The 461,373-nt window shown below is 62.3% G+C and carries 415 protein-coding genes, 5 pseudogenes and 1 riboswitch; of the genes and pseudogenes, 230 read left to right on the top strand and 190 right to left on the bottom strand.

Features of this window, described 5'->3' with window-relative positions; all coding sequences use genetic code 11:
• Positions 1–190 precede the first annotated feature (190 nt).
• From JQ553_RS15925 to JQ553_RS15935, 3 genes are all read left to right on the top strand, one after another.
• On the top strand, positions 191–559 hold the full coding sequence (locus JQ553_RS15925) for a cupin domain-containing protein (RefSeq protein ID WP_409363076.1): 369 nt from the start codon (positions 191–193) through the stop codon (positions 557–559).
• 53 nt (positions 560–612) lie between these two features.
• Positions 613–1,569, top strand: a complete 957-nt coding sequence (locus JQ553_RS15930) for an MBL fold metallo-hydrolase (RefSeq protein ID WP_212500944.1) — start codon at positions 613–615, stop codon at positions 1,567–1,569.
• Positions 1,570–1,649: 80 nt separating this feature from the next.
• Positions 1,650–2,315, top strand: coding sequence for a nitroreductase (locus JQ553_RS15935; RefSeq protein WP_212501441.1), 666 nt, complete (start codon positions 1,650–1,652; stop codon positions 2,313–2,315).
• 345 nt (positions 2,316–2,660) lie between these two features.
• Here the strand turns inward: JQ553_RS15935 and JQ553_RS34455 are convergent.
• The 7 genes and pseudogenes from JQ553_RS34455 to JQ553_RS34465 all read right to left on the bottom strand — a co-directional run.
• A pseudogene (locus JQ553_RS34455) lies at positions 2,661–2,912 on the bottom strand (hypothetical protein); the annotation flags it as partial.
• Positions 2,870–3,657: pseudogene (locus JQ553_RS34460) on the bottom strand (FUSC family protein); the annotation flags it as partial. The pseudogenes JQ553_RS34455 and JQ553_RS34460, both read right to left, overlap by 43 nt.
• 28 nt (positions 3,658–3,685) lie before the next feature.
• On the bottom strand, positions 3,686–3,916 hold the full coding sequence (locus JQ553_RS15945; RefSeq protein ID WP_212500945.1) for a hypothetical protein: 231 nt from the start codon (positions 3,914–3,916) through the stop codon (positions 3,686–3,688).
• A gap of 54 nt (positions 3,917–3,970) precedes the next feature.
• Positions 3,971–4,330 (bottom strand): hypothetical protein, encoded by a 360-nt coding sequence (locus tag JQ553_RS15950; protein ID WP_212500946.1) that lies wholly within the window; start codon positions 4,328–4,330, stop codon positions 3,971–3,973.
• Between the two features lie 124 nt (positions 4,331–4,454).
• Positions 4,455–5,456, bottom strand: a complete 1,002-nt coding sequence (locus tag JQ553_RS15955; RefSeq protein WP_249144332.1) for a helix-turn-helix domain-containing protein — start codon at positions 5,454–5,456, stop codon at positions 4,455–4,457.
• A 130-nt stretch (positions 5,457–5,586) separates the two neighbouring features.
• Positions 5,587–6,345: a sulfite exporter TauE/SafE family protein gene (locus JQ553_RS15960; RefSeq protein WP_212500947.1), complete on the bottom strand. Its 759-nt coding sequence runs from the start codon at positions 6,343–6,345 to the stop codon at positions 5,587–5,589.
• Positions 6,336–6,650, bottom strand: coding sequence for a DUF1127 domain-containing protein (locus JQ553_RS34465; RefSeq protein ID WP_249144333.1), 315 nt, complete (start codon positions 6,648–6,650; stop codon positions 6,336–6,338). Before JQ553_RS34465 ends, JQ553_RS15960 begins: the two co-directional genes overlap by 10 nt.
• A 642-nt stretch (positions 6,651–7,292) precedes the next feature.
• Between JQ553_RS34465 and JQ553_RS15970 the strand changes: the two genes are divergently transcribed.
• The 10 genes from JQ553_RS15970 to JQ553_RS16015 all read left to right on the top strand — a co-directional run bounded on the left by JQ553_RS15970 (position 7,293) and on the right by JQ553_RS16015 (position 16,007).
• Positions 7,293–8,189: a LysR family transcriptional regulator gene (locus tag JQ553_RS15970; RefSeq protein ID WP_212500948.1), complete on the top strand. Its 897-nt coding sequence runs from the start codon at positions 7,293–7,295 to the stop codon at positions 8,187–8,189.
• A 253-nt stretch (positions 8,190–8,442) separates the two neighbouring features.
• The gene (locus JQ553_RS15975) at positions 8,443–8,625 is read left to right on the top strand and encodes a hypothetical protein (RefSeq protein WP_212500949.1); all 183 of its coding nucleotides are present in this window, start codon (positions 8,443–8,445) and stop codon (positions 8,623–8,625) included.
• A 60-nt stretch (positions 8,626–8,685) separates the two neighbouring features.
• On the top strand, positions 8,686–9,012 hold the full coding sequence (locus JQ553_RS15980; protein WP_212500950.1) for a hypothetical protein: 327 nt from the start codon (positions 8,686–8,688) through the stop codon (positions 9,010–9,012).
• A 44-nt stretch (positions 9,013–9,056) separates the two neighbouring features.
• Positions 9,057–9,446, top strand: coding sequence for a hypothetical protein (locus JQ553_RS15985; protein WP_212501493.1), 390 nt, complete (start codon positions 9,057–9,059; stop codon positions 9,444–9,446).
• A 140-nt stretch (positions 9,447–9,586) separates the two neighbouring features.
• The gene (locus JQ553_RS15990) at positions 9,587–10,285 is read left to right on the top strand and encodes a helix-turn-helix domain-containing protein (protein ID WP_249144334.1); all 699 of its coding nucleotides are present in this window, start codon (positions 9,587–9,589) and stop codon (positions 10,283–10,285) included.
• Between the two features lie 329 nt (positions 10,286–10,614).
• On the top strand, positions 10,615–11,835 hold the full coding sequence (locus JQ553_RS15995; protein ID WP_212500951.1) for an acyl-CoA dehydrogenase family protein: 1,221 nt from the start codon (positions 10,615–10,617) through the stop codon (positions 11,833–11,835).
• 123 nt (positions 11,836–11,958) lie between these two features.
• Entirely contained in the window at positions 11,959–13,200 is a 1,242-nt protein-coding gene (locus tag JQ553_RS16000) for a CaiB/BaiF CoA-transferase family protein (protein WP_212500952.1), read from the top strand.
• A 33-nt stretch (positions 13,201–13,233) separates the two neighbouring features.
• On the top strand, positions 13,234–14,016 hold the full coding sequence (locus JQ553_RS16005) for an enoyl-CoA hydratase (RefSeq protein ID WP_212500953.1): 783 nt from the start codon (positions 13,234–13,236) through the stop codon (positions 14,014–14,016).
• Positions 14,017–14,067: 51 nt separating this feature from the next.
• The gene (locus JQ553_RS16010; RefSeq protein WP_212500954.1) at positions 14,068–14,994 is read left to right on the top strand and encodes a 3-hydroxyacyl-CoA dehydrogenase; all 927 of its coding nucleotides are present in this window, start codon (positions 14,068–14,070) and stop codon (positions 14,992–14,994) included.
• 20 nt (positions 14,995–15,014) lie between these two features.
• Complete coding sequence (locus tag JQ553_RS16015; RefSeq protein ID WP_212500955.1) at positions 15,015–16,007, top strand: 3-hydroxyacyl-CoA dehydrogenase NAD-binding domain-containing protein; 993 nt, start codon at positions 15,015–15,017, stop codon at positions 16,005–16,007.
• A gap of 474 nt (positions 16,008–16,481) precedes the next feature.
• Here the strand turns inward: JQ553_RS16015 and JQ553_RS16020 are convergent, their stop codons facing one another.
• The 12 genes from JQ553_RS16020 to JQ553_RS16075 all read right to left on the bottom strand — a co-directional run bounded on the left by JQ553_RS16020 (position 16,482) and on the right by JQ553_RS16075 (position 31,794).
• Positions 16,482–17,555 (bottom strand): peptidoglycan-binding protein, encoded by a 1,074-nt coding sequence (locus JQ553_RS16020; RefSeq protein WP_212500956.1) that lies wholly within the window; start codon positions 17,553–17,555, stop codon positions 16,482–16,484.
• Positions 17,556–17,870: 315 nt separating this feature from the next.
• Entirely contained in the window at positions 17,871–18,299 is a 429-nt protein-coding gene (locus JQ553_RS16025) for an SgcJ/EcaC family oxidoreductase (RefSeq protein WP_212500957.1), read from the bottom strand.
• A gap of 318 nt (positions 18,300–18,617) precedes the next feature.
• Positions 18,618–18,851 carry a DUF6894 family protein gene (locus tag JQ553_RS16030; RefSeq protein ID WP_212500958.1) on the bottom strand — a complete coding sequence of 78 codons (234 nt, stop codon included), beginning with the start codon at positions 18,849–18,851 and terminating at the stop codon, positions 18,618–18,620.
• 835 nt (positions 18,852–19,686) lie between these two features.
• Positions 19,687–21,273 carry a class I SAM-dependent methyltransferase gene (locus JQ553_RS16035; RefSeq protein WP_212500959.1) on the bottom strand — a complete coding sequence of 529 codons (1,587 nt, stop codon included), beginning with the start codon at positions 21,271–21,273 and terminating at the stop codon, positions 19,687–19,689.
• A 26-nt stretch (positions 21,274–21,299) separates the two neighbouring features.
• On the bottom strand, positions 21,300–23,942 hold the full coding sequence (gene tssH, locus JQ553_RS16040; RefSeq protein ID WP_212500960.1) for a type VI secretion system ATPase TssH: 2,643 nt from the start codon (positions 23,940–23,942) through the stop codon (positions 21,300–21,302).
• Positions 23,943–24,039: 97 nt separating this feature from the next.
• Positions 24,040–25,104 (bottom strand): type VI secretion system baseplate subunit TssG, encoded by a 1,065-nt coding sequence (tssG, locus tag JQ553_RS16045; protein WP_212501444.1) that lies wholly within the window; start codon positions 25,102–25,104, stop codon positions 24,040–24,042.
• Entirely contained in the window at positions 25,068–27,035 is a 1,968-nt protein-coding gene (gene tssF, locus JQ553_RS16050; RefSeq protein ID WP_212500961.1) for a type VI secretion system baseplate subunit TssF, read from the bottom strand. The genes tssG and tssF overlap by 37 nt, the downstream gene beginning before the upstream one ends.
• A 1-nt stretch (position 27,036) precedes the next feature.
• A complete protein-coding gene (tssE, locus tag JQ553_RS16055; protein WP_249144335.1) occupies positions 27,037–27,543 on the bottom strand; it encodes a type VI secretion system baseplate subunit TssE in 507 nt (168 codons plus the stop codon).
• 221 nt (positions 27,544–27,764) lie between these two features.
• Complete coding sequence (locus tag JQ553_RS16060) at positions 27,765–28,250, bottom strand: type VI secretion system tube protein Hcp (protein ID WP_212500963.1); 486 nt, start codon at positions 28,248–28,250, stop codon at positions 27,765–27,767.
• Positions 28,251–28,300: 50 nt separating this feature from the next.
• Entirely contained in the window at positions 28,301–29,803 is a 1,503-nt protein-coding gene (tssC, locus tag JQ553_RS16065) for a type VI secretion system contractile sheath large subunit (protein ID WP_212500964.1), read from the bottom strand.
• Positions 29,804–29,819: 16 nt separating this feature from the next.
• A complete protein-coding gene (tssB, locus tag JQ553_RS16070) occupies positions 29,820–30,350 on the bottom strand; it encodes a type VI secretion system contractile sheath small subunit (RefSeq protein WP_212500965.1) in 531 nt (176 codons plus the stop codon).
• A gap of 130 nt (positions 30,351–30,480) precedes the next feature.
• Positions 30,481–31,794: an ImpA family type VI secretion system protein gene (locus JQ553_RS16075; protein ID WP_212500966.1), complete on the bottom strand. Its 1,314-nt coding sequence runs from the start codon at positions 31,792–31,794 to the stop codon at positions 30,481–30,483.
• 341 nt (positions 31,795–32,135) lie between these two features.
• On the opposite strand from JQ553_RS16075, the gene JQ553_RS16080 reads away from it, so the two are divergent.
• From JQ553_RS16080 to JQ553_RS16120, 9 genes are read left to right on the top strand one after another with little or no spacing between them, the layout of a single operon-like run.
• On the top strand, positions 32,136–34,022 hold the full coding sequence (locus JQ553_RS16080; RefSeq protein WP_249144336.1) for a type VI secretion system Vgr family protein: 1,887 nt from the start codon (positions 32,136–32,138) through the stop codon (positions 34,020–34,022).
• Positions 34,023–34,033: 11 nt separating this feature from the next.
• Positions 34,034–34,597, top strand: a complete 564-nt coding sequence (locus tag JQ553_RS16085; RefSeq protein ID WP_212500967.1) for a DUF6931 family protein — start codon at positions 34,034–34,036, stop codon at positions 34,595–34,597.
• Positions 34,598–34,608: 11 nt separating this feature from the next.
• Positions 34,609–35,982, top strand: coding sequence for a type VI secretion system-associated FHA domain protein TagH (gene tagH, locus JQ553_RS16090; RefSeq protein WP_212500968.1), 1,374 nt, complete (start codon positions 34,609–34,611; stop codon positions 35,980–35,982).
• A 48-nt stretch (positions 35,983–36,030) separates the two neighbouring features.
• Complete coding sequence (tssK, locus tag JQ553_RS16095) at positions 36,031–37,368, top strand: type VI secretion system baseplate subunit TssK (RefSeq protein ID WP_212500969.1); 1,338 nt, start codon at positions 36,031–36,033, stop codon at positions 37,366–37,368.
• Positions 37,365–38,900: a type VI secretion system protein TssL, long form gene (gene tssL / locus JQ553_RS16100; protein WP_212500970.1), complete on the top strand. Its 1,536-nt coding sequence runs from the start codon at positions 37,365–37,367 to the stop codon at positions 38,898–38,900. The genes tssK and tssL overlap by 4 nt, the downstream gene beginning before the upstream one ends.
• A gap of 44 nt (positions 38,901–38,944) precedes the next feature.
• Complete coding sequence (tssM, locus tag JQ553_RS16105) at positions 38,945–42,481, top strand: type VI secretion system membrane subunit TssM (RefSeq protein WP_212500971.1); 3,537 nt, start codon at positions 38,945–38,947, stop codon at positions 42,479–42,481.
• The gene (gene tagF / locus JQ553_RS16110) at positions 42,478–43,179 is read left to right on the top strand and encodes a type VI secretion system-associated protein TagF (RefSeq protein ID WP_212500972.1); all 702 of its coding nucleotides are present in this window, start codon (positions 42,478–42,480) and stop codon (positions 43,177–43,179) included. Before tssM ends, tagF begins: the two co-directional genes overlap by 4 nt.
• A gap of 6 nt (positions 43,180–43,185) precedes the next feature.
• The gene (locus JQ553_RS16115; RefSeq protein WP_212500973.1) at positions 43,186–43,962 is read left to right on the top strand and encodes a PP2C family serine/threonine-protein phosphatase; all 777 of its coding nucleotides are present in this window, start codon (positions 43,186–43,188) and stop codon (positions 43,960–43,962) included.
• Positions 43,959–45,833 carry a serine/threonine-protein kinase gene (locus JQ553_RS16120; protein ID WP_212500974.1) on the top strand — a complete coding sequence of 625 codons (1,875 nt, stop codon included), beginning with the start codon at positions 43,959–43,961 and terminating at the stop codon, positions 45,831–45,833. Before JQ553_RS16115 ends, JQ553_RS16120 begins: the two co-directional genes overlap by 4 nt.
• Before the next feature lie 9 nt (positions 45,834–45,842).
• Here JQ553_RS16120 and JQ553_RS16125 read toward each other — a convergent pair whose 3' ends face one another.
• Together JQ553_RS16125 and JQ553_RS16130 are read right to left on the bottom strand one after the other, a co-directional pair.
• Positions 45,843–46,868 (bottom strand): DUF4424 domain-containing protein, encoded by a 1,026-nt coding sequence (locus JQ553_RS16125; protein ID WP_312015155.1) that lies wholly within the window; start codon positions 46,866–46,868, stop codon positions 45,843–45,845.
• A gap of 48 nt (positions 46,869–46,916) precedes the next feature.
• The gene (locus JQ553_RS16130; RefSeq protein WP_212500975.1) at positions 46,917–47,198 is read right to left on the bottom strand and encodes a hypothetical protein; all 282 of its coding nucleotides are present in this window, start codon (positions 47,196–47,198) and stop codon (positions 46,917–46,919) included.
• A gap of 155 nt (positions 47,199–47,353) precedes the next feature.
• Between JQ553_RS16130 and JQ553_RS16135 the strand changes: the two genes are divergently transcribed.
• The 3 genes from JQ553_RS16135 to JQ553_RS16145 all read left to right on the top strand — a co-directional run bounded on the left by JQ553_RS16135 (position 47,354) and on the right by JQ553_RS16145 (position 51,646).
• On the top strand, positions 47,354–49,084 hold the full coding sequence (locus JQ553_RS16135) for a hypothetical protein (RefSeq protein ID WP_212500976.1): 1,731 nt from the start codon (positions 47,354–47,356) through the stop codon (positions 49,082–49,084).
• Between the two features lie 116 nt (positions 49,085–49,200).
• A complete protein-coding gene (locus JQ553_RS16140; RefSeq protein WP_212501446.1) occupies positions 49,201–50,976 on the top strand; it encodes a caspase family protein in 1,776 nt (591 codons plus the stop codon).
• A gap of 22 nt (positions 50,977–50,998) precedes the next feature.
• On the top strand, positions 50,999–51,646 hold the full coding sequence (locus JQ553_RS16145) for a DUF4384 domain-containing protein (protein WP_212500977.1): 648 nt from the start codon (positions 50,999–51,001) through the stop codon (positions 51,644–51,646).
• Between the two features lie 47 nt (positions 51,647–51,693).
• On the opposite strand, the gene JQ553_RS16150 is transcribed toward JQ553_RS16145, so the two are convergent.
• Both JQ553_RS16150 and JQ553_RS16155 read right to left on the bottom strand, forming a co-directional pair.
• Positions 51,694–52,599, bottom strand: a complete 906-nt coding sequence (locus JQ553_RS16150) for a hypothetical protein (protein WP_249144337.1) — start codon at positions 52,597–52,599, stop codon at positions 51,694–51,696.
• Positions 52,600–52,773: 174 nt separating this feature from the next.
• Positions 52,774–54,609 carry a caspase family protein gene (locus tag JQ553_RS16155; RefSeq protein WP_212500978.1) on the bottom strand — a complete coding sequence of 612 codons (1,836 nt, stop codon included), beginning with the start codon at positions 54,607–54,609 and terminating at the stop codon, positions 52,774–52,776.
• 859 nt (positions 54,610–55,468) lie between these two features.
• On the opposite strand from JQ553_RS16155, the gene JQ553_RS16160 reads away from it, so the two are divergent.
• Positions 55,469–55,867 carry a calcium-binding protein gene (locus tag JQ553_RS16160; RefSeq protein ID WP_212501448.1) on the top strand — a complete coding sequence of 133 codons (399 nt, stop codon included), beginning with the start codon at positions 55,469–55,471 and terminating at the stop codon, positions 55,865–55,867.
• 351 nt (positions 55,868–56,218) lie between these two features.
• Entirely contained in the window at positions 56,219–56,299 is an 81-nt protein-coding gene (pqqA, locus tag JQ553_RS16165; protein ID WP_035721241.1) for a pyrroloquinoline quinone precursor peptide PqqA, read from the top strand.
• Between the two features lie 196 nt (positions 56,300–56,495).
• On the opposite strand, the gene JQ553_RS34470 is transcribed toward pqqA, so the two are convergent.
• Positions 56,496–56,960 carry a hypothetical protein gene (locus tag JQ553_RS34470; RefSeq protein WP_249144338.1) on the bottom strand — a complete coding sequence of 155 codons (465 nt, stop codon included), beginning with the start codon at positions 56,958–56,960 and terminating at the stop codon, positions 56,496–56,498.
• Between JQ553_RS34470 and JQ553_RS34475 the strand changes: the two genes are divergently transcribed.
• Both JQ553_RS34475 and JQ553_RS16175 read left to right on the top strand, forming a co-directional pair.
• Positions 56,949–57,416, top strand: coding sequence for a hypothetical protein (locus tag JQ553_RS34475; RefSeq protein WP_249144339.1), 468 nt, complete (start codon positions 56,949–56,951; stop codon positions 57,414–57,416). The genes JQ553_RS34470 and JQ553_RS34475 overlap by 12 nt on opposite strands.
• A 194-nt stretch (positions 57,417–57,610) precedes the next feature.
• Positions 57,611–57,847 carry a hypothetical protein gene (locus tag JQ553_RS16175; protein WP_212500980.1) on the top strand — a complete coding sequence of 79 codons (237 nt, stop codon included), beginning with the start codon at positions 57,611–57,613 and terminating at the stop codon, positions 57,845–57,847.
• 4 nt (positions 57,848–57,851) lie between these two features.
• On the opposite strand, the gene JQ553_RS16180 is transcribed toward JQ553_RS16175, so the two are convergent.
• From JQ553_RS16180 to JQ553_RS16200, 5 genes are read right to left on the bottom strand one after another with little or no spacing between them, the layout of a single operon-like run.
• Positions 57,852–58,196 (bottom strand): hypothetical protein, encoded by a 345-nt coding sequence (locus JQ553_RS16180; protein ID WP_212500981.1) that lies wholly within the window; start codon positions 58,194–58,196, stop codon positions 57,852–57,854.
• 21 nt (positions 58,197–58,217) lie between these two features.
• The gene (locus tag JQ553_RS16185; protein WP_212500982.1) at positions 58,218–59,012 is read right to left on the bottom strand and encodes a pentapeptide repeat-containing protein; all 795 of its coding nucleotides are present in this window, start codon (positions 59,010–59,012) and stop codon (positions 58,218–58,220) included.
• A 41-nt stretch (positions 59,013–59,053) separates the two neighbouring features.
• A complete protein-coding gene (locus JQ553_RS16190; RefSeq protein WP_212500983.1) occupies positions 59,054–59,785 on the bottom strand; it encodes an ABC transporter ATP-binding protein in 732 nt (243 codons plus the stop codon).
• Complete coding sequence (locus tag JQ553_RS16195) at positions 59,775–60,512, bottom strand: ABC transporter permease subunit (protein WP_212500984.1); 738 nt, start codon at positions 60,510–60,512, stop codon at positions 59,775–59,777. Before JQ553_RS16195 ends, JQ553_RS16190 begins: the two co-directional genes overlap by 11 nt.
• A 1-nt stretch (position 60,513) precedes the next feature.
• Positions 60,514–61,446, bottom strand: a complete 933-nt coding sequence (locus JQ553_RS16200; protein ID WP_409363077.1) for an ABC transporter substrate-binding protein — start codon at positions 61,444–61,446, stop codon at positions 60,514–60,516.
• Positions 61,447–61,579: 133 nt separating this feature from the next.
• On the opposite strand from JQ553_RS16200, the gene JQ553_RS16205 reads away from it, so the two are divergent.
• On the top strand, positions 61,580–61,939 hold the full coding sequence (locus JQ553_RS16205; RefSeq protein ID WP_212500986.1) for a hypothetical protein: 360 nt from the start codon (positions 61,580–61,582) through the stop codon (positions 61,937–61,939).
• 91 nt (positions 61,940–62,030) lie between these two features.
• On the opposite strand, the gene JQ553_RS16210 is transcribed toward JQ553_RS16205, so the two are convergent.
• Positions 62,031–62,861, bottom strand: a complete 831-nt coding sequence (locus JQ553_RS16210; protein ID WP_212500987.1) for a quinoprotein dehydrogenase-associated SoxYZ-like carrier — start codon at positions 62,859–62,861, stop codon at positions 62,031–62,033.
• A 46-nt stretch (positions 62,862–62,907) separates the two neighbouring features.
• Positions 62,908–63,834, bottom strand: coding sequence for a quinoprotein relay system zinc metallohydrolase 2 (locus JQ553_RS16215; protein ID WP_212500988.1), 927 nt, complete (start codon positions 63,832–63,834; stop codon positions 62,908–62,910).
• Positions 63,835–64,000: 166 nt separating this feature from the next.
• On the opposite strand from JQ553_RS16215, the gene JQ553_RS16220 reads away from it, so the two are divergent.
• On the top strand, positions 64,001–64,882 hold the full coding sequence (locus tag JQ553_RS16220) for a substrate-binding domain-containing protein (RefSeq protein WP_212500989.1): 882 nt from the start codon (positions 64,001–64,003) through the stop codon (positions 64,880–64,882).
• Positions 64,879–65,442 carry a PQQ-dependent catabolism-associated CXXCW motif protein gene (locus JQ553_RS16225; protein ID WP_212500990.1) on the top strand — a complete coding sequence of 188 codons (564 nt, stop codon included), beginning with the start codon at positions 64,879–64,881 and terminating at the stop codon, positions 65,440–65,442. The genes JQ553_RS16220 and JQ553_RS16225 overlap by 4 nt, the downstream gene beginning before the upstream one ends.
• Before the next feature lie 28 nt (positions 65,443–65,470).
• Here JQ553_RS16225 and JQ553_RS16230 read toward each other — a convergent pair whose 3' ends face one another.
• The 6 genes from JQ553_RS16230 to JQ553_RS16255 form a co-directional block, all read right to left on the bottom strand.
• A complete protein-coding gene (locus tag JQ553_RS16230) occupies positions 65,471–65,770 on the bottom strand; it encodes a copper-binding protein (RefSeq protein WP_212500992.1) in 300 nt (99 codons plus the stop codon).
• Positions 65,771–65,943: 173 nt separating this feature from the next.
• Positions 65,944–66,555 carry a hypothetical protein gene (locus tag JQ553_RS16235; RefSeq protein ID WP_212501449.1) on the bottom strand — a complete coding sequence of 204 codons (612 nt, stop codon included), beginning with the start codon at positions 66,553–66,555 and terminating at the stop codon, positions 65,944–65,946.
• Positions 66,556–66,563: 8 nt separating this feature from the next.
• Positions 66,564–67,412 (bottom strand): ABC transporter permease, encoded by an 849-nt coding sequence (locus JQ553_RS16240; protein ID WP_212500993.1) that lies wholly within the window; start codon positions 67,410–67,412, stop codon positions 66,564–66,566.
• Positions 67,409–68,230, bottom strand: coding sequence for an ABC transporter ATP-binding protein (locus tag JQ553_RS16245; RefSeq protein ID WP_212500994.1), 822 nt, complete (start codon positions 68,228–68,230; stop codon positions 67,409–67,411). The genes JQ553_RS16240 and JQ553_RS16245 overlap by 4 nt, the downstream gene beginning before the upstream one ends.
• Complete coding sequence (locus JQ553_RS16250; protein WP_212500995.1) at positions 68,227–69,198, bottom strand: YVTN family beta-propeller repeat protein; 972 nt, start codon at positions 69,196–69,198, stop codon at positions 68,227–68,229. Before JQ553_RS16250 ends, JQ553_RS16245 begins: the two co-directional genes overlap by 4 nt.
• 14 nt (positions 69,199–69,212) lie before the next feature.
• Positions 69,213–70,394, bottom strand: coding sequence for an ABC transporter substrate-binding protein (locus JQ553_RS16255; RefSeq protein WP_212500996.1), 1,182 nt, complete (start codon positions 70,392–70,394; stop codon positions 69,213–69,215).
• 109 nt (positions 70,395–70,503) lie between these two features.
• Here JQ553_RS16255 and JQ553_RS16260 point away from each other — a divergent pair, with 109 nt between their 5' ends.
• Complete coding sequence (locus tag JQ553_RS16260) at positions 70,504–71,016, top strand: DUF3280 domain-containing protein (protein WP_249144342.1); 513 nt, start codon at positions 70,504–70,506, stop codon at positions 71,014–71,016.
• Between the two features lie 15 nt (positions 71,017–71,031).
• Here JQ553_RS16260 and fghA read toward each other — a convergent pair whose 3' ends face one another.
• Positions 71,032–71,877, bottom strand: a complete 846-nt coding sequence (gene fghA / locus JQ553_RS16265; RefSeq protein WP_212500997.1) for an S-formylglutathione hydrolase — start codon at positions 71,875–71,877, stop codon at positions 71,032–71,034.
• Between the two features lie 24 nt (positions 71,878–71,901).
• Positions 71,902–72,522, bottom strand: coding sequence for a response regulator transcription factor (locus JQ553_RS16270; RefSeq protein ID WP_212501451.1), 621 nt, complete (start codon positions 72,520–72,522; stop codon positions 71,902–71,904).
• Between the two features lie 187 nt (positions 72,523–72,709).
• On the opposite strand from JQ553_RS16270, the gene JQ553_RS16275 reads away from it, so the two are divergent.
• On the top strand, positions 72,710–74,074 hold the full coding sequence (locus JQ553_RS16275) for a histidine kinase (protein WP_212500998.1): 1,365 nt from the start codon (positions 72,710–72,712) through the stop codon (positions 74,072–74,074).
• Positions 74,075–74,139: 65 nt separating this feature from the next.
• Here the strand turns inward: JQ553_RS16275 and JQ553_RS16280 are convergent, their stop codons facing one another.
• On the bottom strand, positions 74,140–75,114 hold the full coding sequence (locus JQ553_RS16280; RefSeq protein ID WP_212500999.1) for a helix-turn-helix domain-containing protein: 975 nt from the start codon (positions 75,112–75,114) through the stop codon (positions 74,140–74,142).
• Positions 75,115–75,526: 412 nt separating this feature from the next.
• On the opposite strand from JQ553_RS16280, the gene xoxF5 reads away from it, so the two are divergent.
• From xoxF5 to JQ553_RS16305, 5 genes are all read left to right on the top strand, one after another.
• Positions 75,527–77,335 carry a lanthanide-dependent methanol dehydrogenase XoxF5 gene (xoxF5, locus tag JQ553_RS16285; RefSeq protein WP_212501000.1) on the top strand — a complete coding sequence of 603 codons (1,809 nt, stop codon included), beginning with the start codon at positions 75,527–75,529 and terminating at the stop codon, positions 77,333–77,335.
• 109 nt (positions 77,336–77,444) lie between these two features.
• Positions 77,445–77,936 carry a c-type cytochrome, methanol metabolism-related gene (locus tag JQ553_RS16290; RefSeq protein ID WP_212501452.1) on the top strand — a complete coding sequence of 164 codons (492 nt, stop codon included), beginning with the start codon at positions 77,445–77,447 and terminating at the stop codon, positions 77,934–77,936.
• 49 nt (positions 77,937–77,985) lie between these two features.
• Positions 77,986–79,095, top strand: a complete 1,110-nt coding sequence (locus JQ553_RS16295; protein WP_212501001.1) for an S-(hydroxymethyl)glutathione dehydrogenase/class III alcohol dehydrogenase — start codon at positions 77,986–77,988, stop codon at positions 79,093–79,095.
• 33 nt (positions 79,096–79,128) lie between these two features.
• Positions 79,129–79,692 carry an S-(hydroxymethyl)glutathione synthase gene (gfa, locus tag JQ553_RS16300; RefSeq protein WP_212501002.1) on the top strand — a complete coding sequence of 188 codons (564 nt, stop codon included), beginning with the start codon at positions 79,129–79,131 and terminating at the stop codon, positions 79,690–79,692.
• A gap of 458 nt (positions 79,693–80,150) precedes the next feature.
• Positions 80,151–81,656 carry a M81 family metallopeptidase gene (locus JQ553_RS16305; RefSeq protein WP_212501003.1) on the top strand — a complete coding sequence of 502 codons (1,506 nt, stop codon included), beginning with the start codon at positions 80,151–80,153 and terminating at the stop codon, positions 81,654–81,656.
• 31 nt (positions 81,657–81,687) lie between these two features.
• Here the strand turns inward: JQ553_RS16305 and JQ553_RS16310 are convergent, their stop codons facing one another.
• Both JQ553_RS16310 and JQ553_RS16315 read right to left on the bottom strand, forming a co-directional pair.
• Complete coding sequence (locus tag JQ553_RS16310; protein ID WP_212501004.1) at positions 81,688–82,317, bottom strand: 2-hydroxychromene-2-carboxylate isomerase; 630 nt, start codon at positions 82,315–82,317, stop codon at positions 81,688–81,690.
• 470 nt (positions 82,318–82,787) lie between these two features.
• On the bottom strand, positions 82,788–83,099 hold the full coding sequence (locus JQ553_RS16315; RefSeq protein ID WP_249144343.1) for a hypothetical protein: 312 nt from the start codon (positions 83,097–83,099) through the stop codon (positions 82,788–82,790).
• 74 nt (positions 83,100–83,173) lie between these two features.
• On the opposite strand from JQ553_RS16315, the gene JQ553_RS16320 reads away from it, so the two are divergent.
• The 5 genes from JQ553_RS16320 (at position 83,174) to JQ553_RS16340 (ending at position 88,036) form a co-directional block, all read left to right on the top strand.
• Positions 83,174–84,586, top strand: a complete 1,413-nt coding sequence (locus JQ553_RS16320) for a CoA transferase (protein WP_212501005.1) — start codon at positions 83,174–83,176, stop codon at positions 84,584–84,586.
• A 14-nt stretch (positions 84,587–84,600) separates the two neighbouring features.
• The gene (locus JQ553_RS16325; protein ID WP_249144344.1) at positions 84,601–85,380 is read left to right on the top strand and encodes an enoyl-CoA hydratase/isomerase family protein; all 780 of its coding nucleotides are present in this window, start codon (positions 84,601–84,603) and stop codon (positions 85,378–85,380) included.
• Positions 85,381–85,836: a MaoC family dehydratase gene (locus JQ553_RS16330; RefSeq protein WP_212501006.1), complete on the top strand. Its 456-nt coding sequence runs from the start codon at positions 85,381–85,383 to the stop codon at positions 85,834–85,836.
• Positions 85,837–85,841: 5 nt separating this feature from the next.
• Positions 85,842–86,696, top strand: a complete 855-nt coding sequence (locus tag JQ553_RS16335; RefSeq protein ID WP_212501007.1) for a CoA ester lyase — start codon at positions 85,842–85,844, stop codon at positions 86,694–86,696.
• A gap of 107 nt (positions 86,697–86,803) precedes the next feature.
• Positions 86,804–88,036 carry an acetyl-CoA C-acetyltransferase gene (locus JQ553_RS16340; protein WP_212501008.1) on the top strand — a complete coding sequence of 411 codons (1,233 nt, stop codon included), beginning with the start codon at positions 86,804–86,806 and terminating at the stop codon, positions 88,034–88,036.
• Positions 88,037–88,077: 41 nt separating this feature from the next.
• Here the strand turns inward: JQ553_RS16340 and JQ553_RS16345 are convergent, their stop codons facing one another.
• Complete coding sequence (locus JQ553_RS16345) at positions 88,078–88,350, bottom strand: hypothetical protein (RefSeq protein ID WP_212501009.1); 273 nt, start codon at positions 88,348–88,350, stop codon at positions 88,078–88,080.
• A 134-nt stretch (positions 88,351–88,484) separates the two neighbouring features.
• Complete coding sequence (locus tag JQ553_RS16350; protein ID WP_212501454.1) at positions 88,485–89,123, bottom strand: XRE family transcriptional regulator; 639 nt, start codon at positions 89,121–89,123, stop codon at positions 88,485–88,487.
• A gap of 135 nt (positions 89,124–89,258) precedes the next feature.
• Between JQ553_RS16350 and JQ553_RS16355 the strand changes: the two genes are divergently transcribed.
• Positions 89,259–89,786 (top strand): GcrA family cell cycle regulator, encoded by a 528-nt coding sequence (locus JQ553_RS16355; RefSeq protein ID WP_212501010.1) that lies wholly within the window; start codon positions 89,259–89,261, stop codon positions 89,784–89,786.
• Between the two features lie 109 nt (positions 89,787–89,895).
• Positions 89,896–90,471: a hypothetical protein gene (locus JQ553_RS16360; RefSeq protein ID WP_212501011.1), complete on the top strand. Its 576-nt coding sequence runs from the start codon at positions 89,896–89,898 to the stop codon at positions 90,469–90,471.
• A 37-nt stretch (positions 90,472–90,508) separates the two neighbouring features.
• On the opposite strand, the gene JQ553_RS16365 is transcribed toward JQ553_RS16360, so the two are convergent.
• Complete coding sequence (locus tag JQ553_RS16365; protein WP_212501455.1) at positions 90,509–92,074, bottom strand: winged helix-turn-helix domain-containing tetratricopeptide repeat protein; 1,566 nt, start codon at positions 92,072–92,074, stop codon at positions 90,509–90,511.
• 140 nt (positions 92,075–92,214) lie between these two features.
• On the opposite strand from JQ553_RS16365, the gene mddA reads away from it, so the two are divergent.
• The 3 genes from mddA to JQ553_RS16380 all read left to right on the top strand — a co-directional run bounded on the left by mddA (position 92,215) and on the right by JQ553_RS16380 (position 95,016).
• Positions 92,215–92,991: a methanethiol S-methyltransferase gene (mddA, locus tag JQ553_RS16370; protein WP_212501012.1), complete on the top strand. Its 777-nt coding sequence runs from the start codon at positions 92,215–92,217 to the stop codon at positions 92,989–92,991.
• A 28-nt stretch (positions 92,992–93,019) separates the two neighbouring features.
• Positions 93,020–93,442 carry a GFA family protein gene (locus JQ553_RS16375; RefSeq protein ID WP_212501013.1) on the top strand — a complete coding sequence of 141 codons (423 nt, stop codon included), beginning with the start codon at positions 93,020–93,022 and terminating at the stop codon, positions 93,440–93,442.
• 290 nt (positions 93,443–93,732) lie between these two features.
• On the top strand, positions 93,733–95,016 hold the full coding sequence (locus JQ553_RS16380; protein WP_212501014.1) for a CaiB/BaiF CoA-transferase family protein: 1,284 nt from the start codon (positions 93,733–93,735) through the stop codon (positions 95,014–95,016).
• Between the two features lie 217 nt (positions 95,017–95,233).
• On the opposite strand, the gene JQ553_RS16385 is transcribed toward JQ553_RS16380, so the two are convergent.
• Positions 95,234–95,392 (bottom strand): hypothetical protein, encoded by a 159-nt coding sequence (locus tag JQ553_RS16385; RefSeq protein ID WP_249144345.1) that lies wholly within the window; start codon positions 95,390–95,392, stop codon positions 95,234–95,236.
• Positions 95,393–95,444: 52 nt separating this feature from the next.
• Here JQ553_RS16385 and JQ553_RS16390 point away from each other — a divergent pair, with 52 nt between their 5' ends.
• On the top strand, positions 95,445–95,627 hold the full coding sequence (locus tag JQ553_RS16390; RefSeq protein ID WP_212501016.1) for a hypothetical protein: 183 nt from the start codon (positions 95,445–95,447) through the stop codon (positions 95,625–95,627).
• Positions 95,628–95,650: 23 nt separating this feature from the next.
• Here the strand turns inward: JQ553_RS16390 and JQ553_RS16395 are convergent, their stop codons facing one another.
• From JQ553_RS16395 to JQ553_RS16410, 4 genes are read right to left on the bottom strand one after another with little or no spacing between them, the layout of a single operon-like run.
• On the bottom strand, positions 95,651–95,971 hold the full coding sequence (locus JQ553_RS16395; RefSeq protein WP_212501017.1) for a cupin domain-containing protein: 321 nt from the start codon (positions 95,969–95,971) through the stop codon (positions 95,651–95,653).
• Positions 95,968–96,720: a YqcI/YcgG family protein gene (locus JQ553_RS16400; RefSeq protein ID WP_212501018.1), complete on the bottom strand. Its 753-nt coding sequence runs from the start codon at positions 96,718–96,720 to the stop codon at positions 95,968–95,970. The genes JQ553_RS16395 and JQ553_RS16400 overlap by 4 nt, the downstream gene beginning before the upstream one ends.
• Before the next feature lie 15 nt (positions 96,721–96,735).
• Positions 96,736–98,040 (bottom strand): MFS transporter, encoded by a 1,305-nt coding sequence (locus JQ553_RS16405; protein WP_212501019.1) that lies wholly within the window; start codon positions 98,038–98,040, stop codon positions 96,736–96,738.
• Positions 98,040–98,627 (bottom strand): hypothetical protein, encoded by a 588-nt coding sequence (locus JQ553_RS16410; RefSeq protein ID WP_249144346.1) that lies wholly within the window; start codon positions 98,625–98,627, stop codon positions 98,040–98,042. Before JQ553_RS16410 ends, JQ553_RS16405 begins: the two co-directional genes overlap by 1 nt.
• A gap of 186 nt (positions 98,628–98,813) precedes the next feature.
• Here JQ553_RS16410 and JQ553_RS16415 point away from each other — a divergent pair, with 186 nt between their 5' ends.
• The 3 genes from JQ553_RS16415 (at position 98,814) to JQ553_RS16425 (ending at position 101,450) form a co-directional block, all read left to right on the top strand.
• Positions 98,814–99,836 carry a GlxA family transcriptional regulator gene (locus JQ553_RS16415; protein WP_212501021.1) on the top strand — a complete coding sequence of 341 codons (1,023 nt, stop codon included), beginning with the start codon at positions 98,814–98,816 and terminating at the stop codon, positions 99,834–99,836.
• Positions 99,837–99,970: 134 nt separating this feature from the next.
• Entirely contained in the window at positions 99,971–101,104 is a 1,134-nt protein-coding gene (locus JQ553_RS16420) for an alpha-hydroxy acid oxidase (RefSeq protein ID WP_212501022.1), read from the top strand.
• 142 nt (positions 101,105–101,246) lie between these two features.
• Positions 101,247–101,450 carry a hypothetical protein gene (locus JQ553_RS16425; protein WP_212501023.1) on the top strand — a complete coding sequence of 68 codons (204 nt, stop codon included), beginning with the start codon at positions 101,247–101,249 and terminating at the stop codon, positions 101,448–101,450.
• Positions 101,451–101,600: 150 nt separating this feature from the next.
• Here the strand turns inward: JQ553_RS16425 and JQ553_RS34915 are convergent, their stop codons facing one another.
• On the bottom strand, positions 101,601–101,729 hold the full coding sequence (locus JQ553_RS34915) for a hypothetical protein (protein ID WP_283817260.1): 129 nt from the start codon (positions 101,727–101,729) through the stop codon (positions 101,601–101,603).
• A gap of 261 nt (positions 101,730–101,990) precedes the next feature.
• Here JQ553_RS34915 and JQ553_RS16430 point away from each other — a divergent pair, with 261 nt between their 5' ends.
• On the top strand, positions 101,991–102,344 hold the full coding sequence (locus JQ553_RS16430) for a phasin (RefSeq protein ID WP_212501456.1): 354 nt from the start codon (positions 101,991–101,993) through the stop codon (positions 102,342–102,344).
• A gap of 9 nt (positions 102,345–102,353) precedes the next feature.
• Here the strand turns inward: JQ553_RS16430 and JQ553_RS16435 are convergent, their stop codons facing one another.
• On the bottom strand, positions 102,354–102,614 hold the full coding sequence (locus tag JQ553_RS16435; RefSeq protein WP_212501024.1) for a hypothetical protein: 261 nt from the start codon (positions 102,612–102,614) through the stop codon (positions 102,354–102,356).
• Positions 102,615–102,893: 279 nt separating this feature from the next.
• On the opposite strand from JQ553_RS16435, the gene JQ553_RS16440 reads away from it, so the two are divergent.
• On the top strand, positions 102,894–103,178 hold the full coding sequence (locus tag JQ553_RS16440) for a hypothetical protein (RefSeq protein ID WP_212501025.1): 285 nt from the start codon (positions 102,894–102,896) through the stop codon (positions 103,176–103,178).
• A 112-nt stretch (positions 103,179–103,290) separates the two neighbouring features.
• Here JQ553_RS16440 and JQ553_RS16445 read toward each other — a convergent pair whose 3' ends face one another.
• Positions 103,291–103,476, bottom strand: coding sequence for a hypothetical protein (locus JQ553_RS16445; RefSeq protein ID WP_212501026.1), 186 nt, complete (start codon positions 103,474–103,476; stop codon positions 103,291–103,293).
• A 182-nt stretch (positions 103,477–103,658) separates the two neighbouring features.
• Between JQ553_RS16445 and JQ553_RS16450 the strand changes: the two genes are divergently transcribed.
• The 7 genes from JQ553_RS16450 (at position 103,659) to JQ553_RS16480 (ending at position 108,355) form a co-directional block, all read left to right on the top strand.
• Positions 103,659–103,931, top strand: a complete 273-nt coding sequence (locus tag JQ553_RS16450) for a hypothetical protein (protein ID WP_212501027.1) — start codon at positions 103,659–103,661, stop codon at positions 103,929–103,931.
• A 345-nt stretch (positions 103,932–104,276) separates the two neighbouring features.
• On the top strand, positions 104,277–104,438 hold the full coding sequence (locus JQ553_RS16455; RefSeq protein WP_212501028.1) for a hypothetical protein: 162 nt from the start codon (positions 104,277–104,279) through the stop codon (positions 104,436–104,438).
• A 3-nt stretch (positions 104,439–104,441) separates the two neighbouring features.
• Positions 104,442–104,696 carry a hypothetical protein gene (locus JQ553_RS16460; protein ID WP_212501029.1) on the top strand — a complete coding sequence of 85 codons (255 nt, stop codon included), beginning with the start codon at positions 104,442–104,444 and terminating at the stop codon, positions 104,694–104,696.
• A 163-nt stretch (positions 104,697–104,859) separates the two neighbouring features.
• Positions 104,860–105,003: a hypothetical protein gene (locus JQ553_RS16465; protein ID WP_212501030.1), complete on the top strand. Its 144-nt coding sequence runs from the start codon at positions 104,860–104,862 to the stop codon at positions 105,001–105,003.
• A gap of 175 nt (positions 105,004–105,178) precedes the next feature.
• Positions 105,179–105,430, top strand: a complete 252-nt coding sequence (locus JQ553_RS16470; RefSeq protein WP_212501031.1) for a hypothetical protein — start codon at positions 105,179–105,181, stop codon at positions 105,428–105,430.
• Between the two features lie 545 nt (positions 105,431–105,975).
• The gene (locus JQ553_RS16475) at positions 105,976–107,262 is read left to right on the top strand and encodes a PBSX family phage terminase large subunit (protein WP_212501032.1); all 1,287 of its coding nucleotides are present in this window, start codon (positions 105,976–105,978) and stop codon (positions 107,260–107,262) included.
• Between the two features lie 79 nt (positions 107,263–107,341).
• Positions 107,342–108,355 (top strand): hypothetical protein, encoded by a 1,014-nt coding sequence (locus JQ553_RS16480; protein ID WP_212501033.1) that lies wholly within the window; start codon positions 107,342–107,344, stop codon positions 108,353–108,355.
• A gap of 102 nt (positions 108,356–108,457) precedes the next feature.
• Here the strand turns inward: JQ553_RS16480 and JQ553_RS16485 are convergent, their stop codons facing one another.
• Complete coding sequence (locus JQ553_RS16485; RefSeq protein WP_212501034.1) at positions 108,458–108,808, bottom strand: hypothetical protein; 351 nt, start codon at positions 108,806–108,808, stop codon at positions 108,458–108,460.
• 257 nt (positions 108,809–109,065) lie between these two features.
• Positions 109,066–110,241, bottom strand: coding sequence for a DUF2235 domain-containing protein (locus JQ553_RS16490; RefSeq protein WP_212501035.1), 1,176 nt, complete (start codon positions 110,239–110,241; stop codon positions 109,066–109,068).
• Positions 110,242–110,268: 27 nt separating this feature from the next.
• On the opposite strand from JQ553_RS16490, the gene JQ553_RS16495 reads away from it, so the two are divergent.
• The 4 genes from JQ553_RS16495 to JQ553_RS16510 all read left to right on the top strand — a co-directional run bounded on the left by JQ553_RS16495 (position 110,269) and on the right by JQ553_RS16510 (position 112,963).
• A complete protein-coding gene (locus JQ553_RS16495; protein ID WP_212501036.1) occupies positions 110,269–110,436 on the top strand; it encodes a hypothetical protein in 168 nt (55 codons plus the stop codon).
• A 537-nt stretch (positions 110,437–110,973) separates the two neighbouring features.
• Positions 110,974–111,225, top strand: a complete 252-nt coding sequence (locus tag JQ553_RS16500; RefSeq protein ID WP_212501037.1) for a hypothetical protein — start codon at positions 110,974–110,976, stop codon at positions 111,223–111,225.
• A gap of 244 nt (positions 111,226–111,469) precedes the next feature.
• On the top strand, positions 111,470–112,045 hold the full coding sequence (locus JQ553_RS16505; RefSeq protein WP_212501038.1) for a hypothetical protein: 576 nt from the start codon (positions 111,470–111,472) through the stop codon (positions 112,043–112,045).
• 546 nt (positions 112,046–112,591) lie between these two features.
• Complete coding sequence (locus JQ553_RS16510) at positions 112,592–112,963, top strand: hypothetical protein (RefSeq protein WP_212501039.1); 372 nt, start codon at positions 112,592–112,594, stop codon at positions 112,961–112,963.
• A gap of 120 nt (positions 112,964–113,083) precedes the next feature.
• Here JQ553_RS16510 and JQ553_RS16515 read toward each other — a convergent pair whose 3' ends face one another.
• Positions 113,084–113,521: a hypothetical protein gene (locus JQ553_RS16515; RefSeq protein ID WP_212501040.1), complete on the bottom strand. Its 438-nt coding sequence runs from the start codon at positions 113,519–113,521 to the stop codon at positions 113,084–113,086.
• Between the two features lie 265 nt (positions 113,522–113,786).
• Between JQ553_RS16515 and JQ553_RS16520 the strand changes: the two genes are divergently transcribed.
• The 6 genes from JQ553_RS16520 to JQ553_RS16545 all read left to right on the top strand — a co-directional run bounded on the left by JQ553_RS16520 (position 113,787) and on the right by JQ553_RS16545 (position 118,626).
• On the top strand, positions 113,787–115,031 hold the full coding sequence (locus JQ553_RS16520) for a hypothetical protein (RefSeq protein ID WP_249144415.1): 1,245 nt from the start codon (positions 113,787–113,789) through the stop codon (positions 115,029–115,031).
• A 4-nt stretch (positions 115,032–115,035) separates the two neighbouring features.
• On the top strand, positions 115,036–115,329 hold the full coding sequence (locus tag JQ553_RS16525) for a hypothetical protein (RefSeq protein ID WP_212501041.1): 294 nt from the start codon (positions 115,036–115,038) through the stop codon (positions 115,327–115,329).
• 61 nt (positions 115,330–115,390) lie between these two features.
• The gene (locus JQ553_RS16530) at positions 115,391–115,819 is read left to right on the top strand and encodes a GNAT family N-acetyltransferase (RefSeq protein ID WP_212501042.1); all 429 of its coding nucleotides are present in this window, start codon (positions 115,391–115,393) and stop codon (positions 115,817–115,819) included.
• Positions 115,820–116,158: 339 nt separating this feature from the next.
• Complete coding sequence (locus tag JQ553_RS16535; protein ID WP_212501457.1) at positions 116,159–117,385, top strand: acyl-CoA dehydrogenase family protein; 1,227 nt, start codon at positions 116,159–116,161, stop codon at positions 117,383–117,385.
• A gap of 9 nt (positions 117,386–117,394) precedes the next feature.
• Positions 117,395–117,943, top strand: coding sequence for a flavin reductase family protein (locus tag JQ553_RS16540; RefSeq protein ID WP_212501043.1), 549 nt, complete (start codon positions 117,395–117,397; stop codon positions 117,941–117,943).
• Positions 117,940–118,626 (top strand): TetR/AcrR family transcriptional regulator, encoded by a 687-nt coding sequence (locus JQ553_RS16545; RefSeq protein WP_212501044.1) that lies wholly within the window; start codon positions 117,940–117,942, stop codon positions 118,624–118,626. Before JQ553_RS16540 ends, JQ553_RS16545 begins: the two co-directional genes overlap by 4 nt.
• 6 nt (positions 118,627–118,632) lie before the next feature.
• On the opposite strand, the gene JQ553_RS16550 is transcribed toward JQ553_RS16545, so the two are convergent.
• Genes JQ553_RS16550 through JQ553_RS34485 form a run of 3 tightly spaced genes read right to left on the bottom strand, consistent with a single transcriptional unit; the run spans position 118,633 to position 120,621 of the window.
• Complete coding sequence (locus tag JQ553_RS16550) at positions 118,633–119,508, bottom strand: polysaccharide deacetylase family protein (protein WP_212501045.1); 876 nt, start codon at positions 119,506–119,508, stop codon at positions 118,633–118,635.
• A gap of 25 nt (positions 119,509–119,533) precedes the next feature.
• A complete protein-coding gene (locus JQ553_RS34480) occupies positions 119,534–119,998 on the bottom strand; it encodes a hypothetical protein (protein ID WP_249144348.1) in 465 nt (154 codons plus the stop codon).
• Positions 119,998–120,621 (bottom strand): LLM class flavin-dependent oxidoreductase, encoded by a 624-nt coding sequence (locus JQ553_RS34485; protein ID WP_249144349.1) that lies wholly within the window; start codon positions 120,619–120,621, stop codon positions 119,998–120,000. Before JQ553_RS34485 ends, JQ553_RS34480 begins: the two co-directional genes overlap by 1 nt.
• 174 nt (positions 120,622–120,795) lie before the next feature.
• Here JQ553_RS34485 and JQ553_RS16560 point away from each other — a divergent pair, with 174 nt between their 5' ends.
• The 8 genes from JQ553_RS16560 to JQ553_RS16595 all read left to right on the top strand — a co-directional run bounded on the left by JQ553_RS16560 (position 120,796) and on the right by JQ553_RS16595 (position 129,321).
• Complete coding sequence (locus JQ553_RS16560; protein WP_212501046.1) at positions 120,796–121,677, top strand: xanthine dehydrogenase family protein subunit M; 882 nt, start codon at positions 120,796–120,798, stop codon at positions 121,675–121,677.
• Positions 121,674–122,159 (top strand): (2Fe-2S)-binding protein, encoded by a 486-nt coding sequence (locus JQ553_RS16565; protein ID WP_212501047.1) that lies wholly within the window; start codon positions 121,674–121,676, stop codon positions 122,157–122,159. Before JQ553_RS16560 ends, JQ553_RS16565 begins: the two co-directional genes overlap by 4 nt.
• Entirely contained in the window at positions 122,156–124,549 is a 2,394-nt protein-coding gene (locus tag JQ553_RS16570; RefSeq protein WP_212501048.1) for a xanthine dehydrogenase family protein molybdopterin-binding subunit, read from the top strand. The genes JQ553_RS16565 and JQ553_RS16570 overlap by 4 nt, the downstream gene beginning before the upstream one ends.
• Positions 124,550–124,651: 102 nt before the next feature.
• On the top strand, positions 124,652–125,896 hold the full coding sequence (locus JQ553_RS16575) for an amino acid ABC transporter substrate-binding protein (protein ID WP_212501049.1): 1,245 nt from the start codon (positions 124,652–124,654) through the stop codon (positions 125,894–125,896).
• Positions 125,897–126,028: 132 nt separating this feature from the next.
• Positions 126,029–126,901 (top strand): branched-chain amino acid ABC transporter permease, encoded by an 873-nt coding sequence (locus tag JQ553_RS16580; RefSeq protein ID WP_249144384.1) that lies wholly within the window; start codon positions 126,029–126,031, stop codon positions 126,899–126,901.
• Entirely contained in the window at positions 126,898–127,857 is a 960-nt protein-coding gene (locus JQ553_RS16585; RefSeq protein ID WP_212501051.1) for a branched-chain amino acid ABC transporter permease, read from the top strand. Before JQ553_RS16580 ends, JQ553_RS16585 begins: the two co-directional genes overlap by 4 nt.
• Positions 127,854–128,594 carry an ABC transporter ATP-binding protein gene (locus JQ553_RS16590; protein WP_212501052.1) on the top strand — a complete coding sequence of 247 codons (741 nt, stop codon included), beginning with the start codon at positions 127,854–127,856 and terminating at the stop codon, positions 128,592–128,594. Before JQ553_RS16585 ends, JQ553_RS16590 begins: the two co-directional genes overlap by 4 nt.
• Entirely contained in the window at positions 128,584–129,321 is a 738-nt protein-coding gene (locus JQ553_RS16595) for an ABC transporter ATP-binding protein (RefSeq protein ID WP_212501053.1), read from the top strand. Before JQ553_RS16590 ends, JQ553_RS16595 begins: the two co-directional genes overlap by 11 nt.
• Before the next feature lie 46 nt (positions 129,322–129,367).
• Here the strand turns inward: JQ553_RS16595 and JQ553_RS16600 are convergent, their stop codons facing one another.
• Positions 129,368–130,519, bottom strand: coding sequence for a zinc-binding dehydrogenase (locus JQ553_RS16600; RefSeq protein ID WP_212501054.1), 1,152 nt, complete (start codon positions 130,517–130,519; stop codon positions 129,368–129,370).
• Positions 130,520–130,873: 354 nt separating this feature from the next.
• Positions 130,874–131,176: a hypothetical protein gene (locus JQ553_RS16605; RefSeq protein ID WP_212501055.1), complete on the bottom strand. Its 303-nt coding sequence runs from the start codon at positions 131,174–131,176 to the stop codon at positions 130,874–130,876.
• A gap of 194 nt (positions 131,177–131,370) precedes the next feature.
• Between JQ553_RS16605 and JQ553_RS16610 the strand changes: the two genes are divergently transcribed.
• On the top strand, positions 131,371–132,339 hold the full coding sequence (locus JQ553_RS16610) for a tripartite tricarboxylate transporter substrate binding protein (RefSeq protein ID WP_212501056.1): 969 nt from the start codon (positions 131,371–131,373) through the stop codon (positions 132,337–132,339).
• Between the two features lie 250 nt (positions 132,340–132,589).
• Complete coding sequence (locus JQ553_RS16615; RefSeq protein WP_212501057.1) at positions 132,590–133,330, top strand: Crp/Fnr family transcriptional regulator; 741 nt, start codon at positions 132,590–132,592, stop codon at positions 133,328–133,330.
• Positions 133,331–133,804: 474 nt separating this feature from the next.
• Here the strand turns inward: JQ553_RS16615 and JQ553_RS16620 are convergent, their stop codons facing one another.
• From JQ553_RS16620 to JQ553_RS16670, 11 genes are all read right to left on the bottom strand, one after another.
• Positions 133,805–134,899 carry an amidohydrolase family protein gene (locus JQ553_RS16620; protein ID WP_212501058.1) on the bottom strand — a complete coding sequence of 365 codons (1,095 nt, stop codon included), beginning with the start codon at positions 134,897–134,899 and terminating at the stop codon, positions 133,805–133,807.
• A 99-nt stretch (positions 134,900–134,998) separates the two neighbouring features.
• Positions 134,999–135,994, bottom strand: a complete 996-nt coding sequence (locus JQ553_RS16625; protein ID WP_212501059.1) for a tripartite tricarboxylate transporter substrate binding protein — start codon at positions 135,992–135,994, stop codon at positions 134,999–135,001.
• A gap of 23 nt (positions 135,995–136,017) precedes the next feature.
• Positions 136,018–136,704, bottom strand: coding sequence for a cyclase family protein (locus tag JQ553_RS16630; protein WP_212501060.1), 687 nt, complete (start codon positions 136,702–136,704; stop codon positions 136,018–136,020).
• Between the two features lie 87 nt (positions 136,705–136,791).
• Positions 136,792–138,087 carry a TRAP transporter large permease gene (locus JQ553_RS16635; protein WP_212501061.1) on the bottom strand — a complete coding sequence of 432 codons (1,296 nt, stop codon included), beginning with the start codon at positions 138,085–138,087 and terminating at the stop codon, positions 136,792–136,794.
• Between the two features lie 15 nt (positions 138,088–138,102).
• Entirely contained in the window at positions 138,103–138,615 is a 513-nt protein-coding gene (locus JQ553_RS16640) for a TRAP transporter small permease (protein WP_212501062.1), read from the bottom strand.
• 15 nt (positions 138,616–138,630) lie between these two features.
• Positions 138,631–139,656: a TRAP transporter substrate-binding protein gene (locus JQ553_RS16645; protein WP_249144350.1), complete on the bottom strand. Its 1,026-nt coding sequence runs from the start codon at positions 139,654–139,656 to the stop codon at positions 138,631–138,633.
• Between the two features lie 52 nt (positions 139,657–139,708).
• Positions 139,709–140,449 (bottom strand): GntR family transcriptional regulator, encoded by a 741-nt coding sequence (locus tag JQ553_RS16650; RefSeq protein WP_212501063.1) that lies wholly within the window; start codon positions 140,447–140,449, stop codon positions 139,709–139,711.
• A 66-nt stretch (positions 140,450–140,515) separates the two neighbouring features.
• Positions 140,516–141,223, bottom strand: coding sequence for a substrate-binding domain-containing protein (locus tag JQ553_RS16655; protein WP_212501064.1), 708 nt, complete (start codon positions 141,221–141,223; stop codon positions 140,516–140,518).
• Positions 141,220–143,358, bottom strand: a complete 2,139-nt coding sequence (locus JQ553_RS16660) for a molybdopterin cofactor-binding domain-containing protein (RefSeq protein WP_212501065.1) — start codon at positions 143,356–143,358, stop codon at positions 141,220–141,222. Before JQ553_RS16660 ends, JQ553_RS16655 begins: the two co-directional genes overlap by 4 nt.
• Complete coding sequence (locus JQ553_RS16665; RefSeq protein ID WP_212501066.1) at positions 143,355–143,825, bottom strand: (2Fe-2S)-binding protein; 471 nt, start codon at positions 143,823–143,825, stop codon at positions 143,355–143,357. The genes JQ553_RS16660 and JQ553_RS16665 overlap by 4 nt, the downstream gene beginning before the upstream one ends.
• A 22-nt stretch (positions 143,826–143,847) precedes the next feature.
• A complete protein-coding gene (locus tag JQ553_RS16670) occupies positions 143,848–144,822 on the bottom strand; it encodes a tripartite tricarboxylate transporter substrate binding protein (protein WP_212501067.1) in 975 nt (324 codons plus the stop codon).
• A 167-nt stretch (positions 144,823–144,989) separates the two neighbouring features.
• On the opposite strand from JQ553_RS16670, the gene JQ553_RS16675 reads away from it, so the two are divergent.
• From JQ553_RS16675 to JQ553_RS16695, 5 genes are all read left to right on the top strand, one after another.
• On the top strand, positions 144,990–146,042 hold the full coding sequence (locus JQ553_RS16675; protein WP_249144351.1) for a substrate-binding domain-containing protein: 1,053 nt from the start codon (positions 144,990–144,992) through the stop codon (positions 146,040–146,042).
• A 26-nt stretch (positions 146,043–146,068) separates the two neighbouring features.
• Positions 146,069–147,421, top strand: coding sequence for an MmgE/PrpD family protein (locus JQ553_RS16680; RefSeq protein ID WP_212501069.1), 1,353 nt, complete (start codon positions 146,069–146,071; stop codon positions 147,419–147,421).
• 6 nt (positions 147,422–147,427) lie between these two features.
• Positions 147,428–148,171: an SDR family NAD(P)-dependent oxidoreductase gene (locus tag JQ553_RS16685; RefSeq protein WP_212501070.1), complete on the top strand. Its 744-nt coding sequence runs from the start codon at positions 147,428–147,430 to the stop codon at positions 148,169–148,171.
• Positions 148,172–148,255: 84 nt separating this feature from the next.
• Positions 148,256–150,352, top strand: coding sequence for a molybdopterin oxidoreductase family protein (locus JQ553_RS16690; RefSeq protein ID WP_212501071.1), 2,097 nt, complete (start codon positions 148,256–148,258; stop codon positions 150,350–150,352).
• A 66-nt stretch (positions 150,353–150,418) separates the two neighbouring features.
• Positions 150,419–151,201: an enoyl-CoA hydratase/isomerase family protein gene (locus tag JQ553_RS16695; RefSeq protein WP_212501072.1), complete on the top strand. Its 783-nt coding sequence runs from the start codon at positions 150,419–150,421 to the stop codon at positions 151,199–151,201.
• Positions 151,202–151,261: 60 nt separating this feature from the next.
• Here the strand turns inward: JQ553_RS16695 and JQ553_RS16700 are convergent, their stop codons facing one another.
• The 3 genes from JQ553_RS16700 to JQ553_RS16710 all read right to left on the bottom strand — a co-directional run bounded on the left by JQ553_RS16700 (position 151,262) and on the right by JQ553_RS16710 (position 155,514).
• Positions 151,262–151,690: a heme-binding protein gene (locus JQ553_RS16700; protein ID WP_212501073.1), complete on the bottom strand. Its 429-nt coding sequence runs from the start codon at positions 151,688–151,690 to the stop codon at positions 151,262–151,264.
• Complete coding sequence (locus JQ553_RS16705; RefSeq protein ID WP_212501074.1) at positions 151,683–154,661, bottom strand: FAD-binding and (Fe-S)-binding domain-containing protein; 2,979 nt, start codon at positions 154,659–154,661, stop codon at positions 151,683–151,685. Before JQ553_RS16705 ends, JQ553_RS16700 begins: the two co-directional genes overlap by 8 nt.
• A 100-nt stretch (positions 154,662–154,761) precedes the next feature.
• Entirely contained in the window at positions 154,762–155,514 is a 753-nt protein-coding gene (locus JQ553_RS16710; protein ID WP_212501075.1) for a GntR family transcriptional regulator, read from the bottom strand.
• Between the two features lie 133 nt (positions 155,515–155,647).
• Between JQ553_RS16710 and JQ553_RS16715 the strand changes: the two genes are divergently transcribed.
• The 10 genes and pseudogenes from JQ553_RS16715 to JQ553_RS16760 all read left to right on the top strand — a co-directional run bounded on the left by JQ553_RS16715 (position 155,648) and on the right by JQ553_RS16760 (position 167,295).
• On the top strand, positions 155,648–156,850 hold the full coding sequence (locus tag JQ553_RS16715; RefSeq protein ID WP_212501076.1) for an alanine--glyoxylate aminotransferase family protein: 1,203 nt from the start codon (positions 155,648–155,650) through the stop codon (positions 156,848–156,850).
• Between the two features lie 57 nt (positions 156,851–156,907).
• Positions 156,908–158,192: pseudogene (locus JQ553_RS16720) on the top strand (MFS transporter).
• A 130-nt stretch (positions 158,193–158,322) separates the two neighbouring features.
• Entirely contained in the window at positions 158,323–159,522 is a 1,200-nt protein-coding gene (locus tag JQ553_RS16725) for an alanine--glyoxylate aminotransferase family protein (protein ID WP_212501077.1), read from the top strand.
• A gap of 33 nt (positions 159,523–159,555) precedes the next feature.
• The gene (locus JQ553_RS16730; RefSeq protein ID WP_212501078.1) at positions 159,556–160,353 is read left to right on the top strand and encodes an enoyl-CoA hydratase/isomerase family protein; all 798 of its coding nucleotides are present in this window, start codon (positions 159,556–159,558) and stop codon (positions 160,351–160,353) included.
• Between the two features lie 172 nt (positions 160,354–160,525).
• Positions 160,526–160,951 carry a hypothetical protein gene (locus tag JQ553_RS16735; RefSeq protein ID WP_212501079.1) on the top strand — a complete coding sequence of 142 codons (426 nt, stop codon included), beginning with the start codon at positions 160,526–160,528 and terminating at the stop codon, positions 160,949–160,951.
• 1,028 nt (positions 160,952–161,979) lie between these two features.
• Positions 161,980–162,966: a tripartite tricarboxylate transporter substrate binding protein gene (locus JQ553_RS16740; protein WP_212501080.1), complete on the top strand. Its 987-nt coding sequence runs from the start codon at positions 161,980–161,982 to the stop codon at positions 162,964–162,966.
• Positions 162,967–163,169: 203 nt separating this feature from the next.
• A complete protein-coding gene (locus JQ553_RS16745; RefSeq protein WP_212501081.1) occupies positions 163,170–164,045 on the top strand; it encodes an S-methyl-5'-thioadenosine phosphorylase in 876 nt (291 codons plus the stop codon).
• The gene (gene mtnA, locus JQ553_RS16750) at positions 164,042–165,145 is read left to right on the top strand and encodes an S-methyl-5-thioribose-1-phosphate isomerase (RefSeq protein ID WP_212501082.1); all 1,104 of its coding nucleotides are present in this window, start codon (positions 164,042–164,044) and stop codon (positions 165,143–165,145) included. The genes JQ553_RS16745 and mtnA overlap by 4 nt, the downstream gene beginning before the upstream one ends.
• Before the next feature lie 73 nt (positions 165,146–165,218).
• Entirely contained in the window at positions 165,219–165,761 is a 543-nt protein-coding gene (locus JQ553_RS16755; protein ID WP_212501083.1) for a tripartite tricarboxylate transporter TctB family protein, read from the top strand.
• 22 nt (positions 165,762–165,783) lie between these two features.
• Positions 165,784–167,295 carry a tripartite tricarboxylate transporter permease gene (locus tag JQ553_RS16760; protein ID WP_212501084.1) on the top strand — a complete coding sequence of 504 codons (1,512 nt, stop codon included), beginning with the start codon at positions 165,784–165,786 and terminating at the stop codon, positions 167,293–167,295.
• 72 nt (positions 167,296–167,367) lie between these two features.
• On the opposite strand, the gene JQ553_RS16765 is transcribed toward JQ553_RS16760, so the two are convergent.
• Complete coding sequence (locus JQ553_RS16765; protein WP_212501085.1) at positions 167,368–168,561, bottom strand: CaiB/BaiF CoA-transferase family protein; 1,194 nt, start codon at positions 168,559–168,561, stop codon at positions 167,368–167,370.
• Positions 168,562–169,194: 633 nt separating this feature from the next.
• Between JQ553_RS16765 and JQ553_RS16770 the strand changes: the two genes are divergently transcribed.
• The 9 genes from JQ553_RS16770 (at position 169,195) to JQ553_RS16810 (ending at position 181,059) form a co-directional block, all read left to right on the top strand.
• Positions 169,195–171,927: a M10 family metallopeptidase C-terminal domain-containing protein gene (locus JQ553_RS16770; protein WP_212501086.1), complete on the top strand. Its 2,733-nt coding sequence runs from the start codon at positions 169,195–169,197 to the stop codon at positions 171,925–171,927.
• Between the two features lie 236 nt (positions 171,928–172,163).
• Positions 172,164–173,717 carry a lipopolysaccharide biosynthesis protein gene (locus JQ553_RS16775; protein WP_249144352.1) on the top strand — a complete coding sequence of 518 codons (1,554 nt, stop codon included), beginning with the start codon at positions 172,164–172,166 and terminating at the stop codon, positions 173,715–173,717.
• Positions 173,718–173,719: 2 nt separating this feature from the next.
• Entirely contained in the window at positions 173,720–175,558 is a 1,839-nt protein-coding gene (gene asnB, locus JQ553_RS16780) for an asparagine synthase (glutamine-hydrolyzing) (protein WP_212501087.1), read from the top strand.
• A gap of 3 nt (positions 175,559–175,561) precedes the next feature.
• The gene (locus tag JQ553_RS16785) at positions 175,562–176,659 is read left to right on the top strand and encodes a glycosyltransferase (RefSeq protein ID WP_212501088.1); all 1,098 of its coding nucleotides are present in this window, start codon (positions 175,562–175,564) and stop codon (positions 176,657–176,659) included.
• Positions 176,660–176,894: 235 nt separating this feature from the next.
• Entirely contained in the window at positions 176,895–177,545 is a 651-nt protein-coding gene (locus JQ553_RS16790; RefSeq protein WP_212501089.1) for a methyltransferase domain-containing protein, read from the top strand.
• Entirely contained in the window at positions 177,542–178,111 is a 570-nt protein-coding gene (locus JQ553_RS34920) for a DapH/DapD/GlmU-related protein (RefSeq protein ID WP_212501090.1), read from the top strand. Before JQ553_RS16790 ends, JQ553_RS34920 begins: the two co-directional genes overlap by 4 nt.
• Entirely contained in the window at positions 178,101–178,952 is an 852-nt protein-coding gene (locus JQ553_RS16800; RefSeq protein ID WP_212501091.1) for a class I SAM-dependent methyltransferase, read from the top strand. Before JQ553_RS34920 ends, JQ553_RS16800 begins: the two co-directional genes overlap by 11 nt.
• A gap of 3 nt (positions 178,953–178,955) precedes the next feature.
• Positions 178,956–179,888, top strand: a complete 933-nt coding sequence (locus JQ553_RS16805) for an NAD(P)-dependent oxidoreductase (protein WP_212501092.1) — start codon at positions 178,956–178,958, stop codon at positions 179,886–179,888.
• Positions 179,881–181,059, top strand: coding sequence for a glycosyltransferase family 1 protein (locus JQ553_RS16810; protein WP_212501093.1), 1,179 nt, complete (start codon positions 179,881–179,883; stop codon positions 181,057–181,059). Before JQ553_RS16805 ends, JQ553_RS16810 begins: the two co-directional genes overlap by 8 nt.
• A 20-nt stretch (positions 181,060–181,079) precedes the next feature.
• Here the strand turns inward: JQ553_RS16810 and JQ553_RS16815 are convergent, their stop codons facing one another.
• The 4 genes from JQ553_RS16815 to JQ553_RS16830 all read right to left on the bottom strand — a co-directional run bounded on the left by JQ553_RS16815 (position 181,080) and on the right by JQ553_RS16830 (position 185,684).
• The gene (locus JQ553_RS16815; protein ID WP_249144353.1) at positions 181,080–182,390 is read right to left on the bottom strand and encodes a hypothetical protein; all 1,311 of its coding nucleotides are present in this window, start codon (positions 182,388–182,390) and stop codon (positions 181,080–181,082) included.
• 40 nt (positions 182,391–182,430) lie between these two features.
• Positions 182,431–183,393: a UDP-glucuronic acid decarboxylase family protein gene (locus JQ553_RS16820; RefSeq protein ID WP_212501094.1), complete on the bottom strand. Its 963-nt coding sequence runs from the start codon at positions 183,391–183,393 to the stop codon at positions 182,431–182,433.
• A 130-nt stretch (positions 183,394–183,523) separates the two neighbouring features.
• Positions 183,524–184,309, bottom strand: a complete 786-nt coding sequence (locus JQ553_RS16825; RefSeq protein ID WP_249144354.1) for a glycosyltransferase family 2 protein — start codon at positions 184,307–184,309, stop codon at positions 183,524–183,526.
• Entirely contained in the window at positions 184,284–185,684 is a 1,401-nt protein-coding gene (locus tag JQ553_RS16830; RefSeq protein WP_212501095.1) for a capsule biosynthesis protein, read from the bottom strand. Before JQ553_RS16830 ends, JQ553_RS16825 begins: the two co-directional genes overlap by 26 nt.
• Positions 185,685–185,877: 193 nt before the next feature.
• Between JQ553_RS16830 and pseG the strand changes: the two genes are divergently transcribed.
• From pseG to JQ553_RS16875, 9 genes are all read left to right on the top strand, one after another.
• Positions 185,878–186,963 (top strand): UDP-2,4-diacetamido-2,4,6-trideoxy-beta-L-altropyranose hydrolase, encoded by a 1,086-nt coding sequence (gene pseG, locus JQ553_RS16835; protein WP_212501096.1) that lies wholly within the window; start codon positions 185,878–185,880, stop codon positions 186,961–186,963.
• Positions 186,964–186,991: 28 nt separating this feature from the next.
• Positions 186,992–187,504, top strand: a complete 513-nt coding sequence (locus JQ553_RS16840) for a GNAT family N-acetyltransferase (RefSeq protein ID WP_212501097.1) — start codon at positions 186,992–186,994, stop codon at positions 187,502–187,504.
• Positions 187,505–187,558: 54 nt separating this feature from the next.
• Positions 187,559–188,668 (top strand): pseudaminic acid synthase, encoded by a 1,110-nt coding sequence (gene pseI, locus JQ553_RS16845; RefSeq protein ID WP_212501098.1) that lies wholly within the window; start codon positions 187,559–187,561, stop codon positions 188,666–188,668.
• Positions 188,661–190,064 (top strand): surface carbohydrate biosynthesis protein, encoded by a 1,404-nt coding sequence (locus tag JQ553_RS16850; protein WP_212501099.1) that lies wholly within the window; start codon positions 188,661–188,663, stop codon positions 190,062–190,064. Before pseI ends, JQ553_RS16850 begins: the two co-directional genes overlap by 8 nt.
• A gap of 3 nt (positions 190,065–190,067) precedes the next feature.
• Positions 190,068–191,576 (top strand): lipopolysaccharide biosynthesis protein, encoded by a 1,509-nt coding sequence (locus tag JQ553_RS16855; RefSeq protein ID WP_212501100.1) that lies wholly within the window; start codon positions 190,068–190,070, stop codon positions 191,574–191,576.
• 162 nt (positions 191,577–191,738) lie between these two features.
• Positions 191,739–192,623 carry a hypothetical protein gene (locus JQ553_RS16860; RefSeq protein ID WP_212501101.1) on the top strand — a complete coding sequence of 295 codons (885 nt, stop codon included), beginning with the start codon at positions 191,739–191,741 and terminating at the stop codon, positions 192,621–192,623.
• Positions 192,624–193,066: 443 nt separating this feature from the next.
• Positions 193,067–194,452, top strand: coding sequence for a DUF6418 domain-containing protein (locus JQ553_RS16865; RefSeq protein WP_212501102.1), 1,386 nt, complete (start codon positions 193,067–193,069; stop codon positions 194,450–194,452).
• Between the two features lie 10 nt (positions 194,453–194,462).
• A complete protein-coding gene (locus JQ553_RS16870; protein ID WP_212501103.1) occupies positions 194,463–195,314 on the top strand; it encodes a hypothetical protein in 852 nt (283 codons plus the stop codon).
• Positions 195,315–195,473: 159 nt separating this feature from the next.
• Positions 195,474–196,670, top strand: coding sequence for an HAD-IIIA family hydrolase (locus tag JQ553_RS16875; RefSeq protein WP_212501104.1), 1,197 nt, complete (start codon positions 195,474–195,476; stop codon positions 196,668–196,670).
• Between the two features lie 5 nt (positions 196,671–196,675).
• On the opposite strand, the gene pseF is transcribed toward JQ553_RS16875, so the two are convergent.
• Genes pseF through JQ553_RS16925 form a run of 10 tightly spaced genes read right to left on the bottom strand, consistent with a single transcriptional unit; the run spans position 196,676 to position 206,808 of the window.
• Positions 196,676–197,365, bottom strand: coding sequence for a pseudaminic acid cytidylyltransferase (pseF, locus tag JQ553_RS16880; RefSeq protein ID WP_212501105.1), 690 nt, complete (start codon positions 197,363–197,365; stop codon positions 196,676–196,678).
• Positions 197,362–198,537 carry a UDP-4-amino-4,6-dideoxy-N-acetyl-beta-L-altrosamine transaminase gene (gene pseC, locus JQ553_RS16885; RefSeq protein ID WP_212501106.1) on the bottom strand — a complete coding sequence of 392 codons (1,176 nt, stop codon included), beginning with the start codon at positions 198,535–198,537 and terminating at the stop codon, positions 197,362–197,364. The genes pseF and pseC overlap by 4 nt, the downstream gene beginning before the upstream one ends.
• Positions 198,534–199,535 carry a UDP-N-acetylglucosamine 4,6-dehydratase (inverting) gene (pseB, locus tag JQ553_RS16890; RefSeq protein WP_212501107.1) on the bottom strand — a complete coding sequence of 334 codons (1,002 nt, stop codon included), beginning with the start codon at positions 199,533–199,535 and terminating at the stop codon, positions 198,534–198,536. The genes pseC and pseB overlap by 4 nt, the downstream gene beginning before the upstream one ends.
• 51 nt (positions 199,536–199,586) lie before the next feature.
• Complete coding sequence (locus JQ553_RS16895) at positions 199,587–200,420, bottom strand: SDR family oxidoreductase (RefSeq protein ID WP_212501108.1); 834 nt, start codon at positions 200,418–200,420, stop codon at positions 199,587–199,589.
• A gap of 15 nt (positions 200,421–200,435) precedes the next feature.
• Entirely contained in the window at positions 200,436–201,197 is a 762-nt protein-coding gene (locus JQ553_RS16900) for an SDR family NAD(P)-dependent oxidoreductase (protein ID WP_212501109.1), read from the bottom strand.
• Entirely contained in the window at positions 201,194–202,042 is an 849-nt protein-coding gene (locus JQ553_RS16905; RefSeq protein WP_312015156.1) for a TIM barrel protein, read from the bottom strand. The genes JQ553_RS16900 and JQ553_RS16905 overlap by 4 nt, the downstream gene beginning before the upstream one ends.
• The gene (locus JQ553_RS16910) at positions 202,039–202,800 is read right to left on the bottom strand and encodes an SDR family oxidoreductase (protein WP_212501110.1); all 762 of its coding nucleotides are present in this window, start codon (positions 202,798–202,800) and stop codon (positions 202,039–202,041) included. Before JQ553_RS16910 ends, JQ553_RS16905 begins: the two co-directional genes overlap by 4 nt.
• Positions 202,793–203,494 carry an acylneuraminate cytidylyltransferase family protein gene (locus JQ553_RS16915; protein ID WP_212501111.1) on the bottom strand — a complete coding sequence of 234 codons (702 nt, stop codon included), beginning with the start codon at positions 203,492–203,494 and terminating at the stop codon, positions 202,793–202,795. The genes JQ553_RS16910 and JQ553_RS16915 overlap by 8 nt, the downstream gene beginning before the upstream one ends.
• On the bottom strand, positions 203,491–205,410 hold the full coding sequence (locus JQ553_RS16920) for an N-acetylneuraminate synthase family protein (RefSeq protein ID WP_249144355.1): 1,920 nt from the start codon (positions 205,408–205,410) through the stop codon (positions 203,491–203,493). The genes JQ553_RS16915 and JQ553_RS16920 overlap by 4 nt, the downstream gene beginning before the upstream one ends.
• Before the next feature lie 15 nt (positions 205,411–205,425).
• Positions 205,426–206,808, bottom strand: a complete 1,383-nt coding sequence (locus tag JQ553_RS16925) for a CBS domain-containing protein (RefSeq protein WP_212501113.1) — start codon at positions 206,806–206,808, stop codon at positions 205,426–205,428.
• A gap of 527 nt (positions 206,809–207,335) precedes the next feature.
• Here JQ553_RS16925 and JQ553_RS16930 point away from each other — a divergent pair.
• Genes JQ553_RS16930 through JQ553_RS16940 form a run of 3 tightly spaced genes read left to right on the top strand, consistent with a single transcriptional unit; the run spans position 207,336 to position 209,972 of the window.
• Positions 207,336–208,397, top strand: a complete 1,062-nt coding sequence (locus JQ553_RS16930; protein ID WP_212501114.1) for a Gfo/Idh/MocA family protein — start codon at positions 207,336–207,338, stop codon at positions 208,395–208,397.
• On the top strand, positions 208,394–208,861 hold the full coding sequence (locus JQ553_RS16935; RefSeq protein ID WP_212501115.1) for an acyltransferase: 468 nt from the start codon (positions 208,394–208,396) through the stop codon (positions 208,859–208,861). Before JQ553_RS16930 ends, JQ553_RS16935 begins: the two co-directional genes overlap by 4 nt.
• A gap of 13 nt (positions 208,862–208,874) precedes the next feature.
• Positions 208,875–209,972: a DegT/DnrJ/EryC1/StrS aminotransferase family protein gene (locus tag JQ553_RS16940; protein ID WP_212501116.1), complete on the top strand. Its 1,098-nt coding sequence runs from the start codon at positions 208,875–208,877 to the stop codon at positions 209,970–209,972.
• Between the two features lie 9 nt (positions 209,973–209,981).
• On the opposite strand, the gene JQ553_RS16945 is transcribed toward JQ553_RS16940, so the two are convergent.
• Complete coding sequence (locus JQ553_RS16945; protein ID WP_212501117.1) at positions 209,982–211,205, bottom strand: phenylacetate--CoA ligase family protein; 1,224 nt, start codon at positions 211,203–211,205, stop codon at positions 209,982–209,984.
• A gap of 95 nt (positions 211,206–211,300) precedes the next feature.
• Here JQ553_RS16945 and JQ553_RS16950 point away from each other — a divergent pair, with 95 nt between their 5' ends.
• Positions 211,301–212,452, top strand: a complete 1,152-nt coding sequence (locus tag JQ553_RS16950; protein WP_212501118.1) for an AGE family epimerase/isomerase — start codon at positions 211,301–211,303, stop codon at positions 212,450–212,452.
• 67 nt (positions 212,453–212,519) lie between these two features.
• Here JQ553_RS16950 and JQ553_RS16955 read toward each other — a convergent pair whose 3' ends face one another.
• The 6 genes from JQ553_RS16955 to JQ553_RS16980 all read right to left on the bottom strand — a co-directional run bounded on the left by JQ553_RS16955 (position 212,520) and on the right by JQ553_RS16980 (position 219,624).
• Positions 212,520–213,359: an ABC transporter ATP-binding protein gene (locus JQ553_RS16955; protein ID WP_212501119.1), complete on the bottom strand. Its 840-nt coding sequence runs from the start codon at positions 213,357–213,359 to the stop codon at positions 212,520–212,522.
• Between the two features lie 125 nt (positions 213,360–213,484).
• Positions 213,485–214,768 carry an ABC transporter substrate-binding protein gene (locus JQ553_RS16960; RefSeq protein ID WP_212501120.1) on the bottom strand — a complete coding sequence of 428 codons (1,284 nt, stop codon included), beginning with the start codon at positions 214,766–214,768 and terminating at the stop codon, positions 213,485–213,487.
• 56 nt (positions 214,769–214,824) lie between these two features.
• A complete protein-coding gene (locus JQ553_RS16965) occupies positions 214,825–215,898 on the bottom strand; it encodes a branched-chain amino acid ABC transporter permease (protein ID WP_212501121.1) in 1,074 nt (357 codons plus the stop codon).
• Between the two features lie 3 nt (positions 215,899–215,901).
• Positions 215,902–216,795 (bottom strand): branched-chain amino acid ABC transporter permease, encoded by an 894-nt coding sequence (locus JQ553_RS16970; protein ID WP_212501122.1) that lies wholly within the window; start codon positions 216,793–216,795, stop codon positions 215,902–215,904.
• 82 nt (positions 216,796–216,877) lie between these two features.
• The gene (locus tag JQ553_RS16975; RefSeq protein ID WP_212501123.1) at positions 216,878–218,806 is read right to left on the bottom strand and encodes a long-chain fatty acid--CoA ligase; all 1,929 of its coding nucleotides are present in this window, start codon (positions 218,804–218,806) and stop codon (positions 216,878–216,880) included.
• Positions 218,803–219,624: an ABC transporter ATP-binding protein gene (locus JQ553_RS16980; protein WP_212501124.1), complete on the bottom strand. Its 822-nt coding sequence runs from the start codon at positions 219,622–219,624 to the stop codon at positions 218,803–218,805. Before JQ553_RS16980 ends, JQ553_RS16975 begins: the two co-directional genes overlap by 4 nt.
• A gap of 391 nt (positions 219,625–220,015) precedes the next feature.
• On the opposite strand from JQ553_RS16980, the gene JQ553_RS16985 reads away from it, so the two are divergent.
• The 3 genes from JQ553_RS16985 (at position 220,016) to JQ553_RS16995 (ending at position 222,856) form a co-directional block, all read left to right on the top strand.
• Complete coding sequence (locus JQ553_RS16985) at positions 220,016–220,690, top strand: Crp/Fnr family transcriptional regulator (protein WP_212501125.1); 675 nt, start codon at positions 220,016–220,018, stop codon at positions 220,688–220,690.
• A gap of 143 nt (positions 220,691–220,833) precedes the next feature.
• On the top strand, positions 220,834–221,919 hold the full coding sequence (gene gmd / locus JQ553_RS16990) for a GDP-mannose 4,6-dehydratase (protein ID WP_212501126.1): 1,086 nt from the start codon (positions 220,834–220,836) through the stop codon (positions 221,917–221,919).
• Positions 221,900–222,856 carry a GDP-L-fucose synthase gene (locus JQ553_RS16995; RefSeq protein WP_283817262.1) on the top strand — a complete coding sequence of 319 codons (957 nt, stop codon included), beginning with the start codon at positions 221,900–221,902 and terminating at the stop codon, positions 222,854–222,856. Before gmd ends, JQ553_RS16995 begins: the two co-directional genes overlap by 20 nt.
• Positions 222,857–222,993: 137 nt before the next feature.
• Here JQ553_RS16995 and JQ553_RS17000 read toward each other — a convergent pair whose 3' ends face one another.
• Positions 222,994–223,833: a uroporphyrinogen-III synthase gene (locus JQ553_RS17000; protein WP_212501127.1), complete on the bottom strand. Its 840-nt coding sequence runs from the start codon at positions 223,831–223,833 to the stop codon at positions 222,994–222,996.
• A 136-nt stretch (positions 223,834–223,969) separates the two neighbouring features.
• On the opposite strand from JQ553_RS17000, the gene purU reads away from it, so the two are divergent.
• Complete coding sequence (purU, locus tag JQ553_RS17005) at positions 223,970–224,833, top strand: formyltetrahydrofolate deformylase (protein WP_212501128.1); 864 nt, start codon at positions 223,970–223,972, stop codon at positions 224,831–224,833.
• Here purU and JQ553_RS17010 read toward each other — a convergent pair.
• The gene (locus JQ553_RS17010) at positions 224,830–225,114 is read right to left on the bottom strand and encodes a hypothetical protein (RefSeq protein ID WP_212501129.1); all 285 of its coding nucleotides are present in this window, start codon (positions 225,112–225,114) and stop codon (positions 224,830–224,832) included. The genes purU and JQ553_RS17010 overlap by 4 nt on opposite strands.
• Positions 225,115–225,498: 384 nt before the next feature.
• Here JQ553_RS17010 and JQ553_RS17015 point away from each other — a divergent pair, with 384 nt between their 5' ends.
• The 11 genes from JQ553_RS17015 (at position 225,499) to JQ553_RS17065 (ending at position 237,944) form a co-directional block, all read left to right on the top strand.
• Entirely contained in the window at positions 225,499–226,680 is a 1,182-nt protein-coding gene (locus JQ553_RS17015) for an ABC transporter substrate-binding protein (protein WP_212501130.1), read from the top strand.
• 208 nt (positions 226,681–226,888) lie between these two features.
• Complete coding sequence (locus JQ553_RS17020; RefSeq protein WP_212501131.1) at positions 226,889–227,758, top strand: branched-chain amino acid ABC transporter permease; 870 nt, start codon at positions 226,889–226,891, stop codon at positions 227,756–227,758.
• Positions 227,759–227,765: 7 nt separating this feature from the next.
• Positions 227,766–228,797, top strand: a complete 1,032-nt coding sequence (locus tag JQ553_RS17025; protein ID WP_212501132.1) for a branched-chain amino acid ABC transporter permease — start codon at positions 227,766–227,768, stop codon at positions 228,795–228,797.
• Positions 228,794–229,546 (top strand): ABC transporter ATP-binding protein, encoded by a 753-nt coding sequence (locus tag JQ553_RS17030; protein WP_212501133.1) that lies wholly within the window; start codon positions 228,794–228,796, stop codon positions 229,544–229,546. The genes JQ553_RS17025 and JQ553_RS17030 overlap by 4 nt, the downstream gene beginning before the upstream one ends.
• A complete protein-coding gene (locus JQ553_RS17035) occupies positions 229,539–230,255 on the top strand; it encodes an ABC transporter ATP-binding protein (RefSeq protein WP_212501134.1) in 717 nt (238 codons plus the stop codon). Before JQ553_RS17030 ends, JQ553_RS17035 begins: the two co-directional genes overlap by 8 nt.
• Before the next feature lie 19 nt (positions 230,256–230,274).
• Positions 230,275–231,393 (top strand): cobalamin-independent methionine synthase II family protein, encoded by a 1,119-nt coding sequence (locus JQ553_RS17040; protein WP_212501135.1) that lies wholly within the window; start codon positions 230,275–230,277, stop codon positions 231,391–231,393.
• 213 nt (positions 231,394–231,606) lie between these two features.
• Entirely contained in the window at positions 231,607–232,962 is a 1,356-nt protein-coding gene (locus JQ553_RS17045) for a hypothetical protein (RefSeq protein ID WP_212501136.1), read from the top strand.
• 60 nt (positions 232,963–233,022) lie between these two features.
• Entirely contained in the window at positions 233,023–234,219 is a 1,197-nt protein-coding gene (gene metK / locus JQ553_RS17050) for a methionine adenosyltransferase (RefSeq protein WP_212501137.1), read from the top strand.
• A gap of 126 nt (positions 234,220–234,345) precedes the next feature.
• A complete protein-coding gene (gene ahcY, locus JQ553_RS17055; protein ID WP_212501138.1) occupies positions 234,346–235,773 on the top strand; it encodes an adenosylhomocysteinase in 1,428 nt (475 codons plus the stop codon).
• Between the two features lie 200 nt (positions 235,774–235,973).
• The gene (locus JQ553_RS17060; protein ID WP_212501139.1) at positions 235,974–236,126 is read left to right on the top strand and encodes a hypothetical protein; all 153 of its coding nucleotides are present in this window, start codon (positions 235,974–235,976) and stop codon (positions 236,124–236,126) included.
• Between the two features lie 888 nt (positions 236,127–237,014).
• Entirely contained in the window at positions 237,015–237,944 is a 930-nt protein-coding gene (locus tag JQ553_RS17065) for an aspartyl/asparaginyl beta-hydroxylase domain-containing protein (RefSeq protein WP_212501140.1), read from the top strand.
• Positions 237,945–238,718: 774 nt separating this feature from the next.
• Here JQ553_RS17065 and JQ553_RS17070 read toward each other — a convergent pair.
• Positions 238,719–239,843 (bottom strand): LLM class flavin-dependent oxidoreductase, encoded by a 1,125-nt coding sequence (locus JQ553_RS17070; protein ID WP_212501141.1) that lies wholly within the window; start codon positions 239,841–239,843, stop codon positions 238,719–238,721.
• Positions 239,844–240,393: 550 nt separating this feature from the next.
• Between JQ553_RS17070 and JQ553_RS35275 the strand changes: the two genes are divergently transcribed.
• The gene (locus JQ553_RS35275) at positions 240,394–240,663 is read left to right on the top strand and encodes a DUF1127 domain-containing protein (RefSeq protein ID WP_409363078.1); all 270 of its coding nucleotides are present in this window, start codon (positions 240,394–240,396) and stop codon (positions 240,661–240,663) included.
• A gap of 28 nt (positions 240,664–240,691) precedes the next feature.
• The gene (locus tag JQ553_RS17080; protein ID WP_212501143.1) at positions 240,692–241,471 is read left to right on the top strand and encodes a class I SAM-dependent methyltransferase; all 780 of its coding nucleotides are present in this window, start codon (positions 240,692–240,694) and stop codon (positions 241,469–241,471) included.
• A 206-nt stretch (positions 241,472–241,677) separates the two neighbouring features.
• On the opposite strand, the gene JQ553_RS17085 is transcribed toward JQ553_RS17080, so the two are convergent.
• Together JQ553_RS17085 and JQ553_RS17090 are read right to left on the bottom strand one after the other, a co-directional pair.
• Positions 241,678–242,766, bottom strand: a complete 1,089-nt coding sequence (locus JQ553_RS17085) for a mandelate racemase/muconate lactonizing enzyme family protein (protein WP_212501144.1) — start codon at positions 242,764–242,766, stop codon at positions 241,678–241,680.
• A gap of 242 nt (positions 242,767–243,008) precedes the next feature.
• Complete coding sequence (locus JQ553_RS17090; RefSeq protein ID WP_212501145.1) at positions 243,009–244,775, bottom strand: CYTH and CHAD domain-containing protein; 1,767 nt, start codon at positions 244,773–244,775, stop codon at positions 243,009–243,011.
• A gap of 910 nt (positions 244,776–245,685) precedes the next feature.
• Here JQ553_RS17090 and JQ553_RS17095 point away from each other — a divergent pair.
• Positions 245,686–247,026: an MFS transporter gene (locus tag JQ553_RS17095; RefSeq protein ID WP_212501146.1), complete on the top strand. Its 1,341-nt coding sequence runs from the start codon at positions 245,686–245,688 to the stop codon at positions 247,024–247,026.
• Between the two features lie 19 nt (positions 247,027–247,045).
• Positions 247,046–247,423 carry an SPW repeat protein gene (locus JQ553_RS17100; protein WP_249144356.1) on the top strand — a complete coding sequence of 126 codons (378 nt, stop codon included), beginning with the start codon at positions 247,046–247,048 and terminating at the stop codon, positions 247,421–247,423.
• Between the two features lie 67 nt (positions 247,424–247,490).
• Here the strand turns inward: JQ553_RS17100 and JQ553_RS17105 are convergent, their stop codons facing one another.
• The 3 genes from JQ553_RS17105 to galE (JQ553_RS17115) all read right to left on the bottom strand — a co-directional run bounded on the left by JQ553_RS17105 (position 247,491) and on the right by galE (JQ553_RS17115) (position 251,148).
• Complete coding sequence (locus JQ553_RS17105) at positions 247,491–248,192, bottom strand: fumarylacetoacetate hydrolase family protein (protein ID WP_212501148.1); 702 nt, start codon at positions 248,190–248,192, stop codon at positions 247,491–247,493.
• Positions 248,193–248,223: 31 nt separating this feature from the next.
• Positions 248,224–250,035, bottom strand: coding sequence for an ABC transporter ATP-binding protein (locus tag JQ553_RS17110; RefSeq protein WP_212501149.1), 1,812 nt, complete (start codon positions 250,033–250,035; stop codon positions 248,224–248,226).
• 99 nt (positions 250,036–250,134) lie between these two features.
• Positions 250,135–251,148 carry a UDP-glucose 4-epimerase GalE gene (gene galE, locus JQ553_RS17115; RefSeq protein ID WP_212501150.1) on the bottom strand — a complete coding sequence of 338 codons (1,014 nt, stop codon included), beginning with the start codon at positions 251,146–251,148 and terminating at the stop codon, positions 250,135–250,137.
• 83 nt (positions 251,149–251,231) lie between these two features.
• Between galE (JQ553_RS17115) and JQ553_RS17120 the strand changes: the two genes are divergently transcribed.
• On the top strand, positions 251,232–252,323 hold the full coding sequence (locus JQ553_RS17120) for a glycosyltransferase family 4 protein (RefSeq protein WP_212501151.1): 1,092 nt from the start codon (positions 251,232–251,234) through the stop codon (positions 252,321–252,323).
• On the opposite strand, the gene waaF is transcribed toward JQ553_RS17120, so the two are convergent.
• The gene (gene waaF / locus JQ553_RS17125) at positions 252,305–253,369 is read right to left on the bottom strand and encodes a lipopolysaccharide heptosyltransferase II (RefSeq protein ID WP_212501152.1); all 1,065 of its coding nucleotides are present in this window, start codon (positions 253,367–253,369) and stop codon (positions 252,305–252,307) included. The genes JQ553_RS17120 and waaF overlap by 19 nt on opposite strands.
• 160 nt (positions 253,370–253,529) lie before the next feature.
• On the opposite strand from waaF, the gene rfaD reads away from it, so the two are divergent.
• The 6 genes from rfaD to JQ553_RS17155 all read left to right on the top strand — a co-directional run bounded on the left by rfaD (position 253,530) and on the right by JQ553_RS17155 (position 261,470).
• A complete protein-coding gene (gene rfaD, locus JQ553_RS17130) occupies positions 253,530–254,510 on the top strand; it encodes an ADP-glyceromanno-heptose 6-epimerase (protein WP_212501153.1) in 981 nt (326 codons plus the stop codon).
• Positions 254,511–254,517: 7 nt separating this feature from the next.
• Positions 254,518–255,990, top strand: coding sequence for a D-glycero-beta-D-manno-heptose-7-phosphate kinase (rfaE1, locus tag JQ553_RS17135; protein ID WP_212501154.1), 1,473 nt, complete (start codon positions 254,518–254,520; stop codon positions 255,988–255,990).
• A 62-nt stretch (positions 255,991–256,052) separates the two neighbouring features.
• A complete protein-coding gene (locus tag JQ553_RS17140) occupies positions 256,053–257,270 on the top strand; it encodes an O-antigen ligase (RefSeq protein ID WP_212501464.1) in 1,218 nt (405 codons plus the stop codon).
• Positions 257,271–257,355: 85 nt separating this feature from the next.
• The gene (locus tag JQ553_RS17145) at positions 257,356–259,269 is read left to right on the top strand and encodes a nucleoside-diphosphate sugar epimerase/dehydratase (RefSeq protein ID WP_212501155.1); all 1,914 of its coding nucleotides are present in this window, start codon (positions 257,356–257,358) and stop codon (positions 259,267–259,269) included.
• A gap of 48 nt (positions 259,270–259,317) precedes the next feature.
• Positions 259,318–260,532 (top strand): glycosyltransferase family 4 protein, encoded by a 1,215-nt coding sequence (locus JQ553_RS17150; RefSeq protein WP_212501156.1) that lies wholly within the window; start codon positions 259,318–259,320, stop codon positions 260,530–260,532.
• Entirely contained in the window at positions 260,529–261,470 is a 942-nt protein-coding gene (locus tag JQ553_RS17155) for an NAD-dependent epimerase/dehydratase family protein (protein ID WP_212501157.1), read from the top strand. Before JQ553_RS17150 ends, JQ553_RS17155 begins: the two co-directional genes overlap by 4 nt.
• Before the next feature lie 22 nt (positions 261,471–261,492).
• Here JQ553_RS17155 and JQ553_RS17160 read toward each other — a convergent pair whose 3' ends face one another.
• Together JQ553_RS17160 and JQ553_RS17165 are read right to left on the bottom strand one after the other, a co-directional pair.
• Entirely contained in the window at positions 261,493–262,509 is a 1,017-nt protein-coding gene (locus JQ553_RS17160) for a glycosyl transferase (RefSeq protein ID WP_212501158.1), read from the bottom strand.
• An 11-nt stretch (positions 262,510–262,520) separates the two neighbouring features.
• Positions 262,521–263,486 (bottom strand): lysylphosphatidylglycerol synthase transmembrane domain-containing protein, encoded by a 966-nt coding sequence (locus tag JQ553_RS17165; protein ID WP_212501159.1) that lies wholly within the window; start codon positions 263,484–263,486, stop codon positions 262,521–262,523.
• Positions 263,487–263,825: 339 nt separating this feature from the next.
• Here JQ553_RS17165 and JQ553_RS17170 point away from each other — a divergent pair, with 339 nt between their 5' ends.
• Positions 263,826–265,238: a mannose-1-phosphate guanylyltransferase/mannose-6-phosphate isomerase gene (locus tag JQ553_RS17170; protein ID WP_212501160.1), complete on the top strand. Its 1,413-nt coding sequence runs from the start codon at positions 263,826–263,828 to the stop codon at positions 265,236–265,238.
• 59 nt (positions 265,239–265,297) lie between these two features.
• Here JQ553_RS17170 and galE (JQ553_RS17175) read toward each other — a convergent pair whose 3' ends face one another.
• A complete protein-coding gene (gene galE / locus JQ553_RS17175) occupies positions 265,298–266,302 on the bottom strand; it encodes a UDP-glucose 4-epimerase GalE (protein ID WP_212501161.1) in 1,005 nt (334 codons plus the stop codon).
• Positions 266,303–266,487: 185 nt separating this feature from the next.
• Positions 266,488–266,865: a VanZ family protein gene (locus JQ553_RS17180; RefSeq protein ID WP_212501162.1), complete on the bottom strand. Its 378-nt coding sequence runs from the start codon at positions 266,863–266,865 to the stop codon at positions 266,488–266,490.
• A 256-nt stretch (positions 266,866–267,121) separates the two neighbouring features.
• Here JQ553_RS17180 and JQ553_RS17185 point away from each other — a divergent pair, with 256 nt between their 5' ends.
• From JQ553_RS17185 to JQ553_RS17235, 11 genes are all read left to right on the top strand, one after another.
• Entirely contained in the window at positions 267,122–267,793 is a 672-nt protein-coding gene (locus JQ553_RS17185) for a response regulator transcription factor (RefSeq protein ID WP_212501163.1), read from the top strand.
• Positions 267,794–267,881: 88 nt separating this feature from the next.
• The gene (locus tag JQ553_RS17190) at positions 267,882–269,258 is read left to right on the top strand and encodes a sensor histidine kinase (protein ID WP_212501164.1); all 1,377 of its coding nucleotides are present in this window, start codon (positions 267,882–267,884) and stop codon (positions 269,256–269,258) included.
• Between the two features lie 168 nt (positions 269,259–269,426).
• Entirely contained in the window at positions 269,427–270,818 is a 1,392-nt protein-coding gene (locus JQ553_RS17195) for a hypothetical protein (protein ID WP_212501165.1), read from the top strand.
• A 122-nt stretch (positions 270,819–270,940) separates the two neighbouring features.
• A complete protein-coding gene (gene ccmI, locus JQ553_RS17200; protein WP_212501166.1) occupies positions 270,941–272,047 on the top strand; it encodes a c-type cytochrome biogenesis protein CcmI in 1,107 nt (368 codons plus the stop codon).
• A 3-nt stretch (positions 272,048–272,050) separates the two neighbouring features.
• Positions 272,051–272,542, top strand: a complete 492-nt coding sequence (gene ccmE / locus JQ553_RS17205) for a cytochrome c maturation protein CcmE (protein ID WP_212501167.1) — start codon at positions 272,051–272,053, stop codon at positions 272,540–272,542.
• Positions 272,539–274,521 carry a heme lyase CcmF/NrfE family subunit gene (locus JQ553_RS17210; RefSeq protein ID WP_212501168.1) on the top strand — a complete coding sequence of 661 codons (1,983 nt, stop codon included), beginning with the start codon at positions 272,539–272,541 and terminating at the stop codon, positions 274,519–274,521. The genes ccmE and JQ553_RS17210 overlap by 4 nt, the downstream gene beginning before the upstream one ends.
• Positions 274,521–275,027, top strand: coding sequence for a cytochrome c-type biogenesis protein (locus JQ553_RS17215; RefSeq protein WP_212501169.1), 507 nt, complete (start codon positions 274,521–274,523; stop codon positions 275,025–275,027). The genes JQ553_RS17210 and JQ553_RS17215 overlap by 1 nt, the downstream gene beginning before the upstream one ends.
• Positions 275,028–275,195: 168 nt before the next feature.
• Positions 275,196–276,779 (top strand): Do family serine endopeptidase, encoded by a 1,584-nt coding sequence (locus JQ553_RS17220; RefSeq protein ID WP_212501170.1) that lies wholly within the window; start codon positions 275,196–275,198, stop codon positions 276,777–276,779.
• A 280-nt stretch (positions 276,780–277,059) separates the two neighbouring features.
• Positions 277,060–277,740, top strand: coding sequence for a response regulator transcription factor (locus JQ553_RS17225; protein WP_212501465.1), 681 nt, complete (start codon positions 277,060–277,062; stop codon positions 277,738–277,740).
• Entirely contained in the window at positions 277,724–279,178 is a 1,455-nt protein-coding gene (locus JQ553_RS17230; RefSeq protein WP_212501171.1) for a HAMP domain-containing sensor histidine kinase, read from the top strand. The genes JQ553_RS17225 and JQ553_RS17230 overlap by 17 nt, the downstream gene beginning before the upstream one ends.
• A complete protein-coding gene (locus JQ553_RS17235) occupies positions 279,175–282,150 on the top strand; it encodes a bifunctional [glutamine synthetase] adenylyltransferase/[glutamine synthetase]-adenylyl-L-tyrosine phosphorylase (protein ID WP_212501172.1) in 2,976 nt (991 codons plus the stop codon). The genes JQ553_RS17230 and JQ553_RS17235 overlap by 4 nt, the downstream gene beginning before the upstream one ends.
• Before the next feature lie 94 nt (positions 282,151–282,244).
• On the opposite strand, the gene JQ553_RS17240 is transcribed toward JQ553_RS17235, so the two are convergent.
• From JQ553_RS17240 to JQ553_RS17260, 5 genes are read right to left on the bottom strand one after another with little or no spacing between them, the layout of a single operon-like run.
• The gene (locus tag JQ553_RS17240) at positions 282,245–282,460 is read right to left on the bottom strand and encodes a formate dehydrogenase subunit delta (protein WP_212501173.1); all 216 of its coding nucleotides are present in this window, start codon (positions 282,458–282,460) and stop codon (positions 282,245–282,247) included.
• Positions 282,447–283,280 (bottom strand): formate dehydrogenase accessory sulfurtransferase FdhD, encoded by an 834-nt coding sequence (gene fdhD / locus JQ553_RS17245; protein WP_212501174.1) that lies wholly within the window; start codon positions 283,278–283,280, stop codon positions 282,447–282,449. Before fdhD ends, JQ553_RS17240 begins: the two co-directional genes overlap by 14 nt.
• Before the next feature lie 2 nt (positions 283,281–283,282).
• Positions 283,283–286,159, bottom strand: coding sequence for a formate dehydrogenase subunit alpha (gene fdhF / locus JQ553_RS17250; protein WP_212501175.1), 2,877 nt, complete (start codon positions 286,157–286,159; stop codon positions 283,283–283,285).
• 12 nt (positions 286,160–286,171) lie between these two features.
• Positions 286,172–287,728 (bottom strand): NADH-quinone oxidoreductase subunit NuoF, encoded by a 1,557-nt coding sequence (locus JQ553_RS17255; RefSeq protein ID WP_212501176.1) that lies wholly within the window; start codon positions 287,726–287,728, stop codon positions 286,172–286,174.
• Positions 287,725–288,201 carry a formate dehydrogenase subunit gamma gene (locus JQ553_RS17260; protein WP_212501177.1) on the bottom strand — a complete coding sequence of 159 codons (477 nt, stop codon included), beginning with the start codon at positions 288,199–288,201 and terminating at the stop codon, positions 287,725–287,727. Before JQ553_RS17260 ends, JQ553_RS17255 begins: the two co-directional genes overlap by 4 nt.
• A 242-nt stretch (positions 288,202–288,443) precedes the next feature.
• Between JQ553_RS17260 and JQ553_RS17265 the strand changes: the two genes are divergently transcribed.
• Entirely contained in the window at positions 288,444–289,340 is an 897-nt protein-coding gene (locus JQ553_RS17265; RefSeq protein ID WP_212501178.1) for a LysR family transcriptional regulator, read from the top strand.
• 40 nt (positions 289,341–289,380) lie between these two features.
• Here JQ553_RS17265 and JQ553_RS17270 read toward each other — a convergent pair whose 3' ends face one another.
• A complete protein-coding gene (locus JQ553_RS17270) occupies positions 289,381–291,705 on the bottom strand; it encodes a PAS domain-containing sensor histidine kinase (RefSeq protein WP_212501179.1) in 2,325 nt (774 codons plus the stop codon).
• Positions 291,706–291,896: 191 nt separating this feature from the next.
• Positions 291,897–293,270 (bottom strand): cation-efflux pump, encoded by a 1,374-nt coding sequence (locus JQ553_RS17275; RefSeq protein WP_212501180.1) that lies wholly within the window; start codon positions 293,268–293,270, stop codon positions 291,897–291,899.
• Between the two features lie 904 nt (positions 293,271–294,174).
• Between JQ553_RS17275 and JQ553_RS17280 the strand changes: the two genes are divergently transcribed.
• A complete protein-coding gene (locus tag JQ553_RS17280; protein ID WP_212501181.1) occupies positions 294,175–295,842 on the top strand; it encodes an NAD(P)/FAD-dependent oxidoreductase in 1,668 nt (555 codons plus the stop codon).
• A gap of 134 nt (positions 295,843–295,976) precedes the next feature.
• Positions 295,977–296,975: an aldo/keto reductase gene (locus JQ553_RS17285; RefSeq protein ID WP_212501182.1), complete on the top strand. Its 999-nt coding sequence runs from the start codon at positions 295,977–295,979 to the stop codon at positions 296,973–296,975.
• 43 nt (positions 296,976–297,018) lie between these two features.
• Here the strand turns inward: JQ553_RS17285 and JQ553_RS17290 are convergent, their stop codons facing one another.
• The 13 genes from JQ553_RS17290 to JQ553_RS17350 form a co-directional block, all read right to left on the bottom strand.
• Positions 297,019–297,987: a zinc-binding dehydrogenase gene (locus JQ553_RS17290; RefSeq protein ID WP_212501183.1), complete on the bottom strand. Its 969-nt coding sequence runs from the start codon at positions 297,985–297,987 to the stop codon at positions 297,019–297,021.
• A 142-nt stretch (positions 297,988–298,129) separates the two neighbouring features.
• Entirely contained in the window at positions 298,130–299,125 is a 996-nt protein-coding gene (locus tag JQ553_RS17295) for a nitronate monooxygenase family protein (protein WP_212501184.1), read from the bottom strand.
• Positions 299,126–299,399: 274 nt separating this feature from the next.
• Positions 299,400–300,488, bottom strand: a complete 1,089-nt coding sequence (locus tag JQ553_RS17300) for a ketopantoate reductase family protein (protein ID WP_212501185.1) — start codon at positions 300,486–300,488, stop codon at positions 299,400–299,402.
• A gap of 156 nt (positions 300,489–300,644) precedes the next feature.
• The gene (locus JQ553_RS17305; RefSeq protein ID WP_212501186.1) at positions 300,645–301,076 is read right to left on the bottom strand and encodes a CBS domain-containing protein; all 432 of its coding nucleotides are present in this window, start codon (positions 301,074–301,076) and stop codon (positions 300,645–300,647) included.
• Positions 301,077–301,331: 255 nt separating this feature from the next.
• Positions 301,332–302,663 (bottom strand): oxalate/formate MFS antiporter, encoded by a 1,332-nt coding sequence (gene oxlT / locus JQ553_RS17310; RefSeq protein ID WP_212501187.1) that lies wholly within the window; start codon positions 302,661–302,663, stop codon positions 301,332–301,334.
• A 255-nt stretch (positions 302,664–302,918) separates the two neighbouring features.
• The gene (gene oxlT / locus JQ553_RS17315; RefSeq protein ID WP_212501188.1) at positions 302,919–304,211 is read right to left on the bottom strand and encodes an oxalate/formate MFS antiporter; all 1,293 of its coding nucleotides are present in this window, start codon (positions 304,209–304,211) and stop codon (positions 302,919–302,921) included.
• Between the two features lie 162 nt (positions 304,212–304,373).
• Positions 304,374–305,873, bottom strand: a complete 1,500-nt coding sequence (locus JQ553_RS17320) for a tripartite tricarboxylate transporter permease (RefSeq protein WP_212501189.1) — start codon at positions 305,871–305,873, stop codon at positions 304,374–304,376.
• 128 nt (positions 305,874–306,001) lie between these two features.
• Positions 306,002–306,496 (bottom strand): tripartite tricarboxylate transporter TctB family protein, encoded by a 495-nt coding sequence (locus JQ553_RS17325; protein WP_212501190.1) that lies wholly within the window; start codon positions 306,494–306,496, stop codon positions 306,002–306,004.
• An 80-nt stretch (positions 306,497–306,576) separates the two neighbouring features.
• Entirely contained in the window at positions 306,577–307,581 is a 1,005-nt protein-coding gene (locus JQ553_RS17330) for a tripartite tricarboxylate transporter substrate binding protein (protein WP_212501191.1), read from the bottom strand.
• A 547-nt stretch (positions 307,582–308,128) separates the two neighbouring features.
• On the bottom strand, positions 308,129–308,266 hold the full coding sequence (locus JQ553_RS17335; RefSeq protein ID WP_212501192.1) for a hypothetical protein: 138 nt from the start codon (positions 308,264–308,266) through the stop codon (positions 308,129–308,131).
• Between the two features lie 202 nt (positions 308,267–308,468).
• On the bottom strand, positions 308,469–309,746 hold the full coding sequence (gene frc / locus JQ553_RS17340; protein ID WP_212501193.1) for a formyl-CoA transferase: 1,278 nt from the start codon (positions 309,744–309,746) through the stop codon (positions 308,469–308,471).
• 65 nt (positions 309,747–309,811) lie between these two features.
• Positions 309,812–311,542 (bottom strand): oxalyl-CoA decarboxylase, encoded by a 1,731-nt coding sequence (gene oxc / locus JQ553_RS17345; protein ID WP_212501194.1) that lies wholly within the window; start codon positions 311,540–311,542, stop codon positions 309,812–309,814.
• 62 nt (positions 311,543–311,604) lie between these two features.
• Positions 311,605–312,300: a GntR family transcriptional regulator gene (locus JQ553_RS17350; protein WP_212501195.1), complete on the bottom strand. Its 696-nt coding sequence runs from the start codon at positions 312,298–312,300 to the stop codon at positions 311,605–311,607.
• A gap of 216 nt (positions 312,301–312,516) precedes the next feature.
• Between JQ553_RS17350 and JQ553_RS17355 the strand changes: the two genes are divergently transcribed.
• The 7 genes from JQ553_RS17355 (at position 312,517) to JQ553_RS17385 (ending at position 320,518) form a co-directional block, all read left to right on the top strand.
• On the top strand, positions 312,517–314,646 hold the full coding sequence (locus tag JQ553_RS17355) for an acetate--CoA ligase family protein (RefSeq protein ID WP_212501196.1): 2,130 nt from the start codon (positions 312,517–312,519) through the stop codon (positions 314,644–314,646).
• 203 nt (positions 314,647–314,849) lie between these two features.
• The gene (locus JQ553_RS17360) at positions 314,850–315,698 is read left to right on the top strand and encodes an IclR family transcriptional regulator (protein WP_212501197.1); all 849 of its coding nucleotides are present in this window, start codon (positions 314,850–314,852) and stop codon (positions 315,696–315,698) included.
• A gap of 132 nt (positions 315,699–315,830) precedes the next feature.
• Positions 315,831–316,238, top strand: coding sequence for a hypothetical protein (locus tag JQ553_RS17365; protein ID WP_212501198.1), 408 nt, complete (start codon positions 315,831–315,833; stop codon positions 316,236–316,238).
• A gap of 263 nt (positions 316,239–316,501) precedes the next feature.
• Positions 316,502–318,295 (top strand): glyoxylate carboligase, encoded by a 1,794-nt coding sequence (gcl, locus tag JQ553_RS17370; protein ID WP_212501199.1) that lies wholly within the window; start codon positions 316,502–316,504, stop codon positions 318,293–318,295.
• 17 nt (positions 318,296–318,312) lie between these two features.
• Positions 318,313–319,098, top strand: coding sequence for a hydroxypyruvate isomerase (gene hyi, locus JQ553_RS17375; protein WP_212501200.1), 786 nt, complete (start codon positions 318,313–318,315; stop codon positions 319,096–319,098).
• A gap of 21 nt (positions 319,099–319,119) precedes the next feature.
• Positions 319,120–320,007, top strand: a complete 888-nt coding sequence (locus JQ553_RS17380; protein ID WP_212501201.1) for a 2-hydroxy-3-oxopropionate reductase — start codon at positions 319,120–319,122, stop codon at positions 320,005–320,007.
• Between the two features lie 124 nt (positions 320,008–320,131).
• Positions 320,132–320,518: a DUF1236 domain-containing protein gene (locus JQ553_RS17385; protein WP_212501202.1), complete on the top strand. Its 387-nt coding sequence runs from the start codon at positions 320,132–320,134 to the stop codon at positions 320,516–320,518.
• A gap of 192 nt (positions 320,519–320,710) precedes the next feature.
• Here JQ553_RS17385 and JQ553_RS17390 read toward each other — a convergent pair whose 3' ends face one another.
• Complete coding sequence (locus tag JQ553_RS17390; protein ID WP_212501203.1) at positions 320,711–321,316, bottom strand: thiamine pyrophosphate-dependent enzyme; 606 nt, start codon at positions 321,314–321,316, stop codon at positions 320,711–320,713.
• A gap of 8 nt (positions 321,317–321,324) precedes the next feature.
• Entirely contained in the window at positions 321,325–321,900 is a 576-nt protein-coding gene (locus tag JQ553_RS17395; protein ID WP_212501204.1) for a thiamine pyrophosphate-binding protein, read from the bottom strand.
• Positions 321,901–322,074: 174 nt separating this feature from the next.
• Here JQ553_RS17395 and JQ553_RS17400 point away from each other — a divergent pair, with 174 nt between their 5' ends.
• Positions 322,075–323,124, top strand: a complete 1,050-nt coding sequence (locus tag JQ553_RS17400) for a hydroxyacid dehydrogenase (RefSeq protein WP_212501205.1) — start codon at positions 322,075–322,077, stop codon at positions 323,122–323,124.
• Between the two features lie 254 nt (positions 323,125–323,378).
• Positions 323,379–323,591: a hypothetical protein gene (locus JQ553_RS17405; protein WP_212501206.1), complete on the top strand. Its 213-nt coding sequence runs from the start codon at positions 323,379–323,381 to the stop codon at positions 323,589–323,591.
• A 108-nt stretch (positions 323,592–323,699) separates the two neighbouring features.
• On the opposite strand, the gene ilvD is transcribed toward JQ553_RS17405, so the two are convergent.
• Positions 323,700–325,541, bottom strand: a complete 1,842-nt coding sequence (gene ilvD / locus JQ553_RS17410; RefSeq protein WP_212501207.1) for a dihydroxy-acid dehydratase — start codon at positions 325,539–325,541, stop codon at positions 323,700–323,702.
• Between ilvD and JQ553_RS17415 the strand changes: the two genes are divergently transcribed.
• The 6 genes from JQ553_RS17415 (at position 325,540) to JQ553_RS17440 (ending at position 331,779) form a co-directional block, all read left to right on the top strand.
• Positions 325,540–325,887 carry a hypothetical protein gene (locus JQ553_RS17415; protein WP_212501208.1) on the top strand — a complete coding sequence of 116 codons (348 nt, stop codon included), beginning with the start codon at positions 325,540–325,542 and terminating at the stop codon, positions 325,885–325,887. The genes ilvD and JQ553_RS17415 overlap by 2 nt on opposite strands.
• A gap of 12 nt (positions 325,888–325,899) precedes the next feature.
• On the top strand, positions 325,900–328,215 hold the full coding sequence (locus tag JQ553_RS17420; RefSeq protein ID WP_212501209.1) for a bifunctional salicylyl-CoA 5-hydroxylase/oxidoreductase: 2,316 nt from the start codon (positions 325,900–325,902) through the stop codon (positions 328,213–328,215).
• A complete protein-coding gene (locus JQ553_RS17425) occupies positions 328,212–328,991 on the top strand; it encodes an SDR family NAD(P)-dependent oxidoreductase (RefSeq protein WP_212501210.1) in 780 nt (259 codons plus the stop codon). Before JQ553_RS17420 ends, JQ553_RS17425 begins: the two co-directional genes overlap by 4 nt.
• A 22-nt stretch (positions 328,992–329,013) precedes the next feature.
• Positions 329,014–329,853, top strand: coding sequence for an enoyl-CoA hydratase family protein (locus tag JQ553_RS17430; RefSeq protein ID WP_212501211.1), 840 nt, complete (start codon positions 329,014–329,016; stop codon positions 329,851–329,853).
• 1 nt (position 329,854) lies between these two features.
• On the top strand, positions 329,855–330,250 hold the full coding sequence (locus tag JQ553_RS17435; protein ID WP_212501212.1) for a RidA family protein: 396 nt from the start codon (positions 329,855–329,857) through the stop codon (positions 330,248–330,250).
• Positions 330,251–330,537: 287 nt separating this feature from the next.
• On the top strand, positions 330,538–331,779 hold the full coding sequence (locus tag JQ553_RS17440; protein WP_212501213.1) for a flavin-dependent oxidoreductase: 1,242 nt from the start codon (positions 330,538–330,540) through the stop codon (positions 331,777–331,779).
• Positions 331,780–331,794: 15 nt separating this feature from the next.
• On the opposite strand, the gene JQ553_RS17445 is transcribed toward JQ553_RS17440, so the two are convergent.
• Positions 331,795–332,247, bottom strand: a complete 453-nt coding sequence (locus JQ553_RS17445; protein ID WP_212501214.1) for a cupin domain-containing protein — start codon at positions 332,245–332,247, stop codon at positions 331,795–331,797.
• 22 nt (positions 332,248–332,269) lie between these two features.
• Positions 332,270–333,439 carry an ABC transporter substrate-binding protein gene (locus tag JQ553_RS17450; protein WP_212501215.1) on the bottom strand — a complete coding sequence of 390 codons (1,170 nt, stop codon included), beginning with the start codon at positions 333,437–333,439 and terminating at the stop codon, positions 332,270–332,272.
• Positions 333,440–333,701: 262 nt separating this feature from the next.
• Here JQ553_RS17450 and JQ553_RS17455 point away from each other — a divergent pair, with 262 nt between their 5' ends.
• The 3 genes from JQ553_RS17455 (at position 333,702) to JQ553_RS17465 (ending at position 336,793) form a co-directional block, all read left to right on the top strand.
• Complete coding sequence (locus JQ553_RS17455; protein WP_212501216.1) at positions 333,702–334,196, top strand: MarR family winged helix-turn-helix transcriptional regulator; 495 nt, start codon at positions 333,702–333,704, stop codon at positions 334,194–334,196.
• A 4-nt stretch (positions 334,197–334,200) separates the two neighbouring features.
• Entirely contained in the window at positions 334,201–335,016 is an 816-nt protein-coding gene (locus JQ553_RS17460; RefSeq protein WP_212501217.1) for an alpha/beta hydrolase, read from the top strand.
• A gap of 133 nt (positions 335,017–335,149) precedes the next feature.
• Positions 335,150–336,793, top strand: coding sequence for a benzoate-CoA ligase family protein (locus JQ553_RS17465; RefSeq protein WP_212501218.1), 1,644 nt, complete (start codon positions 335,150–335,152; stop codon positions 336,791–336,793).
• A 16-nt stretch (positions 336,794–336,809) separates the two neighbouring features.
• Here the strand turns inward: JQ553_RS17465 and JQ553_RS17470 are convergent, their stop codons facing one another.
• The gene (locus JQ553_RS17470) at positions 336,810–338,426 is read right to left on the bottom strand and encodes a DHA2 family efflux MFS transporter permease subunit (protein ID WP_212501219.1); all 1,617 of its coding nucleotides are present in this window, start codon (positions 338,424–338,426) and stop codon (positions 336,810–336,812) included.
• A gap of 22 nt (positions 338,427–338,448) precedes the next feature.
• Entirely contained in the window at positions 338,449–339,642 is a 1,194-nt protein-coding gene (locus tag JQ553_RS17475; RefSeq protein WP_212501220.1) for an HlyD family secretion protein, read from the bottom strand.
• A gap of 264 nt (positions 339,643–339,906) precedes the next feature.
• Here JQ553_RS17475 and JQ553_RS17480 point away from each other — a divergent pair, with 264 nt between their 5' ends.
• The 4 genes from JQ553_RS17480 to JQ553_RS17495 all read left to right on the top strand — a co-directional run bounded on the left by JQ553_RS17480 (position 339,907) and on the right by JQ553_RS17495 (position 344,250).
• Entirely contained in the window at positions 339,907–340,515 is a 609-nt protein-coding gene (locus tag JQ553_RS17480) for a TetR/AcrR family transcriptional regulator (RefSeq protein WP_249144358.1), read from the top strand.
• Between the two features lie 151 nt (positions 340,516–340,666).
• Positions 340,667–342,922, top strand: a complete 2,256-nt coding sequence (locus JQ553_RS17485; protein WP_249144359.1) for a TonB-dependent siderophore receptor — start codon at positions 340,667–340,669, stop codon at positions 342,920–342,922.
• 42 nt (positions 342,923–342,964) lie between these two features.
• Positions 342,965–344,059 carry a PepSY domain-containing protein gene (locus JQ553_RS17490; protein ID WP_283817266.1) on the top strand — a complete coding sequence of 365 codons (1,095 nt, stop codon included), beginning with the start codon at positions 342,965–342,967 and terminating at the stop codon, positions 344,057–344,059.
• Positions 344,056–344,250 carry a hypothetical protein gene (locus JQ553_RS17495; protein ID WP_212501222.1) on the top strand — a complete coding sequence of 65 codons (195 nt, stop codon included), beginning with the start codon at positions 344,056–344,058 and terminating at the stop codon, positions 344,248–344,250. The genes JQ553_RS17490 and JQ553_RS17495 overlap by 4 nt, the downstream gene beginning before the upstream one ends.
• Before the next feature lie 11 nt (positions 344,251–344,261).
• On the opposite strand, the gene JQ553_RS17500 is transcribed toward JQ553_RS17495, so the two are convergent.
• On the bottom strand, positions 344,262–345,188 hold the full coding sequence (locus tag JQ553_RS17500) for a LysR family transcriptional regulator (protein ID WP_212501223.1): 927 nt from the start codon (positions 345,186–345,188) through the stop codon (positions 344,262–344,264).
• Positions 345,189–345,342: 154 nt separating this feature from the next.
• Here JQ553_RS17500 and JQ553_RS17505 point away from each other — a divergent pair, with 154 nt between their 5' ends.
• The 15 genes from JQ553_RS17505 to JQ553_RS17575 all read left to right on the top strand — a co-directional run bounded on the left by JQ553_RS17505 (position 345,343) and on the right by JQ553_RS17575 (position 365,441).
• Positions 345,343–346,380 carry a class 1 fructose-bisphosphatase gene (locus JQ553_RS17505; RefSeq protein WP_212501224.1) on the top strand — a complete coding sequence of 346 codons (1,038 nt, stop codon included), beginning with the start codon at positions 345,343–345,345 and terminating at the stop codon, positions 346,378–346,380.
• 11 nt (positions 346,381–346,391) lie between these two features.
• Complete coding sequence (locus JQ553_RS17510; protein ID WP_212501225.1) at positions 346,392–347,267, top strand: phosphoribulokinase; 876 nt, start codon at positions 346,392–346,394, stop codon at positions 347,265–347,267.
• Positions 347,264–349,288, top strand: coding sequence for a transketolase (tkt, locus tag JQ553_RS17515; protein WP_212501226.1), 2,025 nt, complete (start codon positions 347,264–347,266; stop codon positions 349,286–349,288). The genes JQ553_RS17510 and tkt overlap by 4 nt, the downstream gene beginning before the upstream one ends.
• 2 nt (positions 349,289–349,290) lie before the next feature.
• Positions 349,291–350,373: a class II fructose-bisphosphate aldolase gene (gene fba, locus JQ553_RS17520; RefSeq protein WP_212501227.1), complete on the top strand. Its 1,083-nt coding sequence runs from the start codon at positions 349,291–349,293 to the stop codon at positions 350,371–350,373.
• A 36-nt stretch (positions 350,374–350,409) separates the two neighbouring features.
• Positions 350,410–351,867 carry a form I ribulose bisphosphate carboxylase large subunit gene (locus JQ553_RS17525; RefSeq protein WP_409363079.1) on the top strand — a complete coding sequence of 486 codons (1,458 nt, stop codon included), beginning with the start codon at positions 350,410–350,412 and terminating at the stop codon, positions 351,865–351,867.
• 13 nt (positions 351,868–351,880) lie between these two features.
• Positions 351,881–352,306 carry a ribulose bisphosphate carboxylase small subunit gene (locus JQ553_RS17530; RefSeq protein ID WP_212501229.1) on the top strand — a complete coding sequence of 142 codons (426 nt, stop codon included), beginning with the start codon at positions 351,881–351,883 and terminating at the stop codon, positions 352,304–352,306.
• A gap of 108 nt (positions 352,307–352,414) precedes the next feature.
• Positions 352,415–353,341 carry a CbbX protein gene (gene cbbX / locus JQ553_RS17535; protein ID WP_212501230.1) on the top strand — a complete coding sequence of 309 codons (927 nt, stop codon included), beginning with the start codon at positions 352,415–352,417 and terminating at the stop codon, positions 353,339–353,341.
• Positions 353,338–354,054, top strand: a complete 717-nt coding sequence (locus tag JQ553_RS17540) for an HAD family hydrolase (protein ID WP_212501231.1) — start codon at positions 353,338–353,340, stop codon at positions 354,052–354,054. Before cbbX ends, JQ553_RS17540 begins: the two co-directional genes overlap by 4 nt.
• A gap of 429 nt (positions 354,055–354,483) precedes the next feature.
• On the top strand, positions 354,484–355,557 hold the full coding sequence (gene chvE, locus JQ553_RS17545) for a multiple monosaccharide ABC transporter substrate-binding protein (protein ID WP_212501232.1): 1,074 nt from the start codon (positions 354,484–354,486) through the stop codon (positions 355,555–355,557).
• Between the two features lie 207 nt (positions 355,558–355,764).
• Entirely contained in the window at positions 355,765–357,345 is a 1,581-nt protein-coding gene (mmsA, locus tag JQ553_RS17550) for a multiple monosaccharide ABC transporter ATP-binding protein (RefSeq protein ID WP_212501233.1), read from the top strand.
• Entirely contained in the window at positions 357,342–358,532 is a 1,191-nt protein-coding gene (gene mmsB / locus JQ553_RS17555; protein ID WP_212501234.1) for a multiple monosaccharide ABC transporter permease, read from the top strand. The genes mmsA and mmsB overlap by 4 nt, the downstream gene beginning before the upstream one ends.
• Before the next feature lie 263 nt (positions 358,533–358,795).
• Positions 358,796–359,830, top strand: coding sequence for a biotin synthase BioB (bioB, locus tag JQ553_RS17560; protein ID WP_409363069.1), 1,035 nt, complete (start codon positions 358,796–358,798; stop codon positions 359,828–359,830).
• Positions 359,831–360,503: 673 nt separating this feature from the next.
• A complete protein-coding gene (locus JQ553_RS17565) occupies positions 360,504–361,859 on the top strand; it encodes a calcium-binding protein (protein ID WP_212501236.1) in 1,356 nt (451 codons plus the stop codon).
• Between the two features lie 208 nt (positions 361,860–362,067).
• Positions 362,068–363,894 (top strand): type I secretion system permease/ATPase, encoded by a 1,827-nt coding sequence (locus JQ553_RS17570; RefSeq protein ID WP_212501237.1) that lies wholly within the window; start codon positions 362,068–362,070, stop codon positions 363,892–363,894.
• Positions 363,894–365,441, top strand: coding sequence for an HlyD family type I secretion periplasmic adaptor subunit (locus JQ553_RS17575; protein WP_249144361.1), 1,548 nt, complete (start codon positions 363,894–363,896; stop codon positions 365,439–365,441). Before JQ553_RS17570 ends, JQ553_RS17575 begins: the two co-directional genes overlap by 1 nt.
• A gap of 49 nt (positions 365,442–365,490) precedes the next feature.
• On the opposite strand, the gene JQ553_RS17580 is transcribed toward JQ553_RS17575, so the two are convergent.
• The 4 genes from JQ553_RS17580 to JQ553_RS17595 form a co-directional block, all read right to left on the bottom strand.
• A complete protein-coding gene (locus JQ553_RS17580; protein WP_212501238.1) occupies positions 365,491–366,177 on the bottom strand; it encodes a HemK/PrmC family methyltransferase in 687 nt (228 codons plus the stop codon).
• An 83-nt stretch (positions 366,178–366,260) separates the two neighbouring features.
• Positions 366,261–366,878 (bottom strand): type VI secretion system-associated protein TagO, encoded by a 618-nt coding sequence (locus JQ553_RS17585; protein WP_212501239.1) that lies wholly within the window; start codon positions 366,876–366,878, stop codon positions 366,261–366,263.
• Positions 366,875–367,894 (bottom strand): TAXI family TRAP transporter solute-binding subunit, encoded by a 1,020-nt coding sequence (locus tag JQ553_RS17590; protein WP_212501240.1) that lies wholly within the window; start codon positions 367,892–367,894, stop codon positions 366,875–366,877. The genes JQ553_RS17585 and JQ553_RS17590 overlap by 4 nt, the downstream gene beginning before the upstream one ends.
• A 45-nt stretch (positions 367,895–367,939) precedes the next feature.
• A complete protein-coding gene (locus JQ553_RS17595; protein WP_212501241.1) occupies positions 367,940–370,063 on the bottom strand; it encodes a hypothetical protein in 2,124 nt (707 codons plus the stop codon).
• Between JQ553_RS17595 and JQ553_RS17600 the strand changes: the two genes are divergently transcribed.
• Positions 370,034–370,450 carry a hypothetical protein gene (locus tag JQ553_RS17600; protein ID WP_212501242.1) on the top strand — a complete coding sequence of 139 codons (417 nt, stop codon included), beginning with the start codon at positions 370,034–370,036 and terminating at the stop codon, positions 370,448–370,450. The two genes, JQ553_RS17595 and JQ553_RS17600, sit on opposite strands and share 30 nt — an antisense overlap.
• Positions 370,451–370,811: 361 nt before the next feature.
• A complete protein-coding gene (locus tag JQ553_RS17605) occupies positions 370,812–371,327 on the top strand; it encodes a DsrE family protein (protein WP_212501243.1) in 516 nt (171 codons plus the stop codon).
• 338 nt (positions 371,328–371,665) lie between these two features.
• On the opposite strand, the gene JQ553_RS17610 is transcribed toward JQ553_RS17605, so the two are convergent.
• The 18 genes from JQ553_RS17610 to JQ553_RS17695 all read right to left on the bottom strand — a co-directional run bounded on the left by JQ553_RS17610 (position 371,666) and on the right by JQ553_RS17695 (position 396,168).
• Entirely contained in the window at positions 371,666–374,401 is a 2,736-nt protein-coding gene (locus tag JQ553_RS17610; protein WP_249144362.1) for an AMP-binding protein, read from the bottom strand.
• Positions 374,402–374,640: 239 nt separating this feature from the next.
• Positions 374,641–376,536 carry a hypothetical protein gene (locus JQ553_RS17615; protein ID WP_212501244.1) on the bottom strand — a complete coding sequence of 632 codons (1,896 nt, stop codon included), beginning with the start codon at positions 376,534–376,536 and terminating at the stop codon, positions 374,641–374,643.
• A gap of 11 nt (positions 376,537–376,547) precedes the next feature.
• Positions 376,548–378,539: an asparagine synthase (glutamine-hydrolyzing) gene (gene asnB / locus JQ553_RS17620; protein ID WP_212501245.1), complete on the bottom strand. Its 1,992-nt coding sequence runs from the start codon at positions 378,537–378,539 to the stop codon at positions 376,548–376,550.
• A 3-nt stretch (positions 378,540–378,542) separates the two neighbouring features.
• Positions 378,543–379,634 (bottom strand): O-antigen ligase, encoded by a 1,092-nt coding sequence (locus JQ553_RS17625; RefSeq protein WP_212501246.1) that lies wholly within the window; start codon positions 379,632–379,634, stop codon positions 378,543–378,545.
• A 161-nt stretch (positions 379,635–379,795) separates the two neighbouring features.
• Entirely contained in the window at positions 379,796–380,872 is a 1,077-nt protein-coding gene (locus JQ553_RS17630; protein WP_409363070.1) for a glycosyltransferase, read from the bottom strand.
• A 410-nt stretch (positions 380,873–381,282) separates the two neighbouring features.
• Positions 381,283–381,951 carry a helix-turn-helix transcriptional regulator gene (locus JQ553_RS17635; protein ID WP_212501248.1) on the bottom strand — a complete coding sequence of 223 codons (669 nt, stop codon included), beginning with the start codon at positions 381,949–381,951 and terminating at the stop codon, positions 381,283–381,285.
• Between the two features lie 242 nt (positions 381,952–382,193).
• Positions 382,194–383,429, bottom strand: coding sequence for a polysaccharide biosynthesis/export family protein (locus tag JQ553_RS17640; RefSeq protein WP_212501249.1), 1,236 nt, complete (start codon positions 383,427–383,429; stop codon positions 382,194–382,196).
• A 238-nt stretch (positions 383,430–383,667) separates the two neighbouring features.
• Positions 383,668–384,708, bottom strand: a complete 1,041-nt coding sequence (locus tag JQ553_RS17645) for an NAD(P)-dependent oxidoreductase (protein ID WP_212501250.1) — start codon at positions 384,706–384,708, stop codon at positions 383,668–383,670.
• A complete protein-coding gene (locus JQ553_RS17650) occupies positions 384,698–385,459 on the bottom strand; it encodes a sugar transferase (protein ID WP_212501251.1) in 762 nt (253 codons plus the stop codon). The genes JQ553_RS17645 and JQ553_RS17650 overlap by 11 nt, the downstream gene beginning before the upstream one ends.
• Positions 385,456–386,595, bottom strand: a complete 1,140-nt coding sequence (locus JQ553_RS17655) for a DegT/DnrJ/EryC1/StrS aminotransferase family protein (RefSeq protein ID WP_212501252.1) — start codon at positions 386,593–386,595, stop codon at positions 385,456–385,458. Before JQ553_RS17655 ends, JQ553_RS17650 begins: the two co-directional genes overlap by 4 nt.
• A 48-nt stretch (positions 386,596–386,643) precedes the next feature.
• Positions 386,644–387,360, bottom strand: a complete 717-nt coding sequence (locus JQ553_RS17660; RefSeq protein ID WP_212501253.1) for a sugar phosphate nucleotidyltransferase — start codon at positions 387,358–387,360, stop codon at positions 386,644–386,646.
• Positions 387,361–387,742: 382 nt separating this feature from the next.
• Positions 387,743–388,024: an acyl carrier protein gene (locus JQ553_RS17665; RefSeq protein ID WP_212501470.1), complete on the bottom strand. Its 282-nt coding sequence runs from the start codon at positions 388,022–388,024 to the stop codon at positions 387,743–387,745.
• Between the two features lie 57 nt (positions 388,025–388,081).
• Positions 388,082–389,641, bottom strand: a complete 1,560-nt coding sequence (locus tag JQ553_RS17670) for a class I adenylate-forming enzyme family protein (RefSeq protein ID WP_409363071.1) — start codon at positions 389,639–389,641, stop codon at positions 388,082–388,084.
• Positions 389,641–391,668 (bottom strand): asparagine synthase (glutamine-hydrolyzing), encoded by a 2,028-nt coding sequence (gene asnB, locus JQ553_RS17675; RefSeq protein ID WP_212501254.1) that lies wholly within the window; start codon positions 391,666–391,668, stop codon positions 389,641–389,643. The genes JQ553_RS17670 and asnB (JQ553_RS17675) overlap by 1 nt, the downstream gene beginning before the upstream one ends.
• 5 nt (positions 391,669–391,673) lie before the next feature.
• On the bottom strand, positions 391,674–392,684 hold the full coding sequence (gene nadE / locus JQ553_RS17680) for an NAD(+) synthase (RefSeq protein ID WP_312015157.1): 1,011 nt from the start codon (positions 392,682–392,684) through the stop codon (positions 391,674–391,676).
• On the bottom strand, positions 392,638–393,555 hold the full coding sequence (locus tag JQ553_RS17685; protein ID WP_212501255.1) for an alpha/beta fold hydrolase: 918 nt from the start codon (positions 393,553–393,555) through the stop codon (positions 392,638–392,640). Before JQ553_RS17685 ends, nadE begins: the two co-directional genes overlap by 47 nt.
• Before the next feature lie 243 nt (positions 393,556–393,798).
• Positions 393,799–395,172, bottom strand: coding sequence for a lipopolysaccharide biosynthesis protein (locus JQ553_RS17690; protein ID WP_212501256.1), 1,374 nt, complete (start codon positions 395,170–395,172; stop codon positions 393,799–393,801).
• A 231-nt stretch (positions 395,173–395,403) separates the two neighbouring features.
• Entirely contained in the window at positions 395,404–396,168 is a 765-nt protein-coding gene (locus JQ553_RS17695; protein WP_249144363.1) for an FkbM family methyltransferase, read from the bottom strand.
• 589 nt (positions 396,169–396,757) lie between these two features.
• Here JQ553_RS17695 and JQ553_RS17700 point away from each other — a divergent pair.
• Positions 396,758–397,741 (top strand): glycosyltransferase family 2 protein, encoded by a 984-nt coding sequence (locus JQ553_RS17700; RefSeq protein WP_212501257.1) that lies wholly within the window; start codon positions 396,758–396,760, stop codon positions 397,739–397,741.
• A gap of 98 nt (positions 397,742–397,839) precedes the next feature.
• Here JQ553_RS17700 and JQ553_RS17705 read toward each other — a convergent pair whose 3' ends face one another.
• Together JQ553_RS17705 and JQ553_RS17710 are read right to left on the bottom strand one after the other, a co-directional pair.
• Complete coding sequence (locus JQ553_RS17705; RefSeq protein WP_409363072.1) at positions 397,840–399,093, bottom strand: hypothetical protein; 1,254 nt, start codon at positions 399,091–399,093, stop codon at positions 397,840–397,842.
• 481 nt (positions 399,094–399,574) lie between these two features.
• Positions 399,575–400,390 (bottom strand): response regulator transcription factor, encoded by an 816-nt coding sequence (locus JQ553_RS17710; protein WP_212501258.1) that lies wholly within the window; start codon positions 400,388–400,390, stop codon positions 399,575–399,577.
• A 525-nt stretch (positions 400,391–400,915) separates the two neighbouring features.
• Here JQ553_RS17710 and JQ553_RS17715 point away from each other — a divergent pair.
• Positions 400,916–401,839: a response regulator transcription factor gene (locus tag JQ553_RS17715; protein WP_249144364.1), complete on the top strand. Its 924-nt coding sequence runs from the start codon at positions 400,916–400,918 to the stop codon at positions 401,837–401,839.
• 21 nt (positions 401,840–401,860) lie between these two features.
• On the opposite strand, the gene JQ553_RS17720 is transcribed toward JQ553_RS17715, so the two are convergent.
• The 3 genes from JQ553_RS17720 to JQ553_RS17730 all read right to left on the bottom strand — a co-directional run bounded on the left by JQ553_RS17720 (position 401,861) and on the right by JQ553_RS17730 (position 403,788).
• Entirely contained in the window at positions 401,861–402,121 is a 261-nt protein-coding gene (locus JQ553_RS17720) for a DUF6894 family protein (protein WP_212501259.1), read from the bottom strand.
• 368 nt (positions 402,122–402,489) lie between these two features.
• Entirely contained in the window at positions 402,490–402,753 is a 264-nt protein-coding gene (locus tag JQ553_RS17725; RefSeq protein ID WP_212501260.1) for a hypothetical protein, read from the bottom strand.
• 9 nt (positions 402,754–402,762) lie between these two features.
• Complete coding sequence (locus tag JQ553_RS17730) at positions 402,763–403,788, bottom strand: NAD-dependent epimerase (RefSeq protein ID WP_212501261.1); 1,026 nt, start codon at positions 403,786–403,788, stop codon at positions 402,763–402,765.
• A 264-nt stretch (positions 403,789–404,052) separates the two neighbouring features.
• On the opposite strand from JQ553_RS17730, the gene glmS reads away from it, so the two are divergent.
• The 6 genes and pseudogenes from glmS to cobJ all read left to right on the top strand — a co-directional run bounded on the left by glmS (position 404,053) and on the right by cobJ (position 410,184).
• Entirely contained in the window at positions 404,053–405,879 is a 1,827-nt protein-coding gene (glmS, locus tag JQ553_RS17735) for a glutamine--fructose-6-phosphate transaminase (isomerizing) (RefSeq protein WP_212501262.1), read from the top strand.
• Between the two features lie 28 nt (positions 405,880–405,907).
• Positions 405,908–406,469: pseudogene (locus JQ553_RS17740) on the top strand (class II aldolase/adducin family protein); the annotation flags it as partial.
• Between the two features lie 96 nt (positions 406,470–406,565).
• Positions 406,566–406,783, top strand: a riboswitch (cobalamin riboswitch).
• A 143-nt stretch (positions 406,784–406,926) separates the two neighbouring features.
• A complete protein-coding gene (cobG, locus tag JQ553_RS17745) occupies positions 406,927–408,090 on the top strand; it encodes a precorrin-3B synthase (protein WP_212501263.1) in 1,164 nt (387 codons plus the stop codon).
• The gene (locus JQ553_RS17750; protein ID WP_212501264.1) at positions 408,090–408,719 is read left to right on the top strand and encodes a precorrin-8X methylmutase; all 630 of its coding nucleotides are present in this window, start codon (positions 408,090–408,092) and stop codon (positions 408,717–408,719) included. Before cobG ends, JQ553_RS17750 begins: the two co-directional genes overlap by 1 nt.
• A 2-nt stretch (positions 408,720–408,721) precedes the next feature.
• Entirely contained in the window at positions 408,722–409,453 is a 732-nt protein-coding gene (locus JQ553_RS17755) for a precorrin-2 C(20)-methyltransferase (protein WP_212501265.1), read from the top strand.
• Entirely contained in the window at positions 409,450–410,184 is a 735-nt protein-coding gene (gene cobJ / locus JQ553_RS17760; protein WP_212501266.1) for a precorrin-3B C(17)-methyltransferase, read from the top strand. The genes JQ553_RS17755 and cobJ overlap by 4 nt, the downstream gene beginning before the upstream one ends.
• On the opposite strand, the gene JQ553_RS17765 is transcribed toward cobJ, so the two are convergent.
• Complete coding sequence (locus JQ553_RS17765) at positions 410,160–410,906, bottom strand: cobalt-precorrin-6A reductase (protein WP_212501267.1); 747 nt, start codon at positions 410,904–410,906, stop codon at positions 410,160–410,162. The two genes, cobJ and JQ553_RS17765, sit on opposite strands and share 25 nt — an antisense overlap.
• On the opposite strand from JQ553_RS17765, the gene cbiE reads away from it, so the two are divergent.
• The 5 genes from cbiE to cobF are packed head-to-tail and all read left to right on the top strand — an operon-like array spanning position 410,905 to position 415,289.
• A complete protein-coding gene (gene cbiE, locus JQ553_RS17770; RefSeq protein ID WP_212501268.1) occupies positions 410,905–412,086 on the top strand; it encodes a precorrin-6y C5,15-methyltransferase (decarboxylating) subunit CbiE in 1,182 nt (393 codons plus the stop codon). The two genes, JQ553_RS17765 and cbiE, sit on opposite strands and share 2 nt — an antisense overlap.
• The gene (locus tag JQ553_RS17775; RefSeq protein ID WP_212501269.1) at positions 412,083–412,451 is read left to right on the top strand and encodes a cobalamin biosynthesis protein; all 369 of its coding nucleotides are present in this window, start codon (positions 412,083–412,085) and stop codon (positions 412,449–412,451) included. Before cbiE ends, JQ553_RS17775 begins: the two co-directional genes overlap by 4 nt.
• On the top strand, positions 412,448–413,230 hold the full coding sequence (gene cobM, locus JQ553_RS17780) for a precorrin-4 C(11)-methyltransferase (RefSeq protein WP_212501270.1): 783 nt from the start codon (positions 412,448–412,450) through the stop codon (positions 413,228–413,230). The genes JQ553_RS17775 and cobM overlap by 4 nt, the downstream gene beginning before the upstream one ends.
• Positions 413,230–414,540 (top strand): cobyrinate a,c-diamide synthase, encoded by a 1,311-nt coding sequence (locus JQ553_RS17785; protein WP_212501271.1) that lies wholly within the window; start codon positions 413,230–413,232, stop codon positions 414,538–414,540. The genes cobM and JQ553_RS17785 overlap by 1 nt, the downstream gene beginning before the upstream one ends.
• A complete protein-coding gene (gene cobF, locus JQ553_RS17790; RefSeq protein ID WP_212501272.1) occupies positions 414,537–415,289 on the top strand; it encodes a precorrin-6A synthase (deacetylating) in 753 nt (250 codons plus the stop codon). Before JQ553_RS17785 ends, cobF begins: the two co-directional genes overlap by 4 nt.
• 138 nt (positions 415,290–415,427) lie before the next feature.
• On the opposite strand, the gene JQ553_RS17795 is transcribed toward cobF, so the two are convergent.
• From JQ553_RS17795 to JQ553_RS17810, 4 genes are all read right to left on the bottom strand, one after another.
• Positions 415,428–415,850 carry a calmodulin gene (locus JQ553_RS17795; RefSeq protein ID WP_212501273.1) on the bottom strand — a complete coding sequence of 141 codons (423 nt, stop codon included), beginning with the start codon at positions 415,848–415,850 and terminating at the stop codon, positions 415,428–415,430.
• Between the two features lie 24 nt (positions 415,851–415,874).
• A complete protein-coding gene (locus JQ553_RS17800) occupies positions 415,875–416,981 on the bottom strand; it encodes a hypothetical protein (RefSeq protein WP_212501274.1) in 1,107 nt (368 codons plus the stop codon).
• A 95-nt stretch (positions 416,982–417,076) separates the two neighbouring features.
• Entirely contained in the window at positions 417,077–418,489 is a 1,413-nt protein-coding gene (locus JQ553_RS17805) for a hypothetical protein (RefSeq protein ID WP_212501275.1), read from the bottom strand.
• 103 nt (positions 418,490–418,592) lie between these two features.
• Positions 418,593–419,900: a hypothetical protein gene (locus JQ553_RS17810; RefSeq protein WP_212501276.1), complete on the bottom strand. Its 1,308-nt coding sequence runs from the start codon at positions 419,898–419,900 to the stop codon at positions 418,593–418,595.
• A 590-nt stretch (positions 419,901–420,490) separates the two neighbouring features.
• On the opposite strand from JQ553_RS17810, the gene dusA reads away from it, so the two are divergent.
• The gene (dusA, locus tag JQ553_RS17815; protein WP_249144365.1) at positions 420,491–421,450 is read left to right on the top strand and encodes a tRNA dihydrouridine(20/20a) synthase DusA; all 960 of its coding nucleotides are present in this window, start codon (positions 420,491–420,493) and stop codon (positions 421,448–421,450) included.
• On the opposite strand, the gene JQ553_RS17820 is transcribed toward dusA, so the two are convergent.
• From JQ553_RS17820 to JQ553_RS17835, 4 genes are all read right to left on the bottom strand, one after another.
• Positions 421,412–421,969, bottom strand: coding sequence for a TIGR02281 family clan AA aspartic protease (locus JQ553_RS17820; RefSeq protein WP_212501278.1), 558 nt, complete (start codon positions 421,967–421,969; stop codon positions 421,412–421,414). The genes dusA and JQ553_RS17820 overlap by 39 nt on opposite strands.
• Before the next feature lie 28 nt (positions 421,970–421,997).
• On the bottom strand, positions 421,998–422,201 hold the full coding sequence (locus tag JQ553_RS17825) for a DUF1289 domain-containing protein (protein ID WP_212501279.1): 204 nt from the start codon (positions 422,199–422,201) through the stop codon (positions 421,998–422,000).
• 45 nt (positions 422,202–422,246) lie between these two features.
• Complete coding sequence (locus tag JQ553_RS17830) at positions 422,247–423,851, bottom strand: HAMP domain-containing sensor histidine kinase (protein WP_212501280.1); 1,605 nt, start codon at positions 423,849–423,851, stop codon at positions 422,247–422,249.
• A gap of 139 nt (positions 423,852–423,990) precedes the next feature.
• The gene (locus JQ553_RS17835) at positions 423,991–424,860 is read right to left on the bottom strand and encodes an NAD(P)-dependent oxidoreductase (RefSeq protein WP_212501281.1); all 870 of its coding nucleotides are present in this window, start codon (positions 424,858–424,860) and stop codon (positions 423,991–423,993) included.
• A gap of 201 nt (positions 424,861–425,061) precedes the next feature.
• Here JQ553_RS17835 and JQ553_RS17840 point away from each other — a divergent pair, with 201 nt between their 5' ends.
• The 4 genes from JQ553_RS17840 to JQ553_RS17855 all read left to right on the top strand — a co-directional run bounded on the left by JQ553_RS17840 (position 425,062) and on the right by JQ553_RS17855 (position 429,271).
• Complete coding sequence (locus JQ553_RS17840; RefSeq protein ID WP_212501282.1) at positions 425,062–425,499, top strand: VOC family protein; 438 nt, start codon at positions 425,062–425,064, stop codon at positions 425,497–425,499.
• A 90-nt stretch (positions 425,500–425,589) separates the two neighbouring features.
• On the top strand, positions 425,590–426,720 hold the full coding sequence (locus JQ553_RS17845) for an Mrp/NBP35 family ATP-binding protein (protein ID WP_212501283.1): 1,131 nt from the start codon (positions 425,590–425,592) through the stop codon (positions 426,718–426,720).
• A 179-nt stretch (positions 426,721–426,899) separates the two neighbouring features.
• On the top strand, positions 426,900–427,988 hold the full coding sequence (locus JQ553_RS17850) for a TRAP transporter substrate-binding protein (RefSeq protein WP_212501284.1): 1,089 nt from the start codon (positions 426,900–426,902) through the stop codon (positions 427,986–427,988).
• 194 nt (positions 427,989–428,182) lie between these two features.
• Positions 428,183–429,271, top strand: a complete 1,089-nt coding sequence (locus JQ553_RS17855; protein WP_212501285.1) for a TRAP transporter substrate-binding protein — start codon at positions 428,183–428,185, stop codon at positions 429,269–429,271.
• A 220-nt stretch (positions 429,272–429,491) separates the two neighbouring features.
• Here the strand turns inward: JQ553_RS17855 and nhaD are convergent, their stop codons facing one another.
• The 8 genes from nhaD to JQ553_RS17895 form a co-directional block, all read right to left on the bottom strand.
• Complete coding sequence (gene nhaD / locus JQ553_RS17860) at positions 429,492–430,772, bottom strand: sodium:proton antiporter NhaD (RefSeq protein WP_212501286.1); 1,281 nt, start codon at positions 430,770–430,772, stop codon at positions 429,492–429,494.
• Positions 430,773–430,948: 176 nt separating this feature from the next.
• A complete protein-coding gene (locus JQ553_RS17865) occupies positions 430,949–432,604 on the bottom strand; it encodes a TRAP transporter large permease subunit (protein WP_212501287.1) in 1,656 nt (551 codons plus the stop codon).
• Between the two features lie 30 nt (positions 432,605–432,634).
• Positions 432,635–433,216, bottom strand: a complete 582-nt coding sequence (locus JQ553_RS17870) for a TRAP transporter small permease subunit (protein ID WP_212501288.1) — start codon at positions 433,214–433,216, stop codon at positions 432,635–432,637.
• A 439-nt stretch (positions 433,217–433,655) separates the two neighbouring features.
• The gene (locus JQ553_RS17875; protein ID WP_212501289.1) at positions 433,656–435,257 is read right to left on the bottom strand and encodes a TRAP transporter large permease subunit; all 1,602 of its coding nucleotides are present in this window, start codon (positions 435,255–435,257) and stop codon (positions 433,656–433,658) included.
• Complete coding sequence (locus JQ553_RS17880; RefSeq protein ID WP_212501290.1) at positions 435,254–435,793, bottom strand: TRAP transporter small permease subunit; 540 nt, start codon at positions 435,791–435,793, stop codon at positions 435,254–435,256. Before JQ553_RS17880 ends, JQ553_RS17875 begins: the two co-directional genes overlap by 4 nt.
• A 304-nt stretch (positions 435,794–436,097) precedes the next feature.
• Positions 436,098–437,132 (bottom strand): GTP 3',8-cyclase MoaA, encoded by a 1,035-nt coding sequence (gene moaA / locus JQ553_RS17885; protein WP_212501291.1) that lies wholly within the window; start codon positions 437,130–437,132, stop codon positions 436,098–436,100.
• A 292-nt stretch (positions 437,133–437,424) separates the two neighbouring features.
• Positions 437,425–437,889: a hypothetical protein gene (locus JQ553_RS17890; RefSeq protein ID WP_212501292.1), complete on the bottom strand. Its 465-nt coding sequence runs from the start codon at positions 437,887–437,889 to the stop codon at positions 437,425–437,427.
• Positions 437,890–438,051: 162 nt separating this feature from the next.
• Positions 438,052–438,726 (bottom strand): HAD family hydrolase, encoded by a 675-nt coding sequence (locus JQ553_RS17895; protein WP_212501293.1) that lies wholly within the window; start codon positions 438,724–438,726, stop codon positions 438,052–438,054.
• 261 nt (positions 438,727–438,987) lie between these two features.
• Between JQ553_RS17895 and rpiA the strand changes: the two genes are divergently transcribed.
• The 3 genes from rpiA to gor are packed head-to-tail and all read left to right on the top strand — an operon-like array spanning position 438,988 to position 441,660.
• Positions 438,988–439,686: a ribose-5-phosphate isomerase RpiA gene (gene rpiA, locus JQ553_RS17900; protein WP_212501294.1), complete on the top strand. Its 699-nt coding sequence runs from the start codon at positions 438,988–438,990 to the stop codon at positions 439,684–439,686.
• A 23-nt stretch (positions 439,687–439,709) separates the two neighbouring features.
• The gene (locus tag JQ553_RS17905; RefSeq protein ID WP_212501295.1) at positions 439,710–440,243 is read left to right on the top strand and encodes a DUF2059 domain-containing protein; all 534 of its coding nucleotides are present in this window, start codon (positions 439,710–439,712) and stop codon (positions 440,241–440,243) included.
• A gap of 31 nt (positions 440,244–440,274) precedes the next feature.
• Positions 440,275–441,660, top strand: coding sequence for a glutathione-disulfide reductase (gor, locus tag JQ553_RS17910; protein ID WP_212501296.1), 1,386 nt, complete (start codon positions 440,275–440,277; stop codon positions 441,658–441,660).
• Positions 441,661–441,807: 147 nt separating this feature from the next.
• Here the strand turns inward: gor and JQ553_RS17915 are convergent, their stop codons facing one another.
• Positions 441,808–442,800, bottom strand: coding sequence for an ABC transporter substrate-binding protein (locus tag JQ553_RS17915; RefSeq protein ID WP_212501297.1), 993 nt, complete (start codon positions 442,798–442,800; stop codon positions 441,808–441,810).
• Positions 442,801–443,336: 536 nt separating this feature from the next.
• On the opposite strand from JQ553_RS17915, the gene ppk2 reads away from it, so the two are divergent.
• The 4 genes from ppk2 (at position 443,337) to JQ553_RS17935 (ending at position 447,306) form a co-directional block, all read left to right on the top strand.
• Complete coding sequence (gene ppk2 / locus JQ553_RS17920) at positions 443,337–444,164, top strand: polyphosphate kinase 2 (protein ID WP_409363073.1); 828 nt, start codon at positions 443,337–443,339, stop codon at positions 444,162–444,164.
• Between the two features lie 30 nt (positions 444,165–444,194).
• The gene (locus tag JQ553_RS17925; protein ID WP_212501299.1) at positions 444,195–444,512 is read left to right on the top strand and encodes a hypothetical protein; all 318 of its coding nucleotides are present in this window, start codon (positions 444,195–444,197) and stop codon (positions 444,510–444,512) included.
• A gap of 531 nt (positions 444,513–445,043) precedes the next feature.
• Complete coding sequence (locus JQ553_RS17930; RefSeq protein WP_212501300.1) at positions 445,044–446,525, top strand: phospholipase D family protein; 1,482 nt, start codon at positions 445,044–445,046, stop codon at positions 446,523–446,525.
• Between the two features lie 268 nt (positions 446,526–446,793).
• Positions 446,794–447,306 carry a DUF3124 domain-containing protein gene (locus JQ553_RS17935; protein ID WP_212501301.1) on the top strand — a complete coding sequence of 171 codons (513 nt, stop codon included), beginning with the start codon at positions 446,794–446,796 and terminating at the stop codon, positions 447,304–447,306.
• 111 nt (positions 447,307–447,417) lie between these two features.
• Here the strand turns inward: JQ553_RS17935 and JQ553_RS17940 are convergent, their stop codons facing one another.
• On the bottom strand, positions 447,418–447,831 hold the full coding sequence (locus JQ553_RS17940) for a cysteine rich repeat-containing protein (RefSeq protein ID WP_212501302.1): 414 nt from the start codon (positions 447,829–447,831) through the stop codon (positions 447,418–447,420).
• A 306-nt stretch (positions 447,832–448,137) separates the two neighbouring features.
• Positions 448,138–448,551, bottom strand: coding sequence for a hypothetical protein (locus JQ553_RS17945; protein ID WP_212501303.1), 414 nt, complete (start codon positions 448,549–448,551; stop codon positions 448,138–448,140).
• Positions 448,552–448,951: 400 nt separating this feature from the next.
• Here JQ553_RS17945 and JQ553_RS17950 point away from each other — a divergent pair.
• Positions 448,952–449,582 (top strand): annotated as a pseudogene (locus JQ553_RS17950) (tyrosine-type recombinase/integrase).
• Positions 449,583–449,794: 212 nt separating this feature from the next.
• Positions 449,795–451,276 carry a DUF1254 domain-containing protein gene (locus tag JQ553_RS17955; RefSeq protein WP_212501304.1) on the top strand — a complete coding sequence of 494 codons (1,482 nt, stop codon included), beginning with the start codon at positions 449,795–449,797 and terminating at the stop codon, positions 451,274–451,276.
• Between the two features lie 170 nt (positions 451,277–451,446).
• On the opposite strand, the gene JQ553_RS17960 is transcribed toward JQ553_RS17955, so the two are convergent.
• Entirely contained in the window at positions 451,447–451,962 is a 516-nt protein-coding gene (locus tag JQ553_RS17960; protein WP_212501305.1) for a lipocalin-like domain-containing protein, read from the bottom strand.
• A 22-nt stretch (positions 451,963–451,984) separates the two neighbouring features.
• On the opposite strand from JQ553_RS17960, the gene JQ553_RS35280 reads away from it, so the two are divergent.
• On the top strand, positions 451,985–452,311 hold the full coding sequence (locus JQ553_RS35280) for a helix-turn-helix domain-containing protein (RefSeq protein ID WP_212501476.1): 327 nt from the start codon (positions 451,985–451,987) through the stop codon (positions 452,309–452,311).
• A gap of 226 nt (positions 452,312–452,537) precedes the next feature.
• Here the strand turns inward: JQ553_RS35280 and JQ553_RS17970 are convergent, their stop codons facing one another.
• Positions 452,538–453,155, bottom strand: a complete 618-nt coding sequence (locus JQ553_RS17970) for a helix-turn-helix domain-containing protein (RefSeq protein WP_212501306.1) — start codon at positions 453,153–453,155, stop codon at positions 452,538–452,540.
• 307 nt (positions 453,156–453,462) lie between these two features.
• Between JQ553_RS17970 and JQ553_RS17975 the strand changes: the two genes are divergently transcribed.
• The 3 genes from JQ553_RS17975 to JQ553_RS17985 all read left to right on the top strand — a co-directional run bounded on the left by JQ553_RS17975 (position 453,463) and on the right by JQ553_RS17985 (position 457,641).
• Positions 453,463–453,852: a helix-turn-helix domain-containing protein gene (locus JQ553_RS17975; RefSeq protein WP_212501307.1), complete on the top strand. Its 390-nt coding sequence runs from the start codon at positions 453,463–453,465 to the stop codon at positions 453,850–453,852.
• 413 nt (positions 453,853–454,265) lie between these two features.
• Positions 454,266–455,672 (top strand): hypothetical protein, encoded by a 1,407-nt coding sequence (locus JQ553_RS17980; protein ID WP_212501308.1) that lies wholly within the window; start codon positions 454,266–454,268, stop codon positions 455,670–455,672.
• Between the two features lie 379 nt (positions 455,673–456,051).
• Positions 456,052–457,641 (top strand): ABC transporter substrate-binding protein, encoded by a 1,590-nt coding sequence (locus tag JQ553_RS17985; RefSeq protein ID WP_212501309.1) that lies wholly within the window; start codon positions 456,052–456,054, stop codon positions 457,639–457,641.
• A 121-nt stretch (positions 457,642–457,762) separates the two neighbouring features.
• Here JQ553_RS17985 and JQ553_RS17990 read toward each other — a convergent pair whose 3' ends face one another.
• From JQ553_RS17990 to JQ553_RS18000, 3 genes are all read right to left on the bottom strand, one after another.
• On the bottom strand, positions 457,763–458,032 hold the full coding sequence (locus tag JQ553_RS17990) for a DUF3551 domain-containing protein (RefSeq protein WP_212501310.1): 270 nt from the start codon (positions 458,030–458,032) through the stop codon (positions 457,763–457,765).
• A 183-nt stretch (positions 458,033–458,215) separates the two neighbouring features.
• Positions 458,216–458,821, bottom strand: a complete 606-nt coding sequence (locus JQ553_RS17995) for a hypothetical protein (RefSeq protein WP_212501311.1) — start codon at positions 458,819–458,821, stop codon at positions 458,216–458,218.
• A 223-nt stretch (positions 458,822–459,044) separates the two neighbouring features.
• Positions 459,045–461,045 (bottom strand): acyltransferase family protein, encoded by a 2,001-nt coding sequence (locus JQ553_RS18000; RefSeq protein WP_212501312.1) that lies wholly within the window; start codon positions 461,043–461,045, stop codon positions 459,045–459,047.
• Positions 461,046–461,373 lie beyond the last annotated feature (328 nt).

Here is a 461,373-nt window from a genome sequence, read left to right on the forward strand (position 1 = left end):
GAGAAATCGCTGGTGCCGCTGGGTGAAGCGCGCCTCGGCCGCATCGGCCTCGACGAATGGCTCCGCAGGTCAAAGGCGGGAGCTTGATCCCGCTATCGCAGGTACGCCCAGTCCGCCACCAACGATGTATTACGGGCGGGTCCCGGGCAACGAACACAAAGAGGCGACTATGACGATCAGACTCGTCGCGATGGTTCTGCTGTACCTCATGACCGGCACGGCAATGGCACAGGAGCCCAAGGTCACGTCACTCATGTCCAAGGATCTTCCGGAGAATCCCGGCAGGGAAGCTCTGATGATCACAGTCGAGCATGCGCCCGGCGGATCGAGCGCTATCCACCGACACAATGCACATGCGTTTGTTTACGTGCTTGAGGGCTCCGTCGTGATGCAGCTGAAGGGCGGCCAAGAGGTGACACTGACACCGGGACAGAGCTTCTATGAAGGCCCTGACGATGTTCATGTCGTCGACCGCAACGCAAGCGGCACCCAGCCCGCGAAGTTCCTGGTGCTCTTGATCAAGGACAAGGGCGCCCCGGCGCTCGTGCCCGCAAAGTGACCGTTGCGGCAACCCAAATACTCGAAAGGTAAGACAGTCAGCAGGAGACAGACATGGCCCTGGACAACGCCTCACAGCCTTCGGTCAAGTACTGCGCCGACAAGGTGAACGCGAAGTACATCCACGGCAGACCGGAGCCCGAGTTGGTTCCGTCGCGCTACGCGCTGAAGGTCGGCGCGATTGACGTGCTGGTGGTCAGCGACGGGGTGCTATCACTGCCAGGCGCGATGTTGGGCCACAACGTCGATCCGGCCGTCCGGGCGGCTTGGCTGCAGGACATGTTTCTGCCGTCGGACGTGCTCGAGTGGGCGCTGAACGTGGTCGTGGTGCGTAGCGGCGGCCGGACCATACTCATCGACGCTGGGATGGGGGCGGAGTTCCCGGACTTGCCGCGGGCGGGGCGGACCGTCCAGCGACTGGAGGCCGCCGGCATCGATCTCGCATCCGTGACCGACGTGGTGCTTACCCACATGCACATGGACCACATTGGCGGGCTGCTTGTCGACGGAGTGAGGGAGCGGCTGCGTCCGGACCTGCGCATCCACGTGGCGGCCGCCGAAACCAAGTTCTGGGAGTCGCCCGATTTCTCCCACGTCTCCATGCCGCCGGGATTCCCGGACGCGCTTCGGCGGACGGCCAAGCGGTTCTTGAACGAGTACCAGAGCCAGTTGCGGACCTTCGAGGAGAAGCAAGAGGTGGCGCCGGGGGTGCTCGTCACACGCACTGGCGGCCACACCCCCGGGCATAGCGTGGTCCGCCTGGCATCCGGCAGCGACCGGCTGACGTTCGCCGGCGACGCCGTGTTCCAGGTCGGGTTCGAGCACCCCGACTGGTACAACGGCTTCGAACACGACCCCGAGGAGGCGGCCCGCGTCCGTATCAGCCTTCTGCGGGAGCTGGCGGCGAACCGCGAGTCGCTGGTGGCCACTCACCTGTCGTTCCCGTCTGTCTGCCATGTGGCGGTCGACGGCGACGTCTTTCGTTGGGTGCCGGGCCCCTGGGAGTACTGACCGCTTGATGGGTTCGGCCAAACCAGACGATGGCATGCGTTTGAACGAAACGGATGGCCGGCGGTAGCGAGGCGATCATCATGGACGTGTATGAGGCAGTCACAAGCCGACGGGCGGTGCGCGGATTCAAAGACGAGCCTGTGTCGAGGGAGGTGCTTGAGCGCGTGCTGTCCGCCGCGGCTTGGTCGCCGTCCGGATCGAACATCCAGCCCTGGAACACCTACGTGTTGACCGGCGCTCGGCTGACCGAGCTCAAGACGCACGCCGTCGAGCGCGTTGCCCACGGCGACCCTTGGGACGAGCGGCAGTACGTGATGTACCCGCCCGCGCTGAAGTCCCCGTACGCCGAGCGCCGATCCGCGTTCGGCAAGGAGCGCTACAGCGCGCTCGGCATTGCGCGCGAGGACTGGGAGGCGCGCCAGCGGGCGGCCATCGGCAACTGGAACTGTTTCGGCGCGCCCGCCGCCCTGTTCTGCTACATCGACCGCGACCTGGGCCGGCCCCAATGGGCCGATGTCGGCATGTATCTGCAGACCGTCATGCTGCTGCTCCGCGCCGAAGGGCTGCACAGTTGCACACAGATGGCGTGGTCGCAGGTTCGCGAGACAGTCGCTGAGTTCCTGTCACCCCCGGACGGGCTTATCCTCTTCTGCGGCATGTCGATCGGGTACGAGGACCCCGCGGTGAGTTACGCCCGTACGGGCCGCGCGCCGCTCGACGAGACGGTCACGTTCGTCGGTGGTTAGTTGCTTGCGCTCGGAGACAAGAAGCCATTCCATGATTCTTGCGCATGATAACGTGCTTTATCATGCGTGATATTGGCATCGTTGGGTATCGGCCATGTGTGATTACTGACAGCCTGTTGGGTCAGGGCCCAAGTAGACGACCGCATGCGTTTGAACAACTGGTCGATCGTTGCCTCGTACGACATTGCCCGTATCTTAGCCCGCTTCGGCTCCTCCATCGCGAGCAGGTCGACGCGCGGACTTGACATCGATGGTTCCGCCAATCGGCAACCCCGGTCGTGAGGGCGATGATAGAAGCGTCCATAGGTGCCTTTCCGGTCGTAGCGGGATCTGCTCACATTGGGTTCAGGAAGGCCGGTCGCCCATAACGGCTGCGGGCGCGAGCACATCTTGTGATGCTGAACCTCCTGCAGCGATTGAACGGTTCTCGGCTTTTTGTTTGTTTGGTGCTCCAAGCACTTCGACCGTAGCGGTAGCGCCGGCAACGAGTTCGCCGCGCGCGTTGGCACGATCCAGCGCGATGCGAACGGGGACGCGTTGCGCGAGCCGCACCCAGTTGAAGGTCGGATTGACGTTCGCAAGAAGAGACGAGCCATCGAGGCGAACAGCGGGAGCATCGCCAGCATGTGCCGACGTAGGCGCTGCAGGACGCGCACGGCGGTCGCCGAAGCGGCGGCCTCATAGCCGAGATGACCGCAGAGCTCGTCGATCGCGAACGCCGCAGCGGCAAGGCGCATGCGTTCGTTGTCGCGCTCAGGATCGCCGCTGCCGCCGGTCAGGACATCTACGCCGAGCCGGCCCGCATCGGCAAGCCACGCGTCCGCCTGACCCGCGAAGGCTGAGGCGACGCTCCGAGGCAGCACGAGCATCGAGACGACGCTCGCACATATGATTCCCAGCATGATTTCCTGCACACGGAGACCGCAACGTCGAACGTCAATTCGGGCGTCGAGAGAACGGGAAATCCGACGATTGCGACGGTGTAGCCTGCCAACATAAAAACGTAGCTGCGCGGCGTGCCGTCGAGCAGTGCGAGATACAGGAAAGCGCCGACCCACAGCGCGGTCGCGAGGCTGAGCAGTTCGGGCGCATCCACGAGGTTCAGAACCAGCACGATCGCCCCTGCCGCGCCGATCAACGTTCCCAGGATGCGATAGACTGCCTTCGAGGAGGTCGCTCCGGTCAGTACGCTGGTGGTAACGTAAACGCTCGTCATCGCCCAATAAGGGCGCGGCATATCCAGCAGCAGCGCAATGTTGAACGCCAGCATCGCCGCCGCAAACGTCTTCAGCGAAAAGACGAGGGCGACATATCGAGTCCAGAATGAGCAAGGTTGGGTCATGACGATTGTAGCTTCCGCGGATTATTTCTCAGCAGTGGGCGGCACTCGGACCTACAGTGCATGACCCAGCATCGGCCTGCGAAATCGCTGCAAAGACGTTCGAGCCGCATTCCTGCATTCCCGAACGCTCAATCCTGCAGTCGACGGCTTTCGTCGACGTCTGGACGACGCCGATGCTGTCGGGCTTCAGGACGGTCACGAACACCATGAGGCCCAGGACTTTGCCGGCGAGCACGGCGAGGCAAAAAACGTCTTTCATGTCAGCTCCCGATCAGTCGGTTTTGGCTGCGCTAGTCATAGGAGGTCCAGGAGGCTAGGGCTTTCCTCCGATTGCCGACGCGTTTTCATTTGTTGCCGACGGCGTGGCGCGAGCCGCTTCAATCGCTGCGAACGCGTCGAGTGGACTGCGCCGTTCGGCCTGAGCGAAGTCTTGGTTCGAAACGACCTGCAACTCGAGCCCGAACTCAGTCGCTGCCGGCTTTCCCGAATGCGCGGTGTCGATCACCACCCGTTCCGGCCATTTGTGCTCCGAACGGATGCGCAGATTGACCCTCTCATTGGGAGGAGGGGCGGAATGTGGATGTGCAGCAGGATCCGGAAGCCACCAGTCGGCGGCAAACAGCGCCGCGAGAAGGACACTTCCTACCCACACAAAGTACTGGCGTATCGGCATGGCACGCAGAGCCTCAGTGGCTTACTAAGGCGAAGATAATGGAATGACGGAACGCGGGCTTTGCATCGCGTGCTCTCGTCTTGTCATTTGTTGCTGTCGACTGGCGCAGCAGCGATACGCAGGTTCAGGCCAAAACCGAAGGCGATTGCCTGACATCCATCGGAGAGAACTCGGACGGTCGCGATCCAGCCGCTTGACGATATCGACCGGGCGCCTGACCCGTCGCCTGCTTGAAGGCTCGCGTGAAATTGGCTTGGCTGGAGAAGCTGAGCGAAAGCGCTATGTCCACCAAGGGCCGATCGCCATGGATCAACAAGGCTTTCGCGCGCTCAAGGCGCTTGGCACTGACGTAGCAATGGGGAGATTTTCCGACGGCTTGTCGAAAGGCTCGCGCAAAATGGTATCTGCTCAGGCACGCAATCGCTGCCATGCGTTCAAGGCTAAGATCGCCTTCCAGGTTCGTATCAATATAGTCCAGCACACGAAAGAGTCTGCGCTGATCGAGCCCCCGGGGTGTGCGACGGGGAAAAAGCTGCGTGCGTGACGCGCTGGCCCGTTTTTGAAGCAACCTCGCCGCCAGACTGGATGCGAGGGCTTCGACGAGCAGACCGCCGGCGGAAGTTTCAGTCTTTAGCTCGGAGACGACTGCATATCCGATCTCGGCCAGCAGCGGATCTTCGAAAGCCGTTTCGTAGTTTAGCGCGTCGATTGCAGATTCATCAGTGTCGTTATCAAAATTACTCGACGAGAAGTAGCTGAGCGGAAGATAGATATGCAGGAATTCAGGGAGATCTTGAGCAAAATCGACCACACCCTCCCGCAAACCAGGAGGAGAGAGCCAAACCGTACCTGGCCCAGCAACGACCTGACTTTCGATGCCTGGCGCCTGCCGCGTGACAATCGTTTGATTGCTGCGGATAGCGACGCAAATTCTGATATCGGATTGTGGGGTCCTCCACGGGACCACCCCTCTTCTGACAGCGCACAATTCGGCCGACAGGGCGGACCAGCCCCGATCCGCCGAAGATAGCAGCAGCTTCCCCGGACAGTCCCGCTCCCAAACGCCGCGGTGGGGCCACGGTTCATAGCGGCCTCCGGCGGGTGGCTGTTTTGGTTGCATTTCCATGCAGCGCTCCGGGATCGCATCCATCAGTGTTGCAAACCAACCTGGCACAAGCGACGCAATTTGCTCGTTATTGTCCGTTAGAGATTGTTAGGAATTGCGAGCCTCGCGCCAGACTGCGGGTACAGGCGGTTCACACGAGGTAGCCGAAAACTCCGTCCCACAATAATTTCAGCGCTGTCACGACCAACAATCCGTAGCAGACCCGATAAATCTGACGTTGGTCCAAACTTCCGTGAAGCCGCCAACCCGCCCAAACGCCGGCGGGAATGGCGAGCAGACATAGCGCCATCAATGTCCAGACGTCACCTGTCGGCTTCACCAGCAGGAGCCAGGGCACCGCTTTGGTTGCGTTGCCGACGGTGAAGAACAGACTGGTCGTTCCCGCATAGACTTCCTTGCTCAGGCCGAGGGGCAGCAGGTACATCGCCAGCGGCGGTCCGCCCGAGTGCGCCACCATCGTGGTAACTCCCGAGGCGAGACCGGCGGTGATCGCCTTCGGCGTCGAACGCGGACGAGTCGACACCTCCGCACCTGCAACAAGCCACAACCCTACGAAGATCAGGGTGATCGTCGCCATCGCGATCGCGATGGCGCGGTGGTCCAGGAAGCGGAACAGCAGATAGCCGAATCCGATGCCCGCCACGAGCCCCGGTAACAGCGGCAGAAGGTCCGGCCTCGACCACGTCGAAGGCCTCCAGAAGAACAGGGCGAACAGATCCATCGCGATGAACAATGGAGCGAGAAGGCCGCCGGCGGTCACCGGGTCCATCACGATCGACAACAGCGGAATGCCGACAATTGAGAACCCGCCACCAAACGCGCCCTTCATGAAGCAGATCAGGAACACGCCTGCAAAGGCGACCAGGATCGTAGCGACGGTCAGCTCCATGGCCCCGCCTCCACGGTTGGCGCGCGATGCCGCGCGCGTGGGTCCGTCGCGGTCGCGAAAGTCATCATCCCTTCGTCCGCTTGGTCGGAAAGCGCGATGAGACCGTACACAGCCGCCTCAATCTGGAAGCGGGCCACGCCAATGTCCCGCAGCGCGCGGTCGTCTAAATCGTGAAGGCATGCAATGGCGGTCCGTCGGCACGGATAGTCCGCGATCCCCGCGCACGCGGCGACGAGCAGTCGAGAAGATATGCCGGGCGCCTTCGTGAAAGCGGGCAGGACGATGGCTGACAATATTGCAGGCATTTCCAGTCTCCAATGCTCCGAGCCTAGTCTTAAATGCTCCGAGGCAATGCTGCGAGGTCCGGACAAATTATCGAGGCTTTCTGTAGGCTAACTAACGTTGAAAGCCTCGGGAGTTCCGGGCAATCTAGCCATATAGTCAAGATGCTCCGATACGTGTCTCAGTTCAAGTAAGACATTGCTCCGAGTGCAATATTGCAATTTCGTCCAGTTCACCTCAAAGTCGGATCGAGGCTGCTGACGCGATCTCCGCCGAATACCTGAGGGTTCTGGCGCGGCGGCTGAGACAGGACTCAGCGATCCGCCGGTTGCGTATCATCCACACAGAGATTGTCTGCCGGCGCCATCGCTTACGCGACGAAGTCGGCGTCATCGTTCTGCTGAACTTCGTAACGATGCGATTCGATATGTCTTGTCATTGAACTCTCCTCGTCAGGGTCTGACAGGCGGCTCGCGTCTTCATCCAAGGAGATCGATTGGACGGCCCGCCTCGAAAAGGGGCCATACATGGAAGGGGTCCTTCCGAGCAGCGGAAGTCGCTTGACGGTGTCCGCCGGCTCGCTGCAAGCGATGCCGGTCTTCCGAAATCTGGGGTGATGTGGCAAGATCGAAAAATATTCTTCCAGATTGTGGAAGGTGGATTCGATGGATCGCCTGGAAGCGATGGCGACCTTTCTGACCGTGGTGGAGCAGGGCAGCTTGTCCGCGGCGGCGCGGCGATTGAAAACGCCGCTTACAACAGTCAGCCGCAACGTATCCGAGCTCGAGTCTCATCTGCGGACGAAGCTCTTCAACCGATCGAGCCGGCAGCTGGTGCTGACGGATACAGGCGCTTCATACGTTGCGGCCTGCAAGCGCATTCTCACTGATGTGACCGAAGCTGAGCGTACCGCGTCTGGTGAGTATACCGCACCGACCGGCGAACTGGCTGTGACGACCCCGCTGGGCCTAGGGCGTGTCATTCTCATGCCGATCATCGCGGACTTCCTCAAAACCTATCCGGATATCAACGTTAGGATGATCCCCACCGATCAAAAGCTGAGCCTGGCTCAGGAGCAAATCGATGTCGCGGTGCGCATCGGCGAGCTGCCGGATTCGAGCTTGGTTGCGTTGCGGCTCGGCAGGACGCGCCGGGTTGCGTGCGCCAGTCCCGCCTATCTGGCGGCTCGCGGAACGCCGCGCACGCCGGAAGAATTGGTCGGACATGATTGCATCAGCTATCCCGGTTTCTCGCCACCGGATGTCTGGACATTCGTCAGAGGCAAGGCGACCATAGCGGTCCCGGTGCATACGCGGGTCATCGTCGGCAGCGCTGAAGCGGCCTGTGCCGCAGCCCGCGCCGGCATCGGAATTTCCATCGCGTTTGCTTATCAACTCGAGGCGCTTCCGGAGGAAGCAGCATTGACGACCGTGCTGGATGAATTCCAGCCGCCGTCAATGCCGGTTAATCTCGTGTATGCGGCCAACCGGTTTCTGCCGATCAAAGTAAGAGCTTTCCTGGACTTTGCAGCGCCGCGGCTGAAGCGGGTCTTCGCGGAGTAGGCCGCCAGAGTGCCCGCTCCGCCGTTGAGACGATGCGCTCGTGCTAGGCGTCAAAGCGGACCGCGTCTGTGCGTAATCTCCGTCCGGAGTTGCTCGTGCGCGCCACTTGGGCTCACCGAGATGATTAGCACTCGGTGCAAGCTTCCAAAATCTGGAAGGATGACTCCCGATTTCCCCGTCTGTTGACCCAGGCCTTTCGCCCCACCTGCCAATCATGACCCGCCGGAAACGGCGATACGAACCGGAGGCGAACATGGGTGAAGTTATCCGATTTATCCCGAAGGCCGAGCGCGAACGGCTCCGCCTGATACGAGAGGCCCGCGCTATGTACGACAGCGTTTTCCCGCCGGCCGAGTCCGTCAACATTCGGCCTGACAACGCACCAATCGTCATTAACGGAACCTGGATTCACCAGGGCGGCGAACCGTTGTCGTGATCAACAACGTGGTCGCCCTCGATGGCCTCCGCCTTTTCGAAATTGATAGGAGAAATCGCTATGTCAATCCGCAGCAAACTTTTCGCCGCCGCTTTCGTTATCGCCGCTCTGGCGCCTGCCCATGCAGACGATCTACGCCCGATGGAGGGCAAGAGTATCGACCTCGGCGGGATTTCGGGGATCGCGTACTACACCGTCGAACGTGATGGGTTTCGCGTCGTCACCACTCTTGCGCAGGGCGAGGCAGGAACGCCGATCCGTGTCGTATCCGTTCTTGCACCCGGTCAGCGCGTGGTTCTCTCAACATCGCAACAAGGGGATGCGACCGAAATCAGCCGGAAAGGCGACAGCGTACTCGTTCGCAAGGCGAACACGGCTTCGAACTGAACTTCGACTCGAACCAGTGCTGTAGCTGAATAAGGAAGCTGCGCATGTCCACCATCCATCTGCATCGGACGACCACTGCGACGCCCGAGCAGTACGTCGTTGGACTCACTGATTTCGGGCCGGGCCGGTCGAAAATCTTTGGCAACAGCGCCGACGAATATCTGAAGGTTCATTACAAGGGCGCATCACAAGCGGATGTCACGGAAGGCTCGGCCCTCCGAAAACGCCGGCCCGGTCAAATTATGAAGATCGGCCTATCTGACGGCAGGAGTCTTGCGGGATCCGGGTCGAACAACGTGATGCCAAATCTGGAGGAACTGTGTTGGAAATCCAACATGACCACTACGGTTTCGAAGGATTGCTGTCATCTTCGGCTGATCGAGCTTGGTCCGGCCTGTCGGCCCAGCTATGCACCACCGTTCGCAAAGGGGTGATTCCATGGCGGACCCCACAATCCGCCATCAGAATTTGCGTCGATATCCACGGCAATGGATCGCTGGTTACGCGGCGAGCCCCAGGCGTCGAAAGCCGGATAATCGCAAGGCGAGGTACAGTTTGGCTCTCCCCTCCTGGCTTGCAGGAAGGTTCGGTTGATATCGCCGAGGACCTGACGAGGATTTTGCATATTTATCTTCCGGTCAGCCACTTTTCGCCAAGCAATTTCGAAATCAATGTCGACCTGTCCGCGGTCAGCGCTCTAAGCTACGAAAGGGCTTTCGAAGATTCACTTCTGGCCGAGATCGGATTTGCGATTGCATCCGAACTACAGAGTGAAACCTCCACCGGCGGTCTGCTTATTGGAGCCCTCGCGTCCAGTCTGGCTGCGAGGTTGGTTCAAAAGTATGTCAACGCATCTTCCGCTCAATCCTTTCCTCGCGACACAAGTCAAGGGCTCGATCGGCGCAGACTCTTGCGTGTACTAGATTACATAGAAGCGAACCTGGAAGGCGATCTTAGCATAGAGCGCATGGCAGCGATTGCGTGCCTGAGCCGGTTCCACTTTGCTCGATCCTTCCGGCAGGCAGTCGGACACTCTCCTCATCGCTATGTCAGCGCCAAGCGCCTCGAGCGCGCGAAAACTTTGTTGATGCACGGCGATCGGCCGTTGGTGGATATTGCGCTAGCGCTCAGCTTTTCCAGCCAGGCGAATTTTACGAGAGCGTTCAGGCAAGCAACGGGTCAGGCGCCCGGCCAGTTTCGTCAGAGGTTCGGATCGCGACGGCCGCAGCCTTCACTGACCGATGTGAGCCGAGCTTTTTCTGTTTTGGCCTGAATCTGAAAGTTGCGGCCTCCCGGCAATGTAAGATCAATTTGGGAAACGCGGCACAGACGGTCAGCACTCCCAGTCAAATTTACACAAGCCGCTGCGTGGGCAAGCGGCCAACCATTAGAGCAATCCGCATCCCGCATCACCTCTCAAGCCGCCAGTACGCGCGTGGCCATCATTCAGGGCATTTGCTTCTGTAGTCTCCACCACCAGCAACAAATGACAAAACGACAGCACGCGATGCAAAGCCGGCCGCCAGATACTTCACTACCCTCGATGCCATGAAGAAAGACGCCTGCCGCAGTCGCAGGCTCCGCATCGAAATGGAGATCGCAATGGCCACCGCTGCTGCACTGAAGCCTTCAGTACCGAAACAGCTTCCGCCGCCGAACGGCGACTTCTTTCAATTCGCCGAAACGCTGGGCGACGAGGAACGGGCGATCGTAAAGAAGGTGCGCACCTACATGGAGACGAAGGTCGCACCCATCATCAACAAACACTGGGTCGAAGACTCGTTCCCGTTCGAACTGCTCCCGTCTTACAAGGAACTGAACATCGCGGGACTCGGCATGCGTGGTTACGGCTGCCCTGGCGGCACCCCTTTGCTGGTCGGCCTGGTCGCCCTGGAGATCGCGCGAACCGATGTCTCGTTCTGTACCTTCCATGGCGTCCACACCGGTCTCGCGATGAATTCCATCTACCTCGCGGGCACGGAGGAGCAGAAGCAGAAGTGGCTGCCGCCGATGGCGCGCATGGAAAAGGTCGGCTGCTTCGCGCTGACTGAGCCGCTGGTGGGCTCGGGGACCGGTGCTGGCCTCACGACCACGGCGAAACGCGAAGGCGACACCTGGGTCCTCAACGGTCAGAAGCGCTGGATCGGCAACGCTCCGTGGTGCGACATCTCGATCGTCTGGGCGCGTGACCTAGCCGACAATCAGGTCAAGGGCTTCATCGTTGAAAACAAGACGACGCCCGGGTTCAGCGTCGAGAAGATGCAGAACAAGATCGCCTTGAAGGTCGTGCAGAACGGCCAGATTACGCTGACCAACTGCCGCGTGCCAGACGCGAACCGTCTCCAGGGCGGCAAAGGGACGTTTCGCGATCCTGCGCTGGTGCTGCGTGGCACCCGGCATGGCGTCGGCTGGGAAATCACCGGCGCCCAGATGGGCGCCTACGAAAATGCCCTCAAGTACGCTCAGGAGCGCTTGCAGTTTGGCAAGCCGATCGGGTCGTTCCAACTCATTCAGGACCTTTTGGCCAAGATGCTGGCCAACATCGTGGCCTGTCAATGCATGCTGGTCCGCTCGATGCAGCTGGAAATCGAGGGCAAACTGACGGATGCACAGGCAGCGATTGTCAAGGCGTTCTGCACGGCGAAAGCGCGAGAAACGGTCGCCTGGGCCCGCGAGCTTCTGGGCGGCAACGGGATCGTGGTCGACTACAACGTGGCACGCTTCTTTGCCGATGCCGAGGCGATCTACTCCTACGAAGGCACCTACCAGATGCAAAACCTGATCGTCGGCAAAGCCATCACCGGGTTCAGCGCCTTCGTTTGATGTCGCGGATGGGCCGGCATTCGGTTTGCCGGCCCATCCCTCGGCCAGGATCAAGCGCGCACCGCAGTTTCACGTTGCTTGGGATTGCAAGCCGACAAACCGTATCGAACTCAGGAGCCATCAATGGCAAATGAAAACATCTTTTCAGGCTTGAAAGTTGTCGATCTGTCCAGCTTCGTCGCCGCACCAGGCGCGGCCGTGATCCTGTCCGACTTCGGCGCCGATGTCGTCAAAGTCGAGCCGCCGCACGGCGATCCCTGGCGCAACGGACACAAGGTGCCGTTCCAGCCGAATGCCCACGATCCCTATCAGTGGCATCTCGCTAACCGCAACAAGCGCAGCATCGCGCTCGATCTCAAGTCACAGAGCGCGCAGCAGATCATTTTCGAGCTCGCCAATTGGGCCGACGTATTCATCGTTAACACGCCGCACCATGCGCGGAAGAAGCTGAAGCTCGAATATGATGACGTCGCGGGATGGAATTCGCGCCTGATCTACGCCGACCTCACCGGCTTCGGCGAGCACGGGCCGGACGCGGAACTGCCCGGCTTCGACATCACCTCCTACTGGGCACGCAGCGGTCTGTTGTCGATGACGCGCGATGCCGGCGCGCCGCCGACCTGGCCGGTTGGTGGCAGCGGCGACAATGCCACGGCCGTCGGTCTCTATGCGGCGATCGTCACCGCCCTGTACCGGCGCGAGCGTACCGGCAAAGGCTCGTATGTCACGACGTCGCTGCTGGCCCAGGGCGTGTGGTCTGCGAGCATTTCCATTCAGGCAGCTCTCGCCGGCGCCAAGTTTCCGCCAATGCACGACCGCACGCATCCGGCCAACGCCGCGGCGAACGTCTATCGTTCCGCCGACGGCACGTGGTTCGTCCTCATCGTCACGCCGGACAAGTTTGTCCCCGTCGTGAATGCAATGGGCCGCCAGGACCTGCTGACCGACTCGCGCTTCTCCGATCCTGCGCAGCTGGTCGCGAACATGCCGCAACTGACGGCAATCTTCGACGAGGTCTTTGCCGCCAGACCGATGGCGCACTGGCATGCGGTGTTTTCCGGCGTGAACGTCACTTTTGGCGAAGTGCGCGGGCCGCAAGAAGTCATCAACGACCCGCAGCTCGCGGCCAACGATATCGTCGTTCCGCTCGACGGCGCCGGCGGCAATCTGACCTCGACGATCTCGAGCCCGATCACGGTGCATGGCGTCGCCAAGGCTCCGGCCCAACGCGCGCCCAACCTTGGCGAGCACACTGAGCAGATCCTCGGCGAACTCGGCTTCGACGCCAAGAGTATCGACAACCTGCGCGAAAACGGCGCCATCGCGAAGGCGGCGCCATCGCGCAAGCAGGAAAGCGCGGTCTGACCGCCGAGAGACCACCGAACAAGGAAGCACGCAATGAGCGACATCATCACCGAGCGTTCCGACGGGATCCTGCGCGTCGAATTCAATCGTCCCGAGCGGAAGAACGCGATGACGAAGGCCATGTACATGCAGCTGGCGCAGATCCTCAACGAGGCCGCCGAAGACGAGGACGTCCGTGTCGTGCGTTGGCAAGCTGCCGGCGACACCTTCTGCGCCGGCAACGATGTCGGGGATTTTCTCAAGCCATTGTCCCCGGGCGAGACCCCGCAAGCCCGCTTGATGGATGCGTTCATCAGGTTCGAAAAGCCGATCGTCGTGGCCGTGCAAGGCGCGGCCGTCGGCGGCGGGACCACGATGCTGACCCACTGCGATTTCGTCTACGCCGGCGCGACTGCAAAATTCAAGCTGCCGTTCATTGACCTCGCGCTCGTGCCCGAGTTCGGATCGAGCTACGCGATGCCGGCCCGTATCGGGCACCTGCGGGCGGCGGAATTGTTCCTGTTGGGCGAGACCTTCAGCGCCGCGCGCGCAGCGGAGCTGGGCCTCGTGACCCGCGTGGTCCCTGACGACCGGTTATTCGTGACAGCGATGGAAACGGCGCGGAAGCTCTCGGCAAAGCCGGGCGGCGCATTGCGGGCCACCAAGCGGCTCCTCAAGCAAGGCTCCGTCGATCAGGTCAGGGCGGCCATCAAGGTGGAGAGCCAAGAATTCGGCGAGCGGCTTCGCTCCAGCGAGGCCAGGGAGGCATTCTCGGCATTCCTCGAGAAGCGCCCGCCTAACTTTGCCCGCACGGCGGCTCCGGTTGCGGCCGAATAGGCCGCATGCCGCCGGCATCATCGCTACAACTCTGACGCGGAAGGACAGACCATGACCGTACTCCAGGCCACGCGAACAAGGGTCCCATCGGGCGCGGCCCGCTCCGGAAAATTGTTCCTTCTCGACTTAAGCGGCGGCCGCGTGCTGTCGATGAACTCGGACGGCTCGCATCACCAGGTCATCGCGGCCGACTGCCCCCACCCCGACGGGATAGTCGTCGACGTGGAAGCGGGTCACGTCTACTGGACCAACATGGGCATCGTTCCCAGCCGAAACAACGGCTCCATCGAACGCGCCGACCTCGATGGCAGCAATCGCAGGTTCATCGTTCCGCCCGGCGGCACGTTCACGCCGAAGCAGCTGCATCTCGATAAGGCGAACGGCAAGCTCTACTGGTCCGACCGCGAAGGGATGCGAGTCATGCGCTCGAACCTCGACGGCTCGCAGATCGAAATACTGGTCCAGACCGGAAACGGAGAAAATGACCGCCTCGACCAGGCCAGATGGTGCGTTGGAATCACCGTCGATCCCGAACGGGGACAGATCTACTGGACGCAAAAAGGCGGAGACAACGCCGAAGTCGGACGCATCTTGCGCGCCGGGATCAATATCCCGAAGGGTGAGACGGCGGCCAACCGCAGCGACGTCGAGGTCTTCTTCAATGGCCTTCCCGAGCCGATCGATCTCGAACTCGATCTCGAACATCGCATCCTTTACTGGACCGACCGCGGCAATCCCCCACGCGGCAACACTGTGAACCGTGCGCCCCTCGACGCGAAACCGGCGCAAAACGTGCCGCAGATCGTGGTCTCGGACCTTATGGAAGGTATCGGCATCGCGCTCGATGTTCAAGGCAACCGCATGTTCGTGACCGATTTCGCCGGCTCGCTTTATGCGGCCAAGCTCGACGGCACGGACAAGCGAATGCTCCTCGCCGCCCAGGGCAATCTCACCGGCGTCGCCTACGTCGAAATCTGACAAACACATCGGAGACAGACATGACCAAGACCAACCCCATTCGCCGCGTCACGATCATCGGCACCGGCGTGATCGGCGCGAGTTGGGCCGCGCAGTACCTCGCCAAGGGACTTGAAGTCGTCGCGACGGACATCGCGCCTGACGCGGAAGCCGCGCTGAGGAAGTTCGTGAAATCGGCCTGGCCGGCGCTCGAACGGCTGGGCCTCTCGCCTGGCGCCTCGCTGGCGAATCTGAAGTTCACCGCCGACCTCGCCGAAGCTGTCGTCGGTGTCGACCTCGTGCAGGAGAACGGGCCGGAACGGTTGGACTTCAAGCAGAATCTGTACAAGCAGCTCGACGAGCTGCTGCCGCCGGACGTGATCATTGCGTCGAGCTCGTCCGGGATCAAGATGAGCGACATTCAGTCGGGCGTTGCATTGCATCCGGAGCGTTGCGTCATCGGTCACCCCTTCAATCCACCGCACCTGATCCCTCTGGTTGAGGTAGTCGGCGGGACGAAGACCTCGGAACACACGATCCAGCGCGCGATCGCGTTCTACAAGTCGATCGGGAAGAAGGCCGTACGACTCAACAAGGAAATGCCAGGCCATGTCGCCAACCGCCTGCAGGGCGCACTGGCGCGGGAGGTCTACTATCTCATTGCCGAGGATGTGCTGAGCGCTGCCGACGTCGATGACGCCCTGTCCTGGGGTCCAGGTCTGCGCTGGGGCATCATGGGCAACATGATGCTCAATCATCTCGGCGGCGGCGCCGGCGGCATCGAGCATTTCTTCCACCAGTTTGCTGGCCCAATGAACACATCGTGGAAGACTCTCGGTTCGCCCGACCTCACTCCTGAGGTCCAGAAGAAGCTGATCGACGGCGTTCGTGCCGAGGTCGGATCGCGCACCATCGAAGAGCTCGAGGCGGAGCGGGACGAGATTTTGCTCAGTCTCATCGAGCTGCGCACTAAACACTCGCACGTCGTCGCACCGCGTAGCCCGCAGCACACATTGGCTGAGTCCGGCAGATAGCGCCGTCCCAGTGGATCCTTGCAATGTGTGACCTGGCTATCGCTCGGCGGACGGCAGTCCGCTGCTGCCCGTTGGCATTAACCCCTCGCATTGCGCTGCTAGCTATGCCGGGCAGTTCGGCGCACGGTAGCTCCGCGCTCGAACAGCGCAAATCGCCGATGAAGATCAGCTGGCTCGATTGCGGGCCAAATCGCGGCGGCCGGGTGAGTGCAGTCGGCATTGTGGGCGATACTCTGAGAGAGTTCGATGAATTCGCGCGGGACAGTTAGCTCCTCGCGCGACCATCGTGCCGGATTCCGGTGACGGTCCGGTGAACGATTCGATTGCGCTGGGGCGGCTGGGCGGCTGAAGTGCTAGGACCGCGGTGGCAGGATCGACTGCGACACCTTCTGAATACAGCGAGATAGAAACAAAGGCTGCTGGTTCGCGCCGGCGGGTTTGTTCGTCGTGCCGCCGAGTCTGGCCCGCGATCTTTCAGAAAGGATTCAAGTCCAGGAGCCCGCCGGAAAGCTCGCGACCGAAATGCGCCTCAAACGCAAATAGCGAATAACACTCGGCGATCCGGGGCCGCTGCGCCGGTGAAAGTTTGTCGATATCCTCGCGGCGCGAACGCTGCCCGGGAGGATCATCAATCGCATCGGGCGCACCTTCGGAATCGCCGACATAGTGCGCAATTTCGTGAACGAGCGTCCCAATCTGAAGATCGGTGGTGCCGAAAAAGTAGGTAACCTGAATCCAGATTTTATCTTTTTCGACGAAGAATACGGACTTGTCCCTCATCGTGACCCTTGCTTTTTGCCCCTTGAATGCCGCTCCATTTTGTTTGGTTACAGCAAGCACCCCTGACGTCGCCAAGTCCGCAAGCTTAAAGACGCCCGGCATCGGAATGAAAGTCTTTTCAACCAGAGCCGCATTGCGCGCGAGCAAGCGCTGCACTTTCCCGAAGGTCCGCTTGATCAGGTCGAGGTCGCGCGTCGCAGCAGGATTCCCGCTCAGTTTGAAATATTTATTCAGAAGCGATCGCGCTTTATCGGAAGATGGGGTCTGCAGGAGCCTGACAGCCGCAAATGCGCACGAATGGGCTGCCGGCATGAATTCGAGATATACCCTCTTCATGTTGTCGTCGGTAACGGAGAAGGAATCGGGTGGGTTGGCGAGCGGCGCACGTGTCGGTGCAAACGAACGAGCGGTAGGTTGGGTTGCTTGCCCTCCGCCGATGAGTTGATTGAGTTTCGCGAGCGTTTTCCCGCCGGGGTCTACTCGCGCGTCGGAAAAACCCAGCTGCTGCGATTGAAAGCGGGAGATCGCCGCACGCGTTTTTGGACCGACAATTCCGTCGACGCTTAGAGACGGCGTCGGCCCACCTTGTTCCGCCTGTATGCGATTGAGTGCTTGCTGGACCTTGCGCGTATCGTCCGGGAGATTGGCGGCACCCTGACCAACGGACTTTTCCAACGAGAGCGGGAAGACGAGGTTGTCCGGCCGGTCTGGTACCGGAAATTGGTCGACACAGCGCCTATCGACGCAATAACATCGAAACTGCGGCATGGCACTCTCCAGCGAAAGCCGGAAAACCACGAGAAAGTCTATCGCACTACGGTTGCAATGGCAATCTGAGCACCCACAATGCGATTGTCGCACTGCTCGGCCAATGCACTCGCGTTATCCCCCGTTATAGGTCCCGCCATTTTGCCTCCGTCATTTCTCCGTTGCCCGCCCGGCATAGCAAAAAGCAACGCCGACAACGCCTGTAATGCGATTGATCCGGCATCATGACGGTCCTTCGCCCGTTCCCATCCGCGTATTGGAGAATTTCGGCCGCAGCTCGGCACCACGCTCGGCGCGGGCGGTGCAGACGCAGCTTCACTCCGGCACGGGCGATCCGTGATGTTGGGCAACCAGCCATTTGCCGTCGACCTTCACCAGCGCCAATGTCAGCCGGTAGGGCAGCACGGTGCCGTTCGCGAGCGTAAAATCGGCAAAGCCCGAGCTGAACAGGAGATCCGGCCCGTGCGCGATCGCCTGCTGGTCGCCCATCTTGACCTTGATACCTGCGGGCAACTTGCTGAAATACGTGCGCACGCCGTCGGTGCCCGTGAAGAGCTGTGCGGTCGAGCCGAACATCATGGCGTCCTTGGTGTAGAGCGCGGCGATCTTGTCGGCATCACCGGAGTTGAAGGTCTGCTCCCAGGTTGCGCGCATTGCGACCGCGTCTTCGTTCGGTCCGGCCTTCGCCGCAGAAATCGAAAGCAGTATCCGCAGGTCCCGCAAGGTGAGCGCTGTGCGCGTCATCTTTCTGGCTCCACTATGAGTTTCGCGTAATCGGTGTCGCCGCAAACCCGCGAGCGGCCGCTTCCTTGTAGCACGGCGGCATCGCCCTGGTTGCGGCCGCCGCGGGCGCGCAGCTCGCCGAAAGTGATTTTCGGGGAGGGGAGTGGCGTGCGGGTGTGTTGGTGCGTGGGGGGGGAGCCGCTATCGCGCCGGCCGCTTCTATCACCGGATCAAGGTGAAGAGCCGGGCGCATCCGGCCTATGGCCAGGTGCAAGATTTAGACTCCGCGCGCGCCACGCTAGGCGAATGGCGGGTACGGATTTCGAGGGCTCACTGCCCTCAGTGTAGCTTGCCGAGCACGATCGCGAAGGGGAGAACGAATAGCTCGTCATCGGAATCGTCGCTGACATGCACGACCCAGTCGCGCCAGTCTTCCGCGCCGCGTTCCATGATGAGCGATCGGATGATGCAGGCCGCGCGGTCGCGCGCCTCGGCGAGGTCGCTCACGGCTTGACCGGATCGATCGATCCAGACTCCCCCGGAGCTAGAGCAGTGGAAGTAGACCCGAGCCATGTTCGGTCTCCTGCGAAAGTCAATCTGTTAGTAGCGCGTTAGCCCGATCAGGTTCTGTCCATCAGTGATGCGGTTCACATTTCGCATCGAAGTATTTTGATTGCGTTCGGGTCAGACTTTGAGGCATGGAATCGCAGCGGAACCGGGAGTTGCGGTCCGACAGCCGGATCGGGCCACCGGTCGGCGGAGATCTCGACCGAGTGGTTGCACTGGGAGTCAATTTGAGCGGCACAGCAAAGGGGCGAAACCGCATCGTTCCTCCGCCGGCGTCAGATCAAGTTGGTGGCTGCGCCGCTGGACATGGACAGGGTGACTCCTAGGCCGCAGCACAGGCCGAGCTCCTCGCCGGCGGGCACTGACGCATATCCTCGAGCCGGAGATCACGGACCTGTCATCGAACCTGCACACGTCCGCCTGCCACCGAAAGGCGCTGGGGGATTTCAGGGCCTCAGCGCTTAAACAACGCCGCCCAGCCAACATATTCGGCTGGCGCGGCGTTGTGCGTTGCGGCTCGCCGACGAGCTGGTCAGCACAACCAGCGGTGGGTTTTCGGTGCATGCGCGAACACAGTACAAAAGGCCCGGCTGGGGGACCGGGCCCCATTGCACGCCACTCGCGCCGGTGAATTGTGAGTTCAGTGGCCGAAAAGGACCAACCGACCACGAGACGCTGGCTCACTGACGAATCAGTACCGCAATTTGTCGATGCAATTGAGGCTATGGTTGCGGTTACGTAATCGACGCAGCCGGCGAACTGGTCGTGGCCGCGGTCTGCAATCAGCTTGTGACCTCGCTCCGTTGACCACCGTCCCGAGGGTTGGTTCAAGCAAGTCGGATCAGGCCACCAACAGGCCGAGCTTACCGACCATCGCGAGCGATCGCGCGACGCCCTCTTGGGTTGACAATTGCTGCGGCTCGGCCGGCTGTCCGGCCCCGCCTGTTTGTTCGATCCGGGTGGTCGGGCCGAATTTCTCGGTCATTTCCATGACGATCTGATCGGTGGTGCGCGTGCCGTCGAGGAGCTGCAGGAAGTGCCGGGTCCTGTCGTCCTCCAATTGCACCGTCTGGTGCAGCAGGTTGGTGACCAGCGGACCCGTTTCCGCCTGCCGGCGTGCAAGCAAGCTCGCCTGGGGGCGGTCGGTGACGTCCTTCATAAGAAACGGTGGCGATACCAGGAATGAGACCTCGCCGCTCTGGGTCAGGATGTACATCGCATCCGTCAGAGTTTGTTGGTCATCGTCCGTCTGTTCGCCGCCCCGGAGCGCCCGAGCCCCATCGAGCAGTTCGCCGAACGACATCGCGCGCGGCCAGGCGCGGCCGAGACACAGATGCGCAGCCTTCAGAAGCGGATTGGTCACCGTGATCCTGCTGCTATCATGATTCTCGAATTCCATCGCAGAATCGTCGGTCAGGCACACACCGGGATCGACGGGGCTCAGCGTGCTCAACAGATGAAACCGGGTGACGAAGTCGCGATCGATCTGGCGTCGCAGCGAAATGTTGTCATGGCAGAGCAGGGTGCGCCGAAAGCCGTTGCCGTCGATAAAATCCTGGTACTGATCACGTGCCATGAACTCGCTCTCAGGAAAGCGTTGCAGCGTGGCGCGGACCTCTTCAGCATAGCCGGCGAGATAGCGTCGCGAAAAGTCGGCGTCGCTCAAATACTGCAGTCCATGACGGGTAGCGTCCTCGACGACATTGGACAGCAAGAAGGCCGCAGCGCCTTCGTCGAGATCGTCGTGAAAGAGCAACTCATCGGGTACCTTGAGGACGCGGTTGCACTGGTCGCGCATGACCGCACCGTGCACCGAGTTGGCTTTCGAGCCCTCGCTTAGAAACTTCATGATCGCGCGGGCTTGTCCGACCTTCTCCTTCATGCCGGTGATGTGACGGGTGTGATAGAGCATCATGTCGCGGACCATGTTGCGAAGATGCGAGAACGGATGCGCGTTGTAGCTCACGTAGCAGACACCCCGCGGCGCCAGGTTCTGCTTGAAGATCGTCATCATCTGCTCGCGTACCACCGGCGGCACCCACGAATACACGCCGTGGGCGATGATGTAGTCGAACTGCCCGAAGCTCGCGTCGACATTCATGATGTCGCAATGCAGAAGCTTGATGTTGCGCAGGCCTAGTGCAGCGACGTTGCGCTGGCCGCGCTCGATCGTCACACCGCTCAGGTCGACGCCGATAAATTCGCTGTCCGGATATTGAAAGGCCATCGGCAGCAGGTTGCCGCCCACGCCGCAGCCGAGCTCCAGCACCCGGCAATGCTCGACCGGAGCGGGCTGCATGCCGTAGACCGTAGCGATCGTCGCGAGATGGTTCGGATGGGTGAGCCCGTAAACGTGACCAGGATAGTAGACGTCGTCGTAAGGCGTGGACACCGTGGTCGGATGGCAATGTTCGGTTTGAACGTTCATGTGCAGCTTCCGTTTGCTTGCGTCCGTCAATTCCAGGAATAGGCAAACCTGTCGTCCACGATCGAGACCGTTGCCTGCTTGACTTCCTCCTTGGCGAGCGACTTGTTGAGGAATTCGCGCGACAGCTCGGGCAGCAGCGTATTGGTGATGATGTTATCGATCATGCGTCCGCCGGAATCCGGATCGTTGCAGCGTGACACGATGTGCTCGACCACTGCATCGTCGTAGCTGAAGGTTGCATCGTGGTTGTCGCGGATGCGCCGTCCGATTCGGTCGAGGTGAAGCCGGACGATGCCACCGAGCATCTCATCGGAAAGCGGGAAGTAGGGAATCGAGACGATGCGCCCGAGCAGGGCAGCCGGAAAGACCTTCAGCAATTCCGGCCTCAGCATCTTGGCGAGCTCTTCCGGATCGTTGCGATATTTCGGATCGCGCGACAGGCCCATGATCAGATCGGTGCCGACATTGGTGGTAAGAATGATCAGCGTGTTCTTGAAGTCGATCCGCCGACCGGTGCCGTCCTCCATCGTGCCTTTGTCGAACACTTGGAAGAAAATCTCGTGCACGTCAGGGTGGGCCTTCTCCACCTCGTCCAGCAGGATGACACTGTACGGCTTGCGACGAACCGCCTCGGTAAGACGGCCGCCTTCGCCATAGCCGATATAGCCGGGAGGGGCACCTTTCAGGGTCGAGACAGTGTGCGCCTCCTGGAACTCCGACATGTTGATAGTGATCATGTTCTGCTCGCCGCCGTAGAGAGCTTCGGCAAGGGCGAGGGCCGTTTCGGTCTTGCCGACTCCGGAGGGACCGGCCAGCATGAACACGCCGATCGGCTTCGAGGGATTGTCCAGTTTTGCGCGGCTGGTCTCGATTCTCTTGGCGATCATGGTCAGCCCATGGGATTGGCCGACGACGCGACGGTTGAGTATTTCCGGCAGCTTCAGCACGGTCTGGATTTCGTCGCGCATCATCCGGCCGACAGGGATGCCGGTCCAGTCCGACACTACGGAGGCCACCGACTGCTCGTCGACGTGAGCATAGATCATCCGCTTTTCCGGATTGATGCCCTCCAACGTTTCGAACTTGCCGCGCAGCTCAGCGCGTTTGACGGCCGGATCCTCACCCCCCTTGGGCTCGGTCAGAATCTCGCGGAGGCTGCGGATGTCCTTGACAAGATCCTGCTCCGCGGCCCAGTCCGTCTCGAGGCCGGTCAGCTTTTGCTGCAGCGCTGCGATGTCGGCATCGATCGCGGCGATGCGCTCGGCGTCGTCGATGCCGAGGTCGCCGTCGCTGATCAGCGCCGACTTTTCGGCCTCGCGGGCCGCAATCGCAACGCGCGTGTCTTCGATCAAGGCCGGCGTCGCACTCTGGCTGATGGCCACCCGCGCTGAGGCGGTGTCGAGCAAGCTGACGGCCTTGTCCGGCAATTGTCGGGCAGGAATGTAGCGATGTGACAAGTTGACCGCGGCAACGATTGCGGCGTCCGAAATGCGAACGCCGTGGTGCTTTTCCATCGGACCGAGAATGCCGCGCAGCATGACGCAGCAGGTCTGCACATCCGGCTCATCAATGTGGATCGGCTGGAAGCGCCGGGTGAGCGCCGGGTCCTTCTCGATGTATTGGCGATACTCCGCCCAGGTGGTTGCCGCAATCGTGCGCAGCGTGCCACGGGCGAGGGGAGGTTTCAGGAGGTTGGCGGCATCGCCGGTGCCGGCCGCACCTCCGGCGCCGATCAGAGTATGGGCCTCGTCGATGAACAGAATGATCGGGGTTGGCGAACTCTGCACTTCGTCGATCACCGAGCGCAATCGCTGCTCGAACTCGCCCTTCATGGACGCACCGGCCTGCATCAGGCCGATGTCAAGGGCGCAGAGTCTGACATTGCGCAGCGGCGGAGGCACGTCGCCGGCGGCGATGCGCTGGGCGAAGCCCTCGACCACCGCGGTCTTGCCGACGCCGGCCTCACCGGTAAGGATCGGATTGTTCTGCCGACGGCGCATCAACACGTCGATCAGTTGGCGGATTTCATTGTCGCGGCCGAGGATCGGGTCCATCTGGCCGAGCTTCGCCTTCGCCGTGAGATCCTGTGAGTACCGGTCGAGCGGCGTCGTACCCTTGGGCCCCGCCTGCTGCTCCGCGCCCGGCGTGCCGGCGCCGACCAGTCCCGAGCCGTCCATCGGCCGCAGCGTCTCCTCCTCGGAGCCGGCCCACACCGCGCGATGTTCCGCGGCGAGTGCGTCGACATTCACCTTGGCGAATTCCTGCGAGATGTTGTTCAGCGTGCGACGAATATCGTTCGATTTCAGGCCGGCCACCAGCAGATGGCCGGTGCGGATCTGAGTCTCGCCGAAGAACAGGGTGGCATAGTGCCAGCCGCGATCGAGTATATCGATGACCGAATTCGCGACACCCGGCATGTCGGTCTCGTTCTTGCGAAAGCCGTTGATGACGCCGGCAAGGTCCGATAGCAGCCGCGCCCGGTCGAGCTTGTAGTGATCGGCCGACAGGCTGAGGTCGGTGCGTTCCTGCTGCAGGATATGAAACAGCCAGTGCGCGAGTTCGACGTTGCGGTTGCCGGCGCTCTTGGCGTGGCGCAGGGCCTGGATGAAGGCATCGTAGCCGGCCCGGTTCAGTTTGCCCGTTACGGCCTCAAGGCTGATGTCGGTCACGGCGGCCCCTCCTCGTTCCACGCCGGCGGATGCCCGGCACCTTGCGAAAACCGACTCGATTCCCACGGTGTTAAGACGGCCGGGGCGGCGGCGAGGTTCAAACCGCTGCAGCCTCGGCTGCGGCGCTCCGCCGCGCCCTCAGGCGCTCGGCCAGATGAAACCGCGCATCGCGGCGATATTCTTCGGTCGAGGTCCAGTTCGGCGAGACCCAGGTGGTCCATCCAAGGCGTCCGCTCTGTCCGAGCCTCACCGGGGCGACCGCCCCCGCTGGAATGGCGAGCTCCACATCCCAGTCGAGTTCGTCGCCGATATAGAAGAAAACCGCGTCAGCCAGCGGCTCAGACAGGTTGCTCGCCTCGGTCGGCAGGAACTGCTCGTATTGAGCAAAATCCTTGACGAAGACCCGAACCCTGATTTTGTCCTCGACGCTGAACACCCGCGAACCGAGCAACATGTCGCGGCCGAGACCGGCGTGTGTTCGGCCGAGCTGGCTGCAGTCGCTGGGGTCGAAGGCGAGCCAGGAGCCGACAAACTCGTCGATCTCGGTTTTGACGTCGAACAGGCCCTGTAGGAAGCGCGTCAGCCGCGACGCGCACTTCGCCTTGGGGGCGATTAGTCCAGCGAAGCTGAGCTTCGCCATGTCCGGCACCGTGTCGCGATTGGCGAAAACATCGGAGCCCAAGCCGGCGAAGGAACCGACATAGGCGATGAAACGATCTTCCGCTGGCCGGTCGTGCTGGGCAATCGGTCGCGCATCGGCCCAGGCGCGGAAGAACAGTTGCAGGAATCGCCCATTGATAAGGTCGAGGAAGCGCGGAAAGGCGTCATCCCGCATCAATTGCCAGCCGATGCTTTCATCGGTCGTGGCCAGCGGCAGTGCGCCCTGCGGCCCCAGCAGGCCCAGAAATTTGACCAGAATCCTGAGGCGGTCATCGCGGGCGTCGACCGAGCTGAGGTTGGAGGCGGGAAACTCTAGATACGGGTCCTGGCCGAGGTCGACATATTCGTCGCGACGCGCGGCGCTGTCGCCGATCCGCGGTCGCTCCGAGTGGGCGCGCTCGAGCTGGCGGAGCGCCTGAAAGAAATCGAACCGCCACGGCTCGGCCTTCATCTGGTCGATCAGCGTCAAAGCGGCCTCCGGGTGCCCATGCGCGGCGGCCAGCGCATGATCTCGCCGCGTTCCGGCGTCGAGATCACCGTCTGGGTGAAGGTGTTGAAGCCCGAATAGTCGGCGAAGAAGCGCTCCAGCACAGCGCCCAGCAGGAACACGCCGCTGCCCTCGAATGCCTTTTCGTCGAGCGTCACCGTGATCTCGAGGCCGCGCGCGGCGCCACTGCCGGTGCGCTCGCGCACCCGCCGCACGACCGGTCGGCTGTCGATGCTGCGCACGCCGCGGATCTTGCGTTCCGTGGCGTCGTCAAACTGGTCGGCGAACAACGACAACATCTCGCGCAGTGCCGCGGCGTTCTTGCCGCCACCGCGCTCGACGAGGCCGAGATAGTTCAGGCTGAGCATGTTGATCAGCCGCCAGCTGACGATTCCACTGTTGGCGATCTCGCTGCGGCTGCGCAACTGGGCTACCACCGGCTCGCGTGGCCGGGTGGGACCGGAAACGCACATCAAATCGAGCGAAGTATCGTCCAGAAGGCGGAAGTCGGCGCCGCCCTGACCGACGGGCAGGTGCTCAGTAAGATGCCGGTTGGAGCAAAGCGCCCGGACGCTGAGTTCGGCGGCGGACGTGCCGCCGCTCAGTTCGCCGGGCTCGAGCAGCGAAAGGAACATGTCGGTGCCGGTGTAGTCGGAGGCCGCACCATAGGTCTTCTCTTCGACCGTCCGGCGCCGGGGCAGCCGGCGGACTGTGAAATACAGCCCCTCGACCGATCCGCTGGTCCGGTCAACTGCGGCCGAGTACAGCGGGCGTACCAGCCGTTTGTCTTTCTCCGCGGGAAAGTGCGCGTAGACTTCAAGCACCCGGTGCGGCTCGTATTCGAGATAGCGGCTGCGGTCAGGCACCACGTGGTACTCGTGGGTATTCGACTTTATCGGGATGCGGTCGCTGGTCTTTTCGAACAGATTGATGGCCGGCGCGGTGTAAAGGCTGAAGGTTTCGGGCCGCACAGCCGCGGCAAGCCGCGAATTGTGCTCATTGAAGGCGAACACGATATCAATCGATTTGCTGCGCAACCGCGGCATCACGCCGCGAAGTCCCGTCAGGTTGACGCCAAGGAACTTGCGCGGAAACGCGAAATACTCCCGCAACAGCTCCGAGCCGCGGAAGATCCGGTTGTCGTTGGGAAACAGCGATTCGTTCTCGTCGAAGCCAACCTGCTGCACGCAGTCGTTAGGCGCGCGGATCACTACCGGATCGCCGAAGTCGTCGAGATGGCGAAAGTAGACTCCCGCGCAGTTCGAGATCAATTGCTCGTAGAGCGAGATGGCGTCCGATTCCGCACCGGACAGGTAGATGGGCAGCTCGCTCACGCGGCAACCCGCAAACCAGGTTTCCGGTTTGGTCCGGGCCTCTGCCTCCTGCACCTCCTCGTCGAGCCTGGCCGCGGTGCGATGGGTCAGCGACAGCCTGAGCCCGGCGATGACCTCGCCGCCGACCGGAACGCCGAGCGCCTGCAGCGCACCGGCGGTCGAGAAGTACTCGGCGCCGGTGACGTCGAACGGCCAGAGTTCTATGTCGCGGCAAAGTCGGAAGCGGCAGGCGAGGCTCCGCTCTCTTTCCCGGTAGGAAGCATCAAAATAGGCGCCGCGCGCGATCTTCTTGCCGTCACGCAAGGCGGGGTCGGCATAGGTTGGTCGCGCCTTGACCAACATGGCCGACGGGGTAGGAGCGAGATAGCTCGGGACCAATTGCTCGAGCAGGTTCGCAGTGAATTCTGGAAACTCGTGCTTGAGCTTGAGCTGAACGCGTGCGGCGAGAAACGCAGCGCCTTCGAGCAATCCCGTGATCATCGGATCGGAGCGGTCCCGGATCAGGCCGCCCAGGCGCTCCGCGATGCCGGGATATTCTTCGGCGAAATCCTCCGCATGCTCATACAGCAGCGACAGTTCACGATTGTAGAAGTCGAGGAATTCACGATTCATGTTAAAGTCGATTGACCTGGATATCGCCGCTGTCGAGGTCGACATCGGCGACGAATTCCACGGGGACGTTGAGGGGTTCGCACCTGAGGTCGGCGTGGACGACGAAGCGCAGCTTGAGCTGTTCGGGGCCGACCGAACTGTCGCGACGAACCCGGATGGTCCTGCGCTCGAGCCTCGGCTCGTAGGTGGTCAGCACCGTGCTCAGCGCGTCGCTGAGCTCTTCGTCGGTGACCTCGTCGATCGAGCGGTGGGCGATGTCGGGAAAGCCGTAGTTCAGGATGGACGATCGGACGCATTCCCGGGTGGTGAGGTCCTGGGTCGATTCCAGCGCAATGGTATTAAGCAGCGCTTCCAGATCATGGGCGACTTCGCGCCGCAGCAGTGTTTCCGAGATCGGAAAGCGGCCGGCGCTGCGCCGCCCGGCAATAACTCGCTCGCCGAACTGGTCGCGCAGGTCGAGTTTCTTGCGGGCATCGCGCGCTTCATGAGCCGCGCGAAAGGCCAGCATCAGCGGTGGACTGAGCCGATCCTTCCTTGGCGTGACGGTCATTTCCGGTCCCCCGAGCCTGCCGGCGCGCGCGGCTTCGTGGGCACCGCTTCGCATCCGACATGACCTGTCTTGCGTGAAAGAGTCCAGACGCAACCGGCCTGACCGTAAGGTGCAGGCCGATCGTATGCATCACGCCGGTTCGTGCTATCGGTAACCGGCGTCAGGCGAAGGACCAATGATCACGCCCATTCCTTGTTGGCAGCAACGTCCCAGCCGAAGGTCGGCGACGCACCGGCGGCACCCTTTTCCGTCTGGGTCTTGTAGATCATTTTGATCTTCTGGAAATTCAGGCTCACGTTCTCGACGATACGATCGTCGCCGTGCGATCCGCCAGTCGATACGCTCGAGACCAGGATGTGCTTCATCTCGATCTTGAGATACTCGAGCGGATTTTCACCGGCTTTGCGCACCGTGAGGACGGCGCTGTCGATGTGCTTGCCGTTCGCGCAGACCTTGAAAAGTTCGGGCGTCGCCTTGTCCACGAAGTGCGTGAAGTGAAGATCCTGAACGCTGACCTTTCCGGCGCCGCCACCCGATCCGCTGTGGAAGGTGCCGGATTGGCTTTCGCCGAAGGACCAGCTCAATACATCGATTTCGTCCTTGTGTTTGTCGTCCAGTGACTCGCCCTTGATTGGTTCGAGCTTCAAAAAGATGTCAACAGCCATAGCATGTTCCTCTCAAAATCTCAGTGTTAACCGTTTGCGGCGATGCGGCTTCAGGTACTCGGGCCCGGCAGGCGCGAAACGAGACTGAGGCCGACGTCCATCGCCTCCAATTGAAAGTGGGGACGGAGAAAAAATCGCGCGTTGTAATATCCCGGGTTCTCCTCGTTTGCTATGACTTCGACCTTCGCCGCAGCCAGCGGTTTGCGCGCTTTCTGAGCTTCTGACGACAAGGCTGGGTTGGCATCAACGTACTCGTTGATCCAGGTTTGCAGCCAGACCGTCAGCTCATCCTTTTCCTTCATGGATCCGATCTTGTCGCGGACCATGCATTTCAGATAGTGCGCAAAGCGGGATACTGCGAACATGTAGGGCAGGCGTGACGACAGGTTGTCGGATGCGGTTGCATCCACTCCCTTTTCGCCGAAATACTTCTTCGGCTTGTAAAGCGACTGGGCGCCGATAAAGGCGGCCTTGTCGGTATTCTTGCGATGGATCAGCGGAATCAGGCCCGCCTTCGCAAGTTCGTGCTCGCGCCGGTCGCTGATCGCGATCTCGGTCGGGCATTTCAGGTCAACGCCGCCGTCGTCCGTCGGGAAGGTGTGCGTCGGCAGGTTGATGACTTCGCCGCCGGACTGCACGCCGCGGATGCGGGTGCACCAGCCGAATTCCTTGAAGGCGCGGTTGATGTTGACCGCCATCGCATAGGCAGCATTGATCCAGCCGTATTTGTCGCCGGTGTGCCCATCGGTTTCCTCTTCGAAGGCGAATTCCTCCACCGGCTCGGATTTCGCGCCGTAGGGGAGGCGACCAAGCACCCGTGGCATGCACAGGCCGAGATAGCGCGAGTCGTCCTGGTCGCGCAGCCCCTTCCAGGCGGCATATTCCGGCGTGTCGAATACCTTGCCGATGTCGCGGGGGTTGGAGAGCTCGGTCCACGAATCCATCCCCATCAGCGTAGGCTCGGCCCCGGTGAAGAAGGGTGCGTGCGCGGCGCCCGCGACCTTGCTGAGATCGCGCAGCAGCTGCACATCGGTCGGGAGGTGGCTGAAATAGTAGTCGCCGATCAGGCAGCCGAACGGCTCACCACCCAACTGGCCGAATTCGTATTCGTAGATCTGCTTGAACAGCGGGCTCTGGTCCCAGCGCGCATCCGGGTAGAGTCGCAGGTTACGGTAGATTTCGTTCTTCGAGACGTTCATCACCCGGATCTTGAGCGTGGCGTCGGTCTCGGAATTGAAGACCAGGTAACTCAGGCCACGCCAGGCGCTTTCGATCGCCTGGAACTCGGGCGCATGGAGGATCTCGTTCATCTGCGCGGTCAGCTTCTGGTCGATCCGCGCGATCATCTCCTCGATGGTGTCGAGCACGTCCGACTTGATGACCGTCGTGTCCTTCAACGCCTCGCGAACCAGCGTCGACACGGCGTTTTCGACTTCGGTCGCCGCGCGCTCGGTGCGCGGCTTGAAGCTCTGCTTCAGAAGGGCGGTAAACTCGTCGGCCTCGACGGTCCCGACCTGAGTGGTGGTCTCTTTGCGACCTGCTTCTTTCGCCATGGTCCCCGTTCCTTCGTTATTGCTCGGCGTTGGGTTCAGTGGACTGAGCTGCTGCGCGCTCCTGCAGCGCGGCCATCAGTTGCGGGTCGCTGAGCAGCGCCTTCAGCCGATCCTCGGCCGCCACCTTGCCGTCCATGTAGCGCAGCAGGTTGGCGAGCTGTTCGCGTGCCTCTAGCAGCTTGGCCGTGGCCGGCACCTGCCGGGCGATTGCGACCGGCGTGAAATCGGACATCTTGTTGAAGCGCAGGCCGACGGACATCTTCTCCTCCTCGGAGCCCTCGCCGAGACGGTTGGCGACGCGCATCGTCACGCCGGGCTGGATCGCCGCCATGCGGCTGTCGAAATTGTCCATGTCGAACTCGAGGAATTTGCGCTCTTCGACCTTGGCCTTCTCCACGCCGGGGTTGTTGCCGGACAGGTCGGAAAGGATGCCCATGACGAACGGCAGCTCGATCAGCCGCTCGGCGTCATAGGGGTCTTCGTAGGTAATGTGCACGCGGGGTGCGCGGTTTCGCCGGATAAATTTTTGACCGCTGTCGGTAGCCATGGTTTGCCCTCTTTGCGAAATCCCTTGAGAAGCCCGTTTACGCGAGGCAGATCGACAGGGTGTCTGGGCTTGCCGTCGCTTGGACTGCTTCCATCTATCCCCCGTTAGTCCGACCGAGCTGAAGGCGGGTTCAATTTGACCTGTCGATTGTTTTCAGGGCGCCCTCCGGCAGCACATCATCGAGCAAGCTGAGGAAGTCCCGCTGTGCCAGATCGCGCGCGCGGTCGATCAGGAACGGGATCGGGCTGGAGGGCTCCGCGGCCCGGAAATAGACCGCCACCTTGCCGAGCAGGTCCAACGCCTGCGCCCTGCTTTCAACTGAGAAAACAATGTCTTGAATATCCGTTGCGGCCTCGGCCGAGGGGCTGGTTGCCAAGGCGGCCATCCGTTCAATCGGCAGGTCGAAGACCTTGCCGCGACCGATGTTGATGGCCGCGGTCTCCACGTGGGCGGGCACCAGCATCCGCATCACCTCGATGAAGGATTTGCCGACCATTTCCTGTGCCTGACGCACCAGCAGGAGGGCCGGGTTGGACGGTTCTGAGCGGGCAAAATACTCGGCCGAAGCGGCGAGCGCCGCGGAGGCCTGTCCGGGCGACGCCACCGCACCCGCAATTTCCACTGAAGCCTGCCCCTCGGCCGGGGCGGCCTCGCTCGAAGGTGCAACGGCTGCGGCCGGATCACGCACCGCGACGAGGCCCGCGAGCCAGGCGGCCATGCCGTTCACGACCCCGGACAGCCTGTCGAGACTGAGGGGTTGTCCCGAGTTCAACTTCTCGTGCCAGATCGCCTTGATCGCAGCGACCTCGGCCGCCACCGCCGAGCATCGCGCGCTGGCCGCCTTGAGCGTGTCGAGGTCCGTCTCGCCGACGATGCGCTCGATTGTCGCAAGGTCGGGCATGTCGGTGTCGGCCGCGGCGGCCGGAATCTCGCCCTTGGCCACCTGGTAGGCACGGTAGTTGAGACTGCCGTGCCTGCGGTTTTCGATCAGCGGCAGAAATTGCAGCGGGTTGATCACCGTGGGAAACACGTCGATCGCTTCGAGCGTCACCGCGCGAAGCGCATAGTCGCCATCCTCTCCCCTCGGATGCACTGCGTCCCAGTGGTCGCGCAGCAGCGAAACGGTCGCCTTCAGGCAGTTGAGAAAGCCGTCGAGATCGCGATTGAGGATGGAGAACTTCGCCATCAGCATAGTCAGACGCAGGTCGCGCGTGCGCGCCAGGAGGGGCTGCGCGGCGGCAAACTGGCCGGCGATATCGACCGCCTTGGGATCGAAGCGTCCGCGCTCGCCGTTGGCGTTGACGACCTCGAAGTAGGACATCGGCAGCAACGGTTCGGCCGCTGCGAAGAAGTTCAGGTATTGCACGTCACCGGTGGCGTCGAGATCCGGCCCGCACGGATCGTCGGCGGCAACAGGCTGCGTCAGGGCTGCGACATCGAGCATGCGAGGATCGTCCGTCTGGAGGGTCACGGCACCTCTTCGAGCACCGGCATCCGGCGGCTCAGGCAGAGGCGACCATGATCCGATCGCCTGGTAGGTCAGACCCACGATGGTCCCGGTTCATTCCCGCGATCATGACATTTTCGCGTGAACCGGCAAGCCTTTGGAGCCGACTACATCAGGGCCGGACGGCTCTTTGGACGCGGCTGTTGCGCTTCAAGGGGCAACCGGTCTGGTTGTCGGCGGCTGCGGTTGGCTGACTGGCAGAGATTTCTGTGGTTCATGACGGCATGTTGCGCTGCTCCTAGCGGTTCGTGCGGTCGACGAGGGAGTTGAATGCCCACATGGGCCAGGTGCTTACCCAGGATACCCGCCTCTGCGAGCTCAAGACGCCTCTCGGCAAGGACGTTCTGGTTTTTGTCGGGTTCGAGGCCTCGGAAGGTCTCAGCGAATTGTTCGAGTATCGCATCGAATGCCTCAGCGAGGACGCCGATCTCGACTTCGACCGTGCGATCGGTCAGCAATGCACGCTGACCATCAAGCTGCACGGCAAGCAGCGCGAGTTCAGCGGCATCCTGACCGAGGCTCAGTGGCTCGGGGTGAAAAGCGACTATTTCAGTTACCGGATCGTGCTGAGGCCCTGGCTGTGGCTCTTGTCGCGCACCACGGATTGCCGGATATTTCAGGACAAGAAAGCGCCCGACATCATCAAGGAAGTATTCAACGAGCGCGGCTTCACGGACTTTGAATCAAAATTGACTGAGGAGGGCTCCTGTCCGAAGCTCGAATACTGCGTTCAGTACCGCGAGACCGACCTGAATTTCGTCTGCCGCTTGATGGAGCAGCACGGCATCTATTACTTCTTCAAGCATGAGGGCGGTAAGCACACGCTGGTGCTGGCGGACTCCAAGTCGTCGCACACTCCGATCGAGGGCCTTGCCACGATACCCTACATCCCGCTCACCGGCGCCGATCGCCGCGCTGAGCAGCATATCTACGAGTGGGTCTCGGAGCGCCGGTTTCGCACCGGCAAGGTGGAGCTCAACGACTACAACTACCAGAAGCCCAACGCGCAGATGGTGAGCGACGCCAAGGGTTCGGAGCATTACACCCGCTCCGAGATGGAGTTCTACGACTATCCCGGCAAGTTCAAGGAAAAATCCGACGGCGAGCGTTACGCCAAGGTCCAGTTGGAGGCCGAGCAGGCGATGGATCGGCGCCGCCGCGGCAATGGCGACGCGGTCAACCTCTTCCCCGGCGGGCTGACCAAGCTCGAGAAGCATTCCAAGGACTCGCAGAACGTTGAATATCTCGTGGTGCGAGCCACCCATTCGTTCGCGATCGAATCCTATCGCACCGGCGGTCCGAGCGACGCCGGGCAGCACGTCTATTTTGGCGGCTACGAGTTTCTGCCGAGCGACCGGCCATTCCGGGCGCCGATGATGACGCCGAAGCCGAGGATCAACGGCATCCAGACGGCCAAGGTGGTGACCAAGGACGACAATTCGAGCGAGGAAATCGACGTCGAATCATTGGGCGAGATCTACGTCCGCTTTTTCTGGGACCGGAAGAAGAAGCGGTCGTGCCGCCTGCGCGTGGCCCAGGTTTGGTCCGGCAAGCGGTGGGGAGGCCAGATCATACCCCGCGTCGGGCAGGAAGTGGTGGTCGAATTCCTGGAGGGGGACCCGGACCGGCCGCTTGTGATCGGAACCGTGTACAACGACGAATACAAGCTGCCTTACGATCTGCCGTCCAAGAAGACCATTGCCGGTCTGAAATCCGATTCAACCAAGGGTGGCGGCGGCTACAACGAATGGAATTTCGAAGACAAGAAGGGATCCGAGAAGATCACGCTGCATGCCGAGAAGGACCACGACGTCACGGTCCGCGACACCGAGACACGGACCATCGGCGAGAGTGCAACCAAGAGCGACACACGGCAAACCACCCTTAAGATGGGCAATGACAAGCTTGATATCCAGTTGGGTGGCCAGCACATCAAGATGGCCTTGGATCAATCGGTCGATGCCGGAATCAGCATTTCGCTCACCGCCAACGTCATGATTAAGTTCCAGGTCGGGGCCAGTTCGATTACGCTGACTCCGGCGGCGATCTTGATCAATTCGCCTATCATCACCGCCACGGCAACCGGGCCGATGATGCTGACGGGGACGCCAGTCAACGTGGGCGTGCCGGTCATGGTGCATGTGCCGATCCCGTTGCCGGTCTAGCTGGATACGCAATGACCCAAGTTCGCTTCGCTACGGTGCAGGACCTTTTCGAGGCTTATCCAACAGCCAGGCACGAAGTTGGCCCGGCTGATGCCAGTCTGCCGTCGATGGATTTTCTGCGGGCGACGGTCGGCAGACGCGATTGGCCGTCGGCCGTGTCGTTTTGTGCCTATCTGCTGCCCAGACGGGTCGCAGTGGCCTGGGGATGTCGCGCGCTGCGACAGATGGTCGATCGCTTCGAACCGAGCGCGGACAGGGCGATCAGATTCGCGGAAGCATGGGTCCATGAGCCGGATGAAAGCCATCGCAGCAAGGCGCTCGCGGCCGGCAACGCCAACGACTACAACGCGCCTACAACCTGGCTCGCTCTGGCTGCGGGGTTTTCCGGGGGAAGCGTCGTTCCTCCCGAATATGATCCGGTCGAAGCCAAGCCCGAGCAGACCGCGAAGGCGGTTCGTGCCGCAATTCTCATCGCCCTGTGTGGATTGGCCCGCGACTCCAGGGACCAGATAATGACGGCATGTCTTGAGGATGGTATTCAATTGGCGCGCGGGGAGCCACGCTCCTCGCGGTAGTGGGACGCTTGATGGTGCTTCGGTTCAATATCGAAAACGAACCGAACCTCCCGGATGGAGGTCCGGTCGTCTTTGCTGTCGAGGGCAGGCGTTCGGTCGACATCGGTCGGGACCGTCACCTCGACTGGACGTTGCCGGATCCGTCACGGCTGATTTCGGGAAAGCATTGCGAGGTGCATTTTCGCGACGGCGGCTACTGGCTGCACGACGTCTCGACCAACGGCACCTTTCTCAATGGCGCCGACCAGCGCATGCGGGGGCCGCACCGGTTGCGCGATGGCGATCGCTTGGTCGTCGGCCACTACATCATCAGGGTCTCGCTGGATTCGGATGAGGTCAGCACCGGCAGCATCGCTCCGAATCATGGGGCGCAGTTGCAGACGCCCCTCGCGCAGCAGCACGCAAACTACCAGGAACTTTGGACGCCTGATCGTGACGTGCCGCCGCCGATTGATCCGCAGCAGTTGAGAAAGCCACGCGAGGCAGCGCGGCCCGTCAATCCCGAGTTTCTCGACTGGGCGGCCAGCGTTCCGGAGCCGGACGCGGAGCGTATTCGACGCCCGCCGTCGACGCCGCCCCGCGCGCCGTTGTTGCAGGATGACATGAGCTGGGCGGCCGGTCCGGTCGCCGCGCCGAAACCGTCATTTGAACCGCCACCCGCGATCCCGACGCCGCGCCGGCCGACGGTGTGGACCGATGACGAGGAAGCCGCCGCCGAGCCGCCGCGTCCCCACGTTGAGCCGCCGCGGCCGGCCCGCGCGGCCGACCAGGGGCCGCCTTCCGCTGTGCCAGAGACCCGCGCCGAGTTCGCCCGTCTGGTGGCGCGCGCGGCCAGGTTGCCGGACAATTTCTTTGCCAACAAGACCGACGCCGAACTTGCCGAGCAGCTCGGCGTCATCTTGCGCATTACCGTGGATAATCTGATGGCGCTGCTGCAGGCGCGAACCCAGGCCAAGCAACTGACCCGCAGCGCCAGCCAGACCACCATCCAGGCGATTGAGAACAATCCTCTGAAATTTTCGCCGACGCCGGAAGAGGCGATGCGCATTCTGTTCGGACCACCGACGCGCAGCTACCTCGACTCCGAGCGCGCCTTCGCGCAAAGCTTCAGCGACCTCAAGTCACATCAACTGAAGACCTATACGGCGATGCAACATGCCGTCAGCGAGCTCGTCGCCAGCATCGACCCCACACTGGTGGCGCGCGAGCTCGAGCTTCAGCGCGGCGCGAGATCTTGGCTCGGCTCGAACAAGGGCAAACTCTGGGACGAATTCCTGGCTCGCTGGAAGGCGCATCTCGGTCGCGACAACAGCGCGCCGATCGATACCTTCATGGCGCATTTCTCGAACTATTACGATCGTGGCGACAAGGCCGGGTCAAAGTAAATTGTCGATGACCACGCGGTCGTCGAAGACTGCTGAGCGGATGTAGGAATGTCTTGGTACAGCAAGGTTTTCTGGTCGGAAGGTCTGTTTCTGCGGCCGCACCATCTGCAGCAGAACGATCGCTACGTCGAGCATTTGCTGGAAAAGCGGGTTCGTTACACGACGCCATATCCTTGGGGGTTCGCCGAGCTCGAGATCGATCACGATCTCACAGAACAGAGCAAATTTGCGGTGCGTAGCGCCGCTGGCGTGATGCCGGACGGAACGCCGTTCGACATCCCCGCCGATAGCCCGATTCCGGACGCGATCGAAGTGCCGGACTCGGCCGCCGGCCAGATCGTCTGGCTGATGATGCCGGTCGCGGCGCCAAACACTCGCGAAGTTGATGAGGGTCGCGCCGACAGCGCCAGCCGTTATGTGCGTGCCTCCGAGACGTTCATTGACTCGACCTCGGCGCTGCGCGTCGAGGAAGAGATCGATATCGCTTATCCGCGATTGTCATTCGAGCTGCGGAAGACCAACAAGCCGGGATACATGGGCATCGGGATCGCGCGCATTCTGGAAGTGCGCGACAAGAATGTCCTGTTCGACGACAAGTTCGTGCCGCCGATGCTGGCCTGCGCCGCGCATCCGGTGGTCGACGGCTGGCTCAACCGCATCATCGGCTGGGTCGAGACCAAGCTCGACGAGCTGTCGCGCTACGCGGTCGATCCGTCGTCCGGCGGCGGGCTCCAGAGCGTCGATTATCTGGTGCTACAATTGCTCAATCGCACCATTCCGGTGCTGACCCACTTCCAGCGTTCCCGCAGCGTGCATCCCGAACGGCTGTACGAGGAGTTGCTGAGGCTTGCGGGTGAGCTTGCCACGTTCGCCACCGCAGAGCGCCGCGCGCGCGACTATCCGACCTATGATCACGACAATCTCGAGTACGTCTTCACTCCATTGGTGCGCGACATCCAGGACTTCTTGAGCGCGCGGCTTGGTCGGCGAGCGATCCGACTGGAGATTATCGAGCGCGCCCAGAATGCATTCGTGTCGCCGATCCGCGATCGGGCGCTTTTCCGGAATGCTACGCTGGTACTGGAGGTTGCCGCGCGGCGGCCGCTGGTGGAGATTCAGAACGAATTCCCGCACCTTTTCAAGGTCGGGCCGAACACCAAGATGAACGAGATCGTGCACGCCAACCTGCCAGGGCTGACGCTGGTGCACCTGCCGACGCCACCACCGCACATCCGGGCCATCACAGACCACGTATATTTCTATCTCGACCGCAAATCGCCGCTATGGCCCGAGTTCAGCACGGCGGCCTCGATCGGGATGCACTTCTCCGGCGACTGGCCGGAGCTTGAGCTATATCTTTGGGCCATCCTGGAAGATCGGCCATGAACGACAGGGACAAGCCGGTCAATCCTTTCGGTCGGGGCGAACGGACGATCATCCGTCCGAACCCTGGCGGGAAGCTGCCGCCGGCTCCAGCCCCCGAGCCTGCGGCCCCGGCAGGCGCGCCGCCGGCCGGACGCCAAGCCTACTCGCCATCGCCCGTACCGTCTCCCGGCGCGGCTGCTCCGCCGCCGTCTTCCTTTTCCGCCCCTCCGCCGACCCCGACCTACGCCGCTGCGCCGGTCAGCCATACGGCGGAGGAATGGATCTCAACGCCCGCCGCGGCCCAGGCGCCTCAGCAGATCCTGCCGCCCGGGCCGCCGCTGCGCGTGGACGATCTGGTCGCGCCGAACGCAAACCCGGTGATGCGCGCTGCCGGGCCGCTGCTGCAACTGCTCGGCCGCTTGCGGGTGGCGCTCATGCGCGCCTCGTTCGCGAGCTTGATGGAACAGGTTGCCGACGCCATCAAGTTCTTCGAGAAGGACATCCGTTCGGCCGGCATTTCGGAGCATCAGGCCAACACGGCGAAATACATCCTGTGCGCCACCGCCGACGATATCGTGCAACACATCCCGACGGAGGATCGCCACGTCTGGACCCAATACTCGATGCTAAGCCGGTTCTTCGGCGAGCGGGTAGGCGGCGTCCGCTTCTTCGAAATCCTCGACCATCTGAAGACTGATCCGCTGGTGAACTATCCGGTGCTCGAGCTGCAGCACGCCTGCCTCGCGCTCGGATTCCAGGGAATGCACCGCACATCGACAAATGGGCTGGCGAACCTGCAGGTGATTCAGCGCAATCTCTACGAGACCCTGCGCCGGGTTCGGCCCAAGGTGATGAGCGACCTGTCGCCGAACTGGCGTGGGCAGGCGCTGGCCGGTCGCCGGCAGCGGATTCGAATTCCCGTCTGGATGGTGGCCGCCGTGGTCGCCGCGCTGTTGACGGGGAGCTATTTCGCGCTGCGGATGCTGCTTGCCGGCCGAGCCGAGAATGCCGCCGAGGTGGCGCTGGCGTTACATCCCGGCGATCCGATCGAGCTCAAGCGCAGGATCGTCGCGCCTCCGCCACCCCCGCCTCCGCCGCCACCACCGGACCGCATTACGCAGTTGCAACGCATCCGCAACGCGCTGGCGAAGGAGAACACGGCCTGCGCCATGACGGCGGACCAGACCGCGAGCTTCATCGTGATCCGAGTTTGCGACCTGGCGCTGTTCGCCGCGGGGCAGGCCACGATCCTAGACGGCTTCAGGCCGGTGGCGGCCCGCGTCGCGGCAACCCTCGACAAGGAGCCGGGACGAATCCGCATCGTCGGCCATACCGACAGCTCGCCGATTCGCACCGTCCGCTTCCCATCGAATTTCGAGCTGTCGGTCGAGCGCGCCAAGGCGGTTGCAGCCGCCCTGAAGCCGGGTCTAGCCGATGCATCGCGCATCGACGTCGACGGCAAGGGGCCGGATGCGCCGATCGCGAGCAATTCGACACCCGAGGGACGTGCCAAGAACCGGCGCGTCGAAATTTTCATCGAGCGCAGCGAATAGGCCGATGCGGCCGGCTGCGCGTGGTTTGCGACAGGTACGGGCAGATGCTTGCTAAGGACATTCTCCGCATCATTCTCTACGGAATCGGGCTCAGCTCGCTCGGCGCGGTGGTTTATCTCGCTGGTCCCTTCATTGCGTTCGGCGACTGGCGGCCGCTGGAGAACCATATCGTCCGCCAGATCGTCATCCTGCTGCTCGTCACAGGGGCAGCGAGCTTCACGGGCTTCAAGCTGTTCAAGCGTCGCAAGGGTGCCAAGGAGATCGCCGACGGCATCAGTGGCGCGGACCAGCCCGTCAGTGACGAGCCGGTGCTCAAGGAGCGCATGAAGGATGCGCTGGAGACACTGAAGACCGCCAGCGGCAACAAGTCCGGCTACCTCTACGATCTGCCCTGGTATGTTATCATCGGTCCTCCAGGCGCCGGCAAGACCACGGCCCTGGTCAATTCCGGGCTCAAATTTCCGCTGGCGCGAGGGGCGACGCCGGCGGCTATCGCCGGGGTCGGCGGCACCCGCTATTGCGATTGGTGGTTTACCGAGGAAGCGGTGTTGATCGATACCGCCGGCCGCTACACCACCCAGGATTCCGACAGCAAGGCCGACAAGGAAAGCTGGCTTGCTTTCCTTGATATCTTGAAGAAAAGCCGGTCGCGCCAGCCGATCAACGGTGTTCTCGTCGCCATCAGTCTTGAGGACGTCCTGACGCTGCCGAAGCAGGAGCTGGCGCTTCACGCAGACGCCATCCGGATGCGCCTGCTCGAACTGCATCAGCGGCTCAAGGTCAGCTTCCCGGTCTACGCGCTGTTCACCAAGGCTGATCTCGTCGCCGGCTTTACCGAGTATTTCGCCTATCTCGGCGAGGCGGGCCGACGCCAGGTCTGGGGCGCCACCTTCCAGACCGCCGACAAGACCCAGAACCTGGTCGGCCAGGTTCCGGTCGAGTTCGATCGCCTGCTGGAGCGTCTGAGTGAGGAGACCCTCGATCGTCTGCAGGATGAACCGACGCCGCAGCACCGTGTGCAATTGTTCGGATTCCCGGCGCAGATGGCGCGGCTCAAGCCGCAGATACACGATTTCCTCAACCAGATCTTCGAACCGACGCGCTATCACGTGAATGCGAACCTCCGCGGGTTCTACTTCACCTCAGGTACTCAGCAAGGTACGCCGATCGACCAATTGATCGGATCTCTCGCGCGCACGTTCGGCGCGGAGGAAGTCGGCGCCGGATCCTATTCAGGGACAGGCAAGAGCTATTTCCTCGCGGATCTGATTTCCAAGGTCATCATCGGCGAGGCTGACTGGGTCTCGACCGATCGCGCGGCGGTGCGCCGCGCGTTGATCCTGAAAACCGCAGCGCTGTCCCTGATCGGGCTGGTGTCGATCGGGCTGATCGCGGCCTGGCTGACCAGCTACAAGCGGAATTCCGATCTGATCGAGCAAAGCCTGCAGGCGGACAACGAATACGCCGCCGCTGGAGCACCACTGATCAAGCAGACGTTGATTGCCGACCATGATCTCGACAAGGTGCTGCCGCTGCTCTACCGGCTACGCAATGCTCCGGCGGGCTACGGATCGCGCGATGCGCCGGTTCCGCTGTCAGCTCGCTATGGACTGAGCCAGCACGCCCGATTGTTGTCACCCACCAAGGCGGCCTATCACACCGCGCTTGAACGTATGTTCCGTCCGCGCCTGCTGTACCGCCTGGAGGAGCAGCTCAACGCGCGCCTCGGCGATCCTGCCTTCGTTTACGAGGCGCTGAAGGTGTACCTGATGCTCGGCGGCCAGCAGGCGCCGGACCGTGAGCTGATCCGTTCCTGGATGCAACGCGACTGGGCGGACAATCTCTACCCTGGCGCGACCAACGCGGAGGGGCGGCGTCTGCTCGAGGAGAACCTCATGGCGATGTTCGACCTCGAGACGGAGCAGCCACCGCTGGTCGAACTTGACGGCCGTCTGATCAAGCAAGCGCAGAACTCGTTGGCGCGCCTGAGCGTGTCGCAACGTGCCTACGAATTTCTGAAATCCGAGGCGCGCTCATCGACCGCAGGCGATTGGATCGTCAGCCGCCGCGGCGGCCCGGACGTGGCGGTCGTGTTTGAGACGACGACGGGGCAGCCGCTGGACACGTTGCGGGTACCCGAGTTCTTCACCTACAACGGCTTCCATCAGAAGTTCATCGCCCGGCTCCCGGGATTGTCGGAGCGCATGAAGCGCGAGCGGTGGGTGCTGGGTGATGCCGGCCAGCAGTCTGCCATCGATCAGCAGTATGACAACCTCGCCAACGATCTGCTCAATATTTACTCCAACGAATTCGTGACGACCTGGCGCGCGGCGCTCGGCAGTCTGCGCCTGAAGAAGCTGCTCGCCGACAAGCCGAAATACGAGGTGCTCAGGGCGCTTTCGGCGCCAACTTCGCCGATGCGACAAATTCTGGAGTCGGTGCGCGACGAGACGATGCTGACCAAGGAGCGTCCGAAGCCGGCAAACGCTGCTGCGCCGGCTGCGCCTGCGCCGGTCTTGTTCACCAATGCGCAGGATGGACCGCCCGGGGCGAGGATCGAGGCGCAGTTCAAGCCCTACCATGCGGTGCTCGAAGGCGAGAGCACACGCAAGCCGATCGACTCGACCATCGCTAACCTGAACGACATCGCGCAGAACTTGACGCTGATGATCGAAAATCCGCAACTGACCGCACAGGCGACCGCTGGGCTTCAGACTCAGGTCGCCGCCTTGCGAAACAATGCCTCGCGAATGCCGCCGCCGTTCTCGGACATGCTGCGTGCGGCAGCCGGAGAGTTCGAAGGCAACATTGCCGCATCGACTGCCGGGCAGATCCTCCAGTCGTTGCGCGATCAGGTCACGCCGGTCTGTCAGCAGACGATAACAAACCGCTACCCGTTCGTGCGCGGCAGCACCCAGGAGGTTCCGCTCGCGGACTTTGCCAAGCTGTTTAGTCCGAACGGCGTCATGGATAAGTTCTTCGCCCAGTTCCTCGCGCCTTACGCCGACACGTCGCGATCGGAGTGGGTCTGGCGGAAGGAGAGTCCCGTCGGCCGATCATTCTCGCCCGACACACTGAAACAGTTCCAGAATGCGGCCTATATCCGCGACGCCTTTTTCCAGACCGGTGGCGGCGTGCCGGCGGTATCGTTCGCAATCCGGCCGCCGGGTGCCGCGGGTCCGGGCGTTACCATCAAGACCGAAATTGGTGGCACCACGATCACGAGCCCGACCACTCCAGCGCCGACTTCTGCTTCGATGTTTGGCATGCAGCAGCCTCCACCGCCGCCACCGCCACCGCAGACCAATGCACCAACGACTGTGGTGTGGCCGGGTCCGTCGCCGCGGACAGCGATTTCGGTCAGTAACGACACCGGCCAGCCTTCCGTGCTCGAGCGCATCGGCCCGTGGTCACTGTTTCGGATGCTGGAGGCAGGCTCGCTGGTGGCAAAGTCAGAGACAGCAAGCGCGACGTTTATCGTCGCGGGGCGCGAACTCAACTATCAGATATCGACCGGATCGTTGCGAAATCCGCTCAACATGACGGTGCTCCGCGAGTTCCGTTGCCCGACCGGAATATGACCATGCGCTGCGGGCTATTCGGGAAGATCGGCGCGAAGCGCGATTTCATCGCGATCGCGACCCCGCGCAGTTTCCTGGAGATCTGGGAGCCGTGGGTCCAGGCCGCGCTGTCGGCAAGCCGCCACCAGCTCGGCTCCGACTGGCAGCAGGCATTCCTGACGGCGCCGGTGTGGCGGTTCTGGCTCGGCGCTGCAATCTGCGGTACCACCGTCGCGGGAGCGATCATGCCCTCGCTCGACGGGGTTGGGCGGTATTATCCACTGACGCTGCATGCGGTGACCGACGAGGGTGCGTCGTTGCCCTCGCCAAGCGTCGATCCGCAGGACGAGTGGTTCGGGCAAGCGGAGACGTTCCTGCTCTCGACCCTGGATCGAGCCGCTACCTACGAGCAGGTCGCCGACGCTCTGGATCGTCTCGCGGTGCCGCGGCTGCAGGCACTGGTCGCCGACGTGCCGCCGATGGTGCCGCTCGGCACGGCAATGGCGGGAACGGTTACGGCGGCTGACGCTTTCGCGGAGTCGTTCGCTGCGCTCGGCACGGCCAACCCGCAGATCTACGCCGCTGCCAGTTTCTGGTGGACCGCCGGGGGATCCGGCTTCCCGCCGATGGCAGTGTGCTGCCGGGGATTGCCGGACCCGTTTCACTATTCCACCCTGCTGACCGGCGATCTCGGCGGGGCGGCATCCGGCACGGGATGACGCGCGATGGTCCATGTCCCGTCCTTGTTCGATGTCGGCAGCGTCACCCATGTCGGGCGGGTGCGGACGCGGAACGAGGATTCGTGCCTGGTGCGGACCGATGTCGGCTTGTGGGCGGTCGCCGACGGCATGGGCGGGCATGAGGCCGGTGATCTCGCCAGTCGCATCGTAGTGCACTCGCTCGACGCCATCGAGGCGCCGGCCTCTGCCGCGGACCTGCTGGCGCAATGCGAGGAGCGGCTGTTCAGTGCGAACCAGGAGATCATCGCGCTCAGTCATGCGCGGCAAGGTGTCATCATCGGCAGCACGGCCGCCGTTCTGCTGGTGCGCGATGACTATTATGCCTGCGTATGGGCGGGCGACAGCAGGGTCTACCTGATCAGCGGCGGCAACATCAGCCAGGTGTCGCACGACCATAGTGAACTGGAGGAGTTGATCGCCGGCGGCGCGTTGTCGCGCGAGGAGGTCAAGGACTGGTCGAGCAACGCCATCACCCGGGCGGTTGGAGTTGATGCTGATCCGGAGTTCGAGGTGGTGACTGGTCCGGCCCAACCGGGAGATATCTTCGTGATATGCAGCGACGGCCTGACCAAGCACCTGCAGGACGACGAGATCCTTCAGCACGCGGCCACGCTTTCCGCTCAGACCGCTTGCGATGACATGCTCGCGCTGGCTCTTGATCGCGGCGGGCTTGATAACGTGACGGTCGTGATCGTCAAGCTGCTGACGCCGCAATCCTCGGAGCGGACGAGATCGCCGCTCGATGCGGAGCCGCAACCATGATGTCGAGCGACCCGTTCCGATCGTCCTACCGCGGTGTGCAGCCCGGCACCCGGCTCAACGGCATCTATGAGATCGAAGCGATGATCGGCGCGGGCGGGATGGGTGAAGTCTACAAGTGCCGCGAGATCCAGACCGGCGCGCCGGTCGCGGTGAAGATGCTGCTGCCCGACATGGTTGAGAACGAGGCGGCGCTCGGGCTGTTCCGTCGGGAGGCGGCGGCGCTCCACAACCTTCCGCACGACGCGATTGTTCGCTACTTCCTGTTCACCGTGGAGCCGGCGCTGCAGCGACCGTATCTCGCCATGGAGTTCGTGAACGGCCGCTCGCTCTCGACCATGCTCGAGGAAGGTCCGCTGACGTTCGAGGCGCTGGTCAAGCTGATGCGTCGTGTCGCGTCGGGACTGCAAGCCGCCCACGACCATGGCATCATCCATCGCGACGTATCCCCGGATAACATCATCGTGCCGCTCGACGATGTGACGCGAGCCAAGATCATCGATTTTGGCATCGCGCGTTCCACCCAAGTGGGCGACAAGACCATTATCGGCTCGGGCTTCGCCGGCAAGGACAACTACGTCTCGCCGGAGCAGGTCGGGCTATACGGCAATGAGGTTACCGCGAAGTCCGACGTCTACAGCCTGGGTCTCGTGCTGTTCCATGCGCTGACCGGACAGAAGCTCGACATGGGCGGCAGCCAGTTTCAACTGGTGGAGAAGCGCCGGCGCGTGCCCGATCTCGGCGCGGTGGACATGCGGATCAGGCCTCTGTTGGAGCGGATGCTACAGCCCGAGCCAGACTTGCGTCCGACGATGGCAGAGATCGCCAACTGGATGCAGGCTGCCTCGGCGGATGCGCCGGCCACGCCGTTGCACGGCTTCAATCCGCTGGCCCGGCCGGAAAGCGGAGCGCCGGCACTGCACGATCGGACGCCATCGACGGCGCCAAGGCCGCGCAGGCGCTGGCTCGGCACAGGCGTGGCCGCGCTGCTGCTCCTGCTCGGTGGCGGCGGATATGCCTTCTACAAGCTGGTCTGGACTGCGCCGCGCGTGCCGGGCTTGCCGCCACCGCCGAGGCTCGATACGGCAAGGCCGTCGCCTACGGCCGAACCTGTCAAGCCGGAGCCCGGGCGGCAAGAGCCGGCGAAGTTGCCTGGGCGGCCGACAGCGACGCCGACGCCAACCCCAACCCTTGTCTCGCCGACCGCGATGCCGACGCCTGTGCAACCAACGGCGACGCCCCCTCTTGACGTCAATGCACCGGGGCGCGCCGAACGCATCCGGAGATTTGTAGCCAAATATGAGGGCGGCGACTGCTTTTTCATCATGCCAGTCGCGGTCAGCTCAAGCGCCGCCGTGATCGAAGGCTTCGGCGCTTCGACCGCCCCGTTCGACGCCTTCGACAAGGCGTTCCGACGGGAACAGGGATTCGAGGCTTCGGTCGGCGTCCGGCAGGTGACGCAAGCGCAGTGCCCGGCCGTTAAGTTCTTGAGCCAGGTCGGCAGCGATCAGGCGCGAACGCCGCGGATCAATCTGAGCGCGACAGAGCTGAAGGTGGGCGAGACTTTGACCGGCACTATCGAGAATTTCGCCAACCGCGTGGTGGAATTGTTGATGGTGTCGGATCGCGGCGAGGTGCAGAGCCTGTCCTATCTCCTGAAGCCGGGGATCGATTCGTTGTCGTTTGCGCTCCCGGCAGCGCGCGGAGCCGGTCCACAACTCATCCTGGCTGTCGCGACCCCTCGCGTCCTCGACTCGCTGCGTCAGCCGCGGCCGATGGCAGCCGATGCTTTCTTCCTGCAAGCGCTGAGCGAGGCTCAGCGCAGCAACGTGACGATGACCGCGGCTGCGCGCTACGTGCTGCTGACGAACTGAAGTGGTTTCTCAGAATCTTCCGACCACCAGGATCTTCAGGTCGGCGTCCGGCTTGAAATTGCTTGCCGTATATTCGAGCGGGCTGCCGGCGCCAGATGCCTTGAGCCGACCCGAACAGAAGCTGACCAGGCGGTCGCTGCCACCGGGATCGATGGTCAACCTGAACGATCGGATCGGGCCTGCCCAGTTCGCGCCAGTTTTCAGCACATATGAGATACGCCGCTCCTGCAGCTTTGCGGCATTGGCCTGACTGCTACCTGCGCGCTTATCCAACTCGGCGAGGAAGGCATCCGTGACGCAAAACTCTTTTCGATAGCGTTCGACTTCCTGACTGAGCGCGCTGCTCTGGCGCAGACTGGAGCGCAGGATGGTATCAGGGCTCGAGCCGACGCTCGGGCGATACTGGTGCTCGACGACGACCTTACGAGCGGGCGGAAACACCTGCTGGCGCACAGCCGAGGTCCTGGTGACCCAGCCTGGCGCGTATTGCTGACGGCCGTTGTCGCTCATACCGGCAGGCATCAGGAGCCCGTCGTCCACGAGCCGGGTCCGGGTCGCCGCCGGCAGGTCGGCCACACGGATTTCGCGGCTGCCCACGGGCAGTAGTGGCAGCTTGAGCTGACGGAGCAGGGCACTGACATCCTTGTTGCCAATCACGGCACGCTGATCGATGGTCAGAGGCACCGGGCTGCCATCGACCTTGGTCTCGAAGTCGACGAAGTTGACCGGATCGTTCGAAGGCAGCGCAATGTTCTCGGCCTCCGACAGGTCGATGTCGGGGAGCGGAAAGGCGACGGTGAGCGTGACCGGCTTAGCTGTGGTGTTGGTGAATTCGTAGCGAACGCTGACGCGATCGAGTCCGATATGAAGGTCCTCGCTCTCCATGGCGACGTCATTTGTGCGCACGAACTGCAGCCCGCCGATCGCCAATTCGGCCGCGGAGTCGTTGGCCTGTGCCGGCCAGCCGATTGCAACAAGGATCGCGGGGATCAAGGCCCGTAGGGTGAATGATCGCCGAGTTGACGGTCTTCTCACGATGCCAGCCTCCATGCCGCGTCGCAGCCCATGCTGTCTCAGCGGTGGTCAGTCCATCGCCTGATAAAGCTCGCCCCACTCGGATTTCCAGACGCCGTCCGGATCGCAAACCACGATCGCGACCTTCATGTCGTTGGCGAGCCGGATGGCGCCCCGATAGGCGTCTTGGGCCGGCAGGTTGCTGCTGATCTGGTCGGTGCTCAGCCGGCCCCCACTGGCGGTGGCGGGGAATACGATCGATCCCGCGGCCCCGTCATTGTCTCGCTTCAGGACGAGGGTGATCGCGTCGGGTTGGACTTCACTGACCTGCTCAAACCGGTTCTTGACCATGATTTTGCACCGCAAGCTGAGAACGTTCCGGCTATCACCGTCCGGTGATAGAATTGAACTCGATGGAGATTGCTCGCCACTAATTGATGCGCCGCACTAGCGCGGTCTCGGATTAGTCGATCCGAAAGGCCGAACGGTTCGGGAATGAAGCGAACATGTTTCGTCGAAGTAAGTGGATCTGGATTATCATCGCCGCCGGAGCCGTCTTTGTCAGCACGGCGAAAGCCGACGATACCGTGGTGCGGAGCTTCGCCAGTGGTTCGACTGCCTCGACGGTCGGGATCGTCCCGCCCAGCGAGGACGTCGAGATCGGGGGGCCGCAAGCGCTCAGCGCCGACGGGCAGGGCAATCTGTTTGTGCTCGATCAGGTCAACGGCCGCATACTCCAGTTCGACCCGAAACAACCGAACGCTGAGCCTGACGTCCTCAAGATGCCGGCGGACGTCCAGCCGACCGACCTTGTGGTCCGCAACGACGACATCATGGTCTGGGACGGCGGTGTGCGCACGCTGAAGGCGGCGCAGGGTCAGTCCACGCGCGGGCTCGGCGGCGATGTAGTCCAGCTTGAGGAGGTGTCGACCCGCGGTGCGGACGATCAGGTCGCTGCCTCGGCTTTCGCCCAGATGGGATCGCAGCCGCCCAGCAGCGCGACCGACCTGCTCGATCAGAACACCCGCGCGGCCATCGTCAGAACGACGCGGCAGCCCGACCGGCAGTACGTCGCCTCCCGCAGCAAGGGATCGGTGATCGCCGACATCATTCCGGACAAGGGCAATGCCAGCGTGCGCGTTGAAATCCAGACCATGGTCACCAACGAGACCATTGGGCAACTCGGCCTGCGCGTGCGCAACCAGCTCGGCGCAGTGGAATTTCTCGAAATTGACAACAGCGACCGCTTCTATGTGCTGGCCGAGGACATTCCGCCTTCGGGAAAGAACGCTTCCACCTTTGTCGCGCGCTATGCGGCGAACGGGCGCCTCGAGGGCATTTATGAGCTGCCTTTGGAAAATACGCCGTTGACGAGGCGATTCGTCACAGTCTCGGGCGACGGCGACGTCTACTTCCTACGTACCAAGACGGACGGCATTGAAGTGGTCGGCGTCGGCTTCCGGCCGTTGCGCAACGTATCAGTCATCGATACGCGGCCGCCGCGGACGCCGGCCGGCGCCGGGGCGCCGGCGCAGCCCGACACCAAGTTCAGCGGGGTAGCCGCCATGCGGCCCTCCAACCGCCAGCAGGCGATCGAGACCGCGTTCGCATTCGAGGGCATCCAGTGGAAACTGACGCCCGCGAACTATGGCGGCGATCCGGATAGCCAGTGCGCCGGCTTCAATCGTATCCGCCGGCCGTGGTACCTCCAGGGCAAACTGAACCAGGAGGTGCGCGGTGTGCCGTATTGCTGGGGCTGCCACGGTTCGCTCGCGAACTTCAAACAGCGGATCGAGAGCGGCACGCTGGCAGGCAATGTCTGTACCCGCAATGCACCGCGGCCGGATGTGGCGGGCGTCGACTGTTCGGCGTTCGTCAGCGCAACCTGGGGACTCTCGGTGCATTACACGACCGCCGCTATTCCCGCGATCGCGAAAGCCGTGGAAAATCCCTGGGATCTGAAGCCCGGTGACGCCCTGAACAAGCCTGGCTCCCATGTGATGTTGTTTCTGCGTTTCACACCGGATCGAAAGGCGGAGGTGATGGAATCTTCGACCGGCGGCTGCAACGGACGGGTCTGCCGCAACGTCTATCCGCTCGCGAGCTTGCTCGCGCGGGGTTACGCACCGGTCCGTTTTCGCGGCTTCGCGGATGACCAAATGGCCGTCTCCGCCAGCGCCTATCACGATACCGAGGCGGCGCCGACCGGCCGGAAGTCGGCAAACACCAGGCGCTGAACCACGGCAGTCCTTGGCGTGACAAATGATTATGGACTACTGCTCGCAGGCTGGTTCCCGAACGTGCCGCCCGGCGTGGTTCAGGAAAGATCTGCATGTCGTCGAGGTGGACCACGATGCGAAGGCCCCGGGGATTTGAGCGCATAATCGCGCGATTTGGTTTCGCCATCGTGCTCGCGACGTTGATTGGTCTTGGTCTGCCATCCCAACGCGCTCATGCGGTGGGTGGATTGTCGATCAGCAATCCAGATGGCGGTGCCGTGCGTGCACTCGTAATAGGAATCGACGACTACCAGCACGTGCGCAAGCTGAAGGGGGCAGTGGCCGACGCCGATGACATCGTGTCGAGCTTGAGGACGATGGGGGTCGGCGATATCGTTGAGCTCACCAATGCACAGGCCGATCGGGCAAGCCTCTTGCGCGAGATCAGCGCACTGGTTGAGCGGACCAAAAACAACGATTTGATCTTCCTGTCTATCGCCGGCCATGGCACCCAAGAGCCGGAGCGCGTCAAGGGCTCGGAGCCCGATGGGATGGAGAACGTGTTCCTGCTACCGGGCTTCGAGGCCACGCCGGCTGGATCCGTGCAACGCATCCTAGGTAGCGAGTTCAATCATTTCATCAGACAGTTCGAGCTGCGCGGCGCGAAGGTGATCTTCGTCGCGGACACCTGCCACGGCGGCGGAATGGCGCGCGATATCGATCCGCGCGCGGCGGAGATGAGCTTCCGGCAAGTGCCGTCGTACACGCTGCTGGTCGATGAGCTGAAGCCGGTGTCAGACCGCAACGATCCGAAGTCGGAGCTCGATCTCGACCATACCGCGTTCATCGCCGCGGTTGACCGTTACACCAAGGCGCCGGAAGTGCGGATTCCCGGGATCGACGGCCTGCGTGGTGCTCTCAGCTATGCGGTAGCGCGGGCGGTGGAGGGCAGCGCGGACACCAATCATGATGGGAAGGTGACGCTCAAGGAGCTCTTCAGCAATGTTCGCCAGGTGGTCTATCAGCTGTCAGACCAGCGCCAGAACGTCGTGACGATATCATCGCCGACGCAGACGCCGGAGACCGACGTGGCCTACGAACTGACGCGCGGAGTGGTTCTGATCCAGGGACCGACCGCGGGTCCAGCCTCCGTTCCGGCCGGAGCACCCGCGCCCGCGGAGGCGCGCGCGGCCGCGTCGCCGCCCGTCGCTGCCACGGCGGCAGCCGCTCCGGCCGGCGCCGCACCGACGCCCCCGCGCGCCACACCGACGCCCCCGCGCGCCGCAGCGCCGATCCGGCTTGCAGCGCTCGACGGCAAGACGAGCTATTTCCCGGGCGTGAAGCCGCAGGACGTCGCGGTGCAGGCCGTACTGCCGACGGACAACCCCGACCTGATCTGGGATCCCTCGTCCCACGACGTCATTGCCTGGGGTGACGTGGTCGCCTATGGGGTGGATGTTGCCGACCTGCCGACCGTCGTCGATCGGACCGCGGCAATCCGTGAACTTAAGCGCATGGCGACCAAGTCGCCGCAGGTCATGCGAATTTGGCCGGACGATCGGCAGCAGCGGAGCGGTCAGACCGTCGAGATTGACCTCTCCGACGTGGCGTCAAGAGCCGTGCTGCTGTTCAACGTGTCTGGCGACGGCACCATCCAAATGTTGTATCCGGTCGGCTCCGATGTGGCGCTGGCCCGATCGGCGAGCCTGCGGTTGCCGCTGCGGGTCCGCGAGCCGTTCGGCGCCGAGCAGGTCGTTGCCGTGACCTCGCAGCAGCGTATGCCCGAGCTGGAGAACGTTCTGACGCAGCTGAACCGGCGCCGCGCGTCGGGGCAAGTGATCAAGAACCTGGAGCGTTTCCTGCCTGCAGACGCACGGATCGGCTCAATCGGCTTCTTTAGTGTTCCCTGACGTTTTCCAAGTGAAGCCAGCCATGCCGCGACCGAAGGCCGTTCGCCGCGAGCGACCATGGGTGGCTCTCGTGTCGCTGATGGTTGGGAGCGGGACCGCGTTTGCGGCACCGCTACTACCCACGCCTCCACGCGAGAATACGGGGACTGCGCCATGGCTTTGGCGCGTGCAGTCCGCGCCCGGACCGACCAATGCCGCAAGCGTTTCCCTAAAGATGCTGCCGGACCTGACGGTCGGCGTTGGCAGCAAGGTGTCGTTCGGTGTGACCGCCAGGAAGGCGGGGTATCTTGTGCTGGTCGACGTCGATGCGGAAGGTCGGATGTCCCAGATCTTTCCCACACCCGAGCTGCTGGCGCAGTCGAACGAACGCGACATCAATTACGTCAGGCCCGGAGTGGAATTTGTTGTTCCGACGCCGGTGGCGAGGCAACGTGGCTTTGAGTACGTGATCTCGCCGCCGACCGGATCCGCAACCGTCGTGGCGATTCTCAGCGAGCGACGTGTGCAATTGCTTGATCTGCCCGACATGCCCCGCAAGCTGCAAGGCAAGGAGGATGCGCTGAGCTATCTGTCGGCCTGGACCAGTACGTTGCGCGTGCCGGATGCCGGCAGCGGAAAACTGCTGCCAAGCAACTGGTCGTTCGACGTCAAGCCTTATTCCATCAGGTGACGCGCAATGCACCGAGGTGAGATCGGGCAGATTCTGTGAACAACGGCCTACAGCTTGCTCAACCGACTGTAAAAACCGCCTCGAGCGATCATGTAGTGAATGTCCTTTGGAAAGGGAAACGCCTCGCGAACGTTCGCGATCGCCAGCCTGAGGAATTCCCCATGCTGCGGGGCTGGCTTCTGCTTGGTTGCGTCGGCTACCTGCGGAATCATGAAACGATCCACGAAGGCCGGATCGAAATCGTTGACCCTGACCATCTGGCCAAATGCGGGAAACGCGTCGTAATGACCCAGGCTCACAGTGAGATTCTTGAGCCCAGGGCGCTGTGACGGAGTTCGATTGCCATCGGTCGTCGCCAGCCCACGCCCCATCAGATCCAGCTTCACCGATTGCGGGAGAGTCGATGGGCCATAGATGATCTCGAGCGCGCAGCCGCTCTGCCCCGATAACCAATTGTACCAGAATGTTGCGTCATCGGGCTGAGCTCTCGCGCCGTAGAGGCAATCAAATCCCCAGCAAGCCTTCAGGTTCGGCTGATATTTTCCTAGGCTCCCGACGAGATTGCGCATGCCGTTGCCGCCTCCTGAATGGCAGGCGATGATGAGCTTTCCGATTTGAAGCTGAGGAGGGGAGCCTGAGACGGGAGCCAGGAAGTTCGAAAGACCTCCAAGCACCTCCTCCAGATAGCGTTCGCCCCATTTCGGGGTCGCCAGGTCCTTGACGCTGTAGTTCCCCGCAAAGCCGTCGCCCTCGGCATATTCGTAGCCGAGGAAAGGCGCGATGAGCACCACATCCTTGTTGACATCCCGAACCTGCTCGCGCAGTCGCGCGGGATCATTGCGGAACAGAAATTCATGATTTCTGACATAGAATCCATGCAGCCATAGCACGACATCGAGCTTGTTGTTGGACGCCGTATGCTTCGGCGGCAAATAGACTGCCGTCGGTTTCATGCAAGGTGAGGTCTTCTTCGTGAAGAGCGTCACGCCGGGGAACGAGCCGATATCTTTCTGTTCGAAATCACACGGCACGCAGGTCGCTCCGCTTCGGCCACGTCATGCGCAGGAGTGACAGGCAAATGGTAGCTGTGGCGGCCTGTCGTCTCCGTAAGGCCGCCACGCTCGGACTCATCGGCATATCTGGACGTTGCCGCCGCCGCCCTCGCGCGGGCCGCCTTCCGCGGTCGTTCTGAATTCCAAATGACATCCGCGGGCTACGGGACGGCAGCCGATGCTATCGCACACGATCTGGCCTGATGCCTGCGGCCTCGACGCGCGGGGCTCACGTGAAATCCGTTCCCGAGGCGGGCTGTAAGGCCGGTCGTCAAGCGCGCGATAGGGCCGCTCGTCACGTTCGCGCTTTGCCGTCGGCGTTTTTGCGCGTCGCTTCTCGCACTTGTTTTCATCGTTGAGGAATGAGCCTTCCTGGCAAGCGATTCTTGTGCATTGGTCGCCGTCGGGTTTGAAGCCGTGTTCGCAGACCAGCGGGCAGACCCGCGACGGCTTGAGCTTGATCGCGCCGAGCGCATCGATACTTGCAAGCTTGACGTCGAACTTGGTTCTGGCATGCCGGTTGAACAGCGCCAGCGAGCGCCGCGAATCCGCGTTCCATTCGCCGTCGGCAGCACCGGTGAAACAGCCTACCCGGCGCAACTCGCTCTGCACGGATTTAGCGAGATCGGCCGGTTCCGGTCCTGCGCTAAGAGCGGCGACCTTGACCTTCTCATCTTGAGCCGATGGACCGGATGCGGAATTGTTATCCGGATCCTTCGCGCCGAAGCCACCGCCCGTGGCGGTTTCGGAAGCGGTCCGCTTCCGCTCGGCTTCGGCGGCTTGCTCCTGCGCCGCTTGTTTTGTTCTTTCGGCCGCAATTCGGGCTTCTTCCGCAGCCTTCGCGTCCGCGGCCGCCTTCTCCTGGGCAGCGCCCTGTGCGCCTTCGGAGGCGAGCCGGACTCGCTGTTCTTCGGCCAATTGCGCCTTCTCGGTCGCGGCAAGACGTGTTTCCTCTGCGGTAATCTTCGCGAGCTGAAGTTTGGCCAGACTTGCGTAATAGCCATCCGGATACTGGGCGAGGAAAGCGCTCAATGCGGCCTTGTTGCCGAGCTGCAATGCCAACTCGTAATCGCGACGAATCTCCGACTGCGGATTGGCGGTGGCCGCCGGCGTTGATTCCACGGCGCTCGGAGCAGGCACCAGCGCAACGTCCTCACCGCCGAGCGAGCCGTAGACATAAGGCTCTTGTCGGTTGCCTGTGGCTTCCAAAACATCGTCGCGGACAAATCCGAAAGCCCTGCGCAAGTCGAGTCCCGGTTTTGCGATATACTTGACCAGGGCTGTCGCGTAGGGGCTGTTCTGGCTGTTGCCGTCGAGGGCCGTCAACCCGGCTTTCGCCGCGAAAGCCACCAGCGTATTGGATGTCGTGGGTTCGACCCTGGCGAGCCCGCGGCTGATTGTTCTCGAGGCGACTGTTCGCTTCATCGCGTCCGCGAAAGGATTGTTGCGGCACGCATCGACAATCACAAGCCGCAGTTGCCTTGCTGGCTCAATCGCCAGCAAAACGCGGTCAAGCGAGAACGCCTCGTCATAAATGTCTGTATCGCGCTCCAGTCGGGCGTCCGTGGGGATCAGATAATTCGTACCATCGATCTCGATGCCATGACCGGCGTAATAGACCACGGCAATGTCGGCGCCACGAGCTTGATCGGCGAAATCTCTCAGCGCTCGCCGCATGTCGGGAGATGCGAGATTTAGTCTTGAGTCAACGACATCGAAGCCGGCGCCCTTCAAGGTCGCCGCGATGGCCGCAGCATCGTTGGCGGGGTTCGGAAGCAGCGGAGCGTGCTGATAGTTGGAATTGCCGACGATCAGCGCCACGCGCTTCGTGGCCCAGGCCGGTTGACAGGCGAGGAGGAAGGCAGCGCAAAGACAAAACCCGAAAAATCTGATGTGCGTGTGCAAGCTCATGGCGTGACGTCCGGCAACAGCCTAAGGGCAGGGTAATATCAAAGACGACAGCCGTGCTGGGTCGCGGCCACTCATCTCCATGAAGTAACGATCTTGACCCTAATCCATTCCTGATTTTGTCGTTCAACGAACTGAAGACGTTCAAGAAAGCGTAACGGGTTCGCGGGGGGCTGGGGTCGATTTGACCCAGGGCAAAAAGCTTTCTCCTGTAGGAAAGTCGTTGATTTTATTGGATTTTCCTTGTCTCGCGCTCGAGCGGCCTCGTAGGCTCGGAGCCCGCCTCACACTCCCGTGTTTGGCGTCAACACTTTCTGAGCGACCGCATCTAACGCGATGGTTTTGCCGTCCCGCACGCACCTCTAGGCTCGTGAACCTGATCGGTTCGCCGTCGCACAAGGCTCGCAGTCAGCTCGGTGGAGCATGTTGACAGGCGCTTGACCGCGGCCTGGCGCCACGCTTGTCTGGCGGCACGTTGCAATTGTCGATGCGCTGCTCATCGTTCCATTTGCGGCCGAGCCTTTCCTTGCCAGTGAGGGTGCCTTGTCGCGGCGCCGCTTCCGCGGATCGGCTCGGTTGTCTGGTCTCGGCAGACGCGGATGCGACCCAGCAGAGCGCAAGAAGGCAGGTCAATGCTGTCCTACCGGTGCAAACCATGTTCAGCCTCGCTGGTCTTTCGTGGTGCGATGCAATTGATGCGTACCCAACGAGTGGACTTGGAAGGCGGTCGCGTCCACCCGAAACCCGACAGCCTGATGGATTGCTTGACCCATGCAGGCGCTCGCGGAAGGTGTTAGCGTGCATGGCGAATCGCAGATAGCATTCCGCGTTTTCGCGGAACGGCGAGCAGGAGAGGGAAATGATGATATCGCGGCGATCCGTTGCTTTGGCGCTGGTCCTTGCAGTTATTTCAGGCCCGGCATTGGCGGCGCCGGCCCGCAGCAACGTGCTCAAGATGCTTGATCCCGACAATGACGGTACGGTGGATCTGGCCGAGGCAAAGAAGGCTGCGGCCGACCTGTTTGCAAGGCTGGATCCGGATCATGACGGCACCCTCGACGCCCGCGAGCTGAGAGGGAGGCTGAGCGCCAAGGAACTCGCCGCGGCGGATCCCGATCATGATGGGACGCTGACGCTCGACGAATATCTCGCGGTCGTGGAGAAGCGCTTTACTGCTGCCGATCCTGACAAGGACGGAACGCTGGATGCGAAGGAGCTGAAATCGCGCGGCGGCCAGGCATTGTTGCGCCTGCTCAAATAGGGCCGAGGCGTGGGCCTTGGCGGGGGGAGGGGGCGACCCGGGGTGCGCTGCGGCAAGCCGAGGCCGGGTGGAGAATAAAAAGTTGCGATTTCTCTCTCGGGCAAGACATGGCCCGAATGGCGACGTTGCCCCTTTCAGCCCCGTGCGTCCGCGCCCTGAAAACACCTGATCCGACAATGTGCGGGTTTCCCAGTCGACCCAAATCCCGGCAAGCGTCAACGAATCGTTGACCGGCGCGACATGTCCAGCAGCGAAGTCGGCCCGCTCCCGCTGCAACTTGCACTGTGCCGGCGGCAGCCCTAGCCTTTGGCCCGGCGCGAGGTACGCGCCAAACTACCTGGGAGCACCCGAATGACCTGGAAGACTCCGAAGATCGTCGAAGTGCCGGTGGGCATGGAAATCAACATGTACGCCTGCGCAGCGCGCAAGTGACCAAGACGTCTGCCCGGCTCGTGCAGTCTATTGCACCGAGCCGCGGCAGGCCCTCGGTTCGGCTTCGGGCCTACCGACGATTCGATTTCGTTCGCCCCCGACGGGCGATCCCATGCTGCTGCTAGTTGATGTCCTCATCCGGGGTCCAGTCGCGCTTGCGACCGAGCGCTCGATTTGCCCGCCAGCCGCGGTTACCCTAGGCTGCAGTTTGGAGCTGCGCCAGCTGGGGATCATGGTTCGCGTCATCAAAATGGTTCGTCGAGCTACGGCGTCTTGTGCAGCGGTCACAGTTTTCGCTGCGTTGCTGCCGTTCGCCGTGCAAGCGGAAGAGATCGATACCGAGCACATTTTCGGCTTCATGATTGGCACCGATGTCGGCAATCTCGGCGAGCGTGAATTCCAGACCCAGACCACCGGGCGCTTCGCCAAGGATAGCGGCCGCTATCGCGCCGTCAGCCAACAATTCGAATTGGAGTTCGTCCCGGTCCAGAATTTTCGCATAGAGCTTGGAACGGCCTTCAATGCACATGACATCAACGGCGTTCCGGGCTTTGAGGATCGCCGACAATTGTCGTGGCAGAACGTCTCGATCGATTTCCGATATCGCTTCCTTGATCGCGCGGCCGCACCGTTCGGGATGACGCTGGCAATGGAAACTCATGCCGAGCGTGTCGATGAGACGACTGCTGCGGTGGTCCGCGGCTACGGCACCGAGTTCACGCTGGCATTGGAGCGTGACGTGATCCCGAATCTCGCGGTGGCGACACTCAACTTGACGTATGAACCGGAGTGGATTCGTATCCCGCGAACGGGCTCGGCAGAGCAGGAGAGCACTATCGGCGCAGCATTCGGGCTGATGGCGCAGGTGCGTCCCGGCATCCTGATCGGTGGCGAGGCGCGTTACTTCCGGAGATATGAAGGGATCGGTCTCGACGAGTTCGCAGGTCAAGCGCTCTTCATCGGCCCGACCGCGTATTTCCAACTGTCGGAGGCCTCGCGCCTGACCGCAAGCTGGAGTGTCCAGGCCTGGGGCCGTCCAGCCGGAATCGCTGCCTCGCTTGATCTCGCCAATTTCGAGCGCCAGCAGGCGCGGCTGGTATTCGGTGTCAACTTCTAAGAGCATTATAGGTTCTGATTGAACCAGAACCGAAGCTCCAGATTGTGACGCGATTTCTTTGCGCGAACCGGCTCCATTTCGCTCGAAAACGTTGTTGGCCGGTTCCCGTTCCATCTCAGGGAGCTGTGAAACCACGCCTTGCTGACTACGTATTCTTGGGTGTTATCTACCATGGGCTTAGTCGAGGACTGCGCATGAACCCCATCGACTTGATTGTCACCGTATGTGCCGTGCTTTCGCCGGCCACTTGCGAAGAGCAACACCTGCTGTTCAACTGGAGCGGCTCGCTGCGGCAATGCGCGATGGCGGCGCCGCCCTATATTGCGCGATGGGTGGGCGAGCATCCGAAATGGACCGCGGTGAAGTGGCGCTGCGAGTATCCGCATCCCAACGACAAGGCCGATGCGGGCGACGTCACGCCGGCCGGTTGATCGGTTATTTGCTGCACTCCTTCAAGTCCTTATCGGAGATCGAGAACACTGCGTCGGACTTGATCTCGATATCACGGACGAAGCATTGCTTTGACTCGCGATAGCTGACCTTGGCATCGTAACGGCCGGGCTCTACACCGGTGATCCGCAGGCGCTCGTCGTGATCGACCTCCTTATCCTTGTCATTCAGCGTCTGGTTTGGGCCCCATTCATTCTTGCCGGCCGGCGATAGCTGAAAGCCGGATATGGTCGCGGTGGTCAAATTCCACAGGCGAATGCCTTTGCCCGCCGCGGCAACCTCATCCGCGCCTGTCAACAACAGCGCAATCGAGACCAGTATCCATCGCATCAGCAATCCTCCTTAAGACCGTCATTCCTTTATCAGGCGATCGAGGTTCTTCGCCAAGCTGAAATTCTTCGCCCGGTCGAGGCCAATCGGGGCGATCAATCGTGCCGAGCCCAGATCGGCGCCGTCGAAATCGGCGTCGATCAACGTGACGCCCGTCAAATTGGCGCCCCCTAGCAGAGCGTTTTTGAGCGAGGCGCCGGTCAGGTCGGCCCCCTTCACCGAAGCAAATTCGAGATCGACACGGGACAAGTCGGCGCCGCGGGCGTTCAGCCTTTCCAGATTGGCGGATCTCAGCACCGCGCGCATCAGGCCCATCGACTGGTTGCGCATGTCCGCGCCCAACCGCGCGCCAACGATCGAGGCGCCGACCAGGCTCGCGCCGGTCAGGTCGGCAGCGATGCGCGCTCCCGACAGATCAGCGCCGTTGAGACGGGCGCCCGCCATTTGGGATGCAAAGAGGCTCGCCCCCTTCAGTTTGGCGTCCGTCAGGTCCGCCGCGAGCAACCAAGCCTGGTCGAGCACCGCGCCATCGAGCTTTGCGCCGACAAGCTTCGTCTTGTTGAGGCGCGCTGCGCGAAAAATCGCATTGGTCAGGTCGAGCTCGGAAAGGTCGAGGCCGGACAATTTCTTTCCGGTGAAATCGGCGCGTGCCGCAGCGGTCGCCTTGGCCAGCACGGCCTCGACGTCTTGCCGGGTCATTTCGGCGGTGACCATATCGGGGGACGACAAATCCACACCGCGCATCATGTCCTGCGCGGCCGTCGTGCTCGCGGCAAGGGTAAGGCCGAGTGCTACGGTTCGGATCGTCCGTTTCATGTTCAACTCCGCCGACGGCATGTTAGCACCCGCGATGGGGATCACCTATGAGCATCCCGCTCGGCCGGCTCGCCGTTGGTCCGCCGCACGATGCTTGCCTTGATCGCCGCGATCTCGGCTTCTCCGCGCGCGCCGCGCGGCAACGGGATCGGCAGGTCGGCGAGGATCCGGGCCGGGCGTGCCGACAGCAGGAACAGGCGGTCGCCGAGGCGAACGGCATCGTCCAGATTGTGGGTGACCAGAAGCGTGATCATCGAGCGGCCGCCGACGAGCGTTGCGATCTCCTCGCGCAGCCGGGCGGCGAGTGCGTCGTCGAGCGAGGCCAGTGGCTCGTCGAGGATCAGGAAATCCGGCTCGACCGCAAACGCACGGGCGAGTGCGACGCGGCGGGCGAGCCCGAGCGACAATTCGCCGGGGTAATGGCTCCGGTGCGCGGTCAATTCCAGGACGGAGAACAGCTCCGAAAGCCTGGCCCGGTCGATGTCAGGCGCGGCTAGCCGGACATTGTCCTCCACCGACCGCCACGGCAAAAGCCGCGGCTCCTGGAACACCATCCCGAGGCGGCCCGCGGCCGGCCGCGAGACCTTTCCCCGATAATCGTGGTCGAGCCCGGCAAGAATCTTCAGCATCGTGCTCTTGCCGCAGCCCGACGGGCCGACGAATACCCCGACTTCGCCGGCGCGAAGCGAAAATTTGATGCCCGTCAGCACGTCGTGGCGCTCGCCCGCTGCACTCTCGAACTGCTTGCCGGTGATTTCGACGTCAAGCTGCACGGAGCCGCCACCGCGATGCGCGAAGTTCAAAGGGCTGCACCAGCACTGTCTCGATGATCAGCACGACGGCGGCAAAGCTTAGCGAATAGGCGAGCAGCAACGGGATGTCGAAGAGCTGGAAGGCTACCCCGATCTCAAAGCCGACGCCGTTCGGCCGCCCCAGAAGCTCGGCCACCAGCACGATCTTCCAGACCAGCGAAAGGCCGGACCGCGCCGCGGCCGCGACGTAGGGTGCCAGCTGCGGCAGGACCACATGCCGGAAAGCTCGCCCGCGCGGGAATGCGAACACCGTTGCCATCTCGTCCAGCGCCGGATCGAGCGCGCGGGCGCCTTCGCGCAAGGTCACGACCGCGGTCGGCAGCTTGTTGATCGCGATCGCCGCAATGGCGGCGACTTCGGTGAGCCCGGCCCAGATATAGGCGAGCACGATGACGACGAGGGCCGGCAGGTTGAGCAGCAGGATGAGCCAGGGATCGCCGAGCCGGTTCGCGAGCCGCACGCGGCCCATCAGGTAGCCGATCGCCGAGCCGAGCGCCATCGCGAGCGTAAAGGCGAGCGCAACGCGGGCAAGTGTGGCGCCGAGGTTGAAGAACAGCGCGCCGGATTTGGCCTCGGCGATCATCGTCGCCAGCACGACGGGCGGCGCCGGCAATTTGGCGTCTCCGATCAGCAGCGAACCAATCCACCAGGTCGCGATGAACAGCGCAAATGACAGCAGGCGCAGCACGTCAGTCTCCGGGAATCGCGTGGTAGAAGGTGCCGGAATCGAGGTCGGCCGCGCTCCCGACCAGTTCGCGGCCGCCGATCTGCGCCAGCACGCGGTAGAGCACGCGCGCATCCGCCTCCTCGTCGGCGATCGGGCGGCGCGGGATGCCTTCGCGGTAGCGGTCGCGATAGGCGCGCAGCGTGGCTGCATCTGCGGCGCCGGTCAGCGGGGCGATCGCGTCCCATTCGGCATCCGAGGTTGCGAGGATCTCCTTTGCCCCACGAGTCATTGCGATGAAGCGCGCCACCGCATCCTGGTTGGCATTGGCCCATGTCTCGTCGAAGACATAGCCGAGCATTGCGATACGTCCCTTGGCGCCGAGTTTCGGCAGGATATCTTCGACGCCGGCGAGGCGGCGAAAGCCCTTGGCTTCCAGCGCAGCACAGAAATTCCAGTAGTTGAGCGTCGCGTCCATCTCTCCGTCCAGCATCTTGGCCGCAAGCAGCGGCGGCGCGCCATAGACCACGGTCGATTGCGACTTCAGGTCGATGCCCTCACGCTTCAATGAGGCCTGCAGTAAGAGCCAGCTCTTGTCGATTGCACCGCCGGCGACCGCAAGCTTGCGGCCCTTGAGGTCCGCAAGGCTCCTGATCGGGGATGAAGTGGGCACCATCACCGCACCGAGCGAGCTCGAATAGGGATAGAACTGCAATTTGGCGCCGAGCGTGCGCTCGCGCGAGACCCACGGCCAGTCCGACACCATCATGTCGACGTTGCCGGCGCGGAGCGCGATCTTGCCGGCCTCGGGACTTGCGAGCTCGATAATGTCGATCGCGAGGTTGGCTTTTTTGTCGAGGCCGTGCGAGCGAATGACAGCCAGCTCCCAGGCCAGCGTCCCGGTCTTCTGCGATGCAACGCGGATGGTCTCCGCGCTGTAAGCGGTTGCAACCTGCATGACGGCCAGAACGGCCGCAGCCAATAGCGTGCGAACAGTACACAGCATTGATTCGTGAGCCGTTTCCTCGAATGTCTTCTTTTCAGCGCTCCACTCATAGCATAGCTTCCGGGTGGAGAAGGGAAGCAGGACCATGGCACGAGCAGGATTGGTAGGACCTATTGTCGCCGCCCTGGCCGCGCTTGTCGCGGCCGATATGACCGCGCGAGCCGACCAGGCCAACGATTATCCGACCTCGGCGCGAGCCGAATATGTGTTCGGCTGCATGAAGGCCAACGGCGAGAGCCGGCAGTCGATCGAGCAATGTGCCTGCTCTATCGACGTCGTTGCGTCGCTGGTGCCCTATGATCGCTATGTCACCGCCGAAACCGTGCTGAGCATGTCGCAGGTACAAGGAAACCTTGGTGGCCAGTTCCGCACCTCCGAACAGGCCGCGAACGCGCTCAACGACCTGCGCCGGGCGCAGGCGGAAGCAGAAGTCAGGTGCTTCTGATTCTTCCACGTCGTGGCCGTCCGACTCTTACCCTGAGGAGCCCACGAGAAGCGACGCAGGAACACTAAGGGCTGCGGCTACTCTACGCGCATCAGGTTCCGGAATCGTCGACCTTCCACTCGTGCTGGAACACGTGTCCGTCGGTGTCCTTGGCTTCGGCGCGGAAACGCTTGGCGCCATTTGAAACATAGGTGATGCGGATATTGGGATCCTCCGAAATGGAGATCCCGCCCTCCATCGCGAGCACCGGGCTATCGTCCTGCCACAAACGCAGTTCATTGACGAAGAATGCCGGGATGTAGAGCTGGGTGACCTGGTTCATCTGCAGGCCGGAGTTGTTCGGATGGCCGATCATGATCTGGGCCTCGCGCGTGGCGCTTGCGGGTCCCTGGCCGGTCCTCGCGAACTGCCGATAACGCATCTGGCCGAGACGCGCTTTTGCTTCCTCGGCGTTCTTGGCCGCCGGCGCCGAGCAGCCGCCGGACGCCTTCACGTAGATCTTCGTCATGTAGAGCTTGCCGTCGCTGAGTTCGGCGACCGCGTGCACGTTGGTGTAGCTGTTGACGCGGACCCGCGTCGAAATCTCGGTCACGTTGGAATCCGGACCAAGCGTGAACTTCGCCGCCATCGGAGCCGGATTTTGGTCGATCACGAGCGTAATGGTTCGCACGTGGCGGCTATCGCCGGGCGAAAGCCTGGTGCGCAATGTCACCGGGACGATCGCAGCGTCCTCGGCACGCGACGGCATTTCGATGCCGATCACATCGCTGCCGTCGTTCATCTGACGGTCGTTGAAGATATCCTGGACGAGCCCGGGCCATGGATCATAGGCGTCGGTACTCGCCGCGGGCGCAAGGTGAACGCCCAGCGCGATCGTGAGAAGGCCGGCGATGCAGAGCAGGCGGAGGCGATAGCGGGCCATGTTCGAATATCCTAAAAGGCACCTTCACAATAGGTTATCGCGGCATCTATTCCCATTCAATTTCCGAGAATGCTGCAGTTGCGTTGCGCGCATTGTAGTCGTCGAATAATTGCCAACGTGATCGCTCCGAGACTGCCGCACGTTCGGCCGCGACCGCGATCGGCTGACCGTCCGCAATCAGCGCGCGGACGTCTGCGGCGAGGGTGCCGAGATAACGCCGTTCGTCGCCAATGGCGGCGGGCCAGCCGCTCACGGGTCCGTGACCGGGAACCACGCGCAGCGCCGGAATGGCAGCGATTTCGTCAAGTGCGCGCAGCCACCCGCGGATGCTGCCGTCGACGACCGGAATGTGGCCGAGGAACACGAGGTCGCCTGCGAAGAGCGTCTTCGTCGGCTCATCAAATACAGTAAGGTCGCAGTCGCTGTGCGCGGTCGGCCAGGCGCGCAGCAGCAGGGTCCGGCCGCCGAGATCGATAGTGAGCCTGTCCTCGACCAGCAATCCTGGCGGCGTCATGCGTACCTCATTGATCAGTTCGTCACCCATACTGCGACGAAAACCATCGAGATAGAACTGTCCGCGGGTAGCGAACGCGCGCGGCAGGTTCTTGTGGCCGACAAGGGTGATCCCATCACCCGCAAACGCCGCATTGCCGAAGCTATGGTCAGGATGGGCGTGGGTATTGATTACGTAGCGGATCGGCTTTCCGGTGCGGCTGCGGATGGCTGCGAGCAATTGCCTGCCTTCGCGGACGCTGCCGCCGGTGTCGATCACCGCAACGGAGCTATCGCCGACGACGAATCCGACATTGGCAATCGCGCCATCATTCTCGCGGGTCATCAGCGCGACGTCGCCGATGTGCACGAATATTCCGGGGGCGACTTCGCTCACAGGCAATTCCCGCTCTTGCGCCCGCGCTATGGTCGATGCCACGAGCATCAGGAGTAGTGCGACCGCCGGACCACCAGGAGCCATGTTTCTGCCTCAGTTTCAGCGCGACAGGACGCTCAATTGCGTCACGCCCGGGTTGCGCCGCAGCAAGCAACGCGCGCCCGCGGTGCGGATTATCCTGTTGCACGGCATGGCCTGCTGAGCAATCTATGGATGGCGGCCACCATCCTATCCAGAGGAGACCTGCGCGATGAGAAGTGTCGGACACCGTCTCAGGCTGCTTGCACTTGCCGGTGTTGCCGTCTGTCTCGTCGGCCGCGATATCGCGCAGGCCCAGATGAATGACAGCGGCGATCTCTCGATCGAATTGGTCGATCCCAAGGTGTTGCGCATCTGCGCCGACCCACGCAACCTGCCGTTCTCCAACGACAAGGGCGAGGGTTTCGAGAACAAGATCGGCGAGCTTTTCGCCGAGAAGCTGCAGAAGAAGCTCGACTACATGTATTTTCCGCAGGCGACCGGCTTCGTGCGGGTGACGCTCGGGTCGCATCGTTGCGATGTCATCATGGGCTTTCCGCAAGGTGACGATCTCGCGCAGGGGACCAATCCCTATTACCGCACGGCTTATGCACTGATCACCAAGCAGGGCAGTGACCTTGACGAGGTGACGACGCTGGAAGACGAGCGACTAAAGGGCAAGCACATCGGCATCGTCGCAGGCACGCCGCCCGCGACCAACATGGCAGCCAACGGGTTGATGGGGAATGCAAAGCCCTATCCGCTGATGATCGATACCCGCTACGATTCGTCTGCCGAGGCGATGGTCAACGATCTTGCCAAGGGCGAGATCGACGCCGGCATCCTGTGGGGTCCGATGGCGGGCTTTTACGCCAAGAAGGCCAATCCCCCATTGCATGTCACGCCGCTGGTCAAGGAGACGAGGGGACCAAAGCTCGTCTATCGCATCGGGATGGGCGTGCGGCCGGCTGACCAGAACTGGAAACGGCAGCTCAACCACCTGATTCAGGAGAACCAAACATCGATCAACAAGATCCTGCTGGACTTCGGGGTTCCCCTGCTGGACGAGAACGACCAGCTGATCAGGGCGGAGGCCGTGACTAAATCGCCATGAAGCGGCGGCTTGCAAACGCCCTTGCCGTCGCGCTCATCATTGCCGATCCGGTTTGTGCGCAAGACAGGCCAGAGGAGCCCGCCGGGTACCGCACCGACAACTACCGCACGCCGGTACCGGCCACGTTGGCGGGCGCGCGCGTGTTGACGACCGAGGACGCCGAAGCGATTTGGCACGCGAAGTCCGGCGTCTTCATCGACGTGCTGCCGCGCGCGCCAAAACCGCCCAATTTACCGAAGGGAACCGTCTGGCGCGACAAGCCGCGGTTGAATATCCCTGACAGCGTCTGGCTGCCTGACACCGGCTACGGCAAGCTTGCTGTCGCTACGGAGGATTATTTCCGACAGGGGCTCGCTCGCGCATCGCATGGTAACCCTGCGACATTGCTCGTGATCTATTGCCAGGAGGATTGCTGGATGTCCTGGAATGCCGCCAAGCGTGCGCTGTCCTATGGTTACCGCAATGTCGCGTGGTATCCGGACGGAACTGATGGGTGGGAGCGCGCCAATCTCCCGCTTGCGGACGCGCAACCGGAGCCGCGCCTGGGCGAGGAGAAATGACCTGCACACCTGCGCGGGACGTGTGCCGCTACGGCTTTTCCTTTTGAAGCTTATCGATCGTCTTGCCGCCGCTGCCTTCGGTGGTCGAGAAGCTCACCTTGTCGCCGGCGTGAATCGGTTCGAGCATCGCCCCATTGGTCACCTTGAACTCCTGTATCACGCCACCTGTTGCGCCCACCGTGCCGCCCTGAGGCTGCTGGATGGCGATTGTTCCGTTCAATCGGTCAATCTTGGTAACCATTCCCGACGTGGATTGCTGGGCTAAGGCCGCTGACGTGACCAAGCCGACTGACAAAAGGCCGGTCAGTGCGATCTTTGCTGCTCTCATCGAGGCCTCCCAATTTCCGAGATACAGTGGGACGAAACAGGCGGCAGGCGCGTTTGGTTCCGCCTGCGCGCCGTGAACGGCACACAGGTCCGTGATGCGGTCGCATGATGCGATTCGCGCGAACCGGCGTCCGCCTGGTACATAGACCGCGTCGGCGTCCATTTGCCGCAGGGTCACTCCAATTCCTGCTGGATCGTGCGGCCGAGCGCGAACAGGCGCTGGTCGATCGCAGTCGGAACGTCGCAGACAAATTTGACCACACGCCGGCGGTCCTCGAAGATCCGCGTTTCCCAGACCAGTTGATTGCCGAGCTCGTCGATCTTGGGCTGGTCGGGGGGCGTGGCGCCCTGCAAAGCCTGCAGCTCCAGCGTATCGGAGCGGATCTTTTCCACGGCATTGCGCTGCTTGCGCATGACTCGCTCGAGCCCGTTCATGACCGACGCGCGTTGTGCGTTCAGGGTATCGAACAGGCCGGCGAAGAGCAGCCTTCCGGCTGTGGCCTTGTCGGCCGCGCTCGACAGGAACTCCGTGATTTCCTTCTGTGCTTCCTCAAGCGGGATGCGGCGTGCCGACAGCCTGGTCACGAGTGCGTTGATCTTCGGATCGTCCTTCCATTTGCTCCCGGCGTCGTCGAGCGGCGGTCCGGCCCAGACTTGAGCGAGCGAGATTTCAGGCACCTTGGCCTGCGCACACGGCCAGTCCGGATAGCGCGGGTCGGCAGCGAGCGCCGTCCGGTTTGACAGTGCGACAGCGAACAGCGCGCTGATTGTGATCCGCCATACCATTTGCGACTTCATGCCTCGCCTCCGCCGGGCCCGCGGCGCACCAGTCCGCGCGATGGATCGTAAGCATAGATCGCGCCGATCATGAAGATCGCCGTGCAGCCGCCGACCACCGCGAACGAAACCCAGTTCATCTGTCCGTAGAGCGCAAAGCGTATCAGCTCGACCGCGTGCGTGAACGGATTGAACAGGCAGACATAATACAGCAGCGGACTGCCTTCCCGCACGCGCCACAGCGGATAGAGCGCCGAAGAAGCAAAAAACATCGGAAAGATCACAAAGTTCATCACGCCGGCGAAATTCTCGAGCTGTTTGATGCCGGACGAGATCAGCATGCCCAGTGCGCCGAGCATCAGGCCAGACAGGATCAACGCCGGCAGTACCGTGAGATAGCCGATCGTCGGCGGTGCGATGTCCCAGAACCAGGCGATCAGCAGGAACGCATAGACCTGCAGCAGTGAGACCGCAGTGCCCGCGAGCAGCTTGCAGAACAGAAGGTAGCCGCGGGGCAGCGGGCTCACCAGCAGGGTGCGCATGTTGCCCATCTCGCGGTCATAGACCATCGAGAGCGAGGACTGCATGCCATTGAAGAGCTGGATCATCGCCATCAGGCCGGGCGCGATATAGACCTCGTAGAGGATATAGGTCTCGTAGGGCGGGATAATCGAGATGCCGAGCACCTGACGGAAGCCGGCGGCGAAGATGAACAGCCAGACCAGCGGCCGCACCAGCGCCGAGACGAAGCGCTCGCGCTGATGCAGGAAGCGCAGCGCCTCGCGCCACACGATGCCGTTCAGGCAAGTGATGTATTCCGAGAGCGAGAAGCCGCTTCGCGCAGGCGTAACGGTCGTGCTGGTCATGACGCCGGCCTCCCCGAAACCGCCGCGGCGCCGGTCAGTCGCATGAATGCGGTGTTGACGTCCTGCGCGCCGGCATCGGCGACGACCCGCGAGACCTGGCCGTGCGCCAGCACTTTGCCTTGGTGCAGAACCACAAGGTCGTCGTTCGGCATGATCTCGTCGAACAGATGCGTGGCCCAGAGCACGCCGATGCCCTGTTCGGTGACGAGCTGCCGCACGTGATCGAGAATGTCGGCGCGCGCCTTGACGTCGAGTCCGACGGTCGCCTCGTCGAGCAGCAGGAGCCGCGGCCGATGCAGTAGCGCGCGGGCAATTTCCACCCGCCGCATCTGGCCGCCAGAGAGGTCGCGCACCTTGCTGCCGGCGCGGTCGGTGAGGCCGATGCGGGCCAACACTTCGCCGCTGCGCAGGCGCGCCTCGCGTCGCGAGATGCCGTGCAGCGCGGCGTGGTAAAGCAGGTTCTGCGTCAGCGACAGATCGAGGTCGAGCGTGCGCGGCTGGAACACCACGCCAAGCAGCCGCAGCGCCTCGCCCGGAGCGCGGCTGATGTCGTGACCGAAGATGCTGATTCGGCCGCTCTGGATGCCGAACAGCCGCGTCACCAGCGAGAACAGCGTGCTCTTGCCCGCGCCGTTGAGACCGAGCAGCGCGGTGAAACTGGCCGGCGCGACGGTGAAGCTGACGTCGTCGAGGGCACGCCGCGGACCATACGAATGGCTGATCTTTCCGACGGACAGCGCCGGCCGCACGGCAGCGCTTTGCCGGGGATCGGCGTCCGGCGCAGGCTGGCTGGCGATGTGCGCGTCGGTTGCGGTCATGGCTTTGCGATCGTGATGCCCCATGGCAATTCACCGACCTGGATGGTCTTGATCACCTTCTGCGCGGCAACATCGATCACCGAAACGTCGTTCGAGACGCCGTTGGTGACCAGCAGATATTTCTCATCCGGGGTGAAGTCCATGTGCCAGACCCGCTGGCCGACCAGGAGGTACTTCGTGACCTTGTGGCTCGCGCCATCGACCACCGCGATGCGGTTGGCGGGACCGAGCGCAATGAACGCGGTCTTGCCGTCCTTGGTCATGCCGATGCCGACCGGCTGGATCGCCTCGCGGCGCAGGCCGGGAATATCGAAGGTGATCTTACCGGTGACCTCGCGCTTGACCGGATCGATGATCGACACCGTGCCCCCGATCTCCGAGGATACCCACAATTCGGAGCCATCGCGCTTGAATTCGGCAAAGCGCGGCCGCGCATCGACCAGAACGTTCGCCACGATCTGGCGCGTCGCCGTGTCGATGAAATGCGCCATGTTGGTGGTCTCGGAGGTATTGATCAGCATCTTGCCATCCGGGCTGATAGTCATGCCCTCGGGTTCGACACCGACCTGGATGTCGCCTATCCGGGCGCGTTTCTCGAGATCGATCACTGTGACCGTATTGTCGTTCTCGTTGGCGACATACATGATCTTGCCGGCGGCATCCTGGGCGAACAATTCGGGGTCGGGACCGGAGGGCAGGGTGTCGACGATCTGCTGGGTCTTGGCGTCGATCACCTGGATCGTGTCATCGTCGCCGACCGCGACCATTACGAACTTGCCGTCGCGCGTGAACTCGATTCCGCGCGGCCGTTGCCCGACCTTGATCGTCCTTGTCACGGTCCAGCTGTCGGTGTCGATCACCGAGACCGTGTTGCTCTTCTCGTTGGAAACATAGGCAATGAAGGCGGACGCCGGCGTAATGGCGGCAAGCCATGCGGACACTCCGGTTAGCAGACAGCGGCGCCACATGCGTTAACTCTCCCTCACTGCAGCTTGCATTTCGTCTCGGGCCGGTCAACACCGAGCGTGTCGAGCTCGGAGACTTGGTGCAAGAATCCTTCCTGCGGCGACACCGAGACGACCATGCGCCCATCGACCAGAAGGATCGGTTGACGAAGCTGCAGATTCCAATCCCGCAACGTCAACCGTGTGCCCTTGAAGGCGGCGACGGAAAAGTCCGCTCCCTTGAGAAAGGCAAACACCTTCTTCGGGTCGCCTGAATTGGTGCGCGACGTCGCTTCGCCGATCATACGCGCCGCCGTCCATGCCTGCATGTCCAGCGCGGTCATGCGCCGCGAATTGAGCTTCATGAATCGGTTCTGCATCTGCACGGCGCCCCATTGATCCTGCGCCGCATCCCAGCTCGTCGGCACCAGACCGGCCGAGCCAGCCACCGGCCGCGGATCCCACGTGCGATAGGGCAGATACGCTGCGAACACATCGCTCTCGTCGGCGGCGACCAGAACGTCATAGGCCGGGGCCTGCTGCGTGAACACCGGTATCTGGCGCTGGATCAGCGTCACGCCGCTATCAGTGCGTCGCGCGCCGCCGGTGTCCTCAAAGGTCCGTTCCTGAACGATCTTGGCGCCGAAGCGCGTTGCGGCGCGCCGCAGCGCGTCGGCGTAAAGCTTGTCCCGATCGTGCGATCCGACCACCAGCAGCCAGCGCTTCCATTGCTTCCAGACCAGATATTGCGCGAGTGCATCGGCCAGCATCGTGCGGGTCGGTGCAACGTGAAGGACGTTGGCACGGCAGTCCTGCTCGCGTAGCCGGTCGTCAATTGCGCCTGCATTCAGCAGCACGGTGCCGCGGTCACGCAGCGCGTCGGCGGCCCTGAGCAGCGCATCAGCAGGCAGGTCGGCGATGATATAGTCGTTTCGGCCGGCGAGTTCGGTGGCGGCCTTGGCGACATCCTCGCCGTCCTTCAGGCGAACCTCCTCCAGCGTGAAATGCTGGTTGAGGAATTTGCCCGTCGTATTGTTGTCCTCAATTGCAAGACGCGCACCTGCGACGCCATCATTGTCGGCCGGCTGCTCGACCAGGGACAGTTTCGACTTGACGCCCGAGTGACCGAGATAGCCGACATGGATCTCGGCTGGATCAGCCGCCAGCGCCTGGGTCGCAACCATGCTGAGCGCAATCGTGCCGACCAGCCATCGGAACATAGCTCCTCCCGTCAGTCCTCTTCTTATGTTGCAAGATGACTGAATTGTCTTAGCTTGCAACCCGGCTTTTCGTCGTTGCGCGGTTGCAAATCTCAAGCGGTTCACGATCATGAGAGTACTGTTGGTCTGTGCTTTGCTAACAATGGGCTTGGTGCCGGTGCGTGCCGAGCCACCCAAGCTTGCGGTATTCGATTTCGAGATGATCGACACCAGCCTTCAGGGCGAGGTGAACGGGAAGCGTGCGGACGAGCAGGCGCGGCTCGGGCGGGCCGGCGAGCAGGTGCGCCAGGAACTGGCGGCATCCGGCAAGTTCCACGTTGTCGATATTGCCCCCGTCAATGCTGCCGCACACGGCAGCAATCTTCAGGCCTGCGGCGGATGCGACGTGAAGCTTGCGGACCAACTCGGCGCCGATCTTGCGATTACGGGTGTGGTGCAGAAGGTTTCGAACCTCATCCTCAACGTCAATCTCTATTTGCGCGACGTCCATACCGGGAAATTGCTCGCGGCGATGAGCACCGACATGCGTGGCAATACCGATGAATCATGGTCACGTGCCACCGGCTACCTCCTGCGCAATCGGCTGCTCGCGCCGAATTATGGTGTGCCGCAGCCCCAATAATACGACAAGACGAGATCAGACCTTCAGGCGCGCGGCATGCCAGCGCAGATGGTCGGCCATGAAAGTGGAGATAAAGTAATAGCTGTGGTCGTAACCGGGCTGGCCACGCACGGTGAGCGGAATGCCTGCCTTCTCGCAGGCCGCCTTCAAAAGCTCGGGACGAAGCTGTTCGGCGAGAAACTGGTCGGCATCGCCATAGTCGACGAGCAATTCGGAGAACCGCGCGCCGTCCTCGATCAACGCGACCGCATCGTGCTTGCGCCATGCTTGCTTGTCGTTGCCGAGATAGCCGCCCAGCGCCTGGGTCCCCCATGGCACCTGGGACGGCGCCACGATCGGCGCAAAGGCGCTTGCCGCACGATACCGATCAGGATTGCGCAACGCCACGGTCAGCGCGCCGTGGCCGCCCATCGAGTGGCCAAAGATCGATTGCCGCTTCGCGTCGACAGGAAATTGCTCAGCGACAAGCTTCGGCAGCTCCTCGGTCACGTAGCTCCACATGCGGTAGTTGCGCGCGAACGGCTCTTGCGTGGCGTCGACATAGAAGCCGGCTCCGAGCCCGAAATCGTAGGAATTGGCGGGGTCGCCGGGCACGCCGTCGCCGCGCGGGCTCGTGTCAGGCGCGACGAAGACCAAGCCGAGCTCGGCGCAAGCCTGCCGGTATTCACCCTTTTCCGTAACGTTGGCGTGGGTGCAGGTCAGGCCCGACAAATAGTAGACGGCCGGCAGCTTGGCGCCGGTGGCCTGGGGCGGGACAAAGACCGAGAACGTCATGTCGGTCTTGGTCTCGCGGCTCGGGTGCCGGTATACGCCTTGGATGCCGCCATAGGATTTGTTGAGCGAAATCGTCTGCATTTTCATGATCGTCGGTTCCGGTTCGCGATGTCAGGCGACGCCGCTCTCGATCGCCAGTCGCACCAGCTCGGCTGACGTGCGCACGCCAAGCTTCTGCCGCATGATCGACGACGTGTTGGCCACCGTCTTGTACGAGGAATGAACCAGCCAGGCGATTTCGGACAGGCTCTTGCCGGAGCTGAGCAGGCGCAGGATTTCCATCTCGCGCGAGGTCAATTTCGACAGTGGGTTTTGCGCGAAGGCCGGCCGCGCGAATGCTATGCTGCGCGCGATCGCCGGTGGCAAATAGACGCCGCCATTGGCGACTTCCCGGACCGCTTCCACGAGGTCATTCGGGTCTCCGGTCTTGGAGACGTAGCCTTTGGCGCCGATGTCGATGGCGCGCGCGGCAAAGACCGGATCGTCGTTCATGCTGAACATGATGATGCGTGCTTCGTCGTCGCGGGCAAGGATGCGGCGCGCCAACTCGAATCCTGAAACCGTCGGCAGGTTGATGTCGATCACGCAGATATCCGGCTTCTCGGCGACAAAGGCACGCTCGCCGCTCTCCGCATCGGATGCCTCCAGTAGCGCGACCGCGGCATCGTCGGCAAATACGGTGCGGCAGCCCGATGCAACGATAGGATGGTCATCAACGATCAGAATGCGCATCGCGTCCTTCCCGTCGAACCGGGTCAACCCCTTCATCACCGCATCGATCTGCACAAAGAACCGGACGGCACCGGTTCCGATCCGCTGTGCACCTCATACGAGATTGCAGTAGGCTGCGATTAGATAGCTGGGCAAATTGGACTGTCAACGTTCCTCTGCGAGGAGGATTCGCGGCGGGGGCAACGCAATGTGGCAAAAACTATCCCTGCGCGCGCGGATCAACCTGCTGCTGGCGCTCATCTTGATGCTGGGGCTTGCCATCAATATTGCCCGGCTCGTGCTGGAGGCGGGACCCCGCGTGCAGGCCGAAGACCAGAGCGTGATCCGTCTGGCGCGTGAATTCGTCGAGACGATCGTTTCTGGTCTCGACGACGCCCCGGACGCCGATGCCCGGCTCGACAGAATCGTCGAGGACCTGAGCCGGCTCCGTCATGTCAGCATCGCGCGACAGGATGACGCAAGCACCGGGATGATCGCGCGGCCCGCCGAGGCCGCAGATCCCCGCGCGCCGCCCGCGTGGTTCGTCGCCCTTGTTCACCCCGAGCAGACCTCCGTGCGGGTGCCGATCTCGATCCGCGGCAAGCGGCAATCGCTGGTGATTACGTCGCATCCGGACGACGAAATGGCCGAGATTTGGGATGGGATCGTTACCCAAGTCGAAGTCGGCTCCGCGATCGCGGTCGCGCTCTTCCTGGTTACGATGCTGGTCGTCGGCCGCGCGCTGGCGCCGCTGGAAGCGCTGTCGCAAGCCATGACCAGCATTGAGGCGGGACGTTACGATGCGCGCGTCGAGCCCGGCGGCTCGCCCGAACTGGCAGCCATCTGTGCCAAACTGAACCATCTTGCGGCGACATTGGGCGAGGCGGTGGACGGCAAGCGCCTGCTCGCCGAGCGCGCGGTCTCGCTGCAGGACTCCGAACGCAAGGAAATCGCGCGCGAACTGCATGACGAGTTTGGGCCCTATTTGTTTGCGTTGCGCGCGCATGCCGGCGCCTTGATGCGGCTGTCCGAGCTCGACAAGCCCGACGCCACGGCGTTGCGCAAGCATGGCAACGCCATCCTCGATCAGGTCAACGCGCTCCAGCAATTCACGCGCCGCATTCTCGAACGACTGCGTCCAGTCGGCTTGGCCGAGCTCGGCCTGCGCGAAGCGCTCGGCGCACTGGTGCGTCTGTGGAGCGAGACGCACCCGGACGTGGAGATCGAGAGCAGCATTTCCAGCGTGCTCGGTGAGGCCGGCGAGACAGCCGACCTGACGATCTACCGCATCGTCCAGGAAGCTCTGACCAACGTTTTCCGGCATGCCGGCGCGACGTCGGTGAAGATCACCGTCGAACCCGGGTCACGGCCGGCCGAGCCGCGCGGCAGCCGGGACTGCGCCTTGGTGCGGGTTCGCGATAATGGCCGGGGCCTGCGGCCGGATCACAGGCTTGGGCGCGGCCTGACCGGCATGCGCGAGCGCGTTCTTGCGCTCGGAGGGACGCTCAACGTCCATTCTGGTGAAGACGGTGTCACGGTCGAGGCGTTCGTTCCCAAGGTTGTGCAACCGTAGATCATGATCCGGAAGCCCGGCCGGAAGGCAAGCATGAACAGGGGCAGACCGTAGAGGCGAGGATGCTATTCCAGCACGACGTCCGCGGGCATGATGCCGTGCTGGCCCTTGTGGACGGAAGAGGGGGCGACGCCAAAATATTTGCGGAACACGCGGCTGAAATGTGAAGAGCTTGAAAAGCCCCACGAGAATGCCACGTCGGTGATGGTCTTGCCGTTCTGGGCCTCCAGCTCCTGCCGGCAGTGCTGCAGCCGCGCGCGCCATATGTAATCGCTGACCGTCATGCCGCGGTCGCTGAACAGCATGTGCAGGTAGCGCTTGGAGCAGCCGAGAGCCGCGGAAATGCGATCGATGCAGAGATCGGGGTCGCGCAGATGTTCGCGGATGAAGCCTTGCGCGCGCACGTAGGTGGCCTCGGCGCTGCCGCGGTCGAACATGGCGCCGGTTTCGCGCAGCGGCAGCAATAGTAGATCGATCAGCGAATCGGCCACGCCGACGGCGGTCACGGGGGACAGTTTCGGTGCCTCGCCAAAGACGGCGTGCACGAAGTCATGGGCGATGCGGCCGGTGCCATTGCGCGCCGATAGTTTGCATGGCGCCATCTTGGAGAGCTGGAAGCCACGTTCCTTCAGGAGGTCCTTTGGAACGATCACGACCTCATGACGGGTCAGTGACGGGCTGATGATGGTGTGCGGGCAGGACACGTCATAGGCGAAACAGTCGCCGGGCATGATGTCGAAGTGACGGCCTTCCTGCTCGAAGTGCGACACGCCATGGGTCTGGAAGACGATCTTGATGTAGGGGTGTTCACTCAACCTGATGCGCGAGAAACGATGTGCGATGCGGTGCTGACTCGCCTCGATTTGGCACAGCTTGAGCCGCGATACCGTCGTGTAGTTGATCCGTCCCTCGAGGGTGGATCCCTCCAGGGCATCCACATCGAACTGGCCGCACAGATCGGTCAGCGCATCTGACCAACGCTGGATTTGGCCCTTGGGCGTCAATCCGGTCGTGCTGAGTGAATGGACTGTATCGGACATCTTTCCAGCCACCGATTCGATCCCAAACGCGACGGCCCACTTGACAAAGCCTGGCCCAAGATGAGGCGCCTTTTCCCCAGTGCGCAAAAGGGTTCGGGCAGCAGGCGGGATTTCTTCCCAGTCAATTTCGGGCAATCCTCCGACTTAGTTCTGGCGTCGTCAAGCGCAACGTCCGAGGCATGAGGCCCGGCTAGGGGCTGCGCCGATCGCTGATGCTCTGCAGCATGAAGGGACCCGGCGATCGGATCAAAACAAGACGCCAAAAAATTGACGGAGCTTCGCTTTCGAGCAAACTACTCTTCCCTATTGGGCAAGTCGTGCGCCGCCGATCAGGGTACGGCTTGGGAACCAAGGCTGAATAAGTGGGCCGTTTCGACGGAAACCAGGGCTCTTAAATTGGGAGGAATCCACAATGCGCAAGGTGCTATATGCGACCGGGCTTGGCGCAATGGCGGCATTTGCCGCAGGAGCGGCTAACGCCAACGAAGAACTCGCCAAGATGGCGCAGGACCCCAAAGGCTGGGTAATGCCAGCCGGCGATTATGCCAATACGCGCTATTCCAAGCTGAATCAAATCAACGCCTCGAACGTCGGTAAGATGCAAGTCGCGTGGACGTTTTCGACCGGCGTGCTGCGCGGCCACGAGGGTGGCCCGCTCATCATCGGCAACATGATGTACGTCCACACACCGTTCCCGAACAAGGTCTATGCTCTTGACCTTTCGCAGGACAACAAGATCGTCTGGAAGTACGAACCGAAGCAGGATCCTGACGTCATCCCCGTAATGTGCTGCGACACGGTGAACCGTGGCGTGGCCTATGGCGACGGCAAGATCTTCCTGCATCAAGCCGATACGACGCTGGTCGCGCTCGACGCCAAGACCGGCAAGGTGGAGTGGTCGGCGAAGAACGGCGATCCCAGCAAGGGGTCGACGGGCACGTCCGCACCGCTGGTGATCAAGGACAAGGTTCTGATCGGTATCTCCGGCGGCGAGTTTGGTGTGCAGTGCCATGTCACCGCCTACGACACCAAGACCGGCAAGCAGGTCTGGCGCGCTTTCTCCGAGGGGCCGGATGACCAGATCATGGTCGACCCCGAGAAGACCACCGATCTCGGCAAGCCGGTGGGCAAGGACTCGAGCCTCAAGACCTGGCAGGGCGATCAGTGGAAGATCGGCGGCGGCTGCACGTGGGGCTGGATGTCCTATGATCCATCGCTGAACCTCGTCTATTACGGGTCGGGCAACCCCTCCACCTGGAACCCGAAGCAGCGTCCCGGCGACAACAAATGGTCGATGACCATTTTCGCGCGCAATCCGGATACCGGGATGGCCAAGTGGGTCTACCAGATGACGCCGCATGACGAGTGGGACTATGACGGTGTCAACGAAATGATCCTGAGCGATCAGCAGATCGGTGGAGCTGACCGCAAGCTGCTGACCCACTTCGATCGCAACGGCCTAGGTTACACGCTCGACCGCGTCACGGGTGAGTTGCTGGTTGCCGAAAAGTACGATCCGAAGGTCAACTGGACCACGGGGGTCGATATGAACAAGGGTTCGCCGACCTACGGCCGGCCGAAAGTAGTGGACCAGTTTTCGACCGACAAGCAGGGCGAAGACGTCAACGTGAAGGGGATCTGCCCGGCTGCGCTCGGTTCGAAGGATGAACAACCGGCCGCCTACTCGCCGGAAACGCAGCTCTTCTACGTGCCGACCAACCACGTCTGCATGGACTATGAACCGTTCAAGGTGAGCTACACCGCGGGTCAGCCCTATGTCGGCGCGACGCTGTCGATGTATCCGCCTCCCGGCGAAACCCATATGGGCAATTTCATCGCTTGGGACGGTAAGACCGGCAAGATCGTCTGGTCGAACAAGGAGCAGTTCTCGGTTTGGTCGGGTGCTCTCGCGACCGCCGGCGGCGTGGTGTTCTACGGCACGCTGGAAGGCTACCTGAAGGCTGTCGATGCCAAGACAGGCAAGGAGCTTTACAAGTTCAAGACGCCGTCCGGCATCATCGGCAACGTGACGACTTATGAGAATGGCGGCAAGCAGTACGTGGCTGTGTTGTCCGGCGTCGGTGGCTGGGCGGGAATCGGTCTTGCGGCCGGTTTGACCGACCCGACTGACGGCCTTGGCGCCGTTGGTGGGTATGCCGCGCTGAGCAACTACACCGCGCTCGGCGGAACGCTCACCGTGTTCTCGTTACCGCAGCAATGAGCTGACCGAACTCAATCCGGCGCGTGGAGCAATCTCCATGCGCCGGTTCGTCTACCTTATCGCATTCAAGGACAGGCTCTTGCGCAAGATCTGGTTTGTGATGGCCGCGATGATCATCGTGGTAACGGGAGGAGTCGCCTCCGCCGAAAACGCGGTCGATCCGGCTGCGGTCAAGTCCGAAGACGGCAAATACCTCGACAAGGAAGGAAACCCGACCTTCAAGGTCACGGCCGACGGCACAGTGGATTGGTACACCTATTCCGGATACCGCCGCTATCACTCGGAGTGCCACGTCTGTCACGGTCCCGACGGGATGGGGTCGACCTATGCTCCCGCGCTGGCAAATTCGCTGAAAACCATGAGCTACCCAGATTTCCTTGCCGTCGTTGCGAGCGGACGCAAGAACGTCAACACGGCGCAGGAGAACGTGATGCCGGCGTTCGGCGATAATCCGAACGTCGCCTGCTATATGGATGACCTCTATGTGTACCTGCGTGCCCGCGCCAACAATGCGGTTGGGCGCGTCCGTCCAGCCAAGCATGAAAACAAATCAGATGCCTATGCCAAAGCCGAAGACAGCTGCATGGGGACCAAGAAGTGAATATGGTCGGCGCGGATGACAACCGTTGTCGTGTTTTGGAGAAGTTAAGATGAAAACGCGCGCCGCAGTCGCTTTTCAGGCGAAGAAACCGCTGGAGATCGTCGAGCTCGATCTGGAAGGACCCAAGGCCGGAGAGGTGCTCGTCGAGATCAAGGCCACCGGCATCTGTCACACGGATGCCTACACGCTCGACGGATTCGACAGCGAGGGTATCTTTCCCTCGATCCTCGGTCACGAGGGCGCCGGCATTGTGCGCGAGGTTGGCCCCGGCGTGGCGTCGGTCAAGCCTGGCGATCATGTGATCCCGCTCTACACGCCGGAATGTCGTCAGTGCAAGAGCTGTCTCAGCCAGAAGACCAATCTCTGCACCGCGATCCGCGCCACGCAGGGCAAGGGTGTGATGCCCGACGGCACCTCCCGCTTCAGCTACAAAGGGCAGACGGTGTTCCACTACATGGGCTGCTCGACATTCTCGAACTTCACCGTGCTGCCCGAAATTGCCGTTGCGAAGATCCGCGAGGATGCGCCCTTTGACAAGAGCTGTTACATCGGCTGCGGCGTGACCACCGGCGTCGGTGCGGTCGTCAACACCGCCAAGGTGACGCCGGGCGCCAATGTCGTGGTGTTCGGGCTCGGCGGGATCGGCCTCAACGTCATCCAGGGTGCCAAGATGGTCGGCGCCGACAAGATCATCGGCGTTGATATCAACGATTCGAAGGACAACTGGGGCCGCCAGTTCGGCATGACGCATTTCGTCAATCCGACCAAGGTGAGCGGCGACATCGTCCAGCACCTGGTTACGCTGACCGACGGCGGCGCCGACTTCACCTTCGATTGCACGGGCAACACCAACGTCATGCGGCAGGCGCTCGAAGCCTGCCATCGCGGCTGGGGCGTCTCTGTAGTGATCGGCGTCGCGGAAGCCGGCAAGGAGATCGCAACGCGCCCGTTCCAGCTTGTCACCGGACGCGTCTGGAAGGGCACCGCATTCGGTGGCGCGCGCGGCCGCACCGATGTACCGAAGATCGTCGACTGGTACATGAACGGAAAGATCCAGATCGATCCGATGATTACTCACGTGCTGAAGCTCGATGAGATCAATAAGGGGTTCGACCTGATGCACGAGGGGAAATCGATCCGCTCGGTCGTCGTGTTCTAGAATCAAAACAGCAAGCAGTAGGAGGATAGGCCCATGACTGTTCATATCCACCCATCGGTCGACAACGGCGTCAAGCAGGGCTCTGGTAACTTTGCCGGCGGAACCCTGGTGTGCAAATGCAAAGACAAGCAGGTCAAGGTCGGGATCAAGGGCGATGTGGCCCACAATCATGCGTGCGGGTGCACCAAGTGCTGGAAGCCCGAGGATGCGATCTTTTCGGTGGTCGCTGTGGTGCCGCGCGAGAACGTGACGGTGCTGGAAAACGGCGACAAACTCCAGATTGTCGATGCCGCGGCGGTGATCCAGCGCCACGCCTGCAAGGGCTGCGGCACCCATATGTATGGCCGGATCGAGAACAAGGGCCATCCGTTCTATGGTCTTGACTTCATCCATCCCGAACTGTTCCAGGAATCCGGTTCGGCGGCCCCGGGATTTGCAGCGTTCGTATCATCCGTGATCGAGTCCGGCGTAAAACCGGCCGACATGGCGGGGATCAGGGCGCGGCTAAAAGAACTCGGGCTTGAACCCTATGACTGCCTGTCGCCGCCATTGATGGATGCGATTGCCACTCACGTGGCAAAGGCCAAGGCCGCTTGAGCCGGGCACCTCGACGAGACCCCACGCCGGAAGCAGCCGCTGCCGGCGTGGAATAACCCTGCAAACATCGAGTGACATTGAACCGTGCATCTCCCAGGGCGACTAGGGGGCATGCATTTATTTCCTTGTCCGCCTTGCTTCCTCGGTCCGTTAGCAAATCCCGTCAGCTGTCCGCACCGCGTCGCCGGAAGAGCGCCGCATCGTTGCGCGCAATGCGGCGATTGAGCGGTTCTCCGAGTTCCACGATTCCGGAAGAAATTCGACGAAGACGCGCACAAGGAATCTGCGGTAGCAGGGAGAGGACGCCTTCGGGCATTGCTTTGCGGAACGCACGCCGGAGCGGCCTCATTTGCCGAGGCCGCCGGCAAGCCCGCGCTTACGGCCGGCGGCATGACCTTGGGCTTGTGTCGAGGGCCGATGCGCAGCAACGTCGGTAAGACTAGTAGGCGAGCAATAACATGATCGATAAGATACGCATCGCCGTCCTGCATTTTTCCCACGAAACCGTCACGTTCCTGCCGAACGAAACCACGTTGGACGACTTCATCTATCCGGGTTCGCCAGCGAAGGGCGAGGCGCTGCTGCGCTTCGATCCCACGTCCTACATGGGCGGCTTCGTGAAGTTGGCACGGGAATTCTCCGAGGTCGAATTGGTCGGCATAGAGTCGCCACTCTGGCCGAAGACCGGGATCGGCTCGGGCTGGGTTACGGACGACGCCTACGAGCATTTCGTTGGCAAGATGATCGCGGGACTCAGGGAGGAAGGGCCATTCGACGGCGTCTACCTTTGCTTGCATGGAGCAATGGCAGTGCACGGCACTCCCCGTCCGGAGGCCGACTTCGCGCGGCGGGTCCGGGAGGTAGTCGGGCGTGGCGCGTTCATCGCGGCGACCTTCGATCTTCATGGCAATGAGGACGAGGCGTTTCTTCAGCAGGCGGACATGGCATTCGCCGTCAAATACTTCCCTCACTATGACGGCTATTTGCAGGGCCAGCGTGCCGCGCGCACGCTGGTCCGCGCGATCCGGGGTGATTACAAGCCGGTGCACAGGACCGTCAAGATTCCCGTGATCTCGCCCACGGTGTTGCAATGGACGGGCGCATCGCCCTGGATGGATCTCGTGCAGCGTGCGCTGGTGTGGGAAGCGCGCGAGGTGGATGTCTATGTGAACATCTTCTTCGGTTTTCCATTTGCGGACGTGCCCGACGTCGGCATGACCGTGCAGGTGTTGACAAACGACGATGCAGAGCTGGCCGAGCAGGTCGCCCGCGATCTTGCAGTAACGATCTGGCGACTACGCGAGCCATTGTTGAAGTCAACGAAGATTCACAGTATTGCCGAGGGCGTCGCGCTGGCGGGGCAAGCCATCGCGAGCGGGAGCAGGCCCGTCGTGCTGGCCGATCACAGCGACCGTTCCGGTTCGGCAACCTGGCTGCTCCGCGAGATCATTGCACAGGATCTCGGCAACACGCTGATCGCGACCATCGCAGACGCCAGAATAACCGCGAGCCTGAAGGCTTCCGGCGCCAAAGCCGGCGACGCCTTCGACATGGAGGTCGGCGGTCTGGTCGACGAGTCGGCGGGAGAGGCGGTGCGCATCCAGGGCACCGTGCTGGCCGCGGTCGAAGGTCACGGCCAGTTCTGGGTCTGCGTGAGGTTCGGCCGCAACAATGTGCTGATCCTCTCGACCTATCTCGTGCAACTCATGGAGCCGTTCTCGCTTAAGGCCCTCGGACTTGACATCGATGCATTCGACGTGATGGCGATCAAGTCGCGGGTCCACTTCCGGCGTGGGTTTGACGACAACGGCTTTGCGAAGACTATTCTCTTGGTAGAGCCGGAGCGGCCGTTCCTCGGCACCACGCGCCTCGACAAACTGCCTTACAGGAATGTCGATCTTGCGCGGTTCTATCCCTATGGAAGTCCGGCGTTTGCATCTGATTGGCCGGGACAAGACGGCTAACGCACTTGACGCCGACGATGCAGAGGCCACCCTATTTACGGTGCCGGCTGCCCAACGCGATCGCAATCGTTTCCGGGTGTTGGATTCGCTCCGCCAGCATGTCGATGCGATCGCCGCCCCAAAACAGCTCGCCGTTGAACACCATGGTCGGCACGCCGAACACGCCGAGCGCTTCGGCCTCGTCCATGATGCGATCATGTTCTGCACGGGCAGCGCCACGCACATAATCCTCGAAGTCGGCCGCCGAGCCACCGATCGCGGCGATCACGCCAGAGATGGCCGAGAGGTCATCGATCTCGAGATCGTGGTTCCAGAAGCGCCGGAACACGGTATCGTGATAGAGCCGAAACAATCCTTGTCGTTGGGCGAACAGCATTCCGGCGCTGGAATAGAATGCGTCATAGATCCGGCGTGGGCCCTTCATGACGAGACCCTGCGCATTGGCGAACCGCCGGGCGTCCATGTAGGCGTAGCGGACCTTGCGCCAGAAGTGGGGCGTGCGCTCTTCAACCGTGCCCATGAATTCGGCGATGCGTAGCGTGTACGGAAGCCATTCCAGCTCGACGCCGTATTTGTCCTCGAGTTCGAACAGCCGCCTGTTGGCGACGTAGGCGTACGGACTCTTGTAGTCGGTGTAGATTCGTACCAGAGGCTTTCCCATCGTCGACCTCACTTGCTTCGATCGATTGTTTTCGATCCGAGGGCGTGAAGCAAGGCGGGGTTGTGGCGACCCAAACGAATGGGCCCCGGTGCATTCAAGCATCTCGCGGGGCCCTGCTTCTTCGTTTTAGCGAAGGCGTTCTGGTAGAAACCAGTAGACTCTGAGGACGGAAAGCGCTTGGCCTTTGCGCTTTTGTCCTGCGGGTATGTTCAGATTGTCGAAGGCGCAAGGCGGCTCGCAGCTGCTCTCACCTCAACCTGCGCCGAGACCCTGCCGCTGAGCAAGGCCGATGGGTCTTACCCGGTGGCGTCATGCTCCTCTCCAAGAGTGGCCCGACGGACATCTGTCCGCTTTTACTGCATGCCGGCCGACCACATGATCGGGCGTCAATTCCTGCGACGCGGGGAGCAACGCTCCCGGCACCCCCACAGGTGCAGCCGGGTAAATGCTGCGGCAGATATGGCGTCCTGTCAAGTTAGCCAGGCTGCCGTTTTCAGGCAGGGTTCCCGTCGCTCTTGATCTGGCGGTGGTGCCCGATTTTCCGGTAGTCCACGAACCGCCATGGCATCGCCGAAAACACTCGGCCCTGCTTTTGCGGTAGTAGGCGTCATGCCGGGATGGGTCCAGATCAATTGCTCATGCTCGGCGTCGACCTTGCGGATGTATTGATCGTGCGCGTCCGGATGTATGTCGAGGCCGAGGTAGGCGGTTGGATTGTCATTGCTCCAGGCCTGCCTGAGATCGTGGCCCTCGCGACCGCTCATGTTGAGCCGCACCGCCATCTCCGAAACCTTGAAGCCCGCGATGATGTCGTGTGGCCGCAGCTTGCCGTCGGCGGTGACGCATCGGCGAATTGTTGCGGCAGCTTCGCGGTGCCGGCGCCACGGTAGTGATCGCCGAGCAGAATATGCATTTTTGCCTTGGGCTTGCGGGCCACGCGACGGTTATCGACAAGGGGCAGATCGTCTACACATCCTTTATCGAAGAGCTGAAAGCCAACGACAACATTCGCGAGCTATCCCGCGCTTCAGGGCTCTTTGCAGCAACGGGAGGAAAAAGGGTGGGTGAACGCAGGCTGACGCCGACGTATGAGGCACCTTACCGAGGCCTGAAGGTGCTCGATTTTGGCCAGGGAATTGCCTCGCCCTATTGCGCGATGCTGCTCGGGGTCTACGGCGCCGACGTCATCAAGGTCGAACCGCCGGAAGGCGACTGGTCGCGCTATCTCGGGACTACCTATGGCAATCACACGACACTGTCGGCAGTCTACAACCGCGGCAAGCGCAGCCTCTGCCTCGACATGAAGCACAAGGACGGGATCGGGATCGCGATCGCCCGGCGCCTGGCAGAGGAGGCAGACGTCCTGATCGAGGGCTTCCGACCCGGCGTCGCCGAGCGGCTGGGGCTCGGCTACGAAAGGCTGTCACGCGATAATCCCGGCCTGATCTATCTTTCCGTCAGCGGCTTTGGCCAGAGCGGGCCCTATGCAAAGCGGCCCGGCTCGGATTCGGTCGCGCAGGCGTTCTCCGGACTGGTCTCAATCAATGTCGGGACCGACGGTGTCCCGCACCGCGTCGGCACCACGATCTCCGATGTCGTGACTGGCGTCTACGCTTTTCAGGCGATTGCGACGGCGTTGTTTGCCCGTGCGAGCGTCGGCACCGGGCGCTGGATCGACGTCAATCTCTGCCAGTCGACCGCGGCCCTGCTCGGACACAAGGTCGCCGAGTTCATGCTGGAGGGCGGCGCTCCGCGCGCGCTCAACGTGCCGGCCGGGACCTACCAGACCCAGGATGGCTGGATGATGGTGACGCTGGTGAACGAGCCGCAGTACAAGCGGCTTTGTGCCGCGATCGGCCGCGACGATCTCGCCAGTGACCCGCGCTATGCCGACTTTGCGCGACGTGCCGACGCCGCTGATGCGCTGATTTCCGAGATGCGCGAGATCTTCCTGGTGCTGCCGACGGAGGCCTGGCTGACGCGTCTGCATGCCGCCGATATCATCGCGGAGCGGATCCACAATCCCGGCGAATGGCTGCGCAATGCGCATGTCGAGGCAACGAAGGCCGCCGTGTGCCAGGACACGCCCGGAGTCGGGCCGGTTTACACGCCGCGCACGCCCGGCTTCGCCGGCCTGTCGGAAGACCATCTCCGTCCGGCGCCCGATGTCGGGCAGGACAGCTGCGAGATTCTGATGGAGGCCGGACTTGACCGCGCAGTGATCGAGGACCTCATTCAGTCCGGCGCGGTCCGGCAAGCCAAGCGATAGCGAGGGAGAACGAGATGATGAATACGAGCCCTGTTCGCTATTCGGTCTCGAACCGGATCGCCGAAATCATGCTGGATCGCGCTCCGGTCAACGCGCTGAACATGCCCTTGATCGATGCGTTGCTGGCGGCTTTGGCCAAGGCGCGGGACGATGAGACTGTGCGCGCGGTCGTCATCGGCAGCGCGCATAGGGTGTTTTGCGCTGGCCTCGATCTCGACATCATCAGGGGTAAGCCCGCGATCGAAACCAGGAGGTTTCTCGAGCGGCTCTATTTCGCGCTGAACGACACGCAATACCGCATGGGCAAGCCGACGATCGCCGCCATCGACGGGGCGGTGCGCGCCGGTGGCATGACGATCGCGATTTCCTGCGACATGACCATTGCCGGCGATGCCTCGACCTTCGGCTATCCCGAGATCGATGTTGGGCTGATTCCAGCGATCCACTTCGTGCAATTGCCGCGGCTCGTTGGAAAGCATCAGGCATTCGGTCCATTGTTTCTCGGTGAGCCCTTCGACGCCGCAACCGCCTATCGCATGGGGTTGTTGAGCGAGGTGGTGCCCAAAGGGACGGCGCTCGACCGCGCTCGCGAGATCGCGCGGCAGCTCGCGGCGAAATCACCAATTGTCATGAAGATCGGTCGCGACGCCTTCATGCGCGCGATCGATGCCGATTTTCGCCGGTCGGTCGAGAATGCGGCCGAAAGCTTCGCGCTGGTTGCAACGACGGAGGATTGTCAGGAAGGGCTCAATGCGTTCGTGGAAAAGCGAGCGCCCAACTACAAGGGACGGTAGATGGCTGGCTTATACTTTGAAGAGTTCGAGGTCGGGCAGGAGTTCCATCACGAATTCAGCCGCACCGTGACCGAGATGGACAACACGATGTTCAGTCTGCTGACAATGAATCCGCAGCCGCTGCACATCGACGCGCATTTCGCTGAAAAGTCCGAGTTTGGTCAGCGGCTGTTCAACAGCCTCTACACACTCGGCATCATGATCGGCATGAGCGTGTATGACACGACGCTCGGGACCACGGTCGGCAATCTTGGCATGACCGACGTCAAGTTTCCAAAGCCGGTCTTCCACGGCGATACGCTGCGGGCGCACACCAAGATCATCAGCAAGCGCGCGAGCAAGTCGCGGCCGACCCAGGGGCTGGTCGAGTTCGAGCACACCATGACCAATCAGCGTGGCGAGGTGGTCGCAAGCTGCCGCCGCACTGGCCTGATGTATTGCAAACCGAAGGCTTGACGACGATGCGATCGTTCCTGTTCGTTCCCGGTGACAGCATCCGCAAATATGAAAGCGCGAAGAGAACCGCCGCCGATGCCTTGATCCTCGACCTCGAGGATTCCATTGCGCCGGACCAGAAGGTGGTGGCGCGAGGCATCGCGCGGCAGATGCTGGCCGCGCGCAATCCAGCGCAGAAGCTCTATGTCCGTGTGAACGCGCTCGATACCGGTATGACGCTTGACGATCTCGCGGCCGTGATGCCAGGCAGGCCCGATGGCATCGTATTGCCGAAGTGCGCGGGCGCGGCCGACGTCAACAGGCTGTCGCTCTATCTCGACGCCTTTGAGGCCTCCTCAGGCATCGAGCAGGGAACGACGCGCATCGTGACGGTGGCGACCGAGACGGCGCGGGCGGTCCTGAAAATCCTCGACTTCGAAAATATGAGCCCGCGGCTATGGGGCATGATGTGGGGCGCCGAGGACCTCGCTGCATCCCTCGGGGCCTCGCGCAACCGCACGGACGGCCGTTACCACTCGCCCTTCGTCCTGGCCCGCGATCTCTGCCTGATCGGCGCCGCCGCAGCAGGAGTGGTGGCGATCGATACGATCGCGACCGACATTAGCGATCTTGATGCCCTGAAGGCGGAGGCCATCGCCGCGCGCCAGGACGGCTTTCTGGCAAAGGCGGTGATCCATCCCAAGCACGTCGATATCGTCAACGCGGCATTCATGCCCACGGATGAAGAGATTGAATGGTCAAAGCGTGTGGTCGCTGCGTTCGCCGGCAATTCGTCGGGCGTCGTCAAGATGGACGGCAAGATGCTGGACAAGCCGCATCTTCGTGCAGCTGAAAAGATCCTAGCCTTGCGCCGAAGGTAGACTGGAAGCAATCGCGCCGTCCGCGAGGCCGGCCTCTTGCGGTGAATTGACTTTGATCAGGGATCGGCGGCAAATGCCTCAAACCCATACTGCCGGGAGGAAATCACATGGTCGACGCGCTCATCATCGATGCATGCAGGACGCCGCGAGGCATTGGCAAGACCGGCAAGGGGGCACTGTCTGGTATCCATCCGCAGCAACTCGGCGCCACCGTGTTGCGGGCGCTGGCTGACAGGACCGGTATCGATACCGCCGATGTCGACGACATCATTTGGGGCACTAGCTCGCAGCGCGGTCCGCAGAGCGGAGACCTCGGCCGGATGTCGGCGCTCGACGCCGGCTATGACGTGCGTGCCAGCGGCGTCACGCTCGATCGCTTCTGTGGTTCGGGCATTACCAGCGTCAACATGGCCGCCAACTCGATCATGTCGGGCTCCGAGGCTCTTGTGATCGCGGGCGGTACCGAGATGATGTCAATGGAAGGCCGCCGCGGCGAGGGGCCGTTCATGATGGACGCCGGCAATCTTCGCCTGCGCGCTCGCCATCCGCAATCGCACCAGGGTGTCTGCGCCGACGCCGTCGCGACGCTGGAAGGCATTGCCCGGCAAGACGTCGATGAACTGGGTCTCGAAAGCCAGAAGCGAGCGGCGGCCGCGATCAAGGGCGGCCATTTCGAGAAGAGCCTGGTCCCGGTCTATCGCGAGGACGGCACGCTGGCGCTTGATCGCGAGGAATATCCACGGCCGCAGACGACCCTGGAGAGCCTGGCCGCGCTGAAGCCGGCATTCCCGGCAATTGCGGACCATGCGCTCGACGACAAGGGCACGACCTATCGCAAGTTGATCCTGGAAAAATATCCCGAGCTCGATATCAACTTTGTCCACCATGCGGGAAACTCCTCCGGCGTGGTCGACGGCTCCGCCGCCATCCTGCTGGCGTCCCCGGATTATGCCAGCAAGCATGGACTAAAGCCGCGCGCCCGTGTGGTCGCGATGGCGAACATGGGCGATTCGCCGACGCTGATGCTGAACGCGCCGGTGCCGGCCGCCCGCAAGGTGCTCGCGAAGGCCGGGCTCACGCTCGACGACATCGATCTGTTCGAGATCAACGAGGCTTTCGCCGTGGTCGCCGAAAAATTCATCCGCGACCTCAAGCTCGATCGCGACAAAGTCAACGTCAACGGTGGCGCAATCGCGCTCGGTCACCCGATCGGCGCAACCGGCTCGATCCTGATCGGAACGATGCTGGACGAGTTGGAGCGGCGCGACCTCAAGCGCGGCCTGGTAACGATGTGCGCGGCAGGCGGCATGGCGCCCGCCATCATTATCGAGCGGGTCTGAGTGCACACACAGGCGGCCCGAAACCAGAATTGCGATAGACTCTAGACTGGTTCATGCTTGCGCAGGTCGCGAGCGTGATCAAAGGCCGCAGCCTGCAGGTCGGCGCCGGTGTCGACTTCGGGGAGGGAGGCCTCGGCAAGGATCTCGCCGGTAATGTCTTCGACCGAGGACTCCGCGATCTCGTGGATGAAGCTGATGTTGGTGTATTCCCCCGATGCGATCCGCGCGACCACGTCGCGCCGTGTCATTTCGGGATCGACGACCGCCTCGCGGCCACGGCGGCCGTAGTCGATCATCACGACCAAATATTGCATGCTCGAAAATCGACGCTCCAGTTGTACAACAGATATAGTGCAACCATTATTTCCGATAATCAGAAGCACGTCAAGTCAATTTGCGATAATCAGAAATTGAACATAGGAACGATTTCGGACTGCCGGGCGTGGAATTACTTTTCGGAGGTTCGTCCTCCGTGTGCCCGGACCACCTTGCGATTCCGCGATGCCGTCTTGCTGCGCAGCCGCTCGATCTGGCCGCGGGGCAGGGTGACGCAGATTTCGCCGATCCACTCCAGCTTCACGCCGTTGATCGGCTTGGCATTGAAGCTCGTCAGATTGACCAGGCCGGCGGAATTGCCGCGTTCAATGGTCTTGAGATAGCGCTCGCCGCTCTTGAGGCGAACCGCGGCCTCTTCGCCGTAGAAACTCGACAGCGGATAGCGCTGTTCACGATAGACCACGATGATGTCACCGTTCTCGTATTTCGGCAGCATTGAATCGCCAGCCACCTGGAACGCGATAGTCTCTTCTGAAACGGGAAACGGAAGCTCGACCTCGCCGAGGCCTTCAGGAGGCACCTGCTCATATTCCGGCTCGATCGATGCGCCGGCGCCGACCCGGCCCATGATCGGCACCGAGTTCAGTTCAAGATACTCGATGATTGGGGCAATTTCGGATGCCTTGATCAGTCTTATCCCCGAAAGGATTTCGGAGACCGCGCCGGGCCTGACACCCATCGCTCGCGCCAGTCCGCCCTTGGTCTTGCCGGGCTTCTCCAGTCCCCGCTCGATCATCTTTACGTCCAGCATGGTAGCCATCCCTTTCGGTTCTCCCCAAGTAGTCATATCAATTCCGATTATCAGAAATCAAGCTTGACTTTTATTTCGGAATATCAGAAATGAACGGACGGCGTCGGGCGGAGTGACAGGAATGGAAATTTTGGAATGGAAACGACAGACTGGCTGCCCGAGCACTCGGCCGCCTTGCGGGACCTTCGTGCCCGCGGCATGTCCTATTCGGCGATCGCCGACGAGATCAATGCGAAGTTCAACACGAGCTATACGCGCAACGCCGCGCTCGGCCGGGCCCAGCGCATGGGGCTCGGAAGCCTGGGGCGGCCGGAGCCGTCTTTGCCTGGTCCGCAGGATATCGAGCGACCACGCGAGCCTTGCGCCGGGCCCGGGACCGGCACGCTTCAATGGCCGAAGTCCTTCGCGGGAAAGCTGGAGGTGCCGAACCTTCGTTGCGCCGTGGTCGAGCCGCGTCATCTTTCGCTGGCAGAACTCGGGCGCGACGATTGTCGATATCCATACGGCGGCGACGGCGAGGACGAGCCGATCACTTTCTGCGGCCATCGGCGCCAGCCGGGCTCAAGCTACTGCACGCCGCATTTTGAGCTGAGCCGGGATCCCGTGCTGTCAGCGGAACCCGTGTTGAGCGCCGCGTGGCTTCGCGTCGTCGGCGCTGCCTGAGCGGGAATTCCACCACCCCCACACCTTTGGACTTCTGTCCGCGATCTCGAGCGCGCGGACGCGAGGCGTTGTCCGCGCGCCCTTCATTCCAACCCCACGGAGTTTATCCATGCCACGAGCCAAACGCAGGAAGCCATACCATCCGGCCGGGACGTACGACCGCCGGTCGCAGGATCTGCCCTATAACGCTGAGGTCGCGCGCGTGGAGGTCGACGATCCGCTCGCGCTGGAGCCGGGCGAGAAGATTGTCGCCCTGCGTTCAATTCGCAACGATCCGCTCGGTCGCCTCCACGCGCACCGTCAAATCGATGACGCGCAACATAGGGGTGGGCGGGCCTTTCAGAGCGATTGGGAGAAAGCCGAGCGCGGGCCGCGCGCGGTCGATACGACGCGAGAATATGTCGACGGTGGCCAGCGGCGCGAGCCGATCACGGATAGCCAGCGCCAGGCGATCCTGCGACTAAATCGCGTCGAGCATGAACTCGGCGCGGACGGCACGACGCTGGTGCACGAGGTCCTGATTCTGGGGATGACCATGGAGCAGATCGGGGAAAGGCGCGGGCTGCGCACCCAGCGTTGGCGGGACTACTTTGCCCGGCGTCTTAGGGAATGCCTCGACCGTCTGGCGGTGATGTATGGATTCGCCTCGGCGCATCCGATTCCGGTCAAGGGCCTTCCGCGTTAGGTGTGGAGCAGGGTGCCAAGGGGCGATCGCCGCGCGGCTATTGCAGCCCGGCGCGGCGAAAGCCTTCCAGATAGTGCTCACGGTCGCTGTCAAGCTTCCATGGCAGTTGGGTTGCGATCCAGGCCAGCGAAATGTTGGGCTGGATCCGGCGTAGCTGGTCCAAGGCGGCTTTCGCCGTATCGATCTGCCCGGTCATCGCGGCGGCGACCGTCAGCACGCGATAGGCGCCGCTGAGATCGCCGCGCTGACGAATCGCCTCGCGCGCCAGCGTGATCGCCTCTGCATAATTCCTGCCGACATACTGCGCATAGGCGGCGACGCCGTAGTAGATGGCCGAGGACGGGTCGCGCGGGCTCAAGCGAATCGCGCGCTGCGTCGCGTCGTAGGCGTCCTGCCAGCGGCCGATGTACGACAGCGCCAGGCCGTAATAGCCCTGCGCCAGCGAAAAGTTCGGATTGAGCTGGAGCGCCTGCTCGAACTCCGAAAGCGACTTGTCCAGGCGGCGTGTCGAAAAGTAGACGCTGCCGAGGGCGGTATGTGCCCAGGCGTCCTCGTTATCGGCCGTGATCGCCGCGAGCGCGGCGCGTTCTGCGACCGGGGCTACCGTCCGGATATCGGACCAGCCGAGATGGGCGCTGAACATGTGATTGGTTGCGAGCAACGACAGGGCCTGACAATAGTCGGGGTCGATCGCGATCGCCTTCTCCAGTAGTGCCTGCGCCAGGATGTTATCCGGCCGCGTGACCCGCCAGTGATGCGACAGGGCCCGCATCGTGAGGTCCCAGGCGTCGACGCTGCTGGGCGGTTTGCGGCGGCTGCGAAAGTTCTCAGCCGCGTAGATCTGTGGCTCGATCGTCGCGACGATGGCGTCGGCGATCTCGTCCTGGACCGCGAAGACGTCGACGATCTCCCGATCATACTGCTCCGCCCAGATATGGCCGCCGGAGGCGGTGTCGTTGAGTTGAGCAGTGATGCGAACGCGATCTCTATTCTTGCGGACACTGCCTTCGAGCACATAGCGGACGCCGAGTTCGGTGGCGACTTGCTTCATAAGGACCGGCTTGCCCTTGTAGGTGAAGGACGAGTTGCGTGCGATCACAAAAAACCAACGGAGCTTCGACAGCGCGGTGATGATGTCTTCGCTGATCCCGTCGGAGAAATACTCCTGCCCCGGGTCCCCGCTGATGTTGTCGAACGGCAGCACGGCTATTGCCGGACGATCGGGCAACACGAGAGATGGCCGCGGCGGTTCGCTGTTAACCAGCACCGCCGAAGTGTGCCGCCGATCCTCCGTCGGCTCATCGATCGTTCCAACGAAGCGAACGCCCTTTCGAGGGATGGTCCGGATCAGCCGCTGCTCCTTGCCGGTGTCGCCGATCGCGGCGCGCGCGGCGTTGATGCGGCTGTCGACCGTCGAATCCGAGACAATCCGCCCGCCCCAGACCAGTGTGATGAGGTCGTCACGGCTGACGACGCGATCGCGGTTTTGCACCAGGTGCACCAGCAAATCGAACACCTGCGGCTGCATAGCGACCAGATCGCCGTTCCGGCGCAATTCGCGCAGGTCGGTGTCGAGATGATGATTGTCGAAGCTGAATTTCACGTGCGCGATCAGTCTCAAGAAACAATCAAGTGTATCTCACGGAGAGATCAAGCGGGCGGCAAAGCCTTGCGGCCGGTCCTAGGGCAATCTGCAAAAACCAAAGTTGCGATCATCCTATTGCTTCCACCGGAGTCAATTTTATGGCCGAGATCAACGTCGTTAGTTCCGCAGCGTCTGGACAGCGGGTGCTGAGGTTCATTGCGCTGCTGTATGGCGCTGTGGCCTACCTCACGTTCCTGATCACGATCCTGTATGCGATCGGCTTCGTGTCGGGCTACCTGGTTCCGAAGACCATCGACAGCGGCGCAGAATCCCGGGTAATCTCAGCTCTTGTGACCAATTTCGTGCTTATGACCCTGTTTGCGGTCCAGCACAGCTTAATGGCCCGCAAATCGTTCAAGCAATGGTGGACACGATTCATTCCCCGATCGGTCGAACGAAGCACTTACGTGCTGGTCGCAAGCCTGGCGCTGCTGCTGCTGTTCTGGCAGTGGCGGCCGATGCCAACGGTCGTTTGGCATGTGGCGAATCCGGAACTGGCGGCAATCATCACGGGGCTTTCGTTCCTTGGCTGGGCAATTGTCTTCACCAGTACCTTCCTTATCAATCATTTCGAGTTGTTCGGATTGCATCAGGTCGTGAACAATCTTGCGGGATGCGAGACGCCGGCTCCGCGATTTCGGACGCCTCTCTACTACAAATTCGTGCGGCATCCGCTCTACCTCGGTTTCATCATCGCATTCTGGGCGGCGCCGACCATGAGCGTCGGGCACCTGCTGTTCGCGGCTGTGACCACGGCGTACATCTTTGTGGGTATCTTTCTGGAGGAACGTGACCTCGTCGATCTGTTTGGCGACGAATACCGAAACTACAAACAGCGCGTATCAATGCTGATCCCGTGGCGGAAGCCGTCCTGATTGGAATTCATCCAAGGAGAATTTTCTCATGAAGCATGCTGGAAACTGCTTTTGCGGCGCCGTCGAACTGCAGGCCACCGGTCAGCCGGAGGCCATGGGCTACTGTCATTGCCGTTCGTGCCGCTCCTGGTCCGGCGGCCCCGTGAACGCGTTTAGCCTCTGGAAGCCGGAAGCGGTGGAGGTTACCAAGGGTGCACAGCACGTCGCGACGTTCGAGAAAACGCCGATGAGTCAGCGCAAGTATTGCGCCAAGTGCGGCGGTCATCTCATGACCAATCATCCGACGCTTGGGCTCGTCGATGTCTTCGCAGCAACGATCCCGACGCTCAGCTTCGTCCCGGGTGTTCACGTTAACTATGCCGAAGCTGTGCTGCCGATCCGCGATGGTCTACCGAAACTGAAGGATTTTCCGGCCGAGTTTGGCGGGTCGGGCGAAATGATCGCCGAATAGGTGAACCACCGGCAACGCAAACACAGGCGCGCCGCGCGATAACCTGTGCCCTTGTAGCCGCCCGATGCCGCATCAAGCGGAATCGGGCGGCTCTCTTGCGGGCGATGCGGCGTCGGAGTTCATCGCCCGAGGCTAGGTTGTTCGACCCGCGCCAGCTATGTCAGCGTGAGGTCTCGACCTGCAAAATACGGATTTGTTGATGGTGGCGGGCTTCCGGTAAAAGCAATTGCCCGCATGGCATGGCCATCATCGAATTTCGCCGGGCAAAATAAGAAGAGGAAACATCGATCATGAGCAGCAGACCAGAATTGCCGGAGCGCACGCCGCGCCGAGATGGCGTCCCGACGGCGCTTGACGGTCTGCTGGTTGTCGATTTCACCCGCGTCGTTGCCGGGCCTGCCTGCACGCAGACGCTGGCTGATTTCGGCGCCGAAGTCATCAAGATCGAGAATCCGGACGGCGGTGACGATACACGCGCCTATGAGCATGCGGAGATTGGGGGCGAGAGCGCGGCGTTTCTCAGCCTGAATCGCAACAAGCGCGGCATCGCGCTCGATTTCAACAACCCGGCTGCGCTTGAGGTGGCGCGCGCGTTGATCGCCAAGGCCGACGTGGTGGTGGAGAATTTTTCCGGCGGCGTGATGAAAAAATTCGGCCTCGACTACGCCTCGGTCGCGCCGAGCAATCCGTGCCTGATCTATTGTTCGATCTCTGCCTACGGCCGCACAGGCGATTTCGCCCTGCGTCCGGGTTTCGATCCCATCACGCAGGCCGAAAGCGGTTTCATGTCGCTCAACGGCTTTCCGGACGGCGAGCCGGTTCGAACCGGTCCACCGATCGTCGACATGGCCACGGGTATGTCGGCATGCAACGCAATCCTGCTCGCGCTGATCGCTCGCGAACGGCTTGGCCGCGGTCAACAGGTCGAGGTCGCATTGATCGACACGGCCGTCGCAATGACCGGCTTCTATGGCATGGCTTATCTGATCAACGGCACCAATCCGGGCCGCTTCGGAAACTCACCGAATGGCTCGCCGACGGTCGGTGTCTATCATGCGTCCGATCGACCGCTCTACATGGCATGCGCCAATGATCGACTGTATCGGCGACTGGCAACAGAGGTGCTGGAGCGGCCGGACCTCGTCACGGATCCCGACTTTGCGCATCGCAAGGCACGAACCGCCAACAGGGAGAAGCTGCGCGCCATCATCGCCAGCGTGTTTGCCGGCGACAAGCTCGAGAACTGGATGGTGAAGATGAAGAAGGCGAATATTCCAGTCGGCTATCTGCGCACTGTCGAGGAAGGCTTCAATGCACCCGAGGTGCGCGATCGGCATCGTCTCAGCAAAATCCCCCATCCAACCGCCGGCTCGGTTCCCAATATCGAATCGCCCGTCAGCATGAGTCTGACGCCGATCATCGATCCCGTGGCGGCGCCATTGCTTGGTCAGCACACCAAGGACGTCTTGCGCGAGACGCTCGGCTATGACGACCTGCGCATCGCGGCGCTGGTCGAGGCGGGTGCTTTCGGCAAGCAGGGGAACATGGCTCAGAGCGATATCGGATCTGATTGAGTCAGAGCCGGGCTCCAGGCTTTTGTATCGATCCGTTTTCCTCGCGTGAGCCGGTATCCGCTTCGCCGGCAAAGCTGTAGCGCGCCGGCAGGCGCCGCTGGATCGTGCCAACCGCCAGCAGGCGGAGGGCCTGCTGGCTGCAATTCCATTCGTTGCTGACTGTCAGCCCGACGCGTCATGCCGGATTGACGTCGGCCGAATGGGGCCGCTTCGGCCCTCAGTTTGGCTTGCTGCGCAGGTTGTTCTTTGTCATACTTGCAACTTCTTCGGGTTCCGCCCGATCGATTTCGAGCCGAGCCATCCGGAGTATCAAGGTTGCCGTTGTCAGGCCGAGGCGTTCGGCCTCCTGCGCTGCAGTGTCGACCTTCTGGGCCAAGCCTTCACGTTTACCTGGGTATGCCATTAGTAGTCCTCACTTCAGGTGCGAGATGAAAAATCCCACTCTTGTTGCAGAGCTGCAGAAAAAGCTCGGAGCTCCATCGAGCGAAACACTGGAAAGCCTGCGACTGTTGAAGGCCTTCCTTCGGATTGCGCCCGACCAGCGTTGCGAAGTCATTGCGCTGGTCGAACGCTTAGCGGCTCCGCCGCCAAAAGATCCTTCATTGTCATGAAGGCTGTGCATTCTCCTTGATCATCAGTTCTTGATTGGATGGGCTGGCGGTTGCGTAGCGATCACGTAGACCGCGCCGCCTTCGAGCGCTTCCGATTGATGACGCGTTCCGGCAGGTAAGAGAATGGTGTCGCCGGCGCTGACGATGCGCTCGCCGCCGTCCCAAATGAAATTCATCCGGCCACTGACGATCATCAGAATTTCGTCAACGGGATGGGTGTGAAAGTGATGAATCTTGCCCGCGGCGTCGTGCTGCAGTTCGACGGAGCCCTGCGTTGGAAGGAGGTTCAGGATCGCCGGATCGATCACGAATTCCGTCTTCGTGCCTGCGATGATCTGCGTCATGCTGCCTGCTCCTTGTTCTCGATGGACGGTGTCCTGTTCGCGAGTTTCGCGAAGGGGCAACCTCCGTGCGCGTTGTTGTCGTCGTGCAAGAAGTACTGCTGATATTCGCGTCCGTCGGTCGCGCCATAGCGTCCCAACAGCGGCGAGGGGCTCGCGCTATCGTATGGAATGAGACGCTTGCGTACCTCGGCAAACGCAGCGTTGGCCGCCTTCTCGGTTCCGAGTATCTTCTCAAAGACCCAGCGCGGCTGGAAGGTGAGCATGAAGGCGCTGGAACGGCGGCTCTGTCGCATCACATGCGCCGGTGTCGTGCAAACAACGAAGATCGGCTCTCCGGCGAATGAGAACTCCCACATCGGATGATCGATTTGTTCCGGGATGTTGGCCGGCCACGGACTCTTGTCGAGGCGTGCGAGCTGGTCGAGCGTTAGCCACATCTTGCGATAATAGGCATCGAGCGTCTGCACCGGACGAGGCCGCGTGAACACGATCAATGAGGTGTTGGGCCCAAACGAGCGAGCCTGAAAGACGTATCGAGCGAGTTGTTGGCCGAGAACAGCGACGTCGTAAGGATCCAGGAACAGGTAGCGCAGCTGATCCTGGCGGTGCCCCGTGACTCCGAAGACGCAGGGAAACGGTCTTGCTTCACTGCTCATCTGTGCTTCAAATTCGGAGAACATCACGCTTTGCCAGCTGCTCACCGGAAAGTTTGAGACGACTTCGCCTCTTCTCAAAAACAAGCGCTCCATAACACCCCCTCTCATTCACAATTGTGACTGACGAGCTAGCAACTTGCTCCTCATCAGCAGCGGCCCGGCGATTCCCGGCAGCGACATGAACAGCAAAATGGCAATCAACGCCCCGTAGCCGGCGTCGCCGATCGCGGCCGCGTTGTGTCCGGCGTCCGTTCCGGAGGCCTGGCTGGCGGCGAGCATGGCAAAGCCGATGACCGGTTGCGAAGCGCCGGCGAAGATCCCTGCCGCGGTCGTGTTCACCGAGGCGCCCACACCGATGAGATTCGCCGTGTAGAGCTTCTTGACGCATTTGAGGACCAGCGGGACGGTCCCGCCGGCGACAAGGCCCAATGCTGCGAACATGATGGTGACGTAGACGAAGCCGAGCGCGTGTGCGACCGGGGGTAGCAACAGCGCGATCAGAACCATGCGCAGCACGCAGATACGAATTAACGCGCTGTCGAGCGCCGCCGCAGCGCGGTCCGCCACGTGACCGAGGAAGATCGAGCCAAGTGCGTTACCGATCATGAACGCGAGCAGGGGAGTGCCCGCGGCCGCCGGCGAGATGTTGAAGATATGCGCCACCATCGGGATGCCCCAGACGCCCGACAGCGTCGTCACAACCGCGAAATGTGATGCAAACGTCATCGCGCAACCCCAGTTCGCGGCGTGGGACAGCGATTGCCGTGCGGCCATGATGACGCCCTTCAGCGTCGCGTTGCTGTGCGGTACGGGATCCGACTTCAGCGCAAGCTTGGCGAAGGCGAGGTTGACCAGGCCGACGCAGGCGATGAACAGAAAGCAGGCCCGCCAGCCAAAACCAGTGACGGCGGCCGCAAGCGGCGTCGTGGCGATCACGCCGCCGACATAGCCGGAGACCTGCGAAATGCCCGACATCACGCCGAACCTGTCGTCGGAAAAACTTTGCGCGACGAGCTTCAAGAGTGCGGTGAAGACCAGCGCATCGCCACAGGCCACGATCAGGCGCGCGGCAAAAACGTCGAGCAGGTTTGGCGCGAGCGCGAACGCTGCGCTGCCGAGCGACGAGGCAATCATGCTGACCAGCACGACGCGCTTCACGCCATACCGGTCGACCAGAAGGCCTGCCGGAATCTGCATCAGCGTGTAGCCCCAGAAGTAGCTGGAGGCGAGCATCGCAACACCGGCAGCGTCGGTGTTGAAGTCATGCATGAAGCTCAGGCTGATCGACTGCGGCGACACGCGCTGCAGGAAGGCGATCGCATAGGCGATGGCCACCGTCGCCCATGCCAGGTAGGCGCGGTCGGCAAGGCGCGAGACGGGAGCGTATACGGCTTGCTGTCCGAGCATCGACATCACACCCTTGCGTAACCAACCGAAAACAGAGCATCAGCTGAATTCGGAATTTTGCGTGACATCGCCACATCAACGAGCGACGCGGTGCCGTGATAGCTTTGCCGATGGTGCTTTATGTGGCCATAGGCCCCGCGCATGATCATGTCGGGCAGTTCGAGCGGCTTGCCCGGATAAAGCGAGGCGCACATTTCGACGCAGGCCGCCTGCAGGGCGGGATCCTGCGCGTCGTCCAGCAGCGACGGGGTCACCTTTTCGCAAATCTTCGCATTGGCGGCCCAAACGATGGGATTGCGGGTTCGCCAGCCATACAGCATGCCGTCAGCTCGCTCGGCGGCGCCTGAGCGCTTCAGGACTTCAGTGGTAAAGAAGCCGTAAAGGCCGCGACCCTGGTGCGCGGGAAGCACCTCGGTGCCGCTGCGGTAGATCGCAAGTCCAGTCGAGATTTCCAGGATGCGATAGACCGAGAAGGCCACCAGACCCGAGCCATCATAGACCAGGATGAGGCTGTATTTCTTGTCGAATGGCGAGGAGGTAGCCGTCCAGTGCGGCTCGACGGCCTGCCAATTGACAGCGATGATGCCGTTCATAGCATCCATCAGCGGCCGGCGGTCGGCGTGATCGATTTCGGACGCGTCGGGGAAGCTGTAGATCGCGTAATCCGCCCAGGGCGATTTAAGTCCCTGATATCTGCTGCCTAGATTTCGCGACATTGCAGAACCCCAGTATTCCGTCGCGAGCTATACAGGTGTGCCTCGAATGGCTTAAAGGACAATATGCCCTCGAAAACTGCCAAATCGTCGGCCCAACACGAGCCGCAGGAGAAAGTACCCACGCGACGGATCGCGATCGTTGCCTTTCCGGGCGTGACCCTGCTCGACATTTCCGGCCCGGCGCAGGTGTTTGCGGAATTGGAAGCGATCGAATTACCGGGTCCAGGCTATTCGCTGTCCTACCTCTCGTCCTCGGGTGGGCTGGTGCCGACTGACGTCGGCATGATGATCGACACGTCGCCCATCGACGAGATTGAGCCCAACGAGGTCGATACGCTGGTCGTCCCGGGCGGCCCGGGCATCTGGCAGATCCGCAATGACGAGAAGCTGATGGATTGGGTTGGCGAGGTGCTGCCCAAGGCCCGCCGCGTCGCTTCGGTGTGCCTCGGGGCGTTTGCGCTGGCCTGGACGGGGATCTTGGACGGCAAGCGTGCTGCAACGCACTGGCGCTATTGTCCCCGGCTGCAGGACAGCTTCCCCGAGATCCGAGTTGAACCGAATGCGATCTTTGTCAAGGACGGGCGGGTCTGGTCGTCGGCCGGCGTCAGTGCCGGCATCGACCTGGCGCTCGCCATGATCGAGGAGGATTTCGGCCACACGACCGCGCTCGATGTGGCACGCAGGCTAGTAGTGTTCCTGAAGCGGCCCGGCGGCCAAAGTCAATTCTCGACCGTTCTCGCGGCGCAGGCATCTGACGTCGAGGGCCGCTTCAGCGCACTGCATGCCTGGATTATCGAGAACATTGCAAGCGACCTAAAGGTGGAAACGCTCGCCGAAAGAGCCGGCATGACGGCACGCACGTTCGCGCGCACCTATGTCAGCCGCACCGGAATGACGCCTGCCAGCGGCGTCGAGGCGCTGCGGGTCGAGACCGCACGGTTGTTACTCGAAAGCAGCCATATCGGCGGCGTGGTTGAGGTCGCAAAGCGCGCGGGCTTTGGTGATGACGAGCGCATGCGGCGGGCCTTTCTACGGCATCTCGGCGTCTCTCCGACCGAATACCGAAACCGCTTCTCGGGACGGTGACGGCCGGAATTTTTTCTAAAGAAATGTATCTGACGCGCGAATAGCAGGCTTTCGCAAGCGTGCTCATCGTTGAAGGCGGTAGCTTTTCTGGTTTGTCTGCGGCTAATGTGCCGGCCAAAATGGGAGAAGACACAATGAACGATGCGACACCAATGCGGCCGGCGCGCAACGTCGAGCTTGGCGCCAGCGGTGAGGAATACCAGAATCTTCACGAATTCGTGCGGAAGGCTCGCGCCAAACTCAACCAGAACGCCTGGGACTATATTGTCGGCGCGGCCGAGACCGAGACCACGATGCGCCGCAATCGGATGGCGCTGGACGAGATCGCGTTCCGGCCGCGCGTGCTGCGCAACGTCGCGAATGTCGACCCTTCGACCGAGGTCTTTGGACGCAGATTGCGGATGCCGGTGATGATAGCCCCGGTCGGGGCTCTTGAAATCTTCGATCCCGAGGCAGGTGCCGCCGTCGCGCGGGGGGCCGGTGCCTTTGGCGCGGCCCATATGCTCAGTTCGGTCTCCGAACCGGGGTTGGAAAATACAGCTAAGGCCGCTCCCGATGCGTTGCGGATCTTTCAGCTTTACGTGCGCGGTGATGACGGGTTCGTCGAGGACGTCGTGCGCCGCAGCATCGCCAATGGCTACGCCGCATTCTGCCTGACGGTCGATACCGCACACTACAGCCGCCGCGAGCGCGATATCGCCAAGCGCTATGTCCGCGAGAGCCGCCTTCGCGCCACCGGCGGCGATTTCCAGAAGGGACTGGAATGGCGGACGGTGAAATTGATCAAGGACAAGTTCAAGATTCCGCTCATCCTCAAGGGGATCGCGACCGCAGAGGACGCCAGGATGGCGGTCGATCACGGAGTCGACTGGATCTACGTGTCCAATCACGGCGGGCGTCAGCTCGACCACGGGCGTGGTTCAATGCATGTGCTGCCTGAGATTGTCCAGGCGGTCGCAGGCCGCGCCAAAATTATGGTCGACGGCTCGTTCTGCCGCGGCACCGATATCGTGAAAGCGATCATTTCCGGGGCCGACCTCGTCGGCATCGGCCGCCTGCAATGTTGGGCGCTCGCTGCCGCGGGCGAGGTTGGGATCGTCCGGATGCTGGAATTGCTTGAGGACGAGGTGATCCGCTGCCTCGGGCTGCTTGGCGTCACGAGTTTTGCCGAGTTGGACAAGTCCTATCTGCATCCGGGAACGCCTACCAATCCGCCGGGCGTGTTCAGCGCCTTCCCGCTGCTGGATATTGAGCCCTATCGCTATTGAGCCGGTGCGCGCTCGCGCGGGTGGTTTTGCGACTAGATCGCGGTTCATCCGAACCGCGCGCTCGTCGCATAACTCCGTAGCGTCCACGAAGACGCCGCGGCAACGACAAAGTCTGATCGAATTGACCCACTAGGCGGTGCGGATGGCAGAGAACCCGTTCGCTGAATTCCCTCTCGAAAGAGCAATCACACTGCGCTGGGCCCTGCGCGACATCCAGGCTCGCCGGCTGAAACTGTCACCGGTCAGCGACGAGGATTTGCAGGTCCTGACGGACCGTGGCCTGGTCGAATTACAGGATGACGGGCCGGTGCTGACGCCGGCGGGAGCTGCGGTCCTGAGCGGCTAGGCGGCGACGACCCACGTTCCCAAACATGATACGGGATAGTGTGTAGCGGTCATCGCACCATAGCGGTTTCGAGCGAAGTGGGTGGCGGTTCGCATGAAGAAAGCGTGCCAAAGCAAGAATCTAGCACATTGAATCAGAACCGATACCGTTTCAGCGCGCCTTCAGGAAGCTTTCGCCGGAATTGCAGGGCGCGCAACGATAGGTCAGCACGTCGTAAGCTTGGTCGCGCGGCTCGATCAGGGCGAGCCGCATCTGCGCGCCGCACTTCATGCACGGCATTTTTATGGTGGTCTCAAATCGGGTGCACGTCGGTGTCGGCCGAAAGGTGCGTAGCATTGTTTTCCATGTCCCCAGGAGAGAACGCAACGCCACTAACCGAAACGCGAATCACTATGCCACAGTCCTGACATGATTGGAATCCGCGCGGTAACGAGGTCCGGATGCCGGTTTGGGTAAATTTTCCTGACCGGCGAAGCCGTCTGGCGCTGACGTCGCGATATTCTATGCTAACCTCGGCAGATGCTATTTCAGGGAGCGATCATAATGGAGCCGAAACTCGAAGTTCCTGCCGAATTGCGCGACCTTGCGGAAAAGACGATCGACCAGGCTGAGAGGGCCTTCGGCCTGTTCTTCGACGCCGCCACGAAGTCTATGACGGCGATGCCGGGCGCCGGAGCGGATATATCCAAACAGGCGCTCTCGTTCACCGAGCAAAACATGAAGGCCGCATTCGATCACGCGCGAAAGCTGGTGCACGCGACCGACTTGCAGGAGGCAATGCGGATCCAGTCGGAATTTCTGCGTAGCCAGTTCACCAATGCCGGCGAGCATATGCGCCAGATCACCGGCAACGTGATGTCTGCGACGAAGGACGCGACGAAGGGAAAATTCTAGCCCTTGAACCTAGCGCCTGCGCGCAACGGCGACGCCGAACAGGAAGGCAACGAACAGGCTGGCGAGCGGCGCCTCGCGTGTGATCGCGCTTACGGCGGCAAGTGCTCCACCCGGCCGCCGCGAGGAGGCGATTGCTTCGCTCAGTCGATCGACTGCCGCTCGAAGTCCATCCGACACCTCGGTTATCGTGCGCGAAACATCGGTTGCCGTATCGATCGCACGTTCGCCGAGACCTGGTTGCAGTGGTGATTCCGGTGTTTCGAAGCTCATGTGGCGGGCCATCGTTGCACTGATGAAGGAAGCAGCCGCCACCTTTGGCTATCCGCGCGTGCGCATGTTTTGAACAGCGGGTCGGACGACCTTTGGCTATCCGCGACAGGCGCCGTTAAGAACGGCGGGTGGCGGCCACGTCTAGGAAATGCCGAACTCAAGGATTGGTTCCGCAACTGCGCCCGCTTGCCGCGCGCGGGAACTAGAAACTTCCGCACGGGTCAGCGCTTGTTACACCAGCAACAATTGCGGACGTGGATGTAAACCTGGGCGCATGCGATGGCGAAGGCTCGTTTGATCAAGAATCGTGACCGGCATGGCGGCACGCCGCTTGTTATCTCGGCGGTCGTAGCGGTGCTCGGCGTGTCCGGCATGCTGATTGTCGATCATGGTCCGTGGGCCAAGCCGAAGATGAAGACGGCCGCCGTCGCGAACTACACGACGACCGGCGAGGCCGCGCGGGCGGCAGGCGCGACGGTGACGCCGACCGAACCCAAGGCACCGCTCGAGCCCTCTCCGCCGGGGCCAAAGCCTGTCCATCCCGTGAACCAGCCCCCGCCGTAGTCGTCGTTTACCTGGGCTGGGATCGCCGCTCTCGCAACAAATTTGACTCGAGATTTGACTCGTCGGGCAAATCAGCGGCAAAAGCCATGATCGCGAAATCGGAAACGGGCGGTCAACGTACGCTGACGAACATGCCCCAGGCCGCCGCAAGGCCGGCAGCGACCAAAACCAAAAAAGGATTGTCACAAAACATGCCGCCGTACCGGCACAACGTGCCGCCGAGCGAGCCGATTTCGTGATGGTTCGCGGCGTAGAACAGGCCCGACAGGACCGCCAGCACGGCAGCAACGAAATACATCGACGCCTCCTTGCGATGCGAGCGTGGCCGTTTCGACCGACGCCTGTTAAACAACCTTGATGCCGGGTGCGAGCGAGCGCCGACCGACGGCTTGACGCGTCGGGCAAATCAGCGGCACACTGACATCATCAGCAGCAATCATAGAGCGACGGGAGGGCGGTCGGCAGCACGATACGCCCGTTATGCACCAGTTTTCGGCGAAGCAGTTTCTCTCCGTCAAAGTCAATGCCGCGAATTTTACGGATTTCATTCAGTCCTGGAAAAGTTTGACACGTCGGGCAAATCACTGGCATAACACCACCATCGCGAAATTGTTGATGGCCCGCGCGGAGAAATCCGCGGCGGGCTTTTTCTTTGCCTTTTTCCGATCGGACGGCGGCCGCACATCACGACGCTGCATCTCCCCACGCCCGCCGCCTGAGCGTCGGAAGCGCGCCGCCGTCCGAACCCGTTAGAGTCCTGATTGAATCCGAACCGAGCTCTGGACTTCCGTTCTGACGCGTTTCTTCGCGCGGACCGGTACCCACGTGGCTCGAAAAGGCTATGGACCAAGCACGAATTGGCCGGTGCGCGCGAACGCGCCGGCCCTGCGGCGCGGCGAAAGCCGGCGCCGCCCGCGGCCCCTGTGTTCAGGGATAAGGTTCGTGCCCCAAACGATCGCCGCCCGTCGCGCGATCTGCCGCATATTTTATTCCACGGCGCGTCTCGCGTTGCCGATCGATCGACGAGGTTCGCATGGCCGCCTGTCTGATATCGCTCGCGCCTGCGGGCCTGACTACCATCGCACTGCCGGAGGCGACATGAGCGCCGAGATCATTCAATTCATTTCCCGGCCCCGTCACGATTGCGAGAAGACGGATTTCCCGACGATCGCATTCCGTAAGGCTGTGCCTGATCTTGACAAGGATATGATCGACACCACCCTAAGCGAATACCTGCCGTCCGATTGGCAGGAGAAGTAGTAAATGGCGAAGTCGATCACTCAGATACGTTCGCTCGCGCGCAGCCATACGAGAAGCGCAATCAATGCGCTTGTCGGCGTGATGCGATCGACCAGCGCGACCCCGGCTGCCCGGGTCTCCGCCGCCAACGCCATCCTCGATCGCGGCTGGGGCAAGCCTCCGCAAGCTATCGAGAACAGTGATGGAGCGCTGGAGCTTGTCCATCGCATTGAGCGTGTCATCGTCGAGCCTGAGAGTGGCGACAGCAACGACCCTTGAGCCACTACGGCAGCTCGAGATTCAACGAGTCCGTCTGCGGTTGGCCGCTGGGAGTTACTCATCACATTGTGCTTTGTCCTGGCAAACCGGTCTACCAGCCAACCGGCCGCCATGATGTGTGTTCCGTGTGGAATTTGGCAGAGACTACCTTAGCGAGTGCCCCATGCGGTTATTCGAATGGATCGTTGAACTGCTGATCTGGTTTCTGGTCGATCTGGTCGGATACAACGTCGCGCCACTCGTTCTGCCGCTCGTTTCGGTTGGAAGAATTCGCGTGGCGCCCTTCAATTGTGACGAGAGAGTTTAGATCGCTTGGTGGCAGGCGTGACGGAATCGGACGAGCAGAGATGGGGCCGAGCGCGGCCGGCGGGATTGGGCTTATTGTCTGTGCTGTCTGTCTGCCAGTGTTCTTGGGTTTCGTGGGATGATGCGAACCGTGGGATGGGTAGCGACTTCGTGCTCTTTGCTGGAGGTTGATGTCGATGGCAGCCGTGTGGATATTGGATTTGATTTGGTGGTGGGTCGGCCATGCCGTAGCGCGGCTAGTATTGCCGCTTGTCTCGTTCGGCAAGGTGCGGGTCGAACCCCTCGAGTCTCCCAGTGACGGATTTGGTTGGGCAGGTTGCAGACGCATCGAAACGGGGCGCTTGGAGGTCGAATTGACCTTGGCCGCTGGAATCGGAATGGTGATTTATTGTATCGCGCTTGCGGCAGTTTTGTATCTCGTCCACTGACTGCGCCTTGGGAGGTCGCTCGTGTGGATTTTGGCGGAACTGCTCGGGTGGGGATTTGGCTATGCCGTAGGACGGCGGGTTTTGCCCCTTGTTTCATTTGGCAAGGTGCAGGCCGGCCACCTCGAATCCCAAGGATATAATTGGCTCGGTTACAAACGCAATGTTAGCGGGCGTCTAGAAATAGACTCGACCCTCGTTGCCGGTATCGGACTGATAGCCTGTTGCATCGTGCTCGCGGCGATTCTGCACTTCATTCATTAGTTTCGCCTGAGGCAAGCGCTTTCCCGCACTCCGCAAGCCGAGGTGATGGCTCTCCATGGGGCCACGCCTTGCGCTGTGCTGCCTGATCGTCCTGTCACATTCGACGAACGCTTTCTACCGTCGATCTCCGGTCTTCCTGAAGGCTCGGCCGACCGCGTGCGAATCTTAACGACTGGCTCGCCGGCCTGATCGGGCCTCGACTTCGTCAATCATATTTCAAGCCTGACAGTCGCCGCGAGACGGGCAGGCTGGCGTGCGGGCCGACTGCCTTATCGAGAGCATCCTTGTCGATCCTGAAGATACCAACCGCGAAAGTGTTCGAGCCGCTGCTGCAGCCCGCGCGTTACAAAGGGGCGTTCGGAGGCAGAGGATCGGGGAAGTCCCACTTCTTTGGCGAACTCCTGGTCGAGATGTGTCAGGCCGAGCGCGGTACGCTCGCTGTTTGCATTCGCGAGGCGCAGCGGACGCTGGCGCAATCGTCCAAGCGGCTGATCGAAGGCAAGATCGCCTCGCTTGGCGTCGGCGGGGGGTTCAAGGTCTACTCGGACAAGATCGCAACGCCGGGTGACGGTCTTGTCATCTTCCGCGGTATGCAAGATCACACCGCTGACTCGATCAAGTCCTTGGAAGGATTCCGCATCGCCTGGGTCGACGAGGCGCACAGCTTGAGCGCGCACAGCCTCTCGCTGCTGCGCCCGACCATTCGTGCCAAAAATTCCGAGCTCTGGGCATCGTGGAATCCTCGCCGCAAGTCCGACGCGATCGACGATTTTCTGCGCGCGCGAAGACCACCGGGTTCGATCGTCATCCGTGCCAATTGGCGCGATAACCCATGGTTTCCGGCGGTGCTGGAGGAGGAACGGCAGGTCGATCTCTCGCTCTACCCGGATCGATATGAGCACGTGTGGGAAGGAGACTATGTGAGAGCATTCGAGGGCGCCTACTTTGCCGAGATGCTGACGCAGGCGCGCAAGGACGGGCGCATCGGCAAGGTCGCGGCCGATCCTCTGCTGCCGCTCCGCGCGTTTGTCGACATCGGCGGCGCGGGCGCGACGGCGGATGCCTTCACGATCTGGATGGTGCAGTGGGCCGGAAGCGTGATCAAGGTCCTGGACTACTATGAGAGTGTCGGCCAAGTGCTGGCGTTTCACGTCAACTGGCTGCGCTCACGCGGCTATCAGAACGCCATCCTGTATCTGCCGCATGACGGCGTCGCCACCAACAACGTCACCGGCAAGCGCTACGAAGACCATCTGCGCGAGGCCGGCTTCACTGTCGAGCCGCCGGTGAAGAACCAGGGCCGCGGCGCCGCGATGATGCGGATCGAGGCGCTGCGCAGGCTCGGCCCGCAGATCTGGTGGAACGAGGCGACGACAGAAGCCGGTCGTGATGCCATCGGCTTCTACCACGAGCGCAAGGACGAGGCGCGGAATGTCGGGTTGGGTCCGGAGCATGACTGGTCCAGCCACGCGGCCGATGCGCTCGGGCTCATGGCGATCTGCTACGAGGCGCCGGGGAGGGCGGGGAGTTTCAATCGGGTGATCCGATACCGGGAGCAGGGGTGGTTGTGAAACAGGACCCTCGCGGTCACTTGCGCGGACTCGACGGTTACAAGCAAGAACACGTCATCATGGACAAGGAATTGCAGTAATGGTCGCCATCAATTTTCGCGGCGGATACGAATTCGATCCCGAAACCTATGCTATCGGCGGTGGCATGCTGAGGCGGGCGATTCAACAACAGAACCTGCAGCAGCAGGGCTATGATTTCAGCTCAGCACCGAACGGCACGCCCAACACCAACAACGACAGCTTTGGCAGCCCGCAAAGCGGCATGCTCCGCAGGCTTCACACTCTGGAAGCGGAGCAGGGCCGGTATCAGCCAATTCCAGGTACTGGCGAACGAGTGATTCCTCTGCCGCAAGATCCAAACTTCAGGCAGCTTTCGCGGCTTCCGAACAGTGCCCCGCCGCCGTCGGCCGACTCTTCTGCGTCACCGGCGACAGCCTCACAATCGATCCAACAATCTGAGGCCGATCAGGCACGACAAGCGAGAGAGGCTGCGGCCGCGCGACTGGCTCGCGGAGTTAGGAGCGCGGCCCGAGCAGAAGCGCCGCCCCCGGACTCGGTTGATATCGCGAAGTCGGCGGGCATCGGCCTGGCCCATGGTACCATCAACACGCTAGGGCTGCCCGGAGAGGCTTTGACTGGATTTGGCTATCTGCCGAACAATCTGGTGTTAAACGGGTTGCGGCGCGCGATCGGACTTGCGAAACTTGCCCCCAATGAACCGGACTACATCAGGCAATACGCAACACCGGATGCCATTCAGCAATTTATCGAGCGATATGGCCCCTGGGAGTTCGATTTCTATCAACCGAAGACCAGAGCGGGGCGCTTGACTGAGACGATTGCCGAGTTTGTGCCGGCTCTCCTTGGCGAAGCGGGAATCGCCGCGCGTCTCGGTGGGCCCGCCGCGGCTCGGGTGCTAACCGAGTTACCCGAGACGATCGTCAAGCATGCCGTCGCGCCCGGAATTGTGGTTCAAGGCGTTGAAGAAGCCTACCCGGAGAGCCAGGCAGGAGAGGCGTTGCAGAAAGTCTATCCCGTTGCGCGGCGCGTGCTTCCGACCGTACTCGCCGCGAAAAGGTACCTCGGCCGCTGAAGCAGCAGCCCGTGCCATCGTGATCGCATTTTGGACCGCGCGGCAGGTTTCGTCCGGCCGCAGCCATTCCGATGCTTCGCCCATGAACTCGCGTGCGCCAGCTCAATGGTGGTGGTGGTGCAGGAGGAGGGACTTAAGAAGAGGACTCAGGATTGCCCTGATGCCTTTGGCCGCCGGCCAACGCGCTTCAGCCATTCGGAACAGCTTGTCGTATATCCAATACGCAGAGGCAAGCCATACCCATCCTCCGATAATGAAGAAGAGAATGACCCAGACGGGGGGGGCGCCATTCTGCTCGATGTCCGTAGTCATGAAGAGGATGAAGTTAAACACGATGAGAAAGCAACAGAACCACACGACAGCGATCCAGGACGCCACGCGGCGAAATGTTGACCTGCGCGGGGCTTGTTCGGGTGGTGCTTCTGCTTGCTGTAGGTCCTGTTCGCTGCTCATGATCCGCGTGGCCGATGGTTTTCTGCGCGTGGTGCGGTTTGCGTTACGGCGGCTGAGTCAATCCTGACCCGATTAATGACGTAATGTGCTGGAGGAAGCAAAGCAGCATAACGGTAAGTTCGGCGAGATTCCTAATCGTTCGCGCCATGCGCCGGAAGGATTCCTTCGTGTGACGTGCGTCCATTCCCACCCCGAGGTTTTCAGCCAGGGCAAAGATGACCTCCTCCAATCTTAAAGTAATGTTCCCCTCCGGACGATTAGTTCGGAACCGCCGTCGCCGGATCGTCGGCTCTTACCGTACTCGCTATCTTCGCAAGATCGACTTTCTTCGCCTTGGCCCACGCTTCCAGCGCTGGCGGGCGATAGGTTGGGTCGTTGCGCCAGCGTTCGAAGACCGAGGCATCGATCGTCTCGTTGATGTTGACGACGCCCGGTCCCTCGTCCCTCGGGGGGGCGCCAATCGGGCGGTAATAGGCGCGGTCGAACGTGAACAGGCGATATAGGCCACCCATGAACTCGCCGTAGGAATCGGAGACCTTTCCAGCGATGGCGTTCGGATCGACCTCAAATCCGTCGCGGAAGGCGAGGCCGAGGGCGTTGGCCTTACGCTCCAGCCATTTGAACGGGAGGCTGGCCAGCGGATCGTCGAAACAGCCGCCGCCGACATTGGCGTGGGCGCCGACGAACCAGCGCTGCTCGGTGCGCTCGATCGGCCGCGGTTTTGCATTGGTTGCGCCCTCATTGCTCCAGAGCGTTGGCGCGAACGCCTTGCGGTGCTCGTCGATCGCCAGCGCATGAAAAGCGTATTCGTTGTTCTGGCGCAGCCCGGTATTGAGGAAGGGATAGGCCGATCCCCTGATTTGCTGAAGCAGCGGGAAGGGAACGCCGAGTGCGCCGACGGTGTCGAACACGCCGAGGAACTTGATCGGCACGGCTTGCGCGTATTTTACCATCCAGCCTTCCTCGAAGCTGAAATCGGTCGTGCCCTCGTCGCGCGCCGCGATCAGTTCGCGGATGGTCCGCTGCCTCGGGCGACGATAGCGCTTGTAGAGCTGGTTGACGCCGAGCGGCGCGCCGCTCTGCAGCAGGCCGCATTTTGAAACGAAGCCGGACAGGCTGCGCGCGGTGTAGGCGCCGCGGCTGAAGCCGAAGATGAAGATGTCGTCGCCCGGGGCGTAGTTCTCGATCAGCCATTCATAGGCGCTGGTGATCGCTGTGTCGATGCCGGTGCCGAACATGCCGCCGCGGATGCGCTCGCCGAACTTGGTGCCGAGCCCGGTGCTGTAATAGGCGCGCTGCTCGCGCCCGTCAGCACTCACGGACGCAAACAGCGCGCGGAAGCGCCAGATGTTGGTGTTGTCGCTGACCTGATTCCAGGTGCCGTCGAGAAACAGCGCCAGACGCTTCTTCAAGGCGGAGGTCGTATCGGGCATGCTGGCTCCGCAATGTCAGGAGATCGAATGACTGCTGTTCAAGTCGCGGCGATTGTCGGCCTGCTCGGGCTTGTGAGCGGAATGGTCGCTGTGAACGCGGCACGGTCGCCGAACGCCGCGCGACTCGGCACAGTCGGCGCGCTGCTCGGTGTGATATTGCTCGCTCTAGTAGCGCTTTATCAGTTGATCGTCTAGGCGCCCTGGGGCTCGCGCCGAGAGCCCGTGAAAAGCTCACTTCGCGCAGAAGCGGAACGGCAGTCACCTTTCAACGGCTAGCGGTGACGTTTCACTTCTTACATCGTGGAGTTGGGTGATGTCGTGGCGCGATATGATGCAAAGGGTATTGTCTCCAGTTGGCGAGCTTGAGCCCCATATCACGAGTCGATACGGCGAGGTGGAGGGGAGGCCTCCAGGCTCAACGAATTCACACAGGAGTGTTGATCGCACCGGGAGCCGTGTCGGTGACTTGTTGATCTTGCATCTCCACTCGCATCTGCTGACCGATTTCTCAGCGAGTTCGATCGTCAGGCTACTGGCTTCGTCACGTTGCTCCTTGGAGGCGCTCTTTGACGGACAAGGAGGGGCTTCCGACCTGGAGGTGAGTTCGCGCGTGAGATCAAGGGAGTTTGCATACGCTCAAGTTGGTTGACGTTGTTCATCGTTTGTTCTACATACGCGAGCTCGCGCATCCGTGCAACTCCTCCGCGAGGCCCATTCCGGGCGAAGGCAATCATGGTCATCTTCGACATACTGATCGACATCGTCGGATACACGGCAGCACGGCTCATCCTGCCACGTCTTTCATTCGGCAGGATGTGTGTCGAACCCCCCACTTCGGGTCACAGGAGGTTCAATGCGCTCGGCTGCCGGCGCGACGAAAGCGGGCGAATAGAGATGGAGCAAACCGTTGCTGGCTGGATCGGAGTTGTCACCTGCTTCGCCGCGCTCCTCGCGGTCATCCTGCTCATTGAAGCCGTTGCTTAGGAGCGCTGGCTTCAATCTGGGAACGATCCGAAAGCTCAGATCAACGCGATGCGGATGACGAAGATTGGCTCATGCGCTTGCTCCGCCCCGCCGGCGCTCGCTCACCCCTTCACCTCCGGTCTCGATCCGGTTCTGCTGCGAGCCGTGCGTCGCCGGAAAGTGCGGTTTTCTGTGATCGGATCCGCTGATTGCCCGTGGACTAGTGATCACACACATCAAGCGTTCAGAACCAAGGCTTTCATCCATGACAAAAATGTCCCCATCCGACCTGAAGGCGATGCTTGCCTCTGAAAAGGCCAATGCGCTCGCGGCGGTGTCTGCGGCGCGCCTGGCCGAAGATCGTGCCGACGCCATGGACTATTACCTCGGAGACATGCGCAAGGACATGCCGGCGCAGGACGGTCGCTCGCGCGCGGTGTCGACCGATGTCGCCGACACGATCGAAGCGTTGATGCCCGCGCTGATGGATATTTTCGCGGGCTCCGACGAGGTTGTGCGCTTCGAGCCGGTGGGTCCGGAGGACGAAGCCGCCGCACAGCAGGAGACGGATTACGTCAATCACGTCTTCATGCAGCAGAACCCGGGCTTCATGACGCTCTACGCCTTCGTCAAGGATGCGCTGCTGTCGAAAGTCGGCATCGCGAAAGTGTGGTGGGAGGAGCGCGAGGAGGAGAGCCGCGAGACCTATTACGATCTCAGCGACGACCAGTTCGCGCTACTTGCGCAGGCGGTGATAGAGTCGAACGGCGCGCTGAAGATCATCGAGCACACCGTGCACGATCCGGCGGTTCGGGCCACGGGAACGGAGGCGACGAGCTGAGGAGGTGTTGCTCCAACAGGGTCGCGCCTAAAAGGTGGCCCCAAGGAGCAAAAAGCTGCAAACTCCCCAGGCCATAGTGATCCACTCGGTGCGGATCGCTTTCTGACGATAGACACGATCCAGCTTGGCCAGCTTCTCCAGTTTGATGGCGCGGGCAAGGAGCCGGAATCCGAAGATGCTGGGTATGGGCATAGTCCGAAAAGCGGGCGCCGGGCACGAGATTGTTCAAGGCAAGCCGCATATCGTTTCCCCACCATGCAAAGAGAGCGAGCGTGCCGGCAAGCCAGTCCTTGACCAGGATTGAGCGTAGAACAGCGCGGCGACGTACGTGGTGATTTCGTCCACAGACTGTGCCGTCTGCGCGGTCGCTCACGATTATGTGGCGCCGACCACTGGAGACAGCAATGGCTGATCGTGAACGCGGCATCCACTGGCCGGATGGAGGGTCTTGGACAATCCCGATTCCCTTCACTGCATGCGGAATGGCAAAGCCCGTGGTTGTTCAGTGCATAGTCTCACCAGTCACCGACTCTCGGAGCAACCACCATGTCTGCCGTATTCTTCGTCATAACCGCAATTGCAGCGATCTGGTCGATCGTCAGATACGAAATCCTTCACCGCGAACTCGTCGGCGTGCTTCCTCCGCAATTCCAGGATCTGGAAATGTCGCGATATGCGCTTTCTGTGTATGCGCTTGACCCGGCGACGCCGCTATCACTGCAAGCCGAATACATGAAGGTTCTATATGTCTCCTGCGCTTTGCCCTTGGGAGTCTCACTTGCGCTCTTTGCGTCCGGAAACTTGGCTCTTGGTTGGCTCTGCCTGGCTGGGTTCTGTTGGGCCGGCTATTTCACTTTCAAGTCCCGAAATACCTATCGGGAAAATTGCTTTCGCGTACGTGACGCGACAGAGGGGTAAGCATGACAGCAGGAACCTATGGCGGAAGGACATTTGGGTGGCCTTGGGGCGGGGGAAACAGCGCCTTGCTTAGCCCGAGAGTTGGCAGCGTAGCAAACGCCAACCGTTGCCCGCCCGGTATCAACCCTTGAAATAGTAGACGACAAACACCAAGAGCACGCTACCCGCTCCTATCCACGCATACGTAATGCGTTCGTTGCGGATCGCCCGCACGAGATGTGTGCGGCCAGCGTCGGTCAGGCGTGCCGGGTCGATCCTGGTTGCGCGGGTGTCGTCTGTACCATCGAGATTAAAAATGCGTCGAAGCAAATGTACAGCGACGGCCAAGCCGGGACCGATGAACAGGGCGTCAACGAGCCAGACCGAACCGTCACGCAGGGAACGCAAGCGTGAACGTTGAACTTCCGTGCACTGTTCATCCGGCGCGATGTTTTCGAGAACGGTCTCCGCATCTCGCGCATTCATTGACGTGAGAAAATAAAGCCCACAAAGCCAAGTCGCGATAAGGCCACAAAGCAGATAGGTCATCGTTGTCCCAGTCAATTTCAATACCGCCATGAATCATCGCAATTGGCGCCACGCGCCAAGCCGCGTGTTTCTTTAGGATAGTGAGCGCCACCAAAGGTTTCAACTTGGAGTTTGAAATGGCAGGAAGCGAAAGTAAGGTCCGATGGCCGGATGGAGTGTCGCTCTCGGGCGGCCTGGCCGACCCTTTGCAAGGCTACGTGCGCAACAATTATCTGCGCAGATAGACCGCACAGGACATTGCGCGAGCGCATGTCACGCGCTCAAGCCATCACCTCTATCAGATGAGTTCCACGAAATGGCTGTTTCCCTGCTTCCCGGACCGGCGGCGATGCCGCTTGCCGCGCCCGTCACCCACGACGTCACCATGGTCACCACGCGAAAGCTCGCGCAGGCGAGGGTAATGGGTGTCCCGCCGGAGGAATTCGGCGTCGAGCGAGGCGCGCGCAGCATCCGCGACTGCAACTATTGCTTTCACGAGGTAGTGACCAAGACGGAAGCGCAACTGATCGCCGAAGGTTTCGACGCCGCGCAGATCAAGTCGTTGAACGACTATGTCGGCGACGCCAATATCGAGACGCTGGCGCGCGACACCGCAGACGAGCATTTCGGCATCGGTACGAGCGGCACTAACTTGGCAGCAAGACTCGTTCGCGTCACCGAACACTATGTGCGGATGGACTATGAGGGCAACGGCCGGCCGTGCCTCTATCAGGTGATTACCGGCGGAGATCAAGGCGAAATCCTGCGCAAGGACGGACGTGACTGCATCACGCCGTTCGATACCATGCCGTTCGCGGCTACGACGCCGGTGCCGATGACCCATCGCTTCTTTGGTCGCTCGATCGCCGAGCTTGTCATGCCGCTGCAGCGGGAGAAGACGGCGCTGAAGCGCGGGGCGCTCGACAATCTTTATCTGCACAACAATCCGCGCGTCGAGGTGGCCGAGAGCAATGCCGGCCCCAACACGCTCGACGATCTCCTGGTGTCGCGGCCGGGTGGCGTGGTGCGAACCAAGACGCCTGGCGGCCTGAATTGGCAGGTGGTGCCCGACATCACCTCGTCGATCTATCCAATGATGCAATACCTCGACGCCGAGCTCGAGAGCCGCACCGGACTCAGCCGCCAGTCGCAGGGCATCGACGCCAATGCGTTGCAGAACCAGTCGGCGACCGCGGTGGCTCAAATGTTCTCGGCGTCGCAGATGCGGGTCAAGCTGATCGCGCGCATCATGGCCGAAGGCGTGCGCGACATCTTCGCGCTGCTGCATGGCACGATCCGCAAGCACGGCCAACAGCAGCAGACAGTGAGGCTGCGCAATGCCTGGGTCACCGTCGACCCGCGCAGCTGGAAGACGCGCGATGATCTGACCATCAATGTCGGGCTCGGCACAGGCGGCAAGCTGCTGGTGTGGGACAAGGTTCTTGGCCTTGGCGTGACCGACCCGTTGGCAGGATTTGCAGCGGCCACCGCAAATCTGGTCGTGGCATTTTATTTCGCTAAACGAGGCTTCGAGAATGTCGCGCGGATCATCAGGCGGTGAGCCGATGCACGAAACCGATGTCAGGTCCATCGTTATTGAAGCGTTAGCGGAGCAGGAGCGAATTCGCCGAAGTGATATCGACGCAGTCGTCCTGCAGACGGTGGCGACGATCTTGACCTCTTTCGGCATCGAGGACGCGGATCGCCGAGAGCTGCGGGCCGACTTCCAGCACCTGCGGCGCTGGCGCAGGAGCGTAGAGCAGGCTCAGAATTTCACTTTCAAGGCGGTCATCACGATAATCGCGACCGGCCTTGTAGGCGCCGTTTGGATGGGTATCAAGACGACGCTCGGAAAGTGATCATTTTCATCTTCTCCGTTGGCGACGTGCGAGCTAGGTTTGAGAAGGACGAAGGTGGGCCATGTACCGGATACGCGAAGTTGATGGGCAGGACGATGACGTTGCCGATGCGCTTTCCGAGTTGCACCAACTGACGTTCTGCGACGGTGCCCGTATTCCAGAATTCGATCACGGGCATTGGTGGATAGCCTTCTATCGGGAGAAGCCGATTGCTTTTGCAGGTATTATTCCTTCAACTCATGTCGTCAACGCAGGTTACCTTAGTCGCGTCGGGGTCCTGGCGCGCCACCATGGCCATGGCTTGCAACTACGTTTGACACGCGCATTAGAAGCTCGCGCCCGGCGTGTTGGCTGGACTGCGATGGTCTCGGATACGACCGATAACGTCGTCTCAGCAAACAACTTCATCCGCAGCGGTTACACCCTATTCCGGCCCGCATCGGCTTGGGCTTGGCCTCATACGCTGTATTGGTGGAAGGAACTCGTTTGAGGTGGCGACAAGTGGGTAGTCCTGTCTCTCGCATGATTGAAAGCTGGACCGACGCGAGACCTCCCAAATGCCCGAAAGCCCGGCGGCTCCACGCCGCTGGGCTTTTTTTGCGTTTGTGGGCGAGCCCTTTCTGGCAGCGCGAGATCTGCGGTGAGACAGCGCTGTGGCGTTGGCAGGCCAGAGCTAGCGCCGAGGTGGCGAATGGCAGCACCGATGGATACGCAAGGGTTGGAGTCAAGCATGTTCGCACATGCCTTGAACATCGGTGATCAGTCGATAAACTACATGGCGGGTTCGGCAGGATTCTGGGCGGAGCGAAGGCTGACGAAGGAAATGCCAATGGCAGGGAGTGGCCGCAAGCCTGGTGCAAATGCTCCGACGGGGCCCGGCTCGGATGCCTACGCGATCATGGTCGCCAGGGCCAGGGCGTTGATCCCTGCGTTGCGGGAAAGGGCCTCTAGAACAGAAGAATTGCGCCGATTGCCGCCGGAGACGGAGCGAGATCTGCACGATAGCGGGCTGTTTCGGATCTTGCAGCCAACGCGCGTCGGAGGCGGCGAACTCGACTATGTTGCCCTGGTCGATTGTGCCGATGCCCTTGGGCAAGGCGATGCCTCCGTTTCATGGAACTTTGCCAATCTGGCCAGCCATCACTGGATGCTCGGCATGTTCGCGCTCGAGGCGCAGAATGCGGTCTGGGGTGAGGACCCAAGCGCCCTGATTGCGTCGTCTTTCGTCTTTCCAGCAGGACGAGCAAGAAAGGCCGATGGCGGATATGTCTTGAACGGCCATTGGCCATTCTCGTCCGGGGTCGAATCCTGCGAGTGGAATATGCTCGCCAGCATCGTCGCGTCCGACGATGAAGCCGACGGGATCGAATATCGCCTCTTCTTGCTGAACAGGCGGGACTACAGCATCAACGATATTTGGAACGCCGCCGGTTTACGAGGAACGGGATCGAACGACGTTCAAGTGACGGATGCGTTCGTCCCCGAACAGATGACCGTCGCGGTGAGCGATTTGACCGGCGGCCCGACGCCGGGCAGCGTCGTAAATCCGAGTGCGCTTTATGCGCTTCCCGTATTCTCGTTGTTTCCATATGTGTTGTCGGGGGTCGGACTCGGAAACGCGCAGGCCTGTCTCGACGATTATGTTGAGATCGCGCGACATCGGGCGTCGACATACAACAGAGCCAAGCTCGGGGACTTGCAGAGCACGCAGATCAAGATCGCGCAGGCGTCAGCCAAGATCGACGCCGCGCGTCTCATCATGCGAATGAACTGTATCGAAGCGCTGGCAGCGGCTCGTTGTGGGCAAATTCCGGATATCGCAGCCAAAACAAAATTGCGGCGCGACGGTGCATTCACGGTCAATTTGTGTACCGATGCAGTGTCGTTGTTGTTTGCGGCGAGCGGCGCTCGCAGTCTGTTCACGTCGGGCGCTCTGCAACGTCAGTTCCGCGATGCACATGCGGTGAATTCGCACCTCGCGTTCAATTTCGACGCGGCGGGGACAAATTATGGACGAGTAGCGCTGGGGCTACCGTCCGAAAATCTGACACTTTGAGGCCGATGGATGTCTGACTCGCACAAGCATCCGGAAGATCCGGCCAATGAACTTGCAAGCTACAACTCGGCGATCGACCCCCGTGATTTCCGCAATGCGCTCGGCATGTTCGCTACAGGCGTGACCATTGTTACCGCGATGTCGGCAGAGGGACGACCGTATGGGGTGACCTGTAACTCGTTTGCGTCGGTGTCGCTCAATCCGCCGTTGGTGCTCTGGAGCCTCGGCACGTTTTCTCAGGGACTCACCATCTTCCAGAATGCCAGTCACTTCGCAGTGAATGTCCTTGGCGCATCACAGGAGGCGCTGGCGTCGCAATTCGCGAAGTCGTCTGCAGACAAGTTCGTCGGGGTAGACTGGTTGCCGGGACTTGGAAGCGCCCCCGTGCTTGCCGACGTCGTCGCCAACTTTCAGTGTCGCGCCGCTAACCGCTATTATGGTGGCGATCACGTCATTTTTCTGGGAGCGGTGGAAGCCTACGCTTACAATCGGCGGGAGCCATTGCTGTTCGCTCGGGGCGGTTTCGGGCGGTTTGTTGCAAGCAGCAAAGCGTCATGATCCGGAAAGGATCCGTCAGGCAAACGCGTGCCCGGCACAGGCGATTGCCACCTGACGACCGTCGCATTGAATTCGTCACGAAGGCGACAGAACTGTTCTCGGAAGAGGGATTCGGCGGTGGCACGCGGGCGTTGGCCCGCAAGCTCGGTGTCACCCAGCCGCTACTCTACCGCTATTTTCCAAGCAAGGACGAACTGATCAAAGAGGTCTATCGCAAGGTCTATCTCGATCCGCTCGAGACTGGCTGGGAAAAATTGTTATCGGATCGATCTCGGCCGCTGCGCGCGCGGCTGCAGGAGTTCTACGAGGCTTACACGAACGCGATCTTCACGCGCAAATGGCTTCGAATCTATCTCTATTCGGGTCTAAAGGGCCTCGACATCAACCGTTGGTATGTCGGCATGGTCAAGGACAAGATCCTGACTCGCATCATCAGGGAGTGTCGCCACGATGCGGGACTGGAGGCGCAAAGCAAGCCAAGTCCGGCCGAGTTGGAACTAGCTTGGGTGTTTCACGGCGGAATTTTCTATTACGGTGTGCGCAAATACATCTATGAGGCGCCTGTTCTTGAGGACAAGACGCAGATGATCGGTGACGCGCTGGATGTCTTTCTCGCCGGCTTTAGCCGAATAGCCGAAGACTGTGCCCATCGTCGGCGAATTCCAGTCAAGATTATGACTTGAACCAAGCTACGTTTTGGACATCTCGGCGCGATACCAATCTCCAATCTCGCTGGCGGTCATCAGCGCCACAGCGTCATGGCCGGTAACGTAGTCAAGCAGCGCCTCGAGATACTTGATTCGGTGCGGCACCCCTGTGATGTAAGGATGGATCGAGATCGCCATGATCCGCGCGTTCGTTGCGCCTTCGAGATAGAGCCGGTCGAACTGATCTGTGCAGCGCTTGAGGAACTGCTCAGATGGAAGGTGCTGCAGGGCGTGAATGACAATGTCGTTGGTTTCGACGGAATAGGGGATCGTGGTTAGGGGTCCATGCGGGGTGGCGATATCTTGGGGAAGGTCGTCGATCACCCAGTCCGCCACATATTCAATTCCGTTGAGACGCAGCAGATCGAGCGTATCCTCGGTCTCCGTCAGGCCCGGGCTTTCCCAGGATCGCGGTCGCTTGCCGGCAAATTTGGCGATCGTCTCGACCGAGCGCGTGATCGCATCGGCCTGGTCCCCGGCCTTGTGCATCGGCGCCTGGATGAATCCATGCCCCATGAATTCGAAGCCCGCTTCAAGTGCCGCGGATGCTACGCGTGGATAGGTGTTGCACACGTTGGCGTTCAGCGCCAACGTCACCGGTATTTTCCGATCGGTGAGTGCCTTGAACTGCCGCCAGAAGCCGGCACGCATACCATATTCATGCCACGACCAGTTTGGCACGTCGGGCAACAGCGGCTGGCCCATGGGCGGGCTGAGTACGGTGCGGGGCATGGCGTTCTCGATCCGCCATTCCTCGACGTTGAGGATCACCCACACCGCGAGCTTCTTGCCGCCAGGTAAAACGAGCTTGGGGCGATCGACCTGAGCCTGATAGGGGATGCGATCAGTGAAGGCCACGGCAGAGCTCCTTGATTGTGTCCGTTCAGTTGGCAACGCCGGCGTTGACCTGCGGTAACACCTTCTCGGCCATAAGAATCATCGACTGACGACCAAGCTCGCGGTCTTTCCAGTCCTTGCCCGCATAAAGCAGGGTTCCGAACGTGCCGACCTCCTCCTGGAACGCCAGCAACTGGTCGGCGACGCTTTCCGGCGTGCCGTAGATGATGAGCTTGTCGCAGATGGATTCCAGCGTTACCTCGGTGTCAGGCTGCTCCCGTCGTGTCTTGAACAACTCAAGCCGACCGCTGCGCTTCAGTTTCGTGAACAACTGGTGATAGTAGTAGACGTAGGGTCCGTTGCGGTCGGTGGCATAGGCCTTTGCGGTCGCCGCGTCTTTCGCGACGAACACGCTCTTCGCAACACGCCAGTTTGCTGGATCAATGGCGCGGCTCACGCGCCCGCAGCCCTCGACATATTTGGGCCAATGGCTCTTTACCCAGGCCGGCATCAAGAGTTTGCGGAGATCGGATCCCAACCTCGTGCTGCGGCCTCGGTTACACCCCTTGAGAACGGCGCAACTGCAGTCACGACGATCGGCGGATGCGGCATCTGCAGGGGACGGGCAATAAATCCCTGGCCGATGCTTTCAATCATGGTCTTATCAACTGAGATATTCCAGTACTTGCCCTGTAGCTCATATGGCGGCTTGCCGGACCAAATCGCGAGCACCTGATTGATGGCCTCGAGGAACATGGCGTTGCGGTCTGCGTCGAGATTACCAAAGACCTCCGCATCAGACAGCAGACCTCCCGGGCTGATGCCGAGGATGAAGCGGCCGTCGAGCATGTGATCGAGCATTGCAACAGATGCGGCAACGGTTGCCGGATGTGTGTTCGGCATGTTGATGGTGCCGGTGCCGAGCTTGATCTGCCTGGTGGCGGACGCGATCCACGCGATGAAGGCGATGCTCGAGGTTATGTTCTCGGCTCTGTCGGTGACATGCTCGCCGACATAAGCCTCGCTGAAGCCGAGTTCATCGGCAAGCAGGAAGGCTTCGCGATCCTCCTGAAGCGATTGCCGCCAATCCTTTTCGACGGGATGGATCGGCATTGTGAAGAAACCGAGCCTCATGGTTTTCTGCTCCCCGCGTGCAGACTTCTTGTTTAGCGAAGACCGTGCGTCCTTCGCCGCGCGATGACAAGCCCTGAGCCATCAAATAATCACTCGATAAACAAGCTTGACGTTTGCAAGTGGCCGCCGTCTAATCCGGAAACGCCAAAGTCGGGCTGGGAGGCCTTGCCCAACATGAAAGCTGCGGCTTTCGCTTATGCCCGCGCGTCCAGCGTCGTGAACGCGCTGGAACTGCTCGCCCAACACGGCGACAAGGCCAAGGTTCTGTCAGGCGGTCAGAGCCTGATGCCTGCGATGAACCTTCGGCTCGTTTCCCCGGATATCCTGGTCGATATCGGCGATCTCGTCGAGTTACGCGGCATCGAAACGAGAGGCAGTGAGCTCGTGATCGGTGCGCTGACTCGCCATGTCGATCTGCAAAGATCTCCGCTGATAGCCCTGCATGCGCCCTTGTTACGGGATGCCATCGCTCATGTTGCCCATCCCGCAATTCGCAACCGCGGGACAATTGGCGGAAGCTTGGCGCACGCCGACCCGGCATCGGAATTGCCAGCCTGCATGGTCCTGCTTCGCGCGACCATTGTCGTTCGCGGTCCAACTGGCGAACGCAGGATCGCTGCGGCAGAATTTTTCAAGGGCATCTACGAGACCGCGTTATCGCCCCAGGAATTGCTGATCGCGGTCGAGCTTCCGGTCGCTGAGAAGGAATTGGTGTATTTCTTTCAGGAATTTGCACGACGACACGGTGATTACGCCATCGTCGGCCTTGCCGCGAGCGCGGTTGTCAGGAACGGTACGTTTTTCGATCTACGGCTTGGTTTCTTTGCGGTTGGCGATCGCCCGTTGCTCGCTACAGCCGCCGGCAAGTTGATCAACGTGGCCGTAACGTTCACTTCCCTGGCTGCAGCCTCTGCTGCGCTCGCTCAGGAGCTCAATCCTTTGGAGGACCAGCAGGCGTCTCCCGCCATGCGCCGGCACCTCGCACAGGTCCTGCTGAGGCGCTGCGTAGCGACCCTGCTTTCGCGTCCCGAACTGGACACGGGGGTCAGAGCGTGATTGCCCCGATATCGGTTTCGTTTCAGGTCAACGGTGAACGTATCGATGCGCTTGTTCCGCCACGGCTCAATCTGGCTGACTTTCTCCGTGAGCATTTGCAACTTACTGGAACCCATGTCGGCTGTGAGCATGGCGTTTGCGGCGCCTGCACGATTCGTGTCAACGGCGAGATCGTGCGCTCCTGTTTGATGCTGGCCGTACAAGCGCAAGCCGCTTCGATTGAGACGATTGAAGGGCTATCCGATCGCGGTGAAGTTGCTGACCTTCAGACCGCTTTTCGTGAACGCAACGCACTGCAGTGCGGCTACTGCACTCCGGGAATGCTGATGACGGCGCAGGACTTGCTAAGGCAGTCACCTGCGCCGGATCGCGAGGCCATCCGCGAGCATCTCTCCGGAAACTACTGTCGCTGTACCGGCTATCAGGCCATCGTCGACGCCGTGCAAGCGACAGCCAGGGCACGAGCAGGGCGTTCGTCATGACCTCGACCCGCGGGCGCGCAGACACGCTCTCGGTGCTCGATCGCCCGAACTCCTATATCGGCAAGACCGTGCCGCGGCCCAACCTTGACCGGCTGCTGCAGGGGCGGGGACTTTACGTGAGTGATCTGGATTTGCCCAGGATGGCTCACGTGGTCTTCCTGCGCTCGCCGCATGCTCATGCAAGGATCGTCGAGATCGATGCCGGCGCGGCGAAGTGTATGCCGGGCGTGATTGGTGTGGTGACCGGCCGCGAGCTTGCGGCCGTCATCACACCTTGGGTTGGTGTGCTTTCGCATCTAAAGGGGCTGAAGTCGGCGCCACAGCATGCCATCGCGATCGAGCGTGTTTGCTGGCAGGGCGAGGCGGTTGCGGCGGTAGTTGCGACCAGCCGCGCGGCCGCCGAAGACGCGATGGAGCAGGTCGCGGTCGACTACGAGGAACTCGAGGTGGTTACCGATATGCGTTCAGCCGTTGATCCGTCGACGCCCGTTATTCACGCGGCGCTTGGCGACAACCTTGCCTTTGAGCGCAATCACATTGCGGGCGATGTTGATCGGGCGTTTTCGGAGGCCGACGCCGTGATCGAGGCTGAGTTCGTTTTCGGTCGTCATACCGGCGTGACGCTGGAGCCGCGGGCCGTGGTCGCCGACTGGAATGCGGCGGAAGCCCGACTCACGATCTATCAGGGCACACAAGCACCCCACATGGTGCAAAACATCGCCGCACTGCATTTGGGCCTGAAAGAATCTCAGGTCCGCGTGATTTGCAAGGATGTCGGCGGCTCTTTCGGCATCAAGGTTCATATCTACGCCGATGAAATGGCGACCTACGCACTCTCGAAGCTTCTGCGTCGGCCGATCAAGTTCGTTGCCGATCGTATTGAAAGCTTCAACACCGATATTCACGCGCGTGACCATCGGTGCAAGGGACGCATCGGCGTCAAGCACGATGGCAAAATCACAGCTTTCGAGATCGATGATCTCACGGGAATCGGTCCATATTCGATGTACCCGCGCACCAGCGCTATTGAGGCTAATCAGGTTGTCAATCTTGTCGGCGGCCCCTACGTCACCCAGAACTATCGGGCACGCGCTCGAGTCGTCTTTCAGAACAAGAATGTCACCTGCCAGTACCGCGCGGTCGGACATCCGATCGCTTGCTCGGTGACGGAGGGGTTGGTCGATCTGGCCGCCGCGAGGATCGGAATGGATCCGGTTGAAATCCGCCGTCGCAATCTCATCGCCGACGACGGCTATCCGTGCGTCTCTCCCTCAGGTCTGAGATTCGAGCAATTGTCGCATCACGCCTCGTTGGCAAAGCTGCTCGGGATGATGAACTACAACGCGCTGCGTGCGGAGCAGGCGACCCTGCGGGGCAGGAATGTCCATCGCGGTATCGGCATTGCCAGCTTTATCGAGGTGACCAATCCGAGCGCCGCTTTCTATGGCGTTGGCGGCGCCAAGATATCGTCTCAGGATGGCGTCGCGGTTCGGCTGGATGCGCAAGGTACGGTCATCTGCCAGACCAGCATCACCGAACAGGGGCAGGGGTCCGAGTCGCTGACTGCACAGATCGTGGGCAGTGTGCTCGGAGTTTCGATGGAGCGTGTCCGCGTCATCTTGGGTGATACCGACAATACGCCCTACGGTGGCGGCACATGGGCCTCGCGCGGTGCGGGGATCGGTGGTGAGGCGGCGCTGCAAGCTGCCAAGGTCTTGCGTGGGAACATTCTCGATGTTGCGGCCGCTATCCTGCAGTCCACGCCGGCAGAGTTGGACATCACCAGCAACAACGTCGTTAATGCCAGTGATGGTGCACTGCGTATCGAACTGGGCGAGTTGGCGCGGATCGTCTACTTCCGCCCGGACACATTGCCGCCAGGAGTTCGGCCTGAATTAATGGCGACCCGGCATTTTGTTCCTCGCGAATACCCCTTCGCCTTCACCAATGGCGCCCAGGCCTCCTGGCTGGAGGTCGACGTTGACACCGGGTTCGTCAAGCTCCTGAAGCATTGGGTGGTTGAGGATTGCGGCACGATCATCAATCCGCAACTTGTGGACGAGCAGATCCGGGGCGGGGTGGTGCAAGGACTCGGGGCGGCGCTGTTCGAGAAGTGTATCTATGATGAGCGGGGCCAGCTCACCAACGCTAACATGGCCGACTATCTGGTCCCGATGCCGGGCGAGATGCCGGACATTGACGTTGGCCACGTCGTGTCGCCCACGATGGAGTCTGAGCTGGGGGCCAAGGGAGCGGGCGAAGCCGGCACGGCAGGCGCCGCTGCCGCTGTTGCTAATGCGGTCAATGATGCCCTGCGACCGTTCAGCACGACAATTACGGAGATTCCACTGACGCCTCAGGTTGTTCTGACGGCACTGGGACGGATTTGATTGAGGAGGCACCCCTACTAACGGACGTGACGCTTTTTCGTTGTGACGTTCGCCCTGTTCATTCAATATGTCAGAAAAAAATGAGACTTATGGGGAGGATTGATGAAACGCAGGACACTTCTCGGCGGAACGATTGCCGCAGCCTTGCTTGGGCTGAGCCCAGGTGCTGACGCACAACAGCCGCCGATCAGAATCGGCATGAGCATGCCTCTGACCGGCGGTCTTGCCGGCGGTGGCAAGGCTTCGTTGCTCGGCATCGAGATCTGGAGGGACAACGTCAACGCCAAGGGCGGCCTGCTCGGCCGCAAGGTCGAACTCGTGGTCTACGACGACAAGTCGAGCGCTTCGGAGACCCCGGCGATCTATTCGAAGCTGATCGACATCGACAAGGTGGATCTCCTGTTCGCGCCTTACGCAACCGTGCCGACCGCGCCGATCATGCCAATGGTCAAGCAGCGCGGCCTCCTGCTGATCGGCAACTTCTCGTTCCAGGTGAACAGCAAGGTTGGCCACGACATGTGGTTCAACAACGCGCCCTGGGGACCGGCAGACAGTTGGGCTGCTTCATTCCTCGATATTGCCCAGAAAGCCGGCGGCAAGTCGATAGCGCTGCTGGCGGCAGACCAAGAGTTTGCGCAGAATCTGGCGAAGACGGCGCGGGAGCTAGCAACAAAGCGCAATATGCCGATCGTCTTCGATCAGGCATATCCGCCCAACACGGTGGAATTCTCCAGTATCGTTCGCGCAATCAAGGCCACTAAGCCTGACATCGTTTATGTCGCGTCCTATCCGCCGGATTCGGCGGGGATTTTGCGCGCCGTGAACGAAATCGGGATCGGCGACAGCGTCAAAGTTTTCGGCGGCGGCATGGTCGGCTTGCAGTTTGGCGCCGTGATGGAAAATCTGGGGTCGTTGCTTAACGGCGTCGTCAACTACAACTCGTGGCTCCCGGAAAAGAGCATGTATTTCGACGGGACAAAGGAATTCTTCGAGACCTACGCAAAACGGGCGGTGGAAGCGAAGGTCGATCCGCTGGGCTATTATCTCGCGCCGTTCGGTTATGCCAGTGGCCAACTCGTCGAGCAGGCCGTCAACGCTGTAGGCTCGCTCGACCAGAAGGCGATCGCAAAATATCTGCGTGAGAATACGCATAAGACGATCGTTGGGCCGATTGCCTTCTCGGCGGATGGCGAGCGTAAAGAAACCGCCGTGCTGCAGGCCCAGTTCCGGGGCGTGGTGGACAAGAACATGGAACAGTTCCGCAATGCGGGCAAGCAGGTGATCCTGTTCCCGGAGAATTTGAGGTCTGGCGAACTCATTGCTCCATTTGAGGCCGCTCGCAAGTAACGGCGTTTTCGAGATCATCGCATGGCTGCCCGGGATTGAGCCGAACAGTCCCGGGCGGGGATTTGGATGACCCGGTGGGGCTGGCCGGGGACGCAGGCTTCGCGCCGGTCAAGGGGACTTCAATTGTTTTCAATGGACCTGCTGCTCGATGCAATCGTAATTGGTGTACTGCTCGGCTGCTTCTATGGAGCGGTCAGCCTCGGATTGTCAGTCTCGTTCGGCTTGCTTGACGTCCCACACGTGGCGCATCCCGCCTTTCTGGTGATGGCGTCCTACGCCGTGTTCTTCCTCAACGAGCAATACGGCGTCGATCCCCTCGTGGCGGGGGTGCTGATCACACCGATACTGTTTGTGTTCGGCCTCGCGGCCTACCGCCTGTATTACGAAACTTTTGAAAAGCGGGGTAGCGACGCCGGCGTGCGCGGAATCGCGTTCTTCTTTGGCGTCGCTTTTATCATCGAGGTGTTGATCATTCTGCAGTTCGGCGTCGACCAGCGTTCGGTCACCGCGGCGTATATCGGCAAGGCCTGGCGGCTCGGCGATATCCGGATTCCCTTCCGCCTGCTGGTCGCGTTCGTGGTAGCCGGGGCGCTCACCATCCTGCTGACGCTGTATCTGTCGCGAACCTTCATGGGACGCGCGATCCGCGCGGTCGCACAGGACCAGGAGGCTCTGCGATTGATGGGCGCCAACCCGATCCGCGTCAAGCAATGGGCGTTCGGCATTGCGACCGCCGTGCTCGGGGTCTCGGGTGCTTTGCTTATCATCGTCGCCCCCGTCGACCCGACGCTCGACCGCGCTTATATCGGGCGTACATTCTGCGTCGTGGTGATGGCAGGACTTGGCAGCATCAGCGGTACGCTCGTCGCTGCCATCATCCTCGGCGTCGCCGAGTCGATCGTCCTCACCATGTTCGGCGCCTCCTGGGCGCCGGCCATTTCTTTCGCGATGCTGCTCGGCGTCCTCGCCGTCCGGCCCCAAGGCCTGTTCGGCAGGCGATCATGAAGCGCAGCGGCATCTCATTCTGGATCGGGATAACGTTATTTCTCGCCGCCGCGCTGCTGATGACCCAAGTGATCGGCAATCAGTATCCCTTTTTTGCCGGCTACGTGATCCTGCAGTTCATCGTGCTGGCCGTCGCATGGAGCATCCTTGGGGGCTACGCCGGTTACGTAAATTTCGGCACCAGTGCGTTCTTCGGTATGGGCGTCTACACGGCCGTGTTCCTGGTCAAGGCGGTTGGCGCGCCGCTCGTTGTGCAGATCGCGGCGGCTGCCGCGGTCGGCGCCCTGATGGGCTTCGCCCTGGGGCTCCTGACATTGCGGATGCAGGGCATCTTCTTTTCGATCGCGACGATTGCGTTAACGATCATCATAGAGACGTCGATCACCAACTGGCGATATGTCGGCGGCGCGGCAGGCATTCAGATACAGCGGCCGGCGGCGTCGGCTCCATTCGACAACTATGTGCAAATGCTGTTCTTCGTTCAGGCGCTGCTGGTGGTCCTGGCGGTTGCGATCTCGCGCTACATTCAGAATTCATGGATCGGCCGCGGCTTGCAGGCGCTCAAAGACGACGAACTCGCCGCCGAATGCACAGGCGTACCGACCCTGCGGCTAAAGCTGTTGGCGTGCGTCATCTCCGGGGCACTGATGTGCGCGGCCGGTGCGCCAGCCGCGATGTACGTGCAATACGCTGACCCGGCGTCCGCGTTCAATCTCAATTACTCCGTCTCGGCGCTGGCAATGTCGCTGATCGGGGGGACTGCACATTGGATGGGCCCGGTCATCGGTGCGATCCTGTTGAGCGCGACGCAGCAGTTGCTGACCGTTACCATTTCATCGGAAGTCAACGTGCTGTTGCTCGGCGTGATGCTGGTGCTGTTTGTCGTTGGAGCGCCAGAGGGTATCATTGGCTTGATCCGCAAGATTATCCGTAGTCGCAACCGGGGTAAGGAATGACGGCCTCCGAAACACGGGTGCCCTTGCTGCAGATCGTTTCGCTCACCAAGCGGTTCGGCGGTTTCACCGCGCTCGACAATGTCAGCGTCGACATTTCGCCGGGAGAGCGCTTCGGCCTAATCGGCCCGAACGGCTCGGGAAAGACCACGCTGATCAATTGCATTTCCGGCGCGTTCCGCACCGAGGTCGGCTCCGTCATCTTCCGCGAAGAAGACATCTCGCCGCTGCAGCCACATATGCGCACGCGCCGCGGTATCGCGCGCAGCTTCCAGATCCCTCGGCCGTTCAGAAGCATGACGGTTGCTGAAAATCTCATGGTCGCGCTCGATTTTGCTGCGGACGAGCATGTCTCGATGACGCAACGTCGTGATACCACGATGTCGATACTGACCCGGATGGGTCTCGCGTCCAAGGCTGACACGTTGCCCACGAAGCTGAGCCAAGTGGAATTGCGCAAGATGGAGCTTGCCCGGGCGATGGCGACACATCCAAAGCTGCTGATTTCCGATGAAGCCATGGCAGGCCTCTCCAGCTCGGAAGTCGACGAGGTGCTCGATCTTCTGATGAGCCTTGCAGATCACGACATCACCATCATCATGATTGAGCACATCATGCAGGCGGTCATGCGTTTCTCGGATCGCGTGATGTGTCTTGACGCCGGCAGGATCATCGCGATTGGCACGCCGTCTGAAGTCATGGCCAACCAGCGCGTGCAGGAGGCCTACCTTGGCACTTAGCCTCGCCACCAATGACCTTGATGCGGGTTACGGCGCCGTGAAGGCGTTGCGTGGCGTTTCGCTCCGTGTCGAGTCTGGCGAGACCGTCGCATTGCTGGGCACTAACGGCAACGGCAAGAGCACCTTGATGAAGTGCATCGCCGGCCTCGTCCGGCCGCAGCGAGGAAGCATATCGCTCACGATCGACGGATCGGCTCATGATCTGTCCCGGCTGTCGGCTGAAGATATCGTCGATCTTGGTGTGGCGCTGGTTCCTGAGGGACGACGGCTGTTTCCGAGGTTGACCGTCCTGGAGAACCTGATGCTCGGCGCCTTTCGCAAGGCCGCCCGTGGCAATATCGAGCGCAATCTGGCGCTTGCCTTCGAAGCATTTCCGACCCTCAAGGAACGAAAGAGCCAGCTCGCCGGCACCATGTCGGGCGGGCAACAACAGATGCTGGCGATCGCGCGTGCGTTGATGTCGTCGCCACGCTTGCTGTTGGTCGATGAGCCTTCGGTAGGTCTGTCGCCGCTCTTGGTCTCGCAGACGATCACCAAGATCGGCGAACTCAATCAGAATCTCGGCCTGACCGTGCTGATGGCGGAGCAAAACTTCAATCAGGCAATCCGGATCGCCAATCGTGGATACATCATCGTACATGGCGAGATCGTCGTGGCAGCCGATTCGGTCGACGAATTGAAGGGCAATGACATCGTCAGGCGGCTCTATCTCGGTGGGAGCGCGTGATGGCCACCACGGAGTATCCGGTGCACCTTACCAGGTGAGCGGTTTGCTACCACGTCGCGCCGGCGACCGGGGCGGCCTGCCTGTTGGCAACGACCACCTTGATGGCGTCGTCGATTCGTTCGCGAGCATAACGCAATGCCGTCGGCAGTTCGGCGAGCGGAAACGTATGGGTGTGGATTTTGGTCGCATCAAAGCGCTTTTCCGCCATTAACGCCATCGCGCGGCGGGTGGCGCTGCGGCCTTCGCCTCGAATGCCGTAGAGGTAGATATTGTTCATGGCGAGCTGCGCGATATCCAGCGTGACGCGTTCATGCGGGAATGCGGCGAGACATATCTTTCCTCCGCGATTGGTCATGCGGATGGCCTGGTCGATCGTGGCCTCGGTGCCCGCACATTCGACGACGTAGTCCGCACCGATTCCGCCGGTGAGTTTTTTCACGATCGCGACGGCGTCCTCCTCGTTGATGTTAATGGTACGGTCGGCGCCCAACTCCTTGCCGATGGCAAGGCGTCTGTTGCGCGTCCCGGTCAGGATGACAGGGCTCGCGCCGAGCGCTTTTGCGACCGCCACCGCTAGCAGCCCGATTGGCCCCGGGCCGATCACGACGACGCTCTCTCCGGCGACCAATCCTCCCAGTTCCGTCAGGCCGTACATGGACGTGCCGGCTGTCACCACGAGCGTCGCCTCGGCGTCGCTCATGCCGTCGGGTACGCGCGCGAGCGTGTTAACGTGATTGACGGCGTATTCGGCGAACCCACCGTCAGTCGTAAAGCCGTTGGCGCGATGCCCCTTCTCCGGCCTCCCATAGTTGAGACATGACGTGTACATGCCCTGGCGGCAGCGCTTGCACTGACCGCAGCCCGCATGAATTTCAACGTTGACCCGCTCGCCGATCTTGAATTCGTCGACGTCGGGCCCGAGAGCCGCAACCGTGCCCATATATTCATGGCCCGGTGTGAAGTCCTTGTTGAAGGGCAGACCGCCCGCAATGCTTGCCGGCGAGCCCGAATGGATGATCTCGAGGTCGGTCGCGCAGATCGCCACTGCATCGATGCGCACCAGGACCTCGGCGCGTGCGGGAACCGGCGTAGGCTTTTCGTGAAGGAGAAGCTGGTCGGGGTCGCCAAGGACCCAGGCTTTCATGCGGTGGGGGATAGCAAGATCAGGCGACATGGTGACGCCGGCGGGACGGTACATGGGCGCTTCCTCTTATAACCGGCAGCCTAGCCTAAACTGATCGGCTCTCGCGAGCCATCCGTCCCCTAGGCGGCATCCAGTTGTGCGCATCTGCTGCACGGCAATGCAAGCGTCGCATAACCTTCATGCGCAGTCGATAGGTTCGCCGGTTGATGTCGGAAATGGACTGGGGATTCCGCGGCGTGAAGAGGGAATGAGCCGCGCGTTGCCGCTTGGTGACGTTGGTACACTTCACGGGATTGGAGAGCCGCCGAATTGACAGCATTCGCGCACCAGGTCCCGATCGGCGAATTCGAAGGGCTGCATCCGTTCTTCGGGCCCGACGGCAAGTTGCTTCGAGCTTGTCCGTCGCGATCAGTTCGCAGCGGTGAGCCTGGGGTTCGGCACCGTAGCATGTCGAACGTTCGACCGGCCGCCGCGCGACATCATCTGGTGCATTGCGTGCAGGCTGTTAACAGCCTGGTCCAGAGCCGTGTCGGCACTTCGGATCGCGGCAATGAACCGCGCTGTCAGTTCGGAATCGAGCTTCGCCCGGGTCATTCCATCGCGGCTTTTCTTCCGGTCGAGCGATCGCTGGATGGTTGCGGCCCGTGCGGTCTTGGGATCGCACCCCAGCATGTCGCCGATCTCGGCGTAGGTCATCCAAATCTGCGGCATTTGCACTCTCCCCATTATGGGTGGGAGACTGGCGAAACTTGATAAACAGTGCGTTGTCCGCGCCTGGATCCGCGGGCGGCTCATATGCAAAGCATCGTTCTTGGTTAAACGAGGGCATAAAGGCGATTGCAATTTCCCGCGCGGAGATAATGGTTGGCTAACCGTGTGGCGGAGCCAAATGGAGGATCGTCGCGATGCGCCTGCTGAAGCTGCTCATTTCTCTCCTTTCGCTATTCGTCGGGCACGAAGCCGCTGCACAAGGGACGTATCCAGATCGGCCGATCAAGATGATCGTTCCGCTGGCGGCGGCGAGTGCCGTGGACGTTGCCGCAAGGATCGTTACACAAAAGATGGCCGAGAGTATGGGGCAGCAATTCGTCATCCTGAACCAGCCAGGGGCATCCGGACTGATCGGAGCCGATCAAGTCGCGCGCAGCGCGCCGGACGGCTACACGATTGGCGGCTTCAACGACAGCATCATGACCATGGTGCCCAATCTTCAGCCGACCATGCGCTGGGATGCCCTTAGGGATTTTGAGCCGATCTCTCTGGTCGCCACCGTCGAGTGGGGGCTGGTCGCCAGCAACAAGTCGAGTTTCAAATCGGCGGCCGACCTGATCGCAGCGGCAAAAGCTGCTCCCGGTGGAATCGACTATGCCTCTGGTGGGCCGGGCAGCCCACAGCATCTGGCGATGGCAATGTTTGCATCCGCAGCCGGCATATCGTTGACACATGTGCCTTATAAGGGTGCAACACAGGCTGCTACCGACATTGCGGCCGGGCAGGTTCCGGTGGGCTTCCAGGGGTTGGGCACCGTCGCATCACTGGCACGCGGCGGTCAACTCAGACTGATCGGCGTCACCACCGAGAAGCGACTGTCGCAATTCCCCGACGTGCCGACTGTTTCGGAATCTGGCTTGCCGGGGTTCCTTTTCAACTCATGGTTCGCAATCGTCGCGCCAGCGGGGACTTCAAAAGACGTTGTGGCCCGGCTCAACGCGGAGGTGTTGAAGGCAATCAGCGACCCCGAGGTTCGCCGTAAGCTCGAATATTTGGGGTTTACCGTGCGCGGAAGTGCTGCGGACGAGTTGCGCGCCCTGACGCGCGATCAGTTTGCCAGGTATGCCCGCGTAATCAAGGAAATGGGAATTTCGGGCGAATAGCGGCCGCCATGCGGCGGTCTGGATGCCGCGGAAGGCATTGGATGCAATCGAAAGTTTTGTAACAGGGGATAATTTATCAAAAATTGTAGCTTTTGCTGATTCTGTTCCGAAAGAGGACAGCCTTCGCCCTTTTGTTGCTGTAGGCATTCAGCGGGACTATAATGGGAGAGGCTTCATTGATCGGTAGCTTTGCCGGCGTCTGCTGTGGTGCCGCGCCGATATGGCGTGATACAATTTTGTCTGGATGACGATGACCGCTGCGCCCATAGAAAGACCTGCCGTGGCGCCGCCGTTTTCGAGCAGTAAGCTGGCTGTGCTGCGCAAGCATCCGTATTTCGCTGATCTCGAGCCCGACGCATTTGATCAGCTTTGCCGTTACGCCAAGCACGTCACGCTCAAGCGGGGGACAACGCTCTTTTCCAAGGGCGATCCCGGAACCTACCTGATTGCGGTGATCTCCGGCACCGTGAAAATCAGCATTTCCTCGCCAGACGGCCGCAACGCGATTCTCAACTTGATCGAGGCTGGTGAGATATTCGGCGAGATTGCCCTGCTTGACGGACAACCGCGGTCGGCCGATGCCACCGCCAACACGAACTGCGAACTGTTCATCATTGATCGGCGGGAGTTTATCCCCTTCGTACGCAGCCAGCCGTCGCTCGCGATGAAGTTCATCGAACTGCTCTGTACGAGATTGCGCTGGACCAGCGACCAGGTTGAACAAATCATCCTGCAGAACTTGCCGGGGCGCCTCGCCAGTGCGCTGCTGCGGCTGAGTGATAAGCATAAGCTTGGACCTCAAGGCCGTACCATCTCGATCACCCAGCAGGAGATCAGCGAGATGGTCGGCATGACGCGGGAAAGCATCAACAAGCAGCTCCGGGCATGGGCAGCTCGCGGTTGGGTTCGGCTTGAACATGGCGCCATCGTTGTGCTGAAGGCAGAGGTTCTCCAAGAGCTGGTCGACGCCGGATCGAACGACGCCGAATAGCGCCAATAGGCACGGGGCCAGCCTGTAACTCACAAATGGGTGAACTCGATAAGCTCGTGAAATCATTCACGTGAGGTCGTGTGCGCAGCGGTAAAATGGCGCTTCAGGAAGCATATCCGTACTGTGGATGAGCCCATGCGGCTCTCTCGACAAGCGAGCGCAAGACGAACGATCGACGACCAGAGCTTGAGCATCAAGTTCGTCGCTCCGCCTGTGCGCGTCCGCGGTCTTGGAATGCTGGTCGGCAATCCGACGGCCATCAGGTGGATCTGGGAGGCAGTGCCGGCCGAATTCGTGGGATCCCGATTCGGCCGGCACCACCTCGCGCATGACATCACGCCGCCGGCACGCCTCGCCCAGCCGCGCACCAAAATCAGTAGGGTGAGGGCTTACTGACAGCGGCGGCGGAACTGGCGTCACTGCTCGCGCGTGGACGCCAGTCGCACTTCGTTGGACGAGCCGGTAGTCGGCTGCCTAAGCCGCAACGCCAAGGAGCCTCGCCGCGGTTTGACCAAGGATGTTCGCCTTGTCGTCATCACTGAGCGACGCGCAGGCGAAGATGTGGTCCACCGGCGCCATTTGCCATGGGTAGGGATAGTCGCTTCCCAGCACGAGCTGGCTCGCGCCAACCTGGGCGACGAGATGTCGGATAGCCTCCGGTGTAAACACCAGCGAGTCGAAATAGATCTGCTTCAGATATTCCGACGGTGCTTTCTCTAGCCGGATGTTGGGGTTGCACCCCTTTGGTCCAACCAGGCAGGCATGATCCGAGCGGTCGGCGTAGGAGGCCAGATAGCCACCGCCATGCGCCGCGATGACCTTTAGTCGCGGGAAGCGATCGAAGGTGCCCTCGAAGATCAGGTGCGAGAGTGCAATTGTGGTCTCGAGCGGATTGCCGATCGTGTTGCCAAGCCAGCCGTTGCCGGACAGTCGCTTGTTGAGTTCGGGAACGCCTTGCGGATGGATGAACAAGGGGACGCCGAGCTCCTCGGCCTTGGCCCATACCGGATGGAATTTCGAATCAGAGAACTCGATGCCGTTGACGATGCCGCCGATGGCCGCGCCTTTCAGCCCCTGCTTCTTGACCGCAGTCTCAAGCTCCTGAACGGCGAGATCGGGGGCCTGCAACGTCAGCGAGGCGAAGGCCGCGAAGCGGTCGGGCTTTGAGGCGCAGAGTTCGGCGAGCTTCTCATTCTGGATCTTGACGATCTGCTCGGCAAGATCGCGATCGCGGTCATACCAAAATGGGTTGATGGACAGCACTTCCATGTCAACAGCCTGGGAGTCCATTGCGGCGAGGCGTTTGTCGATCTCGATAAAGGCCTCGGGCGCGCCGTTGACCGGCGGCAACTGCAATTTGGCGGCATCGGCACCAAGCACGGCTCCAGCCTCTCGGAAATGGCAGTGAGAGTGAATGTCGATGGTCTTGATACGCTTGCCGCCAACCCTGACCGGCAACGTCTGGCGCGATTGTTGTGCATGCGCCTTGTGCGCAAGGCCGCAGCTACAGAATACGACGCCGGTGGCTGCGGCCGCTCCCGCCTTCAGGAAATTCCTTCGTGTGGTCATGACGATTGCCTCCCTGATTTTTGTTGTGAGGGCAGCGTAGGGGTGTGGGGAGCCTCCCGCAAGAGCACACGCTCCGCGTGTCGCGCAACCATGATCTGATCAGACCGGCTTGATGCCGGCCTTGGTGATGACGTCCCGCCATTTCGGCACTTCGTCCTCGATGCGTTTGCGCATGCCGTCCGGGCCGTTCGCGAGCACTTCGAACCCATTGTTGCGCAACTGTTCGGCGATCTTCGGCGTCCTCAGGATCTCGATTGATTTCGCCGACAGGATCTCGACAACGGAGGGCGGAGTTCTTGCGGGCGCAAGGAACCCCTGAAACGTATCGGAGACGAAGTCCGTGTAGCCGAGCTCGATCATGGTCGGCACGTCGGGCAGATCGAACCAGCGGTGAGCTCCCGTGACAGCCAGAGCCTTCAATGCGCCTTGCTCGACATGCGGATGGGCGGGCGGCAGCGCCGCAAAAGCCACTTGGGTCGTTCCACTCAGGATCGCCTGGATAGCCGGTCCGGCACCGGAGAACGGGACATGCGTGATCTCGACGTGGTTCACGATCTTGAACAACTCGCCCGACAAATGCGGTGTCGTTCCGAGACCAGGACTGGCATAGTTCAACTCGTTCGGATTGGCCTTCGCGCGTGCGACCAGGTCAGCGACAGAGCTAATTCCAAGCCCTGGATTGACAAGGATCACGTTGGGAGACGTGCCGAGCTCTGCGATCGCCGTGAAATCTGTGTAGGGATCGTACGGTATCTTGGCGTAGAGGCCGGGATTGACCACATAGGCGCTCGACGTGATCAATAGCGTATAACCGTCCGGCTCAGCGTGGGCGGCAACGCCGATCCCGATATTTCCTCCGCCTCCAGGGCGGTTCTCGACCACGATCGTGCCGCCCAACGCTTCTCCGAGATGGGTACCGAGAATGCGGGCCATGATGTCGGTCGGTCCGCCCGGCGCGAAAGGAACGATGATCTTAATGGGACGTTCAGGATAGCCGGCGGCGCCGGCCTTCTTCGCCAGACTCAACATCGCCAACGCGGCGCCTCCGCTCAGTATCGCGCGGCGTGAGGGGAGGGCTGCTCTGGTGTCCGTCATCAAGTTCCTCCGATCGCTGCGAGTCACAAATCGAACACGGCGACGGCGCGAATTGGCGATGCCGTTCCGTCACGCCATTTCATCGGAAGGCCGATGAAAGTGAACCGGCCCTGGTCAAGCAATGCCTCCAGATTGCACAAGCTCTCGATATGGGTGATGTCGAGGTCGAGGCAGGCCTTGTGAACCAGCAGGTTCACGTCGCTGTCGGGACCCGGCCGCATCGAATCGATGCCGAAATGCACGATGCCCTGTCGCGCCAGCCATTCGGTGGCCGCGACATTCACTCCGGAATTGTCGGTCGAATATTCCTTGCGCGGAAAAGTGCGGGCATGATGGCCCGTACAGAGCAAGACGGTGCCGCCCTTTGGCACTGACACGCCGGCAGCCTTCAGGGCCGTTTCGAGATCGGAGGGTGTGATCTCGGCGCGCTGCGGAATGTGGCGCAGGTCGAGACAGATGCCGGGTACAATGCACTTTTCCAGCGGATATTCGTTGATCGGGATGCCACTCGGGCCGAAATGCCGGGGAGCATCGATGTGCGTACCGCCGTGGTCTGGCATCGAGATAAACATTGATGCCAACCCGTACACATTTCGCGATTCGACGAAGGCCTCTTCGTGACTCTTCCACGTTCCATGCATGATCGGTGGATGGCCGGGATAGCTCGGGGTACGGTGATAGAGTTCTCGGCTGAGGTCGACGATCCTCACTGTGGGTGCCCTTTCTTGACGGAGCCGGCGCGGATGCGCTTCTGTCGGCAATGCTGACGCGTTTACCGGCGTTCCGCAAGATGGATGTCAGTGCAGGATTTGAAGCTGGCGCGGCAGCCACAGCGAAATTTCCGGCAAGTAGGTGACGCACATCAAGACAAAGAACATCACCGCATAGAACGGCCAGATCTTGCGCATCACTTGCTCGATCGTGACCTTCCCCACGGCGCAGCCGACAAACAGAATCGCGCCGACCGGCGGATGGCACAGGCCGATGCCGAGATTTAGCAGCATGATCATTCCAAAATGAACCGGATCGACGCCGAAATTCTTCATCACCGGCAGCAGAATCGGTGTCGCGATCAGGATCGAGGGGGCCATGTCGACGAGAGTGCCGAGCACAAGCAGGAGTATATTGATCAGGAAAAGGATGACGTATTTGTTATCCGAGATCGACAGGAAGAACGCCGTCATCTTCGCCGGCATCTGGGTCAGCGCCATGATGTAGCCGACGCTGGAGGCGCAGGCGATCAGCGTCATCACCATCGCAACCGTCCGCAGCGTGCGATGCAAGAGCACGGGGAGGTCGCGCCACCGATAGTCGCGGTAGATGAACATCGTCACGAGGAACGCCCAGATGCAGGCGACGGCGCCGGCCTCGATTGCGGTGAAGATGCCGCCCAGAATGCCGCCGAGGATGATAACCAGCGTGATCAGTCCCCAGGCCGCATCGATCGTAATCCGTATTGCATCCTTGGCAGGCACCATTTGGCCATGTGGGTGTCTCTCGCGGTAGGCGACGGCGAGGCACAGGATGATTAGCGCGAAACCAAGCAAGAGGCCGGGGAATACCCCCGCCATGAACAGCGCGCTGATCGAGATGGTCCCGCCGGTGGCGAGCGAATACAGCACCGCGTTGTGGCTCGGCGGCACCAGCAGCGCCTGAACTGACGAGGTGATCGTCAGGTTGGTAGCAAATACGCGCGGATAGCCGTTCTTTTCCATCTGCGGGATCATCACTGAGCCGATCGCGGACGTATCGGCGACCGCCGAGCCGGAAATGCCGCTCAGGAAGGTCGTCGCCAGCACGTTGACGATCGAAAGTCCGCCGCGCAGGCGGGTGAAGCCGACCAACACATCCGCGAACGCGACGAGCCGTCGTGCCATGCCACCCTCCGCCATGATCGCGCCGGCCAGGACGAAGAACGGGATCGTCAGCATCGCCACCTTGCTTACGCCGTCTGAGATCTTCAGCATCACGGCTTCGAGGGGAATGCCGATCGACAGGGCGCCTGCGATGGCCGCCATGGCGAGGGAGTAGGCGATCGGCATGCCGATCAGGAAACAGATCAGCATCGTCGCGAGCAGAATGAAGATGTCCATGATGGGTGCTCGCGATCAGTCGACGGCCATGTCCCGGTGCTGCCCGATCGGATCGGGTGGCGGGCCAAGGAAGACCCGCTCGATGATGAACAGCAGCAGGCACGCGCCGCCGATCGGAATCGGCAGATAGGTGACACCAACGGAGAGGAACGGGAAATCGGCGATCGTATTGTGCCAGGTCACGTCGACAAGGCGCCAGCCCCAGATAATCATGAAGAGCGCGATCAGTCCCATCAGGAGCTGGACCACCAGATCGGCGAGAAGCCGGAGCGGATCCGGCAGCCTGTTGGCGAAATAGGCGATGTTCATGTGCAGGTTAAGCCGATAGCCGGCTGCTGCGCCGATGAAGGTGACAACGATGGTGAGCAGAACTGCGAGGGGTTCGGGCCATGATGCGGCGCTGTTCAGCACGTAGCGTGTGAACACTGCCCAAGGAATCACAGCTGAGATCAGTACCAGCGCAACGCAGCCGGTGCCGACGCACGCCAGATACAAAACGTCCATCGCTCGGCGGAATGATGCGGCCATTTCCTGTTTCCTCGGTCAGGCGGACTGAATGCGCCTGATCATGTCCTGGTATTTCGGGCCATATTTGTCCCATACCGGCTTGACGGCGTTCTGGAACGGTGACTTGTCGGCAATCTCGACGATCTCGCAGCCGGCCGCCTTGGCCTTCTCCATCGCCTGCTGCTCGTACTTGTTCCAGAGCTCGCGCTCCTCCATCTGTGCCTCGCGCGCAAACTTCTTGATCAGTGTCTGATCGTCGGGGGAGAGGGCGCTCCAGGCTCTCTTTGAGAAGACCAGCACTTCGGGAACGATGAGGTGTTCAGTGAGCGAGAAATGCTTCGCAGCCGTATAATGATTGCTGAACACATAGCTGGGCGGATTATTTTCGGCGCCGTCGATCACGCCGGTCTGCAAGGCGCTGAACACCTGGTCGTAACCCATCGCGACGCCATTGCCGCCGAGCGCGTTCATCATGTCGATGAAAATCGGGTTGCCGATCACGCGGAACTTCAGGCCCTTGATGTCCTGGATCGATTTGATCGTCCGCTTGGTGTTGTAGAGGCTGCGTGCGCCCGAATTCATCCAGCACAACGCAACCAGGCCAGCGTTGCCATGGGCGGTGATCTTGTCGAGCAATTCCTGGCCGATCGGCCCATCCATGATCTTTTCCGCATGCGGCATGTTCTTGAACAGAAATGGCATGTTGACGACGTTGATGTCATCGACGATCGGGCCAACAGCTCCTGCGCTGACGCGCAACATCTGGATGGCGCCAATCTGGGTCTGCTCGATCGTCTCTTTCTCGCCGCCAAGTTGCATCGAAGGGAACATCTGTATCGACAAGCGGCCGTTGGTCGCGGCCTCAAGCTTCTTGCCGAGGTTCTCGGTTGCCACCACGGTCGGGTAGCCGGGAGGCTGCACGTCGGATGCTTTGAATACGACTTTAGATTGGGCGCCGGCCGGCGACATTGACGCCATGGCTGCTGCACCGAGGCCGGCACCCATTTTGATGAAGTCGCGCCGGCCGAAACCCCCAACGCGCGATTGAAGTGCTTTGTTCATGTCGTTTCCTTCCCTGCATTAGCGTCCGTTGTTCGGCCGCGGTTATTGTGAGCTATTTGGGTTGATCGAAGAACTCTGGATTGTTGTGCCGCGTGGCCGAGATGTCGGCCTGGAGGCGGTCAAGGTGTCGGGCCATCGCAATCCCGGCTGCGGCCGCGTCGCGGGCTTCGATCGCGGCCATAATGACCTCGTGCTCAGCGATCACCTCGGCCATCCGCCCTCGTTGTGGCAGGGTGAGGCGGCGGAAGCGATCGACATGCACCTTTACCTGAAGGATCAGTTTCCAGATGCCCGGATGCCCGGCAATATCGGCGATAGTGCCGTGAAAGGCTTCATCGGCCCGATGGAATGCGTCGCGATCTCCCGCGGCGTCGGCTTCACGCTGGCGCTCGAGTATCGACTGTAGGTTGAGGATCTGACTAGCGGTGGCGCGCTCGGTCGCCATGCGCGTCGTGGTTTCTTCCAGGGAGCGTCGGACGATGATGGCCTCGGGAAGCGCGGTCAGTGGGATCCGCGAGACGAAGATGCCGGATTGCGGGAAAATCTCGACCAGGCCTTCGTCTGATAATTTCAGGATTGCCTCGCGCACCGGCGTGCGGCTGACACCGTAGGAAAGCGCGATTTCGGCTTCCGAGATCGCGTCACCTGGTTGGCGTTGCAGCGAAACGAGCTCGGCGCGCAGGTCTGCATAGATGCGCGCAGCCGCAGTCGCGGTGCGAGGCCGGCCGGTCCGCCGGTATCCGCCGGAGGCGCGGCTCTTGATTGGAAGCGCTTTCGGTGCTCGCGCAGGCATTCGTGCTCCAAGCTGATATATTAGTATATGAGTCGGGCATCGAACGCAAACCCTGTTCGCGGTGGGCTATTTCGGGTTGGCAACGAAGCCTGCCCGGCGGCGCAGTTCCAGTGTGCGGCTCGACGTCAACAGAGCAATCAGCCATCGTGCTTGAGGCGCCGCAGCCGCCAGCGTCGTAACGGCGGCCGTGTAGGTGGTCGCTAGGTCGCACCCTGATGGCAGCGCTCCCGACAATACCACGCCGTCTGTGGTGATGATCTCGGTCGCCTGGGTGCAGCCGATCGGCCGCCGTGCATCGCTTGCCGCGAGATGACGCATCGCGGTTGCGCCGTTCGGAAAAATCCACAGCCGGTCTTCGACTTTGCCAGCGATGCCGAGTTGGGTGAGCACTTTGGCAACGTGAATGCCAGCGGTCGAAGCCTTGGTGTCAGGTACGAAGATCGCGTCGGAGGCGAGCAATGCATCGCGCAGGCTGGCGACGTCGGTGGCGCGCACCAGCGGATCGCCAGCGCGGACGGCGAGGGAGGTCTCGACCAGGCCAATATCCGCAATCGAATTGCCCACAGTCAGTCCCTCGTCGGCAAGCTTGGCCACCAATGCCGCGGTGAAGATGACGATGTCGGTTGGCACGCCCGCGCGCAGCTTGTCCGCCATGGCGCCGACCGCACCAAATTCGCCGGCGATGTCGAAGCCGGTTTCGGCCTTGAGGGCCGGCGCGAGACTAGTCACCAGCCCCTGCGCTGCGCCACCGCTCAATATATTAAGGCTCGTCATTTGTTCAGTTCCATGGCCGCGATCAAGCTGTCGCGGGTGATTGGAAGATTGCGGATGCGCAGGCCGAGGCAATCGAACACGGCATTCGCAATCGCCGCGGTGACCGGACCATGCGCGGCTTCCCCGGCACCGACCGGATCGAGATCGGATCGCTGGATCACCTCGACCTCAACGTCCGGGACCTCGCTGAAGCGAAGGATCGGATAGTCCGACCAACTCGCGCTCGTGATCCGCTGCTGGTCGAAACGTACGCGCTCTTTCAGCGCCCAACTCACCGCCTGGATCGCGCCGCCTTCGATCTGATTGGCGACGCCATCGGGATTGATGGCCTCGCCGACATCCGCCGCGAGCGTCAGCTTCATCACACGAATGTCCTGATCGCCCTCGACCTCAGCTATCGCTGCACAATAGGCGCCGGTGTTCTTGTAGCGCGCAAAGCCGATGCCGTGGCCGACGCCGGGCCGCCGCTCTGGCTTCCAACCGGCGCGCGTTGCCGCGCTGCGGATCACATCCCTGGCCCGCTCGTCGCGCAAATGGCGGAGGCGGAAGGCAACCGGATCCTCATTGCGTCCAGCGGCGATCTCATCCAGGAAAGACTCGATCGCGAACACATTGCCGTGGGCGCCGAGCGTCCGCAACGCCGAGGTGCGGACAGGCATGGTCAGCAGGCGATGGCTGGCAATCCGCCACGCCGGAAAATCGTAGAGCGGGATGGCATTGCGGTCTGCGCCGCCGCCATTGGCTTGCGGCGGATTGCTCGAAATCATCCGGGGAAACGGCTTTTCCAGTTCGAAGGCCGCCAGCAGAGCGGGCTGCGCGGCGCGCCCCGGCCGGGCCGCATGACCGTTGCTCCAGACAGAGTGGCGCCAGTCGACGACTTCACCAGCGGCGTCGAGATCGGCCTCGATCTCGATCACCATTGCGGCACCGAACGGCGCCTGCGTCATCTCATCCTGGCGCGACCACTGCACGCGTACAGGCCGTCCGGGAACGGCCCTTGCCAGCAACACGGCATCGAGCGCGACGTCGTCGGCAGCATTGTGCCCGTAGCAGCCCGCGCCTTCCATATGCTCGACCGTTATGTTCTCGATCGGTAGCTTCAGCACCAGCGCCAGATCGGCGCGCAACAAGTAGACGCCCTGGCTATGCGTCCAGACCCGCACCTTGTCGGCGTCCCATTGCGCGATCGCGCAGGATGGAGCGATCGAGGCGTGCGCAAGGTAGGGGCGGCTGTACTGCCGCGCGATCGTGCGGCTCTTCACTCGCGGCATCGACGCCGCTCTCTCATCGATCACTACTGGCTCTGATGGTTCAGCCTTCAGGAACGAGGCGAGATCGTTCTCGTCAGGCAAGGTCTCCGCTTGAGACCATGTCGCTCCCTTCTGCAAGGCCTTGAGGGCGGCCTCGACGCAATGCTCGGTCTCACCGACTACGCCGGTGAAACTGCCGTCGCGCGCGATGGCGACCACGCCAGCGATCGCCCGCGCTCCGTCCTCCTTCAATTCCAGCAGCTTTGCGCGCGCGGTGTCCGGGCGCATCACGCGGCCGTGAAGCATGCCGGGCAACACCTGATCGTGAATGAAGCGCGGACATGAAAAGACCTTGTCGGGAATGTCGAGCCGCTGCGTTGAGCGCCCCGCAAGCGTGCGTTGCGCGACAGGTTTTGGCATGACGGCAGCTGTCGCGTCACGATCCAGAACAACGTCATCGGCCAGTTCCCAGTAGCTGGTCGTGACATTGCCCGGTCCGGAGATCGTGCCGTCCTGGATCGACAGCGCGTCGGCCGCTACACCGAGCCGGTCAGATGCCGCCGTAAGGAAAATGTGGCGCGCTTCAGCGCAGGCGTGCCGCAACGCGCGGCCGGATTGCTGGATCGAGAGGCTGCCGGAGGTGACGCCTTCGTTAGGGCTCATCGCCGTCGAGGCGCGCACCATGCGCACGCGCGAGATTTCGACGTCGAGTTCGTCGGCCGCAATTTGCGCCAGCGCCGTGACGATACCCTGGCCGATCTCGACCTTTCCCGGCGAAACGGTAACCTCGCCGTCGGCCGAAAATTTCAGCCATGACGACAGTTTCGGGTTCGCCGCGAGGTTGACCGGGAGTCCCGCCGCGGAGCTGGGAGCTTGCTGGTTCATCCGGCCGCCATCTCCGCGGCCGCGCGCAGCACCGCTCGCACCATACGGTTGTGCGATCCGCAGCGACAAAGATTGCCATCGAGGGCCTCCTTCACCTCACTGCTGGACGGCGAAGGATTTCGCTTCAACAGCGCCGCCGCGCTGATCAGGATGCCGGATACACAATAGCCGCATTGCAATGCCTGTTCGGCTATGAATGCCCGCTGCAGTGGGTGTGGCCGCTTTGCGGTGCCGAGACCCTCGAGCGTCGTGACGTCCTTACCGGCGACCGACCAGAGCGGCGTATCGCAGGAGGCTATCGCCCGATCGCCGATCAGGACGTTGCAGGCGCCGCATTCACCAGCGCCGCAGCCGAAATGCGCCCCCGTTACAGCAAGAGATCCACGCAAGACGTCGAGCAGCGACCGGTCGGGGTCGGCGTCGACATTGGTATCGACGCCATTGAGGCGAAATCGAATACTTGGCATGGCGCCCTCGTGCTGCGGCGAGCTATTGGGTCTTCTCGAACCTCTTGACGACTTCAGCCCACTTCACAATATCGCCGCGCAGGAATTTGTCGAATTCCTCCGGCGACATCGCCATGGCTACGGCACCCTGATCCGACCAGAGCTTGACGATATCCGGCCGCTTGATCGCGGCGTTCACGGCAGCGTTGAGCTTGTCGATGACAGGCTTTGGCGTCCCCGCCGGTGCCATCAGGCCGAGCCAGATCGTCGCCTCATAGCCCGGAACGCCAGCTTCGATCACAGTCGGAACATTGGGGAGCACTGTCGAGCGCGCCTTGCCCGTTGTCGCCAGCGCGCGGACCTGATTTCCGGCAACATTTGGCGCCATCGTTGGCACCGCGTCGATCATCATCTGGACCTGGCCACCGAGCACTCCGCTGCGGGCTTCGCCGCTGTTGCGGTAGGGCACATGCACGACGTCGATGCCTGCCATCGTTTTGAACAGCTCGCCGGCCATGTGATAGGGAGTACCTTGGCCGGACGAAGCGTAGTTCAACTTCCCTGGCTGGGCTTTTGCAAGTGCGATGAATTCCTGCAGCGTCTTCGCCTGCACGGCCGGGTGGACGACGATCACGAGGTCGGAATAATTCAGCGGCGCGATCGGTGCGAGGTCACGCATCAACTCGTATTTGCGCTGCGGCACCAGCGATTCATTGGCGGTCTGGGTGTTCGACATCATCAGCAGGGTGTAGCCGTCGGCGGGTGCCTTCGCGACCTCCAGCGTGCCGATCACGCCGCCGGCGCCGGTGCGGTTCTCGACGACGAAGGGCTGGCCGAAGTTTTCCTGCAGGATGCTGCCGATCTGGCGTGCAGTGACGTCCGCCGGGCCGCCGGGACCAAACGGAACGATGATCTTGACCGGCCGGTTGGGATAATCCTGTGCGGCTGCCGGTGACCCAATGATCGGTGCGGTGAGTAGGGCCGCAGCCAGCGCCAGCACGAACCTCGAGCCCGCCATGAAAATTCTCCCTCGACTTTAGTCTTCTTTCTTGATCACAAGTCTAGCTGCAACGTAAAGCATCTGTCGACGACAGACTCCGTTTCCCGCATAGGAATAAAAGATGGGGAGCGGTGTACCCAACTTCGCCATCAAGCGCGGGGAAGCACATGAGGAAACGTCTTGGGATGTCACGCCGCGACGTGCTGAAGGGCACTGGAGCGGTCATTGCGGGGGCAGCCTTTTCGACGCGGGTCATCGCCGCTGCGCCACCGGCGGAGTCGATCACGCCCGCGCTGATCGAAGCCGCGAAAAAAGAAGGTCAGATCGTCTACTACACCTCAACGGATCTGCCAGTCGCGGAGAAGCTGGCAAAGGCGTTCGAGGCGAAATATCCCGGCATAGCCGTGCGCGTTGAGCGCACCGGTGCCGAACGTGTCTTTCAACGCATCGGCCAGGAATATTCGAGCAACATTCACGCGGTCGACGTCGTCAATTCCTCGGACGCCGCGCACTTCATCGTCTGGAAGCGCGACGGCGTCCTTGCACAATACGTCCCAGAGGATGTCGCTAAATTCTATCCGGAGGACCATCGCGACGCGGACGGGCAGTTCGCGAGCTTCCGCGTCTGGCTCTCGATCATCGCCTACAACACCAGCCTGGTAAAGCCGGAGGATGCACCAAGGAGCTTTGCCGACCTGCTCGATCCAAAATGGAAGGGCAAGATCGTGAAGGCGCATCCCGGCTACAGCGGCACCATCATGACCGCAACTTACCAGATGCAGCGCGACCTTGGCTGGGGCTATTTCGAGAAGCTCGCCAAGCAGAACATCATGCAGGTGCAGTCCTCGGCCGATCCGCCCAAGAAGCTAGACCTCGGCGAGCGCGCCGTGATGGCCGATGGCAATGAATACAATATTTTCCAGATGAAGGAATCCGGTCGTCCGGTCGAGCCGGTCTATGCCACCGAAGGTTCACCCTTGATCATCGGGCCAAACGGCATCTTCAAGGCCTGCCCGCATCCGAACGCGGCAAGGTTGTTCCAGTCGTTCGCGCTGGGCCGCGAGGCGCAGCAACTCATCATCGATGTCGGCGGATTGCGCTCGGTGCACGCACAGACCCAGGAGAAGGCCGGCCGCAAGCCGTTGAAGGACATCAAGACGATGAAGGACGATGCCGCAGCGGTGGAGCGGGAAGGCGAGTCAATCAAGTCGCGCTACACGCGAATCTTCCGCGTCTGACGCGCATGAGCTCGATTTCGCTAGGGATGTCTGTCGCCGAAACGCTGGCGGAGAGGATCGCTGCGCTCAGGCCAGGAACGCTCCCGGCCGTCACCGTCGGCAAATGCGAACATCTCCTGACCGATGTCGTCGGTCTCTGCGTCGCCGCGCGCAATGAAAACTATGTCAGAAGCGCGCTCGCCGGCTGCGACGATGACGGCTCATGTACCGCGATCGGGCATGCGCGGACATTGAACGCGGCCGGTGCAGCCTTTGTCAACGGCACGGCCGCGCATGGCGAGGATTTTGACGATACGTTCGAGGGCGGTCCAGTGCATGCCGGCGCTGTCGTCGTGCCGGCGGTACTGGCGGCCTGCGAGCGGCACAATCCCGATGGCCGCATGGCGCTCATCGGGATCGCCGTCGGCACGGAGGTGTTGTGCCGTCTCAGCCTCGTGGTGCCCAAGGCGGTGCACAAGGCGGGTTTTCATCCGACCGCGGTCTTTGGCGCAATCGGTGCCGCGGCTGGCGTCGCTGCCGCGCTTGGGCTGACTGCCCGGCAGATCGTCGATGCGTTCGGCATCGCCGGCAGTATGGCAGGGGGGATCATCGAATATCTCGCCGAGGGAGCATGGACCAAGCGGCTGCACGCCGGCTGGGCCGCGCAATCGGGCATTCGCGCGGCGCTGTTGGCACGCGGCGGCTTCGTCGGCCCGCGCACGGTTTTCGAGGGCGTGCACGGGCTGTTTCACGGCTTCGCGCACACCACGAACGGAGATTACGAGGCGCTGGTCGGGGATTTCGGCGCGCGCTGGGTCACCGACACGCTGGCATTCAAGGCGTATCCGTGCGGGACAATGGCGCAGCCCTACATCGATTGCGCCCGTCGGCTCGCGGCACGCGGCGTGCGGCCCGAGGACGTGATCGAGATCATTTGCGAGGTGGCCGAGGGGACCGTGCACAGGCTCTGGGAGCCGCTCGGCGACAAGCAGCGTCCGCCCAATGGCTATGCGGCCAAATTCGCGACACCCTATTTGCTCGCGACCGGATTTGTTCATGGTGGCGTTGGGCTTGGCGCTTTCACGGAAAGTGCAATTCAAGATGCGCGGGTGTTGGCCCTCGCGGCCAAGGTGACGTTCGCGATCGATCCGGAAAATCCCTATCCGAGCAACTACACTGGCCATGTCCGCGCAAAGCTGAGAGATGGCAGCGTGGTTGAGGAGCGGCAGCCCTATTTGCGCGGCGGAGCGAACGAGCCGTTGACGCACCGGGATCTGATCGACAAGTTCAATCTCAGCGTTGCGCATGGCCGCTGGAGCACCGAACAGAGAGACGTTGTATTGCAACTGCTGGCGGGGCTGTATGGCGGCCGCATCGATCTTTCACGCCTGCGCGGGTAGGTGCTTATGATCAGGGAACTCGCCGACAAGGTCGCCATCGTCACCGGCGCCGGACGCAATATTGGCCGCGCCATCGCGCTAACACTCGCGGATGGCGGCGCTTCCGTGTTGGTAAACGCACGAACCAATCACGCGGAAGCCGATGCCGTCGTGCGCGAGATCGAGGCCCTCGGCGGCAGGGCGATCGCGCATCTCGGCGATGTCGCCGACGCTGATTCAGTCCGTGCCATGGCCGCCGCGGCGATGCAGCGCTTCGGCCGGATCGACATTCTCGTCAACAATGCTGCGTTGCGTCGGGAAAGGCCATTCGCGGAGATGGATCATGCGGCATGGCGCGAGATCCTCGACGTTACCCTTGATGGTGCCTTTCACTGCGTCAAAGCCTGCCTTCCGGCGCTGCGGCAAAGCGGGGCCGGGACGATCGTCAATATCGGCGGCCTGAGCGCGCATACGGGTGCAAGGAATCGTGCCCACGTCGTGACGGCCAAGGCCGGGATCGTCGGTCTCACCCGCGCACTCGCGCACGACCTCGCCGACGACGGGATCACCGTGAATTGCGTCGTTCCCGGGTTGATCGGCACGCCCCGAGCAAAGGAACCGGCGCATCATCTGACGCACCAGACGATCACCGGCGTGAAGGGTCGGCCGGAGGATGTCGCTTCCGCGGTGCGCTACCTCTGCGGTCCCGGCGCGCGCTACATCAATGGCCAGGCGATCCATGCCAATGGTGGCGCCTATCTGGGCGTCTGACGCATGGCTTGTGCACGGTTTTCGCGCGAACTGAGCTCATAAATAACCTCGGCGGACAGGTAAATTGGTGTTACCTATTTGGCCATGAACCAGCACGCGAAGATCGATATCGGCCATTCCACCTGTCCACACGATTGCCCCTCGGCATGCGCGTTGGACGTCGAAGTGATCGACGGCCGCTCGATTGGCCGAGTACGCGGATCAAAACGACAGACTTATACCGCTGGCGTGGTCTGCGCCAAGGTTGCCCGTTACGCAGAGCGGATACACCACCCCGACAGGCTGATGCACCCGATGCGCCGGACCGGTCCGAAGGGCTCCGGCCATTTTGCGCAGATCTCATGGGACGAGGCGCTCGACGAAATCGCCGCGCGGTTCGACGCCGCCGAGGGCGAGTTCGGTGCGCAATCGGTCTGGCCCTATTACTACGCCGGCACCATGGGGCTGGTGATGCGCGACGGGATCAATCGCCTGTCGCACGTCAAGAAATACTCCCGCTTCTATTCGACGATCTGCGCCAACATCGCGCGCGTCGGGTTCGCCGTTGGCACCGGCAAGATCGCCGGCGTCGATCCGCGAGAAATGGGCGTCTCCGACCTCGTCGTAATCTGGGGCACCAATCCGGTGAACACCCAGGTCAACGTCATGACGCACGCGATGCGCGCCCGGAAGGAGCGGGGTGCCAAGATCGCCGCGATCGATATCTACAACAACGACACCATGAAGCAGGCTGATATCAAGATCATCCTGCGTCCCGGCACCGATGCAGCGTTCGCCTGCGGTGTGATGCATGTGCTGTTCCGCGAAGCCTACGCGGATCGGGCGTATATGGAGCAGTACACCGATTGTCCGTCCGAGCTTGAAGCGCATCTCGAGACCCGCACGCCCGAATGGGCGTCGGCGATCTCGGGCGTGCCGGTCGAGGAGATCGAGGCGTTCGCGCGCCTGGTCGGCCAGACCAAGCGATCGTTCTTCCGGCTGGGATACGGCTTCACCCGGAGTCGCAATGGGGCAGCCCAGATGCATGCGGCGCTGTGCATCCCGGCGGTAACGGGAGCTTGGCAGTACGAAGGCGGCGGCGCGTTCTTCAACAATGCCGCGATCTGGCGGTTCAACGAATCCGTGATCGAGGGGCATGACGCGATCGACCATTCGACGCGCTGGCTCGATCAGTCGAAAATCGGTCGCATCCTGACCGGCAATGCGGAGGCGCTAAAGGGCGGACCGCCGGTCAAGGCGATGCTGATCCAGAACACCAACCCCATGACGGTTGCCCCGGAGCAGACGCTGGTCCGTGAAGGCTTCGCGCGAGACGACCTGTTCGTCGCGGTGCATGAGCAGTTCATGACCGAGACGGCGCTGATGGCCGACATCGTCCTGCCGGCAACCATGTTCATGGAGCACGACGATCTCTACTATGGCGGCGGGCATCAGCACATTTCGGTCGGCCCCAAGCTGATCGATCCTCCGGCTGAATGCCGCTCCAACCATCAGGTAATTCAGGCACTCGGTCGACGCCTCAAGGCCGTGCATCCCGGGTTCGAGATGTCACCGCGCGAACTGATCGACGTGACGCTCAAGAAGAGCGGCCATGGCGACATCGAAAGCCTCGAGGCTGATCTGTGGCGTGACTTGCAGCCGGATTTCCGGACATCACACTACCTCGACGGTTTCGCGCATGCGGACGGGAAGTTCCATTTCAAGGCCGATTGGGCCAATCCGCCGTTCGGCAGGTCGGGTCTCGGTCCCTGGGAGCAGATGCCGTCACTGCCTGATCATTGGACCATTATCGAGGAAGCCGACGAGCAGCATCCGTTCCGGCTCGCGACCTCGCCTTCGCGCGGCTACCTCAACACCAGTTTCAACGAGACACCCGGATCCCAAGCCCGTGAGGGCGTGCCGACCGTGATGATCCATCCGGACGACGCGGCGGCGCTTTCGATCGCCGATGGCGACCCAGTGACGCTCGGCAATATGCGCGGCGAGACCACGCTGACCGCGAAATTGTTCGATGGCTTGCGCCGAGGAGTCTTGATCGCCGAATCCATCCACCCGAACAAAGCCCATATCGGCGGGCGCGGCATCAACACGCTGACCGGCGCCGACGTGGTCGCACCTGTCGGCGGGGCCGCGTTCCATGACAACAAGGTCTGGGTGAGGAAGGCGCCGACCGCCGCATAAATCCTGCTTGCGGTCGGAACCGATCCTGCCGCAAATGTAAGGTATAAACGGCGATAGGCGGCGAACATGAGCGACAGCAGCAGCGTCATCCTTGAGAAGCGCGGGCAGGCCTTCTGGATCACCATTAACCGGCCCGACAAGCGCAACGCGCTCAATGCCGACGTGATCGCGGGCGTAGCCAAGGGTTATCGCGACGCGCATGACGACAAGGACGTACGCGTCATCGTGCTGACCGGTGCGGGCGACAAGGCGTTTTGTGCCGGTGCCGATCTGCAGAACAGCGGTGCCGCCTTCTCGATGGATTATTCGCGCCCCAATGTCGACTACGCGGATTTGCTGCGGCTGTCGCAGAACTCGACCAAGCCCGCTATCGCGCGCGTCGGCGGCGTCTGCATGGCGGGTGGCATGGGGCTGTTGTGCATGACCGATATGGCCGTTGCCGCCGACCACGTGATCTTCGGATTGCCCGAAGTGAAGGTCGGCGTGTTCCCGATGCAGGTGATGAGCCTGCTGCAATCGATCGCCCCGCGACGCCTCGTCAACGAATGGGCCCTGACTGGCGAGCCCTTCGATGCCAACACCGCGCAGGCCGCAGGTCTGCTGAACTACGTCGTCCCGGCAGCCGAGCTTGACGACAAGGTCGAATGGCTGATCGGCCGCATCGTCGACAAGTCGCCGACCGCGATCCGCCGCGGCAAATACGCCATGCGCGCGATCGCTTCGATGTCGTTCGATGAAAGCATCGCCTACACCGAGAGCCAGATCGCGCTGCTTGCAATGACCGAGGACGCCAAGGAAGGTCTCAAGGCATTCGGCGAGAAGCGCAAGCCGTCATGGCCGGGGCGCTGACCGCACGCGCCTACCCGATGGACGCGAGCGGGGTAAGGCGGGTCCGCGCCCGTGTCGCGGTCAGCCTGCGTTGGCCTTCAGCCCGGCGGCTTCGATGCCGGCTACGGCGCAGGCCTCGTCATTGTCGGACGTATCGCCGCTGACGCCGACGGCGCCAAGCAGCGCGCCGCCATCAAGGATCAGTACGCCGCCCGGGACCGGCACCATCCGGCCCTGCGCCAGCGTATTCACGGCGTCGATAAAATAGGCCTGCTCCTGTGCACGCTGAAACAGCGCTCGCGATCCCATTCCCATCGCGAGCGCGCCATAAGCCTTGCCATGGGCAATCTCGGCCCGCATCAGGCTTGTGCCGTCCTGCGCGGCGGTGACCTTCACGGCGCCGCGAGCGTCGAGGATGGTGATGACGAGCGGCTTGAGTTTCTTCTCGACTCCCTTGGCCAACGCGGTATCCAGAATCTTGCGGGCGACGTCGAGGGTAAGCTCAGCCATGGGTTCGTTCCTTTGCAGGCATTAACTTGTGGGAGGGCGATTTCGCACAATTCAAGCTCATCGCCAATACGCGGGCGACGTGAAGGGCGGCGCGTCCGCTACCATCCTTGATCTGGTGCCGGCAGGAGGTCCCATCGGCCACGATCAGCGTAGCCGGATCGGCGCCCCGGACGGCCGGGAGCAGCGACAGTTCGGCCATCTCGATCGAAGTCTGGTGGGTCTCGGCACCATAGCCGAACGCGCCGGCCATGCCGCAGCAGCTCGATTCGACGATTTCAATGCTGAGGTCGGGCACGAGGCGGAGCACCTTCTCGACCGGCTTGAAAGCGCCAAATGATTTCTGGTGGCAATGACCGTGGACGATTGCTTTTCCGGCGATCGCCCCAAGCGGCAGGCTAAGGCGTCCGGCTTCCGCTTCACGCACCAGGAATTCCTCGAACAACAGCGCGTGCGCGCTGACGTTCTTCGCCACGTCGTCCGATCGCAGCGAAAGCAGTTCGTCGCGCAATGTCAGGAGACAGCTCGGTTCGAGTCCGACAATCGGCACGCCACGCGCCGCAAACGGCGAGTAGGTCGCAACCAGCCGGTCCAACTCCTCGCGGGCCTGGTCGACCAGACCCGCGGACAGGAACGTCCGTCCGCAGCAGAGCGGCCGGGCATGGTCCGTAGGCTTTGGCAGGTGAACGCGATATCCACCTGCAACCAGCACTTCCAGAGCAGCGTCGAGGTTCTCGCGCTCATAGCTGCGGTTGAATGTGTCGGCGAACAGTACCACCTCGCGGCCGCCGGCCGGACCGAACACCTCAGCGCCGGGCCTGAACGTGTCGCGGCGAAACGCGGGCAGGGTGCGCTTTGCGCTGATGCCTGCGAAGCGCTCAAACAGCGCTCGAAGCAGCCGGCTGTTGTTGCGCCAATTCGCAAGCGGTGCGACTCGCGACGCGAGATCCGCATAGTGGGGCAGGTACCCCACCAACCGGTCGCGCAGCGACAAGCCATGCTTGGCGGCGCGGGCGGCCAGCACCTCGATTTTCATCTTGGCCATGTCGACGCCAGTCGGACATTCATGCCGGCAGGCCTTGCATGAGACGCAGAGCTTGAGCGTGTGCATCATCTCGTCGGAGGACAACGCATCCGGTCCGAGCTGGCCGGAGATCGCGAGCCTCAGCGTGTTGGCGCGGCCGCGAGTCACGTCGGTCTCGTTGCGGGTCGCACGATAGGACGGGCACATCACGCCGCCCTCGAGCTTGCGGCAGGCTCCGTTGTTGTTGCACATCTCGACCGCGCCCTGGAATCCGCCCCCCGCGCCGGGATAGGCCGACCAGTCGAGCACGGTCTTCAGCTCCGCAACGCGATAGCCTGGGGAAAAGCGAAACAGCGAGCGGTCATCCATTTTGGGCGGATCGACGATCTTGCCCGGATTGAGCGTGTTGCCGGGGTCGAAGCGCTGCTTGACCTCGCGGAAATCGGCGACGATGCGTGCGCCGAACATCGCCTCGTGAAATTCGGAGCGCACCAGGCCGTCACCGTGCTCTCCGGAATGCGAGCCCTTATATTCGCGCACCATCGCGAACGCTTCTTCGGCAATGGCGCGCATTGCCTTGACGTCCTTTTCGAGCTTGAGATTGAGCACGGGACGCACGTGCAGGCAGCCTTCGGACGCATGCGCATACATCGTGCCGCGCGTGCCATGCCTGGCGAAGATGGCATTCAACCGTTCTGTGTAGTCGGCGAGATGCGGCAGCGGCACCGCGCAATCCTCGACGAAGGAGACGGGCTTGCCCTCCTGCTTCATCGACATCATGACATTGAGGCCGGCGGCGCGGAAATCGGCGAGGCTGGTCTGCAGGGCTGGCTCGATGATCTCGATCACGCCGCCCCATTTGCGTTGCGGCTTGTCCCAGCCGAAACCGAGGTCAGCCATCAGCTCACCGAGTTGCTTGAGACGCGCGAGATTGTCCGCCTGGTGCTCTTCCGCGAACTCGACGACAAGGATCGCATCCGGATCGCCGCGCACGGCCGCAGAAATGATCGGCTGAAACATCGCGATTTCGCGTCCGAGCGCGATCATGGTGCGGTCGACCAGCTCCACAGCGATCGGCCGCAGCTTGACGAGATGCTGGGCGGCGTCCATTGCCTCGTAGAAGCTGCCGAAATGGCAGACGCCGAGCACCTTGTTGCGGATCAGCGGCCATAGCTTCAACTCGACCTGTGTCGTGAAGGCGAGCGTGCCTTCGGAGCCGACCAGAAGATGCGCCATGTTGTTCGGCGCATTGCGCGGCACCAGCGCGTCGAGATTGTAGCCGCCGACCCGGCGCTGCACTTTTGGAAATTTGTCTGCTATCTCGGCCGCCTCGCGTTCGCCGAGATCGAGCATGTCACGGAACAGCTTCACACCGCTTTCGGGTGCGTCGACCCGAGTGAGATCACGCGGGACCTCGCCGAAATGCAGCAACGTCCCGTCCGCTAGCGCCGCATCCATCGACAGCGTGTTGTCGCGCATAGTGCCGTAGCGGAGCGAGCGCCCGCCGCAGGAATTGTTGCCGGCCATGCCGCCGATAGTGGCGCGAGAGGCGGTCGAGACGTCGACGGGAAACCACAGCCCGTGCTTCCTGAGTTGGCGGTTGAGATCGTCGAGCACGATGCCGGGTTCGACCACGCAGGATTGGTTCGCGACGTCGAGCGAGACAATCCGGTTCAGGTGCTTGGAGAGGTCGACGACGATGCCGTCATTGACGGTCTGGCCGCATTGTGAGGTGCCACCGCCGCGGGGGGTTACGATGCGGCCGTCTTCTCGGACGATCGCGAGCGCCTGCAGCGCTTCGCCCGTGGTTCTGGGAACGACAACGCCGGCCGGCATGATCTGGTAAAACGAAGCGTCTGTGGCATAGCGGCCGCGGTTGAAGGCGTCGAAAAAGACATCGCCGGTCAGGCATGACCGCAGGCGCTGCTCGAGCGATGAGGCGTTCTTCATCCCAAATCCGACGCGATCCAAGAGCGCTGCCGCAGCTCCTCAGAATAGTGATGCATTCTTCCGGTGCGCTAGTTACATTATGAATTCATAATGGGCAAGGCTAGCCGGCGCGAGGCGTGTCGGCTGGAGCGGCTTCATCTCCTTCGGCCAGGTGCTCGATAGCCGCGGTCCGCTTGTTTCGCAAATGCTGGAACAGGATGTCGCTCAATTCGCCGCCGGCGCGGCGCCGCAGAGCATCGAGGATGGCTTCGTGCTCGCGCATGGCGTCGGCCCAGCGCTGCCGCTTGCGGGCGAAGTTGGCGGAGTAGCGAACGCGGCGGATCCGGCCGGCGAAGTTGGCGTAGGTTGTCGTCAAGGTCTCGTTGCGCGCTGCCGCGACAATGCTCTCGTGGATGCGCTGGTTGACCTGAAAATAGCCGTGCATATCGCGATGCAAATAGTAGCCGTACATTTCGTAATGCAGTCGCTCGATCGCCCCGATCTCGTCGTCGGTGATGATCTCGCAGGCCAGTCGTCCGGCGAGGCTCTCAAGTCCCGCCATCACGTCGAATAGTTCCTCGATGTCGCCCTTGCCGAGCTTGCGCACCCGGGCGCCCCGGTTTGGCAGCAGGTCGATCAAGCCCTCCGCAGCCAGCACCTTGAGCGCTTCGCGCAGCGGCGTCCTGGAGATACCGAGCATTTCGCAGAGCTGGCGCTCGGGAACGCGCGCGCCGTCGGGAATGTTGCCCTCGACCATATAGTCGCGAAGCCGAGCCAGAATCTCGCCATGGAGCGAGACCTCCGGGCGGTCGCTGCCATTGCCGCAGGCGGGCAGAGCGATCGGGGCACCAGCTTCAGGAATCGTGGATTTCATATCCAGGACAATAATTTACCAATTTGACTGCGTCGACGATATCAGACGAATACCAAAATGTGATTGAAAAGGCAAAAAATGAATGCAAAATTTGCAGCCCGCTGAGCTAGAGTCGAAAGATTGGGAGGTTTTGATGCATCAAGGACGCCATTTTCTGCAGATCCCAGGGCCGAGCCCGGTTCCCGATCGCGTTCTTCGCGCCATGGACATGCCGGTCATCGATCATCGCAGCGCCGAGTTCGCAGAGCTCGGAGGGGCTGTGCTCGAGGGCAGTAAGAAAATCTTTCAGACGGCAGGTCCGGTAGTGATTTTTCCTTCGTCAGGAACCGGAGCCTGGGAAGCCGCAATCGTCAACACGCTGTCGCCGGGCGACAAGGTTCTGATGGTCGAGACCGGTCACTTCGCGACGCTGTGGCGCCAGATGGCGGGCCGCTTCGGAATCGAGGTCGACTTCATTCCCGGCGATTGGCGCCGTGGCGCCGATCCGGCCCAGGTCGAAGCCAAGCTGGCGGAAGACGCCGCGCGGTCCATCAAGGCCATCATGGTCGTGCATAACGAGACCTCGACCGGTGCGACCAGCCGCATCGCGGATATCCGCTCCGCAATCGACCGGACCGGCCATCCGGCCCTGTTGATGGTCGATACAATTTCATCGCTCGGCTCCGTCGATTACCGGCATGACGAATGGAAGGTCGATGTCAGCGTGAGCTGCTCTCAGAAGGGTTTCATGCTGCCACCCGGCCTCGGCTTCAACGCGATCTCGGAAAAGGCCCGCGCCGCGTCCAGGACCAACAGGATGCCGCGTTCCTACTTCGATTGGGAGGAGATGCTGAAGCCGAACGCCAAGGGCTTCTTTCCGTATACGCCCGCGACGAACCTGCTCTATGGACTGCGCGAGGCGATCGCGATGCTGATCGAGGAGGGGCTCGACAACGTGTTCGCCCGCCATCAGCGGCTGGCCGCGGCCACCCGTGCCGCAGTGAATCAGTGGGGCCTCGAGGTGTTGTGCCGGGAGCCCTCGGAGTTCTCACCGGTGCTGACTGCCGTGCTGATGCCTCCCGGCCATGATGCCGACCAGTTCCGCAAGGTCGTGCTGGACAATTACAACATGTCGCTCGGCGCGGGCCTGTCGAAGGTCGCCGGCAAGGTGTTCCGCATCGGCCATCTCGGAGAATGCAACGAGCTTACGCTGCTCGGCGCGCTGACTGGCGTGGAGATGGGATTGTCGGTCGCGGGTGTCCCCCATCGCTCCGGCGGCGTCGAAGCCGCGATGACGGTCTTCGAGCAGCGGACGCAAAACAATTCATCGCAGCATGCGACGGTGACCGGTACCTAGCGGGCACTGCGGCATCGTGTGCCAAGAACAAGAAAATGACGACTCGGGAGTACGAGAGTGAGGTTGCGGTTCAAGGCCACGCACGTCGTCCTGGCGATGCTCTGCGTGATGTATTTCATCACCTATATCGACCGGGTGAACATCGGAACTGCGGCAAGCGAAATCCAGAAGGAGCTTGGTCTCACCAACACTCAACTGGGATTGGTGTTCTCGGCCTTCGCCTATCCCTACCTACTGTTCCAGGTGATCGGCGGCTGGGTCGGCGATCATTTCGGCCCCCGCAAGACCTTGTTCTGGTGCGGCATGATCTGGGCCGCTGCGACCATCATGACCGGCTCCGTCCATAGTCTCGCGGCGTTGTTCGTCGCGCGTTTCGCTCTGGGGTTCGGCGAGGGGGCGACCTTTCCGACCGCCACACGTGCAATGCAGTACTGGACGCCCGCGAGCCGTCGCGGCTTCGCACAAGGGCTTACCCATTCGTTCGCGCGGCTCGGCAACGCCATCACCCCGCCGGTTGTTGCGCTCCTGATAGTCTGGCTGACATGGCGCGGCGCATTCATCGTGCTTGGCCTGCTTAGCCTGGTGTGGTGCATTGCCTGGGTCTGCTACTTCCGTAACGAACCGAGAGACCATGCCTCAATCACCGAGGCCGAACTCGCAACCCTGCCGGCGCGTCCGCAGGGCGAACAGCCGAAAGTGCCGTGGGGCCGGTTGCTGCAACGCATGTGGCCGGTGACGCTAACCTATTTTTGCTACGGCTGGAGCCTGTGGCTGTATCTCAATTGGCTGCCGCTATTCTTCAAGAACAACTATAATCTCGACATCAAGAGTTCGGCGTTGTTCGCATCCGGCGTCTTCTTTGCCGGCGTGGTCGGCGACAGCCTGGGCGGCATCATTTCGGATCGCATCCTGCAGCGGACCGGCAACGTTCGCCTCGCGCGGCTCAGCGTCACGATCCTGGGGTTTGCAGGTGCTCTGCTGTCGCTGTTTCCGATTCTGTTTGTTCACGACATCACGGTCGTCGCGCTCTGCCTGTCGGCCGGCTTCTTCTTTGCGGAGCTCGTGATCGGCCCGATGTGGTCGATCCCGATGGACATTGCGGCGAAATATTCAGGCACCGCAGCTGGGATCATGAACACGGGATCCGCGTTCGCGGCGATCGTTTCGCCGCTCGTTGCCGGTGTCGTCATCGACGTCACCGGAAATTGGTATCTGCCGTTTCTGATGTCGATGGGGCTCTTGCTGCTCGGCGGTTTCTCAGCCTTCCCTGATGCATCCCGAGCGGCCGTTCGATGACGCCCAGGGGCTGGTCCCCTTGCGGAGGGCGGTGGCGGCCGAATAGGAGGAGATCGGGACCCCCTACGGGTGTCGTTGGATATGCATGACGGGCCCGCGCCTGGCGGGGGACAAACCAGCCGAATAGTGATATGCGACCGGTTTCAAGACCCTAGGCAAGACCGGGAAGAACGCTCATGACCCTGCATACTGGAAGGCATTTTTTGCAGATTCCGGGACCGACAAACGTGCCGGACCGCGTGCTGCGGGCAATGGACATGCCGACCATGGACCATCGCGGCGCCGAGTTCGCCGAGATCGGTTTTGCCGTTCTTTCCGCAATGCAGCGGGTGTTCCGGACCAAACAGCCCGTGATCATCTATCCCTCGTCCGGGACCGGCGCTTGGGAAGCCGCGATCGTCAACACGTTGCAGCCGGGCGACAAGGTCCTGATGTGCGAGACCGGCCAGTTCGCGGTGCTGTGGCACGGCATCGCCGAAAAGTTCAAGCTCGACATCGACTTCATACCGGGAGACTGGCGCCACGGCGGCGATCTCGAACAGATCGAGGCGCGGCTTTCCGCCGACAAGGCCCACAAGATCAAAGCGGTCTGCATGGTCCACAACGAGACCTCGACGGCTTGCGTCACCTATCCGCTCGACGTGCGCAAGATCATGGACTCGGTCAAGCACCCGGCGCTCCTGATGGTCGACACCATCTCCGGCCTGGGCTCGCTGGAATATGAGCATGACGCCTGGGGCATCGACGTCTCCATCGCCGGCTCGCAGAAGGGGCTGATGCTTCCGCCGGGTCTCGGCTTCAACGCGGTCTCGGAAAAAGCACTTGCTGTTGCGAAGGCCAACCCGGGAATGCGCTCCTATTGGGACTGGCAGGAGGTCATCAACATCAACAAGGCCGGCACCTGGCCCTACACGCCCGCGACCAACCTGCTGTTCGGCTTGAAAGAGGCGGTGAGCATGCTGGAGGAAGAGGGCCTCGAGAATGTCTTCGCCCGCCACAAGCGCCATAGCGAGGCGACACGCGCGGCCATCAAGGTCTGGGGTCTGGAGACACAGTGCCAGGAGCAAGGGGCGCACTCGCCGGCGCTGACCGCGGTGCGCATGCCCGAAGGGCACGACGCCGACAACTTCCGCAAGGTCGTGCTGGAAAATTTCGACATGTCGCTTGGCACCGGCCTGAACAAGGTCAAGGGCAAGGTGTTCCGAATCGGACACATCGGCCATTTCAACGACCTGATGCTGATGGGCACCCTGTCCGGTGTCGAAATGGGCCTGGACCTTGCGAAGGTACCGCATCGCGGTGGTGGCGTGCTGGCGGCGATGGAGATCTTGAAGCGACGCGACGTTGTCGAACTGCCGAAGGCCGCCGTCGCCTGACCTGAATTTTCGGCAAAAGAGAAAGAGCGAGACATGAACGCGCCCGCTGCCGCGACTGAAGACCTGATCTACTCCGTCGAGGATGGGATCGCCCGCATCACGTTCAATCGCCCGCAGGCGCGCAACGCGCTGACCTTTGCAATGTACGAGCAGATGGCAGCGATCTGCGAGGCCATCAACCAGGATCGTTCCATCAAGGCGCTGATCCTGACCGGCGCCGGCGACAAGGCATTCGCCTCGGGCACCGACATTTCGCAGTTCCGTGCCTTCAAGACTGCGCAGGATGCGCTCGACTATGAGGCGCGCATTGACCGCGTGCTCGGCACGCTGGAGAGTTGCCGAGTGCCCGTAATCGCGGCGATCGCCGGCGCGTGCACCGGGGGCGGCGCCGGGATTGCCGCCTGCTGCGACATCCGCATCGGCACTGAGACGACGCGGATCGGATTTCCGATTGCGCGCACGCTCGGCAACTGCCTCTCGATGTCCAACATCTCCCGTCTGGTCTCGCTGGTCGGCCCGGCGCGGACCAAGGACCTGATCTTCAAGGCGCGGCTGGTCGAGGCACCGGAAGCGTTGGCGCTCGGGCTGCTCAATGAGGTCGTGCCCGACGTGGCAACGCTGCAGCGCCGCGCCGACGAAACCGCGAGGCTTGTCGCGAGCCATGCCCCGATCACGCTTGAGGTGACCAAGGAAGCCGTGCGCCGCATCCGCCGCACGCTGTCGCGCGACGAGGGCGAAGACCTGATCCTGCGTGCCTACATGAGCGAGGATTTCCGCGAGGGGATGGACGCCTTCCTCGGCAAGCGCACGCCAAACTGGAAGGGCAAATAGCGCTCCTCAAGAGGCGTCCGCCGCCATCTTTTTCCTGCAGCGGGGACGTGGCTCATGAGCGCGAGGCCATAGCTCCGCGGTGGTTGATCTAAATCAAAGTGGCCGTGCAGCGGACACGTAGTCAAGTATTGCGCGGCGACGCAAGCTGTTATTCCTGGATCAGGTGACTTGCATGTCTTTGAAGCGCTCCGCCTGCATTATCGCCGCTGTTCTTTTGCCGGTGGCGGTCTCGATATTGTCAGAGCCGGCAATGGCCTACGTGAAGCGGATTGCGTCGCTTCCGCAGTCCCTCTGGGGGGTGTGGGCACCGAACGCGGATGCCTGCAACGATGCAGATAAGCTGGCCGTTGTTCTGTCAGCCAGGTCCTACAAGAGTTCGCAGGCATCGTGTGACTTCATTGACTTAAGCAAAACACCCGGGCCGAACGGCCCAATTTATTCTGCTCGTGCGCGATGCATCCAGCCGGGACAAACGAACCCCGCAACTTCAAATCTGATCTTTCGCCCAGAAGGTTCGAATCGGATTTCGATCGGTCCTGATTTCAAAACTCTCAAGTTAAATCAGAAGTGTGCTGCGGGTCCGCCAAATGCCCACTGAACTCCGGAGCAGCATCCGTTGGCTACGCAACGGTGCATCCCGTTCCGGACGGACGCCCGCTGCCCAATGACGGCTATGGGTCCATTCGCGACCTACGCAGTCGGTCCAGCCTTCCACCCCGATGTCCGTTTTGACCTGAAAGCCGCCTGATTGTTGCGCGCACGCGAAATGATGCGATGGGCCCAAGAACGGAAGTCGGGTGCGGCGCCGAGGCCGGACCGGAAGCGCTGCGTCTGGCCAGCCGCCTGAAATGGATTCCTGGATGCGCAATTGCTCATCATAGCTCGCGCGGAGCCTGTCATCCCGCCGCGTCTCGCGCGGACCGGTTGGCGCGCCTTGAGATGTCGCGGGAATGGCATCTGCCACGAGGCACTGATTTGCCCGACAGGGCAAGTCCATGCACGAGAAATATTTCTGTTTTTCAGAAGTGCAAATCAGTCGTACAATCCCGCCCGTCTCACCCGATTGAGGGGCGCTTCGCGATCGTCACGAGTGTTGGGTTGGGATGCGGTGGACGCCGATCGCGTGACTGACGAGCACGCGCGAAGCGGACGGCGAAGTCGTGTGGTCCTGACGCCCCAGTGGCTGGCGTTAAGTTGCGTGGGACTCGTTCTTTCGCAGCGACGGTGACAACCAAGCCCGGTCTCGCCGAGGAGAGCACGAAGTAAGTCGTAAACCATCGCGCAGGGAAAGCCGGGTTGTTTCCGGTTACACCTGTGGTCCTACCCCCGTGCTTTTTGTTGCACGGGACCCATGGGTGCGATCGGCACCCGGCTTTCCCTGCGCCCTCAACTTTCTGAGGGCGGAACGAGACGCAAAACTCGGACAAATCACGTCGCGAGAACGAGGATGTATGTCTTCCGTCGTTGCTTCGTTGCTATCGCGTCTCGCAGCGACGGCGCTCCCTCATTCCAAAGTCATACGTCAGGCGGCCGTTCACGGCTTGAACTCACCGGCATTATTCGCACAATGACGGTGACCTGCCATTCTTGCAGGTTTTTGCCGAGAGATAGGTAGGGAACAAACACGTGGGACATCTTCTGAAAGCCACGGCTGCCGTTGCGGCCGTACTGCTCAGCCCGCCGGCCTTCGCGGGCTGGGAGCCAAGCAAGCCGGTCGAGATCGTGGTCGCAGCGGGTGCGGGCGGAGCCTCCGACCAGATGGCGCGCATGATGCAGGCGGCGATCCAGAAGAACAATCTCATGAAGCAGCCGATGGTGGTCTCGCTGAAGGGCGGCGCGTCGGGCGCGGAAGCGCTGATGTATATGAAGTCAAGCGAGGGCGATCCCAACAAGGTGCTGATCGCCTATTCGCTGATCTACATGCTGCCGCTGTCGGCCAAGATTCCCTTCAACTGGCGCGACCTCACGCCGGTATCGGTGATCGCGCTCGATCAGTTCGTGCTGTGGGACAATGCGTCCGGTCCCAAGACGGTGAAGGAATTCATCGCGGCAGCAAAAGCCTCGGGCGCGCCATTCAAGATGGGCGGCACCGGCTCCAAGCGTGAGGACCATGTGCTGACCGTTTTCATGGAGCAGAAAACCGGCGCAAAATTCTCCTATCTGCCCTACAAGTCTGGCGGTGAGGCGGCGACGCAATTGGTCGGCGGGCACACTGAGTCCAATGTCAACAACCCCAGCGAAAACCTGGAAGTCTGGCGCGCCGGCCAGGTTCGCGCGCTATGCGTCTTCGACAAGGAACGCATTTCCTACAAGACCAAGGTCACGGACACCCAGTCCTGGAACGATATTCCGACCTGCAAGGAGGAAGGGCTCGACGTGCAGTATCTGATGCTGCGCGCGATGTTCCTGCCCGGCAAGGTGACGCCGGAGCAGCAGGCTTTCTATGTCGACCTGTTCCAGAAGGTGACGCAGACGCCCGAATACAAGGACTACATGGAAAAGCAGGCGTTGAAGCCGATCTTTCTCACCGGCAAGGACATGGCGCAGTTCCTCGAGGATGACGACAAGCTTAATGCCACGCTCATGAACGAAGCCGGCTTCGTCGCGAAATAGCCATCCGTTCTCGCCGTCCTGCGCACCGCGTGGCCTGCCGAGCCATGCGGCGCGAGGCGTTGCATCGCTCGACCTTCGAAGCGGAATTGCCTTGCAAGCGGGGCACGCAGTGATTATTGCGCCGCAGTACAGTCGAACGTCCGGGCGTCCATGATCGGGTTGCGTCAACCCTGTCGTCCGCCCCTGGATCGTCAGGAGTGATCATGACCAAAGCCGTTCTCGGCATCATCGGCGGATCCGGCATCTACGACCTGCCGGGGCTGGAGAATGTTCGCGAGGAGGCGATCACGAGCCCGTGGGGAGAGCCGTCGGCGCCGCTGCGACGCGGTGAGATGGCCGGGCTGCCAATCGTGTTCCTGCCGCGCCACGGCCGGGGGCACGCCCTCTCGCCCTCCGACATCAACTACCGCGCCAATATCGACGTATTGAAGCGGGCGGGAGTCACCGATCTGGCCGCGCTTTCCGCTTGCGGATCGTTCAAGGAGGAACTGCCTCCGGGCACGTTCGTTCTCGTCGACCAGTTCGTCGATCGTACTCACAGGCGCGAGAACTCATTCTTCGGCAGAGGCTGCGTTGCCCACGTCTCGATGGCGCATCCGGTATCGCCGCTTCTGCTTGCGCATGTTGCGGCTGCGGCGGAAGCCGAGGGCATCGCGTTCGCGCGCGGCGGAACCTATCTTTGCATGGAAGGACCGCAATTCTCATCACTGGCGGAAAGCCTGACCTACAAGGCACACGGCTATTCCGTGATCGGCATGACCAACATGCCGGAAGCCAAGCTCGCCCGGGAGGCCGAAATCTGCTACGCCAGCGTCGCGATGGTCACCGATTTCGACTGCTGGCATCCTGGCCACGATGCGGTAACGGTGCAGGACATCATTCGTGTGCTGAATTCGAATGCGGAGAAGGCAAAGGCGCTTGTGGCGCGTCTGGCGCGGGATTTCCCACGCGAGCATGAGCCGTGCCCGATCGGTTCCGACCGCGCGCTGGACACTGCGCTGATCACGGCGCCCGAGGCGCGTGATCCGGAACTCCTCAGGAAGCTCGACGCCGTGGCAGGACGGGTGTTGAGAGCATGAAGGTCGACGGGCAACATTTTCGCAGCATCTGGCTCGAGCCCGACGGTTGGTCGGTCGGTGCAATCGATCAGCGGCGATTGCCGCATGAGTTCATCGTCGCAACGATCACCACCGCGGAAGAGGCCGGCGAGGCGATCCGCTCGATGTTGGTGCGCGGCGCGCCGCTGATCGGCGCCACCGCCGCCTTTGGAGTGGCGCTCGCGATGCGTGCCGATGCCTCCGACGCGGCGCTCGATCGCGCCTGCAAAATGCTGATTGCGACCCGACCGACCGCAATCAACCTGAAGTGGGCGCTCGGCGAAATGCAGCGCGCGCTCATGCCGCTAGCGTTCTCCGAGCGCGCAGAGGCCGCCTACGCTCGTGCCCGCGAGATTGCGGACGAGGATGTCGCGATCAACCATGATATCGGCCGCCATGGCCTCGGCCTGATCGAGACTATCGCGGCGACAAAGAAGCCTGGCGAGCCCGTCAATATCCTGACGCATTGCAATGCCGGATGGCTTGCAACCGTCGATTGGGGTACGGCGACGTCGCCGATCTACCAGGCGCATGATCGCGGAATCGCAGTCCATGTGTGGGTCGACGAGACACGCCCGCGCAATCAGGGTGCTTCGCTTACCGCCTGGGAACTCGGCCATCACGGCGTGCCGCACACGGTGATCCCCGACAACACGGGCGGCCATTTGATGCAGCATCGCATGGTCGACCTTGCCATCGTGGGAACCGATCGCGTCGCCGCCAACGGCGACGTGTGCAACAAGATCGGGACGTATCTGAAGGCGCTCGCCGCGCGCGACAACGACGTGCCCTTCTATGTCGCGCTGCCGTCGCCGACCATCGACTTTAGTATCGATGATGGCATCAGGCAGATCCCGATCGAGCAGCGCGCGGCCAGCGAAGTCACGCACCTCACGGGGCGAACCTCGGACGGACGGATCGAAACCGTGCGAGTGGTGCCGGAGGGCTCGCCCGCCGCCAATTTTGGCTTCGACGTGACGCCGGCGCGGCTCGTGACCGGATTGATCACCGAGCGCGGCGTGCTGAAACCGGACCATGCTGCACTTGCGCGCGCGTTTCCGGAGCGCGCCGGCATCCGCTGAAGGCCGCATTGACGTCGATTGCGTCTGCACGCTATCCAAATCGCCACTCTCGCCAGCCAGACCAATCCCATCCATGTCCAACACCGATATCGAAATCGTCGTCGAGGATCCGACCGCGCCCGAAGCCGGCTCGCCTGCCGTTGTCAGCACCGGCGTCGTTGATGTTGTCGTGTCGCTGCTCCTGCTTGCGCTCGCTGTAACGCTCGGCTGGGACAATTGGCGCGCCGGCGCGTCTTGGGACGCGACTGGTCCGCAGCCCGGCTATTTTCCATTCTATCTCTCGGTGATCCTCGGCGCCGCGAGCCTTTATGGTCTCGTCGCTGCGCTTGTTTCGCGCCGAGAAGCTTCGGAAACCTTCGTGACACAGGCCCAACTCCGCCGCGTGATGGCGGTATTCGTGCCAACGCTGCTGTTCTGTCTCGCAACCCAATTCCTTGGGCTCTATGTCGCGAGCTTTCTCCTGATCGCGGGCTTCATGCGGCTGGTCGGCAAGATCGCGCTGTGGAAATCGCTTCTGACCGCCTTCGTCTTCACCGCGGCGATGTTCGTGACCTTCGACATCGCATTCGACGTCATCATGCCGAAGGGGCCGCTCGAAGCGGCTCTCGGCCGCTAACAGACCGACAGGACCCCTCGTCATGGAAGCCTTCGGTCTCCTGGTACACGGCTTTGCGGTCCTGCTGACATGGAAGACGCTAGTGCTGATGATGACCGGGCTCGTGCTCGGTATCTTCGTCGGCGTGCTGCCGGGGCTGGGCGGGCCCAATGGCGTGGCCATCCTGCTGCCCTTGACCTTCAGCATGGATCCGACCTCCGCCATCGTGATGCTGTCCTGCATCTATTGGGGAGCGCTGTTCGGTGGCGCCATCACCTCGATCCTGTTCAATATCCCTGGCGAGGCCTGGTCGGTCGCGACCACGTTCGACGGCTATCCAATGGCGCAGCAGGGTAGGGCGGCGGAGGCGCTCACCGCAGCGTTCACTTCGTCATTTATCGGCTCACTCGTCGCCGTGCTGCTGATTACGTTCCTGGCGCCGATGATCTCATCGTTTGCGTTGCGATTCGGTCCACCGGAGTTCTTCGCCGTCTATCTCCTGACGTTTTGCTCCTTCGTAGGCCTCGGCCGTGAGGCCAAGCACAAGACGGTGATTTCGATGTCGCTCGGGCTGCTGCTCGCAGGCGTGGGCATGGACACGGTGTCGGGGCAGCTCCGCATGACCTTTGGCTCCGCCGAACTGTTGCGCGGCATCAACTTCCTCGTCGCCGTGATCGGCCTGTTCGGCATCAGCGAGATCCTGCTGACCATGGAAGAGCGCCTGGCGCTGCGCGGCCACGCGGCGGGCATCAGCCTGCGCGTGGTGCTGTCGGTGTGGAAGGACCTGCCGAAATACTGGGTGACGCTCGCGCGCTCGTCCTTCATCGGCTGCTGGCTTGGCATCACGCCGGGCGGCGCGATCGCGGCCTCGTTCATGGGCTACAATCTCGCAAAGCGCTTTTCCAAGGACCAGGAGAGTTTTGGCAAGGGCCGCATCGAAGGCGTGTTTGCACCCGAGACCGCCGCGCATGCCTCAGGGACCTCGGCATTGTTGCCGATGCTTGCGCTCGGTATTCCCGGCTCTGGCACCGCGGCAATTCTGCTCGGCGGCCTGATGGTGTGGGGTCTCAATCCGGGCCCGCTGTTGTTCGTCGAACACAAGGATTTCGTCTGGGGCCTGATCGCCTCGATGTATCTCGGCAACGTCGTCGGCCTCGTTCTCGTACTGACCACCGTGCCGATCTTCGCCTCGATCCTGCGGGTGCCGTTTGCGGCGGTTGCGCCGATGATCGTGGTGTCCTGCGCGATCGGAGCCTATGCGATCCAGAATGCTATGTTCGATATCTGGCTGATGCTGGGCTTTGGCGTCGTGGGCTATGTCTTCAAGAAAATCGGCGTTCCGCTGGCGCCATTTACGCTCGCTCTGGTGCTCGGCAATCGCGCGGAGGACGCCTTCCGCCTGTCGATGATCGGCTCCGGCGGCGACATGAAGGTGTTCTGGTCGAACGGCCTCGTCGGCTCGATCACCACACTTGCGATCGTGCTGCTGTTCTGGCCCGTGATCGACCAAGCCTTGGCCACCGTCTCGCGCCTGCTGCGGCCGGCGAAGGCGTGACCGCATCCCAAGGAGCCGCCTCGACGCCTCATGGTTGGAGATGCGAGGACGAACTCCTCACTATAAGGATAGTCATACCACCTTGCGCTGCCGGAGTTCGGCGATCTCGTCCTGGCCAAAGCCGAACTCGGCCAGGACTTCCTCGGTCTGCTCGCCGAATTCCGGCGGGCGTGCCGCCATTCGGCTCGGTGTGCGCGACAGTGTCACGGGCTGCCCGACCAACTGAATGTGCCGGTTCTCGTCATTGGGCACGTGCTGCGCGATGCCGAGATGCTTGACCTGGGCGTCGTCGAACATCTGGTCGATGGAATAGATCGGCCCGCACGGCACGCCGGCGGCATTGAGCTCTTCGACCCAGGTCCCGGTGGACTTCTTTTCGGTCAGCGTATTGATCTTCGCATTCAGCGCATCACGATTCTTCGAACGAGCCGGCGCGGTTGCGTAGTCGGGATGGGAGATCAGTTCGGGTGCGCCGATCGCCTGCGCGCAGCGCTCCCAGATCCGGCCGCCCGTGGTGGCGATGTTGATGTAGCCGTCCGAGGTCTTGAACACCCCGGTCGGTATCGAGGTCGGATGATTGTTGCCGGCCTGCTTGGCAACTTCCTTTTCCATCAGCCAGCGCGCGGCCTGGAAGTCGAGCATGAAGATCTGTGCCTGCAGCAGCGACGTCTGCACCCATTGACCTTCGCCGGAAACGTCGCGCTCCAGTAGCGCAGTGAGGATGCCGATCGCGCAGAACAGGCCGGCGGTCAGATCGGCTACCGGAATACCGACACGCATCGGGCCGCCGCCGGGCGCACCGGTGACCGACATCAAGCCGCCCATGCCCTGCGCAATCTGATCAAATCCCGGCCGCTTGTGATAGGGGCCATCCTGGCCGAATCCGGAGATGCTGCCGTACACGATGCGCGGATTGATCCTGCGCAGGCTCTCATAGTCGATGCCGAGCTTCGTCTTGACGTCCGGGCGGAAGTTCTCGACCACGACGTCGGCCTGCTCGGCCAGCCGCTTGAACACTGCGAGTCCCCCAGGGTCCTTCAGATTGAGGGTCATGGCCCGTTTGTTGCGGTGCAGGTTCTGAAAGTCGGAACCGCCGCGCGGGCCGCCGGGCTGCTCGCCGCCGCCGTCCTCCAGGAGCGCGTCGATCTTGATAACGTTAGCGCCCCAGTCCGCAAGCTGTCGCACACAGGTCGGCCCGGAGCGGACACGGGTGAGATCGAGTACGGTGAAACGGGAAAGGGCCTGGGAAGCGCGGGGAAAGGGCATTGAAAACCTCTTGTTGGGCGGGCCGCTTCGGAACCTGCCCATTGCGCATGGACAATTGAACGGGTGCCGCAAATCCAGTGCGGCGGGGGATGGGCATGCTCCGGAGCCGTTTTTGGCATAGGTACGGCTGTCGATTCAACCTCATGCCTTAATGCTTTGCCAATGAGATCCGTGCGAAAATCAGCGCTAGCCTGAGCTCGTTTGCCGGGCCATTCTTGCGAGACGAATGACCTGCAGGGTGCGGTCGGCTTCATGCGAAAGACCAGTTTGCTTTTCGATGATTCCGGAATGCCTTCCCGGTTCGACGGTCTGGGCCGCGCGGCGTCGGGCTTCTCGGGGATGGCAGCCGGCGCGGTTGGACGGTCCCTATTCGGCGACGATGGCGACGCCTATCCGCTTGCCGCGGCGGCGTCCACCACGGTCACCACGAGCGCGAGCGCCACCAAGCCGGTCGCGACAATCGCCCAGCTTGCCGATTACCTGGTCAGCGGCTTCTGGGCTTATAACGGCGGCATCGCCCATCACTGGGCTTCCAATACAATTACCTTCAACATCGATGGGCTGAACGCGTCCGAGCAGTTCCTGGCGCTGTCGGCCCTGCAGGCCTGGCACGAGGTTGCGAACGTCAACTTCGTGCAGACCACCGGCAGCGCGAACATCACCTTCGTGGACACTGGCACCATGAGTGCCGCGACCAACGCGTCGTGGAACGGCTCCGGTCTCATGACGTCTGCGAAGGTTGACATCAGTTCGGACTGGATCACGAACGACGGCGGCGCGTACGACGGAAAGACCGGGATCGACAGCTACGGCTACCAGACCTACGTCCACGAGATCGGCCATGCGCTCGGCCTGGGCCACCAGGGCGCCTATAACGGCAGCGCGACTTACACCGCGAATGCGACCTATGCCAACGACACCTGGCAATACTCGATCATGTCGTACTTCGCGGAGAACAATTACTCCGGAAGCTCCTATCGCTACGTCGTTACGCCGCAGATAGCCGACATCTATGCCATAGATTCAATCTATGGCGCGGCGACCGCGACGCGGGTTGGCGACACTACCTACGGCTTCAACAGCAATGCCGGGGCGGTCTTCAACTTTGGCAATTACAACCAGGCGCCCGCGCTAACTATCTATGATAGCGGCGGCAATGACACCCTCGACTGCTCCGGGTACTCGGCCGCCCAAACCATCGACCTGCATGCGGGAGCCTTCTCTTCGGTCGGCGGCCTGGTCCACAATATCGGAATTGCCCTCAATGCGACGATCGAGAACGCGATCGGCGGCAGCGGCAACGACGTGCTGATCGCGAGCGATTCAAGCTCTAAGCTGACCGGTGGCGCTGGCAATGACACGCTAATCGGCGGCGTCGGCAATGACTGGCTGATCGGCGGCACCGGGATCGACACTCTGACGGGCGGCGCCGGCGGCGATACTTTCGTGTTCGCGACGGGCGACAGCGCGACCGGTCAACCTGACAGAATCTCCGACTTCACCGTTGGCATCGACAAAATCGACCTCAGCACGATCGACGCTATTAGAACAACCTCTGCTCACGATGCATTCCATTTCATCGGCATGGCTGCATTTGACGGTACGCCCGGCGAACTCAACTATGCTTACAACAGCGCTGCCGGTGTCACCATGCTGGAGGGAGACACCAATGGCGATGGCGTCGCAGACCTCATCATCGATCTGACTGGCAGCGTCACCATCGCCGTGTCCGATTTGATCGGAGCTTTCAGCGCCCCCATCACAATCGAGTCGGCGGGGGCGACGAGCCTGGTGCTGAGTGGAAACAACTACCTTCTCAACCCAACCACCGGTGGTGCCGGGCAAGTCCTGAAATACGCCGGGTCCGCGATCGTTCCGGCCCAATTCGGGGGTTGGACCCCGATCGGTGCAGAGCCGACATCGACCGGCTATCAAGTGGCCTGGAAGATCCCGAACAGTGGTAGCTACACGGTCTGGACGACGGACAGTAACGGCAACTACATCACCAATACCGACCTGACGGCAGCGAGCGTTGCAACGGTCGAGCACAACTTCAATCAGGACCTCAATGGCGACGGCGTCATCGGCGTTCCAGGTACAGTGATCGAATCGGTGGGTGCGACGAGCCTGGTGCTGAGTGGAAACAACTACCTTCTCAACCCAACCGCCGGTGGTACCGGGCAAGTCCTGAAATTTGGCGGGTCGGCGATCGTTCCGGCCCAATTCGGGGGTTGGACACCGATCGGTGCAGAGCCGACATCGACCGGCTATCAAGTGGCCTGGAAGATCCCGAACAGCGGTGTCTACACGGTCTGGACGACGGACAGTAACGGCAACTACATCACCAATACAGACCTGACGGCAGCGAGCGTTGCAACGGTCGAGCACAACTTCAATCAGGACCTCAATGGCGACGGCGTCATCGGAATTCCAAGTACAGTGATCGAATCGGCGGGGGCGACCAGCCTGGTGCTGAGTGGAAACAACTACCTTCTCGATCCGACCGCCGGTGGTACCGGGCAAATCCTGAAATACGCCGGGTCCGCGATCGTTCCGGCCCAATTCGGGGGGTGGACCCCGATCGGCGCAGAGCCGACATCGACCGGCTATCAAGTGGCCTGGAAGATCCCGAACAGTGGCAACTACACGGTCTGGACGACGGACAGTAACGGCAACTACATCACCAACACCGACAAGACTGCGACGAGCGTCGCAACGGTCGAGCACAACTTCAATCAGGACCTCAATGGCGACGGCGTCATCGGCGTCCCAAGCACCGTGATCGAAGCGGTGGGGTCGACGAGCCTGGTGCTGAGTGGAAACAATTACCTTCTCAACCCAACCGCCGGTGGTGCCGGGCAAGTCCTGAAATACGGCGGGTCGGCGATCGTTCCGGCCCAATTCGGGGCGTGGACCCCGATCGGTGCAGAGCCGACATCGACCGGCTATCAAGTGGCCTGGAAGATCCCGAACAGTGGCAACTACACGGTCTGGACGACGGACAGTAACGGCAACTACATCACCAACGCCGACAAGACGGCGACGAGCGTCGCAACGGTCGAGCACAACTTCAATCAGGACCTCAACGGCGACGGCGTCATCGGAATTCCATCGAGTGCGGCTCTACTTGCCGAAAGCGCGCAAGGCTCGAGTGTGACCAAGCCTATCGGCGTGCTCGGCTCTAGTGCCACGACGGAGTTCGCGGTGAATGCTTATTTCATCGAACTTGAGCAGGGACAGGCTCGCGAGCCGCAGGCTTTGCTTCCATCGGATGGAGGACTCAGCCACACCAATCAATTCCCCGGCCCCGACAGCGCCTTAATGCATCTGATTGACTTGCACTCAGCTGGTTTCATCATTCACTAGATGCGGAAATGTCTGGAAGCTATCGGAAGACGCCAATTTCGACCGGAGGTGGCGCGAGATTGCCTGTTTCGATTGCAGGGCCACGGCCGGATCGCCTGGCGGAGGCGTCAGCAGCAGGTTGCCGGGGCCACCCTCGACATTACCGGTCGGGGCTGCTAGCCCGGTTCCGACGCTGACGGGTTTTGCCTCTCTCAAGGGGTGATCCAGGCGCGGCAAGCAACGGCCTGATAGCTGGGATGGCATTGAGGAAGGCTCCGCCCGATCTGCTTGGTAATTCGGCATGGAACGCGATAGCGTTCGTGGTGGCGGTTGTCCTCAATCTGGCCATCCTGCCGTTCGTGTTGGTGCGACTCGGGCTCGCCGCCTTTGGAGTCGCTGGCCTGGTTACAGCCTGCATCGCTCCGGCATTGGTGTTTAGCAATACGCTAGCCATGTCGACCACACGCGAATTGGCTCAGCGACTGGCTCCGGCTGATCGCGACGATGCACGGCAACTGTTTGCAACGGCGGCGATGCTGGCCATTTGCGCCGGCGGCCTGATCGCGGTCTTCCTTGGTTTGGCCGGCGCGCCGCTTGCGCGCCTGTGGTTCCACTTGAGTGGACCCTCGTCAGACGACCTTGAGCTTGCCTTCGTGTTGGCCGGTGCCGGCTGGCTCTGCCAGTGCATTTCGGCGGTCTTCCTCGCGCTGTTCACGGCGCGTCAGGACTACCGGCGCATTGCCGCGATCAGCATCGCCAGTACGGTGGTCGCGACGGCGTCGATGCTGCTTGTGATCCCGACCGCGCCGCGCGCCTCCGCGTTTCTTGGCTGTCAGGCGCTGGGCTACGCCACCAGCCTGCTTGTCGCTGTCGGCTGGTCGCGTCGTTCGGTCGGCGAGTGGCTGGCAAGACCGGCGGTTTATCGTGAGGCGCTGGGCGGGCTGTTCAAGCTCGGCAGTTGGCAACTGGCTGCGCAGGGCGGCGCGCTGTTTGCCGCACAAGCGGATCGCTATCTGCTTGGCGCGCTGCTGCAGCCGCAGTTCGTCGGATTCTATAGCGTTGCGCAACGTCTCGAAGAGGCAGTCTATATCGGTGTGCTGAAAGTCGGTGAGATCCTGTTTCCGTTCTTCAGTTCATTGCAGCGGGAGGCAGAGCATCGCAAGGTCGACCTGCTGCTCCGCGCGTCCTGGATTCTCAATGTGCTTGCCGCCAGCGCGCTGGGCGGGCTCGTTCCTGTCGCGGGCCCGCTGCTCCATCTGTGGACCGGTGCGGAAGTCGCCGCCGAGGCGCAACGTGTGCTCGTGGTCCTTTCGATCGCGGGTATCCTGGGTTCGAGTGCGAACGTCTTTGCCTTCTATCTGCTCGCGCAGGGGCGCTCCCGCTCAAACGCACAGATCGCGCTCGCCGCCGGCATCTGCACCGTCGCCACCAGCGCGATCGCGTTGCCACGGTTTGGGTGGCAAGCCGCGGGCTGGAGCGCCTGTGTCGGCATGATCGCGCAGATGGCCACCACCGTGCTTCTGCTGCGACAGACCTTCCATCTCGCAGGTATGTGGCCGCGCGTGCTTCATTTCGTGCTGATGCCGCTCGGCGTCGCGATCGCGACGGCCCTGACGCTCCGCTATGCGCTCGACCACGCTTCCATCCTTCTCGCACCGTCCTGGTGGAATGTCGGAATAGTCGCTTCGCTCTCGGCTGCGACAATCTTCGTTGCGGCCGTCGCGGCATCGCAGCTCGGACCCTACCGCGCGGTCTGCTGGCGTGATCTTTGCGCGATAGTCGGTCGTTTCCTGCCGCTCAAGGCCGTCTAAGCATGTGCGGAATTGCGGGCATCGTGAACTTGCGCGGCAATGCGGTCGACGCGGCCGAGATATCCCGGCTGACGACCTTGATCGCGCATCGCGGTCCCTTCGGCGAAGGGATCTGGTTCAACGCCGCACGGAACCTGGCGTTCGGCCACCGCCGCCTGGCGATCATCGATCCCGGCGACGGTGGCTATCAGCCGATGCATTCGGCCGACGGCCGACATGTGATCGTGTTCAACGGCGAGATCTACAACTTCCTCGAGCTGCGCCGTGAGCTCGAGACGAAAGGCGTGGCGTTCCGCAGCCAGTCCGACACCGAGGTGGTCCTCGCCGCCTGGCAGGCGTGGGGTGAAGACATGCTGCCGCGTTTCAACGGCATGTGGGCGTTGGCGATCTACGACACACACAAGGATGAACTGTTTCTCGCGCGCGACCGCTTCGGCATCAAGCCGCTGTTGTACGCACTTACTCCCGAACGCTTCGTCTTCGCGTCCGAGCAGCGCGCCCTGGCGCGTAGCGGGCTGGTGGAGGCGACCATCGACGTCGACGTCGCGCGGCGATTGCTGCTCGATCCGTTCGGAATCGAGGGCAGCGAGCGGACCTTGTTCCGGCGGTTACGTCGCCTGCAGGCAGGTCACAGCATGTGGCTGCGCCAGGGCCGCGTTGAGGTGCGGCGCTGGTGGCGGACGGTGGATCACCTGCCAGCCATACCGGGCAGCGAGGCCGAACGTGTCGCGCGCTTCCGCGACCTGTTCCAGGATGCGGTGGCGTTGCGCATGCGCAGCGATGTTCCGATCGGAACCTGCCTGTCCGGCGGCTTTGATTCGTCCGCGGTCATCTGCGCCATGTCGGCGCATGAGAAGGCCGGGATGGGACCGCGCGACACCACGGCGTGGCGCCACGCCTTTGTCGCGACCTTTCCGGGCGCCATCAACGATGAGCGGCCAATGGCCGAGGAGGCGGCCGCCTGGGCCGAGGTGGCGCCGACATTCCTGGAGATCGGCCGCTCCGATGCGCTCACCGATCTCGACCAGATCCTCGACGACAATGACGACGTCTACATCGGATTGCCGAGCGCAGCTTGGCTGATCTATCGCGAGCTCAGGCGTCAGAACGTCACCGTATCGCTGGATGGCCATGGGGCCGACGAATTGATGGGGGCCTATCTTCAGGAGGGCAAATCGGGCGCATTTCGCATCCGCAACGCTGCCGCGGCGCTCACCTCGCATTCGACGCTGGCGCGGCGGGGCGTCGATCTGCTGCGGGCGCTGATGATCCAACGCCAGGGACACTATTTCCTGCGCGGCGGCCTTGCGGGTGTCCCGGCGCAGCTGCCGCTGGTCGCCGAGGACGATGTGCTGCCTCGCGAGTGGGGCGCGCTGAATCGGCGCCTCTACCGCATGTTCCACTCTACCGTGCTGCCCACCATCCTGCGCAACTTCGACCGGCTCTCGATGGCGCACGGCATCGAGGTCCGCATGCCCTTCATGGATTGGCGCTTGGTGACCTACACGATGGCGCTGCCGGAAACGAGCAAATCCGCCGACGGCGCCACCAAGGTGGTGGCGCGCAGGGCGATGGCAAACCTGATGCCGGAGAGCATCCGCACCGCGCGCCGCAAGGTCGGCTTCAACTCGCCGATGCCGGAATGGCTGAACGGACCCTTGGCCGATTGGACCGCAGGCCTGCTCGACCGCAGGGTGCCGGCATTCACCGAACTCGTCGACGAAACGCGCTTGCGCGAGACGGTCGGTCGCTTGACAGCGGCGCAGAGTTGGGATTGGGAGACCGTCGGCCGAATCTGGCCCTATCTCAACATGAAATGGATGCTGGCAAGGTACGCGTGAGCGATGCGTCTGTTCCAGAATAGCGGCCTCTATCCATCCTATCTGGCACGCCTCAACCAGCTTGCGGCGAATGCTTCGCGGTTCGAGGCGCGGCGCGATTTGTTCCTGCATGACCGCTTTGGCGCCCCGCATATCCTGAAACCCGTGCTGGATGGCTCACCTGACGCCTTCTTTACCAATGGCGATGACGAGGTGCTGCAACGCCAATGGGCGCGCGCGCAAGGCATCCCCGGACACCCTGCGCTCGAGGCCATTCTGCTCGCCCAGATCGAGAACCATGGAACCGAGGTGTTCTACAACCTCGACCCGGTGCGCTACCCCAGCACGTTCATCGCCAGGTTGCCCGGCAGCGTGAAGAGAACGTTGTGCTGGCGCGCGGCGCCCTCTGGAAACGCCGATCTGACAGCCTACGGTGCGGTGCTCGGCAACTTCCCCTCGATCCTGGAGTCCTGGCGCAGCAAGGGCTGCCGGGCCGAGCTGTTCTTTCCCGCAATCGACCCGGTGATGGCGGAGTATGGTCACGGGGAGCGGCCGATCGATGTGCTGTTCGTCGGCGGCTACTCGCGGCACCACCGCGCGCGCGGCAGGACACTCGAGCAGGTGGCAAACCTCGCAGCCAGCCATCGGATCGTATTCTGTCTCGACGCGTCGCGCCTGACGCGGCTTGCGGAAAGCGCGATAGGTCGATTGCTGCCGCTGCAAACCCACCGGCGTCCCGATGCCATCGCCAATATCGCAAGACCGCCGGTGTTCGGCCGAGACCTCTACGAACTCATCGGTTCATCGAAGATTGTGCTCAATGGCGCGATCGACATGGCGGGCTCCGATCGGGGCAACATGCGCTGTTTCGAGGCAATGGGATGCGGCGCGCTGCTCCTGTCGGACGCGGGGAGATACCCGGAGGGGATGGAGGCCGGTGTAACCATGGAAATCTACGACACCCCGGAGCAGGCGGCCAAGGTGACGGCGCAGTGCCTGCGGGATTGGCCGCGCCCGGCCGCAATCGCCGCGCGTGGCAGGAGCCGCCTCGACGAAACCTATAACAAGGCCTCGCAATGGGCACATTTTGTCAATCTCGCCGCACAGATTAAGCCGTGCTAGACCGTCTGCGTGATCGGCAGGCCGTGCAGGCCATCGGGTGTTGACGATGAGTTCGGGTGACTTGATCTATCAGCTGAAGTTGTTGGCGGACGGCCTTGCGGTGCCGCTGTTCAAACTGCGGCCGCGACCCTTCAGCCCCGGCTACCAGACGGTCAAGCGCGGCATCATCACCTCGGCCATCGACGCGGGCCTGTTGCATGCCGGGAAGGAGCTGCCGCAGGGCTATGGGATCGCCATGGACGAACGTGTCGTGGAATATCCTTGGGCGTATGCGCGGATGAAGAATGTTGGCAAGATGCTCGACGCGGGGTCGACGTTCAATCATGATTTCCTTTTGCAGCGCGAGCCGCTGCACGGCGCTGATCTCACCATCATGACGTTGGCACCGGAGAAGCGGTGCTATTGGCGCGACGGCTACTCCTATGTGTTCGGTGATCTCAGGAGAACCATGTTTGGCGATCGTGTCTTTGACACGATCGCCAGCATATCGACGATCGAGCACGTCGGTCTTGACAATCAGATGCTGTACACCGGCGATGCGCGCGATGCGGAGTCCGATCGGGACGGCTTTGTTCCAGCGGTGAAGGAGTTCAAGCGCATTCTCAAGCCCGGGGGGGTTTGCCTCATCTCCGTTCCGTTTGGCAAGCGTGACAATCTCGGTTGGTATCAGGTCTTCGACCTGGCCATGATCGATAGGATCATCGAGTCGTTTGCCCCCACGTCTTGTCATATCGACTATTTCGGCTATTCGCGAAAAGGATGGTCGCGGCAGAGCGCCGAGGCGCTTGCGAATGCGACCATCTATGACGTTCATACCGGAAAGGGATGGGACGATGACTTGGCCGCATCCTCCCGCGCCGTCGCCTGCCTCCAGTTGACGGCATGAACGTCGATTACCTGATCCAGCGACTGATCGGCCGTGCAACCTGCCGGCTGCAGGCAGACGCGGTGCTCGGCCGCAGTGCGAGGATCAGAAACATCCGCGGCATTTCCGAAAAGATCGTCGTCGGCCGCAATAGCCGCATCCTCGGAGAGCTGCTGACATTCGCGCATGGCGGAGAGATCAGGATCGGCGAGTGGTGCTATGTCGGAGAGGGGACGCGAATCTGGTCCGCCAACCTGATCGAGATCGGAGACCGCGTCCTGATCTCGCATTCGGCGAATCTTTTCGACAACCTCACGCATCCGCTGCGGGCGGCGGAACGACATCGACAGGTCCAGCAGATCTTCACGCGCGGCCATCCCCGCGATATCTCGCTTGACGAGAGCCCGGTCCGAATCCGCGATGATGTCTGGATTGGCGCCGGCGCAATGGTCATGCGTGGCGTCACGATCGGGGAAGGTGCCGTCGTAGCGGCTGGTGCTGTCGTCACCAAGGATGTTCCGGCATTTTCTATCGTGGCGGGCAATCCGGCCGCGCTGGTGAGGGAGCTCGAGCCCGATGAACGGTGAGCCCAAATTCACCACCTGGGAAGATGCCGTGGTGTGGCTGCGCAACCAGCCAGCCCAGCGCCAACTCGTGCTCGACGCCTTTTACGACGATCCGCTCATTGAGGCCGCCGAACGCTACTTTCAAAGCAGCGAATGGCAGGCGATCACAGTGCTGCTGAAGGGGCGAACAGGCACCGCGCTCGACGTTGGGGCCGGACGCGGCATCGCGAGCTATGCGCTCGCGCGCAGTGGATTTGCGGTGACGGCCCTCGAGCCGGATGCCAGTCCAATCGTGGGGGCGACGGCAATCCGCGGCCTGGCCGCGCAGGCACAACTGCCGATCGAGGTGGTCGAGGAGTTTTCCGAGCGGCTGCCATTCGCCGACGCGACATTCGACCTCGTCTTCGCCCGCGCCGTGCTGCACCACATGCGCGATCTGGACGGCGCGTGCCGGGAGATGTTCCGCGTACTGCGGCCCGGAGGCCTGCTCATCGCCGTACGCGAACACGTGATCAGCAAGGAGGCCGATCTCTCAAAGTTCCTGGCCCAGCATCCGCTTCATCATCTCTACGGCGGCGAAGCTGCCTTTCTTCTCGATCGCTACATCGGCGCGCTCTCGGGCGCCGGTTTCTCGCCGATCGAAACGCTCGCGCCATTGAAGAGTCCCATCAATCTGTTTCCCTACACGCTGGAGACGCTGAGAGCTGCAGTTGTAGCGAAGTTGACACAAAAGGTCCCGGTAAGATCGGTATGGTCGGCCGCACTCGCTTCACGTCGCGCTTTTGTCTCGCTGCTATCGATGGCTGAGCGCTTCGACCATCGACCGGGCCGGCTCTACTCGTTTGTCTGCTACAAGGCTTGACTCATGTCGATTTGGGTCACCGGTGCAAATGGGTTCATCGGCCGCTATCTCGTCGGTGAACTGGCGGGAGCGGGCCATACGGTTCATGGTGTCGGTCATGGAGCGCTTGACGGGGCCGAAGCGCGCCGGCTCGGCCTGCAGACATGGATCAACGGCGAGATCGATTCGGCCAATCTGAACGCGCTTGCGAGCGCGCACGGGCTGCCGTCGCACGTGTTTCACCTGGCCGGCGGATCGTCGGTCGGTCCCTCGATCGAGCGGCCGTTCGAGGATTTTTCCCGAACGGTTGCGACCACCGCCCGGCTGCTCGAATGGCTGCGGAGTTCGGCGCCTGAGAGCCGCGTGATCGCCGCGTCGAGCGCGGCGGTCTATGGGGCCGATCATGCCGGCCCGATCCCCGAGAGCGCTGTGCCAGCGCCGATGTCGCCGTATGGCCAGCACAAGCTGATGATGGAGCAATTGTGCAGGAGTTACGCACGGTCGTTCGGCATTCGCTGCGCCGTGGTGCGGCTGTTCTCGGTCTACGGACCCAACCTTCGCAAGCAGCTGCTCTGGGACATTTGCTCGCGACTTAATGCGGAGGAGCGGTCGCTCAGTCTAGGCGGAACGGGCGCTGAAATTCGCGACTGGACTGATGTACGCGACGTGGCGCGGCTGCTGGCCGGGGTCGCGGAGCTGCCGTTGCCGGACGCTTTTCGTGTCATCAATGGTGGTTCGGGCCAAGGGACGCGTGTAGCCGACATCGCAGATGGCGTCGTCAGACACTGGGGAAGCAACACAGTCGTGCGCTACTCGGGCTTGGCGCGGCCTGGTGACCCCGTGAGCCTGCTCGCCGACGATGCGAGCGTGCGGCAGATGAAGTTCGATTGGCGGATACCGCTTGACCAAGGTCTTGCCGACTATGTGGCGTGGTTCAAGGGGCAGGCGGGTGGCTGAGCGCGCTCCGTTGCGAGTTGCTTTCGTCAACATTCCGCGTCGGCTCTGGGCCGGTGGGCATAGTTACCAGCGCAACCTCTTTGCCGTGCTGGACCGGCATCAGCCGGGCGCCATCGTGCCGGTGTTGTTTGCCGGGATGAATGATGCCGCCGACGAGATCGCGACTCTCGCGAGCATTCCGAACGTGGAGGTTGTCCGCTCGGTGGCGTTCGATCATGCAGGTAGGGGACTTCTGAGCGCGCTGGCGCTTGGGCTCGACCGGCCGGCTGTCGCTGAATTCCGCGCCCACCGTATCGACCTCGTATTTGAATCTGCGCGCTTCTTTGGCTGGCGCCTGCCTCTGCCCGCGATTGCGTGGTTCCCCGATTTTCAGCACAAGCGGCTGCCGCATCTTTTTTCCAGGGCGTCGCGTTTGCGGCGCGATCTCGGCTTCCGGGTCCAGATAGCTTCCGGCCGCCGCATCATGCTGAGCAGCGTCAGCGCGCTACAGGACCTGCGGCAATTCTATGCCGATCCGGCAAACGGCGTGTCGGTGGTTCGGTTTGCGACCGAGCCGCCCCTTGCCCTTCTCGCCACGAACCCGTTTGACGTCGTCGCGCAATACGACCTCCCGGCGCGGCATTTCTACCTGCCCAATCAGTTCTGGCGACACAAGAATCATCGCACCGTGATCGAAGCGCTGGCGATCCTGAAGCAGCGGGACTTCCACGCCATCGTCGTAGCATCCGGCGCCACTCAAGACCCGCGTGAGCCCGGTTTTTTCGAAGCTGCGATGAAGCAGGTACAGGCGCGCGGTCTTGATAAGAGCTTTCGTCACCTGGGTATGATTCCGCTTGAGCACGTCTACGCCCTGTTGCGCACTTCGATCGGGCTGATCAACCCTTCGGAGTTCGAAGGGTGGAGCACAACGGTGGAGGAGGCCAAGTCATTCGGTGTGCCGATGATCCTGTCCGACATCGACGTTCACCGGGAGCAGGCCGACGGCATCGCGCGATATTTCGGCACCAACGATTCCGAAGCCCTGGCCCGGCACATGTCGGACGTCCTGGCGAGTGCCGGACCTGTGATTGCTCGCAATCTGCAAGCCAGTCTCGAAGAGCGCGTCAGGGCGTTTGCGACGGACTTCGTCCAGCTTGCGCAGGAAACCGTGCGGTCGGTGCAGCCACGGTAGCCGTTGCTGTCGCCATTTCGTCAGTCGAAGTGGGAGGCCTGCCCGAAGATCGAGCGTGGCATGATGTACCAGATCAGGAACAGCAAGGCGGTGCCGTGGGTGACCATGACCACGGTCAGCGGCACATTGAGGAAGATCTGTGGGAGAATCGACGCCGAAATCAGGATGAAGCTCGGTGGTAATCCAGCGGACGCCCTGTTGCCGATCGCGACGATCAATCCACAAGCAAGTGCTACGATCGGCGCGAAATAGAGGCCAACGGAAGCAACGCCTTCAGTCGCAAACAGCGATGCGTTGAGGTTGCCCCAGCCGTAGTTCTCTTTCATCACGACGGCCAGCGGTTCCTGATATGGACAGCTTAGGAACGCCCTGACAATCGATATTTGGCAAAAGTGGGTCAGAGGATGAGAGGCGAAGAAGTCGTTGTAGATATCCATCGCCGAAGATGGCGTCGCGATCATGCGCGAGTTGACAACATCAAAGTAAGTGAACAGCGGACCACTCTCAGTGATGTTGACGAAGACTACGCCGATGAGGGCGGGGACGAAGAGGGACAATATTGCGACAGTTCTCGCTTCAAAGGCTTTCGATGCAGCCCATATTGCGAGGACCCAGGCGGGTGAGAAGAATGCAAGCTTGCTCAGCGAGATTGGATAGAACAGCGGATAGAGAAGCAATGTGAGGGCGGCTCTCCAGTAGCGCTTGAGCGCCAGGTAGGAGGCGAAGGCAAGCGGCAGCAGGACGTTCGGAGCGATTCCGATGAGGTAACGTATCACTGCCGGATATTGGAGTTCGTCGCGAAATTCGTACATCCGGCCGAGCGACACGAGCTTGAAATGGTAGATCGAGGCGACTGCGAACGTCGCGACCGTGATCAGGAGAATCAAATCCAGCAGGCGTTCGAAGTCTCGCCGGGACAGCACGAAGATCTGCTTTGCGGATGTATTGATCAACATCGCAGGTAACAGGAACACGATCGCCGAGACGGCGGCCGACAGGGCACCGAGGCCATGGTTGTAGTTGAATCTCGTGAAGCTGTTCATCCACAGGAATCCCAGCACCATCGTATAAAGATAAAAACCTACGAAATAGCCGAAACTGAACCGCACGACCGCGAAAAGAATCGAGACCAATGAAAAGGCGGCAACAACGACGACCGCGTGAAGTAGATGCTGGGGATCGTAGGGAACATAGGTTTGATACGTCGCCACCCTAATCAGCGATATGCAGGTAACGGTGATATGGAACAACATCAGGACAAGCAGGCGAAAGCGGTCGCGCGTGGCTGGAGCGACTGTCTCGATGGCGGCATTGTAGGTCGGATTTGACATCAGGGCCGACGTCTCCATCACGCAGCGAAGTGCGGTGAAGTCAGGCTACTTCGAGCATGCGCTTGAAGTAGGTGATCGTTTCCTTCAACCCGTCGTCGAGCGCGACTTTCGGCTGCCAATCGAGCACCGCCTTTGCCTTGGAAAGATCGGGTTGGCGCTGTCGCGGATCGTCCTGCGGCAGCGGCCTGAAGATCAGCTTCGATCGCGAGTTGGTGAACTTGATGACCTTTTCGGCCAACTCAAGAATGGTGAATTCTGAACTATTGCCGAGGTTCACCGGGCCGGTGCAACTGTCGTCGGTCAGCATCAGCCGGGTGATGGCCTCGACGAGGTCATCGATATAGCAGAACGAACGGGTCTGGCCGCCGTCGCCGAAGACAGTGATCGGATCGCCCCTGAGTGCCTGCACGATGAACGACGACACCACGCGACCGTCGTCCGGCTGCATACGCGGTCCGTAGGTGTTGAAGATGCGTGCCACTTTGATCGGCAGGCCGTGCTGGCGCCAATAGTCGAAGAACAGCGTTTCGGCGCACCGCTTGCCTTCGTCGTAGCAGGAGCGGATGCCGATCGAATTGACGTTGCCCCAATAATCCTCGGTTTGGGGGTGGATCAGCGGGTCGCCATAGACCTCGCTAGTCGAGGCCTGGAAGATCCGCGCCCGCAGCCGCTTGGCAAGGCCCAGCATGTTGATCGCACCGTGGACGCTGGTCTTGGTGGTCTGGACGGGATCGCGCTGATAATGGATCGGCGACGCCGGACAGGCCATGTTGAAGATCGCGTCGACCTCGACGTAAAGCGGAAACGTCACGTCGTGCCTGATCGCCTCAAAAAGCGGATTCTGCAGCAGATGCGCTATGTTGCGGCGGCTGCCCGTGAAGTAGTTGTCGACCGACACCACCTCGGCTCCCTCGGCCAGCAAGCGTTCGCACAGATGCGATCCGATGAAGCCCGCACCGCCGGTCACGAGAATCCTGCTGGTCTTGTAATGCTCGAACGCCATCGGTTTTTCAGTCCGTCGATCTAGCTGTTGAGATGATTGCTGCGCGGGCGCGGTAGGCAGGGAGTGGTATCGGCAAACGCGAGAGTTAGCCAACAGATATATCACATTAGGGTAATAAAATACCGCAACTCTAAAATTCGCGGCGTCTCAGCCAGGCCCGCGTGGCCCAATGCGCAAAGCACCAACCGGACTTCGCGAGCGAAAGGTGCTCGACATTGCGGTAGATATGCCAGACCCAGCCCGCTGAACGCAGTCGGCGGCTGGATACCGATACACCACGGACGCGGTAGCGTGCGAGGTCCTCGTTCAGCCCGCGGGCGACGTGGCCGCGTTTAAGAATACTGAGCCAGAGGCAGAAATCGTCGTACGGCTCGTCCTTCATCGCGATCTCGCCCGCCACCTCGCGATCGACCATTGCCGTCAGCGTGGCAATCGACGTGTTTTTCAAGAGTTCGCCGTAGTTAAGCTGCTCCGGCACGGTGACTAGGCGGCCGGTGACGGAACCGGCCTCGTCGATGCGGCGGTAGGCGGTGTAGGTGATCGCGGTGGGCTTTTCCTTTGCAAAGGCAATCTGGCGTTCGAGCTTGGCCGGCAGCCAAAGATCATCGCTATCGAGGAAGGCGAGGAAGCGGCCCTTCGCGTGGTCTATCGCGGCTTGGCGCGCCAGCGCCGGCCCGCCGTTGCGCGGCTGCCGGATCAGCTTGATGCGCGGATCGGCCGCGGCATGCTGCTCCACGATGGCGGTCGTCCGGTCGGTCGAACAATCGTCGGCGATCAGGAATTCCCAGTCACCGAAGGTTTGCGCCTGCACCGACGCAATAGTCTCGCCGATGAGACTTTCGACGTTCCAGGAGGGCGTGATGATGGAGACAAGCGGCATGGCCGTGGCTTCAGTTCCCCACCGGCGGCCCGGCAATCGCGGACGCAAGCGTCGCGGCAAAGACATCGAGCTGCTGCGGATTGTCGATATAGAGCTCACCGGGGACTGACCTTCGCCACGCCGTCTCGAAATAGGGCGCGGCCTCGGCCGGATCGAATGGGGGCGCGCTGAGCGCGTCGCGCAGGCGTTGCGGTACGTCCTTCAGCCTGTCCGCGGTGAAGACCAGCGGGCAGGTGCGGTAGAACGCGTCACCCATGACCAGGACGGGTTTGCCCAGCAGCACCGCTTCGGCACCGGATTTGCTGTTGACCGAGACCACGGCATCGGCGCGGGCGAGCACTGCATAATTGTTGGTCTGCGGCGGCAGCAGCACGAAATTGTCGAAGCGCCGCGCCAGCTCGAAGAAGCGGTGCGAGGAGATGGCGCCGATCTGCGCAGGATGTTCCTTTACCACGAGCAGATGCGTGTCCGGAATGGTCCGCAGCAGGAAATCGATGGTCGCGACCTGGTCGAGATACTCTGGTGAGCGCAGCGTCAGCGCCATGTCGGCGGGCACGTGCAGCGGGTAGTAGACGAATGGTGCATCCGGCATCGGGCGATAGAGTTTTTTCAACCGCGTCGCATTGAGCGCCATCGCGGCGTGAACGCGCGCGTGCCGGAGGTTGTGACCGAACTCCTGATGCTTGCCGAGCGCGTATTGGTCCCAGAGCTTTTCGGCAAGGCGCCTGGAATTGCGTAAACTGGCGACCTTCTTGAAGGCGGCCGAGTAGTGGTGCCGGTCCTTCTGCGGGATGACGATGGCGCGCTGGCTCAGCGTCTCGTCGAGATAGGCGCGCACCTCCGGTGAAACTTCACCCGCCGGCGTCGCCATCGTGTCGGGCGCAGTCAGACTGTCCGGTGTGTAGTAGAGGCGGCCGCGAAAAAATGAGGGCTCGATGAACCAGTTGCGGATGCCGCGCCTGCGCGCGGCATAGAACGCGGCGATCACCGACAGGAAGCCGCCGAGCTCCTGCACCAGCACGGCTGGCTGCGATCGCGCTGCCAGCTGATCGAGCAACTGCTCCATTGCGTTGGCATAGATCATGAAGCGGCGGCGCAGCGCGGCGCTGTCGCGGATGCCGAAGGTGAAACGCTCATGGCTGAACAGGAAGTTGCTTCCGCTCAACCCGTAATCGGCGATTCGCGCATCGAACGCCCGGCGGTCCTCGACGGGCGTTCCGCTGGCCAGTCCGCTCCGGTACATGTTGACGACAGCGATCCCTTGCGCCTGTGCCATCTCGGCGCTGCGATCGTCGAAGGCGAGCAGCCGCACGTCGCGCCCCACGCGGTGCAGTCGCTGCGCGACCGGAATCCAGAACCGCGTCTGGTATTCGGCCAGCGTCGTGATCAGAATGGCTTCGTCGGCGGGCATGCTGGGCCGAAAAGTTGCGTTGTGATGTCCTGAAATATACAGTGCTGCCGGTTCGCGCGACGGTATGTTTGGGTGTGGCGTCGCGGGCCCCGGGGGCGAGCGGCCAATAGCTCATGTTGGCGGATAGTACAACCATCGGAACGGGTCGAATTCGCGCGAACGCGCACTTTCCGAAATATTGTCGGGTCGATAAATGAGCGCCCTGCAGCGGGTCATAATTCGCGTCGACGCCTCGGTGATCATGGGAATGGGGCATCTGGCGCGCTGCATCAGCCTCGCCAATGCGCTGGCGGAAGAGGGAACGCGCTCCGTCTTCCTGATCCGCAGTCATGCTCAGCGATTGGCTGCGTTGATCGAGGCCAACGGGCATGCCGTCAATTTATTGCCCGATCCCGCAAGTCCCGCCGCGGTCACACCCTGGTTGCCGACAACATGGCAACACGACGCCGACCAGACGCTTGAGGCCATCGGCGAGATTGGTTCGGCCGAATGGCTGATCGTCGATCATTACGGCCTCGATGCTCGCTGGGAGAGCATACAGCGGACGCGGATTCCGCGCATTCTCGCGATCGACGACATTGCCGACCGTCCGCACGACTGCGATCTGCTGCTCGACCAGAATCTGGTAGCCGAGTTGGACACGCGCTATCAGGGTCTTGTGCCCGCGACCTGCAGGTTTCTGCTTGGCCCGGGCTTTGCGCTGCTTCGCGCTGAATTTGCCGAATGCCGCCGGCGACTGGGCGTGCGCCGCGGCGACGTCCGGCGCGTGCTCGTGTGCTTCGGCGGATCCGACCCCTCGAACGAAACCGCCAAGGCATTGGTCGCGATCAAGGCATTGCCTGTTGCGTCGGTTTCGGTTGACGTCGTCATTGGCGTGAGCAATCCGCATATCGAGGCGGTTTCCGCGATTTGTCGTACCCTGCCGCAGGCGACGTTACACTGCGGTGCCGACAATATGGCCGAGCTGATGCTGCAAGCCGATCTTGCGATCGGTGCGGGAGGCACCATGAATTGGGAGCGATGCTGTCTCGGATTGCCGACACTCGCGATGGACATCGCCGACAATCAGGTCGCGGCGTTGACGGCGCTCGCCAGAGCCGGCGCACTGGATTATCTGGGGAGCGCAAACTCCGTCGACAGCGGGCAAATCGCCCGCGCACTGGACGCGTTCACGTTGAATCCCTCACGGATGCGTGCCATGGGCGCGGCGGCGCTGGCCTTGGTCGACGGCGAGGGTAGCAGCCGGGTCTGCCGCGCATTGGGTTCCGCATTTCCCTAGCGTGCTGCAAATCGCAGGCGGATGCTGGTTGGACGAATTTCTCTCGATTATTCAACAAGAAAAGGCGATCCGGCATGCCCTGCACTTGTTGACTAGTGCGGGTCAGCGGCCTATTTGGAACGACCGGTTGGGCGGGGTTGGTGCAATGGATCGTTTTCGGATACGACCAGCCAGGAAGGACGACGCTCGACTGCTGTTCGAATGGCGCAACGACGAGTCGACCCGCAATATGTCAAGGAATAAGGACGTAATTGCCTGGGACGACCACGTGGCTTGGCTCGATCGACGGCTCGGGTTGGCGCAACCGAATCTTTTCATATTCGAACTTGACGAGAAGCCGGTCGCGACGTTCAGGATTGATGGCGAGGATGTATCTTATGCGGTCGCGCCGGAACATCGCAATCGCGGGATTGCAAGGCTGATGCTCAACGAGGTCAGAGCCCGGTTCGGTTGCCTCCGTGCGCACGTCTATGCTGACAACGAGCTGTCGATCAGGGTCGCTCGCAGTGCCGGCCTTGACGTCGTCATAATCGATGTCTGAGCCGATGCAAAGGCTAGGCAATGGGGCCATTGCCCTTCGTATCAGGAGCAATTGATGACGGAGACCATCTCTATTGCCGGTTGTTCGATCGGGCAATCGCATCGACCGTTCATTATTGCGGAGATGTCCGGCAATCACAATCAGTCGTTGGAACGGGCGTTAGCGATCGTCGACGCGGCAGCTGGGTCCGGTGCACATGCCCTTAAACTGCAAACCTACACCGCCGACACGATGACGCTCAACCTGGGTGAGGGTGAGTTTTTCATTGATGACCCGAACAGCCTGTGGAGGGGTACGTCGCTGTATAAGCTCTACCAGGAAGCCTATACGCCCTGGGAATGGCACAAGCCGATCTTCGAGCGCGCCCGAGCGCTTGGCATGATTCCGTTCTCGACGCCATTCGATGCGACTGCCGTTGATTTCCTCGAAGGGCTCGGCGTGCCCTGCTACAAGATCGCCTCGTTCGAGAACACAGACCTGCCATTGATCCGCAAGGTCGCGGCCACCGGCAAGCCGATGATCATTTCGACCGGTATGGCGACTGTCGCGGATATTGACGAAGCCGTCCGCGCGGCGCGAGAGGCGGGCTGCAGGGATCTGGTCCTGCTCAAATGCACGAGTACCTATCCTGCCACGCCTTCCGATACCAACCTGCTGACGATCCCGCACATGCGCGCGTTGTTTGGCTGCGAGGTCGGTTTATCGGACCACACCTTTGGCATCGGCGCAGGCGTCGCAAGCGTCGCACTGGGCGCGACTGTGATCGAGAAGCACTTCACGCTCGCCCGCGCGGATGGAGGGGTCGATTCGACGTTTTCGATGGAGCCGGCCGAGATGGCAGCCCTTGTCGTCGAGACAGAGCGTGCCTGGATGGCGTTGGGCCGGGTCCATTACGGCTTGACCGAAAAGGAGAGGAAGTCGCTGGTGTTCCGCCGCTCGTTGTACGTCGCAGACGACCTTGTTGCCGGCGACGAACTGACGGAGAAAAACCTACGGATCATCCGGCCTGGGCTCGGGCTGCCGCCGAAATATTTCGAAAGCCTGCTCGGTAAACGCGTTGGACGTGCCGTGGGCAAGGGGACGCCAATGAGCTGGGACTTACTGTCGTCGGACGAGACCGCCACGCAGATGCCTCCGGAGTTGCCGAGGAACGCTCGTGCCTGACCAACCGCATGTCTGCCTGATTGTCGACAATCCTTTGCGCGACCTCGACGGATTGGTGCTGCTCGGTCGGCAACTCGCGGCCAGGGGGACGAAGGTCACCCTCGTACCGATGTACGAGCAGGGATTTGACGTCCCGGCGCTTCGGCCCGACCTGGTGCTTGTCAACTACACACGTCCGAACAACGCCGATCTGATCAAAACCTACAAGCGCGCCGGAATCCTGGTCGGCGTGCTCGATACGGAGGGCATCGGCGGCAAGAGCGCCGATCAGTTCGCCGAGATGGTCAGGGGCGCGGGCTGTACCGAGCTTGTCGATCTCTACTGCGTCTGGGGACAGGCGCAGCATGCGGCATTTCTGAAGCACGGAACGGTGGCGCCGGAGGTGCTGCATGCGACCGGATGTCCTCGCTACGATTTCTGCGCGACGCCGTGGCGCAATGCGCTCCCGAAGCCCTCGGTTGGCTCAGGCTATGTGCTGATCAACACAAATTTTCCGACCGTTAACCCGAGATTCTCGAACAGCTCATCGCACGAAGAGCAGGCGATGGTGCAGGCGGGATTTACGCGCGAATTTGCACGCCAGTTCATCGCTGACGCTGGAAGGGCCTATCGCGCCGTCCTCGACACGGCGATCAGGCTGGCCAGGCATTTCACCGACGTCCAATTCGTGCTGCGCCCGCATCCGTTTGAAAACCTCCGTTCGTACGACAGTTTTGCCGAACTGCCCAACGCCCACGTGCTGCAGAGCGGAACGTCGCTGGAATGGATCAGCGGCGCTCGGCTGTTGATCCACCAGAACTGCTCGACCGCGATTGAGGCAACCATGCTCGATGTCGAGCCACTCAGCATGGAGTGGTTCAACACGCCGGCTTTGCGCCTGCAGGCGGCGACCTCAGTCAGCCGCAGCGCGGCGTCCGAGGCGGATCTGCTCGATCTGGTGAAGCAGGGGCTTGACGATCGTCTGCCGCCACTTGCCAATGGAACCAACGAAGCGCGACGCCATATCATCAGTGATCTCTACACCGCTGTTGACGGCGCAAGCGCATCGCGCGTCGCAGACGTCGTGCTTCGCACGATTGGCGCTGCGCGACGCAGGGTGCGGGCGGCCGCGCCCACGCCGCGACCATCGGCGCGCGGTACGGTGGCCGGCATGGTCCGGCGGACGCTGGGCTACAAGGCCGGCGCTGCGCTGCGCCGCGGCTATGGGTCTGCCGAAACTGACCGGCGCCGTGCCGGCAAGGCATTCGCGCCGGACACAGTGAATGCGGTGTTGCAGCGAATCGATGCGGCGTCTGCGGACGGTCGCAATTTTGCAGCGCAGCGCGTGACGGGCAGTTCGTGGCAAGCTGCGCGTGCAGTGAGCGGGCTGAGCATGCAACTGACGGAAGCGAACTGATCCGTGCTGCAACGCTTTCTGCAGAATACCGCCATCTCCGCCATCGCCTACGGCGTGGCCGGCGTGTTGGGCCTTCTGGCCGTCGGTGTAATCGCGCGCTCGTATGGCCTGACTGTGCTCGGCCTGATCGTACTGGTGCGTTCGTTCCTCCCAACCGGGCTGCTGTCGCTGGTCGATTTCGGCGCTTCGGAATTGGCAACCCAGGCCGTGGCGCGTGGCCGGGTCGGAGGGTGGACCGCGGCTAGCGAGAAGGTGTCGCTTCTCGCTGTCATGACCGCCGTCGTCGGATTTTTGTCGGGTGTCTTGTTATGGTTTGGCGGTCCCTTGATCGTTACCGTTTTCAACGTCGGCCCTGACCAGGCCGAGGCGTTTGTCGCGATCCTCAAGGTGACCGCAGTGCTGCTGCCGGTCGCCTTTCTCGGTCTGGTGGTGGAAGGCATATTCAAGGGGTTTGAACGCTACGGCTGGCTGCGGTTGACGGAGATCGGCAGCAATGTGGCCTACGTACTGGCGGTATACGCTCTGGTTTGGCGCGGGGCGGCGTTCGAGTGGATCGCCTATGCATACCTGGCAACGCTCGTCGCGAAGTATCTCGTGCTGGTCGTCGTGCTCTGGCCCGTCGTGTGGAACACGCCGCTGCGTTTTGCGACGTGGAGCGCAGAAAGCCGACAGGACGTCCTTCACCGGTGCTGGCTGATGTTCAACGGCCGGATTGGCGGCGCTCTGCAGCAGACGGTGATTCCGATCGCCATCGGAGCGCTCTACGGCCCCGCGGAGGTCGGCGCATACGATCTGGTCATGCGTCTGCCTCGCTTCATGAAGACGACAATGGCGCCCCTCTATTCGGCGATCCTGCCGATATCGAGTTACATTGACGAGACTACGGATACGCGCCGGATGCTGATACTTGCACGCAGCAGCTTCGTCTTACCTTCAGCTATCCTCATACCGGTGTTGGTCGTAATAGCGATCTTCTCGCGGGATATCCTGAAGATCTGGGTCGGCGCGGAGCATGCCGACCAGTGGCCATGGCTTGCGCTGGCACTGGTGTCTCCGGCGATATCAGTCATGCTGAGTTCGGGCCAGGCCGCGATGATGGTTCGCGCCGAGTTCATGCGGATCAGCAACCGACTGCTCTATCTGCAAGTCCTGATTCAGTATCTAATCACGCTGGTATTCCTGCACTGGTTCCACGAAATGGCGTTCATCATTGGCTGGGTGTTTTCTTATATCGTCGTATCGCCTTTGATCGCGCACTATGTGTTGCGAGCGATGGGATTAAACGGCGCGCTGTTCTGGGAGCAAATCGCCCGACACGCGGCCGTGGCGGGAATTCTGGCCGTGGTCGTCCTGCTGGGCAAATCGTCCATCGCAACCGACGACTTGGCGAGGCTTGTCGTGGTGGGAGGGGTCAGTTGCGCCCTTGCGTGGACATTGAGCGCATGTATTGCGTTGTCGTCCAGCGACCGGGCGATGTTCGGCCGGTTCGTGCGCGCCATGACCCCGCATTAGCGGGCCGCCCGGGGCGACTGCAGGGTTTGTAACAGTTCCAGGGTCTTTTGGCCGGTTTTCTTGCCCGTGGTGGTTGGTTTTGCTATGGCAATCCACTAGCGCGAGGGGCGCGGTGCGAGATGCCGGACTAGGCGTCTCGGCAACAAGAATCGGATGCAGCAAATGGGATTGGTGTCCAGGGCGCTTTGGCATGTAAACCGGTCGCCGCTGCGCTACGCAGTAAAGACCGGCGTAAGTGCGTGGCACCTCAACGAGAAGCGCGAGCGTCGGCGCCAGGCTCAGCTTCTCACGCTGTCTCCGGCGGAACGAGCCAGGGCCGATGACCTGAATCGCGACGGGTATGCGGTGGTTACGGAATTGATGGATCCGTCGCTCCAGACCGAATTTGCCGAGGCGGGCGTAGTCAGGCTCAAGGACATTGATGCTTCGGAAAGCAAGCAGACCTCGAACTGGAAGAAATTCTGGGTGAGGCTGCTGGACGCCGAGATGAAGGATGGCAAGTTGAGTGCCGACAACGTCTTCGTCCGCTATGCGCTGCAGCCTGCGGTGATCAATGTAATCGCTACCGCACTGGGCGAAATTCCGTGGCTCGACTATGTGCTGCTGTCCTATTCGCGCCACACGGGCGAGGAACTCGCCTCGTCGCAGCTTTGGCACCGCGATCACGACGACGTGCGGGTGATTAAGCTGTTCAGCTATCTCACCGATGTCGAGGAGGATGGCGATGGTCCTTTCACGTTCTTGCCGCGACAGTCGACGGACAAGTTCGGCTATCCGCTCCGGAGCAGCCATTTTCCCGATGAGCAGGTATTCCAGAAGGTTCCGCGCAGCGATATCAAGGTGATGAGGGCGCCGCGCCTGACCTCATTCATGGTGGACACCGCAAGATGCCTGCACATGGGCAGCCGGATGGCGCCCGGCCACGGACGGCTGCTGTATACGGCAACTTTCTTTGCATTTCCGCGCATGTATCCCGGTGGAAAGCTGCGGCCCTTCTCTGCGACGCCGGAGACGACGCCGTTGCAGAAACTGGTGATGGGGCTTTGACCAGGATGCGACGTTGCGCAACATGGTGTGCGGTCGGCCGCTGAGGAGTTTCAGTGGGATTCGAGCCCGACGTGAAGCGGGCGTCGCGATTGGATTTGTCGCGGGCATGCACCATCGCTCGGGCTTAAATATCGAGTCCGCCATCGGCATACTTGAGACTGTCCGATTCGCAGGATTTTGTCCGCCGCGCTCATACCGGGTCGATGGACTACCAAACCTGGATGTTTAAGCTGCTTGGCGCGTTGGACAAAAGCAGCCGGATTTGCGTAGTAACCCGCGAACGGATGGGATTTGGTCCGATCTAGCACAATGATGGCCTCCTGGAGGCATAAGAGCCGGGTCGTTAGGCTCAAAATCTGCAACGGGTTCGGGCCGATGCCGCTGCGGGCCCAGCGGTGGATGGGATAGCTGGATGGTGTGAGGACGGTGTGGGGGATTTATCGATGATCTTGAGCTTTCTGAGCGCCGGCTGCGTGTTGGCTGCGATGGGCTGGATTGTCTTCCGTCGGCCAGCGCTCGCATTGATTTTCCTGTTTGTCCTGTTCGCCTTCGCTTGGCGCCTTGTTTCGACGTTCTACATCGATTCGTTTGGACCGGTGGCCTCGGAGCAATTGGAGCGGTCCATCGGACCCGGTATTTCCGTCGTTCCGCTTGCGATTTCGCAGGGACTTGTCATTGCCGCGATGTTGCTTTCGTTTCATCCCCGTCGGCTGCGCGAACTTGCGTTTCGGGATCAATCGCCGGTGGCCGCATTGACACCCAGTGGTCATTTCAAGTTGTCCGATCTGGCGTATTGGGCAGCCCTGTCGTTCGTATTGGCGCTCTGGATCGAACTATTCGTCGTCGGGTCAATCCCACTGTTCGTCGCTATCGAGCGCACCGACTACCTGGCGCACTATGCTGGCCCGCTGCACCAGCGGCTGATCGAATGGGGGCCGATGCTCGCATTCCAGTTCGGTGTGTTCTTCGCTATGCCTGCGTTGCGCGCGGAATCGTTTGACCGGCGCTTCGGTGCACTGTTCGTATCATTGCTGGCTTACCTGTTCCTGGTAGGGCATCGATTTTCGTCATTCTATGCGTACAGTACGTTCTTCCTCATTCCGCTAGGCGCAGTATTGCTTCAAAAGCAAGTTCGCGGTCTTTCCGTTCGCGAACTACTTCCTGGAAGGACCTTGCGCTATTTCAGCCTCGCCGCCGGGGCGTGTGCGCTTCTGGTCGTCGTCGCCATCTCCTATTCGTACCTCGTTGTGCGCAGTGCGGATCAAGTTGGGACAAAGCTCTCTGAGCGGATCCTGGTGCAACAGGGGGAAATGTGGTGGATGACCTATGAGCGGATATTTCTGCGAGGAGATTGGGATATCGCTCTTGCATTCGACAGGCTGTTCGTCGATCCATTTGATCCGACACGAAACTCGACCATGCAGTTCCTGATGGAACTCGCATTGCCCGTCAGCCGCGCTCATTTCATCCTTGCACAGGGCGCGGCCTATACGGGGGGCTGGCCCGAGGTGTTCTTCGAATTGGGGGGGCCCGTCGGCGGGTTCGTACTGGTGGCGCTGTCCGCGGTCGCATTTTCCGAGTTTATGTTCCTGATCGTGCGTTGCTTCGTTCAGGAGCGATTTGTGACCTGCTTGTTTCTCACCCCGATACTGTTCACGCTATCGATCAACATCGTTTCGGGAATGGTCAACTCGTTCATCCAGCTAACATTTGTCGTAAAAATTGTTGCGGCAATGTTGGCGTATGTGACGGAGGAGCAGTGGCGGTCGCGGCTGCTCTCGACGGCTGTGAGGACTTCCGACTCCCTACAGGCTCCGGCAACAAGATAAGGCTCAATAGATGGACAGGCAGCCGACAATGCTTCCGGGCGATCAATACCTCGGCGGATTATTGATGTTCTTCCTCGACGCAACGCGGCGACACCTGCTCGTCATAGTCATCGGCCCGCTCGTGGCGATGCTGATCGCCTTCGCTTTCGCGAAATACCTCCCGCCGACCTATGCGGGACAGGGCAACGTACGGATGGGGCGCGTCGATGGTGCGGAGGCATTCAGCCTGCAGGCTGCCGTATCGCGGGTGAACTCCCAGGCGTTCAAGCAAAGTCTTCTGGATGCGCTCAACGCGTCCGCCGCGGAGAGCGGTCGTGTTTCGGAAGGTGCGGTGGAAAGCCTCTCCGCACGGGCCGAAACATCCGATACGATGAGTCTTGCGGCGCGAGCGGCCGCGGCGAAGGACATCCTGCGCATCGTGCAACTGACGGTAAAGCTGCTGAACGAAGAACAGGAGAGGATACAGGCGCCGCTGGTTGCGGACATCAACGCGCAGCTTGCATCGATCGATGCCAATATCGCGAGCCTGCGTGAGATGCGCGAATCGCTGTCTTCGCTCACCAAGGCTGTATCAGAATCGCAATCCGGCGACGCAGCTTCGGCGGCCCTTCGCGGGGTGTGGTTGTCGGAACTGATCTCTCGCAACGAACAACGGTTGGCCGAGGCCAGAGCCGAGCGGTACAGGCAGACGGTGCGGCTCAGTCCCCGGCAGACCTATCCAGTGCGGATTCTCGACGAGGTCGTTGTTTCGCCGACTCCCATATCACCCAGACCACTCAGGATCACCTTTTTTGCCGGCGGCATCGCTCTTGTGGCTGCCTTCATCTATGCGTTGATCAGGGAAGGAGCGCGTCGCGCCTGATGGGCCGGACGCACGCGGGCGAATTGGAAACGATGCCTTGTGCTTGCACACGGGGGGTGTCGGGATTTGCGAATCCGGTGCCACCGTGGTTAGCGTTCCGAAAGGACATTTCGCGGCGTGCCTGGCCACTGGGCCCGCGACCTGAATCGAGGAATTGCCGTGCTGAAGCAAGCCGTGGTGCTCGTGGGTGGACTCGGGACGCGGCTGGGCGAGCGGACGCACGCGGTCCCCAAACCGCTCCTGGACGTCGGCGGCAGGCCGTTCCTTGACTACCTCCTGGATGACCTCACCCGCTACGGCGCCATCGAGAGCATTCTGTTGCTTGCGGGTCACCGTGCCGAGCAGGTGGTCGGTCAATATGACGGCCGGCGCTGGCGGCGCGCGACGATTTCGGTGGTCACGGAACCCGCTCAGCTCGGCACCGGCGGTGCGCTCAAGCACGCGGCGTTCCGGTTGGCGGACAGGTTTTTCCTGCTGAACGGCGACTCTTTTTTTGACTTCAATCTGCTCGACTTGGCGGTGGAGGCGGCCAAGTCCTCCGCCACCGTGCAGATGGCGCTGAAGCGCGACCAGGCGGGCGACCGTTACGGCCGCGTTCTGCTTGAGCGCGACGTTGTGCGGAATTTTCTTCCCGCGGGCGCGCGACCAAGCGGTCCGATCAATTCCGGCGTCTATTGTGTCGATCGGCGGGTCGTCGAACTCATCGACGAAGTGCCGTGCTCGCTCGAGCAACGCGTCTTCCCGGGACTTGTCGCGCGCGGCGAGTTGCGGGCGACGCTCTATGACGGCTTCTTCATCGATATCGGAATCCCAACCGATTTTGACCGCGCCCAGGCTGAAATGCCGGCGGCGCTGCATCGACCTGCGGTGTTCTTCGATCGCGACGGCGTGCTCAACGTCGACAAGAACTACGTCCACAAGATCGAGGATTTTGACTGGATCGCAGGCGCGCGTGAGGCGATCAAGTTGTGCAACGATCGCGGCTACCTGACCTTCGTGGTGACCAACCAGGCCGGCGTGGCGCGTGGCTATTACGGGGTCGATGCGGTTCACCAGTTGCATGACTGGATGAGTTGCGAGCTCGCCGCGATCGGCGCTCATATCGAGGAATTCCAGTACTGCCCCGATCACGAGGAGGGCGTCGTGGAGGCGTTTCGCCGTCGCAGCGAGCGGCGAAAGCCTGCGCCGGGCATGATCCTCGATTGCTTCAAGGGCTGGCCGGTCCGCAAGGAGCAGAGCCTGCTTATCGGCGACAAGCCACATGATCTCGAGGCCGCGGCGGCCGCCGGGATCGCGGGACATCTGTTCGAGGGTGGTGACCTTGCGAGCTTCATCCGCCCGCTCATTCGGGCGTAGCGCGGCTACCTTCCGTTCGCTGCGCGGTACATGAACTCGGCGAGTTCCCAATCCTCCAGCGTGTCGATGTCCTGCACCAGCGCCCGCGGCAGGACCACGCCGATCGATCGGGGCGAGAACAGCGGCACGTCGTCGAGATAGGCGCGCGCGGTGCCCCAGTAGAATTGCCCGGCATCGTGATAGGCCGGCTCCAGGTCCTGGGACCGCGTCATGCGATGCTCGGGATAGAGCGCGTCGACGCGCCCGTCAGGGCCAAGCCGGACGGCGCGCTGGATCGGGAACGAGTAATCCGTCACCGAAAACGCAAACGCCGCATCGGAGGCGAAAAGGATGTCGTGACCCTGCCGGATAAAGCGCGGCTGGATCAACGGGGCGGTCGCATAGATGCAGCAGACGTGCGTGACGTCATGATTGCGCGCGATGAACCAGTCGACCGCGTGCTTGACCACAGCGTTGGTGCCGGTGAAGTCGTCGGCGATCTCCTTCGGTCGCATGAAAGGGACCGCCGCGCCGAACTGGCTGGCGACCGTGGCGATCTCGTCATCGTCGGTGGATACAACGACCTGGTCGAACAGTCCGGTTTCCAGCGCGGCTTGAATCGAATAGGCGATGATCGGCTTTCCGCAGAACTCGCGGATGTTCTTGCGGGGAATCCGCTTGCTGCCGCCTCGCGCTGGGATGACCGCGATCTTCACGCGAGGATTCTCTCCAGCGCTGCAACGACGGTGTCCTGCTCGGCATCGGTCATCCTTGAGAACAGCGGCAGCGTGATCGCGTCCTCGTAATAGCTTTCAGCCTCGGGGAACATGCCGGTCGTGAAGCCGAGGTTCCGATAGTAGGGCTGCGTGTGGACCGGAATATAGTGGACGTTGACGCCAATGCCGGCCGCACGGAGCGCGTCGAACACTTGCCGCCGGCTGAGCCTGATCTCGTTGCGGCGCAGGCGAATGACGTAGAGATGCCAGGCCGACCCGGTGTCAGGATGCTGCCAGGGGCAGGTGACCGGCAGTCTTGCCAAAAGACTGTCATAGCGCGCGGCGAGTTCGCGTCGGCGGGCGACGAATCGATCGAGCCGGGCAAGCTGGCTCGTGCCCAGCGCCGCCTGAATGTCGGTCATCCGGTAATTCAGTCCGAGTTCGATCTGCTCGTAGATCCAGGGACCGTCGCGCTCCTCATTGGACGACCGCCCGTCAGCAGGTCTTTGCGCCGGTCGGACGATGCCGTGAGTCCTCAAATAGGCGAGACGCTCCGCAAGCTTCGGGTCATTGGTGAGTGCCATGCCGCCTTCGCCAGTCGTGATGATCTTGACCGGATGAAAGCTGAAGATCGTGATATCGCCGAAATCTCCCGAGCCGACCTTGCGGCCGCGATATTCGCCGCCGACGGCATGCGAAGCATCCTCGACGATGCGGAAACCGTAGCGATCCGCGAGCGCACGGATATCGGCCATCTCGCAGGATTGCCCGGCGAAATGCACGGGCACGACGACCTTCGGCAGCCGGCCCTGCCTGTCGGCAGTCGCAAGCTTCTCCGTCAGTGCCGATATGCTCATGTTGTAAGTCCGGCGATCGATATCGACGAAGTCGACGCTGGCGCCGCAGTAGCGGGCACAATTGGCCGAAGCGACGAAGGTGTTCGGCGTCGTCCACAGCCAGTCGCCGGGACCGAGGTCAAGCGCAAGGCACGCGATGTGCAGCGCCGCCGTGGCGTTTGACGCCGCAATCGCGCTGCTGGCGGCGCAATAGGCCGCCATCGCACGTTCGAAGATCGGGCCGGCCTGTCCCTGCGTCAGCCAGTCAGAGCGCAGCACCTCGGTGACCGCGTCGATATCCTCAGGCGAGATGTCCTGGCGACCGTAGGGGATCATTGGACCGCAATTCGGTTGAATTCCCTGATCTGTGCCACGTCGAGGAAATGATCGTTGCGGCCCGAATTGTACTCGAATCCGTCCGCAACCGGCTCGCCCTGTTCGCCGATCTGGTTGGTCAGATAATCGAAGTCCCTGCGGAAGAACTTGATCGTCGGCTTGATCACGAAATGGTCGTGGAAGCGCAGCGTCAGATGCGAGTCGTCGGTCGGGCACATGATCTCGTGCAGCTTCTCGCCGGGGCGGATGCCGATCACTTTGGTTGGTAGACCAGGGGCCATCGCAGCCGCCAGATCGGGAATCCGCACCGAAGGGATCATCGGGACGAATATCTCGCCACCGGACATCCGCTCAAAGCTCCTGCAAACGAAGTCGACGCCTTGCTGCAGCGAGATCCAGAATCGCGTCATGCGCGGATCGGTGATCGGAAGATGTTCGGCGCCTTCCGCGATCAGCTTGTTGAACAGCGGCACGATCGAGCCGCGCGATCCGACGACGTTGCCATAACGCACGACACTGAACATGGTGCGATGTCCGCCGGCCATGTTGTTGGCGGCGATAAACAGCTTATCGGAGGCGAGCTTGGTCGCACCGTAGAGATTGATGGGCTGCGCGGCCTTGTCGGTCGAGAGCGCGATGACCTTCTCGACATCCGCCTCGAGCGCAGTCTGGATGACGTTCTCCGCACCGTGCACGTTGGTCTTGATGCATTCCATCGGATTGTATTCCGCCGCCGGCACCTGCTTCAGCGCGGCGGCATGAATGACGTAATCGACGCCCTTCATCGCCGTGCGCAGGCGCTCGCCGTCGCGGACGTCGCCAATGAAATAGCGCATCGAAGGCTGGTCGAACTCCTGCTGCATCTCATATTGCTTGAGCTCGTCGCGCGAATAGACGATGAGCCGGCGCGGCCTGAAATTCTTGAGGACATTGCCGACGAATTTGCGCCCGAACGATCCGGTGCCGCCAGTGATCAGAACAGACTTATCGTTAAACATGCTGGATTCTACGCCGGCTCGTATTGTTAGCATTTGGGGAATGCGGCGTGGTTACCACACGCTCCGCCCGCCGTCCACGACCATGTTCTGACCAGTCATGTAGCTCGAGGCGTCGGAACAGAGGAACTGGATCGCCGCCCGGTACTCATCGACGTGGGCCATTCTACCCATCGGGATCAGGCGGGTGAGCCTCTCGACGAATGCCGGGTCCTGGCTGTTGAAAACGCCCCCTGGGGAGATCGCGTTCACGCGCACACCCTTGTCGGCCCAATAGGTCGCGAGATATTTGGTGAGACCTATCAGGCCGTGCTTAATCACCGAATAGGTCACGGGCTTGACCGGCTGCTCCTCCTCGCGCGCGACATTGGGTTGCCGGTAGAGCCGTTGATCCGGTGCGATGACGCCGAGGTCGGAGGCGATGTTGAGGATAACGCCGCGGCCGCGACGGGCCATCTCGACACCGAACACCTGGGAGCACAACATCGCGCCAGTGAGGCCCACAGCGATTTCGGTCTGCCACTGCGGAACCGGAAACGCCTCGAAGCGCGAGGAGTGCGTCACGCCCGGCGTTGAGGTCACCTTCGGATCGATCGCGGCGTTGTTGACGAGGATGTCGACGGCGATGCCGCACCTTTCAAGGTTGTGGCTGACTGCACGGATAGAGTCCGCCGAGGTCACGTCGAGCGCGGCAGGCACCAGTTCGGCCGATGGCGTTGTCTCTCTGATCGCGCTGACGGCGGCCTCGACCTGCGCGATCCCGATGTCGGTTACGACCACGCGCGCGCCGATCTCGACCAGGGCGGCGACGTGCTGACGTCCCAACAGTCCACCGGCGCCGGTGACGAGGGCGGTGCGATCCGACAGGTCATAACGCGAGGCAGTCATGGGATAGCTCCGGTTTCAAGCGCGCAACTGGCCGCCGTCGGCGACCATCACCGTGCCCGTTATGAACGACGCGCGCGGTGAGGCGAGGAAGGTGACGAGATCGGCGATCTCTTCCGGCCTTCCGAGTCGGCGCAGTGCCACTTCGCGCGCGAGCATGTCATCGACGGCGGCCTTGTTTTCCTTGATCTTGCGCGCCCAAGTGCCGTCGGCGGCAAGAATGTTGCCCGGTGCAATCGCGTTGATGCGGATGCCCTCGAGAGCCAGCGGCCGTGCCAGCCCGCGCACGGTGGCATTGAGCGCGGCCTTGGCGGCCGAATACGTCACAGGTGCGCCCAGCGCGGCCAGGCCGCAGATCGAGGAGATGCAGACGATCGCACGTTCGCCGTTGCCGCGGGCCATAATTGGCCGCGCCGCCTCGATCATGTTGGTCGTCGCGAACAGATTGAGCGACATGACCCGCGACCACTCGGCGGCGGTTTCGCCGCCCGGGGGTACGGATGCCCCGCTACCGACATTGCAAACGAGAATGTCAATGCCGCCCCATTGGGTCTCGACATCGCGCGCGAGCGCATGCGCGGAAGCGGGATCGGTTACATCGGCCGCATGACAGGAGGTCTGGCCGCCCATGTCCCGGCTCGCCGCCTTGAGCCCGTCGAGCCCGCGTGCCGCGAGCGCGACCTTTGCGCCCTCTACAGCCAGCGCGGTCGCTATCGCAAGACCAATGCCGCGGCTGGCGCCGGCGACGAGGGCAACGCGGTTCTCGAGTTCGAGCTTCATCGACGCGCCGCCTCGAGCCAGCCGATGGTCATGTCGCGATAGCGCGCCAGGGCTCCCGCATGGTCGCCGTCGACGGCGCGCGCCGTCTGCAGAATATATTGGCCGGCATATCCGGATTGCTCGATCATGCGGATCGCCTTTGCCAGATCGGCCGCCCCCGTACCAAGCGGCACCGTGGTTCCGCCGCGCACGCGATCCTTAACGTGCACATTGAGGATGCGCGGTGCATAGGCGGCGATCTCGTCCGCACTGTCATGGCCGAGCGAAGCGCTGTTACCGATGTCGTAGTTGATGCCGAAGGTTTCGTTCGGCAACCTGCCGATGAATTGCGCAAGTCTTGCGGGCGGCAGGTCGGATTCGAACACGATCTTCACGCCCTGGCCGGCCAGCGAGGATTGGCGAGCGAGCAGAACACGGAGCAACGTCTCCTCCTCATCGGCGGTCTCAATCTTGCCGTTGTCGACCAACGGGATCACGATGAATTCGATGCCGAGCGCGGTACAGGACGCGATCACCAGGTCGAGGTCATCGATAAGTGTCGCTTGCGCGCGACCAGTTTCCTTCCAGAACGGTGCCTGCATGAAGCAGTCGCCGGTCAGGCTTCGAATGCGCAAGCCGTTGGTGCGCGAAACGTCGAGGATGTCCTTCTGTCCGGCTCCGGTCGTCAGCGGATTCTGACGCAGCCGATCCTGGTCGATGGTCCATTCCATCCGCGTCAGACCGAGTGCCTTGGCGCGTGGAAATTCCTCCCGCCATTCCTCCCATGGGAAGGCCTGGATCTTGCCGTCGACCGGGGCCGACAACCGTCCCTGCATAAAGCCGATACGTTGAAGCGGTGAGGTCACGATGTTCCGTCCGTGCTGATGGCGAGCCCCTTGGCGGTCCAGCCGCCGTCGACGAACAGCTCCTGTCCGGTGACGTAGGCCGATGCCGGGGACGCGAGGAAGATCGCAGCGCCGACCAGATCGTCCGGTTGACCCCAGCGTCCAAGCATCGTGTGTCGGCGGCGGTCCTCGTGCATCGCGGGATCCGCATAGCTTCCGGCCGTCATGTCGGTTGCGACGTAACCAGGCGCCAGGGCATTGACGCGGATGCCGTCGCGCGCACAGTCGCCCGCCAGCGCGCGCGTCAAGCCGGCCAAGCCCGCTTTGGCGGCGACATAGCCGGGATTGCCGGGGAAGCCGCGTACGGAGTTGATGCTGGTGACGTTGATGATCGATCCGCCGCCCGTCTGCTTCAGCAGCGGGTAGGCGGCCAGGATCGTCGCGTAGACAGCCGTGAGATCGGTTGCCAGGGTGGCGCGGAAGCGCTGCAACTCGTCGGTTGCGCCGGCCGGCAGGCTGATGCCGGCGGCGTTGACGAGCACGTCGAGCCGGCCGGTCGTCTTCGCGACACAGTCGAATGCGCGCCCGATTGCCGCATCGTCAGCGAGGTCGCAAGCGATCGCCGTGACGCCTTGTGGCGCCACGCCGGAGCGGCTGAGGCCGAACACCGTTGCCCCCGCTGCGACGAGGCCGGCCGCGATCGCACCGCCAATTCCGCGCGAGGCGCCGGTGACGAGTGCGCATTTGCCTTGAAGCGAGAATGCGTCGAGGTCAGGCATAGCCATAGCTGCGCATGATTGCCGCACACAGTTTCACGTCTTCAGTCCGGTCAATCTGGAACATTTTGTGACGTTCCATCACGTGCATCCCGATCCGGCCGCCAAGGCGGTTCTGTTGCTCGCGCAAGAGCGAGGGGATGAACACGTAGAATGAGCCGTTCTCGAGATATCGCTTCTCGATCTGCTGGCGCATGCGGCGGTTGTGGAAGTCGTAATTGATCGGCTCGGGACCGTCGGCACCCATGCGCCAGTTGAAGTAATCCTCGACTTCGCAGACCGAGAGCAGGCTGTCGAGCTTCTCGCGCTCGAAGGTATCCAGTGCCTTCTCGATGTCACTGGATTCGCGGATCGGTGACGTCGCCTGCAGTGCGACGACGCGCTCGTAGGGCTGGCGCTTGCCGTCGAGCGCCTCGAGCGCATGCAGCCAGGCCGATTCCGAGGAGGCGAGATCTCCGGAGATATCATTGGGACGCCGTACGCCGACAGCGCCAGCCGTCTCCGCTACGGAGAGGATGGCGTCGCTGTCGGAGGAGACCGCGACGAGATCGACACCCCGCGCGGCCGCGGCCTGCATCACGGTCCAGGCGAGCAGTGGCTTGCCGCAGATGTCGATCAGGTTCTTGTTCGGGATGCCCTTGGATCCGCCGCGCGCAGCGATCACGGCGAGCGTGCGCTTTACCTTGCCCTCGCTCATACGCGACCCTCGAGACGCTCGAGCGCCGTCCAGAAGCCTTCGCCCATGTTCTTGTGCCCCTGCCAGATCTCCGGGATGAATGAGGCGCCGGGTGCATGCTTACGCAGAACGGCACCGACCTCGTCGAAGTCGATTTCGCCTTCGCCGACCTGCAGGCCTTCGCCGTCGAGCCCCTTGGCATCGCCGAAGTGCAGGTGCGCGGTGTGCGGGCCGAGCTGCGCCAGGCCTTCGGCGAAGTCGAAGCCGAAATGATTGGCGGCAAGCTTGGTGTGGGAGATATCGACGCACATCCGTAAGTTATGGTTCGCGCAGAATGCAGCGGACTCCTCCGGAAAGATGAAGATGTTCTGGTGGCGCTGGCCGCCAAAATGCCAGGGGAAGGGCGCCATGGTCTGCGGGATCAGCTCCACGCCGTCCATGTCGAGTTCCTTCAGACTTGCCGCAAAGATGCGGTAACGCTCGGCCTTTTCCCCCGGCGGCAACGGTTCGTCCATGGTGAAGCCGCCGATATTGGCGACGATCGGCGGCCGCTGGGTTCTCGGGAAGAATTTCTTCAGACCGCGAGTGATGTCGATCACGGCTTGCGTCTGCTCCAGCGAGTAGCGGCGCAGGGCCTCGTCCGGGGTCGCGAGATCCATCAGCTTGCTGCCGGCAAATAGCTCAGGCGCATGCACCACGAAGCCGAGATCGTAGGTGCCGGAGAGATAGGCCGCCGGATCGCGCTCCATATCGCTGTAGCTGAGATGGAATTCGATGATGTCCGGCTGGCAAATCTCGAGGAAGCGCTCAGTGTCGTGGTAGCGCACCGGCACGCCCCAGGGCCGATCGAAGCGATAGCGCCGCGCCTGCGCAGTCCCCTCGTCGAGGTCGCTCTGGAAGAAATAGTCGTCGGCCGACATCCTGCGGGCGATGCGCCTGCCGATCAGCGCCGGCATCTTCAGTGGCGACAGGCCCTGGCCCGGGCTCTTGACCGCGACGTCGGCGTCAGAGATGACCGTTCCGGCGGCGATGTCGCGCGCCGCGACCAGGCTCTTGGCGAGATTTTCTCGGTTGATCAGCTCGCCCTGGCTCAGCGCCCGCTCGGCGAGCTTCTCGCCACGCGCCGCTTCGACCTCACGGATGCCGGTTACCAGCGCCTTGAACTCGTCGGGCTCGAGGCTTGCCGCGTGGTCAGGGCCTTCCATATCCCGGTCGAGCGTGATGTGACGTTCGATCACGACGGCTCCGAGCGCCACCGCGCCGATCGACACCGCGATTCCACGCTCGTGGCCGGAATAGCCGACCAAGGGATGGATCTCGCGCAGCGTTTCCATGAAACGCAGGTGAATGTTGTGGAGCGCGGCAGGGTAGGTGCTCTGGCAGTGCAGCAGCACGTAGTTCGCCGCGCGCTCGTCGAGGAAGCCTGCGGCAGTCCTGATCTCTTCGGTTGTGCTCATGCCGGTCGAGACGATCAGCGCCTTGCCGGTCGCCGCGAGAGTTGCGAGCAGCGGCAGATTGGTCAGGTCGGCGGACGCGACCTTGTATGCCTCGACGCCAAAGCTTTCGAGCACCGCGACGCTCGCCGCGTCCCAGGGCGTGCACAGATACGCGATCCCCCTGGAAGCGCAGTAGTCGGCGATGCGGCGCTGCTGGTCCGTGGTCAGCTCGAAACGACGCAGCAGGTCGAGCGTGTATTCGACCGCGAGATCGTCGTCCTTTCCGGAGAGTGATGAAGCGCGATAGACCTCGTCGAGCTTGCGCATCTGGAATTTTGCACAATCGGCCCCCGCGGCGACCGCCGCGTCGACCAGCGCGATGGCGCGGTCGAAGTTGCCGTTGTGGTTGTTGCCCACCTCCGCGATGAGGTAGCACGGCTCTCCATTGCCGACGATGCGGGTGCCGATGCGGACTGCGGCAGCTTGCTTGGTCGAATTCATCAGCACTTTCTCGATCTATGATGTCACGGTCGCCGGAAGCCGCGATTTCCAGGTTCTGAGCCCGTTCTCTTCGAATGCGATACGCGAGCAGCGCAGGCCCCTTTGTTCCAGCGCAGCGATCAGCGGGTATCGTTCGAACGGCCGAACGAAGAAGATAAAGTATCCGCCGCCGCCGGCGCCGAGCAGCTTGCCGCCGACCGCGCCGTTCGCCTTGGCGTGATCGTAGATTCCATCCAGTTCGATCGAGCTGATCTTGGAACTCAGCTTACGCTTGGCGTGCCAGGCCTGGTCGATCAGCCGGCCGCATTCGAGAAGCTGACCGCGCAGCAAGTGATGGCGGATCTCGCGCGTCACTTCCTTCTGCTCGGCCGCCGCGGCCACCGCATCACTGCTCCGGTGCTGCTCCTTTTGGTCGCGATGCACAGAGCCAGAGTCGTGATTTAGGCCGGTGTAGCAGAGCACCAGGCTCTCCTCGAGCTCGGCCACGATGTTGGGGTCGAGACGAAGCGGGACGATGGTGTTCTGCTCGGAGGAGAACTCCATGTGATTGAAGCCGCCGAACACGGTCGCATACTGGTCCTGCCATCCGCCGGGAATGTTCAGCATGAGTCGCTCGGCCTGGAAAGCCATCTCCGCGATTTCATGTCGGTCCCACTGATCGCTGCGGAATTCGTTGAAGCAGCCGATAATTGCCGACGACACCACCGCCGAGCCGCCAAGGCCGGAGCCAACCGGGAAGTCCGCCGACACGTCGAGATCGAATCCATAGGCCGGCTTGATCAGACGAACGACCGACTTGATCAAAGCCAGCTCGCCATCGCTGCCGAGGCTGGCAAGATTATCGGCTTCGATACGGCGGCGGAAGTCGTGCGAATAGATCCGGATGCGGCTGTCGTTGCGCCGCCGCAGCGTGGCATGTGCGTACATTGCGATTGTTGCATTGATGACCGCGCCTCCATTGTCGACGAAGTAATGTGTGAGGTCGGTGCCGCCGCCCGAGAAGCTGATGCGCACCGGAGAGCGCGCGCGTGCGAACACTTCGCTCTCTTCGGACAGGCTGAAGAGGTCGCGGCTGAAAACGTCGACCAACCGCTGGTCCGGGTCGAGGATGGGGACGACGTGCACCCGCTGGTCGAGCAATTTGAGGATCTGCTCGCGCGGCGCGCCGGCGCGGGCCCAGACGAAGTCTCTGTTGACGCAGCTGGCGACCGGGGTGCTGATGGGGATACCGGTCAAAAGCCGCCGGCGGATGTCGCCGTCCGTCAGCGCACCCACAATCCGCCCCTTGCCATCTTCGGCGAAGAGGATGCCGATCCTGTTGGCGTTGAGGCGGCGGAAGGCCTCCTCAATCGTTTCCGTCTCTACAATCGTGAGATGGCTCTTGTCTGCCAATGTCATGATCCAAAAAGGGGAGGGAATTCCAGCCCTTACCCCGATGGGGAGCCGCCCGAGAACGCCTCATTTTGCGGAATTCGCTAGATACGGCAGGGGGCCGGATCATGCAAGTTTCCCCTGGGCTGTCCGCACACGTTAGTGGACCATGGTCGTTGGCGCGCATGCCCCGCCAATGGTCACCGCGGAACTAACGTGGTCATCCGCTCCCCGAATGTGGCTTCCCACGTGCAGACCGCTCAGCTTGTGCACGATCGCCGGGCCGCGGGCGGCTATCGACCGTGGGCTGTCCGTCCAAAATTTCGCGAACATCGCCACGCCAGAGGCGATCGTGTTGGTCTCGGGTCTTGGGGGGCCGCGACGGTGCCAACTCATTCCCACCGTGCCTGTCTGGCTATCCCGACGCCTTGCGTTGCGCCGAGTTTTGCTAGTATTGGGACGGTGGTCGTTGCCGTTCATGTAGTGCCGGCTTCGACCTTCGGCCCGCCGCACTGCGATAACCGGTCGTCGATCCAGCATCTTGAAGGCTCTGCATGATCAGATTTGGCCTGCTTGGTTGTGGGCGTATCTCCAAGCGTCACTCCGACCTATTGGGTGGTGGTCATATTGAAGGTGCGAGCCTCGTTGCGGTCTGCGATCCGGATCGCGCGCGCGCCGACGCGATCGCCGGAAAGTTCGGGGTTCCGGCGCATTACGACACGAACGAGTTTCTCGCGCGCAGGGACATCGATGCTGTTGCGGTGCTGACGCCGAGCGGTTTGCATCCAGTGCATGTGATCGCTTGCGCCCGGGCCGGCAAGCACGTCGTGGTCGAGAAACCGATGGCGCTGCGACTGCAGGACGCCGACGACATGATCCGCGCCTGCGATCATGCCGGCGTAAAGATGTTCGTCGTCAAGCAAAACCGCTTCAACGTGCCCGTGGTCAAGGCGCGCGAGGCGCTTGACGCCGGCCGGTTTGGCAGACTCATCCTGGGCACCGTGCGCGTGCGCTGGTGCCGCGATCAGGCCTATTACGACCAGGACGACTGGCGCGGCACCTGGGCCTATGACGGCGGCGTGCTGACCAACCAGGCAAGCCACCATGTCGACATGCTGGAGTGGTTCTTCGGCGACGTCGTCAGCGTGCATGCGCGCGGGATGACGGCGCTCGCAAAGATCGAGACCGAGGATACGGCGGTCGCGACGCTGAAATTCCGCAACGGCGCACTTGGGATCATCGAGGCGACCACGGCCGCGCGGCCGACCGACCTCGAAGGCTCGCTCTCGATCCTCGGCGAGAAGGGCACCGTCGAGATCTCCGGCTTCGCGGTCAACCAGATCCGGCACTGGCGCTTCGTCGACGAGTTGCCCTCGGATAAGGACGTGGTCGAGAAGTTTTCGGTCAACCCGCCGAATGTGTATGGTTTCGGCCATCAGGCCTATTATCACCACGTGGTCGATTGCCTGGAGAACCAGCGCTCGGCGCTGGTCGACGGCCTCGAAGGCCGCAAGAGCCTTGAGCTGATCTCGGCGCTTTATGAATCGATCGAGACCGGTGCGGAGGTGTCGCTGCGCTTCACGCCGCGCCTCAGCAGATTGGGTGTGGTCTCGTGAACAGGCCCGACATCCATCAGGCCGGCGTGCGCGACGTCGAATTCGGCGCCGGCGTCAGGATCGTTGAGCCCTGCAATCTCTACGGCTGCAAGATCGGTAACGATTGCTTCGTCGGCCCCTTCACCGAGATCCAAAAGGGCGTGGTGGTCGGCGCGCGCACCCGCGTGCAGTCGCACGCCTTCATCTGCGAACTGGTGACGATCGGCGATGATTGCTTCATCGGCCATGGCGTGATGTTCGTCAACGATACATTTTCGACCGGCGGCCCGGCGCGCGGCCGCCGCGAATTGTGGCGTGAGACCAGGATCGGAAACCGGGTGTCGATCGGCTCCAACGCCACGATCATGCCGGTAAAGATCGTCGATGACGTCGTGATCGGTGCCGGCTCGGTCGTGACAAAGGATATCACGACGCCCGGCACCTATGCCGGCAATCCGGCACGCCGGCTGTTGGGCGGGCAATAGGAGAGCGCGACCGATGGCGGTGCCGTTTGCGGATCTGCAACTGCAGTATCAGACCATCAAGGACGAGATCGACCGTGCGATCGCCGCCGTGATCCGCGACAACGCCTTCATCCGCGGCAGCTATGTCGATGCCTTCGAGCGGGAGTTTGCCGAGGCCGCGGAAGTGTCGCATTGCGTCTCCTGCGCCAACGGAACCGATGCGCTCTATCTCGCCATGACAGCCTTGAAGGTGAAGCCGGGCGACGAGGTGATCACCACGGCGCATTCCTGGATATCGACGTCGGCCATGATCACCCATGCGGGCGCGACCGTCGTGTTCTGCGACACAGACGGATCGACGTTCACGATCGATCCAGCGGCGATCGAGGCCGCGGTCACCCCGCGCACCGTCGGCATCATTCCGGTGCATCTCTACGGCCAGCCCGCCGACATGGACGCGATCATGGCGATCGCGAGGAAGCAAAAGCTCTGGGTGATCGAGGATTGCGCCCAGGCGCATCTTGCGCGCTACAGGGGCCGGATGGTTGGAACGTTCGGTGACGCCGCGACCTATTCGTTCTACCCGGGCAAGAATCTTGGTGCGATGGGCGATGCCGGCGCAGTCGTCACCAATGACGCTGGTCTCGCCGAGCATATGACCATGCTGGCGCGGCATGGCGGGCTGGTGAAACACCAGCATCGTATCGAAGGCATCAACAGCAGGCTCGATGGCATGCAGGCCGCGATCCTGTCGGCCAAGCTGCCGCATCTCGCCGCCTGGACCAACGCGCGCCAGCACGCCGCGACAGTCTATGACGCTGGCCTCAACCAGATCGAGGAGGTCGTGGTACCCGAACTCGCGCCGGAACGGCGCCACGTCTATCATCTCTACACGATCAGGCATCCGCGCCGCGATGCGTTGGCGGCGCATCTGAATGCCAATGGCGTGCAGGCCGCGATCAACTATCCGACCGCATTGCCATTCCTCGCGGCCTATGAGCGCTTCGGCCATCGACCCGAGCAATTCCCAAACGCCTATCGCGACCAGGGCAGGATTCTTTCGCTGCCGATGTTCGCTGAAATCACGCGGCAGCAACAGGACGAGGTAATCGACCTCGTTCGAAGGTTCTAAGCGAAATCCTCAGCGATCGTCGGTAATCACCTTGCCGTCGTTCGGCAGCACGCCTGCGCCGACAAGTTCGACATTGCCACCGAGCTTCGTTACCGCGCGCAGGCTCGCCGCGACGCTGTCACGCAGCGCGTCGTTGGCCGATACGGCCTCCGCCTTCAGCGTCATCACATCGGTTTCGCCCGCGCGTGTGACCACCAGGCGCAGCCGCCCGAGTTCAGGATGACGCTTGCCGATCTCTGCGATCTGCTCGGGGCGCACGAACATGCCCTTGACCTTGGTGGTCTGGTCCGCGCGGCCCATCCAGCCCTTGATCCGCATATTGGTGCGTCCGCATGGGCTCTTGCCCGGCAATGCCGCCGTGAGGTCGCCCAATGCGAGGCGAATCCATGGGTGGTGCGGGTCGAGCGAACTGACGACGATCTCGCCGATATCGCCCGGCGCTACCGGGTCACCGGTACCGGGTTTGACGATCTCGAGGATCAAATCCTCATTGACGGTCATGCCCTGGCGCGCTTGCGTTTCGAACGCGATCATGCCGAGATCGGCCGTCCCGAAGGCCTGATAGGCCTCAATGCCGCGCGACTGCATCTCCTCCTGCAGCGATTTCGGAAACGCCGCGCCGGAGACCAGCGCGCGCTTGATTGAGGAGACGTCCCGACCGGTGGTCGCGGCAGCGTCGAGCAGGATTTTCAGGAAATCCGGCGTTCCACTGTAGGCGATCGGGCGGTAGGCCTCGATCAGCTCGAACTGCTGGTCGGTATTGCCGGGTCCGGCCGGGATGACTGCGCAGCCGAGTGCTCGCGCGGAGGCGTCGAAGATGAAGCCACCGGGGGTGAGGTGGTAGCTGAATGTATTCAGCACCACATCGCCGGGTCGAAAGCCAGCAGCGAACAATGCGCGCGCGCCCCGCCAAGGATCAGCCTGGGTGCCCTCAGGCTCGAATATCGGTCCGGGTGAGGTGAACAGGCGGGCGAACGAACCGGGCGCGTCCGCGACAAAGCCGCCAAACGGCGGGGCTGCCTGGTGCAGGGCCGGAAGTTCCGACTTGCGCAGCAAGGGCAGGCGCGCCAGCGCGTCCCGGCCGGTGACCGAGTCGGGATCGACGCCTTTGAGCCGCTCGGCATAGGCCGGAGCTGCCATGGCCCTGCGCAGCGCGTGCGGCAGTCGAGCGAACAGGGATGCCTCCCGCTCTGCGGGATCGCGCGTCTCAAGAGGGTCGTAATGCTCGGTCATGGCGGATCCTTGGGGAAGTTCGCGCTGGTTGCGCGCCGTCTTGCGCGTGCTATCAGACGGCGAGCACTGGTGTTGGGATTGTTCCAGGGAACACAATGGCTGAAGCAGAAAGCGTCGCGGCGGACGAAGTCGCCGAGGTCGTCGCAAGATTGAAGCGCCGCATGATCGACCACGCGCTGCCGCTGTGGTCGACCGTAGGCTGGGACGGCAAGGCCGGCGGATTCATTGACCGGCTCCATCAGGACGGCAGCGCCGATCCGGACGCGCCGCGCCGCGTGTTCGTGCAGGCGCGGCAGATCTATTGCTACGCCAAGGCGGCGCAGATGGGCTGGTATCCGCAAGGAAGAGCGATCGCGCTGAAAGCGCTGGAATACCTGCTTGCCAAGGCCAAGGCGCCGGACGGCCGGCCGGGCTATGTTCACAGGCTGACGCCGGAGGGTGGCGTGCTCGATCCGCTGCGCGACTCCTACGACCACGCCTTCGTGCTGTTTGCGCTGGCGGCTGCCTACGGCCTTGATCGGGACGCGCAGGTCCGCGCCGAGATCGACGCGTTGCTGTCGTTCCTGGATACACAGCTTCGCTCGCCCCATGGTGGTTTCCTCGAGGGGCTGCCGCCGTCGATGCCGCGCCGGCAGAATCCGCACATGCACCTGTTCGAGGCGATGATCGCATGCTTCGACGCCACCCATGATCTGTCGTTCCAGAATCGCGCCGGGGAGTTCTTCGCGCTGTTCCTCGCCAACCTCTACGACAAGCAGAAGCATGTGCTCGGCGAATATTTCGAGGAGGATTGGTCGAAGATCCAGCCGGTCAGCGTCGAGCCGGGTCATCAGGCGGAGTGGGTCTGGCTGCTGAAGGGGTTTGAGCGCATCACCGGATGCCCGACAGCGCGCCCGCGCGGTGAACTGCTCGTGTCGGCGCTGCGCTATCGCGACGAGGCTACCGGCTGCCTGGTCGATGAAGGTGACACCGAAGGCAACATCCGCCGCCATACGCGGCGGCTGTGGCCGCAGACCGAGATCGCGAAGGCGTGGATTGCTCAGGCCGAGGCGGGCGAGGCCGGCGCCGCGGACGAAGCGCGCGCGGCGCTGGTGCGCCTGGAGCGGCACTATCTCAGCCATCCCGTGGCGGGCGGCTGGTTCGATCAGTTCGACCGCAACGGCAAGTCGCTGGTCGCCACGATCCCTGCATCGTCGTTCTATCATGTTCTCTGCGCGGTCACTGAAGCGGAACAGGTGCTTGGCTGAGCGGACTCGGTTGTTTTGACGCCTTCTCGCGCGGACCGTCTCCACGCCGCTTGAAAACGCCATGCGCTCAGAGCCAACGCTTGCGCCGCTTGAAGCTCTTCAGGTTCTTGAAACTCTTGCGCTGGTCGCCGGCGCCACCAAGATAGAATTCCTTGACGTCCTCGTTATCGCGGAGTTCGTCGGCGGAGCCGTCGAGCACGACCTTGCCCTGTTCCATGATGTAGCCGTGGCTCGCGACTGAAAGCGCTGCACGCGCATTCTGCTCGACCAGCAGGATCGTCACGCCGAGGTCGCGGTTGATCTCCTGGATGATGGCGAATACTTCCTTCACCAGCAGTGGCGACAGCCCCATTGACGGCTCGTCCATCAAGATCATCTTCGGGCGCGCCATCAGCGCACGGCCGATTGCAAGCATCTGCTGCTCGCCGCCAGAGAGATAACCGGCAAGTCCCGTGCGCTCCTTGAGCCGCGGGAAGTACCTGAAGACCATGTCGATGTCGTCGGAGACCTCGCTGTCGCGGCGGGTAAAGGCGCCGAGTCGCAAATTCTCCAGCGACGTCATGTCGGCGACGATGCGACGGCCCTCCATTACCTGAAAGATGCCGCGACGGACGATCTTGTCGGGATCGATACCGTTGATGCGCTCGCCCTCGAACAGGATCTCGCCGCGCGTGACTTCGCCATCCTCGGTCTTGAGGAGGCCCGAGATCGCCTTCAGCGTCGTTGACTTGCCCGCACCGTTGGCGCCGAGCAGTGCCACGATCGCGCCCTTGGGCACTCCGAGGCTCAGGCCGCGCAGCACCAGGATGACGTCGTCATAGACGACCTCAATGTTATTGACGCTGAGCAGCGGCGGTGGGGGAACGGCGCTCGGGACCGGGTGCGTTGCTTCGAGGGTTTGGGTCATGTTGCTGCATCATTTGGTTCGCTTCGTCATGCCCGGCCTTGTGCCGGGCATCCACGTCTTGGTGCGCAGTGAACGTGAGACGTGGATGGCCGGAACAAGCCCGGCCATGACGTCCGTCGGCGGAATTACCACCCAAACCATTCCGGTTTGCGCGGCAGTTCGACCGTCTTCACCTTCTCGAGCTTGATCGTGCCCTTGGCCATCAGGTCGTTGAGGTCACCGTCGGTCGGACCCGACACTTTCGAGCGATAGAGGTCGACCTTGAGCGTGCCGCGGTGATCCTTGTCGGTCCAGGTCGAGGGATTGCAGACGCCCTCCATCCCGGCCGGCACCCAGTCCTTCTTCTGGTAAAAGCCCTTGGCAACGTTCTCGCCGGTCGTGCCGCCGTTCTTCGCAGCCCAGTCGAGCGCTTCCTTCAGGTACAACGCGCTGCAGACCGCCGCGATGTAATGCACCGGGCGGTACACCTTACCCGACGGGTCGGACATCTTGGAGATTTCCATCAAGGTCTTCATGCCGGGCGCGTTGCCGCCCCAGCTCACGGCGGTGCGCAACGGGAAGATCACGCCGTCGGCGGCGTCGCCGGCGGTCTTCGCGGCGTTCTCGTCCATGCCCCAGACGTTACCGAGGAACTGGATGTCGACGCCGGCGGTCTTGCACGCCTTCATGACGGAGATGTTCGAGGCGGCGGTGTTGCCGAGATAGGCATAATTGGCACCGGAACTCTTGAGGCTCAGGCATTGCGCCGAATAGTCGCCGGGCGCGAGTGCGAACACCAGCGGCGGCAATACCTCGAAGCCGAGCTCGGTCGCCATCGCTTCGCCGGCGGCCTTCGGCGCGTTCGGGTAGGGATGGTTGGCGCCCATATGGACGAACTTCGGCTTGCCGGTCTTGCCCTTGGCCTTCCAATCCTCAGCCGCCCAGGTCAGCATCGCGCGCATCGCGTCCGAATAGCTCGGACCGTAGAAGAAATTGTACGGCGCAGGCTTGGCCTTGCCGCTGGTGCCTTCGGGATCGGTCAGCGCGGCGGCGTAGGAGCCGGAGATATCCGGGATCTTGTCCTGCGCAAGGAAGCCGGTCAGCGCTTCGGTATCGGCAGTACCCCAGCCCATGATTGCCGCGACCTTGTTGTCGGGCGCCGACCACTTCTTGTACAGCGCGATCGCGCGGGGCACCTGGTAGCCATAGTCATTGCTGTCGACACTGAGCTGCTTGCCGCCGATGCCGCCGTTCTTGTTGACCCAGGCGAAGGTGTCGGCGACGCCTTGCCCATAGGGCGTGCCGACATCGGACGTGCCGCCCGAGAGATCCTGGAGATGGCCGATCGCAATCTGGGCTTGCGCGGTGACGGATGCGCTGCCGATCAGCAGCGCAAGGGAGACCGAGCTCAAAAGGGATCTAATCGTCATTGGGTTGTTTCCTCCTGCTATTCGTTGATGCCGATTGTTTAGGTCCCGTCCCAGCCTCAGTGCGAGAACGGGTAGAGTTTCCAATAGGTCTTGATCTGCCGCCACCGATGCGCAAGCCCGTCCGGCTCGAACATCAGGAAGCCGATGATGATCAGGCCGATAGCGATCTCGCGCAGGAAGGTGATGTTGTTGTTGAGCTGCAGCGCCTTGTCGATCGCGCCGCCCTTCAGCCAGGCGCTCAGCCATTCCATCGATTCCGGCAGCAGTACCACGAACGCCGTGCCCATCAGCGTGCCCATGACAGATCCGGTGCCGCCGATGATAATCATGGCCAGGAACAGCACCGAACGTTCGATGCCGAATCCCTCCTGAGAGACGACGAGCTGGTAGTGCGCGTACAGTGCGCCGGCGATACCCGCGAAGAAGGCTGCCAGGCCGAACGAGAGCGTGCGGTACTTGGTGAGGTTGATGCCCATGATCTCGGCGGAAAGATAATGGTCGCGGATCGCGACCAGCGCGCGGCCGTCGCGCGTGCGCATCAGGTTGGTGACGAGAAGGCAGCTGATCACGACATAGGCCAGCACGACGTAGAAATACTGCCGATCGCCACGCAAGGTGTAGCCGAAGATCGAGAATGGCTCGGCGCTCGCCGGTACCGAGCCCCCGGAGAACCATTCGGCGCGCGAGAAGAAATCAAGCAGAATGTACTGCGCGGCGAGGGTTGCGATCACGAGATAAAGGCCCTTCAGCCGCGCCGCCGGAACGCCGAAGATCAGCCCGACCAGGGCGGTGATCAGGCCGGCGAGAGGGATCGCGAAGAACACCGGAATCGGCGCGTTGTTGGAGATATAGGCCGAGGTGAAGGCGCCAAGCAGGAAGAACGCCGCGTGGCCGATCGAGATCTGCCCGGTGAAGCCGACGAGGATGTTGAGGCCAAGCGCCGCGATCGCGAAGATGCCGATCTGGATCGAGATGCTGAGCCAGTAGTTGGTCAGCACCAGCGGCGCGAAGCAGGCCAGTACGATGCCGAGAATCGCGAAATTGCGGCTGGTCACTGTCGGAAAGATCGTGGTGTCCGCCGCGTAGGTGGTGCGGAAGTCGCCGGACGGAATGAGGGTGCGCGTCGCCATGGATCAGACCCGCTCAATGTCTTTGGTGCCGAACAGGCCGTAGGGCTTGATCATGAGGATGATGATCAGGACGTAGAACGGCGCGATTTCGTAGAGATTGCCCCAGTGCAGATACTGGCTGTCGACATACTGGGCCACGTTCTCGAGCAGGCCGATGATGATACCGCCGAGCACCGCGCCGCCGACAGAGTCGAGGCCACCGAGGATCGCGGCGGGAAACACCTTGATGCCGTAGGCGGAAAGGCCGGAAGACACGCCGTTGACGACGGCAACCACTACCCCCGCGACCGCCGAAACCGTGGCGGAGATCGCCCAGGCCATCGCAAACACGCTTTTCACGGAAATGCCGAGCGACTGCGCAACCTGCTGGTTGAAGGCGGTGGCGCGCATCGCAAGTCCGTACTTTGAGGCGCGGAAGAACCAGGCCATGCCGACCATCATGGCGAGCGACACCACGAGGCTCATGACATAGACGGTCTGGATTTGCAGGCCAAACAGGTTGAGCGACTGGCTCTGGAATACGCGCGGGAATGGTTGCGGATTTACGCCAAAGATCCACTTCAGCGCCGCCTGCAACACCGTCGACAGGCCGATCGTGACCATGATGACGGAGATGATGGGCTCACCGATCATCGGGCGCAGGATCACCACCTGGATCGCGATGCCGAAGACGAACATGAACACCAGCGTAACAGGCATGCCGATCCAGAACGGCACCTCATATTTGGTGAGCAGCGCCCAGCACACCCAGGCGCCGACGAGCAGCAGCTCCCCCTGCGCGAAGTTCACGACCTGCGTCGCTTTGTAGATCAATACGAACGACATGGCGACCACGCCGTAGAGTGTGCCGACCACGAGGCCATTGATGATGAGCTGGATGAGGAAGGCGCTGTTCATGTGCTATGCTGAACCCTGCTGAACCTTTCGCCTCTCCCCGCGAGCCGGGCGAGGTGAAAACCGGCGCGCACCGTGGAGGGTTTCATTCCGCCGCCTCCGCGGTCACGGCGCGGCCGAGATCGACCACCTGCAGCGTCGTCCGCACCCGCTGAGTCGTGCCGTCCTGGAAGCGGATCACGGTGTCGACGGGGATATTGGCGCGGCCGCGATAGATCGCGTCGATGATGTCGGCGTATTTCTCGTTGATGACGCCGCGGCGGACTTTCCGCGTCCGGGTCAGTTCGCCGTCGTCGGCGTCGAGCTCCTTGTAGAGCAGCAGAAAGCGCGTGATGCGCTGCGCGGGCGGCAGCGTGGCGTTGACGGTCTCGACTTCCTTCTTGAGAAGCGCATAGACCTCGGGGCGCGAGGAGAGGTCGGTATAGGTCGTGAACGAGATCCGGTTCTTCTCTGCCCATTTGGAGATGATCGAGTAACGAATGCAGATGATCGATGCGAGCGCGTCGCGGCCGGCACCAAGCACAACGGCCTCCGCGACATAGGGCGAGAACTTCAGCTTGTTCTCGATGTATTGCGGGGAGAATCGATCGCCGCGCGACGTCTCGGCGAGATCCTTGATGCGGTCGATTACCACAAGCTGATGGTTCTCATTGTAGTAGCCGGCATCGCCCGAATGCATCCAGCCGTCCCTGATGTCAGCCTTGGAGGCTTCGGGGTTCTTGTAATAGCCGACGAACATATTGGGGTGGCGCACCACGATCTCGCCGACGCCGTTGACGTCCGGGTTGTCGATGCGAATCTCGATATCATCCGCCATCGCGACGCCGGTGGTGTCGGGGTCGACCTTGCCTTCGGGGTGCAATGTATAGGCGCCGAGCAATTCGGTCTGACCGTACAGCGTGCGCAGCGGCACGCCCATGGCCCGGAAGAATTTGAAGGTGTCGGGTCCGAGCGCCGCGCCGCCGGTCGCGGCCGAGCGGAGCCGGGTGAAGCCGAGCCGGTCGCGCAACGCGCGGAACAGGAGCTGGTCGGCGAACATCGAACGCTTGCCCTCGGCAAGCGCGGCAAGCCCGGTCCTCATGCCGAGATCATAGAGCTTCTGCTTGAGCGGCGAGGCATCCATCACGCCGGCGCGCACGTCGGCGGCGATCGATTCCCAGACGCGCGGCGCGAACAGCACGAAGGTGGGCGCGATCTCTCGGAAATCGTTCATCATGGTGTCGGGTTCTTCGACGAAGTTGACCTTCATCCGGCTGAGCAGTCCTTTGCCCAGCGCATAGACCTGTTCCATGATCCAGGGCAGCGGCAGCACCGAGACATATTCGTCGTCCGGGCCCTTGGGATCGAAGGCGAGATAGGTCGCGCAATGTCGCAACACCCGCCCTGCCGCCAGCATCGCAAGCTTCGGGTTGGCCGTCGTGCCGGAGGTCGTGCAAAGGATCGCGACGTCCTCGCCGCGGGTCTCGTCGACCAGCCGGTCGTAGAGGCCGGGTTCGCGCGCGGCGCGCTCGCGGCCCATTGCGGTGAGCTTGCTCGCCTCCATCAGCCGCGCGTCGTCGTATTTCCGCATACCGCGCGGATCGGAATAGACGATGTGTTTGAGGTTGGGCACGCGGTCAGCAAGACCGAGCAGCTTGTCGACCTGTTCCTCGTCTTCGGCAAAAACCAACTTGGCTTCGCCATAACTCAGGAGATAGGCCGCTTCCTCGTCCAGCACATCACGATAGAGCCCGAGGCTCATCGCGCCGATCGCATGGCTGGCGATCTCGGCGGCGACCCAGTCCGGACGGTTGTCGCCGATGATGCCGACGACGTCGCCACGGCCAAGCCCGAGCTCGATCATGCCGAGGGCAAAATCGTGGGTGCGGGTATGGTAATCGTTCCAGGTGAATTCGCGCCACAAGCCAAGGTCTTTTTCACGCAGCGCGATCTCGTTACCATGCTCCTTGGCGTTAAGGCGCAGCATCTTGGGGTAAGTGTCGGCCTGCGCGGCGCGTCCGGCATAGTCCATCATGCGGCGCTCTCCGTCACCGCAGGCTTGTCGTCGGGATCGACCAGCACCTCATCCTCTTCACCAAGATAGGCGCGCTTGACGTGGGGATCGGCGAGCACAGCCGCCGGATCGCCCTCGGCGATCTTGCGGCCAAAATCGAGCACCATGACGCGGTGGGAGATGTCCATCACGACGCCCATGTCGTGCTCGATCATCATCACGGTCATGCCGAACTCTTCGTTGAGGTCGACGATGTAGCGCGCCATGTCTTCCTTCTCTTCGAAGTTCATCCCGGCCATCGGCTCGTCGAGCAGGATCAACTGCGGCTCCAGCGCCATCGCGCGCGCGAGTTCCACGCGCTTGCGCAGGCCGTAGGGCAGGGTGCCCGCGGTCGCCTTGCGGACCGATTGCAGGTCGAGAAAGTCGATGATCTCCTCGACCTTGTGGCGATGCTTCAGCTCCTCACGACGTGCGCCAGTGAGCCAGTACAGCGATCCGGTGATGAAATTGTTCTTCAGGAGGTGGTGGCGGCCGACCATGATGTTGTCGAGCACGCTCATATGATGGAACAGCGCGAGGTTCTGGAATGTGCGGCCAATGCCGAGCGCGGGTCGCGCGTTCGGATTGAGGCCGGTGATGTCCTTGCCGCGGTAAAACAGCTGGCCTTCGGTCGGCTTGTAGCGTCCGGAGATGCAGTTGACGATCGAGGTCTTGCCGGCGCCGTTCGGGCCTATGATCGAGAACAATTCGCCTTCTTTGACGGCAAAGCTCACTTCGGTCAGCGCGCGGACGCCACCAAAGCGCAGCGAAACCCCGCGCACCTCCAGACTGTGAGCCACCCTGTTCCCTCCAGATACGGCGCTTGGCGCGCTCTTTATCTACCGCTTGAAAATTACCACCGCGATCCTGCACCGATCTTACATGGGCCGCCGTGGGTAGACCATCCGACTGATGATTGCCGATCGGGCGGCGCCCGCCCCGATCACCAAGCTTGTGCGTTGTAACGCCGCACCCCTTCAGATCGGCCCTCTCGTCTGCCTCCAGCGGCTGTTGGGAATCGCGGGCGGCGCTTGAGCGAGGTGGTTCTCATTAGGGGAAAGCGATAGGTTGAAATGTCATGTGCCCGACAATTGGTCAGTAAGTTTCGTTGGCATTCCACGCTGCCTGCTTCTGAGGATGGCCTGTTGTTGCGGTGCAATATGCTTGACTATGGAAGCCCTCGATAGCGTCATGATTGCTGGTGATTACCTGAAGCGCATCGCGGCCTGGTCGCGTGAGCTGAGCGATGAGGAAATCGAGATCGCGCGCGCCGGCATCTCCGAGAAAACCTATCGCGCCAACGAATTCATCTTCATGCGCGGCGACAATTTCCAGTACTGGACCGGCATCGTCACCGGATTGGCGCGCATGGGCATTGTGTCGCGCGGCGGCAAGGCTGCAAGCTTCGCCGGCCTCACCGCGGGCGCCTGGTTCGGCGAGGGCACCGTGCTCAAGAACGAGGCGCGGCGCTATGACGTCGTGGCGCTGCGTGACACGCGTCTTGCGATGATGGACCGCCGGACCTTCGTATGGCTGTTCGAGAACAGCGTTGGCTTCAACCGTTTCCTGGTCGGCCAGCTCAACGAGCGGCTTGGGCAGTTCATCGCACTGCTCGAATATGGCCGCACGCTGGATGCGACCGCGCGGCTCGCGCGTTCGATCGCCTCGCTGTTCAATCCGATTCTCTATCCCGATCTCACGTTGCATCTGGAAATCACCCAGGAGGAGATCGGAGCGCTATCCGGCATCTCCCGGCAGAACGCCAATCAATGCCTGAAGCGGCTGCAAAAGGAGGGACTGCTCAGGCTCGAATATGGCGGGGTGACCATCATCGACCTCGACCGGCTTCGCCATTATGGCGAGTGAGGGGTTCGGGGCGGCTCACGCCCTGCCGCCAGCTCCTAAATCGCTGATTTCAAAAATATTATGTCATTAGACTTGCCACGGGTCGGATGCTACAGACCGGCGCGGTTTGGGATCGCGCCGTGGTCGCGCGCTCTGGAGACGACATGGCAGTTCAGGATTCGAAACGACGCGTTGCGCTGATCACCGGCGTCACCGGGCAGGACGGGGCCTATCTCGCCGAATATCTGCTCGGCCTCGGCTACACCGTGCACGGGGTCAAGCGCCGCTCGTCGTCGTTCAACACGGCGCGGGTCGACCATCTTTATCATGACCGGCATGAAGGCAACGTGCCGTTTCTGATGCACTACGGCGACATGACCGATTCCACCAATTTGATCCGCCTGATGCAGCAGATCCGGCCGACCGAGATCTACAATCTCGCCGCGCAGAGCCACGTCGCGGTCAGCTTCGAGAGTGCGGAATACACCGCGAACGCCGACGCGATCGGCGTGCTGCGCCTCTTGGAGGCGATCCGCATCCTCGGGATGGAGAAGGAGACGCGATTCTATCAGGCCTCCACCTCGGAGCTCTATGGCCTTGTCCAGGAGGTGCCGCAGAAGGAGACGACGCCCTTCTATCCGCGCTCGCCCTATGGCGTGGCCAAGCTCTACGGCTACTGGATCACGGTGAACTACCGCGAGGCTTACGGCATGTTCGCCTGCAACGGCATCCTGTTCAACCACGAGAGCCCGATCCGCGGCGAGACGTTCGTGACGCGCAAGATCACGCGTGGCGTCGCCCGAATCGAGGCGGGCCTGGAGGACAGGCTCTATCTCGGCAATCTCGAAGCCAAGCGCGACTGGGGTCATGCCCGCGACTATGTCGAGGGCATGCACAAGATCCTGCAGGCCGAGGTGCCCGAGGACTATGTACTGGCGACCGGCGAGACGCGCTCCGTGCGCGAGTTTGTCGAGGTCGCATTTGCCGAGGTTGGCCGCACGATCGAATGGCGCGGCAAGGGCGTCGAGGAGATCGGCGTGGACCGGAAATCCGGCAAGACCGTGGTGCAGGTCGATCCGACCTATTTCCGCCCGACCGAGGTCGATCTCCTGATTGGCGACGCGAGCAAGGCCCGCGCCAAGCTCGGCTGGAAGCCGAAGACGCCGTTTGCGCAACTGGTGAAAGAAATGGTCGTAAGCGATCTCGCCGAGGCCAGACAGGACGCCGCCAATGGCAAGCGCACCGTTTGAGCTGAAGGGAAAGACGGTCTTTGTGGCTGGCCATCGCGGCATGGTTGGGTCGGCGCTAATGCGCCGGCTCGATCGCGAGGACACGAAACTCCTGACGGCCTCGCGGAGCGAGCTTGATCTGTGCGACCAGGCCGCGGTGAACGCATGGTTTGCCGCGAACCGGCCGCAGGTGGTGTTCCTCGCCGCCGCGAAGGTCGGCGGCATCGTCGCCAACAACACGCTGCGCGCCGAATTCCTCTACGACAACCTCGCGATTGCCACCAACGTGATCCAGGCTGCCCATGCCAACGGATGCAAAAAGCTGATGTTCTTCGGCTCCTCCTGCATCTATCCGCGACTGGCGGCGCAGCCGCTGCGAGAGGATTCGATGCTGACCGGCCCGCTCGAGCGGACCAACGAGCCCTATGCGATCGCGAAGATCGCCGGCATCAAGATGGCGGAAGCCTATCGCAGCCAATACGGCGCCGATTTCATCAGCGTGATGCCGACCAACCTCTACGGTCCCGGCGACAATTATCATCCCGAATACAGCCACGTCGTGGCGGCGCTGATCCGACGCTTTCACGAGGCCAAGCTGTCGGGCGCGACAAATGTCGCGGTATGGGGCACCGGTACGCCGCGGCGCGAATTCCTCTATGTCGACGATCTCGCCGACGCATGCGTCCACCTGATGAAGACCTATTCGGCGCCGGAGCTGGTCAATATCGGCACCGGCGAGGACATCGCCATCGCCGAGTTCGCGCGGGTCGTCGCGGCGACCGTCGGCTATCGCGGCGAGATCAGCTTCGACACCTCGCGGCCCGACGGCACCCCGCGCAAGCTGCTGGATGTCAGCCGTCTGGCCAGCCTCGGCTGGCGCGCACGAACCTCGCTCGATGACGGCATCAAGCTCGCCTATCAGGCATATCTGAACGAGACGAAGCGGCCGGCGGAGTAGAATTGGGCTGCCGCCAATTCGTCATTGCGAGCGCAGCGAAGCAATCCATCTCACCACTCGGGGAGAGAGAAAGAGTGGATTGCTTCGTCGCTTCGGCGCAAAAATTGCGCTGCAATTTTGTCGCGAGCTCCCCGCAACTACTTCGCGGCCCGCGGCGGGTTCTTCGACAGTGCCACTGCCATCGCAGATATCAGCGGCCGCATGAAGAAGGCGTCTTCGGCGGGATAGATGTCCGTGCGCAGCCCATGGGACTTGAGTTCGTCCGATACCGCCGGTCCGACGGAAGCGATCGGCGTGCGCTCGAATCCCTGCCGTAGCCGGTCCTCGCAGCCGCGCGCCCGCGCGACCTCGATCAGGCGGCGAACCTGGCCGAGGTTGGTCAGCGCGATCGCGTCGATGCGGCCAGCGGCCATCTCGTCGATCGCGCTAACGATATTGGTGTCGGCGGCCTGCGCGTCGTAGACGTATGGCAGCACGGTATCGACCTCGGCACCCTGCGCCTTGATCACGCCGACCAGCGTGCCGTGATCCTTGTCCGGATAGAGCTGCAGGCCGATGCGGTGACCTCCGAGGTCGAGCTTCGACAGCATCTCGGCGACACCTTCGGAAGTCGGCTTCTCCGTCGTCATCTGCGGCTCCAGCCCGATCTCGCGGAGCGCCCGGCCGGGCTTGGGGCCGCGGGCGAATTTGCGCGCCTTGGCGAGGCAGCCGACGAACTCAGTCTCGGAGCCGATGCGCCGTGCCACCTTCATGATGCGGCGCAGGCCTTCGCCGGTCATCAGAACCAGGTCGTCGAGTGGATGTTCGATCGCGCGACGAATCCACGCCTCGATCGGCGCCGGGTCGGGCGCGTCGTGGATGGTGAACATCGGGCATTGCAGCACATCCGCGCCCTGCTCGGCGAGCAGGCGGGAGAACTGCGCTTCCTCGCGCGTTTCCAGGATCAGGATGCGGTAGCCATTCAGCCGGTCTGCCATGATGGTGCTCTAACAAACATTGCGGTCATTGTTCGATTTGAGCCCTGCGACGGGATTGGCGCAAGGGCGCGGGCGATGATAGACGAGGGCCGAAAATTCGCGGTTCCGCCTGTCTGCTCGAGTTCCGGTCAATCCAATGTCCGACCACCAATTCGTTCTTACCCTGTCCTGTCCGGATCGCCCGGGGATCGTCTCCGCGGTGTCGACCTTCCTCGCCCATAACGGGCAGAACATTCTCGACGCCCAGCAATTCGGCGATATCGAGACCAACAAATTCTTCATGCGCGTGGTCTTCACCGCCGCCGATCTCGCGGTCGAATTGTCCGCGCTGCAAACCGGCTTTGCCGCGATCGCCGAGCGCTTCGGCATGCAATGGCAGATGCGCGACCGTGCCAGCCGGCGCCGCGTGATGCTGTTGGTGTCCAAGTCGGATCACTGCCTGGTCGACATCCTCTATCGCTGGCGCATCGGCGAACTGGAAATGATCCCGACCGCCATCGTCTCCAACCATCCACGCGAGACCTATGGTTCGCTCGATTTCGGCGATATCCCATTCCACCATATGCCGGTAACCGGGGAGACCAAGCGTCAGCAGGAGGACGCGGTGTGGAAATTGGTCGAGGACACAAGGACTGATCTCGTGGTGCTGGCGCGCTACATGCAGATCCTGTCCGATGAGATGTCGGCGCGGCTGTCCGGCCGCTGCATTAACATCCATCACTCGTTCCTGCCGGGCTTCAAGGGCGCCAAACCCTATCACCAGGCGCACGAGCGCGGCGTCAAGCTGATCGGCGCCACCGCACATTACGTCACGAGCGATCTCGACGAGGGTCCGATCATCGACCAGGACGTCGAGCGCATCAGCCATCGCGATACGCCCGAGGATCTCGTCCGCAAGGGACGCGATATCGAGCGCCGCGTGCTGGCGCGCGCGATTCGCTACCATCTCGCCGATCGCGTCATCCTGAACGGCCGCAAGACCGTGGTGTTCGTTGATTAACGAGCCGGGTCCCGTGAGGCCGGCGCCGGAGCGGGTTTGGCGTCATCGCCGCGTTCGGACGCCGGCATCAGGCGCTTGCGCTCCCGCTCTTTCATGAACTCGTCGTACTTTGCGGTGCCGGGACGCGGCGGGGCGTCCGCCGGCAGGCCACCGGCCCAGGCGGGAATCACGTCGCCGACGCCCCCCGCCAGCTTTTCATTGATCGTGCCGCATCCGCCTAGCGCGGACGCCGCGAGTACGACGGCGGCCATGACGAGGATATGGCGAATACTGATCGGCATTGGCGGAGGGTACGGTCCCATTCCTTAAGGATCATGGATTACGCCGCGGTCCTTCGACCCCAATTGTGCTTCTTTATTGACAGGGCCGTTTCATTTGTACAATCGTACAAATCATACGGGTCGAACAGACCGCGGTCCTTGGATCACGCGGGAATCAGCGCTCATGGACGTCGAATTTGGTATGACGATTTGGTATTTTGATACCATGTCGCCAATGACCGGATCACTCGCGTTGCGCGAGACACGCCCATCGTCCGATTGACAACAGGGCGACGGAAGACGCCATGTCGCGTTGCGGCTTGGCCGTGAAACTTGTGGATTAAGGTGAGGCAAGGGCCGGGGACTCGGCTCGATACAGAGAAGCGGAAGAGGGAGAAGATGTTCATGTTCAATCGTCGCACCATGTTGTTGTGGGCGACCACGACGGCCGCCGTCGCGGGGCTGTGCGTCGCCGCGCCGGCACGCGCGGAAGATACCGTGAAGATTGGTTTGATCCTGCCGATGACCGGCGGCCAGGCGTCGACAGGCAAGCAGATCGACAACGCGATCAAGCTTTATATGCAGCAGAAGGGCGATACCGTCGCCGGCAAGAAAATCGAGGTCATCCTGAAGGATGACGCAGCGGTGCCCGACAATACCAAGCGCCTGGCACAGGAACTGATCGTCAACGACAAGGTCAATTTCATCGCGGGCTTCGGCGTGACGCCGGCCGCACTTGCGGCGGCGCCGCTTGCAACCCAGGCGAAAGTGCCGGAAATCGTAATGGCGGCCGGCACCTCCATCATCACCGAGCGCTCGCCCTATATCGTGCGCACGAGCTTCACGCTTGCGCAATCCTCCACCATCATCGGCGATTGGGCGGTCAAAAACGGCATCAAGAAGGTGGCGACGCTGACCTCCGATTATGCGCCGGGCAATGACGCGCTGACCTTCTTCAAGCAGCACTTCACCGCCGGCGGGGGCGAGATCGTCGAGGAAGTCAAGGTGCCCCTGGCCAATCCCGACTTCGCGCCGTTCCTGCAGCGCATGAAGGACTCGAAGCCTGACGCGATGTTCGTGTTCGTGCCGGCCGGCCAGGGCGGCAATTTCATGAAGCAATATGCCGAGCGCGGCCTCGACAAGACCGGCATCAAGGTGATCGGCCCCGGCGACGTCATGGACGATGACCTGCTCAACAATATGGGCGACGCCGCGCTCGGCGCTGTCACCGCTCATCTCTATTCTGCAGCCCATCCGTCCCAGATGAACAAGGATTTCGTCGCCGCTTACAAGAAGGCGTTCGGCAACCGCCCGGGCTTCATGGCGGTGAGCGGCTACGACGGCATTCATCTGATCTATGAGGCGTTGAAGAAGACGGGCGGCAACACCGACGGCGACAAGCTTGTCGAAGCGATGAAGGGCATGAAGTGGGAGAGCCCGCGCGGCCCGATCTCGATCGATCCGGAAACCCGTGACGTCGTACAGAATATCTATATCCGCAAGGTCGAGAAGGTCGACGGCGAACTCTACAATGTCGAATTCGCGACCTTCGAGGCCGTCAAGGATTCCGGCAAGACCAAGAAGTAACGACGTCGTCATTTCGGAGCACGTGCTCCGCAACGTCATGCCCGGCCAAAAGCGCGACGCGCGCCTTCGTGCAGATGTGCCGGGCATCCACGTCTTTCTTCCCGGCGAGCGAGGAAGACGTGGATGGGCGGGACAAACCCGGCCATGACGGTCGACTTGCCAGGTATTGCTCTCGCTGAACATCGATGCATTTCGCTGGCTGCAATTCATGACCACCCTGTTCACCATCCTGTTCGACGGCGTCGCCTACGGCATGCTGCTGTTCGTGCTCGCCTGCGGGCTCGCCGTGACGCTCGGGCTGATGAACTTCGTCAACCTCGCGCACGGCGCTTTTGCGATGGCCGGCGGCTATGTCTGCGCGGTGCTCGTGAACAATTCCGGCTGGCCGTTCTTTGCGGCGCTGCCGCTCGCTTTCGTCGCCAGCGCCGCGATTGGTGTGCTGCTGGAACGCACGTTGTACCGCCATCTCTACGCCCGCAGTCATCTCGACCAGGTGCTGTTCTCGATAGGCCTCGTCTTCATGTCGGTAGCCGCGGTCGACTACATCATGGGATCGTCGCGGGTCTTCATCAAATTGCCGGCGGCGCTGGAAGGACAGATCGATGTGCTCGGCGTCGGGATCGGCCGGTACCGGCTGATGATCGTCGTGATCTGCGGCCTGCTCACGCTGGCGCTGCAACTCGTCCTTGCCAAGACGCGGTTCGGCAGCCGCCTGCGCGCCGCCGTGGACGATCCGCGCGCCGCGATTGGGCTCGGCATCAACGTGCCGCAAGTTTTCGCCTTCACCTTTGCCTTCGGCTGCGGGCTCGCCGGCCTCGGCGGCGCGCTGAGCGCCGAAATCCTCGGGCTCGATCCGTATTTTCCGCTCAAGTTCATGATCTACTTCCTGATCGTCGTAACCGTCGGCGGTTCATCCTCCATCACCGGTCCGTTCCTGGCCTCGCTGCTGCTCGGCATCGCCGACGTCGCCGGAAAATATTACGTGCCCAAGATGGGGCCGTTCGTGATCTACACCGTCATGATCGTGATCCTGCTCTGGCGCCCGAACGGTCTGTTCGGCCGCACAGCCGCGCGCTGAGCTCGCCATGACCGCACTCGCCGACGTCTCCTCTCATGCGATCGCCGGTGCGCGCTGGCGGATCGCCGAAGTCTCGTTTTGGCTCCTGGCGCTGGCCTGCGCCTTCCTGTTCCCTTCGCGCTACCTGATCATGACCGACATCCTGCGGCTTGCGCTGTTTGCGCTGTCGCTCGACCTGATCCTCGGCTATGCCGGCATTGTCTCGCTTGGCCACGCGGCCTTCTTCGGCGTCGGCGCCTACTGTGCCGGGCTGATGGCGCTGCACGGCATCATCAACGAACCCGTCATTGCGCTCGTTGTTGCCGGCCTCGTTGCGGCCGTGCTCGGGTTCCTGACCAGCTTTCTCGTTATCCGTGGCGTCGATCTGACGCGGCTGATGGTGACGCTCGGGATCGCACTGCTGCTGGAAGCGCTCGCCGAACGCTTCTCCAACATCACCGGCGGCACCGACGGGCTGCAGGGGATCGAGATGCATCCGATCCTCGGCCTGTTTGCCTTCGACATGTTCGGCAAGACCGGATTCTTCTACTCGCTCATCGTCCTGTTCATCCTGTTCCTGCTCGCGCGTCGCGTCGTGCATTCGCCGTTCGGCCTGTCGCTGCGCGCGATCAGGAACAATCCGCTACGCGCGGCGGCAATCGGCGTGCCGGTCAATCGGCGCCTGATCGCGATCTACACGCTGGCTGCCTTCTATGCCGGCATCGCCGGTGCGCTGTTTACGCAGACCACGGCGCTTGCTTCGCTCGACGTGTTCGCCTTTGAGCGGTCCGCCGACTTGATGCTGGTGCTCGTCATCGGAGGCACCGGCTATCTCTATGGCGGGCTGATCGGCGCCGTCGTGTTCAGGATGCTGCAGGAGCTGTTTCAGTCGATTACACCGCAATACTGGCTGTTCTGGATCGGCCTCGTATTGGTCGTGATCGTCCTGGTCGGCCGCGCGCGCATCCATCGCTGGGCGCTGTTCGTGCCGAACCTTATCATTCGCCAGTTCGCCGGACGCAAGGCCGTCGTCGCCGCTCCCGAGAGCGACGCATCATGACGATTGTGCTGGAAACCCGCGGGCTGGAGAAGTCGTTCGGTGGCCTTCGCGTTACCCGCGATCTCTCGCTGAAGATTGAGCAGGGCGCGCGCCACGCGTTGATCGGACCGAACGGTGCCGGCAAGACGACTGTCATCAATCAGCTCACCGGCGTGCTGAAGCCGAACGGCGGGCGCATCCTGCTCGAAGGCAACGACATCACCGATCTCTCCGTGCACAAGCGCGTGCTGCGCGGCCTGTCGCGCACTTTTCAGATCAACCAGCTCTATCCCGACCTGACCCCGCTGGAGACGGTAGGCCTCGCAGTCTCCGAACGGCTGGGGCGGGGTGGCGACTGGTGGCGGCGGATGGGGACGCGCGACGACGTCAATGTCGAGATCGCCGGGGTCCTGTCGAGTTTCCATCTGCTCGATGTGATGACCGAGCCGACGTCGACGCTGCCCTACGGCAAGCAGCGCTTGCTCGAGATCGCGGTGGCGATCGCAACCCGGCCGCGCGTGCTGCTGCTCGACGAGCCCGCCGCCGGCGTGCCGGAAAGCGAGCGCCACGACATCCTGGCGGCTGTCGCAGCGTTACCGCGCGACGTCACGGTGCTGCTGATCGAGCACGATATGGATCTGGTGTTTTCCTTCGCCGACCGGATCTCGGTGCTGGTCAATGGCGCGCTGCTTACCGAAGGCGCGCCGGAAGAGGTCGCGCGCGATCCGCAGGTGAAGGCGGTCTATCTCGGCGAGGCGACGGATGTCTGACCTCCTGTCGATCGAGGGCCTGCGCGCAGGTTATGGCGAGGCGGTGGTGCTGCCCGGCATGTCGCTGGCGCTCGCCGAGGGGCAGGTGCTGGCGCTGCTCGGCCGCAACGGCACCGGCAAGACCACGCTGATCAATTCGATCGTCGGCATCACCCGCCGTTTCGGCGGCAGCGTGTCGCTCGGCGGCTCCGACATCACGGCGATGCGCCCCGACCAGCGGGCGCGAGCCGGGATCGGCTGGGTACCTCAGGAGCGCAACATCTTCCGTTCGCTCACAGTTGAAGAAAACATGACTGCGGTGGCCCAGCCGGGGCCCTGGACGGTGGAGCGGGTGTATGAGATGTTTCCGCGGCTGAGGGAGCGGCGGAATAATTTCGGCAACCAACTGTCCGGCGGCGAGCAGCAGATGCTGGCGATCGGCCGCGCGTTGACGTTGAATCCGAAGGTACTGCTCCTGGACGAGCCGACCGAGGGCTTGGCGCCGATCATTGTTGAGGAATTACTAAAGGCGATCGGAACCATCACACGGTCCGGCGGCATTTGCTCGATCATCGTCGAGCAGAACGCGCAAAAGATCCTGGGGCTCGCGGACCGCGTTGTGATATTGGAGCGCGGCACGATCGTGCATGACGCCGCGGGCAGCGCGCTGAAGGCCGATCCCTCCGTCCTCGAGCGCCATCTCGGCGTCTCCGGGGCCAAAGCACATTGACGATGTCCGGGAGTTGACCATGCAGCGAACCAAGCCTCCTTTCCGCGCCGACGAGGTCGGCAGCCTGTTGCGGCCGCTCAAGATCAAGGAAGCCCGCGCCAAATTGGAGAAGGGCGAGATTCCGGCCGACGAGCTGCGCAAGGTCGAGGATTCCGAAATCGAGAAGGTCGTGCACAAGCAGGCCTCGATCGGCCTGAAGCTCGCGACCGACGGCGAATTCCGCCGCTCCTGGTGGCACTTCGACTTCCTCAGCCATCTGACCGGCTGTGAGCTGTTCCATCCCGACATGGGCATCCAGTTCGCGGGCGTGCAAACCCGCCATGACGCCATTCGCGTGATCGGCAAGCTCGACTTCCCCGACAACCATCCGATGCTCGGTCACTTCCGCTTCCTGAAGAAGTATGCCGACCAGGCGCATGTCACGCCGAAGATGACGATTCCGTCGCCGGCGGTGCTGCACTTCCGCGGCGGGCGCAAGCTGATCTCGAAGGAGGTCTATCCCGATCTCGAGGAGTTCTTCCAGGACCTCGGCAGGACCTACCGCAAGGCGGTGAAGGCGTTCTACGATGCCGGGTGCCGTTATCTGCAATTCGACGACACCGTGTGGGCCTATCTCTGCTCGCAGGACGAATTGCAGAAGGCGCGCGAACGCGGCGACAATCCTGATGGCCTTCAGGAGATCTACGCGCGCGTCATCAACTACGCAATCGCCGACCGTCCCTCCGACATGGTCATCACCACACATGTCTGCCGCGGCAATTTCCGCTCGACCTGGATTTCCTCCGGCGGCTACGAGCCGGTGGCGGAGACCTTGCTCGGCGGCACCAAATACGACGGCTACTTCCTCGAATATGATTCCGACCGCGCCGGTGGCTTCGAGCCGTTGCGCTATCTGCCCAAGGGCAACAAGGTCGTGGTGGTTGGCGTGATTACCTCGAAGTTCGGCGAGCTCGAGAACAAGGGCGACATCAAGCGGCGGCTCGAGGAAGCAGCCAAATTCGCCCCGATTGATCAGCTCGCGGTGTCGCCGCAGTGCGGCTTCGCCTCGACCGAGGAAGGTAACATCCTTTCCGAGGAAGAGCAGTGGGCCAAGCTCCGGCTCGCGGTCGAAGTCGCCGATGAGGTGTGGGGGAGATAAGCTATCTCGTCTCCTCCATCGCCAGGAGCGAAGCGACGAAGCGGTCCATTTTTTCTCCTTCCGCGGAAGGCATGGATTGCTTCACTGCCCTCGCAATAATGTGGAGAGAGGCATCAGGGGTTGATTTCCCCGGTGGGCAATTGGTGTTAGGACAGGTGGGCAGTCGTCCGCTGCCCACGACTGTCCAATGAGCTGTCTCTCACTGCCGGCCCCATGAAGAACGACGAAATCCTCGGCCAGATCTCGGAGTTTTGCCGTCGCGCCGACATGGCGGAGACGACATTCGGCCGCCGCGCGGTGAACGACGGCAAGCTCGTGCACCGGCTGCGCGAAGGCAAGCGCATCACCATCGATACGCTTGACCGCATCCATGCCTTCATTGCGGCCTCCACTCCGGGGGGCATCCCGCCGCCGCGCGGCCTCGTGGTGCCACCGGAAAAGCGCGACCCGAGGGGCAACTTCCGCTTTTTCGAGAACCGCCAGAAATACCTCCTGTTCGTCCATACCTGCAGCGAAAAGCGGGTGATTGCGGACCGGGTGGCATTGGAACTGTCCGCAATCCATCCCCGGCCGCCGGCGCTGCGCATTTTCGACGCCGGGATGGGCGACGGCACCGTGCTGGCGCGGGTGCTGCGGGCGATGCACGGCCGGTTTCCCCATATGCCGTTCTACATCGCGGGCAAGGAACTGAGCCTCGAGGACGTCCGCCTGACCCTCGACAAGGTGCCGGACCGCCTGTTCGAGCACCCCGCGACAGTCTTCGTGTTCACCAACATGTACTATGCCGAGGCACCCTGGCTGACGCCTCGGGCGGCCGCGGCTGCCTCCAGCATGATCTGGCACGAAGTGGCCCTGCGCGGGGCCTCCTCGGGTGAATTCGAGGCCCAAATCGCCGAGCTTGGCCCGTTTCTTGAGCAAAACTGGCGGGCCAATGTCAGCCCACGGACCGGCATGCCGATCTACGAGCGGCCGGTGGCCCTGGTCCTGTACCGGGACGACCACCGGTTCCTGCTCGATTCGATCATCCCGCGCGCCGGCCGGACCGACGCCAATTTCGACCTTGTGATTGCCTCGCAGCCTTATCGGGCCAAATCCTCCGTGAACTTCCGCGCAAAGCGCATTATCGCACCGCTCGCCCGGGCGCTGCGGTCGGGCGGGCGGTTGATAGGAATCCACTCTCACGGGCACGACCCGGGGCTCGAAATCATCCAGGCGGTATGGCCCGGAGAAAATCCTTTCGCTGTCAGCCGACATGAGATATTGCGCGCGGTGAAATACGAGCTGGGGTCGGCCGGGCGGGACCTTAACTTTAACGCCTATGCCGATAACCGTTCGATCTTCCGATATGATATGGAAGCGCTGCCGAACGAGGTGACCGGCTCGATTGGAACCTCCACGGCCTTTGCAGCGTGGAATGCGGCGGTGTATGTCGCCCAGATCGAAGATGACCGGTTGACTGAAATGACTGAAAGCGGGCGGACCCTCGATGCCACCAGAGAGGTTCTGCGCAAGCACAATGGGCTCTGGTTCTACGACGAATCCTACGTCATCTCGCGCCGCCGGGACTGACACTCCGTGACACACCATGACAAGAGCCGCCGGGATGGCGGCAACTAAGAGGTTTTGCTGATGCGCGCATCCTACCTGTTCACCAGCGAGTCGGTTTCCGAGGGCCATCCGGACAAGGTCTGCGACCGCATTTCGGACGAGATCGTCGACTTGTTCTACCGCGAGGGTCCGAAGGCGGGCATCGATCCCTGGGCGATCCGCGCCGCCTGCGAAACGCTTGCGACTACCAACAAGGTGGTGATCGCCGGTGAGACCCGTGGCCCGAGCTCGGTCACCAACGAGCAGATCGAGGGCGTCGTCCGCGCCGCGATCAAGGACATCGGCTACGAGCAGGACGGGTTCCACTGGGAGAAGTGCGACATCGATATCCTGCTGCATCCGCAGTCGGCCGACATCGCGCAGGGCGTCGACGCGCTTCAGCCGGGCGAGAAGAAGGAAGAGGGCGCGGGCGACCAGGGCATCATGTTCGGCTACGCCACCAACGAGACGCCGGACCTGATGCCGGCGCCGATCTTCTACGCCCACAAGATCCTGCGGCTGATCTCCGAAGCGCGCCACTCCGGCCGCGAGAAGGTGCTGGGTCCCGATTCCAAGAGCCAGGTCACCGTGCAGTACGAGAACGGCAAGCCGGTCGGCGTGCGCGAGATCGTGGTTTCCCACCAGCATCTCATCGAGGATCTCTCCTCCACCCAGATTCGCGATATCGTCGAGCCCTATGTGCGGGAGGCGCTGCCGAAGGACTGGATCAACGGCAAGACCATCTGGCACATCAATCCGACCGGAAAATTCTACATTGGCGGTCCCGACGGCGACTCCGGACTGACCGGGCGCAAGATCATCGTCGACACCTATGGCGGCGCGGCTCCGCATGGTGGCGGCGCGTTCTCCGGCAAGGACCCGACCAAGGTCGATCGCTCCGCTGCCTACGCCGCGCGCTATGTTGCCAAGAACATCGTCGCGGCCGGTCTCGCCGACCGTTGCACGCTGCAGCTTGCCTACGCGATCGGCGTGGCGCGGCCGCTGTCGATCTACATCGACACTCACGGTACCGGTAAGGTGTCGGAGGACGAGCTCGAAAAGGCGGCGGCAAAGGCGATGGACCTGACGCCGCGCGGCATCCGCACCCATCTCGACCTCAACCGCCCGATCTACGCGCGTACCGCGGCCTATGGCCATTTCGGCCGCACGCCCGACAATGAAGGCGGCTTCTCCTGGGAGAAGACCGATCTCGTCGAACCGCTGAAGCGCGCGCTTTAAGTCTTGCGTCAGTCCGGGGCGCTCGCGACGGCGGGCGACCCGGAGACGCCGATCCTTCATTTCGAGATTCCGCGGCCGCCTGATCGAGACGCCCCGGAACGACGAACCCAACAACAGGACGCTCTCATGAACGCCCCCACGAAACCTGGCTTCACCGACTACATCGTCAAGGACATCTCGCTCGCCGAGTTCGGCCGCAAGGAAATTTCGCTCGCCGAGACCGAGATGCCCGGTCTGATGGCGACCCGCGAGGAGTTCGGCCCCAAACAACCCCTGAAGGGCGCGCGCATCGCGGGCTCGCTGCACATGACGATCCAGACCGCCGTCCTGATCGAGACTCTGGCGGCGCTCGGCGCCGACATCCGCTGGGTCTCCTGCAACATCTATTCGACCCAGGATCACGCCGCAGCCGCAATCGCCGCCCGCGGCATTCCGGTGTTTGCGATCAAGGGCGAGACGCTTGCCGAGTACTGGGACTACACCGCAAAGCTGTTCGACTGGCATGGCGGGGGCACCCCCAACATGATCCTCGATGACGGCGGCGACGCCACCATGCTGGTGCATGCGGGCTATCGGGCCGAGCAGGGCGACACTGCGTTCCTCGACAAGCCTGGCTCCGAGGAGGAGGAAGTCTTCTATGCGCTGATCAAGCGGCTGCTGAAGGAGAAGCCGAAGGGCTGGTTCGCCGAGATCGCGAAGAACATCAAGGGTGTCTCGGAAGAGACCACGACCGGCGTGCATCGTCTCTATGAAATGGCGAACAAGGGCACGCTGCTGTTCCCGGCGATCAACGTCAACGATAGCGTGACCAAGTCGAAATTCGACAATCTCTATGGCTGCCGCGAGTCGCTGGTCGACGGCATCCGCCGCGGCACCGACGTGATGATGTCGGGCAAGGTCGCGATGGTCGCGGGCTTCGGCGACGTCGGCAAGGGCTCGGCCGCCTCGCTGCGTCAGGCCGGCTGCCGCGTCATGGTCTCCGAGGTCGATCCGATCTGCGCGCTGCAGGCGGCGATGGAAGGCTACGAGGTCGTGACCATGGAAGACGCGGCGCCGCGCGCCGACATCTTCGTCACCGCCACCGGCAACAAGGACATCATCACCATCGAGCACATGCGCGCGATGAAGGACCGCGCCATCGTCTGCAACATCGGCCACTTCGACAACGAGATCCAGATCGCGTCCTTGCGCAATTTGAAGTGGACCAACATCAAGCCGCAGGTCGACGAGATCGAATTCCCCGACAAGCACCGCATCATCCTGCTGTCGGAAGGCCGCCTGGTGAACCTCGGCAATGCGATGGGCCACCCGTCCTTCGTGATGTCGGCCTCCTTCACGAACCAGACGCTGGCGCAGATCGAACTGTTCGCCGACAACAAGGACGGCAAGTACGAAAAGAAGGTCTACGTGCTGCCGAAGGCGCTGGACGAGAAGGTCGCCCGCTTGCACCTTGCGAAGATCGGCGCCAGGCTGACCGAACTGCGCAAGGACCAGGCCGACTATATCGGCGTCAAGCAGGAAGGCCCCTACAAGTCGGATCACTACCGCTACTGATCCGCCGCGGTCACGATCGATACGCGCCAGGCCCCGGCATCGTCCGGGGCCTTTTGCTGTAGCGCCGCGTCCATCGTCTGATGCGCGGCCGCGCATGAACGCCCCGATGGAACGGTCGATCTCAGGCATACGGTTAACGCCCGATTAACCGGCGGCACATAGGCTTTCGAAGCCGGGGCTGCAGCGGAGGATTCGTTCTCATGGAAGCCCAGAGGATTGCGGTTGACGCCGTCGTTGCGCTGACCGATTGCGACCGTGACGCCGTCATCGCCTTTATCCGCAGGCTATATCTTTCGGGCGTTCGCGATCCGAAGCGCCTGACGTTCAAGGTTCTGCAGGCGCTGCGCGCCTGATTCCGATTCACGTTTCAAACAGTCAGTTCGCGGTGTTATCATCTGCGAATTGGAGGCATGACTATTGAGGATGCGCACTTGCATTCTCGCGGCGCGCTGCGTCCGAGTTCTGCGTCACTTTCCGCCCTCATCGAGAATTGAGGGCGCAGGGAAAGCCGGGCGCCGGTTCGCACCCATGGGTCCCGTGCAACAAAAAGCACGGGGGTAGGACCACAGGTGTAACCGGGAACAACCCGGCTTTCCCTGCGCGATGGTTTTACGGCTTCCTTCGTGATCTTCCCGGTGAGACCAGCTTTGTTGTCACCGTCATCAGTGAGAAGCTTGCCTCTCACGAACTTAACACCTGCATCGGGGCGTCAGAACCACACGACTTCGCCGTCCGCCTTGGCACGTTCGCCTCGTGTGCCGCAGCGTCCACCGCATCTCACCGCAACGTTCGTGACGATGGCGAGCGCCCCTCAATCGGGTGAGACGGCGGATTCGTAGTGCTGATTTGCCCGACGACGGAAGGGGAATATTTTTGCGCAAGGGACTGGACGACCCAAATCAGCTTGAGATTTCTTTCGAATTTTGATTTTCAGGGAGCGGCCGGGCCGCGTCGAGGAGAGCCTTCTTGCGAACGGTTTTCGTTTACAAAACTTCAAAATCCGTAGCTATGTCCCCGCATGGCGGATTTGCAACGCCCCTTCGACAAAGTGCGCGGCCGGCGTTCGGGGCCTTGCTCCGGGTGCCGGGGAATGGTGAAATAAGGGAACTATTGCGGACGGGGATGCGCCCTCTACCTGCGCATGTGGCTGCGGGCTTTGGCTGCCTTCACCGGAATGTGGTTCCGCAGCGCCGCTTATGGGTGGAGCGCGCCTGGGCCTGGATCCCGATCAGAGACAGACCATGTTGAAGCAACTCCTCGCGCCCCAGCTCGTCATTCTGTACGTGCTGGTGGCCTCCACGCTCTATGTGCATTTCCGCGGTCGTCAGCGGCTGCGTTTCGCGCGCCAGCTCGGCGATCACTCGACCTATCTCGCGCCCTATAACGTGCTGATGTATGCAGGTTCGGCCGTGCCGAACCAGCCGGTGATCCCGGTCGATAAATTCCCCGAACTCGCCAAGCTCAGCGAAAACTGGGAGACGATACGCGACGAGGCGGTGCGGCTGTTCGACGAAGGCTTTATCCGAGCGGCGGCGAAGAACAATGACTGGGGCTTCTATTCGTTTTTCAAGAGCGGCTGGAAGCGTTTCTATCTGAAGTGGTACGACGACTTCCTCCCGTCGGCGCGCACGCTGTGCCCGAAGACAGTCGAGCTGTTGAACTCGATCCCGAGCGTGCACGGCGCCATGTTTGCCATGCTGCCGCCCGGCGGCAAGCTCGGCGCGCATCGCGATCCCTTCGCCGGCTCGCTGCGCTATCATCTCGGCCTGGTAACGCCGAACTCGAACAAGTGCCGCATCCTGGTCGACGGCGTCGAATGCGTCTGGCGCGACGGCGAGGCCTTTATGTTCGACGAGACCTTCATCCACAGCGCGGAGAACGCGACCGACGTCAATCGCATCATCCTGTTCTGCGACGTCGAGCGCCCGATGAAGTACGGCTTCATGAGTGCGATGAACCGCTGGGTCAGCCACAACATCGTCAAGGCGTCCGCCACTCAGAACGTCGATGGCGAGCATGTCGGCGCGCTCAACAAGGTGTTCGGCAAGCTCTATGAGCTCCATCTCGCGAGTCGCAAGATCAAGGAGTGGAATCGCAACGTGTACTACACGCTGAAATATTCGGTGACCGTGCTGATCCTCGGTCTGATCGTAGTGTCGGCGTTGCGGTGATCGCGATACGGAATCGGCCTCGGCGCTGCACTCCATAAACGGAAGTGCGAATGCCTCGGCAGCACCGCGATCAGCGCTTTGGCGCGGACCGTCGATTGCGAGGTTCAGTACCTGCCAGGAGCTGATCGTACAATCGGTCGACCTCGCGCGCCTGATCGGGCGTGATATCCTCCCGATGCAAGGCTCTCAGCTCCTGATCGGTCGGCTGGTAATTGTGACCATTTTGAATCGGCCACTGCCGCACGTGAGGTGTCGGGGTATCCTCTGCAAATCCAACACTTGCGAGCGACAATGACGCCAGCGCCAATGCGACCCCGAAGACAATCTTGCTTGACATGGCTTGCTCTCAATCAGCTATCGAGCTCTAGAGGTAAGCTCGTCTCATCAGAGCTAGGAGGTCGAACACCGATCAACTCTCGGGGAGTTTGACATCCAAAAGCTCCGTCGAGACGCCACCTATCCGCGATCTAGGAAGCAATGCGACGACTTCAACGGCTTAGTTTTCGAAAAACAACGATCTTGTTTTGTTGGCACGTCGAACAAGAACGCGGCCAACGCTTTTGAGCGAAGCGCCAGCGGAGAGTGAAGAAAAAATAAAATCTGGAGCTTGGGTTGTGACCAATCAGAGCGGGTAAAGCTCGAAGTCCAGTTTCCAGAGGGGAAGGCGGGATAGGGCCCGCGGGTCAGGCATTTCCAATTCTGCCCGAACGCCGACACGACCCTGGTCCGCCGACGTCGGCTTTCGAAGAAGAGCACCCAAGCAATGGCGACCGGTTAGGCCGGCTGGCGCAACCCTGCCTCTTCCAGGCGCGGCAAGACTTCTTTTGCCAAGCGTTCGAGCCTCTCATCGTAGTCGAGCCACGTCAACAGCAATCCGTCGATGCCGGCGGCAGACAGCGCGGACATCGCATTGGCGACATCTTCGGCGGTGCCAAGAAGCGGGTAACCGCCCCAACCGGCTTTGATGGCGTAAGCCATATGGGCGATAACCCCATCGGGCATCGTCTTGGCGTTGGGTACATTCAACCGGATGAGATGCTCGACTGCCGCGTCGTCGCCATGGGTCACAATGTAGTCGTGGGCGTAAGCCTTGGCTTGTTCAGCTGTATCACGAAGAACAATGTAACAAGACATCCAAACGCTGATCTCCCTGCCAAATCGCTCCCGCGCCATATTACGATATTGATCGACCTGAGCCTTCACAAAGGCAGGGTCCGGATTCTGCGGAATGATAAACGCGACGTCGCAATTCTTGCCCGCAAATTCCTGACCGCGGGGTGAGCCGCCGGCATTCAACAGGACGGGCCGCAACTGCACGCCTCGAGGTTGGCTCATGGCCCCTTTGAGCTGGAAGTACCGACCCTCGAAATCAAAGCCCTTTGGCTCGGACCAGAAGCGATCGAACACTTTAAGCCACTCATCGGCATAATCGTATCGATCGGTGTGTTCTCTAAGCTTCACTCCGAACAATTCCTGCTCAGCGGGATACCAACCGCAGACGAGATTCATGCCTGCACGACCGTTCGAGATCAGATCTACCGTGGCCGCCGCCTTGGCAACAAAGATCGGTGGAATGAGAGTGACATGAAGCGTGCTGATGATCGCGATCCGCTCGGTAACCGCAGAGATCGCGCCCGCCCAGGTGAAGGTTTCCCAAATATCACCCGAATAGTGCCCGTCACCCCCAAACGCCTTCCAGTGTGCCGCCGAGACAAACGCTTCAACTCCCAGCGCGTCCGCCCTCTTGGCGAGACGAAGATTTGCATCCCACGTCGGCTTGAATCGGTCCGGATGAAAGGTGAAGGCCGCGCCAGGGCCATTGGTCGCAAACACTCCAAGCTTCAAGCGATTCTTACTCGTGCGAATGAGATTAGGCTTGGGTTCCTTGGTATCAGTCATGAGCGTCTCGGCCTCGGCTGCCTTGGAAGCTTGTATCAATCGCTCGTACTTCGGGCAAAGGCCAGCCTACGAGGGGAATCCACGTCGCCGCCCCCCGAAAATGCCGGGTGAGAGCGGTGAGGACAGGTGACGCCCGGCCTCGATGACATCCGGCATTATTTTTGAGGTCAGTCGGGTACCCAGCGAGTCTGCATGGGATGATGGCGGCCACTCACTAGTGTTGGCAGGGGTTGCTACAGTTTCATTTCTTGATGCGAGGATCGGGTTACGTTTGTAACTGCAATCCTGTTCGGGTGATTGAGGCGCTGGTCGAGGCGCTCGATTTGGCTGGGATGAGTTGTCCCGATCGCGGCCTGCGATATTTCCGGGTCAGGCCGTTTTCAAACGGCCAACACCCCGAGCGGGCGCGCCGAAGTTATGATCACGAGAGCCGCACGCTAAAGTGAACTTTCCCGGTCTAACCTAAAGAAAAGCTCATTCTTAGCTAGGTGCTGCTTGCAGAGTGCAGGTGGAGAGCGGGGGACCAAACTTTAGATGGTTCGCCATGAGCATGCTAAGCAACATTGCGGAGTCCGCAAGCCCGGTCGCGATTCAGAGGTCGGTCAGGCTTGTCACGCGTGGCATTTTTCGGGTCGTCAACAACTTCGTCGCCTACGTCATCGCGCAGCGTGAACATCAAGCCAACCTGGCCATTCTACGCAGGTGCCCCGAGCGCGACCTAAGGGATATAGGCCTCTCTCGGAGTCAGCTCGCCGGTGGTCTGGTTGAGGCCGCGAAGGAGCGAGCACGGCTTCAGAAGGAGCTGGCAAGCCGGAAATAACGCGAAATTCATCAACGGGCCTGGCAGCATGGGACGTTTTGCAACGACTGTTCACCTGTATGAGCAATTCCGGCCGTCGTATCCTCGGGCCTTCTTCCGTGAGGTCGCCGAGCATCTGGCGCTTTCCAAGCGCCACGCGCTGATCGATCTCGGCACTGGCCCGGGCCTGCTCGCGTTCGGCTTTTCCGATTATGTCGGACGCATTGTCGCGGTCGATCCCGAGCCGGAGATGCTGGCGGCCGCGCGAGAGGCTGCAAACCGGGCCAGACGGGAAGTGACGCTGGTCGAAAGCAGGGCTGAGGATTTGTCGGAGGACATCGGGCGCTTCGATCTGGTTACCATCGGACGGGCGCTCCACTGGCTGGACGAGACCAGTCTGGGCGCGCTGTTCGAACGGCTGGTGGCGCCGGGTGGTGTCGTGGCGATCTGCGCGTCCTCCTCCGCGACAGACGGGCGCAACCCATGGCTGGAAGAATACACCGCGGCGCGGCGCGCCTGGTCGGACGACAAGCTTTGGTCCCAGTCACGCTCGGGTAAGCGCGTGCATCGCGAGCTTTCGTTACTGCTGCAAGGCACCACATTTCAGGCAGCAGAGGTGATCCGGGTCGAGAGTGCGAACGAGATCAGTGTGGCTGACTTGGCGCACCGAATATTGACGTTTTCGTCTTCATCGCCGGCCGCGTTAGGCGAGAAGATCGAGCCGATGCTGCGCGATGTCGAGGCGCGCTTGATGCCGGCGAGCCGTAACGGTGTGCTGACCGAGATCGTTGTATCGACTGCGCAGATCGCGCGCCGGAAAAGTGTGTAGCGGTTCTCCCTCGCGACAAACGCGTAGCGTTTGCGCGGAGATCACTCCCAAGCAACAAGCCAAAGCGCGATGATGAGTCATCCTGATCTCATCGTGCTTTAGGATGGGGCCAAGCGTTGGTTCTGGCTGATGTGAGCTGCTCGGTGCAGGCAGCGTCATCCAGCCAAAGGGCAACGCGCCAAGCTTCGCCGGCAAGCCACGCGAGCCTATGGCGCGAGCTTTGCCAGCCCCTTCCAGTCGAAACTGATCCCGTGGCCGGGCCTCGTCGGCGCCAATGCCATGCCCTGATCGAGCACGAGCGCGTGTTCGATATAGCGATCGAGCCCGAAGCCGTGGGCTTCGAGATAGGAGCGGTTTGGGCAGGCGGCGAGCAGGTGCACGGTGATGTCATGGGCGCCGTGACTGGTGACGGGAAGGTTGAAGGCTTCCGCAAGCCTTGCGATTTTCATGAAGGAAGTAACGCCGCCGCAATTGGTGACGTCGGGCTCGGGATAGGATACCGCACCCGCTGCAATGTAGTTTTTGAAATCCCAGAGCGAACGCAGGTTTTCGCCGGCCGCGATCGGCACGCCGCCTGCCGCGAGGATGCGGGCGTGGCCGGCAACGTCGTCCGGAATGATCGGCTCCTCGAGCCAGGTGAGGTCGAAAGGTTGCAGCGCGCGGGCCGCGCGGATCGCCTCTTCCACCGTCCATTTCATGTTGGCATCCGCCATCAGCGGAAAGCCTTCGCCGAGATGTTTGCGCATCGCCTGAACGCGCTCAACATCTGATGCAAGATTGGGGCGACCCACCTTCATCTTGATGGCGCGAAAGCCTTTGGTGAGATTGTCATCGGTCTGTTCCAGGAGAGCCTCGACCGAGAGATCGAGGTCGATGCCGCCTGCATAGCAGGGCACGCGGGCATCAAAACCGCCAAGTAGACGGAACAGCGGCAGATTGGCGCGCCGCGCCTTCAAATCCCATAGCGCGATATCGAGCGCCGATAGCGCCAGCACGGCTGCTCCACCGCGCCCGCCATAGTGCAGGCCCCACCAGACATGATGCCAGATCGCTTCGGTGTCGGCGGCCTCGCGGTCCTCGATCAGCGCGGGGATTTCCCTTCGGAGGATGTCGGCGATCGCACCGCCATTGCGGCCGACCGTGTAGGTATAGCCCACGCCTTCGGCACTATCGCCATCGCGGATGCGGCAGGTGATAAGCTCGAACGCCTTGATTTCGCCATGCGTGCTGTCGGAGAGCGTAACGGCGAGGGGAATGCGGTAGAGTCCGGTCTCGACTGTCTCGATGCGTGCCATTTCGTTTTCCATCCCGGCCTTTTTCTTTTGCACGTTAAGTCGATTACGCGGGCCGGACAATCGCTGGCGATAGTTGGCTGACGACGGACGAGAGGCGGTTCGAGGCTCAGCTCATTGCTGACCGCCCATGCCACCGCCGCCGTGATCGCGCTGCCTCTGCCGGGCTAACGGCACGCCGCCAGCCAACGATGCGGCACCGGCACCTGGTTCGTCGCAACGGCACCCGGCAGCGGCTTGGTCGATCAGTCGTCGGCGCCCCTCGACCAGGGAGCCTTGGCTTTCTTGAAATTCCGCCACGTGTTTCGCAGGCGTGCCTCGACTTCGATCGATGCGTGGGCCTGCCAGCCGGCGATCGCGGCCGTAGCTGTGCTGCTCTGCGAGGACTCCTCGCCAAGCCCGGCGAAAAGGGCGTTCGTGATCGCCATGTCGTTATAGGAACCAAGGTCCTCCTGCAGGTCGGCCAGGCTACGAGAGAACCGCTTGACAGACTTTCGATCCCCATACAGCGGCAAAAGGAAATCGGCGACGTAGCGCAACCTCTTCGCGGCGAGCCTCAATCGGTGCAGCTTTTCGGCGGGAAGCGACTTGAAGCGGCGCCCGCGCTTGAGCACCCTCGCATATTGATCCGACAGGATCGGTCCGGCGAAGTTGATGGCCGGCTCGGCCAGTTGTCCGAGATCTTCGGGAGCGATGTCGCTACGCCATCCTCTGGCTTCAATCCAGCCGCCGAGGCCGATCAGGAAACATGTGCATCTGCGGTCGGCCAACGCGACACGCACCTTCTCGTAGGCGGCTGACCGGCGTTCCTCCGCCACCAGCTCCAGGGCATCAAAGCCAGCGACCGAGGGGCAGGCCCGCGCGATGGTTGGCAGCGTTCCCCGTTGAAACATGTCCCAGTCACGTGCGGTTGAGAGACTTTGCGCCAGCCACCTTGCTTCCGACCGGAGCGAGTCGAGATTGTTCAAGGAGCCGACGGATCGCATCAAGTCGAGGGCTGCGCGAAGGCGGCGCAGCGAAACGCGAAGCTGATGGACCCCCTCAGGATCACGACCGTCCTCGGCAGCCGCCAGAGACCCTAGAAGATGGTGAAAACAGGAACGCAGGATCGTTGCGAAGGCCTCGTCGAGCGATACCGCCGGGTCAAGGCGAAGTTTTCGCGGTTTCCACACGGCCGGCGGCGTCCCTGCCGCAAGCTCAAAGCCGCGAGCCGACTTGCTGCGGATTGACGGCCTCACAGATCCATGGTCGGCGAGCCGAAGCGCCAGCTCGAAAATAGCACTGGCGTTTCCACCCTTGAGCTCCAGCTCAATCTCGCTCACCGGCATCGATTGATTGCCTGACTTCAGCGATCCCTGGTCGAAAGCGACCTCGATCGTTCCGGATGGCAACTCAACCATCCGCGCGTGCCGATGAATATCGGCGGCGAAGACGGGCTCAAGCTCGTGACGCCTGAGATCCGAGCGAAGTTTCGCCGGGATGAAAGGCATCGCCAATTCGACATCGGGAGCGATCGACGGGACGTTCGCCTCCCACTCGCCACGCCTGAGCGGATCGTCTGCGAGTTCAGCTTTTACCGTCTGCACGAAGCGCGTGCCGTTCTGCCGAACCCGCAAGCTCAATCCGTTTCGTTTCAGCGTCCGGTCGGGCGTATCGTAGTAGACAGACTTGAGGTGCCTTCTGCCGCCCTTGTTGCGTGCGTTCGTTGCGATGATCGGAGCGGCGTTGAAATCCGCCATGCGATCCGCATCGACAAGAAGCTTGAGTTCGATCTCACGGCCGAGTGCCGAGGCACCGTCTTGCGGCGGGATTTCCGGTGCTGCGTCATCACCTTGACGCTGCACCTCATGGGGAAGCGTTTGCGAAAATTCCTGCGCGCGGGGCTCTGCGACCCCGTGCGGCCTGGAGGCAGCGGACTCTTCCGGTCGCTTGTCTTGGGTGGCGGGGACGCCGACCTCATGCACAGCGCGGGCACTTTGCAGGGCGGGCGGTTGCGGATCAGCTTCTGACATGTACGATTTCGTGACACCTAGATGACGATTTCATAACATATCGCCGTGCGATCCGAAAGGAAGGGCGATATCAGTCTACGGCATCAATCTAACTTGAGACGTCACCGAGATGATGACCTGATGATTTGAATCGCATCATGATCTCATCTCCTTGATTGAGCATGCTCTTTTCGGAAAAACCGCTACACGCTTTTCCGGATCATGCTCTCATTGGGCCAAATCGGGCCGCTCTCGATGACTTCAGTCAACCGCTGGGCCTCATCTCGATGGAACCAGCGCATCAACGAGGCCAAGTGGAAAACCCAGAAAGCTAACTCTGCCGCGCGAATTCATTTGCCGGCGTCCGATGCGAGTGTTTGAATTTTTCGGCAATTCGACTCGTTGGAATCCGCGATGCAAAGGTCAGCGAGGTTTACGCTATGCTTGCCGAAAAGTTCTTTCTTGTATTGGAGACGTTACGAAGCCACGCATCCGATGGCAAACCCCACGTCGTGATAAGCACGACGCAGCATGTTCCAGTTCGCGCTGCCGCGCAACAAGGCGGTCAACCACCCAGTCACGGCGCCATCTGGAGGGAAGAGAACCAGGTCGTGCGGGGTGCTGACACCCGAGCTTAGCGATGGTCGATTTGTCGGCCGATGCATTGATATCCACGACCGATTCATAACGATCTGACGTCTGGACGGCACGTTCACCCTGTCCGCCCGCACTGCGACATGGCCAAGCGCACGCCTTGAGCGATCAACGCGCGTGGCGCCACGCCGCCCTCGGCGCCGGCTCGCGTCGCGACCGACGAAAGTTCTAGCCTCCAAATTCGACTCGGCCGGAACCGTTTGGACGCGTAGGTGTTTTTGCTGCATCTGCCCGACAGGGCAAAATCCGCGGGGGCTTGTCCGAGGGATACGCTCCTATGGCAACAATCAGCTCCGACGCCTTTCAACTTTCTCCATCCGAGCATCTGGTGCAGCTTCGTCGTGCCGTCATCGCCTCCACGGTGGGGACAGCCATCGAATGGTATGATTTCTTCCTCTACAGCACCGTCACGGGTCTGGTTTTCGCCAAGCTGTTCTTTCCACATTCCGATCCCTGGGTTGGTACGCTGGAAGCGTTTGCCATCTATGCGGTCGGCTTCGTCGCACGCCCGGTCGGCGCCGCGATTTTTGGGCACTATGGCGACCGCATCGGCCGCAAATCGACGCTGATTGCAACTTTGCTGTTGATGGGACTGGCGACCGCCGCAGTAGCTGTCGTGCCAACCTATTCGAGCATCGGGATTTGGGGCGCCGTGATCCTCACGGTGCTGCGATTCATTCAGGGCATCGGCGTCGGCGGCGAATGGGGCGGCTCGGTGCTGATGTCGATGGAATGGGCGCGCGACAACCGGTCGCGCGGATTCATCGCGTCATGGCCGCAATTCGGCGTGCCCTGCGGCCTGTTCCTCGCTAACCTTGCCGTGCTGGCGTTCAGCCAGATGGCCGGCGATCAGTTCCTGGCGTGGGGCTGGCGCATTCCATTCGCGCTCAGCATTGTCCTGGTCGGCATCGGGCTGTACATCCGGCTCGGCATTCTGGAAACGCCGGTGTTCTCCAGGCTGCTGGCCGAGCGCAAGGTCGAGCGCACGCCGATGCTGGCGGTGATCAAGGAGCATCCCAGGGAAATCCTGCTCTCCGCCTTCGCGCGCATGGCCGAACAGGCACCGTTCTACATTTTCACCGCCTTCGTCTTTTCCTACGGCATCAACACGCTCCATCTCTCGCGCGATTTCCTGCTGATCGCGGTGCTCTCGGCCTCGGTGCTGTCGTTCGTCTCGATCCCGCTGTTCGGGCATCTGTCCGACCGCATCGGCCGCAAGAACATGTACATGATCGGCGCGGTCGTGACCGGCATCTTCGGCTTCGTCTATTTCGCGATGCTCAACACGCGATCGGAAGCGATCGTCTTCCTCGCGATCATCCTGTCCCTCATTCCGCACGACATGCTGTACGGTCCGCAAGCCGCGCTGATCGCCGAGAGCTTTACCGGGCGCCTGCGCTACAGCGGCTCATCGCTCGGCTACCAGCTCGCATCCGTGATCGCCGGCGGTCCGGCGCCTTTGATTGCAGCCTGGTTGTTCGGCACGTTTCAGTCGGCGACCGCGATCGCGGTCTATATCGCAGTCTGCGCCGTCATCACGCTCATCGCGACCGCGCTCATGACCGACTACACCGGCAAGGATATCAACGCAGTCGGCGCGCATGATCGATCGACTTAGGAAGAAGGGAGAGGTTGTCATGACCAAATGGCGGAACGAATCGGCGCTCGATCTTTACAATCTGGTCGCAGCGGTTTTTTTGCTCGCGGCGCCCTGGCTGTTCGTTCGCGCCAACCCGACGGCGGCGATCGATCTCAGAGTGAGCGGCGCAGTGATTGGTCTCCTGTCGCTGGTGGCGATCTTTGCTTTCTCCGTCTGGGAGGAGTGGGCCAACCTGCTCGTCGGGTGCTGGCTGATCGTGTCACCATGGCTGCTCGGCTTTGCTCACACCCGCGCGATGCATTTCAGCATCGCCGCAGGCGCCGTGGTGGCATTCATGGCCCTCATCGAGCTTTGGCTCGAATACGAGAAGACGCATCTCGGTCCGGCCTCGTCACAGGCCTCAGAAGGAAATTAGAATTTTCGCAAAAAAGCCCCGGACGCGACATCCGGGGCTTTGCTTTTCGGAACCGGTCCCTGGTTGGTTATTCCGGCTTGCCGATCGCAACCTTCAGCGTGCCGACGCCCTCGACGCCGCACTCGATCTTGTCGCCGGGCTGGAGCTGGGAGACGCCGGCCGGCGTGCCCGTCATGATGATGTCGCCTGCGGCGAGCTTTACCTGCTGCGAGAGCTGCCAGATGATCTCGGGCACGCTCCAGATCAGCTCGGTGAGGTCACCCTTCTGGGTTTCTTTTCCGTTGACCGTGAGCCAGATCTTGCCCTTCGAGGGATGACCGATCTTGGCGGCCGGCTGGACCGCCGAGCAGGGCGCGGAACAATCGAACGACTTGCCGACTTCCCACGGCCGCTCCTTCTTGCGCGAGGCGATCTGCAGGTCGCGGCGGGTCAGGTCGATGCCGACAGCATAGCCGTAGACGTGCTCGAGCGCCTTGTCGGCGGGAATGTTCAAGCCGCCGCTCTTCATCGCGACCACGAGTTCGACCTCGTGATGGAGGTCCTTGGTCAGCGGCGGGTAGGGAATGATGGCGCCGTCGGGCGCCAGCATGTCGGCATGCTTGGCGAAGAAGAACGGCGGGGCGCGCTCGTCATTGCCCATCTCGCGGATATGCTCGAGATAGTTGCGCCCGACGCACCAGATGCGGCGCACGGGATAAACGCCGGCCTCTCCGACGACGGGAAGCGATGCCTGTGGCGGAAACGGGATGACGTAGGAGGCGGCGTTCATGAGGGTCTCGCTGCTCTTGAGGTGAATGATGTCAGACGATGGCGCCGATCGGCGCCAGCTCCTGCGGCGACGTGTCGTGATGGTATTGCAGGCGGAAGAACGAGGCGTAGCGGCCACCGCGGCGCAGCAGCTCCTCATGCCGCCCGCGCTCGACGATCTCGCCGCCCTCGACCACCAAAATCGCATCGGCATGCATGATGGTGTGCAGGCGGTGCGCAATCACGATCGTGGTGCGGTTCTGGCAGAGATGCTCGATCGCTTCCTGCACCTGCTTCTCGGATTCGGAATCGAGCGCGGCGGTTGCTTCGTCGAGCAGGATGATCGGCGCGTTCTTGATCAGCGCGCGGGCGACCGCGATGCGCTGGCGCTGCCCGCCGGAGAGCTGGGTGCCGTGCTCGCCGACCGGCGTGTCGTAACCGAGCGGGAAGCCCATGATGAAGTCGTGGGCGCAGGCCGCCTTCGCCGCTCCGACGATCTCATCGTCGGTGGCGCCGCGCTTGCCGAAGGCGATGTTGGCGCGGATGGTGTCGCGGAACAGATAGACGTCCTGGCCGACATAGGCGGTCTGCTGACGCAGCGACTTGCGCGACACCGCCGATATCGACTGCCCGTCGATCAGGATCTTGCCCTCACGCGTCTCATAGAAGCGCAACAGCAGCCCCAGCACGGTCGACTTGCCGCCGCCGGAGGGACCGACCAACGCGGTAACCTTGCCCGGCTCGGCAACGAAGCTCATGCGGTTCAAAACTGGCTCGCCCGCGCGGTAGGCGAAGCTGACATCGCGCAATTCGATCTGTGCCTCGGTCAATTCGAGCGCTGGCTTGCCCTCGTCGGAACGCTCGCTCGCCGGACTGTCGACGACTTCGAGCAGCATCCGCGCCCCGACCAACTGGCTGTTGAGGTCGATGTTGAGCCGCGCCAGCCGTTTTGCCGGCTCGGTCGCCATCAGGAAGGCGGTCATGAAGGAGAAGAACTGGCCGGGCGTGGCGCCGAGCGCGACCACGCTGTAGCCGCCGTAAAGCAGGCAGCCGGCGATCGCGAAGCCGCCAAGCATTTCCATCAACGGATTGGAACGGTTGGCAACGCGCGCCATCTTGTTCGCGTTGCGCTCGACGGCCGCGATGTTCTCGTCGATCCGCCGCTGCATGGTGTCTTCCAGCGTGAATGCCTTCACGGTGCGGATGCCCTGCAGCGATTCCTGCATGGTCTCCAGGATGTCAGCGGTGCCGGTAAACTGGTTAAAGGCGAGCCCCTTGATCCGCTTCACGAGCTTGCGCAGCACCAGCATCGCCGGCGGCACCGCCACGAGGCCGATAAAGGCCATTAGCGGATCCTGCCACACCATCACGCCGAGCATGCTGACGAGCATCAGGAAGTCGCGCCCGATTGCGTTGACCAGCATGTTGAGCACATCGGTGATCGACTTGGCGCCGGCCGTGAGCCGCGCCAGGAATTCGGAAGAATGGCGCTCGGAGAAGAAGCCGATGCTCTCGCTCATCAGCTTGGCGAACAATTGCCGCTGGTTGTTGGCAAGGATGGCGTTGGAGATCTTGTTGAGGATCACCATGTGGCCGTAGGTCGCCACGCCCTTGATGAACAGCAGTACGACTGTGATGCCGGAAAAGATGGCGATGCCGGTCACATTCCTGTCGACATAGGCCTGGTTGATCACCTGGCCGAGGACGTAGGTGGCCGCGGCGGTCGCGCCGGCCGCAACCGCCATCAGCGCGAATGCGACCAGGTAACGCCGCCAATAGGCGATCCCCTGTTCCGTGACCAGGCGGCGAATCAGGATCGCCGCGCCGTAGGGATCGTCGGTGATTTTCTTTGGAAACTGGGCCATCCGCGTTCCATTGGCGGCTCGGTGCGGCCGGTCGCCAGGGTTGCGGAAACTCCTTGCCCGCTTGCCGGAGCTTTTTCAAGCCCAATAACGGCTTGATCCTTAGGCCGATTCCGCCTGTTGCTCGAGGCCGCCGCGCTCCCGGAGCAGCTTCTCCTCCCAGGCCAGCGCGTGGGCGGCGATGGTGTCGAGGTCGTCGTAGCGCGGCGTCCAGTCCAGGATCGCGCGAATGCGACCGGTATCGGCGACCATGGCGACGATGTCGCCGGGCCGGCGCGCCGCATGGGAGACCGCGAAATTGCGCATCGAGACACGGCGTACCGCCTCGATGGTCTCCAACACCGAATAGCCGCGGCCATAGCCGCAGTTCAGCGTCGTCGATTGCCCGCCGGCACGCAAGTAGGACAGCGCAGAACGATGTGCCTGGACGAGGTCGCTGACATGGATGAAGTCCCTGATGCAACTGCCGTCCGATGTCGGGTAGTCGGTGCCGAACACGTCGATCTTGGCGCGTTGGCCGGTCGCGGCCTCGACCGCGACCTTGAGGAGGTGAGTGGCGCCGATGGTGGCAAGCCCAACGCGTCCCTGCGGGTCGGCGCCGGCGACGTTGAAGTAGCGCAGCACGACGTAGTTCATGCCGTGTGCGGAGGCGACGTCGTGCAGCATGATCTCGGTCATCAGCTTCGAGGTCCCATAGGGCGACAGCGGACGCGTCGGCGCGATCTCGGGCACCGGCGTCTGGTCCGGATTGCCGTAGACCGCCGCGGTCGAGGAGAAGATGAAGCGGCTGACGCCGCCCTTCACGGCCGCGTTGAGCAGGCTGCGCGTCGTCATGGTGTTGTTGCGGTAATAGCCGAGCGGGTCGCGCATGGAGTCCGGTACCACCACGGAGCCTGCGAAATGGATGATGCTCTCGACATCATGCTGGGCGATCACGCCCTCGACGAGATTCTCGTCGCCGGCATCGCCGATGAACAGCGGTACGCCCTCGGGCAGCAAGGCGGAGAAGCCTGTGGACAATTTGTCTATCACGACAACGCTCTCGCCGGCATCCACCAGCGCATGAACCATGTGACTTCCGATATAGCCGGCGCCGCCGGTCACGAGCGCGGTCATGGATGCTGCTCTCCCGTTTTATTTGCCGGAATGCTAGCGAGCCGCGGTGAAGAGGGGGTTTCGGCGCTGCTGAACTGGCCACTATGCTTAATGTTGCGTATAGGAACTGGCGCGAAACGGAGACCTGCGTGCCGATCGAGAACAATTCTGCCGGCGAGCTGCAACTCATCGTGCCGAATCTGCACAGACGCTATTCCGGCGTCACCGCGACCAATCGCATGGTGTCGCCGAAGCTTGCTCGAATGTTTCGCGCGGCCTGGCTCGGCTCGGATCGTCCCGACGGCATTGCGGCCATGGGATTTGCCGATCTGTTGCGCCTGTGGCGCCGCCGCGCGCCGATCATCTGGCACGCGCGGCGCAACGACGAGATGATCGCCGGCCTGTTGCTGCGTTGGCTCGGCTGGCCGCTCAAGCTCGTCTTCACTTCGGCGGCGCAGCGCCATCATACCTGGCTCACGCGCTGGCTGATCCGCAGGATGGACGCACTCATCGCCACCAGCGCGCTGTCGGCGTCGTATCTGAAGCGCGAGGCGACGGTAGTGATGCATGGCGTCGATACCGATCGCTATGCGCCGCCACGGGATCGCGCCGCCGCCTTTGCCGAGAGCGGATTGCCGGGCCGCTATGCGATCGGATGCTTCGGGCGGGTGCGAGCGCAAAAGGGCAGCGACGTGTTCGTCGACGCGATGTGCAAATTGCTGCCGCGTTACCCCGATTTCACCGCCGTGCTCGTCGGCGCCGTGGTGGCGGAGCAGCAGGCGTTTGCGAACGAGCTGAAGCGGCGCATCGCGGCCGCTGGCCTGTCGTCGCGCATCATCATTACCGGCGAGCTTCCGATCGAAGAGGTCGAGCACTGGTATCAGCGGTTGACGATCTACGCCTTTACCTCACGCAACGAAGGTTTCGGGTTGACGCTGATCGAGGCAATGTCGGCCGGCACGGCGCTGGTGGCGTCGCGCGCCGGCGCAGCCGAGTTCGTCGTCGAGGACGGCGCGACCGGCGTCCTGACGCCGCCCGGCGACGTAGATGCGCTGGAGGCGGCACTCGAGCCCTTGATGCGCGACGTTGCGGCGGCGGCCGCGATGGGCGCGAGGGCCCGGGCCCGTGTGGTCGAAAAATTCAGTCTCGATGCCGAAGCGAACGCGATCGCCGCGGTCTATCGTACGCTGATCTGAGCCAGCACACGCTCGGCGGTGTCGACCACGTCGCCTGCGGGAAGGTCGCGCATGCAGCGATGGTCGTTCATCGTGCAAACGGTGCGCTGGCACGGCTGGCACGACAGTTTCGATGCCGTCTGCTGCATTGTCGCCGCGAGGCCGTTGATGGGCGCCCAGAGATAGGGGCTGGTCGGGCCGAAAATGCCCATGGTCGGCGTACCGATCGCGGCCGCAATGTGCATCAGCCCCGAGTCGTTGGAGATCGCGACGCTGGCCGCCGCCATTGCAAGGACGCCGTTGCGCAGATCCGTGCCGGTGAGGTCGCGGACGCGGACGCCGCCGGCCGCGACGATTTCCGTTGCCAGCGCCTTTTCGCCTGGGCCGCCGACGACCCAGACGTCGAAACCGCGCTCGGCGAACAGGCGCGCGGCCTCGGGATAGTAGGTCCAGCGCTTTGACTCGCCGACCGACCCGGGCCCCAGCGCGATGGCCGGACCCGAACCGAGTCCATTGGCTTGCCGCCAGCGGGCGACGTCTTCGGAAGGAACCCTTAGCTGGGGCACGGGCCATTCCGGCGGTAGTGCCGCGCCATCGGGCAGGGCGAGCGCGGCGTTCTTGTCGATGAAGCGCGGGAGCTTCTTCTCGTCCCAGCGCATCGTGTTGATGAGGCCGAATCTTGCCTCGCCGAGGAAGCCTACCCGCTCAGGGATGCCGGCCAGCGCAGGCGCCAGAGCGGCTTTCCAGGTGCGCGGCAGCACCAGGGCGGTGGCATAGTTTCGGGACCGCAGTTCAGCCGCCAGCGCTCGCTGCTGGCCCGGCGCCAGCCTGCCGCGCGGTAGGTCGAAGACGATGCCGGAACGGACTCCAGGCATGTAATCCACGAGAGGAGCGCAGAGGCGGGTGACCAGGAGATCGATCGGCCGGCTCGGCCAGCGCTTCCGCAGCACCCGAACCACAGTGTGGCCGCGGACGAAGTCGCCGATCCACATATAGGGCACGATCAGGATCGGGCGGGTATCCGCAATATCCTGGGTCTCAATCCCTAATATTGAATCTTCGTTCATGTCTATGAGGGTGCCGGACCGGGTTCGATTGCAGCGTGTCGGTAACCGGTTCGCGCCGGGAGGTAAAGCGCCGTTGCCTGGGGCGCGGGAAGTTGGCAAAGCTGACGGCTGGTGGACGCCGACAGGATTGGGCCTGGTTGGACTGGGGCAGGATTTGGCAATGTTGCTGGTAACCGGAGGCGCCGGTTTTATCGGTTCGAACGTCGTGGCCGCGTTGAATGACGCCGGGCGCGGCGACGTCGCCGTCTCCGACGTCCTCGGCCACGACGGCAAATGGCTGAACCTCGCCAAGCGTCAGCTCGCCGATGTCGTGCCGCCGGCCGAACTGGGTGACTGGTTGAAGGGGCGGCAGCTCGATGCCGTGATCCACCTCGGCGCCATCTCGGAAACCACCGCGACTAACGGCGACCTCGTGATCGAAACCAATTTTCGTCTCTCGATGCGGCTGCTCGACTGGTGTACGGCCAACGCCACGCCCTTCATCTATGCCTCGTCGGCCGCGACCTATGGCGACGGCGGGCAGGGGTTCGGCGACGATCCATCGGTCGAGGCACTGAAGAAGCTCCGGCCGATGAACCTTTACGGCTGGAGCAAGCATCTGTTCGACCAGGCGGTCGCCGCGCGTGCGGCGAGGGGCGAGGGCCTGCCGCCACAATGGGCAGGGCTCAAGTTCTTCAACGTGTTCGGCCCGAACGAGTATCACAAGGGCACGATGATGAGCGTGCTGGCACGCCGCTTCGACGACATCAGGGAAGGCCGAGTCGTGCAGCTCTTCAAGTCGCATCGCCACGGCATCGCCGACGGCGACCAGCGGCGCGACTTCATCTATGTCGACGACGTCGTACGGGTGATGATGTGGCTGCTGGCAACGCCGGAGGTCAGCGGGCTGTTCAATGTCGGAACCGGCACGGCGCGCAGCTTCAAGGACCTGATCGTCTCGGCCTACGACGCGCTCGGCTTGCGGCCGAACATCGAATATGTCGACATGCCCGAGCAGATTCGCGGCAGCTACCAGTATTTCACCCAGAGCGAGGTCGATCGTCTGAGGCGCGCCGGATATAACGGCGGCTTCACCGCGCTGGAAGATGCGGTTGACGCGTATGTTAAGGGTTTTCTCAACCGCGCCGATCGCTATCGCTGAGACACAGATGTTCGATTTTGAAGCCCTCTCGCATGCGATCTCCGGCCAGACCGTGCTCTGTGTCGGCGACCTCATGCTCGACGAGTTCGTCTATGGCGAGGTGTCGCGGATCTCGCCGGAGGCGCCGGCTCCCGTGATCGCGGTCCAGCGCAGCGAGACCAATATCGGCGGCGCCGGCAATGTCGCGCGCAATATCGCCGCGCTCGGCGGGCACTGCATCTTCGTCGGCCTGATCGGCGACGACCTCGCGGGCGCGACGCTTGCGGCGGCGCTGGCGAAGGAGAGCGGCATCGAGAACGTGCTGGTGCGGGACAGCGCGCGTCCAACCACACGCAAGGTCCGCTTCGTCTCCGACTATTTCTCGACCCATATGCTGCGCTCCGACTGGGAGCTAGCCGTGCCGGCCGCGCCCGCAGTCGAGCAGCAGCTGATCGACGCGATCCTGCCGTTGATCGCGCGTGCCGATATCGTGCTGCTGTCCGATTACGCCAAGGGCGTGCTTACCGCGCGGGTGATCCGCAACGTCATTGACGCCGCGCGCGGCGCGAAAAAGCGCGTTATTGTCGATCCGAAGAGCGCCAATCTTGCGATCTACCGCGGCGCGACCGTGCTGACGCCGAACCGCAAGGAATTTGCCGAGGCGACCCGCAGTCGCGCCGACACTCCGGAAGCCATCGCCCAGGCCGCGTCCGACGCGATGTACCTCGCTGATTGCGAAGCGATGCTGGTTACGCAAGGCGAGCAAGGGATGACGCTGGTGACGCGCACCGGCCAGTCGGTCCACGTGCCGGCATTGCCGGTCAAGGTGCGCGACGTCTCGGGCGCCGGCGATACCGTCGCGGCGGTGCTTGCGCTGTCGCTAGCAGCCGGCGCCGACTGGGAGGGCGCCTTGCGGATGGCATGTGCCGCTGCGGCGGTCGCGGTCGGCAAGACCGGCACCGCGACGGTCTCGCCGTCGGAGTTGCGGCGAAAGATCCTGCCGCATGCCTCGCTCGCCGCCGAAGACAAGATTGTTCTGGCTGGTGACGACATCGGCGCGCGCCTTTCGGAATGGCGCCGGGAGAATCTACGCGTTGGCTTCACCAATGGCTGCTTCGACATCCTGCATCCCGGCCATGTCAAAGTCCTGACGGCCGCGCGCCGCGCCTGCGACCGTCTGGTCGTCGGGCTCAACAGCGACGCCTCGGTCAGGCGGCTGAAGGGCGCGGATCGCCCGGTGCAGGACGCGGGTGCACGCGCCGAGGTGTTGGCTGCGCTCGAAGCCGTCGACCTCGTCGCGATTTTCGAGGAGGACACGCCAATCAATCTGATCACCAAGGTGCGGCCGAGCGTATTGGTCAAGGGGGGTGACTATACCCGCGAGCAGGTGGTCGGCCACGAGATCGTGGAGGCAGCCGGCGGCGAGGTGCTGCTGGTGGACATCCTACCCGGTCACAGCACGACCTCGCTGGTCGATCGCGCCCGCGGAGGCAAGGGGTGAGCGCGAGCCTCGCTTCAGCGACGGCCGCGACATTGCCGGCATGGCGCGATCCGGCGCGCTGGATGACGACGGCTGACGTGGTCGCGGTACTGCTTGCGCTGTCGCTGCCCTGGTCGACCTCGGCGGTCGGCATCCTGGGGGCCGTGTTCTTCGTGGTCATGCTGCCGACGCTCGACACCAGGGATTTCCTGCGCTCGCTGAAGCGGCCGATCTCGGCGCTGCCGATTGCGCTGTTCCTCCTGGCGTTGGTCGGAACGCTGTGGTCGGATGCGCCCTGGAGCGCGCGGAGCTACGCGCTGAGCCCGGCGGTCAAGCTTCTGGTGCTGCCGTTCCTGTTCTATCATTTCGAACACTCGACCCGCGGCATGTGGGTGTTCGTTACCTTTCTGGTGTCGTGCACGCTCCTGATGGCGGTATCGTGGGTGATCCTGTTCTACCCGGAATGGTCGCTGCGCAAAGTCGATCCGGAACCAGGCATTTTCGTCAAGAACTACATCAACCAAAGCCAGGAATTCGCACTTTGCGCCGTTGCGCTGGCCTATCCGATCGTCAAGCTGCTGCGGGCAGGGCGGATCGCGCTGGCGCTGCTGCTGATCGCGGTGGCGGTGGCTTTCTTCACGAACATGGCCTTCGTGGTGGTGTCACGCACCGCGCTCGTCACCATCCCGATGATGTTCGCGGTGTTTGCGCTTCTCCATTTGCGTTGGCGCAGCATCGTTCTGATCCTGGCCGCATGCGCCGTGCTCGGCGTGGCGGCGTGGTACGCCTCGCCGCAATTGCGACGGACCGCTGAGACGTTCTCGCGCGACTACAAGCTCTACAAGGAACGCAACGAACCGACGTCGATCGGCCTGCGGCTCGAGTTCTGGCGAAAGTCTCTGAACTTCATCGCCGAGGCGCCGATGATCGGTCACGGGACCGGGGCGACGCGAGGCCTGTTCGAGCGCGCTGCGGCGCCTCCCGGGAGTCTGGCTTCAAGTGAAGTGATCGGCAACCCGCACAATCAGACGCTGAACGTGGCGGTGCAATGGGGCTTCGTCGGCTTCGCGGTGCTGTATGCGATGTGGATTCGGCACCTTCTGCTGTTCCGCGGCGACGGTCTCGTCAACTGGATCGGCCTCCTGGTCGTGGTGCAGAACATCTTCACCTCGCTGTTCAATTCGCACATTTTCGATTTCCACGAAGGCTGGATGTACGTGCTGGGCGTCGGGGTGGCGGGTGGCATGACGCTGAACGCAGCGGCGGCGGGCGTGGAACCTGCAGCTCCGCGCGAGCCATGAAGGCTGGCATGCGCGCGGCAGATACGCTATCAGCCTTTGTAATGTCTCGTTGCAAATCCTCGGTTGCCCATAGCTCACCCGTCGCATGACGCGCATTTCACAATTCACTCTGCGCAACTTCCTGATCGTGACCCATGACGCGCTGGCGACGGCATTTGCGCTGGTGGCGAGCTTTTATCTGCGGTTCGAGGGTAGCCTCCTCACCGACCGCCTGCCGCTGCTGCTGCGCATCCTGCCGTGGTTCGTGCTGTTCAGCGTGGTCGTCTCCTATCTGTTCAATCTGACCACGGCGAAATGGCGCTTCACTTCGCTGCCTGATGCGCTCAACATCCTGCGCGTGTCGGCGCTCCTGACCTTGACGCTCGTCGTGCTCGACTACGCTTTCATCTTTGTCGCACCGACCTCTCACGTCCCGGTCCTGTTCGGCCGCATCACCATCATCCTGTTCTTTTTCCTCGAAGTGTTCGCGCTGAGCGCGTTGCGCCTCGGTTATCGTTATTTCCGCTATTCACGCACGCGCCATCATGCCCGCTCCGACAACGCAGCGCCCGCGCTCCTGGTCGGGCGCGCCGCGGACGCGGAGGTCGTGCTGCGCGGAATCGAGAACGGCGCCATCAAGCGGCTGTGGCCGGTTGGCGTGCTATCGCCGTCAGCCTCCGACCGCGGCCAGAAGATTCGCAACATTCCCGTGGTCGGCGGAATCGATGACGTCGAGACCGTGATTCGCGACTTCGAGGCGCGCCAGCGGCCGATCAAGCGCGTCGTCATGACACCGTCGGCTTTCGAGCCCGACGCGCACCCGGAGAGCGTGCTGATGAGCGCAAGGCGGCTAGGCCTGATGGTGAGCCGCCTGCCGTCGCTGGAGAGCGGCGATGCGCCCCGTCTCACCAACGTGGCGGTCGAGGACCTGCTGCTGCGCCCGAGCGAAAAGATCGACTATGCTCGGCTCGAGACGCTGGTGAGGGGCAAGTCCGTCATCGTGACCGGCGGCGGCGGGTCGATCGGCGCCGAGATTTGCGACCGTGTCGCGACCTTCGGCGCGGCGCGGCTGCTGGTGATCGAAAATTCGGAACCGGCGCTCTACGCGGTGACCGAGGCGCTGGTCGCCCGTGACGCCGGCGCGACGATCGAGGGGCGCATCGCCGACATCAGGGATCGCGAGCGCATCACGCGGCTGATGAGGGAGTTCCAGCCGGACATCGTGTTCCACGCCGCGGCGCTCAAACACGTGCCGATCCTCGAGCGTGACTGGAGCGAGGGCGTCAAGACCAACATCTTCGGCTCGGTGAACGTCGCCGACGCCGCGTTGGCCGCCGGTGCGAGCGCGATGGTGATGATCTCGACCGACAAGGCGATCGAGCCGGTGTCGATGCTCGGGCTGACCAAGCGTTTCGCCGAGATGTACTGCCAGGCGCTCGATCATGATCTGATGACGCAGGCCGGCGGCAAGCCGCACATGCGCCTGATCTCGGTGCGGTTCGGCAACGTGCTGGCCTCCAACGGCTCGGTGGTGCCAAAATTCAAGGCCCAAATCGAGGCCGGTGGCCCGATCACGGTCACCCATCCCGACATGGTTCGCTACTTCATGACCATCCGCGAGGCCTGCGATCTCGTGCTGACGGCGGCGACGCATGCGATGACGCCGGCGCGGCCGGACGTCTCGGTCTACGTGCTCAACATGGGACAGCCGGTCAAGATCGTCGATCTCGCCGAGCGGATGATCCGCCTGTCCGGCCTGCAGCCGGGCGTCGATATCGAGGTCGTTTTCAGCGGCATGCGTCCCGGCGAGCGGCTGAACGAGATACTGTTCGCAAGTCAGGAGCCGACGATCGAGATCGGCGTCGCCGGCATCATGGCGGCCAAACCGAACCAGCCGCCAATGTTGACGTTGGGCAAATGGCTCACGGCGCTGGAGGAGGCAATCGCCAGGGACGACCGCGTGACCATCCGCGCTGTCCTGCAGGATGCCGTGCCCGAATTCGGATCGAACGCTGCCTGATCGCGTCGTCGCGCGACTTGCGCGGCGAGACCGCTTCGAAAGCCATTGATGCCCAAGTCCAACAAAGTCGTCGTCGTCAGCCAGCATTATCCACCGGATCACAGCACGACTGCGGCGATCATGGCCGCGATCGCCGAACGGATCGCTCAGGACACGGAAGTGCTGGTTGTCTCCGGCATGCCGGGCTCGGCGCGGAACGGCGTGCCGGGCCGGCCTACGGTCGTCGAGATTGACAACTGGCTGCCCGGCAAGGCGGTGCTGATCCGGCGCGCCTTGGCCGAAACGCTGTTCACGTCGCGCATCTTCTTCGCCCTGCTGACGCGGTTGCGGCGCGGCGACGTCGCGCTGACGGTGACCGCGCCGTTCGTGCTGCCCTATGCGGTGGCCGCAGCGGCGAGGTTGAAAGGGGCGCAGTCAGCGCTGATCATGCACGATCTGTTTCCCGACGTGCTCGTGATGGCCGGGCTGTTGCGGCCGTCCTCCTTCGTCGCACGGGCAATCCGCGGGATCAACGCGCTGATGTTCCGCGCGCTGAATGCCGTCATCGTCATCGGGCGCGACGCCGAGAAGCTCCTGTTGCGGTATGGCGGAATGACACCCGAGAAGATCAGGTTCATCCCGAACTGGACCACGCTCACGCCCGGCATCCGCGCGGTGAGCCCGGACAATCCATTTCGCAAAAAGATCGCGGCGCGTTTTGTCGTTGGCCTGTCCGGCAATCTCGGCTTTACCCACGATCCGGACGTCGTGTTCGAGGCGGCGCGGCTGCTGCGCGGCGAGAGCGATATCCATTTCCTGCTCTCGGGTTGGGGCATCGGCTTCGACCGCCTGAAGGAGATGCAAGAGGAATCGCGGCTTGCCAACGTCACACTGGTCGATCGCGTTGCCGACGAGGAGCTTGACGCGCTCATTTCCAGCGCTGACGTATGGCTCATACCCTATCGCAGGGACGTCTCCGGCGTGTCGGTCCCGAGCCGGTTCTACAACCTGCTCGCGGCGGGCCGGCCCGTCATTCTGGTTTCCGAAGCTGATGCCGAGGCCGCGCTGACCGTGAAGGAAAACGGACTCGGCTGGGTCGTGATGCCCGGCAAACCCGACCAACTCGCGGAGGCTATCAGGCAGGCATCGCGATCACAGGATGCCGCGATGGCCGAGCGTGCGGTTGCGGCGGCGCAGAGGTTCAGCCCGGAGCGGGCGCTGGAGGGCTATGCCGCGCTGGCGCGCGAATTGCTCTGCAAGACAGACACGGAGCGGACGGCATGAAGGACGGCCGACCGGTGATTTTGGTAACGGGTGCGAGCGGTTTTGTCGGCGGCCACCTGGTGCCGGCGCTCGCCCGCAACGGCTGGACGGTGCGACGCGCCATCCGGAACCGCGCCGAGGATGGCAACGACGTGGTGATCGACGTACTCGGGCCGACCACCGAGTGGGGGGCCGCGCTTGCCGGCGCGGACGCCGTGGTCCATCTCGCCGCGCGCGTTCACCATCAGGATGAAGAACATGCGATCGAGCTTTACCGCGACGTCAACATAGAGGGCACACTGCACCTCGCGCGCAGCGCGATCGCGGCCGGCGTACGGGACTTCATCTTCGTCAGCACGATTCTGGTGCACGGTCGCAGCAACGACGGGCGCCCGCCGTTTCGCGAGGACGATACTTTGACGCCCCGCGGCCTCTATGGCATGTCGAAGGTCGCCGCCGAGGTCGGCTTGAAGAGCATGGCGCCGGACAGCGGGATGCGGGTGACCGTTATCCGGCCACCCTTGATCTACGGCGCCGGGGCAAAGGGGAATTTTGCCCTGCTCGAAAGGGCGGTGCTGCGCGGTGTCCCGCTTCCATTCGCCAACGTGCAAAATCGTCGCGCATTCCTGTCAGCGGAGAACCTGGCGTCGTTCGTCGTCCACCGGCTCTCCCATCCCGGGCCCGACTTCGATGTGTTTCTTGTCGCTGACAGCGAGCAGGTGTCGACTCCTGATTTCATCGAGCGCATGGCCCGCGCGGCGCACGCCACGCCGCGCCTGTTCCGTCTGCCGACACCGCTCTTGACCACGCTGCTGAGGATGAGCGGCCGCAAGGAGGCCAATGACAGCCTGCTTGGTTCGCTCGAACTCGATCTCTCGAAAGTCGCCACCACTGGATGGCGGCCGCCCATCAGCCTTGATGAGGGGCTGAAGCTCGCCCTGCGCCGAAACGCGTCCTGAGCCGGGGGGCGCGTCGCATGGGTCAAAGCATCCGCGGTCGCGAGAACCGGCGCAGCAGCACGGCGACAGCGAGCGCGCCGATCAGCAGCAAGAGAATGTCGGCGGCAACGGAATCTAGGACAACCGACATGATCGCGAGCAGCGCCAGAGCGACGTTGAGCGCGAAGACTTCGGCGACGACACGCCATACGGTGAATCCGTTGTCGGTCGCGCGCTGATAGAAATGCGAGCGATGTGCGTTCCAGAACGGCTCGCGCCGTGCGATGCGGCGAAGCAGCGTCACGGTCGCGTCGGTCAGGTAATACAGCGGCAATAGCAGCGCGGCGCCGTATTGGCGGTGAAATGCGAGCTCGAGCAGGCACCAGCCAAGCAGCAGGCCGATTGGCAGGCTTCCGACATCGCCGAGGAAAATCTTTGCGACCGGCCGGTTGAAAGGGGAGAAGCCGAGCAACGCCCCACACAGCGCGGCGGCGACGATCGCGGTCGCCGGCGGAACATGGCCGAAGAACCCGAGCAGGACGACCGCGACCGTGATCGGCACTGCCTCGGCTGTTGTCATCAGGTCCAGCCCGTCCATGAAGTTGACCAGATTCACGAACCAGAGGCCGGCAACAAGCAGGAGCGAGCGTTCGAGCCAGAGCGGGCAGGCCGGAACGATTCTGAAATCACCTGGTGCGACGAAGACCACGGCGGCGACGGCGGCGGCCTGCAGCAACAGCCGAGGAACGACCGGCAGCGGACGGACATCGTCGGCAAATCCCACCACGGCAATGAAAAGGCTCGCCGCAAACACCACGACCGGGAGCGTCAGGCCCGGTGCTCCGGCCATGACGATCGCGGCCCCGGCCGCGAGCAGTGTTGCCGCGGTTACGGCAATGCCGGCGCCCTGCGGCGTCGGAATCCGGTGCGAGGATCGCGCGTTCGGTTTGGCCAGCGCCACGCGCAACAGCATCGGCCGCGTCGCCTCGATCAGGGCGGCCGAGATCGATGCGGCGGCGATCGCCGCGATGAACGACAGGAGTATTTCGAAACTGGTCATCTCGTCGGCGGCTATTCGGATGCGTGCACTTCGATCGGCTCGGCTCCCCTGGCGGCCTTTTCGGGGCTCAGGATCCACACCAGGCCGCCGAATATGCCGACCACGAACGTCACCGCGCCGAACAGCAGCGAGACGTTGACGCCTTCGCTCGCGATCAGCCCGGCATATCCGAACGCCAGTCCCATCGTGGCTTCGCGCACGCCCCAGCCCGCGATCGATATCGGCATCATCGTGATCAGCATCACCGGCGGCAAGAGCTGGAACACCTGGCCGAACGTCACCGGGGCCGCGATCGACCGCACCACGCACCAGCCGATCACGACTGTTACGACGTGAATCGCGACGGAGAGCACCGCGACCTTCGGCCCATGGTCGCGGCTGAACAGCACCCGGTTGGCGATCACGGAGCAGGCATGCACGTGATGCGTCGCCCACCAGCGCTTCAGCCAAGGCCACGGCAAGACGCCAAGCACCAGGAATCCGAGCCCGGCCGCGAGGGCGGCGACGTCCAGCAGCAGCAGCGCCGAACGTCCGTGCGGATCGGAGATCAGCTGGTAGCTCCACGGCAGGGTTGCGCCGATGACGATGGCGAGCGCGATCAGGCCAATTGCACGATCGACGAAGATCGAGTAGGTCGCTGCGCGCCAACCGGCGCCGTTGCGCGCGACCAACCAAAGCCGCACCGCGTCGCCGCCGATTGAGGACGGTAGCGTCTGGTTGAAGAACGTCCCGATCATGTTGAAGCGCATCGCCTGCCGGGTCACGAGCGGCGCGCCGCATTCGGCGCTGATCTCACGCCAGCGCAGCACCCCAAGGAAAATCTGCAGGAAGGTGACGGCGATTGCGATTCCGAGCCATCCCAGGCTTTCGATTCGGATGCGCGCGGCGAGATCGTACAGGTCGACCTTGCGCAGAGAGAAATAGAGCAGCGCGACCGAAATCAATATCTTGATGGTGGAAAGCAGGATCCGGCGCATTTCGCTCGCGCTTGCCAGGTTGCAGAATGTGTCAAAAACAGCGCAAACGCCTTCGCGCGGCCAAATTCGCCGCCTTGGTATGGTTTTCGCGCCGATCTGGCAATAGTCGCAGCCGGCTATTGCGGGCCGCTTGATTGGGCGGTTAAAGAGCCCCGGGTACGGGGCTGCCACCCGTGCGCCAGGGGCTTACAAAACTGCTAAAATCCGCCCGGAAACGTGGATTCGCATGATAGTGCTCCCTGGGAATGTTCCTTGGGCAGACATCGAGGCCGCCGACCGCGGCGGTCTTCGCGCGATTTTGATGTGTCGGTCGCGGACACGACAGGACTTGAGGCATCGATGAACCGGCGAATAATTCCCCTGATCATGTGTGGCGGCGCGGGCACCCGGCTGTGGCCGGCCTCGCGCGAGGTGCATCCGAAGCAGTTCCTGTCGCTGTTCGGGGCGAGATCGACCTTCCAGGAGACGCTGCTGCGGGTTTCGGATGCGACGCTGTTCGAGCGTCCGGTGGTGATCACCAACGAGGCCTACCGCTTCATGGTGCTGGAGCAATTGGCCGAGATCGGCCGCGAGGCCGACGTGCTGCTCGAGCCGATGCGGCGCGATTCGGGGCCGGCGATTGCGGCGGGGGCGGCGTTCGCGGAGGCGCGCACGGCGGACGCGGTGGTGCTGGCGCTCGCCGCCGATCACCTGGTTCGCGACACCGATGCCTTTGTCGCGGCGTGCCGCGCGGGATTGGTCGCGGCCGAAGCGGGCCGCATCGTGACCTTCGGCGTCAAGCCGGAACGTCCTGCGACGGAATATGGCTATATCAGCCCCGGCGCGGCGGTGGCGGGCGAGGTGAGGGCGGTGGCCGAATTCGTCGAGAAGCCGGATGCGGCGACCGCGGCCGGCTATATCGACGCCGGCCATCTCTGGAACAGCGGCAACTTCATGTTCCGCGCCGCGGTGCTGCTCGACGAGTACCGCAGCCTCGATGCGGCGAGCGTCGCCGCGGTCGAGGCCTCGGTTGCGACCGCGGCGCGCGACCTCGGCTTCGTCAAGCTCGACGCCGCGGCGTTTGCCGCCGCCAAGGCGATCTCGATCGACTATGCGGTGATGGAGAAGACCGCGCACGCGGCGGTGGTGCCGGTGGCCTGCGGCTGGTCCGACATCGGCTCATGGCGCCAGGTCTGGGAGCTGTCGGACAAGGACGGCCAGGGCAATGCGGCGCGGGGGACCGCGGTGTTCGAGGATTCCCGCAACTGCAACGTTGCGACTGACCGCGCGCTGGTGGCGCTCGAGGGCGTCGACGACCTCGTCGTGGTGGCGACCCAGGACGCGGTGCTGGTGTCGCGGCAGAAGGACGCCAACGGCCTGAAGCGGTTGGTTGGCAAGCTCAAGGCGGTCGCCCCCGAGGTGACCGAGAGCCACATCAAGGTGCATCGTCCCTGGGGCTCCTACCAGTCGGTCGACAATGGCGACCGCCACCAGGTGAAGCGCATCGTCGTCAAGCCGGGCGGGCGGCTGTCGCTGCAGAAGCACCATCACCGCTCCGAGCACTGGATCGTGGTGCGCGGCACGGCGCAGGTCACGGTCAACGAGCTGGTCAAGACCGTGCACGAGAACGAATCGATCTACATCCCGATCGGGGCGGTGCACCGGCTGGAGAACCCCGGCAAGATCCAGCTCGAGCTGATCGAGGTGCAGACCGGCAGCTATTTCGGCGAGGACGACATCATCCGCATCGAGGACGACTACCAGCGTGCCTAAGGTCGCGCGATCGAGATGCGGTGATGTGAAATTGCATCACGATCGCCTTGCCCGACACTTCACGCATAGCCGTTCGGATTGCTGCTTTGCCAGCGCCAATGATCGGCGCACATCGTCTGGAGCGACCGCGTTGCGCTCCAGCCTAACAGCTTTGATGCGTAATCGGTTGCGGCATAGTAGGCATCTATGTCGCCGGCGCGTCGCGGCTTGATGTCGAAGGGGATCGCCCTGCCGCTCGCCGTCTCGAAGGCACGAACCACCTCTAGCACACTGCTGCCGGCGCCTGTGCCGAGATTGACCGAAAAGCATTGCGGCTGGTCGAGCACCTTGAGCGCGGAGACATGGCCCGCGGCAAGATCCATCACATGGATATAATCCCGCACGCCAGTGCCGTCGGGGGTCTCGTAGTCATTGCCCCAGATGTTGAGCCGCTCGCGGCGGCCGATCGCAACCTGGGCGACGAATGGGACGAGATTGTTCGGAACGCCTTTCGGATCTTCACCGATCAGGCCACTCTCGTGCGCGCCGACCGGATTGAAGTAGCGCAGGATCGCGACCGCCCAGCTCGTGTCACTCGCGTACTGGTCGCGCAGCATCTCCTCGATCATGAGCTTGGTGCGGCCATAGGGATTGACGGCGCTGAGCGGGTGTTCTTCGGTGTAGGGCAGGAACTGTGGCGTGCCATACACAGTAGCCGACGAACTGAACACGATCTTACGCACGCCGGTCGCCTGCATCGCGCGAAGTAGCCGATGCGAGCCGATCACGTTCTGGTCGTAGTATTCGAGCGGTTGCGCAACGGAATCCTGCACGGACTTCAGCCCTGCGAAATGCATCACGGACGTGCAGCCGTATTGCGTCAGTACCTTCTCGAGCGCGGCCTGGTCGCGCACATCGCCCTCGACGACCGTCAGCGGCCTTCCGCAGATTTTCTGCACCCGCTCCAGGGCGATCGGACTGCTGTTGCAGAAATTGTCGAACACAACGACGTCTTCGCCGGTCGACAAGAGTGCGACGCAAGCGTGTGAGCCGATGTAGCCGGCGCCTCCGGTGACCAGGATCATGCGATGTCTCTAGCGTTGTGCGAGGGCCTTGCCGGCTCAATCGCGGCCTTCATAGCATTCCGAATTTTTAGCGCCAACGTTCGTTTGTGCGTCCGATATTTTCAGTCCGTTGTCACGAAAAATGATGTTGGTGGCTGCGAGGCATCTCTGATCGCGGACAATTGTCGTCGACCAATGTCCAGTCTTTAACTGGGAGAGCGCCCAGGCAACTTCTTGAAGCGATCGATCCAGTCTTGCAGGAATACCGGCATGAGCCGGCCTGCTGTGATCCCGCAAAGCCCGCCAGCGGCCTTCACCAGCGCGTCGAGCATGCGGGCGTGGCGATCCGGCGTCAGCAATTGCAGCGCCTCGAGCGCGAACGCGCTGGTGATGACAATTGCAACCATCAGCTGCAGGCGCCGTGGGTAACCCAGCATGAACGCCAATCCCACCACCGCGTACGCCACAAAATGCTCCAGCGGCGGCCCGGCGACCGACGGTCGTTCGTTGATTGGCGACAGCGTAGCAAATGCGATGAAGGCAAGTGCCAACCAGCCCGAAATCCGAAAAAGAGCTTGGATCATGATTGTCCGGTGGTAGGCGATGGCAGGTCCGGGCGCAACCCCACGCGCCCCTCGCCCAGGACGGTTAACGGGAGAGATCGGCGGATACCGTTAACCGCTGATCGTTGTCTGGCGTGCCCGGCCGACCCAAATCTGCTATCAAACGCGGGAAATGACAAAAAAGTAACGTTCCGCCCGTTGCTCCGTTCATAACCCGTTCACCGCCGAAAGCCTCTCTTGATGCCGGATACCGCGATGCTCACTTTCGGAGGCCAACGTGCGTCTGCTTGTCGTTGAGGATGATCCGGATCTGAACCGTCAGCTCACCGCCGCGCTGACGGATGCCGGTTATGTGGTCGATCGGGCGTTCGACGGCGAGGAGGGGCATTTTCTCGGCGACAGCGAACCCTATGACGCGGTGGTGCTGGATATCGGCTTGCCGAAGATGGACGGCATCTCGGTGCTGGAAGCGTGGCGGCGCAACAAGCGCGTGATGCCTGTTCTGATTCTCACCGCGCGCGATCGCTGGAGCGACAAGGTCCAGGGATTCGATGCCGGCGCCGACGACTATGTGGCGAAGCCGTTCCACCTTGAAGAGGTGCTCGCGCGAATCCGCGCGCTGTTGCGCCGCTCGACTGGTCACGCCCAGGTGGAGCTGATCTGCGGGCCAGTGACGCTCAACACGCGCACCAAACGCGTCACGGTCAACGGCAATCCCGTCAAGCTGACGTCGCATGAGTACAACCTTCTGGACTATTTGATGCATCACACGGGGCGAGTGGTGTCGCGGACCGAGCTGGTCGAGCATCTCTACGATCAGGACTTCGATCGCGACTCCAACACGATCGAGGTGTTTGTCGGCCGCATCCGCAAAAAGCTTGACGCCGACATCATCCAGACCGTGCGGGGCCTCGGCTACATGCTCTCGCCGCCGACCTCGGGCACTTGATCGGCGCGCGAGCATCGGCATGATCCTCGCCGGGGACAGGATGCCGGATGCCGATGCTCGCTGACATGATGTTCGAGACCGTGACCTGATGCGCGGAAGCTCGCTTGCGACCCGCCTGTTCGTCTCGGCGACCGCCTGGGTGGTTGTCATCCTGGCGATCACCGGCGTCATCCTGTCGTCGGTCTATCGTGATGCAACAGAACGCGCTTTCGACCGGCGACTCAATCTCTATCTGCGTACGTTGATTGCCGAGGTCGCGACGCCCGACGAGCCGGCGGATCGTCAGTTCCAGTCGCTCGGCGAGCCTCTGTTCGACCTGCCGCTGTCAGGCTGGTACTGGCAGATCACCCGCACCGACACGGAGAAGGCCGAAACCCGCGCCTCGCGTTCGCTGTGGGACAAGAAGCTGCCAAAGCTCGATGAGCAGAGTGCCGACCTGACCGCCGCCGGCGTTCGGCTTGGCTATGTCGAAGGCCCCGAAGGCCAGAACCTGCGCATGGTGGAGCGGCCGGTCGATCTTGGCGCGGATGGCAAGTTCCTTGTCAGCGTTGCCGGCGATGCCACCGAAATTTTCGATGAGACGCGCAGCTTCGACTACTATCTCGGCGGTACCTTCGCAGCTCTCGGCATCGTGCTGCTGCTGACCACGATCTTCCAGGTCCGCTACGGTCTTGCGCCGCTCAAGCGAATTTCGGACGCGATCGCCGACATCCGGTCCGGCCGCGCGGAACGGCTGGAGGGCCAGTTCCCGGTCGAGATCGCGCCGCTTGCGCGCGAGACCAACGCGTTGATCGATGCCAACCGGGAAATCGTCGAGCGCTCGCGCACCCATGTTGGCAATCTTGCCCATGCGATCAAGACGCCGCTGTCGGTGATCGTCAATGAAGCGAGCGCGCATGCCGCCGATCCCTTCGCGGGCAAGGTGCTGGAGCAAGCCGACGTAATGCGCGATCAGGTCGCCCATCACCTGGAACGCGCCCGCATCGCCGCTCGCGTCACCATTGTCAGCACCATCACCGATGTCGCGCCTGTCATCGAGGCGTTGCGGCGGACCATGGAGAAGATTCATCGCGACCGTGCCATCTCGATCGAAGTGAAGGCTGATGCGGCAGCACGGTTTCGCGGCGAGCGCCAGGATCTCGAGGAGATGGTCGGCAATCTGGTCGATAACGCTTGCAAATGGGCGGCCTCGCAGGTGTTGGTCGAGGTGTTCGTCGAGCCGCCGGAGGAGGCGGGCGCCCCGCCCAGGCTGCGTGTCGTCGTCGACGACGACGGCCGCGGCCTGTCCGCCGCCGAGCGGGCCAAGGTATCCCGCCGCGGCCAGCGGCTGGACGAATCGAAGCCCGGCTCAGGATTGGGCCTTTCCATCGTCACTGACCTTGCGGGCCTTTATGGCGGCCATCTCGCCCTCGGCAATGCGCCGATCGGTGGCCTGCGGGCCGAACTCGTGCTTCCGGGGCTGTAGGCGGCCATCCGTCGCCATCCTTGGTCCTCCTGTTTCGTTTCGGATGACTGACCGGCCTATTGAAATCATTGGTTAACTACTTCACGACTTCTTAACGCGCAGGGCTTTATGATCCGAAGCGGACGTGTTGGGGCCGTCCGCGTCACGCCAAGCATTCACCCACCGGACATGAGCCAGAGATCCATCGAGCGGCTGAGAGACTATCTCGCGCAGCTTCCGCCGCAATCGCAGGCGCTGCTGATACGGGAGTTTGAGCGTGCCGTCGAGCGCGGCGAAGACGTCGTGCTTGCCAGCACAGTGCTCGAGCAGTTGCGCAAGATCGTCCGCGGTGTCGAGGAGGACGAGGACACGCAAGCGCGCACCGACGATCCGGCTCGGTTATTGTTCCGGCCGCTGGAGCCGTTCCTCATAGATACGAATTTTCCGACGCGGCCCGGCCAGATCAAGCGCTCATCGCTGCTGCCGGTTTGGGAGTGGCTGGCGCGCGAGGGTGCGCCTGAAGCTGCCCGCGAGTTCGAGTCCGCGCTTGCCGCCGCGCGGGAAAGCGGTTCGATGGAGGCCGCGGCGCGCAACTTCCAGCTTGCGGCGGCGGACGCGATCCTCAACGCCGCGACCCCGGTGGACGACCGCCAGCGCGGACTGTCGCGCGTCGGCTCGCCCAGTGTGGTCGAAGATCTGCTGCCGATCGGTTCGGTTCTGCGCGCGCGTGAGGCGTTGGATACGCTCGGCAGCCGGCTCCCCCGCCAGATGCGGGTCTTCGCCGATGCCCAGATCGCCTCCGCCACCGAAGCGCTCAAGGTTCCTTCGTTGCAGACCCCGCAATTGCTGCCGTTCGCGCTGACGCTGATCGCTCAGCGGCTGGTCGCGCCATGGCAGATCATTCGCCTCGCCATCAGGATGGCGGCGTCCGACGATGAGATTCGCGTGGCGGCAACTCCCTATGGCGTCGCGGTCACGATCGCGCTGCACGACCTGTCCTTTGTCGCGGCCTGCCTGCGCACGGACATCAGGCGCGGGCATTTCGAATATGTTGGTGAGCAGCTCAAGACCCTGCACGACGGCGTCCGCGGCCTGCGCACCGAGCTCGATCTGCGCAACGACTCGACCTGGGGCCGCCAGCTCACCTCGATCCGGGCAGACACCTCCAATGCGCTGCAGTCAGAGATCGACAGCGTGCCCGGCCGGGTCCGCCGCATCTTGCGGCAGCGCGCCGACAAGGACATCTCTGTCAGCGCCAAGGTTGACATGTCAGAGGTCGAGGATGCTGCCGCACTGATCGATTTCGTCGCGGTGTGCCGTACCTATGCGAGCGAGCTTGCCATCAATGAGGTGACGCTGCGGACCTACTCGGACCTGCAGCACTATGTCGAGCAGTCGACCGAAGGGCTGGTGCAGTCGCTGCGCGCCGGCGACGCGCGGGTGCGCACCTACCGGCAGATGCAGGTCAAGGCCGCGATCCGCTTCTGCGAGATTCTGTTCGGTCACGACTACGCCTCGCTGATGAGCCGGGCGGCCGAGAATGCCGTCACCGGCGAGCGCAAATCCTCCCGCGCGGGCTGACCCGAAAGTCCCGGCCGCCACCCCCGATCCAGCAATTGTCAATTGCCGGGCTCGCCGCGGCTAGTGTAAAGCGGCTGAGCGGCGCCTGATCCAAGGTTGCCGCTTCGCCCGGGAACCGCTTGATGACGCTGTGGTTTGTGTTCGCGCTGATGACGGTCGCGGCGATCTTCGCCGTGCTGTGGCCGCTCAGCCGTGGGCGCGCGGCGGGCACCGGCGGCAGCGAGGCCATTGTCTACCGGGACCAGCTTGCCGAAATCGACCGCGACCTCGCTGCCGGCATCATCGGTGCTGCCGAGGCGGACGCGGCAAAGATCGAAATCAGCCGCCGACTGCTTGCCGCCGCCGACCGGGGTGAACGTGAGACCCCGCCCCAGAGCAACCTCAAGCTGCGGCGGACCGCCGCCATCGTTGCGCTGGTCGGGCTTCCGCTCGTTGCCGCCGGCTTCTATCTCACGCTCGGTTCGCCCCGGCTCGGGGACTTCCCGCTGTCGGCGCGCAACCAGGGGGCCGATGCCAACCAGCCATTGGCCAATCTGGTCGCGCAGGTCGAGTCCCACCTGGAAAAAAGCCCGACCGATGGCCGCGGCTGGAGCGTGCTGGCACCGGTGCTGTCGCGCCTCGGCCGCTACGATGATGCGGTGCGCGCCTATCGCAACGCCATCACCTACGCCGGTGATAGTGCCGAGCGCCGCGCCGACCTCGGCGAAGCGCTGACGGGTGCGGCCGGCGGCGTTGTCACGTCGGAAGCCAAGACGGAGTTCGGGCGCGCGGTCGCGCAGAACACGGGCGATCCCAAGGCGAATTATTTCCTCGGGCTCGCCGCCGAGCAGGACGGCCGCAAGGCCGACGCCGCCGCAATCTGGCAGGCCATGCTGGCGAAGGCCCCGCCGGACGCGCCGTGGCGGCCGCTGGTGCAGGCGGCTCTCCTACGGGTCGGCGGTGCCAGCGCGCCTGCACTGTCCGACGGCGCGATGGCGGCGGCCAAGGACATGAGCGAGGCCGATCGCGGCGCGATGATCCGCGGCATGGTCGACCGGCTCGCAACGCGGCTCAAGCAGAACGGCGATGATGTCGAGGGTTGGCTGCGGCTGGTGCGCGCCTATCTGGTGATGGGTGAGCGCGACAAGGCGGTGGGCGCGCTGACCGAAGCGCGCCAGGCGGTCGGCAACGACGTCGAGCGGTTGCGGCAGCTCAATGACGGGCTGAAGAATCTGGGATTTGATGGATAACCTATGACCAGGAAGCAACGGCGTCTGACATTGATCTGCGGCGCGCTCGCGGTGCTCGCGATCGCCGCGGGCCTTGTGCTGAACGCGTTGCGCGATTCCATCGTGTTCTTCTCGACACCGTCGATGGTCGCCGAAAAGCATATCGGTCCGGGGAAGCGCTTCCGCCTCGGTGGCCTGGTGCAGCCGGGTTCGCTTGAGCGCGGCGACAATCTCGCGGTGTCGTTCAGCGTCGCCGACGGAACCGCGACGCTCCCCGTCGCCTACAAGGGTATCCTGCCGGATTTGTTCCGCGAAGGGCAGGGGGTGGTCGCGGAGGGTTCGCTCGACGCGTCGGGCGTCTTCCGCGCCGATACGGTGCTGGCAAAGCATGACGAGACCTACATGCCGAAGGACGTCGCCGACGCCCTGAAGAAACAGGGCCACTGGAAGGATGATTATGGTGCCAAGCCGAGCGCCTCGGCGGCGCCGCAACCGGCGCAGGGAGCAATGCGGTGATCGCCGAGAGCGGACATTATGCGCTGGTGCTCGCGCTCGCGCTCGCGCTGATCCAGTCGACCGTGCCGCTGATCGGCGCGCGCTGGCGCGATGTCGCGCTGATGAACGTTGCGCGCTCGACCGCGCTGATGCAATTGTTGTTCGTGGCGGCCTCGTTCGTTGCCCTGGTGATGCTGCACGTCACCTCGGATTTCTCGGTCGCCAACGTCTATGAGAACTCGCATTCGCTGAAACCGCTGATCTACAAGATCACGGGCGTGTGGGGAAACCACGAAGGATCGATGTTGCTGTGGGTGTCGATCCTCGCGCTGTTCGGTGGCCTCGTCGCCGCCTTCGGCAACAACCTGCCGCTGTCGCTGCGCGCCCATGTGCTGGCGGTGCAGGCCTGGATCGCCTCCGCCTTCTATCTGTTCATCCTGATCACCTCGAATCCGTTCCTGCGCATCGTCAATCCGCCGATCGAGGGCCGCGATCTCAATCCGGTACTGCAGGACATCGGTCTCGCGGTGCATCCGCCGATGCTCTATCTCGGCTATGTCGGCTTCTCGATCTCGTTCTCCTTCGCCGTCGCGGCCCTGATCGAGGGCCGGATCGATGCCGCCTGGGCACGCTGGGTGCGGCCCTGGACGCTGGTCGCCTGGATCTTTCTGACCCTCGGCATCGCGATGGGTTCGTACTGGGCCTATTACGAGCTCGGCTGGGGCGGATGGTGGTTCTGGGACCCGGTTGAGAACGCTTCGCTGATGCCGTGGCTCGCCGGCACCGCGCTGCTGCATTCGGCGCTCGTGATGGAGAAGCGCAACGCGCTCAAGGTCTGGACCATTCTGCTGTCGATCCTGACCTTCTCGCTGTCGCTGCTCGGCACTTTCCTGGTGCGCTCGGGGGTATTGACCTCGGTGCATGCTTTCGCGACCGATCCGACGCGCGGCGTATTCATCCTGCTGATCCTCTGCGTTTTCATCGGCGGCAGCCTCTCGCTCTATGCCTGGCGCGCACCGGCGTTGAAACGGGGCGGACTGTTCGCGCCGATCTCGCGCGAGGGCGCGCTGGTACTCAACAATCTCTTTCTCACCACGGCTTGCGCGACCGTGTTCATCGGCACGCTCTATCCGCTGGCGCTCGAAGTTCTGACCGGTGACAAGATCTCGGTTGGCGCGCCGTTCTTCAACCTCACCTTCGCTCCGCTGTTCGTGCCTCTGATGATCGCGGTACCGTTCGGGCCGTTGCTCGCCTGGAAGCGCGGCGACCTGCTCGGCGCGGCGCAACGCCTCACCGCGGCCGGCCTCGCGTCGCTGGTTGCGATCGCGCTGCTCTGGGCGTGGACCCGTGGCGGCGCAACGCTGGCGCCTCTGGCAATCGGTCTTGCGGTGTTTGTCATCGTCGGAGTGCTCTGCGATCTCGCCGAGCGCACCGCGCTGTTGCGAATTCCGCTGTCGATCTCGCTGCGGCGCGCCCGCGGATTGCCGCGCGCCGTCTGGGGCACGGCCTTCGCACATGCGGGCCTCGGCGTGGCGCTGATCGGGATCGTCTGCGAGACCACATGGAACAGCGAATATATCGGCGCGATCAAGCCCGGCGACCTCGCCAATGTCGCGGGCTATCAGTTGAAGCTCGACGGCCTGACGCAACGTCAGGGACCGAATTTCCGTGAGATGGTGGCAAAGTTCACTGTGAGTCGCGACGGCGAGAAGCTCTCCGTCATGACCCCCTCGAAGCGGAACTTCACGACGCGCGGCTCGTCGACGACGGAAGCAGCATTGCTGACCCGCGGCGCGAGCCAACTCTACATCTCGCTCGGCGATGGCTCGGCCGACGGCGCGATCGCGGTGCGCATCTATCACAAGCCGCTGGTGCTCCTGATCTGGTGGGGACCGGTGCTGATGGCGTTTGGCGGCGTGCTGTCGCTGTCCGACCGCCGCTTGCGGGTCGGGGCACCCAAGCCTGCCAGGGCGACACGCACACTACAGGCGGCAGAGTGATGCGCGCGCGGCTCGCTTTCGCCGGCCTGCTGGCTGCGGTGTTGATGACGGCCGCGCCGCCGGCGCGCGCGGTGCAGCCGGATGAGATCATGGCCGATCCTGCCAAGGAGGCGAGGGCGCGTGACCTGTCGCGCGAGCTGCGCTGCATGGTGTGCCAGAATCAGTCGATCGACGATTCCGAGGCGCCGCTGGCGCGTGATCTGCGCCTCCTGGTGCGCGAACGGATTGCTGCCGGCGATAATGACCGGCAGGTGATCGATTTCCTGGTGGCCCGCTATGGCGAGTTCGTGTTGCTGAAACCGCGCTTCAGCCCTCACACCTTGCTGTTATGGCTGATCCCGCCGCTGGCGCTGCTCGGCGGCGGCGCCGCCCTATGGGCCTACAGCCGTCGGCGGACGAACGCGGCAGGCGAAGGGGGCGAATCCGACGTGGAACTGACCACAGACGAGAAAGCGCGCCTGGAACGGCTGCTGGCCGCGGAACCAATGCCGAAAAAGCCGGGCTAGGGGTTCTCAAGCCGGTCATTTCTCTGCGCTATTCTGCCGCATATCGTGATGGCTCTATTACCAAAGTTTAACTCCGCAGCCAGCGCCCCGTAAGGCTGAAATCCCCATCTTCAGACCCACAGGTGCCGCCCCCCGCACCGACGATTCTGGCCTTGGAGATTTCAAGAAATGACTGAACGTCCCGACCTCTCGTCCTACCCGTCATTCAAGGAGCCGAAGCGTTCGCTGTTTTCGGCCCGCAAATATGCACTGATGGCCTCGGTCGTCGCCGGCCTCGGCGTCGCCGCATACGGCTTAAGCCCGTCGCACGATCCCGCTGACCTCTTCGCAAGTTCTGCGCATGCGCAGGTCAACACCGAGGTCCGCAAGGTCGCGCAACCCGTCGGCTTTGCCGACATCGTCGAACGCGTGAAGCCCTCGGTGATCTCGGTGAAGGTCAATCTCCACGAAAAGATGGCCAAGGACGACACCAATAATGAGGACTCTCCGTTCCAGCCGGGCTCGCCGATGGAGCGCTTCTTCCGCCGCTTCGGCGGTCCGGATGGGATGCCCCCTGGCATGCGCGGTGGACCGCGCGGCCGCGGCGTGGTGACCGGCCAGGGCTCCGGCTTCTTCATCTCGGCTGACGGCTATGCCGTGACCAACAACCACGTCGTTGACGGCGCCGACAAGGTCGAAGTGACGACCGATGACGGCAAGACCTATTCCGCCAAGGTGATCGGCACCGATCCGCGCACCGACCTCGCGCTGATCAAAGTCGAAGGTGGTTCCAACTTCGCGTTTGCGAAGCTCTCCGACAGCAAGCCCCGCATCGGCGACTGGGTGCTGGCGGTTGGTAACCCGTTCGGCCTCGGCGGCACGGTGACCGCCGGTATCGTCTCGGCCTCCGGCCGCGACATCGGCAACGGTCCGTATGATGACTTCATCCAGATCGATGCGCCCGTGAACAAGGGCAACTCGGGTGGCCCGGCGTTCGACGTGTCGGGCGAAGTGATGGGCGTCAACACCGCGATCTATTCGCCGTCCGGCGGCAGTGTCGGCATCGCGTTCTCGATTCCGGCCGCGACCGTGAAGAGCGTTGTCGCTCAGCTCAAGGACAAGGGCACCGTCAGCCGCGGCTGGATCGGCGTCCAGATCCAGCCGGTGACGTCGGACATTGCCGACAGCCTCGGCATGAAGAAGGCGGAAGGCGCGCTGGTTGCCGAACCGCAGGCCAATGGTCCCGCGGCCAAGGCGGGCATCGAGTCCGGTGACGTCATCACCGCCGTCAATGGCGAGCAGGTCAAGGATGCGCGCGAGCTTGCCCGCACCATCGGCAGCCTGCCGCCCGGCAACGCGGTGAAGCTCAACGTGCTGCACAAGGGCCAGGACAAGGTCGTCAACCTCACGCTCGGCCAGTTGCCGAACACGCTTGAGGCCAAGGCCGACAACGACAACGGCGACAAGGGTGGCGCGACCCGCGGCACCGACGTGCCGAAGCTCGGCCTCACCGTTGCTCCCGCCAACAGCGTGGCCGGGGCCGGCAAGGAAGGCGTGGTCGTGACCGAAGTCGATCCCAAGAGCTCCGCTGCCGAGCGGGGCTTCAAGGAAGGCGACGTCATCCTCGAGGTCGGCGGCAAGAGCGTCGGCACCGCTGGCGAGGTGCGCGATGCGATCACCTCGGCGCGTAACGACAACAAGAACAGCGTTCTCATGCGCGTGAAGAGCGGCGGTTCGTCGCGCTTCGTGGCAGTCCCGCTGGCCAAGGGTTAAATATGGGTTGGGAAGTGTCGCCGGCATCAGTCGCCCCCGCCGACGGCGCTTCCCGGGGGGCGGGCTCCTCGCTCGCTCCCTCAGGTACCTTCCGGTGGAACACGCCCCCCTCCGTCGGAAGGCCTAGGGGCGGTGAAGTCCCCCAGCTTCACCGCCCGCTTTTTTCACCTCCGCATCATGCGGCAGCAAGAAGATTGGAGTGCGCGCGGTCGTCTTGCATGTGCAGGCCGGCCGCGCCATGGTGAGAGGGTCAGATCCCGTGACCGCAATCGCTCCGCAAATGCGCATCCTGATCATTGAAGACGACCGCGAGTCTGCCGATTACCTCGTCAAGGCGTTCAGGGAGGTTGGCTACATCGCCGATCTCGCCTCCGACGGCGAGGACGGCCTATCGATGGCTGAAAGCGGCGAATACGACGTGCTGGTGGTCGACCGCATGCTGCCGAAACGCGACGGCCTGTCGCTCATCGGCGCGCTGCGCGATGCCGGCAACCGTACGCCCGTCCTGATCCTGTCCGCGCTGGGCCAGGTCGACGATCGCATCAAGGGCCTGCGCGCCGGAGGCGACGATTATCTGCCGAAGCCGTATGCGTTCGCCGAACTCCTCGCGCGCGTCGAGGTGTTGTCACGCCGCAACGTCGGGCCGGCCGAGGAGACCACCTATAGGGTCGGCGATCTCGAACTCGACCGCCTCTCGCATCGCGTCGCCCGCGGCAAGGACGAGTTGACGCTGCAGCCGCGCGAATTCCGCCTGCTCGAATACCTCATGAAGCATGCAGGACAGGTGGTCACGCGCACCATGCTGCTGGAAAACGTCTGGGATTATCATTTCGATCCGCAAACCAACGTCATCGACGTGCACATCTCGCGGCTGCGCTCGAAGATCGACAAGGGCTTCGAACGGCCCCTGCTGCACACGATCCGCGGCGCGGGGTACATGATCCGTGACGGCATTCGGTAAACTGATCCGCACCACGGCGTTTCGGCTGACGCTGGTCTATCTGTTTTTGTTTGCACTCTTTGCCGCGTCGCTGCTCGGCTATTTCGCCCTGAACACGCGGCGGCTGATCACCGAGCAGATCACCACGACTGTCAACGCCGAGGTCAGCGAGATCACCGACATCTATAATCGGCGCGGCCTGCACGGCCTGCTGAACACCATGGGCAACCGTGCGCTGCGGCCCGGGGCCAATCTCTATCTGCTGACCGCGCCGAACGGGCAGGCGCTCGCCGGCAATGTCGATTCGCTGGCGCCGGGCGTGATGAGCACGGAAGGCTGGTCCGAGACCGCCTATCGGCGGTTCGACGACCAGGGCAACATGGACCATCGCGCGCTGGTGCGCGTCACCGAGATGAGCAACGGCTTCCGCCTGCTGGTCGGACGCGATCTCGAGGAGCGGCGGCGGCTGTTCGGCATTGTCGCGAAGGCCGCGCAGTGGTCGATTCTGGTCGTCGTCGTGCTCGGCATCGGCGGCGGCATCTTCGTTGCGCGCCGCGTGCTGCGCCGGATCGACGCGATGACCGGTACTACCCAGCGAATCATGGCGGGCGATCTGTCCGGCCGGCTTCCGGTCGGCCGCAGCGGCGACGAACTCGATCGCCTCGCGGAAAACCTCAACGCCATGCTGGAGCGCATCGAGGCGCTGATGACCGGCCTGAAGGAGGTTTCCGACAACATCGCCCATGACCTGAAGACGCCGCTGACGCGCCTGCGCAACCGCGCTGAGGAGGCGCTGGCGAAATCCGGCTGCGAGGCGGACTACCGCGCAGCATTGGAGCGCACCATCGAGGAGTCAGACGGTCTGATCCGTACCTTCAATGCCCTTTTGATGATCGCCCGCGCCGAATCGGGCCAGGCCCGCGGCAATATGGACGATTTCGATGCCGCCGACGTCGCTAACGGCATCCACGAGCTTTACGAGCCGCTCGCCGAGGACGACGGGATGATGCTGCGGGTGAAAACCGCGCCAACGCCGATCCACGGCAACCGCGAATTGATCAGCCAGGCGCTCGCCAACCTGGTCGAGAACGCCATCAAATACGGCAAGCCCGAGAGCTCCGTGCAGCCCTTGAACGCCGACGCAAGGGACATCCTGATCGAGGCGTGTCGCGAGCGCGACCAGGTTCTGCTCAGCGTGACAGACCACGGCCCGGGCATCCCGGAGGGCGACCGCAAGCATGCCGTGGAGCGGTTCGTGCGGCTGGAGGCAAGCCGGACCTTGCCCGGTTCCGGCCTTGGCCTCAGCCTGGCATCGGCGGTCGCCACGCTCCATGGCGGCGAGCTCCGGCTCGGCGACTCGCATCCGGGCTTGGTCGCGACGCTGGCGCTGCCCGCGCGGGCCGGCGGCAGTGACAGGCTTGCGGCCCAAACACCGGATGTGCCACAGAAGGCGGCATGAATGCCGCCGCGCCGGGAAACGCGGATCGACGTCGTCTGGCCGCGTCTTTCGTGGACGGACCGCATGTCGCCGCTTCCGTATCCGCCGAACAGCGTCTGAATGACTGGTTCGCCGAGCTCGAGCCGGCGCAGACCGCCGCTCTCGATGCGCTGCTCGTGCACCCCAAGGCGAGGAGAATCCTGCTCGGCATCGCCGAATTCTCGCCATATCTTTTCGAGCTCGCGCGCTCGGATGTCGCGCGGCTGATCCGGATCCTGTCGTCCGACCCGGAGACGCATCTGGCACGGCTGATCGAACAGACCTCGCGGGAGGTGCTCGCGGCGAGCGATGAGGCCGAGGTAATGCATCTGCTCCGCCGCATGAAGGCGGAGGCGGCGCTTCTGATCGCGTTGTGCGACATTGGCGGGGTTTGGCCGGTGATGCGGGTGACCGCGGCATTGACGGACCTTGCGGTGGCGGCGGTGCAATCGGCGCTCCGCTACCTGCTGCGACAAGAGGTCGCCCGCGGCCGGATGATCGCCGCCGACCCCGAACATCCCGAAACCGGCAGCGGCCTGATCGTGCTCGCGATGGGCAAGATGGGCGCCGGCGAGCTCAACTATTCCAGCGACATCGACCTGATCGTGTTCTTCGATCCGGAAGCGACCTCGCTTGCCGACGACATCGAACCGCAGCCGTTCTTCGTCCGCCTCACCCAGGCTATGGCGCGGATCCTGCAACAGCGCTCGGGGGAGGGCTATGTGTTCCGCGTTGACCTGCGGTTGCGACCGGACCCGGCCTCGACCCACGTCGCGATCTCGACCGACGCCGCGCTGCATTATTACGAGCGCGAGGGACGCACCTGGGAGCGCGCCGCGATGATCAAGGCGCGGCCCTGCGCCGGCGACGCCAAGGCAGGCGAGGCGCTCGTCGCCGAGCTCGCGCCGTTCGTCTGGCGCAAGCATCTGGACTTCGCCGCACTCGCCGACGTTCATGACATGAAGCGGCAGATGCAGACTTATCGCGGCCAGAGCGAGATTTCGGTCGAGGGTCACAACGTAAAGGTCGGCCGCGGCGGCATCCGCGAGATCGAATTCTTCGCCCAGACCCAGCAGCTGATCGCCGGCGGCCGGCATCCGGATTTGCGGGTACGGCCGACTCTGAACGCATTGGACGTGCTCGCGGGCAGTGATTGGATCACCTACCAGGCGCGCGACGAACTCGCCGAGGCCTATCAATTCCTGCGGCGGGTCGAGCACCGCCTGCAGATGATCGCCGACGAGCAGACCCATTCGCTGCCCGAAGAGGCCGAGGCGATCGAGCGTTTTGCGAATTTCTTCGGATATGAGAACCGCGAGGCCTTTGCCAAGGACCTGCTCGCTCAGCTCAAGATCGTGCAGAGCCATTACGCAAAGCTGTTCGAGGGTGCCGATCCGACCGGAACCGCGAAACTGCCGCAGCTCAATTATGGCGCCGGCCCCGAGGACCAACGCCTGCTCGAGCACCTCGCCAATCTCGGTTTCAAGAAGCCGGTCGCAGCGGCGAAGACCGTGCAGCAATGGATCGAGGGCGACTATCGCGCGCTGCGTGTCGAGGCGACGCGCGCCGCATTCCTGGAGTTCATCCCGGGGTTGATCGACGGCCTCGCGGATGCCGAAGAGCCCGACGATGCGGTGGTGGCGTTCGACCGCTTCCTGGCGGCCCTGCAGCGCGGCGGACGGCTGATCTCGCTGCTCAGCCAGAACCGCGACCTCGTCGCATTGGTGGCGCTGATACTCGGTGCCGCGCCGCGGCTCGGCGACATGCTGGCGCGGCAGCCGCAAATCATGGATGGCCTGATCGATCCGCGCTTCTTCGGCGCGATGCCCGACAAGAAAGAACTGTCCGAGCGGCTGGCGGCAACACTCAAGGATGCGGCCTCCTACGAGGATTTTCTCGACCGCCTGCGGCTGTTCGGCCAGGAGAGCTTGTTCCTGATCGGTACACGAATTCTGTCAGGCACGGTCTCGGCGCAGCAGGCAAGCGTCGCCTTTGCCGACGTGGCCGAGGGCATCGTGCATACCGTACACGGCCTCGTCACCGATCAATTCGCGGCGCAATATGGCCGGATCAAGGGGCAGGAGACGGCGATCATCGCCATGGGCCGGCTCGGCAGCCGCGAGATGACCGCATCCTCCGACCTCGACCTCATCCTGCTCTACGACTATGACGACGAGGCGCCCGACTCCGACGGAGAGCGTTCGCTGCATGGCGCGCAATATTTCGCCCGCTTCACCCAGCGCCTGATCAGCGCGTTCACGACGCGCACCAATTACGGCGTGCTCTATGAGGTCGATATGCGCCTGCGCCCGTCGGGCCGCGCCGGTCCGGTCGCCTCGCGTGTCGACTCATTCGCCGATTACCAGGAGCGCGAGGCCTGGACCTGGGAACACATGGCGCTGACGCGGGCACGGGTGGTGTCGGCTTCGCCGCAATTCGGCGAGCGGATCGAGGCGATCATCCGCGGTGTGCTGACGCGCCCTCGCGATGCGGCAGGGACCGCCAATGATGTCGCGGACATGCGGCGAGCGATCGCACTCGAGAAGGGCGAGGACGACATCTGGGACCTCAAGCTTGCCGCCGGCGGGCTCGTCGATATCGACTTCATCGCGCAATATCTTCAGCTCGTGCATGCCGCGGCGAAACCGGACATCCTGAGCGTCTCCACGCTGCAGGTGCTCGACAGCGCCGCTCGGCTCGGCGTGCTCGGGCAATCCGAGGCTGCAATCCTGCGCTCGGCGGCGCGGCTCTATCACGATCTGACGCAGATCCTGCGGCTGTGCGTCAGCGGCAAGTTCAATCCGGAAACCGCGGGCGAAGACCTGCTGCGGGTGATGGCGCGGGCAGGGGACACGCCGGATTTCTCCGCCCTCGAGGCGCGCCTGCGCGAAACGCAGGGCGAGGTGCGGCGCGTGTTCAACGCGATCGTGGGTGAGAATAAAACGCCGGCGTAGGTGGACAAAGCGTAAGCGCGCCCACCATTCCGTGGCGTGACATCGATGGCGGGCTCGTCGCTGTCGCGCCTTCGCCCACCCTACAATTTGGCGGCTACGCAGTCTTCAATTTCAGCAGCGCATCACGCACGGGCGGATCGAGCCCGGCGCCGCCGGTGTCGAGATGAGCGAAGATCGCCTTGCGCATCCGCGGATCCCAGAATTTCCAGATGTGCTCGGAAATGCCTTCCACCGCGCGGTCGTGGCCCTGACTCTGGAAGAACTTTCCGATCTGGTTCGCCATGTAGATCAGCTTGTCAGGCGACGACATATTTGGCCTCCTCCGCGTTCAGGCCGCCCGCGATGCGTTCCGCATGCGTGAACACTTCAAATCCATCCGACCGCGCGATCGCGGCGAGCGTGATGCCCGCGGCATCCGCCATTCGCACTGCCAGCGCAGTCGGGGCCGACACCGCAACCATCAACGGCGCGCCGATTGCTGCCGTCTTTTGCACCATTTCGACCGAGACGCGGCTCGTCAGCAGCACCATGCCGTCGTTTGCCGTTACGTTATCGTGCGCCAGCGCGCCGGCGAGCTTGTCGAGCGCATTGTGACGGCCGACATCCTCGCGCAGCGCGACAATCCCGGTTGCCTTCGTCCAGAACGCGGCGGCGTGCACGGCGCGGGTCTGGTGATTGATCTCCTGCAGCGGCGCGACCGACGCCATCGCCGTCATGATCTCGCGCGGCGAGAATGACCGCCCTTGCGGCACGATCGCGGCAGGTCGGACGGCTTCGGCAATGGAATCGATCCCGCAGATGCCGCAGCCGGTCGGTCCGGCAATATGCCGCCGCCGCTCGGCGATCAGATCGGCTTTGGCGGCGCTAAGCCACATCCGCAGCTCGATGCCGTCATCGAGCTCGACGATGTCGAGCGTCTCGATCTCGTCGGCCGATTGCACGATGCCTTCGCTCAAGCTGAAGCCGATCGCAAAGTCGCTCAGATCCTCCGGCGTGCCCATCATCACGGCGTAGGTGCCGCCGTTGTAGGTCAGCGCCAGCGCAGTCTCCTCGGGGATCAGGCGCGCGCCGTCGCTGAAGCGGCCATCGCGCCACACTTTCCGATCGGCCCTGTGAACTGGATCGCGCATCGTCACTCCGCGGCTTCGACGATCGGCGCAATGCGGCGGGAGTGGCGCGCCTGCTCGTCATAGGCCTTCTGCCAGTCGGACGGACCGTTAGACGGCGAGATTTGCACGGCGGTCACCTTGTATTCCGGGCAGTTGGTCGCCCAGTCCGAGAAGTCCGTCGTGATGACGTTGGCCTGCGTGTCCGGGTGGTGGAAGGTGGTGTAGACGACGCCGGGCGCGACGCGGTCGGTGATCTCCGCGCGCAGCGTCGTCTCGCCGGCGCGGCTCGCGAGCCGCACCCAGTCGCCGTCGCGCACGCCGCGTTGTTCGGCGTCGTGCGGATGAATCTCCAGCCGGTCCTCGGCATGCCAGACCACGTTTTCCGTGCGGCGGGTCTGCGCGCCGACATTGTACTGGCTCAAGATGCGCCCCGTGGTGAGCAGCAGCGGGTAGCGCGGGCCGGTGCGCTCATCGGTCGCGACATATTCGGTGACGATGAACTTGCCCTTGCCACGAACGAAGCCGCCGATATGCATCACCGGCGTGCCCTCCGGCGCCTTCTCGTTGCACGGCCACTGCACCGAGCCGAGCTCGTCGAGCTTCGCGTAGGAGACGCCGGCAAAGGTCGGCGTGAGCGCCGCGATCTCGTCCATGATCTCGGACGGATGGCTATAGTGCATCTCGAAGCCCATCGCCTTGGCGAGGCCGATCGTGACCTCCCAGTCGGCAAGCCCATTGCGCGGCGTCATCACCTTGCGCACGCGCTGGATGCGGCGCTCGGCATTGGTGAAGGTGCCGTCCTTCTCGAGGAAGGTCGAGCCGGGCAGGAAGACGTGAGCGTAATTCGCGGTCTCGTTGAGGAAGAGGTCGTGGACGATCACGCATTCCATCGCCGACAGCGCCGCCACCACATGCTTGGTGTTCGGATCGGACTGCAGGATGTCTTCGCCCTGGACGTAGAGGCCCATGAAGGTGCCTTCGATCGCTGCGTCGAACATGTTCGGGATGCGCAGGCCGGGCTCCTTGTTGAGCCTGACGTTCCACACCGCCTCGAACTGGTCACGCACCGCATCGCCCGAGATGTGGCGATAGCCGGGCAGTTCGTGCGGGAACGAGCCCATGTCGCAGGAGCCCTGCACGTTGTTCTGGCCGCGCAGCGGGTTCACGCCGACGCCGGGTCGGCCGATATTGCCGGTCGCCATCGCGAGGTTGGCGATCGCGATCACGGTGGTCGAGCCCTGGCTGTGCTCGGTGACGCCGAGTCCGTAGTAGATCGCGCCGTTGCCGCCGGTGGCGTAGGTCCGGGCCGCTTCGCGCAGATCCTTCGGATCGACGCCGGTCATGATCGCGGTGGCCTCGGGGCTGTTCTTGGGGAGCGCGACGAAGGCCGCCCACTCCTCGAACTCGCTCCAGTCGCAGCGTTCGCGCACGAAGGCCTCGTTGACGAGACCCTCGGTGACGATGACATGGGCGAGGGCGGTGAGCACGGCAACGTTGGTGCCGGGCATCAGTGGCAGATGCAGCGCCTTCAGATGCGGGGCCTCGACCATCTCGGTACGGCGTGGATCGACCACGATCAGCTTTGCGCCCTGGCGCAGCCGCTTTTTCAGTCGCGAGGCGAACACGGGGTGAGCCGAGGCCGGGTTAGCGCCGATAATCACGACGACGTTGGTGTCCTCGACCGAGTCGAAATCCTGCGTACCGGCCGAGGTGCCGAACGTCTGCGACAGGCCGTAGCCGGTCGGCGAATGACAGACGCGGGCGCAGGTGTCGACATTGTTGTTGCCGAAGCCGGCGCGGATCAGCTTCTGCACCAGGTAGGTCTCTTCGTTGGTGCAGCGTGACGAGGTGATGCCGCCGACCGCGTCGCGGCCGTATTTCTGCTGGATGCCCCTGAACTTTGCCGCGGCGAAGTTGAACGCCTCGTTCCACGACACTTCCTGCCAGGGATCCTCGATCCGCTCGCGGATCATCGGCTTCAGGATGCGTTCCTTGTGGGTCGTGTAGCCCCAGGCGAAGCGGCCCTTGACGCAGGAATGGCCGCGGTTGGCCTTGCCATCCTTGTAGGGCACCATGCGCACGACTTCCTCGCCGCGCATCTCGGCCTTGAAGGCGCAGCCGACGCCGCAATAGGCGCAGGTCGTGATCGCGGAATGCTCGGGCTGGCCGATCTCGATGACCAACTTTTCCGTCAGCGTCGCGGTCGGGCAGGCCTGCACGCAGGCGCCGCAGGAGACGCATTCGGAGCCGAGGAAGCTCTCGCTCATTCCGGGCGAGACGCGGCTGTCGAAGCCGCGGCCGGCGATCGTCAGTGCGAAGGTGCCTTGCACCTCCTCGCAGGCGCGCACGCAGCGCGAGCAGACGATGCACTTCGACGGATCGTAGGTGAAATAGGGATTGGACTCGTCCTTCGGCATCCAGGCAGCATTGGCCTGGCCGTTGGTCTTCGCAAAGACGTGGTTGTCGCCCTCATAGCCGTAGCGGACGTCGCGCAGGCCGACCGCGCCCGCCATGTCCTGCAGTTCGCAATCGCCGTTCGCTGCGCAAGTCAGGCAGTCCAGCGGATGGTCGGAGATGTAGAGCTCCATCACGCCCTTGCGCAGCTTCTTCAGCCGCTCGGTCTGGGTGTGCACGACGAGGCCCGCCATTGCCGGCGTGGTGCAGGAGGCCGGCGTGCCGGCGCGGCCCTCGATCTCGACCAGGCAGAGCCGGCAGGAGCCGAACGCATCGACCATGTCGGTCGCGCACAGCTTCGGGATCTGCGTGCCGGCTTCCATCGCCGCGCGCATGATCGATGTGCCCTCGGGCACGGTGACGCTCTGGCCGTCGATGGTCAACGTAACCATCGTCTCGGACTTGGACTTCGGCGTGCCGAAATCGGTTTCCTGGATCAACGACATCGTGATTTCCTTCTATTCCGCGGCCTGCAGACGGGCCGGTGCCGGGCCAAAATCTTCCCGGAAATGTTTCAATGCGCTCATCACGGGGTAGGGCGTGAAGCCGCCGAGCGCGCACAGCGAGCCGAACTTCATGGTGTTGCAGAGGTCTTCGACCACGGCGAGGTTTTCGGATACCCGCTCGCCATTGATGATCTTGTTGATGGTCTCGACGCCGCGCGTCGAGCCGATCCGGCACGGCGTGCACTTGCCGCAGGATTCGACGGCGCAGAACTCCATCGCGAAGCGCGCCTGCTTCGCCATGTCGACGCTGTCGTCGAACACGACGATGCCACCATGACCGATCAGGCCGTCGCGCGCGGCAAACGCCTCATAGTCGAATGGCGTATCGAACAGGGCGCGCGGGAAATAGGCCCCAAGCGGGCCGCCGACCTGCACCGCGCGCACCGGGCGTCCGCTGGACGTGCCGCCGCCGATGTCGTCGACGAGATCGCCGAGCGTGACGCCGAATGCAGTCTCGAACAGGCCGCCATGCTTGATGTTGCCCGCAAGCTGGATCGGCATCGTGCCGCGCGAACGGCCCATGCCGAAATCGGCATAGGCCTTGGCGCCGTTGTCGAGGATGAAGGGGATCGCCGCGAACGACAGCACGTTGTTGATCACGGTCGGCCGGCCGAACAGGCCCTTGTGCGCCGGCAGCGGCGGCTTGGCCCGCACGATGCCGCGGCGGCCTTCGAGGCTTTCCAGCAGCGAGGTCTCTTCGCCGCAGACATAGGCGCCGGCGCCGACCCGCACTTCGAGGTCGAATGAATGCGCGGAGCCGCCGATGCGGTTGCCGAGTAAGCCCGCGCGCCTCGCAGCCGATATCGCCGCGTTCATCGCCTCGACCGCGTGCGGATATTCCGAGCGGATGTAGATGTAGCCTTTGGTGGCACCGACCGTGATGCCGGCGATCGTCATGCCCTCGATCACGACGAAGGGATCGCCTTCCATGATCATGCGATCGGCGAAGGTGCCGCTGTCTCCCTCGTCGGCGTTGCAGACAATGTATTTGCGATCGGCGCCGGCCTGCGCCACCGTCTTCCACTTGATGCCGGTCGGGAAGCCGGCGCCGCCGCGGCCGCGCAGGCCCGACGTGGTGACGTCGGCAAGGATCGCGTCCGCCGTCAGCGACAGCGCCCGCTCCAGACCGCGGTAGCCGCCATGAGCGCGGTAGTCCTCGACCGACCGCGGATCGACCACGCCACAGCGGGCGAAGGTCAGGCGGGTCTGGCGTTTCAGCCAGGGAATTTCGTCCGTGATGCCTAGCCGAAGGCGGTGCGGGCCGTTGCCGGCCATCGCATCGAGCAGGGAGGGAACGTCGGCTGCGCTAACCGGGCCGAACGCGATGCGGCCCTGGGGCGTCGCCAACTCGACCATCGGCTCCAGCCAATAGAGCCCACGCGACCCGGTCCTGACGATTTCGACCGACGCGCCGCGTTGTGCGGTGGCTTGCTCCAGCGCCACCGCGACGTTGTCGGCGCCGACGGCGACCGCGCCTGCATCACGGGATACGAAGATCCGCATCGTCATCGCTGCGCCTCCGCGACCAGCGCGTCGATACGCGCTTCGTCGAGCCGGCCGACCACGCGACCGTCCAGCATCGCCGACGGCGCGGTGGCGCAAAGGCCGAGACAATAGATCGGCTCCAGGGTCACGCGATCGTCAGCTGTGGTATTTCCGAGGGAAATGCCGAGCTTTGCCTCGGCGCGCGCCGCGAGCGCGTCGCCGCCTGCGGCTTGGCAGGCTTCGGCACGACACAGCTTCAGCACATGGCGTCCGGCCGGCTGCTTGCGGAAGTCATGGTAGAAGGTGAACACGCCATGCACCTCGGCGCGCGACAAATTCAGCGCGGATGCAACCATCGGAATCGCTGGCTCCGGCACATAACCGAACGCCTCCTGAAGCGCGTGCAGAACGACAAGCGTGGCGCCTTCGCGCGTGGAATGCTCGGCGATAATTTCGGCGCCGCGCGCCTCGTCCCAGGGTTCGTAGCCCGATGTCATCCGCGGTCTCATCAGAGGTTTTTCAAGTACCGCGATGAGAATTGGAATCGATCAAAACATCAATAAAGCTGTTTCATGCTGCGATTGTGAAACGCGATCAATTGCTGATCGAAATCGATTGATTTGAAATGGAAATGATACTGCAGGACCAGTTACTTTCGGTAGTTTTGGGCGTAGGGATCGGGCCGAGGCCGTGATATTTGTGACCGAGTTGAGACACTTTTGCAGATGAGGTTGGATTCTTGATCGACAAGCTTGAACTTCTGCTGGCGCTGGCCAAGGAGCGGCATTTTGGGCGGGCGGCGGAAGCCTGCGGCGTCACCCAGCCGACTATGTCGACCAGCCTCAAGCAGCTCGAGGAGATCCTCGGCGTCATGCTGGTGCAGCGCGGATCTCGCTTCCAGGGCTTCACGCCGGAGGGCGAGCGCACGCTCGACTGGGCGCGGCGTATCGTCGGCGATGCGCGCGCGATGAAGGCGGAGATCAACAGCCTCAAGGACAAGCTGTCGGGTGAAATCCGGATCGCGGCGATCCCGACCGTGCTCGGCATGGTGGCGGCGCTGACGACGCCGTTCCGCGCGCGGCATCCCGACGTGCGCTTCCGCATCCAGTCCTGCACCTCGGCCGATGTGCTCGGCTTGCTCGAGAATCTCGAGGTCGATGCCGGGCTGACCTATATCGAGAACGAGCCGATCGGCAAGGTTCGCACCATCCCGCTTTACAATGAAAGTTATCGCCTGCTCACGGCGCCGGACGCCATGTATGGCGACCGCAAACAGGTGACCTGGAAGGAGGTCGGCCAGGTGCCCTTGTGCTTGCTGACGCCTGATATGCAGAACCGTCGCATCATCGATCGCGCGCTGATGTCGGTCGGCGCCGAGGCGACGCCGACGCTGACATCCAATTCCCTGCTGGTGCTCTACACCCATGTGAAGACCGGCCGCTGGGCGAGCGTGATGCCGGCGAAGCTTGCGGAAACGCTGGGTCTTGCGGACGCCGTCCGCAGCATTCCGATCGTGGATCCCCTCGTGAATTACAGCATCGGCATGGTGATCCCGCAGCGCGACCCGATGACGCCTCTTATCGCCGCACTCGTTCAGGTTGCGCGGGAGGTCGCGCCGACGCTGGAGACGCCGTAGGGCCTTGTGGGCTGCGGCAGCCACGCTTGAAATCACCGAGTTACGCCGCTGCCGGCAGCTTGGCCGCCTGCTGTCGCGGATCACGCGGCAGCGTCACGCGGACGACCGTGCCGACGCCGAGCCTCGAGCGCAGCTTCATCGAGCCGCCATGCACGTTGGTGAGCGAGCGCGCGATCGCGAGCCCGAGACCCGAGCCCTGGTAGGTCTTGGTGAGCTGGCTCTCGACCTGCTCGAACGGCTTTCCGAGCCGTCGCAGCGATTCCGGAGCGATGCCGATGCCGCTGTCGGCGATCAGGAGCACGATTGAATCGTTCACCATCTGGCCGCGCACCAGCACCCTGCCGCCGTCCGGCGTGAACTTCACCGCGTTGGAGAGCAGGTTGACGATGATCTGCTTGAGAGCGCGGCGGTCGGCGACTGCGGAGATCGTGCTTTCAATGTCCGACTCCAGCGACAGGTTCTTGTCCTCCGCGCGGCCGGAGACCACGCGCAGCGATTCCGCGAGGATGCCGGAGAGGTCCAAGGGCTCCATGTCGAATTTCATGCGGCCTGCCTCGATCTTCGACATGTCGAGGATGTCGTTGATCACCTCGAGCAGATATTTCCCGGAAGTGAGGATGTCGTTGCAGTATTCCTGGTACTTGTCGGAACCGAGCGCGCCGAACAGGCCGCTGCCCATGATCTCGGAGAAGCCGATGATGGCATTGAGCGGCGTGCGCAGTTCGTGGCTCATATTGGCGAGGAATTTTGATTTTGCCGCGTTGGCTTCCTCGGCGCGGGTCTTCTCCTGCGAATACTTCTCGGCGAGATCGGCAAGTTCGACGGCCTGCCGCTCCAGTTCACTCTGCGAGCGCTTGAGATCGGCCACCGAGCCGCGCAGGCGTAGATCGTTGTCGACCAGCTTCTGCTCGTGCTCCTTGATGCGCGTGATGTCGGTGCCGACCGAGACGTAGCCGCCGTCCTTGGTGCGGCGCTCGCTGATATGCAGCCAGCTCCCGTCGTCGAGCTGGGCCTCGAAGGTGCGCGCGCCCGGCACCGGCGCACCGGTTTCGTGCAACCGTGTGCGCACCTCGGGCATGCTGCCGACCTCGATCACGGTTTCGTAAGAGGTGCCAGGGATGACGGCGGAGTCCGGCAGCTTGTGCAGGCGTTGGAAGTGCGAGTTGCAAAGCACGAGGCGGTCGTCGGCATCCCACAGCACGAAGGCCTCCGGAATGGTCTCGATCGCGTCACGCAACCGCAGGTCGGCTTCGACCGTCTTTTCGGCGAGGCTCTTCTGCTCGGTGATGTCGACCGCAATGCCGATCAGATGCAGCCCGCCGCCGGCGGCAGCCTGGCTGAGCTCGCAGCGCACGCGCAGCCAGATCCAGTGGCCGTCGACATGCTGCATGCGGAAGCTCTGGTCGATCTGGGTGATCTTGCCGGCGATCAGCTGGTCGGCGATGTCGAACAGGTTGATGTCGTCGGATTTCACCAACGCGTTGACCTCGCCGAAAGTCAGCAGGTCGTTGCGGGAGTCCAGCCCGAGCAGGGTGAACATCGATTGCGACCAGAAGATCCTGCCGCGCGACAGGTCCCAGTCCCACAATCCGCAGCGGCCGCGATTGAGCGCGGTGTCGATACGGCCACGAACGGCGTCATTGATCAGGTCGCCCTCGCGGGCGCGGGTCGACTGCCAATGGAAGGCGAAGCCGAGGATCAGCACCACGAAGCTTGTGGTTGCCGACAGCGTCACCGAGAGCGCGGCGTCCGATCCCCAGATCGGCTCGTTGTTTTCCTGGATGACGATGACCTGGCCCGGCAGCGACTTGACAGGTCGCGAGATCGCCAGTGCGCCGCTGCCGTTCGGCGGCATCATGTCGCTGACGACGCCCTGCTGGCCGGGCGCGGCGAGAAGTTGCGCGGTGGAGATGACGTCGAGGATGTGATCGGTGTCGCCGATGCCATCGATCGGCACGCGCGCCAACACGCGGTGATCGGCGCCGGTGACGATGACGTGGCGGCCGAAGGCGATGCCCCAGGACGGGATCAGGTCCGACAGCAGCTCCTGCATGCGTTCGACGTTGTTCAGCCGGTCGCGGCGGACCGAGGTGAGGCGGTCAAGACGTTCGGCGAGGATTTCAGAGAGCGCGGCAAGGTCGCGCTTCATGGCGCCGCGCTTCTGGCGGTTCTGGTCGATCACCTGGACGAAGGCGCCGAGGCAGATGGTAATCAGGAAGGCGATGATCAGCGTAGGCACGGCGCGGCGCAGTGCAGGCTCCGCCGTCAGGAGCCTGTGGTAGGCCGGTTTCGCGATCGATTGCGCCAATCCCTTGATCGAATCGGATTGGACGCATGCGTTCGCTTGCGCATGCGCACGCGCCATGCCCTAGACCCCCACCTCGAGCTGATTTTGTACACGTTCGGAAGCACCCCAAGTCGCTTCCGAATCAATGTGATTTGAATCCAGTTTTTCCGGGCTGTCGAGAGTCAACGATTCGTTAATATGAAATAATTCTTGTCCAACTCGGAATCGGGGCACGCAAAATGAGTCCGAAACAGGAACGAGGCCGTAGGCTACGGGCGCGGCGGTTCCGCGTGACTGATCACGCGTTTGATGGTCGGGAACGCGCGACGCAATGCGCGTTCGATCTCGTCGACGCCTTCGTGCACCTTGATCACGCTCATCGACGGCGCGGCGCGGCAGTGGAAGTTGACGATCTCGCCGGCGTCGCTGTTGCGGACGCGCACGTTATGAATGTCGTGGATGGCGCCGCCACCGGCAAAGCGAGTCAGCGCGGCCCTGATGGTCTCGACGCGCTCCGGCATGGCGTCGGTGCCCCATGGCAATTCCGGCTCGAGCGGCTCGATATGGGTGTCGACCTCGACATCCTCGCCAAAGTCCACGCGGATCGCGCGCTCGAGGTCGTGGGCGACGGCGTGCGCCGCGGTCAGTTCCATCTCGCCGTCGACCTCGAGGTCGATGCTGACGATGAGCTTGCCGCCGAGGTCGTGCACCGTGACATGGTGGATAGCGAGGCCGGAATTGCGCGCGATCACCATGATGCGCTCGCGCACGCTCTCATTGTCGCGCGCGACCGGAACCGCGGTGAAGGTGAGGTCGGCATCGCCGAGCGCCCTGGTCACGGCGGCCTGCGCCCTGCGCTTGATCTCCTCGACGCGGTCGATCGGATAGGTGCGCGGAACTTTTGCAATGGCGTCGATGAAATAGGTTGGGCCGACCATGCGGACGCGCAGGCGGTCGACATCGAGCACGCCGGGCACCGCTCTGATGGCGGCAGTGGCCTTTTCCAGCGCGCCCGCAGGCGCGCGGTCGAGCAGGGTCTCGACGGTCTCCCGCGCCATCCTCAGGCCCAATAGCGCGATCATCACTGCGACCGCGATGGCGGCCGCCGCGTCGCCCCACCAGAAGCCGAGACCGGCCAGAACGAGGCCGATGATGACGGCCGACGAGCCCATCACGTCGGAGGCGAAATGCAATGCGTCGGCCGCGAGTGCCTGACTCCTGGTATCGCGCGCCGCGCGATGCAGCGCCCGCGCGCGCCACAGGTTCAGGACGATGTCGACCACGAGCACGACGAACGGGATGGCGGAGATCGTGGGTGGAGGCGTGCCCTCGCGGATCCGGCTGTATGACTCGACCAGGATACCGCCGGCCAGCACATAGAGCAGGGCGATGATGCCAAGTGCGGAAACACTCTCGAACTTGCCGTGTCCGTAATGATGCTCGGCATCGGCCGGCTGGTCCGACACCCGCACCACCGCCCAGGTGATGATGGTCGCAACCAGGTCGATCGCGCTGTGCAGCGCTTCCGAGATCAGCGCGAGCGAGCCGATCGCGACGCCGACCACGAGCTTGGCCGCGGCCATGCCGCCGCTGACGAGGATCGAAATCGCGGCGACCGATGTCTTGGTGTTGGTTGCGTTCATGGACCGCGGTGTAGCAGGGTATCGGTGAACATCAAGTTGTCGCTTACGACGCGCAATCGCCACTCACTTGCAAATGCAGCTTTGCTGCGAATTGTTCCGAATTCAGGACATGCGCCGCGCAAGTTCGCCTGCCTTGTTCGAGATGCGGATCCACGTTCTCGCGGTGGGTTTCGCCCGAGCTTTGCACAATTATTCGCCCCGGAAGGAAGAGGGCGCAGGGAATGCCGGGTGCGCGCTGCACCCGCGGTCTCGTGTGCAAAAGCAGAAGGAAGCGCACACGAGCATACAGGTTCAGCGGAGGCAATCCGGCATTCCCTGCGCGATGGTTTTACGGCTTATACGTGTTCTTCCCGGTGAGACCAGGCTTTGTTGTCACCGTCATCCCTGAGGAGCGTGAGCTTCTTAAGAACTTGACACCTGCCACTGGGGCGTCAGAACCACACGACTTCGCCGTCCGCCTCTCGCGCACTCGTCAGTTGCGCGCTCGGCGTCCACCGCATCTCACCGCAACGTTCGTGACGATCGCGAAGCGCCCCTCGATCGGGTGAGATGGGCGGATTCATACACCGATTTCAACTTCGGAAAAACAGAAATATCTTCACCGCAAAGGCTTGACGGATTCTGCTGATTTGCCCGTCGTGTCGAATTGGCGACACTCATCGCCGCACGGACCCAGACCCTAGGGTGATTGGAGCGAAGCGAGCGCGCGCGGCAACAGACGGGTCCCGAGCGCGATCGACGTCGCAAGGTTCGATTTCATTCATGCAGCGCCTCAACACAAATTGCGCGGCTGATTTGCATGTCCGCCTTGTCACTGTTTCGGTCGCTGGCGGTTGTTTGCATCGGGAAAAGGGTTTGTAATCGGGCCAATCGGAGGCGGCGCTGGATTTCGGAGGAGGAAGCGATGGCAGAGGACAAGACCCATTACGAGGTGATTGTCGTCGGCGCCGGCGTTGCGGGCATTTACCAGATCAAGCGACTGATTGACCTCGGCATCGACGCTACCGTACTCGACTCGGCCGCCGATCTCGGCGGCACCTGGTATTGGAACCGCTATCCCGGCTGCCGCTTTGATTCCGAGAGCTACACCTACGGCTTCTCGTTCTCACGTGAACTGCTCGACGAGTGGCACTGGAAGGAGCGTTTTTCCGGTCAGCCTGAGAATTTGCGCTACCTCAATCACGTCGCCGATAAGTTTGATTTGCGCAAGCATATGCAGTTCAACTGCAAGGTCGAGGCGATGCGCTTCGACGAAGCACGCGATCTATGGCACGTGACGATCGGGGACGGCCGCACACTGACGTGCCGTTTCGTGGTTCTCGCGATCGGCCTGCTTTCCGCGCCGACGATGCCGCGGCTGGACGGCATCGACGACTTCAAGGGCCGCTCGTTTCACACCTATTACTGGCCACATGAGCCGGTGGATCTCGCCGGCAAAAAAGTGGCCGTGATTGGCACCGGCGCCACCGGCATTCAGGTGATAGGCGAGATTGCCGACAAGGTCGGCGATCTCACGGTGTTCCAGCGCCGGCCAAACTGGAGCGCGCCGCTCAACAACAGTGCGATCTCCGGCGAGGAAATGGCCGACATTCGCTCGCGCTATGACGAGATCTTTGCCGCCTGCGCCCGTACGCCGGGCGGCTTCCTGCACGGGCCCGACCGGCGCGGCTTCTACGAGGTGACGCGCGAGGAGCGGCTGGAACTGTGGGACAAGCTCTATGAGGAGCCTGGCTTCGGAATCTGGCTCGGCAATTTTCGCGAGATCTTCATGGACGAAGCCGCCAATGCCGAGCTGTCGGACTATATCGCCGATCGCGTCCGTCGACGCGTCAATGATCCGAAGGTGGCTGAAAAACTGATTCCCAGGGATCACGGCTTTGGCGTGCAGCGCCTGCCGCTGGAGACGAAATATCTTGAGGCCTATAACCGGGGCAATGTGCATCTCATCGATATCAGCGAGACGCCGCTCGTTCGGGTCACCGAGAAGGGCCTGCGTACCACCGAGCGCGACTATGAATTCGACATCATCGTTTATGCCACCGGGTTCGATGCCATCACGGGCGCCTATGATCTGATCGATATCCGTGGCATCGGCGGCGAGACGCTGGCTAGAAAATGGAGGCATGCGCCGTCCACCTTTCTTGGCATGCTCGTCCACGGCTTTCCGAATCTGTTGATGCCCACCGGACCACAAAGCGCGTCGGCTTCGACGAATTTTCCGCGCGGCATCGAGAACGGCGTCAACTGGTGCATGGATCTGCTGCAATATATCCGGGAGCGCGGCTACACCCGCGCCCAAGCCAGGCACGAGGCGCAAGAACGTTGGACCGCGCATGTGGTCAAGATGTACGAGATCATGCTGATGCGCAAAGCCAAGTCGTGGTTCACAGGCTACAACTCCAACGTCGCCGGCCACGAAGAGGGTACGGTCCGCTATTTCGTCTACAATGGCGGGACGCCGAAATTTGTCGGGATCATCAATGACGTGGCGGCGAAGGGCTATCAGGAGATCGAGTTCACGTCGGGCTCGGGTGCGAGGGTCAAGGCGGTGGCTGCCGGAGCGCCGGCCTAGAATTGCAATGCATGGTCGCTTCATTCGCTGAGTTTGGCGACGATTGGGAATCGGGGCGAGGCGACGGCCGTCTCACCCGGCGACGTGAGAATTGGACGCAACTCGTTTCCAGGCTCTACTCGGAGGAAACAGCGATGCTGATGCGGACTTTTGGACGCACCGGGATGCAGGTCTCGGTTCTGGGCTTCGGCTGCGGAGCGGTCGGTGGCTTCATGGTGCGCGGCGATCCCGCCGATCAGGAGCGAACCATCGCGCGGGCGATCGCCGCGGGCGTCAACTACTTCGATACCGCCGTGCAATACGGCAATGGTGAATCCGAAAAGAACCTCGGCCGCGTTCTGCAAAGGCTGAAGCCGGCCAACGTAGTGGTCGGAACCAAGGTCCGGCTGCCGACTGACGATTTCGGCCGCGTCGCGGATGCGGTGAGGATTTCGCTCGAAGGCAGCCTGGCGCGCCTCGCTCTCGAGCGGGTCGACATATTTCACTTGCATAATGCGATCACCGAGAATGGTGGCGAAGCCTCGTTGAGCGTTCGGCAGGTGCTCGACGATGTGGTGCCGGCGTTCGAGCGACTGCGCGAGCAGGGCAAAATTCGCTTTCTCGGCATGACGGCGATCGGCGACACGGCGGCATTGCAGCAGGTGGTTGATGCCCGCGTCTTCGACAGCGCGCAAATCGTCTACAACATGCTCAATCCGTCGGCGGCCCGCGATCTGCCGGCGGATTATCCGGCGCAGGATTATGGACGGTTGTTCGATCACACCAGGGCTGCCGGCGTTGGTGTTGTGGGCATTCGCGTGCTGGCCGGCGGCGCATTGTCCGGTTCAGCCGAGCGTCACCCGATTGCGGGTCCTGCGCCCGAGCCGATCGGTTCGGCCATGAGCTACGATGCCGATATCGATCGGGCCCGCCGCCTCATTCCGCTGGTCAAGGAGGGGTTCGCCGCCAGCCTGACGGAAGCCGCCACGCGGTTTGCGCTGTCTCACCCGGCGATGGGCACCATCCTGGTCGGCATGGCGACGCCGCAGCAGTTCGAGGATGCGCTTGCCGCGGTGGAAAAAGGCCCGCTGTCGCAAGCTGCGCTCGACAGGCTGTACTCCTTACGGCAGGAATTTTCCGGTGAGCCACGATGATCGCTGGCCCACAGGCCGCGTTATGACGAAGTGAGCCTCGCTCCTACAGCGTCACCACGATCTTGCCGAGGTGCTTGTTGGCCTCCATGTGCGCGAACGCCGCGCCGATCTCGGCGAACCTGTAGACCTTGTCGATTGGCAATTGCAGCTTGCGTGACTCCACCGCTCCCCAGATGTCTTTCCGGACCTCGTCGAAGATCTCGCGGATCTCCTCGATGGTGCGGGTGCGGAAGGTGACGCCGATATAGCTGATGCGGCGCGCCGCATGCAGGTCGAAGTTGAAATCGGCATGAGTGCCGCCGAGCCGGCCGACATTGACGATGCGGCCCTTGACTTTCGTTGCCGCCAGATTCTGGTTGGCGACCTTGCCGGAGACCTGGTCGACGATCAGGTCGACGCCCTGGCCGTCGGTTGCCTTCAGCACCTGATCGACCCAGGCGGGATCGGCGGAGTCAACAGCGAGATCGGCGCCGAACTCCTTCAGCCGCCCACGCCGCGTCGCATCCGTCGATGATCCCACGACGAGTTTTGCGCCTTTCAGCTTGGCGATCTGCATCGCCATCAGCCCGACGCCGGAGCTTGCGCCCTGGATCAGCACGCTCTGGCCCGGTTGCAGCGCGCCGTTGGTGACGACCGCGTTGTGCATGGTGGCGAGCGCGACCGGCAGCGTTGCGGCCTCATCGAAGTTCATGTTGGAGGGCGCGCGGAACAGCCGGCCATGATCGGCGAGCGTGTACTCGGCGAACGCCGCGCCGCCCGAGCCCATGATCCTGTCGCCGACCTTGACGCCCTTGGCATCGGGACCCAGCTCGGCGACCTCGCCGGCCCACTCCATGCCGAGGACGGTGCCGACGCCGCCGGCGGCGCCATGAACATGGCCCTTGGTCATGCCGAGATCGGCGCGGTTCAGCCCGCAGGCATGCACCTTGACCAGCACCTGCGTGCCCTTCGGAGACGGCTTTGCGACGTCGGTGATCTCTGCGCCGTTGGCGCCGTAAACGTAGGCTTTCATTTGATCGTTCCTTTCAGCATTGATCCTCATGGTGAGGAGCGCGTTTCGCGCGTCTCGAACCATGAGGCCCGATTGAGGCCTCATCCTTCGAGACGCCGCTTGCGCGGCTCCTCAGGATGAGGGGATGGAGCTGCGCCGCGGCCTATTCCGCGGCCTGGCGCTTGCCGCCGGACATCATGCCTTCCAGCCGTTCGCGGATGATTGCTTCCGCCTCGCGGACGATGCGCGAGATCAGCTCGGCGCAGGACGGAATGTCGTGGATCAGGCCCTGCACCTGGCCGGCCGACCAGATGCCCTCGTCGGCGTCACCGGTGGCGTAGACCATCTTGCCGCGAGCGCCGGCGACGAGCTCGCGAACGTCCTCGAATTTGGCGCCGGCCTTTTCCATCGCAACGACCTTGGTCGAGATCGCATTCCTGGCCACGCGCGAGGTGTTGCGCATGGTGCGGAAGATCAGCTCGGTGGCGCGTTCGTCATTGGCGACGATGCGCTCCTTCACGAGCTGGTGGATCGGGCTCTCCCTGGTGCACATGAAGCGCGTGCCCATGTTGATGCCGTCGGCGCCGAGCGCGAGCGCGGCGACGAGGCCGCGAGCATCGCCGAAGCCACCGGAGGCGATCATCGGAATCTTCACCTTGTCGGCGGCGGCCGGAATCAGGATCAGTCCGGGCGTGTCGTCCTCGCCGGGGTGTCCGGCGCATTCAAAGCCGTCGATCGAGATCGCATCGACCCCCATGCGTTCGGCGGACAGCGCGTGGCGGACGCTTGTGCATTTGTGCAGCACCTTGACGCCGTGCTTCCTGAACTCGTCGACATGTTCCTGCGGCTTGTTGCCGGCGGTCTCGACGATCTTGATGCCGCTCTCGATGATGGCCTGGCGGTATTCGGCGTAGGGCGGCGGCTTGATCGCGGGCAGGATGGTGAGGTTCACGCCGAACGGCCTGTCGGTCATCTCGCGGCAGCGCGCGATTTCCTTGCGCAGATCGTCGGGCGTCGGCTGGGTCAGCGCCGTGATCATGCCGAGCGCACCCGCATTGGCGACGGCCGCGACCAGCTCGGCGCGCCCGACCCATTGCATGCCGCCTTGCACGATCGGGTGGTCGACGCCGAACATTTCGGTGAAACGTGTCTGGATCATTCTGCCCTCGGCTTCCACCCGAAATTTTCCGTGACGCGGACGGCCGCGCACGCTTGTCGTGGATGTCGCGTGTCAGGATGCAGTCCCATCAGGCAAAAGTCTACCGGGCACGGGCGGCAGGCCCATGCGGAAATCGAGGGGATGGTCTCGAATGGGCCGGTCGACCGTCAAGGATTGATCGCGTTTCGAGCCAAGCCGACACCAGTTCGCGTAGGGAAGTCGTTTCGAAACGAAGACTCGAGCGACCTTCGCATTCAATGAGAGCCGACAGGCTCTACGTCATTGCAAGTGGAGCGCCTTCCGGCGCGCCGGATCGGTCTGCTGCGATGCTCTCATTCAATTTCTGATTCACGATCTGCACCGTACGATCGATTTCGGCATTGGGTACGCCAAGCTGATGCGAAATCAGCTTCACCAGCAGGTCGACACGCTCGATGGAGGGCGCGCCACCAGCGACCGCCCGGGCCGCTGACGACGGTTTGAGAAGGCTTTCCGCCGCTTTGGCATATTTCTCGAACGGTACCTGGTCGGCGGGATCGGCGCCCAGACGCTGCGCGATGGCATCGACATGGCCATAGATCGACTGCGAAAGATTGATATCGCCGTGCACCGCGTCGCGGATCGATTGCGGCTCTTGCGGCGTGATGCAGCGGTAATTCCCCGTCAACAGCATCGACCATTTGGCCAGAGGGACGAACATCGAATCGAACACCTTGAGCTTTACCGGAACGTCCTGGCCATCCAGGTTGACCGCATCGATATCGGCCTCCAGCTCCCGAAGCAGCAGGTTATGTTTCTCGTCCGCAAATGGCGCGGCCTTGAAGTTTGTCGGCAAGCCGACATGAAGAACATTCGCGGCCTCTTCCGGCGGACGAAAGGCCTGCGGATCAGGGGAGCAGAGCGACACCAGGCCCGGCTCGAACCGTTCCCAGACCGCGGCATTGGTATAGGCCTCCTCCAGATCCATCTTCGCCAGGGCGGGGATCCGTTTGAGATAGGGCAAGGGCGGCATGTTCATGATCGAAAGGCAAGGCAGCTTCGCCTCGGCGATCTTGATCATCAGAACCTTGATCGCATGGTTGGTGTATTGCGGTTCCTGCATCGCCAGACCAACCAGATCATAGCGGGAAAGATCGACGTCGGCGGGCTCGACTGCGTCCAGAATTCCAGGCAGGTCGCGCGAGAAGATCGGCCGGTGGGTCGCCGCATCACGCAGCTTGATGCGAACTTCGGTGCCGTCGCGATTGATGAGCTCGGCCGTCTGCTTGCGGCAAACCAGGGTCGCGTTGTGACCCGCCATCAAAAGCTTCGTCGCCAGCAATGAGCCATACGAGGCTCCAAGGATCAGAACGTTACGGGCCATGCGCCCTCCCACAGATGAGTTTTCCGGCGCGCACGATTCCGACGCAGGTTTGCGAGCGCCTGCTTTGCGACAGGAGTTAAGCCGAATACTGCGCTGCGATGCCGTCGTCCCTGGTCGTGCAATTCCAGAGCTGTCGGCGGAGTCCGAAACGACCGGTCAGGCGGCGAACACGGTGGTGGCGGCCGTTGCCTGCTCGTCGAACGCGCTCGAGATGTCGCGCATGCTGACGACGCCGACCAGGCCGTAATTGTCGATCACGGGCACGTGGCGGATGTGGTGCAGGTTCATCAGGTGGCGAACGTGCTCGAGCGTGTCGGTCGAGGAGCAGGAGACGAGCTGTTGCACGGAGACAAATTGCGACACCCGCATGCCGGCGCCGGCCGCGCCGTGCTGGGCGATCGCGCGCACCACGTCGCGCTCGGTGAACATGCCGACCGCGGTGTTGCCCTCGGTGCGAACGACATCCTTGACCACCAGCGCGCTGATGTTGCTCGAGCGCATGAGTTGCGCGGCGATCGCCACGGTCTCGTTCATGCGGACCGTCGCGACGCGGGCGGCTTTCTTGCGCAGGATATCTGCAACTTGCATGGCAACCTCCTTGGGCTATTTGGCCTTTGAAGACTGGTATACATAATACCATATGTCAACACGCAAGATGTGAGATTCCCGCAAAAATTACCGTAAATGGGCAGTAATACTGACGTTTTCGAGGGTTTCCTTACCATTGCCGGGGAATGTTCCCGTTTCAAAATGGGCCTTGTATCTGGCATCCCTGAACAGAAAACAAAAAAAGAGGCGCACCGGAATGCGCCTCCTCAAGTCCAGGGAGAGAGAGAGTTTTGATCAGGCTGTTGTCTTAACAGCCTTTGCTGTCTTGGCGCTGGGGGCGCTCGCTGCTTCTGCTGCGGCCTCGTTACCGAGAATGAAGGAGCGCCGCAGCGGCTTGATTACGAACAGCGCCATTAGCGCCGCGGTGGCGTTGAGCGCGACCGCGATCACGAACACGGCCTGCCAGCCGTAGCCTGCGGCGATGAGGCTGGCAGCGGGAACGAGCAGGGAGGCTGTGCCCTTCGCCGTGTAAAGCATGCCGTTATTCGTGGTGGCGAACTTCGAGCCGAACGTATCGCCGCAGGTCGCCGGAAACAGGCTGTAGATTTCGCCGAACACGCCGAAATAGACCGCGGTCGCCAGCACGAAGACCATCGGGTTGTGGCCGTAGGTGGAGAGCGTCAGCAGCATCAAGGCGGCCGTGCCGAATGCGATGAACATCGTGTGCTCGCGGCCGATCGTATCGGAGACCCAGCCGAAGAACGGGCGCCCGAAGCCGTCGAAGATGCGGTCGAGCGAGATCGCAAAGGTCAGTGCCGCCATCTGGAAGCCTGCGAGCGTCACCGGCGTGTTGGCGATCTTGTAATCGTGCGCGATCGGCGCGATTTGCGCCGCCGTCATCAGACCGCCGGCGGCGACCATCACGAACACCAGATACATGACCCAGAAGATCGGGCTGCGCAGCACCTGCGGCGGCGTGAAGTCGATCTTGGTCTGGGGCAGATTGAGCTGCTTCTTCTTCGGCGGCATCGCAACCTTCGGCGGAGCGATGAAGAAGGCAAGCACGAACACGATCACGCCCTGGCCGATGCCGAAATTGAGGAAGGCGGCCTGATAGCCGCTTGCGGCGATCATGCTTGCGATCGGCACGACCGTGAGGGCGGCACCGGCGCCGAAGCCAGCAGCGGTGGCGCCGGCGGCGAGGCCGCGGCGATCCGGAAACCACTTCAGCGCGTTGCCGACGCAGGTGCCGTAGACCGCGCCCGCGCCCATGCCGCCGACGACGGCGGCAGCGTACAGAGTTGCGAGGGAATCGGCGTAAGAGTTGAGAATCCAGGAGAGCGCGATCATGACGCCGCCGAACATGATGACCAAACGCGGGCCATATTTATCGACGAACCAGGCCTCGACCGGCACCAGCCAGGTTTCGGTCACGACGAAGATCGTGAAGGCAAGCTGGATCGAGGCGCGGCCCCAGTGATGGGTGGCGTCGATCGGATCAACGAACAGCGTCCAGCCGTACTGGAGGTTTGCGATCATCGCCATGCAGACGATGCCCATGGCAAGCTGTAGCCAGCGAAAGCCGCCGGACGACGGTGCAGTAGCGGCCGTAGTGTTGGAAACCATCAATTCCTCCCGAACGCGCTCTTCCAGTTGAGACTGCTGTCGCAAAAGTTGTGACTTATTGTCGCAAGCGTCAGGGGGAAGTTGGTATACTATATCCCACAATGCAAGCCGAATCTCGGGTTGCGCTGCAACAAAAAATTCACATGCGTGCGATGGAGTCGGCGCTGCATCCACACGTGCTGTTGCGCCCAATGAAAAACGCCCGGCGTTTCCGCCGGGCGTTTCGGTTTCGGGGTGATGAGTTGCCGCCGCCGCCTAAGCGGTGGTCGACTTGGCGACCACGACCTTTCGCCACGGCTTGAGCAGCGCGATTGCGAGCAGCGAGGCCAGGATATTGGCGCCGGCGGCAATGATGAACACCTGATCCCAATTGCCCGACGACTGCTGCATGTAGTTCGCGATCGGAACCAACAGCGCGGCGGTGCCCTTGGCCGTGTAGAGCAGTCCGGCATTCGTCGTCGCGAATTTGGCGCCGAACGTGTCGGTGCAGGTCGAGGGGAACAGCGAGTAGATCTCGCCCCAGGCAAAGAACACGAAGCCGGACAGGATGACGAACCAGACCGGGTCGTGGCCCCAGAGGTAGAGCATCCAGATGCCGAGGCCTTCCATGCCGAAGGCAATGAACATCGTGTTCTCGCGGCCGATCATGTCGGAGATCCAGCCGAAGAACGGACGCGTCAGGCCGTTGAGGATGCGGTCGATGGTTGCGGCGAACGTCACCGCAGTCATGGTCATGCCGACGAGCGTCACCGGAATGTTGTCGACCTTCCAGTCGACCGCGATCGGTTTCAGGTTCGCCGTCACCATCAGGCCGCCCGCGCCGACGATCACGAACATGAAGTACATCAGCCAGAAGATAGGCTGCCGCAGCACTTCGGTCGGCTGATAGTTGCGCCGGGTCTGGACCAGATTCGCATTCTGCGCCACTGGCGGCACCTGTCCGGGTTTCGGAGCGAGCAGGAAGAACGAGAGCAGCACGATGATGATGCCCTGGCCGAGACCGAAATAGAGGAACGTGGTCTGGAAGCCGGAGTCCTTGATCATCGCCTGGATCGGCGCAACCGTCAGCGCGGATCCGGCGCCGAAGCCTGCGGCGGTGATGCCGGCAGCGAGGCCGCGCTTGTCAGGAAACCATTTCAGCGCGTTGCCGACGCAGGTGCCGTAGACGGCGCCGGCGCCGATGCCCGCGATGATCATGCCGAGATAGTAACCGTTGAGCGTGGTCGCCTTGGCGTTGAGCATCCAGCCGATGGCGCAGAGAATGCCGCCGATCAGCACGACGATGCGCGGACCATACTTGTCGACGAACCAACCCTCGACCGGCACGAGCCAGGTCTCGAACAGCACGAAAAGGGTGAAGGCCCATTGGATCGATGCGCGATCCCATCCGAACGTCTTCTGGATATCCGGAACGAAGAACGTCCAGCCATATTGATAATTGGCGATCATCACCATTGCGGCGACGCCGAGCGTAAGCTGTGTCCAGCGGAAAGCGTCGCTGACACGCGCTGCCGTCGAGGCCGTCGTTGCGTGAACCATTTCGGTCATAGCTCCTCCCAACGCGCATATCGTCATTCTGTTCTAGCGCGGAGCGGCATCTTGGTATCCGATATGCCAACATTCAAGCGACCGTCGCGGGCCCGTGCGCAAATGTCGCAGGCGGCATGGATTGTGGGGCGCTGATGGCGATTGGACCGATCTTGCCGCGCGTCAGGCCACCGCCGTTCGCAGCCGGCTGTAACCTTCCGCAATCGCCGACCAGAACAGCGCGACAAGTCCCAGCACCATGATGGAAGAGACCAGCCCATTCGAGAAGAACACCCCCAGCGAGCCTTGTGACCCGAGCAGCGATTGCCGGAATGCTTCCTCCGCCTTGTCGCCGAGCACGATCGCCAGCACCAGGGGCGCCAGAGGGTAATTGCACTTCTTGAGCAGATAACCCAGCACGCCGAACACCAGCATCAGCATCACGTCGAACGTGCTGTTGTGGACCGAGTAGGCGCCAATCGCGCAGAGCACCAGAATGAGAGGCGCGATGATGCTGAACGGCACGCGAAGAATTGCAGCGAAGATGGGCACGCAGGTGAGCACGACGAGAAGGCCCGCGAGATTGCCGAGATACATCGACGCGATGAGGCCCCAGACAAACTCCTTTTGCTCGACGAACAGCATCGGGCCTGGCTGCAAGCCCCAGATCAGCAGTCCGCCGAGCAGAACGGCGGCCGTCGGCGAGCCGGGCACGCCAAGCGACAGCATCGGCAGCAGGGCCGAGGTGCCGGCGGCATGAGCGGCCGTCTCCGGGGCGATCACGCCTTCGATTTCGCCGTTGCCGAAATTGCCGCCTCGCTTCGCCAGCCGTTTGGCGATGCCGTAACTCATGAACGATGCCGGCGTCGCTCCGGCCGGCGTGATCCCCATCCAGCAGCCGATCAGGCAGGAGCGCAGCGACGTGATCCAATACGCGGGCAATTCCTTCCAGGTTTGCAGCACGACCCGCAGGTTGATCCTTGCCTGGCCGCCGCGGAAGCTCAATCCTTCCTCCATCGTCAGAAGAATTTCACCGATGCCGAACAGGCCGATCACGGCGATCAGAAAATCGAATCCGTTCAGCAGTTCCGTAACGCCGAATGTCAACCGGAGTTGTCCCGTGATCGAATCGAGCCCGACGGCCGCAAGCGCGAAGCCGATCATCATCGCAGCAATCGTCTTGAAGGGCGGCTCCTTGCTCAATCCGACGAAGCTGCAAAACGCGAGAAAATACACGGCGAATTTTTCCGCGGGACCAAATCGCAATGCGAAGCCTGCGACCAGCGGCGCTACCAGCGTGATCATGACGACGGCGAACAGCGCACCCACGAAGGAGGAAGTGAAGGCCGCGGTCAACGCCTCTCCGGGCTTGCCCTGCTGCGCCATCGGATAGCCGTCGAACGTCGTCGCCACCGACCAGGGTTCGCCCGGTATGTTGAACAGGATCGAGGTGATCGCGCCGCCGAACAATGCGCCCCAATAGATGCAGGACAGCATGATGATCGCCGATGTCGGCGGCATGCTGAAGGTCAGCGGCAGGAGGATCGCGACGCCATTTGCGCCGCCGAGCCCCGGAAGCACGCCGATGATGACCCCGAGCATGATGCCGACCAGCATCAGCATCATGTTGTAGGGCTGCAGGGCTACCGCGAAGCCGTGAAAAAGATTGGCGAGCTCTTCCATTTCGATATGTCCTGCAACAGCGAACAGTCCGGCGTCTAGAGCATGATCCGGAACAGTGTTCAGCGGTTTTCCGCGGAGATCATGCTCAAACAAAAGCTGGAGCGCGACGATGATTCATCTCATCGCGCCTAGAGACCGAGCCATTCCTCGACGGGTCCCTTGGGGAGGGGGACGAGGAACCAGCGTTCGAAGACGAGGTAGGTGACGATCGGCATCCCCAGCGCCACCGCAAAGACCGTGAGCCAGCGGTATCCGCCAAGCCAGCGCATGAACCAGCCGATGAAGACGATCGAGGCGACGTAGAGGCCGACAAAAGGCATCGAGCCGACATAGATCGCGGTGGGCACGACGACGCTCATCACCTGGCGAAGCTGGCCCCACTCAGCGAACAGTCGATCGTCATGATCCCGCAACGCGTTCCAGAGATTGATGGCGCTCGCAGCGACGATGGAAACGCCCACGTAGAAAGGAAAGAAACCGGCGCGCGGGCCCTCGGCACCCCAGTTGATGCCGGCCTTCAGGCTGCCGACGATCACGATCAAGCCGAAAACTGCGATCAGCAGCGCGGTCCCCCTTTCCACCGCCTTGTGTGTCGGGCCGCCGTCCGATCCATGCGCGGTCATAACGCCTCCAGAAGAAGGTGATCTTGGAATCCAAGCCAAATCAGGGGCTCGCGCGTCCGCGCTTTCTTGATCTCGCTGGATCAATTCGCGGGAGCGAGGAAGCCGGCGTCTTTCATCAGGGCCTCGTGGCGCTTTTCCTCCGCCTCAACCCATTTCGCGTAGTCGGGTCCGGTCAGGAAGGTCGTGTTGAAAGCGCCGCTCTTCATGAAATCCTGCCACTCCGGCGTGGCGCGCACCTTCTTGAAAAGCTCGATGTAATATTCGACCTGATCCTTGCTGGCTCTCGGCGACATGAAGATGCCGCGCAGCATCAGATACTCCATCTCGAGGCCCTGCGACTTGCAGGTCGGAATATCCTTCCAGCTCTTACCCTCGGCGATCGGCTCGCTATAGGCCATCGGTTGAGCGTCGAAGACGCAGAGCGGACGGAGTTTGCCGCCCCGCCATTGCGCCACTGCTTCGATCGGATTGTTGACGGTTGAATCGACGTGGTTGCCGACAAGCTGAACGGCGACTTCACCGCCGCCTTTGTAGGGAATGTACGTGAATTTCGTAGCGATCGCCTTCTCGATGGCGACCGTGATGATCTGGTCCTCTTGCTTCGAGCCGGTGCCCCCCATTTTCAGCGTGCCGGTCGGCGCCTTCTTGATGGCGTCGACATACTCCTTGACGTTGGTGTAGGGCTTCTCGGCGTTCACCCAGAGCACGAACTCGTCCAGCGCCAGCATGGCGACGGGCGTGAGATCCTTCCAGTTGAAGGGAATGCCTGTTGCCAGCGGCGTCGTGAACAGGTTCGACAGCGTGATGACGATCTTGTGGGGATTGCCCGACGACGCCTTCACGTCGAGAAAGCCTTCACCTCCGGCGCCGCCGGCCTTGTTGATGACGACCAGGGGCTGCTTCATCAAATTGTGCTTGGTGACGATGCCCTGGATCGTGCGCGCCATCTGATCTGCGCCGCCGCCGGTGCCGGCCGGGACGATGAACTCAACCGGACGAACCGGCTCCCAGGCGGCTCGGGCCTCGATACCGCCCGCGCACAGCGCCGTCGCCGTTGCCAAGGCAACGTGAATGAAAGGCTTCATCTTGTTTCTCTCCCTTCGAATTCTTGAACGCGCCGCTCTTTGGCGGCTTGCGATCAACCCATCCCGATCATGTGCTTCCGCTCATCCCCTTGGTGGCGAGAGTTCACCCGTCGATTTCATCAAACTGTAAGAGGGCTGTTCAGACGCGGCATCCGCTTCTTTCGAATAATGCTCGACCCGGAGACACAGGTTGCACGGGCCGGCCTTCGATCCTGCGACGCGGTTGCGATCGCCCGGCGTACTCTTCGAAGCTATGCGACATGCCAGCGCGCGAACAATCAGCGCCGCGGCTTCATGACCGGACGAATTGTCGCAGAAAGGTGTTGTTGGGGGGGGGGGGACAAACAGAAATGGCCCCGAAAAACGGGGCCATTGGTCGAAAGTAGAATTTCGGATCGGATTTTGCGGAAGCAGCCCGGCGGCGACCGCCGGATAATCGATCCCTATGGGGTTTTCAAGCGAAGTGGAAGCCGGTTCACGTGAAGAAAACGAGTCAGGACAAGAAACAAGAGCTTCGGTTCTGATTCGATCAGAACCGATAATGCTCTTAGAGCCCGAAGCGTGGCAGGTCGCCGTTCCGGTTGGAGATCTCCGCGCTCTTCATCAGCAGGCGGTCGATCGTAGCCAGAAGACGGCCGAGCAGGGTGGTGTTGGGCGCGAGCGTGATAGCGGCAGTTTTGGACATCGTATTCCCCTTCCTTCGAGGCCAGCTATGTGCCTCATCATCTGGGGCTTACTCTATGTATACCAGATGCCAAGAACAACGCGTTTGTTTGCATGGCAGCATAAACGACTGTGCAACGCAGCAAAAATGGGTCGATTGGTATCCCAAATAGCAAAAAGGCCGCCGGAACCGGCGGCCTTTGCATGTGGTGTCTCAGCTTGGCTTACTCCGCCGCCTGCTTCTGTGGCGGGTTCAGCGCGCCGGAATCGTGGATTTCGGCGACCTGGTGGTCGGAGAAGCCGAGCACCTGACGCAGGATCTCGTCGGTGTGCTCGCCGAGCAGCGGAGAGCGGGTCACCTCGCTGGGGCTGTCCGACAGCTTGATCGGGTTGCCGACCGAGAGGTACTTGCCGCGGGTCGGGTGATCCACCTCGACGACGGTTCCGGTCGCGCGCAGCGACTGGTCTTCCGCGAGTTCCTTCATCGACAGGATCGGCCCGCAGGGGATGTCGTCCTTGTTGAGGATTTCCATCGCCTCGAACTTGGTCTTGGTCATCGTCCACTGCTCGATGCGCGCGAAGATCTCGTTCAGGCGCGGCAGTCGGGCCGGCGGCTTGGCATAGTTCGGATCGGTCTTCCAGGTGGGCTCGCCGATCACGTCGCAGATCTTCTCCCAGACCGGAGCCTGGGTGATGAAGTAGATGTAGGCGTTCGGGTCGGTCTCCCAGCCCTTGCACTTCAAGATGCGGCCGGGCTGTCCGCCACCGGAGTCGTTGCCGGCGCGCGGCACAGCATCGCCGAACGGAATGCCTTCGCCGAACTGGCTGTATTCCTTGAGCGGTCCATGGGCGAGGCGCTGCTGGTCGCGCAGCTTGACGCGCGCGAGGTTCAGCACGCCGTCCTGCATCGCCGCGGTAACGCGCTGGCCCTTGCCGGAATGGGTGCGGTGATAGAGCGCCGTGACGATGCCGAGCGCCAGATGCAACCCTGTGCCGCTGTCGCCGATCTGCGCGCCGGTGACGAGCGGCAGGCCGTCGCGGAATCCGGTGGTCGAGGCGGCGCCGCCGGTGCACTGCGCGACGTTCTCATAGACCTTGCAATCTTCATACGGGCCGGGGCCGAAGCCCTTGATCGACGCCACGATCATCTTCGGGTTGATCTGCTGGATCTTCTCCCAGGGGAAGCCCATGCGGTCCAGCACGCCGGGACCGAAATTTTCGACCAGCACGTCGCACTTCTTGATCAGCGCGGTCAGCACCTCCTTGCCCTTCGGGTTCTTGGTGTCGAGCGTGATCGAGCGCTTGTTGTGGTTGAGCATGGTGAAATACAGGCTGTCCACATTCGGGATGTCCTGCAACTGGCCACGTGTGATGTCGCCGACGCCGGGGCGCTCGACCTTGATCACGTCGGCGCCGAACCAGGCCAGCAATTGCGTGCAGGTCGGACCCGACTGGACATGGGTGAAATCAAGAATGCGAACGCCCTTGAGCGCCTTGGTCATCGTGTATCTCCGTGTACTCTGTCTACCCCTGCACCCGCAGGGACGAATGGGTTGAAGGGGAGGGCTTACTTCTTCTTCAGGACGCTCTGCGGATTGAGATTGCCGATGCGGCCGCTCTCGGAGCCCGCCGCCGGGTCGATCACCGCGTTGATCAGGGTCGGCTTGCCGGAATCCATCGCCGCATTGACGGCGCGCTTGAGCTCGTCGGGCGAGGTCGCATTGACGCCGACGCCGCCGAAGGCCTCGATCATCTTGTCGTAACGCGCGCCCTTCACGAACACCGTGGTCGCCGGATCATCGCCGGCCGAGTTGACGTCGGTGCCGCGATAGATGCCGTCATTGTTGAAGACGACGACGCAGACCGGCAGGTTGTAGCGGCAGATGGTCTCGATCTCCATGCCGGAGAAGCCGAAGGCCGAGTCGCCTTCCACCGCGAGCACCGGATGGCCGGTCTCGAGCGCGGCGGCAATCGCCTGGCCCATGCCGATGCCCATGATGCCCCAGGTGCCGACGTCGAGCCGTTTGCGCGGCTTGTACATATCGATCACGCCGCGGGCGAGGTCGAGCGTGTTGGCGCCCTCGTTGACCAGGATGGCGTCGGGCCGCTCCTTGATCGCATTCTTCAGCACACCGAGCGCGCCGTGATAATCCATCGGCGACTTGTTGTTCATCAGCTTCGGCGCCATCTTGGCGACGTTGTCCTCGCGCTTGGTCTTGACCGCATCGACCCAGTCGGCCGGCGGCGCGGTCCAGCCGCTGCCCATCGCCTGGTTGAGCGCCGAGACGCAGGAGCCGATGTCGCCGACCACGGGGGCGACGATTTCGATGTTGGAGTCCATTTCCTTCGGCTCGATGTCGATCTGGATGAACTTCTTCGGCGCTTCGCCCCAGCTCTTGCCCTTGCCGTGCGACAGCAGCCAGTTGAGGCGGGCGCCGATCAGCATCACGACGTCGGAGTCCTTCAGCACGGTCGAGCGCGCAGCGCCGGCGCATTGCGGATGGGTATCGGGCAACAGGCCCTTGGCCATGCTCATCGGCAGGAAGGGCACGCCGCTCTTCTCGACGAAGGTCTTGATCTCCTCGTCGGCCTGCGCGTAGGCCGCGCCCTTGCCGAGGATGATGAGCGGGCGCTTCGCGCTCTTCAGCACGTCGAGCGCGCGCTTGATCGATGCCGGGGCGGGGATCTGCGCAGGAGCCGCGTCGATCACCTTGACCAGCGACTTCTGGCCGGCATCGGCGTTCATCACCTGGCCAAACAGCTTCGCGGGCAGGTCGAGATAGACGCCGCCGGGACGGCCGGAGACCGCGGCGCGGATGGCGCGCGCGAGGCCGATACCGATGTCCTGCGCGTGCAGCACGCGATAGGCCGCCTTGCACAGCGGCTTGGCGATCGCGAGCTGGTCCATTTCCTCGTAGTCGCCCTGCTGCAAATCGACGATCTCGCGCTCGGAAGAGCCCGAGATCAGGATCATCGGGTAGCAGTTGGTGGTGGCGTGCGCGAGCGCGGTCAGTCCGTTGAGGAAGCCGGGTGCCGACACTGTGAGGCAGACGCCGGGCTTCTTGGTGAGAAAGCCGGCGATCGCGGCCGCGTAACCGGCGTTCTGCTCGTGGCGGAACGAGATCACGCGGATGCCCGCGGCCTGCGCCATGCGCCCCAAGTCCGTGATCGGGATACCCGGCACGTTATAGATCGTGTTGATGCCGTTGAGCTTGAGCGCATCGATGACAAGGTGGAAGCCATCGGTGAGTTCTTGCTCGGTGCCCGGTGCCTCGGACTTGGTAGCGGTGTTCAGCATGGGCTTCGTCTCCCTGATCGTTCTTGTTCGGACGATCTGTCTGTCGTCTGAAGTGAGTGGACTTAGGTGAAGAGTTCCTGGCCGTGCGCCTCGACATAGGCAGCAAGGCCGAGGGTATGGTCCCGCGCCCGCTTTTCGGCGAGTTCGGTGTCGCGCGCCTCCAGCGCCTCGATGATCGCCAGATGCTCGGGCAGGGACGTCGCGGTACGGTCCTTGCGACCGATCGTGAGCTGGCGATAGCCGCGCACATGCAGCAGCAGATCGTTGGTCAGATCGACCAGCACGGGCGATTCCGACAGCGAGATCAGCGCCTGATGGAAGGCGATGTTGGCGCGCGAGTATTCCTCGATGTGATCCTGCGGCAATCGGTCATTGTTGAAGTCTTTAAAGAAATCGCGCAGCGCGGAGATGTCCTTCTTGCGCGCCGTGGTCGTGATCAATCGTGCGGCCATGCTCTCGAGCGCGGCCCAGGCGCGGATCATGTCGACGATCTCCGCCTTGGTGCGGCGGACCACGACGATGCCGCGGCGTGGCACGGTTTTGACGAAACCGTCCTGCTCGAGCATCGCGATCGCTTCGCGGATCGGCGTGCGGCTGACGCCGAGGCGCTCGGACAGCGCACGCTCGTCGAGCATTACGGGCTCGGGCGTCGCGTAGATGTCCATCTTCAGAATTGCTTCCTTCAAGGCCTCATAGGCCTTGTTTTTGAAGCTTGTCTCCGGAGCGATCCGGACGATGGCAATATCCGTGTCAGCCATGGCAGGCGACGCTTTCGTTTCTCTGGGTTCGGACACGACTCGTCTCCCCTTTCCTGGAGACGTCTTCTTAGCAGAAGAACTGCTGAAGATTTTTGGCATACCAAATACCACGATGTCAAGATGCCCTTGTTTTCCGCATTTTTGGGTGCTGATCTACCTTGACAATTGCTGTCCTGGCATACCAAATGCCATGAAATCTGTCCCAGGAGGAAGCTAATGTCAAACTCAAAGGATGCGGTCCGCAAAGTTCTTGATGCGGTCAAGGCGGAGAAGCGCACCAGCCTCACGGCGCCGGAAGGCAAGCTCGTGTGCGACGCCTACGGCATTCCTGTGCCGAAGGAAGGGGTCGCCAAGTCGGCGGCCGAGGCCGCGCGGATCGCCTCCGATATGGGCTTCCCGGTCGTGATGAAGATTGTCTCGCCGGACATCCTGCACAAGACCGAGGCCGGCGGCGTGGTGGTCGGCGTCAAGAGCGCGGCCGAGGCCGAGAAGAGCTACGAGACGATTCTCGCCAACGCCAAGAAGTACAAGGCCGATGCCAAGATCGACGGCATCCAGGTGCAGCAGATGCTGGGCGGCGGCACCGAGGTTATCGTCGGCTCGATCACGGACGGCTCATTCGGCAAGCTGGTCGCTTTCGGTCTCGGCGGCGTGCTGGTCGAAGTCCTGAAGGACATCACTTTCCGTCTCGCGCCGGCCACCAAGCACGACGCGCTGTCGATGCTGGACGGCATCCAGGCGCACGAAATGTTGAAGGGGGTGCGCGGCGGCGATCCCGTCAATCGCGAGGCCCTCGCTGACGTGATTGTGAAGGTCTCGCAGCTCGTGAGCGATTTCCCCGAGATCGTCGAGCTCGACCTCAACCCTGTGTTCGCCACCAAGGCCAACGCGATCGCGGCCGACGTCCGCATCGTCGTCGACTTCGACTACAAGCCGCGCCCGGCGCCGCGTCCGACCGAGGAGATCGTTGCGGCGATGAGCCGCATCATGCAGCCGAAGGGCGTTGCCGTGATCGGCGCCTCCGCCGAAGACGGCAAGATCGGCAACTCCGTGATGAAGAACCTCATCAACGGCGGCTACAAGGGCGAGATCTATCCGATTCACCCCAAGGCGACCGAGATCCTCGGCTACAAGGCCTACAAGAGCGTCAAGGACGTGCCCGGCGTGATCGACACGGCGGTGTTTGCGATCCCCGCGAAGTTCGTTGCTGCCGCGCTCGCCGAATGCGGCGAGAAGAAGATCCCGGGTGCGGTGTTGATTCCGTCGGGCTTTGCCGAGGCCGGTGCGCCCGAGCTGCAGGCCGAGATCGTCGAGGTCGGCAAGAAGTACAATATCCGCCTGATGGGCCCGAACATCTACGGCTTCTATTATACACCTGCCAATCTCTGCGCGACTTTCTGCACCGCCTACGACGTCAAGGGTCATGCGGCGCTGTCGTCGCAGTCGGGCGGCATCGGCATGGCGATCATCGGCTTTTCGCGCTCGGCGAAGATGGGCGTCTCCGCAATCGTCGGCCTCGGCAACAAGTCCGACATCGACGAGGACGATCTGCTCGCCTTCTTTGAGCAGGATCCGAACACCAACCTGATCGCGCAGCACTGCGAAGACCTGAAGGACGGCCGCGCCTTCGCGGAGGCGGCAAAGCGCGTCTCCAAGAAGAAGCCGGTCGTCGTGCTGAAGGCCGGCCGCACCTCGGCCGGCGCCAAGGCGGCGTCGTCGCACACCGGCGCGCTCGCCGGCAACGACAAGATCTATGAGGACGTGTTCAAGCAATCCGGCGTGATCCGCGCCCGCAGCCTGCGGCAATTGCTCGAATTCGCCCGCGGCGTGCCCGTGCTGCCGACCCCGAAGGGCGAGAACGTCTTGATCATCACCGGCGCCGGCGGCTCCGGCGTGCTGCTGTCGGACTCCGTCGTCGACAACGGCCTGTCGCTGATGCAGATGCCGCCGGATCTCGACGCGGCCTTCCGCAAGTTCATCCCGCCGTTCGGCGCGGCTGGAAATCCCGTGGACATCACCGGCGGCGAGCCGCCGATCACCTACGTCAATACGGTGAAGCTCGGGCTGTCGGACGACCGCATCCACGCGCTGATCCTCGGCTACTGGCACACGATCGTGACCCCGCCGATGGTGTTCGCGCGCAACATGGTCGAGGTGAAGAAGGAGATGGAGGCCAAGGGCTTCGTGAAGCCGATGGTCGCCTCGCTCGCCGGCGACATCGAGGTCGAGGAGGCGGCCGAGTACCTCTATCAGAACGGCATTCCGGCCTACGCATATTCGACCGAATTGCCGGTCGAAGTGCTCGGTGCGAAATACAAGTGGGCGCGCGGCGCGGGCCTGCTTTGAGAGCGGCGACCTCGCCCCGCTCGCGGGGAGAGGTCGGAATTCAAGCGCTGCTTGAATTCCGGTTGAGGGGGAGTCTCGGCGCGCTCACGTCTTTAGAATTTGCCGAGACGGCCCCTCGCCCTAACCCTCTCCCCGTGAAGAACGGGGAGAGGGGACGCGGTATGTTCGCGTGCTCACAGCCGGACTGACATATGCAGGTCGCGATGAGGAAAAACGTGATCCGCCGCAAGGCTATCGAGCCGAAATCTAGTGCAGAGCATGAAGCCGAACCCCGCGACGGCGGCGTTCAGTCCGTCGATCGCGCGCTGTCGATCATCGAAACGTTGGCGGAGGATGACGAGGGCTATCGCCTGAGCGATCTTGCGATCCGCACCGGGCTCTCGACCTCGACGGTACATCGTCTGCTGGCGACGCTGGAAAGCCGCCGCTTCGTGCAATTCGACCGCAGCGAATCGAAATGGCATGTCGGCGCGCGCGCCTTCACGGTCGGTGCGACCTTCGCGCGCCGTCGCAATTTCTCGGCGCAGGCGGTGCCGTACTTGCGCAAGCTGCGCGACCTGACCCGGGAGACCGCCAATCTCGCCGTGGTGGACGACGAGTTCATCATCGTGCTGACCCGCATGGACAGCCGCGAGATCATGCGTTCGCTGACCAAGGTGGGTGGCCGGGCCGCGATGGTCGCTTCGGGCGTCGGCAAGGCGGTGCTGGCCACCTATTCCAACGACGATGTCAGCGCCATCATCCATCATCACGGCATGCCGCGCCTGACCGAAAAGTCGATCGTGCGGCCGAGCGATCTGTTCAAGGAGCTCGAGAAGATCCGCCGCCAGGGCTATGCGATCGATGACGAGGAGGCGTGCATGGGCCTGCGCTGCATCGCCGCCGTGGTCTACAACGATTGTGCGGAGCCCCTGGCCGCGATTTCCGTGTCGGGCATGACCAGCCGATTAACGGACGATCGCTTGCCGGAGATCGGCAAGACCGTGCGCGAGGTGGCGGCGGAACTGACCGTCGCGCTCGGCGGCGTGGTGCCGGCGGCGAAGGTCGATTAACGGCGCCCCTAAAATCGAAGCATCCCCGATAATTCGGCCTTAACGGGAACCCGATTAGCTGGCTCGTGGCGGCGAGCGTGCCAGGCGTCAGGAAGGCGTCGGACGTTGCGCCGCGAGGGAGGCATTTTCTTGATGTCAATTCAACTCGATTCGGATTTCGCAAGCGACGACCGCGCCCGGGCGGAGATTGGTGCGGCAGTGAGATATCTGCTCAGGGATGCGACCGGCACCACGCGCGAGGAGATCGTCCAGGCGATCAGCGAGATGGTTCGCGAGGTCGCAAGCGGACCGCTCGCGCCCGAGATGCCGTTGAAGCAGCCGGCCATGAGCGGCGTCCTCCACAGGGATTTTGTGATCGACGCTTTCCGTCGCGATACCGATCGGTGGCGCGCGACCATTCGCCGCGCAAACGGCAAGAAGATCCGTATCGCATTTCCGCCTTCAGTGCGCGACGAAGCGACCACCACGATCGATGCGATCACGGCAGAGAAGGCCGTCGAGCTTGCCAAAAAGGCGATCGATGGCGGCGAGGTGATTTGATCCCGCCGCCGAGGAGCAATACCTGCTGCGGCGCCGCAAGATACATGACTGCATCGCGGAGCTATTGTCCGGCGGGACCGGGGCGGTTCTTTGCAATCGCAAGCGCGCTCCGGTTTTCATCAAGTGATTTTCTCAAACGATTGAATTCGCCCGTCTTTCACAGCGCCCTTCCACACCGCGGGAAATAAAATCGTCTGCGTTGAGATCGCCCGTCGCTGTCGCGAAGATTGCCTCAGAGCCAACCCAGTTGAGCGAGGCGCGATATGGCGAAGATGCGAGCAATCGATGCGGCAGTGCGAATTCTGGAGAAGGAGGGTGTCACTAGCGCGTTCGGCGTGCCGGGTGCGGCGATCAATCCGCTCTATTCGGCGCTGAAGCTGCGCGGCTCGATCCGGCACATTCTGGCGCGCCATGTCGAGGGCGCCTCGCACATGGCCGAAGGGTACACCCGCGCCAAGGCCGGCAATATCGGCGTCTGCATCGGCACCTCGGGGCCGGCCGGCACCGACATGATCACCGGGCTTTATTCGGCGATCGCGGATTCGATCCCGATCCTCTGCATCACCGGACAGGCGCCGCGCGCGCGGCTCTACAAGGAAGACTTTCAGGCGATCGACATCGAGTCGATCGCAAAGCCCGTGACCAAATGGGCCGTGACCGTGCGCGAGCCCGGCCTTGTGCCGCGGGTGTTCAGCCAGGCCTTCCACGTCATGCGCTCGGGCAGGCCGGGGCCGGTTCTGATCGACCTGCCGCTCGACGTGCAGCTTGCCGAGATCGAGTTCGACGACACGACCTACGAGCCGCTGCCGGTCTACAAGCCGAGTGCGACGCGCAAGCAGATCGAGAAGGCGTTGGAGATGCTCAACGCCGCCGATCGGCCGCTGATCGTCGCCGGCGGGGGCGTCATCAATGCCGACGCCTCGGATCTCCTGGTCACCTTCGCCGAGACCGTCAACGTGCCGGTGGTGCCGACCCTGATGGGTTGGGGCGCGATTCCCGACGATCACGTGCTGATGGCGGGCATGGTCGGCCTGCAAACCAGCCACCGCTACGGCAATGCCACCATGCTGCAATCGGACTTCGTGCTCGGCATCGGCAATCGCTGGGCCAACCGCCACACCGGCTCGATCGAGACCTACACCAGGGGCCGCAAGTTCGTGCACGTCGACATCGAGCCCACGCAAATCGGCCGCGTCTTCAATCCCGATCTCGGCATCGTCTCCGACGCCAGGGCCGCGCTCGAAATGTTCGTTTCGGTCGCGAAGGAGTGGCGCAAGGCCGGCAAGCTGAAGGAGCGGCAGGCGTGGCCGGCGTCCTGCCAGGACCGCAAGCGCACCATGCTGCGCAAGAGTGATTTCGACGGGGTGCCGATCAAGCCGCAGCGCGTGTATCAGGAGATGAACCGCGCCTTCGGCCGCGACACGACCTATGTCAGCGTGATCGGCCTGTCGCAGATCGCCGGCGCGCAGTTCCTCGGCATCTATGGTCCGCGCAACTGGATTAATGCCGGGCAGGCCGGTCCGCTCGGCTGGACCCTGCCGGCGGCGCTCGGCGTGCGCGCAGCCGATCCGACCCGTGAGATCGTGGCGCTGTCAGGCGACTACGACTTCCAGTTCCTGATCGAGGAGCTTGCCGTCGGCGCGCAGTTCAAGCTGCCCTACATCCACGTCGTCGTGAACAATTCCTATCTCGGGCTGATTCGCCAGGCCCAGCGCGGCTTCGACATGGACTATCACGTCCAGCTCTCGTTCGAGAACATCAACGCACCGGAGCTCGGTGTCTACGGCGTCGATCATGTCGCGGTCGCCGAAGGGCTCGGCTGCAAGGCGATCCGCGTGACCGATCCCAAACATGCCGCGGCGGCCTTCGAGACGGCGCGCGCGATGATGGCGGAATACCAGGTGCCTGTCGTGGTCGAGTTCATTCTTGAGCGCGTCACCAACATCGCGATGGGCACCGAGATCGACAACGTCGTCGAGTTCGAGGAGGTGCTCGACCTGCCGCTCGACGACGCGCCGGCGGCCGTGCGTCGGCCCGGCGCGCTGCAGCCGGCCTGACAAGGGGAGGGCACGCCATGCCGAAATTTGCCGCCAATCTCACCATGCTGTTCGGCGAGATGCCGTTCGTCGACCGCTTCGCCGCGGCCAAGGCGGCAGGTTTCAGCGGCGTCGAGTACCTGTTCCCCTACGACTTCGACAAGGCCGAGCTGCGCGAAAAGCTCGACGAGCACGGCCTGGCCCAGGTGCTGCACAATCTGCCGGCCGGCAACTGGGCCGCCGGCGAGCGCGGCATAGCGATTCTGCCCGACCGTGTCGAGGAGTTCCGCGACGGCGTCGCGCGCGCGATCGATTACGCCAAGGCACTGGATTGCCGGCAGCTCAATTGCCTCGTCGGTATCGCTCCCGACGGTGCCGACAGCTTCGAGCTCAACGAGGTGCTCGTGAACAACCTCCGCTTCGCCGCCGATGCCCTGGCGCGCGAACGCATCCGCTTGCTGATCGAGCCGATCAACACCATCGACATCCCCGGCTTCTTCCTGAACCGCACCGCGCAGGCCGTGCAGATCATCGCCGACGTGCGCTCCAGCAATCTGTTCGTGCAGTACGACATCTACCACATGCAGGTAATGGAAGGCGACATCGCGCGCAGCCTGCAACGGCATCTGCCGTGCATCGCGCATGTCCAGCTCGCCGACAATCCCGGCCGCAACGAGCCGGGCACCGGCGAGATCAACTATCCATTCCTGTTCAGGCATCTCGACGCGATCGGCTATCGCGGCTGGATCGGATGCGAATACAAGCCGCGCACCAGCACGGTCGAAGGCCTCGGCTGGCACGCCGCACATGTTTTTGACACGTGATCAACTAGGGACAATCGCAAGATGATCGATATCGGTTTCATCGGCCTCGGCACCATGGGACGGCCGATGGCCGGCCATCTCCAGGCCGCCGGCCATCGCCTGTTTCTGCATGACGTCGGCCCGATCCCGCCGGAGCTGGTTGCGGCAGGCGGCGTCGTTTGCAAGTCAGGCAGCCAGGTCGCGCGGGAAGCCGATGCCGTTATCGTCATGGTACCGGATACTCCGCATGTCCAAGCCGTGCTGTTCGGCAAGGACGGTGTCGCGGAGGGCTTGTCGAACGGCAAGATCGTGGTCGACATGAGCTCGATCTCGCCGCTTGCGACGAAGGAGTTCGCGAACCGGATCGAAGCGCTCGGTGCCGAATATCTCGACGCGCCGGTGTCCGGCGGCGAAGTTGGCGCCAAGGCCGCGAGCCTGACCATCATGGTCGGCGGTCCCGAGCGCGCCTTCAACACCATGAAACCCGTGTTCGGGAAGATGGGCAAGAACGTCACCCATGTTGGCGGCAATGGCGACGGCCAGACCACCAAGGTCGCGAACCAGATCATCGTCGCGCTGACGATCGAGGCGGTCGGCGAGGCGCTGCTGTTCGCTTCGAAGGCCGGCGCCGATCCGGCGCTGGTGCGCCAGGCGCTGATGGGCGGCTTCGCGTCGTCGCGTATCCTCGAGGTGCATGGCGAGCGCATGGTGAAGCGCAATTTCGATCCCGGATTCCGCATCGAGCTGCACCAGAAGGACCTCAACCTCGCGCTCGAAGGCGCGCGAGCGCTCGGCATCTCGTTGCCGAGCACGGCGGTGGCGCAGCAACTGTTCTCTTCCTGCGCCGCGCATGGCGGCAGAGCCTGGGATCATTCGGCGATGGTGCGCGCGCTCGAGATGATGGCAAGCCACGAGATCGCGGCGGCCTGATCCTTCGCGTGCTGCCGCAAATTCGTTCCACAGGAACCTTCAGATATAGCCTCATCGGAACCGGAACATCTCATTCCTCCCGCGGTTGAGACGCCGTCGATCAACTCGCTGGAGGAGGAGAATGATGAACAAACGTCTTGCCGTTTCCCTTGTCGCCGCGTCGCTGCTCGCATCGGGCTCGGCCTTTGCGCAGTCCACTACGGCTACGGGCGCCGCTAACGGTGCGCGCGCCGGCGGCGAAATCGCGGGTCCCGTCGGCGAGATCGTCGGCGGCACCGTGGGCGCGGCGGTCGGCGCTGGCCTCGAGATTCCGAACGCCGTGATTGGCGCAGTGCCGCGCGACCAGCCGTCGGTCGTGGTGCGTGAGCGCGTCGTGGTTGGCGAGCCGCTGCCCGAGACTGTCGTGCTGCATCCGGTCCCGCGCTACACCGATTATGGTTATGCCGTGGTCAACGATCGCCGCGTGATCGTCGAGCCGCGCACCCGCAAGGTGATCAGGGTTATTGACTAGCGGCGCGACGTCTATCTCGTATTTCGAGAGCGGTACCGACTCTCTCGTCGTCATTGCGAAGAGCGAAACGACGAAGCAATCCATCGTTCCGTACGCTTGGTGAGATGGATTGCTTCGCTTCGCTCGCAATGACGGAGATAGCCAAGGCCAATCCCCGCGGGCCGCGATTGCCCGCGGGGATTAATCTTTACCTTAAAGCGGTTGCCGCACGCCGAGGCCGTGCATGAAGCGCTCGCGGATCTGCACGGGATCGCGCCGTGTGGTGCCGGTGCCAGGCTTGTCGTCGATGCGTACGCCGATCAGGGTCGGGTGTGAGGCCGACATCGATTGCTCGATCAGCCGGTCGAAGTCGTCCTCGTCCGCCGCCCATGAGCTGTTGGCAAGGCCGCTCGCCATCGCAATGGCCACGATATCTGTGGCTGCGGCCGCCGGCGTCGGCTGGCCGCCGGTGATCTGGTAGATGCCGTTGTCCATTACCACCATGGTCAGGTTCTGCGGGGCCAGCGTTGCGATCGTCGACAGCGAGCCGAGCTGCATCAACAGCGAGCCGTCGCCTTCGAGCGCGAACACGCGGCGTTTCGGCTGCGCCAGCGCCACGCCGAGCGCGATCGGAAATGCAAGGCCCATGCTGCCCAGCATGTAGAAGTTCTGCGGTCGGTGTCCGGCCGCCCACAGATCGAAATTGGTGTTGCCGATGCCGCCGATCACGGCCTCTTCGTGCTTCAGCTTCGCGACGAGCCGCGAGGTGAGCTCGAAGCGGTTCATTACCTTGGTATTGCGCGCGTGTGGTGTCGTCATGGCAGCGCTCACTTGTCGAAGACTTTGCCGCCGGTCAGGAGCGGCGAGAGGATCAGCGCCACCGGCGCCTGGGTGGTGACGGCCTGCTTGATCGAGCGGTCGGCGATGAACTCGAGTTCGTCGAGCCGCGTGATGGTGTGATGCTCCATCGCGAGCGAATCCAGCACCGGGCGCATCGTGCGGCAGACCAGTGCCTGCCCGTAATTGAACTCGCCGAGCGTGCCACGCTCCGAGACGAACATGATGAGCGGGATCTGGTAGGGCACCGCCAGCGACGCCAGCACATTTGCGAGCGTGGCAAAGCCCGAGGTCTGCATCAGCACCGCGCCGCGCATCCCGGCCATCCAGGCGCCGGCGACGATGCCAACGGCCTCTTCCTCGCGCGCGGTGGGGAAGGTGGTGAAGTAGGGGTCGGCATGCAGGCTCTTGATCAGCGTGGTCAGCACCCGGTCGGGCACATAGGGCACCAGCCGGACCTCGTTGCGCTTGAGGGTCTGCAGCACGATGCCGTGCCAAGTCGCCTGGGGTGCTGATTCCCGGGATGCCGATTGTTGGGGCGAGGCTTTGTCCTCGGCGGCCGCCATCCTGTTCTCCCTGATCTGCGACGCTCGTGGCCGCTTGCGGTTGAGAACTTGACGCGGTGAACGGGATTGTCAACATGCCCCGGCCGCAATGCGATCTGCGGTTTCTGTCGATGCCGCCGCCGGTCCGCCGTGCGATACAGGACGGAACGATATTTTGGGGGAAACGGCGACGAAATGACCGTCAACAACAAGCGCGTGTTCTACGTCAAATATCTCGCCCACGAGATCTATATCGATACCTTGAAGCAGCGTTCCGACGTGCGGCTCGACCGACTCGAGAACGAGAGCCCGGAGGCGGTGTTTGCGCCGGTCCTGGCTGACGCGCATGTCTACCAGATCGGTGCGGCGCGCGATGAGCTTGCACCGCATTTCCATGTCCACAATGATCTCCTGAAGCGGGCGCCCAACCTCTTGATCGTCTCCTCCAACGGCGCGGGCTTCGATCCCGTCGATGTCGACGCCTGCACGGCGGCAGGCGTCCTGGTGGTCAACCAGTCCGGGGGCAACGCCAATTCGGTCGCCGAGCATGCGCTCGGCATGATGCTCACGCTGTCGAAGCGGATCATCCAGTCCGATCGCCGGCTGCGCCGCGAGTGCGACGTCAACCGCAACGATCTGATCGGCAACGAGCTCATGGAGAAGACCGTCGGCATCGTCGGCCTCGGCAATGTCGGCCGGCGTATCGCCGAACTCTGCAAGGGCCTGCTCCACATGAAGGTGATCGCCTACGATCCCTATCTTTCGGCGGAGGAGATGGCGAAGCGGGGTGGGGAGAAGGTCGAGCTCGATGACCTGCTGCGCCGCTCGGATTTCGTTTCGATCTCCTGCCCGCTGACCAAGGACAATCGCGGCATGATCGGCGCGCGCGAGTTCTCTCTGATGCAGCCGCACGCCTATTTCGTCACCACCGCGCGCGGCTTCATTCACGACGAGAAGGCGCTGGAAGACGCTTTGCGCGAAAAGCGCATTGCCGGCGCCGGCCTCGACGTCTGGGCCAAGGAACCGCCGCCCCCGGATCATCCGCTCCTGCAATTCGACAACGTGCTGGCGAGTCCGCACACCGCCGGCGTCACCCGCGAGGCGCGGGTGAACATGGGCAGGATCGCTGCCGAGCAGGTTCTCGGTGCGCTCGACGGCAAGCGGCCGCCGCGGATCGTCAATCCCGAGGTCTGGCCGGCCTACGCCAGCCGCTTCGAGAAGGCGTTCGGCTTCATGCCACAATAGGGCTGCGCTCAAGTCGGGCGGTGAACCAGCGTCCCTCGTTGTTTTCCCCCGAGATACGGTCGCCTCGGCTGGATATGGCCATGTTGCTGACGTGCCCGGCCGCTATCGTGATCGCCGCCGCCAGCCCTGCCATCGACCGGCGCGTGATTCTGCGCGGTGTACATTCGCACGCGCCGGCGTCGATTTAACTCAAACCAAACTTCCGCAAGTGGTAGACTGCGAAGCGCGAGCTCTGCTGACGCAGGGAGGGTTCCATGTCACGCTTTGTCGTTTTGTTTATGAAGGACGTGCTCGGCGACAATGGCCGCGAGCGCGAAGTCTGTCAGGGATTGCTGGAAATCGACGCCTCGACCGAGGGACAGGCCACCGAAATGGCCAAGCGCAAATTCTGTGAGCAACAGGCGCTGTGCGACTGGTCGCTCCACGCCGACCGCATCCGGATCGAAGCGGCCGACCTTCGCGCTTGAACCGCCGGCGCCACAGCATGATCGACTAAGCCGAGCCGGAGCGACGGCAAAGCTCCACCTCTCCCGGTTGGGGAGAGGCAAGCCGTCGCACTTGAGAGACTTTGCCGATCACTCCGGAAGGATACGCACGGCACCCTTCGCGGCGCTGCTGGCGAACGCCGCATAGGCCTTCAGCGCGGTCGAGACGGCACGCTTGCGCGGCGCGGGCTTCCACGCGGCATTGCCCTTGGCGACCATCGCCTCGCGGCGGCGGTTCAGCTCCGCGTCTGCCACCGCGAGGTTGATCCTGCGGTTCGGAATATCGAGTTCGATCAGGTCGCCTTCCTCGACAAGCCCGATCAGGCCGCCTTCAGCAGCTTCCGGCGAGATGTGGCCGATCGACAGGCCGGACGATCCGCCGGAGAAGCGGCCGTCGGTGATCAGCGCGCAGACCTTGCCCAGACCTTTCGATTTGAGATAGCTGGTCGGATAGAGCATTTCCTGCATGCCCGGCCCGCCGCGCGGACCCTCATAGCGCACCACGACGACGTCGCCCGCCTTTACATTGTTGCCCAAAATGCCTTCGACCGCCGCGTCCTGGCTCTCGAAGATGCGGGCGGGGCCTGAGAATTTCAGAATGCTCTCGTCGACGCCAGCGGTCTTCACGATGCAGCCGTCCTTGGCAAGGTTGCCGAACAGCACGGCGAGCCCGCCGTCCTTCGAATAGGCGTGCGCGGCGTCGCGGATACAGCCCTTGGCGCGGTCGAGATCGACGTCGTCGAAACGGCGGTCCTGGCTGAAAGCCTCCTGGGTCGGCACGCCGCCGGGCGCGGCCATGTAGAAATTGCGCACCTTCTCGCTCGTGGTCCGCGCGACGTCCCAGCGGTTCAGCGCGTCACCCAGGGTGGCGCTGTGAACGGTCGGTCCGTCAGTCGTGATCAGCCTGGCGCGGTCGAGTTCCCCGAGGATCGCCATGATGCCGCCGGCGTGGTGCACGTCCTCCATGTGCACGTCCTGCACGGAGGGCGCGACCTTGCACAGCACCGGCACCTTGCGCGAGAGCCGGTCGATATCCGCCATGGTGAAAGGCACCTGGCCCTCATGCGCGGCGGCCAGCAGATGCAGCACGGTGTTGGTCGAGCCGCCCATCGCGATGTCGAGTGTCATCGCGTTCTCGAACGACTTGAAGCTGGCGATGTTCCGCGGCAGCACCTTTGCATCGTCCTGTTCGTAATAGCGGCGGGCGAGATCCACGATCAGATGGCCGGCCTCGACGAACAGGCTTTTGCGGTCGGCATGCGTCGCCAGCACCGAGCCGTTGCCGGGCAGCGCGAGGCCGAGCGCCTCGGTCAGGCAGTTCATCGAGTTGGCGGTGAACATGCCGGAGCAGGAGCCGCAGGTCGGGCAGGCCGAGCGCTCGATCACCGCGACCTCTTCGTCGGTGACGGAGCTATCTGCCGCCGCCACCATCGCGTCGATCAGGTCGACTGCGCGCTTCTTGCCCTTGAGCAGGATCTTGCCCGACTCCATCGGGCCGCCGGAGACGAACACGGTCGGGATGTTGAGGCGCAGCGTCGCCATCAGCATGCCGGGCGTGATCTTGTCGCAGTTGGAGATGCAGACCATCGCGTCGGCGCAATGCGCGTTCACCATGTATTCGACGCTGTCGGCGATCAATTCGCGCGAGGGCAGGCTGTACAGCATGCCGTCATGGCCCATCGCGATGCCGTCATCGACCGCGATGGTGTTGAACTCCTTGGCCACCCCGCCGGCCTTCTCGATCTCGCGGGCAACGAGCTGGCCGAGGTTTTGCAGATGCACATGTCCGGGCACGAACTGGGTGAAGGAATTGACCACCGCGATAATCGGCTTGCCGAAATCCTCGTTCCGCATGCCGGTCGCGCGCCAGAGGCCGCGCGCACCCGCCATGTTGCGGCCGTGAGTGGTTGTGCGGGAGCGATAGGGCGGCATGGCAATTCCTTGGGCTATGGCTTTTTCGGGAAGGTGTCGTTATGCCCGCCGGGGGAGCTCGATTCAAGCTCGGAACCGGCATGGCTGTGCCGCGCGCCCATCGCTGATTTGCCTGACGGCGCAAGCCCATGGGCTGAAAATATTCCGCTTCGCGTTTGACCAAATCAGTTACCCGGTGCCGATCAGGAATGTCTCCGGAATACCAGATCGCGCCGTCAAGCCGGGCGATGACGGGCCGAAATATCCGGCCGCCGCTCTTGACAATTATTTTAAGTATAAAATAATATTCGTCATCGGCTCGCCGGAACAATGCCGTCAAGCCAACCCCAGCGGCCGCCGAAGCTAGCGGGAGATCGTGATGCGCATCGTATGCATTGGAGGCGGGCCGGCCGGGCTTTATTTCGGCATCCTCATGAAGATGCTCGATCCCGCACACCACATCTCCGTGGTCGAGCGCAACCGGCCCTACGACACGTTCGGGTTCGGAGTCGTGTTCTCCGATGCGACCATGGACAACATGCGCAAATGGGATCCGGTCACCGCCGACGCCATCGAAGCGGCGTTCAATCACTGGGACGATATCGAGGTTCTGATCAAGGGCCGGAGGATGCGCACGTCCGGCCATGGCTTCGTCGGGATCGGCCGCAAGCGGCTGCTCAACATTTTGCAGGCGCGGGCCGAGCAACTCGGCGTCGAGCTGATCTTCGAGCGCGAGGTGGACTCCGATCTCGAATTTTCCGAAGCCGACCTGATCGTTGCTGCTGATGGCGTCAACTCGAAGATCCGCAACAGATATTCGGAGACGTTCCAGCCCGACATGTTGTTGCGGCCGAACCGCTATATCTGGCTCGGCACCAACAAGCTGTTCGATGCCTTCACTTTCGACTTCCGCAAGACCGAGCACGGCTGGTTCCAGGCTCACATCTACAAGTTCGAGGATGGTGCCTCGACCTTCATCGTCGAGACCACGGAGGAGGCGTATCTCGCCCATGGCCTTGACAGGATGGACCAGGACTCCTCGATCGCTTTCTGCGAACAGGTCTTTGCCGAGATCCTCGAGGGACATCGACTGGTCTCCAACGCGCGGCATCTGCGCGGCTCGGCATGGCTGTCCTTCCCGCGGCTGATCTGCGGCAAATGGACCGCATTCAACGGCAGCAGCCATGTCGTGCTGATGGGCGATGCGGCGCATACAGCGCATTTTGCGATCGGGTCTGGCACGAAGCTCGCGCTGGAGGATGCGATCGAGCTGACCAACCAGTTCAAGCGGCTTGGGACCGCGCGCGAGAGCATTCCGGCGGTGCTGGCGGCGTACGAGGAGCTGCGCAGGGTCGACGTCGCGCGCATCCAGAACGCCGCGCGCAATGCGATGGAGTGGTTCGAGGTGGTCGGCTCGCGCTATGCCGACACGCTGGAGCCGGAGCAGTTCATGTACTCGCTCCTGACCCGCTCGCAGCGCATCAGCCACGAGAATCTGCGCCTCCGCGACAGAGCGTGGCTCGAAGGTTATGAGCGCTGGTTTGCCGAGCGGAGCGGATTGCCGGACACCAACGATCGCGTCACGCCGCCGATGCTGACGCCGTTCCGCATCCGCGGATTGTCGCTGCACAACCGCATCATCGTGTCGCCGATGGCGATGTATTCGGCCGAGGAGGGCGTGCCCAACGATTTCCATCTGGTGCATTTCGGCTCCCGCGCGCTCGGCGGCGCCGGGCTGTTGTTCACCGAGATGACTTGCGTCTCGCCCGAAGCGCGTATCACGCCCGGCTGCTGCGGCCTGTGGAACGACGAGCAGGCGAACGCCTACCGGCGGATCGTCGACTTCGTGCACCGCAATTCGCAGGCCCGCATCGGCATTCAGCTCGGCCATGCCGGGCGCAAGGGCTCGACCCGCGTCGCCTGGGAGGGCATGGACGAGCCGCTGCCCGATCACAACTGGCCGCTGGTGTCGGCCTCGGCCGTTTCCTATCTGCCCGATGGGCAATTGCCGGAGCCGATGACGCGCGCCGAGATGGACGAAGTACGAAATCAGTTCGTCGCCGCCGCGAGGCGCGCCGCCAGGATCGGTTTCGATATTCTGGAGCTGCACTGTGCGCACGGCTATCTCCTGTCGAGCTTCCTGTCGCCGCTGACCAATCGCCGTAGCGATGAGTATGGCGGTTCAATCGAGAACCGCGCGCGCTATCCGCTGGAGGTGTTCCGTGCCATCCGCGCGGTGTGGCCCGAGGACAGGCCGATGTCGGTCCGGATGTCCTGTCACGATTGGGCGGAGGGCGGCAATACGCCCGACGACGCGCTCGAATTCGCGAAGCTGTTCAAGGCTGATGGCGCCGACCTGATCGACTGTTCATCCGGGCAGGTGTGGGCCGACGACCATCCTGTGTATGGCCGGCTCTATCAGACGCCGTTTGCCGACAAGATCCGCAACGAGGTCGGGATTGCGACCATCGCAGTCGGCGCGATCTCGGAAGCCGACCACGCCAACTCGATCATCGCCGCAGGCCGCGCCGATCTCTGCGCCATCGCGCGGCCGCATCTTGCCGATCCCGCCTGGACGCTGCATGAGGCCGCCAAGATCGGTGTGAAGTCGATCGCCTGGCCGAAGCAATATCTGTCGGGCAAGCAGCAATACGAGAGCAACCTCGAACGTGCGGCCGCGGGAGCAAAGCCATGACGCGCTTTTGGCCTAACGCACATGCCCTGGTGACCGGCGCCGGTTCCGGCATCGGCGCGGCGACGGCCCTTGCGCTGGCAAAGGCCGGCGTTCGCGTCAGCGTCGCAGGACGCCGGATCGAGGCCTTGAAAGCTACCGTTGCGGCGTTCGGCGACTGCGTCGGCGCGATCGGCGCGATCGATGTGACCGACGAGGCCGCGGTCACGAAAGGCGTCGCGCGGATCGAAGCCGAGGCGGGTCCGATTGACATCCTGGTCAACAATGCCGGCAAGGCCGCCAGCGCGGCCTTCGACAAGACCGGTGCCGCGTTATGGTCGGACATGCTCGCGAGCAATCTTACCAGCGTGTTTCTGGTGACGCATGCCGTGCTTCCCGGCATGGCGCGACGCGGGCGAGGACGCGTCATCAATGTCGCCTCGACTGCGGGCCTTGCGGGTTACGCCTATGTTTCGGCTTACGTCGCGGCGAAGCATGGTGTCGTCGGTCTCACGCGTTCGCTCGCGCTCGAATATGCGCGGCGCGGCGTCACCGTGAATGCGGTCTGTCCCGGCTATACCGACACGCCGCTGGTGGCGGAAGCCGCCGCGAACATCGTCGCCAAGACCGGTCGGAGCGAGGAAGAGGCGCGCGCGGCGCTGGCAAAGACCAATCCGATGCAGCGGCTGGTGACGCCGGACGAGGTGGCCGATGCGATCCTCTGGCTTGCATCGGAGGGTGCATCATCGATCAACGGACAAGCCGTGGCGGTCGCCGGCGGCGAAGTCTTCACCGGGTAAAGCAAGCGCCGAGGAAATCGTCATGTCTGAGATGAAAGCAAAGCTCCGGCCGTTCAAGGATTATTCCGCGAAGCATTTCCGCTGGTCGACCGACGAGTCCGGCCGCGTCGCGACCATCACGCTGAACCGTCCGGACAAGAAGAATCCGCTGACCTTCGATTCCTATGAGGAGCTGCGCGATCTGTTCCGCGATCTCACTTGCGCCTCCGACGTGCGCTCGATCGTGCTCACCGGCGCGGAGGGCAATTTCTGCTCCGGCGGTGACGTGTTCGAGATCATCGAGCCGCTGACGCGGATGACGATGCCGGATCTGCTCGCCTTTACCCGCATGACCGGCGAAGTGGTGCGCGCGATGCGCAAATGCCCGCAGATCGTCGTCGCCGCGATCGACGGCATCTGCGCCGGTGCCGGCGCGATGCTGGCGCTCGCGTCCGATCTCCGCCTTGCGACGCCACAGGCCAAAACCGCGTTTTTGTTCACCCGCGTCGGCCTCGCCGGCGCCGACATGGGCGCCTGCGGGCTGCTGCCGCGCGTGATCGGGCAGGGCCGTGCCGCCGATCTGCTCTATACCGGCCGCGCCATGAGCGCCGAGGAGGGCCTCGCCTGGGGGTTCCACAATCGCCTGGTGCCGGCGGCCGAGCTTGCCGGCGCCGCGCATGAGCTGGCGCGTTCGCTCGCTGACGGGCCATGGTTTGCGCACGGCGTGACCAAAACGATGTTCAACCAGGAATGGGCGATGGGCGTCGACGAGATGATCGAGTCCGAAGCGCAGGCGCAGGCGATCTGCATGGTGACCGGTGATTTCCGCCGCGCCTTCGAGGCGTTTGCCGCCAAGCAGAAGCCGGCTTTCGAGGGCAATTGAGATGATTGAGATCCTGCAACCCGAGGGATGGGCAAAGCCGATCGGCTACGCCAACGGTGTAGCCGCACGCGGCAAGACCATCTTCATCGCGGGCCAGATCGGCTGGAACGCGCAATGCATGTTCGAGACCGACGATCTTGTCGCCCAGATCAGGCAGACATTGCAGAACATCGTCGCGGTCGCGGCCGCCGGCGGTGCGGGGCCTGAGCACATCGTGTCGATGACCTGGTTCCTGCTCGACCGCAAGGAATACTCCGCACGGCTGAAGGAGATCGGCGCCGTGTATCGCGACGTGATGGGCCGGCGCTTCCCGGCGATGACGGCGCTGCAGGTCTCCGGCCTGATCGAGGACCGCGCCAAGGTGGAGATCCAGGCGATCGCGGTGGCACCGGATTGATGGCGAGGCACACTTGTCAGATCCGTTATCCTGAGGTGCGAGCTCTTTGCGAGCCTCGAAGGATGCGCGGCCACCTGCCAGGCCACGCATCCTTCGAGACGCCAGTTCGCAGGCTCCTCAGGATGATGGGGATAGTTGGAGTACCCCTGAACCAATGTTAATCCTAAGCCGAAACAGCGCGGGCGGCTCAAGGCAGGGCTACCAAAGCCGCTTGCGGCGGGGCGAGGGGCCGTGCGACGGTAGGCCTAACTGGTTAGGCGTCCTGGCATTGAGTGGAGTAAGGGACGATGAAGGCGATTATCGTCGGCGGTGGAATTGGCGGACTCACCACCGCGTTGATGCTGCGCTCCCGCGGCATTCAGTGCGAGCTTTACGAACAGTCGGACACGATCCGCGAGCTCGGCGTCGGCATCAACACGCTGCCGCACGCGATCCGTGAGCTTGCCCAGCTCGGCCTGTTGGATCGGCTCGATGCAGCGGCGATCCGCACCTACGAACTGTTCTATCTCACGCGGCACGGCCAGCAGGTCTGGCATGAGAAGCGCGGGCTCGATGCCGGCCATGATGTGCCGCAATTCTCCATTCACCGCGGCCGCCTGCAGGGCGTCATCCATCGCGCCGTGATCGAGCGGCTCGGTACCGAGGCGATCCGCACCAACTGCCGGCTCGGATCGTTCACACAGGACGAGGGTGGCGTATCGGCCTATTTCTTCGATCGCAGTGGGACCCATGTCCACACCGCGCGCGGCGACATCCTGATCGGCGCCGACGGCATCCACTCCAAGGTGCGGCAGACGCTGTTCCCGGATGAGGGACCGCCGTGCTGGAACGGCCTGATGCTGTGGCGCGGCGCGACCGACTGGCCGGCGTTCTTGACCGGACGGTCGATGATCATCGCCGGCGGCCTGAATGCGAAGGCGGTGGTCTATCCGATTGCGGAAGGGTCGAGCCCGGCGAGCCGGCTCACCAACTGGGCGGTGTTGGTGCGGCTCGGCGACGGCAATGCGCCGCCGCCGCGCCGCGAGGGCTGGTCGAACCTCGGCCGTCGCGACGAGCTGATGCCGCACGTTGCGGGCTTCTCGATCCCGCAGGTTGATTTTGCGGCGCTGATCCGCGCGACGCCGGAGTTCTGGGAGTATCCGTGCTGCGACCGCGATCCGCTGCCTTACTGGTCAAGCGGCCGTGTCACGCTGCTCGGCGATGCCGCGCATCCGATGTATCCGGTGGGCTCGAACGGCGCCTCGCAGGCCATTCTCGATGCGCGCTGCCTCGCGGATATGCTGGCGCGATCGGAGCATCCGCGCCAGGCGCTGGTTGCCTACGAGCGGCAACGCCTGCCGATGACCGCGGACATCGTCGCCTCGAACCGCCGCGGCGGACCGGAGGGCGTGATCGACGCGGTCGAGCAGCTCGCACCGCAGGGCTTTAGCGACGTCAACACCATCCTCAGTTTCGAGGCGCGCGAGGCCATCGTTCGCGGCTACGCGGCGAAGGCCGGCTTTGCCGCGCGCGTGGTGGCGCGGCAATAGACGACAGGAAGTGAGTTAGGCCGGCGGCGGCGGCAGGAAGTGGATGTTGTGCTCGGCTGCGAGCCGCACCACGTCATCCGGGTTCTGCTCCTTCATGTTGTGGATCGCCCAGAACAGGTCGTAGAGCCGGCGTGTCGGCGAGACCCAGAACAGCGTTTTGGCCGGCTGCTGCGACTTGTTGAAGATGCCGTGCGGCTTGCCCATCGGCAGGCGCACCAGATCTCCCGGCGTCGCCGACTCGTCGGCGCCGTCGAGCATGAAGTCGAGCTTGCCTTCGAGAATGTAGAGGTACTCGTCCTGGTCAGGATGGATATGAGGCGGCACGAAGGTTCCCGGCGGGAAGGTCGCGTGCCAGGAGAAGGAATGTTCGGTACGGCTCTTCGGCACGTAGGTTTGGCCGAGGATGTTCCAGGTAATGCCCTGGATGCCTTCGTTGGCGCGGGTGATACCGGCGATTTCGTCGTTCATGGCGATGTTTGCTCCTATGGCTTTACTTGCCTGACATGCAATCCTTGGCGTAGCGGTCGCCATAATTCTCGAACACCTTTTCAACGATCTCGGTCTGGAATTTGCCGTCCGCCCGCTTCGCGACCTTGGTGAGATAGAAGTCCTGGATCGGATAACCGTTGGCATTGAACTTGAAGTTGCCGCGCAGCGAGGTGAAGTCGGCCTTCTTCAGCGCGGCCGCGACCGCGTCCTTGTTGGAGAGATCGCCCTTTACCGCCTTCACGGCGCTGTCGATCAGCATTGCCGCGTCGTAGGCCTGCATGGCGTAGGTGCCGGGCACGCCGTTGTAGGCGGCCTCATAGGCCGCGACGAACTTCCTGTTCTGGGGATTGTCGAGGTTCGGCGCCCAGTTCGCGCCGCCAAACATCCCGACCGCAGCGTCCTGCTGCGCGGGCAGGGTGGATTCGTCCACGGTGAACGCGGACAGTACCGGCACGGTCGCGCCGGCCTGCTTGTACTGCTTCACCAGGTTGACGCCCATTCCGCCCGGCATGAAGGTGAACAACGCGTCCGGTTTCAGCGAGGCGATCTTGGAGAGTTCGGGCTGGAAATCCAGCGTGCCGAGCGGAGTGTAGGACTCGTCCACGATCTCGCCCTTGTAGTCGAGCTTGAAGCCCGCGACCGAGTCGCGTCCGGCCTGATAGTTCGGCACCAGGAGATAGACGCGCTTATAGCCGCGGTCCTGCGCAACTTTGCCGAGGATTTCGTGCACCTGGTCGTTCTGGTAGGACGTCACGTAGAAAAACGGGTTGCATTCCTTGCCGGCGTAGCTGGAGGGGCCGGCATTCGGGCTGATCAGGAAGGTCTTGTTGTCCGTGACCGGCCGGTGGATCGCCTGCAGGATGTTGGAGAAGATCGGGCCGACAACGAAGTCGACCTTGTCGCGTTCGAGAAGGCCCCGCACCTTGGTGACGGCGCCGTCCGGCTTGAGCTCATCGTCGGCATTGACGACCTCGACATCACGGCCCGCCATCTTGCCGCCGAGATCCTTGATCGCGAGCGCGAAGCCGTCGCGCACCTGCTGCCCGAGCGCGGCCGCCGGGCCCGAGGTCGTCACGATGACGCCGATCTTGATCTTTTCCTGCGCGACCGCAGGCGCGATCGCGACACCAAGCACAGCCGCAAATCCCGCCAATCCTGTCAGTTGTTTCATGTTGCTTCCCCCACCAGCAGCCTGCCGCTCGCAGCAGAGCTTATGCTGACGACCGTGACCGCTGCAAGCGATGTCGCGTTGCGTCAGGACGAACCTCGCGGAGCATGCAAGCGCCGCGCCAATTGCTTGAGGGTTAAAGAAATTGTCGAAACCGAGCCGGAAATGCGTATCGATCCGCGATTGTTGTTGCAGCGCGCCGGAAATTGCTTGAAGCTCAAAGCAATCGGTCCGACCGGGAACAGCGCAAGGGCACGATCGCCGCATGATCCTCGATTCCGAAACCAAGGCAGTTGAACTGCCCGATGATCACGGCACGGAACTGCGGTTGTGGCTCCGCCTCCTGACCTGCACCACCCTGATCGAAGGCGAGGTTCGCGGCCGGCTGCGAGAACGGTTTGGCGTGACGCTGCCGCGCTTCGACCTGATGGCCCAGCTCGACAAGGTCTCGGACGGCATGACGCTGTCGGACCTGTCGAAGCGGATGATGGTCTCCAACGGCAACGTCACCGGGCTGGTCGAACGCCTCGTCGAGTCTGGCCATCTCGACCGCCGCACGTCGGAGACGGATCGACGGGTGCAGTTCATCCGGTTGACCAAGCTCGGCCGTGCCGAGTTCCGAAAAATGGCCGCCGAGCACGAGAAATGGATCGCCGATATCTTTGGCGACCTTTCACCGAAGGATATCCGCGAACTGATGCGCCTGCTTGCCAAGGCCAAGGGCTCGGCGCAGCGCTCCGCGAAAGCCAGGACGGGATGAAGCCGTGACCGACGTTGACTACGAGGTCGAATACAACAACCGCGCGCGGGTGCCGGAGCATCCTGCACTGTTGGCCGGCTGGCCGAGGGATGCCGCGGCCTACCGTGAGCAGCATCCGCCACGCCGCCTTACCTATGGCCCGGGCAGCCGCAACACCATCGACCTGTTCGCGGGCGGGCGCGACGGCCCGCTGGTCGTCTTCATCCATGGCGGCTATTGGCAGGCGTTCGACGGCTCGTCCTTCAGCCACTGCGCGCGCGGGCTCAATGCCCATGGCATCAGCGTTGCGGTGCCGAGCTATGACCTCTGTCCCAATGTCACGGTCGGCGACATCATCGGCCAGATGCGTGCGGCGATGCGGGAACTGGCAAAGCTTGGCCGGCCGCTCGTGGTCAGCGGGCATTCGGCGGGCGGCCATCTCGCCGCTTGCATGCTTGCGACCGACTGGCCGGCCCATGACGGGTCGCTGCCGAAAAACCTTGTCATCGCGGCCTACGCGATTTCGGGTCTGTTTGAACTGGAGCCGCTGGTCAGCACCTCGATCAACAAGGCACTCGGCCTCGACCGCGCCGCGGCAAGGACGGCAAGCCCGCTGTTCTGGACACCGCCGGCGGGCGCGACGCTCGACGCCGTCGTCGGCGGGGACGAAAGCTCCGAGTACCATCGGCAGAGCAGAACCATCGTAGATGTCTGGGGCAAAGCGGGCGTTGCAGCGCGCTTCGGCCTGGTGCCTGATGCCAATCACTTCACCGCGATCGAGCCGCTCGCCGATCCCGATGCGCCGATGGTGCTGCGGCTGAGGGAGCTCACCCGGATCTAGCGTGGCAGAGGATTCTCCGATTTCGGCTCTTGCGTCAAATTGTTTTAAGTATAAAATGATTTGCGAATGGAACGCTGCCGGGCGTCCTCGATATTGGTCTTGGCCTTTCTGATGGAAAGCGAGGGGCAATAACATGTCAGGTGAAATTGCCGGGCTCGGTCCGTCGGGTCACATTGACGATTTCGCGCGGCGCAACCTGCCGCCGCTTCGGCAATGGCCGAAGCTGCTGCTCGACCGGCCGGAATTTCAGTATCCGGAATACCTCAACGCCGGGGTCGAGCTGACCGACCGCATCGTCGAACGGGGCATGGGCGATCGCATCGCGCTAATCGGGAACGGACGCCAGCGCACCTACAAGGAGTTGGCCGACTGGTCGAACCGCCTCGCGCATGCGCTGGTGGAGAACTACGGCGTCAAGCCCGGCAATCGCGTGCTGATCCGCTCCGGCAACAACCCGGCACTGGTCGCGGCATGGCTTGCGGCCACCAAGGCTGGTGCGGTCGTGGTCAACACCATGCCGATGCTGCGTGCTGGCGAACTTGCAAAAATCGTCGACAAGGCCGAGATCTCGCTGGCGCTGACCGACAGCCGTATCGCCGACGAATTGGTCGCTTGCGCCAAAACCAGCAAATTCCTCAAGCAGGTCGTCAACTTCGACGGCACGCAGAACCACGACGCCGAGCTCGATCGCATCGCGCTCAACAAGCCCGTGAAATTCGACGCGGTGAAGACTGGTCGCGATGACGTCGCGCTGCTCGGCTTCACCTCCGGCACGACAGGTGAGCCGAAGGCGACGATGCATTTCCACCGCGACCTGCTGATCGTCGCAGATGGCTATGCGAGGGAAGTGCTCAACGTGACGCCGGACGATGTATTTGTCGGTTCGCCGCCGCTTGCCTTCACCTTCGGCCTGGGCGGACTTGCGATTTTTCCGCTGCGGTTCGGGGCCACCGCGACGCTCCTCGAGAACGCGGCGCCGAGCGAGATGGTCAAGATCATCGAGACCTACAAGGCGACGATCTGCTTCACCGCGCCGACCGCCTATCGGGCAATGATGGCTGCGATGGACAGGGGTGCCGATCTGTCGTCGTTGCGGCTCGCGGTCTCCGCCGGCGAGACCTTGCCGGCGCCGGTGTTCGAGAGTTGGACCAAGAAAACCGGCAAGCCTATCCTCGACGGCATCGGCAGCACGGAGTTGCTGCATATCTTCATCACCAACCGCGTCGGCAGCGCGGTGGGCGGAACGACGGGCAAGCCGGTCACCGGCTATGAAGCCAGGATCGTTGACGAGGACATGAACGAATTGCCGCCCGGCACGGTCGGCAAGCTCGCTGTTCGCGGGCCGACAGGGTGCCGGTATCTGGCCGACAAGCGGCAGGCCAACTATGTCCGCGACGGCTGGAACATCACCGGCGATGCTTTCGTCCGCGACGAGAGCGGCCGGCTGTCCTTTGTCGCGCGCGCCGACGACATGATCATCTCGTCGGGCTACAACATCGCGGGACCTGAAGTGGAGGCTGCGCTGCTCGCTCATCCCGATGTTGCCGAGTGCGCCGTGGTCGGCAAAACGGACGTGGAGCGCGGACAGATCGTTTCGGCGTTCATCGTGCTCAAGCAGGGCGCGCCGTCGGACGACCTCGAGGTCAAGTTGCTGCAGGATCACGTCAAGGCGACCATTGCGCCCTACAAGTATCCCCGCGCGATCTCCTTTGTCGAAGCGCTGCCGAAGACTCAGACCGGAAAGATCCAGCGGTTCAAGCTGCGCGAGGCAAGTTGAGCGCCGGATCGCCGAGTCAATGCGCGGCGCCGCCGCCGGCCGTGCCCTTCGGTTTGCCGGTCAGCAGAATCGCAATTGCGGCCAGGACCAGCACGATCCCGATCACGGCGAAGGCGTCGCTGAAGCCCAGCACCAGCGCCTGGCGCCTGACGATATTGCCGAGCGCCACGATGGCCTGATGGTGCGCGGTGGCGGGGTCGACCACGCCATGGGACTGGAAGTAACCCGTGATCTCGGCGATCCGCGCGCGCACCTCCTCGCGGCCAAGGTCAACGGACTGGCCGATGATGTTGGAATGGAACTGCTCGCGCTTGGTCACGATGGTCGAGAGCAGCGCGGTGCCGATCGCGCCGCCGAGGTTGCGCATCATGTTTGAGATGCCGGAGGCCGCGGCCGCGTCCTGCGGCGCGACGCTGCCGAGGCTGACGGCGCTGAGCGGTGCCAGCATCAGCGCCTGGCCGACTGCGCGGACGATGTTCGGGATGAAGAACTGATCGCCGGAATAATCGAGCGACATGGCTATGTTCATGAAGGAGCTGACGGCGAACAGCATCATGCCGACGAACGCGATGAGCCGGGCATCGAAGCGCTGCATCAGTTTCGGCACCAGCGGGATCAGGATCAGCTGCGGCAGGCCGGTCCAGGCCAATACCTGGCCGATCTGCTCGGCATTGTAGCGCTGCACCTGGCCGAGATAGGCAGGCAGGAGATACACCGAGCCGAACAGCGCGAAACCGACGAACACCGCCGAAATCGTGCCGAAGCCGAAGCTGCGCTGGGTCAGGAGGCGGAGCCGGATCAGGGGCTTCTCCACCACGAGCTCGATCCAGACGAACAGCGTCAGGCTGACGGCGGCGACGATTGCGAGCTTGACGATGAAGGGCGAGCCGAACCAATCGTCCTTGTTGCCTTCCTCGAGCACGGCCTGCAGCGCGGAAAGACCGATCGCCATCGTAATGATGCCGAGCCAATCGCCTTCCCGAAGCAGGCCAAGCTGCGTCGACTGTCGCTCCAGCGTAAAGTAGAGCACACCCACCATGACGGCGGTCGGGATCACATTGACGAAGAAGATGGTCTGCCAGCCGTAATTCTCGGTGAGGTAGCCGCCGATGGTCGGGCCGATCGCCGGCGCAAAGGTCACCGCGAGCGCGAACATGGCAAGGCCAATCGGCTGCTGCGGCTTCGGCAACTTGGTGAACACCAGGGTGAATGCCATCGGGATCAGCACGCCGCCGAAGAAGCCCTGGAGGCCGCGCATCGCGATCATCGAGGGCAGGTCGTGGGTGAACGCGCAAGCGACCGAGAACAGCGCGAACAGCACGGCGTGGCTGATCATGATCCTGCGAAAGGAGAACACGCGGCTGAGGTAATCGGTCAGCGGGATCACCACGATCTCGCCGATCAGGTACGACGTCGAGATCCAGGAGCCGTTGTCCACACCGGTGCCGATGCCGCCCTCGATATTGAGCAGCGAGGCGTTGGTGATCTGGATGTTCAGGATCGCCATGAAGGCGCCGATCATGGCAGCGAGCACGGAAATCCAGACGGCCGTACTGGCACGATCAGGATTGACGGAGGCGGTTGCTAGGGCACGAGGCGGAGAGGCTGGGGATGAAAGCGCAAGGTCAGACATGACATCACCTGTTGGGCATCACCTATTTCGATGAGGCGACAGCAACTTTGGGCGACTTGTCGGAGTGCGGAGCTTCGGCCGGATGCGACAGCGTCGCGATGGTCGGGATCACGGACATGCCCGGGCGCAGTTCGACCGGCGTGGCGTCGAGGGCGATTTTCACGGGGATGCGCTGCACCACCTTGGTGAAGTTACCGGTGGCGTTGTCCGGCGGCAGCAACGCGAATTCCTGCCCGCTCGCCGGCGCGAGGCTGTCGACGTGACCGCGCACGACTTGCCCCGGGAACATATCGACCTCTATGTCCACCGACTGCCCCTTGCGGACGTCCGTAAGCTGGGTCTCCTTGAAATTGGCGATCACATAGGCGCCGGTAGCCGGCACCAGCGACATCAGTTGCGTGCCTGCCTGGACGAACTGGCCGGTGCGCAACGTGCGATTGCCGACCACGCCGTCGATCGGCGCCGTGATGGTGGTGTAGCCGAGATTGAGTTCGGCATGGTGCTGCAGTGCGGACGCCCGTGCCGATGCCGCGATGGCCTGGGCGATGTCGGCCTTGATCAATTCCACCTGGCGCTGGGCGGAGGCAAGGTTCGCGGTGTCGCGCGCGATGGCTGCCTCGGCGCTTGCATAACGGGACTGCGCCTGCTGCGCGTTCTGGACGCTGCCGTAGCCGGTGCTCGCGAGATCGGTGTAGCGCTTGTTCTCCTGCGCGGCGAAGGTCTGTGTCGCAGTATCGACCGCGAGCGTCGCTCGGGTCGATTCGATTACGGACTGTTGCACGTCGAGCTGCGCGCGCTTGCTGGCCAGCGCGGCTTCGGCTGCGGCGACATCGGCCTTGGCCTGATCGAGCGCCACCCTGAAGTCGCGGTCATCGATCCGCGCGAGCACCTGGCCGGCATGCACATGTTCATTGTCACCCACCAACACCGCGCTGAGATAGCCCGACACTTTCGGCGCGATCGTGGTGTTGTCGGCCTTCACATAGGCGTCGTCAGTGGACACGAGAAAGCGTCCCACAGTCCAGTAGTCCCAGCCGTACCAGGCCGCGCCGGCCAGCGCGGCGGCCGCGGCGCTCGCGAGCAGCAGGCGACGAAGCTTGCCCTTTATGGCGGGAGGCGGGGGTGGAGCGGTGACTACCTGATTTGCGACCAGTTGCCGCGCGGTATCGGCCGGAACCTCGCTTTCGGCCTCGAACGATGTGGAATGCTGGGTCATGGCGGCGCTCCTTGGTTCTTCTATCTATTTGCAAAACCTTGCTTTTTCTTCGCGTTGGCTCTTCGGATAATTAGGAAACTTGATGTTTTCCAAAATAACGCGCATATTGGGACTGTCAATAGAATGACAGTCATCATCTAAAAGCATGGCTCAGGTGGCGGAATGATCGCGAAGAGCAAAGCTCACTTGGAGGGAGGCGCGGCCGCAGCGGAGCGACGCGGGCGCGGACGTCCGCAACTGCGCTCCGATGAAGAGACGCGCGCATTGATTTACCAGGCCGCGCGTCAGGAGTTCGCCAAGCGGGGCTTCGCGGCAGCCAATATCGCCGACGTCGCCAGCCGGGCCGGCGTCTCGACCAAGACGCTCTACCGGCTCATTCCCAACAAGATGGCGCTGTTCGAGGGCATGGTGACCGAGAGGATGGATCGGTTCGTCTCAACCGTGAATCTCGGCGCCTGCGACGGCCGCGACATCGAGGCCGCGCTACAATCCGCGTTGCTGATCTGCGCCGAGCTTGTGCTCGATGTCGAGGTCATTCCCTTTCAGCGCATCATCCTGGCCGAAAGCGATAAGTTTCCCGGGATCGCCGAGACGTTCCACGAAAAAGCCATGCAGCGGACCGTAAGCGCGCTGGCGGCGTGGCTGCTCATCCAGCAGAAGCGCGGACGCATCGTGCTCGACGATGTTGCGGGCGCGGCGGGCATGCTGCTCGGCATGTTCGTGTTCCAGCCGCAGCGCGACGTCCTGTTCGGGCATAAGCCGCTGCCACAGCGTGAGGAGCTAGAGGCACGCGCCAGGGCCTGCGCGGCACTCTTTCTCAAGGGATGCGCAGCGCGTAACGACAAAAATAGAAAGCAGAGCGGAGACGCATGATGCCGGAGCGGGCCACGATCTTTTTTGAGTCTCTCTAAGAGGCGTTCTAAGAGGCCTTCCATTAGAGGAATTCCCATCGCTCGCGTAAGCGTCCGCAGGACACGTCGTTGAAAAGAGCGGCGTGACCGGGACATCGTTGGGGTAAGGCGCTTTGAATTATTTTCGTGCTCTGCGGATCGCCGCGTCGGCGACCGCGTCTGCATTGGCATTGTTGCCGCAGGCATCATTTGCTCAGGGGACGTCGCAATCGGGCGCGCAGGCGCTGCCGCCGGTCGTCGTTGCGTCTCCTGAAGCGCGGCGGCGCGCGACGGCTCCGGCGCAGCGTCGCATCCAGCGCACCGCGCAGCCGAGCGCTTCACGAAAGCCGCCGCCGATCCGTGATGTCGGCTTTATCGAGAGTCCGCGCGGCCCGATCCAGGGTTACGTTGCCAACCGCAGTTCGTCGGCAACCAAGACCAACACGCCGATCATGGAGACGCCGCAATCGGTGTCCGTGATCGGCGCCGAGCAGATTCGCGATCAGAAGCCCAGCAAGTTCGACGAGATCCTTCGCTACACGCCGGGCGTCGTCGCCGCAACGTTCGGCGCGGACTACCGCAACGACTGGTTCCTGATCCGCGGCTTCAAATCCGACGATATCGGCCTGTTTCTCGACGGGTTACAGCTATTCTACACGGGCTTTGCAAGCTGGAAGCTGCAGCCCTTCAACCTCGAGCGCGTCGAGGTGCTGCGCGGGCCGTCGGCGGTGCTCTATGGCGGTTCGAGCCCGAGCGGCATCGTCAATGCCATCAGCAAGATGCCGCCCGCCGAGCCGATCCGTTACCTCGAAACAGGCGTCAACAATTTCGGCAACGCATATCTCGGCTTCGACTTCGGCGGGCCGGTTGCGACGCCGGCGCAGGATGGCAAGCTGTTCTACCGCGTGGTCGGACAGGTCCAGAACGGCGGTACGCAGGTCGACTTCGTGCCGAACAACAACTATTTCCTTGCGCCGTCGGTCACCTGGAAGCCGGACGCCGACACCACATTCACCGTGCTCGCCTCGGCCTCCTACAACCAGACGCGCGGGCAGAATTTCCTGCCCTATGTCGGCACCGTTGTCGATGCGCCGTTCGGCCGAATCCCGACCAGCCTCTTCACCAGTGATCCGGGTATGGATACGTTCAAGCGCGAACAGCAGATGATCGGCTACCAGTTCGAGCGCAACCTGTCGGACAATGTCACGTTCCGGCAGAACGCGCGCTTCGCCCATGTCGACGTCACCGAATCCACGTTGTTCGGCCTAGGCTATGCAACGACGCCCGCCGCGGCCAATCTCGCGCGCGGCAACTTCTTTGCGAGCGGAATCGCCGGCCAGACCAATCTCGACAACCAGCTCGAATATCGCTTCGACACCGGCATCCTGCACCACACCGCGCTGTTCGGTCTCGATGCGCGTTACTATCAGATCGACGACTGGCAGGGCTTTGGCGCGGCGACGCCCATCAACTTGCTAAACCCGGTCTACACGCCGACGGCGACGTTCAGCGGCCCGCCTTTCCAGGACGCGCGGCTGACCCAGAAGCAGCTCGGCGCCTATGTCCAGGACCAGATCAAGCTCGATCGTTTCACATTGGTGCTGAGCGGACGCAATGATTGGGTTGAGACCCACAACAACAATCATATCGGCCCCGACCAGGAGCGCAGCGACAGTCAGTTCAGCGGCCGGGCCGGCTTGATCTACAATTTCGACTTCGGCCTTGCGCCCTATGTCGCCTATGCGACGAGCTACAATCCCGTCGTCGGCCTCAATGCCGCCGGTCAGTTGCTGTTGCCGGAGACCGGTGAGCAGACCGAGGTCGGCGTCAAGTACCAGCCGAACGGCTTCAATGGCTACTTCACGCTGGCTTGGTTCGACCTGAAGCGTCAGAACGCATTGACGACAGATCCGAGCAATGTGCTGCTGCAGACGCAGAACGGCGAGGTCACATCCCGTGGTTTCGAGCTGGCGGCGGTTGCAAATGTCATGCCGGGGCTGAAGCTGCTCGGCTCTTTCACGACCTACGACTTCTTCATCACCAAGGATTTGAATCCGGCGCTGATCGGCAAGACGCCGACCAATACGCCGCAGCAGACTGCATCGGTGTGGGGCGACTACACCTTCCAGCAGGGACCGCTGACCGGCTTCGGCTTCGGCGGTGGCGTGCGCTATGTTGGCTCGTCCTTTGCCGATCCGGCGAACCTGCTGACGGTTCCCTCGGTCGTGCTCGGAGACGCCGCGATCCACTACGAATGGCAGGGTTGGCGCGCGGCGCTGAATGTCATCAATGTTGCCGATACGATCTATGTCGCGAGTTGTTCGTCTCCGACCGCCTGCTTCTACGGCGACCGGCGGCGTGTTACGGCAAGCCTCGGCTACAAGTGGTAAGGGGAGGGGCGGCTGAAGGCTCGGACGGTCAGAATCTGGTCGCTGGTCCATACCTGGACCGGCCTGGTCTCCACAATATTCCTGCTATTGCTCTGCTTGACCGGGCTGCCGTTGATCTTCCACCACGAGATCGACGAGGCGCTCGGCTATACGCCGCGGCCGGAAGCGTCCGCCGGGCGGCCGGGCGCGCCTGCGCAAGAGATCGTCCGCGCTGCGCTCGCGGCCGATCCGGGGCGGGTCATGCAATACGTATCCTGGGACAAGGACGAACCTGGCATAATCACGGCCTACACCAATAGCGCCCCAGACGGAAAGCCTGACGACGCGACATTGCGCGCTTTCGATGCGGTGACCGCCAGGCCCCTCGGACTGGTCGGCGTCGGCCCGATGCTGATCGTCTTGAAATTGCACACCGACATGTTCGCGGGCCAGGCCGGCAAGCTGTTCCTTGGCGCGATGGGCCTGTTGTTTGCGGTCGCGATCGTCTCCGGTGTGGTGTTGTACTGGCCGTTCACACGCCGCCTGCGCTTCGCCACCATCCGCGACCGATCCGCGCGCCGCGTTGCCTGGCTCGACTGGCACAATCTGATCGGCGTGGTCACGATCGTCTGGGCGCTGGTGGTCGGACTGACCGGTGTGATCAACACCTGGGCCGAATTGATGCTGGACCACTGGAAAGCAACCGAGCTTGCCGAAATGGTGAGGCCGTATGCCGGCAGGCCGGCCCCGGCGAGGCTGGCCGCGCTGGATCACGTCGTGGCGTGTGCGAAGCAGGCCGTGCCAGGCATGGAGGTGGCCTTCGTCGCTTATCCGGGAACGCCCCTTACCTCGTCGCATCACTATGCCGCTTTCATGCGCGGCGACACGCCGCTGACGTCTCGCCTGCTGACGCCGGTGCTGCTGGATGGCGAAACCGGGGACGTCGCCGAAACCCGCGCGTTGCCCACCTACCTGCAAGCGCTGCTGATCTCGCAGCCGCTGCATTTCGGCGACTATGGCGGCATGCCGCTGAAGATCATCTGGGCCATCCTTGACGTGTTGACGATCATCGTGATCGGCAGCGGGCTCTACCTTTGGCTGGCACGGCGGCGGAAGAGGGGACGTGCGGCGGCGATCCAAGCGGCGTTGGCGCGATGAGGGCGGGTCCTGATCGTCCACCGCGCTGGATCCGCGTGTTCGGTGCACCGATCGTCGTTGGCGGGTTGAGCCTCTCCGGCTTGCTCGCGGCGCTGCTGCTTGGTGATTTCGGCCGCTATTTCTCCTGGCCGACGATCGCCGTGCCGGTGGTCATTGTCGCTTGGGCGTGGCTCCGATTACGCTATCGCTAGTCTGGCGTCCTTCAGCGCGTGTTCGGCAAATAGCGCCAGCCGTCCTTGCCAAGAAAGTCGAGCATCGCCTGTGCGGGTGGCAGCAATATCTTGTCGGCGCGGCGGATCGCGTGCCATTGGCGGACGACGGGCAGCCCCTTCACATTGAGCACCACGAGGCGGCTGTCTTCCAATTCGTGGAACACGGTATGCTGGGAAATGAAGGCGACGCCAAGCCCGGCCATGACGGCCTGCTTGATGGTTTCGTTGCTGTCCATCTCCATGCCGATCTTTGGCGTCAGCCCGTTCTTCAGGAAGAACTGCTCCATCAGCATCCGCGTGCCCGAACCGCGCTCGCGGGTGATGAAGGTCTCATCGGCGAGTTCAATCGGGGCGAGATGCCGTCGTCTCGCGAGCCGGTGCTCGGCTGCCGCGACGATGAAGTGCGGATGCCTGCCGAGTGGGCGCATCTCGACATCGACGTCCGCGGGCGGTTGTCCCATCACCGCGATATCGAGATCATAGCCGCGCAATGCATCGCGGATTTCCTGGCGGTTGCCGATCCTGAGCAGGACCTCGATCTTGGGAAAGCGCCGTGAAAACGCAGCGATCGCGTAGGGCACGAAATACTTTGCGGTGCTCACGGCGCCCATCGAGACGCGCCCGCCGCTGCGGCCCGCGATCAGGTCGAGCGATTGTTCGCAGTCGAGCAGCGCCGCCTCGATCCGTTCGACCAATGCAAGCACATGGGCGCCGGCATCGGTGAGCGCGATGCCGTCGCCGGTCCGCTGGATCAGCGGCATGCCCGCGAGCGCCTGCAGGTTACGGAGCTGCAGCGTCACCGCCGGCTGGGTGAGATTGAGGCGGTTGGCCGCCGAGGTGATCGAGCCGGCCGCCTGCACCGCAGATAGCGCACGAAGCTGGCGGATCGTGAGGTCCCGCGAGAAATGGCCGGCCATTGGCGAGCGCTCCATAAAGAAAACTTTGGCAGGACCAAAGATAATAAAATTTCCCTAATTCAGCAATTCGCGCGTTGATAGGCGGGAAGGCGACTCCGATGGGTCGCGCAATCCAGGCGCCCCGGCAAAGAGGGCTCGATCAGGGAGAAGGCCCATGGACATCCGTCCTGCATTGCATGCCTATCTCGATTGGCCGGCGCATCACAACCCGACGCGCGCCGCAGCCGCCGCCGTCGTCGAAGCGCTCGCGGGTGCCGCAGTCGAACTCGCGCGTATCATCGCGGCCGGCTCCCTCGCCGGCATCGGCGGCGAAAGCGGTGGCACCAACCCGGATGGCGACCGGCAGAAGTACGTCGATCTGGTCGCCGACCGCCTGATGCGCGACGCCCTGCGCACGGCTCCGGTCGCAGCCGTTCTCTCCGAAGAGGCGGAACTGCCGGAGACGCTCGATGCCGACGCGCCGCTCTGTGTCGCTATCGATCCGCTCGACGGTTCCGCCAATCTCGAAAACAACATCTCGGTCGGCACGATCTTCTCGATCAGGCCGAGGGGCTACGACATCATCTCGACCTTCTTCGAACCGGGCACGGCGCAATGTGCGGCGGGCTGCTTCATCTACGGCCCGCAGACGGTTCTGGTGCTGGCGTTCGATCAGTGTGTCGATGCCTTCACTCTCGATCCGCGCACGAACCAATTCGTCCTGACCGCGCGTGACCTCCAGATTCCGCCTGATACGGCGGAATTTGCGATCAACTCCTCCAACCGCAGGCATTGGAGCGGCGCGGTGCGCGGCTACATCGACGATTGCCTCGCCGGCGTCAACGGCGAAAGAGGCCATGACTTCAACATGCGCTGGATCGGCTCGCTGGTGGCCGAGGCGTACCGCATCCTGGTGCGTGGAGGCGTGTTCCTCTACCCGGCCGACGCGCGTCCGGGGTATCGGGAAGGCCGGCTGCGGCTGCTCTATGAAGCGCATCCCATCGCGCTGATCATGGAGTGGGCCGGCGGCGCCGCCTCGAGCGGGCGCGCGCGCATCCTTGAGCTATCGGCGCGCACGCCACATCAGCGCGTGCCCCTGATCATGGGATCGGCGCGCGCCGTGCGCGACGTCGATGCGGCTCATCAGACCGTCGAGCCACTATTCGAAAGCAGCGATGCCCCGCTGTTCGCGCGGCGCGGCCTCTTTCGCTGAGAGGGAATCCCATGTCCCGTCGGCATCCCATCATTTCGATCACGGGGTCGTCCGGCGCCGGCACGACGTCGGTGAAGAAGACCTTCGAAAACATCTTCCGGCGCGAGAACGTGGTCGCGGCCTATGTCGAAGGCGACGCGTTTCACCGCTACGACCGCGCCGAGATGCGCAGCAAGATGGTGGAGGAAGCCGAGCGTGCCAACAAGCATTTCAGCCATTTCAGCCCCGAGACCAATCTGTTCGAGGAACTGGAGAAGCTATTCCGTGACTATGCCGAGACCGGTACCGGGACGACGCGGCACTATGTGCACGACGAGGAGGAATCGCGGCTCTACGGCGCAAAGCCGGGCACCTTCACCGAGTGGGAGCCGTTGCCCGAGAACTCGGACCTGCTGTTCTACGAGGGCCTGCACGGCGCTGTTGTCACCGACAAGGTAAATGTGGCGCAGCATGCCGACCTCAAGATCGGTGTCGTCCCGGTCATCAACCTCGAATGGATCCAGAAGCTGCATCGTGACCGCAGCCACCGCGGCTATTCCAGGGAAGCCGTGACCGACACCATCCTGCGCCGCATGCCGGATTACGTGAACTACATCTGTCCGCAGTTCACCGAGACCGACATCAACTTCCAGCGCGTGCCGACGGTCGACACGTCGAATCCGTTCATCGCACGCTGGATCCCGACACCAGATGAATCGATGGTCGTGATCCGCCTGAAGAATCCGCGCGGCATCGACTTCCCGTATCTGCTGTCGATGATTCCGCACAGCTTCATGTCGCGCGCAAACTCGATCGTGATCCACGGCGCGAAGCTCGATCTCGCGATGCAGCTCATTCTCACCCCGCTGATCCTGCAACTGATCGAACGAAAGAGGCGAACGATATGACAGCACTTGCGTCCATTGCCCGACGCACCGACGTCGGCCACGCCGAGTTGGCGAATGCCATCCGTTTCCTCGCCATCGACGCGGTGGAGCAGGCCAAATCGGGCCATCCCGGCATGCCCATGGGCATGGCCGATGTCGCGACCGTGCTGTTCTCGCAGTTCCTGAAGTTCGACCCGAGCGATCCGGCATGGCCCGACCGCGACCGCTTCGTGCTGTCGGCCGGTCACGGCTCGATGCTGCTCTACGCGCTGCTCCATCTGACGGGCTACGAGGCCGTGACGCTTGATCAACTCAAGGCGTTCAGGCAGTGGGGCTCGAGAACTCCCGGGCATCCCGAATATGGCCATACGCCGGGTGTGGAGACCACGACCGGGCCGCTCGGGCAGGGCATTGCGACCGCGGTCGGCATGGCGTTGGCCGAGCGGCTGATGAATGCGCGCTTTGGCAATGATCTCGTCGATCACTTCACCTATGTGATCGCCGGCGATGGCTGCCTGATGGAGGGCATCAGCCAGGAAGCGATCTCGCTCGCGGGCCATTTGCGTCTGAACCGGTTGATCGTGCTGTTTGACGACAACCAGATCTCGATCGATGGCGCCACCTCCTTGTCCTGCTCGGACGATCAGCCAGCGCGGTTCAGGGCGAGCGGCTGGAACGTCTGCAGCATCGATGGACACGATCCGGACGCGATCGCGGCGGCCATCAAGCAGGCAAAGGCGAGCGCTCGCCCGTCGCTGATCGCCTGCCGCACCGTGATCGGTTTCGGCGCGCCAAACCGGCAGGGCAGCGAGAAGGTCCATGGAGCGCCGCTCGGCACAGATGAAGTCGGCAGGACACGATCCGCGCTGGACTGGCCGCACCGGCCGTTCGAAGTGCCGGAGTGGGTGCTTGCCGAATGGCGCGAGATCGGCGCGCGCGGCCGCGAAACGCGCCGCGCCTGGATCCAGCGCTCGCGACGTGCCCGCAACGGCGAGCGGTCCCCGTTCCATGATGCGCTGAACCGCAAGTTGCCCTGCGCCTATGCCGAAGCGATGGCGAAGCTGAGGACGCATTTCGCGACCGAACGGCCGAAGCTCGCGACGCGCCAGGCCTCGCAGCAAGTGATCGACGTGATTGCGCAGGCCCTGCCGAATCTGCTCGGCGGCTCCGCGGACCTCACGCACTCCAATCTGACTCTGGCGAAGACGCAAGCGTCGCTACGACCGGGTTCGTTTGGCGGTGGCTACATCCACTACGGCATCCGCGAACATGGCATGGCGGCGGCGATGAACGGCATCGCCCTGCACGGCGGCTTCATTCCCTATGGCGGGACGTTCCTGACATTTTCCGACTACAGCCGCCCCGCGATCCGGCTCGCGGCGCTGATGGGCGTCCGCGTCGTCCACGTGATGACCCACGACTCGATCGGGCTGGGGGAGGATGGACCTACCCACCAGCCGGTCGAGCATCTGGCCGCGCTGCGCGCCATTCCCAACCTGCTGGTGTTTCGCCCGGCCGACGCGGTCGAGACGGCGGAAGCCTGGGACTGCGCGCTGCGTGCCGAAACCTCGCCCTCGATCCTTTGCCTGTCGCGGCAGGCTTTGCCGACGGTCCGCGACGGCGCTGGGGACAACCAGGTTGCGCTCGGCGCCTACCTCCTCGTCGAGCCGGCCTTCGAGCGTGACGTCACCCTGATTGCGACGGGTTCAGAGGTGTCGATCGCGCTCGAAGCCGCAAGGCTGCTGGCGGAAGATGGAGTGCGGGCCGCCGTGATCTCGGCCCCGTGCTTCGAACTGTTCCGCCAGCAGCCGCGCGACTATCGCGCAAGGGTCTTGGGCAATGCCCCGCGCGTCGGCGTCGAGGCTGCGGTCGAGGGCGATTGGGCGCGCTGGCTCGGCGACGACGGGGAGTTCGTCGGCATGACGGGCTTCGGCGCGTCGGCGCCGGCCGATGTGCTCTACCGCGAGTTCGGCATCACGCCGGCGTCTGTGGCCGCGGCCGCGGAGCGCTCGATCCGCCGATCCAGAGAAGGGAGAAAGTAGTCATGGCGCGGATAACCCTCCGGCAATTGCTGGATCACGCTGCCGAGCGAGGCTACGGCGTGCCGGCCTTCAACATCAACAACATGGAGCAGGGCCTCGCCATCATGGAGGCCGCGGCGGCCTGCGATGCGCCGGTCATCATCCAGGCCTCGCGCGGCGCCCGCGCCTACACCGGCGATATCATGCTGGCGAAGATGATCGATGCGCTGGAGGAGATGTATCCGCAGATCCCGCTCTGCCTGCATCTCGACCACGGCAACGAGGAGTCGACCTGCGCCACCGCGATCAGGTTCGGCTTCACCTCGGTCATGATGGATGGCTCGCTGCAAGCCGACGCCAAGACCGCGGCGGACTATGACTACAACGTCGATATCACCCGGCGCGTCGTCGAGATGGCGCACTGGGTCGGCGCGTCGGTCGAGGGCGAACTCGGGGTGCTCGGCTCGCTGGAGCATGGCAGCGGCGAGCAGGAGGATGGTCACGGCGCCGAGGGCCAGCTTGGTCACGACCAGTTGCTCACCGATCCCGAGCAAGCGGTCGATTTTGTCCGCGCCACCAAGGTCGACGCACTCGCGATCGCCATGGGGACCTCGCACGGCGCCTACAAGTTCACGCGCAGGCCCGATGGCGAAATCCTCGCGATGCGCGTGGTCGAGGCGATCCATGCGCGGCTGCCCAACACGCATCTGGTGATGCACGGCTCGTCCTCGGTGCCGCAGCCGCTACAGGACATGTTCAACCAGTTCGGCGGCGAGATGCCGCAGACCTGGGGTGTTCCGGTCGAGGAGATCATCCGCGGCATCAGGCATGGCGTGCGCAAGGTCAACATCGACACCGATTGCCGTCTCGCGATGGCTGCGGCCTTCCGCAAGGTCGCGGTCCAATCGAAGAGCGAGTTCGACCCGCGCAAGTTTCTCAAGCCCGCGATGGATGCCTTGCGCGAGCTTTGCCACGACAGGTTCGAGCAGTTCGGCACGGCCGGCAATGCCGGGAAAATCCACGTGGTCCCGCTGCCGGAGATGGCCCGGCGTTATCGCTCCGGCACGCTCGATCCGCAGATCGGGCACATCACGCGGGCCGCATGAATCGGGCAACAACCAATTTCGGAGGATCAGATGAATATGCAGCAGTCGATCACCGTGCGCGGCAAGGATCGCTACAAGTCCGGCGTGATGGAATACAAGCGCATGGGCTATTGGGAGCCGGGCTACGAGCCCAGGGACACCGACGTCATCGCGTTGTTCCGGGTCACGCCGCAGGATGGAGTCGATCCGACTGAGGCCTGCGCAGCGGTGGCCGGTGAATCTTCGACGGCAACCTGGACGGTGGTCTGGACCGATCGGCTGACGGCTGCGGAAAAGTACCGCGCGAAGTGCTACCGCGTCGATCCCGTGCCGAACTCTCCCGGCAGCTACTTCGCCTATATCGCCTACGACCTCGATCTGTTCGAGCCGGGCTCGATTGCGAACCTGACCGCGTCGATCATCGGCAACGTCTTCGGTTTCAAGCCGCTGAAAGCGCTGCGGCTCGAGGACATGCGATTGCCGACGGCTTACGTAAAGACGTTCCAGGGGCCGGCGACCGGTATCGTCGTGGAGCGCGAGCGGCTCGACAAGTTCGGCCGTCCGCTGCTCGGCGCCACCGTGAAGCCCAAGCTCGGGCTATCCGGCCGCAATTACGGCCGCGTGGTCTATGAGGCGCTGAAAGGCGGCCTCGACTTCACCAAGGACGACGAGAACATCAACTCGCAACCCTTCATGCACTGGCGCGAGCGCTTCCTCTACTGCATGGAGGCGGTGAACCGTGCGCAGGCTGCGACCGGTGAAGTGAAGGGTACCTATCTCAACGTCACGGCGGCGACGATGGAGGACATGTATGAGCGCGCCGAGTTCGCGCATGAGCTCGGCTCCACCATCGTCATGATCGATCTCGTGATCGGCTACACGGCGATCCAGTCGATGGCGAAATGGGCACGCAGGAACAACATGATCCTGCATCTGCATCGCGCCGGCCACTCGACCTATACGCGGCAGCGCAGCCATGGCGTATCGTTCCGCGTCATCGCGAAATGGATGCGGCTCGCCGGCGTCGACCACATCCATGCGGGTACCGTCGTGGGCAAGCTCGAGGGCGATCCCAATACCACGCGCGGCTACTACGACATCTGCCGCGAGGACTTCAATCCGATGCAGCTCGAGCACGGCGTGTTCTTCGATCAGAATTGGGCAAGTCTCAACAAGCTGATGCCGGTGGCGTCGGGCGGCATCCATGCCGGCCAGATGCACCAGTTGCTCGATCTGCTCGGCGAGGACGTCGTACTGCAATTCGGCGGCGGCACCATCGGCCATCCACGTGGCATCCAGGCCGGCGCCACGGCGAACCGCGTCGCCCTCGAAGCCATGATCCTCGCCCGCAACGAGGGACGGGACTACGTCCATGAAGGGCCGGAAATCCTGGCGAAAGCGGCGCAGACCTGTACGCCGCTGCGCGAGGCGCTGGAGGTCTGGAAAGACGTGACCTTCAATTACGAGTCGACCGACGCGCCCGATTTCGTCCCCACGCCGAGCATGGCGGTTTGACAGGAGCATGATCATGCGGATCACCCAGGGTTGCTTTTCATTCCTGCCCGATCTCACCGATGAGCAGATCGCCGCGCAGGTGCAATATTGTCTGGACAAGGGCTGGGCGGTGAACATCGAGTTCACCGATGAGCCGCACCCGCGCAACACCTATTGGGACATGTGGGGCCTGCCGATGTTCGATCTCCGCGACGCGGCGGGCATCATGAAAGAACTCGCCGATTGCCGGCGCGTGTATGGCGACCGCTACATCCGCATCTCCGGATTCGATTCCGGCTACGGCTGGGAGTCGGTGCGGCTGTCCTTCATCGTCAACCGGCCGCAGGAGGAGCCGGGTTTCCGGCTCGACCGGCAGGAATCCGTCGGGCGGAACATCCGCTATTCAACCCACGCCTATGCCGCCACGCGGCCGGAAGGGCGGCGCTACGGCGATCAGTGAAAGCGTCCGGTCGAAGCCAGGCGGATTGCTCCCTCGGCCGCGCTGGTCCGGATGCACTTCTCCGTCGTCGCAGCCGCGCGGCGACGGAGCTTTTCGATGTGAGAGATCATGACACAATCGCAAGGACAGACCCGCGAAACTCCGCTTCAAACCATCGATCTCCGGCATGAGTTCGCCGACATCGGGATCGGCGACGTGCTCGACCAGCTCGATTCAGAGCTGATCGGACTGAAACCCGTGAAGACGCGGATCCGCGAAATCGCTTCGCTGCTGCTGGTCGAACGTATCAGGCAGAAGATGGCGCTCGCCAACACGTTTCCGACCCTGCACATGTCGTTCACCGGAAATCCCGGCACCGGCAAGACGACTGTGGCGCTGCGGATGGCCGGCATCCTGCACCGGCTCGGCTTCGTGCGTCGCGGCCACGTCATCAGCGTCACACGCGACGATCTGGTCGGGCAATATATTGGCCACACCGCGCCCAAGACCAAGGAGATCCTGAAGAAGGCGATGGGCGGCGTGCTGTTCATCGACGAGGCCTATTATCTCTATCGGCCCGAGAACGAGCGCGACTACGGCCAGGAGGCGATCGAGATCCTGCTGCAGATCATGGAGCAGCAGCGCGAGGATCTGGTGGTGATCCTGGCCGGCTATGGCGACCGGATGGAAAAGTTCTTCCAGAGCAATCCCGGCTTTCGCTCCCGCATCGCGCATCACATCGACTTTCCCGACTATTCGGACGCGGAGTTGCTTTGGATCGCCGAGACGATGTTGCAGCAGCAGAATTATCGCTTCTCTCCGGAAGCGCGCGAAGCCTTCGTCCGCTACATCACCGTGCGCAAGGCGCAGCCCCTGTTCTCCAACGCGCGCTCGATCCGCAACGCGCTGGACCGTATCAGGTTGCGCCAGGCCAACCGGATCGTGGCGAAGCTCGATCGCATGCTGACTGCCGACGACGTAATGTCGATCGAGGCCGGTGACGTCCTCGCCAGCCGCGTGTTCTCGAACGGAACCGGCACGGATTCGGGGCGATGAATGCGGTGCTCGCGGCCATCCGCGCGACCGGCATGAGAGACCTGATTGCGAACGCCCGCGCGCTGATTTTCGATGTCGATGGCACGCTTGCCGAAACGGAAGAAGTACATCGCTGCGCGTTCAACGGGGCCTTTTCGGATGCCGGCCTCGACTGGCACTGGGATCGCGCGACTTACGGACAATTGCTGCGAGTCGCGGGAGGCAAGGAACGCATTCGCGCGTTCGCTGAGCGCGATGGCGCCCCCTCGCTGACGGTCGCCGACATCGCCGAGCTGCACCGTGCGAAGACCGCGCATTATGCGGCGTTGATCGCGTCGGGCGGCTGCCCGCTGCGGCCTGGAGTGGGGGCCTGGATCGAAAGTGCCCGCAGGCGCGGTCAGCGCCTGGCGATCGCGACGACGACCACGCTCGGCAATATCGATGCCCTGCTGTCGGTCGCACTCGGCAAGAATTGGGCCGATCTGTTCGAGGCGATCGTTGCCGGCGACGATGTTCCGCGCAAGAAGCCCGCGCCCGACGTCTATGTCGAAGCGCTGTCGCGCCTCGCACTCGAACCGGCGGGCTGCATTGCCATCGAGGATTCTGGCAACGGCCTCGTGGCGGCGTCGCGCGCCGGAATTCCGGTTGTCATCACCCGAAGCGCATATTTTCGCGACGACGACTGGACCGGCGCGCTGCTTGTCGTCGATGACTTGGCGGATATCGATTACTGAGGTCCCGACCGCTACGAAGCGGCGGCGCTCCTAGGCCCTCAATTAGTCAAATAATATGACTAGTCGGCGCACGTCTTCCGTGAAATAGTGGTATTTGGCCCCCATGAGAGGTGCCATAGCACCCAGCGTGATCAAGGCTGATGGTAGGCATCAACAATATCGGGAGACAACGCCTTATGATCTCCAAAGCCATTCCTGCGCCGCCCGTCCACATTGCCCCCGGGTAGGCTTGCCGTTTGGATGCAAGGCGGGAGGCGGGACGAGGCGCGGGCGGCGCATGGGCTCCATCGATAATCCGCAATTTCTGATCGTCACGGCGAGGTTGCGCACGCGACATCCCGTGCGATGTACGGCAAGCTCACCGGCGACGGGCGACGGCTGACGCCTTCTGCGATACCGGGACCAATTCAAAAAGAAAGGGAGTGAAACATGTTCAAATTGAAGACCGCTTTGTTCGCGCTCGCGCTGGCCGGCCTCACGGTGGCGGCGTCGGACCGCGACGCGTGTGCCCAGAGCAAGGGGAGCATCGGGATCGCGATGCCCACAAAGTCCTCGGCACGCTGGATCGACGACGGCAACAACATCGTCAAGGTGTTGAAGGAGCGCGGCTACGTCACGGATTTGCAATATGCCGAGGACGACATCCCGAACCAACTGTCCCAGGTCGAGAACATGGTGACGAAGGGCGCCAAGGTGCTGGTCATCGCCGCGATCGACGGCACAACGCTGTCCGACGTGCTCAAGCAGGCGAAGGCAAAAGGCATCACCGTGATCGCCTATGACCGCCTGATCCGCGACACGCCGAACGTCGACTATTACGCGACATTCGACAACTTCCAGGTCGGCGTGCTGCAGGCGCAGTCGATCGAGAAGGCGCTTGGGCTGAAAGAAGGCAAGGGGCCGTTCAACATCGAGCTGTTCGGCGGCTCGCCCGACGACAACAATGCCTATTTCTTCTACGATGGCGCGATGTCGGTGCTGAAGCCGTACATCGACAGCGGCAAGCTCGTGGTCGGCAGCGGCCAGATGGGCATGGACAAGGTTTCGACGCTGCGCTGGGACGGCGCCACCGCCCAGGCGCGCATGGACAATCTGCTCAGCGCGTTCTACGGCAAGAAGCGTCTCGACGCGGTGTTGTCGCCCTATGACGGCCTCTCGATCGGCATCATCTCCTCTCTGAAGGGCGTCGGCTATGGCAGCAAGGACCAGCCGATGCCATTCGTCAGCGGTCAGGATGCCGAGGTTCCCTCGATCAAGGCCATGCTGCGAGGCGAGCAATATTCGACCATCTTCAAGGACACCCGGGACCTTGCCAAGGTGACGGCGGACATGGTCGACGCAGCGCTGAGCGGCAAGGAAGTCAGCGTCAACGACACCAAGACCTACAACAATGGCGTCAAGGTGGTTCCGTCCTATCTGCTCAAGCCGGTCGTCGTGGACAAGACCAATTGGGAGAAAGTCCTGATTGACAGCGGCTACTACAAGCGCTCGCAATTCGACTAGAGCATGATCGCAGAAGAGTGTGCAGCGGTTTTCCCTCGGAACAGACGCGAAGCGTTGCGCGGAAATCATGCGCGAACAAAGAGATGAGATTCACGATGCGATTCGACATGGTTGCATCATGATCTAGGGTGAACGACCTGGCGGGCGGCGCACGCCTGCCTGGTCAAAACTGCGCCAAGCGGGTAGGGCGCTGTGGGACGTGATCCGATGACGGCAATGCTGGAAATGCGCGGCGTCAGCAAAAGTTTTGCGGGCGTGCAGGCGTTGCGCGACGTCAACTTCACGGTGGAGGCCGGGCAGATCCACGCGCTCGTCGGCGAGAACGGTGCGGGCAAGTCGACCCTGATGAAGGTGTTGAGCGGCGTCTATCCCGCGGGCAGTTATGAGGGCTCGATCGTCTTCGACGGCGAGGAGCGACGATTCCGCGACATCAACGAGACCGAGAAACTCGGGATCATCATCATCCATCAGGAACTGGCGCTGATCCCGCTGATGTCGATCGCCGAGAATATCTTTCTGTCGCATCCGCCATCCCGGTTCGGCGTGATTGATCGCGACGCGGTGTATCGGCGCGCCGCGGAGCTGCTTGCGCAGGTCGGTCTGCGGGAATCGCCGGATACGCTGGTCACCGATCTCGGTGTCGGCAAGCAGCAGCTCGTCGAAATCGCGAAGGCATTGTCCAAGAAGGTGCGGCTCCTGATCCTCGACGAGCCGACGGCGAGCCTCAACGAGGCCGACAGCGCCGCCTTGCTCGAGCGCCTGCTGACATTCCGCGAGCAGGGCATCGCCTCGATCTTGATCTCGCACAAGTTGAACGAGGTCGCGCGCGTCGCCGACCGCATCACCGTGCTGCGCGATGGCCGCACCGTCGACAGCCTCGATTGCCGGCAGGAGCGGGTCGAGGAAGACCGTATCATCCGCAGCATGGTCAATCGCGATCTCGCGCACCGCTTCCCCGAGCGTAAGGCCCGGATCGGCGATCCCGTTTTGACCGTGGAGAACTGGTCGGTGCACCACCCGCTGCACACCGAGCGGCAGGTGATCAAGAATGTCGACTTCAAGGTGTGCCGTGGCGAGGTGGTCGGCATCGCCGGCCTGATGGGCGCCGGCCGCACCGAATTCGCCATGAGCCTGTTTGGCCGGGCCTGGGGCTACAATATTTCCGGCAAGGTCACCCTCGAGGGCCGCGAGCCCGACCTTTCCAGCGTGTCGGCCGCGATCGATGCGGGGCTTGCCTATGTCACCGAAGACCGCAAGCAGCTAGGGCTGATCCTGGCCGATGACGTCCGCAAGAACGTGACGCTCGCCAGTCTCTATCAGGTGGCCGACCGCGGTGTGATCGACGATGTCAGGGAGCTCAAAGCCGCGAGCGACTACCGCAACCGGATGCGGATCCGCTGTTCCGACGTCTACCAGGAGACCGGGCACCTCTCGGGCGGCAACCAGCAGAAGGTGGTGTTGTCGAAATGGCTGATGACGGCGCCCAAGGTATTGCTGCTCGACGAGCCGACCCGCGGGATCGACGTCGGTGCAAAGTACGAGATCTATTGTATCATCAACGAGCTTGCCGAGGCAGGCAAAGGCGTCGTGGTGATCTCTTCGGAGATGCCCGAACTGCTCGGCATCTGCGACCGGATTTGCGTGATGAATGAAGGCGCCTTCGTCGGTGAATTCGCCGGCCACGATGCGACGCAGGAGAAGATCATGCGCGCCATCATGCGCAACGTCAGGATGTCCGGGAACGGCGCCCATAATGGTGCCGCGCGGGCGGGGGGAGTGGGGCAATGACCGACAAGACCGTTTCACTTCCCGAGACCCCCAGGCATTCCGGGTTCATCAAGAACAATCTGCGCAACTACGGCATGCTGCTGTCGCTGTTCGCGATCATGCTGTTCTTCCAGATCGTGACCGACGGCACGCTGCTGCAGCCGCTCAACCTCACCAACCTGGTGCTGCAGAACAGCTACATCGTGATCATGGCGCTCGGCATGTTGCTCGTGATCGTCACCGGCCATATCGATCTCTCGGTCGGCTCGGTTGCCGGCTTCGTTGGCGCGGTCGCGGCGGTGCTGATGGTGCGCTATCACGTCGATTACCCGATCGCATTCATCGCGTGCCTCCTGGTCGGCGCCGCGATCGGCGCGGCGCAGGGCTACTGGGTCGCCTATTTCGGCATTCCGTCCTTCATCGTCACGCTGGCGGGCATGCTGGTGTTCAAGGGGCTGGCGCTTGCGTTCCTGCAGGGGCAGTCGGTCGGGCCGTTCCCGCCGACGTTTCAGAAACTGTCGTCCGGCTTCATTCCGGAGTTGTTCCCGAGCGCCGGCACGCTCTATCCGACTTCGCTCCTGATCGGCGTCGTGCTCGCGTTTGCGCTGGTGCTCGCCAGCGCCAAGAGCAGGGCGCGCGAGCAGTCACACGGCATCGAGATCGAGCCTTATGCGTTCTTCGTCGGCAAGAGCATCGCGCTGGCAGGCGCCGTGCTCTACTTCACCTATCTGATCGCCTCGCATCGCGGCCTGCCGAACGTGCTCGTGATCATGACCGCGCTGATCGCGCTCTATGGCTTCGTGACCCGGCGCACCGTGATCGGCCGGCAGATCTATGCGGTCGGCGGCAACGCGAAGGCCGCGAAACTGTCCGGCATCAAGACCGAACGGCTCACCTTCTTCACCTTCGTGAATATGGGCGTGTTGGCGGCGCTCGCGGGGCTCGTCTTTGCCGCGCGCTTGAACACGGCGACTCCCAAGGCCGGCCTCGGCTTTGAACTCGATGTCATCGCAGCCTGCTTCATCGGCGGGGCTTCGGCCTATGGCGGCGTTGGCCGCGTTGGCGGCGCCGTGGTCGGCGCCATGATCATGGGCGTGATGAACAACGGCATGTCGATCCTCGGTGTCGGCATCGATTACCAGCAGGTGATCAAAGGTCTCGTCCTGCTTGGTGCCGTTTGCATCGATGTCTACAATCAGCGGCGGTGACGACCACGCGGTCACAAGTCTTGTCCGCTGCAGGCACCGCGGCGGCGCGAAGCGGCGGCATTGATACTGGTCCCACCGGCATCTCCATCGCACGTTGGCGGTCAATTCCACGTGAATTAGCTGCTGACCTGGCGTGACCTGCTGCTTCGGAGCATCACGACGCCCAGCCCGCTCGCGCATTGAATGGACGAACGTGCGGAGATCAAATAGATCATGCCGAGCCGACCTGTTCGGTTGATGGAATCAATATGGAGACTGGGGGCGTGAGCGTGCTGATCGAAGCTGCAGGCGAGAAACGGAACGGGGATTGCGATATCGAGGCCGTCCGCAATGACTGGACCCGCGCTGAGGCCGAAGCGCTGTACGACTTGCCGTTCTCGGACCTGGTGTTTCGCGCGCAGACCGTCCATCGCGCCCGCTTCGATCCGAACTATGTCGAGACCGCAAGCCTCCTGAGCATCAAGACCGGCGGGTGCCCGGAGGATTGCGGCTATTGCTCGCAGAGTGCGCACTATGACACCGGACTGAAGGCGACACGCCTGATGGACAAGGCGGACGTCGTCGCAACCGCGCAGCGCGCGAAGGAGGCCGGCGCCGAGCGTTTCTGCATGGCGGCGGCGTGGCGCAACCCCAAGGAGCGCGATCTCGATCAGGTCTGCGAGATGGTCAGCGCGGTGAAGGGCCTTGGCATGGAAACTTGCGTCACGCTCGGCATGCTGACGCCGGCGCAGGCCGCGCGGCTCCACGATGCGGGTCTCGATTTCTACAATCACAACGTCGACAGCTCTGCGGAATTCTACGAACAGATCATCACCACCCGTACCTTGCAGGATCGCATCGACACGCTGAGTCATGTGCGCGAAGCGGGTATCAAGGTGTGCTGCGGCGGCATCATCGGTATGGGCGAGCGCGTCGCCGACCGGCTCGGTATGCTGGTGCTGCTCGCCAATCTGCCCGCGCATCCGGAGAGCGTTCCGATCAACCTCTGGAACGAGGTCAAGGGCGTGCCGGTCAACGCGACCGCGGAGCGGCCGGATTCGATCGCGGTCGCAAGGCTTGTCGCCGTCGCCCGTATCATGATGCCGCAAAGCGTGGTGCGGCTCTCGGCCGGGCGGCAGTACATGACCGACGAATTGCAAGCGCTGTGCTTTCTTGCCGGTGCCAACTCGATCTTCATCGGCGACGTGCTGCTGACTACGCGCAACCCACAACGCGACCGCGATGCCGATTTGCTCGATCGGCTCGGCATCAGCTCCAATCTCGACCAGGCGAAACAAGCTGTTCCGGTTGATTCCTAAAGGATGACGCGAAGCGTCTATTAACCGGTGAGACCGGCGAGATTTAACAACTGATTTGTCCGGCGACGGAAGCGCAATATTTTGCGCTAAGGACTCGATGACGCAAAACACGTTGAACCACCGCGCGAATTTCGAGCTTACGCGCACAGCCCGCGCGTTTGATCCTCGGCAATGCACTCTTGGTATGAAAGATTTTTCGCCGTGGGAGATAATCCTCCTTTAGGCTTACCCCCTAGGTGCTGATTCGAAGGTCGTCTGTCCCCTGTCAGCCAAATACCTGTTGACAGTGTCCCTTTGCCGCACGTGTTTGATTTGATAGCAGGCATCGCCGCCTTCGCATCGGACGCCGTTGAATTCGCTTGCGAAATACTCTGGATTGAATTTTTGCCACGCAGTTGTGGTGCAAAGCGCGCCCAAGATTTCGGCACAATATTCCCTTGGTTCCGCCTAATGCAGCGGGAATTCCTGCCTTAAACGTAAACGAACGTTAATCGCGGTGGGGCGCACAAGTGGGCGCGTCAGACTTACAGGTCTCTGGGGGTTCACACCACGTAAAGGGGAATTAGCATTGGCAACCTTACACTACGCTGCGGGCGGGGGCCTGGACGACCAAGGTAATTTTGCACCAGGTCAAGCTGGCTTTAACCTTGCGGACGTCCAGTATGTCGACCAAGTGAATGCACTCCCGGATGGCGTGCAGGGCTTGGTCTGGCTCGACGAGTACCACGGCGTCACTCAGGAATTCATTGACAAGGTGACGCCGTTCATCGGCAACCCGAAGGTATTTGGCTTCTATTTGGTGGATGAGCCCGATCCCACGGGACAATGGGGCGTGCAGGCGAGCGCGGCGGATCTGAAGGCTGAATCCGACTGGATTCACCAACACGATCCCGGAGCGAAGACCTTCACCGTGTTGATGAACATGGGAACGTCCGACGATCCGAACTACATGAACTCTTACAACCAGGCGAACACCGACATCGACTTGTTCGGTCTCGATTGGTATCCGGTGTGGACAGATCGTCCGAATGTCGACCTCAGCACGATCGACAAATACGTCGCCGCCGCTGAGAAAGCCGGAATTCCGCTCAGCTCCATCGTTCCGGTCTATCAGGCGTTCGGCGGCGGTGGCTGGCAGACTGAAACCGGCAGCCAGGTCGCGGTGCCGACTGCTGCGCAGGCTCAGGCCATGATCGATCATTGGCACGATCTCGTTCCCAACCCCGCCTTTGATTATGCATACGCCTGGGGCTCGCAGAACGGCGATACGGCGCTTGAGGATTTGCCGGCACTGCAACAGGTCTTCCTTCAGCACAATACGAGCGGGGGTTCGACGTCGGGTAACACGACGGTCCCACCTGTGACCGATCCGGTCACTGACGATCCGCCCGCGACGCCCGTTGCCGGCGGCGGCGACACCACCGGAGACGGTACCCCGACGGGAGGCTCCTCGACGGGTGATACTCCGCCCGCGACCGGCTCGGGCGGCACCACAGCTCCTACGACTGGCACGGGCGGAGCCACTGGCGGCTCGGGCAGTCATCAGGCCGACTCGTCGGGAGGCTCCTCGACGGGAGATACACCGCCCGTGTCCGGCTCCGCCGGAACGACAGATCCCACGACTCCCACGACCGGCTCGAACGGAAGCAACGGCGGCACGGGCGGTCATGGGCACGGTCATGGCGCTAGCGCGGGGGGCGGTTCGCAGTCGCCCACGACCTCCGATCCAACGACCTCCGACGGTGGTGATACCGGCGGGCACAACAACCACCAGCACGGAGTCAATTTCGCGCAGTGGATGAGCAACCACGGGCTCGATTTCTCGCAGTGGAAGGGTGGCGCCTCGTCGGGAGGAGGGACCGCGAGCGCTGCACCATCAGACACGACTGCAGACACGACCGCAGATGCAGATCCTTCGACGGATACGTCGTCCCACGGATCGTGGGGCGCGTGTCACGGGGGACAATTCGCATCTCACCTGGCTGATATGTTGAATAATCATCACGACCAGCACGGGTGGCATTCCTGAGTTTGTGAGGGGTCGTTCTCGACAGAGTCATACGCGCGGCTCGCCGCGCGTATGACAAAAACTTTGGGGGAGTTCCTCGCGGCCGCAGTGGCCGCGAGGCGGGGTGCCACTCCGCGCGCGGCGGAGTGTTGAAGTGCGGGCGTGGTCACGCTCGATCGCATGCAACTTTTTCAACGCTTGCCGCTGCCCGACCACGGGCGGCCTGGATATGCACATGTATGCTTCGGCCAAATCGTCCCCGCTCGCGGACGCTTTCCGTCAAATCCGCCCCGGCCTGCTTGCCGCCGGCGGGCTGTCCATCTTCATCAATCTGTTGGTGTTTGTTTCTCCGCTCTACACCATGCAGATCTACGATCGCGTGCTGACCAGCCGAAACGGAATGACGTTGTTGCTGCTTTCGCTGATCGCGCTTGCGCTCTTCATCAGCTACGCGGCGCTCGAGCATTATCGCAGCCGGGTACTGGTGCAGACCGGCATGCAATTTGATCATCTGCTGTCCGGCGAGGCTTTCGAGACCGCGCTCGGACGGTCGCTGGCCACGAGCAGCTCACACCACGTTCAGTTGCTGCGCGACGTGGACACGCTACGCGAGGTGCTTTCGGGCGGTGTGATCACGTCGCTGATGGACGTGCCGTGGACGCCGATCTTCCTGGCGATGTGCTTTCTGCTTCATCCGATGATCGGCCTGGTTGCGCTGACCGGCGCGGTCGTCATCCTGGCACTTGCCTTCCTGAACGAGCGCGTCACCAAGGCGCCGCTGGTCGCCGCGATGTCGAAGAATCTTCATGCACTGGACAGGCTGACTTCCTCGCTGCGCAACGCGGAAGCGATCCGCGCGCTCGGAATGGGGCCGGCGGTGCGTGCCTCCTGGGCTGTAACGCATGGTCAGGCGCTTGTCGAAGGCGCAAGGGCCGGAGAGCGTGGCGGCTCGTTGCTCGCGATCTCCAAGTTCCTGCGCATGGCGCTTCAGGTCGCCATCATGGGGGTGGGGGCCTACCTCGCGATCCAGCAGGAAATTTCAGGCGGCGTTCTGTTCGCCGCTTCGCTCATCATGGGTCGTGCGCTTGCTCCGGTGGAGGCGGCTGTGTCGCAGTGGAAGGCGCTGGTTGCCGCGCGGACGTCGTTCTCGCGGCTCGACAACGCGCTTCGGGACCGGGTGACCGAGCGCCCGCCGATGCGCTTGCCACCTTTGAAGGGCGAAATCTCGGTCGAGGCGGCGACCGTTCTTGTGCCCGGATCACAAATGCCGGCGATCTCCGAGGTCTCGTTCCAGCTTGCACCTGGCGAAGTGGTTGCCGTGGTCGGCCAGTCCGGCTCCGGTAAATCTTCGCTGGCGCGGGCGCTGGTGGGCGCCTGGCCGCTCGCGCGCGGTTGCGTGCGCATCGACGGCAATGACATACGCCATTTCGACGCCAATTTCCTCGGCCGAAGCCTCGGCTATCTGCCTCAGGACGTCGAATTGTTCGCGGGCACAGTGCGCGACAACATCGCCCGCTTCCGTGAGGACGCCTCCGACGAGGCGGTTGTCGAGGCAGCGCATCTGGCGTCGGCGCACGCCATGATCCAGCGACTTCCGAAGGGCTATGACACCGTCATCGGTGACAACGGCGCCGGGCTCTCCGGTGGGCAGCGTCAGCGCATCGGCTTGGCGCGGGCGCTCTTCAACAAGCCCGTCCTGGTCGTTCTCGATGAGCCGAATGCCAATCTGGACGGCGACGGCGATCGTGCGCTGGCGAACGCCATCCAGGAGCTGCGCAAGCAGCGCATGACGATCGTGATCATCAACCACAGGCCCAATCTGCTCGCGGCGGTCGACAAGATCATCTTCATGCACGAAGGCCGCGTCGGGCGGATCGGCACGCGCGAAGAAATGCTGCCCGCGCTGCTCGGCCAGACCGTTGCGCCGATGCGACGTGAGCCACGCGTCGTGACCGAACACCAACATCGAGTCGAAAGTCACCACTTCGCCGGAGCAGCGCCCCGCAACCTGCATACTCCCAATCCGGCGCGTCCGGCTCATGCGACGAGGCAGTGATGAACGAATTGTTGCGACAGGAAGGGCCTCTTCAGAATGAATTGGCAGAGCTACTGAAGCGCCTGAACAACAGCTCTCCGGCGCCTCGCGCACCTCTCGGCGTGCAAGGATATCTTGACGTCGCGCGCGGGCTCACTGCCAAGGTGATGGCGCTGACAAGGTCGTTGGTCCAGTCTGCAAAGACGAGGCTGCCGATCCTGGTTGCAAAGGGAAGGCTGCCGACCCTGTTCAAGGGAGCAAAGGGGAACGGTGATCACGGTTCGCCGGGGAACTGGCAGAAGCCCGCGCAGCGCGGCTTTGCCGTCGTCTTCCTCACCTTCGGCGTGTTCGGCGGCTGGACTGCCTTGGCCTCGATCGATGGTGCGGTCGTAGCCACCGGCTCCGTCGTGGTGGAGAGTGATCGCAAGGCGGTGCAGCACCTTGAGGGCGGCATCGTGCGAAACCTGATGGTGACCGGCGACGCTCATGTCGCCGAGGGACAAGTTCTGTTGCGGCTCGATCCGACCCAAGAAAAGGCCAAGGAAGAGATCGCCCGCTCGGCGGTCTATTCGGCTATTGCGGAAGAGGCGCGTTTGATGGCGGAAGCCGAGGGAAGCGACAAGGTCACCTTTCCGGATGAGCTGCTGGAAAAGACCTCCGATCCTTCCGCGCAACGCGCGATGGGCGACCAGCGGCGGCGGTTCGATGAACGACGCGCCGCGCGCCGGATCGAGATTTCGATTCTGGAAGAACGTATTGGGCAGGCGCAGCGCCAAATTCAGGGTAACGTTGCGCAGAACAAGGCCGCGCGTGCGCAGTACGACAGCGTGAGCCAGGAATTTGCCAAGCTCAAGCCGCTTGCCGATCAGGGAATTGTTGCGTTTGCGCGCGTGGCGACCCTGGAACGCACCAAGTCCGAGCTTGAGGGCAAGATGGGTGCCTATGAGGCCGACATCGCCCGTTACGGACGGATCATCGACGAGTCACGACTCCAGATCGACCAGGTTGGGCAAAAGGTTCTCGAGGAGGGCACTGCGAAACTGACCGAGACCCGAGCACAACTTGCGGACGCGCGCGAAAAGCTGCGCATTGCGGCCGACGTGCTGACCCGTACCGAGGTTCGCGCGCCGCGTTCCGGACGGATCGTGAACCTGAAGGTCCACACCGTCGGTGCGGTGATCAAGCCTGGCGACGTACTGATGGAAGTCGTGCCTGACAACGACGTCCTCGTGGTTGCTGCGAAAGTGTCGTCCCTCGATATCAATCACGTGCAGGTCGGGTTGCCTACGGAAGTCCGGCTGCCTTCGTTCAAGCAGCGCTCCACACCGATCGCGGTCGGCGAGGTGCTGTCAATTTCGGCCGACGCGGCTCGCGACGAGGCCACGCATTTGCCCTTCTATGAGGTCAAGGTCTCGGTGCAGGTCACGCAGTTCCCGGAGAAGGTCCGCGAGAAGCTCAAGCCTGGAATGATGGCCGACGTTCTGATTGCCACCGGCGAACGCACCGTTCTTGCCTACCTGACCCAGCCGGTGACCGATGCGATCCGGCGCGGCATGCGGGAAAATTGAGAAGGCCGACGTGCGGGACGCCAATGCGTCCCGCACGTAAGCAAACCTGCTATCCCTTCGCCATCGCCATGACCACGCGGCCTTCACCGGCCTCATTCGCAACTACGCGGATATTCTCGTAGGCATCATTGCGCTCCAGCAAGGTCGCCACTTGCCGTTCCTGGCCAAGGCCGATCTCGAACAAGAGAACTCCCCCCGGCCGCAGGTATTTCGGCGCCTCCTTTGCAACCCGCATATGGATGCTTAGTCCATAAGGGCCAGCAGCGAATGCCTCACGCGGTTCGAATTCGAGCAGCGAGGCCCGGTCACCCTTGAGGCGGGTCTCTGAGATATAAGGCGGGTTGCAGACGATCAGGTCGATGGAGCCGTCGAGCCGAAGGTCTGCAACGGCTGCGAACAGGTCGCCTTGAAGCACTGACATGCGAGCCCCAAGTCCGTGATGGACAACGTTACGGCGTGCGACGTCAACGCACCCTTCGGTGAGGTCGCTCGCCCAAACCGCAGCCCCGGGAATGTCGAGCGCGATGGCGCACCCGAGATTGCCCGCGCCGCAACACATGTCGATGACGCGCGGAGCCGAAAGGTTCAGGCGACGCAAGATGTCGACGGCCGTCCTGCCAAGCAGTTCGGTCTCCGGCCGGGGGACGAGCGCGCCGGGCGCGACCAGGAGTTCTATTCCCATGAACTGGGTGCGTCCCTTGCCGTATGCTTCCGCTATATCGATCACGTCGTTCATGGCATTTATCCTGCCGGCAGGAACGTTGTCGGGAATTGTTCAAAAGAAAACCAATACGTTAGAATCTCAAATGTCTACGGCCATCAGGACGGAGGCCAGTTGCACGCGGCCGCGATCTTGCGCCGGACAGCCTCGAGCCCCGCGAGCTGAAACGTGTTCTGCTGCGGCGGGGACTGCCCGGCGTAAACCTTCACGACAAGCCGGCCTCCATCCGGCATCGTGCGTAGCAGGCGGACGACGTCGCCCGAAAAGACAAGGCTCTTGCCGCCTTCGATAATCTTCCAGCGCTGCTCGACCGGCGGCTCCGTGTTGATCTGATACACGACCTTCACGTCACTGTTCTGTTTCCAGGATCCCGCCGTGGAGAGCGTCAACTCGGTGCGGCTCGAGCGGCAATGAATCCCAAGCGTGGAGGGCGCATCTTTCGACGGCGCGTGCACGGTCGCCTGCGCCGCAACCTGCGGCTTGTAGTCGACCGGCGAGGTCGTCTCGCTAATGACCCAGTTCGGGCCCTGTGGTGACGTAGAGCCAGTCGGTTCAGGCGCCTCTCCCAGGAGTTCATCGACGCATTTCAGGCGTTCCATGCCCTCGAGCTTCGTGCATCCCTTCAGTCGATCGAGGGTATTATCGCCTGCATGCGCGCAGGTCAGTTGACTGAGATTGGCGAGCGTGGCCGCCGCCACGGCACCAAATATCTTCATCGCGATAGACCCACCGTCGCCCCCGGCGAACGGTCAAGCCATTCCTGCGCGGCCCCGAACCGGGCGAGGCCGGGCACGCTGGCGCGCAGGTTCACGTCCTTCCATTTCGGATCGAAGCCGGGCGACTGCAGCCGGTCGAGCCGGCCGAACAGGTGCTCTACCAGGCGCGCCACGCGACGATAGCGATCGGATTGTGCCGGCCAGTTGTAGGCGGCAAGGATCGTGGGGACCGCGAGTGTCGCGACGCGTTCACCCTTCGGCACGAGGCTCGGATAGTCCGTCGTCTCGAGTGACGACGGAAGGTAGTAGTCCTCGAACTTGGCATCATATTCGACCGGCAAGAACTTGTAACCGGGATCCCATCGTCCCTTCAGGAAAGCGTCGACCGGCTTGGAGGTGATGAAGACGACTGCCGATATTTCTCCGCGCTTCATCTGCTCCAATGCCACCTGGTGGGGAATGAACATCTTGTCCACGTTCAGCCCGAGCCGGCTGAAGATCAGTGGTCCCGAGTAAGCTGCGGCGGTACCCTGAGTGTTGAAGTTGACCTTCTTCCCCTTGAGGTCATCAAGCGACTTTATCTCGGGACGGACGAAGATGTGCAATTCGGCCGGAAAGAGGTTGAGTACGTAGACGATGCGCCGTTCGATGAACGGCACCTGCGCCTTGTACTCGTCGAGGGCATCCGTATTGATGATCGCGGCATCGACGCCCTTCAGGTAAAGCAGCGAATTGACGTTTTCAGTCGCGCCGCGCGTTACGATCGGGATGACGTGAAGCTTGTCCTCGTCGTTGACCACGCGAGCGATCTCCGCCGCGAGCCGCAACGGAGCGCCCTCGATGAACCCGCCGGCGAGTCCGACGGTCCAGGCGTTGATGCGCTCCTTCGCGGCCGCGTCGGCCTTTCTGGACGCCGCTGTCGCCGGCGTCTCGCGCGGCGGAGACTGGGCGTTGGCCGCAAGCGGCAGGACGAGCATCGCCAATGCAGTCACGGATGCAAGCTTGTTCAGGGCCATAGGTCTCCTCCGTTCTCTGGCTATCTGTGAGATGCGGGCCGATCGCTATTTCAATGTCTTGATCCGCTGCTCCGCATCGTCGATGCCTCCGGCCCGTGCTCGTTCATAGAGCCCGCGCGCCTTCGCCGGGTCGCCGGCGACGCCGCGCGCGCCCCACGATTGCAGCACGCGGGGATCGTAGGTCTCGGCCAGCATGAAGGCTGCCTGCACGCTGCCGTGTCCGAGCGCGTGTTCCAGCAACTGGCGCGCTGCGCCGATGTCGGCTTGCTGGAGCAAGGCGTTCGCCCGGACGAGCAGCCTTTGCTCGTCCGGGAACGAGCGAGGCGTTGTGCTTGCCGGCGCCGACCGCTCCGACACCATGGTGACTTTCGGATTCTGATCCCGCGGAGCGGCCGCCGGCGCGTTCGGCGGCGACGTGGACGCGCGCTCGGGCTGCGCAATCGCGGCCTGAACGACAGCCTGCTGAGGCGGGCGAGCTGCTGCCTCCTCGCGTGTCTTCACAGGAGACTCGGCGACGCGCTGCTGCACGGTTGCGACCGGGACGCGGGTGGATGAGGCGGCGGCATTCAGCGTCGCGGCTTTTCGGTTCGCATCTTCTAGCTGGCTCCTGATCGAGGCGAGCTCGCGCGCCAGGCCGTCGGCGCGGTCGCGCTCACCGCCAAGCACCCGTTTCTGCTCCGCGGCCGCCGCGTCGTTCGCCTCTTTCAGCTTGGCGACTTCGGCAAAGGCGGCGGCGAGACGCGCAGAACGCTCCTCAACCTGCTTCTTTGTCGCGGCGAGCTCTCGGACCAGCTTTTCGCTCCTGTCGCGCTCCTTCTCCACGGCCTGCTTCGCTTCGGCCTTTGCGACGTCGATGGCCCGCGCGGCCTCCGGCGCGGCGGTACGGACCGTCTCAAGCTCCTTGTTCAGCGAGATCGCGTCACGCGCAAGCGCGTCTGCCCGGTCGCGCTGCTGCCCGAGCTCCCGTTCCATTGCCTGCCTTTTGTCGCCTTCCGCCGCGCGGGCCTTCGCAGCCTCCGAGGCCGCCGTTCGCGCGGTATTGAATTCGACGCGGAGCGAGTCGAGCTGGCTCGCGGCCGCGTCGGCCTTGTCGCGCTGCTGCCCGAGTTCCCGTTCCAATGCCTGCCTTTTCTCGCCTTCTGTCGCGCGGGCCTTCGCAACCTCCGAGGCCGCCGTTCGCGCGGTATTGAGTTCGACGCGGAGCGAGTTGAGCTGGCTCGCGGCCGCGTCGGCTTTATCGCGCTGCTGCCCAAGCTCCCGTTCCAGTGCCTGTCGTTTCTCGCCTTCCGCCGTGCGGGCCTTGACCGTTTCCGACGCTGCGGTTTGCGCGGCATTGAGCTCGGCGCGGAGCGAATTGAGCTGCCCCGCGGCGGCGTCGGCCTTGTCGCGTTGCTTGCCGAGGTCGCGTTCCAGCGCATGCTGTTGTTCGATGTCCGCCACGCGGGCTTTCGCGGTTTCCGAAGCGACGATTTGCGCAGCACTGAGTTCCGCCCGGAGCGAGTCGATCTGGCCGGCAGCGGCGTCAGCCCTGTCGCGCTGCTGCGCGGGCTGGCGTGCCAATGCCTGCTTCTGATCGACATCAGCAGCATTGGCTTTCGCCGCATCGGCAGTTTCAGTTCGCGAATGAGAGATCGTCGCCCGCAGCGCGCTTAATTCACTTGCAATCGCGTCAGCCCTCTCGCGCTGCTGTCCAAGCTCTCGCTCAAGCGCCTGCTTTTGCGAGCCCGCCGTCTCGCGCGCTTTCGCGGCTTCCGAAGATGCGGTTCGTACGCTATCGAGCTCTGTCCGGAGAGACTTTAGCTGGCTCGCGGCAGCGTCGGCTCTGTCCCGTTGCTGGCCGAGCTCTCCCTCCAGCGCCTGCCTCCGCTCGACCTCCGCTGCCTGGGCTCTTGCGGCGTCCGACGCCACCTTCCGCGCGGCTTCGAGCTCGGTGTGGACCGAGGTGAATTCGTGCGCAACTACCTCTGCATTGTCACGTTGCTGCGCTAGCTGCCGTTCGAGCGCCTGCTTTGTCTCGACTTCTGCCGCGCGCGACTTTGCGGCTTCGGACGCCGCGGTCCGCGCTGCTTCGAGCTCCGATCGCAGCGAAGCAAGTTCGCGAGCGACCTTCTCGGAGCCATTCTGTTCAGGCGAGCGCTCTTGCTTCAGCTCCGTTTCGGGTGCCTGCATGGCCTTCGAAACCGCTATCCGCGCGATGTCGAGTTCCGCCCTGAGGTAGGAAAGTTCACGCGCCAGGTTATTTGTCTTCTCCCGTTCCTGCTCAAGCGCCTGCGTTTGTCGGATTCCAACCTCGATGGCCTGGACAGTATGCGTTTGGGCCTGCCGTGCGGCGTCGAGCTCAGCTCGGACCGCCGCCAACTCACGCGCGAGTTTGTCGGCCTTGTCCCGCTGCTGATCGAGCAGAAGTCCCTGTTTGGATCGTTCCGCATCGGCGGCAGGAGTACCAAACTCGTTCTCGCCGCGTTGGCCGCCCTCTGCCGTCCCTGCGACAAGCGACAGCGTGCAGGCAATCGCGGCGACGCAGGTGAACGGAGTTGTTCCGCGCGGGGCGCGTGAACCGCCAACCAAATCGGCTTTCAGTCGCGAGAGAGGCGAAGCGCTACGGCGCATCGTCCGGCAAACAGTAGTCAGTAGGACAACTAGTTTCCGTTGGCGCGATACCCCAATTGTCTGTGACCCCATCGTGACAACTCGGATTGGCTTTAGGCATCAAGTCGTTCATGACACAGCTTTCGTCGGTGCTCTGTCGATGTCGCAGGATAGGTAGCCACAACGAGGTAGATGCGCGCATTGGCGGGAATTAAGTAGATCGCATGTGGAACGAACGAACGGTTTCTTGACCCACGCGGCGGAGCGCATCTAGGTTCGTGGCCGGCACTTGAGACTGCATTCCCTCCGCACACTCAAGGGATACAACATGAACAGGACATTTGTCGTTCTAGCCGGACTAGCCGTCAGTGGCCTCGTGCTCGCAAGCAGCACGCAGACAAGTACCTCCGCTCAGGTCACTGCGCCGGCCAAGCTCAATGCCAACGCCAAGATGACCCCCGCGGTCATCCGGACCCCGTCCCACCGGCTCGTCGTCCAGGTTGACGTCAATGATCCGGCAGTCATGAATCTCGCGCTCAACAACGTCAGCAACGCTACACAGCACTACAACGATCTCGGCCAGAAGGTCGAGATCGAGGTGGTCGCGTTTGGACCCGGATTGCACATGCTGCGCGACGATACCTCTCCCGTGAAGGCACGCATCAAGTCTATGAGCGAAGCGATGCCGGAACTTATCTTCTCGGCTTGCGGAAACACCCGCGACAACATGACGAAGGTCGAGGCCAAGGAGATTCCGCTCATCACACAGGCGAAGGTCACTAAGTCGGGAGTAGTCAGGCTGATGGAGTTGCAGGAACGCGGCTGGAGCTATTTGCGGCCCTGACCCGGCAGACGCTGCGTCCGCGCTGACTTCGGCCTGCGATGCAATGCGGACGCAGGTACTGGATCCCTCGGCAAAATCACGCGCTCGCCGCCATCCGAACAGCATTCCGGCGCTTCGGTTCTGATTGAATCAGAACCGAAGCGCCAGAACCTTGTTTTGACGCGTTTTCTTCACGCAAACCGGTATCCAATTCGCTCGAATGCGCTATGGAGCCTGATCGGTTCTGATTGAATCAGGTCCGATGCCCAGGCTGCCTTTTTGCGCCGGCCGCCATTTCGTGAAATGCCGGGGCCGACACACTTTCTGGCCGCGGACGTGGTGGGAGGCAGTTGATTCCGTCAGGAGCACGATGCTGCGACGGCGCGTTCGATGACAGGGCGGTTGACCGACAGGTGCGGCTCGACCACGAGATCGAGATGGCCACCCGCAATCGGAATGACGTCCAGTTCCTCGAACAGGGAATCCCATCCGAGGCGCGCGGGTACCCCTCGTCGGTTGCAGGCGAACACTGTGCCCTTGATGGGCAGACGGTGTTTGGTGTCGCCGACCCAGCGGCCGAACGCTCGCATCCGGAGGATCTCCTCAAGCTCCAGCTTGAGCATGAAACGCGTGTTCGCCAGGGGCGCCCAGGTCATGGCATCGACGATTTGGCAGAATCGCACTTCCCAGCCCAGACGAGCCGAGAATTTCGCTACGCTGCGACAAAGCATGCGGTAGATCGTCACCCGGTGCGCCCGAATGCGCTGCAGCGTCCGTGACAGGGTCTCACCGTGGGTGACTCCGCGAGGTCCGACATTGGTGTCGAGTATGCCGAGGAATTTCACCGAGCGGCCTTGTGCTATCAATCGGCTCGCAACTTCGAAGGCCACGCCACCGCCCAGCGAATAGCCGATCATTCGGATATCGCCGCGGGGCTGAGCAGCGTTGATCTGTTCGACAGCCAGTGTGGCCATCTCCTCGACGGAGCCGCGTCCCGCGAGGCTCCAGCTCAGATCTGGATAGCGAATGGGAATGACATGGGCCATCTTGCTCAATTGAGCGCCGAATGCCGCCATGCTCGGTCCATATCCCATGGAACCGGGCAAAATGACCAGATGGGGAAGAATCGAGCCGTCGGCACGCGGCTGCGCCGGTCGATCTGCTACGGCGACAGCGCGGACCATATCGTCTGCGCTCATATCCACCGTGAATACTTCCATATTGAGCTCGTGGCCGATCAGTTCCTCCAGATCCATCACGCAGCGGAGGAGCTTGAGTGAATCGCCCCCTGCCTCGTCCCAACGGCCGACGGCATCCGACGTGCCGAGGATACTGGTCCAGACCCGCCGCACCGCTTCGTCGGCCTTCATTCCGTTCGGCGCCGGCGCAGGCGAGGGCGAGCTCTTTCTGTTTTCCAGATCAAGCGTTTTCAATCTGACGAGATCTATCTTTCCGCCCGGCAGGCGCGGAATCTCTGCAATGTCATGCAACCTGGTCGGATGCAAAGCCGCAGGAAGGGCTTGCCTGATCACGTCGCGAACATCCGCGGTAAAGCTTGGCCGGGACGGAGTTGACGATGATGCAAATAGAACGAGCTCGTTGGCATCCGTTACGACGGCGACAGCATCCCTCACATAGGGAATCTTGCGTGCGACCGTCTCAAGTTCGGCCGGTTCGACACGCCGCCCGTTGATCTTGAGCTGACGTCCCTTTCGTCCGACCACCCGCATCCGTCCATGCGTGTCGACGGCAACGAGGTCGCCAGTGGAGAAGATCCGAGATTGCGGGTCGCCGGGGGCAGGCGGTGCAGGAGACAGCCGGCCGTTTTCCCAGTATCCGAGCAGAACGTATCTGCTCTTGATAACCAGTTCTCCGACCTCGCCGCGCGGGACGGATCTCCCATTCTCGTCGACCACGGCAAAAGATATCCCGGGCAGCAAATAGCCCACGGGGACTCCGGCGTTCTCCTCCCGGCAGTCGCTGGGAAGAAACCACTGGGTGCCTGTGGTCTCGGTGGACAAGTAGCTGATTTGAATGAAGCAGGTGGGCCGCACCACCTTTCGGACCAGCGCGACGTCGGTCCACAGCACTTTCTCGCCGCCGATGCGAATGATCCGAAGCGACCCGAAATCGCCTCGCTGGCTTGCATTGATCAATGCGCGCAGCAGGGTCGGAACCACATAGGTAATCGTTATCTGCTGCGAGCTGATCTGGCGCAACAGGCCGCGCAGTCCGAGCGTCTCGACATCAACGATGTGCAGCCTTGCACCTGTCAGCAACGCGGATAGCATCTCGCGGCAGCCGGCGATGGTGGTGGGGCCGCTCAGGGGCATGAAGACGTCTGCCGCGCTTATGTGGCATGCATCCACATATTGCTGGACACGCTGCAGCAGGCTGCGCTGGCTGTTCACAACGCCCTTTGGCTGTCCGGTGCTGCCCGAGGTGTAGAGCACGATGGCAGGCGCATCTACCGACACTGACCCGCGCGGCGAGGGGGTTGCTGACGGCTCGCTGGCGCGCCCGGCGTCGAGCCACTGCAGCCCATGTTCCTTGATCCAGCCGGGCAAATTGCCGTTGTCGTGACCGATCAGCACGGAGATCCGTGCGGTCGTGACGATGGCGGTCAGTCGCTGCACCGGGTCGCGCGGGTTGAGCGGTACCAGGATTCGTCCCGCCGCCATGCATGCAAGCATGGCGATTGGTTGCCAGACCGAACTGCGCAGCAGCCACCCGACGGCGTCGCCCTCCGGGATCGCCGCCGTAATCGCTTCGGCCAAGGCCAAAACCCGCGACAACAATTGCGAGTAGGTCAGTTGGTGGGTGCCGTCGCTGATGGCCACCCTGTCGGCAAATTTCGTCGTCACCGCGATGAGGTGCTCGATCGCGGAGACACCGGCAAATTCCGCGCCCATCCGCTCGAACGGCCGATCGACAGGACCGTGCACATCGAGCGGTACGTCAGCAGGGCTCATCCAGCGCAGCGTTCCGGGTTCCTCCTGAGCTTCGACAGATGAGTTCTTGTCCAAAAGACGCCGTCGGTCATCTGGCAAGGTCGCACCAATGGTTGTTTGAAGAGTTATCACAGTGCCCGCCATATTCGACCCAACCTAGAACATCGGTCCAGCGTGAGCATGCTTCATCAGTGCGGCGCGAGCATGCTTCAAATGAAGGATGCACGTTGCTTTGTGGTCTGCCTGCCGGCTGCCGGACGGCGGCATTTGCCGTCGGGTGCACGGGAGCACGTGCACCGTGGGCCGGGGCGTGGCCGAACGGCATCTTGCCTTTGCCGAAGGGTCAGAAGTGTCGACGATCATTTTCATTCGGTCGTTGCCGATCAGCTGTTTGACCTCAAATTGGGCCGGGTAGGGTCGGGAACGTCGATAACCGGTTCGAACTTCATCCATCGAGCCACGGTTGCCTTGAGCCACCGGTAGCGCATGATCAAGCTCGATGCGGGATACTGTTCCATATCACCGGACTCGAGCTCTGATTGGGATCCGCGGGTCAGGACGCACCAGAACCGGGTATTGGCTTCGAAATCTGACGTTCGAGCGAACTGGTTCAGCGCGCTCTGTGCCAAATCTCGATCAGTGCTTCCGGCTCGGACAGCGAGCAGAACATGGTCGGCCCAAGATGCGAGAAGTCTCACTTCCGGTGCGTCTTGTAGCGACGGAGCATTGATGACCACGACATCGTAGGTGTCTCTCAGCTGCTCGAACAGCGAAGACACCCTTGGATTCGCGAACAGCAGCAGGCGGTTTCCCTCGGACAATCCTGCCGATACGTAGTCGATGCCGAGCTCCTGGATGTGCTGGACGGTATTGGCAAGCGGCTCGTCCTGCGTCAACGCTTTGAGCAAATCCGAGGAATCGCCGCCGGCTCGACGGGGCAATTGACCGAAATCCAGGAACAGAACGCGTTGTCCAAGCTTCGCGGCGCAAAAGCCAAAGCTCCACGCAACCGCACTATTGCCTTCACCACGGATACTGGATGTCACCAGGACGGTATGGTGTGGCCGCAATGTAACTGGATGATCGGACGCCAGCAGAGATACGACAGTCGAACGAACTGCTCTGGTGTACGGGATCGCGGATTGCTCCACCAGGCGCCGAGGTGGGCTGCTGAGCTCGGACGGGATCGAGGGTATCAACCCGACACACGGAACGCCCAATGCCTTGGCGGCTTCGGCCTCGGTATGCAGAGTGCGATCGAAGTGATGGCGGATGACTGCGATAAGGCATGCAAACAAGCCGAAGACAATCGTGATCGGTGGAACAAGGAGAAGCGGATTCAGCGAGCTGGGAAAGTCCGGCGGAGAGGCATCCGCAATCACGGTCACTTCCGGTTCGGTAACGACACCCTTGGTCGTCTGGTCCTGCCGTCGTCGCAGCAGCGTTTCATACTGCTGTGACAACGTCGTCATCTGCCACGCCAAGGCCTCACGCTGCGATGGCGATATCTGACCGGAGCGGCTGGCGTCCAGTTCCGCCTTCACCTTCGCCAAGTCGTGCTGGACCGCAGCCGATTGCGAGGCGATCGCGTCCAGAGCCTGGATGTCGACCGCCTGCTTTTGCCGGATCAACTCATCGACGTAGGATCGTGCAACCAGGTTTGCGACCTCGGCGGCCCGTTTCGGATTGGGGTCCGTGAATATGACGCTGATGACTCTGGATCGGCGTTCCTGACTGATCTTGAGGCGGGCCTTCAACGCGGCGACTGCCATGCCGTCGGTCGGCGCGCTTTTGCCGATGGAGAGCAGTTCCTTGGCCCCTGACCATGCCGTGCGGACGACGCGCGCAGGCCAAGGCGAGGAGTCCACGGCTCTCTGGTGCGCTGCATCGTCGAGCGCCCTCAGCGCCGGCAGGAGCCGCCGCAGATAGGCATCGGACAACATGACTGTCACATGTGTGTCGATGGTGGATTCGTCGGAACCGCCCCCAGGAGCGATGGGAGTGGCAGGCGTGGCGGGTTCGGCTCCCCCAGCGCCTCGCGCGTTCACGACAAGCTGCGCCGTCGCCATGTAGGAGGGAGACATAAGAAGGCTGCCGATCGCGGCGAGCAGGGCGCCTGCGACAATCATCCTGAGAATAAAGTGCCTGTACCGCCTGATGCTGTCCAGGACCTGCCTGAATGTCTCGACGGTGTCGTCGGGCGGGTCCGCTTCCATCTTTGGCCGCGCCGGGGAAAGAATTGTTACTGGCCGAATCCGCTTACCTTTCAACGCTTCCATTGCGCGCTCCTTTACTGCGCAGCTTCCATAACGTCCGATGTTTCGGACGTTCCGTAGCCAACCGTTGTGTCTAGCCAGGACTGCAGCATCAGGACCGCCCAGAGCGTTCGCGAGTGATCGCGCCGGCCGTCCAAATGCTCGAGCCAGCAGTTCTGGACCCGCGCGGGATCCAGCAAATGCTGGTTGCGAAGACGCGACTCGGAAATGAGGTCCGCCGCCCACGAACGAAGAGGGCCCCTCAACCAGGCACCGATGGGTACGTCAAATCCCTGTTTTGGGCGGTCGAAGAGATGGCTCGGCACGTAGCGGCCCAGCACCTGCCGCAACAGCCATTTGCCCTGGCCATTCCTCACCTTTGCGGAGTTCGGTAGCGTCCAGCAGAATTCAACGACCCGATGGTCGAGAATCGGGCAACGCGCCTCGAGGCTGGTTGCCATGCTGGCGCGATCGAGTTTCACCAGAATATCGCTGGGCAGATATTCGAGCATGTCCCGGACGATGAAGTCGGACAGAAGATCGTTGAGCGGCGGCGGCGCCGATCCCGGGCTGGCGACCGCTTGCTCTTGCATCAACTGTAGCTCGGAAAGCCGCGTCGACCGGCGGTACATGTCGTCGACATCATTGCCGCCGAGAAGCTGAGCAAGGCGGTTGAGCCGATCGCCGTGGACCATTCGCCGGAATCGATCGGGAAGGCGAAGCGCGTCCACGACGCTTTCGCGTAGCCCTCGCCCGAGCAGCCCCACGGCGGCGGCCGTCACTTTCCGAAGCGATCGGTTCGAGTTCAGGAGAGGGGCCAGGGTAACGGACAGGAGATGTCTGGAATAGCCGGCAAAGCATTCGTCGCCGCCATCGCCGGATAGGGCAACCGTCACTTCACGCCGGGCCAGCCGAGACAGAAGCAGCGTCGGAATTTGCGACTCGTCGGCAAACGGCTCGTCCCAGATGGTCGGAAGTTCGGGAATGACCGCTCGGGCTTCCGCGGGCGTCAGACGCAGCTCGGTGTGACTGGTGCCGAGATGCCGCGCCACGGCCGCGGCGTTAGCGGCCTCGTCGAAGCCGCGCTCGCCGAAGCCGATCGTGTATGTCCGAACCGGCCGGCTCGATTGAGCTTGCATCAGAGCAACGATTGTCGAGCTATCGATGCCTCCCGACAAGAACAGCCCGACCGGCACGTCGGCAACCATGCGGTCGGCGACCGCGGCCTGAAGGAGGTCGGTGGCTTGGGACACGAGCTGGTGATCGTCGGCGGCAGCCGGCATCGCCCGGCCGGCGCGCGCAACGTCGGTCAGCGACCACCAGGAGCGGGCGCTCGCTCGGAGCGTCTCGGCGTCCCGAATTGACAGAAGATCGTCAGCAGCAATAGACAGAACGCCACCGGGTGGAAGTTTGAAGACTTCCCGCCAAATGCAGTGGTCCTCCGGCAACCATCCGCGCGCAAGAAACTCAGTGACCGCGAGCGGATTGATCTCCGGACGAAAGTCCGGGAACGCGGCGAGTGCCTTCAGCTCTGAAGCAAAGGCAACCGCATTCGGTGTTCGCGCTACGTAGAGTGGCTTCTTCCCCATTCGATCGCGGGCAAGGTGCAAAATGCGGTTCCGGCGATCCCAAAGGCCGATAGCGAACATTCCGTTGCTGCGGCGCAGGGCCTTCTCGAGCCCCCATCTCTCGATCATCGCCAGCAGGATCTCGGTATCGCTATGGCCCGTGAAGTGCTGGCCCTCGCGCTCGAGTTCCTGACGCAATGTTCGGTGGTTGTAGATCTCGCCATTGAATGTGATGACGAAGCGGCCGCTGTGCGAAAACATCGGCTGTCGGCCTGCATCGGTAAGGTCGACAATGGCGAGCCTGCGATGCCCGAACGCAATGCCGGCATCACGATCGGACCAGAACCCGTCTGCATCCGGCCCACGGTGGCGCAGGCGAGTGGTCATTGGTCCGATCGCCGCCAAATCGGCGGATCGAGAAGCATACGGTGTCTGAAGAATTCCGGTGATCCCACACATCGCTCAACTTCCAATTCGTGCGTGCTGCGAAGGGCGCCGATCCGAGCCCAGCACAAGACCGACAGCGAGTGCGAACCACACGGTCGGGTGCCGCAGGATAAAATGGCTGAGGCTGAAAATGGCCAGCGCAACGACCAGAACCGCCAGGGCGTCAAGTCTCGCGCGAAGCAGCAGCGCAAACGTGCCCCCCAAGAGCGCGAACACGGCTAACACGCCGAGCAGGCCACCCTGGGTGTATACGTCAAGCGGCGTGCTGTGAGCCTCCAGTGGAAGAGGAGTACCCTTGTCCGTGACGCCGGTCGGTCTCTCCAGATGCGGCCCCGGTCCAAGTCCAAGCGATCCGGACTCAAACCCGATCTGCAGCGCATCCTGCCAAAGATTCAGCCGCTGATTCGCAGTTGCCTTCGATGCCTCGCCGCCACGATCCTTCAGCATGCTGGCAGCGAGTCCTTCAGCGTCGTCGGCCGTGGCCGCCCCATATGGGATGAGTGACAGCGAAAGCGGGACGATGGCAGCTACGAATAGCGCCGCTGCCGCAAAGCGCAGGCTTACTCGATGTTCGGGCGAGGTGAGCCAGTTTCGCAAGCGCAACCCAATGAACAGGGGTATCGACAGCGACATCGAGATAAGGAACGTATCGCTCTTGGTCAGACGGCCGACAAAGAAGGTTGCGATGCAACTGAAGGCCGCCGCGAGACGACCAAATCCCCTGGCCGAAATGGCAAGGTGGACCGACAGCGGCACCAGGATGGCGCAATACAGTGCAAGCTGATTTGGATTCTCAGACCAGCCTCGAAATCGATCCCAATACCAGGGGTCGATCGACGACATGCCGATGAATCCCCAGCCCAACGCAAGCTGCACGACCACGGCGGCGTTCCAGAGTGCGATCACGAACCATAGGGCTTGACGCAGCGTGCCCTCGGATTTCATCGTTGCGACGATCAGGCAACTGAGGGCTGCCACGAGCAGATATGCGAAGATATCGTGCACCACCAAACTAGGGTCCACGATTTCCGGGCGCAGGAGTGCCAGGAATCCCCCGACGCTCAAGATGAACACAAAGCAGACCCAAAACGTGCCGAGCCGGAGCAAGGCTCTCGGGTTGCGGACCCCCGAGCCGGTCAAGAGCTGCAAGGATGCGTAACCGAGCCACAGCACGAGCAGGAGCTCGCCGATCCCGAGTGGCACACTCGAAAGCCGCAGCTGAGAAGCCGTTCCAAGTACAAGGCCAAGGGCAAGAAGTGCACTGCCAATCATGGTATTTCACTGCCATTCTGCCGCGTTGCTCGTCCATCATTGGGAGCGCCGCCGGAAAGCAGTTGCCTGTAAAGCGCCGCATAGCGGTCGGCCACGACATTCAGGTCAAATTCGCGGCGCACGAGGTCGATCGAGCGTCGACCCATGGTGCGGGCGCGAGCGGGATCCTCTAGAAGTTCAAGAATTGCAAGTGCGAGCGCGCGCGGGTCGCGCGGCGGAACGAGATGGCCATTCCAGTTATCGACCACCACGTCGTCGCAGCCGGGCATGCGGGATGCAACGATCGGCACCCCAGCCAAACCGGCTTCCAGCAGAACGCGCGGAATGCCTTCGCGATACTCGGTAGGGAAGGCAAAGACATCTGCAATTCCGAGAAGGGCCGGAACATCGGACCTTGCGCCGGTCGCAACCACGTATGGTGCATGCCGATCGATCAGCGCCTGGTCCACTGCGAATGGGCCCTCGCTTTCGCGCGGCCCGACGAGCAGAAAGCGAACCTTGGGTCGCACCTCGTGGACGAGCTTTGCCGCTTCGAGAAGAGTCGGTATGCCCTTTTGCACGGTTAGTCGGCTTACCGTAAGAACGATCTCAGCGTCGTTCAGCCCGAGTTGGGCGCGCAGCTCGGAGCCGGCGGTCATCCGCGTGCGTGCTGTCTGGAAGGCGTCTACATCGATGCCCGAGCTTCCGATGACGGAAGAGGAGCTTTTTCCAAGCAGGCGGTAGCGGTGGAAGAAGCCGCTATCGGCCTTGTTCTGGAATACCGTCGCCGCGGTCCAGCATGCGGCCAATCGCTGCATTGCCAGGTAGATGGGCCGATATGCCAGGGCCTTCAGTTCCGTCGAGGAGAAGACCCATCCCATTCCGTTGATGGTGCGCACCACCGGAACGGCGCCTCGAAGCGCAAGAGGTGCAAAGAGATTTGGTTTGGTGTCAAAGGTCTGAATTATATCCGGGCGAACGCGATTGACGAATTTCGAGAGCTGACCCATGGCGGCTCGATCGGAAAAGCCCATGCCGAATCGATCGAACTGATATCGATCGTACTCAATGCCGTTCTTGGTGAACGGCGACACCGCGCCGGTCCCGGCCGCGCTCACTCGCAAGCCGCGGTTCTGCAGAGCTGTCAGGAAGGGTATCCGCAGAGCGTGATCCTCACCTCCTACGCAGAGCAAGTGCAGCGCCATGCCATTTCCTTTCGGTCTCGGTTACCACTTCGCCAAAACCGCAGATCGCGCAAACGAGGCCCACCCTCCGGTAGAAAGTGTGGACCGCTATAGCTTAGGAGGAGTCCAAGAACTGTCTTCATTCATTCGAATGACGGGGTGAGAGGCGGGCCTGCGTCGCTTGTTCGCGCGTCGTCGTCCGTTCGACTGCGATACCGGTTCGAAGGCCGGATCACCGCAGCACGGTGTGCGACCGCGCTGCGGCCCTCCGACGTCGGTTGACATCGAAGGGCGCAAAGGGTTCGGCGGTCACAGGAGCGCTACGGCAAGATGGCCACGCGCCCGAGCAAAGCGACCAGGTCCGCCTGTCGTCGTGTCTGTGTCTTCACGAACAACGAGGCCAATTGTGAGCGCACGGTCGTTCGGCTCAGTCGCCTGGCACGAGCAATATCAAGCAAATTGTGGCCTCGTGCCAATTCAACGGCAAGCTGGGTTTCTGCCGCGGTGAATCCGAACAAGCGCTGCAGCGTCCGGGGGGAGGGCTCCGGGTGCGCGTCCAGATCCAGCAGAATCAGCGCGATGGTCTCGTCAGACCATGCATTCGCGACCTGATTTACCAACGCGGTGAAGCCTTCCTTGGCAGATGTTGCCAGCCACGATGTGGAGCCCGCCGGGAACTGTGCGCCTGCCCGGTTCGTCAGTTGTTTCACGGCGCTATAGAGTGTGTCGTGGCTTGCACCGTGGATGGACTCGCGTTCCAGAATTGCGCGGCCGGTTGCGCTGAGTTCAATCAGACGTCCGCGCCTGAGCAAGACCTGTCCGCAACCAATTCGCGCAAGCACCGCGCGCATGCCGTCATGCTTTTCAGGGGTATTGGTATCGGAAAGGATCGGCGGGGTACGATTTGAAATATTGAATATGGATTCGGCTGATTGATGATGCAAAGCAATGGTCCTTGGCAATGTGGCACTCTGGCTCAAGTTTAACATGTCGGTTCCCCCGACCGCGCTTGCCGTTCAATAGACATGCCAAGACCATTCCAACTTCGCTGGGACCTGTAAATGTTGAATGGGGGGTAACTCCGTTGTCCTAGGCGACCCGAGCAGCCGATTTCGCGCAATCACTCACTGGATTAGGAGAAGGTGGTTTACACCTTTAGCGCTCAGTCGCGGCCATGGCGGCGACGAGCGCGCGGAGGGGCTACCCTCAACCGGGGTACCCCTTTTCGCCATCAATTCGAGAGGTTGGCCGCCACCGGACGCAACGTGACCTCGATTACGTCTCCCGGCTCCACGTCGAAATCGACGGATGCGACGATTCTGTCCCATCGCTGCCCAGACCGTCGCACAACGATCACGTCGGGGTGCAGATCGCTTGTACCCACAGGTATAGCGCCCGAGCCACCCAGGGGCTGCAACTTCTGGCTCAAAGCCTGCATTCTCACGCGCAGATCCGCGAGCCGAACGCTGGACTCCTTTTGCTCCCTGAGCAGATTGATCGTGCGCTGGCTGGAAACCCGCTCTGCTTGCCTCAGGAAATCCTCGCGCTGGCGCTGCAGCCGCATCAGCTCCACGCTGGTCTGCAGGCGTCGCGTCGAGGACAGCAGCAGAGCGCGCCGGCTTTCGCTGACACGGGGACTCGCCAGCAGGCCCGAACCGAAGGCCTTCATGACCCTTTCGAGCTCTTCCTCATCAGCCTGAACGCCCCTTTCTTCGCCCTCTTGTTGCTTCTTGAGGGTAGCGAACTGGTCATCCGTTTGCTTTACCGCATCCTCCAGGAAGCGACGTTCCGTCACGTAGTCGCTCTGCGAGGTTTTCAGGGACGCCTGTTCGGCCTTCACGACCGAAGCGATCACGCCTGCCGGCAACGAAATGTCGTTCGGCGGGGAAGCGTCGAAGGTGTCGCGGCCATCAAGCTCCGCGCTGGTGCGGACAATGTGGAAGTATTCCTTGGTGTATTCCGTGGCGAGAGACTGATAGTCGCGGAGCAGATCGGCCGGATCCGTGGCACCGGGTTGCGTGCCGCGTGAGCGCAACAGGCTGAAGCCGCCGGCAACCGCTACCGCTTGCCGCACCGTCATTGAAGCCCGATAGACCTGCTGTCCCGGTGTGAGCACATCGCCCGAAACGTAGATCGGTCGATATTCGGCAACGCTCGCCATGACGTCACCGGGTTTGACCACGAACGCCTGATCGCGGCCATCAGTCAGGCGTTGACGCAGCACCTTTCCCTGCAACAGCGTCTCGATGCGGCTCTGCATTTCCGCCGGGGTCAGACCCGCGACTTCCGCGGTGCCGCCTCCGGGAAGCGGGATCGTGCCGTCGATCTGGATCTGCGCTCGATTCCGCTGATCGGACAGGCCGCCGATCGCTATCTCGACGGTGTCGCCCGGTGCGAGCTTATATTGACCTGCATGGCATACGTCGCTTGTCGTGAGACCGAGAATCCCCGACGCCAGGACCGTCATGCAGCAGGCAGAGAGCCTGCTCCGAATTTTTCCCTTCATGGGCGAACCCCTATATGCCGTTGGCCGGACGTCGCGGCCGGCCTGCGCGAACGCACTGCCCGCGCAAGTCCGGAAAACGTTGGCGTGATAGGCCTCGTCGTGTCGAGGAGACGCCGTGACCCGTCCATCTCTCAAATCTCCACTTGAGCATTCCGAATTGACCGAAGTCCGATTTCGCGGGCTCCTGATTGTCGCTTTCCTAGACAGCTCTCCGCAAAGCTGAAACGCGGGTCTCGGGAAGGAAAATCTCGTAATTCCCGAAGAAATGCTTCTGTTCTTCGACATGATCGAACAGCCCTTGCCTCAGCGAGGCCAGAATTTCGCTGATGCCCTGCTGCACGCTGACTTCAGGAGTAAAGTTCAAGCGGCGACGGATCTTCTCGAAGTTCACCCGGTAATTTCGAGGGTCCGTACCGCGCTCCTGGTAGGCCACTTTCGATCGCGGGAGATGCTTTACGATCTCCTCGACGATCATCAGCTTGGTGAAGTTGTTCGCCTCGCAGCCGACGTTGAACACCTCGAAGGCAACCTTGTCGGCGGAAGCGGTCAGCACCTGCTCGACCGCACGTGAGAAATCCTTGACATGGCAGTAGGGACGCCAGGTCTTTGGATCGAACACCAGCAGTTCCTTGCCCATGTGGAGCTCGCGCACGAATTCATTCACCGTGAGATCGAAACGCATGCGCGAGGAAAGGCCAAACGCCGTTGCGAAGCGAAGGACCGTTGGACAGAATCCAACTCGTCCTTTCAGGGCCAGGATCTTCTGTTCCATCGCCACCTTGTGTTTGGCGTACAGGGACAGTGGTGCGAGAGGATAGTTTTCATCGACGGCTTCGTCTCGCTCGACGAGGCCGTAGTTTGAACAGGTAGACACAAAGATCAGACGTTCGACGGAATGATCTTGCACGGCGTCGATAAAGGATCCGACGCCAACCCGATTGATGGCGTCGCTCTCCTCCGGGTAGGTTTTTGTGATCGGGTCGCCGACAAGGCCAGCCAGGATGACGACGTCGTCCACATCCTTCAGGGCCTGAGGGAAGATATTCGGATTGCGGATATCGCCTCGCATGAACTCGTACTGCGGATGGCTTAGATGGGGCCAGGCGCTGCTCTCGTTCTTGTAGATCAGCTGATCCAGGCACCGGACGCTCCATCCCTTTTTCAGAAGATGCGCAGTCATCACCGAGCCGACATAGCCGGCACCGCCCACGAGCAAGACTTTTCGATTGTCATTCGCCATTTGAAGACCTGTCCACTTCTGTCACAAGAACGTTTGCACCAACGTAGCTCTTCGCAGGTGTACCTGTCGGACTGCTTGATCGGCGCCTTCGTACCCGTTCGATCAAAGGCTGCCCTGCAACGACCCAGCCGGCGCGAAGAACCCATCCAAGATCGGATACGGCGGTTCGGCGCGGGTAGTAGGCCAGGTCGATCTTCGCCTTGGCAGGAAACAGGGTCTCCCGATAGAAATCTGCCACATTGCCGCCGGGCGGAAACAGCCTGTTTTCGTGTCGGAAGAGAACCTGGCATGGTCCAAAGAGACCAGGCCGATACTCGAGGATCTTTTCGAATCCATTACGAAAGCAGTCGGCAAATGCCAGCGACTCCGGCCTCGGGCCGACGAAGGACATGTCACCCCGAAAGATGTTCCAGAGCTGCGGCAGCTCGTCCAGCTTGAACGCCGCCAGAACGTGACCGATCGGCGTCATTCGATCGTCATGTTGCATCGTGAGCGGACTACCGCGGTCGTCGCAATCGGCCCTGAATTTTCGAAATTTGTAGATGCGGAACGGCGCTCCATTGCGTCCGAGACGAAGTTGCGAATACAGGATCGGCCGTCCGCCCTGAATCCAGATCGCGAGCGCAATGATCAAAAAAAAGGGCGATAGAATGATTCCTGCCGTGCCGGCACAGATGATGTCGATAAGGCGTCGCAAGGGCACGGCTGCGGGTGCGGGTCGCGCGTATTGCGAGTTCACCGTGTCACTCATGCCTGTGCCACCTCCATCGGGCAGCCCGCGCGAAGTCCCAGCGCCAGTGAATTTGCCACGTGATCGACGTCGGCCGGCGTCATCGCTGGATGGAGCGGCAAGGTAAGCTCGCGTCGGCAAAACTCTTCGGTGCTCGGGAGAGACGTGTCGGGATACAGATCGTTGTAGAACGTCAGGCGATGCACCGGCGGATAGTGAATGGTCGTCTGAACGCCGTGTTTCGCCAGATGTTCGATGAGGGGCTGCCGTGCGGCTGCGGCTGGCAGGACGATCGGCAACAGGTGGTGCGCAGAAAGCCATGAGGCGTCGAACGGCACCAGCACGGATGGGCAGAGCGCGGCAAGCCGCTGTCGATAGTACAACGACAGGTGTCGCCTGATGTCATTCCATGCGGGTAACTTTCTCAGCTGTGCAAGGCCGACCGCGGCGCGCAGTTCGTCCATGCGATAGTTGAAGCCGAGAATCGTAACGTCGTATTCCGGGCTGCGGCTGACGAGACGCTGGCGAGTGTTGCTGGTCATTCCATGGGATCTGGCGCGTCTGATCGTATCGTTCAGAGCGCGGTTCCGGGTTATGATCGCGCCGCCTTCCGCAGTCGTCATGTTCTTGTTGCCGTAGAAGCTGAATGCGGCGGCATCGCCGAACGTGCCGGCCCCCGCCACACCCGGGGCGTGGGCGGCGTCCTCGATCAGGAGCAGGTTCTTGCTGCGGGCGAAGGCCTGCCAGGCCTCGCGATCCGCCAGGTAGCCTGCAAAATGCATGAGGATCACGGCTTTGGTCCGTGAGGTGCATTTGGCTCTGGCGTCGTCCAACGACATCAAGGGAATTGCCGTTGACTCGACATCGACGAATACCGGGCGTGCTCCGACATAGAGGGCGGCGTTGGCAGTGGCGACAAACGTCAGTGACGGAACAAGGACTTCGTCGCCAGGGCCGACTCCGAGCGCGTGCAGGATGAGGTGGAGCGCCGCCGTGCACGAGCCGACGGCAATCGAGTCTTCGGCGTCATGCATGCGGGCAAATGTCTGCTCGAAGTCCCGCACCCGATCTCCCATGGTAATCCAGCCGCTATCGATTACGGCGGCTAGTGCCTCTTTCTCTTCGGCTCCCAAGGCCGGCTCTGATACCAACAGCATGTGTCTGTCTTCCTGCTCTGTGCTTGGCGTCAACTGAAACGGGGTGCGTCACGCCGCGGCGGTTGCGAACGCAGACGACTGTTCGTCCCATGCGACGTCCTGGGCTCTGAGGAAGTCTTCGACACGGCCAATATCGAGCCACAGACCGGTGTGCTTGAAGACGTTTACAGGCGCCTCCTCCTCCAGCATCTGGAACATCAGATCGTCAAAACCGAACGGGACGCCTGACGGAATGCGTTGGAGGACCGCGGGCTCCATGCAATAGATCCCCATGCTGACGAGGTTCGCGAGCTCCGGCTTTTCGCGGAAGCCGGTTACCTGCCCATTGGTCTCGTCGATCACACCGAAATCCATCTTGGTGGTGCGTACGGCGGTGGCAATTGTGATGTCGGCGCTGTTCTTCCGGTGATTGTGGATGAACTGGGTAAGGTTGAGGTCCGTCAGCACGTCGCCGTTGAGTACCAGGAACGGCTCGTCGAGCTGTTCACGCAGCAATGACAGAGGGCCCATCGTTCCGAGCGGTTCGACTTCCTGCGTGTAGGTGATCCGCATGTTCCACTGTTCACCGTCGCCACAGACGCTGCGGATCAGATGCCCGAGATATCCAGTCGTGACGTAGACGTCCCTGACGCCGTTTCGTCTCAGCCATTTCAGCACGAGCTCGAGCACGGGGCGTGCTCCGATCGGCATGAGAGGTTTTGGCAGAATGGATGTGTGCGGACGCAGTCGAGTTCCTTTGCCGCCGCACTGGACCACTGCTTTCATCTGCATCCTCCGTACTACTGGAAAGAAATGTTGGACTGGAAAGAACCGCCGGAAACCGACTACGAACATCGGATCCGTTGGCGCACTCCGCGCGATCGTGGAAAAGCTAGGGTGAAATCATCCGTACGTCTTCGTGCATTTGCATGAGAGGTGCATGGTGATTGGCGGAAGAATGTCGCGTCAAATCGTTCACGAACGTCGCAAGCCGGAGTACTCCATTTGAGGGAGCGTTCGAACCTTGCGCCAGTAGTGAAAGCGCGCGACAGGCGTTGCGGACATTCGAAGGATCCTCGCGCGCGAGGGGCTCGCGCGACGTCGGGCGACTGGGTAACGACTCGACCGAATAACGCCACTTCTGGCGTCGCCTTGATCCTTCTATAAGTCAGGCGTTGGCGATCGGACTGATCTTGCGGACAACATAGTGTCCTATCCCATGGATCGAATCGAGGTTCTCCGGCAGGATTTCGCTGTCGTCGACAGTAATGCCATAGGTTGACTCGATAAAGCCGACGACTTCGAGAACCCCTGTCGAGTCGATAATTCCCTGATCGAGCAGAGAAGCCTCGTCATTGAGCGCTCCAATGTCGCCAACATAGAAATTCGATGCCAGGAAAGCGCGAATTTGCTCCTTGTAGTCGTCGAGTGTTTCCATGGTCATTGTCATTGTCATTGCCTTCGCGCTCCACTGAGAAAACTAGAGGCTCTTCAATCTGTTCACGAGCTAGCCGGTAACAAGCTCTCTCTTGCTGATCTTGCCGGTGTCGGTCCTCGGCAGGCCCGGCACGATGGCGATGTACTTGGGCACCATGAAACTCTCGAGGCGTCTCTGGCACTCTCGCTGAAGCTGCTTCTCGTCGAGAGAGCGTTCCTGGTCGACCACGACAAAGGCCTTTACGGCCTCGCCAAGCAGGTCGTCGGGAACGCCGATCACCGCCGCTTCCCTTACTCCCGGAATGTCCAGCAGAGCATTCTCCACTTCCTTCGGCGCGACTTTCTCGCCCCGGGACTTGATGACTTCGTCGCTTCGGCTGACGAAATAGAGGTAACCTTCCGCGTCCATTCGACAAAAGTCGCCGGTGTAGAGGACCTGTTCGCCGGGAAGCGGCCCGGGCTTGAGTTTTTTCGCCGTGGCTTCCGGCTTTCGCCAATAGCCTTTCATCACCGTCGCGCCGCGTATCACGAGCTGTCCCACGACGTCCGGACCGACCCGCCGGCCGTGTTCGTCGACGATCCACATCTCCGTATTCGGGATGGCGATGCCCACGCTCGACGGTTTTCGATCGAGATCCTCCGGAGGCAAATAGGAGCAGCGTTTGCACTCGGTGAGGCCGTACATGGAGTAGATGCGTGCGCCGGAAAATATACTCTTGAGGCGCAGGAGGTGCTGGACCGGCAACGCCGCCCCTGTGTTTGTGACGTAGCGAATGCTGGAGAGATCGTGGTCCGTCAGCGATCCAAGCTGCAACAGTGTTGAAAATATCGTGGGCACGCCAGGAAGGCCCGTTACTCGTTCCTCCGCGATACGGCGAAGCACCTGTGCGGGAAAAGCAAACGAGCGTTCAAGGACCAGGCAAGCCCCGGCGCGAAACGCCATGATCATCTGGTACAGACCGTAGTCGAAGGCCAGCGGCAGCACGTTGAGAATTACCTCGTCATCTCGTATTCCGAGGTACGAAGCGACGGACGTGCAGGCCGTCATCATATTCCTGTGCGTCAGCATCACCCCTTTGGGTTCGCCAGTCGACCCCGAGGTGTAAACGATTGCCGCGAGATCTATATCGATGCATCTGCGGGGAGGCGGTGCGTTGCGCTCGCCCAGCACCGCTTCCGTCCATCGTGCGGCACACGGCAATTCTGTCAGGGTCTCATCTTCGATCGCCCCGGAAACGACCACCCGGCGCAGGGACACGCAACGTCGCGCTGGTTCGTCAAACGTCGCGTACAGGCGTGCCTCGGTGATAAGCGCGGTCGGCTGGCAATCGTCGAGAAGATAGGTCAGCTTGTCACGCTTGGTGAGGGGGTTGATCAGGCACGCGACCGCATTCGCCTTGAGCGCGGCCCAGAAACTGATCACTGTCTCAATGGTGTTGTCGCCGAAGATCATGACTCGATCGCCGCGTTCCACACCCATGTTCATGAGGTCGTTTGCGATCGCGTTGGAGCTCGCTTCGAGTTCGCCGTAGGTAATCCGATGGGAGCCGCACACGAGCGCGACCGTTCCGCTCTTGTGATGGGCCGAATGGATAAGATAGTCATGCAGGAGGGGCACAGGTTCATGCATCAGCTATAGGCCTCCGCCGTCTGTTGGCGGTCGACATCGACGCGCAGTTTGAGGCCGTGAGTGCTCTGGGGGCGGCTCACGACAAATTGTTCGAAGAGAAGCTGGGTGGACAACACGCCGATCAGCGCCATGTTGTCGAAATTGGATAGATCGCCGTCGCCCGTCTCTGCCTGGGTCCGGCATTTCCTGCGGAGCCGTTCGACCGACGCAGGGTCGAAGATGTTCGCCGCCTTCACGCTCGTATCGGAAAGCGCTTCATCGACGTAGGCTGGCGCATCCTGGTCAACGAAGCACAGCGCATTGGGCGCCCGGTACGCCTGCTTCTTGCGGGTGACGATTTCAGACGGAACGAGCGGCGCCGTGACGCGCTTCAGGACATGCTTCTCGTCGAGCAGGTGAAGCTTTGAGGCATCGGGAAGCGAGTTCGCCAATTCGACAACGTTGTGGTCGAGAAACGGAAAGCGTCCTTCGACCGAGTGTGCCATCAGCATCCTGTCTCCCTGAGACGAGAGCAGGTACCCCGAGAGGAGTGTCTGGATTTCCAGATACTGATCCTGTGCGAGCGGGGTCCAGCGCGCGAATTCCGGTGGGACGCGATCGAGCAATTCGCTCACCGGGTCCAGCCGTTCAGTCGCGGCACGCATGTCCCTGGAGAACAGCCGCTTGATGGCGCTGGTGCTGCGCCAGCGGGGGTGGTGCGCGAAGCCGGGCGCATCAGGCGCGGAAATGCCGTGTCCAAAGAACTTCTGTGCCATCGCCCGCTGATGTACCGGCGATCGTGAGAGATAGGGATACAGTCGTTCCAGTAGCCGTGCTCGCCACCTCGAGCCGGGCTGACGCCCCCAAAAGCGTCGGATCTTGCCTTCACGAAACAGGTCGTAGCCGGCGAACATCTCGTCGGCCCCTTCGCCGGTCAGCACGACTTTGATGCCGCGCTCGCGCACCAATTTTGAAAGCAGGAACAGCGGCACCGGGGCAGTCCGGAGAATTGGCCGCTCGGTGTGATAGATCGCCTTCGGAAGCGTCTTGGCGATGTCCTGGCGCGACACCACGAGTTCGTGATGCTCGCTCTCGATCGCGCGAGCCATTAGGCGCTGAAAGTATGTCTCATCATACTCGGTATCGGCAAAGCGCAGGGAAAAGGTCTGGAAGCGCTTGCCTGCAAAGCGCCGTCCGAGTGCCGCAACAAGCGAACTGTCGAGTCCACCGGACAGGTAGCTGCCCACTGGCACGTCGGATCGAACCATGCGGAGCGCCGTTGCGGATTCCAGGGCATCGCGCACTGCGGCGACTGCGTCTTCGGCGGAGCCTGAGAGCTGCCGGCCGTGCCGATCGGAACGATAGGGATAGCAGGGCCTCCAGAACGCCCGGTCGCGAACCGCTCCCCTGGCGTACGTGCGGACATGGCCAGGTTCGATTTCCCGAATTCCTCGGAACACCCCTTGTGGCGGCACGACGGTCCAGAAGGTGAAGGTCTGATCCATGCCCGAAGGGTCGAGGGCCCGGGGTATTGCCGGATTTGCCGCGAAGATCGCCTTCACCTCGCTGGCGAAGTAAAGGTGACCCTGGTGCTCGCAGACATGAAGCGGACATATGCCGGTCCGATCACGCGACAGTACCAGACGGTCGGCGGCGCGATCCCATATGGCAACGGCCCATTGCCCGTTCATCCGCTCGAACGCTGCTTCGCCCCAGGCACGATAGGCCTGGACGACCACTTCCGTGTCGCTGCGTGTATGAAAGCTATAGCCTAGCGAGAGCAGCTTCTCGCGCAACTCGACGTAATTGAAGATCTCGCCATTGAACACGACCCAGGTTGAGGCGGTCGTGTCGGCAAGAGGCTGCTGCCCGCTCGCAATGTCAATGATGGAAAGCCGGGCATGCGCCAGCCCCACGCGCTCGTCCCGGTACAGGCCTCGCTCGTCGGGGCCGCGATGTGCAAGGGCGCCAACCATCCGCAACAGCGATTCTCGTGAAGGCATCGCAGCGTTTGCACCCAGCGCCACGATTCCGGCGATGCCGCACATCCTGCCTAGTCCTCGATCACCGCATCAACGAGCAAAGGCCGCGCATGGAGATAGCGCGTGGCCCGGCGTTTGGAACTGATGTCCTTGAAGACCCGTTGCACTTGTGTCGCGGAAATGCAGGTCGCCTCGGCAACATCCTCGGCGGAAATGCCGTGGTTGACGGCGTACATGCAAAGATCGGTTAATCGGTACGGCGCCGCAAAATAGAATTCTTCCTGGCTCTGCGGCATCGAGAAGGTATCGGAGGTCGGCGGCCTTCGCCTGATCTCCTCGTCAATGCCAAGGTATTCCGCCAGTTGGTAGACCTGACTCTTGTAAAGGTGGGCGATGGGCATGACGTCCGCATCACTGTCGCCTTGCTTTACGAAGAAACCCTGGTCATGCTCCAGGCGGTTTTGCGTGCCTGCGACAGCGTATTTCAGGCGGTCGGCGTGATAGTACTCCGTCATCTTGCGGACACGCTGCTTGTAGTTGGTCGCCGCGACAATCTGCAGATAGACGTCGGGCGGAAGACGCGCGGTCGAGATGGCCCCGTCCGGGCTCTGGACGGTCAGGCGAGTGATGTTGAAGCCGTCGCGCTCGAGAATTGACCCAAGCACGAGCTTGCATTTCCAGTCGTCCCCATACTCGGGCACAACAGCTTGAATCGCCTCTCGCTGTCGGCGGTATGCACCCAAGGCTTCGAGGGCCGGCGCTATCTCTTCAACAATTGTGGTGAGGCGGAGCTGTGTGGCGACGGCGCGGCCGAGTCTCAGCGAATCGGAGGAAGAATCGCGCTCCGGCATGAGCAGTCCAAGCACCTTCGTTTCGCCAAACGCTCGCGCGCACAGCGCTGCGACTACCGAACTGTCGATGCCCCCGGACAGACCCACGATCGCTCCACGACGGCCAAGCACGCCGAGAACCTGTTCGCGCAGAAACGCGACGATGCGTGCGACTTCTGCGGGCGCGTCGAGGACCAAAGCGTCTTCACTGAACGCTGGTGCGGTCCGGCTCTGGATTGCTGGCGCAGTCACGTGAATAACCTGCCTTTCGCGTCGGAAATTCGTCTGGTGAATAGGTTTGCAACACGGCGTTCGTGATCAGAGGACCGTTTACTGCGAGATGAGGCTGCATGACGAGATCGGTATGACTGCCCGCACTTGGCACCACGTCTACCTGCGCAAACGCGTGATTCCATCCAAGAGCCTGCGGCATTTTCTTCCGATCACACCGGAACAGGATGGCAGTAATCGGCAGCACGGACCTCGGCTGCACCAACCAGCGGAAATAGGCCTTGGCGCGCAGTACTTCCTGCAATTCCTGGCCGATTCTGAAATAGGTGACGTTGAACTGACCCTTGGTGCGACGATCGACGATCCGCGCGAGATCAGCCTCGCGGCCGATCGCAGTGGTCGCTTTGGCGAGCGCGCGGCAGGCCATCCGGGAGGCGGTTACGCGATTGTTGCGGATTCGATGGATCGTGCGAGTCACAGTCTCCCAAGAGGAGCTTCGCTCGCCCATGAGGCTGGTATCGAGAATTCCGAAGAACTTCACCGATCGTTCCGCGGCAAGAAGCCGGGTCGCGACGTCGAAGGCCACCGCGCCGCCGAGGGAATGGCCGAGCAGTCGCACGTGACCGTGAGGTTGGGCTCGACTGATTTGCTCGACCGCCGCGGCAGCCATGTCGGAGACACTGTTCTGTCCCTTCAAAATCATGCCGAGATCCGGATATCGTACCGGCACCACACGCGCGACCTCGCGCAAGGAAGCCGTAAGAGCAGTCAGGCTAGCGCCGTAACCAAGTGATCCGGGGAGCAGGAAAAGGAGGGGAAGGCTCGCCTCCGGCGTGTGGAGAAGCGAAAAACCTGCACCTCGGCCTGTGTCAATCGATGGCTGCAAGTTCATTAGAGGGCACCCGAACCGCTATCAACGTTGTAGTATGGGGCAGTGGGGAATCTTCTCATCATTCATTCGCATGAAGCATGTCGTCGCGCCGCAGCAAGCTGCTTTGTCTCCTCACATTTTGGGGCGGCGACCGCGCTGTCCTGCCGATAAAATCTCGTTCGACCTCTTTATCCTTTTGCGAAAACAATCCCTGGTAGAATTCGGTGGTCGGATGATGCACTTTCGCGGTGGTTGTATGTCCAACTATGCCCTTCCGCGGCGGTTCTTCACAATTGGGAGGCTGAGCTCGCTCGGTGCTCCCTCGAAAGCGTCGGTCAAGGTGGCAGTTCGATTGTTGCGCGTGCGTTCGCTGGCGGCTTCACCGTTCAAGAGAAGCAACGCGGCGACAATCCCCAAAGTAAAGCCGATCGTTCCGCCGGCCGCCATGAAGTAGATCACTTCCAGCGGGTTCCAGCCGAGGTGAGCGCCGATCAGGAGCGGGGCAAACACCAGCAACGCCCGTGCAAGGTCGACCACAAGTCGCAACTCCTGCCGCCTGAGAAGCGTCGGAACTTCCTGCACGGGGGTCGACAGTGCCTGAGCGGCACCCATGAACGCCAGAGCAGTCATGATCTGTCCTGCCGGCATCCATGACTGGCCCAGAATGGGTACGACAAGGTAGGGGGCGACCAACCCGAGGGCGAGCACCGGCACCACGATCAGGCCGGCCGCAACGAGCAGCAGGCCGTGAGCGGTGCGTAGAAGATGCTGGGGACCATGGCTTTTGCTTGCCTCGGGGACGAAGACGTTGCTGAGCGGCAGAGCAATCAAGCTCACGGGGCCGGTCACCAGACGCGCTGCGACGCCGAACTGTCCCGCGAATGCGGTTCCGAACAGCGAGCCGATGAGGATCGCAGGAAGATTGATGATCGCAAATCCCGCAAGTGCTGAGGGCAACTCGAACAGGGGAAATTTGTACTCTCGCCGCGCAGTCGACACGACAGCCTGCCATGGAGCTTGCGCGATGCCGCGCACGTCGTCCCACCTCAGGACACGGCTGCCGAGATATGCGATCAGCACGGCCTGGCTCAGAATGTGGGCCGCGATCATCGCATTGCCTCCGAGATGAACGAGTCCGAAGCCTACTTGTAGCAGTGCCATCGACGCCGGCAGGATCAGGCGGCCCCTGCCAAACTCCCGGATGTGGTCGAAACGCAGGCACCAGCAATTCAGTACGTCGGCGAAGCCGACCCCGATCATCCCAACAGGAACCAGGTAGGCGATGTGGCGCAACTGCTCGGGCGCGAGCCCCGACAACAGGTATCCTGCCGCCAGCACAATGCAGGTCGTTGCGCAGACGGCGAAGAGAGCGAGCTTAATCGCGACGCGCGCATGAAGCCGGTCCGCGACAATGTAGAGAGAGGATCCAAAACGGAGTGCCGCGATTGAGCCGAGAATGTTTACGATCGAGAGATAGATCGTGAAGATGCCGAAATCGTCGGGCGAATAGAGCCGGGTCAGGACTGGAATCGCCGCAACCATCGTGAGCTGGCCGGTGATCGCGAGGGCCGATACGCCTGCCGCAGTGCGAACAAGGCTGCCTATTCGCCCCGGGAAGGCAACCATTTTCGCGACCATGACAAGTTTCCCTTGCCCAGAAATTCAATACGGCAAGATTGCGCAACGGCGGAAGCGCAACTCAAACCGCGCCATCCCGATCCTATGATGGATGGGCCGACGCGCATCATTCGTTCGCATGACAGGGGCAGTGCAACGCAAGCGTCGCCAAGCATTCTCGCGTGAAATGTGGTTCTTGCGCACTACGTTCCGCGTGAAGGGGGCGGTGGCGCGAAGCAGGGCATCCGCGGGTCAGCCGGACGAAACGCGGACGGGTGCCCGCACGTCGTTCGAGGTTGGCGCCTGTCGGAGACCGGTCCGGGCGAGTAGCTCCAGCGTGGCAGCGGGGCGAATGGCGATCAGGTTGTCGTCGTTCGGTCCCGGTACCTCGGGCGAGGCAGGCTCCAGCTGGCCGTCCCTGAGGTGGAAGAGGTCGAAACCATGATCGTTCAGCCGCCTATACAGCTCAGCGCGGGAGGTGCCCGCGCGGCGCAGATTGAGCTCGGAGTCCTCCATGTACAGGCATCTGCAATTGCCAACAGTCCGCGAAGCGCCCTTGAGAAGATCGACCTCAAATCCCTCGACGTCGACCTTGAGCAGATCCACTGGCCGATCCCCGATAATGGAATCGAGGGGGCGGACCGGAACACGTAACGTGGCGCCGCCCGGCGGCGGAGTTGCCGAGGCGAAGTTCATGTCGTCGCTGTGAAAATCCGTGAAGAACAGCTCCCCATGCGCGCTGCCGATGGCCGTGTTGTGCACCTCGATGTTCAGATCGTTCAGGCGGACATTGCCCTCCAGATATTTGCAGGTGCGCGGATGCGCTTCGATGGCGATGACCCTTCCGGATGGCGTAACCCTCATGGCGGCGGCCAGACTCAGTTGGCCGACATTCGCGCCTACGTCGACGAACGTCTCTCCAGGCCTGAGATAGCCTCCAACAAAATCAACGTCGTCGGAACGAAAGGCGCGATTTCGCCATAGTCCCGCGGACATGGAGCTGGGATAGAAGCGCATCCTGTATCCGGCCGGGAAGCGAAAGGTGACAAAGCGGCACAATCCGGTCATCCACAATGCACGGGAGAGCAGGAACCGGACCTTGTCTGGTTCCTCCCGGAGGCGAATGAGAAGGTGTTGGATGCTGCGCAACGGGTCCTACCATCGACAGAACGATTTGCCGTCCGAGGGATCGTAAGACGGGCAAGGCAACTCGCCATCCTTCATTCGCATGACATCTTTCGAGAGACGAAAGCCGTCGCAGGTCCGGACCTGAATTTTCGTCCAGCCTGACCGACCGCTTCGAATGGTCGCGGGCTCCCGCCACGACCCGTCATGCAAATGAAGGATGACCCTGTACAGGCCGCCCCCTAGCGTTTGTGCAGCGTGGTTTGCTCGGCGTCGAGAATATGTTCATCGCGGCCCGCCGAGGGGGCAACGCAGCGCGAGGCAGAAGGCCTCTTCGCACGCCGGATGGGTGAAACCGCGGCCTCACGGCGGTCGGCTGATCCATCGACAACCGCCTCCAATCCGTCCCTAAGCCGGCCGGAGTCGGTAGGCCACGATGAAGCAAGACTGCCTTGATGAGTCCGAGCCAGGGGACTAGCAAATGGAAGTGTTGCAACTCAACCGATCCGACTGCGCCGCCAACCCGGCGTCTCACCCGTTCATTTCGGTCGCCATGCCGACCTACCGCCGTCCGGATATGGTGCGTCGCGCCGTCGACAGCGTGCTGCAGCAGGATTTCTCCGATTGGGAGCTGGTCGTCAGCGACGACGAAGGCCCGGAGGGTGAGACCTGGTCCGTCCTCTCGGAATATGCCCGCACTGATCCGCGCATTCGGATCGTCGAGAACCACCGCGGTCGGGGCCAGGTGGAAAATACAAACAACGCGATGCTCGCATGCCGCGGTGACTGGATCAAACCGCTACACGACGACGACTGGCTGGTGGAGGGAGCGCTCAAGACATTCGCGATGTTGGCAAGGGAGTACCCCACTGCCGCGTTCATGACTTCCACATCCCATGTCGTTGAGGACGCTGGAATAAGATACCGGCGGGGAGGCCAGGTTACGTGCTTTTCGAGTCAGGAGTGCCTGACTGATCTTTATCTGGTCGGCAGGACAAGAATACTCGGGATTGTCCCGTCGACCCTGCTGATCAGCAGCAAGGTCATCCAGGCCGGATGTCTGATGCGAAACTACAAATCAATCTCGTGGGGGGTAGATCAACTGTTCTTCGTTGATCTGGCCTGTCGAGGCGACATGGTAGCCATAGACGACGGTCTGATCTTCTACGACGCGACGAACCACGCGAGCATCACGGCTACCCAGTCGTTCCCCCACATCGACCGTGAGACCCTCGATCTCAAGCAGCTCACCTGGAGTCTCGTCGAGGACAAACAGGGACTTCCCGATCCCGAGACGGTGGTGCGGGCACTGCGGGTTGCACGCCTGCGCGGCAGATTCCGTCACCAATCCCTGGGAGCGACGATCCGCGACGCACTGCAGATCTTGCGCCCGTCGGTCATGTGGGCGGCCAACCAGGCCATCCGGGCCCGTGTGGTTGCACCCGGTTCCAGGGCCGCATCATAGACGGCACTATCATTGGCAGGACAGCCTGAGCCCGGCGCGAACGCTACGCGTTTGTCGCGAGGAAAGACCGCCACGCAGTTTTCCGGATCATGCCCTGGCTATTTGGCCAGGGTGCTGGTCTGATCGCGTCGATCGAGACGCGTGACAAAATCGAACACGGGACCGCCCGGCACGCCCCAATTGCTCGACCAAATAATCTGCGATCCGTCGGGAGACGGCGAGCCGTGGGTCTCGCTCCAGTAATTGTACGACACGTTGTGGGTATACGCGATGCGTCGGAATTCGCCGCTGCCGTCGATGCGCAGAGCGATGACTTCCTGAGCGAACGGAGCAAACTTTGGCAGCTGCGCTATCTCGGCAGGGGAGCCGCCATAGCTCAGATAGACCCAATCGGGCCGTTGGATCGCACGCGTCGACGCGTGCGAAGCCTCGCCACGCGGAGCAAGCGGGGTAACGACCCCGTCATCCAGTCGGCGCTTGATTACCTGGTATATATCGGGATCGGACTTGCTGATACCCACGTAGACTTCGCGTCCATCGGCATCGATGGTCATGTCGCCATGACTTGGCCGATGATGCTCGGTCCAGCTCTGTACCAGGTCACCCGCGACGGTGAAGATGAATGCTTCGTCCTTTCCGTCCACCCACCGGCTGCACCTGACGTAATTGCCGAGGGCTGATATCTCGCACACGCCATCTCGCCCAGGCAGTTTTCCCACATCGATATCCGGAAACTTCTGTCGGCTTTCGAGGTCAAAGGCGAATGCGACGGTCGCGCCGTCGGCCCTCGTGCCTCGTACGGCGATGCGCCGACCATCTCGGGAGGGATTACCTTTCCCCGGTCCGAACTGAAGCCCGCGATAGCCTTCGGCTATCAACATGACCTCCTCTGCGTTGGTTCGCGGCGTCCAGAGCGATATCTTGCGCCCGATCACACAGATCATCCGATCGGGGTCCTTCGGGTGCCATTCGCATTCGTCTTCGCGTTGCCGGCGGAACAGCGGGGCATAGGTCTGCCCGTCAAGGAAGCACAATCCATTGCAGCCGTTGGCGATCAGAAGCAAACTCTGGTCGGCGTTCCAGGCCTGCGCGCTTGAGTATCGATGAGTGCAGTAAGCGCGTTGACAGGCCAGACCTTCGCCCAAAGGGCCTGGCGTCGTCACTCGAACGATCGTGGCGCCGGTATCCGGGTCAATGACCGGCACCAGATAGTCCGGCAGGTTCATGCTGCTGGCCGGGGTAAACTTGGCTTTTGAGAGCGTTTCTGCAACGGCGATGCCCGCGAGTGCAAACGCGGCAAGCGCGCCGCAGGCGAGGGCAATTCGTCCATGTTTGGATAACAGCATCTGCATCACCGTTTCACGCCGAGCGCATGCGGCTGATTTTTTTCCGTAGCCGACGGCGGGTAACCGGCTTCAATGCCGCCGGCTGGTTGCCAGAACCAACGAATTTGTTGCAGCGATACTTTCTAGGTGCTGCTGTGAAACCGCATCATCCGAATGAAGGAAAACACCAGTCTTAATGGCGCGCGGACACGGCGGATCGGATAGCTCGGGGATCATCGCCCGATGTCACACGGTTCGCAGGCCGGCGCAACAGGCAACCGGCAGCCCCCGCGCGGGCGGCAGCGAAGTGAATGCCGGTTCGAACAAAGCGCCAGACCGGAAATCTAAGTATGATCGGGAAAAGTGTGTAGCGGTTTCCCTCGCGACAAACGCGAAGCGTTTGCGCGGAGATCATGCGCGAAAGACAAGCTAAGGCGCGATGATGATCCATCCTGATCTCATCGCGCCTTAGGGTATCGGTTCTGATTCAATCAGAACCGATACTGCTCTAGCCAGGCTGATCGACTTCAGAGACGTCCGCTTGTTGTTGACCTCGACGGTCGCCGCGAGCGGCCTTGAAAGCCGTCTGTCGACTGGGGACCAGCGGCACCGCGTGACCATTGGCCGTGCGTACCAGCGAACCGTTGTTCATTCCCCAAATCGCCGCTTGTGTCCGGTTCTGCACCCGGATCTTGCGCAGGATCGCCTTGACATGAACCTTGACGGTAGCCTCGGCGATATCGATTTTTCGCGCGATGCACTTGTTGGAATTGCCCTCGATCAGGCAGGACAGGATCGCCTTTTCCCGCGGAGAAAGGTGCGGTGGCGCGATCGTATCCTCAGCGGTGAAGACAATCCCGGGTTCGCCTTCGTTGGGCACTACCGGTTCATGTTCTTGCGCGCGATTGCTATCGAGAGCGAACGACAGAAAAGCCGGCGGAAACACCGTCTCGCCCATCGTCACCAACTCGATAGATTTGATGAACGCATCGCACGAGTTGACGTTAACGAAATAGCCGCTGGCGCCGGCGCGAAATGCCGAGGCCAACTCGCCGGGCCGATAGTGATCGGATACGATTGCTATCCGTGCTTCAGGATATCTTTCTTTTGCAAATCCGATCTGTTCCAGCGCGTGGTCGAAATCGTCGGTATGAACAATGAGAAAAAGAAGTTGGTGCGCTGGGAGTGTGCTCGGCAACTCGTCGGAGCTTGATACCGATACCAAGATACGAAAATTTGCCGCATGTAGTATTCGTGAAATTCCTTCTCTAATTAGAACATTCTTTCCTATGAGAACGGTTTCGTAGGACTGCCGCCTCCTCATTTTACCCTCCGCGACAATAACGCAATGACACATCAACAAATGGGGAAACTTAAAACTGGATAACACCACAGTGAGACAGACAGGTTGAATCCCTGTCCGGAGACTTCCAAATGGTTGCATCGACCGACGTAGAACTCCCTTATCCGGTTCCGTTTTGCCGCTTCGATGCTCGTTGTTGGCTACTCGAGTGCGGGACCTCCTTTCGGGTTAAACCATCGTTGGCAAATTCCAGGGCTCAATATTAGTTTTTCTTTTACGAATGTTAGATGTGAATTATCAATCACCCTATATATCGTTTGTTATAGGCCGCCGATATGATTAGCCGCAGGCCGCATTCTTCCATAATGCACGCTCAGAGCGACTTAACGCCGCGGCATTTATCGAACGTTGAGGGTTTGGCCTGGACCGAGGCATGGGATACTGCGAATATGGCCGCATCCCTTAGGTGAGTGGACCGCGCCGCGCTTATCAAACGTTGAATAATGCGGCAATGCATACTGCGGTACCGGCAATTGCGGCGGCGAAATGGTTAACGGCCGCAGCGGAAGATATATAGCGAAAAAGTTCTCTGGATTTTGTCGTAAAAGGTTACCGCCGGTAAAACCGGGATTCGCAAGTTCATTGATTTACTTGTATTCTATTGCGATATCTATACTTCTTGTGTTGTTGGAAACTTGTAGTGATCCTATCAATATTCCAAGAAACAAGGGCGGGCGCGCAGGGTTCATATTTTGGGGGCGAGAGGCTGAGGAGCGCCCAATGCGTCGAACGAGTGTGGTGATTGCAGACCGCCATCCGGTTGTTTTGCAAGGCCTGCGTAGCGTGCTCGGAGCGGAATCCGACTTCAATATTGTTGCATCCTGCGGCGAGGCTGCGAGCTGCATCGAAGCAATCCGAACCCTGACACCCGATATCGCAATTCTCGATCCGGCGATGCCTGAATTGGTCGCGCTGACGAATCCTCCAGCCGACAGTTTGGAAAGCAGTCCAACACATTTGGTGTTCTTCACCGCGGCGGAGGACTGCGACTTCGTATTGTCGAGTGCACCCGAGATCTGCAGTGTCGTCCTGAAGGACGTGATGCCGGAGACGCTGGTGCGGTCCCTGCGGCAGATCGCAAATGGGCGCAGTCTCGTGCCATCGGCTTCGGCCGATCAGCCCGTGGCGCGGGAGCAGGCCACGAATTCTGAGAATGCACTGACGGCGCTCACGGTCCGCGAGCGTCAGATCATGCGTCTGGTCTCCGAAGGATTGTCCAACAAGGAAATCGGTCGGCGCTTGAGCATCGCCGACGGCACCATCAAGGTGCACCTTCACAATATCTTTCAGAAGCTCGAGATCAGCAATCGCACGGCGCTCGCGGCGCTCGCCATCTCCCAGAACGATCGCGGTGCACCTCAGGAGAAGCAGCCACACTCCGGATTGAGTCCGACAGGCGGACTGCGTTGAAGGGACGTCGTACGGCGCGCCTCATGCCGTACCGCCATCCGCGACCGTTGGCATGACCGAGAACTGGAGAACAAACAGCGGGCGGCTGCCCAGTTCGGGACTGTCGGTGACCTCGACCTGCCAGGACATGTGATCCAGAAACGGTCCCATGACCTCGCTCCGGAGGATTTCGCCGGTCAGTTCGATCGCCGCTGTCCGCGCGGCGGCAATATCGGGAAGCTCCAATCCGACATCGTCCAGAACCGAGCCGCCGTCGTGGACGTGAAAAAAGTAGCGAGGCATTGGTCTCTCCGGATAACGGGAGCCATTCTGATAACGACAGCCAGCCTTGGAATGTCCCGATACCGTCATCGCCCCGGAATGGGGTTCACGGCAAGTTGATTTTGTAGGGAGGTGCATCATCATTGTTGGGTACCCCGACGTCGACACGGTTGATCGCGCTGTTGACGTGGACAGTGTTCTGGCGCGAGCTACAATCAAATTGCGCCGACAGTGCCCACTTCGGCGTGCTTTGCGGCCCCGGCCTCGCCAAAACGAATGCCCCCGCCGGGGCCGCGGTTTTCCCCATGACCGCGTTTCCGCGCCGCGCGCTTTGGCGCGTCACGTTTGCGCGCCGTTCCACTTCGCGAATGATCAGAGATAGCTGCGCATCAGAGATAGCTGCGCAGCCTCGCGATCTCGACGATCTGATGAGCCGATAAAATGCCGGTGATGACTGGCGGCTGTGGGGCTGTGTGAATTTCGTACAGGTGGCGACTGGATTGGGGCTTGGCCATGAAGTCGCGCACGCAACTGTCGAGCGTTCCTTCGCGCACCGTATAGCTGGTTCCGCTTTCGATGCGCTCGTTGCTCCTTGAGGGCCATTTGCGAAGCGTGGCGGGTGCATCGAAACTGATATGCAAACTGTCCGTCATCTCCGCGTGTTAGATCTTGTAGTGCTCGCGATACCAGGCGATGAAGTTGCGAACGCCGGTTTCGATCGGAGTTGACGGCGAAAAGCCGGTGTCGCGCATCAGGTCGCTAACGTCCGCGAACGTCTCCAGGACATCTCCGGGCTGCATCGGCAGCATTTCCTTTGCGGCCGTTCGTCCGAGTTCCTTCTCGATCAAGCCAACGACATGCATCAGCTCTTCCGGATGGTGATTGCCGACATTGTAGACCCTGGCCGGAGCATTTCCTGCATTCGGGTTATCAGGTGGAATGCGATCGATCAACCTCGATACGACACGGGTGACGTCGTCGACATAGGTGAAGTCGCGCTTCATCCTGCCATGGTTGAAGAGCTTGATCGGTCTGCCTTCGACGATCGCGTTGGCAAACAGGAACAAGGCCATGTCCGGCCGGCCCCACGGTCCGTAAATGGTGAAGAAGCGCAGGCCGGTGACCGGCAGTCGATACAGATGGCTATAGGAATGCGCCATCAGCTCATTGGCCCTCTTGGTCGCGGCATAGAAGCTCACGGGGTGATCGGCCCGGTCCTGCGTCGAGAACGGCAACTTGGTATTGGCGCCGTAAACGGACGATGACGACGCATAGATCAGATGACGGCAGCCGTGGTGCCTGCAGCCTTCGAGAATGTTGAGAAACCCCTCGAGATTGGCATCGACATAGGCGTGCGGCTGGTTGATCGAATGACGCACGCCGGCCTGCGCGGCGAGATGGATTACCGTTGCGAAGCGATGCCCGGCAAACAGCTCGGCCATCGCCGTGCGGTCGGCGAGATCGTTTTGCACAAAGGAGAAGCCGCGCTCGTCGCGCAGGATGCCGAGGCGGGCGCGCTTGAGCGCGGGATCATAATAGCTGTTGAGATTGTCCAGTCCGACGATCCGCCGGCCCTCGGCGAGCAGCTGGCGGGCGACGTGAAAGCCGATGAATCCGGCCGCGCCCGTCACCAGGATTTCGTTTTCTGCAATTGAGTCCAAATGCGATGGCACCGGCAATCCAATCATGAAGTTCTGCGAGGAAGAATGCGTCGAACAGTGGCAACTCGTCCAGTCGCCACCCGAGACGATCGGGAAACACGCGAAAGCGCACCAGACTATCATGCGGGAGTCAAACGGTACGAGGAGGTTCGCTCGAACGGGTTAATCCGCGTTGGTCCCCGCGGTCTCCCGATTTGACGGCTTCGATCTTCGGCAAGCCGTGTATGGGTGTGCGGTTGTGGCGACGTCCGCGCGTATTTCGATCATTGGCGGGCAGGGAGAGCTAACGCAATGTGCGGAATTGTTGGCATTTTGGGACAGGCTCCGGTGGCGGGGCGTCTGGTTGATTCACTCAGGCGCCTGGAATATCGCGGCTACGACTCCACGGGGGTAGCGACGCTCGATGGAGACCGTCTCGAGCGCCGTCGCGCCCAGGGCAAGCTCAGGAATCTCGAAGCGCGGCTGCGGGCGGAACCGCTCAACGGTCATGCGGGCATCGGCCACACGCGCTGGGCCACCCACGGCAAGCCGACCGAGCATAACGCGCACCCGCATGCGACCGAACGCGTTGCGGTGGTCCATAACGGCATTATCGAGAATTTCCGCGAGCTGCGCCGGGAGCTTGAAGCACAGGGTGCGCGATTTGCGAGCGACACCGACACTGAGGTCGTCGCTCATCTCGTCAATTCCTACCTGCTCAAGGGCCATTCGCCCCAGCAAGCCGTCAAGGCGGCCTTGCCGCGCCTGTCCGGCGCCTTTGCGCTGGCCTTCCTGTTCAGGGGCCATGGCGATCTCCTGATCGGCGCCCGCAAGGGTTCGCCGCTCGCGGTCGGATACGGCAACGGCGAGACTTATCTCGGTTCGGATGCGATCGCGCTCGCTCCCTTTACCGACACCATCAGCTATCTGGAGGACGGCGACTGGGTAGTGCTGTCGCGCGACGGAGGCGTGATCTGCGATGTGAACGGCGCGATCGTCAATCGCGAGGTGCTGAAGTCGGGCGCGTCGTCGTTCGTCGTTGACAAGGGCAATTTCCGCCACTTCATGGCCAAGGAAATTCACGAGCAGCCTGACGTCGTCGGTCGGACACTCGCGCATTATGTCGACATGGCTAACGGAAAGGTGGCGCTGCCGGTCAGGCTGCCGTTCCACTTCAGCGACATCGGCCGGATCACGATCACCGCCTGCGGCACCGCCAGCTATGCCGGCGTCATCGCCAAGTACTGGTTCGAACGGTTGGCCCGTATGCCGGTCGAGGTCGATATCGCATCCGAGTTCCGCTATCGCGAGACCCCGCTGCGCAAGGGGGACCTTGCCATCTTCATCTCGCAGTCGGGCGAAACCGCCGACACGCTGGCGGCGCTCCGTTACGCCAAGGAAAGGGGCGCGCACACCGCGGCCGTCGTGAACGTTCCGACCTCCACGATCGCGCGCGAAAGCGAGACGGTACTGCCCACACTGGCGGGTCCCGAGATCGGCGTCGCCTCCACCAAGGCCTTCACCTGCCAGTTGATGGCTCTTGCCGCGCTTGCAGTCGCCGCCGGCAAGGCGCACGGCGAACTCTCCGAGGCCGAGGAGAGGAAGCTCGTGAACCTGCTCGTCGAAGTGCCGCGGCTGATGGCTGAAGCGCTCGCGACCGAGCCGCAGATCGAGAGACTGGCGCGTGACATCGCGAAATCGCGCGATGTGCTCTATCTCGGTCGTGGCACCAGCTTCCCGCTGGCGCTCGAAGGCGCGCTGAAGCTCAAGGAGATCTCCTATATCCACGCCGAGGGCTATGCCGCCGGCGAGCTCAAGCACGGTCCGATTGCGCTGATCGACGAGAACGTGCCCGTCGTGGTCATCGCCCCGTTCGATCACCTGTTCGAAAAGACGGTCTCGAACATGCAGGAAGTGGCCGCGCGCGGCGGCAGGATCGTGCTGATCACGGATGCCAGGGGCGCCGCCGAGGCGACCATCCAGTCCGTCGCTGCGATCGTATTGCCGGACATGGCGCCGACCTTCGCGTCGATGGCTTACGCCATCCCGATCCAGCTGCTCGCCTACCATACGGCCGTGATCATGGGGACCGACGTCGACCAGCCGCGCAACCTCGCCAAATCGGTGACTGTCGAATAGGGGCGGGGCCCGATCCGCGCCACGCAGGATGATCGCATCGATGCCGCTCGAAGGCGCCGATGGCGAGTGGGAGGGCCGTTGCAGCCTCCGACGGAATGGCGCTTCCATCTCGACATCATGCGCCCGTCCTGACGCCGGCGGCATCGTCCACACCCATTCCACCTACGCGACCGTGCTCGCCATCGCGCGCAAACCGATCCCGGCCTGTCACGACATGATCGCGGCGTTTGGCGGCGCCGACATCCGTTGCGCCGGGAACGCGCGCTACGGCACCAGCGAATTGTCGGAGCTCGCGATCGCCGCGCTCGAGGGGCGCAATGGCTGCCTGCTCGCCAATCACGGCATGATCGCGCTGGGTGCGAACCTCGACAAGGCGATGTGGCTCGCCGTCGAACTCGAGACCATCGCGCGCCAGTATTATCTCTCGCTCGCCCTCGATTCGCGTCATCCTTACCGATGCGGAGATCGCCGATACGGCGAGGGGATTTTCTACTTACCGCCTGCAGACAGCCAAACCGACGCGGAAGCAACGCGTGGCGGCGAAAGCTGCTCCGCGGCCGGCCGGGAAGAGACGGCGCAGACAGCGCTGAGGCGTCGGTGCCAAGCGACCGGGGGATGCCTCGTCTGCGATATCTCAGGCGCCATCGGGCCGTGGTCCTTCGGCTTGACAAGTGGCGACCATGAGCAAATGGTGAAGTTGCGCTGGTTCCTGTCCCGCGACAGGCGAAGAGGGAATGCGATAGGGCTCGGATCGCCAGGGATTCGGGTTCGAAATGCAGCCGCCCCCGCGACCGTGACCGGAGAGATGCCCACAGCCACTGCCCCGACGGGCCGGGAAGGCGGGATCGAAGGACAAAGTCCTGCTCCGCAAGCCGGGAGACCTGCCAGCGCAACGTTTTAGACCGGCGGACGGGGTGTTTCGCGACGGGGAAACGGACCATTTTTTGTGTTCGTGCGCCTCATCGCCTCCCGCCATGATCCTGAAGGGGCGATGACCGTCACACTTCACGTTTGCATCACCTGCCGCGCGGGCCAGACAGAGGCGTCATGAGCGCGGTCGCGGTCAACGGCTGGTGTCCCGGCGCGTTGCGGCCGATGCTGTCGGGCGACGGACTGGTGGTCCGCGTGCGGCCGCATGGTGGCCGGTTGGAGGCCGGGCAGGCGGCAGGCATCGCGCTACTTGCCGCGCGTTACGGCAATGGTCTGATCGATGTGACGAGCCGGGCCAATCTCCAGATCCGAGGTGTGACCGATGAGGCGCATCGGCCTCTGCTCGAAGGGCTTGCCCAACTCGGCCTGCTCGATTCCGATCCGGAGACGGAAGCCCGGCGCAATATTCTGGTGACGCCATTCTGGAACGTTGGCGACGACACCTGCTCGCTTGCCGACGAGCTTGAGCGGGCCCTTGCCGACAGCGCGCCCGATCTTCCAGCCAAATTTGGCTTCGCCATCGACGACGGGAAAGAGCGCGCGCTGGCCGCCGCGTCCGCGGACATCCGGATCGAGCGTGACCGCGCCGGCGAACTCATAGTACGTGCCGATGGCGCGAAACTCGGCCGTTCTGTCCGCCGCGGGGAGACCGAGCGCGCCGTGCTGGCGCTTGCAGAGTGGTTCGTGGCGTCCGGCGGAGCCAAAGGCGGGCGAGGGCGCATGGCGGCCCATATCGCCGCCGGCGCAAAATTGCCCGAGGCCTTGCGCGGCGACGCCGAGCCTGCGGCGGTCATGGCCACGCCCCATCCCGGACTTTATCCGCATGGTGCTATGGTCGGCGTCGCCTTTGGGCAATTGCCGCATTCGGCGCTTGATCATCTCGCTACCTGCGCGTCGGCGCTGCGCATGACGCCGTGGCGGATGATCCTCGTCGAAGGGATGCGCGAGATGCCAGACGGAGCGGACCTCATCACCGAGGCCGATGATCCGGCGCAGCGCGTGATCGCCTGCAGCGGCGCCCCGCGCTGCGGCGGGGCGCATGCCGATACGCGCGCGCTTGCAGCCGCGCTTGCGCCTCACATTGCTCCCGATGTGCGGCTTCACGTCTCCGGCTGCGCCAAGGGCTGCGCGCATTCCGGTCCGGCCGCGATCACACTGGTGGCGACCCCCGATGGATTTGATCTCGTGCGCGGCGGCTCGACGCGCGGTACCCCCGCGTTGCGCGGGTTGAGTGGCGCCGGGCTTATCAAAAATCCCTCCGTGCTCATGGGCGGGCGCTGATGCCACATGTGTACGAAACCGACGGCGCGGCGATCTATCGGCAATCCTTTGCGACCATTCGCGCCGAGGCGGATCTGGCGCGTTTCACAGCGGACGAGGAGCGGGTCGTCGTGCGCATGATCCACGCCGCTGGCATGATCGGGTTGGAGGCCCATATCCGCTTCACGCCGACCATGGCGCGCACGGCGCGCACCGCGCTCGAGAACGGCGCGCAGATCCTGTGCGATGCGCGCATGGTGTCGGAGGGAATTACGCGCGCGCGGCTGCCGGCGGGCAATGCCATCGTGTGCACGCTTGGCGATCCCGGTGTTCCCGCGCTCGCGCAGTCGCTGCGCAATACGCGCTCGGCCGCGGCACTGGAGCTTTGGCGGCCGCATCTTGCGGGCGCGATCGTCGCCATTGGCAATGCTCCGACCGCGCTGTTTCACCTGCTCAACATGCTGGAGGATCGCGACTGCCCGCGACCGGCGGCGATCATCGGCTGCCCGGTGGGCTTTGTCGGTGCGGCCGAATCCAAGGCCGCGCTGATGGCAAATCCACCGGCGCCGGCAATGACGGTCGAAGGACGCCTCGGTGGCTCAGCGATCACCGTCGCGGCCGTGAATGCGCTGGCGAGCCGGAGCGAATAGAGATGGGGCGCATCATCTGCTGCGGTCTTGGGCCTGGCGATCCCGACTTGATGAGCGTGCGCGCCGACCGCGAGGTGCGCGCGGCGAAGCACGTTGCCTATTTCCGCAAGAAGGGACGTCCCGGCCAGGCGCGGCGCATCGTCGAGGGTATGCTCGCGGCAGACGTGACCGAATATCCGATGGAATATCCGGTTACGACGGAGATTGCTTTCGACAGTCCTGAATATGTGCGTCTGCTGGCCGGCTTCTACGACGAATGGGCGGAGCGTCTGGCCCGGCTAGCGCGCGCGATCGACGTCGTCGTGCTCTGCGAGGGCGATCCTTACTTCTACGGCTCCTTCATGCATCTGCACGCGCGCCTGCAGGGACGCGTCGCGATCGAGGTGATCGCGGGCATTCCCGGCATGGCCGGCTGCTGGAACGCGGTCGGCCAGCCGATTGCACTCGGTGACGACGTGACCACGGTGTTGATGGGCACGCTGGCCGAGGACGAACTGGAACGGCGGATGCGCAGCTCCGATGCGCTCGTTGTCATGAAAACCGGGCGCAACTTGCAGAAGGTGCGGCGTGCGCTCGCCTCCGCCGGTCGGCTCAGTGATGCCTGGCTGGTCGAGCGCGGCACAATGGCCGGCGAGCGCGTCGCGCGGCTTGCCAATACCCATGAATCCGATTGTCCCTATTTCGCGATCGTGCTTGTTCACGGCCGAGGGCGACGCATGGACGGCGCAGAATGACGGGCTCGCTGACCGTCGCGGGACTGGGTCCCGGGGACGAGGCGTTGGTGACGCCGGAAGTCTCCGCCGCACTTGCGGCTGCAACCGACATCCTGGGCTATGGGCCCTATGTCGCGCGCGTTGCGCCGCGCGAGGGGCTCACGCTGCATCCGTCCGACAACCGCATGGAGGTGCAGCGCGCAAGCGAGGCCCTGCGATTGGCTTCCGAAGGACGTGAGGTCGTCGTAGTGTCATCCGGCGATCCCGGCGTGTTTGGGATGGCCGCTGCCGTGTTCGAGGCACTCGAAAGGGCGCCGCAATGGCAGACGCTCCCGATCCGCGTCCTACCTGGAGTTACCGCGATGCTCGCCGCGGCTGCGCGCGCCGGTGCACCGCTCGGGCATGATTTCTGCGCCGTCAATCTTTCCGACAATCTGAAGCCCTGGCCGTTGATCGAGAAACGTCTGCGGCTTGCAGCGGAGGCCGATTTCGCGATCGCGATGTATAACCCGCGCTCGGCGAGCCGGCCGGAAGGATTTGGCCGCGCGCTCGCTGCGTTGAAGGAGGCCGGCTGCGGCGAGCGTCTCGTGACCTTTGCGCGCGCGGTCAGCGCGCCGGAGGAGCGGATCGAAACTGTGAGACTGAATGACGCGACACCCGACATGGCCGATATGCGCACACTTGTGATCGTCGGCAATTCGCAGTCGCGCCGAGTCGGCCGCTGGGTCTATGCGCCGAGGCAGGCCCGATGATGAAGCCACGCCATGACCTCGGCGATGCTTTCCGCCCGCGCCCGCTCGGGCAGTTGCGGCCGCGCGATCATCACGACCGGCAGTCCAAGTTTGCGCGCCGCGTCGACCTTGGCGCGCGCGCCACCGCCGCCGGAGTTGCGGGCGACGACCCATGCGATGCTGCGCGATCTCATCATCTCCAGCTCGCCATCAACCGTGAACGGTCCGCGCGACACGATGACGTCAGCCGCGAATGGCAGCGCACCCTCGGGCGGATCGACGAACCTCAACGTGTAGGCGTGCTGTGGTTTGTCGCCAAATGGCGCGATGTGCTGGCGGCCGATTCCAAGGAAGACGCGCGTCGGGTTCTCTGGCAGGGCGGCGACGGCGGCGGCGACATCTGCGACCTCGATCCAGTTGTCGCCTTGTGCCTTCGTCCAGGGCGTGCGCTCGAGCGCGATCAGGGGCGTTCCGGTTTCCGCGCAGGCCACAACCGCATTGCGGCTCATCTCGGCGGCGAAGGGATGCGTGGCATCGATGACCTGCGTGATGCCTTCGCGGCGAATGTAGTCGGCAAGACCGACCGCGCCGCCAAACCCGCCGATACGGGTCGGCAGCGGCTGCGCAGCCGGTGCGCGGGTGCGGCCGCCATAGGAATAGACCGCCTGAAGCCGCGCGCGCGCGATTTCCGCGGCGAGCAAGCTCGCGTCCGTCGTTCCGCCCAGAATGAGGGCGCGCGTCATGGCTGACCCCTGGCTGACCATCATCGGTATCGGCGAAGATGGCCTTCCCGGCCTCTCCGAGGCAAGCCGAAAAGCGCTGTCCGCGGCCGAGATCGTCTTCGGCGGCGAGCGCCATCTCGCGCTCGCGGGCATTACCGATCGTGGTCGCCCATGGCCAGTGCCGTTCGATGCCGGCATCGTGCTGAGCTGCCGCGGCCGGCCGACGGCGGTGCTCGCATCCGGCGATCCGTTCTGGCATGGCGTCGGCGGGAGCCTCGACGAGAAGCTCGAGGCGGACGAGTGGATCGCGCATCCCGCGCGATCGACATTCTCGCTTGCCGCGGCGAGGTTGGGCTGGCGACTGGAATCCGTTGTTTGTCTCGGACTCCATGCCGCGCCGTTCGAGCGGCTGGTGCCGCATCTTGCAGACGGCGCGCGGGTCATTTGCCTGGTTCGCGACGGCAAGGCGGCTGGCGATCTTGCGAACTGGCTGACTGAGCGCGGCTGGGGCGCCTCGCCGCTGTGGGCCCTCATCGCGCTCGGAGGGCCGCGCGAACGCATCAGGCAGTATCGTGCGGAGAGCTATCCCGCTGAGCCCGGCGACAGTCTTGTCACGGTCGCGCTGGAGGCGAGGGGATCGCGGGGCATTCCGCGCAGCTCCGGCCTCGCGGATGATCTCTTCGTTCATGATGGCCAGATCACCAAACGGCCGATGCGGGCGCTGGCGCTGTCGGCGCTGTCGCCACGTCCCCGCGAAACGCTGTGGGATATCGGCGCGGGCTCCGGCTCGATCTCCGTCGAATGGACGTTGTGCGGCGGAACGGCCGTCGCGATCGAGGCGCGCGAGGGCCGCGCCGCGAACATCCGCAGCAATGCCGCGGCGTTCGGGCTCGGACACAGGATCACCGTCATCGCGGGAGCGGCGCCCGGTGCTCTGGCGGGCCTTGCGGCGCCGGACGCCGTGTTTTTCGGCGGCGGCCTCGACGACGCGATGTTCGCTGCTGTCTGGGCGCGTCTCGCGCCTGGCGCGCGGCTGGTCGCCCATGCCGTGACGCTGGAGACGGAAGCGCTGCTGCTGGAGCTACACCAACATCATGGCGGCGAATTGATGCGCATTGAGATCGCGCATGTGGGCTCGCTGGGCGGCCGCCGCTCCTGGGAGGCGGCGCGGCCACTGCTGCAATGGAGCGCGGTCAGATGAAGATCGCGGGGCTCGGCTTCAGACATGACGTGACGCTCGCCGCGCTGCGCGAGGCGCTTCTCGCCGCCGGTGGAGCGGAAGGCCTTGCGGCGGTCGCGACCATCAGCGACAAGGCGGAAACTGCGGCGTTCAAATTGCTGGCGGGCGAGTTCAACGTGCCGATCAGGTCTATTCCTGCCGATCTGCTGGCCGGCATAGCGACGCCGACCCGATCAAGACTCATCAAGAATAAATTCGGTACAGGATCGGTCGCGGAGGCGGCTGCACTGGTTGCTGTCGGCCGCGGGGCGCGGCTGATTTCGACGCGTGTGGTCTCGCGGGACCGAACCGCTACTGCTGCGATTGCGGAAGGAGATGGCGAATGACCGTGCATTTCATCGGCGCAGGACCAGGTGCCGCCGATCTTCTCACCTTGCGAGGTCGCGATCTGATCGCGGCGTCGCCGGTGTGCCTCTATGCCGGATCGCTCGTGCCGGAGGGCGTTCTGGCGCATTGCCCGCCAGGCGCGCGGATCGTCAACACTGCGCCGATGTCGCTCGACGACATCGTGTCCGAGATCGCCGCCGCGCATGCGCAAGGCAAGGACGTCGCGCGGCTGCATTCGGGCGATCTCTCGATCTGGTCGGCGATGGGCGAGCAGTTGCGCCGGCTGCGCGTGCTTGGCATCCCCTTTACGGTCACACCCGGCGTGCCGTCCTTTTCCGCGGCGGCAGCGGCGCTCGAGGCCGAATTGACGCTGCCGCGGCTTGCGCAGTCCGTGGTGCTGACGCGCGTGCCCGGCCGGTCCAGCGCGATGCCCGAGGGCGAAAACCTCGCCGCTTTTGCCGCAACCGGCGCGGTGCTGGCAATCCATCTCTCGATACACATGCTCGACAAGGTCGTTGCCGAGTTGACGGCGCATTATGGCGCGGACTGTCCGGTGGCGATCGTCTGGCGGGCGAGCTGGCCGGATCAGCGCATCGTGCGTGCCACGCTCGCCACGCTTGATGCGGCTGTCGGTGCCGAACTCGAACGGACCGCGATCATTCTGGTCGGAAAAACGCTCGGCTCGGAGGAATTTTCCGAGAGCTGTCTCTACGCAGCCGACTATGATCGCCGCTACCGGCCGATCGGTCCTGCGCCGCGCTTTCCGGAAGCGTCGTGATGGCGCCGGGTCTCGTCATCTCGGCGCCGGCCTCCGGCATCGGCAAGACGACGCTGACGCTGGCGCTTGCGCGCGCCTATCGTGATCGCGGATTGCGGGTACAGTGTTTCAAGAGCGGTCCCGATTACATCGATCCGGCCTTTCACGCGGCGGCGACGGGACGCGCCTCCGTTAACATCGATAGCTGGGCGATGGACCGCGCAGCGATCGAACATCTCGTCAGCCGCGATGCGAACGCCGACCTCGTGCTGGCCGAGGGCTCGATGGGCCTGTTCGACGGCGTCGCCGCGCGCGGCGTCTCCGGCACCGGTGCAACGGCCGATATCGCGGAGATGTTGGGCTGGCCGGTGCTGCTCGTGATCGATCCGTCAGGTCAGGCCCAGACGGCCGCGGCGATCGCGGCGGGCCTGCGCGATTTCCGCGCCGGCGTGCATCTTGCCGGCGTTGTGCTCAACCGCGTCGCGAGCCGGCGGCATGAGGATCTCGTGCGGCAGGCTTTGGCGGATACCGGCATCGCCGTGTTCGGCGCGCTGACGCGCCATGCCGAGATCAATGTGCCGAAGCGGCATCTCGGCCTGGTCCAGGCGGAAGAGCAGGCGCAAATCGGCGGCCTGATCGCCGAGGCCGCGCGCCTCGTCAGCGAGCATGTTGATCTTGATGCCGTGCTGCGCGCAGCGTCCGCACGGTCGTCGCACACAACTGCGATCGGACTCAACCTCACACCGCCCGGTCAACGCATTGCGCTCGCGCGCGATGCCGCATTCTCCTTCATTTATCCGCACATGCAGGAGGCCTGGCGCGCCGCCGGTGCCGAGATCGTCACGTTCTCGCCGCTCGCCGACGAGGGGCCCGATGCGAGCGCCGACGTGTGCTGGCTGCCCGGCGGCTATCCGGAACTGCACGCCGGCCGGCTCGCCGCGAACACGGGCTTTCGCAAGCGCTTGCGCGCGTTCGCCGAGACACGGCCGGTGCATGGCGAGTGCGGTGGCTACATGGTGATGGGCGCCGCCTTGACCTGCGCCGGCGGCGCGCGGCACGAGATGCTTGGCCTGCTCGGCCTTGAGGCGAGCTTTGCAGAGCGCCGCATGCATCTGGGCTATCGTCTCGCCGAACTCGCCGTGCCGATGCCGGGGCATCAGGCCGGCGCACGCCTGCGCGGCCACGAGTTCCACTATTCGACAATCATCGCGCAGCCCGACCCACCACTCGCGACTGTGCGCGATGCGATGGGCACTGTGGTCGCCGAGACCGGATCGCGGCGCGCGCAGGCGACAGGAACCTTCTTCCACCTGATCGCGGAGGACCGGTGAGCGTCACGCTGTCCCTGATAGGCATCGGTTGCGGCGATCCCGAGCAGCTCACGCTCGCAGCGATCCGGGCCATCAATGCGGCCGATCTCGTCCTCATTCCGCGCAAGGGAACGCAAAAGTCCGATCTCGCAGAGTTGCGGCGGACGATTTGCGCCGATGTGCTCACCAACGGGCAGACGCGCATCGCGGAATTCGATCTGCCGGCGCGTGACGTGGGCGAATCCGACTACCGCAAGGGCGTGGACGATTGGCATGATGCGGTCGCCGCAACGTGGTCGCAGGCGATTGCGGGCCATCTCGGAAACGAAGGTCGCGTGGCGCTGCTGATCTGGGGCGATCCCTCGCTCTATGACTCGTCCTTGCGGATCGCGCGACGGCTTGATCCGGTGCCCTCGATCGAAGTCGTTCCCGGCATTACGTCGATCCAGGCGCTGTGCGCGGTGCATGCGCTGCCGCTGAACGAGATCGGCGAACCCTTCCTGGTCACGACGGGGCGGCGATTGCGCGAAGGCGGCTGGCCTGATGGCACCGGCACCGTGGTCGTGATGCTCGATGGCGGCACGGCATTTCAGTCGCTCGACCCGGAAGGGCTGCACATCTGGTGGGGCGCCTATCTCGGCATGCCCGATCAGATCATCATGTCGGGCCCGCTTGGCGAGATCGGTCCGCGCATCGTCGCCGCCCGGCAAGAGGCGCGCGAACAGCACGGCTGGATCATGGACAGCTACATTCTCAAACGCCGATCCTGACGCGACGGCGGTTGCGTGAACTGAGCAGGACGGCGATGCTCCGCAATCGGGTCCACGAAAGCTGCCCAAGCACCTGGGGCGTGCATCGCGAAGCCGCGATTGCGCGGTAAACCATCCGCCGGATCGATGGCGCCATTTCTATTGCCTGGCGCCGATCTCCCTCACGACTTGCTGGTTCCACGGACACCACCGGTTGCCGGGAAGGAAGTGGCCACCCACGTCCTTCAGGTGCTCCTGAACATATGAGGTTTCGGCATCGCACACTTCAGCGGAAACTTCCGGGAACGAGATTGTCTGTGGCCGATAGTGAAAGGCCCATCTGCGGTTGTAGGGCGCTGTCGAGGTATCAATGATCCCGCTGACATGGGGACGGCGATCCTTTGGCATGCGGATGATAGCGATTGCTTCATCGATGAGTCTTGGGTCTCTCAGCGCAAGGACAAAGTCGTTCCGCGGATCGCCATCTGACATCAGGAAATATCGGGAGCGAGGCTGCGCGGCTTCGGTTGCCGAAGATAGCAGCGCCAGCAAGACGACCGCCGTTGCCTTCCAATGTTTCACATCGTCCTCCCTACCTGGCCCCGATCAATGCAGATCAACCCGCTTGCAATTGTCTTTGGCAGGGTCCGCGTTGCAAGCCAGCATCGCCTTGACCGAGGCGCGAAACCTCGTCTCCCAAGTATCCTTGTTCGCGCCGGGCGGCATCCAGTGAGTCAGCGTAAACGTGGTCGAATCGAGTTGCCCGGGCGCCAGTTTGCCTGCGGAGTACTCGGTGAAATCGCCGCTGCTGAAACCGGGCCCCAGGTTGTGGCAATTCAAGCACGCGCCCGGTGTCCCGTATGAGTGGTCTTCGATCTTGAAGTAGGCGTGGTATTTCTTCCACTCTGCGCCGAATTGATCGAGGTGGAAGATGGCGTAGGCCTCGCCGAATGTTCGATTGGGCAGCTTGTTTGCATCCTTGGTCACCTGGAAGGCATATGGCGAACGCACGAACGGGTTGGCATCGTGACACCGTGCGCAGTTGATGCGTTTCACGACGTCCGGATTGTCCCAGAACGTGTCTGCATTGCTCGAGAAGGGGGATGGAATGTCTTTCCCCGGCAACGCCTCGATTGCGGCGAAAGCACTTTTCTCCTGCGGCAGGTCCCGGATTTGCGTATTTGCGAGCCGCTGGAAGAAGCAGGTTTTGTGGTTCAGCGGACTGTACACAATCATCGCCACGTCGTCGTATTCGGGATTTAAGGCTTGCGAATCCAGTGAGCGGTATTGGTAGTTGCGACACAGCAGGGCGTAATAGGGCTTGTCTTTCGCTTCCACACTGGTCTGCGGCACCTGCGTGACCCGCAGCCGCGAATTCGGTACGCATTGACCGATGCCGCCGCTCGAAATGTCAAGGAGCGGCGGCCTGTCGCATTTCGTCGTATCAGTGAACATGCTGCCATCGGCTGATGTTTGCGCCGGGATCGCAACGCTGTCTTGCGTGATCGGCAAAATGGGACCGTCCGCGCATTGCAGAACGGGCGGGAAGGTGATCGGTTTACTTCCATTTTCAGTGAGTTCGTTCATGCATGCCTGGGCGTAAGACTTGATATCCGTTGGCATCTGTGAGTGGGCCAGACCAGACCACAAAGTGACCGCTCCCAGGCAGATCGTTGAGATCATGACCTGCTTCGATTTCCGCTGCGCTTTCATGAGTTCTTCCCTTTTTATCCACGCACAGGTTTCGAGATGATCTGGCGTCGTGTGAGTGAATTGGGCTCTGCACGCGCCGCATTTGTCGGGCCCCGCTAGCTCGGCCAGGGCAGTGACATGTCGGGGTTCGGGCACTTGCCGAAGATTGTCGAAATAAAGCCGAAGAGCTCGGGCGCTCCGGAAGCGGCGCCGACGATCGCTGGAGAGTCTGTCCGCTCGCGCGCGTGCGGGGAGCGGATCTTGTCCAGGAGGAAGGGCCCGTAGCGCACCTTGCGTCCTGCTTCCAGATGCGTCCGAATCCAGTCCAGCGTCTCTTGCGATGTCGTCGTCAGTTCGATGTCCTTGGCGAGCAGCGCCGTCGTTGGCAGCACTGGAAGCACGCCCGTGGCGATCTGGTTGCCCGCGACGGAGCCGCCCGTCGAAATCACGATCCCGCGGCCGATGCTGTGCGGCGACCATTTCCATAACCGGCTGTGGAACACCGAGACGTCCATCCACGGCCGCAAGATGGTCACGCGTTTGATCGAGCATGTCAGCGTCATGTGCCCCGTCGCGACGCTCCTCCTGGGCCCCCGCTCGGCGGGGCCGCGCGCGCCATGGTTCGCCGCAAGTATCCAGCTTTGATCGCGCCAGCCCCCGCTCGAAACGGGGTCATCATCCGCCGTGCCGGTTCCTTCCAGCAGCGGAGCGGGGCCGCAGCAATGGCAGCACGCGCATCGACCGGTCATCCCCGTGCCGCCAGAGCGACGCTGGCGGTTGTAGTCGTTTTCATCAAACGAGAAGGGGGTCCAAAGCTCGTCCTTGAACCATTCCTGGTAGCGCGGAAGACTGTCGACGCGCTGAAACTCGCTGCCGTTCTTTAGCCGCAGCGTGCTGCGTGCGAAGCGATCCGCCAGGCCCTGCCAATAAACGTAGGGGTCGCGCCCCTGTAGCTGCCGGACCGTCGCCAGCGCCTCATCTACCTTTTCCTTGTTGCCCCGCTGAAGCCAGAGCGCCTTGGCTTCATCGTAGCGCTTACGTATGGCGGGAGGGACGTCCGGCCCACCGTTTTCGTGCGTCGTTTCGGCGGTGAACAGCTCATCCTGCGCCGCGTAAAAAATCTCGGCGCAGTCGAGATAGGCCTGGAAGGCTGGCGAGAACCCGCCGCCGGGTTCGAAAAGATAGTTTTCTGCCTCGCGCAATTTCTCCTTCTCGTGCGGGGAAAGCTCGATCAGCGGCGTTTCCTTGCCGTCGAGAATGAGTTTGTAGACGTCTGATGTGAGCCCGGCCTTGGGCGTGACGACATAGTTGCATTCGACGGCGGCGTTCAGCAGATTGCTCACATAATATTCGGTTTCCGGATCCTTGGGATCGAGCCCGGGAGGAACGATGACGCCGGGAATCTGGATGCTGAGCAAGGCGGAGGGGTTTTGTCCGACCACGCCGGAAACCGCGAGCGTTTGCGCCATTTTTGAATAGAGCTGCACCAGCTCGGCGTCGTCCTCGAGGCTTTGATGGGATTCGAACATCGCAAGGGTCCATTGACGCGCCACGCGGAAACATGTCGCGGCCAGTCGCCGCGACGGTCAAAGGCGGCGCGTCGGCGTCGACGCGCCGCCAGGTCGCGCCGCCTTAGGTCGGCCAGGGCATATTGGGGTCAGGGTTCGGCAGTTCGGGCAGAACCTGGCTGATAGCCGCGATGATCTGGGTGTCTTTGATCGTGATCAGGTTGTTGGCGATCGTGCCTTTGATGCTCTCTTTGCGATCCCTGTAGGTGACGTTTCCCGCGATCGAGAATGGTCCGATGCCGAGGCTCGCTTGGGCGTTGATCTCACGCTTCATCCGCTCTTCGACCGTGTCCTGAAACCTGCCGATGATCTCGACGTTTCGCGCGAGGATCACCGTCGTCGGCATCGACACGAAGGGGCCGGTCGGCACGATCCGGTTTTCGATGCTGCCGCCGGTCGAATATTGCGCGGCCGGCGCGGTCGAGTCGAATTTCCAGGCGCGGCTGTTGAAGACCAGCGGGTTCATCCAGTTGCGGTTGATGGTGATGCGCATCAACTCGCACTTGAAGGCCAGGCTGGTCTCTTCGATCTTGATGTATTCCTGATCCTGCTTGTAGTCGCCCGAGCCCGACAACGTGACGATGCCGAACTTGCCGTCCAGCGCGCCGGCGACGCCGATACTGTTCGAGGTCGTCTGGTTATTCATGTCCTTTTGGTCGAACGAGAACTTTGTCCAGCCGGCCTCCTTGAACCAGCTGTCGTACTTGGGCGCCAGCGTGACGGGCGGAAACTCCATGCCACTCCTCAGCCTGCGCTGGTTGGCGGCGTAGCGCGCGTCGAGCCGATCCCAGAACGCCGAACCGTCGCGGCCCTGCAGTTGCTTCATTACCGCGATATTGGTCTCCTGCTTGATCTTGCCTGCCGCGATCCATTTGTTCATGGCGGCATCGACCTTGGCTTTCATCGCCGGGGTTGGCGCCGGCCCGGTGCCATTCTTGAAATTCGCCTCGGCGTCGTCATAGGGAACGCGCGCGGCCCAATACGCCTCCTCGGCGGCGTCGCACTTTTCCGCAAGTTCGGCGTAGCTGGCCTCTGCCGCGGCGAGCTTTGCTTTTTCCTTCTCTGTCAGATCGGCGATCGGATAGAGCTTGTATTCCAGAATGCTGTTATAGGCCTGCGATACGCGCAGATTCACCGGCGCATAGGTGAAGTTGAACATCGGCGCGGTATCAAAGATCTGCGAAATTTCCTGGTCGTCTTCCGGATTGTTGATCGGGTCGAGCCCGACCGGAAGATATTGACCCGGGTTGTAGATGGAGAGCAGCGATTCGCCGATCATGCTGTCGCCCTCCGCAGAGCCGACGCCGAGCGCGACCGCGAGCTTGGAATACAGCTTTTCATAGAGAACGGCGTTGTAGTCTTTTTCGGCCATGATGAGCTCCCTCCCTTGTGTCCCGGCAACTGGAGCGCGGGCTTGCGTCCCGGCAACGGGGCGATCGACTCTCAACCTGAGGTAGATTAGCTCGGTTGACGGGGAGATGGCAATGTATAACTGTGTCGTATGTATCGTACAATTTTAGAGGGTGTTCGGTTTTGCTGTTATTTTTCCGGTCGCACTGCCTGGATGAACTAATCGTGATCGCGTTGACGCCGCGCCAAAGAGAGTCAGAAATGGACTCGGTGAAAAATTGGCGCGCGGCCGACGATCGGACGTGGCGCGCCAGTCATCTGGAATGAAAATTCGTCACATGAAACAGCGCAGCAATCCTCTGGAGGAGAGCGCATTGTGGCGAATGCTTGCCATATAGGCACTGGTGCCGTTCTTCCGCTTGCGGCACTATCATTCCAATCGGTGTCACAAGGCTCCTGTCGGAGTCGCAAGTTGGCACGTATTGAAATGCGCGGCGATGTACGCAAAATCGCCACGATACCCAACATGTGCAGCAACGATCGCAACGATTTATGATAGAAAAATCAACGAAAGCAGCTAGTTGCAAGGACCGCCGATTTAATATTGCACCTATGATGGATTGGACCGATCGGCACTGCCGGGTCTTCCATCGTCTGATGACGCGGCGGGCGCGGCTTTATACGGAGATGCTGACGACCGGCGCGGTGATTCATGGCGATCGGGCGCGGCTGCTTGGATTTGACTCAAGCGAACATCCGGTCGCGCTGCAGCTCGGAGGCTCGGATCCGCGCGATCTCGCGACCGCCGCTACGATCGGCGCGGATTTCGGCTATGACGAGATCAATCTCAATGTCGGCTGCCCTTCCGACCGCGTAAAGGACGGCCGCTTCGGCGCCTGTCTGATGGCGGAGCCCGCGCTCGTGGCCGATGGCGTCGCCGCGATGAAGCGCGCGGTCAGGATTCCCGTCACGGTGAAGTGCCGGATCGGCATCGACGACCAGGATCCGGAGGTCGCACTGGATACGCTGGCGCGCAGCGTGATCGAGGCGGGCGCGGACGCGCTGATCGTGCATGCGCGCAAGGCGTGGCTGAACGGACTGTCACCGAAGGAGAACCGCGACATCCCGCCGCTCGACTACGATCGCGTCTACCGCCTGAAAGCGGCGCTGCCCGCCGTGCCGGTCATCATCAATGGCGGCATCGCAAGCCTCGCCGAGGCGAAGCAGCATCTCGCCCATGTCGATGGCGTGATGCTGGGGCGGGCCGCTTACCAGGAGCCGTGGCGGCTGCTTGCGGTCGATTGCGAACTGTTCGGCGAGGCGGCGCCGCACGCGACGATGAAGGACGTGTTCGCGGCGATGATGCCCTATATCGAGCGTGAGCTGGCACAGGGGGCGCGGCTGCACGCTATCGCGCGTCATTTCGTCGGCGCCTTCCACGGCGTTCCCGGAGCGCGCGCGTTCCGCAGACACCTCGCCGAAAATGGCGTTCGGCCGGGTGCGGGTGCGAATGTCCTGCGCGATGCAATCGCGCTAGTCGACGACCACGCGCTGGCGTCGATGGCTGCTTGAGGTGAGCTCGGGATAGCCGTGCAGCGACAGCTTGTCAGCGCGCACGCCCCAGCTTTCGAGGCGGTCGAGAAAGCTCATGCCGAGCAGGTTGGTCTTCATTTGCCCACGCTGCACGACGAGCGCCGGCACCGATTTTTCGACGAGCTTGCCGACCGCGAGGCGGTCGAGCGTCAGCCGCGCGGCCTTGGTGTGACCGCCCGCGGTTTCGAGATCGACATTGTAGTCGAGCATCTCGATCGGCAGGCCGATCGCCCTGGCTGTCTCCCAGGTCAGCACGACCGACGTTGCGCCGGTGTCGATCACCATCGGCGCGCTGACGCCGTTGATCTTGGCGCGGAACGCGAACTCGCCCCCTTGGCCGCGCGCAATCTGCACCATAGGGGCAGGGGGCGTGCTGTAGCGGCTGAGCATCTGCGCGACCTGGTCGCGGGCGTGCGCGATCTGTTCAGCGTCGCCATAGGCGACGACGGCGCCGGCGGTTGCCACCAGCATCACGAGCACGAGGAGGATCCGGGTCACCGCGCACCTCCCTGCATGACCGGCGATTTCAGGCGCGTTTCGGGCGCGGCTCCATGCGCTCGAGCCCGGCGTCGGCCATCCGCGCCGGCAATTGTGCCATCACGGCCAGCCGTTCCGCGCTGTCCATCCTGTGCCACTGCGCGATCTCGGGAAGCGTGCGTCCGCATCCGAAGCAGAGCTTCGTCCTGGGGTCCATTATGCAGACTGCGATACACGGCGTTTCCTGGCTCATCCTTCGAGTGTTGAACGGTTTCGGCCGCTTTCGCAAGCCGACCCCTTACAATCCTGTGCCCGCGCTCATGATCGATCGGTGACGCAGGCGTTTGCGGTTGTCGGCGTAGATCGCCTCCACGCTTTCCGGCTGCAGCGGCGGCGACTCCTCCGACATCGGCGCGAGCGCACTCATCACGCGTTCCGGCGGAAAGGTGACGATCACCTCGGTGCCGATGCGCAGCTTCGACTTCAGCGTGAAAGTGCCGCCATGCATGTCGATCAGGCTCTTGGCGATCGGTAGCCCAAGGCCTGCACCTTGTTCCGCCGACTTGATCGAGTTAGAGCCCTGGCCGAACGAGGCCAGCACGATCGGGATCTCGTCTTCGGCAATGCCGGAGCCGGTGTCCTTGACGCTCAGATATTGCCCGCCGGACGCGGTCCAGCCGACCTTGAGCCAGATCTCGCCGCCCTGCGGCGTGAATTTGATCGAGTTGGAGAGCAGGTTGAGCACGACCTGGCGCATCGCGCGCTCATCGCCCCAGATCCGCGGCATGCCCTGCTCGAATACTTCATGGATGGTGATGCCGCGGTTGGAGGCGCGCAGCTTCAGGAGATGGTGGCAGTCCGCGACGACATGCAGCAGCGAGACAGCTTCCTCGTTCAGCTCGTAGCGGCCGGCCTCGATGCGCGACAGGTCGAGGATCTCGTTGATCAGGTTGAGCAGGTGCACACCGGAATTATGGATATCGGAGGAATATTCCTTGTAGACCGGCACGGTATGCCCGCCGAAAATCTCGCTCTTCATCACTTCGGAGAAGCCGAGGATCGCGTTCAGCGGCGTGCGCAATTCGTGGCTCATCTGGGCGAGAAAGCGCGACTTGGCGACGTTGGCGGATTCTGCGCGATGCCGCGCCTCGTCGGAGATCGCCTTGGCCTGTTCCAATTCGCCGATCAACGCGTCCTTTTCGGCGCGAGCCTCGAGCGTTGCGAGCGTGGTCGAGTGCAGGCGGTGGGCGAGCAGGGCGAAATAGCCTTCGGCGGCGATCGCGAGCAGCGCCAGCACGTAATTGTCGAGCGCGCCGCTCAGTATCAGGTCGAGGGCGATCGCGACTGTCACCGGCACGGTTGCCGCAAGCGCCGCAATCGGCAGGCTCGCCGCCAGCATGCTGGAGACCGCGATCACCAGCAGCATCAGGAACATCATCAGCGTGTTGGAGGCGAGATCGCGGCCGGCGGGATGGAGCAGGATTGCGGTCCAGCACAGACCGTAGAGCAGGTCGAGCAGCACGAAGCGCGCCCGCCATTTGCGGGTCGCTGCGATCGAAGGCTGCTCGGAAAGGAAGCGAGAACAACTGCGGATGATGGCGGCATGAACGCAAAGCATGCCGCAGGTCCAGGCTGTCGCGATGATCGGGTGCATCCACAACCCGAACAGGAGGCCGGTTGCCACCACGAGAAGCATGACGACGTAGGACGCCGAGATCCGGGTCCGGGCATATTGGCGGAGCAGTTCGACGTCGAAGGCGGGACGGGTTCCACTGGTCGACGTTAACCGATCGCGCGCCTCGCGCACCCGCTGCGCGGCGGCACGTCGGCTGTTCACCGGCGCTGCCGTCTGAGGTCCTGCCGGAATCTGCACAACTTCCGGCTTTTCTGCGGGATTACTCATTAACAACACAAATCCTGCCCGCGAACCGCGCGAGCTTTTTGCATTGTCTATCTGTGGCGCTAAATCATTAAGCGATGCCTTAAAGAGCTAAAGATTCTCGTTAACGGGAGGTAAACGGAGGTAAAATCAGCCCGCCGGCTCAGCGCTGCAACCGGGCGAGCAGGCTCGAAGTATCCCAGCGCTTGCCGCCCATTTTTTCGACTTCGGCATAGAACTGGTCGACGAGCGCGGTGACCGGCAGCGTGGCGCCGTTACGGCGCGCCTCCGCGATGCAGATCGAGAGGTCCTTGCGCATCCATTCGACGGCAAAGCCGAAATCGTACTTGCCCTCGTTCATGGTCTTGTAACGGTTTTCCATCTGCCAGGATTGCGCCGCGCCCTTCGCGATGGTTTCGATGACCGCTGATACATCGAGGCCCGACTTCTTGGCGAAGTGGATGCCTTCCGAAAGACCCTGCACGAGGCCGGCGATGCAGATCTGGTTGACCATCTTGGTCAGTTGGCCGGCGCCTGCGGGACCGAGCCGCCTGCACATGCGGGCGTAGGACGCGATGATGGGCTCGGCACCGGCGTAGGCGTCTTCGGCGCCGCCGCACATCACCGTCAGCACGCCGTTCTCGGCCCCGGCCTGACCGCCCGATACGGGAGCATCGACGAATTTGAAGCCGGCCTTGGCGGCTGCCGCGTCGAGCTCGCGCGCGACCTCGGCGGAGGCCGTGGTGTGGTCGACGAAGGTCGCGCCTTTCTTCATGCCGGCGAAGGCGCCATCAGGACCGATCGTGACCGCGCGCAGGTCGTTGTCGTTGCCGACGCAGCACATCACGAAATCCTGACCTTCCGCCGCCGCCTTGGGCGTTGCCGCGGTCTTGCCGCCGAACTTGTCGGCCCATTGCTTCGCTTTCGCCGCGGTCCGGTTGTACACGGTGACCTCATGGCCGCCTTTCGTGATGAGATGTCCCGCCATCGGGAAACCCATCACTCCGAGACCGAGAAAAGCGACTTTGGCCATGTGTGCTACCTTGTTCTTGCTTTGGCGATTGCTTCGAGGCCCTGCCGACAAGCCCGGACAGGCGGGGCGCTCGTTCCGTCGAGGGAGCCGCACCATAGCCACTGCACCGTGGAGGGCAACGGGCTTCGTTTGCCGGAGCCCCCTGCTTTCGTGCTAGGATCGAGGCTCCAGAAGAGCCTGACAAAAACGGGAGTGCATGACATGGGCGTGAGCGTGGGCGTGCTCGATCATTTCAATATCCGGACCCGGAAACTCGACGACACGGTCCGCTTCTACGAGGACATCCTGGGCCTGGAGAAGGGCCCGCGGCCGAACTTCGCGTTCCCGGGCGCATGGATGTACAGCGAAGGCAAGGCGGTGGTGCATCTGGTCGATATTTCCAGCACCGAAGAGCCACAAAAGCCCGACTCCGGTGTTGTCCATCACGTCGCATTCGCGAGCCTGGGCTTTGCCGGCATGAAGCAGCGCCTGCAATCCAAGGGCATGCAATTCGACTCCCGCCAGGTTCCGGGCGGCGATCTCTGGCAGATCTTCGTCAACGACCCCAACGGGGTCATGATCGAGCTGAACTACGAGGCGGCCAAGGAAGAGGGTGGTGCGGCCCCGGCCGAACGGCGGGACGACGTCGGAGCGAGGTAGCCTTTTGCGCCGCAACGCTCTATGGGTCGCATCCCGGGCATGATCCGAAAACGAGTGAAGAGATCATGCCATTGAGTCAGGAGATGCGTGGTGAGCGTGACGCAGCAACAGGTCCTCGATAGCCTTGCCAAGGTGATGTCGCCCCGCGGCGTCGCCTTGACCAACGCCAATGTGCTGTCGGCGATCACGGTCACGGACGGCAAGGTATTCTTCTCGATCAACGTCGATGCTGCCGAGGCTCGCGCCTGGGAAAGCGTGCGCGCCCAGGCCGAGAATGCAGTGCGCGCCATTCCCGGCGTGAGCGTCGCGATGATCGCGCTGACCGCCGAGCGCAAGGCGGGCGCTGCCGCTCCGCCACCGCGGTCCGCGGGCGGGGTTGCGCCTGCATCGACGCATCGGCACCCGCCGCAAGGCGGGGCCGGCTCGCCGATGGCGCGGCAGGCCGAGATCCCCGGCATCTCCGCCGTCATCGCGGTCGCCTCGGGCAAGGGCGGCGTCGGCAAGTCGACGACCGCGCTCAATCTCGCGCTCGGCCTGCGCGACCTTGGTCTGAGGGTCGGGCTGCTCGATGCCGACATCTACGGACCGTCGGTGCCGCGGCTGACCGGCATTCGCGAGAAGCCGCAGCTCAACGACGACAAGAAGATGATTCCGCTCAACCGCTTCGGACTCGCCATCATGTCGATCGGCTTCCTGGTCGAGGAAGACACCGCGATGATCTGGCGCGGGCCGATGGTGATGTCGGCGATCACCCAGATGCTGCGCGACGTCGCTTGGGGCACCCTCGACGTGCTGGTCGTCGACATGCCGCCGGGCACCGGCGACGCCCAGCTTACGCTCGCGCAGAACGTCCCGCTGAAGGGTGCGGTCATCATCTCGACGCCGCAGGACCTCTCGCTGATCGACGCGCGGCGGGGCCTTGCGATGTTCAAGAAGGTCAACGTGCCCGTGCTCGGCATCGTCGAGAACATGAGCTATTTCCAGTGTCCGCATTGCGGGACGCGGTCGGATATCTTCGGCCATGGCGGCGCCCGCCATGAGGCGGAGCGGCTGGGTGTGCCATTCCTCGGCGAAATCCCCTTGCACATTGCGATCCGCACAAGCTCCGATTCCGGTAATCCGGTGGTGGAGAGTGAGCCGGACGGCCCGCACGCGGCGATTTACCGCGAGATCGGCGCCAAGGTCCGCCAGCAGCTGCAAGGCGTTATCGCTGCGGCCTGACGCGGTTTCTTCGCGTCCTCAGACTTTCGTTTAATGGGCGAAGTCATGCCATTGTCGCGTTTCCGGGCGGCAACTTCCGTGTTAAAGCGCCCGCGGGAGCGCCGCCGACAGCTGTGGAATCGCGCAATCGGCGGAAATGCTTGCGGTCAATGAGAAACGCCCTCAAGGAGAAGGCCTAAATGAAGCGTCGTGATTTTCTGAAAGTTTCTGCGGTCGGTGCTGCCGCGACAGCAGTTGCCGCACCGGCGATCGCGCAATCATCGCCCGAAATCAAGTGGCGCTTGACCTCGAGCTTCCCGAAGTCGCTTGACACCATCTATGGCGGCGCGGAGCAGGTGTCGAAATACGTCGCCGAAATGACCGACAACAAGTTCCAGATCCAGGTGTTTGCGGCCGGCGAACTCGCGCCCGGACTGCAAGCGCTGGATGCGACGTCGAACGGCACCGTCGAGATGTGCCACACGGTTTCCTACTACTACGTCGGCAAGGACCCCACCTTCGCGATTTATGCCTCGGTGCCGTTCGGCCTCAACGCTCGCATGCAGAACTCCTGGTGGTACCAGGGTGGCGGAGAGGCACTCGGTAACGAGTTTTTCCAGAAGTTCGGTGTGATCGGTTTCCCTACCGGCAACACCGGCACTCAGATGGGCGGCTGGTTCCGCAAGGAGATCAAGACCGTCGCCGACTTGTCGGGCCTGAAAATGCGCATCGGCGGCATTGCCGGCCAGGTGCTGCAAAAGGTCGGCGTGGTGCCGCAGCAGCTCGCGGGCGGCGACATCTATCCGGCGCTGGAGAAGGGGACGATCGACGCCGCCGAATGGGTCGGACCCTATGACGACGAGAAGCTCGGCTTCGCCAAAGTGGCGAAGTACTACTACTACCCGGGTTTCTGGGAGGGTGGTCCGACGGTTCATGCCTTCGCAAATCTCGAGAAGTGGAACGCGCTGCCAAAGAGCTATCAGGCGATCCTCACCAACGCCTGCGCGAACGCCAACAGCTGGATGAACGCGCGTTACGACATGCAGAACCCGGCGGCGCTGAAGCGGCTGGTTGCCGGTGGCACGCAGTTGCGTCCCTTTACCAACGAAGTGCTCGAGGCCTGTCTCAAGGCGACCAACGAGCTGTGGGGCGAGATTTCGGCCAAGAACGCCGACTTCAAGAAGTCGGTCGACGCCATGCAAGCTTATCGCTCCGACCAGTATCTGTGGTGGCAGGTCGCGGAATACACCTTCGACAGCTTCATGATCCGCTCGCGCACGCGCGGCTGATCGACCACTCATTCTTAAGTCTTAGGAAAAAAGCCCGACCTCCGCGAGGAGGCCGGGCTTTTTGCGTCTGGCGTTCGGGAACCGGTTGTTCCATGCTCGGCACAAGCCTCGGCACGAAGGCGCGCATGAGCGGCTTGACTGTTTCAGCCAGTTGGCACGCTCCGGTAAAACAATCATCAGGGAAGGAAGCTTGAATGAAGCGGAGAGACTTTATCAAGGTTACGGGATTGGGCGTCGCGGGCGCGGCCACGATCGCAGCACCGGCGATCGCGCAATCGATGCCCGAGATCAAATGGCGAATGCCCACGAGCTGGCCGAAGTCGCTCGACACGCTGTATGGCGGTGCCGAGATGATGGCCAAGATGGTCGGCGAGGCCACCGACAACAAGTTCCAGATTCAGACGTTCGCCGGTGGTGAGATCGTGCCCGGACTGCAGGTGCTTGACGCCGTGCAGAACGGTACCGCCGAGATCGGCCACACGGCCTCATACTATTATTTTGGCAAGGACCCGACATTCACCTTCGGCTCATCGGTGCCGTTCGGGCCGAATATGCGGGTCAATCAGGCGTGGTATATGCTTGGCGGTGGCAGGGATTTGCTCAACGAATTCTACAAAAGGTACAATTGCATCTCACTGCTGGCGGGCAACACCGGCTGCCAGATGGGCGGCTGGTTTCGCAAGGAAGTCAATGCACCGGAAGACCTCAAGGGTTTGAAATTCCGCATCGGCGGTTTTGCAGGTCGTGTGCTCCAAAAGCTCGGAGTGGTGCCGCAACAGATTGCCGGCGGCGACATTTATCCGGCGTTGGAAAAAGGCACGATCGACGGAGCCGAATGGGTCGGCCCGTACGATGACGAGAGGCTCGGATTCTACAAGGTCGCCCCGCATTATTACTATCCCGGATGGTGGGAGGGCGGCCCGATGCTGCTGGCCTTCGTCAATCTCGACAAGTGGAATGCGCTGCCGAAGTATTATCAGAGCGTACTGGAGCAGGCGGGTCACTTTGCCAACAACTGGATGATGGCCAGGTATGACCAGGCTAACCCTCAGGCGCTGAAGAAACTGATCGCGAACGGCGCGAAGCTGCATGCCTTCTCGCCCGCGATCATGGAAGCCTGCTTCAAGGCCGCCAAAGAGCTGCACAGCGAGGTCGCATCCAACAATGCCGATTTCAAGAAGGTGTATGATTCGCTGTCGGCCTTCTCGAGCAGCGGCTACCAATGGTTCCAGGTCGCGGAGGTCGGCTACGATTTCTTCATGGCTCGCCACTCGCAGGCCTGATTGGGACGTGATCGGACGAAGCCGAAACCCCGGAGCGATGCTCCGGGGTTTTTGCCTCGGGGATGCCTCCATCCTCAGACGAGGGCGATCACCTGCTGTGGGACGAGATTCCGCCAACTGCATCGGTTCTCACGACGACGCGCGCAGTTGTCTATTTCAAGGAATCAGTCAGCGACCGCGGGACGCTGCGGTGAGGCGGCTTGGTGACGTTTCCGTCTGACTAGTGGAGCAGCCGGTACTGAATGATGTAGGCGGCGGCGCCACCGAAATAGCCGAGAAGCGCGAGTCCGCTGATTCGCCTGACATACCAGAAAAAGTGGATTTTCTCCATTCCCATGGCAGCGACCCCCGCCGCCGATCCGATGATCAGGATCGATCCGCCGGTGCCGGCACAATAGGCCACGAACTCCCATAGGAAGCTGTCCGCGGGAAATTGCGCTAGACTATACATGCCCATTGTGGCTGCCACGAGCGGCACGTTGTCGATGATCGCGCTGAGCAAGCCGAGCGCGATGACGATCACGTCCTGACGTCCGACACTCGCATCCAGACTCCTTGCCAGCAACTCAAGCACGCCCGTATGTTCGAGAGCGGCGACGGCAAGCAATATCCCGACGAAAAACACGATCGAGCTCATGTCAATTCGGGTCAGCGCGTGGACGAGCGTGAGACGCTTCTTCTCGTCATCCTCCTTGTCACGATGCAGCAGCTCACCGACCATCCAGAGGATGCCCAGTCCGAAGAGAATGCCCATGAATGGCGGGAGATGGGTGGCAGTCTTGAACGCGGGAACCGCAATCAGAGTTCCGAGCCCGAGAAAGAACATCAGGTTGCGTTCGAAGACACTGGTCCCGACGACCTCGCGCTGCGGCTCGTTGCGGCTCGGAATTTCCTTTCCTCTCAGAAGGTAGCCGACGACGGCGAGTGGGACGACCAGGTTGATGAGGGAGGCGATGAAAACGCCCTTGATGATCGCAAGGGGTGTGATCTGCCCTCCGATCCATAGCATTGTCGTGGTCACGTCGCCGATCGCCGACCAGGCACCGCCGGCATTGGCCGCTATTACGATCATTGAGGCGAAGAACAGGCGATCGCTGGCATTGCCGAGCAGCTTCCTCATGAGGGAAATCATCACGATCGTGGTCGTCAGATTGTCCAGGATCGCACTCAGAAAGAATGTCACAAGGCCGACCACCCACATCAGAGTCGCCTGCTTCTTGGTGCGGATGAGCGAGGTTATGACTTCAAAGCCGTTATGCGCATCAATGACCTCGACAATCGTCATTGCTCCGATCAGGAAAAATACGATCTGTGCGGTCGATGAAACGGATTCGTTGAGTTGCTTGTCGATCAGCGCCGGGTCACCGCTGAGCACGGCATAAACGGTCCACAGGAGCCCTGCACTCAGCAAGGCGGTGGCCGATTTGTTGATCCCGATGGGGTGCTCGAGCGCAATGGCAGCGTATGAAACGATGAAAACGGCAATGATCGCAGCTAACAAGGCTTGCCTCTCTAGACGTACGAAACGGCCACCGGGATTTGATCAGACCAGCGTTTGGCTTCCGGGCGCACCGCTAGCCGCACGAAAGATTCCGGCCATCAGACCGAACGCGGCGGGTTGTCGCCCCGCGTCGACTTGCTGCAACGGGGCGGCGTCGACGCGGAGTAAGCATCCGATCAGTTCTTGGGCTGCCCGAAATCCAGCGGTGGCAACTCGATCTGCGGCACCTCGATCTTGACGGAGTTTGGATCGATCGTCGATGCCGAACCCTTGTAGTGCATCACCATCGATGGGAACAGGATGACAAGTCCGACCATGATGACCTGGATCACGACAAACGGGACTGCGCCCCAATAAATTTGCCCGGTTGTGACCGGCTCCATGCGCTTGCCTGTGATGCGATCGAGATAGGAATCCCTGGGCGCCACCGAGCGCAAATAGAACAGCGCGAAACCAAATGGCGGATGCATGAAGGAGGTTTGCATGTTGACGCCGAGGATCACGCCAAACCAGATCAGGTCAATACCCAACTTTTCCGCCGCCGGCCCGAGCAGGGGGATCACGATGAATGCCAGCTCGAAGAAGTCGAGGAAGAATGCGAGGATGAAGACAAAGACGTTGACGAAGATCAGGAAGCCGACCTGTCCGCCGGGCAGCGAGGTCAAGAGATGCTCGACCCAGACATGACCGTTGACGCCGTAGAAAGTCAGCGAGAAGACGCGCGCGCCGACCAGGATGAACACCACGAAAGCCGAAAGCTTGGCGGTCGATTCGACGGCCTGCCGGATCAGGTCCCAGGTCAATCGCCGCTTGGCGCCGCCGAGAATGAGTGCGCCGGCAGCACCCATGGCACCGCCTTCGGTAGGCGTCGCGACGCCGATGAAGATCGTGCCGAGCACCAGGAAAATCAAGAACAGCGGCGGCACCATCACGAAGGTGGTTTGCTGCGCCATCGCGGACAGGAAGCGGAAGCCGGTGAGCTTGTCGACGACCCAGTTCACGACCGCGATGAAGAATGCGAACAATATACCGAAGAACATGGTGAGCACGACGTAGTCGGCGCCCGTCGTGGTCGAGTTGCGCATCATGAACCAGCCGAAGACGCAGCTAGCGAGGAACAATGCGCCGAGCGACCAAAGTCCGCGGCCGCCGTTCTTTTCGCGGAATCCGATGGCCTCGGCAGGCAGACCGGGAGCCGCCTTCGGAAATATCACCGTAACGAGGAAGGCGTAGCCGGCATAGAGACCGGCCAGCACGAGCCCCGGGATGAACGCTCCCTCGTACATGTCGCCGACCGACTTGCCGAGCTGGTCGGCCATCACGATCAGCACCAGCGACGGCGGGATGATCTGGGCCAGCGTGCCGGACGCGGCGATAATGCCGGTCGCCATGCGGCGGTCGTAGCCGTACCGTAGCATGATCGGAAGCGAGATCAGACCCATTGAGATCACCGAGGCCGCAACCACGCCGGTGGTCGCTGCCAGCAATGCGCCGACGAAGACGACAGCGTAGGCGAGACCGCCGCGAATGGTACCGAACAATTGTCCGATGGTGTCGAGCAGGTCCTCCGCCATGCCGGATCGTTCCAGCACCAGACCCATGAAGGTGAAGAATGGAATCGCGAGCAGCGTGTCGTTGTTCATCACGCCGTAGACGCGCTCGGGGAGTGCCTGCAGGAAGTCTGGCCGGAATTCGCCGAGCTGAATGCCGACCACCGCATAGATCAGGCCGACCGCGCCGAGCGAAAAGGCCGCGGGGTAGCCAAGCAGCAGCATGACCACCAGCGACGCGAACATAATTGGCGCCATGTTCTCGATTAGAAAGGCAGTCATCCAGTCTCCCCCTGCGATCGCGACCGACGATCAGCGTTTTTCGATCGCCTCGACGAGGTGTTCGACTTCGGCTTCGAGAGCAGTCACCTGCGATGCGTGCGGATCAGGAATTAGTCCGCGCATCACTGCGATGCGCTTAATCAGTTCAGAAATGCCCTGAACGAACAGGAAGGCGAACCCGATGATGATCAGTGACTTGGCCGGCCACTGTGGCAGTCCGCCCGCGTTGCCGGATTGTTCGTTGATCAGGTAGGAGCGCCAGAAGAACGGGCCGCCGGTGATGATCATCACGACACACAGGGGCAGCAGGAAAAATGCATGCCCGATCACGTCGATCAGGTCCCGTATGCGCTTGGGCAGAAGGTTGTTCACAATGTCGATGCGGATGTGTTCGTTGTCGAGCAAGGTCCACGGTGAGCACAGCAGGAACACGATGCTGAACAGCACCCATTGAAGCTCGAGCCAGGAATTCGAGGACATGTCGAGCGTTTTGCGGACGATCGCATTGATCGCCGAGATCACCACCGCGACGAGGATCAGCCATGCCAGACGCTTGCCGGTCCACCGCGTGAACGCGTCGATTCCGCGGCTCATTTTCAGGAGCGAGTGCAAGAATTGATTCCTCCAGTTGCGCCCCTGCCGTATTGGCTGCGCCCGTGGGCGCATAGGCATATTGAGCCGGGTCAGCTTGAGGCAGCGGCACCAAACCAGCGGGGACGCCCGCCGTCAATCGGAAGTTTGTTGATATTGAACGGGAATTAGCCGGCGGGATAGATCGTCGATCCTTGATCAAGGGCCGCTGGCCGGGGCTCGAGACTGCGTCGCCGATAATTCGAGGGCGTCTGCTGTGACAGCATGCCACGGGCGGCTGTGGCAGCGGCTTTCAGCCAACTTGGTATCCGTGGCGCCGGCGACGCCACAGCAGTCAACCCTAGGCGACGTCGAGGGCTTCGTCTGTTGATTATCATGCATTTGGTGCGAGCTGTCCGTGCTGGACATCCCGCCAAATGCGGCGCGTTCGCGCGGACCATGCCCAACAGGGGCTTAGGCCCTACTGCTTTGGCTGGCCGAAATCGAGCGGCGGCAGGTCGATCTGTGGCACCTCGATCTTGACCTTGTCGAGGTCGACATTGACCGGCTTGTCGAGCAGGCCGGTGACCGTGATCGGGAACGCGATCACCAGGACGACCATGATCGCCTGCAGGCCGATCCAGGGCATCGCGCCCCAATAGATGTCGGAGCTCTTCACTTCCTTCGGCGCCACGCCGCGCAAATAGAACAGTGCGAAACCGAACGGCGGATGCAGGAAGGAGGTTTGCATGTTCACGCAGAGCATCACGCCGAACCAGATCAGGGCCGCGTCGGGGCCGACTACCGGCGCGAGGATCTTCTGCGCGATCGGCGCGATCATCGGCAGGATGATGAAGGCGATCTCGAAAAAGTCGAGGAAGAACGCCAGGAAGAAGATGAAGAGGTTGATGAAGATCAGGAAGCCCCAGACACCGCCGGGCAGGGACGTCAGCAGATGCTCGAGCCACACGCCGCCGGAGACGCCGAGGAACACCACGGAGAAGCAGGTCGAACCGATCAGAATGAAGGTGACCATGCAGGTGATGCGCATCGTGGTCTCGTAACCCTGCTTGATCAGGTCGCGCAGGTCCGGAATCCGCACCGCCTCGAGGCCGATCCACACCACCGCTAGATAGGTGATCGCGAAAGCGATCTTGAAGAACAGGTTCTCGCTGTAGAGGATCGCGATAATGGTGCCGATGCCGGCGGCGACGACACCGACGATCAGGATCTTGTGGCCGGTCGAACTGAAGTCCTTGTGGTGGACGGCCGCGAGCACGATCGCGCCGACCGCGCCCATGGCGCCGGCCTCGGTCGGGGTCGCAAGGCCCATCATCATGGTGCCGAGCACGACGAAGATCAGTACCGCGGAGGGAATGATGCCGAGCAGACACTTCTTCCACAGCGCCCAGCCGGTCAGCGTGCGCGCCTCCTTCGGCACTGCCGGCACGTGGCCCGGCTTGATGATGCCGAGCAGGAAGGTGTAGCCGGCAAACAGCAGGATCTGGAAGACCGACGGCCCCCAGGCGCCGAGATACATGTCGCCGACCGACTTGCCGAGCTGGTCGGCGAGCACGATCAGCACCAGCGATGGCGGCACCAATTGCGTAATGGTGCCGGAAGCGGCCAGCACGCCCGTGATGTAGCGGATGTTGTAGCCATAGCGGATCATCACCGGCATCGATATCAGCGCCATGGCGATGACTTGCGCCGCGACCGTGCCGGTGATCGCGCCGAGGATGAAGCCGACGATGATCACGGAGTAGCCGAGGCCGCCGCGGATCGGGCCGAACAACTGGCCCATCGAATCCAGCATGTCCTCGGCAAGTCCGCATCGCTCCAATATCGCGCCCATGAAGGTGAAGAAGGGGATCGCGAGCAACAGCTCGTTGGAGAGCACGCTGCCGAAGATGCGGCCCGGGATTGCCTGCAGGAAGTTCAGGTCGAAGAAGCCGAGGTGGATCGCGAGGAAGCCGAACGACAGGCCGACCGCGGCGAGCGTGAACGCCACCGGATAGCCGATCAGCATGGCCAGAACCAGGCCGCCGAACATCAGGGGCGGCATCATCTCCAGCGTGATCATTGGGTCGGTCTCTCGTACTTCGCGTCGATCGTCACATAGCCCTGCAGCGCGGCGATCCGCTTGATCACCTCTGAGACGCCTTGCAACGCCAGCATCACGAAGCCGGACGGGATAACGAATTTGATCGGCCAGCGCACCAGGCCGCCGGCATTGCCGCTCATCTCGCCGACCGCATAGGCCTGGTGGAAGAACGGCCAGGACAGGTAGGCGAGCAACAGACAGGCCGGGATCAGGAAGAACAGTGTGCCGATCAGGTCGAGCCAGAGTTGGCCGCGTTCGGACAACATCAGATAGAGGATTTCGACGCGGACATGCTCGTTGCGCTTGAAGGTGTAGGAGGCGCCGAACATCACGAGGATGGCGAACATGTACCACTGCGCCTCGAGCCAGCCGTTCGAGGAGTAGCTGAACGCGTAGCGGATCATCGCGTTGCCGGCGCTGACCAGGCAGGCAATCAGCACGAGCAGGTTGCAGACGTAGCCGATCTTCTCGTTGAGTTGGTCGATGGCGTGACTTAGAGCCAACAGTGGACGCATCATGGTCTCCGTGGCCGCGCCGCTGGCGCGCCTGATGCTGTGACGAGCATCATCCGGTCCGCGCGCGACAGCGCGCGCAGCCGCGGCTCACATGCAGGAGCAGTTGCAATGATCGACCTCTCCCGGCGATTCGGCTCGCGCCGCCTCTACTGCGTCCGATACGGGCGCAAAGCCCCGGTCCGGCAGCGTGAAAGCGGCCGCACCATTTCAGTGCCCCGAGGCTCCGTCAATTGGAAAACGGTAAATCGATGCCCGGTAAGACTACGTGGTAAATTGGCGGGCGCTAACGGAGTGCCGCGGGCCGCTAGCCTCCGGTCACGCTCATGTGGCGGCTGACGCTCGGGCGATTGTGCCGACGATCGATGATGAAATCATGCCCCTTGGGCTTGAGCCCGATCGCGCGATCAATCGCGGACGAGAGCAGGTCGTTGTCGGGCGATGCCCTCAAGGGCTTGCGCAGGTCGGACGCATCCTCGTGGCCGAGGCAGGTGTGCAGCGTGCCGGTGCAGGTGATCCGCACCCGGTTGCAGGACTCGCAGAAATTGTGGGTCATCGGCGTAATGAAGCCGAGCTTGCCTCCGGTCTCGCTGACGCCGACGTAGCGCGCCGGGCCACCGGTGTTATCGTCGAGGTCGGTCAGGGTGTAACGCTTCTCGAGCCGGGCGCGCAGAAGGGACAGCGGGACGTACTGATCGATCCGGCCTTCGCCGATATCGCCCATCGGCATCACTTCGATCAGCGTCAGGCCCATCCCCTTGCCATGTGCCCATTCCATCAGCGCGGGGATTTCTTCCTCGTTGACGTTCTTCAGTGCGACCGCGTTGATCTTCACGGCAAGCCCGGCCGATCGCGCGGCCTCGATGCCCGAAAGCACCTTGTCGATGTCGCCCCAGCGGGTGATGGCACGGAACTTCGCCTCGTCCAGCGTGTCGAGCGAGACATTGACGCGGCGCACGCCGCAATCGGCGAGTTCATGGGCAAAGCGCGCGAGCTGCGAACCGTTGGTGGTCAGCGTCAGCTCGTCGAGCGCGCCGCTTGCGAGATGGCGCGACAGCGAGCGCACCAGCGACATCACATTGCGGCGCACCAGCGGCTCGCCGCCGGTGAGGCGGATCTTGCGCACGCCCTTGGCGACGAAGGCAGAGCACAGCCGGTCAAGCTCTTCCAGCGTCAGCAGCTCTGCCTTCGGCAGGAAGGTCATGTCCTCCGACATGCAGTAGAAGCAACGCAGATCGCAACGGTCGGTGACGGACACACGCAGATAACGGATCGTCCGGCCGAACGGATCGGTCATCGGACGGAGCATCGATTCAGACAGCGCCTGTGTGGATCCGTTCATTCAACCCCGGCCTTGTAGCCCGTTCCCTGTTGACGAAGCCGCAACCGGCTCTCGTCGAGCCAATTTATGCATATTGCGGCTCTCTCACAATGCGTCCCTTGGGATGATCCGCAACATGCAAAAAGCATCGTGCGTGATACGGCAGGCCGATCGCTCGATGCGGGACCATGATGAGCCAGGCATAACGTCGGAAATCGAGGGCCGGCGCCGGAGCGGGCCCTTGTGCAGTGCAATCGGACGGCGGCCATCCCAGCGAAGCAGCTAAGGGTTCGCGTCAGGAACAACGCGCGAGCTATTGCGTCGGCGCGGCCGCGTTCTGATCCGGAAAGGCCGCGCCTTCGGCGGGGGCTTCGGCGGCCGGCTTCGGCTTCCTTTTCGCATGCGGCTTGCGCGGCGGCGGACCGGCAGGCTTCAGCTCCGCGACCACCGGGTTCGGATCGATCGCGCTCGTCGCCGCCGTCGTGAAGTCGCCCGGCGTGCGCGTTACCGTGACGGGAACCGTCGCCTGCTGGAACTTCGGCATGTTGAAGGTCACAGAGAAACTGCTCTCCGGCGCGGGCACTGACACCGAGCACGGCGTCTTGCAGCCCGGTCCGAGCGAAGTCACCGCATCGGCGCCGGGCGGAGTCGACTCCAGTTGTACCTGCACCGGCTGCGGCGCCGGCTTGAGCGAATCCAACGAAAAGGAAGACAAGGAAGAGGAAGAGCAGCCGCCCAGACTCAGTCCGGCGACTGCAACAGCGATGACACGACGCATTGATGATCCACACTCTAACTGCGGCAAGCTGCCGCAATCCCCGGGGCCGACCATAGGAGCCCGGGACGGGAGGCGCAACAGCGCGGGACCGGTTCCCCGACAATAGTTGACCGAAACGCGAAGCAAAATCCGCTTGCGACTTCAAATATTTGTGATCTTTTCTTAAGCCAGAACCAAACTCGCTACCGCGTCCGGCAGATCGCGCATATGGCTGATCAGCCGATCCGGTTTGAGGTGCGCCATGGGAACGTCGGTATAACCGAAATCGACCCCGATCACGGGAACCTTGGCCCGCCGCGCCACCCCGACATCGGTACCGGCGTCGCCGACCATGATCGCATCAGCAAGCCGGCCGCCGGCCCTTGCCACGGTCTCACGCAGGAAGGCAGGATCGGGCTTCGAGACGCCGAAGGTGTCGGCACCGCAGATCGCGGCAAAGCGCGGGCTCAGGCCCAGCCGCTCGAGCAGGAGCTTCGACAGCCATTCCAGCTTGTTGGTGCAGACGGCCAGACGGTGGCCCTGCGCCTGCAGCCGGTCGAGTGCGGTTTCGAGCCCGTCGAACGGGCGCGAGCCGTCGGCGATATGGTCGGCGTAGTAGTCGACGAAATCTCGTGTCAGGCGGTCGAGTTCGGCGACGCTGACCGCGCGCCCCTCGACCTCGAGGCCGCGTTCGATCAGCTTGCGTGCGCCAGCGCCGATCATGCTGCGCGCCGACGCCAGCGGCACTGGCGACAGGCCTTCGCGGTCGAGCACGTAATTCAGCGCGTCGATCAGATCGGGCGCGGTGTCGACCAGCGTGCCGTCGAGATCAAAAACGACGATGCGGGGAGACTTCATGATCTCTCGCTATCGGTGATGCCGCCCCCTGGCAAGGGTTTCCCTGCAATTCAGCGGAGGCGCCTGTCAGACTTCACGGCGCGAGGCTCCGGAAGCCTGCGCGTCTCAAACCACCCGGTCCGCGGAAGGCTCCAATCATTATCCGCGAAAGCTGGGATTCATGCCTGTTCCTCCCAACAAAACGACGCTAGATATGCGGCCGCCGGGCAGGGGCCGATCGCTTGCCCGGGACTGGGCGCAAATTGAGGGACTGCTTCGGCCGTGGACATGGACGCACTGAAACGCCAGGCGGCGGCGCGCGCGCTCGAAGAGGTGCGTGACGGCATGAAACTCGGGCTCGGCACCGGATCGACCGCCAAGCATTTCGTCGAACTGCTCGGCGACAAGGTCAAATCCGGCATGAAGGTCATAGGCGTGCCGACCTCGGAATCGACCCGCGCGGATGCGATCCGCTGCGGCGTTCCGCTGACCACGCTGGACGAGATCGACCACCTCGACCTGACCGTTGACGGCGCCGACGAGATCGACCCCGCGCTCGACCTGATCAAGGGCGGCGGTGGGGCGCTGTTGCGGGAGAAAATTGTCGCGGCGGCCAGTGATCGCATGATCGTGATCGCCGACGACAGTAAGTGGGTCGATGTGCTCGGCCGCTTTCCGCTGCCGGTGGAGGTGGTCCCCTTCGGGCTTGCCGCGACGCAAGCCGCGATGGCGCGGGCCTTTTCGCAATCGGGCATGTCCGGGCAAATGGTGATACGGAAGGGCAAGGATGGTCACGTTTTCGTCACTGATGGCGGCCACTGGATCGTCGATGCCCATCTTGGTCGGATCAGCGATCCGCCGCGTCTGGCCGGGCAGCTCAGCGCTATTCCGGGCGTCGTCGAACACGGCCTGTTCATAGGGCTTGGCAGCAGCGCCATTCTGGCCGGCGCGCAGGGAATTCGGGTTGTTGAACGGCGGTAGCGCCGCAATCGAGGAGACTTGTAATGAAGCGTTTTTCGGCAATTTTGTCGGCTGTCACTGTTGCGGCCGGGTTGTCGCTGGCCGCGCCGGCCATGGCGCAGCAGCAGCCGGCTGCACCGGCTGCGCCCGCAGTCAAGGTGTCTCCGGCGGCGCTTGCGTCAGCCAAGGAGATCCTGGCGATGAAGAACGTGGCGGCGATGTACGCCAGCGCCGTTCCCAACATCGTCGAGCGGACCAAGGTCGGGCTGACGCAACAGTTTCTCAACTATCAGAAGGATCTGAGCGAGGTCGCGGTGGTCGTCGCCAAGAATCTCGCCGGCCGCGAGAAGGAGATCGGCGAGGGTATGGCGCAGGTCTACGCCAGCGAGTTCACCGAGCAGGAGCTGAAGGAACTCGTGACCTTCTACAAGTCGCCGCTCGGCCAGAAGCTTCTGGCGGCGGAGCCCAAGGCGATCTCCCAGTCGCTGAACTTCATGCAGCAATGGGCGCAGCAATTCGGCGAGATCGTCAACGCCCAGTTCAAGGCCGAGATGAAGAAGCGCGGTAAGGACATCTGATCGCGCGACCTGACTTTCCAGCGAGGTAGCCATGGCTGAATTCGATGTTGACCTGTTTGTCATCGGTGGCGGCTCGGGCGGAGTTCGTGCTGCCCGCATTGCCGCCGGCTACGGCGCCAGGGTGATGATCGCGGAAGAGTATCGGATGGGCGGCACCTGCGTGATCCGCGGCTGCGTGCCGAAGAAGCTTTTCGTCATGGGTTCGCATGTCCGCCAGGAGATCGAGGATGCGGCCGGTTTCGGCTGGACCATCCCGGAGGTCTCGTTCGACTGGCCGACGCTCGTTGCCAACAAGGACAAGGAGATCGCCCGCCTCGAGGGTGCCTACACCACCAACGTCGAGAAGGCCGGCGCCAAGCTCGTGAAGACGCGCGCAGTGCTGGAGGATGCCCACACCGTGCGGCTCGGCACCGGCGAGACGGTGACGGCGAAATACATCCTGATCGCGACCGGCGGCGCACCCAATCACGGGGCCGAGATTCCCGGCATCGAGCACGTGATTTCCTCGAATGAGGCGTTTCACCTGCCGGAGCTGCCGCGACGGGTCGTGATCCAGGGCGGTGGCTACATCGCGTTGGAATTCGCCGGCATCTTCGCCGGCTACGGCTCCGACGTCACCGTGGTCTATCGCGGCGACAACATCCTGCGCGGGTTCGACGAGGACGTGCGAAAGCATACGCGCGCCGAACTGGAAAAGCGCGGCATCACGATCCTGACCGGCTGCACGATCACGAAAGTCGACAGGCACGGCAAGGATTTCACGACGCATCTGACGAGCGGTTCGAGCATCGCCTCCGACAGGGTGATGTTCGCGATCGGCCGCCACCCCAACGTCGCCAATCTCGGGCTCGAGAAGGCCGGAGTTGCGATCAATCCGAAGAACGGGGGCATTGAGGTCGACGGCTGGTCGAAGACCTCGGTCGACAACATCTACGCGATCGGCGATGTCACCCATCGCGTCAATCTGACGCCGGTCGCGATCCGCGAGGGCCATGCCTTCGCCGACACCGTGTTCGGCAAGCGTCCCGTGCAGGTCGATTACGCGATGATCCCGACCGCCGTGTTCGCGCAGCCGGAGATCGGCACGGTGGGTCTCACCGAGCACGAGGCGCGCGCGCAGTTTCCGAATGTCGACATCTACAAGACCGATTTCCGCCCGATCAAGGCGACGATGTCCGGCCGCGACACTCGCGTGCTGATGAAGCTCGTCGTCGACGGCGCAACCGACCGCGTGCTCGGTTGTCACGTCGTCGGCGACTGCGCCGCCGAACTCGTCCAGGCGGTCGCGATCGCCGTGAGGATGAAGGCGACGAAGGCGGACTTCGACGCGACGGTGGCGCTGCATCCGACCGCCGCGGAAGAGCTCGTGACGATGCGCACTCCGACGGCAAGGCACGTGCGGCAGGCTGCGGAGTAGGGACGGGCTCGAAGGTTCCCCCGTCGCCGGGACGACGAAAGTTCGCACGGCTGATTAGCGAAGCGTAATCCGCCGTCGACGACTTGATGAAGGAGAGGCGACGCGAAGGGCCAACAAGAGACTCACGCAACCCAGCAAACGGCATCTCTACTCAATCACCTCATCGGCAAGTAGTAAGAACGACTCGCTGAGCGAAAGGCCAAGGGCCTTCGCCGTCTTAAGGTTGACGACGAGTTCAAACTTGACTGGTGACTGCGCTGGCAAATTGCCCGGCGGTTCGCCTTTGAGAACGCGATCAACATATGAGGCCGAACGCCGGAAGATATCGGCAGTGTCAGGCCCATAGGACATCAGACTGCCCTCAACAACGAATTGCCTATACGGAGAGATGACCGGCACCCGGTACTGATCTGCCGCTTTCAAGATCACTCCACGCACTGCTAGGATGAATACATCCGATGCGGCGATCAAAGCGCTGCCCGGCTCCCGACCTAATTTAGCGATCGCCAATTCGACATCGGCAGGCGTCCGCACATGCACTGCTTCGACCTCGACCGAGGCTTGCTGCGGCAATGCTTTGAATGATCGAAGATAGACGTCAAAGTAGGGCACGGAATCCGGGTTAAACATCAATGCGACCCGCGACAGATTTGGCCCAACGTCGCCGAGCAGGTTGATCCACTTCCCGACCATGTTGGACTCGATGAACAAGAACCCGGTGATATTGCCCCCCGGGTGTGCAAGATTCGAAATGAATCCTTGATTGATTGGATCATTCACCATCGCGAATACGATTGGAATGGTGCTCGTCGCTGGTTGCAGCGCAAGCATGACCGCAGTGGAATTTGCCACAATGACGTCTGGCGCCAGCCCGACCAGTTCCGCCACATTCCTATTAATCGACTCCGGATTGGTCCCGGCAAACCGAAACTCGATCTGAACGTTGCGCCCTTCGATCCATCCCAAATCGCGCATACCCAACCGGAATGCCTTGACGCGGTTTATCGCTTCGGGATCGTCTTCGGCGAGGCCAAGCAGCATGCCGACCCTCCGCACCCGGCCGGTGCGCTGCGCCCGCGCCGCGAGCGGCCACGTTGCCGCAGCACCACCGACAAGCGTGATGAACTCGCGCCGTTGCATGTTTGCTCCCATGCTCAGGAGACGGCATCTTACCCGCCCAAACAGCTCCCTTAATAGGGGCTAAAACGACACCAAAACGAGTGCCTCGGCGGCACAGCCAAATGTCGCTGTTGGGTCGAAATCGCTAAGGCTCACCGAGCACAAGATTTCTGCTTCACTCCGAATACCTGACATTTGAGCGGACACCGAGGGCGCCGCTTCGGGCCACTTCCGGATTCATGCGCCGCAGCAAGCAGCCGTATTCGACTACTTCATTGGCGTGCGCGAGAAGGGTCGGAGGAATCAAGACGCCAAGGGTTTTGGCGGTCTTGAGGTTAACGTCAGCTCGAATTTCGTGGGCTGCATGACCGGCAGATCGGGAGGCTTTTCGCCTTTCAGAACGCGTCCCGGGTACGCACCGGCTTTCCGATGGGAATCTGTAAGGATAAGGCGGCTGGTTGCGGTGCAGCGTTGATATGGATCAATACACCCCCGGCGGATTTGGCTCGGAGTGAGAGCGCGCGTAGCAGTATTTCTTGGCCGGGGAGGATTGGCTGGTGTCGAAAGACAAGAAGCAGGAGGTAGTTGAGGCGCCGGACGCGTCCGACAAGATCAGCCGCAAGCAATTCGAGAAAGAGCTCAGAAACCTTCAGGTCGAGCTAACCCGGCTGCAGACTTGGGTCAAAGACAAGGGGGCGCGCGTCATTGTGGTTTTCGAGGGCCGGGACACGGCGGGTAAGGGAGGAGTGATCAGCCGAATCACGGCACGCACGAGCCCGCGCATCTTCCGGCACATAGCCTTACCTGCCCCCTCCGACCGCCAGAAGACCCAAGTCTACATCCAACGCTACATCGCGCAATTCCCCGCCGCGGGCGAGATCATCCTCTTCGACCGCTCGTGGTACAATCGGGCCGGGGTCGAGCGAGTAATGGGTTTCTGCACCGACGAGGAGTACGAAAAATTCCTGAAAATGGTTCCCCTGGTCGAGCAGGAGATGATCGTCAACAACGGCATCATCCTGCTCAAGTACTTCCTTGACGTTAGCCAGGAGGAGCAACAACGCCGGTTCGAGGCCAGGATCAACGACCCTATGAAGCATTGGAAGCTGAGTCCGATGGACACTGAATCGGTGCGGCGCTGGTGGGACTACACGGCGGCCTACCAGCGCATGATCGAGGCCACCCACACACCGTGGGCGCCCTGGCACATCGTTCCGGCCGACAACAAGCGCCGGGCCCGGCTAAACCTGATCCGGCATCTGCTCGACAGCATCCCCTATAAGAAGGTCCACGAAGCCCTGCCGAAGATCCCCAAGGTGCAGCCGCGGCCCAAGAATGTTACCGAGGGTCTACGCGCAGGCCAGCCGATTCCGAGCCACTACTGATGTTGGCGTGTGTTGGACCCGCCTTGCCTAGTGGCAGAAATCAAAAGCACCGCCGTCGACGTCGTGGCGCTGAAGGTCGATGACATTGCGCCAAGCGGCTATGCAACCGATCGCGCGAAGACGGGCCGGCCAGTCAAGTTCGAGCTGACCGAAGCAACCCGTCAAGCCGTCGACGACTATCTGAAGGAGACCGGCAAGAAGCCGGGCGAATATCTGTTCACCGGCCGACGGGGACCCAACTGCAGCCTGACCACTCGGCAGTACGCACGGCTGTTGTCTGATTGGCTCGCCAGTGTAGGGCTGGATCCGCATATCTGGGAATCGAGCTCGACGACGCGCTCGCAATAGCAGAACAAGTTGACGTTCAATGGATGCTTCCGCATGTCAGGGAAACGGCAAGTTCAACCGACCTCAACGGCGGTGTCGATCGCGTCGGGGTTCGTCGCTAGAGCTAATCCTGCGACGGATGGGCATAGCGCTGCTTCAACCTGCCGGCTCTGTATCGACCTCTCGAAAGCCCGCTCATTGATGGCGTGGGTGGGAGGCGGGTGGTCAGCCCGACCGTGGGCGGGCAGTCTTCCGCTCATGGTCACTGAGCTCATACCGCACGATTCGATGCTCCGCTTTGCACCTTAGGTCACGTCCAGCACGACGGGATCGAGGCCGAACCAGCATTTCCGAAGTTTACCCACTCACCCGACGTGTCGCGGAGTTGGGGGGACTGACGCGATTGACGCATCCGAGAGCGCTGCGGAAATCTGGAGCCTGTGTCCCCCATTTCGCGGAACGACCTTTTGTGCTTTGATGACTGAGTTGGAGGTTGCGAGCTTGCGATTGACGAATTGCCGTTGTCGCTTGCCTGCGGCAGTGGGGGGTTCCATGCGCAGTGGAACGGCCAACTATCCGCACACAGTGTCGGCGGCGTTCGAGGACCACGCATCGACCAGGCTGGGCCAATTCTTCGAGCCCGCGGCCGACGAGCATCCGGGCCTCTCCGGCTTCAGCCTCTTGAGCCACGGGCGCGAGGCCTTCATCGTCCGTTTGGCGCTGGCCGACTTGGCCGAGCGAAGTCTCGACATGCAGTACTATTCCTGGGACGGCGATACGACCGGCCGGATCATCCTCGACAGCGTGATAAAGGCGGCCGATCGCGGGGTCAGGACACGGCTCCTCGTCGACGATCCCTTCTACAAGGCGAGTGATGCGGTTAAAGCCGCGCTCGATGCTCACCCCAATGTCGAGATACGTCTCTTCAACCCCCTCACCAACCGGGGATGGTCCATTCTTGACTTCATTTTCGACTTCGGCCGAGTCAACCGGCGCATGCACAACAAGTTGATGGTTGCTGACAATGCGGCGGCGATCGTCGGCGGCCGCAATATCGGTGACATCTATTATGGCGTGAACACGATCGCCAACTACCGCGATCTCGACGTGTTGGCGGTTGGGCCTGTCGTCCGCGATCTGTCGGAGGTGTTCGACCGATTCTGGAACAGCCCCTCTACCGTGCCCATCGCGGCGATCGTCAATCGCGCCTATGGCGCTGCCGATCTCGAAGCCATCCTGACTCGTTTGCGCGAGGCGATCGCCACGGCCGACTACCCTTATCCGATCGACCAGGACCTGGAGGAACTGGCGGCCCAGGGCGCCGACCTCCGCGACAATCTCGTGTGGGCACACGGACGCGTTATCGCCGACGACCCGGAAACCGTCGCCCGAGGCAAGGAGAGCGACGATGTGGTCGGGTTCATCCGCAGGCGTGTCGCGCAGCTGAAACAGGAGTTGCTCGTCGAGTCGCCCTATTTCGTCCTGCCCGCCGGGGCGCAGGCAACCGTCAAGGCGCTGCACGAGCGCAATGTGAAGGTGCGCGCACTGACCAACTCGCTCGCTTCGAACGACATGCTGCCGGCGCATTCAGGCTATGCCAAGACCCGCATGCGGCTGCTCGAGAACGGCATGGAGCTATACGAGCTGCGCCCCGATACCGACGCCTTTCGGCCGGGCTGGTCGCTGCTTTCCGGACGGTCGCCAGCGGCATTGCATACCAAGGCAATGGCCTTCGACCGCGAAGCCGTGTTCATCGGCAGCTTCAACCTCGACCCGCGCTCTGCGGTAATCAACACCGAAGCTGGCCTCTATGTCGAGAGCCCGGAGCTTGCCGAAAGGCTGACGGCCTACATGGCGACTGGTGTCGTGCCCGCCAACAGCTATCGCGTTCTCCTCGACCCGAATGGCAAGATCGCATGGGAAACGGTGAAGGACGGCCAAAACGTACGCTACTGGGACGAGCCCCAAACCGGCTTCCACCGGCGCCTGGTCGCCAACTTGTGGAAGCTCCTACCGATCAACTCGCAACTCTGACATCGATCGCTTGGCGACTAGGCACACCGCCCCCTCGGCGATCCCGGCTGCTCAACTCCCACCGAGACCGAGAGCACGGGGTGGCGCCGACATGCGGCGACATCGCGCCGGTGCATGACGCGCGCGGTCTCGCAAATATTGAACAATTGATTGGGACGCTTTTTCCGGCGACTCTATTCGCCCGACTCGTGACTCTTGAAATTGAGAACCGGTACTTCTGAGCGCGCTCGATTGTTGCAGAACGCTCCGAGTGTGAGAGGATAAAAAAATGAGAGCGACGGTTATCTTATTGACGTTACTGCTCTTAGCGGCACCTGAAGTGCGAGCACAACCTGCTGTTCCAGGTGATCTTGCGCAGTTTAAGGAGTCCCTCACCGAGCTACCGGGCAAGCCCTCAATCCTTCGAGGAAGAGTCTATGTCCCCGCTTATTCAAGCCTGTCAACCGGCGGCGGCCTCCGACTTGATCTGGCTGTGACTCTTGCTATTCGCAATGTTTCAGAAAAGGCACCTCTCGTCATTGAGCGGATTGAATACTTCAGTGACGCCGGTCTGCCGATTGAAAAATATCTGCCACGGGCGATAGCGATAAAGCCTTACGGTTCAATCGAGATTATGATCCCAAAGCAAGGTACCCGCGGTGGCACAAGCGCAAATTTCAAAGTCGATTGGTCCTCGCCAGAAGAAATTGACGAGCCCATTATCGAGGCGGTTATGACCGCGAGCCAGGGCACGCAGGGCTACAGTTTTATTTCGGTCGGTCGAAAAGTGAGCCGACCGTGAGGGCGGAGCGGGTTGGCGGGCCACAAAGGAATTCGGCGCGACGGCAACGACGGCGTGCGGTTCGTCTCGCTCCCCAATGCCTTGGTGGCCGCGAAATGAGGATTTCACCTACTATTCCGTGGACCTGAGCGCTGTCAAACACGCAGACGATAACTCGGAGACCTTCCCTTTGAGGCAAGTTATGATGCGTTGCCCGCCGGGACGCATACCTTTGCAGAATTGCTCCGCCTCGCTTTTGCACTCGCGTGAAATCTTCACAGGGTCTGTCAGTCGGTTCTTGGCAATGGCATTCTGGCCGACCAGCGCAATTGCAATGCCCAACACAGCACCAAGGCCGTTGACCTTCTGTCTCGATGCTGAAAACGCCAAGGCGTCGAGCGCCCCCGCCACGAGTAGGAACATAATTGGCCTCCTCAGCCGGAATCGAACGGCGAAATAGACATAAAACGTCGGGGCAAGGTGATTGATTTCGATCAAGCTGTGGGAGGCTATGCTTTCACTTTTGCGGTCGCTTTCTGTGGCCACGGAGCGAATCTCTCGGCTGCGGCAACTATCTCTTCCTGAGACTTGATTTGAGCTTGTGGAGCAGCCGCGCTCGCTGGTCCCGCACTTGGTTCAGCGTACCGCCGATTGCTTGCATTATCCGAGTATCGGACACGCCCTTCCAACTGCCTGAGCAACTGCTTTTCCCATGCGCTGAGAGGCAGTTCGGCCATGGCTTGTTAGGGCGCAAAAAGAACCGGCCCGGTGAGCGCTACCGGAAGGAACCGACTATGATCGCGATGATGCGAAATGCCAACTCACTGCCCGGTTGCAGCTTCGTCGCGCCGCTCAGTACGGATAGTATCCGCCCGGGCAAACGTAATTGCCGTAGGCGTCATAACCGCAGCCGCCGCGGTAGTAGGCTCCCGCCGCAGCGGCACCGACCGCAGCCGCGCCCACTGCTGCCGCACCGACACCGTAGGGATAACCGCGATAGCCGTAGCCGCGGTAGGCGCCAGCACGGTAGCCGCGATAGGCCCCTGCACGGTAGGCACCCCGATAGCCGCCGTAGGCTCCGGCCACGCGCCCGCCGCGCACAGCGACAGCGCCGCCCCGGGGTCCCCGAGCTGCGACTGCGCCGCCGTGGAAACCTCCGGCGCGCATGCCGCCGCCGCGGCCGCCGCGGGCGAACGCGTCATCGGGAGTGAAGGTAACCAGCAGCATGGCTGCGGCTGCCGAAGCGATGAGAATTCGACGCAACATTAGCGTTCTCCTTTTTCGATAAAGGAAAGCCGCGGACATCTGCACATCGCACTGGACCGCGGGTCCGTCGAAGCCTCCTGCGCCGGAGCTTCGTGCTCTTGATCTAGATCAAACCTCGGCCGTTCATCTACGTGAACGACTGCACCATCGCCCGCTCCATTGGATGCGCGTGGTTCTTCGACTTTACCGAATGCCTCGTCGCAGACCAAAATAACTTGGTCCGTGACAGCGCGGCTTCCTACACCAACAACCAATGACCGCTCAGGGTCATGAACGGCCGCGCCCATTCGCGCGATCAGTTCGCGTATGACCGCAAACCTCTGAAAGCTGACGTGATTTCGCTAGGGCAGGTCGTGCTGCCGCGCATGCTCCCGGTTCTCAGTAACCGAGGAGTACGCCGATGCCTGACAATGACTCAGTGCCGCTCAACGACCGTCCCCGCGCGCCCTGGAACAAGGGCAAGCTGATTGGACCCAAACCGCCACTCCGGCCAAAGCACGTTTGGTCGATCAGAACCCGACTGATTGTCGAGGGCCGAGCCCGTGACCTCGCCATGTTCAATCTGGCCATAGATAGCAAGCTCCGCGGCTGCGATGTGGTGGCCCTCAAGGTCGAGGACGTTGCGCCGAACGGCTACACGGTCGAGCGAGCGACGGTTCGGCAGAGAAAGACCCGGCGGCCGGTCAAGTTCGAGTTGACCGAGCAGACGCGCCAAGCGGTCGAAGACTACCTGCGGGGATCTTGCAAGAAGCCCGGCGAGTTTCACGGGCCGCCGGCAAGGCGACCATTGCATGACGACACGCCAGTACGCCCGCCTCGTGGCCGAATGGATTGGCAGCATCGGGCTCGATCCGAGGTTGTTCGGTACGCATTCGTTGAGACGGACGAAAGCGACCCTGATCTGCCGGCGCACAGGAAATCTTCGTGCCGTCCAGCTTCTGCTGGCCCACACGAAAATTGAGAGCACGGTCCGTTACCTCGGCATCGAGGTCGATGACGCGCTTGCGATAGCGGAACAGGTTGACGTCTGATGTACCCGGGCAGAGCGGACCTGCTCTGCCCCACCGTCGTCGGCCGGTTCGGGCCAGAATCGGAAGTGCAGTGGCTGATGCCATCCGTATTTTTTGCCGTTACTGCATGGCCGGAGGTGGCAAACTTCCCTAAAATCCCTCGGATGTGCGCCCTCTGCGCGACTGCAAGACTTCCGCTCACGTGATCAGGCGTGTCTTTTCTGGAGGTAGCAATGAAAATATCTCGCCGACAGGCAACGATTGGTGGCGTGACCCTGCTTGCTGTTCCTTCGATGGGCACGTCGGCTCAGGCGCAACGGGATAGGCCGCTGAAACGCGCCATCGAAGACGCGAAAGAGAAAGAGAAGGTCCGTAGTGCCGAGCGCCTAACACCCGAGGAATTGGCGAGCAGGACCGTGTATCGCCGCGCCGTGGACGCCGTGATCTGGGGTCTTCCGCTCGTGGGCGAGGACACCGTGAAGCAAGCCGCATTCCGCGATGGCAAGGCAAACTACAATGACATCGTCTGGTGGCCCAAGGGTGGTGGCTGGAAGAACCAGTCGCCGACGCCCAATGTCAACACTCGTTACATGTACTTCTTCATCAACACCAAGCAGAACGGCCCGGTAGTGGTGGAACTGCCGCCAGCCGTCCCCGGAGCCAGCTTCTACGGTACCATCGAAGACGCTTGGTATGTGCCGCTCACCGACATTGGCTTCGAGGGCAAGGGCGGGAAATACCTCGTGCTGCCGCCTGGCTACGACGGCAACGTGCCCGACGGCTACACCCCGGTGCGTCCCGCGACCTACAACACGATGACGCTGCTGCGCTCCATTCTGGCGTCCCTCTCCGAAAAAGATGAACAGGCGGGCAACGAACTGGTGAAGCAGGTCAAGATTTACCCTCTGTCGAAGGCGGACAATCCGCCCGCGCAGCGCCTCCTCGACATGACCGAGGTCATGTACAACGGCTTGGTGAAGTATGACGAAACCTTCTTCACAAGTCTCGCTCGCATGCTGAACGAAGAGACGGTGCAGCCACGCGACCTCCAAATGATGGGCATGCTCTTGCCGCTCGGCATCGAGAGGGGCAAGGAGTTCAAGCCCGACGCTGCGACCGTGGCCCAGTTGAAAGCGGCGGCAGCCGAAGCGCACGCTTGGTTAATGGACAAGGCTGCGACTGATGTGACTCCGTGGTGGCCTGATAGTCAGTGGTGCGTCCCTAGCCCGCCCATAACCGTGCCGACCGAATTCAAGTGGGAGACGCCGAACTATTTCGGTGTAGATGCGCGAGCCATCGCTCTTTCGCAGTATTTCTGCCCGACGGCAAAGCTGGGCACCGGCAGTTTCTACTTCGCCAGCTTTCACGACAAGAACGGCAAACCGTTGGAGGGTGAGAGCAATTACCGGCTGCACGTTCCAGCAAATGTGCCTGTGCGCGAGTTCTGGTCCGCAACCGTCTACAGTCTGAAAACGTCGAGCTTCTTTCTCAACGCGACGCGCCTCACACTCGGTTCGCTCGACAAAGAATTGCGCAAGAACACCGACGGGACGGTGGACATCTACTTTGGCCCGAAGCCACCCACCGGTCAGGAGCCCAACTGGCTTTACACCCAGCCCGGTCAGAAATGGTTCCCGTGGTTCCGCGTGTATGGCCCGGAGAAGGCGATTTTCGACAAGAGCTGGAAACTGCCAGATATTGAAAAAATTACCTGACTGTCGTTCGCGGCGTCAGGCTGAGAAGATCGGTCATCCAACTAGAACCCCAACCTCAGAGCCGGGATTTTTTGTTTTGCGGCAGCGTCGCTGATGTTGCAGTTGGGTCAATCGCGTCGGTTTTGACCCGTTCGCCGGATGTCGGCTTATCCTCTGACAGCGGCGGAATCTTACGGTGCTCGCCTGAAAACGACTTCAAGCTTCGTGTTTGGCAACTGTCCATGTCTTGTGAACTTCAATTCGTGATCTGTCAGTGACGTGATAGTGCGCGTCTCGGTGGGATCGCCGACCTGATTTGCGAAGGTACTGGCCTCAATGTCGACGCTGAGGACGCTGCTAGTTTCGTCCAATGAATATCTTCCGAAATAGGCGATCGATCCGGCAACCACGGCCTTGGCTTCGTCGACAGTCGCCGTCGCGGGTCTTCGGGACGAGATCTTCGGGATGTCGACGCTTGCCTGCATCAGGGAAAAGTATCCGTCGCTCGTGTAAATCACAATGCCTCTTGGATTATCACCGAATCGATGACGCCTCGTGCCATCGGCAGACACGACATCGACTGAGACCTGGAGCCAAGTGCCGACGAGCCTTTCCTTAAGCGATTTCTGCTGACTGCGTGCGCTACCCGGCAAAGCCGATCCCAGCGCGAGGAGGACCGAGAGACCAATCAAGCCGAACTTGTTCATCGCCTACTCCGTTTCCCACGCGATGACGTTGCGGCATTTGATTGGCACTCCTCCATCCACGCATCGCGCTTTCCGTGGACGGACCGATTTTAACCTGCGGGGCGCTCGCGACCGATGGCAAACCTCGCCACCGAGCATAGCGCGTGCATTCTCGTCGTCTCGGACTGGAGGGAACAGCGGCCTGGCGCGAGCCCATAGCATATTGATCAACCCGCTCCATTCGCGACGCGCAATTAGCGCGATTGCTTTCGAGCTTGGGTTCAATGATCTATCGTACTTCAACAGGACGTTTCGCCGGTGCTATCATGCGACCCCTTCTGACGTGAGGAGCGGCTTGAAGCCGAAATAGCCTATACTGACCGCCCGATAGTTCCGGCATCGCAGGTGACCGCTTTGGGTCAAACTGAGAAGTCCGAATGCTCAACCGAGAGGTCAGCTTTGCCCTCAACAACGGAAATTGTCAGCCAAGTCTGTCAGGTCCGAGTCGGGTCAGATGCGGACCTGACACTGTCCTGTAACGGATGGCCTCCAGGCAAAACGGTGCTGGGCCGCCAATGCTACGAGGTGGGAGGGCGCTACTCAGCAAGGTCCGCGAGAGCTTTAGCGTCAAGAACGACGACTTTTCTCGATCTGTTTGCATCAAATCGGAGAATTTTTTTGCTGCGAAGGTCTGCGAAAACCCGAGATACCGTTTCGAGCGCCAGTCCCAGATAGTCCGCGATGTCACGGCGAGTCATTGGAAGATGAATAACATCTGCTTCTGTCGAACGAAGCCGCATCTCGAGTAGGAAAGCAGCCACTTTTTCGAGTGAATTCTGCCTACCCAACAGCAGCAAATGGCTCTCCACATGCATTAGGTTGCGATTGGTCTCGGCAAGGATTATGCGCAAAACAGAAGGGTCGCTTTTGACGACATCGTCCAAGCACTCGCGCTTCGCGAGATGTACCGTGGTCGAAGTGATGGCTTCCGCCGTGAACCGATGAGTGGCGACGTCCTCCAGCCCGAAGATGTCGCCGGGCAGATAAAACGCCCCGATTTGGCGGCGATCATCTGATAGGAGTTTCTGTGTGCGCACAGCCCCAGAGACGACTTGGTAGATGTGCTCAGCTGGATCCCCCTCTCCAAATATCTCGGCTCCGCTGCTATACTTGGCGCTAGCTAACTGATCGAACGAAGCAAACAACCTTTGCATTCACTCTCTGTCGATTTGTGAGGGTGAGCCGCCCGTTGACTCTGAAATCCGGGCGGCCCCTGCCAGCTACTTACAATTGCGCTGCCCACCAAGACAGACGCCGTCGCCGACGGCCCTGGCGCACTTGTTGCCAAGGCCGCCGACGATCCGCCGCCCCATGAAGAAAAGCTCGGATCGCGATCTAGTAACATCCGTCCTAACAACGAGTCTTGGGGGTAAAGTGTCCATTTTGGACACTCATGTGGTTGCGCTGTCGCCGCCGGTTACAAGATCAGCCCTACGGTGACGACAATCAAGGGAGGGGCACATGCTTGGGACGTACCCGATTGTGCACCGTTCGGAGCGGCTTGCATTAGCGAAGGCGTACATTGCGCTCACCCGTGTGATGGTCGATTCTGTGTTTGGCAAGAAAACTGCCGATCACTCGCTGCTATTGATCGGCTCCGCAATCATGGTAGGCCATGCAGAAAACAGGCCCATGAATGCAACGAAGATCTCGCATTACGTCGGCCTGCCGCGCTCCACGGTAATTCGCAAGCTCAACGAGTTCTCAAGGACCGGCGTGGTCGCGCGTCACGGCAACGTCTATCTGCTCTCGGAAGAACGCGCCCGCAATCAGACAAAGTACGTCACCGAAGCGATCTGCATTTTCGGTGCAGCAGAGAAAAGTTTGAAAGCCTCCAAACTCAATACTTAGAAGGGCGGCGAACTGCAGCCGGTCCAAAACGGTCCCTTGAACAGATCCTGATTGAAGGATTACGCTCGGCTGGGTTGCCAAAGCACTGAAATCTCCGCCAAGGCCGAGAGCCTTGGCCCACGTCTGTTATGGGTCAAGATGCGAAAGGCTCGCGTCTAGCACAAGTAGTCCGGTCTCACCCCGACATCCGACCTAACAGCGGACATGCTGAACCGGCAGCAACGGGCCATTTGCAGACAGGGCCGCGCGGTCGATCGAGGTTCGTTTTACCTCTTCGAGTCTGACAATGGACCGGCAGCCAGCAAGTCCGTTTGGCGGAACTCACGTATGGTGTTTCGTAACAGAACCTGACAAAGTTGTAGGGAATAACCTGCACTAGCAGCCATCCGGGGCTGTGGAAAGATCAGGTACAAATGCTTTCAACGGACTATCTCATCATCGGTAGCGGCGCGTTGGGCATGTGTTTCGCTGACCAACTGCTGACGGAAACCGACGCCAACATGGTGATTGTGGACCGTCATCACATGCCCGGGGGCCACTGGAACGACGCATATCCGTTTGTCCGTCTTCATCAACCGTCTGCCTATTACGGCGTTGGATCCCGTGCGCTCGGCAACAATCGATTAGATGTGGCAGGTTTTAACAAGGGCTATTTTGAACTCGCCTCCGGCGCTCAGATCATCAGTTATTACGACCGGCTCATGAACGAGCGGTTTCTGCCCTCGGGCCGCGTTCAATATTTTCCGTTGTGTGACTATCAAGGAGATAAACGGTTTGTCTCTCGACTGTCGGGTGACGTTCAGGAGGTATCGTTTCGCAAAAAGCTCGTAGACGCCACCTTCCTAGACACCCAAGTCCCATCGACCCACGTACCCTCCTTCGAGCTTGGTGACGGCGTAAAGCTCGTCACCCCTAGTGAGCTTCCGAAGTTTGCGCCGGACTTTAAAGGCTATGTTATCCTGGGCGGCGGCAAGACGGCCATGGATGTCGGTGTATGGTTGCTCCAGATGGGCGCGGCGCCGGAAAGCATACGTTGGATCGTGCCACGCGATTCCTGGCTCATGAACCGAGACAAGGTCCAGCCAGGCGAAGCGTTTTTTAAGCAAACGGCAGGCGGCCAAGCAGATCAACTCGAAGCGGCGGCAGAGGCGACATGCGTAGCCGATTTGTTTGAGCGGCTGGAACGAACCGGCCAGATGTTGCGCATCGATACAACGGTGATACCGACCATGTACCGTGGTGCGACTATCTCGTGCCTTGAGGTAGAAGCCCTGCGCTCCATCAAAAATGTTGTGCGCAAGGGACGTGTACTGAGGATAGAACATCGGACAGTCATCCTCGAACATGGGACAGTCGAAGGCTGCTCAGGCAGCCTCTATGTGGATTGCACTGCCAAGGCATTTCGCACTCAGCCTTCTGTGCGTGTGTTCGACGGTGACCGGATCACCATCCAAATGTTACGCCCCGGTGCTCTCTGCTTGAGCGCAGCGGTCATCGGTCATATTGAAGCCGCCTACGACGATGAGGCGATAAAGAACGAACTTTGCAAGCCGATGCAGACGCTGAACGCCCCAGAAGACTGGGTTCGACGAAGGCTTGAGGACTTGCAAGCCGGGCGCCGATGGTCGGTGGACAAGACTCTTCATCGATGGGTGGTGGAACATCGGCTGACGGGCGCGGGCGTTGGACAGGCAGATGTAGCCGCGCATGACCCAGATGCGGACCGGATTCGCAAGCGCTTGCGCGAAGCTCGTCCAAAAGCCGAAGCAAACTTGTCACGGCTAATTGCCGAACTAGCTCCCGAAAGTTTGCGATCTTAGTATGCAAACGTCGGAACCGACCCGTCAGTTCAGCGAGCCATATCGAATCAGCCTCACGGCGTGCGTAGCTGAGTACACAGACAGGATTGTTCCGAGTTTTTCTGTGACCAAAGCAGATCGTCAGGCTTGGCTACGCCGACCGGATGTCCGCTTTGGGTCAAAAGGCGGCATCGGCTAGCGTCATGGCTATGTCCGCTTTAGCCACCTAAGGCGGACATCACGGACGTCAAATCGAATGTCCGGGAGGGGCCAGAACCGACCACAACTGAAAGCCGATTTGGCAGCAACTCTGGAATGTAGAGTCCAAATTGGGTAGGCTGTTTAATGTCTGCATCGTCTCCTTGAACTGGTCATGGCTGCTGCCGGAAGGAGCTGAAGGATGGAGCGCATCAGTCGCCGACAGTTGGTGCGAAGTGCCGCGGCCGCCGCAGTGACCTTGTCCGCCCCGTCGGTCAGAGCCCAGCAAAGCGAACAAGTCCTCCGCTTTGTCGCGGAAGCCGATCTGAAGGTTCTCGACCCTGTCTGGACTTCAGCTTATATCACCCGCAACCACGGCTATCTCGTCTACGACACCCTCTTCGGCACCGACGAAAAGCATCAAATCAAGCCGCAGATGGTCGATCAAACGGTCGTCTCTGCGGATGGCATGAAATATACGTTCACCTTGCGTGACGGCCTTCGATGGCACGACGGAAAGCCCGTGCTGTCGGAAGATTGCGTGGAGTCGCTGAAGCGATGGGGAAAGAAGGATCGTCTTGGCCAACTGTTGATGCGACATACTGCGACAATCTCGGCTATCGACAGCAAGACATTCGCCATCGTGCTCGCCGAGCCCTTCGGTCTCGTCCTCGAGGCGCTCGGAAAGACGGGCAGCAATGTGCCATTCATGATGCCTGCGAGAATTGCTGCTACACCAGCGGAAGCCCAGATCAAGGAGGTGATCGGCTCCGGTCCGTTCAAGTTCGCGAGGAGCGAGTGGAAGCCGGGCGAGCAGGTCGAATACATTCGAAACAGCGATTACATCCCGCGCAACGAGACGCCAAGCGGATCCTCTGGCGGCAAGAGAGTGTATCTCGATAAGGTAATCTGGCGGTATGTCGCCGACCCATGGGACGTGGCGGAGGCCCTCGCCGCCGGCGAGGTGGATTGGTGGCAGGAGCCACCAATCGACTTCATGCCGAAGCTTGAAAAGGATCCGGATTTGCAGATGTTCGTGATCGATCCACTAGGGCAGCAAGGCTGGCTCAGACCGAATTGGCTCCATCCACCCTTTAATAACAAGAAGGCCCGCGAGGCTCTGCTCCACACGATGGACCAGGTGACGTACCTTCATTGGTCCGTCGGACAGTCAAACTATTATAGAGCTTGCAACTCAGTCTATGCATGCGAGGGTCCTTACGCGACCACTGTAGGCGCCGAGCCAATCATGGAGCATAACGACCTCAAGGCGAGACAGCTTCTAAAGGAGTCGGGCTATGACGGGACGCCGGTGGTTGTACTCCAAGTTACGGATAGACCCTTCCTCAATGCGGCAGCCGTCGTCACGCGCCAACGGCTGGAGCGCACTGGTTTTAAGGTCATATTGAAGGCGATGGATTGGTCAACGAACCTCGTCGTGCGCGCGCGCAAAGAACCGCCTGACAAGGGTGGCTGGAATCTGCTGTACTCGTGGTGGCATGGGTCGGATGTGATCGACCCTTCCGTCCACTTCGGACTTTCAGGCGCAGGCCCAAACAGCTGGTTCGGCTGGCCGAATGTCCCGCAACTGGAGAAGCTTGCCATCGATTGGGTGCACGCGAAGGATTACACGAAGCGGAAGCAACTCGCCGACGAAGTCCAGAGGGTCGCACTGAGCGAAGTGACCTACGTGCCCTGGGGAGAATGGATACAGCCCACCGTATTTCGAAAGAACGTCCGAGATGTTCTCAAGTTCGGAGCGCCGGTTTTCTGGAACGTAAAGTTGGCATAGGCGCGTCTCAATTGCATCTCCCGGCAGCTCAATCTTCAATTTGAACCGGCCTAATGTAATGCAAGTTTGACAACATCGGCGCCACGTTGAGATGTCCGATCCGGGTCATCTTCGACGGGTTCTAGTTCGGTGAAACATATCGGCCACGCGGCGCCGGCTGTGGCGGAGGTCTGAACAGGACGCTGGGATTCTCCCCGCAATATCCCTTGCGACCAGACACGCTCGCAAGACACTGCTCACGGGTTTGGTAGGCGCAGTCGCCGGGATAGCCGAATTCCGAGTCCTGAATGCACCATCGATAGTCGGCTCGCGCCGGCTTCATGTCGACGAGTCCGGCGAGGACTATGACGCCCAGCACAAATTGCGCCTTTCGCAAGACCAGACCTCCCATGCCCGCCGCGCCAATTATGACCTCACGGTGAGAAACGTCCGGAAAGCCAGTTTATTCCGAGGCAAGGCTAGAAAAACCGGACCGCCAGTGCCGTACGGCAATCCGCATGATGCTTGGGGTCAACGCCGTACCTGCCGGCCGCGGCGCTGAATGGCACCGCCAGCCTGCTGATCCCAGTCCTGCCTATTCGGAGTAGAGCGAAGGATGAACGATGTCAAAGCTCGCGCTTGCGGCTGGCCAGCACCTGATGATGTTTTTTGTGGAGCGGCCTGCCTCGAACGATGCAATGTACGGCCGCATGGTGGTTGGAACGCCTGCCGCGATGCTGTGAGCAAATCCATACACCGGTATTCCTGCGGCGGCAGCGGCCAAACTCCCGTAGGTTTGGCCTGTGTCGCAGCCGCAGATGATTATCTTCACCGTGCTTAATGCTCGTCCTACCTTGCTCCAAAAAAGATGTGCGTCTTCATTAAGGACAAGACTCTCCGAATCAATGCAAGGCCAGGGCTGCTCTCCCTCACTGCCCATCATCGGGCCGTCATGTAGTCCGCAATGAGATACGGTCATGAACGTGCCTGCGACGTCCACGGATTTCCAGAAATTGGTGTTGAAACCTGGAGGGGCCGGAGTGAACGCTGGCGCAATGCTGTGCCCACCGGCCGAATAGTGCAGTTTGAAAATCATCGCGTTCTTCTTGCCATACACATGGTCCCGCAAATCCATCGCGGTGGCCAGGAAGTTGCTGGCGGCGTCGCCGCTACCCGGAACAAGCATGACTGCTTTGGTCATATCGGCGGCTCCGCATTCCCGTTTGCTTACCCTCTGCGCCAGGTTTTTTGCGGCCGCAATGAGACACAGTTTCGCACTCGCGGGCGTACGAAGCTATTACTGGAGCATGGTCCGGAAAAGCGTGTAGCGGTCATGCTCAAAGAGCGCGATGACAAATCAGCCTGATCTTATCGCGCCTTAGCGCAACGGCTTCTGGCGCTCCCTGAGCGTACCGCCAGCATCGCTACTTGAACAGGACATCAAGGAAGCGAACATTCTGCTGCACGAAGACCGGACGCAGATGCGTGCGGTCCGAGAATTTAGGCTCTCCCGTTCCGAAGAAGGGCGAACAGCTTTCGCTGCCGTCACAGATATCGGGGAGGGGATCGAGCAGCGGCGCCCCGGTGCGCTCGCTGACGGCGCGCAGTTTGGCGTCGGCTGCGGCAAGAACAGCGCGCAGTTCGGCGATTGGTACGGCCTTCTCAACGTCCGGGGCAATTCGAAATCCGGTCACGCTGCGTGCTATCATCTCGCTCGGATCGAAGCTGCGGTGACCCGTCGTCGCCAATACCAAATAGACCTTCGCTCCCTCGCCCTGCAGCAAGCGTACATAATCTTCAAGATTGGCGTAGAAGGCGTCCGTGCCGTCCTTGGTGTTTAAAGGCAACTGCCTGCCATCTCGCTCGATCAGCATCCCTTCCGCAGTGTAGCCCGACCAACCGGCGCCTAGTACGACCGATTGAACCTTCTCGCTTCGTACCAGGTCGATCAGTTTCCCGGGCAGATTGCGGCAACCCGCAAACCTGTCCTGCTGGATCACCCCCGGCACGGGGGGACAACGGGGGCCTGTGACGAAATAGGTATTGGCCGCCAACTGCCCTTCGTCAGCCAATTGCTGCACTCTGGGTCCGTACTGAAACAACAGGCTGTCGCCGGCGAGCGCCAGCTTGCGCGCGCCGTGCCCCAGATGAGCCACCAATGTCCAGTCGTGGTCTGACAGCTCCATGCCCCTGGTCGGCTTGAAGTCCGCATCGAGTTTTGCATTGCCGATCTTCCGCACGTCGATGCCGGGAAGCGGCGGGAAACGCTCGGGGAAACCACCCTTGCTCCAGACGACGAGCCCGCAGGCACCGAGCACTGCCATGGAAGCAGCGACGAGCTGGGTGCGACGGTGGCGGTGCGCCCCGAAGCGGACTGGATACTCGATGAAGCGGTAGGTGGCCCAGGCCAGCAGGAAACTGGCAGCCACAAGCCCCAGGGCCATCAGGGGAGTCGGCGCCTTTCCCAGGCGAATAATATAAGCATAGGAGATCAGCGGCCAGTGCCAGATATAGAGCGGGTAGCTGATGATCCCGACGAAGACGAACGCGCGCTTGGAGAAGACGACGCGGTTCACTGTCGCCTCACGCCCGGCCGAGATGATCGCAACCGCTCCGGCCACCGGCAGGAGAACAGGCCAGCCTGGAAAACGCAGCTCTGGCGTGAACAACGCCGCCGATGTCAGCAGGGCAGCCAAGCCGGCGAAGGAGAGCCAGGACCGCACAGCGGACCCCAGGATTGTCGGACGCCACCAAGCCAGCCCCGCTCCCGCCAGCAATTCCCAAAAGCGAGAGACCGGCAGGTAGAAGTCGGCGGAGATGCTGGTGATGGATAGAGCGATGTTGATTGCGAACGAGGCCAGGAACAGCACCGCCAGCAGTCGGCCGACCTTTGCCTTCATCCGGAAGGCCACCCATAGCAGGATCGGCCAGACGATGTAGAACTGCTCTTCGACGCCCAGGGACCACAGATGCAGCAGGGGCTTCAGAGTGGCGGCGGTGTCGAAATAGCCGCTCTCGCTCCATAGCGCGAAGTTGGAGAGGAAGCCCGCGCCGAACAACACATGCTTGCCGAGCTGCGCCAGTTCAGACGGCGTCAAGGCAACGAAGCCGTAGGCCAATACGACGGACAGGCAAACAGCAAGCGCCGGGAAGATGCGCCGGATGCGCCGTCCATAGAAGTCCGCGAACGAGAACCTGTGCTCGTCCATTTCAGTGAAGAGTATCGACGAGATGAGGAAGCCCGAAATGACGAAGAAGACGTCCACGCCCACATAGCCGCCCGTGACTGCGTTCGGAAAGGCGTGATGGAGGACTACCGAAAGTACGGCGAAGGCCCGCAATCCATCGATGTCCGGTCGGTAATGGATTTTTGTCGAATACATCTCGCGGCAGTGATCCAATGCCCAGTTCGACCCAATCGCCATTCAGCTTGCAAGCGGCGACGAAGCCTAACCCAAGCTTATCTCCCGGCAAGCAAGCCCATGCAAAACGGAACCCGACGGTTCCAAGACAGCGTGATCACAAGTGATTTCGCGCACATTCCGCAACCCGATCAATGAGATTCACCGCGTCCAGTCAATCCGCAGAAAATATTCCTGCCCGGCCGTCCATGATTTGATGAAGGAGGGGCGGCTTACGAAGCCCGGACGAACCGACCGTTGCCCGATCCCGTCTTCGCGATTGACGCTGTCCGGGTAATGACGATGATCGAGTGCGATGCGATGACGGCTCAACAAGGCTTGCCCGCAGGTG

The sequence above is a fragment of the Bradyrhizobium lablabi genome (assembly GCF_018131005.1).
GTDB classification, from domain to species: domain Bacteria; phylum Pseudomonadota; class Alphaproteobacteria; order Rhizobiales; family Xanthobacteraceae; genus Bradyrhizobium; species Bradyrhizobium lablabi_D.

Coding starts and splice junctions, on each gene's coding strand:
- JQ553_RS16020 (WP_212500956.1), bottom strand. CDS start 17,555: ATGCCGCAGTTTCGATGTTATTGCGTCGATAGGCGCTGTGTCGACCAA.
- mtnA (WP_212501082.1), top strand. CDS start 164,042: ATGAAGGTCGACGGGCAACATTTTCGCAGCATCTGGCTCGAGCCCGAC.
- moaA (WP_212501291.1), bottom strand. CDS start 437,132: ATGAACGGATCCACACAGGCGCTGTCTGAATCGATGCTCCGTCCGATG.
- JQ553_RS17445 (WP_212501214.1), bottom strand. CDS start 332,247: ATGAACGACGAAATCGCCGGTATCACCCGCGCCAACGAAGGCATCCAG.
- JQ553_RS34485 (WP_249144349.1), bottom strand. CDS start 120,621: ATGAGGCTCGGTTTCTTCACAATGCCGATCCATCCCGTCGAAAAGGAT.
- dusA (WP_249144365.1), top strand. CDS start 420,491: ATGATGGATTGGACCGATCGGCACTGCCGGGTCTTCCATCGTCTGATG.
- JQ553_RS15930 (WP_212500944.1), top strand. CDS start 613: ATGGCCCTGGACAACGCCTCACAGCCTTCGGTCAAGTACTGCGCCGAC.
- JQ553_RS16790 (WP_212501089.1), top strand. CDS start 176,895: ATGGACGAACGTGTCGTGGAATATCCTTGGGCGTATGCGCGGATGAAG.
- JQ553_RS16910 (WP_212501110.1), bottom strand. CDS start 202,800: ATGCCTGACCTCGACGCATTCTCGCTTCAAGGCAAATGCGCACTCGTC.
- cbiE (WP_212501268.1), top strand. CDS start 410,905: ATGGCTGACCCCTGGCTGACCATCATCGGTATCGGCGAAGATGGCCTT.
- JQ553_RS16625 (WP_212501059.1), bottom strand. CDS start 135,994: ATGACGGACACCAGAGCAGCCCTCCCCTCACGCCGCGCGATACTGAGC.
- JQ553_RS17425 (WP_212501210.1), top strand. CDS start 328,212: ATGACGCGCTTTTGGCCTAACGCACATGCCCTGGTGACCGGCGCCGGT.
- JQ553_RS16120 (WP_212500974.1), top strand. CDS start 43,959: ATGATGTCGAGCGACCCGTTCCGATCGTCCTACCGCGGTGTGCAGCCC.
- JQ553_RS16425 (WP_212501023.1), top strand. CDS start 101,247: ATGGCAGAGAACCCGTTCGCTGAATTCCCTCTCGAAAGAGCAATCACA.
- JQ553_RS18000 (WP_212501312.1), bottom strand. CDS start 461,045: ATGGCGATTGGGTCGAACTGGGCATTGGATCACTGCCGCGAGATGTAT.
- JQ553_RS16900 (WP_212501109.1), bottom strand. CDS start 201,197: ATGAAGCTCGAACTCGAGAACCGCGTTGCCCTCGTCGCCGGCGCCAGC.
- JQ553_RS16500 (WP_212501037.1), top strand. CDS start 110,974: ATGGTCATCTTCGACATACTGATCGACATCGTCGGATACACGGCAGCA.
- JQ553_RS17800 (WP_212501274.1), bottom strand. CDS start 416,981: ATGAAAGCGCAGCGGAAATCGAAGCAGGTCATGATCTCAACGATCTGC.
- JQ553_RS17120 (WP_212501151.1), top strand. CDS start 251,232: ATGCTTAATGTTGCGTATAGGAACTGGCGCGAAACGGAGACCTGCGTG.
- JQ553_RS16380 (WP_212501014.1), top strand. CDS start 93,733: ATGAGCAGCAGACCAGAATTGCCGGAGCGCACGCCGCGCCGAGATGGC.
- JQ553_RS17240 (WP_212501173.1), bottom strand. CDS start 282,460: ATGTCGTCGCCTGACAAGCTGATCTACATGGCGAACCAGATCGGAAAG.
- JQ553_RS16445 (WP_212501026.1), bottom strand. CDS start 103,476: ATGTATTTCGTTGCTGCCGTGCTGGCGGTCCTGTCGGGCCTGTTCTAC.
- tagF (WP_212500972.1), top strand. CDS start 42,478: ATGACCATGCGCTGCGGGCTATTCGGGAAGATCGGCGCGAAGCGCGAT.
- JQ553_RS16295 (WP_212501001.1), top strand. CDS start 77,986: ATGAAAACGCGCGCCGCAGTCGCTTTTCAGGCGAAGAAACCGCTGGAG.
- JQ553_RS17235 (WP_212501172.1), top strand. CDS start 279,175: ATGAATGCCGCCGCGCCGGGAAACGCGGATCGACGTCGTCTGGCCGCG.
- hyi (WP_212501200.1), top strand. CDS start 318,313: ATGCCGAAATTTGCCGCCAATCTCACCATGCTGTTCGGCGAGATGCCG.
- fba (WP_212501227.1), top strand. CDS start 349,291: ATGGCGCGGATAACCCTCCGGCAATTGCTGGATCACGCTGCCGAGCGA.
- JQ553_RS17360 (WP_212501197.1), top strand. CDS start 314,850: ATGAGGAAAAACGTGATCCGCCGCAAGGCTATCGAGCCGAAATCTAGT.
- JQ553_RS16035 (WP_212500959.1), bottom strand. CDS start 21,273: ATGAACGTTCAAACCGAACATTGCCATCCGACCACGGTGTCCACGCCT.
- JQ553_RS15935 (WP_212501441.1), top strand. CDS start 1,650: ATGGACGTGTATGAGGCAGTCACAAGCCGACGGGCGGTGCGCGGATTC.
- JQ553_RS17510 (WP_212501225.1), top strand. CDS start 346,392: ATGTCCCGTCGGCATCCCATCATTTCGATCACGGGGTCGTCCGGCGCC.
- JQ553_RS16260 (WP_249144342.1), top strand. CDS start 70,504: ATGAGAGTACTGTTGGTCTGTGCTTTGCTAACAATGGGCTTGGTGCCG.
- JQ553_RS17395 (WP_212501204.1), bottom strand. CDS start 321,900: ATGGCGGCCGCCGAGGACAAAGCCTCGCCCCAACAATCGGCATCCCGG.
- JQ553_RS17475 (WP_212501220.1), bottom strand. CDS start 339,642: ATGACCCAGCATTCCACATCGTTCGAGGCCGAAAGCGAGGTTCCGGCC.
- JQ553_RS17320 (WP_212501189.1), bottom strand. CDS start 305,873: ATGGAAGAGCTCGCCAATCTTTTTCACGGCTTCGCGGTAGCCCTGCAG.
- JQ553_RS17220 (WP_212501170.1), top strand. CDS start 275,196: ATGACTGAACGTCCCGACCTCTCGTCCTACCCGTCATTCAAGGAGCCG.
- JQ553_RS16510 (WP_212501039.1), top strand. CDS start 112,592: ATGTCTGCCGTATTCTTCGTCATAACCGCAATTGCAGCGATCTGGTCG.
- JQ553_RS17850 (WP_212501284.1), top strand. CDS start 426,900: ATGAAGCGTCGTGATTTTCTGAAAGTTTCTGCGGTCGGTGCTGCCGCG.
- JQ553_RS17155 (WP_212501157.1), top strand. CDS start 260,529: ATGAAGGACGGCCGACCGGTGATTTTGGTAACGGGTGCGAGCGGTTTT.
- JQ553_RS17465 (WP_212501218.1), top strand. CDS start 335,150: ATGTCAGGTGAAATTGCCGGGCTCGGTCCGTCGGGTCACATTGACGAT.
- JQ553_RS16215 (WP_212500988.1), bottom strand. CDS start 63,834: ATGGCTCCTGGTGGTCCGGCGGTCGCACTACTCCTGATGCTCGTGGCA.
- JQ553_RS17420 (WP_212501209.1), top strand. CDS start 325,900: ATGCGCATCGTATGCATTGGAGGCGGGCCGGCCGGGCTTTATTTCGGC.
- JQ553_RS34915 (WP_283817260.1), bottom strand. CDS start 101,729: ATGCCGTGCATGAAGTGCGGCGCGCAGATGCGGCTCGCCCTGATCGAG.
- JQ553_RS17685 (WP_212501255.1), bottom strand. CDS start 393,555: ATGAACTTGCAGCCATCGATTGACACAGGCCGAGGTGCAGGTTTTTCG.
- JQ553_RS16675 (WP_249144351.1), top strand. CDS start 144,990: ATGTCACGCCGCGACGTGCTGAAGGGCACTGGAGCGGTCATTGCGGGG.
- JQ553_RS16950 (WP_212501118.1), top strand. CDS start 211,301: ATGGCTGAAGCAGAAAGCGTCGCGGCGGACGAAGTCGCCGAGGTCGTC.
- JQ553_RS16240 (WP_212500993.1), bottom strand. CDS start 67,412: ATGACCAGCACGACCGTTACGCCTGCGCGAAGCGGCTTCTCGCTCTCG.
- JQ553_RS16535 (WP_212501457.1), top strand. CDS start 116,159: ATGGCAGGGAGTGGCCGCAAGCCTGGTGCAAATGCTCCGACGGGGCCC.
- tssE (WP_249144335.1), bottom strand. CDS start 27,543: ATGCTGGCCTTTCGCGCGGCTCATGAAGCGCGCGATGCCCGCAAGAAA.
- tssC (WP_212500964.1), bottom strand. CDS start 29,803: ATGGCGAAAGAAGCAGGTCGCAAAGAGACCACCACTCAGGTCGGGACC.
- JQ553_RS16730 (WP_212501078.1), top strand. CDS start 159,556: ATGAACGCGCCCGCTGCCGCGACTGAAGACCTGATCTACTCCGTCGAG.
- pseC (WP_212501106.1), bottom strand. CDS start 198,537: ATGATCCCCTACGGTCGCCAGGACATCTCGCCTGAGGATATCGACGCG.
- JQ553_RS17090 (WP_212501145.1), bottom strand. CDS start 244,775: ATGTCAGAAGCTGATCCGCAACCGCCCGCCCTGCAAAGTGCCCGCGCT.
- JQ553_RS16725 (WP_212501077.1), top strand. CDS start 158,323: ATGACCCTGCATACTGGAAGGCATTTTTTGCAGATTCCGGGACCGACA.
- JQ553_RS16160 (WP_212501448.1), top strand. CDS start 55,469: ATGATATCGCGGCGATCCGTTGCTTTGGCGCTGGTCCTTGCAGTTATT.
- JQ553_RS17070 (WP_212501141.1), bottom strand. CDS start 239,843: ATGACTGATACCAAGGAACCCAAGCCTAATCTCATTCGCACGAGTAAG.
- JQ553_RS17350 (WP_212501195.1), bottom strand. CDS start 312,300: ATGGCTGACACGGATATTGCCATCGTCCGGATCGCTCCGGAGACAAGC.
- JQ553_RS16820 (WP_212501094.1), bottom strand. CDS start 183,393: ATGGCGTTCGAGCATTACAAGACCAGCAGGATTCTCGTGACCGGCGGT.
- ahcY (WP_212501138.1), top strand. CDS start 234,346: ATGAACGCCCCCACGAAACCTGGCTTCACCGACTACATCGTCAAGGAC.
- frc (WP_212501193.1), bottom strand. CDS start 309,746: ATGACCAAGGCGCTCAAGGGCGTTCGCATTCTTGATTTCACCCATGTC.
- asnB (WP_212501254.1), bottom strand. CDS start 391,668: ATGTGCGGCATCGCCGGAATCGTGGCGCTGGGTGCAAACGCTGCGATG.
- JQ553_RS17000 (WP_212501127.1), bottom strand. CDS start 223,833: ATGGCAGACCGGCTGAATGGCTACCGCATCCTGATCCTGGAAACGCGC.
- JQ553_RS17325 (WP_212501190.1), bottom strand. CDS start 306,496: ATGACCGCGCATGGATCGGACGGCGGCCCGACACACAAGGCGGTGGAA.
- JQ553_RS16155 (WP_212500978.1), bottom strand. CDS start 54,609: ATGAGCTTGCACACGCACATCAGATTTTTCGGGTTTTGTCTTTGCGCT.
- JQ553_RS17775 (WP_212501269.1), top strand. CDS start 412,083: ATGAAGATCGCGGGGCTCGGCTTCAGACATGACGTGACGCTCGCCGCG.
- JQ553_RS17260 (WP_212501177.1), bottom strand. CDS start 288,201: ATGACATCGGGCTACGAACCCTGGGACGAGGCGCGCGGCGCCGAAATT.
- JQ553_RS17440 (WP_212501213.1), top strand. CDS start 330,538: ATGAAGGCGATTATCGTCGGCGGTGGAATTGGCGGACTCACCACCGCG.
- tkt (WP_212501226.1), top strand. CDS start 347,264: ATGACAGCACTTGCGTCCATTGCCCGACGCACCGACGTCGGCCACGCC.
- JQ553_RS16290 (WP_212501452.1), top strand. CDS start 77,445: ATGATCATCGTGGTAACGGGAGGAGTCGCCTCCGCCGAAAACGCGGTC.
- tssK (WP_212500969.1), top strand. CDS start 36,031: ATGTCTTGGTACAGCAAGGTTTTCTGGTCGGAAGGTCTGTTTCTGCGG.
- JQ553_RS16330 (WP_212501006.1), top strand. CDS start 85,381: ATGGCTGGCTTATACTTTGAAGAGTTCGAGGTCGGGCAGGAGTTCCAT.
- JQ553_RS17385 (WP_212501202.1), top strand. CDS start 320,132: ATGAACAAACGTCTTGCCGTTTCCCTTGTCGCCGCGTCGCTGCTCGCA.
- JQ553_RS17355 (WP_212501196.1), top strand. CDS start 312,517: ATGTCAAACTCAAAGGATGCGGTCCGCAAAGTTCTTGATGCGGTCAAG.
- JQ553_RS17700 (WP_212501257.1), top strand. CDS start 396,758: ATGGAAGTGTTGCAACTCAACCGATCCGACTGCGCCGCCAACCCGGCG.
- JQ553_RS16355 (WP_212501010.1), top strand. CDS start 89,259: ATGGAAACGACAGACTGGCTGCCCGAGCACTCGGCCGCCTTGCGGGAC.
- tssL (WP_212500970.1), top strand. CDS start 37,365: ATGAACGACAGGGACAAGCCGGTCAATCCTTTCGGTCGGGGCGAACGG.
- JQ553_RS17585 (WP_212501239.1), bottom strand. CDS start 366,878: ATGAAGATATTTGGTGCCGTGGCGGCGGCCACGCTCGCCAATCTCAGT.
- JQ553_RS34470 (WP_249144338.1), bottom strand. CDS start 56,960: ATGAGTTTCCATTGCCAGCGTCATCCCGAACGGTGCGGCCGCGCGATC.
- JQ553_RS17305 (WP_212501186.1), bottom strand. CDS start 301,076: ATGCAAGTTGCAGATATCCTGCGCAAGAAAGCCGCCCGCGTCGCGACG.
- JQ553_RS17280 (WP_212501181.1), top strand. CDS start 294,175: ATGGCAGAGGACAAGACCCATTACGAGGTGATTGTCGTCGGCGCCGGC.
- JQ553_RS16645 (WP_249144350.1), bottom strand. CDS start 139,656: ATGAACAAAGCACTTCAATCGCGCGTTGGGGGTTTCGGCCGGCGCGAC.
- JQ553_RS16930 (WP_212501114.1), top strand. CDS start 207,336: ATGATCAGATTTGGCCTGCTTGGTTGTGGGCGTATCTCCAAGCGTCAC.
- JQ553_RS16600 (WP_212501054.1), bottom strand. CDS start 130,519: ATGTACCGTCCCGCCGGCGTCACCATGTCGCCTGATCTTGCTATCCCC.
- purU (WP_212501128.1), top strand. CDS start 223,970: ATGTCCGACCACCAATTCGTTCTTACCCTGTCCTGTCCGGATCGCCCG.
- JQ553_RS15995 (WP_212500951.1), top strand. CDS start 10,615: ATGGCCACCGCTGCTGCACTGAAGCCTTCAGTACCGAAACAGCTTCCG.
- JQ553_RS34465 (WP_249144333.1), bottom strand. CDS start 6,650: ATGCCTGCAATATTGTCAGCCATCGTCCTGCCCGCTTTCACGAAGGCG.
- ccmI (WP_212501166.1), top strand. CDS start 270,941: ATGACGCTGTGGTTTGTGTTCGCGCTGATGACGGTCGCGGCGATCTTC.
- JQ553_RS17615 (WP_212501244.1), bottom strand. CDS start 376,536: ATGGAAGCGTTGAAAGGTAAGCGGATTCGGCCAGTAACAATTCTTTCC.
- JQ553_RS16145 (WP_212500977.1), top strand. CDS start 50,999: ATGCCGCGACCGAAGGCCGTTCGCCGCGAGCGACCATGGGTGGCTCTC.
- fdhD (WP_212501174.1), bottom strand. CDS start 283,280: ATGCGCGATCCAGTTCACAGGGCCGATCGGAAAGTGTGGCGCGATGGC.
- JQ553_RS16315 (WP_249144343.1), bottom strand. CDS start 83,099: ATGGCGGTGCGGCTCAACATGAGCGGTCGCGAGGGCCACGATCTCAGG.
- JQ553_RS15955 (WP_249144332.1), bottom strand. CDS start 5,456: ATGGAAATGCAACCAAAACAGCCACCCGCCGGAGGCCGCTATGAACCG.
- JQ553_RS17415 (WP_212501208.1), top strand. CDS start 325,540: ATGGCAATTCCTTGGGCTATGGCTTTTTCGGGAAGGTGTCGTTATGCC.
- JQ553_RS16395 (WP_212501017.1), bottom strand. CDS start 95,971: ATGACGCAGATCATCGCAGGCACGAAGACGGAATTCGTGATCGATCCG.
- asnB (WP_212501245.1), bottom strand. CDS start 378,539: ATGTGTGGGATCACCGGAATTCTTCAGACACCGTATGCTTCTCGATCC.
- JQ553_RS17060 (WP_212501139.1), top strand. CDS start 235,974: ATGGAAGCCCAGAGGATTGCGGTTGACGCCGTCGTTGCGCTGACCGAT.
- JQ553_RS17085 (WP_212501144.1), bottom strand. CDS start 242,766: ATGGCACGCATCGAGACAGTCGAGACCGGACTCTACCGCATTCCCCTC.
- pqqA (WP_035721241.1), top strand. CDS start 56,219: ATGACCTGGAAGACTCCGAAGATCGTCGAAGTGCCGGTGGGCATGGAA.
- JQ553_RS16970 (WP_212501122.1), bottom strand. CDS start 216,795: ATGAACAGCGCCTTCCTCATCCAGCTCATCATCAATGGCCTCGTGGTC.
- JQ553_RS17830 (WP_212501280.1), bottom strand. CDS start 423,851: ATGAGTAATCCCGCAGAAAAGCCGGAAGTTGTGCAGATTCCGGCAGGA.
- JQ553_RS16205 (WP_212500986.1), top strand. CDS start 61,580: ATGGCACGAGCAGGATTGGTAGGACCTATTGTCGCCGCCCTGGCCGCG.
- JQ553_RS17540 (WP_212501231.1), top strand. CDS start 353,338: ATGAATGCGGTGCTCGCGGCCATCCGCGCGACCGGCATGAGAGACCTG.
- JQ553_RS15950 (WP_212500946.1), bottom strand. CDS start 4,330: ATGCCGATACGCCAGTACTTTGTGTGGGTAGGAAGTGTCCTTCTCGCG.
- JQ553_RS17755 (WP_212501265.1), top strand. CDS start 408,722: ATGGGGCGCATCATCTGCTGCGGTCTTGGGCCTGGCGATCCCGACTTG.
- JQ553_RS17365 (WP_212501198.1), top strand. CDS start 315,831: ATGTCAATTCAACTCGATTCGGATTTCGCAAGCGACGACCGCGCCCGG.
- JQ553_RS16075 (WP_212500966.1), bottom strand. CDS start 31,794: ATGCTCGATGTCGCAGCCCTGACGCAGCCTGTTGCCGCCGACGATCCG.
- JQ553_RS17720 (WP_212501259.1), bottom strand. CDS start 402,121: ATGCCTCGCTACTTTTTTCACGTCCACGACGGCGGCTCGGTTCTGGAC.
- JQ553_RS17095 (WP_212501146.1), top strand. CDS start 245,686: ATGGCAACAATCAGCTCCGACGCCTTTCAACTTTCTCCATCCGAGCAT.
- JQ553_RS16665 (WP_212501066.1), bottom strand. CDS start 143,825: ATGCCAAGTATTCGATTTCGCCTCAATGGCGTCGATACCAATGTCGAC.
- JQ553_RS17435 (WP_212501212.1), top strand. CDS start 329,855: ATGATTGAGATCCTGCAACCCGAGGGATGGGCAAAGCCGATCGGCTAC.
- JQ553_RS16670 (WP_212501067.1), bottom strand. CDS start 144,822: ATGGCGGGCTCGAGGTTCGTGCTGGCGCTGGCTGCGGCCCTACTCACC.
- JQ553_RS16575 (WP_212501049.1), top strand. CDS start 124,652: ATGAAACGCAGGACACTTCTCGGCGGAACGATTGCCGCAGCCTTGCTT.
- JQ553_RS16525 (WP_212501041.1), top strand. CDS start 115,036: ATGCACGAAACCGATGTCAGGTCCATCGTTATTGAAGCGTTAGCGGAG.
- JQ553_RS16685 (WP_212501070.1), top strand. CDS start 147,428: ATGATCAGGGAACTCGCCGACAAGGTCGCCATCGTCACCGGCGCCGGA.
- mddA (WP_212501012.1), top strand. CDS start 92,215: ATGGCCGAGATCAACGTCGTTAGTTCCGCAGCGTCTGGACAGCGGGTG.
- JQ553_RS17300 (WP_212501185.1), bottom strand. CDS start 300,488: ATGGCCCGTAACGTTCTGATCCTTGGAGCCTCGTATGGCTCATTGCTG.
- JQ553_RS17405 (WP_212501206.1), top strand. CDS start 323,379: ATGTCACGCTTTGTCGTTTTGTTTATGAAGGACGTGCTCGGCGACAAT.
- JQ553_RS16030 (WP_212500958.1), bottom strand. CDS start 18,851: ATGGCTCGGGTCTACTTCCACTGCTCTAGCTCCGGGGGAGTCTGGATC.
- mmsB (WP_212501234.1), top strand. CDS start 357,342: ATGACCGACAAGACCGTTTCACTTCCCGAGACCCCCAGGCATTCCGGG.
- JQ553_RS17045 (WP_212501136.1), top strand. CDS start 231,607: ATGAAGAACGACGAAATCCTCGGCCAGATCTCGGAGTTTTGCCGTCGC.
- JQ553_RS16895 (WP_212501108.1), bottom strand. CDS start 200,420: ATGACTGCCTCGCGTTATGACCTGTCGGATCGCACCGCCCTCGTCACC.
- gfa (WP_212501002.1), top strand. CDS start 79,129: ATGACTGTTCATATCCACCCATCGGTCGACAACGGCGTCAAGCAGGGC.
- JQ553_RS17105 (WP_212501148.1), bottom strand. CDS start 248,192: ATGAACGCCGCCTCCTACGTCATCCCGTTTCCGCCACAGGCATCGCTT.
- JQ553_RS16775 (WP_249144352.1), top strand. CDS start 172,164: ATGGCATTGAGGAAGGCTCCGCCCGATCTGCTTGGTAATTCGGCATGG.
- JQ553_RS16440 (WP_212501025.1), top strand. CDS start 102,894: ATGGCGAAGGCTCGTTTGATCAAGAATCGTGACCGGCATGGCGGCACG.
- JQ553_RS15975 (WP_212500949.1), top strand. CDS start 8,443: ATGGGTGAAGTTATCCGATTTATCCCGAAGGCCGAGCGCGAACGGCTC.
- JQ553_RS17725 (WP_212501260.1), bottom strand. CDS start 402,753: ATGACGGACAGTTTGCATATCAGTTTCGATGCACCCGCCACGCTTCGC.
- JQ553_RS17195 (WP_212501165.1), top strand. CDS start 269,427: ATGAGCCAGAGATCCATCGAGCGGCTGAGAGACTATCTCGCGCAGCTT.
- JQ553_RS17995 (WP_212501311.1), bottom strand. CDS start 458,821: ATGACCAAAGCAGTCATGCTTGTTCCGGGTAGCGGCGACGCCGCCAGC.
- JQ553_RS17930 (WP_212501300.1), top strand. CDS start 445,044: ATGCGCAGTGGAACGGCCAACTATCCGCACACAGTGTCGGCGGCGTTC.
- JQ553_RS17295 (WP_212501184.1), bottom strand. CDS start 299,125: ATGATCCAGACACGTTTCACCGAAATGTTCGGCGTCGACCACCCGATC.
- JQ553_RS16570 (WP_212501048.1), top strand. CDS start 122,156: ATGACCTCGACCCGCGGGCGCGCAGACACGCTCTCGGTGCTCGATCGC.
- pseG (WP_212501096.1), top strand. CDS start 185,878: ATGAGCGCCCTGCAGCGGGTCATAATTCGCGTCGACGCCTCGGTGATC.
- JQ553_RS17190 (WP_212501164.1), top strand. CDS start 267,882: ATGCGCGGAAGCTCGCTTGCGACCCGCCTGTTCGTCTCGGCGACCGCC.
- pseI (WP_212501098.1), top strand. CDS start 187,559: ATGACGGAGACCATCTCTATTGCCGGTTGTTCGATCGGGCAATCGCAT.
- JQ553_RS16350 (WP_212501454.1), bottom strand. CDS start 89,123: ATGCTGGACGTAAAGATGATCGAGCGGGGACTGGAGAAGCCCGGCAAG.
- fdhF (WP_212501175.1), bottom strand. CDS start 286,159: ATGTCGTTGATCCAGGAAACCGATTTCGGCACGCCGAAGTCCAAGTCC.
- JQ553_RS16450 (WP_212501027.1), top strand. CDS start 103,659: ATGCACCAGTTTTCGGCGAAGCAGTTTCTCTCCGTCAAAGTCAATGCC.
- fghA (WP_212500997.1), bottom strand. CDS start 71,877: ATGAAAATGCAGACGATTTCGCTCAACAAATCCTATGGCGGCATCCAA.
- JQ553_RS16695 (WP_212501072.1), top strand. CDS start 150,419: ATGAGCGACAGCAGCAGCGTCATCCTTGAGAAGCGCGGGCAGGCCTTC.
- JQ553_RS16360 (WP_212501011.1), top strand. CDS start 89,896: ATGCCACGAGCCAAACGCAGGAAGCCATACCATCCGGCCGGGACGTAC.
- gcl (WP_212501199.1), top strand. CDS start 316,502: ATGGCGAAGATGCGAGCAATCGATGCGGCAGTGCGAATTCTGGAGAAG.
- glmS (WP_212501262.1), top strand. CDS start 404,053: ATGTGCGGAATTGTTGGCATTTTGGGACAGGCTCCGGTGGCGGGGCGT.
- JQ553_RS16515 (WP_212501040.1), bottom strand. CDS start 113,521: ATGGCGGTATTGAAATTGACTGGGACAACGATGACCTATCTGCTTTGT.
- JQ553_RS17275 (WP_212501180.1), bottom strand. CDS start 293,270: ATGAACGCAACCAACACCAAGACATCGGTCGCCGCGATTTCGATCCTC.
- JQ553_RS17650 (WP_212501251.1), bottom strand. CDS start 385,459: ATGAGTGACACGGTGAACTCGCAATACGCGCGACCCGCACCCGCAGCC.
- pseB (WP_212501107.1), bottom strand. CDS start 199,535: ATGTTTAACGATAAGTCTGTTCTGATCACTGGCGGCACCGGATCGTTC.
- JQ553_RS16620 (WP_212501058.1), bottom strand. CDS start 134,899: ATGACCACACGAAGGAATTTCCTGAAGGCGGGAGCGGCCGCAGCCACC.
- rfaD (WP_212501153.1), top strand. CDS start 253,530: ATGTTGCTGGTAACCGGAGGCGCCGGTTTTATCGGTTCGAACGTCGTG.
- JQ553_RS17635 (WP_212501248.1), bottom strand. CDS start 381,951: ATGTTAAACTTGAGCCAGAGTGCCACATTGCCAAGGACCATTGCTTTG.
- cobG (WP_212501263.1), top strand. CDS start 406,927: ATGAGCGCGGTCGCGGTCAACGGCTGGTGTCCCGGCGCGTTGCGGCCG.
- JQ553_RS17040 (WP_212501135.1), top strand. CDS start 230,275: ATGCAGCGAACCAAGCCTCCTTTCCGCGCCGACGAGGTCGGCAGCCTG.
- JQ553_RS16465 (WP_212501030.1), top strand. CDS start 104,860: ATGCGGTTATTCGAATGGATCGTTGAACTGCTGATCTGGTTTCTGGTC.
- JQ553_RS17810 (WP_212501276.1), bottom strand. CDS start 419,900: ATGGCCGAAAAAGACTACAACGCCGTTCTCTATGAAAAGCTGTATTCC.
- JQ553_RS17660 (WP_212501253.1), bottom strand. CDS start 387,360: ATGAAAGCAGTGGTCCAGTGCGGCGGCAAAGGAACTCGACTGCGTCCG.
- JQ553_RS16715 (WP_212501076.1), top strand. CDS start 155,648: ATGCATCAAGGACGCCATTTTCTGCAGATCCCAGGGCCGAGCCCGGTT.
- JQ553_RS16755 (WP_212501083.1), top strand. CDS start 165,219: ATGTCCAACACCGATATCGAAATCGTCGTCGAGGATCCGACCGCGCCC.
- JQ553_RS16520 (WP_249144415.1), top strand. CDS start 113,787: ATGGCTGTTTCCCTGCTTCCCGGACCGGCGGCGATGCCGCTTGCCGCG.
- JQ553_RS16270 (WP_212501451.1), bottom strand. CDS start 72,522: ATGCGCATTCTGATCGTTGATGACCATCCTATCGTTGCATCGGGCTGC.
- JQ553_RS16490 (WP_212501035.1), bottom strand. CDS start 110,241: ATGCCCGATACGACCTCCGCCTTGAAGAAGCGTCTGGCGCTGTTTCTC.
- JQ553_RS17430 (WP_212501211.1), top strand. CDS start 329,014: ATGTCTGAGATGAAAGCAAAGCTCCGGCCGTTCAAGGATTATTCCGCG.
- JQ553_RS17975 (WP_212501307.1), top strand. CDS start 453,463: ATGCTTGGGACGTACCCGATTGTGCACCGTTCGGAGCGGCTTGCATTA.
- mmsA (WP_212501233.1), top strand. CDS start 355,765: ATGACGGCAATGCTGGAAATGCGCGGCGTCAGCAAAAGTTTTGCGGGC.
- JQ553_RS16580 (WP_249144384.1), top strand. CDS start 126,029: ATGGACCTGCTGCTCGATGCAATCGTAATTGGTGTACTGCTCGGCTGC.
- JQ553_RS17035 (WP_212501134.1), top strand. CDS start 229,539: ATGTCTGACCTCCTGTCGATCGAGGGCCTGCGCGCAGGTTATGGCGAG.
- JQ553_RS16805 (WP_212501092.1), top strand. CDS start 178,956: ATGTCGATTTGGGTCACCGGTGCAAATGGGTTCATCGGCCGCTATCTC.
- JQ553_RS16495 (WP_212501036.1), top strand. CDS start 110,269: ATGACTGCTGTTCAAGTCGCGGCGATTGTCGGCCTGCTCGGGCTTGTG.
- JQ553_RS16765 (WP_212501085.1), bottom strand. CDS start 168,561: ATGCCCTTTCCCCGCGCTTCCCAGGCCCTTTCCCGTTTCACCGTACTC.
- JQ553_RS17330 (WP_212501191.1), bottom strand. CDS start 307,581: ATGAAGCCTTTCATTCACGTTGCCTTGGCAACGGCGACGGCGCTGTGC.
- JQ553_RS17610 (WP_249144362.1), bottom strand. CDS start 374,401: ATGGCGGGCACTGTGATAACTCTTCAAACAACCATTGGTGCGACCTTG.
- JQ553_RS16210 (WP_212500987.1), bottom strand. CDS start 62,861: ATGGCCCGCTATCGCCTCCGCCTGCTCTGCATCGCCGGCCTTCTCACG.
- JQ553_RS16985 (WP_212501125.1), top strand. CDS start 220,016: ATGATTGCTGGTGATTACCTGAAGCGCATCGCGGCCTGGTCGCGTGAG.
- JQ553_RS16865 (WP_212501102.1), top strand. CDS start 193,067: ATGATCTTGAGCTTTCTGAGCGCCGGCTGCGTGTTGGCTGCGATGGGC.
- JQ553_RS16175 (WP_212500980.1), top strand. CDS start 57,611: ATGAACCCCATCGACTTGATTGTCACCGTATGTGCCGTGCTTTCGCCG.
- JQ553_RS34920 (WP_212501090.1), top strand. CDS start 177,542: ATGAACGTCGATTACCTGATCCAGCGACTGATCGGCCGTGCAACCTGC.
- JQ553_RS17290 (WP_212501183.1), bottom strand. CDS start 297,987: ATGAAAGCCTACGTTTACGGCGCCAACGGCGCAGAGATCACCGACGTC.
- JQ553_RS15925 (WP_409363076.1), top strand. CDS start 191: ATGGTTCTGCTGTACCTCATGACCGGCACGGCAATGGCACAGGAGCCC.
- JQ553_RS16960 (WP_212501120.1), bottom strand. CDS start 214,768: ATGACGATTAGATCCCTTTTGAGCTCGGTCTCCCTTGCGCTGCTGATC.
- JQ553_RS16150 (WP_249144337.1), bottom strand. CDS start 52,599: ATGAAACCGACGGCAGTCTATTTGCCGCCGAAGCATACGGCGTCCAAC.
- JQ553_RS17935 (WP_212501301.1), top strand. CDS start 446,794: ATGAGAGCGACGGTTATCTTATTGACGTTACTGCTCTTAGCGGCACCT.
- JQ553_RS17255 (WP_212501176.1), bottom strand. CDS start 287,728: ATGACGATGCGGATCTTCGTATCCCGTGATGCAGGCGCGGTCGCCGTC.
- JQ553_RS16420 (WP_212501022.1), top strand. CDS start 99,971: ATGAACGATGCGACACCAATGCGGCCGGCGCGCAACGTCGAGCTTGGC.
- rfaE1 (WP_212501154.1), top strand. CDS start 254,518: ATGTTCGATTTTGAAGCCCTCTCGCATGCGATCTCCGGCCAGACCGTG.
- JQ553_RS17855 (WP_212501285.1), top strand. CDS start 428,183: ATGAAGCGGAGAGACTTTATCAAGGTTACGGGATTGGGCGTCGCGGGC.
- JQ553_RS16010 (WP_212500954.1), top strand. CDS start 14,068: ATGACCGTACTCCAGGCCACGCGAACAAGGGTCCCATCGGGCGCGGCC.
- JQ553_RS17580 (WP_212501238.1), bottom strand. CDS start 366,177: ATGAACGACGTGATCGATATAGCGGAAGCATACGGCAAGGGACGCACC.
- JQ553_RS16965 (WP_212501121.1), bottom strand. CDS start 215,898: ATGGCGACGCGCACCCTCATTCCGTCCGGCGACTTCCGCACCACCTAC.
- JQ553_RS16760 (WP_212501084.1), top strand. CDS start 165,784: ATGGAAGCCTTCGGTCTCCTGGTACACGGCTTTGCGGTCCTGCTGACA.
- JQ553_RS15945 (WP_212500945.1), bottom strand. CDS start 3,916: ATGAAAGACGTTTTTTGCCTCGCCGTGCTCGCCGGCAAAGTCCTGGGC.
- JQ553_RS16280 (WP_212500999.1), bottom strand. CDS start 75,114: ATGTCCGATACAGTCCATTCACTCAGCACGACCGGATTGACGCCCAAG.
- tssB (WP_212500965.1), bottom strand. CDS start 30,350: ATGGCTACCGACAGCGGTCAAAAATTTATCCGGCGAAACCGCGCACCC.
- JQ553_RS16470 (WP_212501031.1), top strand. CDS start 105,179: ATGGCAGCCGTGTGGATATTGGATTTGATTTGGTGGTGGGTCGGCCAT.
- JQ553_RS17705 (WP_409363072.1), bottom strand. CDS start 399,093: ATGCAGATGCTGTTATCCAAACATGGACGAATTGCCCTCGCCTGCGGC.
- JQ553_RS16235 (WP_212501449.1), bottom strand. CDS start 66,555: ATGGTATGGCGGATCACAATCAGCGCGCTGTTCGCTGTCGCACTGTCA.
- chvE (WP_212501232.1), top strand. CDS start 354,484: ATGTTCAAATTGAAGACCGCTTTGTTCGCGCTCGCGCTGGCCGGCCTC.
- JQ553_RS17455 (WP_212501216.1), top strand. CDS start 333,702: ATGATCCTCGATTCCGAAACCAAGGCAGTTGAACTGCCCGATGATCAC.
- JQ553_RS17215 (WP_212501169.1), top strand. CDS start 274,521: ATGCGCGCGCGGCTCGCTTTCGCCGGCCTGCTGGCTGCGGTGTTGATG.
- JQ553_RS16690 (WP_212501071.1), top strand. CDS start 148,256: ATGAACCAGCACGCGAAGATCGATATCGGCCATTCCACCTGTCCACAC.
- JQ553_RS16505 (WP_212501038.1), top strand. CDS start 111,470: ATGACAAAAATGTCCCCATCCGACCTGAAGGCGATGCTTGCCTCTGAA.
- waaF (WP_212501152.1), bottom strand. CDS start 253,369: ATGAACGAAGATTCAATATTAGGGATTGAGACCCAGGATATTGCGGAT.
- JQ553_RS17990 (WP_212501310.1), bottom strand. CDS start 458,032: ATGGGAGGTCTGGTCTTGCGAAAGGCGCAATTTGTGCTGGGCGTCATA.
- JQ553_RS16180 (WP_212500981.1), bottom strand. CDS start 58,196: ATGCGATGGATACTGGTCTCGATTGCGCTGTTGTTGACAGGCGCGGAT.
- JQ553_RS17080 (WP_212501143.1), top strand. CDS start 240,692: ATGGGACGTTTTGCAACGACTGTTCACCTGTATGAGCAATTCCGGCCG.
- JQ553_RS17065 (WP_212501140.1), top strand. CDS start 237,015: ATGTTGAAGCAACTCCTCGCGCCCCAGCTCGTCATTCTGTACGTGCTG.
- tssM (WP_212500971.1), top strand. CDS start 38,945: ATGCTTGCTAAGGACATTCTCCGCATCATTCTCTACGGAATCGGGCTC.
- JQ553_RS17695 (WP_249144363.1), bottom strand. CDS start 396,168: ATGCGCTTCTATCCCAGCTCCATGTCCGCGGGACTATGGCGAAATCGC.
- JQ553_RS16375 (WP_212501013.1), top strand. CDS start 93,020: ATGAAGCATGCTGGAAACTGCTTTTGCGGCGCCGTCGAACTGCAGGCC.
- JQ553_RS17970 (WP_212501306.1), bottom strand. CDS start 453,155: ATGCAAAGGTTGTTTGCTTCGTTCGATCAGTTAGCTAGCGCCAAGTAT.
- JQ553_RS16590 (WP_212501052.1), top strand. CDS start 127,854: ATGACGGCCTCCGAAACACGGGTGCCCTTGCTGCAGATCGTTTCGCTC.
- JQ553_RS17895 (WP_212501293.1), bottom strand. CDS start 438,726: ATGAAGTCTCCCCGCATCGTCGTTTTTGATCTCGACGGCACGCTGGTC.
- JQ553_RS16220 (WP_212500989.1), top strand. CDS start 64,001: ATGAGAAGTGTCGGACACCGTCTCAGGCTGCTTGCACTTGCCGGTGTT.
- asnB (WP_212501087.1), top strand. CDS start 173,720: ATGTGCGGAATTGCGGGCATCGTGAACTTGCGCGGCAATGCGGTCGAC.
- JQ553_RS16415 (WP_212501021.1), top strand. CDS start 98,814: ATGCCCTCGAAAACTGCCAAATCGTCGGCCCAACACGAGCCGCAGGAG.
- JQ553_RS16325 (WP_249144344.1), top strand. CDS start 84,601: ATGATGAATACGAGCCCTGTTCGCTATTCGGTCTCGAACCGGATCGCC.
- JQ553_RS17100 (WP_249144356.1), top strand. CDS start 247,046: ATGACCAAATGGCGGAACGAATCGGCGCTCGATCTTTACAATCTGGTC.
- JQ553_RS16250 (WP_212500995.1), bottom strand. CDS start 69,198: ATGTGGCGCCGCTGTCTGCTAACCGGAGTGTCCGCATGGCTTGCCGCC.
- JQ553_RS17450 (WP_212501215.1), bottom strand. CDS start 333,439: ATGAAACAACTGACAGGATTGGCGGGATTTGCGGCTGTGCTTGGTGTC.
- cobJ (WP_212501266.1), top strand. CDS start 409,450: ATGACGGGCTCGCTGACCGTCGCGGGACTGGGTCCCGGGGACGAGGCG.
- JQ553_RS16640 (WP_212501062.1), bottom strand. CDS start 138,615: ATGGCCGCATCATTCCGCCGAGCGATGGACGTTTTGTATCTGGCGTGC.
- JQ553_RS17960 (WP_212501305.1), bottom strand. CDS start 451,962: ATGAACAAGTTCGGCTTGATTGGTCTCTCGGTCCTCCTCGCGCTGGGA.
- JQ553_RS17905 (WP_212501295.1), top strand. CDS start 439,710: ATGAAGCGTTTTTCGGCAATTTTGTCGGCTGTCACTGTTGCGGCCGGG.
- JQ553_RS17010 (WP_212501129.1), bottom strand. CDS start 225,114: ATGCCGATCAGTATTCGCCATATCCTCGTCATGGCCGCCGTCGTACTC.
- JQ553_RS15985 (WP_212501493.1), top strand. CDS start 9,057: ATGTCCACCATCCATCTGCATCGGACGACCACTGCGACGCCCGAGCAG.
- JQ553_RS16310 (WP_212501004.1), bottom strand. CDS start 82,317: ATGGGAAAGCCTCTGGTACGAATCTACACCGACTACAAGAGTCCGTAC.
- JQ553_RS16530 (WP_212501042.1), top strand. CDS start 115,391: ATGTACCGGATACGCGAAGTTGATGGGCAGGACGATGACGTTGCCGAT.
- JQ553_RS17335 (WP_212501192.1), bottom strand. CDS start 308,266: ATGTCCAAAACTGCCGCTATCACGCTCGCGCCCAACACCACCCTGCTC.
- JQ553_RS16060 (WP_212500963.1), bottom strand. CDS start 28,250: ATGGCTGTTGACATCTTTTTGAAGCTCGAACCAATCAAGGGCGAGTCA.
- JQ553_RS17165 (WP_212501159.1), bottom strand. CDS start 263,486: ATGCGCCGGATCCTGCTTTCCACCATCAAGATATTGATTTCGGTCGCG.
- JQ553_RS17270 (WP_212501179.1), bottom strand. CDS start 291,705: ATGGCGCGTGCGCATGCGCAAGCGAACGCATGCGTCCAATCCGATTCG.
- JQ553_RS16485 (WP_212501034.1), bottom strand. CDS start 108,808: ATGAGCAGCGAACAGGACCTACAGCAAGCAGAAGCACCACCCGAACAA.
- JQ553_RS16940 (WP_212501116.1), top strand. CDS start 208,875: ATGGCGGTGCCGTTTGCGGATCTGCAACTGCAGTATCAGACCATCAAG.
- JQ553_RS16735 (WP_212501079.1), top strand. CDS start 160,526: ATGTCTTTGAAGCGCTCCGCCTGCATTATCGCCGCTGTTCTTTTGCCG.
- JQ553_RS17825 (WP_212501279.1), bottom strand. CDS start 422,201: ATGAGCCAGGAAACGCCGTGTATCGCAGTCTGCATAATGGACCCCAGG.
- JQ553_RS17840 (WP_212501282.1), top strand. CDS start 425,062: ATGGGCGTGAGCGTGGGCGTGCTCGATCATTTCAATATCCGGACCCGG.
- JQ553_RS16185 (WP_212500982.1), bottom strand. CDS start 59,012: ATGAAACGGACGATCCGAACCGTAGCACTCGGCCTTACCCTTGCCGCG.
- JQ553_RS17030 (WP_212501133.1), top strand. CDS start 228,794: ATGACGATTGTGCTGGAAACCCGCGGGCTGGAGAAGTCGTTCGGTGGC.
- JQ553_RS17765 (WP_212501267.1), bottom strand. CDS start 410,906: ATGACGCGCGCCCTCATTCTGGGCGGAACGACGGACGCGAGCTTGCTC.
- JQ553_RS16680 (WP_212501069.1), top strand. CDS start 146,069: ATGTCTGTCGCCGAAACGCTGGCGGAGAGGATCGCTGCGCTCAGGCCA.
- JQ553_RS17530 (WP_212501229.1), top strand. CDS start 351,881: ATGCGGATCACCCAGGGTTGCTTTTCATTCCTGCCCGATCTCACCGAT.
- JQ553_RS16130 (WP_212500975.1), bottom strand. CDS start 47,198: ATGGTCAAGAACCGGTTTGAGCAGGTCAGTGAAGTCCAACCCGACGCG.
- JQ553_RS35275 (WP_409363078.1), top strand. CDS start 240,394: ATGCTAAGCAACATTGCGGAGTCCGCAAGCCCGGTCGCGATTCAGAGG.
- JQ553_RS17140 (WP_212501464.1), top strand. CDS start 256,053: ATGACGACGGCTGACGTGGTCGCGGTACTGCTTGCGCTGTCGCTGCCC.
- JQ553_RS17985 (WP_212501309.1), top strand. CDS start 456,052: ATGGAGCGCATCAGTCGCCGACAGTTGGTGCGAAGTGCCGCGGCCGCC.
- JQ553_RS16410 (WP_249144346.1), bottom strand. CDS start 98,627: ATGAACGGCATCATCGCTGTCAATTGGCAGGCCGTCGAGCCGCACTGG.
- JQ553_RS17670 (WP_409363071.1), bottom strand. CDS start 389,641: ATGCATGAACCTGTGCCCCTCCTGCATGACTATCTTATCCATTCGGCC.
- JQ553_RS16710 (WP_212501075.1), bottom strand. CDS start 155,514: ATGAAATCCACGATTCCTGAAGCTGGTGCCCCGATCGCTCTGCCCGCC.
- JQ553_RS17785 (WP_212501271.1), top strand. CDS start 413,230: ATGGCGCCGGGTCTCGTCATCTCGGCGCCGGCCTCCGGCATCGGCAAG.
- JQ553_RS17805 (WP_212501275.1), bottom strand. CDS start 418,489: ATGTTCGAATCCCATCAAAGCCTCGAGGACGACGCCGAGCTGGTGCAG.
- JQ553_RS16230 (WP_212500992.1), bottom strand. CDS start 65,770: ATGAGAGCAGCAAAGATCGCACTGACCGGCCTTTTGTCAGTCGGCTTG.
- JQ553_RS16305 (WP_212501003.1), top strand. CDS start 80,151: ATGATCGATAAGATACGCATCGCCGTCCTGCATTTTTCCCACGAAACC.
- JQ553_RS16255 (WP_212500996.1), bottom strand. CDS start 70,394: ATGTTCCGATGGCTGGTCGGCACGATTGCGCTCAGCATGGTTGCGACC.
- JQ553_RS16460 (WP_212501029.1), top strand. CDS start 104,442: ATGGCGAAGTCGATCACTCAGATACGTTCGCTCGCGCGCAGCCATACG.
- JQ553_RS16335 (WP_212501007.1), top strand. CDS start 85,842: ATGCGATCGTTCCTGTTCGTTCCCGGTGACAGCATCCGCAAATATGAA.
- JQ553_RS17505 (WP_212501224.1), top strand. CDS start 345,343: ATGGACATCCGTCCTGCATTGCATGCCTATCTCGATTGGCCGGCGCAT.
- JQ553_RS16815 (WP_249144353.1), bottom strand. CDS start 182,390: ATGTCAAATCCGACCTACAATGCCGCCATCGAGACAGTCGCTCCAGCC.
- JQ553_RS16455 (WP_212501028.1), top strand. CDS start 104,277: ATGAGCGCCGAGATCATTCAATTCATTTCCCGGCCCCGTCACGATTGC.
- JQ553_RS17640 (WP_212501249.1), bottom strand. CDS start 383,429: ATGACGGTCCTGGCGTCGGGGATTCTCGGTCTCACGACAAGCGACGTA.
- JQ553_RS16635 (WP_212501061.1), bottom strand. CDS start 138,087: ATGGACATCTTCATTCTGCTCGCGACGATGCTGATCTGTTTCCTGATC.
- JQ553_RS17665 (WP_212501470.1), bottom strand. CDS start 388,024: ATGACAATGACCATGGAAACACTCGACGACTACAAGGAGCAAATTCGC.
- JQ553_RS17110 (WP_212501149.1), bottom strand. CDS start 250,035: ATGGCCCAGTTTCCAAAGAAAATCACCGACGATCCCTACGGCGCGGCG.
- JQ553_RS17865 (WP_212501287.1), bottom strand. CDS start 432,604: ATGACTGCCTTTCTAATCGAGAACATGGCGCCAATTATGTTCGCGTCG.
- JQ553_RS17955 (WP_212501304.1), top strand. CDS start 449,795: ATGAAAATATCTCGCCGACAGGCAACGATTGGTGGCGTGACCCTGCTT.
- JQ553_RS16340 (WP_212501008.1), top strand. CDS start 86,804: ATGGTCGACGCGCTCATCATCGATGCATGCAGGACGCCGCGAGGCATT.
- JQ553_RS16540 (WP_212501043.1), top strand. CDS start 117,395: ATGTCTGACTCGCACAAGCATCCGGAAGATCCGGCCAATGAACTTGCA.
- JQ553_RS16615 (WP_212501057.1), top strand. CDS start 132,590: ATGACCGCTGCGCCCATAGAAAGACCTGCCGTGGCGCCGCCGTTTTCG.
- JQ553_RS16860 (WP_212501101.1), top strand. CDS start 191,739: ATGGGATTGGTGTCCAGGGCGCTTTGGCATGTAAACCGGTCGCCGCTG.
- JQ553_RS17715 (WP_249144364.1), top strand. CDS start 400,916: ATGGTTAACGGCCGCAGCGGAAGATATATAGCGAAAAAGTTCTCTGGA.
- JQ553_RS34480 (WP_249144348.1), bottom strand. CDS start 119,998: ATGCCGGCCTGGGTAAAGAGCCATTGGCCCAAATATGTCGAGGGCTGC.
- JQ553_RS16650 (WP_212501063.1), bottom strand. CDS start 140,449: ATGCCTGCGCGAGCACCGAAAGCGCTTCCAATCAAGAGCCGCGCCTCC.
- JQ553_RS17180 (WP_212501162.1), bottom strand. CDS start 266,865: ATGATCCAAGCTCTTTTTCGGATTTCGGGCTGGTTGGCACTTGCCTTC.
- JQ553_RS16080 (WP_249144336.1), top strand. CDS start 32,136: ATGGGCCAGGTGCTTACCCAGGATACCCGCCTCTGCGAGCTCAAGACG.
- JQ553_RS16830 (WP_212501095.1), bottom strand. CDS start 185,684: ATGCCCGCCGACGAAGCCATTCTGATCACGACGCTGGCCGAATACCAG.
- JQ553_RS16915 (WP_212501111.1), bottom strand. CDS start 203,494: ATGAGCGAGGGCAAGGTAAAGCGCACGCTCGCCGTGATCGCTGCGCGC.
- JQ553_RS17495 (WP_212501222.1), top strand. CDS start 344,056: ATGAGGGCGGGTCCTGATCGTCCACCGCGCTGGATCCGCGTGTTCGGT.
- JQ553_RS17390 (WP_212501203.1), bottom strand. CDS start 321,316: ATGACGACACCACACGCGCGCAATACCAAGGTAATGAACCGCTTCGAG.
- JQ553_RS34475 (WP_249144339.1), top strand. CDS start 56,949: ATGGAAACTCATGCCGAGCGTGTCGATGAGACGACTGCTGCGGTGGTC.
- JQ553_RS17645 (WP_212501250.1), bottom strand. CDS start 384,708: ATGGCGAATGACAATCGAAAAGTCTTGCTCGTGGGCGGTGCCGGCTAT.
- JQ553_RS16920 (WP_249144355.1), bottom strand. CDS start 205,410: ATGAATTCGACCAAGCAAGCTGCCGCAGTCCGCATCGGCACCCGCATC.
- gor (WP_212501296.1), top strand. CDS start 440,275: ATGGCTGAATTCGATGTTGACCTGTTTGTCATCGGTGGCGGCTCGGGC.
- JQ553_RS16660 (WP_212501065.1), bottom strand. CDS start 143,358: ATGAACCAGCAAGCTCCCAGCTCCGCGGCGGGACTCCCGGTCAACCTC.
- JQ553_RS17730 (WP_212501261.1), bottom strand. CDS start 403,788: ATGATTGGATTGCCGGTGCCATCGCATTTGGACTCAATTGCAGAAAAC.
- JQ553_RS17170 (WP_212501160.1), top strand. CDS start 263,826: ATGAACCGGCGAATAATTCCCCTGATCATGTGTGGCGGCGCGGGCACC.
- JQ553_RS16585 (WP_212501051.1), top strand. CDS start 126,898: ATGAAGCGCAGCGGCATCTCATTCTGGATCGGGATAACGTTATTTCTC.
- JQ553_RS35280 (WP_212501476.1), top strand. CDS start 451,985: ATGACGTTGCGGCATTTGATTGGCACTCCTCCATCCACGCATCGCGCT.
- JQ553_RS17160 (WP_212501158.1), bottom strand. CDS start 262,509: ATGACCAGTTTCGAAATACTCCTGTCGTTCATCGCGGCGATCGCCGCC.
- JQ553_RS16390 (WP_212501016.1), top strand. CDS start 95,445: ATGAAAAATCCCACTCTTGTTGCAGAGCTGCAGAAAAAGCTCGGAGCT.
- JQ553_RS17470 (WP_212501219.1), bottom strand. CDS start 338,426: ATGTCTGACCTTGCGCTTTCATCCCCAGCCTCTCCGCCTCGTGCCCTA.
- JQ553_RS16785 (WP_212501088.1), top strand. CDS start 175,562: ATGCGTCTGTTCCAGAATAGCGGCCTCTATCCATCCTATCTGGCACGC.
- oxc (WP_212501194.1), bottom strand. CDS start 311,542: ATGCTGAACACCGCTACCAAGTCCGAGGCACCGGGCACCGAGCAAGAA.
- JQ553_RS17150 (WP_212501156.1), top strand. CDS start 259,318: ATGCCCAAGTCCAACAAAGTCGTCGTCGTCAGCCAGCATTATCCACCG.
- JQ553_RS16140 (WP_212501446.1), top strand. CDS start 49,201: ATGCGAAGGCCCCGGGGATTTGAGCGCATAATCGCGCGATTTGGTTTC.
- JQ553_RS16870 (WP_212501103.1), top strand. CDS start 194,463: ATGGACAGGCAGCCGACAATGCTTCCGGGCGATCAATACCTCGGCGGA.
- JQ553_RS16000 (WP_212500952.1), top strand. CDS start 11,959: ATGGCAAATGAAAACATCTTTTCAGGCTTGAAAGTTGTCGATCTGTCC.
- JQ553_RS16800 (WP_212501091.1), top strand. CDS start 178,101: ATGAACGGTGAGCCCAAATTCACCACCTGGGAAGATGCCGTGGTGTGG.
- JQ553_RS17500 (WP_212501223.1), bottom strand. CDS start 345,188: ATGGCCGGCCATTTCTCGCGGGACCTCACGATCCGCCAGCTTCGTGCG.
- JQ553_RS17655 (WP_212501252.1), bottom strand. CDS start 386,595: ATGCTGTTGGTATCAGAGCCGGCCTTGGGAGCCGAAGAGAAAGAGGCA.
- JQ553_RS16200 (WP_409363077.1), bottom strand. CDS start 61,446: ATGCAGGTTGCAACCGCTTACAGCGCGGAGACCATCCGCGTTGCATCG.
- JQ553_RS16225 (WP_212500990.1), top strand. CDS start 64,879: ATGAAGCGGCGGCTTGCAAACGCCCTTGCCGTCGCGCTCATCATTGCC.
- JQ553_RS16610 (WP_212501056.1), top strand. CDS start 131,371: ATGCGCCTGCTGAAGCTGCTCATTTCTCTCCTTTCGCTATTCGTCGGG.
- JQ553_RS17025 (WP_212501132.1), top strand. CDS start 227,766: ATGACCGCACTCGCCGACGTCTCCTCTCATGCGATCGCCGGTGCGCGC.
- JQ553_RS16945 (WP_212501117.1), bottom strand. CDS start 211,205: ATGACCGAGCATTACGACCCTCTTGAGACGCGCGATCCCGCAGAGCGG.
- JQ553_RS16605 (WP_212501055.1), bottom strand. CDS start 131,176: ATGCCGCAGATTTGGATGACCTACGCCGAGATCGGCGACATGCTGGGG.
- JQ553_RS17015 (WP_212501130.1), top strand. CDS start 225,499: ATGTTCAATCGTCGCACCATGTTGTTGTGGGCGACCACGACGGCCGCC.
- JQ553_RS17690 (WP_212501256.1), bottom strand. CDS start 395,172: ATGGTCGCGAAAATGGTTGCCTTCCCGGGGCGAATAGGCAGCCTTGTT.
- JQ553_RS16005 (WP_212500953.1), top strand. CDS start 13,234: ATGAGCGACATCATCACCGAGCGTTCCGACGGGATCCTGCGCGTCGAA.
- JQ553_RS16655 (WP_212501064.1), bottom strand. CDS start 141,223: ATGACGAGCCTTAATATATTGAGCGGTGGCGCAGCGCAGGGGCTGGTG.
- JQ553_RS17945 (WP_212501303.1), bottom strand. CDS start 448,551: ATGTTGCGTCGAATTCTCATCGCTTCGGCAGCCGCAGCCATGCTGCTG.
- oxlT (WP_212501187.1), bottom strand. CDS start 302,663: ATGGTTTCCAACACTACGGCCGCTACTGCACCGTCGTCCGGCGGCTTT.
- JQ553_RS16995 (WP_283817262.1), top strand. CDS start 221,900: ATGGCAAGCGCACCGTTTGAGCTGAAGGGAAAGACGGTCTTTGTGGCT.
- JQ553_RS17590 (WP_212501240.1), bottom strand. CDS start 367,894: ATGGCCCTGAACAAGCTTGCATCCGTGACTGCATTGGCGATGCTCGTC.
- JQ553_RS17980 (WP_212501308.1), top strand. CDS start 454,266: ATGCTTTCAACGGACTATCTCATCATCGGTAGCGGCGCGTTGGGCATG.
- oxlT (WP_212501188.1), bottom strand. CDS start 304,211: ATGACCGAAATGGTTCACGCAACGACGGCCTCGACGGCAGCGCGTGTC.
- galE (WP_212501161.1), bottom strand. CDS start 266,302: ATGATCCTGGTCACCGGAGGCGCCGGCTACATCGGCTCACACGCTTGC.
- cobM (WP_212501270.1), top strand. CDS start 412,448: ATGACCGTGCATTTCATCGGCGCAGGACCAGGTGCCGCCGATCTTCTC.
- galE (WP_212501150.1), bottom strand. CDS start 251,148: ATGACCGCGCTCGTGACCGGCGGCGCCGGCTATATCGGAAGTCACATG.
- xoxF5 (WP_212501000.1), top strand. CDS start 75,527: ATGCGCAAGGTGCTATATGCGACCGGGCTTGGCGCAATGGCGGCATTT.
- JQ553_RS17835 (WP_212501281.1), bottom strand. CDS start 424,860: ATGGCCAAAGTCGCTTTTCTCGGTCTCGGAGTGATGGGTTTCCCGATG.
- JQ553_RS17145 (WP_212501155.1), top strand. CDS start 257,356: ATGACGCGCATTTCACAATTCACTCTGCGCAACTTCCTGATCGTGACC.
- tssF (WP_212500961.1), bottom strand. CDS start 27,035: ATGAATCGTGAATTCCTCGACTTCTACAATCGTGAACTGTCGCTGCTG.
- JQ553_RS17890 (WP_212501292.1), bottom strand. CDS start 437,889: ATGCGTCGTGTCATCGCTGTTGCAGTCGCCGGACTGAGTCTGGGCGGC.
- JQ553_RS16115 (WP_212500973.1), top strand. CDS start 43,186: ATGGTCCATGTCCCGTCCTTGTTCGATGTCGGCAGCGTCACCCATGTC.
- JQ553_RS17880 (WP_212501290.1), bottom strand. CDS start 435,793: ATGCGTCCACTGTTGGCTCTAAGTCACGCCATCGACCAACTCAACGAG.
- JQ553_RS17285 (WP_212501182.1), top strand. CDS start 295,977: ATGCTGATGCGGACTTTTGGACGCACCGGGATGCAGGTCTCGGTTCTG.
- JQ553_RS16925 (WP_212501113.1), bottom strand. CDS start 206,808: ATGACATTGGCAGACAAGAGCCATCTCACGATTGTAGAGACGGAAACG.
- JQ553_RS16745 (WP_212501081.1), top strand. CDS start 163,170: ATGACCAAAGCCGTTCTCGGCATCATCGGCGGATCCGGCATCTACGAC.
- JQ553_RS17570 (WP_212501237.1), top strand. CDS start 362,068: ATGCACATGTATGCTTCGGCCAAATCGTCCCCGCTCGCGGACGCTTTC.
- JQ553_RS15960 (WP_212500947.1), bottom strand. CDS start 6,345: ATGGAGCTGACCGTCGCTACGATCCTGGTCGCCTTTGCAGGCGTGTTC.
- JQ553_RS16480 (WP_212501033.1), top strand. CDS start 107,342: ATGGTCGCCATCAATTTTCGCGGCGGATACGAATTCGATCCCGAAACC.
- JQ553_RS16345 (WP_212501009.1), bottom strand. CDS start 88,350: ATGCAATATTTGGTCGTGATGATCGACTACGGCCGCCGTGGCCGCGAG.
- JQ553_RS16435 (WP_212501024.1), bottom strand. CDS start 102,614: ATGAGCTTCGAAACACCGGAATCACCACTGCAACCAGGTCTCGGCGAA.
- JQ553_RS17525 (WP_409363079.1), top strand. CDS start 350,410: ATGCAGCAGTCGATCACCGTGCGCGGCAAGGATCGCTACAAGTCCGGC.
- JQ553_RS17710 (WP_212501258.1), bottom strand. CDS start 400,390: ATGAGGAGGCGGCAGTCCTACGAAACCGTTCTCATAGGAAAGAATGTT.
- JQ553_RS16560 (WP_212501046.1), top strand. CDS start 120,796: ATGAAAGCTGCGGCTTTCGCTTATGCCCGCGCGTCCAGCGTCGTGAAC.
- JQ553_RS17915 (WP_212501297.1), bottom strand. CDS start 442,800: ATGCAACGGCGCGAGTTCATCACGCTTGTCGGTGGTGCTGCGGCAACG.
- JQ553_RS16015 (WP_212500955.1), top strand. CDS start 15,015: ATGACCAAGACCAACCCCATTCGCCGCGTCACGATCATCGGCACCGGC.
- JQ553_RS16405 (WP_212501019.1), bottom strand. CDS start 98,040: ATGTCGATGCTCGGACAGCAAGCCGTATACGCTCCCGTCTCGCGCCTT.
- tagH (WP_212500968.1), top strand. CDS start 34,609: ATGGTGCTTCGGTTCAATATCGAAAACGAACCGAACCTCCCGGATGGA.
- JQ553_RS16705 (WP_212501074.1), bottom strand. CDS start 154,661: ATGAAGAACGCCTCATCGCTCGAGCAGCGCCTGCGGTCATGCCTGACC.
- JQ553_RS16400 (WP_212501018.1), bottom strand. CDS start 96,720: ATGGAGCGCTTGTTTTTGAGAAGAGGCGAAGTCGTCTCAAACTTTCCG.
- JQ553_RS17225 (WP_212501465.1), top strand. CDS start 277,060: ATGCGCATCCTGATCATTGAAGACGACCGCGAGTCTGCCGATTACCTC.
- JQ553_RS17575 (WP_249144361.1), top strand. CDS start 363,894: ATGAACGAATTGTTGCGACAGGAAGGGCCTCTTCAGAATGAATTGGCA.
- JQ553_RS16975 (WP_212501123.1), bottom strand. CDS start 218,806: ATGATGGACTATGCCGGACGCGCCGCGCAGGCCGACACTTACCCCAAG.
- JQ553_RS17020 (WP_212501131.1), top strand. CDS start 226,889: ATGACCACCCTGTTCACCATCCTGTTCGACGGCGTCGCCTACGGCATG.
- JQ553_RS17750 (WP_212501264.1), top strand. CDS start 408,090: ATGCCACATGTGTACGAAACCGACGGCGCGGCGATCTATCGGCAATCC.
- JQ553_RS16085 (WP_212500967.1), top strand. CDS start 34,034: ATGACCCAAGTTCGCTTCGCTACGGTGCAGGACCTTTTCGAGGCTTAT.
- JQ553_RS17875 (WP_212501289.1), bottom strand. CDS start 435,257: ATGATCACGCTGGAGATGATGCCGCCCCTGATGTTCGGCGGCCTGGTT.
- JQ553_RS16545 (WP_212501044.1), top strand. CDS start 117,940: ATGATCCGGAAAGGATCCGTCAGGCAAACGCGTGCCCGGCACAGGCGA.
- JQ553_RS17595 (WP_212501241.1), bottom strand. CDS start 370,063: ATGCAGGCACCCGAAACGGAGCTGAAGCAAGAGCGCTCGCCTGAACAG.
- JQ553_RS17380 (WP_212501201.1), top strand. CDS start 319,120: ATGATCGATATCGGTTTCATCGGCCTCGGCACCATGGGACGGCCGATG.
- JQ553_RS17400 (WP_212501205.1), top strand. CDS start 322,075: ATGACCGTCAACAACAAGCGCGTGTTCTACGTCAAATATCTCGCCCAC.
- JQ553_RS15970 (WP_212500948.1), top strand. CDS start 7,293: ATGGATCGCCTGGAAGCGATGGCGACCTTTCTGACCGTGGTGGAGCAG.
- JQ553_RS15980 (WP_212500950.1), top strand. CDS start 8,686: ATGTCAATCCGCAGCAAACTTTTCGCCGCCGCTTTCGTTATCGCCGCT.
- gmd (WP_212501126.1), top strand. CDS start 220,834: ATGGCAGTTCAGGATTCGAAACGACGCGTTGCGCTGATCACCGGCGTC.
- JQ553_RS16955 (WP_212501119.1), bottom strand. CDS start 213,359: ATGACCCAAACCCTCGAAGCAACGCACCCGGTCCCGAGCGCCGTTCCC.
- JQ553_RS16135 (WP_212500976.1), top strand. CDS start 47,354: ATGTTTCGTCGAAGTAAGTGGATCTGGATTATCATCGCCGCCGGAGCC.
- ilvD (WP_212501207.1), bottom strand. CDS start 325,541: ATGCCGCCCTATCGCTCCCGCACAACCACTCACGGCCGCAACATGGCG.
- JQ553_RS16025 (WP_212500957.1), bottom strand. CDS start 18,299: ATGACGCGCACAGCGCTCACCTTGCGGGACCTGCGGATACTGCTTTCG.
- JQ553_RS16700 (WP_212501073.1), bottom strand. CDS start 151,690: ATGGCTGAGCTTACCCTCGACGTCGCCCGCAAGATTCTGGATACCGCG.
- JQ553_RS16275 (WP_212500998.1), top strand. CDS start 72,710: ATGTGGCAAAAACTATCCCTGCGCGCGCGGATCAACCTGCTGCTGGCG.
- metK (WP_212501137.1), top strand. CDS start 233,023: ATGCGCGCATCCTACCTGTTCACCAGCGAGTCGGTTTCCGAGGGCCAT.
- JQ553_RS16245 (WP_212500994.1), bottom strand. CDS start 68,230: ATGACCGCAACCGACGCGCACATCGCCAGCCAGCCTGCGCCGGACGCC.
- ccmE (WP_212501167.1), top strand. CDS start 272,051: ATGACCAGGAAGCAACGGCGTCTGACATTGATCTGCGGCGCGCTCGCG.
- cbbX (WP_212501230.1), top strand. CDS start 352,415: ATGACACAATCGCAAGGACAGACCCGCGAAACTCCGCTTCAAACCATC.
- JQ553_RS17605 (WP_212501243.1), top strand. CDS start 370,812: ATGAACAGGACATTTGTCGTTCTAGCCGGACTAGCCGTCAGTGGCCTC.